Source organism: Burkholderiaceae bacterium DAT-1 (assembly GCA_019084025.1).
In the GTDB taxonomy this organism is placed as follows: Bacteria; Pseudomonadota; Gammaproteobacteria; order Burkholderiales; family Chitinimonadaceae; genus DAT-1.
Map to the genome: position 1 here is coordinate 57,672 of JAHRBI010000003.1, position 461,373 is coordinate 519,044.

The following is a 461,373-nucleotide window of genomic DNA, read 5'->3' on the forward strand; positions in this document are numbered from 1 at the left end:
ATTGTGCGGTGGGTGCCCAGACAGCCAGCTGCGCCCTACCCTTCACCAGCGCGGGGCCGAGCGTCACACGCTGTGCGGCCTGTGCATAGAGTGTATCCAGCACAGGCGCCAGCTGTACACCCGTTGTTTGCCGCCCAGCCGCAGCGTTCTGGACGAGTTGCACATGCTGGCGCAACCAGCCATCCAGCGTCGCGCGGTCTGTTTTGGCCAGTGTCAGCGGATGGGCTGCGGCCAGCCACGGGAAGCGCGCTGCGAGTGTTCTGGGTAATTCATGTGCGGATGCCGCCAATGGCACATCGGCGATTTGCTTGCCGCTGGCATCCCTGACCTGCAAAGCGACTGTTGCATCGACCGGGAGTCCCGGCCACACCAGCGTATCCGGCGTCAGCCAGATGGCCTGCGCGGCCTCAACCGGTGCCGGATTGGCCGCAAACGCAGGCAGCGCGACACACAGACTCACGCATATCGCGCCCCATTTGACGGCCATGATTTTCCTCTTTACTGGCGTTGCGCAAATACACCCGAGAGTGGCGCCAGCGAGACCAGTCTGCCCGCAATTGCGCCACCCGCCAGACCATGTCCATCAACAGGCTGATACTGCGCGCCATCGTCCGGCAGCATGAAGCTGGCAGGTTCGCTGCCCGGATTGAACGCACACAGCCAGGTGGTGTCGCCCAGAGTGCGGGTCAGTGCCAGCACAGGTTCGGGTGCATCCACAAAGGCAATCTCTCCCTTTAGCAGCACGGTTTGCTGCTTGCGCCACACCAAAAACTGCCTGAAGAAATTCAGTGTTGAAGCTGCATCCGATTCCTGCGTATTGGCCGCACGCGCCAGATGTTCGGGCGGCACCGGCAACCACGGTTGCACGCTTGAAAAGCCACCATGTGCCGCATCGGATTGCCACGGCATGGGTGTACGGCAACCATCGCGGCCTTTGTGTTCCGGCCAGAACGTGATGCCAACCGGGTCTTGCAGCAATTCGTAAGGAATCTCGGCTTCGGTCAGCGCTAACTCTTCACCCTGATACACGCACAGGCTACCGCGCAGGCTGGCCGACATCGCCAGCAAGACTTTGGCGTAATCCGGACGGGTTTCACCCTTGCCCCAGCGCGATAGCACGCGTGGCACATCATGATTGCCAATCGTCCAGCAGGCCCAGCCTGCGGCACCCTGCTGCTTGCTCTCTGCAGCCAGCGCGGCTTCCATTTCTTCTACCTGACGGCGGATATAGGCAGCCGAATGGTCCGGCCCCAGCAGGTTGAAGGAATACGCCATGTTTAGCTTGTCGCCACCGGAGGTGTACTGCGCCATCGTCTTCAATGCCTGATCGTCGCCGATCTCACCCAATGAAGCAGCGCCGTATTCATTCAGCAGTGCCCGCACGCGACGGAAGAAGTCGAGGTTTTCCGGCTGGGTTTTGTCGTACACATGCGCCTGGATTTCGTAGGGATTGGTCGCAGCTGCGCGGCGAGCCGGGTCAATGTCGGCCGCCGGATTACTACGCAATTGCTGATCATGAAAATGGAAATTACAGGCATCAAAGCGGAAACCATCCACACCGCGATCCAGCCAGAAGCGGATGCCATCCAGCATCGCCTGCTGTACCGCCGGTGCGTGGAAATTCAGATCGGGCTGCGAGGACAGGAAGTTGTGCAGATAGTATTGCTTGCGCCGCGATTCCCATTGCCAGGACGACCCGCCGAACACTGACAGCCAGTTGTTAGGCGGCGATCCGTCTGGCTGCGGGTCCACCCACACAAACCAGTCGGCCTTGGGATTATCACGGCTACTGCGGCTCTCGATAAACCACGGATGCAAGTCTGAACAATGGCTCAGTACCTGATCGATGATCACCTTGATCCCCAGGCGATGTGCCTCGGCCACCACCGCATCGAAGTCGGCCAAGGTGCCGAACAGCGGATCGACATCACAGTAATCCGACACATCGTAGCCAAAATCTCGCATCGGTGACTTGAAGAACGGCGAAATCCAGATCGCGTCCACACCCATGCTGGCAATGTAGGGCAAGCGCGACAGGATGCCGGGAAAATCACCCACGCCATCGCCATTGCTGTCCATATAGCTGCGTGGGTAGATCTGATAGATCACTGCGCCACGCCACCAGTCACTTGAGTCCTGCTTGTACATGCACATGTCCCTTCCAGTGATGCTCACAACCGATTGTTATACGATTATGACTATTAGCTGAGGATGCACTCTTTTAGTGCACGCCCTTGAATAAACCAGTGTTCAACCATTCAATCTGATGATTAATTTCATTCAGAATTCATTTAACCATATTCAACCAAAGCGCTTTGGATGGCATTCAAAGCGCTTTGGAAATCTTTCATTTCAAACCGAGACCAATTACTAGAAATTTAACTACATAAACCAACTCAAACAATGGACAGATCATTCAAATTCATCCATCGAGCAACACATCCACCTCCCAAACCGCTTTGAATGAGAAATGCTGTCAATCAGCCTGGAACCTAGCTTTCACGCAGTATAGCCAGCGCTATATTATGCGCAACACCAATCCACTTCAATACAACTTTCAATACCACACGTCCTACAGCATTCTCGACCACTTTATTCAAAGCGCTTTTGAATATCGATCCACTTCATTTAATCAAAATTAAATGTTGTAATTTACCTACTAAATGACAGTAAAATTGCACTGCAAGTGTGCATTAGCCAGTCAATCACCGTATATTTTGGTGCACAAGATGGCGTGATACCGGTGCAAGGATCTATTTAATCATCCTTTAAATGCACCTCAATCAGGCGATGCCGGAATCTATTTGGATGCCGCTCATTTGCCGGGTAGTGATACCAAGCCACGCAATTCAACAGCTCAATCGATCAGAGGATGGACAGCACCGGATCGATGGCAGTGACACCAAACGGGTACTGGGGTATTGAACAATGACAAACGAAGCTTCAAAGAACGGGACAGAGGTGACATCCATGATGCGCAACAAGATGGCTCGCAGCCTGATCGCTCAATCGGTTGTACTGGCACTGGCCGGTATGGGTGCAGTGTGGGCAGATGACGCGGCAAAGACTGACGACAGCTCCACTGCTGCCAAAAAGGCAAAAGCCGCCGACAAGGATGCTGCCAAGGTTGAGTCCATCAATATTGTGGGGATTCGCCGCGCGATTCAGGACAAGGTATCGACCAAGCAGAATTCCGACTCTATCGTTGAGGCGATTTCTGCAGAAGACATCGGCAAGCTGCCCGATATCTCTATCGCCGACTCGCTCGCCCGTATTCCCGGTGTGTCCGCCCAGCGCGTGGATGGCCGTGACCAGACCATCAACTTCCGCGGCATGTCCGGCGACTTTTCCGGCACCTTGCTGAATGGCCGCGAACAGGCCAGCTCCGGCGACAATCGCGCCGTCGAATTCGACCAGTATCCATCCGAAGTGATGAGCAAAGTGCTCGTTTACAAGACCCCCGATGGCGCGCTAATCGGTCAGGGCATCTCCGGTACAGTCGATCTGCAAACCGTTCGTCCGCTGGAATACGGTAAGCAAACCACTGCATTCAATGTACGCGGTCAACGCAACTCGCTGGGTTCGCTGAACCCGCAAGTATCGGCCAATGGCTACCGCGCCAGTGCCGTATACATCGATCAGTTTCTGGACAAGACCGTGGGTCTGTCACTGGCGTACGCTCACCTCGACAACACCTTCCAGGCACAGCGCTTCGAAGCCTGGGGTTATACCGACCTGCCGAACGCCAAGGGTACAACCGTACTGGGTGGCGGCAAGGCCTATGCCGACTCCGGCAAGGGCAAGCGCGATGGCGTCATGGGTACACTGGAATTCCGCCCGAACAGCGCACTCACCAGCGTGGTGGACGTGTACTACTCGCACTTCGATGAAGACATTTACCGCAATGGTATGGAAGGCGGCACAGTATGGGGGCCCGGTAAGCTGACCGGCACACCGACCGTCGTGAACGGATTTACCACCCAGAGCCAGTGGACAGGCGTGAAGCCCGTGCTGGTCAACCGTTTCGAGCCGCGTACCGATGAACTCAGCTCGATCGGCTGGAACACCAAGTATCGCGTAGATGGCTGGACACTGGTCGGCGACGTAAGCTACTCCAGCGCCCGCCGCAGTCAGAGCTTCCTGGAACTGTATGCCGGTCTGCCGACCCCGGATACCCTGAACCTGACCATGAACGGCCTGCAAAATCCGCCCTCGTTTGGCTACGTTGGCAACTATGCGGACACGACCAAAGTACAACTGGTGGATTCCGGTGGCTGGGGGCAGGATGGCTATCTGAAGAGCCCGAATAGCAAGGATTCGATCAAGGCAGCGCGCTTTGATGCCAAGCATCAGCTTGATCTCGGCCCGCTGACCGACGTCGATTTCGGTGTCAATCTGCAAACCCGCGAAAAGACCAAGAATACCGAAGAATGGCAGCTCTACCTGAAAAATGGTGCGCAGGCGATTCCGGGCAATATGCAATATGGCGCATCCAACCTGAGCTTCGCAGGTGTGCCGGGCATTGCCAGTTACGACGCCAGTACCGCACTGGGTGGCCTGTATAACTTCAAGCCCAACTACTACTACGACATCTGGGAAAAAGACTGGAAGGTCAAGGAAGACGTCAATACGCTGTTCGCCAAGTTCAAGATCGACACGATGCTGGGCGACCTGCCACTGCATGGAAATGTCGGTCTGCAACATGTGATGGTGAAGCAGCATTCGAACTCCACACTGGGCAACACCGGTCTGCCGGGCGGTCAGGACAAGAGCCCGGCCCCGATCGATGCAGGCGCCAGCTACAACGACACCCTGCCCAGCCTGAATCTGGTGCTGGATCTGCCGGAATCTATCAAGGCCCGCTTTGGCGCCGCACGTGAAATGGCCCGTCCGCGCATGGACCAGATGACCCCGGGTGGCCATTACAGTTTCGACAACAACACGCTGAAGTTCAGCGGTGGCGCGGGTAATCCGGAACTGCGCCCGTGGATTGCCGATGCAACCGATCTCTCGGTTGAAAAGTACTTCGGCCGCAAGGGCTATGTCGGTGTCGACATTTTCTACAAGAAGCTGAAGTCCTACATCTACAGCCAGACCGTGATGCATGACTTTACCGGCATCACCCCGCAAAACGGCATGACCCCGGCCACCTATATCGGCACATGGACCCAGCCGATGAATGGTCAGGGTGGTGTAGTGAAGGGGGCGGAATTTGCTGCATCCATCCCGCTGGATCTCTTCATGTCTGAACTGGAAGGCTTTGGCTTCGAAGCAAACTATACCCAGAACGACAGTACTATCGAAAGCAACGGCCCGGGCTCCAAGGAACCGCTGCCGGGTCTGTCGAAGTACACCAGTGGTCTGACCGCTTACTACGAAAAGAATGGCTTCTCGGTGCGCGTATCGGGCAACCACCGTTCCAGCTTCGTGGGTGAAGTCGCCACCTTCAACGCCAACCGCACCAATGTGTACGTGTCGCCGGAAACCATCGTCGACTTCCAGATGAGCTACGAGTTCAAGGATGGCACAGCCAAGGGTCTGACCCTGCTGCTGCAGGCCAACAACTTGGGCAACGAGCCGTACCGCGAGCAATCCGATACGCAGGGTACCCAGCTGAAGAAGTACGTGAAGTACGGCCGCACCATGATGTTCGGCGTGAACTACAAGTACTGATCTACTGCATTTCTTGTGTGTTGCAATGGGGCTTCCCCCATCCGGCTGCTGACCGGATGGGGGATTTTTTATGCATCAAACACATCGCAATCCACTTAATATATTTTATACTTATTCGATTTACATCATTCACTGCTCACCCTGATCATGGTTTGCATTGGCGTACGCACTACGTGCCAGACACACAAACACTTGAATAAATATAACGTATTTGTTAATTTGTGACGTATTCCATCGCATACTATTCAGAGTCAGTTCAGCGCGCCATCTTGAAGTATCCGCCGGACATATTGGCTCATTATTTGCGACTGACCGATATGCTGGAGGCGTTTGGTCCGCTCTTGCGTATGCCACACTCCAGGGCAATGGGAGATGGTCTGTTTGAACTTCGCCCGAAAGGCAGGTCGGGGATTGGCAGAGTCTTTTACTGCTTCCAGCTTGACCAGCAAATTGTCATCCTGCATAGCTTTTTCAAAAAGACAGAAGAGACACCCGGACACGAACTCCGAATGGCTCGCCAGCGAATGAAGGAGATGAAAGATGCTCACACACGCAGAACTTAAAGCACGCGCACTGTCTGATCCATCGGTACGTGCTGAATATGATGCGCTGGAAGATGAATATGCACTCGCCAGCATCCTGCTCAATGCACGCGAAGCAGCGGGTTTGACTCAAGCCGAGGTCGCCACGCGAATGCAAACCAAGGCACCCGCCATTGCACGGCTGGAAGCAGGCGGGAAGCATTCACCGTCCATTTCTACATTGCGCAGGTATGCGGCGGCAGTGGGCTGCACCTTGGAAATAAAGCTGACACCGAGACCTTAAATTAGTCAGTTGCTTACACTAACGCCCCCCGCCACAACTGCCCCAGCGCAATGGGCAGTTCGGTGCGGAAATCCGGGCGGATGGGGGCGAAAAAGGGATCGTCGATAAACGGGCAATGGCCAGCGGAATGATCCAGCGTCTGCCAGAGGCCGCGTGTCAGCGCATAGGTGCGCAGCAACAGTGATACGCCCTGCCCGTTCGGCAGATTCAGCGATTGATCAAGTACTGTACCCACGGCCACCAGTCCGTTGGTGAGGCTGGTTTTGAAGTCGCGCAGACTGGCTTCGTCTAGATTCTGTTCAAGCACGCTATAGGTCATGGCATCGAGACTCAGCATATCGGGGTGCGCATCAATGGCCGCGATAAAGTGCTCGACAAATACCCGTGCCGGATCGGTGTGATGCTGGCCTGCGAAGGCAGCGTGAATCTGCCCGAGCGTATCGGCAAAGGCCTCGCCCAGCAGCGCCATAAAGATGGCTTCCTTGGTACGGAAATACAGATACACGGTGCCCTTGGCCAGACCCGATGCGTCGGCAATCGTCGCTACGGTGGGCAACTGACGGCCCGATGCCAGATAGAGCTGTCGCGCAGTCGCCAGAATATGCGCCCGCCGGGTGGCCTTCTCTTCTGCATCCATTGCGCGCTGTTTCGGGCCACCGATGCGTACCATGCTGCTTATCCTGTGTAGTCGTTCTGACGGGGCGCGAGCATACGCATGCCCCGCCCCCTTGACCAGACCCTGCTTAATTTTTCATCAACATGCCGGCCACTTTGCCTTGCACCGGACGCGGCGTAAAACGATTGCCAAAGATGGTGAGTTTGTTGCCCACCCCCGGCACCACACTGGCGGTGCCTTTCAGCATGGCACGGATACCGATCTCTGCCACCTCGCGCGATTGCATCATCATCAGCCGCTGGTAAGGCGTGGCTTTCTGGCCTGACACCTCAAGGAAGCTGGTGGCCGAGATCCCCGGCGACAGCACACTCACCTTTACGCCCTTGGCTGCCAGTTCGACATTCAGCGCCTCGCCAAATAGCAGCACATAGGCCTTGCTGGCGGAATAAGCAGCGTAATACGGGGTGGCCTGATAGCCGCCGATACTGACCACCAGCAGCACATGCCCGCCCCCTCGCTTCACCATATCGGCGCTGAACACATGGGTCAGCTCTGTCAGCGTCAGCATATTGAGCTGCAGCATCTCCATGGTTTTGGCCAGCGGCTGAGCGACAAACTCGCCAAATACGCCGAAGCCCGCATTGTTGATCAGCACATCGACCGCAATGCCCTGCGCATCCAGCCGCGCCTTCAACTGCTCCGCGACACCCGCATGCGCGAGATCGATGCCTTCCACATGCACCTTGATCCCGTAACGCTCGCTGAGTTTTGCCGCCAGCTGCTGCATCGGCTCGACCCGGCGCGCAGCCAGTACCAGATTGGCACCACTTTCCGCCAGAATGGTGGCGAAGTCCACGCCAAACCCGCTCGATGCGCCAGTCACCAGTGCCCACTTGCCCTTCAATCCTGCGTAAGCCATCTCACCCTCATAACTGACCATTGGTCACTTAACAGTCGAAAAATAAATGACCGGAGGTCATTTGATGAGAGAAAGATAACTGACCATCAGTCAGTTAGTCAATGCAGATTAACCGATATCCGACGAAGGGGCAACTTAGTCGTCCATCCAACTCAATGCCGCAATTCGCCAATCCCCCTCAATATGCACAAGCTGAAAATGCTTGGTGCCTGAGCCACCGTAAGGATGGCCATCAAGGATGCCAGATTTTGTGTAGTAGGATCGGTGCATTGCTAGTCTTCCGTTCAGAATTGACGTACCAGCAGTTTCCCACTCATGGAAATGCTGCAATCGTCCACCATTGAGCAGCTCAACCCGAGGTGCCGCAAATGATTCGGGCGACATGATCAGGTGGGTCTCGCCCGTTTGCTGAACAATAACTGCATTGGGTAGGAAGAATGCAGTTATGTCGGCACAGGATAGTGTATGCGCTGCACGATTATCGAAAGCAGCAAAAAACCGCCGAATCTGCACCTGAATGTCAGCTGACATATGTCCCCCCTCGTTCGAATCGCTTCAGTTTAGCCGAGGCGCGTCACGCCGACTTTGCCCACGCCAACCGTGCAGCCAAGCCCACAAACAGCACACCCAGCCAACCTTCGGCGTGGCGCTGCATGCCTGCAAACGGCTTGGCCAGCGTGCGTGCAGCAGCTGCGAGGACAGCCAGCGCGATATTGAAGGCAAGAGCGAGACTGGAGAGCAGCGCGCCCCAGATGAGTAATTGTGTCGAAGCCGGCCCAGCATGTGCAGTCACAAATTGGGGTAGAAACATGCTGAAAAACAGCAGCGCCTTGGGATTGAGCAGATTATTGACGATGCCGGCCACCACCATCCTGCTCATGGAAATCCGAGGCTGGACTGTTTCTGTGGCAACTCCATTGACGGGCGTCGCCCAGGCGCGCACCATTTTCAAACCCATCCACGCAAGATAGAAGGCACCAGCCAGTCGCACGCCAAGTCCAACCAGCGGAAAGAGCTCCATCACACGGCCAAGTCCGAGTGCGACGAGGACGGTCTGAATCCCACCCGCCAGAAAGATACCGAATGCACAAGCCAACCCGTATGCGCGACCGCGATGCATGGACTGTCCGACGATCAGAAGCATATCGGGCCCCGGCACAATCATGAGCGCAAAAACGGCGGCCAGAAATAATGGCATCAGATGCAGATCGATCATATTTACCTTTCCCGCGAACGAGGAAAGGCCGGCAGTATAGCGATACCGTTCTAGCGCCCCAACCCCAAAAACGACCCAGCGGCGTGTTTGCAACATTGCATCAGAACTTAGCCCTAGCTGCCTATTGATCCACCCGCTCCAGTGCCGCTTGGAACTGCCGCTCCAGCTGGCGGGCGATGCGCTCCAGCGGTTCGATGCTGCGCTGTGCCCGGCAGATCACAATGCCGCCTTCTATCGCCGATACCGCCAGCGTCCCCAGCTCGAATGCTTCCTCGGACGGGACCCCTTTGGTCATCAGCGCGTGTTGCACGAATCGCACCCATGAGGCAAAGGCTTCTGCGGCCTTTTCGCGCGCGGGCTGATGCTCTTCACCCGCCCCTTCTTCGGCCGATACCGCCACCAGCGGGCAGCTGACGGTAAAGTCCTGTTTTACCAGCACATCGCGCCAGTAGCCCATAAAAAGCTGCAAACCTTCAATCGGCCCCTCCGCCTTGCGCAAAACCTGAAACACCTTGCCACTGGCAAACTCTACTGCCTCCGCCAGCAATTGTGCCTTACCACCCGGAAAGTAGTGATACGTGGACCCCAGCGGCGCATTCGCCAGTTTGGCGAGATCGCGAATGCTGGTCGCTACCATCCCGCGCCGTCTTAGCATATCTGCAGCGGTGGCCACCATACGCATGCGTGCATCAGGTTGAGTCGTGCTCATATTGCACCTCTTGCTATGACACTCGTCATAGTCTAGCATTAAGCGAAATTATAACACTCGTTATAAACGCTCTTTCGGAGGCCGCCGATGTCACCCGATGCAATTCAGCCCATTCCCCGCTCTCTGATCCTGCCGACTCAGGATGGGTTCCCAATCTCTGCCACGCTATATCCAGGCCAGCTCCCCCTCAAAGGGCATCTGGTTGTCGCGGGTGCCACGGGCGTGCCGCAGGGCTTTTATCGTCGCTTCGCCGAATATGCGAGTGCGCAGGGATTTGCGGTGCTCACCCTCGACTATCGCGGGATTGGCAAATCGGCGCCGGACAGCCTGCGCAGCTTCCGCATGCATCTGCTCGACTGGGCACGACAGGATCTGGCTGCGGCCGTCGAATACATGCGTGATCCACACATCCCGTTATTTCTGATGGGGCATTCACTTGGTGGTCACGCATTCGGGCTGCTGCCGAACCATCGTGCTGTCGACAAGTTTTTTGTATGCGGCGCCACATCGGGCTGGCATGGCTGGATGCCCAAGGCCGAAAGCATCCGTGTTCGACTCATGTGGCATGGCATCCTGCCGGTCTTGCATCAGTTGCTGGGCTATTCGCCCTGGAAGCTATTTGGCGCAGGCGAAGACCTGCCACTGGACGCCCTACGTCAGTGGCGCTACTGGGCGGGCTTTCCGCGCTACTTTTTCGATGATCCGGCCATGGCCGGCATTGAAGCGAATTTTGAGCGCGTCACCACGCCGATTGTCGCGGCTAATGCGCTGGATGATCTGTGGGCGCAGCCTGCCGCACGCGATGCATTCATGCAGGGCTATTGCAATGCACCCCTGACCCGACTAGATCTCAATCCGGCAGACTTTGGTGGCAGGCTCGGGCATATGGGCTACTTCCGGCCGCAGGCACGGGCGCTCTGGGATCAGGCATTCAATTGGTTCACTTCAGACACTCAGGCTCCAGCCCCACACATTCCATACAATCAACATCACTCGCATGATAGGCTTTTAGTCTAACCCATCGCGCCTCGCGTTTCATACGCATGCATGCGCGATGACAGAGAGGAGGAACGACAAGCCATGGCCGATTTCCAGCCTGCAGTGATCAAAACCATCGCCCGCGAAGGCGGCGACCGGTATACCGAAACGCCCGGCGACACGGGCGGTGGCACCAAGTACGGCATTTCCAAACGCGCCTATCCAGAACTGGATATCCGCAATCTGACACAAAACCAGGCCGAATCCATCTACAGGCGGGATTACTGGGATCTGATCAAGGGAGATCAGCTGACCGCGCAGGCGGTGGCCGAAAACCTGTTCGATACCGCCGTGAACATGGGGGTGAGCCGCGCCGTCAAACTCGCGCAGATGGTGCTCGGCATCAAGCCGGAAGATGGCAAACTGGGGCCGCATACACTGGATGCCATCAATGCAGCGGACCCCAACCGTTTTCTGGCCGACTTCACGCTGGCTAAAGTGGCCCGCTATGTCGCCATCTGCAACAAGGATCGTGGTCAGAGCAAATTCCTGCTGGGCTGGCTGAACCGCGCAATGGGAGGTGTAGCATGAGTTTCATTGGCGATTTACTGGGCAGCGGTGATCTGGTGAAATCGGTGGGCGATGTGGTCGACAAGTTCGTCACCACCGACAAGGAACGCCTTGAGCTACAGATCGAGCGCGACAAAGCCGATATGGATCAGACCTACCGGATGGCGCTACTCGACCAGCAATTAAATGTCGCGCAAACCGAGGTCAACAAGGTTGAAGCGGCGAATCCAAGCTTATTCGTCGCAGGCTGGCGTCCGGCCATTGGCTGGGTGTGCGCACTGGCGCTGTTCTACCAATTCCTCATCTATCCGGTATTGCTGTGGCTCTGGCCTGAACGCAAGCCTGGCGAACTGGATCTCAACAGCCTCTATCCGCTGATCTTCGGCATGCTGGGCATCGCCGGGATGCGTTCGTACGAAAAGCTGAAGGGCGTGGAGACGAAGGTGGTGGGTGGCAAACAGGTGGTGGTGCCGGAGGAGTGATGCAGATGCGCTTGCCGTAACCGACGCACCGGTAGGGGCGACCTGTGGCCGCCCGCTGACTCACCGTTTCACCTCCGAGACAAGCCTTCCGCAGTGCTATTGTTTCACAGGCGCCTGATCGACAACGGTAAAAAGAATATCCATCGCCAGCTTGTGGATCTGTGCTGGTTCCGAATCCAGGTAGCTATTTGGACCATATGCGTGACCGGTATTGCCCCCCTCCACCCAAGCCTCTGCATGAAACCCATCCAGATAGATAGAATGACACGGCTCTTCAGGATAATGCGTTTTCAACAGCGCTCGTTTGGCGGCTTTTAAAAGCGCATCAGCCTTATCCGAATCGAGTGGTCCGGAACCAATCGTTTGCGCCTGCTCGACGCTATTCAAGCGGAATGGCTTGCGATAAGCATCGGCCCAATATCGGCCATCCGGTCGCCGCCAGGCCACAAGCATCTGTTGCCCGTTCATATGCCGAGGTCCGCCAACCCCACCCCAGATCTTGTAGATGAAGACGGGTTCGCTGTCGGCATCAGTCGCTTTTCCCCATTGTTCAAAGGGGGCCCTGAGAAAGACTGCAGACATATCGGACGATGCCGGTAGATAGTGAGGGGCGGGGCAATTTGCAGCTGATGTACTTTGAATCAGCGAGATTGCAAGCAAACCCGCGCAGACTGCGCATAGCCTTGCTGCAAAATTCGATAGACACGATACCGAACAGCTCACCAGTTGAGGCATTGTCATCACAGTGCCTTCTTCAATAATGCCTTCAGCGTCATATCTGGCTGATAAATCACATCATCGATCAACCAGCGACCGCCAACTTGCTTCACTACATAGCGAATATGTGTCGATGCCGGAGAGTTCGGGCGTGTAATTTTCACTTCAACGATATTAGTTTTGCGCCCACGTCTGATCGAAATGTTTTGCATCGCCGGATCCTGATTTGCCCACAGAATGGCGAAATCGAGCCAGCAAATCTCGTGCGAGCGTTCAGCACATTCACGGTCATTACGCATTAAATGTATGAGTTCAGGCGTGAAATATCGTTGCCAGACCTCATCACTTTCATCAAGTAGCGTCTTACGGGTCGTACCAGTTCCCTCCGCATCCTCCCATGCAAAGTCATGGTAGATGCGCTTGACCGGATCAGAGGGCAGAGGGCTTGAAGCGAGAACATAAGGTGCACATGCCAACACGCCAAGCATCCAGCATGCATTCCACTTCATTTACCGTTTCCAACCTGAATCAACGCCAAATCCATCTGTTCGCCCCCCAGTGCCACCGGCAATCCCCCCTTCAGCACATGATCCGCAGGCAGCGCTGCAATCGCCTCGACCAGGGCAGCTTTGACGCCGGCGCCACAGCTTTCCCAGGTCTCACCGGTGAGCGATACCGGTAGCGTCAGCACGCGCGGCGAGGATGACCAGACTTCTTCGCAAGCCCAGTCGGGATTTTTCTTGTCGTACTGATCGGCGCCAATCCATTCAATCGCAAATTTGCCGGGCTGATTCGGGCCGAGTTCGAAGAGGTTGAAGGCGAAAGCGCGGATGTCGCGGGTGGTGTCGGCGGCGCCGGTTTCAAGCCAGTGTGTCAGTTGCATGGTGTGTTCAGTCATGTTGTGGGTTCCTTTGCCACCCCATCATCACATCCGCCTCAAACCCGCCCCCTACACTGCGAATACGCCCATGCAGACGGCCTTCTTCGCGAAAGCCAAGTGACGTGTAGAAGTCGCGGGCTTTGGCATTGCTTTCGCGGGTGATAAGTTCAACGCGGAGGACATCCGGGCGCTGGGTGCGCACGCGGTCGAGGAGCGTGGTGAAAAGTTGGCGGCCGATGCCTTTGCCCTGCCAGTCGGGATGCACAGCAATGGTGAGATCGCCCAGCACATGCGCAAATACGCGCGGGCCGAGTGCGGCGGTATGAATTTCGCCGATGATGTCGCCAGCCGCAGTCCGCGCCACCAGCGAAAAGCCCGTTGCCAGCGCATCACTGACAAATCCCTGCACATATTCGAGCGAGACTTCGTCCGCTTCTCGTGCCAGCCCGCCGGGATGCGCGGCAACTGCGCGGTAGAGGTCGAGAATGGCGGCAAGGTCAGCGGAGGTGGAGGACTGAATTACGTTTGAATCTGTCATGCGTAACCTGTTTCCTTCTGATGCCGGAAAGCCAGTATATACACAGCATCTTCAACAGCTTCGTAACGATATAGCGCCACGTATCCAGAATCACCAAAGGCGATAATCAGCTCGCGCAACTCGAGATAATCAGATAGCGGTCGGCCTATGTCTGGCGACGATTCCAGCAAGGATAGATGCTGCGCAATCACAGCTGCCGCCCGTTTTGCAGCCTCTCGGGATTTGACCTGCAGGAATCGACGGCAGCGCTCAAGGCCATTGACGGCCCCCTGGGTGACAATCAGTCGTGGCAATCCGGTGCCGCCTGTTCTGTGTCACTGCCCCAAGTATCCAGCCAGTTGCGGACTTCCTGCCCGGTCAGATGCTGGCCGGTTTCACGATAGGCAGTCCAGGCTGCCAAGGCTTCCTGCGTGAACTGCACTTTTGCTTCTTCACGCTCGACATACTGCTGGATAGCCTCCAGCATGATCCCGTGCGAGGAGCGACGGGATGCATGCGCGAGCGCCTGCACGCGGGTTTTCAGTGCATCGTCGAGCTTAAGAGAGGTTGCCATTAGTCAGGCCTGTCAGGGGGTAATACCTAGTAATACTCTACTCCATACGCGCTGCACACACCAGCGATGCTCGATGGTAGCCAATCAATGTCAATCGATCCACACGCGCCCTCCCAGCGCCGGCACCGTAAACGTCAGCTTGCCACCCTGCACCTTTACCTCGCCGCCATTCAGCGCGTCCTTGAAACGGGCATTGGCTTCGCGAGCCTTGAACGACACGGTTTGCGGCTGCGTGCTGTTATTGATGGCGATATAGGCGGTTTGCTGGTTCAGCGTGCGGCGCAGGACGAGGCTATGCTTGTCGGCAAACACCGGCGCTTCCAGCGAACCATGGCGCAGAATGGGGAGATCGTTGCGCAGATGGGTGTAGCGGCGGATGTCGGCCAGCAAGGTTTCGTCCGGCTTGCCGCCCAGATCGGCCCAGGGATAGGTGGCGCGATTGTACGGATCAGGCCCGCCCGTCACGCCGACCTCATCGCCATAGTAAATCGTGGGCGCGCCGGGATAGGTCATCTGCAACAGGGTCGACAGACGGAAGCGGGCTTTGGCTTCAGCGATACGAGCAGCGGACGAGCTGTCGTCCTCGTAGCCCAGCACCCACAGCGATCGCTCCACATCGTGACTGGACAACAGATTCATCATGGCGTACAGCGCTTGCGGCGGATAGACCTCGCGCAGGTATTCCAGCGCGCGATAGGTCTGCGCCACCGGTTCGCCATGGGCAATATCCAGCACCGCATTGCGGAACACATAGTTCATGGACGAATCGAAGGTATCACCCAGCAGGTATTTCGACGAATCGAACCAGGTCTCGGCCACCGTAATGGCATCCGGCTTGACAGCCTTCACCGCCTTGCGCCATTCGCGCCAGAAATCGTCCTGCACATAGGGCACCACATCCATGCGCCAGCCCGCTGCACCGCGATCCAGCCACAGTTTGGTGATGGAATCCGGCCCGGAAAAAGCAAACTCACGATATGACGGACTGTTCTTGTTGAGTTCCGGCAGCGAGCTGAGGCCAAACCAGCCTTTGTACTGTTTGTCCGGCTCGATTTGCGTGGTATCGAAGGTGTACCAGTCGTAATAGGGCGAGGCCGGATTGGGCTTGCCATTGGCAAACGCGCCCTGCCCGCCGTATTGACCATAACGATCAAAATAGCGCGAATTGGTACCGGTGTGATTCAGCGAGGTATCGGGAATCACGCGGATGCCACGCTTGGCGGCCTCAGTACACAGACGAACAAAATCCTCGTTACTGCCGAAGTGCGGATCGATAGTGCGGTAGTCGCCGGTGTCATACTTGTGATTGCTGTCGGCTTGGAACATCGGGTTGATGTAGAGCGCATTCACGCCCAGGTCACGCAGGTAATCCAGCTTTTCGATGATCCCGGCCAGATCGCCGCCGAAGAAATCATTGCTGTACACATCGTCCGAGCCATCGCCTGTCCCCGGCTTCGAGGGCTTGTCGTGCCAGTTTTGATGCAGCTCGACCGTATGCTCGCCCATGAAGCGATCAACACCGGGGCGCGGATCATTGCTGCGATCGCCATTACGGAAGCGATCCGGAAAGATGTAGTAGTACACCATGTCCGCCGCGTAATCCGGGACCTTGAAATCAGGCAGATACACGCTCTGGCGGAAGCGGCGGATGCTGGACGCACGCTCGGGCATCCAGGCCACTTCGCCCAGCCCGTTGCTGCCCCGCTCGCGGGTATGCGGGATCGGGTCGTTGTTGTTCTGGTAGAGATAGGTTTTTCCAGCGATCTGTACCTCGAAGTAGTAGCCGTAGGTATCGTGCTGGTCGAAGCGGAAATCTGCCTGCCAGCTGCGCCCATCGGCAGATGCCTGCATGGGCACGCGGGCAAAATCGAGATATTTCACCGTGTCCTGATTGCCGGTAATACGGCGCTGCTGGATCACCAGCGTGGCGGCCTGTACACCCTTGCGTGCATTCAGGGCAAAGTGGACTGAGGTGCCTTTTACCACCGCGCCAAAAGGCGACTTATTGGCGAGTGCGCGGCTATCGTGGCGCAGACTTTTGGCAACCGGATTGGAGATTGGCGGGGCCTTGGGCGCAACCCACGTTTGCGGGCCCATCTCCAGCATCACCGTGCCATCACGGAAGCTGAGGCGCAGGGTGTATTTGCCGCTAAAGGTCGCGCTCAAGTCGCCATTGCCGACTGCTTCGCGGCCACTCGCCAGTTTCACTTGTTTCACTGCATCCAGCGCGACCGCCGCGTTGCCTGCTACGCCCCAGGTCGTGGCATCCTGCCAGGCTTCATCGGCAACCTTGAAACTGTGCTTGCCCTGCAAGTCGATATTCAGAAAAAACGCATCGCAGACATATGTAAAGGCGAAGTCATCCTGCGGTGCCCAGCCATTCATCGAGCCGCGCAGGTAGAGCGTTTCGCTGCCCAGCGGATTGGGTTGACAGGCTGCCATCGCAGTGTGACTCATGAACAGTACCCCGATACATGCAGCTAACCGACGAATCATCTGCTTCATCCCTTTACGCCTCCCGAGGTCAGGCCGGACACAATCCAGCGCTGCGCCAGCAAGAACACCGCCGTGATCGGCAGACCGGACAGCACCGCTGCAGCGGCAAAGTCGCCCCATAGATAGTTCTGCGCGCTGAGGTAGTATTTCACGCCCACGGCCAGCGTCAGGTTGCCCTCCTCACGCAGCAGGATGGAGGCCACCGGATACTCGATGATGATGCCGACAAAGGCCAGCACAAACACCACCATCAGAATCGGCACCGCCATGGGCAGCAGCACGCGGCTGAATGCCTGCCAGTGCGTGGCACCATCGACCTTGGCGTTCTCTTCGATTTCAGCGGGAATGGTTTCGAAATAGCCGCGTATCGTCCAGATATGCGTGGCCACGCCGCCGAGGTAGGCCAGAATCAGACCGCCATGCGTTTCCACGCCCAGCCACGGCACCACCGAACCAATCGTGTCGAAAATGGCATAAATCGCCACCAGCGCCAGCACCGCCGGAAACATCTGCAGCATCAGCATGCTATTGAGAATCGCCGACTTGAAGCGAAAGCGCAGGCGGGCGAAGGCATAGGCGGCGGTCGTGGAAATCGCCACGATCAGCGTCGCGGTGATGGTGGCAATCTTGATGGAGTTCCACAGCCAGTGCAGCACCGGAAACGGCGGCGGCGTGACATGGCCTGCCGCATCCACCACCGGGATGCCGAGTGCCAGTTTCCAGTGATCGAAACTGATCTCGCGAGGGATCAGATCGCCCGTCGCGAAATTGCCGGGCCGCAGCGAAATGGAGATCACCGCCAGCAACGGAAACACCGTGAGCGCGATCATGCCCCACAGAAATGCATGCGCAGCAAACACGCGCCAGCGCTGGTTTTTACCGGTCACAATTGCCATGTGAAGCTCCTTATCTCGCTGCCTGCTGGTTCACTTTGCCAATCTTCAGATTGGCAAGCGACAGCAAGGCCACCAGCACGAAAATCACCGTAGAGACGGCTGCTGCCAGACCGAATTGCTGGCCGGTATCTTCAAAGGCGATGCGATAGGTGTAGGACACCAACAGATCAGTCATGCCTGCGGGCAGCTTGGTATTGAGGAAATCCGGTCGACCTTGCGTCAGCAGGGCGATCACCACAAAGTTGTTGAAATTAAACGCAAATGCCGAAATCAGCAGCGGCGACAGCGGCCGGATGATCAGCGGCAGGGTGATGCGGAAAAAGTTGGTCAGCGGCGAGGCGCCCGCCAGTGCCGAGGCTTCGTACAGGTCTGCCGGAATCGCTTTCAGCAGCCCCGTACACAGCACCATGATGTAGGGATAGCCCAGCCAGGTGTTCACAATCAGCAGCATCACCTTGGCCAGCACCGGATCGGCAAACCAGGCCGGTTTCACGCCAAACAGCGCATCCAGCACGGCGTTGATTTCGCCAAAATTCTGGTTGAACAAGCCCTTGAACACCAGAATGGAGATGAATGCGGGCACCGCATAGGGCAGGAACAGGATGGTGCGGTAAAAAGTACGGAAGCGCAGCGCCTCCCAGTTCAGCATCACTGCCAGCGTGCAGCCGAGCGCCAGCGTAAACAGCACCGTCAGCCCGGCGAAGGTCACGGTCCACACAAAAATCTGCAGGAAGGGTCCTTTGAAATTGGCATCGGTGAGCATGCGGGTGTAATGCGCGAACCCGACGCCCACTGTGAAGCCCGGTTGCAGGCGCTCGCTCTTGGGATTCTCGAAATAGCCCGTATCGCGGTTCGGCGCGAAACGCTCGCCTGTGACCCGATTGCGTACCGCGCCCTGTGTTTCGGCCAGCCAGACAGGCTGCACCACACCAAATTCGCGCACACCCGCATACTGGATCACTGTCTGGTCCGGCAGATGCAGTTTCAGCTTCATCAGGGCGCTGCGATGTACCAGTGTGTCTTTCAGCGAGAGCACGGGTGCACTGGCTTCATCCGCAGCAGGTGCATGCATCATCACATCAGGCTTCTGGAATAACGCAGATAAAGAAAGCGGCTCGGACACCAGCAAGGTCTCACCCGCTACACCGCTCATGGGATCGGCGCTGTCCGGATGCAGCGCGAGGCGGAACTGCTTGCCGTCCCGATGCAGGCTATACGTCCACTGGCGGGACTCATCCGGCTCGGTTTGATCCAGCAGATAGCTGCGGGCGCGTGGCTCGCTCAGCAGATTGTTGGTGGAATAATTAGTGAAGCCGATCCCCGCCGTATACAGCAGCGGAAAGGCCACAAACAGCCCCATGCCGGTAACGCCGGGAAACAGATAGCGCCACACCGGCGACTCGGCAAAGACGTAGACATAAAACGCCGCCGATACCAGCATCAGCAATCCAGCCGCCCACAGGGTCTGGCCGGACAGATAGACCATGGCCACCACATAGAGCGCCAGCAGTGCCAGCACCAGCGTCAGCAGCCAGGTGAAATAACGACGCCAGTCGGTCGACAGGGTCAGAATCGCATTCAGCATGATGTGCCCTCAATGACCTGTGCCGTTGCCCACCAGCATGCGGGCTTGCGCGTTATCCAGCGCATCCTTGGGCGATTGCAGGCGGTTGGTGATGGACATAAAGGCCGAATCCATGGTGTTCCAGAAGCGGCCCATCTCGGGAATATTGGGAATGGTGATGCCGTTGCGGGCATTGTCCATGGTGGCGCGGATCAGCGGATTCTGTGCCAACTCGGCATAGAAGGCGGTGTTGGCCGGTACACCCAGCGGCACTTCGGCATTCATGCGGCGCAAGGCGTCCGGCTGCATGAGCCAGCGCTCGATAAATTCGCGGGCCAGATCCTTATTGCGGCTAGGCGCGGTAATCATGCAACCCTGCACGCCTACAAAAGCACGTCCGGGCTGCCCCGGCTTCAGGCCCGGAATCGGTGCCACGCCAAAGTCGATCCCGGCGCGGCGGGCGTTTTCCCAGGCAAATGCGCCAGACAGCATCATGGCAATCTTGCCCTGCGCAAACCCGGCTTCCATTTCGCTGTATTTGGCGCCCTTCTGCAATGCACCGCGGTCGATCATCTCGGCCATCACATTGCCAGCAGCCACTGCGCCAGCGGTATTCAGGCCCACGTGATTCGGGTCGTAATTACCCTGCTTGTCGCGCGCAAAGATAAAAGCATCGGTCCCCGCCAGCAGCGGCCAGCTAAAGAAGGTGACGTTGATATCCCACAGAATGGCGTGCTTGCCCTGCTTCGCCAGTTGCTGATCCAGCACCATCACCTCGCTCCACGTAGCAGGCGGATTCGGCACCAGTGCCTTGTTGTAGATCAGGCCATTGGCCTCGATCGCCAGCGGATAACCCCAGGTTTTGCCCTGCCAGGTAAACGCTTCCCATGCAGCAGCATCCACCGCCTCGTGCATCGCCTTGCGCGGATGCACCGGCACAATCAACCCGGCCTTGGCCCACTCGCCCACGCGATCATGTGCCCAGCAGAAGATGTCCGGGCCCTTGCCCGCGCCTGCCGCCTGCTGGAATTTCGGCGGCGGGTCTTCGGGATGCTCCACGCGCACCGGAATGCCGGATGCTGCCGTAAAGTCATCGCCGACCGACTGCAGCGCGTGATATGCCTTGTCACCATTGATCCACACCAGCAGCGTCGGCGGTGCAGCTTCGGCGCTGACAGCGGCCAGCATCAATGCCAGCTTGATCCACATCCGGTTCATGACAGCCGCCCCGTGATGCTTTCCAGACGGCGGAACGCCAGCCCGTCGGCATCGAAAAGATAGGCTGCTGCCTCGGAGAAACCGAGCGTCAGTGCATCACCCTGGCGCACACTGGTGCGGCCATGGAATTCGCAGGTCAGCGCCTCTTCCGCGCCAACAAAGTCACAATAGGCATGGGTCATGCCGCCCAGCAGCTCGACAAAACTGACCGTCGCCTTCAGCGCATTGCCCTCGCCCCCCACCGTGAAATGCTCGGGCCGCACCCCCAGCGTCACCGGATCGCCCAGAATGGCGCGTTCGGCATTGACGCGGCAGCGCACCGTTTCACCGGCAGCCAGCTGCACCAGCGCATGGCAGGCCGAGGCTTCGATGATCGTGCCCTTCATGAAATTCATGCGCGGCGAGCCGATAAAGCCGGCCACAAAGAGATTATCCGGATGCTCGTATAACGCCATCGGCGAACCGACCTGCTCCACCTTGCCCGCCGACAGCACCACAATACGATCCGCCAGCGTCATCGCTTCGACCTGATCGTGCGTCACGTAGATCATGGTGGTTTTCAGGTCTTCGTGCAGCTTGGCAAACTCGTAGCGCATCTTCACGCGCAGGGCGGCATCGAGGTTGGACAGCGGCTCGTCGAAGAGAAACACATCGGGCTTGCGCACAATGGCGCGGCCAATCGCCACACGCTGCCGCTGTCCCCCGGAGAGATCCTTGGGTTTGCGATCCAGCAGATGCTCGATGTGCAGAATCTTGGCGGCGTTGCGCACCAGGGTATTGATTTCCGGCTTGGGCACCTTGGCGAGCTTGAGGCCAAAGGCCATATTGTCGAACAGATTCATATGCGGATACAGCGCATAGGACTGGAACACCATGGCAATGCCACGCTCCGCTGGCGGAATATCATTTACCACCCGGCCACCAATCGACAGCGTGCCGCCGGTGATGTCTTCCAGCCCGGCAATGGAGCGCAGCAACGTGGATTTGCCGCAGCCGGACGGCCCGACAAAGACCATGAATTCGCCATCGCGAATCTCGAGATTGATGTTCCTGAAAATCTGCACATCGCCATACTGCTTGCAGACGTCGACAAGGCTCACTGCGGCCATGCTGTCCTCACCCGGTGCAATCGCACCTCTGAATTACGGTTGTGTCGATGAAAATGCGTCGCTGGCGCACACATGAATGTCGTTGCCGGCAAAGGCCAGTGTCTCGGCATGCAATGCCTGCACCTTGCCATTCACAGTCACCTCGTGCACCGGCTGCGGACTCACCAGCAGCAGACGCACGCGCATGTCGCCAAAGCCCTGCTGCAGGGTACGGATGCTGATTTCCGGCTGCGCACCGTCCCAGCTGGCACTCACCTGCACGCGGGTTTGCGCCCCGCCCTGCCATTCATGGCTCAAGCCATCATCTGCAATCAAGGTATAGCTGATCTGCTGGCCCGGCTCGATCACCAGCAGGATGTCCTGCTCGCGCAGGTTGTTGCGATTGTTGATCCGCACACCGGTTTGCATCGGGATCACGGCAGGCGCAGCCAGATAGATCGGCGTCGATTCCTCACGCGCCTGATGCGCCAAGGTATCGCCCGCGCTGGCAAATTGGCCGTGTTCGACGCTGTACCAGCGCGTGCCGTGCGGATGCACAGGCAGCGTGGCACTTCGTTCCAAGTCTTCCAGCGACACAAACGGCGCCTGCACAATCGACTCGCCAACGAAGAACATATCGTCGGTGAAATCGAATGCGCCACTGGTATCGTGATACCACAGCGGACGGGTCATCGGGTCGCCGCGCTCGGCCTGCGCATGGAAGGTGTTGTACAGATAAGGCAGCAGCTTGTAACGCAGGCGGATGAAATCGCCCACGATGCGGGTCGTGTCTTCGCCGCGCGTCCACGGTTCCTGATTCGGTGCAGTGGAAATGCAATGGTTACGCAGGAAGGGAAAGAGGAAGCCCAGCTTGTACCAGGCACGCATCAGCTCAGCGCTCGCCTCCAGCGCAAAACCCGGCACATCGGGGCCATTGAATGGCAGGCCGGACACCGCCAGATTCAGGCTCAGCGCGATGCTGCCCTTCATATGGTGCGCGTTGGACATATTGTCGCCGGTCCACACCGCCGTATGCCGGGACGAGGACAGCGAGGCACTGCGCGACAGCACAAAGGGCCGCTCCAGCGGACGCGCCGCCAGCACGCCTTCGCGCGTGGCTTCGGCCATGCCCAGCGCGTACTGGTTATGCCAAGTATCGTGCGACCAGTCGCCACGCTGGAAACGCATATCATCAAGCGGCGAAGAACCGGAGGAAGGATCATTCATATCGATCCAGTAGCCGCCAAATCCCTTTTTGGTGAAATCGCGCACCTGCTCGACCCAGAAGGCACGCGCCTCGGGTAGCGAGTAATCTGGAAAGACCGTATAGCCGGGCCACACAAAGCCGACGTAGTCTTCCCCTTCAGCGGTTTTGCACAGGATGTCGCGGCGTTTGGCCTCGGCGTAGACGCCATAGTCAGGATCTTGCCGGAAGCCTGGATCCAGAATCGGCACCACGCGGTGACCGCGATCCGCTAGCTGTTTCAGCTGCAATTCGGGAATCGCAAAATGGCCGGGATCGACCGTGAAGACGCGATACCCTTCCATGTAATCAATATCGAGCCACAGGCCATCATTGGGAATCTGGTGCGCCTCGAACTGATCAGCCAGCGCCTCCAGATCGGCAAACGATTTGTAGCCCCAGCGGCATTGATGATGCCCCAGCGCCCACAGCGGCGGCACTGGTGTCTTACCTTGCAGCGTTTGCAGCTTCTGCACCACCTCTTGCGGCGTGCGGCCCGCTACAAACCACACATCGGGCTTGCCATCATTCGAGCCAAAGAAGAATTCGCGCTCGAACGGGCCGGTACCCGGCTGGAAGATGCCTTCGTCGGCACCGGTATTCATGAATACGCGGAAGGGATTATCGACCAGCACGCCCACCCAGTGGCTGCCGGTTTTGATGATCAGGACGGGGAGCGCGATGTAGAGCGGATCAGGCTGGGCATGCTCGATGCGTTCCCAGGCAAAGTCGGCAAACACATCGGTATTCCAGAAGGTCGTGCGCAGCTTCGAGCGTTCCATGCCAAAGCTTTTTTCGCCCATACCGTAGAAGCGATCAGTCTCGCGCCACGGAAAGGCCATCACCCATTTCTGACCGCAGGCACCAAAACCACGATGCGATTCGGACTGCAGCAGCGTCTCGCCATCCATGCTCAGCGACAGACTGCCATCAGCATCCGTCCGCAGCGCCGCATCCGATTTGATCGCGGCAAAGCCATCGGGCGTCAGCCGCGCATGGCTGTAACTGCCTTGCGCCCAGCGCGGGCTATCGACCAACACGCGAAACACATTGCTACCATGATCGATCACATGCAGGCGCGCACCAGCACGCGCCCCGAACACAAAATTGCGGGTGGTTTCTACCTTGTGGAAATACATCCAGCGCTCCTCGTTCGCCTTCACCCTCACGGCAGACACAATTGCCGATACTGGGATTGACGATATGGCGCCAGTGTACACAAAAAGTAGTTTGATTACATTTTGTTTTCGAATGAGCGCACCAGAATGTCGCAAATTTAGCGCATCCCGCACCACAAACAACCAGATCACCTGCAACGAAGCTCAGGCCAAATCTGCATTAATACTGGATTTATCGCCAAAGTCAGGTAGAGCAGTACAAATCATATTCGCCATCCCCAACCGCCTGGAACTGGTAGTCCCCTACCAATCCAAAGCGGTTTGACGATCAAATTTTAAGTAATTTTACTACATTTTAATTAGTTCAGACGCCTGCACATTCACGCGAACGCCCAGTGCATTCAACGCCAGAGCATGCACAATCTGGTCCGGCGCAGTACAGGCATCAGCGAGCACAGTGACCTTTCGGTAGGCATCCGCTTGTGGCGAGATTGCGGTATGCGTCACGCAGTTCTGCGTCATCATGCCGCACAGAATCAATTCATCCACCCCCAGCGACTGCAACAGGGCTTGCAGCGTGGTGTCGCGGAAGCTATCCGCATGATGCTTGATAACAATCGGAGCATCCGGCGCAGCAGCCAGCACATCAGGATGAATGGCCACGCCGTGGGTGCCTGCATTAAAAAATGGCGCAGGTCCTTTTGTGTCATCCGCCACGTGCTGGACATGGATAACCGGAACGCCGGCAGTACGGGCACGGGCAATCGCACGAATAGCGGCCTCCTTGGCTGCCTCAGCCTCCCACTGGGGATAGGCGCCTTCGGCAAAATAGTCGTTCTGGATATCAATCACGATCAAAGCGGGCTGGCTCATGGTGCACTCCTCTTCAGGTGCGGTTGGAATGAGCAGCATTGTGCTACCAGCGCGTACCTGACTCGATTGGCCCGAATACACCATTTCGATAAGATTGGGCCAACCTGATTACACGGTGCCGTACCATGTCCATCCAGCATATTGCCGTCGTGGCCTTCGATCACATCAGTCCCTTCCACCTCTCTGTCCCATGCGTGGTGTTTGGCGACGGGCTGCGCGAGGAGGAAAGATTCCAACTCGTCGTCTGCGGCGCGACACCCGGCCCCCTGCGCACCACCGCCGGATTTACACTGGACGGACTGGCCCCGCTCGATGCCTTGCGCGATGCATCCGCCATCATCATCCCCAGCTGGCACGATGTAGATGCAAGGCCACCGGAAACGCTACTGGAACAACTTCGGGATGCACACGCACGAGGCGTGCAACTGGTTGGCTTATGTCTGGGGGCATTTGTACTGGCAGAAGCGGGCTTGCTCGATGGGCGCACCGCCACCACTCACTGGGCCCATGCCACGCAGATGCGCGAGCGCTACCCGGCGATCTCGGTCGACCCCGATGTGCTGTATGTTGAGGATGGCAATATTCTGACGTCGGCGGGCACAGCAGCCGAACTGGATGCCTGCCTGCACCTACTGCGGCGGCAACTGGGTAGCCATATTGCCAACCGCGTGGCCCGTCGGCTGGTCGTGCAACCTCACCGGGATGGTGGACAGGCACAATTTATCGAGCATCCGCTCCCGCAAACCGCTGGCGGATCAAGACTGGCACATCTGCTTGAATCGGTTCGTCAGCGCCTGCACGACGCGCATTCGCTGGACTCACTCGCAGATGAAGCCCGCATGAGTCGCCGCAGCTTTACCCGCCAGTTCCGTGCACTGACAGGCACTACCGTTCAGGCATGGCTACTACGGGAGCGCCTTACCCTTGCGCAGCAGCTTCTGGAAAAAACCGGCCACTCCATCGAACGCATCGCAGAACTGGCCGGCTTTGGCTCTGCCATCACCTTGCGCCACCATTTCCGGCGCGCAGTCGGCCTCTCGCCACTTGCGTGGCGAAAGGCGTTCAGTGATCGCAATTAGGGCTTAGAACTCACCTTCCCCACCCCAATATAGCGATTCAGCCACCGATCCTGTTCCCACAGCATGTGCAGAACTGACTCGCGGGCGCGGTAGCCGTGGTCTTCATTGGGCAGGTAGACAAATCGTGCCGTTGCACCCAACCCTTGCAGCGCCTGATACAGACGCTCGCTCTGGATCGGGAAAGTGCCCGGATTCGAATCATCCTGACCGTGGATCATCAGGATCGCATCCTTGATCTGATTGGCGTGATTGAACGGCGACATGGTCTGATAGACGTCCTTGGCCTGCCAGAAATTGCGCTCCTCAGACTGGAAGCCAAATGGCGTCAGCGTACGATTGTATGCCCCCGAACGCGCAATCCCGGCCTTGAACAGACGGGTATGCGCCAGCAAATTGGCAGTCATGAATGCGCCATAGCTATGACCGCCCACGGCGATATGATCACGATCCGCCACCCCCAGACGCACCACCTCATCTACCGCCGCCTGAGCCGATGCCACCAGTTGCGGCAGGTAGGTATCGTTCGGCTCCTTGTCGCCCTCGCCCACGATCGGCATGGTCGGATCATCCAGCACGGCGTAGCCGCGTGCCAGCATCGCCAGCGGACTGGACGGACTGATACGCTTGAAGCGGTAGGGCGAATCCTTCACCTGACTGGCGGCTGCAGCCGACTTGAATTCATTCGGGTAGGCCCACATCAACAGGGGCAGCGGGCCATCGCGCTTGGCATCGTAGTTTGGCGGCAGATAGAGCTTGGCTGTCAGCTCCACGCCATCGGCACGCTTGTAGCGCAGCTGCTGCATCTGTACCGATTTGAGTTGCGGCAGCGGATGCGGCGTATGCGTCAGCGCACGCGGTTCAGCCTTGCCTTCACGCACATACAGATTCGGGAATTCATCGACGGCTTCACGCTGGGTCAGCACGCGTTCGCCGGCATCATCCAGTACGGCCATCACAAATTCGTAATGCGGTGCTTCAGAACGCCACAGGCGGGTGGTCTGCTTGTCTGCGAGTGACAGACGATCCAGGAAAGGACGATCGCCTTCCGGGCTAGCACCTGTACCGGTCAGGAACAGACTCTTGCCGTCGGCGCTGGTCTGCAGCACGCGCTCACCACTGGGCAGCATCTTCATCAGCGGACGGCCCGGATCGTTGTAGCGATCTTCGGATTTACGGCTGAACAACAAAGTAGCCGCCGCTTCAGTCTTGCCGGGCTGGGCCATCCAGGTGCGCGTATCGCGGGTTTTCCACCAGTATTCACTCACCAGCGCCAGATCATCACGGCCCCACTGCACACCGGCAAATCGTGCCTTGAGTTTCATCCAGCTGGTCGGCTTGCCGGTAAACGGTGCAGCCAGCAGATACAAGCCGTCGCGCTCTTCCACCTTGGCAGACGGATCCCCACCATCCAGTGCTTCCGCCCACAGCAGGGTTGCCGGCGCATCGGCGCGCCAACTGACATAGCGCGGGCCAGTCTGGACCGCGTCATTGCCCTGCGGCATCCGCTCCTGCAGGGCGCGATCATGAATCGTTTTCACCAGCTTGCCGCGTGCATCCCACACTTCGGTGCTTTCCGGGAATTTATCCAGCGGCACCAGCGTGGAATACGGGCGATGCAGGCGGCTCACCAGCAGATAGCGTCCATCCGGCGACGCATCCACGCCCATGATGCGATCCGGCTGGCCGATCAGGCCCACCTTGCCATCCAGCGTTACCGTAGCAATCTGATTGGTCAGTGCCCAGTCCAGCAGATCACTGTCGTAAGGCGTTTTCAACAGATCGGGATAGGTGCGGTTCTGCGCAGCCGGACCACCCACCGTTTCATTCATGATCGGCGCAGTCGGCGTAGTCGGGCGAACCGGTTGCGCGGCTTGCTTGGCAGGCACCAGTTGTACCAGCAGGCTGGACGAACCATGCGCCCATTCAAAACCCTGACCCAGCGTCGCATTCAATGGCTGCTTGATCAGCATACGCGCCTTGGCGGCTTTCACATCCACCAGCCACAGCTTGATGCCATCGTCCTGCCACAGGCTTACGGCCATCCAGCGCTCATCCGGGGAGAACTTGGCATCGGCAATACGCGGATTAGCCGGGAAACCCGACACCTTGCGCGCTTCGCCCGTCGCAACATTTGTCAGTGTCACAGAATTTGCAAACGAGAAGCGGCTGGCCGAGCGCATTTTGCCATTCAGGCGAATCCCCGCCAGACGCAGCTCCGGCTGCGCAACGGTTTCAATACTCGGCAAACCCGGACGCTGCAGCAGTGCGATGGTGTGCTTTTGCGGACTAATAACGGTCGTGGGCGTGGCAGGTGCATCAACAATGGCCTGCAGGCTGGCGTCCGGCAGTTGATAAGACGCGACCGGGGCGGCATCGGCAGCCAGTGCATGTGGCATCAGCGGCGCGGCCAATGCAAGGCACAGCGCAAGGGTAAGCGGGCGGAGTTGCATGATGGATGAGGCTCCAGTGAACGAGACAATCGTTCAGCATCAAGGAGCCCGGCCAGTGCGTCAAGCCCGCATGCGACGGGCTTGCGATAGGGGCGATGAATTGATCAAATTACAGCGAAAGCAATCGTCCACCTGCCTCCAGCGCCAGCAGCTGCTGAATCGTCTGTGCCTCGCGGATCACCGTAATATGTCCCTGATCCGCCAGCAATTCCGGAATCAGCGGGCGGCTGTTGTAGTTGGAGGACATGCTGGCGCCATAGGCACCCGCATCTTCAATCACCAGATAATCGCCAATCTTGGGCAGCGCCAGTTCGCGGAATTCCACCACCCCGCCATCGGCCTGCGTGAACACATCGCCCGATTCGCACAGTGGCCCTGCCACAGCCAGCGGCGTAAGCGGACCATCGACGAGTGCACCCGTCTGCGCATCAATGAAGGACATCGCATGGTAGCTGCCGTACATGGCCGGACGCGCCAGATCGCTGAAACCGGCATTCACCAGCACAAAGCAGCGACTACCGGCGCGCTTCACAGCATAGACTTCCGCCACCAACCGGCCTGATTGCGCCACCAGGAACCGGCCCGGTTCGATTTCCAGACGAACAGGCGTACCCAGATAGGCCTCGATTTCCTTGCGTGCGCCATCCCACAGATCGAAATAGTGGGCAGTATCCACATCAGCGTCACCCGCACGATACGGAATCGACAAACCGCCCCCCGCCGAGATCGCCTCAATCGGCATCCCCAATTGCTTCACCAGATCGACCATGGACGCGCACACATTCTGCAAGTGGCTGTAATCCACACCCGAGCCGATGTGCATATGCAGACCCACCAGCTTCAGACCATGCTGGCGAATCAGACCCACGGCATCCTTCAGCTCTTCAAACCAGATGCCATGCTTGCTGAATTCGCCGCCGGTATTGGTCTTGCGGCTATGGCCGTGGCCGTAGCCCGGATTGATACGCAGCCACACCGGATGCCCCGGCGCAGCGCGACCAATCTGCTCGACCATATCCAGCGAGCCGCAGTTCACCGGAATATTCAGTTCTTTCACCCGAGCCAATGTCGCGCGGTCAATGATGTCAGCGGTAAACACAATCGGCGCATGCTCGCCCGCCGGGTCAAACCCTGCCGCCAGCGCCCGCTCGATCTCGCCCAGCGACACCGCATCCACCTGCACGCCCTCGGCGCGCATCAGCTTCAGAATATGCAGATTGCTATTGGCCTTCTGCGCAAAGCGGATGGTATCGAAGGCCCGCAGCCTGGCGATCTGCGCGCGAATCACCGATGCATCGTAGATCCAGAAGGGTGACCCGATGGTGCGGGCGGTTGCGGCGAGGGAAGCGGTGGGGACGGAAAACATGGCCATTCTAGTCAGAAGAGGATTGACGGGTAGATTGCCAGCGTTTGGACGGGAAGAAAAATATCAGTTTTTGGACAGGGTATTCATTGGGGATATAGAATGCGGATATGGCGCCACACCGAAAGTTTCATTACACCTGTACACGTTGAAGTACATCTCACCACTTCAACTCTTCTAGATTGGATGAATGTTGATGCCTGAAATTCAAACGATGGCCTCGGGAAACCTAAGTCTCTACATCACCGAAGATGTCACTTGGGAGAATTTCCCGGAAAAGGCACAACAATTCATAAGATTTTCGGGTGGATGCGTAGTCAAGAAAATTGACACGGCGGCCGAGCGAATGTGGATTGTTCTTATCAGGTGGCGTCCATTTTATTTAGTTTACGATGACTTTCCACTCGGCATGTCGCTAGATTCAATGACCTCGCTCTGCAATCCAGTCATTCAGCAACTGTTTGATAAGTTAAGTGACTCTCAAGGTTAAGACTTCAATACTCGTACCAAGTCGCCTACACGACCTAATCACTGCGGTATTGGGTAAATACATCATTTAGAGGCACATATGCCCTTCTCCTGGCGCCACGTCGAAATCTTCCGTGCTGTGATGAGTTCCGGCAGCACCACCGATGCCGCCGCGATGCTGCACACCTCGCAACCCACCATCAGCCGCGAACTCAGCCGCTTTGAAAAACTCACCGGCTTGAAGCTGTTCGAGCGCATCGGCGGACGCCTGCAGCCAACCGAAGCCGGGCTAATGCTGTTTGAGGAAGTGCAGCGCAGCTTTGTCGGGCTCGACCGCATCGGTACCGCCGCAGACAGCATCCGCCATTTCCAGCACGGCAAGATTTCGGTGGCCTGCCTGCCTGCATTTGCAGTCGCACTCTTACCGCGCGTCTGGCAACGCTTCCAGGTTGATCATCCGGGCGTGAGCATCAGCATCACGCCGCTGGAAACCCCGCTGCTGCAGGAGAGCCTATCCTCACAGCGCTTTCACCTCGGTCTGACAGAAGATGCGCTTGCCCCCGCCGGGACGATCTCAGAGGCCGTGTTCACTCACGATCAGGTCTGCGTCCTGCCGCCCGGCCATGCGCTCTGCGAACACGCGGTGCTGACGCCCGCTCATTTCGCCGGTGAAAACGTGGTCAGCCTCGCGCCCACTGATCCTTACCGTGTGCGCGTGGATCAACTCTTCGCCGAGCGCGGCATCACCCGCCGCATGGCCGCCGAAACCGTCAGCGCCGCCAGCGTCTGCGCACTGGTCCTGCACGGTGCCGGCATCGCCATCGTCAACCCACTCACCGCGCTGGATTACCACGCACAGGGTCTGGCAATCCGCCGCTTCAGTGAGTCGATTCCGTTCTCGGTGTATGGAGTGAGGCCGCTGCATCGGCCAGCGTCGGAGTTGGCGGATCGTTTTTTTTGGGGGGTGAGGGTGGCGTGTGGAGAAATGAATGAATACTTGATCAACACCCTGATTTGATGCAAATTAACATCAATATCAACATCATTACCGGAGTGCCACCATGCGCACCACTGTTACCATTGAGGACTCGCTCTATCAGCGTGCACTCGAAGTTGCAGATCCATCCATGGATAAAGCTGATTTGTTTCGCGAGGCAATCAAGACCTTTGTAAGGGTTCAAGGCGCCAAGCGGCTTGCAGCCTTAGGTGGCACCGCGCCAGGCATGCGTGATATTCCACGCAATCGTCAAGACTCCTTGGCATGAGCGACATCCTCGTTGACACCTCTGTCTGGGTAGATCATTTCCAACAAAACAATCAAGCCTTGGTAGATCTGCTCCTGCAGGATCGAGCACTTTCACATCCGTTGATCATCGGCGAAATTGCCTGCGGCACGCCACCCAATAGATCTAAAACGCTGGCGGACCTTCAATGTTTACGGCCAGCCTCCCAGGCAACTATTGATGAACTACTTGAAATGATCGAGCGTGACCAGCTTGCAGGGAAAGGATGTGGCTTGGTTGACTTACTCTTGCTCGCATCTACGCTCATCACAGCAAACACTCGCATTTGGACCTTGGACAGACGACTCCACGCACTAGCTGTTCTTTACGGCGTGGCATATGAGCCTATGCACCATTGAGTCCACGCCTACACCACCCCCCCATACTCAATCGCCATCAACACCCGTCTCACCTGCTGATGCCCGATCTCGGTATCCAGCAGCTCCACCGGCACCGCGCCGAGTACCCGGTTGTGGGTCGTCATCCACTGGGTAGCCAGCTGGCGGCTGCCGAGTGCAGCTTCGGCATGCTGCTCAACTTCCACCACACGCAACAAGCGTTCGCTGGCCGCAGGATCAAGGGTGCGATTTTCCTTAAGCAAGCGCAAACCCGTACGATCATTGGTGCCAAGAATGCCGAACATGGCTTTCTGGCTCAAGCCCAATCCATCGCGAATCCGTTCCGCTTCGGATGCGGGCAGGCCACGGCGGATGGCGTCGATTTTGTCAGCAGGCGGCAGGGTGTTGATGTGGTAAAGCGTATCCATGGTGGCCTCCGAGAGTGAGGACAAGTGCGGGCCGTTCTCCCGCTTTATCAGACGTGCATCCAGATCAAGCGGCCTGAGTTCGCGCAGGGTGAGGCGCTGCATCTCGCGATGCGCAGGATTCAGCACCAGATTCTGTTCTTCCGGCGTCACAACAGACGGTACCAGCATGCCCAGCTGATTTGCGCCGAACAGTGCATGCATGGCAAACGACTGCGCCGCATGCGTATCCCCCAGACTGTTCCACCCATAGGGCAGCTCACCCGCCGGGACAGACTGAATTGCTGCCCGGCATGCTTCGGGCACCTCAAGCACCATCACCCGATGCGCCAGCGGATACAACTGACTGGCATGTACCAGCAATTCCAGCGTCGCCAGCGAAATACTGGACGCCGCATAGACCGCAGGCGTACCCACCGGATTGAAGCGTCCACCCAGCATTTCCGCCCCCTTGCCACTGAGATCATGGCAATAGCGCGCCGATGCGATGCGGTAGAAATAGGTGGGCAAGGACATAGGGGTTAGCCTGGATTTATCATATTGGTAAGACTAACAAAATACCGACATATGTCAACTTCAAAGAAGCCATTTGTCACAATCATCCATCTCGCCCCCCCCAACTGTTGCACCCACCCCCACACCGTACACCACATACGTGCGCTTGCTCGATTGCATGGTTATGCTTGTCCGCAACCCGCCCCACTTTTTCAACCGGACGCCGCCATGACCGACACTGCCATTCAAACCCAGACCTGTGATGTTCGACATGCCGACGTCACCACACTGCGCGACTGGTTGGCACAGGGACAACTCGATCCGGTTGAACTGGTGGATCATTTCACCGCCAACCTCAACCGCCAGCACCACATCATCAATGCGGCCACCAGCGTGATGGATTCGGCGGCGCGAGAGCAGGCCTACCAGCCGCTGCCCGGCCCACTCAGTGGCATTCCCTGCTCGGTGAAAGAAACGCTGGGCATTGGCGGTTTGCCGATCACGGCAGGCTCGATGCGCATGACGCCCTGGGTGCCGGAAACTGATTCGATGGTGGTAGAACGACTCAAGCGTGCCGGGGCGATTCTGCTGGCGCGCGGCAATGTGCCCGAATTCGCCATGACAGCCGAATCCAGCAATCCGCGATTTGGCACCACCAATAATCCGCTCGATCCGACACGCGTGGCAGGCGGCTCATCCGGCGGCGAGGCTGCGCTGGTGGCCTCGGGGTCGGTGGCGTTTGGCGTGGGGTCGGATATTTTGGGCTCCATCCGCATTCCCGCCGCCTGCTGTGGTGTGGTCGGATTCAAACCCGCCTCGCATGCAGTGCCCAAGGCGCGCACCTGGCCGGCGCTCGATGGCTTTATCGATAGCTGGCTGGCCATCGGCCCGATTACCCGTACCGTGCGCGATGCCAAACTGGTCTACGAAGTGCTGTCGGCCACCACCCTGCCGGCACCCGCGCCCATCCAATCTGCGCGACTGATTTTGCCGGATGGCTTTCCCTTTACCATTGAATCGGCTTGCATCCAGCAGGCACTCGATCATTCGATTGACGTATTGCGCACGGCTGGCATGCAGCCAGAAGGCGGCGATTTTTCTGGCGTGGCAGAGGCTTACAAACTGATCGCCCCCACCATGCTGCATTATCTGGAACCGGGCTGGCATACCGCGCTGAACCAGCAAGGCCGCTTCAGCCTGCTCGCCGAAACCCTCGCCCAATTGCGCGGGCAGCCGACCATTGATGGCGGGCTGTATCGCTGGGTGCTGCTGGGCAAGTTGCTCGGCGGTTTTCTCAAGCCACGCTCCGAAGCAGGGGTACAGAAGCTGATTGATCGCTACCTGGCGATCCGCACCATCACACAGTCCATGCTCGGCACCAACGGCATCCTTGTACTGCCCGCCATGGGCATGCTGCCACCCAAACACGGCGACATGAACCGCCTCAGCCTCAAGCCCGGCCTCAACCGCCTGATCTCGCCACTCTCGTTCGGCAACTACTGCGATTTACCCACCATTGCGATTCCTGCACCACGATTCAAGGATGCGACAACGGGGCTGATTCCAAGTGTGATGGCGATGTGCGCGCCGGGGGCGGAGGCAATGCTGTTTGCGGTGGCGGAGGAACTGGAACAAGCACTGAAGTGATACGATGCGCCACACCCAGCTTTTTCAAGTTCGAGGCACACCATGACCACCCTCCACACCAGCCGCCCGTTTGCCGCATCCCCATCTGAGGTATTCGCCGCAATCAGCAATGGTGACCGGCTCGCCCGTTGGTGGGGGCCGCAGGGTTTCACTAACTGCTTTCATCAGTTTGAATTTCAGGCTGGCGGTCAATGGGTATTCGACATGATCGCGCCAGATGGCAAATCTTATGCCAATACATCGGTATTCGCTGCGATCACGCCAGACCATCAGGTCGTCATCGATCACGGCTGTGTCCCGCATTTCCGGCTGACGATTACGCTGGAAGCCACGAATGGCGGCACGCTGCTCTCATGGGATCAGACCTTTGCCGATCCTGCAGTTGCCGAGGCTTTCCGCAGCATTGCCGCGCCTGCTAATGAACAAAATCTGGACCGATTGGGTGTCGAGCTTGGATTGGCGAGTTAATCCAGCCAATCACCGCCCGATATAGTCAACCTTCCTGAATCTCAGCGCCGACCAATCCTCATCAATCGCCACCTGCCGCACCGTATCAAACCCCGCCGCCCGCACCGCGTCCCAGCCGATATCGCGATTAAAATCGCAGCGATACTTTTTCGACGTGCCCTTGGGGTAAGCAAACCACAAGATCGCATCCCCCTCCGCCTTCGGGCACAGCGCTGCCGCCAGCGCATTCACCTCAGACTGCTGCGTGGCAAACACCAGGGCAAACGTATACGACGACACCGCTGCCAGATCCGTCACCACGGGTGTCTCCCCGAACTCGGCCAGCAGCGCTGCACATGCATCCGGCGCATGCAACACCACCGGCGTGGCCTGCCCTTTGTAATTCAGCTTCTTCAATACGGACATACATTCCCCAATTACACTTTGTTACACATTCCACCGTCAGATTCTGCAATCTCGCCCGACCAATGCATGAGGACGTTTACCTCATTCCACTTTTACAGGAGAGCAACATGAATTCCAAACTGATCATTGGTTCCGCTTTGTCCGCACTCGTGGCTGTGGCAGCCGTTGCACACGCCAACGATACCGCCAAGGCAGACAAGGCCGAAGCCAAGGAGCATTGCTACGGCATCGCCAAGGCGGGTCAGAATGATTGCAAGGCCAATGGTCACGCCTGTGCCGGACAATCCAAGGACGACAACAATAAGGCCGAATTCAAGATTGTGAAGGCCGGCACCTGCACTCAGATGGGTGGCTCCACCACCGCTGGCAAGTAAGGAGCGGCCATGAACGTCACGCTTCCGCGTCTGGCCGGACTGGGCCTGCGCTCGCCGCATGTGCACGAGGTTGAAGCAACCCTGCCTGCGGTGTCGTGGTGGGAAGTCCACAGCGAAAACTACTTTGGTGGTGGCGCACCACTGGCCGCGCTGGAGCGTGTACGGGCCCGTTATCCGGTCAGTCTGCACGGGGTGAGGATGGGGCTGGGCAATGTTCAGCCGCCTGATCCGCATCATCTGGCACAACTGGTGGCACTGGTGCAGCACATTGAACCGGCGGCAGTTTCAGAGCATTTAGCTTGGAATCGCTGCGGGGAACGCTGGTTCAATGATCTGCTGCCAGTACCGGGCATCGAGGCGGCACTCGCCCACCTGTCTGCCCATATCCAGATTGTGCAGGATACGATCAAACGCCCCTTGCTCATCGAAAATGTATCCGCCTACGTCCGCTTTGCCGACGCCGATTACAGCGAAGCGGAAATGCTGGCCGAGCTGGTGGCACGTACCGGCTGCGGGCTGCTACTCGACTTGAATAATCTCTACGTCAATCAACTGAATTTCGGGCTGGATGCCCGTCGTGAATTAGCGCATCTGCCGCTGCATGCAGTGGGTGAAATCCATGTGGCCGGACACGAAACCTTTGGCGCGCAGGTGATCGACACCCATGGCAGCCCGGTCTGTGCTGCCGTGTATGACTTGCTGGCCGACGTGCTCAGGCAAACCGGCCCGCTGCCAGTGCTATTGGAGCGCGACAGCCATTTACCCTCCTTGCCCGAGCTGCTCACCGAGTATCAACAACTGGCAGCGGTTGTCCGTAACGCACTGTCTACCGAGGAGGCCATCGCATGAGCTACGCCGATGTACTGGACGACTTCGCCCGCATCTACCGCGATCCCCTGCACCATCCCGATTGCGTGGCCGATGCAGGATGCGATGGCCTGAATGTGTACCGCCGCAATCATCGCTACAACCGCAGCGATGCTCTGGCCAGCGCCTATCCGACCGTGACGGCGCTGCTAGGAGAAGAAGGCTTTACCGTACTGGCACACCGCTATGGCGATGCATTTCATTCGCCCTCCGCCAATCTGCATGCCGATGGCGAACACCTGCCCGCCTTCATCCTCACCCAGACCGAGCTGGATGATCTGCCCTGGCTCAGCGATGTGGCGACGGTGGACTGGGCGCTGCATCAGGGTCACTACCTACCCGATCAGCCCGGCATCGATGCGCGGGCCTTACTGACGCTGCCCGAGTCCGACTTTGAACAGCAGCGCCTGATCCTCCATCCGGCCATACAGCTGCTTGCCTCGCGCTGGCCGGTCGGCGACATCCTTGCCTTTCATGCGGGCGGCCCAGCACCGACGCTGCCCGGCGAGCCGCAAACGCTGTGGGTCTGGCGCGATCACTATCTACCCGTCACCCCGGCCGAAGCTGCCTGCCTGAGCGCGCTGCTGGCAGGTCGCCCGATTGGAGAGGCGCTGAGCGCGGCAGCCGAAGTGGATTCGACCTTCGATCCTGCGCGCATTTTTACTAACCTGTTTACCTACCACATGGTCATTGCGCTTGTGGGGAACCTGTCATGATTGATTTTCACTGGATTCGACCCATCTGGCAGCGCTGGGAACGCCTGAATGATCTCGCCGCCCATCTCTTCAGTCTGGTGATTCGCCTGTATCTGTTCCGCGTATTTGCGCAATCGGGCTGGCTCAAGCTCAGCAGCTGGGACAGCACACTCTATCTGTTCCGCGAGGAATACCACGTACCGGTGCTACCGCCCGAATTTGCCGCCACACTGGCCACGGCGGGAGAGCTGATCCTGCCGAGCATCCTATTGATCGGCTTCGCGCATCGCTTTGCAGCGCCGGGTCTGTTCATCCTGAATCTGGTGGCCGTGCTGTCGTATCCCGACCTCGGGCCGGTAGAAATCAAAGATCATGTGCTTTGGGGCAGCCTGATTGCCGTGGTATGGTTTCACGGAACGGGCGCGCTATCCCTGGATGGCTGGCTGACGCGCCGCGCCCGATGTCGCCCCATGCCTATACAGGATGCTTGATGAGTCTGAACCCCGCCGATCTGGATGCACACCGTAGCGTACTCCTACGCTATGCGATCTACCGCGTGCGGGATGAAGCCATCGCCGAAGATCTGGTGCATGAGACGCTGATCAGCGCACTGGAAAAGCCGGATAGTTTTGATGGCCGCGCCGCGCTGGGCACCTGGCTCACCAGTATCCTCAAGCACAAGATACTGGACTGGCAGCGCACCGCCGGACGGGAAACCACGGCCAGTGTGTTGAATGAAGAGGATGTCAGCGAGTTTGATGCGCTATTCGAGCACAGTGGCCACTGGGGCAGCGATGCCCCGCGCCGCTGGGCCCAGCCGGAATCGTCGCTGGAAGACCAGCAATTCTGGGCGGTGTTCCGCGATTGCCAGTCACGCATGCCCACCCGCAGCGCGCTGGTGTTTGCGATGCGCGAGGTGCACGACTATGCAGTCACCGACATCGCCAGCGAGCTGGACATCACCCCCGACACCTGCTCCGCCCTGCTCTACCGCGCCCGCATGAGCCTCAGGCTCTGCCTTGAAAAGAACTGGTTTGGACTTGCATCATGATCAGACTCACCTGCCGCCAGGCGTCCAGACTGCTCTCCGACGCCGAAGATCATCCACTTGCCACTAGTTTCAGGCTTCGACTGCGATTGCATTTATTGGCGTGCCAGAATTGCCGGAATTTTAGGGATCAGTTGGGGTTTATGAGGCGGGCGGCAAGGGGCCAGAAATTGGGTGAGTGATATTGATACATTTGGCGCAATGCTCGATGCTTATTTCGCCCTAATAATCCGACTTAAATTAGTCCGAATTTGAGCTCCGATGCCGGACATACCATGACTCCCATTTACCTCCAGCAATCCTTTTTCTTGATAGAAAATGTTTCCGTTGTAACGTTTTCCAAACCGCATCAAACGCAAATTTCGCAATTGGATCCAGCAATCGATCAGGTGCATTCTCGGGATTCCCCGTGAGTGCGCGAATGATGCCACCTTGAACTCGATCAATTGCCAATAGCGCATCCTCTTCTGACAAAGCATATTGCAGAGCAATCTTTTCCTTTAAATGAAAAAGATCAGTCCCAAGCTCAATTTCGCCAAGTAAATATTTAGCCAACTCCGCTTGAGATGCTCCATTTCCGACATGAACGTTCATATCATCTGCACACCCTACTTGTAAATCACATTTCATAATGGAGACCTTTACACATTTTCACTTTTTTATAAATAAATTTATCCGGCATGGCGTAATGCGCGATACTTATTGCGCCCTACCGAGCTGATAGAGCTGTATTACTCTATTGAAGATCCGCTATCTTACCTTTTATTTTATCTTGACTAACAAACCCAGAATAACGACTATCAAAACTTTGATCACGATTATCCCCCAAAACAAAATAATGTCCTTTGGGCACCTTGCAAATCAAATTTTTCTCGACGTATCTGCAGTGCCCTAGCTCTTGCACTCTCTCACGTGCAATATCTGAGACTGCAGGCTCAGTTGTATCAAATTTGTACTCGTGCCAAACACCATTAATGCTTTCAAAGTGAATAGTTTCACCGTTCTTTCCAAGTACATGTTTGATCGGCAGTTCAATGCCATTGATCTGTACTTGCTTTGCGCTTGTGTACGTTACAATTTCGTCTGGCATACCAATAATACGATGAGCGTAAATTCTTCCAGATGAGGACTCAAGGTAAATTACAATATCACCTCGTTGCGGAACTACAACTTGATAAGCGTCTGTATCAACATTGACAATTTCGCCAGATGAAATTGTCGGCTCCATTGACACCCCCGGAACGCGCATATTTTGCTGACCAAATGCCTGATGCATTAGGAAGAATAATATTATTCTACTTAGTTTACGCATTTACTTGTGTACCACCTTAAGAAATCATGACTCATTGGTCAGCCCGTAGGGCGCAATAACCGAGGTGCATTGCGCAAGCACGAACGCCAATATAGCGCAAGTCACAGTTATTATTGATACATAGCGAATGTGCAACGAATGATTACCCGACGATTCGTCGCACTAATAAATCAAGGTCTTCCTTCCACAACACAAACTCGCCAGCTTCTTGCCACAATTCACACAATTCCGAGTCAATCCCAATACGACTCACTACGCCAATTGCCAGCGAATACAGCTCATCTGAGACCGAGCTTTCATGCGTTTGCAGGAAATCTGCAAGCTCTTGCGGAATACTTGCGTGCGGGTTTCCTCTTAGCGCGGCTAAGACTTCGGCTGCTACCAACGCAACCGATGCTACATCAGCATCAAGATATGTGTTTGCTTTAGCCCCTAGTAACTTTTTAAGAAGAGAAGGTTTTTCCGGAAGCGCAGCGCGAATGGCCTTCTCAACTGGCGCGATGTTTCCTGCGTCATATAAGTCAGCTAACCAATCTGATGCAGCATCGTTTTCAAAAGCGCTATGACCCCATGTGCCCATATTATATTCCCCTCCTTAGTTTGAATCTCAAACACCCAACCGTGCTATCACGATAATAATTATTCGAAATTTGTCGGGTCATACTCCGTATGACTTACGCATCTCATTGATCTTGCCCTTACTTCATTATCAAATCCACGATGATTCAGTGCAATTGTACCGTGCCCACCAACACCCCATCCCCCACCCACGCCGCCAACACCTTTTGCAACCTCGGCCCCATCACCTCAAGCATCTCCCAATCCAGCGCCTCTCCCAGCGTCATCCCCGCCTGCAGCCGCCCGGCAAATTCAAACAGCGCCGCATCCATTATCCGCAGTTGAATCCGGTTGCCCTGATCGCGCCAGAGCATGATGTGTTCAGGTTGATCGAGCGTGTCTGGAAACTCGCCGCCGCGATGGTGCGCGAGCCAGATCGTGCCCACAGGATAGGGCGAGGCCAGCAGCGCCAGCGAAGGATGGAAGTGCAGGCGGAGGGTTTCGGGGTCGCTGGCCTGCGCCAGTGTCGCCGGATCAATTGGCGCGGCATCGGCGGCGTAGTAGGCCGCCTGCATGGCCCAGTCCAGACGCGCGACGTCGGCGAGATAGGGCAAATCCTGCGTGTGCTCGAAGGTGACGATGAAGTCGCCAAAGGTAGGATGGTAGAGATTCAGATTGCCGGTGGTACAGGGCGTGTGCCGCGCGAAGATTGAGGTCAGTCCCTCGAAGAAATCCTCGCCCACCAATTCACGCACAGTGGGGAAAATTTCCACCATCGCGCTTTTGCGGTTCATGATCGTATTGTTGGCGTAGACAGCGATGCCAACCGAGGTCTCGCCAAAGCAGTCGCGCGCCAGTGCCGGATCGGATTGCGCCGCCAGAAAGGCGTACAGGATGTCGTCGAGCGATGCCTCAGCCATGCGCGACCTCGCGGCAGCACTGCGCAATGGCCTGATAATCTGCAAACAGCTCATCGAATGCGGGCAGATGCGTATCGCGCTCCAGCAATACCGGCTTGGGGCCGAATTGCGTCAGCACGCGGCGCAATAGATCGAGGCAGGCATCCGACACCGGCGTGCCGTGTGTATCCACCCACAGGCCACTTTCCACCGCCTCGTAACCAGCCACGTGGATTTCGCCGATCATCTCCGGCGTCAGCGCAGCCAGCGTCGCATCGGGCGAACGGCCGATATTGTGTTCAGTGACCAGCAGATTATTCACATCCAGCAGCAGCGTGCAGCCGGTACGGCGCGTGAGTTCGGCGAGAAAGTCGCCCTCCGGCCAGGTATCTGCTTCGAAACGCACATAGCTGCTGACATTTTCGATCATCAGCGTACGGCCGAGTTCGTGCTGCACAGCGTCGATGCGCTCGCAGAGTCTGGCTAGCGCGGCATCGGTGAGCGGCAGAGGCAGTAAATCATTGAAGTAGGCGCCACCCATCGCATTCCAGGCCACATGCTCGGAATAGACAATGGGCTCGATGGTACGGATGAGCGATTTTAGCTGGCGCAGGAATTCGGGCGCAGGCGGCTCGGGCGAACCCAGCCCCAGATTCACGCCATGAAAGGCAATCGGATAATGCTCGCGCACCGCACACAGCGCCGCGAGATTGGCCCCGCCCGCCAGATAGTTTTCCGGATGGACTTCGAACCAAGCCACCTCGGGCCGGTGGGCAATCACATGGCGGATATGCGGCAGGCGCAGTCCTAGTCCCGCACCCAACCATTCTTTAGGACTCACCGGCATCCGCCTGTGCTGGATTATTTAGCTTTTGAGGGGGTGTCCGCCTGAGGCGCAGCATCAGCGGGCTTGTCAGCCGCAGGTGCTGGTTTTTGCCCTGCCTTCAGCGATCCGCCGATCTTTTCGCAGGTGCCCTTGGCCACCATTTTCCAGTCATGCAGGCCGCTATCCACCTTGGATTGCGCATGGCAACCGTGGCTGCCATCGGCTGCGCCACAATCGTTCTGACCGGCTTTGGCCACACCAAAGCACTTTTCCATCTTGGGCTTGCCGCCACCCATGGCGTCATCGGCATGGGCCGTACCTGCCATGCCAGCACCAATCAGACCGGCAATCGCAGCGTGAATCAGCGCGGTTTTGTTTTGCATGGTGAAACCCTCGAATGTGATATGCGCAAAAAAAGAAATGGCGCACGCGCACCATTTCTTAGATTCATCCACTTACTTTCTGTGGGCCGGTTTCTCGGTCGTACCTGCATCCGGAGAAGTCGAGCCGCCCAGCTTGGTACAGGTGCCTTTTGCCACCAGTTTCCAGTCGTTCATCGACCGGTCCTCGGTGGATTGGCCGGAGCAACTGTGGCTGCCATTGGCAGAGGCACAATCATTCTGGCCAGCCTTGGCGACGCCGTAGCATTTTTCCTTGCCAACCTTGTGCGCCGACTTGGCGGCCACATCCGGCGAAACCAGCGTGACAGCCATCAAACCGGCCAGGGCCGAACGTAACATCACTTGCTTGCTTTGCATTGCAACACTCCCGTTTGATCTGGAATGCTGCGGGGAAGCCCCAGTGTACCAGCAGCGCCGGCCAAGTGGAATGACCCGCCGCGCTACTTGTTCTGCCCTTGCAGGAACAGGATTTTGCCAACCAGTGTATCCGTCACTTCCAAAATATGCTCGCTGGTCACAATGACATTACTCACCAGCTCCTGATCATGCATTTTCTGCCCCAGGGCATCCAGCGCACGCTGGAAAAACAGCCACTGATCTTCCATCAGCTGAATCTGTTCCAGCAGTTTGCTATTGCCAGCATATAAAGCGCGCAAATCCTTCATGGATTGCTCGAACTCCGATCGGGCCGCCTGCAAATCCTTGGGCAGAAATGCCGTTTTTACGCCCCCTACCTGTGCCAGATATTGCTTGGCCAGACGCTGCGACGCGGCGGCAATCCCCTCTGTAAGTTGAATCCCGCGCGATGCGCCGAGCTTTTTCTGTTCGATCAGTTTGGTGCCAGACTGGGCAAGCCAGGCCAGATTTTCACTTTCTTCCAGCACCTTTTGCGAGGCTTTTGGCGAGACAGCTGCCGCCAGCGCCATCCGGTAGGCCGGCCATTGGTCTTTCAGCAGCGCTACCTGATCGGACAGCTCGACATCCTTGTGCACCTGTCGCTCCAGCGTGGCAAGTTGCGAGTCAAACTGCTTGATCGTTTTACCGAGGCGCTCGGCGGGCTCCTTTTGCTGAGGCTGCAATGCCTGCCACATATACAGTCTGGCCATCCGTTCGATCAGAACACGCTGTCCCGAGGCCAGTACGCCCGGGGACAATTCGTCAGCGTGGCTGACTGTTAGTAACGCTACACAGAAGAGAAGATGAAAAATGCGCATGACGATTCCTTCACAGTTGTGAAAAGTGAAGTGTTCGCTGCAACCAGCCGCACATGCTGCGGGGAAGGGCAAAGCGCCAGCGCGAGAAAGGTCGAACACGGATTAGCAATAGCGAGTCGAGCATAACGAGGGTACGACCGCCATGCAAGTGCGGACGATGCCACCATTCCGACGTGATTCTGTCCAAATCCTATCCGCTTGCGTTAGCATAGATCACATTAAACTATCGCCACACGCAAGGTGTTAGCCAGGAGAAAGCATGGCATTCACCCTACCGGATCGTTCCCGAATGGATCATCTGACCTTCATCCACTGCGATCCCGACGATGCACGAGCCACGCCGCTACTCGCCCGACTAGGGGAAACATTGGCGCAGATCACCGGCAGCAGCGGCAATGCATCCTTTAGCAACGACGATGTGCGGGTGCCGCGTGCCCAATTTGTGCTGGCGATTGATCCTGTCGCAGGCCCGCTGGGCTGTGGTGCATTCCGCCCGCTCTCGGAGGACATCGCCGAGATCAAGCGCATGTTTGTCATACCGGGTAGTGCAGGCGTAGGCGCGGCGCTGCTCGCCCATCTCGAATCCAAGGCAAGTGCCATCGGGTATCGCACGATCAGGCTGGAAACACGCGCGATCAATACGCGCGCCGTGAATTTTTATCTGCGAAACGGATATGTGCGAATTGATAACTACGGCAAGTATGCAGGGCGACCCGAGGCTGTTTGCTTTGGAAAATCACTGATAAACCCACCTTCTACAACCATTCATCCATCAATTACATAAAACTCACCCACCATGCTCCACGAAATCAAACGTATCAAAGTTCATTCACTCAAGGAATTCATCAAGGAATTCCTGATGATTGTGGTGGGTATTCTCACCGCCCTGGGTCTGGAACACATTGCAGTGTCCATTCATAACAAACACGCCGCCGAAGAGGGACTTCAGCGCGTGCTGGCCGAGCAGAAAGCCAATCTCGCGTATACCGAGCAGTTTTTGCAGGAAGCGCATCGTCGCTGGGACCCGCTGAATGAGGTCATTGCGGCTCTGGACCAGGACATCAGCAACAAGGTAGCCAAAGATAAGATCAATCAGCATTTGAAAGCCATGCTGAAAAGCAGTGGCTATAACCGCGGCACGCCCGGTTTTATCCTCCGGCAGTCATCATGGGAACTCGTCATCGCCAATCAGTCACTTTCGCATATGGACGCACAGCAGGCCTCTGTGCTGGCCAACCAGTACTCCCTGAACAAAATGTATATGACGGGGTTTAATCAAGGCATGCAGGAACTCTACACTGATCGCGAAAATGATATGTACGTCGAACTGTCATACGACCTGGTAGAGCCAATGGAAGCCATCAAGATCCTGAGAAGCAAGCGCAGCACACAGTCGAGCATGATGGCCATTGCCACAGAGGTTAAAGCTCATATTGAAAACACACTGCAGAAAGCTGAAGCACAAGGCAATGGCACGCACTGAACTGACACTTTCGACCGATCCCGCCCAGCTCGATCGCGATCTCATCTATACATTCCTCAGCGAACGTTCCACCTGGGCACGCGGACTGCCACGTGACATATTCGAACGCTCGCTTAAGCATTCACTGTGCTTTGGTGCCTATCTGGATGGCAGGCAGGTAGGCTTTTGCCGGGTGATTACCGATTACGCAACCTTCGCCAATCTGGTCGATGTTTTTGTGCTGGAAGACTGTCGAGGTCGCGGCATTGCCGGCCAGCTGATGGAGGCCGTCAGCAGCCATCCGGATCTGCAGGGACTGCGCCGGTTTACGCTTGCCACGGCAGACAGCCACGGCCTGTACGCCAAATTCGGATTTACCGCCCCGCTCAAACCCGCCACGCTGATGGAACGCTACGTCCCGGATATTTACCAGCGCCCCGCTCAGCCAGCATAATGCGGGCGCAGCGTCTGGCTGCACTTTTCGGACAGTTTCATGTATCAGCTCATCGCCTCCGATCTGGATGGCACCCTGCTCAATGCCGACCACAATGTCGATTCATTTACCGCCGCCACCCTGCAGCAGCTGGACGCGCAGGGCGTGCGGTTTGTGATTGCCACCGGCCGGCATTATCTCGATGTGCGCGGCATCCGGGATGTACTGGGCATCCGAGCCTGGTTGATTTCGTCTAATGGCGCACGGGTGCATGATGGCGAGGATCGGCTGGTATTGTCAGGCGATATCGCGCCGGACATTGCGCGCCAGCTGCTACAGCCTGACATCGCTGCGGGCGCGCATCTGAATGTCTATCTGGATGATGCCTGGCTGGCAGAAGGCCATGGCGACTGGATGGGCGATATGTATGACGATTCCGGCTTTACCTACCAAATTGCCAATCTGCAAGCACATTCCGGCGAAGGCATTGCCAAGGTGCTGTATGTGGGCGATCACGATCACCTGCTCACCATTGAAGCCAAGCTGAATGCTCGATTCGGCGATCAGCTCTATGTCACATTCTCGCTGCATGATTGCCTCGAAGTGATGGCGGCCGGTGTATCCAAGGGCCATGCGCTGAAGGCGGTTCTGAATGCACTGACTATCCACCCGCAACAGTGTGCAGCGTTTGGCGATGGGGCAAACGATATCCACCTGCTTGAAGCAGCAGGCCATCCCTTTGTGATGGCCAATGCAAGCGCGCGGCTGGTTGCTGCCGTGCCGCACGCGCGCCAGATCGGACATCATGCCGAGGCAGGAGTAGCGCATTTTCTGCGTGATGCATTCCGAATGAGCGAGGACATCTGACATGAACGGCCCGGACCCGCGCAATCCCTTTCCCATGCCCGGCTTTCCGCAGGTCTGCTACATCGGCAACCTGACCACCCGTCCGAATATCCAGATCGGGGATTACACCTATTACGATGATCCGGAAGGGCATGAGCAGTTCGAGCGCAACGTGCTCTATCACTTCGATTTCATTGGTGACAAGCTCATCATCGGCAAATTCTGTGCGATTGCCCGACAGGTGAAGTTCATTATGAATGGCGCCAATCATGCCATGAAGGGTGCAAGTACCTATCCCTTCTTCATCTTCGGGCATGGCTGGGAAACCGCTGCGCCTCAACCCGGTGATCTCCCGTTCAAGGGCGATACGGTCATCGGCAACGATGTGTGGATCGGCTATGACAGCCTGATCATGCCCGGGGTTACGATCGGTCATGGCGCCATTGTTTCATCGCGCTCTGTCGTGACGGCGGATGTGCCACCCTACGCCATCGTCGGGGGGAATCCCGCGCGGATCATCCGCATGCGATTCCCTGAAGAAACCATTGCGCAGCTTCAGGAAATCGCCTGGTGGGACTGGCCGGCAGACAAAATCACCGCCCACCTGCCTGCCATCACCCGAGGTGATCTAGCAGCATTGCAACAAGGCCTAGCGCCCGCGCCTCAACCGGCTGCCCAGCCAGATCCCCACTAGCATCGCAGGCAGAAAATACAGTGCCTCAACACCCGGATTGGCCAGCTGCGCAAATGCCGGACCGGGGCAGTAGCCCGACAGTCCCCAGCCTACCCCAAACACAGCCGCCCCGACGATCAGCGGACGGTCGATGCGTGTCTGTGTGGGTAAATGAAAGCGGCTGTCGGTCAGCGGAGCCGGTCGCCGAAGAATCAGGCGGAAGGTGAACAGCGTCACCCCCACTGCGCCCCCCAGTACGAAAAGCAGCGAAGGGTCCCAATGGCCGCGTAGATTCAGGAACCCCAGCACCCTGGCCGGATCAGTCATACCGGACAACGCCAGCCCCGCACCAAAGATCACCCCGGATAACAAGGCAAATAGTAGACGTTTCATGCACCACCTCCGGTCAGTGTAGCGGTAAGCACAGCCACACTTAGAAACACGCACACCGCCACCAGCGACCGCACAGACAATCGTCCCAGCCCGCATACACCGTGGCCGCTGGTGCAGCCATTTGCACACACTGTTCCCAGCCCCACCAGCAGCCCCGCTCCGATAAGCAATAAGGGTGAACGAACCTGAGCAACCACAGGTGCATGGCCGGTAAGCAGATATACCAGCACAGCACCGGCAATCAGCCCCAGTAAAAACAGCAGCCGCCAGCTACGCTCTCCCGGCTCAAGTGCATGTCTGGCGATGCCCGTAATGCCGGCAATCCGGCCATTCGCCCACAGCAGCAATGCAGAAGCAAGCCCGATCAGCACGCCTCCGGCAAGGCTTCGTACGATATCCATCCACTGCACTATGTTTCACTCCGAGGTATGACGGCCCAATTCAACTGGGAGGTTTGAATTTAATCATGCACGCAAACAATGAAAAAATACCGTTTTACCCACGCCTTATTTCGTTTCGCGATATCCATCAGGAATATCCAATTTATCCCATCGGCATGGTATAAAGTCGCCTTGTATCAACGATGTGAGGCTAGGCCTCATATGCCAACTGCGTGGATAGACCAATGTTGCTAGCTAGAAAAACACTGATGACAGGATTGGCGCTTGCCATGAGCCTGGGATTGCTGGGTGGATGTGCCTCGGTGCCAATGGCCGATTCGGCAGCGGACAGCCGCGCCAAGCAGTTTGTCGCCCCCAAGAATGGCAATGCCAGTCTGTACATCTATCGCAACAGTATGCTCGGCGCAGCACTGTCCCGCGAAGTGAAGCTGGATGGCGCCAGTGTAGGGAAAACCGCCAACAAGACATACTTCTACAAAGAAATTGCCCCAGGTAGCCATACCTTAACGTCCGAAGGTGGATCGTCGGATAATCGCGTCATCCTGAACGCCGAGCCCGGTAAAACCTATTTCGTCCGCCAGTTTATTACCATGGGTCTGCTGAGCGGTGGCTCGGGCGTAGAAATGGTAAGTGAAGCAGAAGGACGCAGTGGCGTGGCTGAGTGCAAGCTGGCTCTCGGCGACGGAACGGCGCCTGCGTTGCCCGTGAACGTCACGCCAGTCGCACAACGCCCGGTAAATCAGGCGGCCATCGTGACGGAAATTGTAGCGATGCCGGTTGAGCGTGCCCCGGAGACCATCCGCGCACAAAGTCAGTCTGCCCCCGTACAAGCAGAACCGTCTACAGTTGCTCCTGCTCCCGCGCCTGCTGCCTCACGCCAACCAACCACACCTTTGCCTGCAGCCAGCAAGCGTCAGCGCCCGAGCAAGGGGGGTGATCTGCGCAAGTGTCTGGAGCGAAGCAATAATCTGGACATCGCACGCTGCGCAGGCGAGATGAAGTAAGTCCTGAACATGGCCGGGTATCATTCGCTATCCGGCCAACACGGATACTCACCATGACAACGTCGCGTGCCTTCTACATCAGCCTTGCCATCGCCATCGTCCTGCTTGCCTGGTCTGGCTGGTATCCCTACGATCGCACCACCTGGCTGATGGAAGTGGCGCCTGCGTTGATCGTCTATCCGCTCCTGTGGTTCACGCGATCACGATTCCCGCTCACAACCATGCTGTACGGGTTGATACTGATACATGCCGCCATCCTGATGCTGGGCGGCGCATATACCTACGCCCGCGTCCCGCTTGGCTTTACCTTGCAGGATATCCTGCATCTCGGCCGTAACCCCTACGACAAAATCGGCCATTTCGCGCAGGGTTTTATTCCGGCACTGGCCACCCGCGAGATCCTGCTGCGCGGCGGTCACGTCAAACCCGGCCGCATACTGGGGTTCCTGTGTATTTGCGTGGTGATGTGTGTGAGCGCCAGCTATGAGCTGATCGAATGGGGTGCAGCGGTTGCACTTGGTCAGGGCGCTGATGAATTTCTGGGCACCCAGGGCGATCCATGGGATACCCAGTCCGACATGCTGTTTGCGCTGATTGGCGGGACAGTGGCGATTCTAGGATTCAGCAGGCTACATGATCGGGCTATGCGCCGAATAACTGCCGATCCGGCCGGCAACTGACAACTTCAGTTACTCACACACCCACAGCAACCAGCCCTTACCTTGTGCCTGGGCATTCTCTGCAAACTGATTCAGACCCCGTAGCACATCAATCAGGTCTTCTGCCTGCCAGCGGTCAAGTTTGCACTCAGGTGCCTCTGCCCACGCCTTCGCAACTCGCTCAAATTGAGTGTCAGGCAATGCCGCCAGCACATCAACCAGATCAGCCGGTACACTGTGAATCCACGGCCCATCATCGCCTTCAGTGGCCAGTACCTGAAATTTATCCATCTCATCCGATGCCTGTGCCGCACGCTCCGGCGCGCCCTTCAGTACTTCGCGCAGGGCGCACAATTTGACGGCATCGACGCCACGCATTTCCATGGTCGACCAGATGGTGGCGTGTCCTGTAGCGTGAAGTACTGTATCGGCTTCGTCCGGGCGGGCAATGATGAGATCGGTGAGCATGAAATTCCTTGAAACTGCTTAATCGTTCGAAGCACGCATACTAGCAAAAATGCGCTATCGTATCGGCTAAATCCAATAAGTGCTGCACAAAACGGCATGACCGAATTGAGGAATGAGAATGGAACAGTTTTCAGCCGATATCTACCGCGAGCCCTCACCGATTGATGTCAATACACTCGCCAATCTGGGTCCGCTTACTACGCTGGCAGGCATCTGGCAGGGCGATACCGGGCATGATGTCAAACCAAAGGCAGACGGCCCGCGCGAGCAGGCGTTTGTCGAGCGCATGGAGTTGCAACCGATCGACCCGCAAACCAATGGCCCGCAATTGCTCTACGGCCTGCGCTACCACACGCATATTGTCAAACCCGGCCAGATCAAGACCTACCATGAGCAGGTTGGCTACTGGTTGTGGGAGCCCGCGTCAGGCACGGTCATTCATACCCTGAGTATTCCACGCGGTGTCAATGTTCTGGCATCCGCACACGTCGCCGCAGACGCGCGTCGGTTTGAACTCCTCGCCACCCGCGACGGACAGGGAGGCATCACCGCGGTCCCGTTTCTGGAGCACGCCTTCCGCATCACCGAATTCCGTATCTGCGTCGAGATCGAATCCAACGATATCTGGTCTTACAGCGAAGATACGGTGATGCAGATCAGAGGACGGGATGAGCCCTTCCACCATACTGATCGCAACCGTTTGGTGCGGATTGGCGAGGCGATGCCGAATCCGCTGGCGAGATAATTTACCGCCCCATCCCCACCCACGCCTGCACCGATGGCCGTCGCCATTGGTATTCGGCGTAGTGGCGCATAAAATCAGGTAGATCATCGCCATGCAGCGCCAGTCGCTGAATCATCAGCGCAAGATCGGAATCGGCGATACACCAATCCCCAAATAAATGATCGGCGCCCGGACGAATCAGACTTTTGCAGGCGGCCACCAGTTTATCGCGGGCGTGTACGCCTGCATCAGTCAATGGTGCAAATTTCTGCCCTAGAAATACCGCCTCAGTTGGGCGTTCACTGCGAATCGGCATCAAATCGCTGCGTAACCATGCCTGCACCTGACGTGCACGCGCCTTATCGCGAACATCAATCGGGTAGACATGTGGATGGGGAAAGCGGTCTTCCAGATATTCGCAAATTGCATTGGACTCACTCAGCACAAAATCGCCATCAAACAAGGCAGGTACGCGGCGCGTCATGACTCGCCCTGCATAATCGTCAGCGTGCTGGGCACCTGTTGCCAGATCAACTGTTTTGAGTGCAAAAGGCTGCTGTTTTTCTGTCAGCGCCACATACACAGTCATGGCGTAGGGGCTTAGATAATGATTATCTACATAGAGCTGCATCATGATGTTCCTCCTAGTGCACGGCACAGCCACGTGTCATGGCCTGATTGAACTGTTTGATCATGCGCGAATGATCGGCCATCTGTTTGGGTATGGCGAAGTACTGGACATCCACATAGAGGGGTTTTTCCAGTACCACAAAGTCACGCTGGGATAGGTGCGACTCGGTGTGATGACTCACAATATCCTGCATCCATTCACGCGCATTCATCATGGCTGCGACATCGATCCGGCCAGCCAGTAATTTGCGAAGCCGTTCGTCCCGGCCACTATCAGCGTCGATTTGCAGCTTGCCATTCCGCTGAGCCGCCAAGATATCATCTGGCAAGTAGTTACCCAACTCAACCCCGAGCCGTTGACCATACAGATCCTGAATGCGGGTAAATGTCATTGCATGCGAACGCAACACGACCAGATTCACTTCATCGCGGTGGATTGGCTGGCTAAAGGAGAAACGAGCCCTTCGTGCCGGATTCATGGATAAACCGATCACGGCCGCGCTACCCGCAGCAGAGGTAGCAAAGGCACGATTCCACGGCATGAGCGTTGTATGAAAGCGCAGCGAACTCTTGCTTTCAATACACGCTAAAAAATTGATCAGCTTACCCTTAGGCTGCCCCGCTTCAAGATACAGCATGGGCCGGAAATTATCTGCGCCCACGACTTCGATAGGTTCGTCACGGGCTGTCGCGTACACACACGACACCACCAGAGGCACTGCACTAAGTTGACGGAACCAACGGGACATTCGGTCTTCGCAATCGATCATGCTATTTCGACTGAGTATAGCGACAGCCTATGAAGCGCGCATCCATGTTATGCGCTCAGCCCGACATGATCCAAGCAAACGACCTCAAACAGTCGGCCATCAGCCAAACTGCCGTCTGAATCGATACAGCCCCAGCGCAAACATGCCTGCACCGATTCCCACCAGCCACATTACGGGCCGCAGTAGTTCGCCCGCCCCCTGCCCCTTCAGCAAGATGCCAAAGGCAATATCCAGATAATGATGCAAGGGCGAGATCACCATGCCATGTGCCAGCCAGCCCGGCAGCGCTTCGGGTGGCGTCCATGCGCCTGACAGGAACAGCATCGGTGCCAGAATCAGAATGGTGAGCATGCCCACCTGCGCCAGATTGCGGGCAATGGTGGCCACGAACAAGCCGAGTCCTGCTGTCGAAAAAATGTACAGCGTGGTCACGGCAAAGAAGAGGCCAAGGCTACCGCGACAGGGCACGCCGAAAATCGGCCACAGCACCAGATTCAGCGACAGCATCACCGTGAGCAGAATCACGCCGCCCATAGCCAGCAATTTAGGCAGCACAATCTGCAGCGGCGTCAGCGGCGAGACGAGTAATTGCTCCACGGTGCCACGCTCTTTCTCGCGCACGGCAGCAGCGGCAGGCAACAGAATGGCAAATACGGTGATGATGTTGAGCAGCTGGGAAATCGCCATAAACCAGGCATCATTCTGATCGGCGTTGTACCAGGCACGAATACGATTCTGCACCATGGGCAAGGTCATGCCATTGCCCCCGCCTAGTTGCGCCAGTCCGGTCTGGATACCGAATTCACTGACAATCCGGGTGACGTAGCTCGCCCCCAGAAAACCTTGCACGGAATTCGAGGTATCGACATTCAAGCCCACAGTGACTTCACGGCCAGCAGCCAGATCCGCCGTCATGCGCGGTTGCAGGTCGAGCGCCAGCATGGCTTCGCCGCGATCCAGCGCACGCATCGCATCGCGCTCGTTCACATGGCCGGGCTGAACATTAAAGGAAGGCTCAACCAGTCGTGCACGTAATTCCCGCGCTGCTGCGCCGCGATCGGCATCGGTAATGACTGTCGCTGCGTGGCTTACCTGCAGCGTCACGCCGGAACCGGCCAGATAGATGTCGCAAGTAAACGCATACACCATGAACACCAGCAGAATACGGTCGCGCCACAGCTGCAGCAGTTCCTTGCGGGTGAGCGCGGCCAGCGGGCGCAGCCAGAGTCGCATCGAGGTCAGCATCTTCATCATCCTTACTGCGCCGGGCGCTTGCTCATCAGGCGGTAGCCTGCGGTAAACAGGGCCAGCGCATAGGCGGCCAGCACCGCCAGTTCGCGCCACATCTCGGCCAATCCGCTACCTTTGAGGAAGCAGCCGGTGACGATATCGGTGTAATACATGGCGGGCAGCGCATGGGCGATCCACTGCCCTGCGCCACTGAGCGAGGGCACCGGAATCAGCACGCCGGAATACAGCACGGCAGGCACCACCGTCACAATGGTGGTCACAATCATCGCGGCGATCTGGGTACGGGTCAGCACGGATACCAGTAGCCCGATCCCGGTGGTACACAGCACATACACCGCCGTCGCCACCGTAAAGAACACGATCTCGCCCCGGAAAGGCACACCGAATCCCAGCACCACAATCGCCCACAGCACCCAGGCATTAAGGAAGGAAATCCCAACATAGGGCGCCAGCTTGCCCAGCAGATATTCGCCGCGACTGAGATTAGAGGCATAGAGATTGAAAATCGCCCCGCTTTCCTTTTCGCGCACCACGCCCAGCGCGGTGAGAAACGGCGGCGAAATCATCAGGATCACCATGATGAGCTTGGGTCCGATCGACCAGATCGATTTCACGGCTTCGTTGTAGAGATAGCGCACCGAGAGACGGATCGGCGTCAGTCGCTTGCGGGCTTGCACCTCGGTCATCCCGGCTTGCTCGGACACTGTTTTGCTGATGCGGGCCAGATTAGCGTCGGCATTGATAGCGTCCACATAGCCCTGCGTGGTGAGGGCACGCGAGGGAAAGCTGCCATCGATCAGGGTCTGTACCGTGGTGGGTTTGCCTGCGGCCAGATGCGCTGCAAAGCCATGCGGGATAATGACAGCCGCGCGGATTTCGCCACTGGCCATGCGCCGTGCGAGTTCGTCGGCGTGTGCAATCGCACCGTGATCATCAAACATCACCCCGCTGGAAAAGCGCGCCAGATAGTCGCGGCTCTCGGCGCTGTGATCCTCATCTACCCAGGCAAAGGGAATGTGCTCGACATCCAGCGACAGCCCCGCACCAAACAACAGGATCAGCAGCGGCGGGACAATAAACGCCAGACTGAAAAACAGACGGTCGCGGGTGATTTCGCGCCATTCTTTGACGGCGTAGGCCATGATGCGCTGGATATTCATGCGCTGTGCTCCAGTTCGGTCATCAATGCCACAAATACGTCTTCCATGCTCACCGGACGGGCTTCCCAGCGTTCCACCGCCATGCCCGCACCGGACAGTAGCGCCGTGACATCAACACGTACCGCCTCGGGATCAGGCGCAAACAGATGCAGCTTGCGGCCATGCAGGGCGATGTCGAGGTCGCTGTCGCGCAGCAGGCTCAACGCCTTGCGCGGATCGCTACAGTCAAAGGACATCAGCGCGCCACGCCGGGCGATCAGCTCGGATTTCAGCTTGGCGGGGGAACCACTGGCCACCACCTTCCCCGCAAACATCAACGCCAGATCGTCGCAACGCTCGGCTTCGCTCATGTAGTGCGTCGTGACCAGCACAGCCACCTGATCCTCGCGCGCCAGACGGAACAGGATGTCCCAGAACTGGCGACGGCCAATCGGATCGACACCGGAAGTGGGTTCGTCGAGAAACAGCACGCGCGGCGAATGCACCAGCGCACAACCCAGTGCCAGCCGCTGGCGCAAGCCCATGGGCAGACTGGCAGCCAGCGCCTGCTCGTGTCCAGCCAGCCCGGCCATCTGCACGATCCAGTCGACGCGCTCGCGGGTACGTGCTGCGTCCAGCCCGTAAATGGCAGCGTAGAGACGGATGTTTTCGATGGCGGTCAGATCGGTGTACAGCGAAAACGCCTGCGACATATAGCCGATCCGTGATTTGATCTCGCGTCCGGCCGTGCGCATATCGGCACCCGCCACGTGGCCCATGCCTTCGCTGGGTTGCAGAATGCCGGTGAGCATCTTGATCACGGTCGTCTTGCCTGCACCATTGGCACCCAGCAAGCCGAACACCTCGCCCGGCATCACCTTGAAGGTGGCATTATCCACCGCGCGGAATGCACCAAACGTGCGGGTCAGGCCGTCGGCCACAATCAGCGGCTCGGCTACATCGGATTGATCTGCCTGCGCGGTCACCGGCAAGCCGACCTGTGCCTCGCCCACACGGGCAATAAAGGCATCTTCTAGATCCGGTTCGGCCACGGTTGCCTGCACCGGCCGCTTCAGCACACCGCCTATTTTGAGCGTCGCCGCTGCACCACTGACTTCCGGTACATACAGTCGCCACTCACTGCCGCGTGGCTCCATATAGCCAATCTCGCGCGCCAGTGTCTGTACTTCATCGCCGCTCAGATCCGGCAGGGTCAGCACGGCGCCGGGTTGCGCCAGCCGGATGGCATCCGGTGTGCCCATGGCGAGGATGCGGCCTTCGTGCATCAGCGCGACGCGGTCGAATGCGCTCGCCTCGTCCATATAGGCCGTGGACACCAGCGCGGTGGAACGGGTTTCCTGTAACAACTCGGACAGAATCGCCCAGAAATCGCGTCGCGACACCGGATCGACACCGGTGGTCGGTTCGTCCAGTACGATCAGTTCGGGTGCATGAATCAGCGTACAGACAAGTCCCAGCTTCTGCTTCATCCCGCCTGAAAGCTGCTTCATCGGACGCGAACGGAAGGCGGCCAGACGCGTCATCGCCAGCAGCTGCTCCTTGCGTTCGGCGGCGACATCAGCAGGCACCAGACGTAGACGCGCAAAGAAATCGACATTCTCTTCGATGCTTAGCTCGGGATAGAGATTCTGGCCCAGCCCTTGCGGCATCAGCCCGAGCTTGCCCTTGACCGATTCAGTCGCGGCTTCGGTCTGCATGTCGGTGCCGAACACCTTAAGCGTGCCGACTTCATAGGACAGCACGCCCGCCACAGTCTTCATCAGGCTGGATTTACCCGCACCATCCGGCCCGATCAGGCCGAACATCTCGCCCGGCTGCACCGACAGGTCGAGCGCATCCAGCGCCATGACTGCGCCATAGCGTTTGCACAGACCACGCGCTTCGATCAGCGGGTTGCTCACTGCGGCGACTTCCATGCGGCATCCTCGCGATAGCGAATGGCAGCATCGGCCGGCAGACCAGGCGCCAGACGCACATCTTTTTCCGGCACCAGCAGCAATTTCACGGCAAACACCTGCTTCACGCGCTCGTTATGGGTCTGCACTTCCTTGGGTGTGAATTCGGCACGATTGGCGATATGGGTCAGCGAGGCGGTATAGGGATGATCCGGCGCGGCATCGATCCACACCCGTGCAGCCAGCCCGAGCTTCAACTTGCCGATCTCGGTTTCCGGTACATAGGCGCGCAGATACAGCTGCGCTGGATCGTACAACTCGAATAAGGTGCCACCCGCCCCCACCACTTCACCCGCTTCACGCGCACGCACGGCAATCACACCTTTCACGGGCGCCTTGACGCGGGTTTCATCCAGCGCAGCCTGTGCCTCGGCCAATTGCGCCTTTGCCGCATCCAGCTGCCCTTGCAGCGCTTTCAACGCCGTTTCGCTGGCGGCAACCTTGTCATGTCCGAGTCTGGCGCTGGCCAGTTGTTTGTCGGCCTGATCGCGCTGGGTGACAGCCGCCACTGCCGCCAGTGTGGCCTGTTCGGCATGGTGTGCGTCGATTACGCCCTGCTCGCGCAGACGAGCCATGCGATCCGCATCGCGTCGGGTTTGTTCAGCCTGTGCACGGGCGCGTGCCAGTTGATCCTCGCTGGCGGCAATCCCCAGTGGAACTTCCTTGCGTGCGACCGCAACCTCAGCGGTTTTAGCAGCCAGTTGCGCGGTCAGGGCGTCAACCTGCGCACGGGCGGCATCCACTTTCGGGCGAATCTGGCTATCGTCCAATTCTGCCAGCAGCGTCCCCGCTTCAACCAGTTCGCCTTCCTGATGCAGCATGGTGGCAATGCGGCCCGGCACTTTGCTGGCCACTGCAATGCGGTCACTTTCCAGACGGCCATTGGTAAATACCAGCCCCTCCGGTGCCTTGCCTTCATCACGATGCAGCAGCACCCCCGCCACCAGCGCGGCCAGCAACAGGCCACCTGCAACGGGCGCCAGCGATTTCAGGTTCAGTTTTGCGGTCATATCGGTCTCTCTTACAGATCACCCACGGCCTTCAGCAGGCGCATGCGGGCGAGTTGCAGGTCGAAATCCGCATTGAGGCGGGTCCGGCGTGCATCGTTGAGTCGGGTCTGCGCCGCCAGCCATTCGGTCTGGTTTGCCAGTCCGTTGTGGTAGCGTGCATCGGTGAGTTTCAGGGCTTCTTCGGCGAGGGTGCCGCTATCGGCGGCCACCTGCAGCCGGGCGCGTGCGTTTCGCAAGGCGGTTTCGCTGTGCTGGACGTCCAGCGCAATGGCAGACTCGGCATCGCGCTGCTGCTCGGCCACCGCATCGGCTTGTGCACGCAGCGCACCGGCCTTATTGCGATTCACGCCGCCATCAAACAGCGACCAGTTCATCACCACACCAATTGCAGTGGTCCGGTTGCTGGTGGTCGGCAGGCCATTCCAGTTCAGCTGCATAGCTTGCAGTGCGATTTGCGGCTTATCTTCGCCGCGCACGGCAGTGGCCTGCGCACGCAAGGCGGTTTGCCCGGCATTCAGCCCCTGCAATTCGGGGCGCTGTGCGCGGGCGCGATTCAGCAAATCAGCATGAGGTAGATCATCCCGTGCTGGCCATTGCACGGGCGCCAGTGTGACCGTGACATCCAGCGGACGACCCAGCAGCTGGTTGTAGGCGCTACAGGCCATCTCCAGCGCCTGCTGCGCTTCGATGTGCTTGGCCGATGCATCGGAGCGGGCCACTTGCGCAGTCAGGCGTTCTACCGGCGCGGCCAGCCCTTCGGCCTCCAGCTTGATGACATCATCGAGATGGCGCTGCACGGTAGCGAGTGCCTGCTGTGCAACCTGTTCGGCTGCCTGCGCACGCAAGACATTCAGATAGGCCTCGGCGACACTTAGCTTGATCGTCAGCCGCAGCGAGCGCCCTTGTGCTGCCACCAGATCCTGCTGTGCGCCTGCCGCATCCTGCGCGGCGCGAATCCGGCCGCCGGTATAGAGGGAGTAGGTCAGCGACAAACTCGCCAGCTGCACATTGCGCTCGGACAGTGGCATCGCCAGGGAAGACGGCAGCAGCCCGGCAAACGGCGTATGCGCCAGTTTTCCGGCCAGCGGACTGGTATCCACACTGGCCTCGGGTGGTCCACCCAGATGCTGCGACGTGGCCAGCAGATTCACACTCGGCACATCCAGCGATTTCGCTGCACGGACCTGCAGCGCAGCCGCATCATCCTGATACGCAGCGGCTTTGACGCGGCCATTACTCGCCAATGCAGCCTGCCAGGCTTCATCAAGCGTCTCGGCCTGAACATTTGCCGCCAGCATGCTGGTCAACACCCATAGGGGGCGCAGATGCTTCATTGCACTCACCATAACTGAACAATTAGTCAGTTATAAGTGTAGTGCAAACCAATTTTGTACATTTGATCCTGATCAAGAATCATGTCCGATGATCTAGGCAGCGGATAAACGAACAGCCGGAACATGTCCGGCTGCCTCGATCAAACACAGAGAAAAGCGGATCAGCCCGCCGCGACAATCTGCCGCAGCGCGTTGACATAGGCCTCAACAGGCTGGCCGCCCTGAATCAGATGCCGCTCGTTCACAATCACTGATGGCACGGCGCTGATACCCGCCTGCTGGAAGAATGCCTCCTCCTGGCGCACCGCCTCAGCATGCGCGTCACTCGCCAGCACCTCCTGCATGCTTGCACGATCCAGCCCAACCGAATCCGCCACATCCAGCAGAACCGCATGATCAGAGATATTCTGGCCTTCGGTGAAATAAGCTGCCAGCAAGGCCAGCTTCAGCGGCAACTGCTTGCCGGCTAGCCCCGCTGCATGCAGCAGGCGGTGTGCGTCGAAGGTGTTATAGATCCGGCTTCGCTTGCTCAGGTCGAACACAAACCCCAGCTCTTCGCCACGCGCCTTCAGCATATCGTGCGTACGCGCAAACTGCTCCGGCCCCGCACCATATTTCCCGGCCAGATGCGCAGCCAGATCTTCGCCTTCCGGCACCATCGCCGGATTCAGCTCGAACGCGCGGATATGGAGATCAACCGAGACTTCGTCGCGCAGCATCTCCAGCGCACGCAACAGGGAATGCATGCCGATGGCACACCACGGGCAGACAACGTCGGATACAAAATCGATGCGGATGGGAGTGGTCATTTAACCTTCCTTGTACACAATATCAATCGCCAGCGCCGCCGCCAGCAGGAGCGGAGTCTGTGCTTCATAACCTGCACCAATCGACACGACGTAATTGTCGGCAGAGGTAAACAGCTCCTTGGCCAGACCCGCCCACTTTTTGCTGACTGAACCCATTTCCAGACCGTTACCGCTGAGGAATGTGAAATTCCAGCCCTTCCAGTCGCCCTTTACTTCGGCGATCTGCTGATCACGTGCATCGAACACGTAAAACCCGCCGCCGATCGACAACAACTTGGATTTGAAATAGCCGAGCAATTTGCCATGACCATCTTCCACTTCCACACGGGAACGCAGCAAGGAAAAGCCACGCTTGATCACCAGCACTGGCAGGCCACCTTCGCGCTCGCTGATCTCCACCTTGGTTGGCAGCATTTGCTTGTTTATAAGCAGACGCAGGATATGAATCAGTGTGCCCGGGTCTTCTTTGGCTACACCGATAATGGCTTGCGATTCCGGATCCATGATGTCGTATGCACCATTGAATTTGAATGCACCGACATGTTCTTTGATCAGATACAGATTGCGATTCAGCACGCTTGTAACCTTTTTTAATGAAATTGCGCCCTCGGATGGGCGCAGTATGCCGCATATTGCCTACAGATTAAATCGGGGCAACTTTGCCATGATTACCTGACCAGATCAGGCTCATCCATGAGCCTCTACGCCAAGCCAACCGGCTCGCATGGCGATATACATACGCGCCAGCAAGGCACACACGGTCGGGTTTTCAATCATCGCATGCTCGTGGGTGCACTCCCCGATCAGGGGGAACGTCAGTGAGGCGGGCTCGATTAACTGCAGGGACATGGTACGTAAAACTTCGCACATCGCGAGCCAGGCATGCGATGCACGCGGTGCCGTATTCACGAGCACAACCGGCTTATATGCTGCAGGTTCGAATGAAACCAACCAGTCCAGTGCATTCTTCATTACCCCGGACAGACCATGCGCGTATTCAGGGCTGGCGATCAGGAGTACATCCGACGCCGCGACAGCCTGCCGCCATGCCTGCACCGTAGGCGGCACAGCCGACTCCAGATCGGGATTAAACAGGGGCAAGGCGGCCATGCCATCAAATACGGTAACCGCAGCGGAGGACGGCGCAAGGCGGGCTGCGGCCCGACAGAACGCCGAGTTGATCGAGACCGCACGCAAACTGCCGCTGACTGCCAGCACCCGCATGACCGGAAGACTATTTACCGGCATCGGGGGACCTGCGCTGCGGCTCTGCCTGATGCAGAAAACGTGTGTAGATGTCACGCGGCGGTGCCATCCCCATGCCGCGCAGAATCTGCCCGACATTGCCGCGATGATAGCCACCATGCGTGATGATGTGCAGCAGCATTTCTTCTCGGGTCAGGGTGCCACGATCGCCATCTGTAAATTCGAACGTCACCGGCTCTGCCAGACTTGCCTCTGAAAGCGATTGCACATAAGCCAGATACCAAGCGTCTACCTCACTTACCGCAGCATCCAGTTCGGCGAGCGCGGGCGTCTCTTTGGTATTGGTTGCGTCATAACCGTGCGGGACCGCCTGCAGGTGTGCCTGGAATATCCGGTCAACCACATAAATATGATTGAGAAAACGGATCGCCTGATGGCGAGCATCAGCCTGGGCATCCGGCACGGTTGCCATCAGCGAAAGGAGTTCGCGATTCGCCCAGTTTTTGTATTGAAACAGCGAGAAAAGCGAAGACACGGACATGGTGCGGCCCTCATGCGGGGAAAACGCATACCATGTCATATTTTCACCGGATATGAACAGAGACAGTTCACATACACCGGCGTCAAGGCAGGTTGGCGGTCGTCCAGTAGGTAAACCAGCCCCGGTTTCGCACACGGGCAGAGGCAGGCACTTGCTGCCAGATGAGCCATGATCCGTACAGGTCGGCAGCCGCACTGATACCGTTTAAGCAGGCGTACCAGGCCAGATACATGAACAATATCGGCGGTACCGTGAAATGCCATACCAGTAGCAACGGAAACAGCGTGATGACACAGAAGGGCGCCAGCAAGATCATTAACAGTCGATTGCGACTCAGCTCCCCCTCGTAGAACGCGTACACAAAGCCCTCTTTGCGCATCACGCCGTAGACGGTCTGATCAGACACACCCCAGCCAGGCTGGCATACGCCATGAATCATTTCGTGCACGACCACCATACCGAGAAATGAAATGAACATGATCGGCACATGGAACGCGAGGGTTGGCTCGTTCATTAACTGCTGCCACGCCCCCCGCTTCAGCCCAATGCACCCCCAGATGATGGGAAGTGTCACCACTGCCACGATCATGAGTGGCAGCAGATGGCGCATTAAGGCCTGTGGCTCTGGCTCATCCAGTCGCCGCCATTGCTCGCCTGGCGCGAATGTCTCAGGCGGGGAGCCAGATACGAATTTCAATGTCGCTTGTTCCGGAGTTGCTGCCTGGCCGCCTGCACAAATTCATCCTCCTCAAGATCATCGGTATGAATTGCAATGGTGGCGGCTTTCACAAAATCAGGGGGCGCTGCATGGGTCAACGCCCAGCGCGGTGCCAGCCATGTCCCCACCCACGCAAGCAATAGCGCAAGCGCCAGTCCGATTGCGACCACCGATAAACCACCGGCTGACCAGACAAAACAGGCAACTGTTCCACCTAACCAGCCAACAAACGCACCTATAGAGACGCCATGCCAGGGATTGAGCACCAGACGCGCGCACATCCGGTTCGCCAGCAAGGCCACTCCATAAGCAAGGATCACGCATACAGCGAGCATGCCAAACATCAGCACAAATGACTCCGTCATATTTTTACTTCAAAGAGGATGCACTATACCGTGAACTGCCTTGCTCGTGCAGAGGGCAACCGCGCAGCGGTAGGCATTATTCGAGTACAAGCAGGCCATCGGACACGCGTTTCAATTCGGAGGCGGTTTCCGCTAGCAGGCGCATCGTCTCGGACGCCTGTCCCGCCCTGCACGAAGCTTCCAATTGTTCGGCCAGATCGCCCAGCTGCATGGCGCCCAGCGTTCGGGCTACGCCCTTGAGTGAGTGAGCCAGCCGGATCTGCTCGTCTTGTTGCTGCGCCAGCCGCGCGCGCTCGAAATCGGGAACAAATGTAATGCCATGGCGACTACGAAACTTACCCAGCACCCGCAAATACAAGGGCACTTTGCCTACATATGCGAGCCCCTTTTCCACGTCGATTCCGGGCAGATGGAGATCAGGCATCTGCTCGACCGATTCGGCAGATGCGGTGCTTGCACTACTTCGTTTACCCACGCAAGCCAGCATCGTATCCCGTAATACATCCAGCTTGACCGGCTTGGTGACATGGGCATTCATGCCCGCCTCAAAGCACTTGTCACGCTCCTCGTGCAGCGCATTTGCAGTCAGCGCGATGATAGGCAAATCCCTGAATTCCGGGCGCGCTCGCAGATGCCGTGTTGCCGTATAGCCATCCATCACCGGCATCTGAATATCCATCAAGATCAGATCAGGGCGGCGCATCTCCACTGCCTCCAGCGCCTCCCGGCCATTTCGAGCCAGACGGGTACACACCCCTGCCTGCTGAAGCAACTCGCAAATGATTTCCTGATTGATGTCGATATCTTCTACCACCAGTACGTCCACACCTACCAGTTGCGCCCATTCCGGATTATCCAGCCCGGATAGCGGGGCAATCGCTGTGCGCACAACCTCGTAAGCGGCCCCGTCCCGGCTCTGCACAGGCAAGGAGACGACAAAGCTGAACTCGCTGCCTCGCCCCAGATCAGACTCAACCCGGATGGTTCCGCCCATCAACTCGACCAGCTGCCGGCAGATAGAGAGACCCAGTCCAGATCCCCCGTATTTGCGCGTGGTAGAGGAGTCAGCCTGCGAAAAAGGCTGAAACAGCAATGCCTGCTGTTCGACTGACATGCCAATTCCATGATCCGCAACCGCAAAGCGAAGCCCCGCGCTTTCCCCTGCTTCGTCGATGACCTTCACCGACAACACCACCTCACCGGCAGGAGAAAACTTGATCGCATTGCTGCCCAGATTGATGAGCACCTGAGCCAGCCTGAGCGGATCCCCCGCAAGCATCCAGTCCCCTGCTTGCCCGAGCTCGACACGGAGTCGAATACCGGCCTGCTCAGCCTGTAATCCGATCACCCCCGTCACGCGTTCAAACAATGAATTCAGGGTAAACGATGTTGACTCCAGCGCAATCCGACCCGCCTCGACGCGGCTGAAATCCAGAATATCATTCAGAATCACCATCAGCGCTTCTGCGGCCGACCTGATCCGGCTGATCTGCTCGACCGCTCTGGGTGGCAGTTCGGTATTCAGCGCCAATTCTGCCATTCCGATCATGGCATGCATGGGGGTGCGGATTTCATGGCTCATATTGGCGAGAAATGCACTTTTGGCACGATTAGCCGCATCGGCTTCATCCCGCGCCTGAGCCAGCGCGTCCATCAAGGTGTGCAGACGCGTCATGTCACGCGCTACGCCCATGATCCCGATCAGTCGGCCATCAGGTGCACGCACAGCCGTCCGGATCGTCTCGAAGCGGCGCTCCTCGCACTCGGTCCCATGCAGGCACTCCTCCACCACGACAGGCGTGGTCTGGATTGCTGCCTGCTTATCTTCATGCTCTCGAGATTGCGCGACAGCAGATGAAAAGAGTGCTGCATCACGTTGGCCCACAACCGCTTCAGATGGTTTACCCAGCAGACGCGCAAACGCCGGATTACAGGATAGATACACCCCCGTTGCATCCTTCATCCAGACCAGATCGGACATGGCTGCCAACAGTGCGGTGAGTTCGCCGCGCTGTCGCTCGGAGGTATCCAGCGCGGAGTTAAGCGTCTGCGTGAGTTCGAGAATGCGCAACTCGTCACGCTTTTTGTCTGTCACGTCGAAAAAGGAACCAATAATCCCCGCAACTTCTCCATGTTCATCCCGGAACACGGACTTGCCGTAAATGACATCGCGCAGTTCACCATGACGATCCTTGATGCGGAACTCATAGCGCTGGACGGCCGGGTTGGCCATCAGTTCGAGATCTTTCTGGTGGTAGGTCGCGGCCAGATCACTCGGCCAGAGATCCATCACGGTCTTGCCGCGAATCGAGACATCGGTCACACCCATGATATCGGCAAAGAGCGTGTTGCAGCCAAGGTACCGACCTTCACGATCCTTGAAGAACACCGCAACGGGCAGTGAATCCAGCAATGTCTTGCTGAATGCATCGGTGCGTTTCTGAAATGCCTGCAACTGCTCGCGATGACGGGCTGCATGCCGGAAATACAGGTCGGCAGCGAACGCCGCCAGACAGGAGGTGAGGAAGATGGTGATCCCGTGCGATTCCCAGCGCGTCAGTCTTTCGGCGACGAGATGCTCCTTGATGAGCTCGTACACGAGCGCCACCATTGTGCTGAGCATGAACACACCCAGCAGCCGGATCAAATGTTTTGCGTGCTTATTCATCGGCAATGCCTGCTACACATGGCAAAAAGCCAGCCTCCTGTTCACAGCAGTTGATTGCAGCACGTGTCGTCAGCGGCCGCCAATCAGACGGGATGGTAAACGCAGTATGGCACCCAGCAGGTCGAAAATCGCATCGAATGTAATACCAACCAGCCGGAAGGGTAACGAGATCAGCCAGATCACCGGCCATAGCACCAGTACGGCAATCGCCAATGGCCAGCACAATACAAACAGGATGCACCAGGCAATGAGTTTCAGCATGTCATCCTTCCCCCAGGTCAACGGACTATTCTGACAGTTGCACACGATTTGTGCTTGGTTTTTGACAGGAATGGGCATAACAGCAACGTCGAGCGCACATTCTAAAAATCAGACTAACGCACTGTATTTAAAGAGACTTAGTGTAGACGCTATACTTTACACCGTGAATATCGGGGGTATTTGCCGCCCACTCGAATCCCATCCGTAGATACATGGGCAAAGCGATTTGCATCAGCTCGCTGGTATGTAGCGCAAACATCGTGGCACCATCCCGCCGTGCACGTGCCAGACATGCCTCCGCCAGCGCCCGACCAATGCCTTGCCCGCGTGCCGCAGGCGATACAACCAGCATCCGCATGATCGGCCATTCCGGCCGGAAAAAAGCAGGCTTTGCAGCATGCGCGCCGATATAGGCCACCGCCCCCACGATCACGCCTTCCACTTCGGCAATGATGATCTCCCCGGTGTCCGCCAACCCAGCCATATTGCCGATCCGGGTACGAAATCCCGGCCAGTCTTCATAGCGATCCTTGAATTGATCAAATGCCAGCAAGGCCAGCGCATTGATCTCCGGGGCATCGTCGGGTTTGAAATTACGGATGTTCACAACGTGCTTCCTGCCTGTTTTTTACAGAAGAATTGGATGAGTCGGACGCTGCTGGACGATTCACATCTGTTGAATAGGCTGTATCACAAAGTCGCTACCCGCCACCTCTCCATTCACCGCCCACATGTCATCTACCTGACCCGTCTCATGCTTGCCATCCAGCCGCCAGCGATAGGTTTGCCTCTGCCACGCATCAAGATCGTTGTCTTTGCACTCAATCGTACCGGCGCCGAAGTCTGGTTCAAATCGTTTGCACACCGGACCGGGACGCCACCAGTGGATGTCGGGCATTACATGCAGCCCATCCCTGACAGGCACCCGCCACACACTCAGCGATCCGTCTTTCCGTTTAATCAGCAACAGATCAGCCGGACGATGATCAAGCGCGGCCGGATCAGGAACATAGGCAAATGATTCAGGCTGCAGATTAGCAATACTGACGCGCGCCAGCGTCGCGTATGCATTTTCGCTGGGTTTTAGGGATGATGCGAATAAACTGATCACCCCGGCCAATGCGATCAGGGCAAGCAAACTTGTTATTAAAATAAGTGCACGACGACTCATCAAATAAATCCCGCAGCCCGCAGAGAAAACCATACAGAATAAGTTTTAATTTACTCGCATCAAAACCACACAACCTTCAGCACCTCTACCTTACAAAGCAAATTTGCATTTCAGGTAAAAATTATTCAGATTTCAAGCAAGCAATAACATTCTCATTATTAACAATTTGATCGTTTAACTCCCGTTTATCACTAGGGGAGCCTATCTCTTTACGAGCCACACAATCACAAAAATCCACCATCCTTTGAAGTCCACCTTTTAATACAGTCTGACTTTTTAATACTGAATCAGTACAACCCGCAAAAAAATTAATCCAAACTTGCTTATCTTTTTGATCAATATCTGCAGGGCTCATTGCGGCACGCTTCTCTGCTTGGCCAAGTCGATCCCGCAGCATTTTTAACCCAACAATATCTCCCGAGAGCATTAATTCAATACCTGCGCGCTCGAAAGCACAGGAGTGCTGACTTGGATAAAATGTAAACTCAATACCTTTTGCTCTATTTTGCATAATGTAACCGGGGATAACCCTAATATCCCTTGATATATCAAACTCAAGCCCGGTCGCCCTTTCCAGATTATCCCAGACTTCATCAATAGTTTTCTCTGTTCGCCTTTCACAATTAGAAACTTGCTTTCCGGTAACGCTATACGCCCACACTTCAGCATGAACATTTGAATAGAAAAAGCACAATGAAATAACAATTAAATGCAAAAACTTCATTTAAATCGCCTTTAAGTTTTTATATCAAGTTGTTTACTGAATTGCAGAAATTCAACCTAGATCGATACCCGCACCAATCATGCCAGACCCACATCCTCCCCACAACACACCCCCTTGACCCCAGCCTCCACTGCATGCCACACTGCCCCCTCACTTTTCGTTCAACCCCACTGCACAGGAGGAAATCATCATGTCCCGTTCCCTTTCTCTTCCTTGCAGATCCTGCCTGGGTTGAGCGTCTTGCCGGAACATGTTCCGGCGCTACGTCGCATTCGCATTCGTGCTGCTGATTGCAGCACCTGAAGCACGCTGACTGACGTCTCTTTGCTCGCGTTCGTGCGCCTGTGCGCATCGCCCTGCCCCGGGCCGGATCTGCCATTTCATTTTTTCTTGAATCTGGCTTTTCATACGGAACCTTATGGGCAATTCCATACAGACACTTTCTGATGGTGTGACGCTGATTGCGCGCGCTGACACCTGGATCGAAGGACTGGCGATCCAGCAACTACAACACACCGCCGCACTGCCCGGCATGCGCCGCGTGGCCGGGATGCCGGATCTGCACCCCGGTCGCGGGCATCCGGTGGGGGCAGCTTTTTTCTCGACGGGGCTGATTTACCCGGCGCTGATCGGTAGCGATATCGGCTGCGGCATGGCGCTGTGGCAAACGGAATTGGAGGCGCATTCAGTCAAGCTTTCCAAGCTGAATGAACGACTGGGCAATCTCGATGGCCCGCTGGATGAAGACTGGCTGCCGCGCATCGCCGAGCTACTGCCGGAGGCAGCGGGCTATGCCGGTGCGCTGGGCACCATTGGCGGCGGCAATCATTTTGCCGAAATCCAGTGTCTCGACGAGATTTACGACGCGGAAGGCGTGGCGACGCTGGGGCTATCCAAGCGGCATCTGCAGTTGCTGGTGCATAGCGGCTCGCGCGGACTGGGGCAGGCGATTCTCGATGAACACATGCGCCTGCACGGACATGCCGGACTGGATGTGGCATCCAAGGCTGCGCGTCATTATCTGGCGCGGCATGATCATGCGCTCGCCTTTGCCGATGCCAACCGCATCCTGATCGCCGAACGCATGCTGGCGCGACTGCGCACCAGCGGCCAGCGCGTGCTCGATATTCACCACAATCTGATGACCCCCGCGACGATTGCCGGCGAGTCTGGCTGGATGCATCGCAAGGGTGCGACGCCTGCTGATCAGGGACCAGTGGTGATCCCCGGTTCGCGGGGGGATTACAGCTATCTGGTGCACCCGACAGGCACGCTGGCGAGCCTGTATTCGCTGGCGCATGGGGCGGGGCGACGCTGGATGCGCAGCGAATGCAAGGCGCGGGTCAGCAAGCGGCATACGCACGCGCAACTGAGCCGTACCCGACTCGGCAGCGAGGTGATCTGCGAAGATCGCTTTCTGATCTACGAGGAAGCGCCCGAAGCCTATAAGCCTATTGATTCGGTGATTGCGGCGATGGTCGATGCAGGCGTGGTCCGCGTGATGGCGCGCCTCAAGCCAGTGCTCACCTACAAGACCCGAGGGGAGTGCTGCGAATGAGGTTGCTACAAATCAGCGCAGCGCAGGGACCGGCGGAATGCTGTCTGGCGGTGGTCAAAGCCGCTGCCCGTTTGATGGCGGAGGCGCGGGCGATGAATGTGCGCGTGGCGGAAATCGAGCAGCTGGCAGGCCCCGAACGGGGCACCTTGCGCTCATTGCTGCTGAGTCTGGAAGGCGAACAGGCTGCGGCACTGGCGGCAAGCTGGGTCGGCACGGTGCAATGGACCTGCCCCAGCCCATTCCGGCCGCGTCATCCGCGCAAAAACTGGTTTATCGGCATCACCCAATGGGCGGTCGCAAGTGAAAGCAGTGACGATGCGCAGATTGCCGATATTCGTTTCGAGGCCACGCGCGCATCCGGCCCCGGCGGGCAGCATGTGAACAAAACCTCGTCGGCCATTCGCGCCACGCACGTCGCTTCCGGCATCAGCGTACGGGTGGAAAGCGAGCGTAGCCAGCATGCCAACAAGCGTCTGGCCATCGCGCTGATTCACCTGAAACTGAGTGAGCGTGCCGCCGATATTCAGGCGCAGCAACGCAGCGACCGGCGACTGGAACACCACCAGCTGGAAAGGGGTAACGCGGCGCGGATGTTCAAAGGGCCGGACTTCACCCCGGCCTGATCCCACCGTCTATCGGGCTGCGCACGGCCAGGTTTCGCCATGCATGCGGGTGTTCCACAATGAAGTGCGGCACCCCTTGCATGGAGACTTGCTGGCATGGCCAATCTCGACTGGGTGGTTCCCAGAATCGGCAAACTGGAAACCCTGACCGCCCAATATCGCGGCCCGAAATACCTAAGCGCGCTGGTGCTGTGTCTGACACGGCTACTGGAGGTGCGCTATGCCTTCATTGCCGAGCAGCTCGCCGATCAACCCGATAGTGCCCGCGCTATCGTGATTGCCGATGCCCAGAATCTAAAAGAATCGTTCACCTACAAACTGGCAGGGGTGCCCTGTCAAACTGTGCTGAGCGGCAAACCCGTGACCATTGACTGCAAGATCAACGAGAAATTTCCATCGGTGCGGTCCATCGATGCCTATTGCGGCCATCCGCTCATGGCGATCGATGGCCATGCCCTCGGCCTGATCGCCATCGAGCACACCAGCCAGATTGCACATCCGCATGAAATTGCTCTGATTCTGCAGTTTCTGTCGGGTCGCGTCGCGGCAGAATTAGAGTGCGAACAATTGCGCTCGCAAGCCAAACGCTGAAGCAGTTTTCCGTCATCGCCTCATTGCACTTTATCCGCCTATTTCCCGCTTGATCAGTACCTTAAGCATTCTGTCACCACAAGATTGACGTCAGATTCGACATCCCGCATTGTGCCCTCACATTAACGGGGGAATAGACATGAAAAAATGGATGGTCGCACTGGCTTTTCTGGGGGTCACACTGGGTAGCGTGCAGGCTGAACCTGTGCGCGTGCTGGTCTATGGCGATTCGAATACCTACGGCTGGCAATCTGCACAGGATGATCAGGAATTACCCCGTTTTGGTGATGCGGTTCGCTGGCCCGGTGTAATGAAAGCTGCGCTGGGCAGGGATTATCAGGTCAGCGTCAACGGTTTGCCGGGGCGCACGCTGGATACGGATTTCCCCAAAGGGATTGGCACGCTGGATGCGCTCGACCTGAATGGCAAACGCCGCCTGCCACTGGCAATGCATGTCGAAGGCCCCGTGAACGTGCTGGTGCTTTCGCTCGGCACGAATGATCTGATTGATCATTTCCACAAATCCAACACCGATATCGCGGCCTCCTTAAAAAGCGTGCTGGAACTCGCCAAGCAGGACCTTGTGCCCCATGTAGCTTGGAAAGCACCACGCATTCTAGTGATTGCACCTGCACCAATCGGCGACACCAGCAAAACGGACTTCCGCGATGATTTTGGCGCCCATGCCGCCGCGCAATCGCCGCAGCTCGGTTCGCTGATGTGCAAGGTCGCGATTGAGCAGGGTGCCGCCTGCCTGAACGCTGGCGACGTCATCAAGGTAGACGGACTGGACGGCCTGCATTACTCACCCGCCACCCACGCCAGACTTGGCCGAGCGGTTGCCAAGAAAATCAGGCAACTGGCTTCAACGCCCGCACATTGAGCCACGAAGCCGAGGCGTTACATGACAAATGTCACCCGCAAGTCCTGATACCTGACACTACTGCCGCAGCTGTCCTTTGGTGAAAATGCACACATCCAAACACACACCAGAGGACAGCATCATGAACAACACTTGGAACAAAATCGCCCGCCATTACTCAATCGCAGCCGGCTTTGCAGGTGTTGCGTTTACCTTCGGATTTGCATGGGTGGTCAGCCATCCGGGGTCGCGACTGTATGCCGTGCTCGGCCCGGTGGTGGCAGCGATCTTCTTTTTGATCAGCGGCGTGTTTGCTGATCATGCCAAATCTGAAGACGGCGAGCAGACTGCGCCCGTCGAACCCATGAATTTCAACGCTCGACTGTTTCAGGTTGGCGTAACCGTGATGTGCGCGGCCGGTGCAGTGCTGGGCCTGGCTAAGATGCTGGGAGAGTGGTGAACGTCATCCAAGTTTGTCAGACTAGCGCCATCGATACATTCCACAAGGTCGGCCGCACTGCGATTCTCCCTGCGGTCGATCCACGCATATGACATTTTTCACGATCCGGCTGCGCAGCCCTTGCCTGTCCAGCCTGCTGCTCGCAGTGCATACCTACCTCTGTCTGGCCGCCTGCATGGCCGCTCCGCTGCTCATCGGGCCTGCCGGGATGGATGCCATTAAGGGCAATAATGCGCGAAACGCACCGTTGCTCAAGCGCTGCGAAAAAGAGTTAGCGCATGCTGCCTCACCGGTTGCCGACTTTTCGCCGCCCCCCCACTACACGGATACCGGCTCGGTGATGACGGATATTTCCAAGCAGTTCGATAAAGATGGTGCGGTGGCCTACCGTGCCGGACTCTGCTTTGCGCTCACCCATCAGCCTCGCTTTGCTGCACAGACCACGCGCATACTGGATGCTTGGGCCACCACGCTGCAGACCGTCGGTTCCAAGCAGGGTGGCACCGAAATGAATTTCTTTATCCCGCAGATGGTGCTGGCCGCCGGCTTTGTGCGCGGCCACACAGACTGGGACGATCACGCATTCCGTGCATTGCTCGTTCAGCATGCCCTGCCGCACTCGCATGCCAGCTACAAAAACAATCACGCCAACTGGGGCATCTGGATGGAATCGGTGATTGCCGCCTATCTGGGCGACGAGACACTGCTCAACCGAAATCGCGATCGCTGGCTGACCCTGTTACCCCGCCAGATTGCCGACGATGGCAGCCTGCCACTGGAAATCTGTCGCAGCGATACCAACAACTATTGCGATGGCCCGCACAAAGGTAAAAGCGGCCTTGCCTACACGCATTACACGCTGTTACCCAGCGCGCTGGCAGCCCAGCTCTTCGCAACTGCAGGTCAACCCGTCTGGGATACCCCTGCCGGTACACTGCTGGGTCGCGCCTATGCCCGCGCCGCTAACTGGACCCTGCACCCGGAGACCTTTCCGTACTTCGAAGCCAATCAGGGTCAACTGAATGGCATTCGCAATGCAGCCTATTTTTCGCTCCTGCAACGCCATTACCCGAATGCGGAGGCCGCGCAGGTACTGAATTCAATGCAGTTGTCGCATAACGGACTGGAATTCGGGGTGTTGTTTGGGGAAATCGCCCAATAATTGTGGACACATTTCATGTCAATTAAGCTGCAAAAAAACCGATTCCCTCAATCATTCGCAACTCAGGAAAGTGCTCTGCCAGCTTGAGCGCCAAAGCAGGACTGGCAAAGAAATTCCCATTCCCCATAACCAATATGCGGTCACCTTCCAGATTCAAATCATGAATTTGATCCTGCTGAAAATATTGTCCCACTTCCACATTGAAATAGTCAGACCATGTCTTTCCGGTACCACGATGGAAGACGGTTACCGGATGCATCGTGATGCGTTGAATAGCAAGCGATTGCAGGTATTCAGCCAAGACCCGAGACATGACGAGGTAGTCAAATCCCGGCATGAACAAGGTCGGCTCTGCTCCGTCCACTAATTGGAAACGCCCATCAGCCAGCTTGAAAAGGCTTGGCGATGGGCGCTGAGTCTGGATGAAATAAGGAAGTGGCATGTATCGATTTATAAACAGTCATCAATCAACACATGCTATCACTCTAGTGCCTGATCAAATAATCAAACGCCGACAAACTCGCCTTCGCCCCTTCACCCATCGCAATGATGATCTGCTTGTAGGGCACAGTCGTGGCATCGCCTGCTGCGAAAATTCCGGGCACAGAGGTTTCGCCGCGATCGTTGATGATGATTTCGCCGCGCGGTGACAATTCGGCAGTGCCCTTCAAGAAATCGCTATTGGGCACGAGGCCGATCTGGACGAAGATGCCTTCGAGTTCGATGGCCTTATCTTCGCCGCTGACGCGATCCTTGTAGCGCAGTCCGTTCACCTTTTGACCATCACCTGTCACTTCAGTGGTCTGGGCGTTCATGATGGTGGTCACGTTCGGCAGGCTCAGCAGCTTCTTTTGCAGCACGGCGTCGGCGCGCATGCTGTCGCCAAACTCCAGCAGGGTGACGTGGGCGACGATACCGGCGAGGTCAATCGCGGCTTCCACGCCGGAATTGCCACCACCAATCACGGCCACGCGCTTGCCCTTGAACAGCGGGCCATCGCAATGCGGGCAGAAGGCCACGCCACGGGTTTTGTATTCTTGCTCGCCCGGCACATTCATTTCGCGCCAGCGTGCGCCAGTGGCGACGATCAGCGCCTTGGCCTTGAGTGTGGCGCCGCTTTCAGTGATCACGGTATGCAGGCCGCCGGTTTGCGCAGCAGGTTCGATCTTGCTGACGCGCTGGCCGCTCATGATGTCGACTTCGTAATCCTTGACGTGCTGCTCCAGCGCCATGGCCAGTTTCGGGCCTTCGGTGGCCTTCACCGAGATGAAGTTCTCGATGCCGAGCGTATCGAGCACCTGACCACCAAATCGATCTGCGACCACGCCGGTGCGGATGCCTTTGCGTGCGGCATAAATCGCTGCAGATGCGCCGGACGGACCACCACCCACCACCAGCACGTCGAATGCATCCTTGGTCGACAGGGCGGCGGCTTCGCGTGCCGCTGCGCCGGTATCCACCTTGGCGAGTATCTCTTCGAGACTCATGCGGCCATTGCCGAAAGGCTGACCATTCAGATACACCGACGGCACGCCCATGATCTGGCGATCTTCGATTTCCTGCTGGAACAGACCGCCATCAATCATCGTGGCTTCGAAGGCCGGATTCAGCACGGCCATGGTGTTCAGCGCCTGTACCACGTCCGGGCAATTGTGGCAGGTCAGCGAAATAAAGGTCTCGAACTTGAATTCGCCGGAAATAGCGCGAATCTGCTCGATCTGGCTGGCATCCAGCTTGGGCGGATGGCCGCCGGTTTGCAGCAGCGCCAGCACAAGCGAAGTAAATTCGTGGCCCATCGGCAGACCGGCAAAATGAATGCGCGGCGTTTCACCGGTGCGGGCAATCGCGAAGGATGGACGGCGGCTATGCACGCCATCAAAACGGGCACTCACCAGCGGCGACAGTTGGGCGATTTCACCCAGCAATTCGCGCATATCAGCAGATGCAGCGGATTCATCGAGCGAGGCGATCAGTTCGATCGGCTGGCTGACGCGTTCGAGGTAGGCTTTGAGTTGGGCGGCAATGGATGAGTCGAGCATGATGGTTCTCCAGAACGAGCGGACCCGACGGCATGCGACGAGGCCGGTGTAGTATTTACCGATGTCGCAGAGAAGAATCGTCGCGATGCAACTGCTCTTCACTGGACACCGTCAGAATTGCCGCAGGGAAACAGGGCTGTCGCCCTGCGGCAGGAAATGCGTCAGGCAGATTAGATCTTGCCGACCAGGTCCAGCGACGGTGTCAGCGTCTTGGCACCTTCGTTCCACTTGGCCGGGCACACTTGACCCGGGTTGTTGGCAACGAACTGGGCAGCCTTCAGCTTACGCAGGGTTTCCTTCATGTCACGGGCAATGGCGTTGTCGTGCACTTCGGCAGTCTTGATCACCAGATCCGGATTGATCACGAAGGTGCCGCGCAGGGCCAGGCCGGCTTCTTCGATGTGTACGCCGAAAGCACGGGTCAGGGCGTGAGTCGGGTCACCCACCAGCGGGAACTTTGCCTTGCCCACTGCCGGGGAGGTTTCGTGCCACACCTTGTGCGAGAAATGGGTATCGGTGGTGACGATGTAGATTTCAGCGCCAGCCTTCTGGAATTCTGCGTATTGTTCAGCTGCATCTTCCACTTCGGTCGGGCAGTTGAATGTAAACGCAGCCGGCATGAACACCAGCACGGACCACTTGCCCTTCAGTGATGCTTCGGTCACTTCAACGAACTGACCATTGTGGAATGCCTGGGTCTTGAACGGTTGGACTTGGGTATTGATCAACGACATGGTGGTGCTCCTGTTGAGAAGTAAGTTGTCTACGGAATGCATAGTAGGCGCTACATCAAAATAGGTCTAATTGATTTTATTAAGCCAGTCGATAGCTAAAATTTTATGAAGGAAGTTACCTATCGTCAGGATAGATGACCCACTCGCCCTGGTAGGCAAATCGGGTCATCTCACTGGGTTTCAAGCACTCAATCTGCCGATGCAGCTTGCCAGCCACGACGCCATGCCAGCTGATACAGCATCGGCAACACCAGCAGGGTTAGCGCTGTAGACGACACAATCCCGCCAATGACCACGGTTGCCAGCGGCCGCTGCACTTCGGCACCTGTTCCGGTTGCCAGCGCCATCGGCACAAAGCCGAGCGACGCCACCAGCGCGGTCATCAGCACAGGTCGCAGTCGAGCCAGTGCGCCTTCGCGCACGGCGTCCGCAAGCGACATGCCCGCTTCGCCCAGGCTGCGTACATGCGAAATCATCACCAGCCCGTTCAGCACCGCCACGCCGGAGAGCGCAATCAGGCCAATGGCCGCCGAAATCGACCACGGCATATCGCGCAACCAGAGCGCCAGCACACCGCCGGTGAGTGCAAAGGGAATGCCTGTGAACACCAGCGCCCCATCCCGCATGCGACCGAACATGGCGTACAGCAGCACAAATACGGCCGCCAGCGCCGCCGGCACCACGATTTGCAGACGCTGCGAAGCCGATTGCAGGTTCTCGTACGTCCCGCCCCAGCTCAGCCAGTAGCCGGGCGGCAGGCTGACCTTATTCAGCGCACGCTGCGCATCCGCCACAAAGCTACCGATATCACGTCCGCGCACATTGGCACTCACCACCACGCGGCGTTTGCCTTGCTCGCGACTCACCTGATTGGGCCCCTGAGCTTGCTCGATGGTGGCAACTTCGCTCAGCGGAATAAAACGCGTCTGCTTGCCAACACCGTCGTGGCCGCCACCGGGTATGGCGATCGGCAGGCGACTCATGCGCTCGATATGGTTGCGATCTGCATCGGCCAGCCGCACGGTCAGCGTGACGCGCTTATCACCTTCCATCAGCACACCGGCGTCGCGGCCACCGTAAGCGGTTGCCACTGCCTCCTGAATATCCGCCACATTGAGCCCGTAGCGCGCTGCCTGCTGGCGATTGACCTGAACAGTGAGCATGGGCAGACCGGTGGTTTGTTCGACCGCCACTTCGGCCGCCCCCGGAATGCGGCGGATTGCATCGGCAATGGCGTCTGCCCGCGCATTGAGCACGTTCATATCATCACCAAACAGTTTCACCGCCACATCGCTACGCACGCCTGACAACAGCTCATTGAATCGCAACTGGATGGGCTGGGAAAACTCGTACTGGCTACCGGGTTGTTCCGCCACAAAATGCTGGATGTCCGCCAGCAAATCAGCACGTAACTTGCGCGGTGCGGGCCAGTCACTTTCCGGCTTCAGCATGATGTAGCCATCGGAGATACTCGGCGGCATCGGGTCTGACGCAATTTCTGCGGTGCCGGTACGGGCAAATACCCGTTCGATTTCGGGGAAACGCTGCTTCAAGGCAGCTTCCAGCCGCTGCTGCATGTCCAGCGATTGGGTCAAGCTCGTCCCGGGCAAACGCATCACCTGCAGCGCTATATCGCCCTCGTTGAGACTCGGCACAAACTCGCTGCCCATACGCGTCGCCAGCAAACCCGTCAGCGCGACCACCAGCCCGGCGCCGGTCAGCGTCACCGCCCTGGCATCCATCACCCGGTCGAGGATGCGTGCATAGGCCAGACGCAAGCGTGCCAGCCATTTCGCATCATGATCGCCCGCTGGCGCGCGCATCCAGATCGCCACGGCCGCCGGCACAAAGGTCAGCGACAGCACCATGGCGCCCGCCAGCGCCATCACCACGGTCAGCGCCATGGGATGGAACATTTTGCCTTCTACCCCCGACAGCGCAAAAATCGGCAGATACACCACCATGATGATGAGCTGGCCGTACACCAGCGCCCGTCGCGAAGCAGACGCTGCCGCAAATACCGTACGCAATCGCTCGTGACGACTCAATTCGCGTCCTGCCACCGCTTGTGCCTGCGCCAGCTGCAGCACGCAGTTTTCCACGATCACCACCGCGCCATCGACGATAATGCCGAAGTCGAGCGCCCCTAGACTCATTAGATTGGCGCTCACCTTGAACGTCGCCATGCCAGTCAGCGTAAACAGCATCGACAAGGGGATGATCAGGGCGGTAATCAGCGCCGCCCGCAGATTGCCGAGAAACACAAACAGCACCGCCACCACCAGCGCTGCGCCTTCGAGCAGATTCTTCTGCACGGTGGCAATCGCTTTATCGACCAGACGGGTGCGGTCATACACTGGCACAGCTTGCACCCCTTCAGGCAGCGTGCGGTTGATCTCGGTCATTTTGCGATTCACCGCCTGCGCCACGCGCTTGCTGTTTTCACCCATCAGCATGAACACTGTCCCCAGCACGATTTCGTGGCCATTGAGCGTGGCCGCGCCGCTGCGCAACTCGCGCCCAAGCCCCACGCTGGCCACATCCTGCACGCGAATCGGCACGTCGCCCGCCTGCTTGACGATCACGTTGCCGATATCCAGCGGTGATTGCAGCTGCCCCGGCGCACGGATGAGGAATTGCTCGCCCGTCCGCTCGATAAAGCCCGCGCCAGCCAGTCCGTTGTTGCGCTCGATGGCGGCGACAATCTCCTGCATAGTGATACCGAGTGCAGCCAGCTTTTCCGGCTGCGGTGCGATCTGGTATTCACGCCGGAAGCCGCCGATGGTGTTGATCTCGGTGACGCCGGGCACCGTGCGCAATTGCGGCTTGATGATCCAGTCCTGTATCTCGCGCAGATCGGTGGCGGAATAGGCGCTGCCATCCGGTTTGCGCGCATCAGGTCTGGCTTCCACCGTCCATAGATAGATCTCGCCTAAGCCGGTCGAGATCGGTCCCATGGCAGGCATCACACCTTTGGGCAGACGATCCCGCGCTTCCTGTAGTCGCTCGCTCACCAGCTGGCGGGCGCGATAGATATCGACGCCCTCTTTAAAAATCACGGTCACTTGCGACAGCCCATAGCGCGACAGCGAGCGCGTCATGTCCAGATCAGGCAAGCCGGCCATCACCGTTTCCAGCGGCCAGGTCACGCCCTGTTCGACCTCCAGCGGCGCGTAGCCAGGTACGGAAGTATTGATCTGTACCTGGACGTTGGTGATATCGGGCACCGCATCAATCGGCACGCGCTGAAAACTGTAGATGCCAATGGCAGCCATGATCAGGGTCGCCAGCATCACCCCCCAGCGTGTGTCGATCGCCAGTTGTATCAATCGGTTCAACATCATTGGCTCCTCTCAATGCGCGTGCGCCGCGCTGGATTTACCCAGCTCGGACTTCAACACAAAGCTGCCTGCTGCCGCATATGCCGCACCTGCCTGCAAGCCCGCCAGAATCTCTACCCGACCATTCGCACGGATACCCGGCTTGATCGTCTGAGCGATAAACCCGGTTTTAGTCCGCACAAACACCACCGACTGTTCACTCAGCTGATGCACCGCATCAGCCGCCACGGTAACAGGCCGGTTTCTCGTTTCACCCGCCACCTCAGCACTGACAAACAACCCCGGCCGCCAGTGCCCATCCGGGTTATCCAGCACGACACGGGCGATGGCCGTGCGCGATTGCTCGCCCACCAGCGCACCCACAAAGGTCACCCGTCCCTGTGCGTCAGCGGCCAGTCCACTGGCACGGATGCTGACCGGTGAACCTTCACGAATCAGCGCCAGATCCTTGGCTGCCACATTCAGCTCCACCCAGACTTGCTTCAGATCCGCCACCGTAAACGCTGCCGCATCCGCCTGAACCGCCTCGCCCGCGGATAGATGCTTTTCGATGACCGTACCGCTCATGGGCGCCCGCAAGGCCACTCGGCTCAGATCACCCGTGCGTCCCTCGTCCAGCCCCTGTGCGACCAGCTTTTGCAGCGCATTCTGCTGGGTGAGTTCGGCTTCGCGCAGCGCTTGGGACGCTTGCAGATAATCCTGCTCGGCAGACACGCCCTGCTCCCACAGTCGTTTCTCTCGGTCATGGGTGGTTCGGGCCAAAGCCAGCCGCTGCCGAGCTGTCCGCAACTCGCTGCGCAACTCAGCCACCTGCGGGCTGGTAATCACTGCCAGCACGTCACCCTGTTTGACCTGTTTGCCCAACGAGACCAGTACGCGTTCCACCACACCTCCTACACGCGGTACCACGTGCGCAGTACGATCGTCATTGAGACGGACTTCACCCGTCAGCGACACGGCATCAGCCATTTCCATGGCACGCGCCGTATCAAGCTGAATCGCATTGGCCTGAATATCCTGCGAGTTCATGGTCACGACCGAACCGGCTACCTCGTGCTCGTCCTCTGCTTCCGCCACGATTGCAGGCTTGCCCTTGAACACAATCCATCCGGCTAGCAGCAGGGCGACCACCAGCATCGCCACGATGATGCGTGCCTGTGTTTGATATTGATGCCAAAACAGTTTGATCGCGGTCATTGCGCCTGCTCCTGTTGATTGAGAACAGCCATTACCGCTGTCCAGCCTATGTGTTTGCTCATGTCTGCGAGTGCGCTGGCTTCGCTTTGCCAGGCTGCGAGGTAGCGCGATTGCGCCATCAGATACGTGCGCTGGCCATCCAGCACATCCAGTAATGAAAATTTGCCGAAGGTGTAGCCAGTCTGTGCGGCTTCCCATGCCTTGCGGGCTTCGGGCAGCACTACACGCCCGTACAGGATGCGTTCGGCACGAGCCTGACGGAGTGTTTCCCTGACACGTGCGACATCGGTGCGCAGACGTTTCTCCACCTGGCTTACTTGCTCGCGTGCCATGTCCTCCCGACGCATTGCCTCCAGCACATTGCCCTGACTACGGTCGAATACGGGCAAGGGCACCGATACCGACAGCAGCAGCTGATTGCGCTGTAGTTCGCCGCCGCGCTTCATACCGACGCCAACAGTAAGGTCAGGATTCGCTCGGGTGCGCTCCAAACGAGCCTGCGCCTGCCGCTGCTGCCACTCGGATTGTGCTGCGTGCAACGCAGGTGCGCTCGCAAGCCCAGAGAGAAATGCCTCACTCGATGGCACGTCAGCGTGCGTATCCGACCAGTCTGCGCTCGCGGCAAACTCGGCATCTGTCCGTCCGATCAGACGCGCCAGCTCCATCCTCGCCATGCGCCACTCGCTGTGCGCGCGCTGCCAGTCGGCCTCGATACTGGCAGCTTCGATCCGCGCTTTGCTGCCATCCACCGGCGAGACTTTACCTGCAGCAACGCGTCGATCAATCGCCTCCAGCGACTTGCGCACCAGCGTACGACTCTCCTCGGCGAGCGTCAGATGGGCTTGCGTTGCCAGCGTCGCAAAAAAGGCGCTGGCAACTTCACTTTCAACCTGTACAGTGCTCAACGCCAGATTGGCCTGCTGCACCGCCGCGCTGCGCTCGGCCAGCTGCATGCGTGCATCGCGCTTGCCACCTGTTTCGATGGGCAGATTGATCTGCACGCTCTGGGTGCGCGTGGCGGCGCGTGTATCTTCCTGCGTCCAGACCAGCTCCGGATTGGGACGCGCCTGGCTCTGCAGGCTGACACCTGCCTGCGCGGCCAGTGCAAGCCTGCCGACTTTCAGATCAGGATGCTGTTGATAGGCCTGGGCAAGTGCATCGGCCAGCGTGAGCAGCGGTAAAGATGTCCGTGCCGCATCAGACGTCGCAGGGACCGGCAAGGTTGGCAGAACATATCCGCCAGCGTCGGCCCAGCAAACAGGCGCGACAAATAGCGCACAGGCTAGACCCGTGCGGGCGCGGGCAAAGATGAACCCGCTTATTGTTGACATGAAAATTGTCATGTCTGTTCTCCGATTGAATGTGAATACACATCGGCGGAAAACAGGCATTCGACCCGGATCAATACGCGTGCAGCATCACGCCCGGTCAGGCGGATGAACCACAGTTGAATTCAGGGAGAGGAGATTGCCCGTTCCGCCGCTCAGCGGAGAACAGGCCAATTGGGGCGATCGATCGCGTCGCAAGGGGGAGGTGCTTGATACATGGTGTAGACCGGAAATTCACCGGGACACATCATGTCAGGCAGGGACTGCGGTACAAGCTCGTGAATCACCACCGCCATCACATGACAGGCCGCGCAATCGCCATCAATGACGTCAGTGACATTGAGTTGCTGAGCGGAAAGCTGACCCAGCGCATGCGGATCGGCATGATGCCCAAAATGGAGCGCTGATGCGCCAGACTCATGCTGACAATAGCGGCTCGCTGCGGCCCAGGTGAGCTGCAGCGGCATAAAGATCAGCAGGAAGATCAGAGTCCATTTGCGCATAGCAGACTGAGTATAGGGAGTGACTGGCGTACTGTCCATGTACGGCGCACATGTCCGGACAGACGCACCCCTTCTGCAAACTTGCTACAATCGCCGCCACCCAATATGACAGCGCAGCGACCCTCTGTTCAGAGACTGCGCCTCCCGAGGAACTCATCCGTGAAGCCAATTCCCATGCGTGCCGCCATGCTCGGTATGACCCTGATCGCAGCGAGCCTGAGTCGCATGCCCGCCCATGCCGCCGACATGCCGCCAGTCGCAGCAGTCCGTCCCGTTACAGCCAATTTCTACGGTACCGAGGTCGTTGACCGCTACCGTTATCTGGAAGACCTGCAATCGCCGGAAGTTAAAGCCTGGATGCAGGCACAAGCAGATTACACCCGCACCCTTCTCGACCAGTTGCCCGGCAAGGATGCGCTGGCCAAGCGCATCGAATCATTGATGAACAGCGATGTCAGTCGCAGCGGCCTGACCCGCCGGGGCGAGCGCTATTTCTATCTGCTGCATACGCCGGGCGCACAGCAGCCGCGCCTCTATTACCGCGACGGCCTGAGTGGTGAGGAGCATCTGCTGGTTGATCCCGATGCGCTCGGTAAAGGCAGCCCCAACCATTTCGCTCTGGATTTCTACCAACCCTCCGGCGATGGCAAGCTGGTCGCTTATGGATTATCGCAGGGCGGTTCCGAGCAAAGTACGCTGCACGTCATGGAGGTCAGCACGGGCAAGGTACTGGACGAAGCCATCGACCGGACAGCAAGCAGCGTGGTGGCCTGGCGTAGCGACAATCGCTCCTTTTTCTACATGCGATTCCCCAAGCCCGGCCCCAATACGCCGCCCGCCGAGATCCGCTACAACGCGCGCACCCACCTGCACATGGTCGGTAAACATGCCGATGGCGAGGCCGATCCGGCCGTATTCGGCCGCGGCGTGAATCCGCGTGTCGAGGTTCCGGAAGGCGAAGGTGCCTACATCCGCCTAGGCGTCGATTCGCGCTTCGCCATCGCCAAGGCCGACCACAATATGGATAGCAATCCCGGCACGCTGTATATCGCGCCGGTAGACAGCATCAAGGACAGCCGTACTCCCTGGCGTAAATGGGCCGACGCTGCCGATGGTGTGGTTCAATATGCGCTCAAGGGCGACAAGCTGTATTTCCTGACGCAGAAAGATGCGCCACGTTTCAAGCTGATGGTCACTTCCGCTAGCCGACCCGACATTCAGCATGCCAAGGTTGTAGTACCCGAAGGCGAAGGCGTCATCACCCACTTTTCGCTGGCGAAAGACGGCATTTATCTGCGGATTCGCGAAGGTGCACCATCATCCCTGTTCCGTGTCAGCGAATCGGGCGGACCACTCAAGCGCATTCCGCTGCCGTTCGAAGGCGCAGCCTTCGCCCCTGTAACCGATGCGCATAGCAATGGCGCGGTGTACACCCTGCAAAGCTGGGTACGCGCCCCGAAAATGTTTGCCTACGATCCTGCCAGCGATAGCAATCGCGATACCGGCATGCTGCCCGATTCCAGCGTCGATACCTCGGCCTATGAATCAAAAGAAGGCTTCGCCATTGGCCACGATGGCACACGCATTCCGCTGTCCATCATGTACAAGAAGGGCATCGCCCTCGATGGCAGCCATCCCACTATCCTGAGCGGATATGGCGGCTATGCGATTTCCCGCGAACCGGCATTCAGCGCTACCCGCCTGGCCTGGCTGGAGCGCGGCGGCATTCTCGCCGAAGCGCATATCCGGGGTGGCGGCGAATACGGCGAAGCCTGGCATCAGGCCGGCATGAAGCTCAACAAGCTGAATACGATTTTTGACTTTATCGCTTGCGGCCAGTATCTGGTGGATCAGCGCTACACCTCGCCGCAGTATCTGGCGGCTTCAGGCGGCAGCGCAGGCGGCATCACGGTTGGCCGCGCCATGACCTTCCGCCCGGATCTGTTCGCCGTCATTCTCGATTCGGTGGGCGTATCCGACACCTTGCGCTTCGAAACCGAACCGAATGGTCCGCCCAATGCGGTGGAAATGGGCAACACCAGCACAGAGCCCGGCTTCCGTGGCTTGTTTGCCATGAGCCCCTACCAGCATATCCGCGACGGGGTCGCCTATCCGTCCGTGCTGTTCATGACGGGAGCCAATGATCCCCGCGTCGCGCCATGGCATATGGCCAAGATGACCGCCCGCCTGCAGGCGGCCACCGGCAGTGCCAATCCGGTGCTGCTGCGTGTCGATTACCATGCCGGACACGGCATGGGTTCCAGTGCATCGCAGCGAGCGCACACTCTGGCGGATCAGTGGGCATTTGCGCTTTGGCGCTTCGGTGATGCTGCGTTCCAGCCAGCCCGGAAGTAAGCGGGTCTGAAACGACACAAGGCCGCGCGATGCGCGGCCTTGTTGTTTTGGCTCATGCAATCCGACATTCAGTCCTTGAATGGCTTCAGCTCACCCGGACGGCGCAGCATCTTGTTCACTTCATCCAGATGCATTTCCTCGTTGACGATCATCTCGCGGGCGTACTCTTCCAGCAGCACCGATTTGCCTTCCACCAGCTTCAGCAGCTCGTAATAATGGTTCAGCGCATTCTGCTCATGCGCCAGACTTTCGCGCAGTAAATCAGCAATATCGTGCTGCTCGGTTTCCAGCAAGGGCCCGATACCCAGCGACGGATGACCACCCATCTGTGTCACCAGTTCCCCGGCGCGCTGCGCGTGGTCGAGGCTTTCGGTGGCGTTGCCCTTCAGCCACGACACAATCGGAATCCGGCTAAAGCCATACACCATCAGCGAATAATGCGTGTAGCGCACCACGCCTGATAGCTCGGTTTCCATGATGGTGTTCAGTTTGTCGATCACTTCCTTGCGTTCTTTGTCTTTCAGCTTGGTCATGTCTGCGTCTCCCTGAAAAGGTGTGCTTACCAGTATTAACCAATCTGCTGCATTGTCCAATCACAAAAACAAACAGCCCTGCGCAAGCAGGGCTGTCAGCTGACAATCAATGGGTTATTTCTTCACATAAATCTGATCAAACACGCCACCATCTTCGAAATGCGTTTTCTGGGCCTTGCGCCAGCTACCGAATACTTCATCCACCGTAAACAGCTTCACGGTCGGGAACTGTGTGGCATATTTCTTGAAGACAGCCGGATCTTGCGGGCGCAGATAATTCTGTGCAGCAATTTCCTGACCTTCCGGTGTCCACAGGAACTTCAGGTAATCCTCAGCTACCTTGCGGGTGCCCTTCTTGTCGACCACGCTGTCCACAATTGACACCGGCAGTTCGGCCTTGATCGACTGCGACGGGTACACCACTTCGAACTGGCCACGACCAAATTCACGGGCGATCATTTCTGCTTCGTTTTCAAAGGTCAGCAGCACATCGCCCATCTGACGCTGGATAAAGGTTGTCGTAGCGGCACGGCCACCGGCGTCCAGTACTGGCACATTGCGGAACAATGCACCCACAAATTCGCGCGCCTTCTGCTCATTGCCACCGGCCTGTTTCAGGGCAAAACCCCACGCGGCCAGATAGCTGTAGCGGCCATTGCCCGATACCTTGGGATTGGGAATCACCACCTGCACACCCGGCTTGACCAGATCGCCCCAGTCCTTGATTTGCTTGGGATTCCCCTTGCGCACGATCAGCACCTGCAGGCTGGAAAACGGCTGGCTAGCATTCGGCAAGCGGGTCGCCCAGTTTTCCGGAATCAGCTTGGCCTTGTCGTACAGTACATCAATGTCCGGCGGCATATTCATGGTCACCACATCGGCCTGCAGTCCATCGATCACTGCGCGCGCCTGCTTGGTGCTACCACCATGTGACTGATTCACCGTCACATCCACGCCTTTGGCCTTTGCCGCCTTGATAAAGGCTGGATTCAAATCCTTGTAGAAATCGCGCATGACGTCATACGAGGCATTCAGCAGCTCGGTTCCGGCAGAGGCAGTCAGCGAGGCACCGGCAAACAGGGTGGCCAGCAAAACGCGGATGGATGGTTTCATGAAACACTCCGGCTCAGGATCATTTGAACAGCGCACAGCTTACAAGTGTCAGTTTATGCCGGAAAAGAATGCTTCGTTTGTGCTTTATGCATTTTCAGGACGAACGTCCCGCCCCAGCCATGCGCCGCCCAGAATCAGTCCAAGCGCAGACACGGTATAAATATTGAGCTTGCCGTTGGCAAACACCGCCAGCATCACCGTAGACAACACAGGCGTCAGATAGGCTAGCGTGCCGATGGTGCGCGCGTCACCACGCTTCAATGCCGCATCCCAGCAATAAAACGCGATCCCCATCGGTCCCAGCCCTAGCAATAGCACCATCCCCCACTGACTGATTGTCAGTGAGAACGCTGGCTCGATCAGCGCATGAGTCATCAGCGCCAGCACGCCGGACATCAGGCAGAATCCCCCCACCGCTGCCGATGGAAACGCAGGCAGACGTCTGGTCAGCAGTGAATACAGCGCCCACAGCACGGCTGCAGCCATCGCCAGCCCGTAACCTGCACCATACTGACCCGCAAAACCGAACTCGCCCTTCCCCAGCATCACCAGCGCACACCCCGCAAAGCCCGCTATCCCGCCTGCGATATGGCGCGCCTGCAGCCTCACGCCGCTCAGCACAAGCGGCGACAGCAGCACAATCAGCAGTGGCCACAGGTAATTGATGAGCATCGCATCCAGCGGCGGCGCGCTGCGCAGTGCCAGAAACAGGCACAGGTGATACCCGAAAATCCCGCCTGTCCCCACGGCAAATGTGCGCACCGGCACCCGCCACGCGCGCCAGCTTGGCAAGCAGGTCAGGCTGCCCACGCACAAGGTCAGCCCTAGCAGCAAAAAGGGCGGCACGCTGGCCAGATGCACGGTCAGCGCGGCCAGCGACCCCCATTGCAAGATGGCGGCGAGGGCGAGGAGGTTGGGGTGGCGGTTCATACGTATCCTGCAAACAAAATCAATGTTGTCAAAAGACCAGTATCGCAAGTCTACCGTGATGCCCTTATCTCTGCGTGTTGCAATGAAATGCTATAGTCGCGGCCGCATAAATACATCCACTCTCATCCTTTTCATTCAATTTCATTATTTATATTGCAGGATAAATATGGATCAAGCTATTTATCACGTGAGCTATGCCACTTTGGCATGTTTGATTGCACTATCATTCAACGCTATCGACAAACGAATATCATTGATCAGCGCATCATACTTCTCGTTATTTATCGGACTTGATGCAGTTATTACTAACCTGCCCAATATCATTCCTGCGTGTGTACTCTGGCATGGCGATTGGAATTGGAGTGGTAAGCTCTACAGCCTCATCTGGTCTATTCTTGCGCTTCGGGTATTCGGACTATCTGCAGTATCTGCAGGATTAACATTCAGGCAACGCAATATCCGAGCAAGCCTGATCACACTGGCGATCTCGGTGCCGTGGGGGCTCAGCCTTGGCTGGCTATTTAACCCGAGCAGGTCACTGGAAACATTGATATTTCAAGCTACCATGCCCGGTATTGCTGAAGAAATTGCACTAAGGGGTATTGCGCCAGCGTTGCTACTTGGGCTGTTTAGACAACATGATCCAAGCGATAAAATGCCATGGATCGCAATTCTTATCAGTGCAATCATGTTCGGATGCTGGCATGCACTTGGGTATGCAAATGGATCATTCTCATTCGAGATCATGGCATTTGCATTTACCACGATTGGGAGCATTCCATTGGGCTGGTTGCGATTCAAGAGCGGCAGTGTCCTTTTTCCCATTCTCGTTCACGGGACGGCCACTGTTGCCTTCCACCTCGCACCGATGCTGAAAAGTTAATTTAGATTTACCGCCCCATCATTCTCAGCCTCGCCACCGCTGAACCCGAGAGACGCGCAGCAACCAGCAACGTGTCTTTTGGGTAAAGTGCCTTGCCGCGCCAAATCGTCTCCTCTTAACCACACTTAAGTGGTACAAGCCCCGCACTGGTATTAGGGTTCACCCTCATACATCTTCATTCAAGCAATCTGCTAATACAGCCATCCCTTGTTAGCACCGCGTTTCCCGCGCTTCCTGTCCTTGCCAAGCTGCAAAATCTAACAGGTTCTCTCATGAGGGCTGTCTCGCCATAGTGTGCGGGCATCCGCTGCATACACCGTATGCGCCGTGATGTGGTGGGTGACGTCGGTCATACAAGGTACCGAACTCAGTCACCTGCTCTCTACATTGAACTCACCAAAAGGAGATAACGACATGGATCGCCAAATCGACACCATGATTGAAGCCACCGACGCAAAGCCGGTTGAACTGAACGAAGACCAACTGGAAACCACCGGCGGCCGTCCGTGCAGCTGGACCTGCGCCTGGACCTGCGGCTGGACTTCCCTGTCGCAAGAATAAGGCACGGAAAACGACCAGCATTTATGCTGGTCGTTTTTTTTCGCCGCATTTTCATTGGAATAGCTGGGAACTGACATGAACCAAGATTCAAAACTCGATTCCATGCTCAGCACAACCGAAATCAAGCCAATCGAGCTGAATGAGGACGAGCTGGAATCCACAGGTGGTCTGCCGTGCTTGTGGTCTTGCTGGTGGACGTGCTGGTGGACAGGTGATGAGCAGCAGTTTTAATTAACTGCCGCAGGCATCCTGGTACATGCGGGATGCCGCTCCCCCTCCAGACGCGTGCAGTCCGACTTGTAGCCGAATATGAACACACACACCTCTCGCCATCCTTTCAGCCTGTTCGAAACTACTGAGCCTGTCCCGGCCTCCGAGACAAGCGCTCCGGCTGCCCAGTCGCATCCGTCAATCAACGAACTGGCGACATTACTAGGCAATAGTGTGTATTCACTTGATTACACCACCAGCCTGAACAACCGCAGCCAGCATTTGGCCGCATACAACGAACGGATGCTGGCACAACTGGCCTGCGCCCAACCGAGCAAGTGGCTTGATCGCCTTGCCGGGGACGCATTACAGATGTGCGTCGCGAAGCTAATCGACCGCCTGGGTATGCCGGCTGTATCGACCCTCCGTGAACAATGCGTTCAGCAGGCGCGGCAAACACAGTTGATTGATCCTGATTATCTTGCATCATGCATGGCGGCTGCCTTGCTGCAAGCAGGTTGCAGTCAGCTGGGACATGTCCTTGCATTCGAGATCAATATCGCAGCCCAGTCTGGCTTGATCAGGACGGATAGCGAACAGCACCAGCTCGGCGACTACGCACACCAGCTGCAGGATGCACGCTACATTGGCTACCTGATCAAAAAATATCCCGTCATGATGATGCGGCTAGCCACTCGCCTGCAAGCCATTGGCGAGTCGATGCTGCGCCTGATCCAGCGTGCGCACGCGGATCGCCACGAGCTGGCAGGCATGTTACAGGCTGACCCCGCAACACTGCAGATTAGCGCCCTTAAGCCCGGAGCAGGAGATCATCATAATGGTGGCGACACCGTTACCATCCTCGAGTGGCGTGCAGCAGGTGTGCCATGTGGCACGCTGGTTTACAAACCCAGAAGTCTGGACTGCGAACAGGCATTTGCCGGACTGATTGACTGGCTCAACTCCAAACAGGGTGATTCGGAACTGAGACTGCTGGCCGCCCCCTGTCTCACCCGTCCAGCGTACGGCTGGATGGGTTTCATCAAGCCTACCCCCGTTCCAGATACCGATCCGCCAGAACGTTATTTCCGCCGTTACGGTGCGCTGATGGCGATCATGGACTGCTTATCTGCCACAGATATGCATTTTGAAAATGTCATTACTTCGGCGGGCTATCCGGTTGCGATTGATCTGGAAACCATCCTGCAGCCCTTGCATGTCGTTACCACGCAGGAACGTGCGACACCTGTTTCCATGCTCAATGTCGATGACATCGCAAACAGCATCTATTTCACGGCCATGGTCGATCCGGTGCAGTACCATGCCTCCCGCGAGGGTTCTCCGCTGGCAGGCCCCGTGCAGCAACCCGCCAATGAGTGGCAACTGGTCTACGATCCCATCAAGCGAACCTTTGCTCTATCACCCAAAGCAATCGTCACGTTGACTGCGCACTGCCCGATGCAGCATGAGGCTCGACTGCTTGCCTCAGCGCATGCGGATGCAATCGTAGATGGATTCAAACGCACTTACGCCCTGATCCTGGCCAATAAGCAGTCACTGATCACACAGGTATTACCGCGCCTGTTTGCGGACTGCACCATTCGCCTGCTGTTCAAGCCGACGGGAAGATACGGCAGCATTATTCAATCCAGTCACCGTCCCTATTGTCTGCAGTCTCTGGCGAATATGGACGAGTTTCTGTGCAAACTGATGCCGTCCAGAGCAGAAAAACGCGCTTTGCAAAGTGCATTCCAGCATGAGTACGAAGCCTGTCTGGGTGGCGATATTCCCTATTTTTACGCACGCGCACACCAGACCGACATTCACGCCTGTACGGGGCCATTGACGGATATCCGTCTGACCCAATCAGGCCTGCAGCGCACGCTGGCGCGACTGCTCGGCTATACGCAAACGGATATCGACACTGCCGCACACTGCATTGCCTATGCCCTGCACGCCAGAGTAATTGACGCTCAAGCCCCTGCCAAATCATACACCTCGTCGCCATCGTCTGCTGACCCCATGGCGATGGATGTCGATACCATTCTCGACGTACTGGATCGCCGCATCCTGTTCGACGGCGAAGATCTGCTCACAGTTGATCTGACCCTGGGCAAAGACATGTCCACCGGATACCGTCGCCTAGATCATCATCTCTACCTAGGACTGCCAGGTGTATTGCTGGCCATGTCCGCAGGTGCGCACCGCCGACCAGGCTTGCGCGAAAAGACCGACTTGTTTGCTCGCCACTACTTCAACCAGCTCGATCCCGAGGCATTCGATAAAGTGGGTGCATGCGTCGGACTGGCAGGACCTGCCTATCTCGCACAACATCTGGCTCGAGCAACTCAGCAATCCTACTACCTGGATCTGGCCGCGCAATACGTCCATTACACCGCTCAGCGCGCATACATGGATCGCCATTTTGATGTGTTCTCGGGTTCGGCGGGTGCCTTGCTGGTCGCCGCATCGCTGCATGCCATTTACCCGGATCAACAGGTCTATCGCGATCTGGTGCGACTGGCCGACAATCTGCTGACGCATGCTGACGCGCGAGGCAACACACTGAGCTGGAAGTCCAGCACCCCGTCAGCAGGCCCCACAACAGGGTATGCGCACGGGATGGCGGGTATCGGGAGCGCCCTGATTCGAGCCTATCGTCAGACGGGCTCCGAGCGTTATCTGAATGCCGCACTCAGCATCCACCGCTTCATTCAGCAACATCGCCTGCCGGACGGTCGCTGGGCCGAGGACGATTCACCCCGTCCAGCCCATATCGAGGCGTGGTGCCATGGTGCGCCGGGCATCGGCCTGTTTTATCTGGATCTGCTGGATATGACTCAGGACAAGTCCTATGTCGACGAACTGGCGCATGCAGTCGATATCATGATCAGCAGCCCTCCAGCAGACAATGACTCCCTGTGCCATGGCACGCTGGGCAATCTGGATCTACTGATCAGCTTGACGACTCGCACGCATCTGCCAAAGGCAGCAATCGAAGCCTGCCTGGCTGACCGCACACAGGTCATCAGGCAATCTCCCATTCGCTGTGGCAACAAACAGAATCACTACAGCTTTTCACTGTTTACCGGCATTTCCGGCATGGCCTATCAATTGATGCGCCTGGACAATCCCGATGCATTTCCATCGTTACTGACTTTTGATATCTGACCACCATGATCGAACAATACTACCGTCAGGAAGCCTTAACGTTTTACCGCAATAACGGTGACTTCGAACTTACGGTCAAAGACATCCCCCGCCGACACGTGTGGATCGCTATCGTGACTGTGCTGAGCTGCATCATTGCCAGTGGGCTGATCGCGTGGCGAATGCTGCCCATTGCGCATCAGGCAAACATGCGCTGTGACTCCGGGCAATTAATGGAGCCACTCGCAGCCGTTCACCACGGCCCCGTTATCATCAAGGTAAACGACCGTGTCATCCATACCCGTCTTACGGGAAGTGATCAGGACGGACAGCGCATCCAGCTGGAGAAGGAGCTGGTTCAACAATGCTCGGCATCAGCCGTAAATGGCGCACTCGCATTGCGCGTGCTTGTGCCTTAAGCATCCGTCCCGCAAAAAGAACAAGAAAGCCCCCCATGTCTACCATGCTGACCAGACTCAAACAGCGCTTCACATCAACCAAGGTGCCACTTCGCCAGCAAATGGCGGATGTCGATTGCGGAGTCACCTGCCTCGCAATGATTCTTGAATACTTTGGAGCCGATTATCCGGTCAATGTCATCCGGTTGCGCTGCGAGCAATTTGGCCCGGCACAAACCACCACGGCGATCATCAAGGGCGCGCGGTCACTGGGGCTGGAAGCCAAAATGCTGGCGGTAGACTTTCCGACCCTGGGTCAGCTTCGACTGCCCGCTATCCTGCACTGGAACTTCAATCACTTTGTCGTACTGGAACGCATCCAGGGCGATACGTTTACGATTGCCGATCCCGCCCTCGGTAGAAGTACCCTGAGTCGGGACGAGTTTGGCAAATGCTTTACCGGCATTGCGATCTCCCTCTCTCCGGGCGCAGCCTTCGTACCGGAAAAGCAGGATAAAACGCTTGAATTCAAGCGCTATCTTAAAGAAAACCTGCTGACCCCTGCCTGCGTACGCCAAGTCGGCAAGGTGATGTTTTTCTCGCTATGTATTCAGCTGCTTGCATTGGCCTACCCACTATTTAGCCATTACCTTGTTGACGTCATTTTGCCCATTCGCCAAGCCGACCTGATGTCGGTATTACTCCTGATGATCGGCATGTTTTTTGTCAGTGTAGTGATGACCGCGTGGCTCAGAGGCATTGCTATTGCCCAGCTCCACAAACAGATCGATACTGCCTTGCTCAATGGTTTTGTCTGCAAACTACTGCGATTACCCACCAATTTCTTTCTTGAGCGCTCTTCCGGGGAGATCAACAGTCGCGCCATGTCCAATAGCGTGATCCGCGACACGCTGTCCAACGCTACCTTGTCGGCTTCACTTGATACCATCATGCTGCTGTTTAATCTGGGTACCTTGTTCTGGCTCAACATGCATTTTGCACTGGTGACAATTGGCCTATCCCTGATACAAGTGGTGAGCTATGTCGTTTATGCACGATCGCTACGTGATCCGGTGGCCGCAGAAACCAAGGCTCAGGCGGTCTATTTCTCGTACCTGAACGAAATGATTCACGGTATTCTGACCATCAAGGCCAACGCGGCAGAATCCCATGTCGAGCATAAATGGGGCGTCAAACTCGGCCACTATATGAGCCGGATCAACTTGCGCAATCAGGTCGAAGCGACCCATACCGCTATTTCCAATGGCCTGCGGCTCTCGATCCCGGCATTCCTCCTGTGGTATTCGGGCACGCTGTATATTCAAGGGGCGTGTACGCTGGGCGAGATTCTGGCCATGAACGCGATTGCCGCAATGGTCTTTGGCCCGTTATCGAGTCTGGCTAATCTGGTACGCAGCTATCAGGACTTCCGGATTCATGGCGAACGAATGGGCGAGCTATGGCAGTATGCGAACGAGCAGACTGAGTCTCACACCGAGGAAATTCAGGCATTCGGCGATATCTCGCTGGAGAACGTCGCATTTCGCTATCGCACATCCTCGCAAACCATTCTGAATGGCTGCTCGCTCACCATTCATCAAGGTTCCCACTGCGCAATCGTCGGCCCTAGCGGATCGGGCAAGACCACCCTCGTCTCCCTTTTACTGGGCTTCCAGTTACCGACAGAAGGAACCGTGCGATATAACGGCATCCCACTGGATTCAATCAGACTCGACTCTCTGCGCTCACGCATTGGCTATGTAACGCAGCAGAACTATCTGTTTAATGGCTCCATCAGGAGCAATATTGCCCTCGCCCGTCCCGATGCGCCCCTATCCGAAATCGAATGGGCTGCGGAGGTGGCCGGACTGCTACAGGATATCCGGCATATGCCGCTCGGCTTTGATACCAACGTAGGCGAAGGCGGCGCAGCACTGTCGGGTGGACAAAAACAAAGACTGGCCATTGCGCGCGCGATTTTGAGCCGTCCCGAAATCCTGATCCTCGATGAGGCTACAAGCAATCTGGACGCCGAAACCGAGGCGAGGGTGATTGATGCGCTTGCCAGTATTTCGGCCACCCAAATCTGGATTACCCATCGCCTGTCATCGCTCAAGCACTGCGATCAAATCTACATCATGAATCAGGGACGCATTGTCGCATCAGGCACCAGCCACGAACTGGCTGAAAGCAATGACTTTTTCAAGAACTGGCGGAAGCGGGAACTGAGCAATCAGGAAACAACTGCCTGAGTCTTCGCGCCAGATGGTCGCGCCTTGCCCGGTCAGCGAGATTCGGGCAAGACGCGCTGCTGCGATTGAACCGTCTTTCGTGGACGACACGCGAACGCACTACTGCCCAACGAAATGCTCCAGCTCCTGAGCCCAGGTTTTTTTGCCATGCAGATGATGGTGGGTGATGGTTCGGTAGAAATGCGACAAGCCCAGTAAAAACAATGCCAGCAGTACAACAATCGTCCCGGCAAGGGCCGCAATCAGCATATCCATGTCCCGTATCCTTTTAATGTGGCAGAAGCCGTAGTCTGTGCAATCGCCGCCCGCAGTTCAAATGACACTGCCAGATGGTCACTTGTGCGCTGGCGCAATTGCGACAGACAAACGATCATTTGAGGCACCTGCCCCCGTCAGGATGATGAAGGAAAATCGGATACCGCGAACGTGATGACGTCCCGATAGCGGGCAGTGTAGGATGGGCTATCCAGAACGAGGGTACAGTCCAACATGGCGCAGCATCCATCTCATACGTGGCGTTTTTTCCGCGCAGGCGGATTCGATCAGGTTCGCATCGACACGGTTGCGGATCTTTTATCTATTGGCGAACTCGACCAGAAGTTGTGGATGGCGCTGTCCTGCCCGGTCAAAGGGATTGAATTCGACACTCGCACCCTGTCCCTGATTGATACGGATCAGGATGGTCACATTCGTCCGCCTGAACTCATTGCAGCCGTCGAATGGGCCGCCAGCCACCTCATCGACCACAGTGCGCTGCTGATGGGTCATCAAGGTCTGCCGCTCGCAGCCATTGCCAAAGATCAGCCCGCCAGTACACCTATTTATCAGGCAGGACAACTGCTTGCGCAGCAGGCTGGTCTGACCGAGGATGCCCGCATTACCGTCGAAATGGCCAGTAGCGGTCTGGCAGTACACCTCGAGGAGGCGATGAGTCGCTGGGCGCATGAAGGTGGCGCCTATCAGGTTTTGGGCGAGCAGACAGAGGCCGCGTGGCAGGCCATGAGTGCGGTTTCCGCCAAAATCGACGACTTTTTTGTTCGCTGCAAACTGGCCGCCTATCAAGCCAGTGCCAGTGAAGCATTCAATGCCAGCGCCGACGATTTCCGCGCGCTGGCGGGACTGTCATTGCAAACCGATCAGTCCGAATTGCTGCGCCTACCCATGGCTCGAATCGATGCTCACGCATCCCTGCCACTGCTAGAAGGCTGCAACCCGGCCTGGGCAGACTTGCTGGCGGCATTCAATGCAACGGTCGTCTCACCCTTGCTGGGTGAGCGCACCCATTTAAGCTATCCGGAGTGGTTGGACATCACGGCAAAACTGGCCCCTTATGGTCAGTGGTTAATGAGTAAACCTGACCCGGCCACCATGGGCGATGGCGTCCGGGATCTGGAAAAACTGGTGCGATACGCACGTGATCTGCTGCCGCTCGCTAACAACTTCGTGGCGTTCAAGGATTTTTACACCCGTCAGGGTCAGGCAACATTCCAGCTCGGTACGCTGTATCTGGACGGACGCTCGTGCGAACTGTGTGTCGCCGCCGACGACGTCACGCGACATGCAAGCCTCGCCAGCCTGTCGCGTATGTGTCTCGTTTACTGTGAATGTACGCGCGGAGCCGACAAGATGCAGATCGCGGCTGCGTTTACTGCAGGCGATTCTGACCAGCTAATCGTGGGACGCAATGGCGTGTTCTACGACCGCCAAGGCCGCGACTGGCGTGCAACCATTGTCCGCATGTTGGATAATCCCATCAGCCTGAAACAGGCATTCTGGTTCCCGTACAAGCAGGCAGGCCGTTTAATGGGTGAGCAGATCGCCAAGATTGCCGCCAATAAAGCCAAATCGTCGCAGGATGGTGTCGCCTCTGTCGTCACGCAGGCCTCGACCAAAATCGATGTCGCGGTACCTCACGGCAAAACACATCCCCCTCATCATCCCGCGCCGGCACAACCTTTCGATGCTGGGCGATTTGCAGGTATTTTTGCGGCAATCGGTCTGGCAGTCGGTGCGCTGGGCACCGCAATCGCCTCGATCATCTCGGGCTTGCTGGCTCTGCACTGGTGGCAATTGCCGCTTGCCATTGCCGGTGTGATGCTGATCATCTCCGGCCCGTCCGTGGTCATGGCATGGTTCAAATTACGCAGCCGCAATCTCGGCCCGATTCTCGATGCCAATGGCTGGGCCATCAATGCCCGCGCGCGTATCAACATTCCATTTGGCACAGCCTTGACGCGGGTCGCGCAACTGCCTGCAGATGCGCAACGGTCGCTCACCGACCCGTATGCCGAAAAGCCCAGTAAGTGGCCGTGGGTGGTCGGCGTATCCATTCTGGCGGGCGCTGCCATTGCTGTCTGGTGGCTGATGAAGCACGGACATTAATACGTCGGAGCCCATGCGGATGGATGGGAAAAGGATGAGTGCGTCGATGTTGTCGGCGCACTCCCGCTGTATGGCGGCATGCAAGAAACGATCAGCGGTTGGCTACCAGTCCAATGCCCATCGCGATCATGGTGAGCGCCACAAAGGAATCCAGTACACGCCAGGCAAACGCCCGACGGAAGAATGGCGCCAGTAAGCGCGCACCATACCCCAGCAGCACAAACCAGGTCAGACTGGCGGTACACGCCCCCAGCCAGAACAGCCAGCGGCCGCCCTCGCCCGCTTGATTACCAAGCGCCCCCAGCAGAATCACGGTGTCGAGGTACACATGAGGATTCAGAAAGGTGAACCCCGCGCAGGCTAACAATGCGGCCTTCAAACCCGTCCCCTGCGATCCGTCGACCTCCATGCTGCTATCGTTCAAGGCGCGCAATGCAGCCTTGCCACCGTAAACAAACATAAATACCGCACCCGCCCAGGTCGCCACTACCAGCGCTTGCGGCCAGGCCTCAATCACTACCCCCAGACCCGCAATCCCGGCGCCGATCAAAATCGCATCAGCCGTCACACAGAATGCAACGAGTGGCAGCACATGTTCGCCGCGAATCCCTTGCCGCAAGATAAACGCATTCTGTGTACCAATTGCGGCAATCAGCACCAGACAAGACATCAGACCCGTAAAATATGCAGTCCACATGATTGAATCCATTCAGTTATTTCCTTAACACCTCGCCATGTTGCCTTGGCCAACCAGATCAAACCAGCTAATATTTCTTATCTTGGATTAATTTTTCTTAATATATGAAATTGGACAGCGGGCAACTGGCTGCATTTTCTGCCGTACTGAATGAGGGTAGCTTCGAGCGCGCAGCGGCGCGTCTGCATGTCACACCTTCAGCCGTTAGTCAGCGGGTGAAGCAACTGGAAGAGCGCATCGGTCAGATCCTGATTCAGCGCACCACACCGTGCGCGCCAACAGAGGCGGGGCAGCGCCTGCTGCGACACGCCGAACAGCTCGCCTTGCTCGAAAGTGAAACGCTGCTTGCGCTGGGCTTAAATGATGACGGCAGCACCCTGCGTCCGCGCCTGTCTCTGGCCGTCAATGCAGATTCGCTGGATACCTGGTTTGCCGATGTCTTTGCCAGTGTGGCGCAAGATGGACGCTTTAGCGTGGATATTCGGGTGGAAGATCAGGATCATTCGCTGGCTCTGTTACGTGACGGCTCAGTCATGGCTGCGATTTCAGCCAGCGCTGATGCCATTCAAGGCTGTCATGCAGAGCAGCTGGGTGTCATGCCCTATGTGTCTACCGCCTCTGCGACGTTTCATCAGCGGTATTTTCCGGATGGGGTGACGATGTCAGGCCTCAGCCAGGCGCCCATGCTGACCTTCAATCGCAAAGATGCCCTGCAGCTCGTCTACCTGAGCCAGCTTGCCCCGGACGCCCCTGCCCCGCCTACGCATTATGTTCCCTCTGTCACCGGCTTTTTCCATGCAGCCCGCCACGGGCTTGGCTGGGGCATGATGCCGGAGCCACTGGCCCGTGAGGCACTGCAATCGGGGGAATTGGTAGAGTTGCTACCCGGTATGCGGCTGGATGTGCCGCTGTACTGGCATCGGTGGCGGATTCGTTCACCCATGCTCGATAGCCTCAGCCAGATTATCCGTCAGGCGGCGCTCGCGCATCTGCTCCCGGCTGTCCACTCACCCAAAGACACTTAACCACAGGCCGGACAGTTTTACGTCATTCAACGAGGCTGCTCATGCCATCATGCACCCACCTGCGCTAAGGTGCGACATTTAAACGACTTGAGGATATTCATGTGATGCGGTTTATCAATTCCCTATATGCAGGCTGTGCGGCGCTTGGCGGCCTGCTGGCCACAATGCCGGTCTACGCTGATGCCTTTGACGACTGGGCGAATCGGCTTGCCGAGCAACGTATGCTCGTCAATCCCGAGGGCGCCACGGCGCAACAATATTTTCAGGGCGATATTCAAGCCAAACTCGACGCGCAACTGACCCGCCGCGACTACGCGTACCGGCAACAGCGTGTCAAAGAGGCACACGAGACCCTGCAGGCATTGCAGGGATTCAAGCCCGACCAACTCAGTCCGCAACAGCGCATCAGCGCAGGCATCATTGCTTTTTCGGCACAGGGCACTGTGGACGCCGATCGCTTTGCCGACTATGACTTTGTTTTCAATCAATTCAATGGCCTACATGTCAGACTGGTAAACTTTCTCAGCCAGACTCACCCCATTAGAAATAAGCGTGATATTGAGCATTATCTGAGCAGGTTACATCAGGTGGCAGAGGTCATGGATGTTGGCATCGCACGTGCCCAGGAGCAGGACAAGCGTGGCATTCTGATGCCGCGTTTTATCACTACTGCAGCCATCGGCCAGTTCGACCGTTTTCTGGAGGGCGAGGAAGCGGCCAATATCCTTGTGACCAGCCTAAAGCAGCGCATGAGCTTGCTCACAGATATCCCGCAAACAGAACAGACAAGTACATTGATAGCAGCGGAACGCGGCGTCGCAAACGAAATCCTGCCAGCATTCCGCCGGGCAAAAGCATTGCTGACGGAGCAACTCCCGCACACCACGGACGATACCGGCCTGTGGCGCTTCCCGGATGGGAAAGCAGCCTATGCCGTCTATCTGCACCGCATGACAACCACGTCAATGGACGCAGAAGAGATTCATGCCTTGGGACTCAAGGAAGTAGCACGCATCGAAGCACAGATGGATGGCTTGCTGAACTCGCTGGGCTATCGCGAAGGCACCATTCAGGCACGCATGAGTCAGCTCAGCCAGGCGCTGCAACCCATGGGTGAAGCTCCGCAACAGCAGCTGCTTGATCGCTATAGCGAGATCGTCAAGGATGCACTGGTACGTGCTACGCCCCTGTTTGACACGATGCCCAAAGCGCCCGTGGTCGTTAAACGCGAACCGGTCTTTACCGAAAAGACCGCCGCTGCGCATTACTCCGCGCCCTCAGAAGATGGGTCGCGTCCTGGCATTTTCTGGGTGCCCTTGCCCGGCCCCAGCTTCCGTGTGATCAGCATGCGCTCGCTGGCTTACCACGAAGCCATTCCGGGTCATCACTTCCAGATTGCCCTGCAGCAGGAAAACCCTTCATTGCCCGATTTCCGCCGCAAACGCGTATTTGGCGAGGGCTCTGCCTATGTAGAAGGCTGGGCACTGTATGCCGAACAACTGGCTGAAGAAAACGGCTGGTATGAAGGAGATACGGTGGGACTGCTAGGCAAGCTGGAGTCTGAACTCTTCCGGGCAAGACGCCTGGTTGTGGATACCGGCTTGCATGCAATGAAGTGGACACGTCAGCAGGCCATCGACTACGGCATTACGCCCGTTGAAGTAGATCGATATGTGGTGAATCCGGGGCAAGCATGCGCCTACAAAATCGGCATGCTGAAACTGCTGGCCTTGCGCCATCTGGCTCAGGAAAAGCTGGGTGAACGCTTTTCGATCAAGGCTTTCCACCAGTTAATTCTCACGACTGGCGATGTGCCCCTTGATGTACTGGAAACCGTGGTCAATGACTGGATTAGCCAGCAGAAGTCTGCAGCTCGCTAATCTGTCCGCGCGCCACTGTTTTCGACACCACCTGTGCCGGGGCAAACACCTGGCGCAGGTGGGCAAGCGCTGCATCGAGCTGCGGTTGCCCGCACATGAATAGGTCGAGCGCTGCATAGCCATGCTCGGGCCAGGTGTGGATACTCAGGTGCGATTCTTTTAGCAGCAGCACGCCTGTCACACCCATGCCCTCACCGAAATGATGAACATGGCCACCAATCACGGTGGCGCCCGCCAACCGGGCGGCCTCGCGCAAAGCCGCTTCCACCCGCTCGGGTTGCATCAGCACGTTGAGCGGGCAACCATAAAAATCCGCCAGCACATGGCGTCCCAGCACCTGCGTCATTTATGCCCGCCAGAACTCCAGCCGGAACTATGGCCACTGCCCCAGCCGCGTGAATAGCCGCTGCTACTGCTGCTTCCCGGCCCGGAAAACAGATTGATCAGGGTCGCCAGCCCGACGACCACGACGCAATACATCAGATAGGTGCGTGGCGTCATCAATCCTCTCCTTCCGACATCAGGGGCAAGGCCACAATCAGCGCGGCAATCAGGCACACCATCATGCGCTTGCCAAACCCGCCCTGAATCAGCGCGATGGGCAGATTGAATGCAAACATCAGGGCAACGGCGGTAAACGCAATCTTGCGTTTACCTTCGCGATCCAGCGCGGGTACAAAATGGCTCGATTGCACTTCGGCTTTACCAAACCACTGGCCAATTGCGGAATCAGGTACCAGGCGTGCACGCGTCCAGATCAGTTCGTGTGCATTCAGCTCGGATGCCAGCCGTTCCGATCGGTCGCTCGCCACATAATCGCGCAGACGCATGCGGTCACCCACCTGCGCACGGAACGGAAAAGCGCCTGCGGCGTAGATCACGCGGGCGGTATATTCGGGATATTGCGGGGTAAATTTACGACCATCTGCCAGCACGTTATTGGGGTCCGTCGCATCCGCCCACACATCCATCAGGCTACCCAGCGTCCAGCCATCCTGCGCCTCCACTAGCCAGCGGAAGCCTTTTTCCAGATTGAAGAGCAGATATTCGGTCCACTGTCCCGGCTCGCCATCCTCCTGCCAGATCATCGCCCCACTCACCGTCCACGGTGCGCCCTCGATCTGCGCCACACTGCCCAGTTCCAGCGTGACGCGTGGAATGGTCTGCTGATTTCGGTGGGTATTGAGAACGGTCGCCACATCGCCAGTCATATCCGACTGGGTACCGCAGGTACCGCAGGTAATCTGAGTGGCCACACCAGCACGATATTGCAGCGAAGCCCCGCAGCCCGGGCAGGTCAGCGCAGCAATGCTGCCCTTGAGCTTGCCGGTCTTTTCCATGACGACACGCGCATCGCGCAACAGCTGCATGTCCAGTTGTGCCAGCGTCACCGCTTCGCCGAGAAACAGCTCGGGGGGACTCGCATCTTCGGAGTAGTCCAGCGTCAGGAATTGCTTGGCGCAACGGGCATCAGCGACCTTGGCCTGCCAGCCCTCACCCACGCGGAAGGGCAGTTCACCCTGACCGCCAATACAGCGCGCCTCTCGCACATCGGAAAAGGTAAAACGCGCCCCCGAGTAGCGATAGGGCTGGCCGGGCGCCAGCTTGTCGAAGAGCGGCGGATCATCCAGTTTGCCCATTGAACGAGTGAGCACATACTGCCCCACGCTTTCCGAGAGCCAGCCAGTGCCGCCATCGTCAAACCAGATATACCACTCGTTCCACACCCCTGCGTCGTAGCGCAGCTGGATGCGGCCAATGATGGAAAACTGGACACCCTGATAACGACCGGTACTGGTGATCTGTAGCGGCGAGTAATCGTCCAGCGTCTCGGACATCTTGCCGATGTCGCGCACGCTGTCGGCATCGCGCACGAGTGTACTGTTGCAATACTCGCACACCGCCAGCACCGAACTCGCAGATCGGAAGCTGACGGTTGCGCCACATGAAGGGCAGGCAGTGCTGAACATGAAGCGGCTTAGCCCACCAGTTTCTTCAGCACTTCAGCCTTGGCGGTATCGTAATCGCCCTGCGTGATCAGGCCCTGATCCAGCAAGCCTTTGAGCTGCGCCAGACGCACTTGCGGGCCATCCGCAACAGGTGCGGCAGCGGCCGCTGCTGCCGGAGCGCCACCTTGCAGGCTCTGGGTCATGGCTTGCGCGATGCTGGCCCCGGCTGCGAGGCTTGCGCCCAATCCGGCCAGTCCACCTTCGTTTTGTGCAGCCAGCGGAATGGCTTCTGCTGCCTGATAGCGGGTGTACTGGTTCAGATCACCCGCCATCCCGATGGCAATCCGCTTGTCGATGGCAGTTTGCAGCTCTTCCGGCAGGGAGACGTTTTCTACTGCAAAGGTATCCAGCGCCAGCCCCAGCTTCTGGAACACCGGCACCAGTGCCTCGCGAATCTTGTCGGCCATCAGCCCCTGATTGCCGGCCATATCAAGGAACGGAATACCGCTACCACCCAGCGTGCTGGTCATGGTGGCCACGACCTGATTGCGCAGCTGCTGCTCCAGATCGTCTACGGTATAGGTGCCGCGTGTGCCGCTGACTTCGGTATAGAACTGACGCGGATCGGCAATCCGGTAGGAATAAATACCGAATGCACGCAGACGCACCATGCCGAAATCATTGTCACGGATGGTGACAGGCTGTGCGGTGCCCCACTTGCGACCCAGCTGCAGACGGGTGCTGAAAAAGTACACATCCGACTTGAAAGGCGACTGGAACAGCTTGTCCCAGTTTTTCAGATTGGTCAGCAGCGGCATCGTCTGGGTGGTCAGCGTATGACGGCCGGGGCCAAAAACGTCGGCAATCTTGCCTTCATCCACAAAGACAGCCATCTGCGACTCGCGCACAGTGAGCTGTCCGCCGTACTGGATTTCGTTGTCTTCCATCGGATAGCGCCAGGACAGCACGCCATCGCCGCTTTCCTGCCACTCCAGTACGTCAATAAACTGCTTCTTGATAAACGACATCAGGCTCATCTTGATTCCTCCTCAGGATTCAATTCGATCAGGACAGGGCACCGGCATTGATCAGACCGGCCGCGAGCTGGATCGCCCCCGCCAGAATGCCCATGGCCACATTGTTTTCGTTTAAAGCAAGGGTCAGGTCTTTCAGGAAACGCGAGACGGCAATGTGCACCAGAATCTGCACCAGCATGGCCAGCACGCCCCACAGCATGAAGCTGTCCCAGTGATCGAGGTGCAAGGCACTGGCGGTCAGCGCCAGCGCAAAGCCCAGCAAGGCACCGGCAAACGAAATCGCTGCGGCATGGCCGTTTTCGCGGATCAGCTTCAGTTCGTCGATCGGCGTGGCCCAGCAATAGAGCTTGGCAAACACAGCCAGCAAGACCAGACCACTACCCAGATAAGTGATGTACGCCACAAAGGCGGGAAGCAAACCTGCAAACATGTCGAAATCCTTGCGGGCGTCAGGCATATAATGGCGCCCATTCTACCCACAGCCTACCCGAGATGCGCAATCGATTATTGATCCTGTCGGTGTTTATCGTCGCATCCTGCGGCCTTGCCTACGAACTGATTACCGGTGCACTGGCCAGTTACCTGCTCGGCGATACGGTGTTTCAGTTTTCCTCCATCATCGGCTGCTATCTGTTTGCCATGGGTGTGGGGTCACATGTCTCGAAATATGTGAAGGACGAGCACCTGCTGGCAGCCTTTGTCGACATCGAATTGCTGGTGGGCCTGATTGGCGGCTTGTCGGCATCCATCCTCTTCGTGGTATTTGCCTGGGCGGGCGAGCCTTTCCGCATGGTGCTGTATGCGCTGGTGTTCGCCATCGGCGTGCTGGTCGGCATGGAGATTCCGCTGGTGATGCGGATCATGAACCAGCGTCAAACTGCGTTTGCCGATCTGGTCAGCAAGGTGCTGACCTTTGATTATCTGGGCGCGCTGGTGGTGTCGCTGCTGTTTCCGCTGCTGCTTGCGCCCAAGCTGGGGCTGGCGCGCAGTGCGCTGTTGTTCGGTTTGCTGAATGCAGGTGTGGCGCTGTGGGCCTGCCATAGTTTCCGCCGCGAACTGATCAAACCGGCGATGCAGATGGCGCGCAGCGGCATTGTGCTGCTGGTGCTGAGTGCCTGCTTTATTGGCTCGGATCGACTCACCGAATGGAGCGAAAAAGCCATTTACGGCGAAGAAATCATCCACGCCGAAACCACGCCCTATCAGCGTCTGGTACTGACCAAATGGAAAGACACCCTGCGGCTGTTCATTAATGGCAATCTGCAATTTTCCAGCCGCGACGAATACCGTTACCACGAAGCGCTGGTGCATCCGGTGCTGGCGAAGCTGCCGTGGGCCAAACATGTGCTGGTACTGGGCGGCGGCGACGGGCTGGCGGTACGGGAAATCCTCAAATATCCGCAGATCGAACACATTACGCTGGTCGACCTTGATCCGGCCATGACCCAGCTGTTCAGTCACTCCGCCCCTTTGCAGGCCCTGAATCACGGCTCACTGACAGACAAGCGCGTCACTGTCGTCAATGAAGACGCAATGCGCTGGCTGGAACAGCATACCGACAGCTTTGATGCCATCATCGTCGATTTTCCCGACCCGTCCAATTTCGCGCTGGGCAAACTCTATTCGGTGCCGGTGTATCGTCTGTTGTCGCGGCATCTCTCGGAAAACGGGCTGGCCGTGGTGCAATCTACCTCACCTTTCAATGCGCCGCGTTCCTACTGGTGCGTGGATGCTACCCTGCGAGCAGCCGGTTTCCACACCTCACCCTATCATGCCTATGTGCCTTCGTTTGGCGAGTGGGGCTTTATTTTGGCGGCCAAACAGCCGGGTTACACCCCGCCCGAATCCTACCCTGTGCCAATGAAGTTTCTCGATCGCGAGTCCACACGGCAGATGTTTTTCTTTCCGCCGGACATGCGTCGCTGGGACGTGAAACCCAATGAGCTGAACAACCAGCAGTTGGTGCATTATTTCGATCAGGACTGGTCGCAGGTGCTGCACTAATGGACCGGCGGACGCTGCTCAAACGGGCTGCCCTGCTTGCAGGCTTACCCGTACTGCAAAGCTGCGAGCGGGTGCTGAGCTGGGGCTTGCCGGTGCGCGTGAATCGCCCCGGTATGGCGGCGGGGCATCAATTGCGCAACGGGATGCAGCCACCCGCCCCCATCCAGACGCATCGATGCGATGTTGCCATTATCGGCAGTGGTGCAGCTGGGCTGTTTGCAGGCTGGCGACTGGCCAAGTCCGGCCTCACCGATGTGGTGATCCTCAATGGCCCGGAACCCGATGGCAATGCGGCAGGCGGCGCATTCGGCGACTATCGCTACCCGACTGGCGCGCACTACCTGCCCCTGCCCTCTGCCGAATCCACCCATGTTCGCGAATTACTGGCCGACATGGGCGTGATCGAGGGCGATCCCTTTACTACGCGACCGGTCTACGACGAGCGCGTGCTGGTGCATGCACCGGATGAGCGCCTGTGGGTGGACGGCCAGTGGCAATCCGGGCTGATGCCGCACCTCGGGCAGGATGCGACAGCGCTCGCGGAACAAGCCCGATTTCTGGCGGAAGTCGCCCACCTGCGCAGTAAACGTGGCTCAGATGGGCGCAAGGTATTCTGTATACCATTGGCGCTATCATCCACAGACCCGGCCTATACCCGACTCGATCAGATGAGCTTTGCTGTCTGGCTGGATACGCGCGGTTATCGTTCGGCGGGGCTGCGCTGGTATCTCGACTATTGCTGCCGCGACGACTACGGCAGCGATCTGGCGCACACCTCTGCGTGGGCGGGATTGCACTATTTCTGCAGCCGCCATGGTCAGGCCGCTAACGCCGAGGACGGCGCGGTGCTGACGTGGCCGGACGGACTGAGTCCGCTGATTCGCCATATGCGCAGCCGGATAGGTACTGCACGGCAATGGCCGGGGATGGCCTGGCGCGTGCAGGATAGCGCGCAGGGCGTATCCGTCGATTTTCTGGACGATCGCGGTCAGAGTCAGCGCCTCATCGCGCGCAAGGTGATTCTGGCGGTGCCCTTGCACGTGGCACTGCATCTGTATCCGCAGATGGCTGACATCGGATTCACCCGCGACCATCTCCCTCCGCGCGCACCGTGGCTGGTGGGCAATTTCCTGATCGATCAGTTCCCGTACGAGCCCATCGACATGCCGCTGGCCTGGGACAATGTGGTCTATGGCAGCCACAGCCTCGGCTATGTAGTGTCCACGCACCAGATGATCCTGCAGGGTAAACCGCCGATGAGCGTGTTCACTGCCTACCATGCCTTTGCCGATGCAGATCCGCTTGCTACCCGCCGCTGGCTGGAGCATGCCCCGGACGATGCGTTATTTGATGTGATCTCGGATGATCTGCATACCGTGTACGGCTGGCGATTCAGACAGAATCTGACCAAAGCCGAGCTGACGGTGCGTGCACATGCGATGGCCAGTCCCTCACCCGGCTTTCTGGCAAACACGGGCTTGCATGCACTGCGTAATCACGATGGCGCGGTCCTGTTTGCACATTCGGATTTGAGTGGGCTATCGCTGTTTGAAGAGGCAAGCTGGTGGGGTGAACAGGCCGCGCAGCGCATCCTGCAGTCATCGCACGTCGCTTGAAACTCCCCTCTGTTGGGCTACATTTAGCGATGTACCCCACCTCAGGTTGCCGTCATGTTCAAGGGTCATTGCGCCTGCTTGCTGATCTGCTTAAGCGCCCTCCCGGCGTTTGCGGCATCACCCACTCGACCTGCCATTACCCTGATCGTCAAATCCCGGCTGAATGCCTATTTCAAAGACATGATGGCTGTGGCCGAAGCGCATGCGCGTTCCCATGCAAATGAGTATTCACTCAAGATTCGCGGCGTTCCCTGGGAAACGGATCTTGAACTGCAGAAGCAGCAACTTGAACAGGCGCTGCAGGATCGCCCAGACGCCATTGTCATCGCTCCGATTGATACCTCGGCGCTGGTGCCACTACTCAAAAAAGCCATCAAACAGGGCATTATCGTCATCGATATCGACAACAAACTGGATGATCAGGCGCTGGCGCAGGCTGGCATCCAGATCCCGTTTGTGGGTCCATCGAACCGCGCGGGCACCCGGCTGGCAGGCGAATATGTGGCCCGTCAATTAAGGCCTGATGACGAAGTAGCCATCATGGAAGGCGTGGTGAGTGCCGTGAATAGCCAGTCCCGCACCGCAGGTTACGAAGACGCCATGCAAACACAGGGCATGCGGATTGTGGCGCAGCCCTCCGGAGAATGGGAAATTGCGCCGGCGGAAAAGGTCGCCAGTGAGCTGATCAGCGCCCACCCCAAGTTGAAAGCCATCCTGTGCGATAACGACAATATGGCGATCGGCACAGTTCAGGCACTGCGCAAAGCCGGCAAAATCGGCAAGATTCTGGTCACCGGTTATGATCACACACTCCAGATTCGTCCCTATATCGAGCGAGGCGAAGTGCTGGCGACAGTCGACCAATTTGGCGGGCAGCAAGCCGTCGCGGGCATCGAACTTGCATTGCGGTCACTCAAACAGCGCATCCCGCAAAACAGCCTGCCTGCTATCCAGCAGACACCCGTGAAACTGGTGACGCGCGATGCCGCAAAATAATCGGATGCCCCGTCATGCTCACTAAAGGCCGCTTTGTTCGGATCTGCCTGCTCGGCCTGTGCGTCGTGCGCACTCACGCATTGACCTTGCTGGTGGAGGACAAGCGTCCCTATGCCTATCAGGACGGTACGCAGATCACCGGGGCGCTGGTCGAATTGGCGCGACAGCGGCTGGAGCGGGAAAAAATACCGGTCACGTTCAATGTCCTGCCCTCCCGTCGTGCGCTGGCCGCCATCAACGACACCCCTGATACCTGTGCACTCGGCGTCCCCTACAATGGCGCACTGGCCGAAACCGTTACCTTCGTGCAGCCCCTGGCCCCCATTTTCATGGTGGTTCTGTCACGCAAGGAAGACCACCTCGCCTTGCATCAGATTGAGGACCTGCGGTCGCACCGTACAGCGGTAGGCGAGGTGCCGGAAATCATTCGCCTGCTTAAGCGCAACGCGCTCCCGCACACGGTATTGCCCGCAGGCAAAGCCGCCACCGAGATGCTCTCCGCTGGCAGATTTGATGCACTGATTGCTGATTACGGCACGCTGCCTGCGGCAGTCACTGCGGAGCGATTTGAAATCGGCTTTCTATTTGAACCGACCGATATGTGGCTCGCCTGCAGCCGGGGGCTGCCGCAAACCATGCAGCAACAACTGAAGGGAATCTTTGCCGAGCATTTGCTGGGAGAGCAGAGCAAGGATATTTGGGCACGCTTCGGGCTAGACGCCTATCGCTCACGGGCGAATGAACAGTGGGCTGCTGCACATCAAAGCGGGCGCACACCAACAGGCAAGTCCAAGCACTGAACAAGTGTCTGAACCAAGCACATGATCAAATATAAATCCGCGTTACATTGATCACGAGCCCGATAGGCTCCTACAATCGGGCGTTACCCTATCAGCAGCGTTCCAGCATGCGTCCAGCAATCAAGCGTCTTATCGGTATGGTTGTTCTTGCCGCCATTGCAGGTGGAGCCTATATCCAGCTCAACCGGCCGGTCGTGGTCGACACCACCCTGCCCACCGTCGGCCCAGCCGTGGATGCGGTCTACGCCACCGGAATCGTCGAACCCGGCACCAGCCTGCCCATCGCACCCAAAACGGGTGGCCGCCTGACCGCGATTCAGGTTGATCAGGGCTTCAAGGTTAAACGCGGGCAGATTCTGGCCACGCTGGATGATCGCGAATTGAATCACTCGGAAGAAGAGCAGGCCGCACGCGCCACCGTCGCCAAGCAAAATTACGAGCGTGCCCGCGTGCTGGTAGACAAAGGCTTTCTCTCGGCTTCCGAACGCGATCGCACTCGCGCCGACATGGATGCGGCGCAAGCCAGCCTCACCCGCATCCGCACCCAGCGCGGCGATCTGGTGCTACGTGCGCCGGCAGATGGACTGATTCTCAGCAAGCAGGCCGAACTGGGGCAATTCGTGCAGGCAGGACAAGCCGTGTTCCAGTATGCCTGCTGCACGCCGCTGCGTGTTACCGCCGAAGTCGACGAAGAAGATGTGCCACGCGTGAAGATTGGCCAGCCGGTACTGATGCGCACCGATGCCCTACCCGGCCAGATTCTGCGTGGTCAGGTCAGCGATATTGCGCCAGTGGGCGACAGCGTGGCGCGTTCCACCCGCGTGCGCATCAAGCTCGACGAACCCGATCGCCTGCGCCCCGGCATGACCGTGGACACCAATCTGATTATCGAAGAACGTCCCAAAGCGCTCCTGATTCCCACCGCTGCGGTGAAGGACAATAGTGTCTGGGTTTTGCACGAACAGACGCTGGCCAAGCAAGCAGTGACAACGGGGGTACGCGGCGCCAAGCTGGTGGAAATCCGCTCGGGGCTGAGCGCGACTACGTCCGTGGTGACCGGCCCTGAAGCCGCACTGAAAGAGGGCCGCACCGTGGAAGCACGCCCAGCGCCGACCACCAGCAAAGCACAGTAAACATCCATATGGGCACTACACTGGCCGTCGCCAAAGCGCATCTTTTGGGTAGAAAACGACAGACACTGGTTTCGCTGTCCGGCGTAGTACTGGGCGTTGCCTTCTTTCTGGCAGTGTCGTCGCTGATGCGCGGCTCGGAAAAAGACTTCATCAAACGCCTGATCGACAACAGTCCGCATATCACGGTTTCCGACGAATTCCGCCAGCCGCCCCCGCAACCGGCAGTGGAGGCCTATACCGATGGCGCGGTGGCAGTGGGTCATGTGAAGCCGCTGAACGAAACACGCGGCATTCGCGGCTGGAAACGCCATCTCGCCGATATCGAAGCCCTGCCCGGCCTGCGGGTCGCCCCTGTGCTGACCGGATCAGCCGTGCTGGTGTTTGCAGGTAGGCAACAGGGCGTCTCGCTCAGCGGCGTGGTGCCCGACAAAATGCGCCGCGTCACCACCATCGAAGAAAAGATGGTGAAGGGCAGCCTCGATGCGCTCAACACCAACGCCAATGGCATCATCATCGGGCAGGGTCTGGCCGACAAATTTTCGCTGCGCATGGGCAGCGCCGTGAATGTGATCGCCGCCGGTGAAAGCGGCAGCAAATCGCTCACCGTGGTCGGCATCTTCAAAAGCGGCAACGCCAGCTACGACGAGGGGCAGACCTATGTCTCGCTAAAGCGCGCGCAAAGCCTGCTCGGACGCCCGGAGCGCGTGAACCGCTTCATTCTGCAACTGGACGATGCCAATACGGCGCGTGCGCTGGCCAGCCGCATCGAAGCCGCCTCCGGCTACAAATCGGTGAGCTGGTCGGAAGCCAGCGAGGACATTCTCGCGCTCTTGCTGGTGCGCAATATCATCATGTACAGCGTGGTGTCGGCGATTCTGCTGGTGGCGTCCTTCGGCATCTACAACACGCTATCGACCATCGTCATGGAAAAAACCCGCGACATCGCCATCATGAAATCCATGGGCTTTCAGGCCGCCGACATCCGCCGGATTTTCGTAGTGGAAGGCGCCATTATCGGCACCATCGGCAGCGCACTCGGGACGCTACTCGGCATCGGATTGATGCAGGTACTGGGCACCATCGAGATCAAGCCACCCGGCGCGACCGAGGTCACCCATCTGCCGCTGTGGTGGGGGGCGGAACAATTCGCGCTGGCTGCGGCCTTTGCCTTTGCATCCTGTCTGCTGGCAGCCTGGTTGCCCGCGCGCAAGGCGGGTCGATTGCATCCGGTCGATATTCTGCGAGGGGCGGGCGGATGAGCGATACCCTGAACGATATCCAGAACCGGCCCGTCATTCTCTCAGGCGAACACCTCTACCGCGTACTGCCCGGCGAAGTGGAAACCACCCTGGTCAACGATGTCAGCGTCGAGATGCGTGCGGGCGAGTTTGTCTGCATCATGGGGCCATCCGGCTCCGGCAAATCCTCGCTGCTGTACCTGCTCGGCCTGCTCGATCCGCCAACTTCCGGGCGCATCATCGTGGATGGCGTGGACACCAGCCGTTTCAACGACAGCCAGCTCACCGAACTGCGGCTGGCCAAGCTGGGGTATGTATTCCAGTTCCACTTTCTGCTCGCCGAATTCACCTGCCTGCAGAACGTGCTGCTACCAATGCAGAAACTCGGCAAACTCGGCAATGATGCGATGCAGACTCGCGCACTCGCGCTGCTGGATGATCTCGGCCTCAAAGGCCATGCGAACAAGCTGCCGCACCAGATTTCCGGCGGCCAGCGCCAGCGTGTCGCCATTGCCCGCGCACTGGCCAACGATCCGCCCCTGATTCTCGCCGACGAACCCACCGGCAATCTCGACACCAGCAGCAGTCAGAACGTGCGGCAGATTCTGCGCGAGCTCTGCGACAGCCGCCACAAAACCATCGTGGCAGTCACCCATGAGCGTGCGTTTTCAGCAGCGGCGGATAGGATCGTGAATATTGTGGATGGCAAGGTGAGTGAAAGCTGGCAAGCATAAACCCGCCAGCCCCTTCATCAGCCCAGATGCTTGGCAAGAAAGGCCAGCGTGCGTGCCCAGGCCAGCTCCGACGCTGCCGGGTCAAATACTTCCGGACGCAGCTGGTTGAAGAAAGCATGCTGCGCATCGTAGCGGTAGAAGTCAGGCGTCTGTCCGGCTGCGCGCATGGCTACTTCGGTTTCGTTCACCAGCTCGGGCGATACCCAGTCGTCCTGATTGGCGAAGTGTCCCTGAAATGGCACGCGAATTTGCGCCGGATCGGCAAAGGCTTTGGGCGGCATGCCATAAAAGCACACGCCTGCAGCGACATCCGGCACATGTACGGCACTCGCCACCGTCAGCGCACCGCCCATGCAAAAGCCCATCACTGCGACTTTCTTTGCGCCGCACACGCTGTGCAAATGCTGTACCGCGCCGCGAATGTCCTGAAACGTCGCCCCGGCAAAATCCAGCCCATTCATCATATGACTGGCTTCATCGGCATCCTGCGCTACGCGTCCCTTGTAGAGATCAGGTGCCAGCGCGGCATAACCCGCCGCCGCAAAGCGATCCGCCACACTGCGAATCTGGCCGTTCAGCCCCCACCATTCCTGAATCACAATCACGCCGGGCTTGCCCTGCCCGGCATCGGCCAGATACCCGCCGCACAGGCTGCCATCCGGACGTGCAAATTCCATCATTGCCATGCTTGTCTCCTCTATTCACCCAATAGTCCAAGGCGTTCACCGCCTGCCGGTTGCGCCGATCAGATGCAGCATAAGTGAAACACCCGGCACCGCATAGAATCAAGTCATCCGGGCTCAGTCAAAAGATTGCATTAATTGAAATTTGACTTTCGATTGACCGAAAAAATATGATGCCAGCCATACCCCCTACAATAGCCACGCCAAGGCAACAAGCACCCGGGAGACACCATGCGAACCACCCGTTTGAACCTCGCCATCTTGATCATGACGGTCTCGCTCTCCAGTGCATGGGCAGCCAGTGTCATGTCTGCGGAAGCAGTCAAATACGAGAACAGCTGCAAGCAGGCAGGCGGATACTTTCAGTACGGCACCGTCAATGCCCCGCCCAACAGCGATTATCGGGATGTGGTCAACTTCAAACGGGGAAAGCCCCTAAAGGGTATCCCGCTGTCGCATACCCATATCGAGATCACTTCCGGATTGGATGGTCAGGTCTACGATGTGGCCATCGACAATGTCTTCGCCAGCGATTACAACCCGCGTCGCCGCGACATCCCTGCCAGCTATCGTCAGGCCATCACAGCGGGGAGTACCCTGTATTTCTGTGGTGGCAATCCCGGCAAGGAACCGTACTCAACGAAAGGCGAACACCACGCAAAACAGGGATTTGACTGGGTGCACACCAATTGTGAATCACCCGGCTCCAAGTTTGCAGATGGCTGGATCTACACGGATACTGGCGTCAATCTAACCAATAGTCATACCTACTGCTATCTCTGGAAATAACGCATCACCCATGCAGTTCCCCCGCCTGAGGCCGCCTTGCGTGGCCTTTTTGCACATCAAATGGTGAGCCATAGGATTAACGATATGATCAAGTTTTCTTCCCTGCTGACTGCGAGCCTGTTGCTCTCGACCTCGGTCGGCCAGACCGCCTTCGCCGCATCCGCAGCCGACAATGCCGCGCTCACAGCCCGCTTCTATGACTCGCTGATCAAGGGTACACCCAAGGCCTCGACCCTCAATCTGTTTGTGACACGGATGCCCAAGGGCGGCGATCTGCACCATCATTTTTCCGGCGCGATCTATGTGGAAAACTATCTCGACTGGCTGGCCGCCAATAACGGAAAGATCGACAGCTGCACCTACCGCATCGTGCAAGCCAATACGCCACCCAGCGCGCCAGGTTGCAGCCAGCTCACCGTCGCCGAACTGAAGCAGGACAACCCCACCTACCGCAAGCTGCTCACGGTATGGTCAGATGCGGACTATGGCAATCATGTCCACCTGCAGCCGCCGCCCGATAGCAATTTCTTCAATACATTCGGCTACTTCAGCAGTCTGGCCGCCCCCAACGCGGCCAAAGGCATGGCGCAGCTCAAGCAGCGCGCACTGGATGAGCAGGTCAGCTACATCGAAACCATGTTTGCGTCGGTGGGGTTCAAGGAAGCACAGCTCTACGATCAACCCAATCAGATCAATGACATCAATACCGCCCTGCGCGCCGCCCGCACTCAGGATGAAGTGAATAGCGTACTGGCGAAAGTGGTAGCCGACGCGCAGCAATCTGACGCCTTCCGCAACAAGCTGGCCGCCTATGTGAGCTATCTGGAACAGGCGCATGCCGGCATCGATGACGATCAGTTCATGATGCGCTACCAGACCTACGCCGGCCGGACACAAGACCCGCTGCAGGTGTTCCTTGACCTTTATTCAGGCTTCCGCGTGGCTTACAAAACGCCGCTGGTGGTGGGCGTGAATATCGTCGCGCCGGAAAATAATTACGTCTCTCTGGCCGATTACACCCTGCACATGCGCATGTTCAACTTTCTGAACCACCATGTGAAAGCCGAACAAGGTGAAACCGCGCGCACCATCAAACTGGCGCTGCACGCGGGCGAGCTGACGCTGGGCATGGTGACGCCGGAAGACCTGCAATTCCACATCGGCGAAGCGGTGAAGATTGCCGGCGCCAACCGCATCGGCCACGCCGTGGACATCAGCTACGAGCGCGATTCGGTAGCATTGCTGCAGACCATGAAAGCGAAGCAGGTTGCCGTGGAAATCAACCTCACCAGCAACGAGTTCATCCTCGGCGTAAAGGGCAACGAGCATCCCTATCTGCTGTACTCGGCTTATGGCGTGCCCATGGTCATTTCCACGGATGACGCGGGCGTCTCGCGCAACAATCTGTCCAGCCAGTATCTGCTGCTGGCCACACGCTATGCCCCGTCCTACCGCACCCTGAAATCTTATGCCTACAACAGCATCACCTATTCATTCCTGAACGATGCAGACAAAGCCCGCGCTCGCACGCGCCTAGATAAGCAGTTCACAGGATTTGAGGCGGAGATGGCGAAGCTGTATGGGGTGGTGAAGGGGAAGTGAGCGCCTGAACCTGCGCGGCTGCCACGTCGGACACTCATGATGTGGCAGCGTATGTATTCGCACCAACCCGAGCCATTGCTGATGATATCGCAAGTCAACGGGCAACCGTTACCTGGATTCAGACCCCATGCATCGGCGTCAGCAACTGCTGCAGAAACTGCTTGGCTCGCTCGGTCTTGGGGTTGCTGAAGAATTCAGCAGGCGGGGCATCTTCCAGCAATACACCGTGATCAAGGAACACCACGCGGTCGGCCACTTCGCGGGCGAAGCCCATTTCGTGGGTGACCACCATCATGGTCATGCCGGACTCGGCCAGATCCTTCATCACTTTCAGCACTTCGCCGATCATTTCCGGATCAAGCGCCGAGGTCGGTTCATCGAACAGCATCACGCGTGGCTGCATGGCCAGACCACGGGAGATGGCTACGCGCTGCTGCTGACCTCCGGAGAGCTGCGAAGGCAGTGCATCGCGCTTGTGGGCCAGCCCCACCTTTTCCAGCAGCGCCATCGCTCGCGCTTCGGCATCGGCCTTGCTCAGGCCGCGCACCTTGATTGGCGCCAGCGTGATGTTGTCCAGCACCGACATGTGCGGGTAAAGATTGAAATGCTGGAACACAAAGCCGACGTCGGCACGGATGCGATTGATGTCGGCCTTGGGATCGTGCACCGCTTCGCCGTTTACCAGAATCTCGCCGCTACTGATTTCTTCCAGACGATTCACCGTGCGGATCAGGGTGGATTTGCCCGAGCCAGACGGCCCGCACACCACCACCACTTCACCCTGCTTGACCTCAAGGTTGATGTCCTTGAGCACATGCAGGTCCTTGAACCACTTGTTCACACCGGTAAAACGGATCATAACGTTGAATATCCAGCGAATTCGGTTATCAGACGACTCGGATGCATACGGGCCAATCGGCTTAGCTTACTTGACCAGATGATTACTCAGGCGCACGTAATCGGCAACCGAGATATTTTCCGGGCGCAGGGTGGAATCTATGCCCACTGCCTCGAAGTCCGCATCGCTCACGATGCCTTTCAGATTATTGCGCAGCGTCTTGCGGCGCTGCGAGAAGGCCTGCGCCACCAGCTCTTCCAGTCTGGCGGTATCGCGAGCCTGAATTTCGAAGGGGCGCGGAATCATGCGCACAATGGCCGAATCGACCTTGGGCGGCGGATAGAATGCCTCGGGCGGTACATCCAGCAGCTTTTCCATATAGAACCAGTACTGCAGCATCACGCTGAGCCGTCCGTAATCCGCACAGCCCGGCTCGGCCACCATGCGCAGGATCACTTCGTTCTGCAGCATGAAGTGGCAATCAATCACGCGCTCTTTGGCAGCGGTGAGATGGAAAAGCAACGGCGTGGAGATGTTGTAGGGCAGATTGCCCACCAGACGGATGCCCTTCTCCGGCGAAATCTCGGCAGCCAGCGCGGCAAAGTCGAACTTCAGCGCATCGAAATTGTGAATAATCAGCCGGTCCGGCGCAAAGCGCTTGGTCAGCTGCGCCACGATGTCGCGGTCAATCTCCACGGCATGCATGGATGGCAGCCGTTGCAGCAGCGGGAAGGTCAGCGCCGCCAGACCGGGTCCGATTTCGACCACCACATCGTCGGATTGCGGCCCGACCAGAGTGACGATATCTGTAATAATCCCCTGATCCTGCAGGAAATTCTGTCCAAAGCGTTTACGCGGAATATGACTTGCCATAGTGGGGTGCCTGTTGATTCAGGCCGTATTGTAGGCGGAAACCGCCCTTGCGCGCATGTGCATTCCACAGGCGGTCATCATCGCAACGATACTTGTCTTTGCAATTTCGATACTGCAGCGCAACAAATGCAGGCTAGTATAGAGTTATTCTCCCTTCACTTCACTGGTGCGCCGCATGCCCAACTCGCAGGCAGCCCCGCCGTTCTCCCCACGCTGCATCCTGCCCACGTGCAGACGGTATGCCGCCGCTCGCTTAAACGTCCTGCCCTGGATGTCGCCCCTTGCGTTGGCCAGAGATGACGAGGATTGCCACGCGCATTTCTGCTTCGACTGCGCGCGGCGCTTTTGCCTCGGCGAATGGACTGCCTGGGAAGTGCTGCGATGGAAAGCAACCCTAAGTGTTCTGGAAGGCGCATCCACATTATTGGCGGGCTCATCACTACGCTGAGTAGAAATTCCCGTGGAAACAATGCGGCGTCCAGTACGGGAGGTGCGCCAGTGCAACGGGTCCATCTGCGAGCCGTTGCCCATCAAACACGGATGCAAAACTGGTCTGCCTAGCCACATCAAATCCCACCCCCACCACCCAGACCTGATCTTCGCGCTGCTGATTCGCCTTTGGCACGATGACATGCTCCTCCAGCGTGCACGCCCCACCAAAGTTGAATGTATCTGTTTTGCCTGTGTCCCGATCAATACGGATGAGCCCGTTCAGATGCCCCGCGCCGGATGGGCCGGAAGCATATGGGTAGAAGGTATGCTGATTTTTTAAGCCAACAAGCCGGGGGTCGATCCGGGGAAACTCCACATTTTCCGTGCGCGTCTCCATCTCGATCCGGCCTCGCGACAGATCGATGGTCAGGCATGCCGGGCAGCTTGGCGTCGCTGTCACATGCTCGCCACGCATCATGGCCGGAATCACCGTTTGCAACTCATCGATATTGTCGTACTTCACAAAATCGAGATGAATCACTTGATTGTGTTCCCATGCATTGCCAATGTGGAACAGCATACAAGCAGGCATCTCCAGCATTCGCTGCTGCGAAAAATCATCTTTTTCAACAATCAGCACCTTGACTGATTCCTGAGGTCGCCAGACCATCGACTCCACCATGCTTTGCCCTTGCATCAGCCGATCATGATCGGTGAATACGGGGGGCAATAGAAAAACCAGATGCTTGTGGGTGATCGCAAAATCATGAACCAATGCACTGGCCGGGATATCTAGAACCGCATGCTTGACCAGCGTGCCGCTGGGGGCAATGTGATAGAGCACAAGTTTGCCGTTGAAGGTGCCAAAGTTCCATAGCGTCCCATTCGCCTCGACCTTGGGATGCGCCGAGAAGGGTATGCCTGCTAACGCCTTGTCCCAGATGACGCTACCGTGGGTTGCTAACGTAGTCGGGTCGAGCGCATAGGTGGATCCACCTTCCCACATGGCTAGCAAACGATCATTCAGCTTAATGACATTGGTGTTGGCCGTATTCATGATTTCATTACTCAGCGACACGCCTTTTGGTCGAATCGCCGTTCCAAACCCCGGCACCATGAATTCACCGTGCGCAGACTCCAGCTGCCATTTGCGCGTCTGCACGAATCGGCCCCGATGGGAGACACCCTTGTCGCTGAACCGCCACGCATGCACCATGCCATCGCCGTCGAACCAATGCTGATACCGCTTTCCACCCCGTTCGAATAGTGCAGGCCCATTGCGATAGAACACTCCCCGCAAATCATCTGGCAAGGTGCCTTCGATCCATGCTGCGTCACATGACAGGTCCTGGCCCTGATAACCCGCGAGATAACTCGTGAGTGGAGTCCCCTTGAAGAGGGGTTGTTCAAACGTTAATTTGGCCAGGGCGTCAGGGGCAGCGCTCGAAAGTGCTGCCAAGCCCAATGCATGCAAAAACTGTCGGCGCTGCATGGTGTGCTCCTGTATACCGAACTTAATTCAGGTTGATGCGGATGGCTGTTTCTTTGCCTTCCACTTTGAATTTGGCATCCTCAAACTTGGCGGGCCCGAACATACCCTTTGCGTCATTGCTAAACCCATAGGGTTCGCTTGGCATGCCAATGAAATTGCTATCCAGCTTTCCATTCCCGTTGACATCGTGATACACAGAAATAGCGTAATCGCCCATCGGTATATCCTTGAATGTCACGGATACAGTGCCCTTCCGAGCGGATGCCGACATACTGGTGAACCGTTTGTTCAGCCACGTACCTTCACTATTAAACAGCGCAACCTGCACCATACCCGACGCCTCCTCGACGCCCTTCACTTCAACCTGCAATTCTGCCCCCTGCACTTGCACGCAGACTGCCGTTGCCAACATCGCCGCTATCTGTCCAAGCTTCATACGCTACTCCCGTCGTTGATTAATCACACCATCGGCACTCTACTGCCACGGAAAAGTGCTGCGACGGCGACGCGACCAATTGACGGGATTGCGTCGCGAAGTGCCTGCCTTCCTTCGCCAAATGAACAACAGGCCAGCTGATGCTGGCCTGATATCTTCGCCTGACGCTGATTGCTTACTTAACGGTACCTTGTGCTTCGGGTTCAAGCTGGGTGATATGCCACTCGCCATTTTGCATACTGGCCTTTAACGCGACTTTGGCCTGGCCCTTATCACCACTCAGGGTAATGCTGCCATCTGCAGCTCCCTCGTTCGCAGATTGCTCATTCTTGCGGGTCAGATGACTGGTGATGTGGCTGGCCGTCACGGATATGCGGCCTTCACCGGTCAGTGCAATCACCATCGGGTTGGCGGATGCCATGGCCACAGCTTGATTGATCAGCACGCTGATATATTTAGGACTGGCCGGTGCAGGCGGGGCAGGTGGCGCTGGCGGTGTGGGTAAATCAGCCGGTGGCGTCGGTGCCGCAGGTACAGGTGGTGCCGGCGGAACGCTAGGGATCTGCTTAAGGTTCACGGCGACCTTCTTAAGCACCTTGCTTGTCTCTGCGAGACGTTTTTCCAGATCCTTGTTCAGTTTCAGCTCGTCCAGCTCCTTTAAGGCCTGTTCAAGTGCCTTCGAGTCTGCCTGATCCATTTTGAGGATGATTGTTCTGCTTTCCTTGCCATCATGCTGCTTGGCAACCTTTGCAATGGCTTTGTCATGCGCCTGTATGTGTTCTTGCACTTCCTGCTCGATTTCGCGCGCAGCTTCTTCGGCCGAGTGTCGCGCAACCTCCGCTTCCCGCTTCAGATCGCTGGCATGCTGCTTCGCCAGTTCGGCATCTTTCATGGCATTCTTTGCAGCAACACGGGCTTGCAGCGCACTGGCTTGCGCGTGCTGAATCTGCTCTTCCACCCAGGCACGCGTTTCCGCATCCAGCGCAGTCGGCTTGCCATCGATCAGCAGGTGTTCCTCAACTTTTCCCTTGTCGCGCTCGGATTTTCGGTACTGGATGGCCTTGCCCTTGTACTTGCCCGACATGCTCACATCGGCGTCGCCCTTATCGATCGATGACAGCGCGCTGATGTCTCCCGATGCATCCGCCTTCGTGTGTTTGATGGTCACTTGACGTACTTCGGCCTTTTTCTCAGGCGCCTTGGCGGATTGATCCAGATCGGTGGCACTCGGCTGAATGGCCAGTACCGACAGCGCACTCACAAACCCCAGAGAAATCAACCCGCCGCGTCCTTGCTTTTGATCAGCAGGTGTACACAGCAACGATTCCACACGGTGTCGCAGTCCACCTTTGCTCGCGGCCAGCAGCAGCCTGTTGGCGGGTTGGCGCATCTTTTCCAGTGCCAGCAACGATTCAGCCATGGTCAGCGCATCACCGCACACCGACACAGCCAGCGCATCGCAGGCCAGTTCGCGGTCGCGGCGAATCTCGCGACTCAGCCACCACACCACCGGGTGATAGAACAGAACCGTTTCAATCGCGCATTGCATACCATTCCACAGCCAGTCGAAGCGACGGATATGGGCCAGCTCGTGCGCCAGTATCATCTGGATATGCGCAGGAGACATACCGCTCATCATGCTGGCCGGCAGCCATATCACAGGGAACAGCACACGGGCTGCACAGGGCGCAACCACCTGCTTCACCACACGGATACTCACCTGACGACGAATGTTCATGGCTGCAATCAACTCATCCGCCCTTTTCTGGATGGCAGACGGTAACGCCTCACCCTGCAAGCGCGCCATGCGCCCCACTTCCAGCATACCCATCACCAGACGCAGCACCATCAGACATACGCCTGCACACCAGATCCATGCAACCCAGGCGGGCGGAACCATGCGGCTGATCGCACTGGCAACCGGTAGGGTTTCATCCACCGCAGCCAGCCCTGTACTTGCCGGTGCGGCAGTCAGTGCACTCACCTCACTCATCGACTGAACGGAGCGCATCAGACTGGATGCCGGCACCCATACCATCGCCACCAGAAACACCATCCCGACCGCATGGCGCATGGCCGGATGCTGTTTACCCACAAGCTTCAGCGCGCACACGGCCAGCAGCCCCAATGCGGCAATTTGAAACACCGACTGCACCAGCACGGTACTGAGTAGCGTGCTCCATTGCTCGAATCCACTCATTGTCTCGTCCTCCTGTTTAGGGGCTTATTGCGCCTTGCGCGCCCGTGCTGCACGAATCATGTCTTCCATGGCATCCAGATCTGCTTCGCTTGCCGCATTGACATCAAGCGCACGCTGCACCAACTGCACAGCCGATCCGGAAAAAGTGCGCTGCATAAACGCCTTCAGCATGGCGGATTGCACCACCGGCTCCGGATAGGTCGGACTGTAGCGATGCGAGCGTTCACTTTCGTCACGCGCCAGAAGCCCCTTTTCGGTCATGATGGTCATCATTTTTAATACTGTGGTGTACGCCGTTTCTTTGTGGCGCGACAGTGCTTCATGCACATCGCGTACGGTGCCCGGCATGGCGCGATCCCACAAAACACGGAGAATGCCGAGTTCGCCTTCTGTTGCCTGCGGTTCGTTCATGTGTTTGCCTCCATCTACGAACATCATCGTACTAAGTAATTAGTAGTACTAAACGAATAGTAGTACTAATCATTTAGTAGATGCAAGTGACAAATGGTTCCCCGCGCCATCTGATCGTAAAAACAACAAAGGCTCACCACTCGGTGAGCCTTTGTTTGCTGACTGGAACGATCAGAGCAGATCGTCTACGGCCATGCACTCGGTTCGCATATCCTCGAGCATTGCAATCAGCTTGGTCGGTTCAATTCCAAGCTTTTCCAGCAATGGCGCCGGGAGTACCGAGGCAATATCGTCACGGGATAGCTCTTTCGAAAAACCGTTCACCAGTAATTCTGCCAGCCAGACCAGCCCCGAAAATGGCTCGAAAGGATCGCAGCCCATGGGATTTTTCTGATGACGGATCGCGGCCTGAATTTCCTTGGGGAAATGCCAGCGACGTGCCAGCTCTTCACCCACCATGGTCAGATCAATGCCGATGACCATGGTTTCCAGCTGGATGCGGTCCGCTCCATTCTCGACCAGCCGGTCGATTCGGATCGACTCGTTCGGGAATGCCACATGGATCAACAGCTCGCCAATATCCTTCAGCAAGCCACAGGTGTACGCGGTGTTATGGTCGAGCTTGGCAAGGCCGGCCAATGCTTTGGTCGTATTGGCACTCTGGAAGCAATGACGCCAGAAGGCCTGACGATCAAAGCCAGGATTCGGCGCACTCATCGACGACAGGCCCGATGACACCACCAGCAGGCGCAGGCTATCAAAGCCCAGCAACACCACGGCATCATCGATGCTTTTAACAGGTCGGCCGCCGCTGATGCGCGCCGAATTGGCCAGACGGAGCACTTTGGCGCTCAGCACCTGGTCATGGGATACCTTGTCGATGACCTCATCTACGTCCAGGCTATCGTTGTCGAAGCCGACAATCAATTCCTGAACCACCTTTGGCACCATTGGCATGCGGCCAGCGGCGCGATCAAAGATATCCCCGATTTCCATGTTGGTTTCCTCGCTTCTGGCTGAGTTTCGACTGCTGGACGCTACTGGCCCTTCACGTCTTAAATCTAGCCTGCGCTACACAGAACGCAAACGCGGAAACGCAAAATCAGAGGGTAATCTGCCCCTCGAACACTGTAACTGCCGGCCCAGAAAGGAAAACTGGCTGCCCCTCTCCCGACCAACGGATCGTTAGATCTCCGCCACGGGCATGCACCAGTACCGCTTCATCCAGCAAGCCCCAGCGTATTCCTGTCACCACCGCTGCACACGCGCCGGTACCGCAGGCCAGTGTCTCGCCTGCGGCGCGCTCGAACACCCGCAGACGCACTTCGGTACGCGACACAATCTGCAGAAAACCGACATTTACACGTGCAGGAAAGCGTGAATGGCGCTCAATCAGGGGCCCGACGCTGGCAACAGGTGCATTGTCCACATCGTCCACCAGCATCACCGCATGCGGATTACCCATGGATACCGTGCCGATCTCGATGATCTGACCACCCACCTCAAGCGGGTAATACATGGCCGCTTCGTCAGCAATGAAAGGGATCTGCTCGGGTACAAAGCGCGGCAGACCCATGTCCACGCGTACCATGCCGTTTTCTTCGAGACGCGGACGGATCAGGCCTTTGGCCGTCTCCACGCAGATTTCCCGCTTGCGGGTCAATCCCTTGTCGTGGACAAAACGTACGAAGCAGCGCGAGCCATTACCGCACTGTTCCACTTCGCCACCATCGTTATTGAAAATCCGGTAACGGAAATCAGCGTCGGGATGATGCGGGTTTTCCACCAGCAAAATCTGGTCACATCCAACCCCAAAGTGACGATCAGCCAAGTGGCGCAACTGCGCTGTGCTCAACTGAATCGACTGGCTCACGCCATCCAGCACCACAAAGTCATTGCCGGCGCCTTGCATTTTGGTAAACGGAAGGGTGATCCCCATGGGTGTACGATCCTTAATTCGGCCAGACTCGCTGCTGGCATCGAGTACAACCTTATCATGACTTGCGGCTGTTCAGTGCCAAATTCACGGCATGTTCCACTGCGACAATCAGGCTACCCTGATCTGCCGTACCCTTGCCCGCCAGATCAAACGCCGTGCCATGATCGACCGAGGTGCGAATGATGGGCAAACCCAGGGTAATATTGATGCCGTGCCCGAAACTGGCATGTTTGAGTGGTGGCAAACCCTGATCGTGGTACATCGCCAGAACGGCGTCGCCACGTGCAAGCTGCGATGGATTGAAAAGCGTATCTGCAGGTAAGGGGCCGATCAGATTCAGTCCTTCCTTACGCATGATGTCCATGGCCGGGATGATCACATCCAGCTCTTCACGCCCCATATGTCCGCTCTCACCCGCATGCGGATTCAATCCTGCCACCAGAATACGGGGATCACTCAGGCCAAATTTGCGTTTCAGATCTTCGTTCAGAATACGCAGGGTATGCTTGAGCGATTCGATGGTGATCGCATCGGGGACATCGCGCAAGGGCAGATGGGTGGTGGCCAGTGCCACGCGCATACCGCCTCCTGCCAGCATCATTACCACCCGGCGGGTGCCTGTTTTTTCGGCAAGATACTCGGTATGACCCACAAATTTGTGATATCCGGCATTGCGGATGACGCCTTTATGCAGCGGTGCGGTCACCATGGCCGAGAATTCGCCGGACATGCAGCCTGCAATGGCGCGATCCAGCAAGGCCATGACATAGGGCGCATTGGCCGTAGAAGGTTGCCCCGCCACACAGGATGTTTCGAGCGGTACATGAATCAGTTCAAGTACCCCGTGTCCGGGATCTTCATCCGGGACATACTCCTTGACCGCATGACTACCCGGCCAGGCGCGCGAGGCCAGCAAGGCACGATCACCCAGTAGTACCAGTCGCGCCGGAAAACGACCGGGATCCAGACTGGCACACAGCTCGGGTCCAATCCCTGCAGGCTCGCCGGTGGGTATGATGATGGTCGGTCGCATGGTTCATCCTCTATCCAGATGCACATCGCCTGAAAACAAACAGGCCACCCATGGGCAGCCTGTTTTCTATCGCCTCATGATTGAAGCTTACTTGTCATCGAGCCGATTCTCAACGAAGGCTTGATCGCGCTTGGCTTGAATCCACTCTTCCTGCTGTTCGGAGGCCTTGCGTTCACGCAGTTCAGTGCGGACGCGCTCCTTCTTGCGCTCGTCGGTGACATCCTGATCCTTGCGCCCCAGCACCTGAATCAGATGGTAACCAAAGGGCGAACGAACAGCCTGACTCACCTCATTCAACTTGAGCTCATTCATCGCCTTGTCGAATTGCGGGACAAACACGCCTGGCGGTACCCAATCGAGATCCCCGCCTTTTGAGGCGCTGATGTCTTCACTCTTCTGACGGGCTTCATCTTCAAACTTGGCACCCGCCACAATCTTGGCGCGAATCTCTTCGATTCGAGCCTTGGCTTCGGCATCGGAGGTCAGCTCGCCAACCTTGATCAGGATGTGGCGCGCATGGGTCATCTGCACCACTTCCTTGCCATTATCCGCACGTTTTTCAAGCATCCGGATAATGTGGAATCCACCCGCGCTGCGCAGAACAGGTGTAAAACCGCCCGGTTGCAGCGATTGAATCGCTTCCATAAAAGCAGGCGGAATGGTACCCGCAGCACGCCATCCAAGATCACCACCGCTCAGCGCATCCTGAGACTCGGAGTAAGCAGCCGCGACTGAGGCAAATGGCTTGCCTGCAGCCAGTTCGGACAGCGCCTGATCGGCACGCTTGCGACGGGCAACCACGACATCAGGCGATGCGCCTTCCGGGATACCGACCATGATGTGGCTGAGCCGGAACTGGATGTCGATTTTGTCGCCCTGCATTTTGAGATACTGGTCGACTTCCTGTTCGCTGACAAACACGCGGCTTTTCAGATCGCGTTCCATCAAGCGTGCCATCACCATCTGGCGACGGATATCGTCGCGGAACGCTTTGAAAGGCAGGCCTTCCTTATCGATCGCGGCGCGGAACTGCGCAGCGGTCATGCGATTCTGCTCGGCCTGACCCTCGATGTAGCGGTCAATCTCGCTATCGTCGACGCGCAGGCCGGTATCACCCGCGTAATCGATCAACACCTGTTCAGTCACCATGCTGTCCAGCAGCTGCTTTTTGAGCACGTCCACAGGTGGGGGCGTAATTTTCTGCTCGGCCATGCGCTTGTAGGTCAGCTTCATGCGTTCGTCGAGCTGGCGGTCGGTAATCACGTCCTTATTGACCACCGCCACGATGCGGTCGAGCGTTACGGGCTCGGCCAGAACCGGTGCCAACAGGGAGGCACCGAGCAAAAAAGTCAGCAAGCGGGAAGTGTTGATCATTGGAGTTCGGTCGTTTGGTTAGTCTTGCTGTAGCCAGGGATACTCTGCTTCAGCGTCTCGAAGACTTGATTGGTCTGGATTGAACCGAAATTGTTCAATTCAATCTGCAGCATAAATCTGGGTGTAGGCGGTTGCTGGGTAGGCGTCACGAAGCGCTGCATCCCTACCCGCAATGCCCAGCACCCGCCATTGTACTCTGCCCCCACCAGTGTCTCCAGCGAGCGATGATCGACAAACGACCATGTCTGGCTGGCTACGCCGTGCCAGCGCCCGGCTATGGGCCATTGAGTCGACACGCTGGCCTGGTGGATATTGTTGACGCGATCGTACTGGTAGCCCAGATTCAGCATCCGCGCTAGACCGGGCTGGTAGTGCATGAACAGGCCGGCCTTTTGCGTTTTCCGATCCTGGCGGTTGTATTCCCACATGACGTCAGCCGACCATTCGCGCGAGAAGTTACCGCTGATCGCAGTCATCAGATCGGAGGACGTCTCGTTGGTTCCGGTGGTTTGCTGGGTGATATACACCTTTTGCGGCTGGAAATAGAAGCGCTGGCCAACCGCAAATCGCAAGGCTTCGATGCCGGTATCTGCATCGATCAGGTGCGAAGTCAGGGCGGCGGTCAATTCATTGGCATTATTGATACGATCCCAGCCAAAGAACTGATTTTCGGTAAACATTTGTGCAAAGCTGAAATCGGCCACCGAACTATCGAAATTCGGGAATGCACTCTGGTCGCGATACGGGATACGCACGTAATACAGACGCGGCTCAAGCGATTGCAGCATATTGAGGCCCGACCAGGTGAAATCTCGGTCGAAATACAGACCTGCATCCAGACTGGCGATCGGCAAGTCGCGACTCAGCGTATAACCCGGCTGACGCTGCACGGTCTGATTCACTGTCGTCTGGAAGTCACTCAGGCGATAACGCGTAGAGTTAAAACCTATCTTGGGTGTCAGGAAACCCCATGAGGTAGCCATCGGCATCGAAATGGACGGATAGACTACCGCACGCTTACCATTGATCTGGGTGGGATGACTGAAATCATCCAGCTCGCTGAATACATCCAGACGCAACGGTGACAGCGTGTCAGTCGTGTAGTTCAGTGTGATCTGAGGCAATTGCGCATAGGGTGCCAGTACGGCACGCTGCGGATCTTGCAGGGTCTGGAAGTGCGAGGTACGCACATTGAGCTGCAGACCGTCCTTCCAGTACGCCAGATTGGCCTGACGGGGCAGAATCGCCTGCGAGGCAACTGCCAGCCGGTCGCCAAAATCAGCAAAGTAGCCATCATCGGATACACGTTGCAGATTCAGCCCGGCGCTCCAGCCGTCACCCAGTATCTGCGTATGCTGCCAATCGCCAAAGTTTCGCTGCTCGCCGGTCACGCGGTCATGCCCAATCCGGCTGTAGCGGAACTCCCCCCGTGATCGGGGCGTCAGGTAGCGGAATTCGTTTTCCAGCATGATGCCGCGCTTGAGTATCAAACGTGGCGTAATGGTATCGTCGAAATTAGGCGCGATATTCCAGTACCATGGAAATGCGATATCCAATCCATCTGCGCCGGAACCCCGCATGACCGGCGATAACAAGCCGGACTTTCGCGATCCATCCAGCGAAAAGTCGAGATAGGGCAAGGTTGGCGTAACCGGCACACCGCCAATCTCGATCTTGCCCCAGTACATCTTGCCCAGATTGCGCGAATAATCGAGATCAAGTGTCTCGCTGTGCGCATACCAGGCTTCATTGCCCGGCGCACAGGTCGTAAATCGCGCACGATCAAGGGTATATTGGTCTTCGCCCACAAACAGCAACTTAACGGCATCGCCATGGCCACGTGCATTGCCAAGCGAAAAGGCAGGTGCATCAATGTAGCCACTGCGCGGTGCGGCTTCACTTCCCTCTTTCAGCTCAAATGCCTTGCCATTGATCACACTGCCGCGATCACTGAAACGTGTTGTATCGCCCGCCTGAAGCTCGCGCCCTCCCTTGAGAATGCGCACCCATGGCGCTTCCAGCATCTTGCCGTCGCGCTTGAGCACGACATCGCCGGTGGCCAGCAGGTTTTCATTGACCTCGCCATCCAGCTTGGCCGCCTCGATGGTGGTCGGGCCAGTGGTCGCCGTGTCTGCGAGTGCAGCAAGGGACAGGGCCGCGCAGGCCAGTGCTAGGGGATGGAGTCGGAAAGCGGACATTCGATCAGGGCGTTCAATACAAAGTGCGCTAAAATCGCATACTTTCAGCGCTCTGACAATGAATCCGATGGAACGTTCCACTGCACTCACCGCCTGGCTTGACACACAGCTGCCGCAGCGTACTGCGCTGCATGCCCTTGTTGAAGACGGCAGCCCGCGCCGTTTCTATCGTGCGACCCTTGCCGATGGCAGCACCCGGATTGTCATGGATGCGCCCCCGGCCACTCAGCCGATTGCGGGCTTTCTGGATATTGCCAGACGCCTGTCCGGTATCGTGCCGGTGCCCGAGATGCTGGCCGTAGACGTCGATCAGGGCTTTGTGCTGATGAGCGATCTGGGCGATACCGACCTGATGTCCGCCACCGCTGATGGCGATGAAATCAAGGCCGATCCGCTCTACCGCGCCGCCTGGGGTGCCCTGCTGAGCATGCAGGTCCACGCCGATACCAGCGGCCTGCCGGAATACACTGCCGACGCCATGGGAACCGACCTCGACCGCTTTACCGAATGGTTTGTGGGCACCCATCTGGGCAAAACACTGGACGAAAAACAACAGCAAGCATGGGCGCGCACCCGCGCATTGTTGCTGGCTCGCGCTGCATCACAACCCAAAACCCTGATTCATTTCGACTATCACAGTCGTAACCTGATGGTGCGGGGTGATCAGATCGGCATCGTCGATTTTCAGGATGCACGCGTCGGCCCGCTGACCTATGATCTGGCTTCGCTATTGAAAGATATGTACCGCGCTTGGCCGGAAGCCTTCCGACTCGATCATGGCATCCGTTACTGGCAAGCCGCGCGCAAGCTGAATCTGCCGGTGGCAGAGTCGTTTGACGACTTCTACCGCGATCTCGAATTCATGGGCGTCTATCGCCACCTGCGCTCCATTGGCACCTTTGCCCGCCTGATTCACCGCGACGGCAAGCCGCGCTATCTGGACGATATTCCGGTGGCACTCGGCTATCTGCGCGAAACGTGCGAGCGCTATGTCGAATTGCATCCGCTGTATAAATTGCTGAACCAGCTGACCGGCTTTACCGTGCAGCATGGCTACACCTTCTAAGGCGAATTCATGATTAAAGCATTGCTGACTCGCCATGAAGCGCTGATCAAGCAGTTCCTGCAGTTCGCGCTGGTGGGGCTGAGTGGAACGGGCGTGCAGTATGTATCGTTGTGGATTGGTGCCGACATACTAGGCACCTCTGCCACCACGGCGTCCGCCATAGGTTATATCCTTGGCTGCTTTGTGAACTATTACCTGAATTATCTGTTCACCTTCAAAAGCGCCAAATCGCACGCGGATGCAGCCTCCAAGTATTTCACGGTGGTCGGCGTGGGCTGGTGCATCAATACCGGCCTGATGGCGCTGTTTACTGGCTGGCTGGGCTTCCCGAAATGGCCGTCGCAGATTGTCACAACAGGCATCGGCCTGATCTGGAACTTTGGCGGCAGCAAGCTATGGGCGTTCAAGCACCGCGAGCCGCATTGATTTAATTGTCCCGTTTCACGCAAAAGGCGCATTCGATGAACAAGATTGTGTACGACTTCCGCAGCGATACCGTGACCCGCCCCAATGACGCCATGCGTGCTGCAATGGCTGCCGCAGAAGTCGGCGATGATGTGTGGGGCGATGATCCGACGGTGAACCGCTTGCAAAGCGTGACGGCGGCGATGCTGGGATTTGAAGCCGGCCTGTTCATGCCGTCTGGCACCCAGAGCAATCTGTGCGCATTGATGGCGCACTGCCAGCGCGGTGACGAATATCTGGTCGGGCAGGAAGCGCACACCTACAAGTACGAAGCGGGTGGCGCCGCCGTGCTGGGCAGCATCCAGCCGCAACCGCTGGATAACGCATCGGATGGCAGCATCCCGCTGGATCGCCTTAAAAAAGCCGTCAAAGCCCCGGATCATCACTACGCCCGCACCCGTTTGCTGGCACTGGAAAACACCATCGGCGGCAAGATTCTGCCCGCCGACTATGTCAAATCCGCCACCGACTGGGCGCACAGCATCGGTCTCGCCACCCATCTGGATGGCGCGCGACTGTGGAATGCGGCGGTGGGTTCTTACGTCAGCCCGGCGGAGATCGCCAAGGGCTTTGATTCGGTGTCGGTGTGTCTATCCAAGGGACTGGGCGCACCGCTGGGATCGGTATTGGTTGGCTCGAAAGACCTGATCGATTCTGCCCACCGCTGGCGCAAGATGCTGGGCGGCGGCATGCGTCAGGCTGGTATTGTGGCCGCGGGCGGCTTGTTTGCACTGGAGCATCAACTGGCGCGCCTTGCCGATGATCATGCCAATGCACGCCTGCTTGCCGATGGTCTAGCGAAGCTCCCCGGTTTTACGGTCGAACATCCGCAAACCAATATCGTGTTTGTGCAGGCGCCGACTCTCGATGCCAAGGCCTTCGCCGCACATCTGGCCGAACACGGCATCCTGTTCTCCACCATTGGCACCGCCCAGCGCTGGGTCACGCACCACGATGTGGATACACGAGCCGTAGAGACGACGCTGGCGATTGCCGGGCGTTTCTTTGACTAATCGAAAGCCGCACCATGACCCAGCCCATTCGCGCCATGATCCTCGCAGCCGGACGCGGCGAACGCATGCGTCCGCTGACCGATCACACCCCTAAGCCACTCCTGAAGGTTGGCGGTAAACCGCTGATTGTCTGGCACATTGAACGTCTGGCGGCAGCCGGCATCCGCGATATCGTCATCAATCATGCCTGGCTGGGTTCGCAATTCGAGGCGACTTTAGGCGATGGCTCACAATGGGGCGTACGTCTGCATTATTCCGCCGAGGGTGTGGGGGCAGACAACCAGCGTGTCGGGCTGGAAACAGCAGGCGGTATCGCCCGCGCACGGCATCTTCTGGGAACAGGCTGCTTTATTCTGGTATCGGGCGATATTTTCTGCGAATACGATTTCCGCTCACTCGTCGATCTCGCCCCCGCCTTCCTGACAGATACGCAGCGCCTCGGGCATCTGGTGATGGTGGACAATCCGCCCTATCACCCCGGCGGCGATTTCTCGCTCACCGACGGCGTGTTGGGAAATGAAGGCGCCAAGCTGTGTTACGGCAATCTGGCGCTACTGAAGCCGGAAATTGTGAATTCGGTTACGCCCGGCGAAGCGGCCAAGCTGGGGCCGATTTTCAAGGCCGCTGCGGCCAAGGGCCAGCTGAGCGGTGAACATTTCACCGGTACGTGGCTGAATGTGGGAACGCCGGGGGATTTGGAGGCGGCGAATGCCACCATTCAGCCAGCCTGATAGTCAGGATAAGTTTCACATTCGACTGATGTTTGACTGGGGCGGCGGTTGCCTGTGGGCTGCCAATGGGACCGCAAGCGCGACTTTTGGTATTGGCGCAATCGAATTCCGGCTACCACTGAGTCCAGCACTACTGGAGCAACTGGACATGCTGTCGAAATGGCACGACACTGCACTCGATTGGGACAATCCGACTGGTCCCAGCCCATGGCTTGAGGATGAAGTGTTTCGTTTTGAGGCGGCAGCCAAAGCAGTGCAACTTGATTTGCAAGCGGAGTTGGGTGAGGCATTCATCATCAGCTATCAACCGCTTTAATTTAAACTCCGCCGTCCAGCCACTGAATCAGCCAACCAGCTTCCGTCAGGAATGAGTCTAGCTCACTCGAACTCGAAACCCAGTAATCAAACCCGTCCAGAAAGTCAGCTTGGGTTGATACCAAGATGAGGAAGCCACCTGTGCTTTCATCATCATGCTGGATTCGGATGAAACTTCCAGCATCTGTTCCAGACAAAATTCTTCCCACACGCCCAACCGGTATGGAGTCCATAACTGCCTTCCCATTACTTAGCGTCGTATTTTCTCTTCCGCAACGCCCACCCCAGCCCCACCGCAATACTCCCGGCCAGACCCAGCAACACCACCGCCCATGCCTGCTGCATCGATGTCCCGTGTAGCTGCAACTGCGCCAGCGCATAGCCGAACCCGCCCTGCACCACAAAGGCCACCACAAAAATCAGCAGATTGAGAGAGGTATTCGCCCGCCCCGCCATCTCTACCGGAAAACGGCTAGTGACCAGGGCATAGCACAGGCTGCCGCCCATCCCTGTAAACGAAAATGCTGCCATCAGTAACCATCCCGGTAGTGGTGCGCCGGTTGCCATCAGGATCAAAGTGAGCACATGCAGGCTGCAGGCACAGGCATAGACATGTAGCAGCGGCATCCCCGCTCTCGTCAGACGTGTGCCCAGCTGCCCCCAGCTCAGCGAACCCACCACACCCGCCATCATCATCCAGAACAGATCATGCGCCACGGCCATATCATCTACATGGCGAGTCTGGCGTAGCCACTGACCAATCCACAGTCCCTGCATAGCCATGTGCGCACCCATGGCGATGGCGGCGACCGGTGCAATCTGCAGAAAGCGTCGATCCGCAAACAGACGCAGCACGCCTGCGAAGCTCTCGCGCATGGAAACACGCTGATGCTGCTCGGGATGCTGCGGCACCAGCGTAAACAGCATCACCACCGCAATAGCACCAATGACGCCCGCCACCGAAAACACGCCTGCCACCCCGTGATGTGCCACCAGCCACGCCGCTGGCGCGGTCGACACCACTGCGCCGAGTAATCCACACACATGCACCCACGAATTCACCAGCGGCAGCCGATGCATGGGAAACCACTGCGCATTGGCCTTGATGGCGGTCATCAGGCAGCCCGCCATGCCCAACCCCAGCATGCCACGTGCCGTCACCATGGCCCATGGCTCGTGTCCGGCAGCAAATAATGCACAACCCGCGACCGCCACGATCAACAATGACCCGTTCACCCGGCTCGGCCCGAATCGATCCATGGCGAGGCCGATGGGAATCTGGGTCAGGGCAAACGTCAGAAAGTAAGCAGCCGTCATCATCCCCAGCGCCGATTCGCTGATGCCGTACTCGTGGATCAGCGCAGGTGCAATGGCACCATTCACCGTACGCAGGGCGTAGGAGAAGAAATAGCCCAGTGCGAAGGGGGCGAGGATGCGGAGGGGGTGGGGGGTAGCCATCCCGATATCATACCAGCGGGATGGGGACTCACTTTCGCCGATACGAGCGGCTGCTGGTATAGTTTTGGCCAGCAAGGAGATGATTACAGTGTCGGACGATACCCAACAGATTTGCGACGAATGCGGCAGCACGTTTCGCCAAGGCTTGTCTGCCATGGCTGCGCTCTGCCCTGAATGCGCGTACCAGCTTTATGGTTATCCCCAATGCCACCACGCCATTGAAGATGGTATATGTACCAAGTGTGGCTGGAATGGCAATCAGTCTGCTTTCATTTCGACCTTGCATCACATCCCGAGCATAAAATGAGCTCATACCCTGCACGTGTGATGCGCACGATCTTCATCATCCTGATATCGGCAATGTTTTGCATGCTAAATTCAGCCGCCCTCGCCACCAGCCAGATCATCTTCCAGAACGACACCGAAACCCCGCTGAGTCATCCCATCACACCTGATCCAGCCCTGATTGAATTCATCCTGTCACAAGAACCGGACGATCTGGAGCAGGTAATCGGGTGCCTGAATGATCTTGAAATTCCACGCGGGCAAGTGAACCGTTTGTTTTCAGTGGCGAGAGTCGATCTAAATGGCAATCATCGCAAAGGCTATTTTGTGCGGCCTGCGCTTAAGCCATATTGCTTCGCATTTTATGGCGCTCACCTTTATCGATACTGGCTGGTTTCAGTACATATGGTAGATGGCAAACCCACCTACCAGATTGATTTCAAAAACGGTGGTGACGGGATTCAAGTGCTGAACTCACGTACGCATGGTATGCATGATCTCATCGCAAATTACGCCCTTGCTTACCAGATGTACCATGTACGACTTCAATACGATGGCCGACAATACAAAAGCCACCGATGCATCGTGGACGAATACGATAACGGCATGGTCACCAAAACCTCGAAGTGCACCTTACCTGAATAAACCTGAGTACAACAAAAAACGCCGGTCACCCGGCGTTGTTCACATCTCTCAATCAATCATCCCCGCCTGCCAGTTCGGCCAGCTGCTCGGCCTGATGCTCGGCAAGCAAGGCATCCGTCAGCTCCTGCAGATCGCCATCCATGATGTAGTCGAGTTTGTACAGGGTCAGGTTGATGCGGTGATCAGTCATCCGCCCTTGCGGGAAGTTGTAGGTGCGGATGCGTTCGCTGCGGTCGCCCGAGCCCACCAGTGATTTACGGGTGGCGGCCTCCTTGGCGTGGGCCTCGCGCTCCTGCTTGTCTTTGATGCGCGCAGCGAGCACCAGCATGGCTTGTGCCTTGTTCTGATGCTGACTGCGACCATCCTGACATTCCACCACGATACCGGTCGGGAAGTGAGTAATCCGGATTGCCGAATCAGTCTTGTTAATGTGCTGTCCACCGGCCCCGCTGGCGCGGAAGGTGTCGATGCGGATATCGGCGGCATTGATCTGCACCTCTTCCAGCGCATCGGCTTCCGGCATCACGGCCACCGTACAGGCCGATGTATGAATTCGACCTTGCGATTCAGTTGCCGGCACACGCTGCACGCGATGGCCGCCGGACTCGAACTTGAGGCGTGAGTAGGCACCGAAGCCCACCAGACGCACGATCACTTCCTTGTAGCCGCCCAGATCGGATTCACTGGCCGATACAATTTCCGCCTGCCAGCGATTACGCTCGGCGTAGCGGGTGTACATGCGCAGCAGATCACCCGCAAACAGCGCAGACTCATCGCCGCCCGTGCCTGCGCGGATTTCCAGAAAGATATTACGCTCATCGTTAGGATCACGCGGCAGCAATGCCTTTTGTAGATCCAGATCCAGCGTGGTAATGCGTTCCTCGGCCTCGGCAATTTCCAGCTCGGCCAGCTCGCGCATGTCTGGGTCACTTAGCATTTCGCGGGCAGATGCCTGATCAGCCAGCGTCTTCTGGTAGGCGTGATACAGCTCCACCACCGGCGTCAGTTCGGCGTGTTCGCGGCTCAGTTTGCGGAACTGATCCATATCCTTGGTGGCTTCTTCGCTGGCGAGCAGATGGCCGACTTCTTCCAGTCGGTCGGCAAGCTGGGCCAGCTTCTGGGCAATACTAGGTTTCATGTGATCCGGTCACGACGCCGACGAGGCATCGTCATGCAAATGATAAAGGTGACGAACCGCATCCACCAGTTCGCCATGCTGCGCCGACTCTGCCCGGTTGAGGGCGGCCAGCGGCGCATGCAGAAATTTGTTGCTGAGCGCCTGCGACAGCGCTTCCAGTACTTTATCCGGCGATTCGCCCTTTGCCAGCATTTTATGCGCACGCTCGACTTCATGGCGGCGCAGGCGTTCAACATGGTCACGCAAGGCGCGGATGGTCGGCACAAGGCTGCGGCTGTCCATCCAGTGCGAAAATGCGTCCACGTGTTTATCGACAATCGCTTCCGCGGCAATCACGGCGGTCTTGCGCTCTTCGCGCCCGTGGCGTACCACTTCGGCCAGATCATCGACCGTGTAAAGGTAGACGTCATCCAGCTGGCCGACCTCCACCTCGATATCACGCGGCACGGCCAGATCCACCATGAACATCGGACGATGCTTGCGGCGCTTCAAGGCGCGTTCCACCGCCCCCAGCCCCACTATCGGCAGCTGGCTGGCGGTTGACGTCACCACGACATCATAATCCTGCAAGCGCTCGGGTAGCTCACCCAGCGCAAAGGCGTCACCGCCAAATTGTGCTGCCAGCGCCTGACCGCGTGAAACCGTGCGGTTTGCCACCGAAATGCGGCGCGGCTTCTGTGCGGCAAAGTGGGTAGCGCATAACTCGATCATCTCGCCCGCACCGATAAACAGCACGGAAACATCGCGCCAGTCGGCAAACAAACGCTCGGCCAGACGAACGCCAGCAGCAGCCATCGACACAGAATTGGCGCCAATCGCCGTTTCGGTGCGCACTTCCTTGGCGACCGAAAACGCTTTCTGGAACAGGCCATTGAGCACCGTGCCCAGCCCTTCGGCCTGCTCGGCTTCCTGCACCGCATCTTTCAGCTGCCCGACAATCTGGGTTTCGCCCAGCACCATCGAGTCCATACCACATGCCACGCGAAATGCATGGCGCGCCGCCTCGCGGCCTTCCAGCCGGTACAGATAGGGCAGCACTTCGTCGCGATTCAGGCCACGCGATTTCGCCAGCCAGTCCAGTAGCCGCGCTTCATCATGAGCACTCGCATACAGCTCGGTTCGATTGCAGGTGGATAGCAGCATGCTTTCATGCACGCCCTCCTGCGCAACCAGCCCGGCCACACTGCTGCCCAGCTCTTCAGGCGCAAACGCCAAACGCTCGCGAATGGCGAGCGGAGCGGTTTCGTAGTTGAGGCCAAGCGCGAACAACGGCATGCAGGCAATCGAATCGAGAACAAAGGTATCGGATTTTACCCTGTCAGACCGCGTCGCGACATCTGTGCCAGATCAAATGATCAACAGATGTCGCGTCAGCGGTCTGTGATAACAGAGCTTAACCCTTGCGAACGACTGCGCGGTGGCCGATATCGGTACGGTATTGCATGCCGTCGAACTCGATATCCCCCACGGCATCGTAGGCACGCTTCTGCGCAATCTTCACGCTGTCACCCAGCGCAGTCACGCACAACACACGGCCGCCACTGGTCACCACATGGCCCTCTGCATCGCGGGTCGTGCCTGCGTGGAACACCTGTACATCCTGAATCGAGCCTGGCTTGGGAAGCCCAGTAATCACATCGCCCTTTTTCGGCGCATCCGGATAACCACCAGCAGCCAGCACCACGCCCAGCGCGGTACGGCGATCCCATTCGGCCTCGATCTGATCCAGCTTGCCATCAATGGCGGCTTCCACCAACTGCACCAGATCCGACTTCAGGCGCACCATGATCGGCTGGGTTTCTGGGTCACCCATGCGGCAGTTGAATTCCACCACATTCACCGCGCCGTCTTCCGACACCATCAGACCGGCGTACAGGAAGCCGGTAAACGGATGACCTTCGTGCGCCATACCGGCTACGGTCGGCAGAATCACTTCGCGCATCGCACGAGCGTGTACTTCCGGGGTCACCACGGGGGCGGGACTATATGCCCCCATGCCGCCGGTATTCGGGCCCAGATCGCCATCCAGCAGACGCTTGTGATCTTGCGAACTGGCCAGCGCCAACACATGCTTGCCGTCCACCATGACGATAAAGCTGGCTTCTTCGCCCTTGAGGAAATCCTCGATCACCACGCGCGCGCCCGCATCACCCATCTTGTTGTCGAGCAGCATGCTGTCGATGGCGGCGTGGGCTTCGTCCAGCGTCATCGCCACAATCACACCCTTGCCCGCAGCCAGACCATCCGCCTTGATCACGATCGGTGCACCACGGCCATCCACGTAGGCGTGCGCCTCTGCCGCATCGGCAAAGGTACGGTACTGTGCCGTCGGGATGTTGTGACGGATCATGAAGGCCTTGGCGAAGTCCTTGCTCCACTCCAGCTGGGCTGCAGCGCGGGTTGGGCCAAAAATCTTCAGGCCTTCGGCGCGGAAAGCATCGACCACACCCGCCGACAACGGCGCTTCCGGTCCCACCACGGTAAAGGCAATCTGTTCGCGCTTCACAAAGTCGATCAGGTCGGCGGTTGCGGTCAGCGGCACATTGGTCAGGTCAGGATCGAGATCCGTGCCGGCATTGCCCGGCGCGACATACACTTTTCCGACCTTGTTCGATTGCGCCAGCTTCCAGGCCAGCGCGTGCTCACGGCCACCGGAGCCGATGACGAGAATGTTCATGGTTCAGTCCTGCAAAAGGTGACATGGCAATGTGCGCGTTGGCACACATTCTCAGGTCGTCTTTCTCATCTACACCCAAATCAATACTGCTCACAGCTGCTTCATGCAGGCATGCCTACACCTGCCGCACGTACCAACCGCTCATGCGCAACAGCATCCAGATAGGGCTTCGCGGCTTCAATCAGCTTCTCTGCCAGAGTTGTCCGGCCACGTACCAGCATGGTCATGAAGGCAGCCAGTGCCGCATCATCATACTGACCAATATCCCGCGGCAGGTGGCGACGAATATACGTATCTGCATCGTCCGCCAGCGTAAAGCCACGCACCTAAAACAACAGCGCCCGCAGCGCGAGGCGATAGTCTACACGCTGTTTGCGCGTATCCGCTGCAATCCGGATACGGCGCGCCTGCGCATCTTCAAGTCCATGCCCGACCGGGTCCACGCATCCCTCGTCTGGATGCCAGAACAGGCAATTCATGCTCAGATCACGATTGCGCGCATCGGCCAGCAGCGAGTCCGTCAGCTGGTAATGCACACCCGCTAGCCGTTCAGCATCGCCAATCGACTCGGTCGAGCGCCACATGGTGATGTCAAACTCGCTGGCATCATCGCGCCCCACCTTGATCAGCCCAAATTGCAGATCTGCAAAGCGGATAGGCGTACCGAATGTCTCAACCATCCAGTCGCGAATCGCACTGATTTCATGATGGAAGGTGAAATCTACGTCGTTGAACGGCTGCCCCAGCACGCAATCACGCACCGCCCCGCCACATACATAACCATGAATACCCGCCTGATCGCATTTCGTCAAAAACTCAGCCACTGTCATCGATACAGAAGCGGACAGGTTCAGTTGAAACTCAGCAAGAGGGGCAAATGGGTCAGGCATTCAACATTCCGGCACAATTTGGTAGTAGAGAAAGGGCACCGAAGTGCCCTCCCGGCTTGCTGATCAATGACGGAAGTGACGAACGCCCGTGAACACCATGGCAATGCCGTGCTCATCCGCTGCTGCAATCACTTCTTCATCACGCATCGAACCGCCCGGCTGCACGATGGCGCTTACGCCGTTTTCGGCGATCACATCCACACCGTCGCGGAACGGGAAGAAGGCGTCAGACGCGCACACCGAACCCTTGAGGTCCAGATTGGCACGCTTGGCCTTCTGTGCGGCGATGATGGTGGAATCCACACGGCTCATCTGGCCTGCGCCCACGCCCAGGGTCTGACCGCCGCCACAGAACACGATGGCGTTCGACTTCACGAACTGGGCCACACGCCAAGCGAACAGCAGATCGTTCAGCTGTTGCGGGGTTGGTGCCTTCTTGGTCACCACCTTGAAGTCAGCCGTGGTCAGGTGGTGGATATCCGGAGTTTGCACCAGCAGACCGCCACCCACGCGCTTCAGATCGAACTTGTTGGCGCCGTTTTCCAATGGCACTTCCAGCACGCGCACATTCTTCTTGGCCGCGATAATGGCCTTGGCTTCATCAGTAAAGCTCGGGGCAATCAGCACTTCGAGGAACTGGCCGGTCACCGATTCAACGGTCGCCGCATCCACTTCGCGGTTGAAGGCAATGATGCCGCCAAAGGCGCTGGTGGTGTCGGTGGCAAAGGCCAGCTTGTATGCAGTCAGAGTATCGAGCGCAACAGCCACGCCACAGGGGTTGGCATGCTTCACGATCACGCAGGCCGGCTCGTCGAATGCCTTCACGCATTCCCACGCGGCATCGGCGTCGGCGATGTTGTTGTAGCTCAGTTCCTTGCCTTGCAGCTGGCGGTAGGCCGACAGGCTGCCCGCAGCCGGATGCAGATCGCGGTAGAAAGCGGCGCTCTGATGCGGATTCTCGCCATAGCGCATGTCCTGCACCTTCTCGAACTGCACGTTCAGGCGCTGCGGATAGACAAACTGTTCGCCGTCATCGGTCAGGCTGGTCAGGTAGTTGCTGATCGCACCATCGTAGGCGGCAGTATGGCTGAAGGCCTTCTTGGCCAGATTGCGGCGGGTGACCGGGCCGAGGCTGCCACCGTTCTGCATCATTTCGTCGACCAGTGCGGCGTAATCGCCGCTATCGGTCACGATGGCCACGAATGCATGGTTCTTGGCGGAGGAGCGCACCATGGCCGGACCACCGATGTCGATGTTCTCGATCGCATCAGCAAAGGTGCAGCCGGGCTTGGCAATCGTGGCCTCGAACGGGTACAGGTTCACGCACACCAGATCAATATTGCCGATGTCGTGCTGCTGCATCGTGGACACATGTTCCGGCAGATCGCGACGACCCAGAATGCCGCCATGAATCTTCGGGTGCAGCGTTTTCACGCGGCCATCCAGCATTTCAGGGAATCCGGTGTAATCCGCGACTTCGATCACCTTCAGGCCAGCATCAGCCAGCAGTTTGGCGGTACCGCCTGTGGAAAGGATTTCCACGCCAAAGCCTGCAAGGGCCTGGGCAAATTCAAGGACACCGGTCTTGTCGGATACGCTGATGAGCGCACGCTGGATTTTCACCATGATGGATCTCGTCTTGCTGGGTTTGAATGATTAAAACTAGCACCGGCAGGTCTGGCCTGCCGGTGAAATCCTGTGTGTTGCCCCGCCTTAAATCAGATCGTGGGATAACATTTTCTTGCGCAGCGTATTGCGATTAATGCCCAGAAGTTCCGCTGCTCGTGACTGATTGCCCTGCGCCTGCTCCAGCACGATTTCCAGCATGGGTTTCTCGACTTTCGCCAGCACCATATCGTAGATGGCTTGCGGCGCTTCGCCGTCGAGATCGCGAAAATACTGCTCCAGCGCCGCCCGGACAGCGACGCAGATTTGATCATGGTGTTCCATGTATAGAATCCTATCCCCTGTGCCCAACTCGCGACGACGCCTGATGCGGCACCGTCGCGTCCACGACGGTAATGCCGCCATGGCGAGGCCTATTTGCCTGCTACCAATTCAACGTATTCCAGTCGCTCGCTCTCCTCAGCCAGCTCCCGGAAATAAGACTGCACTGCCGCCATTTGTCCGGCGGTCGTTTCTAACTTATACATCGCCTGCCTGAAGGCATTGCTGCCCCGCAGCCCGTTGGTATACCAGGCGATATGTTTGCGGGCGATACGGCATCCGGAGTATTCGCCGTGAAAGCGATAATGATCTTCCAGATGCTCGACGAGAATCGCCGCAATTTCCTCCACACGCGGTGTCTCTGGCACCGTTCCATGATCCAGATAGTGCTGGATCTCACGAAAAATCCACGGTCGACCCTGCGCAGCCCGACCAATCATGATGCCGTCAGCGCCGGTTTGTGCCAGCACCGCCGCCGCTTTCTGCGGGGTGGTGATATCGCCATTGGCAATCACCGGCATCCTGACCTGTTTCTTGACCTCGGCGATCAGCTCGTAACGCGCTTCGCCGTTGTACATGTCTTCCCGGGTACGACCATGCAGCGCCAGCGCCGCAATGCCCGCCTCCTCGGCAATCTTGGCCACACGCAGCACATTTTCTTCGCCGCGCGCATAGCCCAGACGGGTTTTCAGTGTCACCGGCACATCGACTGCCGCCACCACCGTTTCCAGAATCCGCTTAACGCGATCTTCATCCTTCAAGAGCGCCGAGCCGGCCAGCACATTGCAGACCTTTTTGGCCGGACAGCCCATATTGATGTCGATGATCTGCGCGCCAGCCGCCACATTATGGCGGGCTGCTTCCGCCAGTTGCTCCGGATCAGACCCGGCAATCTGCACCGATACCGGCGCCAGCTCGCCCTCGAAATTGGCGCGGCGGCGGGTTTTGTCGGTGCCATACAGCATGGCATTGGCCGTGATCATCTCGCTCACGGCATGTCCCGCGCCCAGTCGCTTGCAGAGCATGCGAAAGGGACGGTCAGTCACGCCTGCCATCGGAGCAACGATGAGGCGGTTTTTTAATTGATACGGACCGATTTGCATGACATCTGAATATACTTGGACACGGCGAAAACAAAGCCGCTGAATGGACATAGAGGTCGTCAGACAGCGGCGAGCGCGTATTCTACCGCGTTTTGCCCGTTCGATTAAAGTTTTTTGCTTAAATTTTGTGCAAAGGAGACGTGCGGACGATTGCCTCGCACAATATCAGTCAGATCAGGATTGAACCGTCTCACCCCGTAAACTCTGATAGATAGCCTGCGTGGTCTTGCCAGATAAACCTTTATGCTGGCTGGAGATCGAGCGACTGAGCATTTCACCCGCCACACTGGTTGCACACAGTGCCAGCCAGGCGAACAGGACAAGGGGGAATCCGGACTTCACGACTTCAAATACCTTGCTCATGATGCTCACCATTTGCCACGCAGTGTTGGTTCAGCATGGCAAAGGCTATCTATTTCCGACAGGCCGGCACGATCAACGGTGCAGCGCACCATCCACACGCATTCACCGACTTGTCATCTTCATGTAATACACTGATGGTGTGATCGCATATTGATGCCGCACGCCGGCAACCCGCATATATACTGTGCTGCTCTCTGCGCAGTACAGATGGATACCTTGCAAGATGAGCCACAACCAATCCAGCCAGCAACTTTTCCTGAACCGCGAACTCGGCCTGCTTGAGTTCAATCGCCGCGTACTTGCTCAGGCCGAAGACCCGAGCAATCCCTTGCTGGAACGGCTGCGCTTTCTGTGTATTGTGTCCAGCAATATGGACGAATTCTTCGAAGTGCGCGTGGCATGGGTCAAGGAGATGATGCGTCTGGGCGATGTCCCGCCTGCGCCTGATGGCCTGTCGCCGGATGCCGCACTGGCGCTGATCTCCACCGAAGCGCATGCGCTGGTCGAACGCAAATATCGAATCTTGCGTGAGGTTGTCCTGCCGGCACTGGCCGAAGAAGGCATCGTGTTCCTGCGCCGGACCAACTGGAACGAGGCACAACGCGCCTGGGTACACGATTATTTCCGCCGCGAACTGGCGCCGGTACTCACCCCGATCGGACTCGATCCGGCCCATCCTTTCCCGCGCCTGCTCAACAAGAGTCTGAACTTTGTGGTGGAGCTGGAAGGCCGCGATGCCTATGGCCGCGAAGCTGCGCTGGCGATTGTGCAAGCCCCGCGTATCTTCCCACGCTTTATCAAGCTGCCGGAAGATGTCTCCGGCCATCCGCATGGCTTTGTCTTTCTGTCATCAGTGGTGCATGCCAATGTGGAAGAGCTGTTCCCGGGTCTGGAAGTGAAGGGCTGCTACCAGTTTCGTGTGACGCGAGATTCTGACCTGAGCGTGGATGACGACGATGTCACCGACTTGCGTGCTGCCCTGCAAGGCGAATTGTCGCAGCGACAGTTTGGCGATGGCGTGCGCCTCGAAGTCGCCGAAAACTGTCCTGAACATATTGCCAATTTCCTGCTGGGTCAGTTCGGCCTACAATCCGACGATCTCTACCGCGTCGATGGCCCGGTGAATCTGGTGCGCTTTATGCAGGTACCGGATCAGGTCGATCGTCCTGATCTCAAATTCCGTCCTTTCCAGCCCGGCACGCCTAAGGAGCTGGTCAAGAAGGCCGATATGTTTGCCGCCATCCGCAAGGGCGACATCCTGCTGCATCATCCCTTCCAGAGCTTTGCGCCAGTGGTGGAGTTGCTGCAGCAGGCCGCCAAAGACCCCAAGGTCGTGGCAATCAAGATGACTGTGTACCGCACCAGCTCCGACTCCGCGCTGATGGAGGCCTTGATCGAAGCCGCACGTGCGGGCAAAGAAGTGACCGTTGTGGTGGAACTGATGGCGCGCTTCGACGAAGAAGCCAATATCAACTGGGCCGCCAAGCTGGAGCGTGTCGGCGCCCATGTGGTGTACGGTGTATACGGCTACAAAACACACGCCAAGATGCTGCTGATTGTTCGCCGTGAAGGGGGTGCACTCAAGCGCTACGCCCACCTGGGCACCGGCAATTACCATCCGCGTACCGCGCGTCTATACACCGACTTTGGCATGTTTACCGCCAACGAAGACAAGTGTGCCGACGTCAACGACATCTTCACCCAGCTCACCGGCATGGGGAATCCGCGCAAGCATCGCCAACTATGGCAAGCGCCGTTTACCCTGCACGAAAATGCGCTATTCGCCATCCGCCGCGAGGCCGATATCGCCCGCGCCGGTCGTCGCGCCGTGATCATCGCCAAGATGAACTCGCTGCTTGAGCCGGCCATCATCGAGGCCTTGTACGATGCCAGTCGCGCCGGCGTGAAAATCCATCTGATTGTGCGCGGCGTGTGCACCTTGCGTCCGGGCGTGCCGGGGCTGAGCGAAAACATTCGCGTGCGCTCGGTGGTAGGACGTCTGCTGGAACACAGTCGGATTTTCTACTTCCTCAACGACGGCGCTGAAAACCTCTACCTCAGCTCCGCCGACTGGATGGGTCGCAATTTCTTCCGCCGCGTCGAAGTGGCCTTTCCGATTCTGGACAGCCGCATCAAACGCCGCATTATTCGGGAAGGTCTGCGCCCTTATCTGGTGGACAATACCCAGGCGTGGGAAATGCAGTCGGATGGCCGCTACAAGCGCGTCACCACCCGTGGTAATGCACAGCGTTCTGCCCAGAAGCAATTGCTGGCCGAACTCTCGTCTGCCGAGCACGAATAATTTTTTGATGACAGCAAGCGTGACGGCCACGGCCGTCACTGCGTGGAATATTGACGGAATATTGAATGATGAACTTGATATTGTGGCGCCATGCCGATGCCGAACCCGGCACCATCGACCTCGAACGCCCACTCACCAGCAAGGGTCACAAGCAGGCTGCTCGTGTGGCCGAATGGCTGAAAGAACATCTACCAGCCGATACTCGCCTCGTGTCCAGTCAGGCCACCCGCGCCATCGAGACACTCTCGGCGCTCAGCCTGTCGTTCGAGCAGGATGCACGCGTCAACCCCTGCGCAGCGGCTGAAGATTATCTGGAAACAGCAGGCTGGCCGGACGCACAGGGTAGCGTACTGATTACCGGCCATCAGCCCAGTATTGGCCATGTTCTGGCCGAATTGCTCGGCCCCAATCCGGCTGGCTGGAGTGTGAAAAAGGGATCAGTCTGGTGGCTGCAGCACCGCGTGCGCGACGGTGTCGCCCAAACGGTGCTGAAAGCCATGATCAGCGCGGAGATGCTGTAAACCAGTTGCGATGCGTGCGGGCGCGGCGGCCAAACACGAGGCCTGCCAGCGCCAGCAGTCCCATGAGTACCAGCGCAGGCGCATTCCCCCAGCGCATATAGGGCGTCTCGCCCGTCATCCCCTGCGCCGAACCTGCCAGAATCCCCGGCACCCGCTCCGGTAACTTGCCACGATACCGCCCGTCCGGCGTAATCACCGCCGTGGTACCGGTATTGGTGGCGCGCAATACGTAGCGCCCCATTTCCAGCGCCCGTGCCTGCGCCATCTGTCCATGCTGGGCCAGCGCACCCGAGCCATCAAACCAGGCCAGATTCGAGATATTCAACAGCATGGTCGAACGACGCGCGCCCTCGATCAGCTCTTCCCCGAACACATCTTCGTAACAGATATTGGCAGCAATCTTCTGCCCCGCCACATTCAGGGTCGGCTGGCCTGCACCGCCCGAGCTGAAATCGACCAGCGGGATATGCAGCAGATTGTCGTACACCCAGTCCAGCACAAACTTGAACGGGATGTATTCACCAAACGGCACCAGATGCGATTTGTAATAGGCGGGCAATGCCGGATCATTCAGCACCACCGCAGCGTTGTAGTAGTGATGCGAATGCTTGTCGAGCCGCGCAATCCCCACGATCAAATCCGCTGACTTGCGCGCAGCCTCCTCACGCAGCAAGGCAATATCGTCCATCGGCATATCGTGCAGGAAAATCGGATAGGCTGTTTCAGGCATCACAATCAGGCGGGCACTGGCATCATGGGTCAGGTCGTAGTAGCGCTGGCGGTTCGCCAGAAACTGCGCCTCATCCCACTTCTCATCCTGCGGAATGCCGCCCTGCAACAGAGCCACCCGCACCGGCTCGCCGACGGGTGTGGTCCACTGCATGCGCTTCAGGCCCATGCCCACCAGCGCCAGCGAGACAACAACCGCCGTTGCAGCCAGCCCCGGCACGCCAAATTCACGGCGGAGCAAACGTGCGCCCATCCACGCCAGCATCCCGGCGATCCACGCCAGCAGCACACCGACGCCATAGATCCCCAGCACCGGCGCATATCCGGCCAGTGGTGCGTCAGGAATCTGCGAATAGCCTGCGGCCAGCCACGGGAAGCCGGTAAACAGCCAGCCGCGCAGCCATTCCATCACCGCCCAGCCTGCAGGCAGCGCTAACAAGCGCATCAATCCGGCATGCCCGGACACCAGCCGCCAGGCCAGCCACGCAGCCAACCCCTTATATATCGCCAGAAACGCCGCCAGCGCCAGCAGAACCAGTACGGTTAAGGGCGCAGCCAGTCCACTGAAATCATGCAGCGCGATGTAGATGAAATGCACCGCGCCAGCAAAATAGCCCAGTCCATAGCCCCAGCCGCGCCAGAAGGCCTCTCGCGGCGTGTCCGCACGCGAGATCACATAGAATGCGACAGAGAGGGACACCAGCGTCACCGGCCAAGCCCCCCACGGTGCAAAGCCCAGACTGGCCGCGCCGCCCAGCAGAGCGAGCGCCCCCAGAAACATCAGCCGACCCATCACGATTCGTCTGCCTCAACCGGCGGCAAACGGGTAATCAGTACCGAATGCACGCGACGACTGTCGGCGCGCAGTACCAGAAAGCGACAGCCCTCGCCCTCAACCATATCGCCCCGCTTGGGCACGCGCCCGAATAGCCCGGACACCAGTCCGCCCACAGTCTCGACATCCTCATCGGAGAAGGCCGAGCCCAGCGCTTCGTTCAGGTCTTCAATCGGGGTAATGGCTTTGACGCGCCAGCCACCGTGCGCATCGGCGATGATGTTGTCTTCGGTTTCGTCGAAGTCGTACTCGTCCTCGATATCACCCACAATCTGCTCGACCACATCCTCAATCGTCACCAGACCCGCCACGCCACCATACTCATCCACCACAATGGCCAGATGATTGCGCTTCATGCGGAATTCTTTCAGCAGCACATTCAGGCGCTTGGATTCGGGGATAAACACAGCCGGGCGCAATACGTCGCGCATATCGAACTCACCGCCGCCGAGCAGCTGCAGCAACTCCTTGGCCAGCAGAATCCCGACGATATTGTCCTTGTCGCCGTCATATACCGGAAAACGCGAGTGGCCGGTTTCCAGCACCAGCGGCATGAATTGTTCCGGCGTGGCATCGACATCGATCATGTCCATCTGCGCACGCGGAATCATCACATCGCGCACTTGTAGATCACCGACTTGCAGCACGCCTTCGATCATAGCGAGTGCATCGGAATCCAGCAGATGTCGTTCGAAAGCGGAGTGGAGCAATTCGACCAGCTCTTCGCGATCTTCGGGTTCGCGGAGCAGAAATGAAGTCAGGCGATCAAGCCAGGAAGATTTGGGATTGGTTTTGGGCGAAGGTCGCGAGGGTAAGTCCATGAGCAGGGAACACAAAAGTAGATCGGCCGATTATAGCCGCCTTGTGTCCCTCGCGCATGACAGGCGTATGACAAGGGAAGATATGTGGTACGGATACCGTAGGGGCGACCAGTGGCCGCCCGCACCATCAAGCGTCCGGCGCACCCTTCTCGCTGGCATACGGATCAGCAAAGCCCAGACCTTCCATGATCGCGGTTTCCAGCGATTCCATGGCATCGGCTTCGATATCGTCTTCGTGGTCGTAGCCTTGCAGATGCAATGCGCCATGAATCAGCAGATGCGCCCAGTGCGCCGCCAGTTCCTTGCCCTGCTCTTCAGCTTCGCGGGCCACCACGGGTGCGCACAGCACCAGATCGCCCATCACCACATCTTCAGCGCCCGGAATTGGCTCGTCCTGCGAATAGGCAAAGCTTAGCACATTGGTGGCGTAATCCTTGCCACGGTATTCGCTGTTCAGCTGACGGCCTTCTTCTTCATCGACGATCCGCACGGTCACTTCGGCCTGCACACCGGCTTCCAGCGCTGATTCGATCCACTTGCGCATCAGCTTCTTGCCCGGCACGCCCTTGGCCTTGACTACATCCTGCACCACCAGCTCCAGCTCGGCCGGCGGCAGCGGCACCAGGATGTCACGCTCGACGGCGACAGTCATGGCGTTCGCCGCACCCGGCCGAATCACCAGGCGTGAAGGGGCATCGTCATCGGCAGGCGTACCGATCAACAGGCCATCCGGTGTATCCAGCACGATCTGGATGATCGCGCCATCGGCCAGCTCAATTCGCAGCTCTTCCGCCTTGACGGTCTTTTCCTTGCCATCTGCCGTAATGGCGACAACGCGCTTGATCTCGCTCATGCTTGTTTCTCCTCGGCCATCTGGCCTGTCTGTTCGGTCGTCGACAGGGCCGACGGCTTCTGACTGTGTGTATGCTGCTCAGCCTTGAGCGTGGCGCGATCGTAGGCATCGACAATTTTCTGAACCAGCGGATGGCGCACCACGTCATCGCTCTTGAAGTAATGCATGGCGATGCCGCGCACATTCTTCAGTACGCGCTCCGCATCAATCAGGCCGGATTTCTGGTTACGCTGCAAATCAATCTGGGTCACGTCGCCGGTGATCACCGCCTTGGAGCCAAAACCGATGCGGGTCAGGAACATCTTCATCTGCTCCGGCGTGGTGTTCTGGGCTTCATCCAGAATAATGTAGGCATGATTCAGCGTGCGGCCGCGCATAAAGGCCAGCGGGGCCACTTCGATGATGCCGCGCTCGAACAACTTGGTGACTTTTTCAAAGCCCATCAGATCGTACAGCGCATCATAGAGTGGGCGCAGATAGGGGTCGACCTTCTGCACCAGATCGCCCGGCAGAAAGCCCAGTCGTTCGCCCGCCTCTACCGCCGGACGCACCAGAATAATGCGCTTCACCAGATCGCGCTCCAGCGCATCGACTGCACAGGCCACCGCCAGAAAGGTCTTGCCGGTACCGGCCGGACCAATCCCGAAGGTGATGTCATGTTCCTGAATGGCGCGAATATAGTGATTCTGGCGCGGCGTACGTCCACGCAGATCGCCGCGCTTGGTTAGCAGCTTGATCTGGCCGGATTCCGCAGCAGCCGCTTCGGCATCCGTACTGAGTTCAATCAGTCCCAGCTGCACTTCTTCCACTTCCACTGGCCGCTCGGCCAGCAGATAGAAGCGTTCGAGCATCTCTGCCGCCAGCTTGGTCTGCGCTTGTTTGCCGGAAATGCTGAAATGTTCGCCGCGACGGGCAATGGTGACATCCAGCCCTGTCTCAATCTGGCGCAGATTCTCATCTAGCGCCCCGCACAGGTTGGCCAGACGCGGGTTGTCGATGGGCAAAAAATCCAGTTCACGGGTGGCGTGGCGGGTGGTCATACAGATACTTGAATCCTTTGAGAACGCCAGCAGACTGGCTTAAAACCGCTTTACATGACTTCGCTGCGGATGCCCCTGCACAGCCTGATAGCCCATGCTTTCATAGAATTTTGCTGCATCAGGGCGGTCGGTAAACAGTACCAGCCGTTTGAAACTCTGACGCGCACGCTCTTCCAGCAACAGCACGAGCGCCCGGCCCACGCCGGTATGTCGATAATCGGGATGCACAAACACACGGCGCAGGCGGCCTAACTGGTCGTCATCGCAATCACAATTGATGCCGCCAATAGCGACCAGCGCATCGTCCACAAAACCGCCCATCAGCACCTCGCCTTCGAGGTTGAAGCGGTTGTGTCCGAGTTGCCAGTCCTCGATCAGGCGGCGGAGAAAACGGAATCCTTCGGCCTCACTCAGCCCGCACAACGCCTCGATATCTTCGGGCAATGCGGTCAACGATTCAAAGTGCAGGCCAGCAACCATATCAGGGCAGGGTTTCCTGAATGACGGACAATTCTGTTGCCGTCAGGGTGGGGATAAATTCGGTCACATCGTAACGCGCCACCCCGGCCAGTGCAAAGGGATCATTCATCAGGACTGCATCGAGCGCTTCCCGGCTCAGGCCCCGCGCCAGAATCACCCCGCCTGTGCGCGGCACCTTGCGGCCGGATGCCACAAAATGCCCGGCCGCATAGTGCGATTTTAGCCACTCGACGTGCGCCGGAATCAGCGCATCCACTGCGTCAAGCGGCGCCACATAGGTCAGCGAAACGACAAACATGCCCGGCTCAGTCCTCGTTGCGCATCACAATTTCGCCACCCAGGGAATGCGGATAGGCTTCGGTGATGCGGACTTCGATAAACTGGTTCAACAAGCGCGGATTGCCTTCGAAGTTCACGATGCGATTATTCTCAGTACGCGCCGCCAGATAGCCTTCCTGTTTGCGCGACAGACCTTCCACGATCACCTTCTGCACTGTGCCCACCATGCGGCGGTTTTCTTCCTGTGCAAATTCTTCGATGCGCGCTTGCAGGCGCTGCAGACGCTTGACCTTCACTTCATTCGGCACATCATCGGGCAGATCGGCAGCAGGCGTACCCGGACGGCGGCTGTAGATAAAGCTGAAGCTGGCGTCAAAGCGCACATCTTCGATCAGCTTCATGGTCTTTTCGAAGTCTTCTTCGGTCTCACCGGGGAAGCCCACGATAAAGTCAGACGACAGACAGATATCCGGACGCGCCTCGCGCAGCTTGCGCACCAGCGACTTGTATTCCAGCACGGTATAGCCGCGCTTCATATTCATCAGCACCCGGTCCGAACCTGCTTGTACCGGCAAATGCAGATGCGACACCAGCTTCGGCAGTGTACGGTAGCAATCCACCATGCGCTGCGTCATTTCCTTGGGATGGCTGGTGGTGTAACGAATGCGCTCGATGCCCGGAATCTCGTGTACATATTCCAGCAGCAATGCAAAGTCGGCGATTTCGCCATCTTCCATGCGGCCGCGATAGGCGTTCACATTCTGACCCAGCAGCGTGACTTCCTTCACGCCTTGCTGCGCGAGTCCGGCCACTTCGATCAGCACATCATCAAACGGACGCGACACTTCCTCGCCACGGGTATACGGCACCACGCAGAAAGAACAGTATTTGGAGCAACCTTCCATGATCGACACAAAGGCGCTGCCGCCTTCGACACGTGCGGGCGGCATATGGTCGAACTTTTCGATTTCAGGGAAGGAAATATCGACCTGCGAGGTACCAGTGCTGCGCTTCTTGCCGATCAGATCCGGCAGGCGGTGCAGGGTTTGCGGACCAAATACCACGTCCACATAAGGCGCACGCTTGAGAATGGCTTCACCTTCCTGCGAGGCCACGCAGCCACCCACGCCGATCACCAGATCGGGGTTCTGCTGCTTCAATTCGCGGATGCGGCCCAGATCGGAATAGAGCTTGTTTTCAGCCTTGTCGCGCACCGAACAGGTGTTGAACAGAATGACGTCGGCCTCTTCCGGATTGTCGGTTTTCACCAGCCCTTCGGACTGATTCAGGACATCCACCATTTTGTCCGAGTCATACTCGTTCATCTGGCAGCCAAAGGTTTTGATGAAAACTTTCTTGCTCATGACCGACACTCCGCGCCCACCCGGCCTCTTGGGCCGGGACAGCTTAAAAACCAAAAAGGCTCACCGTTTTCACGGAGAGCCTCGTATTCTTGGCGATCCACCGTGAAGGCGGTGAATCTTGTATCTATGGTGGCTATGACTGGAATCGAACCAGTGACCTCAGCATTATGAGTGCTGCGCTCTAACCGACTGAGCTACATAGCCACACCGAAGAGCCCGAGATTCTGCCTAAATTATTTCAGTCGGTCAAGCTTTTTTTACAAGCCACCCGAGCGATCATCTCTGCGGAAGCCCGGCAACAGCCCTTCCAGCGCCAGATTTTTCGAAAACCCGATCACCTTGAATAGCTCGCCCATTTCCGCAGGACTCAACAGCTTCTGCACTGCCGCCGACTCGCGGAAATAGTCGCGGCTATCCGGATCAAGACGCGACATGCAATTCAGAATCCCCGCATCAATCAGGAAAGAGGCTTGCGACGTAAATCCTTCCAGCTGCCAGCCTGCATCCGTCGCTGCTGCCCAGATCGCCGAGAAATCGACATGGGTGGTGATGTCCTGCAAACCCGGCCACAGCAGCGGATCATCATGCGCATGATGACGGTAGTGGCACATCAGCGTGCCACGCGTACGCTGCGGGTGGTAGAACTCACGGGCAATGAATCCATAATCCGGCAGAATCAGCGCGCCGGCCTCTACTGCCTCCGCCAGACTCGCCACAAAGCCATTGGCTTCTTCCGGCAACTCGGTGAGGTAATCATCGGGCAAGTCCAGATAGGCGAGCGCAGCGGGTGCATCGATTGGCCGCTCCTCCCACTGCAATCCATCCTGCCAGATTACGCCGCGCTCCATCCAGCCTGCCTCGGTTTTACGTACCAACCGACACGGCATGGCATCCAGCACCTCGTTGCCGATGATGGCGCCACGGAAGGCAGTCGGTAGCGCCGTCAGCCAGTTCACCCGATCAAGTAGATGCGGCAGATGCGTTGCAATCAACTCGCGCTGCCGTGCAGCCAGATCACCAGACAGCTCTAGAATCCAGTAGTGTCGCGGCAAGGCATCCTGTGCCTCCAGCGCAGCTAGCACATCCGCCGCCAGCCGCCCGGAGCCCGCCCCCACTTCCAGTACGTCGCCACCCGTTGCCAGTAATACCGGCACCAGGGTATTCGCCAGCGACTGCCCGAACAGGGCGCTGGTTTCCGGCGCCGTCACAAAGTCGCCCTGCGAACCGAACTTGCGCGACGGCCCGCTGTAGTAACCGAGACCGGGCGCATACAGCGCCAGCCGCATGTAGTCGGCAAAGGGAATCCAGCCACCACTGGCTGCAATTTCGGCCTGAATCAGGTGCAGCAAAGTCTGGCTGTGGGCAAGCTGGGCGTCCGACGGTGCGGGTAACTGGGTCATGTGATACATTCCGGAACAGATTCGTTTATAGGCAGGAGTATACCGATGCAGAGCAAGGTCGCGCTCGTTACAGGTGGCGCAAAACGCGTCGGCGCATGCGTGGTTCGCACCTTGCACGCCGCCGGATGGAACGTGATGCTGCATTATCGCAGCGCACAGACCGAAGCGCGCGCACTGGCCGCCGAGCTCAACCTGCTGCGGCCAAATTCGGTCGCCACCACTCAGGCAGATCTCCTCAATATCGCCGGCCTGCCTGTGCTCGTGCAGCAAACCATCCAGACTTTCGGACGACTCGACGCCCTAGTCAACAATGCGTCCAGCTTCTTTCCCACGCAAGTCGGGGATATCGACGAAGCAGCATGGACAGACCTCATCGGCAGCAATCTCAAAGCCCCGCTCTTTCTTGCGCAGGCTGCCGCACCCGAATTGCGCAAAACGCAGGGCGCCATTGTCAGCATCGCCGACATTCACGCCGAACGCCCGATGAAAGGGCACGTTGTGTACAGCATCGCCAAAGCGGGCCTGGTGGCCATGACCCGCTCTCTGGCGCGCGAGCTGGCGCCTGAAGTGCGCGTGAATGCAGTCGCACCCGGCGCAAACGTCTGGCCAGATGGAGAATCGGTATTCGATGAAGTCTCCCGCCAGCGCATCATCTCCACCATTCCCCTGCGGCGCATTGGCGAACCGGATGATCTTGCCCGCACCATCCGCTTCCTGATTGAAGATGCGCCCTATATCACCGGACAGATTATTGCAGTAGACGGTGGACGGAGTACCTGGCTGTAGTCCGATCATCCCGCCAGCTGCCATTCATGGCAAATTCCCTGTAAAATCACACGTTTTTGCTGTTTCAGGGTTTTCCCCATGCAGAGCGATTCCGTGGTGATGTCTGGCGAGGCATCCGCATCCGGCCCCAGCGAGGCCGACAAGAAGGCCAAATACAACCTCGACAAGCTGCAGAAACGTCTGCGCCATGCTGTCGGCGATGCCATCAATGATTTCAACATGATCGAGCAGGGTGATCGTGTGATGGTGTGCCTGTCAGGCGGCAAAGACAGCTACACCATGCTCGACATCCTGATGAGCCTGCAACGTAGTGCCCCCATCGATTTCAGTATTGTCGCCGTCAATCTCGACCAGAAGCAGCCGGGCTTCCCTGAAGACGTGCTGCCCACCTACCTGAAGTCGATTGGCGTCGAATACCGGATTGTTGAGGAAGACACCTACTCCATCGTCAAACGCGTGGTGGAAGAAGGCAAAACCACCTGCAGCCTGTGCTCCCGCCTGCGTCGCGGCATTCTATACCGTGTGGCAGATGAATTAGGTGCCACCAAGATCGCGCTCGGCCATCATCGCGAAGACATTCTGGAAACACTCTTCCTGAACATGTTTTACGGCGGCAAACTCAAAGCCATGCCGCCTAAGCTGGTCAGCGACGACGGCAAGCATATGGTGATCCGCCCGCTGGCCTACTGCCGCGAAAAAGACATCATCAAATACGCCGAAGCCCGCCAATTCCCGATCATTCCGTGCAATCTGTGCGGAAGTCAGCCCAATCTGCAGCGCGTCGTCGTCGGCGACATGATCAATGACTGGGATAAACGTTTCCCCGGCCGCATCGAATCCATGTTCCGCGCCCTGCAGAATGTGGTGCCCTCGCATCTGGCCGACCCGAAGCAGTTCGACTTTGTCGGCCTGCGCACTCAGGATACGCCATTCGAAGGCGGTGACATGGCCTTCGACCGTGAGACCTTCCCTGAACAGCCAGTGGACAATCCGCTTGGCCGCATCAGCATTCTCGATAGCCGCGACAAGGGAGGATGCAACTAATGTTGCGCTTCGGAAAACGCGTCCACAAATCTTCGCTGGACGATATCGCTATTGATATCAGTGAAAAGAATGGCATCCGCAACCTGCATATTGGCTCACAAGCCATTCAAAGTTCGATGCGGATCAGCCAGCCCGACGAAATGGTACTGGGCTACACCCGTTGTGCCTTTGCTTTCCTCCTCTTCCGTGATGCGCCCAAAGACATGGTGCTGATCGGTCTGGGCGGCGGCTCCATCCCCAAATTCGTTCATAAGCATCTGCCCACAACCAAAATGATTGCGGTGGAGCTATTGCCTCAGGTGGTCAATGTGGCGCGCAGCATGTTCTACATGCCCCATGACGACGAACGGCTCGAGACGATTGTGGGCGATGGTGCGGACTATGTCGCACGCATGAAACAGCCGGTCGACGCCATCATGCTGGATGCTTACAGCAAAGATGGCATCGTCGAAGCCCTGTCCAATGAAGCCTTTTTCTGCCAGTGCCGGGAAAAATTGAGCGATGACGGCACGCTGATAGTCAATCTCTGGGGTTCGCATCCGCGCTACGACTACTATGTCGATAACTTGAAACGCGCGTTCGATCATCAGGTGCTGTGCCTGCCCGCCCGCCAGAAAGGCAACGTCATTGCCCTGTGTTTTAACAGCAAGCTGGGGCAACCAAGCTGGGACAGCCTCAAGGAACGCGCGCGCAAACTGGAAGACGACTACCCGCTCGAATTCCTCGAATTTGTCGCCGACCTGACACGTCAGAACCCTTACAACGACCGAAAGCTACTCGTCTAGTCGTTCTGTGCTTTCAATCGGCTCGCCGATGTGAAAAAATTGAGACAACTTAACGAATTCCACGGTGATAACCATGCTCGATCGAGACGGCTATCGCCCCAACGTTGGCATCATCATCTGCAACGAGAGAAATCAGGTATTTTGGGGCAAACGGGTTCGTGAACACTCATGGCAGTTCCCGCAAGGCGGGATCAAGTCCGGCGAGACGCCCGAGCAGGCGATGTTTCGCGAACTCATGGAAGAAACCGGGCTCAAGCCCGAACATGTCAGAATTCTAGGCCGCACCCGCGACTGGCTGCGCTATGACGTCCCGACAAACTGGGTCAAACGGGAGTGGAGAGGCACCTACAAAGGACAGAAGCAGATCTGGTTTCTATTGAGACTCATCGGCCGCGAGTGCGATGTGAGCTTGCGCGCCAGTCATCATCCTGAATTTGATGCCTGGCGCTGGAATGATTACTGGGCACCCCTTGATTCGGTGATCGAGTTCAAGAAAGGTGTTTATCAGCAAGCACTGTCAGAACTGTCGCGTTTTCTCAACGCACACGGGAAGCCGCGCTCAAATAGATCAATACGAGAGAACGGACATCCACAGCCGCTGGATTAATTCAGCCGATTGCTCTTTTCTGGCCATTTCCCCCGAAAGCAAATACTTCCAACTGGAAAAATTTGCTTTCGGGTATTACTATTTGCGCAGGGAGTTCACTTAGTTGCACTGCAACATCGGAATATATTTATAGAATGCGACAAACCGTATTACTGACCGGCGGCGCAGGCTACATTGGCTCGCACGTATGCGTCGAATTATTAGCAAACAATTATGATGTTGTTGTTCTGGATAATTTCAGCAACAGCAAACCTGCTGCGCTTACTCGCGTAGGGGAGATTGTTGGTCGCGCACCAATCTGGTACGAACTTGACCTGCGAAATCGTCATGATCTCGACCAATTATTTCGTAAGTATCAATTTGCAGGGGTGGTTCACTGTGCAGGCGTAAAGGCCATTGAAGAAGGCCAGCGCAACCCGCTCAAATTTTATTCAAATAATTTTGAAGCCAGTTTGAACCTGATTGAAACCATGACACGTCACAATGTGTTCAATCTGGTATTCAGTTCCTCCGCCACAGTGTACGGCGAAACGGCTCGCATTCCCTACCGCGAAGAATCGCCACTGGCACCCAACACCGTATATGGCCGTAGCAAAGTGATGGTGGAAGAGGTGTTACGCGATCTGGTGCTTGCCGATCCGCGCTGGCATATAGCCATCCTCCGCTATTTCAATCCGCTTGGCGCCCACTCGTCTGGTCTGATTGGCGAAGATCCATCAGGTGTGCCCTCCAATCTCATGCCCTATATGTGTCAGGTAGCGATTGGCAAGCTAACCGAACTGGCGATTTTCGGACATGACTACAACACACCGGATGGCACAGGTGTCCGCGATTACATCCATGTGTCGGATCTGGCCGAAGGTCATGTTCAAGCGCTTAAGCACCTAAGCAGCGAACCTGGCATGATCGCGGTAAATCTGGGTACCGGACGAGGCCACAGCGTCCTTGAACTGATGCGCGCATTCGAGCATGTCATCGGGAAGCGCATTCCATATCGTTTCGCGCCACGTCGCACGGGCGATATTCCCAGCTACTTTGCGGATCCCACGCGCGCCGCCCAGACCTTAAACTGGAAGGCCTCACGCGATCTGCACGATATGTGCCGGGATGCCTGGAACTGGCAACGCAACAACCCGAACGGTTACGTCTAACGTACTTTTTCTACCTTTTTCAGGAGACTCCGCGTGATTCTGGTCACCGGTGGTGCCGGTTTTATCGGCGCAAATTTTGTGATCGACTGGCTGGCGCATCGCGCCGAGTCCGTCGTCAATCTCGACAAACTGACCTATGCAGGCAATCACGATAATCTGTCGTCCGTTGCCGCTGATACCAGGCATTTTTTTGTTCAGGGCGACATCGCTGATCGTGCTTTGATTGACGAACTACTTGCACGCTACCGTCCGAGCGCCATCGTCAACTTTGCGGCGGAAAGCCACGTTGACCGTTCAATTCATGGGCCTGGCGATTTTATCCAAACCAATATCGTCGGCACCTTTACGCTGCTTGAAGCCGCCCGCGCTTATTGGACCGGACTGGAAGGCGAAGCCAAATCCAGATTTCGCTTCCTGCATGTTTCCACGGATGAGGTGTACGGCTCCTTAAATGCCGAAGATCCCGCATTCAGCGAAACCACGCCGTATCAGCCCAATAGCCCGTATTCAGCATCCAAGGCTGCGTCCGACCATCTCGTGCGTGCCTGGCACCATACTTACGGCATGCCGGTTCTGACCACCAATTGCTCCAACAACTACGGGCCGTATCAGTTTCCTGAAAAGCTCATTCCACTGACGATTATCAACGCTCTGGCAGGCAAGCCCTTGCCCGTGTATGGCGATGGCAAGAATATCCGTGACTGGCTGTTTGTAGGCGACCATTGCTCGGCGATCCGGGAAGTTCTGGATCATGGCCGCGTTGGTGAGACCTATAACATTGGCGGCCGCAACGAGATCCAGAACATCGACATCGTGCATCATATCTGCGATTTGCTGGACAAACGTCAGCCCAGACAAGACGGCCGCTCCTATCGAGAACAGATTACCTTTGTGACCGACCGCCCAGGTCATGATCGCCGCTATGCGATCAATGCCCACAAGATTGCTACCGAGCTTGGCTGGCGTCCGCAGGAAACATTCGAAACCGGCATCGGTAAAACCATCGACTGGTATCTATCGCACCGCGAATGGATCGACAATGTGATCAGTGGTAGCTACCGGGACTGGATTGCCAAGCAGTATGCCCAAGGGGGGCATGTGTCATGAAAGGCATCATCCTTGCAGGAGGATCGGGTACACGCCTCTATCCGGCAACGCTAGCTGTCTCCAAGCAGCTACTGCCGGTATACGACAAGCCCATGGTGTACTACCCGCTTACCACCCTGATGCTGGCTGGAATACGCGAGATTCTCATTATCTCGACGCCGCAAGATCTGCCACGCTTCAAGCAACTACTGGGTGATGGCGCACAGTGGGGTATCCAGCTCGAATATATTGAGCAACCCAGCCCGGATGGTCTCGCACAAGCGTTTATTTTAGGTGCCGACTTTATTGGCGACGACTCGGTTGCACTCGTGCTCGGTGACAATATTTTCTATGGCCATGACTTCCAGCGCTTGCTGATGGATGCCGCTGCGCAGCCCAGCGGAGCCAGTGTATTTGCATACGCGGTACACGACCCGGAGCGTTATGGCGTGGTCGAGTTTGACGCGGCGGGTAAAGCCATCAGCATCGAAGAAAAGCCAGCCAAGCCCAAGTCGCGCTATGCGGTAACGGGCCTGTATTTCTACGATAACGATGTCGTCCGAATCGCCAAAGGTATCCGTCCTTCTGCGCGTGGCGAGTTAGAAATCACCGATGTCAATCAAGCCTATCTGGATGCAGGAAAATTAAGTGTCCAAATCATGGGGCGTGGCTATGCCTGGCTGGATACAGGCACCCACGAGTCCATGCTGGAGGCGGCACTCTTCATTCAGACCCTGGAAAAGCGTCAGGGCCAGAAGATTGCCAGCCCGGAGGAAGTTGCATTCCGTCAGGGGTACATCACCGCCGATCAACTGCGTGCGCTTGCCAAACCCATGGCAAAGAATGCCTATGGCGCCTATCTGCTTTCGCTCGCCAATGAAGCCGGTGAGCGCTGATGTCCTTGCGCGTCGGACTGTTTCTGCCCACCCTGAATGCAGCATTGTGGCTGCCAAGGTGGATTGAGGGCGTCCGACAGCAGACGGTTCAGCCAGATCGCATTTTGGTGATTGATTCCAGTTCGGAAGATAACACCGTCGCGCTCTGCCTTCAGGCCGGGTTTGAAGTACACACCATATCGCGTCAGGCGTTCTCACACGGCGGCACGAGAATGGAGGCAATCAATCGGCTTGGGACATGCGATATTGTGATCTGCATGACTCAGGATGCGCTGCTAGATGATCCCAGCAGTTTCAGTCATCTTATCGCGGTGTTTGATGACCCCATCATCGCCGCAGCCTATGGCAGACAGCTGCCGCATCAGGATGCCGATCCGCTCGCCAAGCAAGCACGTCAGTTTAATTATCCTGCCGAAGGGCATGTCAGCGACGCGACTGCGCTCCGCACCAGGGGATTGAGAGCGGCCTTTTGCTCAAATTCATATGCCGCCTGGCGTCGCAGCAGTTTGATCGCTATTGGCGGGTTTGATGCACTGCTACCCTTTGCCGAGGACATGTACGCCAGCGCCACCTTGCTGACGCGCGGCTGGTCGGTTGCTTATTGTGCAAATGCAACAGTCCGCCACTCGCATAACTACGGTATCCGAGAAGACTTTCAACGATATTGGCTGACTGGTTATACCCATCGCCTGCACCCATGGATCTTGACCATTGCGGGGGGGGCAACATCGGAAGGCATGAAACTCCTACGTCACCGCCTGGCTTATCTCCGTAGAGTCGGCATGCTAGCCTGTATGCATGGCATCATGAGAACAGCGATTGGTTGGATTGCCTACAAGCTCGGACGTGCCGGTATATTGAGCCGCTGGTTGGCTGCATAAGCGCTGAGGTCTCTCAGGCTCAGTATGCGCCTTTCGAAGCAAGAATCACCCAAGGGGTCATAGCCAGAATACGCAAATCGGTTCGTAATCCAATTTCCTGCGCATATCGAACATCCAGGGCAACCCGCTCGTCGTAGCTGACTTCATTGCGTCCACTGATCTGCCACAGGCCTGTCACGCCGGGACGGACTGCGAAATACTCTGCAGTGGCCGCGCCATACCGCGCCAGCTCCTGAACCACGATGGGTCGCGGCCCCACGATACTCATGTCGCCTTTCAGGACATTCCACAACTGGGGCAGCTCATCCAGACTGGATTTTCGCAACAGGCTGCCCAGGGGCGTAATACGGGGGTCATTTCTCAGCTTGTGATCCCGCTGCCATTCAGCCATGAGATCTGGATCTGATGCGAGCACCTGTTGCAGCACCTGTTCAGCATTCGGCACCATTGAGCTGAATTTATAACAAGCGAACAACTTCCCGCCTCGCCCGACACGCTGATGTGCAAATACGGGCTTGATCCCTTGCATACGCAAGGCAAGCCAGATCACGAGCAATAAGGGCCATGCCAAGATCAAAACGATGGCGACGATCACGATATCAAGCGATCGCTTAACCACTTCGGGATACCAGACCGCCTGCCATCTACTCATGGCAATATGCGATCCAGCACGGATTGTTCGACGGTTCGAATAATGGACTTACCTGCATCAGTCGGCAGAATAAAGCGGATCGCCCCGCCTTCCACCTTTTTATCCGATGCCATCCAGTTCATCCAGGCATCTCGCCCCAGGGCAGGTGCATCAACGGGCAAGCGAGCCACTTGTAGTAAACGGATCAGGTCGGTGACGCGCTGTGCTGCAAATATACCCAACTCAGCTGCGCACCGCGCTGCTAACACCATACCGGCAGCAACAGCCTCACCATGCAGCCAGACTCCATAGCCCAGTCCAGCCTCAATCGCATGTCCAAAGGTATGTCCCAGATTCAGCAACGCCCGGTCGCCCTGTTCACGCTCATCCGCAGCCACAATTCGGGCTTTGTTGGCGCAACTGCGCGCAATGGCGTATGCAAGCGCATCCTGCTTTCGCGCGACCAAGGCGTCCATATGGTCATTCAGCCACAGAAAGAATTCGGGGTCATCAATCAAACCGTATTTGATTATCTCGGCTAGGCCGGCCGAATATTCCCGATCCGGCAGGGTATTCAATACATCGAGATCAGCGATCACCACACGGGGCTGATAAAACGCACCAATCATATTCTTGCCAAGGGGATGATTGATGCCGGTTTTTCCACCAACGGATGAATCAACCTGAGCAAGCAGGGTGGTCGGAATCTGAATAAATGGCGCACCCCGTTGATAGATTGCCGCGGCAAATCCCGTCATATCCCCGATTACCCCGCCACCGAGGGCAATCAGCGTTGTCTTTCGCTCGCACCGGGTCTGCAGCATCGCATCCAGTATGTGCTCGATCGACGACATCGTTTTGTGCTGCTCACCATCGGGCAGCACAACGGTTTGCACTTGCACACCAGCAGCCTCCAGTGCCATCTGAAGTCGGGCAAGATACAGCGGTGCCACCACTTCATTACTGACAATCACGGCACGTCGCTGCGGCATAACGGCCAGCATCTGCTCGACGCTACTCAGTAGGCCCGTACCAATATGAATATCGTAAGCATTTTGCTCAAGCGGAACGTGGATAGTTTGCATCGCGCATCAAGTCCGTGACTATTTTTTGGGCAAGATTCTGCACGCTCTGTTTGCTGGTATCCACAATCAGATGCGCAACTTCTCTGTATAGAGGATCTCGCACGACGTATAAGGCTTCCAGCCGCGCTTTGGGATCGGCCGTCTGCAGCAGGGGGCGATTGCGGTCAAGGCGGGTGCGCTGGTAGAGATCTTCTACATTGGCGCGCAGATAAATGACATACCCATGCTGCCTCAGCAGGGTTCGGGTATCAGGGTGGAGCACGGCGCCCCCACCAGTTGCCAGCACCAGGTTTTGCTGAGTCACCAAGCGCGAGATGACATCCGCTTCGCGAGCTCGGAAGCCAACCTCACCCTCGATATCAAAAATCGTGGGGATACGCACACCTGTCTGTGCCTCAATCTCATGGTCGGCATCCACGAATGTTTTATCGAGCAATTTTGCAATCGCCCGACCCACCGTGGTCTTACCTGCCCCCATAAGGCCAACAAGAAAAATATTGCCCGACATTTCCATGCCGGGCATTTTATCTGAAACCACTATACCGTGCTTATCTGGCTGACAGCGCTGAATCCAGCACGCGCGGGGTAATGAAGATCAGAAGCTCAGTCTTTTTGGTTGTTTTGGACTTCGACTTGAACAGATTACCGACCACAGGCAAATCACCCAACAGCGGCACCTTGGCAACGGTATCGGTTTCAGTCAGCTCGTAGATCCCCCCCAATACTGCTGTACCGCCATTCTCGACCAGCACATTGGTATTGACCTGCTTCGTGGCCACGACCGGATACTGGCCACTTGCAGTCAGCGCATCCTTGGTCACGTTCAGTTCCATGAAAATATCACCGGATGGAGAAATACGCGGCGTCACTTCCAGTTTCAGTTCGGCTGTCTTCTCCTGGGCACCGTTGGTACCACCAGTCGGGGACGGCACGATCACATAGAACTTATCACCCTGCGAGATCAGTGCTTTCTGCTTATCGGCTGTTACCACACGCGGACTGGATACTGTCTTACCCAAACCTTCGGCCTCCAGTGCCTGCAACTCCAGGCTCAACAATCCGCCTGAATTGGCATTCAGGACACTCAAGCCGATTGTTGCAGGGGACGCACCACTTACAGGCAGATTGATACTGGGTGTCGCCGTTGCGGGCATGCTCGGCTGAGCGGTCACGCCATTCTTGGCGATAGCCAGGGAGGATCCGATATCGTTACCAATCCCGATCTGCGTGGCTCCATTCTTGGTCAGTGTTCGATCAAGCGCAGTACCCAGACGTACACCGAGTTGGCGGCTGAACGAATTATCTGCAATCACAATACGTGCTTCGATTAGCACCTGACGCGGCGGCACATCGGTCTTGTTGATCAACTTACGGATTTCTTCCAGCTTGCTAGCTGTGTCGGTCACAATCAGCAGATTGTTGCGCGGCTCAACCGTCACCGAACCATTCTTGCTCATCAAGCTTTGCTTATCGCCACTGAGCAGGGCGCGGACTTCATCGGCTTTCAGGAAGCTCAGCGGGAAAGTTTCAGTACGAACCGGCTCAACATCGGCAAGCTTACGCTTGGCTTCCAGTGAGGTTTGCTCGCGAGCCGAGATTTCCTCTGCAGGCGCAATCCAGATGACATTACCCGATTCACGCTTAGCCAGCCCCTTCGACATCATGATGATGTCGAGCGCCTGATCCCACGGCACATCCTTCATGCGCAGCGTGACGCTCCCTTTAACGGTATCGCTGGTGATCACATTCTTGCCATTTTCGTTGGCAATCAGTTGCAACAGCGAGCGAACCTCGATGTCCTGCATGTTAAAGGTGATTTTTTCACCCTTATAAACCGGCTTTTCCAGCAAATCAAGTCGCTTGGCTTGCTCGTCGAGATTCTTGATTTCAACGATAAAGCGATTGTCCGTCTGGTAGGCGGAGTGTTCCCAGTTTCCCTTAGGCGACACCACCATCTTTACTGTTTCGCCACGCGAATAGGTATCAATGGCCTGAACCGGTGTACCAAAATCCGACACATCCATGCGACGCTCAAGCTGATGCGGCACTGACGTCTTGGCGAATTCCAGCACCAGGTCTTTGCCTTGCTGGCGGATATCTATCCCAATTTTTGGGCTGGAGAGATCGACGATAATGCGACCCTCACCACTGGTGCCTCGACGGAAATCAACACTCTTCACCGTCTCTTTTTGTGCATTGAGCGATTGCGAGAAATGCGTCGTATCGCTGGCTACCACAGATGGGCCGGCAGGCTTCTCCAGGACGACAAACAGTCGATTATTATCGACGCGCGTCTCATATCCCACGCTATTCACCAGGTTGAGCACCAGTCGGGTACGACCGTTTGCTTCCGCCAGATTGATATTGCGGATGTTGGGTGAACTCACGGGAATGGCAGATTTGCCAGTCTCGTTGTTGGTATTCACGAAATCCAGTGCAATCCTAGGTGGCGTATTCACCGAAAAGCTAGCCGGTAGCTTTACCGGGTTCTGCATGGTTACGATGACGATCTGGCGGTCGTTGTTATCTGTTTTGATATCAACAGACTTGATTGCATTGGTATCATCGGCATGCGTAAAGAGCGCAGACATCGCCATAACGATATACGCGAACCAAGCACTTTTAATTTGCTTCATCATTTGGCGTGCTCCGAAACATCCAGGGCGAGCGACGTTTTGCGCTCAACCCAATCACCGCTACTGTCTTCGACAATTTCTTTCAAAACCACATCGGCATCGCTGATAGACACGACGACCCCAAAGTTCTGGCCGATATAGTTGCCTACGCGTACGCGGAATAGCCCTTTGTCCGGCGTTTGAATCAGGGCGCTCAGTGTTTTACCCTGCATCACGGTGCCGACCATTTTCAGCTTCTCAAGATCATAGCCCTCGAGAATCTCCCTTGATCTGGAAAGGTCTGGAGCCAATGCACCACCGCCCCCAGCACCTTTACGCGCCACCGCCAGCTTGCCCTGATTAAATGGATCAGTCAGATCAAATGCGTTATAGACCAGAGGCTGATACGGCTTCACCTCGGGCAGCGGCTCCATCTTGCCTTTCATGTCCTTGGTACTCTCTGACATCCAGGTCTTGATATCGCCAAACTCTTCATTGGCACATGCGGCCAACAAGCAACACAATACGATGGATGTTCTAGCCAGATAGTTGCGCATGATCATCCTCAACTCTTGCTCTTTTTCTTGGCCGCATTGACTTCTTCTGCATCCAAGGCACGGTATGTTTTTGCAATCGCATGAAGCGACAGCTGTCCGCCAGACACGGGTGTAATTTGAATATCTTCAAGCGTTACAATCCGCGACAACTGGGCAATATCACTCACAAACGCAGCCAAATCGTGGTACGAACCCACGACGATCAGCTCAATCGGTCGCTCGGCAAACTCAGCCGTTTTAACTTCATTTTGCGCAGGGCGGAAAAGATCCGACTGCAATCCGCGCCCCACCCCGGCCTGGCTGATTTCGGTAATCAGCGATTCCATTTCAGCTTTACTGGGCAATTGCTTGAGCAAGGCACCAAAGGCCAACTGAATATCATTCAGCTGCTCTTTGTAAGCCTCAAGATTGATCGCCTTCTGTTTCTTCTCAAGAAACGCCTGCTTGAGCGATTCTTCCTGCAGACGTCCCTGACTGAGGACATCGCGCTGACCATCCAGCACCAGAAAATATCCCAGCACCACAATGAGCAAACTCATGCCGAGCAGCATAACCAGCTGCACGGGCATCGGCCAGCTACCGATGTCCTTGGCATCTAGATTTTTGAAATCATCCAGAGAGATTTTCATACTCATTTCTGGTCTCCCTGAGGTGGGCCTTTTTTACCGGCCTTTTTGTCCTTGCTATCCTCAAGTGCCTCACGCACCACTTTGATTGTCAGGGTAAATTCGCTTACACGCTGACCACTCAGCTGCGCACCCCGGATTTCTACAGGGAAAGGCAGTTGGAACTCGGGAGAGTCGGACAGGGAACGCATCAGCGTCGACACCCGCGCACCCGACTGTGCATATCCAGACAATGTAATCAGTTCACCGGACTGCTTCAGATCCTTGAAGTAAATGCCTTCTGGTGTCTGGCGAATCAGCTGATCGAGAATATTGACCGCCTCGGCACGATTGGTCTGCAGGCGTTCAACGACTTTCTTGCGATCGAGCAGGAGCTGACGTTCCTTCTTCAAGGTTTCGATTTCAGCAATCTGTTTGTCCAGTTTGCTGTTCTCTTCTTGCAGAAAGGCGTTCCGACTGTCTTGCATCGCGATTTCGGCGCTCAGCATCAGATAGCCTGCCCCCACGATGGCAACACCGGTCAGCGCAGCCACAAATGCTACGACAGCAAATCGAGCTGCGCGCGCTTTGCGCTTTTGCTCCCGGTGCGGCAGCAGATTAATGCGAATCATGGGTCAAACCTCCTCAGGGCCAAGCCGCAGGCAATCATCAGAGAAGGTGCATCCATTAACAACTGACGATGCTTGATTCGGCTGGAAGGAATCATGCTGATAAAGGGATTGGCAATCATCGTACTGATCTGCGTACGATTATTCACCACTTCATCCAGCCCCTGAATGACGCTACATCCACCCGCCAACAAGATGTGATCCACAGTGTTGTACTGGGTCGAGGTAAAAAAGAACTGCAGTGCACGGGAAATTTCGAGTGCCAGCGACTCCATAAAGGGACGCAACACTTCCGGCTCGTAGGAATCCGGCAGACCACCATTTCGCTTCGCAGCTTCCGCCTCTTCTGAAGAAAGACTGAAGCGACGCTGGATATCCTGAGTGAGCTGATTCCCGCCGAATGCTTGTTCGCGTGTGTAGATTTGCTGTCCATCACGCAACACGTTGATGTGCATCATCGACGCGCCAATATCCACCACGGCAACGGACTGATTCGCCCCCTGCCCTGGCAGCTGACGCTGAATCAGTTCGAAGGCTGCCTGAGTAGCAAAGGATTCCACATCCATCACCAGCGCCTTTAAACCAGAAGGCTCCACAACTGCCAACCGATCTTCGACCTTTTCCTTACGAGACGCGGCAATCAGCACATCGACTTCATTGGGTACTGTCGCGGACGGGCCAATCACCTGGAAATCCAGATTCACTTCATCCAAAGCGAAGGGAATATATTGATTGGCCTCCGTCTCCACCTGCAATTCCATTTCAGCTTCTGTTTGCTCAGCCGGCATGGTAATTTTCTTGGTGATGACCGCAGCAGCAGGCAACGCCAGCGCTACATTTTTGACGCGGGTACCCATGAGACGCCAGGCGCGCTTGACCGTTTCGCTCACCGCCTCTAGATTGACGATGTTGCCGTCCTGTACAGCATCTTTTGGTAACGGCTCAATTACATAGCGCTCAAGCGTCAAGCTTTTGCCTGTCTCGGACAGCTCCACCATCTTGACGGCAGAGGTACTGATATCCACACCGATCATTGGTGGAGACTTGGGCTTGAGGAAATCGAAATTCAACTTGAATTTCCCTTTAAAAAGAAACACGTAGCCAATTTTTTATTGTCAAATTGGTTTTGATCGTAGCAGTCGCTCGTATCAGTGTAAAGGCAATTTTATGCATTTATACTAAAATCACGCCGTCCTGACGACAGGATTTGATGACAATACCACGGTACTATATCCGGAAAACCACACTTTACTTATGACCAAACGCTGGCTTCTACTCAGTTTAAGCATTATCGCCGCACTTTTCCTTGTCATTGCAAGCGCATTTGGCGTGGCGATAGCGGCCACCTATCCCCGACTGCCCTCGCTGGAGGCGATCACCGATTACCGCCCCAAGATTCCTTTGCGCATCTATACGGCTGACGGGGTGCAGATTGGCGAGTTCGGCGAAGAACGTCGTGCATTTGTACCAATCGGTCAGATCCCCCAACTCATGAAACAAGCAGTTTTATCCGCAGAGGATGAGCGTTTCTATGAACATGGCGGACTCGATTATCTCGGCATATTGCGCACGATGGTCACCAATTTGCTGGCCGGCCATATCAAGGGTGGTGCCAGTACAATTACCCAGCAGGTTGCTCGCAATTTTTATTTAAGCAATGAGCAGACTTGGTCCCGTAAATTCAAAGAGATGCTGCTTACTTTCAAAATAGAAAAGAATTTAAGTAAGGATCAAATTTTTGAACTGTATCTGAATCAAATTTATCTTGGACAGCGTGCTTACGGATTCGCATCGGCTGCGCAGGTGTATTACGGTAAAACGCTTGATCAACTGACCCCGGCTGAAGCCGCCATGCTCGCCGGCCTTCCCAAGGCACCGTCCGCCTATAATCCGGTGGTCAATCCCAAGCGCGCCCAAATTCGCCAGCGCTATGTCATTGGACGGATGCGCGAGCTCAAATTCATTTCCGAGCAACAATTTCAGGCCGCGATCAACGAGCCGATGCGACTGAAGCGTGCCAATGACACCTTTCCGGTTCATGGCGAATATGTTGCAGAAATGGTAAGACAGGTCATCGTCGAGAAATACAAGGACGCTGCCTACACACAAGGCTTCAATGTCTACACCACCTTGCTGGCCAATCATCAGAACGCAGCCTATGAAGGGGCGCGCAAGGGTGTGGTGGATTACGATCATCGTCATGGCTATCGCGGCCCGGAAGGGTTTGTCGATCTGGCCAAGGCAGGTGAAAACCGTGATGAATGGCTCGAGGAACAACTCAGCGATGTGCGTGATGCAAACGAGCTTATTCCGGCGATTGTATTAAGTGCCGATCTCAAGCAGATCAAAGCATACGTTCGCGGTACAGGTGTGGTTAGCATTGGAGGAGACGGCATGAAATTCGCCCTCCGCGCGCTAAGCGACAAGCTGGCGCCCACACAGCGTATCCGGCCAGGTGCCATTATCCGTGTTCAGCAAGCCGACGGGGGCTGGCAGGTCACGCAACTGCCACAGGTTGAGGTGGCTTTTGTCTCTGTCGACCCGCAGAATGGTGCAATTCGCGCACTGGTTGGTGGCTTCGATTTTAGCCACAACAACTTTAACCATGTCACACAGGCATGGCGACAACCGGGCTCTAGCTTCAAGCCGTTTATTTACTCAGCGGGGATTGAGCGCGGGTTTACGCCAATTACGCTGATCAATGATGCGCCGCTGATGGTTGATCCCGCCACCGTAGGTGGTCAGAAGTGGGATCCCAAGAACTCGGATGGCAAGTTCGACGGCATGATGACCATGCGCAACGCACTAACCCACTCCAAAAATCTGGTGTCTATCCGGGTTCTGCAGGCGATTACGCCCGAGTATGCACAGTCCTATGTCGGCAAGTTCGGATTTACACCCGAAAAGCATCCTGCCTACCTCACAATGGCACTGGGTGCGGGCGAGGTGACGCCGCTACAGATGGCAGAAGCCTACTCGGTTTTTGCCAATACTGGTTTCCGTGTGCGCTCCTACTTCATTGATCGCATCGAAGACTCGCGAAAGCATGTGCTGGCTCGCACCGTCCCTGAAGTGGCAGGACAAACAGCGCCGCGCACGCTTCCTGCGCGGAATGCCTACATTGTCACCAATATGATGCATGACGTGACGCGATTTGGTACTGCTGCAAGCCTCGCACGCGACATCAAGCGCGATGATCTGGCAGGCAAAACGGGCACCACCACCGATGCAAAAGATGCCTGGTTTGCGGGCTTCCAGCCTAATCTGGTTGGCATTGCGTGGATCGGCTTTGATAAGCCGCAATCCCTCGGCGGCCGGGAGTCGGGTGGGCAGGCAGCCTTGCCAATCTGGACTAACTACATGCGCAAGGTTTTGCAAAATGTGCCGGAATACGCCTATCCTCTACCGGAAGGGGTAACAGCACAGGGTGTGGAAATCAACGGGCGGAGTTACACGGAGTATTTCTATTCGGAGTTCCTGCAAACCAATCCCGAGCTGGGTCTAGATAACTCGACCAGTGGCAATACATCACAAGGCATTGATGAAAACGTAAAGAACCAGCTGTTCTGATACCTAACAGACCTACGTTGACCAGAGGTACCCATGATGATGCGCGACAAGCAGCAAAGAGGTACGCGGGAACTGATCGCAGAAGTCGCCGCAAGGCTGATGGCTCAAGGCCATATCGATGACTTTTCTCTGGCCAAACGCAAGGCTGCGCGCCAGCTGGGTCTGCCCGAGCATCAGGATTTGCCGGGCAATAGCGAAATCGAACAGGCGCTGAAGCGGTACCGTGATTTGTATGATCCGGGACATGTCGGCACCCTGACCCGGCTACGGGAACTGGCGCTGGAGGTCATGCATGTCTTTGCTCAATTTCGCCCGTATCTGGTTGGCTCCGTGCTGAGCGGCCGGGCCAATCGCCACTCGGATATCAATCTGGTGGTGTATTCCGATAACCTGAAATCCTTCGAATTGTTCTGCCTCAATCAGCGCATCGACTACCAGATGCAGGGCTATGCTGACGGCAAAAGTAGCTGGCCGGTCTTTGTCTTCGATGCTCAGGGTACTACCATTAAAGTAGCGGTTCGCCCGGAAAGAGAAGAGCGCATCGCGGTCAAAGGCGGCGTGTCTGATATCCCGGAGCGGATTCGGGCCAGCCAGCTAGAGGCACTGTTACACACATCTGTCTCCTCACCGCTTTAGTCGGACTTGATCGACCATGTTGCGTCCCGTTTCTGATATCGATTCACCGCCCAGAATAACCGAAAGTGCTCGCCAGAATGGGCAGGTGACGCGCATCCACCAGCCATCTGATGTTGTGCGCCTGCTCATGGAAGTGCAGGAGCTAGAAGAGCCCGTCTACCTGCTCAGGGACGACGGAACATGTACGCTGTCAGCGCTACGCTGTGTCGACGATCAACACCTCGAACTCACCATTCCAGATGCCGCGCAGCCTTACCAGCTTCCTGCCAGCGGCATCGTGGAGGCCAGTTGCTGGCTACAGCGCATTTCGCTGTCCTTCAAGTTAGCGCAATGTACGCTCGACCATGGCGACGGGATGTATTTATTGACGGCCCACCTGCCCAGCGAGGTATTTAGACTTCAGCGCCGTGATTTTTTCCGCTTTTCGCTCACGCCGGCCTTTCCTCTCAGCTGCTTCCTACATATCGGCGACGATGATTATGAAATTTCGCTGATTGACCTGAGCCTCGGGGGAATCGGCATTCTGGGCTATGTTCCCGGTGTCTGCCTGGATGCAGGGACGATTTATCAGCGCGTGCGCATCGAACTACCGGATAACGCAGGCATTGTGGCTGATATCGAAATCCGCAATAGCTACGAAGTGACGCTAAAAAACGGGATCCGAACCATCCGGACCGGCGCACGCTTTATTAATCTTCCGGGCACGACACAGTCAGTTTTGCAGCGTTATATCAATCGGATGGCCCGCGAAGATGGGCATACCCTGCGGCACGCTCGCGATCAATCGTAATTTCTCAGCACGCGATAGTTGCTTGATATTCGCTTCGCGAATGGACGCCTCGCGTCTGTTTTCACTCGCTTCTACCCAGACGATATGCACCGGTAGACGTGATTTGGTGTACTTCGCGCCTATCCCTGCGTTGTGCTGATCCAATCGACGCATCACATCGTTACTGATCCCGGTATATAAACTGCCGTCTCTGCATTCCAGAATGTAGACAGCCCACTGCCCGGCAGGAGAGATACTGGTTAGCGTCATGTTTGCCCGGGTGGATTGAGAGTAGACACCTCGCATTTTGCCGCGTATGCATAACCTCATGCAAACGCAAGCTTAGGGTATTCCCTCCCCGACATTTAACCGTAAATTCTGCACTTCCGACGAGAGAGGTTGCAATTTGGTATCAACATCAGGCATGCTCACATATTAGTTTTTCATGTTTTTCTTTTTTCCTTTCTTTTTATGTTCGGTTTAAATTTATCCTTTCATTTTCATTTTATGAGAAATTCCTTCGCACGTCTTTTCTTTGCAATATTCACACTAATGCCACTGGCATGCCAGGCAGTCACCCTGCTCGACGACAAAATGAGTGGGCGTTTTGTGAATGATCAGGCCTTCATTCTGAAAGATCCGACAGGGCAAATGACGATTAACGATGTCATGCACGCCACGGGCTTCAAGCCGCTCAATGGTCTTATCTCAATCGGTGTGGCCAAACAGCCGGTATGGATCCGGATCGAGCTGGAAAATACGGCCGCCGATCCGCACTGGCAGCTAGAGATTCGCCCTTTTCTGCTGTACGACTTTCGTGCCTGGGTACCTGATACATCAGGTGGCCTCAAAGAATATCGCATGGGCGAACGCGAACCGTTTTCTGCCAGACCCTATCCCTGGCGGCAATATTTATTGCCGATGCATTTACCTGCGGGCACATCCCGTACGGTCTACCTGAGAATTCAGCATGGCAACCATGTGATCCTGCCGATCCAGGTATATCGAATGCAGCATTGGAGCGGGATTGCCCTGCGAGACAGCCTGCTTTTCGGAGCCGGATTCGGGATTGTGGCAGCCTTTGCGCTATACAACATTTTTCTGTTTGCACGTCTGCGCGATCGCATGTTCTTGCTGTATGGCGCCACTATTCTGAGCTATGCATGGTTCATGTTCGACTTGTATGGCTTTGGTAGCCAGTGGCTATATCCCCATGGCGATTTTCTGGGGCCTGCGCGCAATGTCTTGCCCAACTCCCTCAGCAACGTCTTCTGTGCACTCTATGCGCTATACATGCTGGATAGCCCGGACGCCAAGCCCTATTTCCGGCGCATTATGTGGGCATCCATCCCGCTGTATGGGCTGGCGATCATCTGCATGCTGGCGCGCATCCATTATCTAAGCGTACTGATTAACCAGGTGGTTCCGGCGATCACCGTTTCCTTGGTGATGTATACCGCAGTCCAACGCATTCGCCAGGGGCAGCGAACCGCCCTGTACATTTTGCTGGGGCTGTTACCCGCACTCATTTCAATGACGCTGCTGGTGTTGGTACGCTATAACATTCTGCCCTACCATGCCTTCCCGATTGCCCTGCCACTTGCCGGCGAGGTGATCGAATCCATTCTGTTCTCACAAGCACTGGCCGAGCGTTTTATCAAATTGCGCAGGGACAAGGCGCAAGCCATGCAACGCATGCTGGAGGAAAAGAATCTGCGTCTATCTGAGGCGTTGCGTCACGAGGTCGAACTCGAGGCCAAAATCGCCGAACGCACTGAAGCCTTACAAAGAAGTGAGGCGCGCTTAAGGGATATGGCATTTCAGGATGGTCTGACGGGCCTACCCAATCGCCGGCTATTTGACGACCGGCTTGAGGCATTACTCAATCAAGCCATCAGACAGGATGCGCCCTTTGCTTTGTGCATTATTGATCTGGATGGATTCAAACCAATCAACGATCAATACGGCCATGATGCTGGCGACGCGGTACTGCGTGAAATCGCCGAGCGCTTTGCAAGCCTGACACGCGCAGGGGATACGGTAGCACGGCTAGGTGGCGATGAATTTGCCCTGCTCTTGCCCAACTTCGACAATCGCTTTGAGGCGCATTCTGCGTTTATCGAGCGTATCGAGCGCGTCTGCGTCCCGCCCGTGTATGTGGATGGCTTAATTCTGCAGGTAGGCGCCAGCATCGGGATTGCCCGATCCAATGCCCTTGACCAATTGTGCGCCGACGCACTTTTCCGGGCTGCAGATCAGGCCATGTATGCACACAAGCGGAGCCGACGCAGGCCATCGGGCGAGCGCCAGCCCACCCTGATGGCACCGTAGCCCGATTAGGCGATGAGGGCGCGCAATGCCTGTACATCTGCATAGCGCGTAGGGATATCCTCACGTGGTGCAGCGCAACGCTGATCGCGCAGCTTTTCCAGTCCTGCCAGCAGCACAGGCAAAGGCGGACCACTGGCCGTGAGGTTATCGTGGTGCTGGGTTGCCAGTGCCTGCGATGGTACGCGAATAAAGCGTTCCACCAGCATATTGTGATGCTGGCGCGAGGTTTCGCCAAAGGCATCGACCACCTTCAGGAAAGATGCGACATTCGCCTGGAACCACGGCGCATTCCCATGTTCCGGTAGCGCAGTCATAAAGCTGTTGAGCAGACTGGTCTGGCGCATGCAATCGCGCAGAATCAGCTGATCTTGCGGCATCATGTACAGAAATTTCTCCACTAGCAGCTGTGAATACGATGCCTGATTCGACTGGCACAGCCCCAATAGCAAATCGAGCACATTAATCCCAGCAAAATCGCCTGCATTCGCGCCACGGTACGTATTAAATCCCACCTTATGCGGCTTGTAATAGGGGCGCACGCTGTAGAAAAAGCGATCTACATCCAGCTTGGCCGACAATTGCTCATTGCTGCGGCGTACGGCTTCCAGTGCATCGTGGGCGGCCTCAAACAGATCCGGTGCGATCGGATGGGTCACACCCAGAGGTAGCACTTTGAGCAGAGCTTCCGCTGCGCGTTTATACGCCAGAATCCCGCGATTGTTGTAATCCACAAAGACATACTCATCCTGCAGCGAGGTGAATGACTTATAACGACCATTCACCGCCAGATTGTGTGTAGTCAGGTGGCTCGTTGCAAATCGCGGGGTCACGCCGAGACTCGCGCCCACTTCCATGGCTAGCGCCGAGGCTTCGCGCAGATGCGCGGATGGACCGGCTTCCGCCTCGCCAATCTCGTGGCGCGCACAGGCCGCCATATAAAATCCAACATTACCCAGCAGATTAAATCCTGCTTCAAAGCCTTCGTCGGTATTGCCTTCCTTTACAAGCGAGGCGATTAGATCGCGTCCTGTATGGCATAGCTCACGCTTTAACTCGGGACCCACACCGTGTACATCGGCCTTATCTTCGCGGGCAAAGTAAAGGTTTTCCAGTTCGGTATTGATCTCGCAAAACCGTCCGCGTATCCAATCGTCAAACGCTTGCGCGTTGGGGGTGATCATGGTGGTTCTCCTGTCAGTTCTCAGGCATGCAACATGGTATCGATCAGCAAATCGACCTCTGCTGCTGTTGTGTAAATATGGGGCGACAGACGCATACCGGTGGCACGGATATCGAACCGGATCTCGCGTGACTTCAGGGCATCTTGTACAGCCTGTTGCTGATCGCCAGCATGGATCAGCAAGGTACCACTGCGCTGACTGGGTGCGCGGGGTGATACCAGCCAGCCTTCAGGCAATGCATCCATGATGCGTTGTGTAAGTGCAAGATTATGTGTGCGCACGACATCGACACCAATGTCGGAAAAGTAGCGGATGCTATGTGCTGCAAGCACAAATGGCGCAACGGAAGGTGTCCCACCCCAGAAGCGGAATGCCCCCGGATGATAGGCAAAGTGATGGATATCGAACTCAAAGGGATTGGCATGTGAGAACCAGCCCACATCCTGCGGCTGGCAATCGGCAATCCGTGCAGGATTCACCCATAAAAAGCCCGCCCCCGGACCGCCGCATAACCATTTTACGCATGAGCCAAGCACGAAATCTGCATCCCAGGCGCTTACATCCACCGGCAGAACGCCTGTACCCTGGGCAACATCAACAATCGTCAGCACATCACGGCGCTTGGCGGCAGCCACAATATCGGCCACCGGCACCTGCACCCCGGTATTGGATTGAACCTGCGTGACCAGCAGCCACTGCACATCGTCACTCAGCGCATCTTCCCAGACTTGCGGATCAGTATGATCGGACATGCGCGGCAAAAATCGCAGCGCATAGCCCAGCTTCTGCGCCTGATCAGCCACAAAGCCCATGGTGGGGAAGTCGTGCTCGCTCAGCACGATGACTGGCTGACCCGCTCGCTTAGGCAGTGAGCTCAATACCTTGGTGAACGCACTCGAGAGATTAGATTGCGGGCAGATGTCTGAAGGTCGGGCATGAGTCAAAGTAGCCAGTGCCTCGCAAAATCCGTTGAGCTGCCCCATCCATGCGCCCCACGGATCCCCCGCACTGCTTTCCCACGGGGAAAAAAAACTGTCTTTGAAATGTGTTTGGGCGCTTGCCAAAGGACGCCCGACTGAATGGCTGAGAAAATAAGCGCCATTGGCAGGAATAAAGTCTGTTGCGCGATCTATGCTCATGGCTCGCTCCATCCAATTTCGCAGGAATCAAATTGAATCGCGCGGATAATACGCCTGTGCAAGGTACTGGTATATGTGCCGGACATGTGTCTGGGTGAGGGAAGCCACACCCGGAACCGGCACACTGGTCAAATCTGGAATTGTGTGCGCAATGCGTCGCGATATCGGCGACTGACCGGCACTGATTCACCATGCTCAAACAGTGCCTTTGCATCGCCCGAATCTGTTGGTTCAATGGCTTTTACATAAGCCAAATTCACGATATAGCTACGATGCACCCGAACAAATTGTCTGGGGTCGAGGCGAGCCTCGATAGAGGCCATTGTGGCCCTTAAAGGATAGTCATGGCCTCGCACTCGAAGATTGACGTAATTTCCCCAAGCTTGTAGCCACTCAATTTCGGCAGCTGGCAATAGATACTCTTTCCCCAGCTTTCTCACCAGAAAACGCTCAGGCCGCTCAACCGGATCGACAGGCGGGCCATCATCCGGCGCATCCAGCAAGCTGGCTTCGCCCTGCAATCGCATTAACAGCAGTCGATAGAATCCGATCAATAACAGGAGATAGCCCCAGCCACGCGCATCTTTCAGATATTCGTAAAGCAGTTCGTGCCAGCCATGCAGGAATACGTACTCCATCCCCTGCATGGCATAACCTGCCTTGCGGATCGCCACCATCAGGCCTATGTGCAAGCCAGACCACACCAAAGTAGCAAGAAAATGGCGAGGTACGTTGCGGCTCAATTGCCCGAAGCGAATCGGAAAACGCGCCTCCATCCATAAGAGGCCAGGTATTAGCGCCAGCAATATCAGATTACTACTCCATTCCCACAGGGCTGGTTCCCAGAATGCATGGAGATTCCCCTCGCGATTGAGGTCGACCCAGACTGTCCAGCTATTGAGGCTGGCCTCGCCTGCAAACAATGCAATCCAGAAGGCCACTTCAAACCAGCGGCGGCGCTGCAGGTAACGACTGAGCAAATCCTGATTCATGCGGGTAACCCAGCGGGCGCGGTTGTATGAGATTTTCGTCACTTTACACCACCATTCATCCCTTCCGGGATGAATTTCAACCCATTTTGTCCCTTGCTCAAGACGCTTTATCCACACTGGCGTCATCACCCATCAGGAGACCCTAATGCAAACTCACCAACGGATAGCAGGTACCGATTACTTGCGTGCTCTTTTGGCCATACTTGTCATTCTTCATCATGCAGGCCAGCCTTATGGGCCTACAGGTGGCAGCTGGCCGATTCATCATGCGGTGCAGTGGCACTGGCTAGGGCCATTTTTTCACATCAATGCCTCATTTTTCATGGGATTGTTTTTCCTGATATCGGGCTACTTTACGCCCGGTGCAGTGGATTCAAAGGGTACCCGCCAATGGCTGGCTGACCGCTTCAAACGCTTTGTTCCTGCCATTCTCGGGTTTGGCCTGTTGGTTGTACCGTTATTGCGGCACACCCTTATCAACAAAGCCTGGGCAGATAGCTTTCTGCCATTTGAATGGGGTCATTTATGGTTTCTCGGCCACCTACTGATCTATGCCGTTCTATTTGTTCTGATTCGGTCATGCCTACCAAGGTTTGCGCAGTCCGAGCGCCCGTTCCCGCCATTGAAGTCCATCATTGCCTACGTCGCCATTCTCTCCATCGCAAGTGCTCTGACCCGGCAATATTTCCCAATCGACCGCTGGGTGAACATCGGGGTGCCCGCGGAAATCGCGCACCTGCCACAATATGCATCACTGTACTGGATCGGTGTGCTGGCAGCAGCAGGTAAATGGCTGAATCGGGTGCCGACCCGACTGGGTACCGGGGCGCTAGGCATGGCCGGTCTGTTGATCACCTGGCGACTGGGCCTACATCTAATTCAACCAAGCTGGGATTCGGTGCCTGGATGGATGGAACACCTGATCTGGAATACCTGGGAAGCGGCACTGTGCGCTAGCTTGTGTCTGGGTCTGTGCTGGCTATTTAATCGCCCGAACATCCACCAACAACACACCGCTCAGGCAATCGGTCAGGCATCGTTCTTCATCTATGTCACCCACCTGCCTATTCTAGTGGTGTATCAGTTCCTGTTCGAACAGAGCAGCTTCGGGCCGGTTGCACTTACTTTGATTACCGGAATGTGTACCCTGACAACGTGTCTTCTGCTCTCACACCTTCAAAAAGAAATGAAACGTATATTTTTCAGATAAAATAGTCAAAAACGAAATTAAACGGAACGGTAAAAGCTCACCCATGCGAAATCTGATCATCGTACTTGCGTTATCGACCTCATCTCTTGCTGCTGTTGCAGAAGCGGTCACCCTGCCCCTGTCTGCCAATGCCTGGGTACGCCATGATCCGGAAGCGACCCTGCGCATGATCACCCCTCGGGGACTTCGCAACTGGGTCGATACGCGGCAACAGATCGATACGTGGGTGTGGGTACCCAAAGCGGGCGAAATTACCGTTTCACTTCAAGGCACGGCAAGGCATGCCGCGACGTTCACCCTGTCGCTCGGAGATCAACATGCCATCATCAAAACGAGCCGCACACACGGTACGCTGACAACACAGCGATTCAGGATTAGCGAACCGGGATATCACGCCATTTCCCTGCAGGGGCAGCAACATTCGCGCGGTGCGGAGTTTGCGGCAATTGATTCGATCCGCATCGAAGGTGAGCCTATCAGCCGGGATGTGCACCACATCCGCGATGAGGTTTACTGGGGCAGGCGTGGCCCTTCCGTGCATCTGAATTACGCACCACCCGACCCAAAGGCCAAGTACGAATGGTTCTACAACGAAGTCACCGTGCCGGAAGGTTTTGATACGGTGGGTTCATTTTTCATGGCGGCCGGGTTCGGGCAGGGCTATTTCGGGATGCAGGTGAACAGCCCGACCGAGCGCCGCGTGCTCTTTTCGGTATGGAGCCCCTTCCAGACCGACAATCCCGCTGCCATTCCACCCGACAAGCAGGTGAAATTGCTGGCGAAAGGCCCGGAGGTAAAGAGTGGCGAGTTTGGCAACGAAGGATCGGGCGGACAAAGCCTGCGACGATTCAACTGGAAAACAGGTGCGACCTATCGATTTCTGTTGCGCATTCGTCCCGACGATCAGCAGCATACCGAATACACCGCCTGGTTTACCGGGGAAGGCGTGGATGGCTGGCAGCTGATGGCTCGTTTCAGCCGCCCTGACACCTCGACCTGGTTGCAGCATCCGCATTCATTCCTGGAAAATTTCATCCCCGAGACGGGCGACACCACACGCCAAGCGTACTATGGCACACCCTGGGTTCGCACCCACGACGGAGACTGGGAACCCGCTGTGCAAGCTCGCTTTACCTATGACGATACGGCCAAGCGAGGGAATCGACTCGATTATGCGGGCGGGGTAGAAAATGGCCGCTTTTTCCTACGCAATACAGGCTTTTTCAATGGCGGCACCCTAGCGGGCACACTATTCACATTGCCCCACCCGGGTCAGGCTCCTGATTTGTTACTTGAGCATCTACCCCGTTAATGCCTCCAATTGCTCATTCAGCATGCAATAAAAAACGACCGGCATTTGCCGGTCGTTTTGTCTGGTTAAAACTTTCCGTTCTCTTAGAAGAACTTGTAGCGCAGACGGAAGTACAGCTGGCGACCCAGCGGGTTGGCGTTTTGAGCGTCGTATCCAGCCTGGAAGTTGTTTGAATTACGCGATGCAGGCGGCTCTTTGTCAAACATGTTCTTAACGCCAAAACCTACAGTTGCATTCTTCATCACGTCATAGCTGGCCTGCATATCCCATGTCGAGAACGCGTCAACAGTACGATCTGCGCCATTGTCCTTATCTGCAAACTGACCAAAGTTATAGTCCGTGTAGCTAGAAGTATAGTTATTGGTCAGAGAAGCACGGACAGGGCCTCTAGCGAACGACAACGTAATTGCATGACGCCATTTCGGTGTTGCACCGTACGACTGGAACACGCCTGCGTCATTGACTGTCACCGCACCATTGGAGCCGTTAAAGGTATATCCATGTTTGGTCATGCGAGTACCATCAACATTCAGGTTGAATGTACCGACATCAGTCACTTTCAGACGATAGCGATAGTTGATATCGATACCATCAGCAAAGTAGTTGGCCAAGTTTTGCCACGGGGTATACACATAAGCAAGCGGGAAGTCTGGGTTGACACTACCTTGCAGCAATGGTCCTTTACCGACCATGGATGCATCCCAGCCCTTTGCATAGGGTTTGCTTCCGTCTGGTGCGGTGTAATTCGGGTCATACCGGAAGTATTGTTGCTGGAACAGCTTCCAAGTACTCATGCCATATGCTTCGGCTTCTGCCAGCGTTGCAATCGCATCATCGACCTTGATATGCCAGTAATCAATGGACAAGCTCATGTCTTTTGCTGGTTCAAATACGAGACCGAGCGAGTATTGATTCGATTTTTCAGGCTTCAGATTTGGATTGCCACCGTTTGCAGTCGGCGCTTGAACATTACACTCATCCTGAAGGTCGCCTACCTTATTCTTACTGGTAACAGGCACACCATTCGGACAACGAATCGGGTCATTCCAGCTTGCATTGGTATTGTTACCAGCAGTGAAAGGTAAGAGGTTTTCATACAATGATGGCGCACGGAAACCTTGTGCCATCGAGCCGCGAACCTTCACGGATTCAGTCGGACTATACTGGAATGCAGCTTTGGGACTGAAGCGACTGAAACTGGTACCGAAGCCATTTTTGTAGTTGTCATAGCGGCCCGAGAAATTCAGTTCGAGATCTTTCTGAACCGGAACAATGACTTCTGAGAACAATGCATAGATCTTGCGGTCGCCGGATACTGAGGGCACCGGACCATTGCCACCAACCTGGTCGCCCGATGCAAGCACTGGTTGCGAGATTTGTTCCAGAGACTCCTTACGGAACGAGCCACCAATAGACATCATGACCGACCCATCAGTCAGCTCAGCAACCGCACGTGAACCGTGAAGCTCGAATTCGGTCGACTTGGAGATCGCGTTGTTTTCAGGGCCTGTGATTTCTGCGCTATCCAGCAAACGCTTACTTTCAGCGGTTTGAGCGCCAAATACATTAATCAAGCCTTTTTCAACAAGTGGGGTCAGCTTAGCGTAGCTATACTGGCCACCTGCAAAGCGGACTTCCCCGTCATTTGTACTCCAGTTGATTGCACCGTCGTAATCCCAGCCAAATGCATTACCCTTCATGCCGATGACAATACGATTTGAAGACTGAACAGTCTCATCACCGCGTCCGCCCCCGGCAACCGTCCGCCAACGACCGGAAATGGGGCCCACTGGCACGACACTCATCGGACTGGTCAACACGGTATCTGCAGCCAAGACTGTACCATCCGGCATTTTGTAACCCTTCTTCAGGGTGTAACCGACTGGCAAGGTGATGGTTTTAGGGTAGAACGGACCGCCTACCGGATAGTCCATCTGCTTTGTATAAGGTGCAGGGGAGTAGTGAGACAATACGATATCTTTGACATGAGAAGCCTCTGCAAAGAACTGCGTATCGTTATCGATGGCATAGGTAAAGCGGCCAGAAATGTTGTCGTGCGATTGCTTTGGAATCAAATCAATGAAGCTGACATAGTCTGTGCGACAAGCAGTCGGGCCATCATTAAACATCGCAAAGCCAGGTGTATTACATCCACTGGCGCGCGTAGGATTCACGCTATGCTGCGTCCAATCGTTCCCTTCTACATAGGGATTGTTCACATCTGAGAAAGTGACGTTTGGAATACCGTTACGAGGAGAGGACTTAATCAAGCCAAGATCGGGACGAACCCCAGTTTTCGCATAATCACGATCAACCGCGCGCAAGGCCTGATCAAATTCGTGACTGGCAGTGAAAAGCAGATTAAAGCGGTTTTCATCCAAATTGCCGAAACCTGCAGTGACGCTATACACCTCGCTGTTTCCGCCATCGTGGGTGTTTTTGGTCCAGTATGCCGACGATTCAACGCCGCGGAAGTCTTTTTTCAGGATAAAGTTGATCACCCCGGCAATCGCATCGGCACCGTACAGAGCGGATGCGCCATCACGCAGTATTTCAACACGATCAACTGCGGCCAGAGGGATGGAGTTCAAATCAACAACCGGGTTGCCAAAGGCATAGGAAGCCACACGACGACCATTGATCATGACCAGCGTGTATTTTGAAGGCAATGCACGCAATGCGGCAGTCGACGCAATACCAGTCGCACCAACGTTACTAGCAACGACAGTGCCACCAAAGTTTGAAGGAATCAGTGCGACGAGGTCTTGTGCAGTTGTTGCGCCCGTCTTGGCGATATCTTCACGATTCAGCGTGGTCAGCGGCAGTGCGCCCTCTTTGGCGACGCGCTTGATAGACGAACCAGTCACTTCAATTTTTTCAACGCGCTTTGTGCCTTCTTCGCCATCGGCAGCCAGGGCATGCGAGCCCATCGCCGAAGCAAAGCCAATCAGGCCCAAGGCAAGAGTCAGTTGCTTCAATTTCATGATACCGCGCCTCCATTGAGGGGTTGAATTTGGATTTCTATGCTGTTTTGCAGATCAACTTTTTAGTCGGGGCAGGTCTTGCTTTGACCGGCTCACTGTAAAGCTGCAATGTCTGAAACACCACAGTTTCCGCGCCCGCAAGTTGTCTTTTTGCAACGATCAATCCATAAAAAAGGCATGAATACAACACTTATTGCCCGACCAACCTGCTGGAAACCGGCATCCACACTCAACCTTCCCCCACGCACTGATGCATTTCAACAATCAGATAAGGGTGTTGCATTTTTAGCATACCTATCAGTATGTCATTTGCAATACGCAAAAATAAAACCGCTCGGGAGCGGTTTTATTTGATGCAAGAACTGTCTTTTAGGCGAGTTTGCTAACTTTTAAGCTTGGCCAGTAGCGCCTCTGGATCTTCAGTTTCCGCCAGGGCGGCACGAATCTTGTTAAAGGCAGATGCAGCAAGATCAGGGTATTTCATAAACGACACTAAGCCGTCATGCTTCCATCCAGCAGCAGCGAGCGCATCCTTACGGAATTGAGCGCCTTTTACATCACTGCCACCCAGTTGGCTGATCGTTCTGTCGATCAGGGTATGCGGCAGTGGATCACGGGAAATCATGCTGAAATGTTCCGGTTTGACTTCATCAAATTGCATGGCGTGCGCTCCTTGTGCTGCGGTTCTATTATCTAAGACAGCCCGCGCGCATTTCGCCACCCCGATCCGGCAGGCGGTCAGTTGCGCCAGTATTGCGCCGTCGAACGGTCAGGGCAGTCACAGAACACGTCATTGGACGGCGCCCAGCCCACTGTATTATCGTCACGACTTACGCCACTCAATGCGGAGTCACCATGCAACTCACCATTACCGGCCTGTATGGCGGCATTCTTGCCCTGATCCTGTTTGTGTTGTCCGCGCGCATTGTCGCACTGAGATTCAAGCATCGCGTTGGGATTGGCGATGGCAATCTGCCCGAACTGGCGCTTGCCATTCGCGCCCATGGCAATTTCATCGAATACACGCCATTTGCGCTCCTATTGCTGGCGTGCAATGAACTAAATCATGCGCCACTCTGGCTGCTTCATGTAGCGGGGCTTATCCTTATTCTGGCGCGACTGAGTCACGCACTGGCGATCAGTCAATCCAGAGGCGTCAGTATCAAGCGTACATTCGGGATGATTGGGACATTTACCGTATTGCTGGTGCTCGGTATCTCGGCGATCCTGCAGGGATTTGGAGGGATACTGCATGTCTGACACTGGCCTATATCTGTTTGAGTCTGCTCGTTTAGGTTTTCGAGAACTCTCGCGCCTAGATGCGGGATTTATTCTCGAACACGTCAATGAACCGGCATTTATACAGAATATTGGCGATAAGAATGTTCACTCACTCGACGATGCCTGGACATATATACAGAATGGCCCCGGCGCAAGTTATGCTGCCAATGGCTTTGGTTTATATCGAGTCGCACTGCTAGAAGACGATACGCCGATCGGTATGTGTGGCTTGGTTAAACGCGATGGGCTGGATACGCCGGATATTGGCTACGCCTATCTGCAGCGTTACTGGGGCAAGGGATATGCACTTGAGGCCGGACAGGCAGTGTTAAATTATGCTCGCCAGACGCTTAAGATTCCGCGCATTGTGGGTATTACCGGGCCGGATAATCTTGGTTCGCAACGGGTGCTCGAAAAACTCGGGCTGCATTATCAGGCCACGATCACCCTGCCCGGACGAGATGATCTGAGCATGCTGTTTGTGCCAGAACCACAGCGCGCTGGCACAGGCTCACCCTTCGACCTCAGTCGCTGAACCCTTCAGTCACTGAACCATTTTCCCGTTCATGAGTCGGAGTTGTGTCAGCAGGGCTTGTCTGTGTGCACTGCCCTATACACAAATCAGAACATAGGATGGACGGAATGGCACTTCATGTTTCGCGAGGACTCGCGCTGATCACCACACTGGTATTAGGGTCGACCTGGGCACAGGCCGACGGCCTGAGTGACCTGAAATCAGCGCTGGGTCGCCTGCAAGGTCAGAGCCCGGTTAAAGGGGTGCTGGATATCAAGCGCTGGAACAAGCAGGGTGAAGGTAAAGAAGCCGAGGAAACGAACAGCCAAATCAATGTCAGTATCGAAGACAGTGGCCGCGGCCTGCAGATTCTGTACAGCAAGGATCTGATCAGCAAACTGGAAGCTGAGCAACGTCAGAAGAGCAAGGACAAGGAAGCCAAAACCCCTGTCACATCCGCGATTAGCAGTGTCAGCGCCAACGGTATACGCGAGATGACGCTGGCAGCCAGCAATCTGATCCGCGACATTGATCGCGCCAAATTCAAGGGCGAAACCACCGAAACCGTCGAAGGCAAACCGCTGCGCAAGCTGAGCTTTGAAGTGCCGATGGAGTCGCTCTCGGAAAAGGAGCGCAAATACCTGAAAAAACTGGATGCCGGATTTGATATCTGGATCGCAGCAGATGGCACGCCGGTATCTCAGGTATCGCACACCATCTACAATGGCCGCGCTTTTCTGGTGATCAGTTTTGAACAAAAGCAGAACGAGAAGCAGGTGTATGCGGTGTCCGGTGACCGACTAGTGACGATTCGCCATGAGTCGTCCAGCAGCGGCTCGGGCGCTGGTGAAAAGGGCGAATCGCGTTCGGTTCGCACCTTTCAGTTGCAGTCCTAAGCAGACGCTGGATCATTCCGCTGACCGGCCTTATTTCGAGGCTGGTTGGCTCAGCGCCTGCATATCGCCGGTTGCCCGCGCCAGGGTTGCGCCTGCTGACAACACCGCAAAGTAACCATCAGAATAGACCCGCTGTGCCTGCTGTAACTGGGTATCAGCCAGCAGCACCTCGGTAATCGCCCCCACCCCGCTCTGATAGGCTGCCAGCGCGGCATCGAAGGTCGTCCGGGCTGCAAGCTGCAACGCATCTGCCGAACGATAAGCTGCAAGACTGGTTGCCAGCCCGTTCCGGGCGTTCATGACCTGCCGCTTCGCCTCCTCACGTACATGCTGGCTGCGGATGGCTGCGTTATCTGCGTCGATCAGCGCCTTTGACAGCGCCGACCGACGTACGCCTGCGTCGTACAACGGCATCGTCACCCCGATGAACAGACTGCTATTGTGCCGTGCGCCACTGATATCGCCACCTGCGGCCGGCAAGCCTGCGGCGGGCGTGGCAGTGGCACTGATCCCGCCACTGGCCTGGGTTAGCGACGCCGTGGCAAACACGCGCGGCTTGAATTCGGACTGTACGGCCTTGATTCCGGATTGTGCTGCAACGAATGCCACATCGGCGCCCTGCACATCGGGCCGCTGCGCCATCGCATCGGCAATCAGGGCATCCACGGCCGGCATCGCTTGATCAGTTAGTGTTCTGGGCGACACATCGGCTAACTCGATTCGCGTATCTGGCGGCAGGCCTGCTGCCGACAGCACTGCCAGATAGGCATCTTCCCGAGCACCATTTGCCTGAGTCAGCGCCAGAGTAGCCTGTGCCGTCGCATGAGATGCCTGCGCCACTTCAATTACTGTGCCGATACCATTTTTCCGGCGCTGGATAGCGGCCTGTTCAATCGCCTGTGCGTTTGCAAACGATTTCTGCGCGGCAGTGACATGCGCGACTGCGGCCGCATGCCGGTAAAAAGCAAGGGTCACCTCATGCGCGATTTGCTGCTGCACGCCGCTGCGCGCCAGCCCGGCCAGCCGCGATCCATGCCTGGCCACATCCAGCCTCGCAGTACGCCCGCCAAAATCAAACAGCAGCCATTCAAGCGAGAGGCTTGTCAGTACACCGTGCGTCTGACTATTCCCTTCCAGCTCGACTCCGCCCGTCCCCAGACGCTTGTCTGCAGACTGGACCATGCCGCCCGCTGCGAGGTTCACACGTGGCTGGAATGCACTCGATGCTACATCCACACCCAGATCTGCCTGCCTGGTTTCATTGTCGGCCAGCCGGACAGCGGCATGCTGAGTCAATGCCAATTCCAGTAATTGCGCCAGTGAGTAGGGGGCGTTGGCAGCCTGCTGTGAGGCAGGTGAACGACTGGCGTTGTCGCCATTCTGCGGTGCGGCCATACTTGTCATGGGCTGAACGGCCAGCGTCAAGGCAGCCAGCAATTTAGCGATGCGCACGATGATCTGTTTCCTGCTTGCGGGTGAAATGAAGCGTCATCCACTGTTCCAGATGACGGAGAGATGCGTGAATCTGATCTTCAAGCGCATCGCCAGTACTTGCTTGTGGCGTGGCTGGCATCGTCTGACCGGCAGTAGATGTGCCAGCAGGCATGTGGAAGACGAGTCGGTCGAGCGCTTCCTGCATCTTCGCATCCTGTTGCGCCCGCGCTGGTAGCGCCAGCAGCAAACCACTTAGTTCACGTAAGCTCAGCAGCATGGAATGAGATCGATCAATCCACGCTTGCGGAGGACGCAGATGCACAGGCTCGGCCAGTACACGTTCGAGATCGCGTTCGGCCTCGATCAGCATGGCGATGATCAGGTCGAGGCGTTGCACACCAGCCAGCCGGTGGCGCTCGGCAAACCCCTGACGCAGCGTATCCACCAGATTGCGCAGGCGGCTATCCAGCCGCGCGGCCACTGACACCGGCCAGATCTGCGTAAAGATCAGATGGGCCACCAGATTACCCAGCATGATCCCCACTACACGGTCACGAATGGCCACCAGTCCGAAACCGGGGGTATCCCCCTGAATGACGCACATGAAAAAGGCAAAGGCGATCTGCAAACCGGCATAGGCAATGCGCGGACTTCCGCCTGCCACCCAGGCCGCCAGTCCTGCCCCGGTACCCACCAGCGCCAGCAAGCCAAATATGGATTCCAGATCGGGCAGCACCAGCAGCACAACAGCGATACCGGCCAGCGCGCCCACCAGACAGCCGGCAATGCGCAATTGCAGCTTTTCAATGGTTTCAGCGGCGGTGGCCTGCGCCACAATAAAGCAGGTGATCAGGCAGGTGTGGATACCCGGCCAGACCAGGATCGTATAGAGGAAATAGCAGCACATCGCTGCTGCAGTGGTTTTGAGTGCGTACTGCACATGAACGGGGTTGGTCCACGCATCTGGCACAAAGAAGCCATGTGCAGCCGGCGCGACGAGATGTCCGCCATCCGCAAGTGGCGCATCCGGATCGACCCAGTAGTCCACAATGGGGGCGATACCCGCATCCTGTTGCGACTGCCATGCAAGTGGATCACGTAAGGGCAGCGGCTGCCCGCTGCGCAAGGCTTGCGCGCTCAGCTGCAGATAATCTGCACATTCGCGGCTTGAACCCTCTCCGCGACGACATCCCTGCTGCACCCTGAGCAGCAACGCACTGACGGTATCGGCGATCCGCGACCACTCGGCCAGCAGTTCGGGAGCATGCATCTTTTCGAGACCGGCCAGCTTGATCCAGCCGCGAATGCTGCTGGTGCCTTCGGCGAGACATGTCGCCAGCACGGCCATTGCATTCGCATCTCCACGCAAGGCACTGGCAGCCGCATCCAGACGTCGCGCCATTGCATCCGCTGCCATCCTGTGCGGCGCTGCGCCGAGTAACAGGCTCACCACAATGGTCACGGCTGCCGGAATCGCCACCATCAGCCAGGCGTAAAGCAGACCCCGGGTAGCCAGCTCGCCTATCTGTGCCTTGCCCAGTACGTCCAGCGCGTACACCAGTACCAGCGCCATCGTTGCCCCGACTGGCTTGAGCTTACTCGCCGACGCCAGAAACAGCAGACAGAAGGACAGCACGGCCATACAGCTCACCCTCAGCAAAGGCGCATCCAGCAAACCTCCCGCCAGCAAAAACACGATGCCGATCAACACGGTCGTCATGACCATCAGCACGATGCTCTGCAGAATACTGCCCATGCGATCCGGCTTGGCCAGAAAAAAGACCAGATAGGCCGACAGCGCCGCCTCCGGTGTCTGATACACCTCGACCACCAGTGTGGTCAGCACACAGATCAGTGCAATCCGCAGGGCAAACGCCAGCCTGCCGGGAGCAGGTCGCAATAAATCGAGCAGCCCGTGTACTGCACCACGGCGCCCGACTTCACTTGCAAGCTGCACCATGCCCCACCTCGACCACCGCGCTGGCCCCCATGCGGGTGAGATGCTGTGGCGGATGCTCCAGCTCGATGCGGACAGGGAAGCGCTGGGCAACGCGCACCCAGTTCAGCGAGCGTTCCACATAGGGTAGCGAACGCGGCAGATTCAGATGCCCCGGCTCCAGTACACCCCAGCCGATACCCTGCACCACACCCTTGATGGGATGCTCGCGATCAATCATTGAATAGACGGTTGCACAGGTGCCCGGCTGGATAGACTTCAGCTCATGCTCGCGGAAATGCGCCACGGCAAACCATTCATCGGTATTAATGAGCGTAAAGAGGGATTGCTGCGGGGCGATCATTTCGCCCGCCGTCACTGTCAGACCCGCCACCCGCCCGGCATGCGCGGCGCGCACAGTGGTATCCGCCAGTGCGCGTTCGGCGAGTGCGACTGCGGCCTGTCTGGCTTTGACGGCCGCTTCGGCGCTTGCCTCGGAATCAATGGCCACGGTTGCGGCCGAGGCCTGTTCTCGTGCCTGTTGCAGACTGGTTTCTGCATCGCGCTCGGCCACCATGGCCTGATCCAGCTGTTGCTGGGGCACATAGCCTTTTTCAGCTAGTGGACGCAGGCGCTCGACTGTTCGGTGCGCCAGCGCCAGATTGGTTTCTGCACGGGTGGTCTGCTTGCCCGCGACGCGCGCGGTGGATTGCTGCACGGCCAGCGCATGCCGCTTGCTTTCCAGTGCCGCCTCGGCCAGCTTCAATTCTGCCCGTGCCTGATCCAGCGACAGCTGGAATGGATGGGGATCAATTTCAAATAGCACATCCCCTGCCTTCACTGCCTGATTTTCAGTCACGGCGATGCGCTGAATCCGGCCACCCACTGCAGCCGCAATATGCGTGACTTCGGCATCGAGCGATGCATCATCGCTTGCCGGATGCGTGGATTGACGCTTGATGACGTGAGCAGTGAGCCCGACTGCCGTTGCAATGATCGCCAGCGCGAACACCAGCCCGAGTTTGCGCGTTGCGCCAGAGTGAGGTGTTTTCATGATCCGAACCATACGAGCCACACCAGCATCGCCACAATGACGCCACATGCCGTGCAAACAAACAGTTGAAAAGGCAGCACGGTGTGCAGCTTAAAGGCCATTAACAGCGCGCGGCCGATCAAGGCGGCAACTACACCGATCAGGGCACAGAGCATCCATGCAGGGAAAAAGGCACCGAACAGCGTAAAAGACGGTGCGGCAGCAATGGCCTGAGCGCTCGGCAATGTTGCCGCCAGCACCGCCCTTGCAAGGAATGCGACACGATTCGTATACCGAAAAGCATTCATTAAATATATATCGCTATTTAATAGTTAATTCTTACCAAGGCGGCAATATACCAGCGAATGCATGTCATGCGTGAATGATTCCATGAAAGTTTTATTGCCATGTTCTATCAGACTAATCAGATCTAATCGAACCATCCTAATCATATGATTAGATTAGTTATCATTCACTAATAAATAAGTAGTTTATTATATTAATAATACATCCACCACATATTCACCTTCTAATTAAGCAGGTCATCTCATTCATCAGGCAGATGTAAAAAATGTGCTGTGGCACACCTGAATCGCGCGTCAGCAGCACATTAGAATAAAGTCATCGCCTCGGAGCAGGGTTCGACGACATGCTCCGATAAGGACAGACCCGGAAATGTAGAGAAATTCGCCTAGTGACGCGGTCCCCGCTTCGGCCCTCTGCCTCGGTCATGAGCATGCTGACCACGCTTGCGCTCGGATTCCTTGCGATGACGCTTGTTTTCCACCTGCAGCATCTTGTCGATCTTTTCCGAGGTCGACACCATCAGCATCTGTGCCATCTCTTCATCCGGGAAGGTATCGGCCATGCGGTAACCCAGCCACGCATAGGCGGCATACAGCTTGCAGGTGTCTTCCAGATATTGCAGCTCGTTGCGGCCGCCCATGCCTTCCATGCGCAACAACGGCGCACGTTTTTTCTCGGCACGGCTTTTCGCCCAATCCTGCAGCGCGCGTTCCAGCATCGGAATACGGGTTGATACCGGACACAGGCTGAAGGTGTAGCGATCTTCGAGCGACAGATTCAGCATATCCAGCCACTTGGCCTTTTCCATCTGGTCATCCAGATTGGCGGGCACAAAGAATTCGTCATGCACATTGATGTGCTTGGCGAAGAGTTCCAGCAGCGCATGCAGTTTCTTCTGGCCGGTGGCCTTGGAAATCAGCGTAAGATAATCGAGATTCGGGGCCACGTAAAAGCCGCTGTCTGGCAGCGGTTCGGGCTTGGTTTTCAGCAGACCGGCAATGGCATGGTGGGTGCGCGCATCCAGTCCGGCCACATAGCCAGTGGCATGCTCGCCAAAGCGCCCTGCCCGGCCAGCGATTTGCTTGGCCAAAGGCGCGGCAATCGGGCCCTCGGCATAACCGTCGTATTTGGTGGACGTGGTAAAAATCACGCGACGGGCCGGGGTATTCAGACCCATGCCGATGGCGTCGGTGCCGACCACGATCTGGGTCTGGCCTTCGATAAAGCGCTCGGCCTGCGCCTGACGCACTTCCGGCGACAGATTGCCGTAGATCGCCGATACCGCGAAGCCCTGCTCGATGACTTGATCACGCCAGTACAGCACATCGCGTCGGGAAAACGCGATCAGCACATCACCCGCCTGCAGCTTGCGCAACGAGCCCAGCGGCTGCTTTTCCATTTCCAGCGCCGATTTACGCTGCAGCTCACGTATTTCCAGCGTGCCACCGACGCGCGATACCAGCGACTGAATCGCTTCCTTGGCTTCCAGCGCACCCAGCAGGTACACCGTCGACGCGGGAATCCCGCACACCGCCGCCGTCCACGCCGCACCGCGATCCGGATCGTCCAGCAGCTGGATTTCGTCGATCACGGCCACTTCGATGGGCTTGTTCGGGTTCATCATCTCCACGGTACTGGAGACATGTGTGGCTTCCGGATGCAGCTTGCGCTGCTCGCCCGTCACTAGACTCACGGCCACGCCCGCATTAAGCAGGCGGTTGTAGTTTTCCAGCGCCAGCAAACGCAGCGGCGCCAGATAGGCACCACTTTTCGCCCGCGTCAGGTGTTCCATCGCGGTGTAGGTTTTGCCGGAATTGGTCGGCCCCAGTACGGCGATGAAATGGCGCTTCATGCCATGCGCAGTAGTAAACGATTCGGGATACAGCGACAGGTCAACCGCATCGCGGGTTTGCTCGGCCAGGAGGCTGGCGGATTTGGACGACTTGGCCGCCTTGATCCGGTCCAGCGCCAGCACGCAGCGCGAGGTCGCCATCTCGTATTTGGCGGTGAAGGCGTGCAGCGCGCTGGTCGGGTCGACCTGATACTGCTCGGACATCGCCATGATCTCGTCGATCACGCCGCGAATGCGGTTTTCCAGACGCGCCCGCGCATCTTCATTCCAGCGCGATTGCAGCAGCTCCAGCCGCTCGGCGGCATCCAGCTTGCGCCACTTGGTGCTCTTGGCGAGGAAACCGTCATCCGGAATCAGGTGGTAATGCACCGCCCGCTTGCCCACCATGATCTCGCCCTGCACCGAGACGGCATAGCTGCCATCCGAGGTCACCAGACGCGCGCGCTGGGCTTCGAGATAGGCATTGATGGCATCGGGTGTATCGGGGATCAGGTCTGTGGTGTCGGTCATGGGTCGGCTTGTGGTCAGAATTCAGGGTGCACTGTACAACTTATTGCAGTGCATCACACATATTTTAGCGGAGGCCGCTGCATTTCGCGCCGCCAGCCTGCATTTCGCGACCGGCGGACGTGATTGGTCGCATGTTTCTGCCGCTGGCGACGGCTTCCCGCATCATGCAGTCATCCAAGGAGGAGACGACCATGAACTTCAATAGCATGATGATGTACACCAGCATCCTGAGCGCCATCTGTATCGCGACACCCTTCATTGTTCGCCGCATAATGGCAGGCAAGCTGACCGGCACCTTTGGCAGCGATATGGACAAGGTACTACGCAATGGCGGCATCGGTGCCATCGTCTCCGGCGTGATTGTGTTCTGGAGTGTGGCGAGCATCCCGGCAGATGCGCATATTTCTACTGCCGCCCGCAGCTGGTTCAGCCTGCCGGTGATGGTTCAGGCGCATATCGTCTGCGCCATTGTTTCGCTGGTGATCGGCCCGATTGTCCTGTGGCGCAAAAAAGGCGATCGCATGCACAAGCTGCTTGGCCGCGTGTGGGTAGCGGGCATGTACGGCCTGTCGCTGACTGGCATCCCGATGTGGCTCGAACATAAGAGCGGTCCGCTGATCATCTTCTCCATCATCACCCTGATCTCGCTGACCCTGGCCCTGCGCGCCGCCTTCAAACGCGATATCCGTACCCATCTGCGCTTCATGCTGGGCAGCTACATCGGTCTTCTGGTTGCACTGGTGTTCGCCATGATTCCGGGCCGTGTGGTGGCCAACTGGGTGATTGCGCTGTTTGCCTGATGCGCCTCTAGCCTGCTTCTCTACCGTAATCGCGTGAGCCGGACTATCATGTCAGGTCACGCGATTGCCTATTGGAGCAACATGGCTACCCCGATCAAGCGCATTGCCATCAGCACCGGCGGTGGCGATGCCCCCGGCCTCAATGCCGTTATCCGCGCAGTGGTGACAGCTGCCGCGCAGCAGGGCTGGGAATGCTATGGCATCCGCGATGGCTTTGGCGGCATCTTCTTCCCCGAACGCTACGCCGATGGCGGACTGATCCGCCTGCGACCGGAACAGGTCGCGAACCTCACCCATGTCGGCGGGACGGTAATCGGCACTAGCAATCGCGGCAATCCGTTTGCCTTTCCGGTGACGCGCCCCGATGGCAGCGTGCATGAAGTGGATCGCTCGGACGAAGTCATCGATTTCTTTGCCGCCCACCAGCTGGATGCACTGGTCGCCGTAGGCGGCGATGGCACCCTGACGATTGCCGATCAGCTCTATAAAAAGGGTCTGCGCGTGATCGGCGTGCCGAAAACCATCGACAACGATCTCGACAAGACCTACACCACCTTCGGTTTTGATACCGCCGTCAGCTTTGCCACCGAAAGCATCGACCGCCTGCATAGCACCGCCCAGAGCCACCAGCGCATCATGGTGGTGGAAGTGATGGGCCGCTACGCGGGCTGGATTGCGCTGCACGCGGGCCTCGCCGCCAATGCACATGCCATTCTGCTGCCGGAAATGCCGTTCGATATCAACACACTGGCCACTTTCCTGCGCGAGCGCGAATCGCGTGATCAGCAGTACGCCATCGTGGTGGTCGCCGAGGGTGCGACACCAGTCGGCGGCGGCCACGCGCTGCTCCCCGATCAAGAAGCGGGGCACGCAGAACGACTGGGCGGCATGGGCGAACAGGTCGCGCAGGCGCTTGGCAAGCTCACTGGCAAGGACGTGCGCACCGTGGTCCTCGGCCACTTGCTGCGCGGCGGCAGCCCCAGCGCCTTCGACCGCCTCGCCGCCCTGCGCTTTGGCGCCGCTGCCGTGCGTGCGCTGGCGCAAGGGCAAAACGGCGTGATGGTGGCGCTGGCCTTTCCGAATGTGAACTATGTGCCACTGGATGAAGTGGCTGGCCGGATGAAGAGTGTGCCGCTGGATGGGGATACGCTGGCGACGGCACGGGCACTTGGGGTGTGTTTGGGGGATTGATCATCAGCCGAGCCCGCCTCCTCCACCTTTGCCTCGCCATCAGCCTGCCACTGTGGTTCCACCTGCTGCTTGTGGGGCTGGCACACATCTTCCCGCATACGATCACCGAGCGCAGCGCGCACACACTGGATCAATACGCCGGGCTGGCAGGTGCTGCGCTGACTTTGCTCGTCTGGTGGTATGTACCGATGCGGCGCTGGATCAGGTTTGCCAGTGGCCCGGTTATCCTGATCGGCGTGATCCTGCCGGATCTGTGGTGGGGATTCATGCCCCACCATCATCATTGCTGGCAACCTGGGAATTATCTGGAGGCGCCGATTGATTACGGCGGGATGGGAATGCCGGCGTGTGAGTAATATCGAAACTCAAACGGAGTAAGGATGTCGTAGGCTTAATTTAGATATGACCACTTGCTTTACTAAAGACGATATCACCTACTCGACAAACGGGTTACACACCTTCACACCGGTACCCGCAAAATCCGCCTCATTACGCGTCACCAGCGTCAGATCATAAATCAGCGCAACAGCCGCAATCTGCATATCAATAGCATGCTGTGTGCCTCCGGCCGTCAACATGCCCCAAACCTGAGCGCACTCGGTATCGAAGGAAATGATGCGGTGCGAGTACTCTCCGGTCAGCGCGGATAGCCAGCGATCCAGGGCTGCGGCTTGCAGTTCATCCCCACGGCGTCGGATACGCTCGGCACCCCGGCGAATTTCGCCCACGACCTGAACGGGCAGAAACAACTCATCCGGGTCGGCCTCTGCGAAGAACTGCTGGACGCCAAGATTGGCTCGCGCCCCCTTGCGGGCCTCACTGATGACATTCGTGTCGATCAGGAACATGACTTACTTCACAGTCCGGGCAAAGTCAGCGTCCTCACCGACATCCGGCATGCTTGCAAGTACGTCAGCAAAGCTGCGTTTAGGCAGCCCTAGTAGCGATGCCTTCAAAATCCGGCGATGTTCCGCCTCCGCGCTAATGCCATGTGCAGCCGCGCGTTGCTTGAGCGCATTCGCCACTTCATCTTCAATATTGCGTACAACCAGGCTCGCCATCGCAGCCTCCAAAAATGATTGCATTGATAGCAAATTAGCATGTCGTGGTAATCAAAGCAATAAGAACAGTCCAACCCACAATCCACCCACTAAACTGCTGATATCAGTACAATACCGCCCCCACGCCCTCTACCGGACATCCCCATGACCCAGCCACTCGACTCTCTTTCCACCCGTGTGGCCATTATTGGCGCGGGTCCGGCCGGACTCATAGCGGCGGAGGTGCTGAGCGAGGCGGGGGTGCAGGTGGATGTGTTCGACGCCATGCCTTCGGTAGGGCGCAAGTTTTTGCTGGCGGGTGTGGGCGGGATGAATATCACGCATTCCGAGCCCTACGAGGCCTTTGTCGGGCGCTATGGCGCGCGGCAGGCCGAGGTGAAGCGGCTGCTGGATGCCTTCACGCCGGACCAGCTGCGCGAGTGGATTCACGGGCTGGGCATCGAAACCTTTGTCGGTAGCTCCGGCAAGGTGTTTCCGACCGATATGAAGGCGGCGCCGCTGCTGCGCGCCTGGCTGCATCGCCTGAAATCGCGCGGGGTGCGCCTGCATGTGCGGCATCGCTGGACCGGCTGGTCAGCAGACGAGGCGCTCACGTTCAGCACCCCCAATGGCGATCTGACAGTTCGTGCCGAGGCGACGGTTCTGGCACTAGGTGGTGCGAGCTGGCCCAAGCTGGGATCGGATGGAAGCTGGGTGGAGAGACTGGTACAGCGCGGGGTAAATATCGCGCCGTTGCAGGCCGCCAATTGCGGCTTCGAGCTGAACTGGACCGACCATCTCAAGCAAAAATTTGCCGGCTCACCGCTGAAGTCGGTGCACCTGAGCTACACGGCACCGAATGGCACGGTCTATGCCCGCAAAGGCGAATGCGTGCTGACCGAGCAAGGGCTGGAGGGCAATCTGATCTACGCTTTGGGTGCGCCGATTCGTGATGCCATTCGCGACCATGGCCCGCAAACGGTATATCTGGATTTGCTGCCGGATCGTCCTGCCGACAAAGTGCTGGCCGAAGTCGCGCATCCACGCGGATCACGCTCGCTCTCGAGTCATCTGGAAAGCCGCTTAGGCCTGAAGGGCGTGCGCACTGCGCTGATCTACGAATGCGTCAGCAAAACCGATATGCAGAACCCGACCCGGCTCGCCGCTGCCATCAAAGCCCTGCCACTCAGCTTCCAGCGTCCGCGCCCGCTTGCCGAAGCCATCAGCACCGCAGGTGGCGTGCAATTTGAAGCCCTAAACCACGGCCTGATGCTCACCGCCCTGCCCGGCACCTTCTGCGCAGGCGAAATGCTGGACTGGGAAGCCCCCACGGGCGGCTACCTGCTCACCGGCTGTTTTGCCAGTGGCAGGATGGCTGCACATGGGGTGCTTAAGTTGCTCTCGCGTTAAAACCCGTACTTCACACTGCCAAACACGGTCCGCTGCGGGAACGGGTGGTACAGGATGAACTTGCGATTGGCGAGATTATCCACGCCGGCCGTGCCGCTCCAGTGTTTATCCAGCTTGTACTGCACGTGTGCATCGGCCACCAGAAAGCTGTCGAATCCGCCAAATACACCATTGGCCACATCGGTATTGTCCAGCGTGGAATACTGCTGGCCACTGTAACGGATACCCAGTGAGCCGGTGGTGTTTTCATTGAAGCGCCAGCTCCCCAGCAGCGTGGCACGCCAGGTGGGGACGTAAGGCAGTCGTTTGTCGACAACCGTCGTGGTGCCCGCCCAGCTTGGGTCAGACACCGTACGCGCATCGGCCCATGTCACCGAACCGGACAGGCTGAATGCTTGCCAGATAAGGTGCTGCCGCTCGAAGGCCACTTCCACGCCCTGTGTATGCGTCTTGTCGACGTTCATCACATAGCTGTAGGTCTGGCTGCTGCCCGGTACCAGTGTCGCGGTTTGCGAGATCAGGGCGTCGCGCACGCTTTCGTCAAACAGCGATACGCGCAGGCTGGCGTCGTCCGACTGATAGCGCCAGGCCAGCTCGGCGGCGGTCACCGCTTCGGGCTTCAGATTGGGATTGGGCGCGGTAAAGGTCGTGCCGGTGGACACCAGCTGATACAGCTCGCCCACGGTCGGGAAGCGCCACGCGCGGCCAAACGAGGCCGTCAGCTGCGTACCCGGACTCAGCGACCATTCCAGCGCCAGCTTCGGAGAGGCATGCGCTGCATCGACACCGGGCTGGTTAACGCTTGTCAGCTTGCCTGCGCTGCTAGTACTGGCATTCACGCCGTTTTCGGCGCGCCACCATTCTTCCCGCAGACCCATCACAGCACGCAGCCCCGGCTGAATACGCCAGGCATCCTGAATCCACAGCGCACTGGTCACGGTGCGGCCTTCGCCATTGGAGAACAGCGTGGAGGGCTGGCCGTCCTGCCAGCTGGCGTTTGTATAGGTCGGATTCTTCAGGGTATAGCGATCGGTATGCACGCCTGCCGACAGCTCATGCGCGGGCGACAGCTTCCAAACCACCTTGCCGTCTGCGGTCTGCCATCCGGTACCGTCATAAGCCGCCACCTTGCCTGCAGGCTGGAACTGCGTCGTCCCCGTCACCACGGCAGAAGGGGAAGTCTGGCGGTCGTGCTTCATATCGTAAGACGTCGCCACCAGCTCCCAGGCCAGATCACTGGTGCCATTGTGCGACAGCGAGGCACTGTGCATGACATGCTGCTGGTCGAGCCCATATGTGCCGCTGGCAAATCCGGCGACATTGGCATAGGTCGGCTGGCCCGTCGTCTTACTCTGCAGGAAGGATTGCGTGCCAGCATCGGCATCGTTGTGCCAGTAGCCCAGCGTATAGGCCAGATGCGTGCCGGGTGCCAGCAGATAGTCGAACGCCGCCTTCACCGTATCCATACGGGTATGCAGCAGGCCGCTGGCGCCATACACATTGGCGACCTGTCCCAGCTTGTTTACATCGGCATAGCCACCCGTCGAGCCAGTTGGCTGGCTGGCGGCAGTGAGATAGGAGAGTGGCTGGCTATGGCTGTCCTGATGATTGGCATCCACACGGATGGCCAGATCACCGAGCTTGTGCCCCAAGTGGAAGGCGGTCTGGCTGGTGAGGTAATGATCGCTCACGCCGTACTGGCTGAACGACTGGCTGGCGAGGGTCTGGTTAATACTGGCTTCGAACTGCTCCGGCAGACGTGTTTTTATATCGACGACGGCCCCCATCGAATTGCCCGCATAGGCCGCCGAGAACGGGCCATACATCACGTCGATCCGGTCGATTTCTTCCGGCGCGATCATGCCCCAGCGTGGCGCACCGATCGTATTGTTGTTTGCCACCAGCGCCGTCAGCAGCACGCCGTCCGCATAGACCAGACTGCGCGCACTCGAATTCACGCCCCAGGTCCGCGTGGCCAGCACGGGCTGGGTATCACCGGCATTGCGTTTGCGCACAAACAGGCTGGGCATGTATTTCAGCGCGTCCTCGGTATCCAGCACGTTCACCGTCTCGGCAATCGTGCGGGCATCGGTTTGCTGGACGGTTTGGGCGCGGGCCTGTGGCAGGGCCGCATTGGGATTGCCACTGATCGAGATTGTGTCGACGCGCTGCGGATCAGCCGACTCTTCGGCAGACACACACACGGACAAGGCACTCAGTACCGACAGTGCAATCAGAGAAAGACGGGTGTTCAGATGAGTTTGATGCAATTTCATGACAGGATTCCGGGGCAATCAGTGGGCGTGGCCAGCGTGTTCATTGGGCAGGACGGTCAGCTTCGGCGCAGGATGGGCAGACTTTTCACCTGCCGCCGGAATCTCGCGCCAGTCGTGTTCGCCTTGCTCGCACAATTGCTTCACTGGCCAGTACAGCGTGCCCGCTTCGACGGGTAGCTTTACCTGCATCACAAACTCGTCGTAGAAATCGTTCGGCAGCGAACCGCCTTCCCAGATCACACGACGTACATCTTCCTTGATGGTTTTGCCGTGGCTGTCATAGGGTTTGGCCAGCGGTGCCTTTTCGACTTTGAGCTGCCAGCCCGCCTTGGGCATGGGATGTGCGCCCAGCACGCCTTCCGGAATCGTGACCTCGATAGATCGGGTCGCCGATCCATCACAGCCGTGGCCGATCTTGATCACTGCTTTGTAATAACTGCCCGCCTTAGCTTCGGGGACGTCGAACGAGGGATGCGCCCATGCGCATGCACCCATGCCGGCGCATGCGGCCAGCAGAAGATGACGAATCATATTCATGAAAATACTCTGTCAGATCAGCGTGATACAGATACCCCGTGCACGCAGAAGCGCGCAGCTGCGAAGGGGAAACGCAGCCCGAACGGGGCAACAGATTGCAAATCAGGCTGTGACAGGAGGGGCGCGGGCCTGAGCAGGCGCCCACGCAAAGGCCGTGACCGGCGCGGAGAGAAATCGTGAAGGAATCAGAGACTGTCCGGTCATCGCCAAGGTCTGTGGCTGAACATCGGCGACCGGAATGACCTGATCAATATGCAGCAGACACCAGGCGCAATCTGCACCATGTGCATCCAGCGCACTGATCGGCGACGGTACATCCACCGCTACCAGCACAGCAGACCCGGATGCTGCAACCGGCGTACTACAGACCACCTGCCAGACAGGCAGGCCTTTGGCCAACAGCACGCGAGCGGCCGCCGGCATCAGCGCAGCCATCAGCATGGCGAGCGATACCAGAAGCAATACACGATGCTGGACGCGGCGGGTTAAATTCATGTCGCGCATCTTATCAGGGGTGTGGCGCCGCACACCAAACAATCGCGTCACACTTGATGCAAGTCATACACATGCTCGCCTGACCGGTCAGCCACTTCACCTTGTCCCCCGCCATCCGGCGTCTAACATGAAAGAGATATGCCCCGCCGCTTCGCGAAATATGAGGTAAGCCATGGCCTTTCTGAAGCCGTCCAAATCCGTTTCGACCCTGCCACCCTGGCGGATACTGTTGGTCGATGACGAGCCCGACATCCATGAAGTGACGACCATGGCCTTGTCTCGCTTTGTGCTGGACGAACGCTCGCTGTTCTTCCTGCACGCGTATAGCGGTGCCGAAGCACGCGAAATTCTGGCTCGGGAAAAAGACATCGCACTGGTGTTGCTCGACGTGGTGATGGAAAGCGAAACCGCCGGACTGGAAACTGCACGCTGGCTGCGGCAGGAACAGGGCAACCGCTTTACCCGCATTGTGCTGCGTACCGGTCAGCCGGGTCAGGCGCCCGAAGAAGAAGTCATCGTTGAATACGATATCAACGACTACAAGGAAAAGACGGAGCTCGACCGCAAAAAGCTGTTCACGACGCTATTTGCCGCCCTGCGCGCCTATCGGGATATTTCGCAGATCGAGACTGCACGCCTGGCACAGTTGCGCTATCAGGTGGGGCTGGAAAAAGTCATCTCTGCCTCCACACGCGTTTTTGAATCCCGCAACCTGCGCGAATTTGCCAACGGACTCTTGCAGCAAGTGGTGGCACTCTTGCGCCTGGATGAACAAAGCATTCTGGTACGCGTGAAGGGCGTCAGTGCCATTCCCACCGAGAATCAGATGGAAGTACTGGCCAGCATTGGCGACATTGCCCCCGAGGACAAGCTCGACCCGGGTCTGATGTCCGCCCTCATGGAAGCCCAACGCCGCCGCACCTCCATTCTGGAAGATGATACCTACGTTGGCTATTTCTCCAGCAAAGGGGGAAAAGCGACGCTGCTGGTCCTCAAAGGCGTCACCAAAATCGACCAGCTTGACTCCCAGCTGCTCGACATCTTCTCGTCCAGCGTCGGCATCGCCTTTGAAAATCTGCTGCTGAATCAGGAAATTGTCGATACACAGAGCGAGCTGATCAACCGTCTAGGCAATCTGGTGGAATCGCGCTCGCAGGAAATGGGCAATCACGTCAAACGCATTGCCGAACTCAGCCATATGCTGGCACTGTCCTATGGCCTGCCGCCCGAAGAAGCTGAGATCATCCGCCGCGCCGCACCCATGCACGATATCGGCAAGATCGCCACCCCGGATTCCGTGCTGCTCAAGCCGGGCGAACTGACGGAAGAGGAGTGGGAGGTTATGAAGCAGCATCCGGTGGTCGGCCACAAACTACTGGAAGGCTCGAATCGCCCGATTCTGCAGGCTGCCGCCATCATCTGCCACGAACATCATGAACGCTTTGATGGCAGTGGCTACCCGCGCGGACTCGTAGGCAAGAGTATCCACGCCTATGCCCGGATCGTCGCCGTGGCCGATGTGTTTGATGCCCTCAGCCATCAGCGCGTCTACAAACCGGCATGGGCAGAGGGTGATGTGATCGAATACGTCAAAAAGGTAGCGGGCAGCCATCTCGACCCGGAAATTGTCGATCTGCTGCTGACCCGGCTAGATACAGCCAAAGCCATTCGCGAACGTTTCCCGGACTAGACATTCTATCGGCGCATGCAATCGACGTAGCAAGGCCGCCCGAGGGCGGCCTTGTCATTGAAGACATTCAATCAGGCAGCAGCCTTGCCTGCCTGACGCACTGGCAGCAGACACTCATAGCGCAATCCCTCACCGGACTTGCTGCTCACGCTTACTTTGCCGCCCAGCACCCCGGTAATCAGATTGAACACAATATGTGCGCCCAACCCGCTCCCCCCCTGCCCACGCTTGGTGGTAAAGAAGGGATCGAACAGCTTTTGCAACGATGCTTCGTCCATCCCCTTGCCAGTATCCTGATAAATCAGACGCACCACATCGCCTTCACGACGGGCGGATAGATCAATCTTTCCACCGGTCACGCCGTCGAATCCATGAATCAGCGAATTCATCACCAAATTGCTGACCACCTGCGACAGCGCCCCCGGAAAGCTGAACATCTCGATATCTGGCGGACAATCCAGATTCACCGCATGGCTGGAATTTTTCAGATTAGGTCGTAGCGACAGTATGATTTCATCCAGATAGGCTCCCAGATTGAAATCACGTGCTACATCAGACGATTGATCCACTGCAACCTGCTTGAAGCTGCGCACCAGTGCCGCCGCACGCTGGGTATTAGCCTGCAGAATGCGCACAGCCTCACCTGCCGTCTTGAAAAAATTGCGCAATCCATCTTCATCGAGCTGGTCGTTATTCAGATCTGCTTCAACCAGTTTCAACTCTTCGGAGAGATGGCTGGTTGCCGTCACACAAATGCCTAGTGGCGTATTCACCTCATGCGCGATACCCGCGACCAAACCGCCCAGTGAAGCCAGCTTTTCCTGACGCACCAGTTCGGCCTGAGCTACCTTCAGCGATTCGAGAGCGTCGCTCAGCTCGGCATTTCGTCTTGTCAAACCAGCCTGCGCTTCCTTCAACTCGTGATCGGCAGTCCATCGTGCAAGTGCAGCCGCAACATGGTTTCCAATGAAATTCAGCACCTCCAGATCGCTCTGGTTGTACAACACATCGGGGTCATAGCTCTGAACGATCAGCACCCCGTATAGGTGTTCTTCGACAATTAATGGCACACCCATCCAGCTGTAAAAATCACGGCTGCCATACAGCTTGCCGATGCGGCCGGTCGCCTGCAGTTCGTCACACAGCGCGCCATCAATCAACCACGGTTGGCGGCTGCGGATCACCAAAGAAGTCATCCCCTCACCCATGGGGAACTTGCGCACGACAGGTGCATCCGGAGAGGCCGAATCTTCCTTTTCATCAACGATGTACGCAATGCTGATTTCCTGACAGGATTCGTCGTACAGAGCCACCACAAAATTCGGTGCATACATCACCCGGCCAAATATTTCATGCAGCCGCTTGTAATGTCCCACCACATCTCCGCCTTCTGCGGACAACGCGGCAATTTCGTACAGAGCATGCTGTAGTTGCTCACCCCGTTTGCGATCAGCTACTTCGGCTTCCAGCAGGGCGGTGCGATCGCTGATCGATTGCTCCAGCCATTTCACCGTTTGCAACTGATCGACAACGGTGGCGATATGGTTGGCAATGAAACGGAACAGCGCCTGATCTTCCTCGCTGAACGTGCGTGCCGGATCGTAACTCTGCGTCACAATCGCGCCGAGGCAGCTACCATTGCGCCGCAGCAAGGGCATGCCCATCCAGTGCTCGGCCACCTTGCCATTGGTAAACCGGCCCGAAGGCAGGGTCTTGCTGATTTCCTCTTCCTGCGCAGCCGTCAGAATCAAAGGCTTGCGATTGAGTACCACCCATGCGGTAAGCGACTGATACTGATCACTCACGACCTCAAGATGATCCGGATCGGAGATCTCATCTTCCGAATCGCACATGTACACGATCTGAAATCCATGCCGGTCTGCATCGTAGAGTGCAACATAGAAGTTTTCCGCATAGATGATCCGGCTAAGTTCAGCATGCACCGCTGCCAGAAAAACTGTCAGGTCATCACAGGATGATTGCAGTAAATCGATGGACAACACCATTTCCTGAACGGCTTCCAGCCTCTTCAAACGTCGATCCATCGGCACTGCCTCCATGTCCGCCATGCGCATCTATCTACATAACTCCTTTATTTATAATGCGTGTACACCAGAACAGCGCGCCGACAGTCGGATCAACCGCCAATCGATCAAGCGACCTGCACATCTCGTCGCAAACGCTTGATTCCGCTATACTATTCGACCTTTTTGCCTCATCCCCGAGCCTCCATGAGCCTGTTGCCGCACCAACTCGAACTATTGTCCCCTGCCAAAACGGCTGAAATCGGCCGTGAAGCCATATTGCACGGTGCCGATGCCGTATATATCGGCGGGCCGGGCTTTGGTGCGCGCCACAATGCCTCCAACAGCATTGCCGATATCGCAGGACTCGTGGAATTTGCCCATCGCTACCACGCCCGCATCTTTGTCACGCTCAATACCATCCTGCATGATGCGGAGCTGGAACCGGCTCGCCAGCAGATCATCGAGCTGTACAACGCTGGCGTCGATGCGCTCATCGTGCAGGACATGGGGATCATGGAACTGGATATCCCGCCGATTCAGTTGCACGCCAGTACGCAGTGCGATATCCGTACCCCGGAGAAGGCGCGCTTTCTGGCCGAATCGGGCTTCTCGCAAGTGGTGCTGGCCCGCGAGCTGGATCTCAAGCAGATCCGCGCCTGCCGCGATGCCATGCCGCTCGATACCACGCTGGAATTCTTCATCCACGGTGCGCTGTGTGTGGCCTATTCCGGCCAGTGCTATATCAGCCACGCCGATACCGGCCGCAGTGCCAATCGCGGCGACTGCTCGCAAGCCTGCCGCCTGCCCTACACGCTGACTGACAAAAACGGCGCGGTGGTGGCGTTCGACAAGCATCTGCTGTCGATGAAGGACAACGACCAGAGTGCTAACCTCGAAGCACTGGTCGATGCGGGTGTGCGCTCCTTCAAGATCGAAGGCCGCTACAAGGACATGGGCTATGTGAAAAACATCACCGCCCACTACCGCCAGCTGCTAGACGACCTGATGGACAACCGCCCGGAATTTACCCGTGCAGCGAGCGGCAAGAGCGACATCTTCTTCACGCCGGATGTGGATAAAACCTTCCATCGCGGCCACACAGATTACTTTGTGAACGGCCGCGAAGAGAGCGACGTCGGCGCATTTGATTCGCCCAAGTTTGTCGGCGTGCCAGTCGGCACCGTGTTACGCGTCGCCAAGGACCATTTTGATCTTGAAACACCGGAAGCGCTCGCCAATGGCGACGGGCTGAACTACATGCACAAGCGCGAAGTATTTGGCGTGCAAGCCAATATCGTGGAAAAAATCGGGGAAGGCGAAGAAAACGCCATCTGGCGCGTCTGGCCCAATGAAGTACTGGCCGAGCGCCCCGGCTTCAAAGCCGGTCTGCGCATCAACCGCAACCGCGACCACGCCTGGGAGCAAGCGCTACAGAAGAAGTCTGCCGAGCGCCGTATCGATGTGTGGATGACACTCAGCGACAGCGATACCGGGCTAACCCTGGATGTAGTCGATGAAGATGGCGTGCGTGCTCAGGCCACGCTGGCTATGGCGCTCGAACCCGCGCAAAACGTCGACAAAGCCACACAAACCCTGCGCGACAACCTCGGCAAGCTGGGTAACACTATTTTCCGCGCAGTCGATATCAGCCTGAAGCTGCAACAGCCGTGGTTTGTGCCGGCCTCCAGTCTCAACGCTCTGCGCCGCGACGCCATCGAACAGCTCGAAGCCGGCCGCGTCCGCGCCTGGCAACGCCCCGAGCGCAAGGCCGAAACCCAGCCGCCCGTGCCCTATCCGGACACCTCACTCAGCTATCTAGCCAACGTCTACAACGACGCCGCCCGCGCCTTCTACACGCGCCACGGCGTGCAGCTGATCGATGCCGCCTACGAGTCGCATGAAGAAGCAGGCGAAGTCAGCCTGATGATCACCAAGCACTGCCTGCGCTTTAGCTACAACCTCTGCCCCAAGCAGGCCAAGGGCGTGAAGGGCGTACAAGGCCAGGTGCGCGCCGAACCGATGACGCTCAAAACCGGCGACCACACCTACACCCTGCGTTTCGACTGTAAGCCCTGCGAGATGCACGTGGTCGGCGCGATGAAGCCGCACATCTTCAAGCAACCCCCGCCCTCCACTGTGCCGGTGCAGACGATCCAGTTCTTCGCCAAGCGTCCCTGATCGCTCCGACTCATCCGGTCAAACCTCGCCCCGGCACAAGGCTTTGTGCCGGGAGGGGGCGCCTGCAACAACTATCTGCGCCCGATTTGACCCTCCATGCGCCCGCGCCTAAACTTACTGGACACGAAAATATTCCTATCACTGCCAATGCTAAAGACCAGATTGGCCGCCACACAGGCCATTGACGACACGACCCGTTTCCGTCAACACTTATACAAATTGCGTCAAATCAATATTGATATCCCGTGACATCCGATGCCACACGATCGGGATAAGATCACTATTTCAATAAAATTTGAACTGCGTGCAGTTGCACATTAGCATTAATTACCAATTATGGAATGAACGCCTACAAAGTTAATTTGCTATCCAAAAATCACGAGACGGAGGAAATAAAATAATGGGTAATATAGTATGCGGATCCGTATTTTTCCTTTCTCTTTTTTACTTAATATGGGGACCAATACTAGCCTTCTTTCTACCAATGGCAATTGGACAATATGCCGCTCGCAAAGTAAGAAAATCCCATGCATTTTTGATTGCACTAATTATTTCTACTCCATTCAACATATCGGCCGCCTGGGGTGCAACTGGGTTTGGGGTAATGACGCCTGCAATATTTTTTGTATGCGATATCAATCATTTCGTATTAATGCCCCCTTTCATCCAGATTATTGCAATGACAATCACCCTTTCAGGTGCATTCGTAGGTATACGACTGAATAAAAATAAGGCTTGAGCAACTTACATACCTAATTCCGAATCACCCTTGTGCACGATCAAAAACAGCAGGATGTGAACTCACTGGGCTGCATCGCCATTTCCGTGCCTGTGACCTTGCTCAATTTTCATGCGCACAAAATAGCGCAGGTGAAAATGCATCAACGGTATAAGGCAGCAAACAGACTCGGGGCGGCGGAGTCAGGGGCGCTGAGAGGGTTTGCCAGATGGGGGTGGGAGTAAGGACATCCGCCAAATCATTTTTCAATATGCTGCATCGCCTCGGCATAAGAGGAATCGAAATATTTCACGAATGCATCCAGCAGACGGAGATTCATCCCATTGCCGCGATGACGCTCAATATCTGCCTCCACCTTGGCACGATGCGCGAGCAAGGATGCCTTGTCATGCTTGAGGAAAGCCATGGTAGCCAGCACGTAGTCGTTCCAGCGTAAGCGGTCTTTTTCCAGCGACTCTTCCGGGTCGATGCTCTGCTCGGCGTAACGCAGTGCAGCAGCATAATCGCCGCTATGTGCGCGCAGCTGGGCAATATGCCACTTGAGCGAGCTCTGTTTAGCCTGCGTATGGGCAATATACGCCTCGATCAGGTCTGCGGCCTCGGCATGGCACGCCAGATCGCCCAGCGCCCGAAATCCCTGATGCTGCGTTTGGTCAAACGCCTGATAGTCCAACACCAGATCGGTTTTCAGATGCGCCTCGTAGGCAGCCTTGCAATCCGTCTCTGCCCAAGCGGGCGTCTGCCCAGCAGCTGCAACCAGCACCATGGTGAGCACACACCGTATCAAGCCCGCTCTCATTTTTGATTCATCCTCCTTACATTGTCGTTTTCAAAAGTGGCGCTGCCGCCAAGCGTCTGCCGACATTTCATACGCCGCCACTTCCATGTCATACCATCGTTCAACCCCGCAGGCATGCATGCCGAGTCGCTTCATCACGGCAGCAGATGCCGTATTGTCGGGATGGCAAATCGCCCGCAGTACCGGCGCATGCTGGTCATCGAACGCAAACGCCGCCATCGCCTGTGCCGCCTCCGAGGCATAGCCTTTGCGCCAATGAGCCGGGTGCAATCGCCAGCCAATTTCCAGCGGATTATCCGGGTCCCAGCCCAGATGCTGGATGCATCCCGTACCGACAAACTGATCCCGCTCGCGATCTATCCACGCCCACCATGAAAAGCCGTACTTCGGCCAGCGATCATTGGCGCGATCGATCATGCGCTGCGTATCCTCGGGCGTGTTGGGTTTACCCGTGATATAGCGCATCACCTCAGGCAGGCTGTTGAGCGCGTGCAGCGGCTCGAAATGCTGGTCGGATAAGGGTTCCAGCCGCAAGCGCGGCGTCAGCAGGATGGTCATGACGATCTCGATCGGTCACAGGGCAGTGATTGAGATTACCTGTCTGCCCGAGAGGTTTCAATGACTGCCAATGCATGCACAGGTCTTCATATGCGATATATTCAGACCTGTCGCAATCTCAACCACGGCCACATGGAAACCCTCCTCATCCTGATCCTGCAAGGTGCGGGCGAATTTCTGCTCAACGTGCTGGCGGCCATCCCCTTTGAGTGGGCTGCTGCCCGGCACACAACGGAAGATAAGGGACAGGCGTCGGCACATTGCGCCTTCTGGTCCATTTTGGGAGGGGTCGTCGGCGGCTTGTCGCTATTGATCCTGCCGCTTACCGCGATTCACTGGCCAGCCTTGCGCATTGCCAATCTGCTACTCGCACCACTGCTGTCTGGCTATGTTGCTCGCACGCTGGCCTTGCGCCGCGCGGCGAATCAATCCGACATCCAGCCTCGCTATCACTTCTGGTATGCCTTCTGCTTTACGCTGGGGCTGGTTGTAATCAGGTTTGTGTTTGCGGGGCGTGGGTAAGCGTCCCTCCCGGCGCAATGCCTTGCGCCGGGGCCACGTATTGCCTGTGGATTAGAACTTCTCTTCCGGACGCAGGTAGCGCCACTGCCCCATCGGCAAATCGGCCAGCGGAATGCGGCCAATACGCACGCGCTTGAGGCCCACCACGCGCAGGCCGACCAGTTCGCACATGCGGCGGATCTGGCGCTTGCGACCCTCGCGCAGCACAAAGCGCAGCTGGTCTTCGTTCTGCCAGCTGACCTTGGCCGGGCGTAGTTTGACGCCGTCGAGACTCAGGCCGTGGTTGAGCAGCTTCATGCCTTCTGCATCCAGCCGGCCTTCTACCCGCACCAGATATTCTTTTTCGATCTTGGTTTCGTCACCGATCAGCGCCTTGGCCACTCGGCCATCCTGCGTCAGCACCAGCAAGCCGGTTGAGTCGATATCCAGACGACCCGAGGGCGCCAGACCGCGCAGGTGGCTTCGGTTGAACTCGATGCCGGAGCGGTCGCCGACATAGCGGTTTTCCGGCAGGATCAGCAGCGAGGCGGGCTTGTAGCCATCCTCTGCCTGACCGGACACATAGCCGATCGGCTTGTTGATCAGGATAGTGACGCGCTGGGTCTGGGCGACTTCGGCGCGCTTATCTAGTTCGATGCGTTGCGTCGGCAACACGCGCGAGCCCAGTACATCGATCACGATGCCATCAACTTTGACCCATCCACGCTCGATATATTCATCGGCCTCGCGGCGTGAACACAAGCCCAGTTCGGCCATGCGCTTGGATAAACGGACGGGTTCGCTCATGATGCATCTGCTTTCGCTACGGATAATCCTGTATTGTAACCTGTTGTAGGTCATTCAGCCGACACACCAAACGGCCGCTCGCCTGATAGAATGACGATGACTCATTGATCCGGACCCGATGTCATGGATACCGAACTGATTAAACTGGAAGAAAAACTCACCACGCTGGTCGGCTTGTGCCGCCAGCTCCGCACCGAGAATCAGCAATTCCGCCAGGAAATTCTCGAGCTGCGCCGCGACAATAAGCGCCTGAGCGACAAGGTGGAAGGTGCCCGCACGCGCATTGATGCCCTGCTGGCCAGATTGCCTGCCGAGGTCGCCGAGGAGGAAGCCCCATGAGCGATCGCAAGGAAGTCGATATCAATATCATGGGTCGCGAATTTCGCGTGGCCTGCCCGGCGGATGAGGAAACGGCCTTGCTTGAAGCAGCCATCTTCATCGACCGCAAGATGAAAGAAATCCGTGATAGCGGCAATGTGATGGGCATCGACAAGATCGCCATCATGGCCGCGCTCAATATCGCCCACGAATACATGAATACGCGTGTCGGCGGCGGTTTTGACATGGCGGACATTCGGCGTAAAATCGCTGGCATGGAGTCGTTGATCGACGACACATTGAACGAGCCGCAGCAGAATCTGTTCTAGGCAGGCTTTGCTGGTCACATCGTTCGCTGCTCTTTATCCCGAACTGTTTTTTCCTCGCAGCGCTGCGTCGGCCCAGATTCTTTGAACCAATATATTGCCTCTGGCTGCGCGGCGTGTGTCCGTGGGTGTGCGAAGCCCTTTGTCGGCGGCGCCTGAAACGGACCGGTCTGTGGCCACTTGAACCGTCAGGTTCAAGATACGGGCTACGCAGTGACTGCGGGGATCTCTCTAAATGGGCTGCCAGGTTGGGTAACTGGCAGTGCTTCGCCAGGGGGACCCTGGCGCATCGGCGGCATCTTTACGTATGTAGATTGTTCGCTGATTTGTTCCACCCCCTCCGCCCCCGCCGCCGCGGGGGGACCGCGCTGATGCGCGTCAGCGTGACTGAATGGCGGCCAGCTTTCGCTGATATGCCAACATCTCCACGCTTGTCCGATACACTCAAAAGTAGCAAAGCCGAACTACGCAAAGCGCTGCGTCGCAGGCGTGCGGCCATTCCGGTCGCGGAGCGCCAGCGGGCAGCGACCGAGGTTGCGCGAAGATTGCGCACACTGCGACTATTGAAGCGCGGGCGGCGGGTAGCCGCCTATCTGGCACTGGGCTCAGAGTTGTCGCTAGACGTAAGCATTGTGACGATGCTGCGCTTCGGTGTAGATGTTTGCGTGCCGGTCGTCCCCAGACGTGGACGGAAGATGCATTTTGCCTCGCTGCTCGATCCGCACGGGCGCTGGCAGCGCAATTGTTACGGCATCAGCGAATATGTCGGGAAAAAGCGCGTGCGCGGCCGTGATCTGGATGCGGTGCTGGTGCCGCTCACCGGCTTTGATGCACAGGGTGGCCGCATGGGTCAGGGTGGAGGGTACTATGACTGCACGTTTTCCTTCTCGCGCCAGCGGCAGCATTGGCGCAAGCCCCGCCTGATCGGGATTGCCTACGACTGTCAGCGCGTGGATTCGCTGCCACTGGAAGCCCACGATGCGCGGCTGGATGCGGTACTGACCGAGTCGCGGGTGTATGAGATCACGACGAGATAGGCCACTGATCAAACACTCGATTCACCTCGTGACCTGACGGCATTTCCCGCCTAAACTGGAAATCTGTCACTTGTGCAACGGCCCCATGATTGCTCGCCAAGCCCAACGCCTCAGCCGCATCCACCCTGCGGTGCTCAGCTTATGCTGCGCCATGGGGGCATTGGCGTGGATATTGTTCGGCGCCAGTATCTCGCTGAACGACACCGAACTGGAAAAGCAAGCGGCTGTCAGTGATGCGACCCGGCAGCTGGAAGAAATGGTGGGTCAGATTAGCCATGGCATCAGCGATTCACTGGACTTACTGCACGGCATCCCTGCCACGGTAGCAGAGAGCCCTGATGTACAAGCCTTGCTAGCCAAGCATACGGAATTACAGGAGGCGCGCACTGCATTCACCATGCGCATGCAGTGGGAGATGCTGCCAGATGTACAAACGATCAGTGCTTCCCTTTTGCGTGCCTCGAAAGCGTACAAGTCGATCAGCAACATCTGGCTGATCAATCGTCACGGAAACGCCGTCGCCTCCAGTAACTTCGGCAAAGAAAACTCGATGGTCGGCGAGAACTTCCGCGATCGCGATTATTTCAAAATGGCGATGGCGGGACAGCCCGGCCACCAGTTTGCCGTGGGTCGTTCAACCAATATTCCGGGTCTGTATTTTTCCGCCCCGGTTCGGTATGGTGCAACCATCGTGGGTGTTGCGGTCGTTAAAGTCGATATTTCCTTTTTCCAACCCTGGCTGACCAGTAAATATGCCTTCCTGGCAGACGGAAATGGTGTCGTCGTACTGGCTCGGAATCCGGATCTGCAATACTACCGCATCCCTGATCACAAGCTGGAACGGGCTGATCTGGATGCCCTGGAGGCACGCTACAAGCGCCGCAGTTTCCCCGATCTGCCCCTATCACGCTGGCCAACCCGCGGACGACTTTCCCTGCTTCGCTTTGACAAAGTGCCCGAACCCGGTGTGTGGGCATCACATCACGTGCAAGGTGAAGATTTGGTCATCTGCGCATTCGAACCCGTCAGTAATCTGGAAACATTTAAGCAAAAGGAACGTCAACGCCTCCTCACATGGGTATTGTCCGGTCTAGGCTTGTTCGGTTTACTGGGCGCGGCGCTGGGGTATATTGGCCATGTTCAGCGCAGCCGGCAGCAATTGGTACGGCAACAGGAAGAAATGGCCAGTCGCAGCGAGGTGCTGGAACACATTGTGGCCGGCGATCAATTACCGGAACTGATGAGCCGTATTGCCATCAGTACCCTGCGGCACATACCTGCTACCTACTGCCTGATCTATCTATTCGACGACCATCATCAGCTGCATCTCATTGCACACGCCCCTGCACGTTCAAACGTACCCGATGAATGGAAAACCTTTTCCCCGGGACATAACGACAGTCCGTGGATGCCCGATGGCAGTGTAAATCTGCATATATCCGGTTCGACTGGGCTGGGTGGATATGCACTACTCAGCCAACCCATTGTCGGGCGCGGCAAGGTGCTGGGGGTAATGTCACTGGTAGAACCGCCAGAGGACGGACATCCGGAAGGCGTGCTCTTGGGTGCCGCCCATATCGCTGCGCTAAGCATCGAACACAAGGAATACGAGGCTGCGCTCAAGGCTGCACGTGATCAGGCTGAAGCCGCCAATCGCGTCAAAGGCACATTTCTGGCCAATATGAGCCATGAAATCCGCACGCCGATGAATGGGGTGATCGGGATGAGTGAGCTGCTGCTTTCCACTGATCTCGACGAAGAACAACGCGAGTATGCGCAAACCGTCCAGCATAGTGCGCAAGCGCTTCTCGCGGTCATCAACGATATTCTCGATTTCTCCAAGATTGATGCCGGACGCATGGATATCGAGCATGTCGACTTTAATCTACCGCTGCTGATTCATGAAGTGTGTGACCTGCTGGCACCGCGCATCTTTGCTAAACCGCTCGAGCTGGTGGTGGATTTGCCGCCGGCACTTCCACCCGTTCTTGCCGGCGATCCGGTACGACTGAGACAGATCCTCAACAATCTGCTCGGCAACGCCCTGAAATTCACCGCTTCCGGCTTCATTTCGCTTCAGGTTCGCTGTTTGTCCGAAGAGGATGGGCACGCCCTGTTACGCTTCGACATCCGCGATACCGGCATCGGCATTTCCGACGAAAAGCAGCGGGAGCTTTTCACGCCATTTACTCAGGCTGATAGTTCCATTACACGTAAATATGGCGGGTCGGGACTGGGTCTGTCGATCTGCAAACGACTCGCTGAACTCATGGGTGGACAGATTGGCCTGAACAGTTCGCCCGGACAAGGCTCGACCTTCTGGTTCGAATTACCATTTACAGTCCTCAGCAAGGCAATCGAGCAACCCATACCAGATGCATTCCAAGATCAGATCCTGTGGATCGTGGATGACCACCCCGAAGTACGCACACATCTTGCGGGTATGCTTGCTGAATGGGGTATCCAGACAATTCAGGATCACGACTTACAGGGTATGCAGTCCCGCACCAATAGTGTATCCATCCTGCCAGCCGCCATTTTGCTGGACGCGGGCTTGGCAGACTTCCCGGCCTGTCTAGCATGGCTGGATCAGCATCATCCCTGTCTACGGCGCATTTTGCTGCACACCCCGGGACGGACCACGCTTGCCACGAGCGCTACGCTGGATGGCCACCTGAACAAACCAGTGCGCCGCGATTCACTCTACAAGCTTGTCTGCCAGCTAATTGGGGTATAGTCGCGCATCCAATAGCGTATGACGCGCGCTTCGCCCTCAGGAGATCCCCTTGGCATTCTGGCTGATGAAATCCGAACCGGATGATGTCTCAATCGACGATCTGTTTAACAAACCGGATCAAACCGTGGGCTGGTATGGCGTGCGCAATTATCAGGCACGTAATTTTATGCGTGATGAGATGCAACAGGGCGATGGCGTACTCTTCTATCATTCCAGCTGTGCCATACCGGGTATCGCAGGCCTCGCAGAAGTCTGCTCGAACGCGTACCCGGATCCGACGCAATTTGATTCTGCCAGCAAATATCACGACCCCAAGTCCACCCCGGAACAACCGCGCTGGATGCAAGTCGATGTGCGCTTCAGGGCGCGTTTCCCGGTCATTACACTCGATCAGATGCGCATCGATCCTGCATTGGCCGACATGCTTGTGCTCAAGCGCGGCAATCGGCTGTCGATCACACCCGTGACCGAAGCAGAGTGGCGTCATATTCTCAGCTTGCGTCAGCTGGCCTGACCGACCTCTTCCATCCAGTGCAGTGCCTCGATCTGGGCACGGCTGACTTCCAGCCGCGTGACATGGGCAGCCTCGAACAAGGCATCGGCTTCAGGCTGATCGCCTTCTTCACAGGCCAGCACCAATTCGAGCAACGACGCATAGCGCCCTTCCCGGCTCACCAGTGCGCTCGCCATCTCGGCAGGCAGGGACAGGTGATCGACTATCTTCGCCATCGGCTGTCCCAGCATCACGTCGAGCACCGAAAAAAGTCCAACTGTAAATAGCGCGTCATGATGCTCGCGCTTGAACAGACGTTTTCCCAGCAGCTCCATCATGCGTCCCCGCATCAGCGCAGTTGCCATCAGCACCGGCTGCCCGCCATCTGGCTGTGCCTGACTGTAGAGCAACAACGACAGCCAGCGATACAGCTGCTGGTGTCCAAGTACAATCACCGCCCGTTCAATGCTATCTACCGGTGTCACCAAGCCCGCCGCAGGCGAATTCACAAAGCGCAGCAACTTGAAACTGAGGAGGGGGTCGAATTTGAGGGATCGCGCTATGTCAGCAGCGTCCGCTTCGGCACGCACCAGATTCAGGGTTTCCAAGAGGCGCATATATCCTGCATCCAGATCCCCAGGCTGAACCGGCTCTCGATGGCGTAGATATCGACCTTCCAGCATCTCAACCGGCAACTGGCGCGCAGTCTGCATCTCTTCATAAAAGCGGATATCTGCCAGCAGTACCTTTGCATGCGGGGCAATTGACTGGATATCCGTCAGCATGGCAGACAGGGATTCTGGATGATGCTCGGGCATGGACAGATGCACCAAATCAACCAGCGGCAGCCAAGACTTCGCCTCGCCTTGCCCATCCAGACGAATCCCGAATTGATAGCCGGACGCACGCAGTCGACGCATCAGCTCCGCAGTCTCCGCGCACGGCTGGGGTTGCGTGCTGACATCCAGTATCAGGACAAACTGCCCCGGCGGCAATGCAGCCAGCAAGGCACTATCCAGCACATGGATCGACACATCCAGACAGATCAGTTTTTGCCCGAAGGGTCGCAGCGCCTCTTCAGCGATAAAATGCCGTAGCAGGGCTTCATCGTACATGCGCGTGAGTTCACCTGCAGCCGCATCGTGACGACGCTGGACGCTTTCGCGCAGACGGAAGTGGTGCCCGAGAATCTGCAGCTCGCGGCTGACCATCAGATCACGGTGCAGCATGGTGGCGGGGCCGGTGCGCTCGCTTAAGTCGGCCTGAGTGTCTGCAGGCACCCGCGATAGCGAAGGTGCAGGACTAGGACGGGGGGCTGCGACCGGAGACGGTGTGTCCAGTCCCAGCAGACGTTTGAAAAGCGAAAATGCCATGGATGCCTCCTCCAGAGCCAGCTATCAGCATAGCTGGCTCGAAGGCGCATCCCAATATACCGGCGATCAGGCGGTCAGACGGTCCAGTGCTTCGCGATACTTGTCAGCCGTCTTCTGTGCGACGTCCACCGGTACAGCCGGTGCGGGCGCTTGCTTGTTCCAGCCACTGGCTTCCAGCCAGTCACGAACAAACTGCTTGTCGAAGCTGGGCGGACTGCAATCCACGCGATACTGGTCTGCCGGCCAGAAGCGCGACGAATCGGGGGTCAGCGCTTCATCCATCAGGGTCAGTGTGCCATCTTCGTCCAGACCGAACTCGAACTTGGTGTCGGCAATGATGATGCCGCGTGTACCCGCATATTCCGAAGCGGCCTTATAGAGACGGATAGCGGTTTCACGTACCTGATTGGCCAGATCGGTGCCAATCTTGCCAGCCAACTCGTCAAACGAGATGTTCTCGTCGTGATCACCCACGGCAGCCTTGGTAGAAGGCGTGAAAATCGGTTCCGGCAGCTTGTCTGCTTCGCGCAGACCTGCTGGCAGCGCAATGCCGCATACGGTGCCATGCTGGCGATATTCCTTGAGACCGGAGCCTGCCAGATAACCGCGCACAATCGCCTCAACCGGCACCGGCTTCAGGCGCTTGGCCACCACGGCACGGCCTTCGACTTGCGGCAGATCGGCTGCGGACACCACGTCTTCGGCGCGATCACCGGTCAGATGATTCGGCACCACGTCAGCCAGCTTGGCAAACCAGAAATTGGAGATCGCAGTCAGGATCTTGCCTTTTTCCGGAATCGGCTCACCGAGAATCACGTCAAAGGCGGAAAGACGATCAGTTGCAATCATCAGCATGCGCTTGTCGTCGATCTCGTACAGATCACGAACTTTGCCAGCGTAGATTTTCTTGAGCGAACTGAGATTGGATTGGGTCAGGCCGGTCATGACGGTCCTCAGGGAGCGATATAGTCAATCCGCTATTTTACCCCATTCGGACCGTTTGGCTCACCTCAGATGATCAGCCTGCATGCTCGCGGCGACCAGCGAGCAGATTTTCCATGCGCTGGTAATCGCGATAATCCCCGAAGGGCACCGGCCGCACCAGCGGCAAAGCCAGTCTGTAGGCGCGTAATCGCTCGATATGCACCCTTGCCAGATCCTGCGCTTCAGTATGCATGGGCAGGGTCATCAGATGAATGCCGGTCGGATCATTGCGGTCGAGTTTGGGATCGCCGATATCGGTGATGAAGTGCATACCGTTGGCAAACCGGGTATAGAGCGCCAGCGAACAGGCGCCATACGTCGGCTTCACCCAGTTGCGCAGACGTGAATACCAGTGTTTTGAACGAGTAGTATCAGCCACCTGAGTAATGGCCGAGAGGGTCAATCCGTCCGCCGTCAGCATCAAACGCGTCAAAGCGCCCGCATCGCGGCTGACGCCAGCGGGATATAGATCAGCAAGGTGATCGTAGCCAACCAGATGCAGACTGCGCGCGGTGTGATTGAAAAACTCGACATTCACGCCGCGCACGTAGTTGGGATCAACCAATTCATAGGCGGGCCCGATCTTGCGGCTCCACTCCAGCCAGTCTGGCATGCGGGTCATGCGGGCACACTATCCGGTCAAAGGGTTTCTTTAAGCGCCTCTGCCTGAGCGAGTGCTGTATCGGCACTGTCAGCCATTACGCAGTAGTGTCCCATCTTTCGGCCCGGACGTGCTGCTTTTTTGCCATATAGATGCAGTCGAGTGTTGGGCGCCTGCATCAGTACATCCCATTTCGGCTCGCCACCATCATCCTGCCAGACATCACCCAGCAAGTTGACCATCACCACGGGTGTCAGCAAACGGCTATCGCCCGGATGCAGGCCGCACATGGCACGCACCTGCTGCTCGTACTGGCTCACCAGACAGGCGTCGATGGTGAAATGCCCGGAGTTATGCGGACGTGGCGCAATCTCGTTGACCACCAACGAATCGTCGTCGAGTACGAAGAATTCCACCGCCAGCACGCCGATATAATCAAGCGCCTGTGCCAGTTGCACGGCCATGGTCTGGGCTTGCGCGGCCAGATCGGTCGATACGCGAGCCGGGACGATGCTGACATCAAGAATGCCGTTGGCGTGCTGATTTTCCGATACCGGAAACACCGCATGTGCAGTCGCCGAGCTGCGGGTGACAATCGCCGAGATTTCCAGCTTCAGCGGCAGCATCTTTTCCAGCACGCACGCCTGTCCGCCCAGATTAGCGAAGGCAGCACGTGCTTCATCTGCTGTTTTGACGCGCACTTGACCCTTACCGTCGTAGCCCAGACGCGCAGTCTTGAGGATACCCGGCAGATAGGGGGTCAGGTCATGCGCCAGATCATCCACGCTTTCTAGCGCCAGATAAGGCGCGGTGGCCAGTCCAGCTTTGCGAATCCAGGCTTTTTCCTTGATGCGATCCTGGGCAATCGCCACACAATCGCCCGATGGACTCACCGGCACATGCTGTGCCAGCCAGCGCATGGAATCGGCATTGACGTTTTCGAATTCGGTGGTGACCGCAGCACAATGGCGCGCCAGATCTTCCAGCGCCACCGGATCATTGTAGGCGGCACAGATATGGCGATCGGCATACGCCGCAGCAGGGGCATCGGGATCAGGATCGAGTACGGTGACACCGTATCCGAGTGTTTTGGCGGCAGTCGCAAACATGCGACCCAGTTGCCCGCCCCCCAGAATGCCCAGCATCGCGGGCGGCAAAATTGGCTTAGTCACCCCGGACATTATTCAATCTCCGGCAATTGCATCGCCAGCACGGCGTTTTTCTGCTGCTCGCGGAACGCGTTCAGGCGCTCGCGCAGTTCAGGCACTTCATTGGCCAGCAACGATACAGCGAACAGCGCAGCATTGGCTGCACCGGCCTCGCCGATGGCGAAGGTGGCAACAGGAATACCCTTTGGCATTTGCACGATGGACAGTAGCGAATCTTCGCCACGCAGGTATTTCGACGGCACAGGTACGCCCAGCACAGGAACAGTCGTCTTGGCGGCCAGCATGCCCGGCAGATGCGCAGCACCGCCAGCACCCGCGATAATGGCCTTCAGGCCACGCGCTTCGGCTGTTGCAGCGTAATCGAACAAGAGGTCGGGTGTACGGTGGGCGGAAACAACGCGGGCTTCAAAGCTTACGCCAAATGCCTTGAGCTGTTGGGCTGCATGCTGCATGACTTCCCAGTCGGAGTTGCTGCCCATCACGAGGCCGATCCTGATGGTCGGATCGTTCTGTGTCATCGGATAATCCCCTGTTTCAAAAAGCGGATTTTACCGAAATTTCGTGAAAAAGCACGGCGTATCGTACAAAAGGCATGTCATGTCGCTTTGATACCTCGGATACATCCGACATCTCACGTATGCAACGCCCCATGCGTGGCGCAGGCACCGCTGAGCGCGTACGAATCACGGTAGAGGACTGGAGAGGGACGCGGAGTTCGGCTAATACTCCGAATACCGGTCAGTCTTTAGTACTGGGATACTTCTTCGCCATTGCACACGGCGGAGGCGAGCAATCCATCCAGTTGCCGCCGCAGGGCATTCACTTCTTCGGCAGACATTGACAGCGATTCCATCAACTGGCGCGGGACAGCCTCTGCACGGGTACGCAGCCCCTGACCCGACGGCGTCAGCACCACTCGCACCTCGCGCTCATTTTCCGCTCGCCGTTCGCGCTTGATATAGCCAGCCTGCTCCAACCGCTTGAGCAGAGGGGTCAGCGTGCCGGAATCCAGCATCAGACGCTCGCCAATCCGCTTGACGGTCAAGCCGTCTTTTTCCCACAGCACCAGCATGACCAGATACTGCGGATAGGTCAGGTCGAGTGCGTTGAGCAAGGGCTGATAGCAGCGCGTCACTGCACGCGAGGCCGCATACAGACGGAAACACAGTTGTTGGTCTAGCAAGAGCCAGTCAGGATGATTCATGGTATCGGCACCCGGTCGCCGGAGTCGTCATTCAATCGGCGTTATCACACCACAGGCTGAAGGATAGCGGGTTGACCTGTGTCAGTGTTGTGCAATTTGCTTGTATGCAGGGCGTATGAGACAGATATTCCGGTGCTGGCGCGCATGCTTAAAGAAGAGGATACGGTGCACCGCCTCGGCAACTAGGACGTGACCTTTCTGATCGAACACGCCAGCAAGGATCGCGACCGATATGATCGCGATCTTGCCGAAGATCACTGCGAAGGGCTAACAGGTGTACTGAAACGTGCAATGAAGCCACAATCGAAGTAGTACGCGCTGAATGCAGTCTACGTAAAGCTCGGCCACGCGTGCTTCATGCCTTCCTGTGCAGTTTCATCTCATTGATGATTTTCTGAGCTTGCAGCTCGGCCGCCTGCTTCACGGCATCGCTTGCTTGCTGTGCCAGCTCGGTTTTCTGGAACCATTCAGCACTAATGTCATCGCCCAGCTTGGCTGAAACCAAGTGCCAAGCATACGCATCCTGGACATTCTTTTCCTGCAGATACAGTTCGGCAATGATGCCCGCACTGCGGATATTGCCCGCCACAAGCGCTTGACGGAACGCCTCTTTGGCCAGGTCGCCATAATTGGCCTTGGGATCGAACTCCGGATTGCCCGGCTGATCTTTGAGTTCGAAGTAATACTTTTCACCCAGATGCATCATGGCGAAAGCATCGCCACCTTTGGCCAACTTCTTGATCGTGGCCAGATCCTTGGTGTAGTAATCAGGGGAGAGGAAATAACCCAGCTTCTCCATTTGCTTGCGCCGCCTTTCGGCCTCTGGGCTCAATGCTTCTTTCTCCGCGGCAGCGCCTCCCTGATCGAGCAGGGCACGAGCCTGTGCTTCCTCATTGCCGCCCTGACCCTGTGCGCCCGCCACTGGATAGGGTGACGTGGCAAATAGTCCTTCCTTACCCATTTGCGCAGTGCTGGCAAGATGCTGGCCATTGGTTTTGCTTACATGAGCTGCATCTGTGGCTTGCGCTCCTTGCGCGTCAGATGCGAGTTGACCAGCCGCATCGTTACGCCAAAACACTGCCGCTGCAAGGGCAATTGCACCAATTACAGCCATGCCTGTGATGAGTTGCTTGTTCATCCTGCTGTTTCCCCAGAAAGTAAGGCGCGCACGACTCCACATCGAAGTCGCACGCGATCTGGCTTTGCTTCGCGGGGATTAGACGCGCGGCATGCTGCTCAGGCACTTGGCTACGCGATTGGTGTAGCCCCAACGGGTGTAGTAGTCGCGTTGAGCCGGGGTACCGTGGTCACCACCTGCATAGTTGCGGGCAGCTGCAACTGCGCTGTTCAACAGGGTGGTGTAACCCAGGGAGTCGTTTGCGTAGCGGACGAAGGAGCCACCGGCACAGTCGGCTTGCAGTTCCTGATACGGTTGTTGCAGGTTGATGCCGCGCGAGAACTGAATCGTGTGACCCCACTCGTGAGCCAGCACAGCCTTGGCACCGTAGTTACCAAATTGGTTTTCAACGCTTTGCAGGAAGCTGGAACCGACGCTGATCACGGTCGGGCTGCAAGCGAATGCGGACAGTTGCTGCTCGCCACAGGCATAGCGATCCATATAGATGGTTGGGTTGGTATAGCCCACACCGGCGGAAATCTGGGATTTGGTGGTGCTGATGTAGGTTGAATTGACGGTCGCGCTCGTTGCAACTTGAGCAGTACCAGCCAGCGCCAGGGCGATTACAAATGCGAGTTTGGATTGAGCCTTCATGTATTGTCTCCTGATTTAAACTACCCATGCATTCTTTGCGATGGTGAGTATCGTCAGGCGATCACACTGCCTGACTGGCGAAATGCCGGAGCCAGTGTGCGTCAGTACATGCAGGTCATATATAGTAATTTATATTCATGCCAATGAGGATTTTTTAATCACCCTGTCATGTTGACGTAGATCAAAGCAAGACGTAGTGCGGCCTCCCGAGGTTATTGAACAGTTGTTCAGTTTTCTAATTTCGCTATGCGGAACACACCTAAGTGTCCAGTGTATTGTTGTATTAATGCAGACAATGTTGATCAAGGAATGGGTGAAATAGCACACAGGCATATTGACGATGCGGATTCACGCTTGTACTTCAACAAAATGGCCGCATGGACAACATCCATACGGCCATATGTTTTTTCCGGCGCACGTTTACTCAGTCTTGGGGTGCTCATCTTTGGCGAGTGTGACGGAGGCTGCATCAGCAGCGTTTTCTTGCCCCACCAACGTAAATCCCCCAGCCGAATACTGCGTCTTGAACATCCCCGCCGCCGGGAATTGCTTGCGGATCAACCGGAATTGCTGATCAGCTTCGGCGGCAGTCTCCCAGAAGCCAGCACGGAGCACATACAACTTGCCTTGCTTGCTGATACGCAGCCAAGGCAGATCACCCGCACGGGTGGCGGCAGCCTGTGCTGACTCCATGGTGCTAGCGGTGGTGAGATGCAGTGAAAAATACTTCTTGCCCGGTTCCGGGTCAGCCGCATGGGCGAAGGTCAGCCCGAAACATGCGACGCACAGCAGAAGCGTACGCAGTACGCGAATATTCATTGTGACTCCAGTCTTGCCAGCCAGGCCAGCGTGCTACAGGTCGGCGCGACGGCCAACGGGAGCGCAATTATCCGCGCCAGACTGGATCAGGGCAACGACGTCAGTCGGACAGACGGATGCCGCGCCGAGTACAGTTCAACTATATCGCTGTAAAATCAATAGGATGGAATGCATTTGGCGCACGTTCTTCGCGATCAAAGGTCGCGTACTCCCATGCATCGGGATCAGCCAATAGCGCGCGCAAGAGCTTATTGTTCATCGCGTGACCCGACTTGAACCCTTCGAAATGCCCGATCAGGGGAAAACCGAGAATGTAGAGATCGCCGATTGCATCAAGCACCTTGTGGCGCACGAATTCGTCTTCGAAGCGCAGGCCTTCCTGATTCAGCACCTTGTACTCATCCAGCACGATAGCGTTTTCCATGCTGCCGCCCTTGCCGAGATCGTTGGTACGCATATATTCGACTTCATGCATAAAGCCAAAGGTACGGGCTCGCGCGACAGCAGCTACATAGGAGGTACTAGCAAAGTCGAGGTCGACCGTCTGAGCCGATTTACGGAAGGCAGGGTGATTGAATTCAATGGTGAGGGTGACGCGATAGCCTTCATGGGGCGAGAGGCGCACCCATTTATCGCCCTCTTTGACCTCAATCGACTTTTTAACGCGTACAAAGCGCTTTTTCGCCTTCTGGTCGACCACGCCTGCTTGCTGGATCAGGTAGATAAAAGGCGCGGCACTGCCGTCCATGATCGGCATTTCAGCGGAGGTGACATCGACATAGACGTTGTCGATGCCTAGCCCCGCGAATGCAGACATCAAGTGCTCGATGGTGGCCACCCGCACCCCGTCAGCGACGAGGGTGGAGGAGAGGCGGGTGTCATTCACCAGTTCGGGCGATACCTTCATCACCGGCTTGTCGGGCAGGTCGACCCGGCAATACACGATGCCTGTATCCACAGGTGCCGGGCGTAAGGTTAGTTCTACCTTTTCGCCCGAGTGCAGACCCACACCGACTGCACGAATTGTGGATGCAAGGGTACGTTGATGAATCATGGACAACAGCTCCGGTGAGGACACTCAAGCCCCACATTGTGCCACAGCACCTTGCGGGACTCGATTGATTGTCCTCATGCATCCGATAGGTAACAGCCTGTCGGATGCGATTTGGATCAGTCTGCCTGCTTGCGCAGGAAAGCCGGGATATCCATGTCAGCGCTGATGACCGGACTGCGGCTCACTTCGGCCACAGCCGGACGTGCGCCACCGCCGCGGCGACCATCACGCCACACTGCCGGGGAGTCGTACTGATCGTAATCGGTACCACCCAGCACCGGAATGCCATCATCCGTACCGGTCGCCTTCACCATCTTCAGATCCGGCATCTTCTTCTCGGCGCGCTGACCCAGACCGGTTGCCACCAGGGTCACACGCAGGTCGTCACCCAGATTTTCGTCGATGGCAGTACCGAAGATGATCTTGGCGTCATCTGCAGCGTATTGCTTGATGATGTCCATGACTTCGTGGACTTCACGCATACGCAGGCTCATATCGGCACTGATATTCACCAGGATGCCGCGTGCGCCGGTCAGGCTCACGTCTTCCAGCAACGGGCTGGCCACGGCCTGTTCGGCTGCGACGCGTGCACGCTCGCTGCCAGCAGCCATGGAAGAACCCATCATGGCCATGCCCATTTCGGTCATCACAGCCTTCACGTCGGCGAAGTCAACGTTCACCAGACCCGGGCAGTTAATGATTTCGGCGATACCGGCAACAGCACCGCGCAGCACGTCGTCAGCGGCCTTGAAAGCATCCTTGAACGACACGTCTTCGCCCAGTACCTGCATGAGCTTGTCGTTCGGGATGATGATCAGGGAATCGACATGCTTGGACAGCTCGTCGATACCGGATTGCGCAGCCTTCTGGCGCTTGCCTTCGAAGGCGAACGGACGGGTGACCACGCCCACGGTCAGAATGCCTTTTTCACGGGCAATCTGCGCCACAACCGGCGCAGCACCGGTACCCGTACCACCACCCATACCGGCAGTGATAAACAGCATGTCGGCACCTTCGATCAGGTCCGAAATGCGGGCACGATCTTCCTCAGCCGCTGCGCGACCCACATCGGGATTGGCACCTGCGCCCAGTCCCTTGGTCAGGCCAGCACCCAGTTGAACCAGGTTATCGGCGCGATTACGCTTCAGCGCCTGGGCATCCGTGTTAGCGCAGATAAACTCTACGCCGTTGACGCCGCAATTGATCATGTGATCAACCGCATTGCCGCCACAGCCGCCAATACCGATCACCTTGATCTTGGCGACCGGAACGATGTCCTGCGCAACTTCTACGAACGAAATAGGCATCTTGACTCTCCTCTAGTGCCTGGACCCATTACCCAAAAAATTAAATCTTCATTTCTAGCAGCACGAGTCTGCTCAAAAATTTCCCTGGAACCATGCACGCATGCGCTCGAACACCGTCGCCGCGCTTCTGCCCTGCATGTTCCGCTGCACTTCCTGCTTGCCGATCAGCAAGAGGCCGACAGCTGTCGAAAACCTCGGGTTCTTGACCACTTCAGCCAAGCCCCCCACATATTGCGGCACGCCCAGGCGTACCGGCATGTGAAATACTTCTTCACCCAGCTCGACCATGCCCTGCATCTGGGCTGAACCACCCGTAATCACGATGCCACTGGACAGGCGCTCTTCAAATCCGGAGCGGCGCAGTTCAGCCTGCACCAGACTGTAGAGTTCTTCCACGCGTGGCTCGATGACTTCAGCCAGTGTCTGGCGGCTGAGCTGACGCGGTCCGCGCTCGCCTACACCCGGCACTTCGATCATGTGCTGCGGATCCGCCAGCTGCCGCAATGCCACACCATGCAAGCGCTTGATATCTTCCGCTTCCTTGGTCGGTGTCCGCAAGGCCATGGCGATATCATTTGTGATCTGATCGCCGGCAATCGGGATCACGGCGGTATGCCGGATAGCCCCATCGCAGAATACGGCGATGTCAGTGGTGCCACCGCCAATGTCAATCAGACAGACGCCCAGTTCCTTTTCATCGTCGCTGAGTACGCTCATGGCGCTGGCCAGCGGCTGCAGCACCAGCTCGTTCATTTCCAGGCCGCAGCGACGCACGCACTTGGTAATGTTCTGCGCGGCGCTGATCGCACCGGTGACGATATGCACCTTCACTTCAAGGCGCACACCGCTCATCCCCAGCGGTTCCTTCACATCCTCCTGACCATCGATGATGAATTCCTGGTTCAGGATGTGCAGGATCTGATGTTCGGCTGGAATGTTGACTGCACGCGCGGTTTCAATGACGCGGTCGACATCGGCCTGCGTCACTTCCTTGTCCTTGATGGCGACCATGCCGTGCGAATTGAAAGCACGGATATGGCTGCCAGCTATGCCCGTGATGACTTCGCGGATCTTGCAGTCTGCCATCAGTTCGGCTTCTTCCAGCGCACGCTGAATCGCCCCGACGGTGGACTCGATATTGACCACCACGCCCTTTTTCAGACCACGTGAGGGTGCCTGCCCGAGACCGATGACTTCCAGTCGGCCATCAGGCAGCACTTCCGCGACCAGGGCGGCTATCTTGGACGTCCCGATATCGAGTCCGACCAGAAGGCTTTTGGTGTTGCTCGGTTTACTCACCGTCACATCTCCGTACTTTTTCTTTTGGCACCAACTCTCGTTGCACCAAAACCACACATTATGCCACTATCATGGCTTCCCGGGTTCTTTTTTTCCGGGGGTGAACCCAGGAATTCGAACAGAAAAGCCATTCGGGTAACGCAAGTCTACATAGTCTACAGGTCGCCTCACCATTGCGAGCGTCTGTTGGTATGTTGCAACAAATCGACGTATTCTTGCATCAACTACATTTCCTTCAGGACCGTCTCTTCCTACCTCTACGGTCACACTGTTATCGAGCTGCATCCGCCATGCCCGACGCGCCGATAACCATACATGCGCGGGCTTCACCTTCAACGGCGACAACATCTCGCGGAAGTGCTGATAGCCTTGTGCAAGCTCGCTTTCAGCGCCTTCCGGACCTTCCAGAACTGGAAGATTATCGTTGCTGGCTGCATCGAATCGCTCGCCCAGCGTATTCACCAGACCCACCGTTCCCCAGCGAGCCAGCGCAACGTGCTCTTCAATTTCCACATCCAGACGATCCGGCCAGCGGCGGCGCAGACTCACCTGCCGCACCCACGGCAGCTTTTCAAAGGCCTGACGTGTACGTTCCAGATCCAGCGTGAAGAAGGTGCCGCGCAGCTCGTGCTTCACGATGTACTGCAATTGCTCGCGGGTGACATGCGATAGCTGTCCATCCACCTTGATCTGCCGCACCGGAAACAGCGGCGAATGGATCAGCAGCACAATCGCTGCATACAGGAACAGCATCGCAGCCAATCCAGTCAACAGATTGGCAAGCCACATCAGTAGCATCGGCCGGTCCCACATGCTTCAGGTCACTCCCTCGTTTTTTATTTACAGCGTCTGCGCTAGGATCATCACCACGAGATCTTCGTAGCTGACACCCAGTGCGCGCGCGCCCATCGGCACCAGACTATGGCTGGTCATCCCGGGTGCGGTATTCACTTCCAGCAAATACGGCTGGCCTGCTTCGTCCATCAGGACATCCACCCGTCCCCAGCCACTGCCACCGACTGCCCAGAATGCCTTTTCGACCAGCACCGCCAGCGCAGCTTCGCGATCGGCAGGCAGGCAGGGGCAGACATAGCGGGTGTCGTCGCGGAAGTACTTGGCCTGATAATCATAAAACTCGGTAGCCGGCTCGATCTTGATCGCCGGCATCACCGTGTAACCTTGCTCGACATTGCCCACCACCGGCACGCTGTACTCACCGCCGCCGATAAAGCGCTCGGCCAGTACCACGCGATCGTATTTGCGGGCTTCAGCTACGGCTGCGGCAAAATCGGCAGCCGCTTTCACCTTGGTTACGCCAATGCTGGAGCCTTCGATATTCGGTTTCACAAACAGCGGCAGACCCAGTCGTGCTACGACAGCATCCAGATCGGTATGCGCATCGATCAGGGCAAAATCCGGCACCGGCAAACCCAGCGCCTGCCAGATCAGCTTGCTGCGCAGCTTATCCATGCCCAGTGCACTCGCCATCACCCCGCAACCGGTATACGGAATGCCCATGAATTCGAGTGCGCCCTGAATCGTGCCATCTTCGCCCACCGGGCCATGCAGAATCAGGAAGACGCGATCGAAACCTTCTGCTTTCAATGCTTCCAGCGGACGATCTTTGGGATCGAAGGCGTGGGCATTCACACCCTTGCTCAGGAGGGCATTCAGTACGCCCTCGCCGCTCATCAACGAGATTTCGCGCTCTGCGCTGGTGCCACCCATGACCACGGCCACTTTGCCGAAGCTGGATGGATCAATATTGACGGCCTGTAATGCCTTGCTCATGGCCGTGCTCCTGTCGCTGCCAGTTCTACCAATTTGCCCGGCGTGGCGCCGATCGATCCCGCACCCATGGTCAGAATCACATCGCCATCGCGGGCGTGCTCAAGAATGACGCGATCGAGATCCTCGATCACGTCGACAAACATCGGCTCGACCCGGCCGTGCACGCGCACTGCGCGCGTCAGCGAGCGGCCATCTGCGGCCACAATCGGGGCCTCGCCAGCTGCGTAGACTTCAGTCAGCACCAGTGCGTCGACTGTGGACAGCACGCGGGCAAAGTCTTCGAAGCAATCACGCGTCCGGGTATAGCGATGCGGCTGGAAGGCTAGCAGCAGGCGTCTATCCGGGAAGGCACCGCGCACGGCAGACAGCGTGGCAGCCATTTCGACCGGATGATGACCATAATCATCGACCACCGTGGCCGTGCCCCCAGCAGGCAGTGCAATCTCGCCATAGCGCTGCATGCGGCGACCGACGCCACCGAATGCAGCCAGTCCGCGCTGGATGGCTGCTTCGTCTGCTCCTACCTCCAGCGCCACTGCAATCGTCGCCAGACTATTGAGGACGTTGTGCATGCCCGCGGCATTCAGCTCGATGGGCAGGCGATGCTCGACGCCGTTCTGCCAGACTGCCGTAAAAGTCATGCGGCCACCGGGCTGAGCCACGATGTCTTCGGCGCGTACATGGGCATCGGCATGGGTGCCATAAGTGGTGACCGGACGGCTGACCATCGGCAGGATGGCACGCACATTCGGGTCATCCAGACACAGGATCGCGCGGCCATAAAACGGCAGGTGGCCGATGAAATCGAGAAATGCCTGCTTCAGACGCACGAAATCATGGCCGTAGGTGTCCATGTGGTCGGCGTCGATATTGGTCACAATCGCCAGCACGGGATTCAGCATCAGGAAGGAGGCATCGGATTCATCCGCCTCCACCACGATGAATTCACCCTTGCCCAGCTTGGCACCGGTACCGGCTGCATTGAGCTTGCCACCGATCACGTAGGTCGGATCCAGTCCGGCCTCGCCCAGCACCGTAGCAATCAGGCTGGTTGTCGTGGTCTTGCCGTGCGTACCGGCCACAGCAATCCCCTGACGGAATCGCAGCAGCTCGGCCAGCATCATGGCGCGCGGAATCACCGGCACGCCACGCGCACGTGCGGCCAGCACTTCCGGATTGTCGTGACGCACGGCAGTGGAAGTCACCACCACGTCTGCATCCTGCTGAAAGGCGGCATCATGCCCCTTAAATACCTTGGCACCGGCGCGTTCCAGCGACTGGGTGACCGGCGAACTGCCGAGATCGGAGCCGCTGATTTCAAATCCCAGATCGAGTAAAACGCCCGCAATGGCGCTCATGCCCGAGCCACCAATGCCCACAAAGTGGATGCGTTTGACTTTATGTTTCATGCTGCGCTCTTGTGTGTACTACTGTTTGTTTCAATCCGGTCGGCCACCACACGGGTCGCCTCCGGTTTACCCAGTGTGCGCGCCCGCTCTGCCATGGTGAGCAGTCGTTCGCGCGTCATCTCTTTCAATTGCTGCGCCAGCCAGTCCGGTGTCAGATTGCGCTGCTGGATCAGCAGGGCGGCACCGTTTTCGGCTAAATAACGTGCATTGCCAGTCTGGTGATCATCCACCGCATGCGGGAACGGCACGAAAATCGCCCCTACCCCCACCGCTGCCAGTTCGGATACGGTCAGTGCACCGGCACGGCACACCACCAGATCAGCCTCAGCGTAGGCGGCAGCCATATCATCGATAAAGGCCACGCAATTCGCTTCGACACCGGCCTGCGCGTAATGCGAGCGCAGTGCTTCAATCTGTTTCGTACCGGACTGATGCGTCACTAGCGGACGCTCGGCCAGTGGCAGCCTCGCCAAGGCCTGCGGAACGGCTTCATTCAGCGCGGCGGCACCCAGACTGCCCCCGACCACCAGCACCTTGAGCGAACCAGTCCGTCCGGCGAAGCGGGCAGCCGGTTCGGGCTGTGCAGTAATTTCACTGCGCACCGGATTCCCCACCAATTCGCCACGACCGGCAAATGCCTCGGGAAACGCCTTCATCAGTGTGGCACCCATCTGCGCCAGCGCACGATTGGTCAGGCCAGCCACCGAATTCTGTTCATGTACAAACAGCGGTACGCCCAGCAGCTTGGCTGCCACGCCACCTGGAAACGCGGTGAACCCACCAAACCCGATGGCAGCGGCCGGACGGTGACGGCGGAACACACGCAGCGCCAGCATCACGGCTTTCAATTGTTCGAACGGCGCCGTCAGCTTGCGCATCAGTCCATTGCCGCGCAGCCCGCGTACCGGTAGAAGCTCGATCGGCAGACCATGCTGCGGCACCAGCGTCTCTTCCATCTTGCCGCATGCGCCTAGCCACACCACCTGCCAGCCACGCGTTTGCATCTCTTTGGCAACCGCCAATGCCGGAAAGATGTGGCCACCTGTGCCGCCAGCCATGACGATGAGGGTACGAGGGGAAAGGGTCTTCATACTGAGTACCCCCTCAGCGTCGTGCTGCGCACGCCTGCCCGCTCACGCGGGCTGTCCGTTTTGGCTTCGCCTAAACCGCCAGTTGCATGCATCTGCGGTGCCAAGGTATGTGGTCTCATTTTCATACTGAGTACCCCCTCAGCAACTGGCGGTTTTCCCAGTCCACTCTCAGCAGGATGGCAAGCGCCATCAGGTTGGCCACCATGCCCGAGCCGCCAAAGCTCAGCAGTGGCAGGGTCAGGCCCTTGGTGGGCAGCAGGCCCATATTTACACCGATGTTGATGATTGACTGGAAGCCGATCCAGATCGCAATGCCCTGAGCCACCAGCGCGGCGTAATGGCGCTCCAGCTTGGCGGCGGTCAGGCCGATGGATACGGCACGCCACACCAGCCAGGTAAAGAGCAGAATCACCGCCACGACACCGACAAAACCCAGCTCTTCGGCGATGATGGCCATCAAAAAGTCCGTGTGGGCTTCCGGCAAATAGGACAGCTTTTCGACCGAGCCACCCAGCCCCACCCCGTCCCAGCCGCCGCGCCCGAAGGCAATTAGGGCATGCGAGAGCTGGTAGCCTTTGCCGTACGGATCTTTCCACGGATCCATAAAGCCGACCACCCGCGCCATCCGGTACGGTGAAATCAGCACGAAGCCAACAAAGCCGATCGCCAGCATCACTACCAGTCCGGCAAACAGCCGCCACTCGAATCCGCCCAGAAACAGGATGCCCATGGCAATCACGGTGACCACCGTCAGTGCACCGAAATCTGGCTCTTTCAGCAGCAGCACCCCGGTCACCAGCATCACCACGAACATCGGGAAGAAGCCTTTGAGCAGGTCGTTCATGTAGGTGGCTTTACGCACGGTGTAATCCGCGGCATACAGCACCACAAACAGCTTCACCAGTTCCGATGGCTGCAGATTGATGATCACCAGACTCAGCCAGCGCCGCGAGCCATTCACTTCGCGACCGACATGCGGAATCAGCACCAACACAAGCAAAGCTACCCCGCCTAGAAAGAGGTAGGGTGCATATTGCTGCCACGTACGGATCGGGAACTGGAAGGCAAATACGGCTGCGGCCAGCCCGACCACCAGAAAGATCACATGGCGCGTCACAAAGTAGGTTGCGCGGAAACCGGTATCCTTGTCGACCTCTGCCGAGGCGATCGACGCGGAATACACCATGACCAGACCGACCGCGAGCAGCATCAGCACCGACCACAACAGGGAGATGTCGTAGCCGTGCATGATCGGGCGGTGGCGCATGGCCTCATACCATTGTTTCACACGCCCTCCTGCAGCTGATTTACAGCAGCGATAAAGACTTCGGCGCGATGTGCGTAGTTGCGGAACATATCGAGACTGGCGCAGGCAGGCGACATCAGCACGGCATCACCCGACTGCGCGATGCGATGCGCAACCTTGACGGCGTCTGGCATGGAATTGCAATCGATTATCTCGATGCCTGTCTCAGCCAATGCGTCGCGAATCTGCGGTGCATCGCGGCCAATCAGGACAATCGCACGGCATTTGCCCATACAGGCAGCAGCCAGCGGGCTGAAATCCTGACCCTTGCCATCGCCACCAGCGATTAGCACCACGGGACGGGTCATGCCTTTTAGCGCGGCCTCGGTTGCACCCACATTGGTGCCCTTGGAATCGTCATACCAGCTCACGCCGCCCACTTCGCGGACAAACTCCACACGATGCGGCAGACCCTTGAATGCTTTTAACGCTGCCACCAGCGGCAAGGTCGGAAGACCAATTGCCCGAGTCAGCGCCAACGCAGCCAGTGCATTAGCTGCATTGTGCAGACCCGCAATTTTCATCTCGGAGGCCAGCATCAGTACAAAGTCACCGCACAGCAGCTCGAAATCCTGACCGACCTGACGCAGGCCATATTCGGTCGGACTGCGCGGCGCATCCAGACCAAACCAGTAGACCTGACGACCCGCACGCACCATGCCACGGCAGTAGCCATCTTCACGATTCAGCACCATGGCGCCCAGGCCGCCAAATACGCGCGATTTGGCGATCGCGTATTCCAGCATGGAGTCGTAGCGGTCGAGGTGATCCTCGCTGACATTCAGAACGGTTGCGGCATCTGCATTCAGGCTGAACGTGGTTTCCAGCTGGAAACTCGACAGCTCAAGTACCCATACATCCGGCGCAACCTGTTCGCCGGACTCGATTGCACGCAGGGCATCAAGCACCGGCAGGCCAATATTTCCTGCCACAATAGTGGCCAGACCGGCTGAAGCACACATCTCGCCGACCATGCTGGTCACGGTGGATTTACCGTTGGAACCCGTAATGGCAATGATCTTGCCCTTACCACGGCTTTCAGCACGGGCAAATAACTCGACATCACCGACGGCTTCGATACCGCTGGCAATGGCAGCCTGAATGGCAGGTTCGGCCAGCGCTACACCGGGACTCATCACAATCAGCTCGGTATCGGAAAAACTGGCCCCCGAAAATGGCCCTAACGCCACTTTGACGGATGGGTAGGTGCTGTTCAGCTCGGCCAGTCCCGGCGGCTGTTCGCGGTTGTCGACTACGCGGACAATTGCTTCCTGGCGAACGAGCCAGTGCACAGCGGACAGGCCGGTTGCACCCAGCCCCACCACAGTCACATGTTTGCCCTTGAGTATCATCGCCATTCCCTCGTTCGATTCTTTTTATTGAGCTGCTCAGCGCAGCTTCAGTGTCGCCAGACCGGCCAGCACCAATAGCATGGTGATGATCCAGAAGCGCACCACGACCTGCGTTTCTTTCCAGCCTTTCAGCTCGAAATGATGGTGCAGCGGTGCCATACGAAACACGCGCTTACCCGTGAGTTTGAAGCTGGCTACCTGAATCATCACGCTCAACGCTTCCACCACAAACACACCACCCATGATGAAGAGCACGATTTCCTGACGCACGATCACGGCCACGGTACCCAGCGCAGCACCCAGTGCAAGCGCACCCACATCGCCCATAAAGACTTCGGCGGGATAGGCGTTAAACCAGAGGAACCCTAAACCAGCCCCCGCAATGGCGGCACAGAACACAGCCAGCTCACCCGCGCCCGGAATATGAGGCAGCAACAGATAGGACGCGAATTTGGCATTCCCGGCTACATAGGCAAAGATTGCCAGCGCTGCAGCCACCATGACGGTTGGCATGATCGCCAGCCCATCTAGGCCATCAGTCAGGTTCACCGAATTTGACGTGCCGACAATCACAAAATAGGTCAGCGTCACAAAGCCGATTGCACCAAATGGATACGCCACTTCCTTGAAAAACGGCACAATGAATTCGGTATTGGCAGGCAGGCGCGCGGTATTGGCGAGATACAGACCCGCTGCAATGGCAATCACCGACTGCCACAGCATCTTGTAGCGTGCCGACAAGCCCTTCGGATCACGCAGGGCAACTTTTTTATAATCATCCACAAAGCCGATCACGCCGGTCGACATGGTCACGGCCAGCACGACCCACACAAACCGGTTGCTCAGATCGCCCCACAACAACGTGGTAATACCGATTGCCAGCAGAATCAGCGTGCCGCCCATGGTCGGCGTACCGGCCTTGACCAGATGCGACTGCGGTCCGTCATTGCGCACCGCCTGCCCCACCTTCAGCTCGGTGAGCTTGCGGATCACCCACGGCCCAAGCAGAAACGAGATAAACAGCGCGGTCATCGTGGCCAGCACGGCGCGCAGCGTGATGTAGTTAAATACGTTAAAGGCACGTACATTTGCGCCCAACAGATTGGCAAGCCATAGCAGCATCGCTTAATTCCCCTTGCCCTGAGTCGATTCAGACTCAATCAGCGCATCTATCACGCGTTCCATCTTCATGAAGCGCGACCCTTTGACCAGCACGGTACTGTCCGGCGTAATCGAATTTTTCAGTGCAGCAATCAGCTGCGGATGATCGGCAAAGCCTTGCCCCATCTCGCCAGCCACGTGAATCGCCGCATTCATCGCCGTACCGGTGACCAGCAGACGTTCGATGCCTAGCGAACGGGCATACGCGCAAATTTCTTCGTGGCGGGCAGGACCGGCTTCGCCCACTTCACCCATATCACCCAGCACCAGCACACGGTGGCCTGCAATATTGGCCAGCACATCGGCAGCGGCTTTCATGGAGGCCGGATTGGCGTTGTAGGTGTCATCAATCACTACAGCACCATTGGCGGCCTGCTTTTTCTGCAGGCGGCCTTTTACACCAGTGAATGCCACAAGACCCGCTACGATCTGTTCGAGCGTCAGGCCGATGGCCGAGCAGGCTGCAGCAGCGGCGAGCGCATTGCGCACCATATGCACGCCGGGTACGGCAACCGTCGCACGTGCCTGCTGGCCTGCCAGATGCAGGGTAAAGCTGCTGCTGAACGCATCGCCCGACACATCGCTGGCATGGACATCGCCCGCAGTCAGGCCGAAGCGCATGTAGTGACGACCGGTATTCAGGCTCTGCCAGTAAGTGGCAAAGTCATCATCCCCGTTCCAGATGGCGGTGCCACGTGCATCTAGGCCTTCGAATATTTCGCCCTTGGCGCGCGCCACCCCCTCGATCGAGCCGAGGAACTCCAGATGGCCAGCACCGGCGTTGTTGATCAGCGCAACCGTCGGGCGACCCATGGTGGTGAGATGGCGGATTTCGCCGAAATGGTTCATCCCCATTTCCAGCACCGCAACCTTGTGCGCCTTGCTCAGACGCAGCAGCATCTGCGGCACACCCATGTGATTGTTCAGATTGCCGACCGTGGCCAGCACGGCTGCATCGCCATAGGTCGAACGTAGAATGGCCGCGATCATTTCCTTGACGCTGGTCTTGCCGTTCGAGCCCGTTACCGCAATCAGCGGCAGGTCGAAGCGATTGCGCCAGGCAGCGGCAATGCGGCCGAAGGCCAGCACGCCGTCGTCCACTTCAATGACCGACATCCCGGTGATATCCACCCGACCTGTTTCAACCACCACTGCGACTGCACCCAGCTCGAGTGCCTTGTGCGCAAAGTCGTGACCATCAAAGGTCTCGCCGCGAATGGCGATAAACACATCACCCGGCCGGATATCACGGCTATCGGTACTGATACGCGTGCACACCTGCGATGCATCCCCGTGCAGGGTGCCTTGCATGGCAGTGGCAATGTCTCCAAGGCGCATCTCAAACATGGTGCACCTCCGCCCAGATCTTCAGGGCTTTGATTGTTTCTTCGTGATCGCTGAAATGACGCTTCACGCCTGCCACGTCCTGATAGGCTTCGTGACCTTTGCCTGCGATCAGCACGATATCGCCTGCTCGTGCAGCTGCAATTGCAGCTGCAATGGCCTCGGCACGGTCGGCGTTTACATGTGGACTGACGTCAGCAGGTACACCCGCCAGAATGTCGGCGATGATGGCATCGGGTTGTTCGGTACGCGGATTGTCGCTGGTCACAAATGCCTGATCCGCCAGACGACAGGCCAGCTCGCCCATCACTGGTCGCTTGCTGCGGTCGCGATCGCCGCCGCAGCCAAACACGCATAGCAGCTTCTGCTCGCCTGCCAGTGTCTCACGCAGGGTTTCAAGGGCCTTTTCCAGCGCATCCGGCGTGTGGGCATAGTCCACCACCACCAGCGGCTGATTGCCCCCGCCCAGCCGGTCCATGCGGCCAACCGCCGAGCGAATCGACGACAGCGTGGCGCAGGCGATATCCAGCGGCACATCGCTGACTAGCAATACACCCAGGCATCCCAGCAGGTTATAGGCATTGAAGCGGCCAATCAGGCTGCTTTGAATCAGGCCTTTACCCCAGGGCGTATCCACTTCCATTCGGACACCATCGATACCCAGCTGCAAGCTGGTTGCACGAATATCCCCCTGCTCCAGACCATAGCCGACAAAGCGGGCAGATCCGCCACGCTTGAGCAGTTCGGCACCAAAGGCGTCATCTGCGTTGATCACAGCGGCCTTCAGGCCTTCCCACTGGAACAGGCGTGCCTTGGCCTCGCCATAGGCGGCCATGGTGCCGTGATAGTCGAGGTGGTCAAGCGTGAGGTTGGTAAACAGCGCGACATCAAAGCACACACCATGCGCACGACCTTGCTCTAGCGCGTGCGAAGACACTTCCATCGCCAGATGGGTGGCGCCTGCATCGACAAACTTGCGCAGCAGCGGCTGCATCGCCAGAGCAGGCGGTGTGGTGTGGGTGGGCTCTTCGAGTTGATCTAGCAGGCCATAACCAAGCGTACCGAGCAATGCAGTCGGCTTGCCCAGCGCAGTAAAGGCCTGAGCCAGCCAGTGCGCCGTGCTGGTTTTGCCATTGGTGCCGGTCACGCCAACCGTCCACAGCTGCTCGCCGGGATTGCCCAGCACATGCCCGAGCACAATGCCGGTGAGCGCGGTCAGGCCCGGAACGGCCAGATTGGGGACGGATACATGCGCAGGCCAGACAAAGCCTTCCGGCTCCCACAATACAGCCGCTGCGCCACGCGCCACGGCTACGTCAATATACTGGCGTCCATCTGATTGAACGCCTGGCGAAGCCAGAAACACGTCCCCCGCTTCTACGAGGCGACTATCCGCGACCAGCCGACGCCCAGCCGCCAGTGCATCCACTGCGGTCCAGTCAGGCGTTGATAATTCCCAGCTCGCGGGCTTCACATTTCCTCCTTGAAATCGTCATTCGCGGGTGGTGGTCCAAACAGGTTCTGCGCCGGCGCATCGGGCGGAATACCCATCATGCGCAGAGAACCTGCCACCACCGCACTGAATACCGGGGCGGCCACATCGCCACCCATATATTTTCCACCGCTCGGCTCGTCGATCATCACCGCCACAATCAGGCGCGGATCGGAAATCGGGGCAATCCCTACAAACGAACCGACATATTTATGTCCTGCGTAACTGCCGCCTTCCAGCTTGTGGGCGGTACCTGTCTTACCGCCTACGCGGTAGCCCACCACCTGCGCCTTTTTGGCTGTACCGCCCGGCAAGGTCACCATTTCCAGCATCTTGCGCACGGCGGCTGCGGTTTCCGGTTTCAGGATCCGCTTGCCCGGCATCGGCGCCACCAGACGCTGAAAGGTAATCGGACGGATCTCGCCATCCGTTGCAAATATCTGGTATGCCCGCGCAATCTGCATCAGGCTCACCGAAATCCCGTGGCCGTACGACATGGTGGCCTGATCAATCGGTACCCAGTGCTTCCACGCCCGCAACCTGCCACTTGCCTCACCCGGGAAACCGCTATGCGGCGGCTGGCCAAAGCCCAGGCTATCGTAGTAGTCCCACAGTGTTTCCCGATCCATCATCAGCTGGATGCGCGACGCACCCACATTGCTGGACATCTGGATCACCTGCTCCACGGTGATATTGCCGTGGGCATGCGTATCGTGAATCACTGCCGGTCCGATCGACATCAGGCCATTGCCGGTCGGGATAAGGCTCTGCGGCGTCACCTTACCCGAGTCGATGCCCAACGCTGCCGTAAACGGCTTCATGGTCGAACCCGGCTCGTAGGTATCGGTCAGCGCCCGGTTGCGTCGTGCAGCCGGATCCATTTTCTGCCGGTTGTTCGGGTTGAACGTAGGCATATTGGCCAGCGCCAGCACTTCGCCACTGCGCGCATCCAGCACCACGATCCCGCCACCCTTGGCGTTATTGTCCTCAACTGCCTTTTTCAGCTCGCGGAACGCCAGATACTGAATCTTGCTGTCCAGCGACAGGGTAAGCGTCTGGCCATCTTTGGGTTTCTCGACGCTGGCGACGTTTTCCACAATGAAGCCGCGTCTGTCCTTGATGACCTGTCTGCTACCCGCCTTGCCCGCGAGCATTTTCTCCCGCGTCAGCTCAAAGCCTTCTTGCCCCTTGTTGTCGATGCCGGTAAAGCCAATCACATGAGCCATCACCTCGCCCGCAGGGTAGAAACGGCGGAATTCCTGCTGCTTGAATACGCCCGGAATCCCCAGTCGCATCACCCGTTCGGCCGCTTCGGGGTTCATCTGCCGGCGCAGGAACACAAAATCGCGATCCCGGTCTGCCAGCTTGCGGCGGATTTCTTCAAGCGGCACTTCCAGTGTTCTGGCCAGCTCCTGAATCTGAGCCGGGGTCAGATCGTCCATTTCTTTCGGGCTGGCCCACACCGTTTGTACCGGTGAAGAAATCGCCAGCGGTTCACCATTGCGGTCGGTGATCATGCCGCGATTGGCATCCAGTGACAGCCGCCGCTCGTAGCGCGCCGCCCCCTGCTCTCTCAGATAGGTGCGCTGGTAGCCCTGCAACCATGCCGCACGTCCGATCAGCAGCAAAAACAGCCCTGCCAGACCACCAAACACCACCCACGAGCGCCAGGGCTGCAACTCATGCGCCTGGGTACGTTTATTGCGGTACGCCATCGTTAACGACCACCTACCACAACCTGGGTATGCGCCGCATCCGGCACATGCATGCCCAGACGCCCCGAAGCTTCGCGTTCAATCCGCGAATGCATGGCCCACGTACTTTGCTCCAACTGTAGCTGCCCCCATTCCACGTCCAGCTGCTTGGCTTCTGACTGCGCCTTTTGCAACTCGACAAATGACTTTCTGGCCTTGTGTTGCGAGGTGACAATCCCCATTGCACACACAATGATGACCAGCATCAGGAGCAGATTCAGACGAATCATGCAGGCGCTCCCGTGCGCGCACCGATGCGAAGAATCGCGCTGCGGGCACGTGGGTTGGCTGCTACTTCATCTGCACTGGCACGTACAGGTTTACCCACGATCTTCAGCGGTGCTTCGCCAATATCGGCAGCACGGACAGGCACCTTCGACGGCAGCTTGTCTGCTGTCGATTTGTCAGCCATGAAACGCTTGACGATACGGTCTTCCAGCGAATGGAAGGCAATCACCGACAGACGTCCGCCTTCGTTCAGCCGAGCCATCGCCTGAGGCAGGGTCAGCGACAGTTCCTCAAGCTCGCGATTGATGAAAATCCGTATAGCCTGGAAGGTACGCGTCGCCGGATCCTGACCCGGCTCCCGCTTCCAGATCGTGTCTGCCACGATCTTGGCAAGTTGCCTTGTAGTGGTGACGGGCTGTTCCGCCCTAGCTGCAACAATCGCACCTGCAACCTGTTTAGCAAACCGCTCTTCGCCATAATCTCGAATGACCTCCGCAATATCGTCGCGGTCAGCGGTAGCGAGCCATTCGGCCGCTGTCTGACCACGGGTGGTGTCCATACGCATGTCGAGCGGTGCATCGAAGCGGAAACTGAATCCGCGTGCACCGTCATCCAGCTGGGGCGAGGACACGCCCAGATCCATCAACACACCATCCACGCGTGCCAGCCCGAGATCATCGAGCGCCTGCGCAAATGCCGAAAAACCTTCATGAACAATGGTGAAGCGCGGATCGTCGATGGTCCGGGCATTGGCCACGGCTTCGGGATCGCGATCAAAGGCAATCAGGCGGCCATTGGGGCCAAGCCTCGAGAGAATGAGGCGGGAATGCCCGCCCCGACCATAGGTACAGTCGACGTAAACGCCGTCCGGTCGAATGGCCAGCGCGTCTACCGCCTCGTTAAGAAGCACAGTGACATGAGAAAACGGCGCGGCACTCACAGTACGAATCCATCCAGTTGCGCCGCGATGTCTGCAGGTGACATGGCCATCGCGGCGGCGGTTTGTGCATGCCAGCGGGTTTCGTCCCACAACTCAAATTTGCTGCCCAGACCGACCAGTGCTACCGACTTATCCAGTACAGCGAACTGGCGCAAGGTGGGCGACACCAGAATACGGCCAGCCGAATCCATTTCCACGTCCTCTGCATGCCCCAGAATCAGGCGTTGCAGTGCGCGGGCTTGCGGATTGAAAGCGGGCAGGTTGTTGAGTTTGTCGCGGACAGGAACCCACGCGGCATGCGGGTAAATCAACAGACATTGGCTAGGGTCGACGGTCACCACCAAATGGCCGGCGCAGGACTCGAGCAAGGCATCGCGATGCCTGGCCGGAATCGCCAGACGCCCTTTGCTGTCGAGATTAAGAATGGCTACGCCGCCAAACATGTTGCCGCCAGAACCCGCTATGCGGAAGTTGGTCTATCTCGGGAAGGTGGGCCACAATTCACCACTTTCCACCACTTATACCCACTATAGTGTATCAAAACGCTAAGGGTCAAGCTGAGCCACCAGAGAAAATTGTTTTTGCTACAATCACTTACGCGCATTCCCGACGGATTTACCCGAACGGAATAACTCATAAGAATGAATAACTTACGCACACATGCAAAAGTGGTGCATGAATAGTCCACCTAAGTGAATGGGGAATTCCTGATGAAACTGCGACTGATTGCACTGTTGTTTTGTGGGCAATTGATACTGCTGACAGGCTGTGCCGAGCTGCGCCAGACCGGCCAGACACTGCGTGACGACAATGGAGCGCTGATGGATGCAGAGGACAAATTTCTGGGTGAGCAGCGTTACCGCATTACCATGCGCGGCTCATCTCTGATTCTGGATGGTCAGGTGGAACAGCAATTCAAGCGTCACGCAGAGAAGCTGGCCAAAACCAAAGGCTGCCGTGACTGGAAAACACTGGACTATCGGGCTGGCAATGAAAACACCTTGCTGGGCGCACGCCGCTACGTCGAAGCCACGATTCAGTGCCTGCCTTAACAAATGCTCGAACGTGTTCTGAAAGTTGGATTACCGCTACTGGGGATCGTCATTTTGCTGAGATGCTTTCTGCCCGCACACATGAGGGCGAGATTGCATCAAGCAGTCGTATGGATGGCCTGGCTGCTCCTCGGAAGCGCGATGATTATCCTTGCCTACACCCTCATGCAGCACATGACTGCCAGCATGCACCGCTAACGAACTGCTCACGCAGGACTATGCGTTGTCAGGCATCCGACAAGGGCACTGTGTCGCCTGCAGCTTGCTCGGTGTCCTGCATTGACTGCAACAGTAGCGCCAGACTACGGTGCAGATCGCGCAAGGTACCATAAGGCAATCGCTCCAGCGCATCGGGCAACAATCCCTTAACTGGACCAGGCGCCTTGGCCATCAGCGCCACACTGGTTTCAGTCGCAAACAAGGCCTGAGCCCGCCCATCCTTGCTGCAACGCTCGCGGCGGATATGGCCAAGTTCGACCAGCTTCTCGACAAGATTGCTGGTAGTGGACTGATGCAGGGACATTTCTTCTGCCAACTGAGTCACGCGTAGGCCAGGCTTGTCCACAACAACAGACAACGCCCACAACTGTGCTCCACTGATCCCGAGCGCATCTTCAACAATCTGGAAATGCTTGCGGACAGATTTGAAAATGATACGGAACTGCTTCAGTACAGCCACATCAAGCTGAAGGTCATCGCCGATTTGGCTTTCGTTTTTGTACATGATGAATGGATGCCAGACAAATACTGAGGCGGACTGCTCACCAGCCCATCCCAATCATAAGGAAATAAAAACTCGGCTCCATCATATGTGATTTCGCTGCGATGTTCATCGATTAACGCTGATGCCAGCGTTTATGCTGGCAATCGTCATACACATACGGATTTCAGTAAACTGTGGCGGGATCGCTTCAATTCGTCGCATCCTCGCTGACCAGGCACTTACCCGGCTGCCACAATGCATGCTCTCCACCTTTGACGATACCAACCATCATGTTGAAACTGCCACGCACCACCGTGACTGCCATCATCTTGCTGAACTTACTCGGTGGCTGCGCCGTTCTGGATCCTCATCGTGTCGTTGCCAGACGCCTCGACCATCTTGGACAGGGAGCTGCGCCACTAACAACAGAAACCCGGATCGCTGCATTCAATGAAGTCTGGGAAACCATCAATGAGCGTTATCTCGATCCATCCTTTAATGGCGTAGACTGGAAGGCCGTTGGCGAGCGCTATCGTGAAGCCGCACTGGCCGCGGCGGATGACCGCGCTTTCTGGCGCCAGCTGGACAAAATGGCGGGCGAGCTGCGCGACTCGCATACTCGCGTCGAATCGCCCGAGCGCTATGAACTCTTGCGTAAGGCTCGGGTGGCCAGCATCGGGGTATCCATCAATCTGGATGGCGACACAATCTATCTCGATGCAGTTCGCATGGGCAGCGAAGCATGGTTAAAGGGGCTTCGTCCTGGCATGAAGGTCGTAAAAATCGATCAAGTCGATGCCACACGCTGGTGGACTCAGAATGAAGCAGACGCACGCAAAGGCTCGACACCGCAAACCGCCGCACGCTATATCAATGCGCTGCTCAGTGCATCATCGGGCGACAGCCGTACACTCACGATTGCCAACGAATCCGGATCACGCGACATTGTCCTCATGCGCAACGTATATGATGCGCCCGCGAGCATCTCTGCCCAAAAGCTCGCGGGCAATATAGGCTATTTGCGGTTTACCGGATTTTCGGCAGATATCCGTACTGCCACGCTGGAAGGACTGGCATCATTGAAGCAGTCCAAAGGGCTGATTATTGACCTTCGCGGCAATCCCGGCGGGGATTTGCGCTTTGCCCGCACATTTGTTGACCAGTTTTTCAAGGGACATCGCGATGGCGGCCAATCTCAGACCCGTGATGGCAAGCCCGTATCGATGTTGCTGGGCATGATCACTCTGGTCCCTGAAAAAATGGATATCGAGGGTGTAGACCAGCCGCTGGAACAACCGGTCGTGATCCTGCAAAATAGCAGCAGCGGCAGCGCGTCGGAATTTACTGCTTCAATGCTGCAGGACTCCGGCCGCGTTCGCGTCGTTGGAGAGGTAAGCTGTGGCTGTCTACTGGGCTTTCTTGGTTTAAAGCCCATCATCGGTGGCGGCGCACTGGCCTACTCCGAACTCGGCTTCACGTCTCCGAAAGGCCGCCGCATCGAAGGCATGGGCGTACAACCGGATGTACTGGTTCGCCCGACCTACGCGCAACTCGCCGCTGGCCGCGACCCGCAGTTCGAGGCCGCCCTTGATGAACTCAACCGCATGATTGCGGAAAAAGCAGAAAAGAAACCTTCATGACCCTGTTATCCCCCGAACAGTTTGCTGCCTTTCTGGGCGCCGCCGTGCTGGTGACCCTCTCACCCGGACCGGACAATCTGATGGTGCTGAGTCTGGGCGCTGCAAAGGGGCGGCTGCGCGGCATGGCGTTCGGGCTGGGCTGCGCAGCAGGGTGTATCAGCCACACGGTGCTGGCAGCACTGGGCGTCAGCGCACTCATCGCGGCCTCGCCGCTGGCCTTTACGATGCTGAAAATTGCAGGTGGGCTCTATCTGGTGCGCATGGGCTGGATGGCGATCCGCAGCTCGGGCAAAACCGATCTGAATGCCGCCACCTCGGATGAAACGGCTGGCAAGCTCTTTATGAAAGGTGTGATTGCCAATGCCATCAATCCCAAGGTGGTGATGTTCTTTCTGGCCTTCCTGCCGCAATTCGTGGTCGCAGCACGCGGCGATGCACCGTGGCAGATCGCCCAGCTCGGCCTCACCTTCACCCTGCAGGCCGCCGTACTCTTCGGTACGCTCGGCTATTTCGCCGGACACATCGGCCAGTGGCTTAACCGTCACGAACACGCCGGCCTCTGGCTGGATCGCGTGGCGGGGACGATTTTTATCGGGCTGGGTCTGAAACTGATCATTTCGCGGTAAATCCCCCTTTCGACTGACGGTAGCGCGCACCCACCCACATCATGCGCGCCTTCAACCGTCGGTCGATGTCAACTCATTTTGTTCAGGCCAACAGGTTTACAAAAGTAAGGTAGATCGGCGAAGATTGCGGGTTACCCCGGAAAACGCATTGGTAGATATGCCTTTCCGGAGCCGTTGCACCGTTATTTGCTGTTCATGCCTTATGCTGCCTTATAAAGAAGCCGACATTACCCGTTTTTTCGATGACACCACCGTTGCCCGTGGGCGTAGAGCCTATGTGCAGGGACACGCCCAGTCGGTCGTGTTTACCGAGGACGATGCCCGCATCGACGCCTCGGTCGAGGAAGGCGATGGCCCCCCCGTCGAAGTCCGTGTCCATGTGATGCCTGGCCCCCGGAACACTGCATTGTTCCAGAGCCGCTGTGGCTGCAGCGAAGGCAAGGATTGCAAGCACGTGGTTGCAACGCTCCTACAGGCGCTGGAAGAAGATGCCGGCACCGAAGAGGTGGCTGAGGCCGCACCCGCAGCGGGCAAGGTCGTGCCAAACTGGCTGGCTGGTCTGGTACCGGGCAATGCCCCGGTTGCCCGCAAGACCAGCTCGGCCATGGCCATCCACAAACTGTTTTATGTGGTGCGTGACGAGCCGGGTGTGGTTCACCTGAGCCTGCATCAGGCGCGCCCGCTCAAGCGCGGTGGCTATGGCGCACCGACGCCCTTCAAGCCCGAAAAGCGCGGTGAATCCGAATGGCTGGAACCCATCGACCACGAATTACTGGACGCACTGGCCACGCTGACACCCGTCCATGAGAGCGAATTCCTGATTCCCAAGGAAACCGGCCTTGAGCTGCTGCGCAAGCTGGTCGCCACCGAACGCTGTCACTGGCTCGATCTGACCGATGGTGCGCTGCAATTCTCGCGTGGCCGCGATGCCAAGCTGGTCTGGCAGATTGATGCACAGGCGCGCCAGAAGCCGGAACTCATCGTCGAGCCCGAAGTGGACTGCATTCTGGCCATCGACCCGCTGTACTACATCGAAGGCACCGAACTGGGCGAGTTGAAGATTGATCTGCCGCCGGCAGACTTGTTGTCTACGCTGGCGATGCGCGCCGTTGAGCCCGATCTGGTACAGGGCGTACGCGACAGCCTGCCAACGCATGTGCCAAAACCAGCGCTGCTGGAAGAAGGCGGCCACATGCAGCTGGTACCGCGCGGTCGTCTGCATTTTGTGAGCATGCCGAGCTGGGAACTCTCCACCTGGGTGACGCCGGAATGGGCCCGCGATGCGATGCTGGATCTGGTGGTGTTCGGTGTGGATTACGACGGACTGGCCATCAAGCCTTCCGACAAGCGCCCCACACTTACCCGCTGGCAGGATGAAAAGGTCTGGCGTATCGATCGCGACCTTGTCACTGAATCGATTATTACCGAACGCTTCTCGCAACTGGGTCTGATTGCCCTGAACGAGCTGGAACCGGCCTTTGGCCCGGATGCACGCGGCTATTACACGATTTCGCCGGGTAGCAAGCGCAAAGGTCACAATGGCGATGGCTGGAACCGTCTGGTAGAAGACAGCCTGCCAGCGCTGCGCCGCGAAGGCTGGATTGTCGATTTCGAAGCTGACTTCCACTATGGCTTTATCGAGCCGGAAAGCTGGCACATCGACATTCAGGATTCGACCGGACTGGACTGGTTCGGCCTGACCCTGGAAGTGGACATCAATGGCGAACGCCGTCCGCTGCTGCCGATCCTGATCAACCTGATCGCCGAATACCCGACACCGGAATCGCTGCCGAAGGAAGGCCGCGTCCGCGTGAAGACCGACCGTGGCGAAGTGCTGGGTCTGCCAATTGCGCGTATCCGCCCGATGGTCGAAACATTGTGGGATCTGTTCAACGGCAGCAATCACGATGGTCGTACCCTGAAGCTGGGTCGCTATGATGCGGCACGTCTGGCCGAACTTTCGGGTATCCCGGAACTCACCGATGTGCAATGGCATGGTGCCGATCACTGGCGCGATCTGGGCATGAAGCTGGCCAATCTGGGTGGTCTGAAGGAAACAGCCACCCCGGCCGGCCTGAAGGCAACACTCCGTCCGTATCAGCAGCAGGGTCTCTCATGGATGCAGACGCTGGCTGAAGCAGGCTTTGGCGGCGTGCTGGCCGATGATATGGGTCTGGGCAAAACCGTGCAGACACTGTCGCACCTCGTCGCCGAAAAAGAATCCGGCATGATGGACGGCCCGTGCATGATCGTGGCGCCGACCAGTCTGGTGCACAACTGGAAGCGTGAATCTGAACGCTTTGCCCCCGGTCTGAAAGTGACCGTACTGCACGGCCCGGATCGCCACAATATGTATCGCTATGTGGCTGGCTCCGATCTGGTGATTACCACCTATCCGCTGCTGGGTCGCGATCAGGAATTCCTGCAGAAGCAGAAATGGCATTTGCTGGTACTCGATGAAGCCCAGCAGATTAAAAATCCCAAGAGCCAGGCTGCACAAGCTGTGCGTGCGCTGGAAACCAAGCACCGTCTGTGCCTGACCGGTACGCCGATGGAGAACCATCTGGGCGAGCTGTGGTCGCTGTTCGACTTCCTATTGCCGGGCTGGCTCGGCGACGAAAAGGGCTTCCGCAAGCAGTGGCGCAGCCCGATTGAAAAGCACGGCAATATGGATCGCCGGAACTTGCTGTCGCGTCGTATTGCGCCCTTCCTGCTGCGCCGGACCAAGGAACAGGTGGCCACCGAACTGCCACCGAAAACCGAAACGATTCAGTACGTGGAGCTGGAAGGCCCGCAGCGCGATCTGTACGAAACCGTGCGCCTCACCATGGATGCGCGCGTGCGTGAAGAAATCGCCCGCCGTGGCGCCGGTCAGAGCCAGATTGTGATTCTGGATGCGCTCCTGAAGCTGCGTCAGGTGTGCTGTGATCCGCGCCTGGTGAAGGCCGATTCGGCGCGCGCCCTGCCCTCAGCCAAGCTGGAAGCGCTGATCGAAATGGTGACCGAACTGGCCGAGGAAGGTCGCCGCATTCTGGTATTCTCGCAGTTCACCTCGATGCTGACGCTCATCTCCAATGAGCTGAAGAAGCAGAAGATCGACTATGTGATTCTGACCGGCGACACCGCCGATCGCGCCACACCGGTCGAACGCTTCCAGGCAGGCAATGTGCCAGTGTTCCTGATCAGCTTGAAGGCTGGTGGCGTGGGCTTGAACCTGACTGCCGCCGATACCGTGATCCACTTCGATCCATGGTGGAACCCGGCAGCAGAAAATCAGGCAACCGACCGTGCCTATCGGATTGGTCAGGACAAGCCGGTGTTCGTGTACAAGCTGGTGGCTAAAGGCACCGTGGAAGAGCGCATTATCGAACTGCAACGCCGCAAGGCCGAACTGGCCGCCGGCGTGCTGGGCGAAGAAGGCGCTGCCCTCACTGCGCTGTCGACCGACGAACTGGTCAAACTGTTCGCACCGATCGAGTAAGCAAGCTGAAAGCAGGCGGAGACGTTCATATGGAATGCCGTAGCGGATGCGCCGCCTGCTGTATCGCCCCGTCGATTTCGAGTCCTATTCCGGGCATGCCGAATGGCAAGCCCGCAGGTGTTCACTGCGTTCAGCTAGATGCCGACTTGCGCTGCAAGATCTTTGGTCAGCCGGAACGACCGGCAGTATGCGGAGGCCTGCAGCCTTCGATAGAGATGTGCGGCAGCAGCCGCGATGCTGCGCTCATCTGGCTGACTCAGCTGGAAGCTGCGACCCGCCCTTGAGATAGAAGACGGCCGCAGCACCCCCTACTTGCGCACCTTACCAAGCAGCACCCCGATATTCTTCAACTCACGCTGTCTATCCTCCGGCGCTTTGCTATTCAGCTCGGTGGCGGCTTTCTCCAGCTCGGCAATCCCGGTGGCCTTGTCGCCTTGCAACAGATGCAGGCGCCCATGCTCATAGCTTAGCAAGCCTTCCCAGGCCGGATCCTGATCGCCATCGAACAATACTTTGGCATCCAGTCCTTCAAGCAATTCGGCCACGCCCTTTGCCTGCCCCTGATCCAGCAGATCAGCCGCAACATAGTATCGACTTGCCTGTCTCAGCGGATGGCGCTCGGGAAGCGATTTCCGAGCGCCCTCCCAAATATCGCGGTGCAGCGCCGGCACTTGGGCAACCTGCCCCGACTTCTGCAAACAGTCAGCCAGATTGAGTTTCGCCACCAGCGTCTCTAGCGAGGCCTCACCGTTGATTCTGGTGTAGATATCGACAGCCTTGCGATTCCATTCGGCGGCCTGCGCCCACTTCTTCTCGTACACATAGCCCTCGGCAAGCATGGTTGCCACGGTGGCATAGCGCCCGGACTGGTTCCCGTATATCGCCTGACCACAATTGAGCGCCTGCATGCCGAGCGGGAGTCCTTCAGCGGTCTCCTTGTTCATGATGAGGGCACCCGCCAGACCTGTTCTGGCAGTACATGTGATTGTGCTTTCCGCCCCATACTTGGCCGCTACACGGTTCAGCAGGGTGCGATAACGCGCAATGGCTTCGGGCAGATTGCCACCCAGACGATTGGATTCGGCATACTCGTGCTCGACCTGGTTCTCCAGTTCCTCGTCATGCGCCGGAAGCTGTGCCAGCAATGCGCTTGCTTTCGCGAACGATTCGCTGGCCTTGCTCCATTCGTAAGCAGACTCCTCAACCCGCCCCCGCACATACCAGTACCGAACCAGCATCTCGTGAGGCTGCTGACCATAGCGTTGCAGCGAAGTATGCAAAAGCTTGAGCTGCGCCTGTACTTCAGGGTTTCGTGCCAGCGCATTCAGGCTCTCAATATATTCCAGACGCACTTCATCTATCAGCACCGGATCCGGCTCTGATATCTTGGCGAGTGCAGCCAGAGCCAGTTCAGCCTGACGAATCGCCTGCAGATATTCTTCGGTACGGTTGAATGCCCGCTGCATGGCAGCATGCAGCCTCGCGTGAACACCCTCGCCATAATGCGTTCCCGGCGAATCGATTTTGCCGGCAGCACGCAGCATCACTTCCCTGACCGTGGGGTCAGGATGGCCGATCAGTCCCGGACTGGCGCCACCGATCAATTCATCTGCCAGAAAGCGGTTGAGCGCATCGACAGTATGGTTCTGATGCTGCAGGCGCTTTTCACTGTGCTGTAGCTGCACATAGGCATAGAGCGTCGTGGCCAGACCAAGCGTCAGTGCAGCAATCGTCCCGAATACCCAGGGACGACGCTGTCTGGCGCGCGCGGCACTTTCGCGGTCTCGCGCCTGCTCCAGCTGTGCAGCCACCTCCCGCTCGCGTTCGGCATGTCTGGCGGGCAGATCGGCCAGTCTGTTCAGCAGTTCCCGCACGCTTGCGGTCCGCAGCGCCGGATCACCATCGGTGGCACGCGCAATTTCTCCGCACAGGATGGGATCAGTGATTTCCCGTTCCCAGCCGGGTACCATCGGTCGCCGGAGATCTCCCACCACTAATTGATAGAGCATCACACCCAGTGCAAATACATCGCTGGCTTCACTCACCGCATCGCCGCGCAGAATTTCGGGCGCCATGTAGAGCACGGAACCAGATACATTGTCTGCCAGCAGGGTCTGCGGACCATTCATTTGTGTCAGTCCGAGATCACGCAGGCGTTCCGGATCGGTGAGGCGACCACTCCCGAAATCCACCAGTTTCAGCTGCCAGCCTGCCTTACCCTGACTGATCAGCACATTGGCCGGCTTCAGATCTTTGTGAATCACTGCGACACTATGGGCGGCAGCGACTGCCTGTCCAATCTGGCGGAACAGGGACAGACGTTCATCCTGATCCAGGGCATCCAGATGCGCCGGCTCCAGACTCCAGTTCAGCAGATTTTCCCCGCCGTATTCGCTTTCCAGAAAAAAGGGAGCGGTTTCGAAATGCCAGTCCATAATCTGGACAAAATCGCGACGCGCCCCCAGGTTTTCCTGCAACACCCGTGCAAGCGTTGCCTCACGCTTCAATGATCTGAGCTGCGGTGCTGTGACACCAAATTTAAAGACGCGCTCCAGCTGCGTCTTGCCATGTCGCGCCAGCCATACTTCACCCGAACCTGATGCAGCAAGCATGCGCTCGAGCACAAATTCAGGCCGGCCAGGCACGGGCTTGCCAACCAGGAAAGCCAGCTCGCTGTCCATATCCTGACCCACTACCGTACGCTGTACCTGTCCGGTGATGCGATAGCCAATACGCGGAATCGCTTCAATCAGACCAGCGTTCGAACTCCCCAGTGACGCCCGTAAACGGGTAATTGCACTGGCCAGCACATTCTCACCAACATGACGCCCTTGCCAGACCTGCTCCTCCAGTTCCTGACGCGAGACTATTTCTCCGCGATGCGCAAGCAGCATGCCCAGAATGCGGAGCGATTGCGGCTGGATATCGACAGTCAAACCATTGACGGTCAACTCCGCCTTGGATTCGTCATAAATGGAACGGCCAAACTCATATCGGTACGAGGGCATGGAATCCATGCGTGCTTCCGCAGAAGAAGCAATGCATGCCAGAAATGGTCAAAAGGGTCGAAATTATACCCAATCGCACGCATTCCCATATTGCATACATCGCGCCCAAGCCGTCGGATCATGCAGGCACGCTGCGCAGACAAAATCATGCGTGGCTGTTCAATAACAAGCAGTTACGAACATGCCATTGGCGTTTGAGAACAACCAGATCAGATAGATGAAGAATCAGTAGTATCCGGTCGCCTGAAGGGAATATGCGCTTTCACGACTTCTTTGCGCATCAGCGGGTCTGGCGACTGTTGCAGACGCCGTGCCTCGAAGAAAAAGACATTGCGCTCCAGCCAGACACGTAATCGCCGGGCACTGTCACTCGTACGCGGTGCAAGCCAGGCACGCAAACCCGCCTCATTTATCACTATCCCTCTGGCGGGCTGAAACAGACACCAGCTTCCTTCCGGTAGCGTCGCCTGCAAACGTCTGGGATTGGCGGTGCCCCCATCGACCACCTTGGCGATGTCATCAGCGGCCAGCCACAATTCGCCACCATGTCGCCATGCACGTAGCTGCAGGCATTCAAATTCGAGGTATTCACCTTCCCACTCGGCGTAGCGCTGTCGTTTGCACCAGTAGAGGAAGCATTCGACAAACACATACAACAACGATGTCAGTACAAAGGCACTGACAGGCACAATACCCATCAGCGCAGGGACATACGTGCGGTCTCCCGCCTGAACAGTCCGGTACAGCCCCACCAGTGCCCTGAATAACACGGCGAGCATCAGTAATCGCAGCGGAACCGATATCCAGCGGGGAATACCATCAAGCAACAGGCCGTTAAGGTATTCAAGACGACTAGAAAAGGAACGCCGCATGACAGAGAAAGATGAAGAGAGAAAAAGCTATCCTACATGAATCGCATCACATCAATCTTCCATTTGACGGGCGACTCATGCGAAACAATCTTGTCAGCCCCCCCGCGTCCGATCGGCTTGGACAGATCGACCACCTGCGGCGGCATATAACACATGCGTTTGGTATCGTAGATCACCTTCACAACCGGCTGCAGCAGACTTTCTTCATTGTGCTCGGTGACAATGCCTAGTCGGCCACTCTCCAGCTGCACCAGGGTTCCCACCGGATAGATGCCAACACAGCGCATAAACGCCTTGACCAGATTCTGATCGAAATGGAATTTGCTCCACTCGAAAATCTTACGCAGTGCATCGGTCGCGGACATCCCTTTGTGGTACACGCGATCGGCAGTGATCGCGTCATATACATCCACAATGGCCGCCATTTTGGTCAGCAGCTGAATCTGGTCGCCTTCGAGTTTATCGGGATATCCCGAGCCATCTACCCGTTCATGATGGTGAAGCGCGATATCCAGCGGAATCTCGCCAATCGTGGGTACCTGGCTAAGAATATGGTGACCATCTGCGGGGTGGCGACGGATAACATCGAACTCATCATCCGTCAGACGCCCCGGCTTATTGAGCACTTCATCGGGCACCAACGCCTTACCCGTATCATGTAGCAATCCCCCCAGACCCGCCTGATGGGTCACCTGCATATCCATGCCCATGGAACGGCAAAACGCCACCATAAAGGTACATACGGATACCGAGTGCAAAAACGTATAGTCGTCCTTCGACTTGATGCGCATCAGGCTGAGTAAGGCCCCGGAATTGCGCAGAATCGACTCCGTGATATTGGTGACGATGGCTTCGGCGTGCTCGATCTCAACCGCACGACCCAGGCGCGCATCGTTCATCACATTCCGCACCAGATTGGCCGCCTGCGAGCGCACGGCTTTCGCTTTTCCTACTTCTTCTGCCAGTGACACCCGAGTATGAATGATGGGGGACGGTGCTTCCTCGGCGATGGCCACAATTTCGCGATCCAGCTCGCGATTCACCTCTTCCTGCGTCGGCGCATTCGCTACATCCAACCCCTTATCGGTATCGATGTAAACCTCGCGCAACCCGCATTTCAGGATGGTCTCGATTTCCTTGTCCGTTTTCAGCGGAAACTGCGAACGCAAAAAGGGATGTGCCGACCAATCTGCGCCCAGATCGTGGATAAACATCCCAACTTTGAGCTCTGTCACATTCACACGCTTGATCATGCATGCATCCCATGTCCAGACCCTTGACCATCACACCTGCAAGGTCATACAGATTTAGTTTAGGCGGTGAAATAGCTCCTGTCTGGCTTACGCGATAATCGTAGAGTTCGCCAAGGCTGAATAGATAAAACAGTAGAAAATATACGAAACCGATAGGAAATTCCCGCACCCTGGACATTCCATCCCTGAAATTTTGCACTTCATCGCAATGCTGATGCAAAGCCACCTCGGAGTTAGGGATACTCCTCGCCAGATAGGCATCGATGCAGGCTTCAGATGATTTTGGAACGCTGCCAGTGGTGCCCAAGCACAGAAGAACTCATTTTCAGGATTGATCTCATGCGCATCGCCCAACCTTTACTTCATTTGAGCGCACTTGCTGTAGCAACAGTCTTTTCAGGCGTGCAGGCAGAGGTTGTGTCTCCCCGTCCATTCTCATTTGCTGATACGCCCGGTCGATTACCCAAAGACATTGTTCCGCTGGACTACACTGTTTCGATCAAACCCGATGTGACACAGAAGCTCATTGAAGGGCAGGAAACCATCCAGCTGAAGGTGCTCAAACCCACACGCACCATACAATTCAATTCGCTGAACCAGACATTATCCGACGTATTGATTGATGGTCAGCCCGTTCAACGCGTTGAATCGAACAATGAACAGCAACTCACTACACTGACACTGAATGCGCCTCTCAAGCCGGGTAAGCATGTACTGCGCTTTAACTACCGGGGCAAGATTGAAAGCGGGCCATTTGGACTGTACGCACAATCCTTTGTAAAGCCGGATGGCCAAAAAGATGTGCTGCTTTCGACGCAGTTCCAGGCAACAGATGCGCGGCGCATGTTTCCCTGCTGGGATGAACCGGTGTTTCGCGCGACATTCAAGCTGACCACTACGCTGCCCGGTGACTGGGCTGCCATTTCTAACATGCCGGTGCTCAATCGCAAGGTGCAAGGTGATCTCGCCACGATTGAATTCGCCCGTTCCCCCAAGATGTCGTCATATCTGCTGGAACTCAGTGCAGGGAATTTTGCCCGCATCCAGACAAAAGCAGAGAACGTCGACATTGGGATCTGGGCGATCAAGGGTCAAGAACAGCAGGGTGAAACCGCGCTGGCCAATGCAAAGACCATTCTGGCCGATTATAACCACTTCTTTGGCCTGCCCTATCCCCTGCCCAAGCTCGACTCTATCGCCATCCCGGGCGGGATCAGTGGTGCGATGGAAAACTGGGGCGCCATCACCTACAACGATCAATCCTTACTGGTACAGGACGGCAGCACACTGAATGCCCAGCAACGCGTTTTCTCCATTCAGGCACATGAAATTGCACATCAATGGTTCGGCAATCTGGTCACGATGAACTGGTGGGATGGTTTATGGCTGAATGAAAGCTTTGCTTCGTGGCTGGCGGCCAAGGAAACCGATTCACGCCATCCGGAGTGGCATTGGTGGGAAACCGCAGATGCGGACAAGGAATCTGCCATGACCGCCGATGCGCAACTGACATCGCATCCCATCCAGCAGCATGTCACCAATGAATTGGAAGCTGCCAGCGCCTTTGATATGGACATTACATATAGCAAAGGTCAGTCGGTATTACGTATGGTAGAGGGCTGGCTGGGAGAAGATGCCTTCCGCCAAGGAATCCAGCAGTATATGAAGGCACGTCAGTATTCGAATGCCACCAGTGCAGATCTCTGGCAGGCATTAGGCAAGGCCAGCAAGCGCGATGTTGCTTCCGTTGCCGCCAGCTGGACGGAACAGGCGGGCTTTCCGCTGGTTTCCGTCAGCGCGCGTTGCGATGCACAGGGCAAACGCACGATTACCCTGAATCAGTCCCGCTTCCTCCTCAGCGGCGAAGAGACGAACAAGACAACTTGGCAAGTCCCTCTGCAAATTCGCTCCGGAATCGGACAAACACCAACGACGGTGCTGCTGAATAAGGCAAATCAGACACTGTCAGCAGGCCAGTGTGCAGATCCACTCAGCATCAACGCCAACGTGACCGGTTATTATCGTGTGCAATACGATGACGAAACCCTGGCAAGGAATACCGCCGCCTTTCGCCATTTGAGCAGCGGTGACCAGATTGCCCTGTTCGATGACCAGTGGGCACTCGCGGCCACAGGTCGTCGCCCGCTATCGGATTACCTCGCCTTAGTCGGCGCCATGGGTGATACCCCTAATCTCCGCGCCTGGCAGCAGATTGCCAGCTCGCTGGATACCATCGAACAGTCTCAACGCGGCAAGGTCAATCATGCCGCATTCATGGCACATGCCCGTCAACTCCTGCAGCCGATCTCTGATCGGCTGGGCTGGAGCGCAGGCAAAAATGAACCGCTTAGTTTGCAGAAGTTACGGCGTCGCTTGTTGAGTTTACGAGGGCAATGGGGTGATGAGGCCGTTGTTTCTGAAGCGCGTTCCCGCTTCGAACACTTCCTGAGTGACGCCAAAGCATTTTCGACAGATGAGCGCAGTGTATTCGTGAATATCGTCGCCTCTCACGCAGACGCAGAAACATTTACACGCCTGCATGAGCTGGCCAAGCAAGCACGTACCGATGCGGAGCGCCGACATTACTATATCGCCATGGCTCAGGTGCGAGATCCCGCACTTGCTGCCAGAGTAGGCGACATCATGTTGTCCGATGATATTCCAGTACACCTCGAATCGCTGCGCCTGCAACTGCTCACGGTGCTCTCCGCCCAGCACCCCATGCTGGGCTGGACGCTCTTTTCCGCGCACAGCAAGCGCTTACTGAAATCGCAAGAACAATACGCATCACTTTACCTTGCACAATACTGTGTCCCCATGTTTTACCAAGCCATGCCGCTTGAGACACTGGAACAATGGGTACGCGATCAAATTCCGGCAACGCTGCACAGCAATCTGGCGCGCTCGATGGAATCGGCACGCTTCAAACTTAAACAGCAGCAGACCCTGGTCAGTGGCGTAGACACTATGCTGTCATCCACTCATTCAGCATCAGCAATTTAACGGTCGATACCCAAGTAGCAAGGCACCCGAAAGGGTGCCTTTTTATTTTTCTTGGCCATACTATCTATACTCAACTGATCGCTGACGAGTGATCTGCATGCGCACCCTCGCCCTCATTCTGCATACCCAGCAACTCATCGTATTGGCATGCCTGCTGGCCTGCCTGAGCACCAGCGTTCAGGCTGCATGCACGCGTGCGTATCAACCGGTCATGATGCCACTTGGTCTAGCAATGATCGACAATGGCACCGATCAACTCAGTGGCTTCATGCCGGATATTTACAGAGAACTCGCGCAACGCAGTGGGTGTTCGCTGAAGGTGATATCCCAACCCTCAGGACGGATGCTGGCCATCAAAGCGCATAACCCGCTCATTGGCCCTACGTTTGTTACGCCTACCCCCAAAGGACAGAAGCTCATCTACATTCCCTTTATGCATGACGTCATGCAATTGGTGGTACACAAGGATCGTGCAGACCATTTCAATCTACACTCCTTTATCAGCAACGGGGGCATCATCGGCGTACTGCGCGGTGCCAATTACGGCAAATGGGGTTCTCAGTTTCTGGCAACGCTGTCTCCCGCTCACAAAGAGCAGATTAATTCGATCGACAGCATCTACCGCATGCTGGAGGCAAATCGCATCCATGCTACGTTTGCGAACACCTATGTCTTTTACTTCCAGCGCCGCCAGATGGCTCATCCCGAGCATTACACGCTGGTCACCATCCCTGAAGAAGCAGACACGGTCTATTCTTTACGATTCAATCTGGATGTCATTGCGCCTGAAGATGCAGACCTTTTGATGCGAACCTTCGAGTCCATGCGTGATGAAGGCCGGGTCTGCGCCATCATGGAGCACTATTTCGAGCGCCCCGTTGCACAGAAAATGTGCAGCGGCATGGAACATGGGAAACGGGTCATCGTGGAGTAAGGTCAAGGGTTGACTTCCATGCGACCGAAGACAAAACAAAAAACCCGCAAGCTCATCGCTTTGCGGGTTTTTGCTGCACTTCTGACATCATCAGAACGCGTATAACTGGTTGCGGGAACAGGACTCGAACCTGTGACCTTCGGGTTATGAGCCCGACGAGCTGCCAACTGCTCCATCCCGCGTCTGAGACAAACATTATGCCGCTTATTTCTGTTGGCGTCAACCTTTTATTGCTAATTTTTTTCAAGCGGCCTTCGCAAGATCAGCGCCAGGGGTTGGCAACCTCGTCAATTGGCGCGGGTTCCAGGGCAATTGGCAGGTCATGCCGGGCAGACAAATCATTCACCACTGCGTCGATGAGCACCTTGAGCTGACGCGCCTGATCAAGGCCGATTTGATCGGCAGTCAGATCAAGACTGCCATACAGACTCAGTCGATCGAGTCGATTTTCAACCGTCAGTTCGCCAATCTGCAAGGAGGTAGATTCATCGGCAAATGGGATCAAATCGGGCATGTTCATTTCTCCTCACAGCGCATCGCGTAGCGCACGCAACCAGCGTAGCAGCTGCGCGTACCAATCGTCATCTTCGCGCTTGGGTAACTGCATCCGCGGTGAGCTTCGTTTGCCATCCGGCTCCGGCAGCATGCCAGCTGTGCTGCGCTGAGCAGCGGACAAACCCGGAAACGCGCGGATACCGCTGAGCGCCTCAAGCTGGTCGAGGCTTTTGACTTCAACCTCGCGACCCGGTGCATTGTTGACGATCCAGGCACCGGTGACGCCCGTTGCCGGTACATGCACTGCCTTGAAAAACTTCACCGGCACCAGCACACGCCCATTGAGACGCTTGAGGCGCTCCCCCTCGAAAATCGGGCCACTCACCACGTAGACCTCGCCCTTCTGCAATGCCAGTTCACGCGTTTGTGATTCCAGCGCCTCCCAGATTCCACGATTATTGGCCGGATGCTGAGGGGCCATATTGGCCATGGAAAAGCTCTCGTGCTGCGACGCCAGCGTGGAAAAGTCACCGGCCGGTGCCATATGCCCACGGTCAAATCCGCTACGACTGTAATCGGCCAGCGTGGATCGATCCGCCTCGGGCAGGCGGGATTCTTCATGAAACGCATTATTACGCTTGATCCGTTGCGCACCCTGAATCTGGGCGCGGGTCAGATGCTCGCCTACCCACACAGGTGTACGTGTCAAGCCGGAATACAGCAGCGCATACTCCTGAAAACACAAAGCCGTGGTGCGAACCTGCATAGCTTTGACTTGCAACTGCGGCATATGTTGGGCAACAAACAGATGTTCGCAGCCAGCATGGAGGGTGAGCGGGATGTAGAGCAACGCAACAAAGGGCATTCGTACAATCAGTTTCATGACAAGCGCTGATCAATGCGGGGCTGGCACTGTATCATTGTTTGATCTCCCCCAGCTTATCTCCCCGGACACAATGAAACTTTCCTCATCCGATTTGCAAGCACTGCGTGACATGATTCGCGAATTCGTCAACGAACGCGACTGGAACCAGTTTCATACGCCTAAAAATCTAGCCTCCGCACTGAGCGTAGAAGCAGCAGAACTGCTGGAAATTTTCCAGTGGCTGCCGACAGGTAAACCTGAAGAGCTCTCACCCGAGCAGCACGAAGCCGCGCGACATGAACTGGCCGATGTACTGGTCTATCTGATTCGTCTGGCAGATACCTTGGATGTCGATCTCAATCAGGCCGTGCATGACAAGATGGTGCTCAACCGTGCCAAATATCCTGCCGAAAAAGTGCGCGGGAGCGCGCGAAAATACACCGATTACCCAGCAGACTAAGGGTCATACAAAGCCCTGAATCGTCTCCTATAGTGAATCAGGTCGCGCCGACACGCGTTGTCTCTGTTCCTGAGGAGGATCCCCCAATGAATCACTTGTCCCGTTGTGTGCTGTCCCTGTTATGCATGGTGTCCGTTCAGGTCATGGCGGAAGACCGTGGCACCAAGCAGGAGGCCGAAGCCATGGTAAAGAAGGCGGTTGCCTATCTAAAGCAGCATGGCGCGGCTAAAGCCATCAGTGAGATCACCACGCCTTCACAAACCTTTGTGAGCAAAGACATCTATGTGGTGGCCTATGACACCACAGGAAAATGCGTGGCGCACGGTCTGAATGACAAGCTGGTGGGTAAAGACCTGATCGGTCTGAAAGATCCGGATGGCACCTTCTTTGTGAAGGAACGCGTGGAAATGGCCAAGACCAAAGACAATTTCTGGCAAGAATACAAGTTCACCGATCCGCTCACCAAAAAAATCCATCCCAAAACCGCTTTCTGTGAAAAGACAGGCGATTTGATTGTGTGTGCGGGCGTATACAAATAATCGCGATGTAATACGGGTAATGGCCTCCAGCAACGAGGCCAGCCCCTAGACTGGAAATCAGATTCCGGCGGACTCGCGAGGAGGAAATCGTGTTTGCCACGCTGTCCATACGCTTCAAGATTTTGCTGCCTGCCTTACTCGCAGCACTGATGCTACTTGGCATTGGTCTGTTCGGCTCGATTGGATTATCCCGTCAAGCCAGCGCGCTGAGTAATATGTTCGCAACTGACTTTGTGCAATACGATGCGCTGAATGGCTTCGCCCTCGATCTCTACACCACACGCACCAATCTGTATCAGCTGATGTCCATGGTACAGAACAATGCGGATAGCAGTCGTGTAGAGAAAATCGGTAAGGATCAGCTACAGCGTCTTGCAACCTCCATGGCTGCCATTCTCAAGCTGGAGAAGGAAGGCGACTGGGAGACAGATGAGCGAGGTTTGCTGCAAAAGATAGAAAAAGGCGTGGGTGCCTACCGTAAGGATGTGACCGATGCGGTCGATATGCTTTCGGTCGATGCCAATATGGCCACCATGATGCTGGAATCAGCTGACGGCAAATTCAGTACAACCGTTCAGCAGATTGACCAGCTTGTAGACGGTGGCCGACATGATATGCAGTTTGTGGGAATCAGCATTCAACAGGATGCCAATCAGTTCAAGCTGATGTTCTGGGCCGTAGCCGGTATTGCCTTTGTCGCTGCCATTACCGGTGCCGCGTGGATGGGCAGACGACTGGCAGGACAGCTTGGGCATCTGATTCGGCATATTTTGCGCCAAGCCAATGGGGATCTGTCCACGCCCGTCCCCCGTTTCAATCACGATGAAATCGGTGAGGCAGAGGTGGCACTGGAAACCCTGCGCGAAAACGTCTGTACCCTGATCCGCAATATCCAGACTCAGGCACAGCATGTATCGTCCAGTGCGCATAGCCTCAAACAAGGCAGCGAAGAAAACCTGCAGGCGGCAGATGCACTGTCACATGCCACCGAGGGGACAGCCAGCTCTATCTCGCAGATCGTCAATAGCATCAGTCACGTCAGCGAGATCAGCAATCAGGCGGAAACGGCCTTCCTGACCACTTACAAGCAGATGGAACGCTCGCGGGCGTTGGCGGAGGAAGCCTCGCGCGTCGCCAACGAAGTGGAAGCATCTATCCGGATTCACGCCGATATCAGCGCCGGCCTCAAACACAAGACTGACGAAATCGGGTCGATTGTGCTGGTGATTCGCGAAATTGCCGATCAAACCAATTTGCTGGCGTTGAACGCCGCCATTGAAGCTGCACGGGCGGGCGAACAGGGGCGCGGCTTTGCCGTTGTGGCGGATGAAGTTCGCAAACTGGCGGAACGTACCGCACAGGCCACCCTGAAGGTCGGCACGCTGATTACCGCCATTACAAGCCAGAGTAATGAATCACATCACGCCATGCTCAACAGTACAGAAGCGGTGGCGCGCAGCCAGGAAAAAGGCCGCGAGATCGAGGCCATCATTTCCTCGGTACAGCAAGACGCCCTGAGCACCCTCAAGCAACTGGAAGTGCTGAGTGGCGATATCCGCGAGCAGAATCATGCGATTCAGCAGATTTCCGGTAACGTCGATGTGTTTCAGCGGGAAATCACCCATGCGCGCAACATTGCGTGCCGTACCGCCTCTGAAGCGCAGGAACTGGACCACGGCATTCGTCCACTTGAAACCGCCATTTCACAATTTCAGGTGCAATAAGGTGTGTATCGGGCATACTGAAGCCATATACGTTTGACTATTTTCACCATGAACTACGACAACCTGATTGAATTCGTCAAAAGCATTTTGCTGGTAGTTTCGGCGCTGGTGCCCATTATCAACCCGCCCGGCGGCGCGCCTATTTTTCTGGCGATGACCGATGGCTGCTCGGAAAAACAGCGCATTGCACTTGCCAAGCGCATTGCCATCAATGGCTTTGTGATGCTGATTGGTGCGATGTTTATTGGCGGTTATGTATTGAAGTTTTTCGGTATTTCGCTGCCGGTGGTGCGTATTGCCGGGGGCATGATTGTGGCGGCCGCTGGCTGGAAACTGCTGGATGCAGATGATCATTCGCTTGACCAGAACGTGCAACGTCCCAGTGCCAGCACCTTTATTCGCCGCGCCTTCTATCCCCTGACATTTCCGCTCACCATCGGGCCGGGTTCGATTTCAGTGGCGATTACGCTGGGTGCAGCGCTGCACACCAAGCGCGGCAATAATCTGCTGAATATCACCGGCGGCGTGCTCGGTACCATTCTGGTGATCGGAATTCTGTATCTGGCCTATCGATATGCGCCCAAGCTAACCAAATTGCTGGGTGAAACCGGCACGACGGTATTCCTGCGCCTGTCGGCGTTTATCCTGCTGTGTATTGGCGTGCAGATCTTCTGGAATGGCGCCAGTGAATTGCTGCGCAGTGTGGCGGAAGGGGTGTAGTCCTCGCCCGCTGTGCATCAAAAAAACGGCCGGTACACCGGCCGTTTTTCATGTCAGTGCATCGTTCAATGATGCAATCTGCGCTTGAAGTGCTTAACAAACCACTGCTGCAAGTCATCCACATAGATAAACACGGCAGGGATCACCAGCAGCGACAGAAAGGTGGAGGTAATCAGGCCGCCAATCACTGCCACGCCCATTGGTGAGCGGAAGGACTGATCGGCATGACCCCAGCCAGCCGCAATCGGCAGCATGCCCGCCCCCATGGCAATTGTGGTCATGACAATCGGGCGTGCACGTTTGTGGCAGGCATCCAGCAGCGCCTCGAAGCGACCCAGTCCATGATCACGGCGTGCGACGATGGCATATTCCACCAGCAGAATGGAGTTTTTGGTGGCAATGCCCATCAGCATGATCAAGCCGATCATGGCCGGCATGGACATGGCCTTCTGTGCCACCAGCAAGCCCATGAAGGCACCACCAATACTGAGTGGCAAGGCAGCCAGAATAGTCACCGGATGCATGAAGTTCTTGAACAGCAGCACCAGCACCACATAAATACAGATCACGCCGGTCAGCATGGCCAGACCAAAGCTGGCAAATAGCTCGCCCATCACCTCGGCATCTCCGATGGCTGCCTGATGCACGCCAGCCGGGAGATTACGGATGGAGGGCAGTTTATCCACCGCTTTGGTCAGCTCGCCCAGCTGAATGCCACTCAATTCCACTTCGAAATTGATATTGCGCGAGCGGTCGTAACGGTCGATGACGGCCGGGCCGCTATCCATGGTCACATCCGCCACCGCACCCAGCATCACTGGGCCATGCGTTCCCGGCACCGGTAATTGTTTGAGCAGCGCCACATCCTGACGCGCGACATCCGGCAGCCGCACCACAATCGGCACCTGACGTTGTGAGAGATTAAGCTTGGGTAGCGATTGATCATAGTCACCGAGCGTAGCAACACGCAAGGTGTCGGCAATCGCGCCAGAAGTCACCCCCAGCTCGGCTGCACGCGCAGAATCCGGTTTCACCACCAGTTCGGGACGCACTAGACTGGCGCTTGATGTAATGGTGCCAGTTCCAGGAATCGTGCGCAGATCACGTGCAACCGCCAGTGCGGCCTCGGACAGCGCCGCACCATCTTCACTGGTCAGTGCCAGCATGAATTTTTCACCGGAACCGCCCAGCCCCACCTTGGCGCGCACGCCCGGCAGGTCGGCCAGCGCAGCGCGGATATTGTTCTCGATGATCTGCTTACGTACAGGTCGAGCCTGACGATCGGTTAGCAAGATCGTGAGCGTGGCCTTGCGTACTTCCGATGCACCTTTAGGCGCAAACGGGTCCGCCCCCGCCGATCCGGCACCAATGGTGGTGTAGATCGACTTCACATACTGAACCTTGGTCAGGCGCGTGCGAGCCGCTTCTGCAGCTTCCAGCGTCTGTCCAAAGGTGCTGCCGGGTGCCAATTCCAGATAAACCTGTGTCTGCGACAGATCATCCGCCGGGATAAAACCGGTGGGCAGCAGTGGCACCAGCATCAGCGAACCGACAAAGAACACACCTGCGCCGATCATGGTCAGCAGCTTGTGGCGGATACACCATTCGGCCCAGCGCATGTAGCGGCGCATGATGCCGCCCTCTTCCTCTGCATGCACAATCGGCTTGAGGATGTAGGCGGCCATCATCGGTGTCAGCAAACGCGCAACCACCAGCGAGGCAAATACGGCCAATGCGGCTGTCCAGCCAAATTGCTTGAAAAACTTGCCGGGAATGCCGGACATAAAGGCAGTCGGCAGAAATACCGCTACCAGCGTGAACGTGGTGGCAATCACAGCCAGCCCGATTTCGTCCGCCGCCTCCATGGCAGCCTGATAGGGTGACTTGCCCATTCGCAGGTGGCGTACGATGTTTTCCACCTCGACGATGGCATCGTCCACCAGAATCCCCACCACCAGACTCAGCGCCAGCAGCGTTACCACGTTGATGGTAAAACCGAAGTAATACATGCCAATCAAGGCAGGCAGCACACTCATGGGCAGCGCCACGGCCGATACAAACGTCGCACGCCAGTCGCGCAAAAACAGCCACACCACCACCACGGCCAGAATGGCGCCTTCAGCCAGCATGGTCAGCGAAGCCTGATACTCTTCATCTACCGGTGTGACAAAATCGAAGGCATGGCTCAGCTGGATGGCGGGATTGGCTTCTTTCAGGCGTTCCAGCGCAACCTTCACGCCAGCACCGACTTCCAGCTCACTCGCACCCTTGCTCCGGGTGATTTCAAAGCCCACCACCGGCTTGCCATCCAGCAGTGCGGCCGAACGACGCTCGGCGACAGTATCCGATACATCGGCGACTTCACCCAGTTGCACACGACGGCCATCCGGCAGGGGAATCGCCATCTCGGCCAGTGCTTCGGCGGTTTTGACCGTCGCAATGGTACGGACGGTTTGTTCCTGACCACCGAGATCGGCACGACCGCCGGACGCTTCCTGCTGCACCTGACGCAGCTGCCTGGAAATATCCGATGCAGTCACCCCCAGCGCCAGTAATCGCGCCGGATCCAGCTCCACGCGCACTTCGCGGCTGACCCCGCCCACGCGGGTCACAGCACCCACGCCACGTACCGCCAGCAGTTGCTTGGTGACGGTGTTATCCACAAACCAGCTCAGGGCTTCGTCGTCCATGCCGGGCGCGGTAATCGTGTAAGCCAGAATCGGCGAACCGGCGACATCCATCTTGCTGATAATCGGGTCGCGCAACTCACCCGGTAGATCAGCACGGATACCGGTAACCTGCGAGCGCACTTCGTCCAGTGCTTCCTGCGTCGGCTTCTCCAGACGGAATTCAGCGGTCACCGTCACCACGCCTTCCTGCACCTTGGTATACAAATGGCGCAGGCCCTGAAGCGTGGCAAGACTGTTTTCGATCTTGCGACCGACTTCGGTTTCCAGCTGCGCAGGCGCGGCGCCCGGCAACATCGCTGTCACGGTAATGGTGGGCAGATCCAGATCCGGGAAGTTCTGCACCTTCATGCTGGAAAAGCTATACAAGCCCAGCAAGGACAGCATGACAAACAGCATCAGTGCCGGAATAGGGTTGCGAATCGACCATGCGGAAAGATTCATGTCGACTCCTTATCGCTTGGCGGCCGGTGCGGGATTGGCCACCTTGACGGTGTCGCCATCAGCCAGGAAAGCCAGCCCGGATGCAACCAGATTGGCCTGTGCATCGACACCCTTCAGGATTTCTACGCGATCACCCGACCGGCGACCGGTTTCTACCTTGATCTGCGAGACTTTCAGCTTGGCATCCACGCGATACACATAACTGAAGCCATCACGCAGCAAAACAGCGGTCTGCGGCACGGTCAGCGCATTGCTGCGACCCAGACGAATATCGCCACGGGCAAACATGCCTGCACGTGCATCCTGCAGATGGGTGGTATCCAGATCGACATACACGATGCCGTTGCGGCTGCGCGGATCGACACTTGGTGCCAGACTGCGCACCTTACCCGGAACCGCCTTGCCTGCGGGCGAGATCAGCGTGACTTCCTGACCCGGCTTGATACTGACCAGTTCGGTCGCCGCCACTTCGGCACGCCATTCCAGACGCCCCTGTCGGATCATGCGAAACAGCTCTTGTCCCGTACCGGCAAACGTACCTACAGCTGCATTGCGCGCACTGATCACGCCATCATCGGGTGCCAGAATGCGCGTTTGCGCCACTTTGACTTCATTGACCTTCACCATGGCTTCAGCTGAGGCAACACGCGCAGCAGCCGTCGATTCTGCAGTGATCTGCGCATTGGCCTGCGAGGCACTCATCATGCCGGCTGCGCGCAGCTGACGGGCACGCTCTGCTTCTGCCGCAGCCTGTACCTGATTGGCGCGCGCCTCGGTCAGTGCGGCTCGCGCCTGCGCAAGCTCCGCTTCGGCAGTCACCGAATTTAGCTGAGCAAGGGTTTGACCCTTTTTAACATGGTCGCCGACATTGGCATGCAGGGACACAATGCGCAGGCCACCGGTTTCGGCCGCGATGCTGCTTTCTTCCCATGCAGCGATATTGCCGCTGGCACTGACGGTACGGGCGAGATCAAACGGGGTTGCGCGTACCAGCGTGACGGTAAGCGCTGCTTTGGCCGCAGGGGTGTCGGCGGAGATTGCGGGTGAGGATAAACCGAGCAACAGTGCAGCAGACAAAGCTGCGGAAAGCTTACGGAAAGTGGGCTTGAACATGCGGCAATCCAGTCAGGACGAGAACAGATCGGCCACCGCCATCGAGTCAACCAGATAGCGTGGGCCGCGCCAGAAAAATTTGTCGCAACCTTACCCGCATTTACCCGAAGTTGTACAGGATTGAATCGCCTAATACGCTGATACAACAATGGATTCAGCACTCATTCCACAATAAAAAAGCCCTGCTTGAAGCAGGGCTTTTGCTCAGATGCGGTAGACCTTACTGTCCACTCATCTCACGTGCCAGATCACCGGCACCGTAGATCTTGTCCAGACCTTCGAGCAGCAGTGCAGCATCAACCGATACGGCGCGGTTCTTCTCGGCGTCGTAGCCGAATGCACCACCCAGCGAATGGATGTTACCGTCAAAGATCAGACCGACGATCTTGTTGTTCACATCCACAATCGGGCTGCCGGAATTGCCGCCAATGATGTCGTTGGTGCTGACAAAATTGAAGTGCGTAGCCGGGTTCAGCTTGCCTTCAGCGGCCAGCCAGCTCTTGGGCAGATCAAACGGCTCGGCACCGGTATGACGCTCGAACACACCCTTCACATTGGTAAACGGTGCAACCGGCTGACCCTTTTCTGTCCAGCCCTTCACCTGACCGTAGGAGAGACGCAGGCTCAGGGTGGCATCCGGATAGTGGGTATCGCCCAGCATCGCAAAACGGGCCTTGGCGATCAGCTCGGAGTTCTTTTGAACCACGGCCTGCACCTTGTCCTCAAATTGCTTGCGGATATCGCGGGCTTCTTCGTCAATCGCTACGGCCAGCTTGATGAATGGGTCATCACTCTTGGCAATCGCGTCAGCACCCCCTTCCCACAGTGCCGTGCGCACAGCAGGATCGTTCAGCTTGCTGCCATCCACCAGTTTTTCAGCCAGTTGCTCAGGCGAAGCCTTACCCAGCACCTTACGCACGAAAGCGTTGTCAGCACCGAGACGCTCGCGCATCTTCGCCAGTGCCCAGGCCAGACGCACCTTTTCGTAGTGCGCATAAACCGGTGTCGGTGCCAGCACCTGTGCCTTCACGGCCGGGATACGGGCTTCCGCGAACTCAGGCAGACGCTCGCCATTGGCCTTTGGACGTTCAGCCGCTGCACGCACCAGGGTACGGGCATAGCTGAAGTAGCTGCTACCGGCAAACGCGGCACCATTGGCGATCAGGGCGTTCGGGTAGTACATGTCACGACCCAGCGCCACTGCCTTGGCAATTTCGTCCCATGCCTGACCGGTGGATGCCTTGAACTCAGGCTTGGATGCCACGAACTGACGCAGTGCCTGCTCTTCCTTCACCTTCATGCCGAAGAACTTCGGATCATGCAGGGCTTCATACTGGCCACGGCGTGCCTTGATGGAGTTTTCCACACCCAGCAGCGGCACATAGGCCACGCGGGCATTTTCGGTGCTCTCCGAGCGGAACTGCAGCAACAGGCCACGCAGTTCATACATGCTCATCAGGCCATCGCCCATGGTGAAATCACGCAGCTCGGACAGCTGGGCCACGGTCAGTTCACGCTGGGTACTGCCCGGATTACCGGTCACGAACACCGCTTCGCCATCCTTCGGACCCGTTGCGCGCACGCTCAGGTGATCCTTGATTTGCGCAGGCTTGCCATCTTCATATACGCGCAGCAGACCCATGTCGAAGTCGTAACGCGGGAAATTGAAGTTGTCCGGATCGCCACCGAAACCGGCAATGGCGTGTTCCGGTGCGAACACCAGACGCACGTCCTGATAGCGGTGATAGCGATACAGCTTGTACTGGCCGCCATGGTACAGGTCGACCACATCGCAACGCACCTTGGCACCTTCGCCGCTCACGCAGGCAGAGGTAATTTCCGCAATCTTGGCGTTTTGTGCCTTGGTAAAGTCGGTGCCGCTCTTGCCTGCGGTCGCCGCCTTCACTTGCTCGGTCACGTCGGTGATTTTTTCCAGGCGATTGATTTCCGTGGTCGCACAGGCTTTTTCTTCGCCATGGTTCTTGGCATGGAAGCCATTGGCCAGATAGTCATGCTGTGCGTCGGACACATCCTGCACGCAACCACGCACACAGTGGTGATTGGTCAGGATCAGACCGTTTGGCGACACAAAAGAAGCCGAGCAACCACCGGCAATCCGGGCTGCACCCTTCATGGCGCGGTCGAGCCAGGCCTGATCGATAGTGGCACCAATTTCGTTCTTGATCTGTTTCAGGGGTGGATTGTCAAATGTCCACATCCCTTCGCCCGCAAACACCAGCGGGGTAGCGGCCAGCAAGCTGACCAGCGATAACTTGCGCATTGTGCGTCTCCTGATTGGATAGAGCAGATTCTTGCTGGGCGGATAGTCCCATACTTCACGAGCCACGTGCAGTGGCATGCGACAAAGCGCCCGCCACGGCGACAGAATGTTGCATCCGTATATATAGCCGGATCAGTGACATAGGCTTGGGTGTCTATGCAAATGTTTACACTTGCGCCTGCTTGCAATTTTCCGTGCCAGCCCGATCTGCATGCAGACATAGCAGAAATCTGACGCAGCATGGCTCTCCGGATAGTTCCGGTCATCTATCCTTGCCAGCGTTACATAAACGTAACTTGATGTTCGTACAGTATGCACATCGCTGTAGGATGCGCGCCGGCGCACATCCCTTTCAAGGAAAACGCAGATGCTTTACCCGGAACTGTTTCAATCACTGGAGTCGGCTCGCTGGAATATGGCGAAGGATATCCCCTGGGAGCAATTCGACGGCAGCAAGCTGACCGACGAGCAAGCCATGACCATCAAGATGAATGCCATCACCGAATGGGCGGCACTACCGGCTACCGAGATGTTTCTGCGCGACAACCGCGACGACTCCGACTTTTCGGCCTTTATGTCGATCTGGTTTTACGAAGAGCAGAAGCACGCGCTGGTGATGATTGAATATCTGCGTCGCTTCCGCCCGGATCTGGTTCCCACTGAACAAGAGCTGCACGAAGTCCGCTTCGACTTCGATCCGGCACCGGCACTGGAAACCCTGATGATGCATTTCTGTGGTGAGGTGCGCCTGACCCAGTGGTATCGCCGTGCGGCCGAATGGCACACCGAACCGGTGATCCGTCATATCTACGAAACCTTGTCACGCGACGAAGGCCGCCATGCTGGCGCCTATCTGAAATACATGAAGCGTGCGATTGCACAGTACGGCAATCAGGCTCGCACCGCATTTGCGCGCCTCGGCTATCTCATGGCCAATACCGCACGCAGCCGCCGACCCTTGCACCCAACCAATCTGCATGTGTCCAAAACCCATTTCCCGCGTGATACCGTGCAATCGCGCCTGCCCGATCCAAGCTGGCTGGAACATTGGCTGGATACACAGATTGATTTCAATGCCGAATGCGAAGCGCGAGTATCGGGCGGCATTTTGCGCAATCTATCCAATCTGCTGGAACAGAAATTCGAATCCGTGCTGGAGCTCAAGCAATACCTCAAGTCGATTGACCTGAGCGCTACTCCGCAAGCTGCGGGCTAATCCAGCCAGCCACCATCCGGAGCGCCAGCAGGCGCTCTTTTTATTTGTCCACCTGCAAGCTGACAAGCCTGCGTCTGCTTCCTATAGTGAATCCAGCACAGTCTCGGCAAGGCATATTGCCTCGCCGTCCATTTAACTGGAATGGCTGCCCTTGGTAGCAAGCCAATTCAGAGGATTCGCCATGCTCTGGAATCTGTTTCAGCCCGCTCTTTCCCTGTCGCGACACGTTCGCTTCCGTACCAAATTCGCCATCATCGTGGTGGCGACGCTGATCCCCTGCCTGATTTTGATTGCATTGTCGATTATTGATACCTTCGAGGCAGTGAAACGCGACAAGGTCGAGCTGGCCGGTGCCTATCAGCAGCAGCGACTGCTACAGATCATCCAGACCATCTCGACCCATCGCTCAGCCATTGTCCGCAAACAGGCGCTTCCCAATAGCAGCGTGGCAGATATCAACAAGGCATTCGAGGCATCCATCAATCAGGATCCGGCATCCGGCGTCACCTTCAAGACAGACGGCATCAAAAAAGCATACGAACTGTTTCAGGCGCGGGTGGCGACCTGGGATGTCATGTCCGATATGTCGATGAACAGCAATTACGGCAAATTGATCGATATGCTGGGCGACGAGATTTATGCCGTCGCGGGCGAAAGCGGCCTGCTGCTCGATCCAGAAGCCAATGTGTACTACCAGATGGTCTCCACGGTCTCGACGCTCCCCTCGCTTCGAGAGCACCTGACCCAGACAGGTAGCCAGCTGCGCGAACTGGTTCGTACGCAAAAGCTGACACCCTTTATCAGTTCGCAGCTCGATCATCAGTTTAATGAGTCGATCGAAGATCACGTGCATCGGCTGTTTCTCGACCTGGGCTTTTTGAAAGACCAGTTCCCCGAGGAATATTCCAGCATCGCCAAGGACGCCGGTACCTTACATGATGCACTTGCACAGGCTCGCAAGATATCGTCGGACAAGGTACTGGACGAAGAAGACATGGCCAGTGCCGCAACGCTGGCCGATCAGCTCGCGGAGCAGATCGCACAGGTTGACCAGCTATCCGGCACCATGCATGCCAATATGGTGTCCGCCCTGAAGCAGCGCATTGCATCCCCTCAGGCAGCCATTGCCATGCGTCTGAGCGTGGCCTCACTGGTTATTGCGATGGCCATTTATCTGGTGATCGGCTTTTCCTGGGATGTGAACCAGCGTGCGCGCAACCTGATTCGCGGTGTGGAATCGCTGGAAAAAGGAGATCTCACCGTATCCTTCCAGCAGAGCGGTCAGGATGAACTCAGCGAAATTACCCGTTATCTGCAGCGATCTATCCAGCAAGTTGCGCATTCATTGATGAATGTGGAAGCATCTGCAACCGAGCTGAATCAGGCATCCAATCAGATCGCATCGGCCTGCAATAACGCTGCTGATGCGACCCAAACACAAAATCAGACTGCACAATCCATGCTGGTCGCCGTGCAGGATCTGCACCAAAAGGCCAGCGAAATTGCTCATCGCGCCCTCGCTGCCTACGAAATCGCCGAAGAATCCGGATCGGTGTCCATTCGCAGCTCGGCCATCATCGAAGATGCCATTGAGGGGATTCAGAGTATTGCGGGTGAAATGCGCAGCGCATCGGATGACGTAGGCCGACTGGAAAGCAAAGTTGGCCAGATCGCCGGAATTGTCGGCATGATCAAGGAAATTGCCGATCAAACCAATCTGCTGGCACTCAATGCAGCCATCGAAGCTGCCCGTGCGGGCGAGAGCGGCCGTGGCTTTGCGGTGGTCGCCGACGAAGTGCGCAAACTGGCCGAGCGTACAACAGGGTCAACTCAGGAAATTGCCCGCATGATTGGCGAAATCAGCCACGATACCAAATCGGCTGTGGGTGATATGGATCGCGGCATGGTGCAGGTCGAAAAGGGCACCGGGCTCGCCCGCGAAGCAGGCGAAGCGGTATCGCATATCCGCAAGGGATCGGACCAGATTGTCGGTGCGTTTGGCGAAATCAACCGCCACATCTCATCGCAATCCGATGTAGTGCAAAGCGTGGCGGCGCAGATTCAGCACATGACCGATATGTCGGCCGTCGCCAATGAAGCCACGCTGACAACGGCTGCAACCGCCGAAGAGTTGTGCGCACTGTCCAATAGCCTGAAACAGAATATCAACGCGTTTAAGCTGAAATAGGCGCCTATCCTAGCGCTCGTCGTGCGGGCCAGGTGCAGGTTTGCGCCCGGTGAACATGGCTCGCAGCAGATTTTCGCGATGGCGACGACTGCTCACGATGACACCGCCCACATGTAAGGGGATCAGGACGGTCAGCGACCACGCCAGTGCCGCGTGCAGATCCGACAACCAGCCGTAACCCCAGAAGGCATCGGTGGTATACAGCCAGCCGGTAAAGGCCAGCGCCGCACAATGGGTCAGCAAGGCCAGCACCATCCAGCTGCCCAGCGGATTGTGGCCGATATAGCGTTTTTCCTGTCCTGCGCGTACATCCCGGACATACATCAGCGTTTCTGCAGGGTGACGGACAAACTGTGCAAAGCGCGCATAGTGCGACCCAGCCAGTCCCCAGATCAACCTGATCACCACCACTGCTGCCACACAATAGCCAGCCAGCGGATGAATGTCGTCGAAATGCTCACCCGGCCAGAGCCCGCTCACCCAGGTAGTGAGCACGCCAGCCACCAGACTCCAGTGCAGCACCCGGACGAGTCTATCCCAGACCGGGATCGTGTCGGTGCGCGACGAATCACTCACTTGGCGGCGGCCGGTTGCTCACCTTCGGCATACACACGCTCGAAAGTCTTGGGATTGAAGAACACTTCCATCTTGTTGCCCTTGGCGTCAAAGCCGTAGACCTCGTAGCAGTTGTTGAAGTTTTTCACCTGACGGATCTTCCAGCCTTCGGCTTCCAGCTTGCGCTGCAGCTCCATTTGCGGCTTTTTCTCTTCCTTGGGCATCACCGGGCAGGACACATTGCCATGCGCAAAGGCGGAGGCAGAGAAAAGGGATACAACAAGCGTCAGCAACAATTTCATGATGGTGTTTTCCGAAATCAGATCATTCAAAAAGGAAGTCTGCCACCCTGCACCAGCAGGTCGGGTGAGGCATCTGCCAGCGTCTTGCAGCCGGACAGCGCCATGGCGATTTCCAGCTCGTCGCGCAACAGGCGCAGCACATGTGCCACCCCCAGCGCACCACAGGCGGCCAGCGCATGGACATACGGCCTGCCAATCAGCACAGCATTTGCCCCTAGCGCAATCGCTTTCAGTACGTCCGTGCCTCGGCGGATGCCCCCATCCACCAATACCGGCACGTCCGGCCCCACGGCCGCCCGAATCGGCGGCAGCAGCAGCGTAGCAGGCGGCACTGTGTCCAGCGTCCGGCCACCGTGGTTTGAAACAATGAAACCTGTCACGCCGCGCGCCAGTGCTTCGCGTGCATCCAGCGGATGCGTCACGCCCTTCAGCAGCAGCGGCAGGCGGCTTTCCTGACGAATCCAGTCGATCTCGGCCCAGGTGGCGGCGCGCGGCATCAAGCCGTCGAACAGTGCACTCTGACCCGGCTGCAGATTGAGCGGTTGCTTAATGCCGCCCAGATTCACCGCGCGAATATCGTCCGGCAGTTTAAAGTCAGCGCGGCGTTCACGGTCACGCGCACCGTGCACCGGTGCATCCACAGTCAGCACCAGCGCCTGATAGCCTGCCGCCTCTACCCGCCGCAGCAGCGCGCGCATGAAATCACGGTCGTCGCGCCAGTACAGCTGGAACCACAGCGATCCGGCATCGGGCTCGGCCAGCATCGGTGCCGCAACGATTTCCATGTCGATACTGGCTTGCGCGCTCAGCACCAGACCCGCGCCCTGTGCCGCAGCGGCGTGTGCCACCGCCATCTCGCCATCGGCATGAAACAGACGCTGGTAGGCAATGGGTGCGAGCAAGATCGGATGCAGCAGCGGACGGCCCAGCAATTGCGTCCGCGTATGTCCACCCGCCAGATCGCGCAGTACGCGCGGCAGCAGGCCAATCTGGTCCCATGCCTTGCGGTTGGCGCGCAGGGTGTGTTCGTCTGCCGCCCCGCCATTCAGGTAGGCCCAGGCCATCTCGCTCACGCGCGCCTGCGCATGGGCTTCGAAGTCCTGCAGATTGACGATGCCTGCCGGCAGTCGTTCGATGCTCGGGCTGCTCATGTGTCCGCCCACATGCGCAAGAGGTTGTGATAGGTGCCGGTGAGCTGCACCATTTCCGGTGTCTCGCCCAACTCGCTACGCAGGCGCATCAGGCTCATGTCCATATCGAACAGCAGACGGCGCTGATCATCCGAGCGCACCATGCTTTCGATCCAGAAAAAACTGGCCAGACGTGCGCCGCGTGTCACCGGTTCGACGCGATGCACGCTGGTGCCGGGATAGAGCACCATATCACCCGCTGCCAGCTTCACACGCTGCGAGCCATAGGTGTCGGCAATGACCAGTTCGCCGCCCTCATATTCATCCGGATCGCAGAAAAACAGCGTGCAGGAAATGTCGGTACGCACGCGCTGGACGCCGCCCGGCAGATAGCGGATCGATTGATCCACATGATCGCCGTAGGTATTGCTGTCGCCGCTGTAGCGATTGAACAGCGGCGGCAGAATGCGCTTGGGCAGGGCTGCCGAGAAAAACAGCGGATGCTTGTCCAGCGCACCCAGTACCAGCGCCTGCAGTTCTGCATGCTGCGGCGTACCCATCTGCAATTGCTCGTTATGCTTCACCAGCGCCGCCTGTGCGCCAGCCGTGGTGCGACCGTCGATCCAGGCCGCAGCGGCCAGCAGCTCGCGCGCACGCGCCAGCTGGTCTGCATTGAGTACATCGGGGATACGCAGCAGCATGATGCTTCCTTAGAATTTATAAGTTCCGGTCAGCGAGACAATCCGACCCTTGCCCGGCACATAATGACCAGTGTAGAGCGTATCGGCATACAGCTTGTCGGTGACGTTATCCACATTCAGGCGCACGATCATTTCGTCCTCGCGAATGGTGTATTCCGCCATCAGATTGCCCACCGTAAAGGCCGGGGCAAAGAAGCCCGGATTGCGGTTAGGCTGCTGTTCGCCACGGGTGGTCAGACCCGCACCGACGCGCCACCGGCTGTCGAGCTTATAAGTGGACCATACGCTGCCGGAGTACTTCGGCGTCAGCGACGGACGGGTGCCCTGCCCTTCGGAGCCCGGCGCGGCGATATCAATCTTGGCCACCGGCATCCATGTAAAGGTAGTGAAGATTTCCAGCGCCGGCGTGATGCGGCCGGTGACATCAATGTCGATCCCGGCGGCATGGCGCTTGCCCGACAGCTCGACCAGATTGGTCAGCGGATCGGTATTGCGCTCGTGCAGCTTGGTGGCGCGGAAGATGCCGAAGCGGGTCGTCAGCTTGCCATCTTCGGAATCGATCTGGCCGCCCAGTTCCACGTTCACCGATTGTTCTGGCGGAATGTTCTGGTTAGCCGCGCTCAGCGAGTAGGTATCACCCGAAGTATTGAAAGAAGTCGCACCCATCAGATGGAAGGAAAGGCGTTCGTTTGGCTGGAAAATCACAGCCGCACGCTTGCTCCACTCGCCGATATTCATCTGGTACGGCAAGGTGGTCACCGGGCCCGCTGCATTGGTCGGGATGGTGTACACGTTGTAGTTGCCCTTCAGCTTGTCATAGCGCAGACCGGCCAGCACCTTCCACATCGGCGCGATTTCAACCAGATCCTGCACATAGGCACCATAGCCCTTGGATACATAGTCATTATTGGTGCGGAAGCTGCGCAGAGTCTCATCAATCCATGCACCATCATCCACAGTACCCACAGTAGTGGTCGGCTTGACCGGCACGATACCGCCTTGCGCTGCGGACAGGGTGGAATACACCTGCTTCTTCTCCTGCGAGAAATCGAAGCCGGTTTGCAGATTATGTGCGAAGCCGCCGAAGTTGAACTTGGCGCTCAGATCGCTCTGGGCGTTGATAGTCTGCATGTCCTGAACCTTCAACTGAGTGCCGCGCGACAGCACGGTATTCGGGCCGAAGGTATCCAGCGTCACGGCCACCTTGCCCGGCTGTTGTGCTGCGGCGGCAAAACGCACGGTACCGGCGCGCTGATCGCGGGTGTAGCTTGCGCTGCGCACCTTGGTGACCAGCTCCATGTCCGGACTGAAGCGATGGGTGTGATCCGCCATGATGTAACGGGCGCTGCCGTTGTTGTAATCGCTGGCCATGCCGTAGTAGGCAGTCGGATCGGTCGGGATCAGGGTGATGGCTTCGGTCGGCGAAGTCAGCGACGGACGAATCCACGGCATGCCGTAGTTCATGCCATTACGGTTGGTCAGCGAATACAGCGTCAGGCCGAATTCATCCTGCTCATCAATGCCGGTGCGCACGTTGGCCGCAATGCCGGACTTCTTGATGGAATTACCTGCGCCGTCGTTATCGGCACGATTGGCCATCGCCGCAATGCGCCAGGCGGTGGATTCACCCACGCGCTGATTCAAATCGGCCACGGCACGCACGCCATTGTGGCTGGCCACGGTCACATCCACCTGATTCTGGTCGGCCAGCTGCGCATGCTTGGTCACCTGATTCACGGCGCCACCACTCGAGCCACGACCAAACATCAGTGCGCCTGATCCGCGCAGCAGTTCAACCTTGTCGAGGAAGAAGGTATCGCGGTCGTAGAAGGCCGGATCGCGCATGCCATCAATAAAGATATCGCCTGTGCTTTGCAGGGAGATACCGTGAATCTTGATGTCTTCTTCGCCACCTTCGGCTGCCTGGAAAGTAATGCCCGCGGTGTTCTTCAGCACTTCCTTCACATTGTCCAGATTGCGATCGTCGATCAGCTTTTCGGTCACCACAGTCAGTGCCTGCGGAATATCGCGGATATCCTGCTTGCCCTTGCCAATGCGGGTTTCAGTGGCCTGATAGCTGTCCTTGCCCTGCTTTTCGGCAGCCGCTTTCACACGCACCACCGGCAAAGCTGCTTCGTCGCTCGCTGCGGTAGTTTGCTGGGTAGGTGCAGTGGCTGGCGTCACAGTGTCGGCCATGGCGACCTGAGTCAGGCCAAAGCCTGCAGCCAGTGCGCCCAAAGGCAGCAGATGATTAACCTTGCGCTTGTGATCGTTGCGATTCATGTCCTGGAGTTCCTTGTTTTTTCAGGGTGCACGCCGCCCGTACGACCCGCTCGGGAGGTCGTACAAGGACGTGGTTCAATGTTCGGGGGCTAGTTAAATTGCGTGTCTAGTTCGCGTCGGGTTCGCTGACAAAACCGATCTTGTTCAGGCCTGCCTTGCTGGCATCGGCCAGGGTTTCCACCACTTCGCGGTAGCGACCATTCTGATCGGCACGCAGATGAATTTCCGGTTGATTGCCCTTCTGGCCTTCGGCAGCAAAGCGATGGATGGCCTCGGCTCGGGTCACCGGTTCGCCATTCCAGAAACGCTGTCCCTGGGCATCAATGGCAAACTCGATCTTGTCGACCGGCGCCACATTCGCAGTCGAGCTGACCTTGGGCAGATCCAGCTTGACTGCATGCGTCAGCAGCGGCGCAGTCAGAATAAAAATCACCAGCAGCACCAGCATCACGTCGATCAGCGGCACCATATTGATTTCCGCGACCGGTGCGCCACTGCGCTTATTGTCAAATGAAGCAAAAGCCATATCCGTCTTCCTTCAGCTCACCATCAGATCAATGTGCAGACTGCTTGAGCGGCACGACATTGCCCGCCGCTGCGGCACCGGGCGCTTCGCCCATCGTCAGGAAGCTATGCAATTCGTAGGCAAAGGCATCCAGCTTGCCAGTCAGCACGCGGTTGCCACGGGTGAAGGCGTTGTATGCCACCACCGCCGGAATCGCCACGCCCAGACCGATACCGGTCATGATCAGCGCTTCGCCCACGGGTGTAGCCACTTTATCCAGCGTACCGGCACCACTCATGCCAATGGCCAAGAGCGCGTGATACACGCCCCACACGGTGCCAAACAGGCCCACAAAGGGTGCGGTCGCGCCAATCGTCGCAAGCGTCGTCAGGCCGGATTCGAGACGGGTGGTTTCTTCGTCCAGCACCTTCTTGATGGTACGGGTGATGAAATCGTTGGCTGTACCGGCTTCAGCCAGCTTGGCCGAACCGTAACGGGCATGGTGTGCCTGCGCATGCATGGCATGTGCGCTCAGATGCGAGAAAGGATCATGGGCACCATGCGTCTGGATTTCAGCCTGTACGGCTTCCAGCGAGCGCGCATTCCAGAAGAAATCGAGGAAGGCAGTGGCGCGCTTGTTACGCAGAAACTGGCCAATGCCCTTGGCAGCAATCAGCGCCCAAGAAGCCACCGACATCAGAATCAGCAGCACCAGCAAGGTTTTGCCCACCGCATCGGACTGCGAAATAAAGTGGCCGAAGCCAACTGCCTGGTTCACGGTATCTTGCATGATCAAGGATCTTTCCAAAAATTCGTTCGGTGAAGTATTTGGGTTCGGTCTACGCGCTCAACGATCCAGCTCGTAGGCGAGCGGTGCCAGCGTTTCCCATTCCACAGCTTTGCCGTCTTCGGTTTGCGGCGCAAAGCGGGCGCTGCGGATATCCTGTATCGCCTGCTCATCCAGCCGCGCAAAGCCGGACGACTTATGCACACTGGCATCCTTCAGGCGGCCACTGGCATCCACCACAATACGCAGCACCACAATGCCGGATTCATGCGCACGCTTGGACAACAGCGGGAAATTCAGTACCGGCAGCTTCTGGTAGCGCACGGCACTGGGCGGAATCTTTTTCGGAGCCGGTGGCTGCGGAGGCGCAACCGGCGCGGGTGTCACCACAGGCGCGGGCGCCGGGGCCACCGCAACGGGTGCAGGCGGCACGGGCTCGGGTTCAGGGGCCACAAAATTGTGCTGGGCAGGCGCGGGCGACGGCGCAGCAGCAATCACTGGCGCAGGTGTCGGGCGGGATTGCGGGGCCGGTTGCGGCTGTGCTTTCGGCGGTTCCGGCGTGATCCGCTCGGGCAAGGCAATCATGCTCACCATCATGGTGGTGACACGCGGCACGGGCGGCTGCGCAGGTATCGCATGCCACACCGCCCAGGCACCCAGCACATGGAGCGCAAGCACCGCCGCCCCAAGCGCACGGCGGCCGCCCTTGCTCAGCTCATCCGCCTGAGCAGGCAGTGGCAGCAAGGACACGGCAGGCTGCTGGCGAAACTCAACAGCGGTATCAGCATAGACAGTAGCGATTTGCGACACGATTACACATCATCCACACCTCACCATGAGGCAATAGTGTGAATGATAGTCCAAATGCGAATGATTTTCAATTGGATTCGCAATCACTTTCTTTGATGCAGATCAAGGCAGGGATAGCGTGGGGGTGAAACGGAAGGATGCCGGACGCTGACAGGGTGGTGCCAGCGCGCCGGAGGCAGTCGTACGACGCTGGCTGATCGCCTTGCCCAGCCACGTACAGGCCTCCTGGTTGGGCTAAGGCTGCTGAAATTGTACATACTTTACACAGGCAACACTCAATAACACGCCCATGCAATCGCCAGCCTGTCCCGATGATCTTCGCACTGGGTCACATGCGCACATCCGGCATCGCCGAACATGATCGGCAGGTTATCCTCGGAATCGATCTGGCATACCAGCCGCATCGCTTTGCCGCAATCCGGGCAAGATGGATACTCCACACCCTGCACCCAGTGAGGCCAGCCGAGCAATTTGTCTTTGGGCAGCGGATAACCTTGTTCGCTCAGTAATTCTTGCTCTGCATCGGATAAATGCATGCCCCGTTCATGCAACTCTTCCCAGTTCGGATAATCCTCCTTAGGTATCCAACCGGTAATCTTGCGCTCGGGAAAGGCGTCGCTGACTGGACTCGAATCTGAGGACTCGCTAGCAATCGCGGCGGGATCGAGTACCCGGATCAGGGTACTCTTCGCGAAGGGTGCATAGGCTTCACATTCTATTTCGCACTCTTGTTCCTGATTAGTGCAATAGAACACCTGCAATAGCCCGCCGCCAAACGCATTCAATGCCTCCTCCGGCAAGTCATGCACATTCAACTGCACAAATAGCTGCATTGGTTGCTGACAGTGGCCGCAGCACGGCCAAGTCTCGCCTATCGCCAGCCCCGGTGTACCGGAAAACTTCGAGGCCAATGGTCCAGCACGACGTTCTACGGTATCTGGCACCCAAGCTATCCGCGTATAGGGGGACAGCTTGGATTGCAAGTCTGGCCAGTGGATGGTTTCTACTGGAACGTCTACTTTTCGCTGAAATATGGAGAGTAGATTCTTTATCATGAATTTCATATCCATTTACCCAACTTATAACGCAAAACAATTCAACATAAAACTTCCAAACTTAAAATTATCTTCCCAAACCTCCGCTGGACTCTCAAATGAAATTAGATAAAACAAGTCCTTTGAGTCATCCCCTATTGAAAGGTAATGAATAATTACTCCTTCACCACCCTCATCTTTCCGTATTCTCAATACATTCATATCGAGTGAGTTTCCAGAAATAACACCATTTTTCAGAATCACGCCTGAATTTGACATTTTTCCCAGAATTAACTTTGCAAATTCACTCGGCTTTTTATTATTTTTCCTATAAAAATCAAAAACCTTATTGATAGACATTCCTGTGAGGAACCTACCTGAGATATCAATATTCTCTTTAGTGATGAAAATTGCACTAGTATTTCCTTTCACCTCTTCCTTGACAAACCATTCTCTAGGACGAAAGAAGGAGCCAACTCCATTTGACGATTCATACCACTGTAAATCAGGTACTTCATTTACATTGGCGGGACACTTATTTACCTCAGCATATACAAACCCATTGAAAGCAAACAGCAGCATTAAGACGCTTATTGCTCGTTCAGAATAAAAATGCCTCACAAATTCCTCCCCAATTAAAAATAGTGTAAATTGATATTTTATGAATGTCAGACCCCGCTGACTATATCATTTTCCATCAAAAAACCGGCACAGATCACTCCGCACCGGTTTCCATTTCACAACAAATAAATCAGCTTACTTCGGATACTTGATCTTCATCTCCGCCAGCACATTATCCGCATGATCCACATGCTTCATCACCCACAACATATAGCGGGCATCTACATGCACGGCGCGGGTGATGTCGGCGTCGAAGTACCAGTCCTTGGTGATCGATTCGTAGGTGGAATCGAAATTCAGACCGATCAGGTCGCCCTTGCCATTCATGATCGCGCTGCCGGAGTTGCCGCCAGTGGTATCGGCGCTGCTGAGGAAATCAACCGGGACCGTACCCAGCTGCTTGTCCTTGAACACGCCGTAATCCTTGGCTGCAATGGCTTTCAACAGACGATCCGGTGCATTGAACGGGGTCTGACCAGTGTGCTTTTCCACAATGCCTTCCACGGTAGTGAAGGGCTTGTACACCGCTCCATCACGCGGCACATAGCCGGACACGGTGCCGTAGGTCAGGCGCAGCGTGGAGTTGGCATCGGGATAGACAGGCTTGTTGCGAGCGCGGTTGAAGGCGATCACGGTGCTCATATACTGCGGCACCAGACGGTCGAATTCGCCGTCGATTTCCTTGCGCGCCGCTTCCTGCTCGCGTTCGCTGTCATACAGCTTCACTGCCAGCTGGATAAACGGATCGGCAGACGCTTCGAATTCGGCACGTGATTTGCCAATCCAGCCCAGACGGGCATTGGTATCAGCCAGCGCCGTCGCGGCATACATCGCATCCACACGCGCAGCAAGATCAGCGCCAGCAGGTTGCACAGCGGCATCCAGTGTAGGCGCATGCAGGGCCGCGTCAGTGCGGACATAGCTACCCAGTGCGGACAGCCAGCGCGCCTTGTCGACTTCCGGCACCATCGATTGCTCCAGACGAGTCAGACGTGCCTTGATAAAGGGCACATCGCGGGTCTGGAAGCCCGGTTCGCGCTCGGCATCCGCCAGCTCGCTTTCACGCGCCAGACGGTAGAGCGTGGTGGCAGCCTTCAGCAGGTCGCTAGAACGGGCGATATCGTAATACTGCTCGCGGCGCGCCAGTGTCTGTTCACGCTGGATCAGACCATCCAGTTCGGCCAGCAGTGCATTGGTCTGCGCGGCATTGGCCTGCTTGCCTACCCAGGCGCGCAGCTCGGCATCCTGCTTATCCTTGATGGCGGCGATATCCTTGCGGCGGAAGCCATCCATCAGGCCCTGCGTTTTCTTCATGCCGTTGTTGATGCTCTTCACCACGCTGGCGTAACGCACCACCCACTCGGGATTGGCCTTGGTGGCAGCAGCAATGGTATCAAGATCACGATGATTCTCGGCCACACGCACCGGGTAAGCTACATCGCGGGCAAAGCGGATTTCGCTGGGCAGACGATAGCGCGAAGTGCGGCCCGGATATCCGGCCAGCAGCACCGGATCGCCCACCTTCAGGCCTTCTGCCGACACGGCCAGAAAATCCTTGGATTGATACGGCACATTGTCCGGCGACGGATCGGCCGGACGGCCATCCTTACCCACATAGGCGCGGATAAAGGCAAAGTCACCGGTGTGGCGCGGCCACTCGAAGTTATCCACTTCACCGCCATAGTTGCCAATCGACTCCGGCGGCGCATACACCAGACGCACATCCTTCACCATCATCTGCTTGATGCGGTAGTACTCCAGCCCGCGATGGAACACCGGCACCGAGCAGCGATAGGCTTTATCGGCCTCGCATTCGGCGATGATGCCCTTGATGTTCTTTTCGATCAGATCATGACGTGCCTTGCCCTTCAGGCTAGCGGTCACACCCTGATTCACGCGGTCAGTGACGTTATCCACAGACTCGGTGATATAGACGCGCTCGTTGGGGCCACCCGGCAGTTCGTCTGCACGCGTCTTGGCCAGAAAGCCCTCAGCCAGCAGATTCTTGCTGGCGGTGGAATTGCGCTGGATGGCGCCATAGGCACAATGGTGATTGGTGACCACCAGACCATCCGGCGACACAAAGGATGCCGAACAGCCGCCCAGCGACACAATCGCGCTCATGGGATGCTTGCTCAGGTCGGCCAGCTGTTCGGCGGGCACCTTAATACCCACGCGCTTCAGTTCGGCCTTCAGGTCTTTCATCTGATAGGGTTGCCACTGGCCTTCATCGGCGTGGGCAACGGTTGCCACTAGCGCCAGCGGCAAGAGGAGACGCTGCATGGTCTGCTCCGGTCATTATATAAAGGGGCCAAGTATAGCAGTGCTTGCTGATGGACCAACACGTACACTCGTGCAACTGATCAGTCCGGCGTCCGGGTCGATCGCGGGTCGTGTTACAATCCGCTCCGCAAAGTTGGCCGGACAGTCGCTGCCTGAGTAATCGGGGAGAGGAAAGTCCGGGCTTCACAGGGCAGGATGCCGGCTAACGGCCGGGCGCCGCGAGGCGACGGAAAGTGGAACAGAGAGCTGAACCGCCGAACTCCGGGCAACCGGGGTGGCAAGGGTGAAAAGGTGCTTCGCGTGTTATAGCGTGGAGGGTGTCCGTAAGGATATCGTGTAAGAGACCACCGCGGACGTGGCAACACGGACGGCAGGCTAAACCCCATCCGAAGCAAGACCAAATAGGCAGACGTTGACGGGGCCCCCTGAGTCTGCGGGTAGGTTGCTGGAGGCATGTGGTAACGCATGCCCTAGAGGAATGACTGTCGGTGGCGGCGCAAGCCGCTGCGCCACAGAACCCGGCTTACAGGCCGACTTTGCACACTTCTTTTTTCGCAGCGACGACATCCGGTGCGATCGATTTAGCCGGGCTCACGTGCGACGTTGCGCCCGGGCAGTCTCAGCGTCAAGCCCGCCCCCAGCAGCAACAATCCCCCCGCCAGAATCAGCACATAGTCTGGCCGACTACCCAGCAGCGGATAGATGAGCGGCATGGTCACGACCTGTATCAGCATCGGGATCACAATAAACAGATTGAAGATGCCCATATAGATCCCGGCGCGCGCAGGCGGAATGCTATTGGCCAGCATGATGTACGGGTTCCCCATCAAACTGGCCCAGGCCATGCCGATGCCTAGCATCGGTAACGCCAGCCACATCGGCTGATCGATCTGGGGCAGCGCCAGCATCCCGGCACCCGCCGCCAGCAGCGCCAGCGCATGTACCCGGCCTGCCCCCATCCGACTGGCGAGCGGCACCATCCCCAGAGCGGCAATAAAAGCGACGAAGTTGTAGAACGCGCCGCATTGCCCGTTCAGCAAGACCGCTTCACGAAATCCGGACGATGCAGGATCGCTGGTATGGAACACGGTGCGTGCCAGCGATAAAGTAACGTACTGCCAGTAACAGAAAAATGCATACCACTGACACAGCATCAAAGGTGCCAATTGGCGCATGGGGCGAGGCATGGCGCGAATCGCCCCGACAATATCGCGCCAGGTCTGACGCACGGACATTGTCCCGTCCGACGCTACGGGTGGTTCCGGCTGCACGATCTTGCGTGTACTGAACAGCGTCCAGCTCATTGAAGCAATCGACACCCCGGCGCCAATCAGAAACGCAGCAATGGTGGCCCAGGGAATCTGATGGCTGTTCACCTCATCGCGATCCACCCCCAGCAGTACAATCAGGGACGGCGTGAGATAACTCAAGGTTTGCCCCAGCCCCGTCATGGCACTCTGAATGAGATACCCTGTATTGCGCTGAGGGCCGTCAAGCTGATCGCTGATCCAGGCGCGATACGGCTCCATCGTCACATTATTGGCCGCATCGAGTATCCACAGCAGGCTGGCAGCCATCCACAAGGTCGGACTGAATGGCATGGCCAGCAAAGCCAGGCTGCAGAGGATGGCGCCGATCAGAAAATAGGGACGACGCCTGCCCCAGCGGCTCACCGTACGGTCGCTGATGGCCCCGATCAGCGGTTGCACCAGCAACCCAGTCATCGGCCCCGCCAGCCAGAGCAAAGGAAGGGAAGATTCATCTGCACCGAGATAACGGTACAGTGGGCTCATGCTGCTTTGCTGCAAGCCAAAGCTATATTGCAGCCCCAGAAAACCCACATTCATATGGATGATGCTGGCAAGCGACATGCGCGGCCGAGTGGCTGCGATGGAGATCACGCGGCTCAAACGATCGAACTTTCGCGTTGTACCAGCTGAACGGGCAATACCAATGGTGGCGTGCGCTCGCCCTGAATCTGCAATAGCAGCCTTTCAACCATCGCCTGCGCAGCCACTTCAATGGGTTGATGAATGGTGGTCAGAGACGGCTGTGCGAAGGTCGCCCAGTCTACGTCGTCATACCCCACCACTCGCACATCCTCGGGCACACGATAGCCAGCCTTGTGCAGTACGCGCATAAAGGTCACCGCCAGCACATCGCTACAGGCAAAAATGCCATCAAAATCCAGCCCCCTGTCCAGCCGCGCCTGCAAGGCTGCGGCGGCCATCACCGGCTCGAAAGGCAAGGGCATGAGTCGATCCGGATCGTCAGCCATACCCGCATCTTTCAATGCCTGCTGATAACCGCGATAGCGGTCGCCGACTTCCTGCATGGGCGGATTGCCCACAAATAGGATGCGTTTGCAGCCTTGTTCGATCAGGTGCGCGGTGGCCAGTCGCCCGCCTTCGACATTATCGCCACCAACAGAGCAATACAGCTGCTGTTGTACCTGAGCTCCCCAAATAACGATTGGCACATCGAGCGTCGCCAGCCGGTTGAGCTGATCATGCAGCCCCCACTGGCCAATGAGCACAATCCCCGCGGCCACCCCGCCGAAATACAGATTCGCAATCGACTCGACTTCCTGCACGTTTACCCGCGATACCAGCACATGGTAGCCACGTTGCGTCAGCGCATCTGCCAGCGCCCCCAGCATGCGAAGGAAAAAAGGATCAGAGATATTCTGGTGAGAAACTGCATCAAAGGGAATCACCACAGCAATCGTACGATTTTCGTTGCGGCGCAGATTCTGAGCGCCTACATTCACCGTGTAATGCAGGGATGCCGCCAGCGCCTGAATGCGTTCTCGTGTTTCCAGTCCGATTTGCGAACTATTGGCCAGTGCGCGCGATACGGTCGACACAGAGACGCCTGCCATACGGGCAAGATCAACCATCTGGGTACGACCAGATTTTTTATCTGGCGGCGGGGAACGCTTCATGGTGTTCCTTGCTTGCACATCTCGCAGATTGTGCACAAAGAATAAACTGACCTCACGCATCATACATCGTTCAATGATGCGCTTGCTCACGCGCAATCGTTCGCGAAACAAAGCCTTTGCGCGGTACACGCAACATTACAACAACAAAACGAGCGTTTCAAACAAGTGATTGGTAGAATGCATCTTGATCGTCCTCAAGACGACCCATTTTGTCTGATACAAGTGCGCAAAACGCTGTCATGATGGCAGGTAGCGCACCTGACGTACTCCCTTCATTTTCCAAGGAAACTGACCATGTCCGATCTGATCGCACGTTTCAAGCAAGCAGCAGAAGATGTCACCAAGCTGTCCGAAGCACCGGACAACCAAGTCAAGCTGAAGCTGTACGCCCTGTACAAGCAAGGTACCGATGGTGATGTGTCCGGTGATCGTCCGGGCCTGATGGATTTCGTGGGTCGCGCCAAGTACGACGCATGGGACGGCCTGAAGGGCACCACCAAGGAAGAAGCAATCCAGAAGTACATCGATCTGGTCGAAGCACTGAAGGCCAAGGAATAATCTGCACGCCAGTGCCACGGAGGGACGTCGATGACGTCCCTTTTTTGTTTTTGAAACAACAGCTTTTGTTCAGCTCTGGTATAGCCAGTGCCCCTCATAGTAGCCTCCACATGCTTCACGCATGACAACAATGATCCCGAAATGAGGAGGCAATATGTTTACCCGAGCCCACGCTAGCTATGTCACAGGTTTGATTCTGTCCTGCCTGAGTACTACCGTTTTTGCTGCCAATCCCGCAGAAGCCGCACTGGAAGAAGCCAATCGCACCTACCTGAAGCCATGGAGCTTCAAAGCCCAGCTGAACAATGTCACCCAGGGTGAAAAAAAGCTGGTTACCTATCACTATGATGCGCAGGCACCAGACGGCAAGCGATTTATGCTGGATCTACTGAATGGCGCCGCCCCCAGCAAGGAAGAACAATCCAAATGGGAGAGCAATTCAAACAAGGATGCCGAAGCCAGTAAACGCGAACGCGCCCCAGCAGAATTGGTGGACATCAGCACGCTCAAGCCGATTGGCACCGATGGCAAGCGCTGGAGCTTCGCGGTGAAATCCCTGAAAGTGTTAGGACCCATGGAACAGTTCATCAAGCCTGGCCAGCTGACAGGCGAGCTGCAACTGGATGAGCAAGGTGCTTTGCGCACCCTCAAGGTCAGCAATCCGGAAAGCTTTCGCGTCATGCTGGTCTACAAGGTAGAGCAGGTGTTGATCGAGTGGCAGTTCGCCCGTCAGGCCGACCGCGCCATCCTGCCGGTCCGCTATCGCTTTCTCGCCAAGGCGGGCTCGAACTTTGATGCGGATGTCACCCGCACGTACAGTGACTGGCAGCTGCCGGGAACAAAGGTGGCGGGAAATTAAGCACGACTCAACTTAGTAGAGGCGACCTGTGGTCGCCTCTTACAACCACCCTGCCCGCTTCAATTTCCACCACAGCGCCCCATCGACCACCACCATCGCCAGCAGACACAACGGATAGCCCCACGCCCATTTCAACTCGGGCATGTGCTCGAAGTTCATACCGTAGATTCCGGCGATCATGGTTGGCACCGCAAAAATCGCCGCCCAGGCAGCGAGCTTTTTATTCACTGACGCATCGTGCAGTGAAATCATCGACAGGTTTACCTGCATGGCTGTATTCACCATTTCGCGTAGCCCTTCGATGCTGCGGGCCATGCGATCCAAGTGATCGAACAAGTCGCGATAATACTCATCCAGCTTGCGGCACATGTCAGGTGCACGGCCGCTATTCAGGCGTGATACGGCATCCAGCAAGGGAATCACACTGTGCTGCAGGGTGAGCACTTTGCGTTTCAGGGTATACATATCCTCGATGCTGGAGAGATTGGCACCTTTGCCTGCAAACAGGCGTGACTCGATTTGTTCCAGCTCAACTTCCAGCGCGTGGATGATGGGGAAATAGCGGTCGATCACCTCATCCAGCAGGGCGTACAGTACAAAACCTGCGCCATGACGTAACAGGTCTGGCGTTTCTTCGCAGCGTTCGCGCACACCGACCAATGCGGCATCGGAGCGGGATCGCACAGACAACACATAATTGCCGCCCACAAAGATGCCAACCTCGCCCGTCTGAATCGCACCCTGTGCATCCATCGACAGCAGGTGCAGCACCACGAACAGCGTCTCGCCGTACTCTTCCAGCTTGGGCCGCTGATGCCCCTTGCGCACATCTTCGATCGCCAGTTCGTGCAGGCCGAATTCTTCGCGCATCTCGTCCAGTTCGGCCGCGTCGGGGTCCGCAAGTGCCACCCACACCATGCACTCGGGCCGGGCGATGTAGTCGCTGATATCGGCTTGGGGAATGGCAGCCAGCTTGTGGCCGTCCTGATAGGCAACGCAATTGATCAGCACGCAGGCAATCCTTGTGGATACATCAGATAATCTGCCGTAGATTGTGCCACGCTGCGTACTTTTGCGCCTGATGCCTGCATTTTTGCATCGAATCAGCGTCTTCCCGCCACTTTCATCTACCCGAAGCCGCGCGCATCTGCCATTATCCGCGCCAGACCTTTAATAGCTGTGCTGACGCTGGCCGATACCCGTCAGAAAGCATCAAATTCCGTCTAGTGACGTGACTGGTGATATGAGCGATCTAACTTCTTCCGACACCCCCGACATCCTCGACCCGACTGGCGCGGATGCAGTGCCACTGGGCCGCTATGCCGAGCTGGCCTATCTCGAATACGCCGTATCAGTGGTTAAAGGCCGGGCACTGCCCGATGTATGCGACGGCCAGAAGCCGGTGCAGCGCCGCATTTTGTATGCGATGCACGAAATGGGCCTGGGGCCTGCTGCCAAGCCGGTGAAGTCGGCGCGCGTGGTCGGTGAAGTGCTGGGTAAATATCACCCGCATGGCGATAGCTCCGCCTACGAAGCCATGGTGCGACTGGCGCAGGATTTCTCCATGCGCTACCCGCTGGTCGATGGCCACGGCAATTTTGGTTCGCGCGATGGCGATGGTGCCGCCGCGATGCGGTATACCGAAGCCCGCCTGACGCCCATTGCCTCGCTGCTGCTGTCGGAAATTGATCGCGGCACGGTGGATTTCTCGCCGAACTATGACGGCGCATTCAACGAGCCGGATCTTCTGCCCGCACGCCTGCCCATGCTGCTGCTCAATGGCACATCCGGTATCGCCGTGGGCATGGCCACCGAAATTCCGCCGCACAATCTGCGCGAAGTGGCCGAAGCTGCCATTACGCTGATCAAGCGCCCCTCCACCACCATCCCCGAGCTGATGGAGCACATTACCGGGCCGGATTTCCCCGGTGGTGGCCAGATTATTTCGCCCGCCAAGGATATCCTCGCCGCCTATGAAAATGGCAGGGGCTCGCTGGCGGTGCGCGCACGCTGGAAAGTGGAAGAACTCGCACGCGGACAATGGCAGCTGGTAGTGACCGAACTGCCGCCCAATACGTCCTCGCAAAAAGTCCTCGAGGAAATCGAAGACCTCACCAATCCCAAGATCAAGAAGGGCAAGAAGGCGCTGACGCAGGAACAGATCCAGCTCAAGCAGCTGATCCTGAGCCAGCTCGATACAGTGCGTGACGAATCGGGCAAGGATGTGGCTGTGCGGCTGGTGTTCGAGCCGAAATCCTCGCGCCAGAATGCCGAAGAATTCGCCAATACTCTGCTCACCCACACCAGCCTCGAAGGCTCGGCCTCGATCAATCTGGTGGCGATCGGCATTGATGGCCGTCCGACACAAAAGTCGCTGAAAGACCTGCTGTCCGAGTGGGTGCAGTACCGCTTTGGCACCGTGCGCCGCCGCACGCAATATCGTCTGGGCGAAGTGGACGACCGCATCCATATCCTCGAGGGCCGCCTGACGGTCTTCCTGAATATCGACGAAGTGATCCGCATCATCCGCGAATCGGATGATCCGAAGGCCGCGCTGATGGCGGCGTTCCACTTAAGCGAGCGCCAGACCGAAGACATTCTGGAAATCCGCCTGCGCCAGCTCGCCCGCCTCGAAGGCATCAAAATCGAGCAGGAACTGGCCAAGCTGCGCGATGAAAAAGCCGAGCTGGAACATCTGCTGGGCAATGAAGACGCCATGCAGCGTCTCATCATCAAGGAAATCCGCGACGACGCCAAAACCTTTGGCGACGACCGCCGCACCCTGATCGAAGCCACTGAAAAAGCCACCGTCAGCGTCGCCGTGGTGGATGAACCGCTGACCGTGATCCTCTCGGACAAGGGCTGGATCCGCACCCGCAACGGCCACGGCATTGATACGCAGAATCTCGGCTTCAAGGAAGGCGACAAACTGCTCACTGCCATCGAATGCCGGTCTGTGGATACGCTCGCGCTATTCGGCAGCGATGGCCGCGTCTACAACCTGCTCACCGGCAATCTGCCGGGCGGACGCGGCGACGGCGTACCGGTGGCCAGCCTGATCGACCTCGCCGCCAAAACACGCATCGTGCAGGTCTTCACCGCCCAGCCCGATCAGAAAATCATGATCGCGGGCAGCACGGGCTACGCTTTCTGGTGCGAATTCAAGGACCTGTTCACCCGTCAGAAAGCAGGCAAGGCCTTTGTCTCGCTGGGTGAGGACGAAACGCTGCTGAAAATCAGCCCTTTCGAGCCAACCGATACCAGTCTGGTCGCCTGCCTATCCACGTCCATGCGCCTCCACGCCTTCCCGCTGGCCGAACTCAAGCCGCTTTCGGGCGGCGGTCGCGGCATGATCGCCATGGCGCTGGACGACAACGACACTCTCTCCGCCATTACGGTCAGCGACGGCCAGACTCTGGTGCTCAATGGTACCGGCCGTGGCGGACGGCAAACCACGCTCAACTTCGATGCCAATGATCTGGCACCGTACATAGGCAAGCGTGCGAAGAAGGGGAAACCGCTGGTAGGTGGATTGAAGTTGGCGAGTTTTTAAATCAGCAATGACGTCGCCCCGCCACAAGGCTTTGTGGCGGGATGGGTACTCTCGTCACCCGTTCCCCACCTGCCCCGGAAATAAATGGCGTGTCAGTCGCCATTCGGCGACCGGCTGGTCATCCAGATAGCAGGTAGGCTTCGGCAAGAAGCCGTCAAAGCAGTTGCTTATCCCCAGTTCTTTAGCCGTTACGCGGCAATACTCCGCCCCGCCGGAACTCCACAAATACAGAATCGCGCCAGCTGCTTTCTGCTCTCTCACCCATTCAATGGCAGCAGGTATCGGAATGCGTTTGTTACCAACCGAGCGGACGAGTGTATCGTCGATATCGACGTAGATGATGGGATGCATGCGATAGATTGTTTCTCGTGATACCTGCGGGCTACAAGCATCCAGCTCATGCTGGATGCTGCCATTCAAATCAAAACAAATACGTCCCCGCCACGGCCACCACACCCACCTTGTTGCGGGTGAAATTCAGGTATTCCAGACTGAAACTGGTCTGGCTGCTCCAGCGCAGTTTTGCACCGACACCCACTGTAGCCTCGGTCTGATGCGTATTGGTATCGCTTACCTTACCTTGATACCACTGATGCTTGGTCAATTGCGTGCTGCCAACACCCAAGCGTCCATACAGCGAAACAGATTCGGCAACTGGCGTTTCGGCAATGCCCGCCACGCCAACATGCGAAGTCGGATAAGACTCGGTACTTGGATAGAGCGGGAAAATGTCGAAGCTCAGGCTACGGCCATACGCCTCCACGGACAGATTCTGGTTGAGCCGGTAGCCCAGCGCAAATCCCACCGACGGGACAGTACCATCCTTGTAATAGCTGCCCGATCCATGTGCCTGCCCAAGTGCCAGAGAGGCATAAACGCCCGGCGGCTCGCCCGCAGCATGCGATGCAAGACTCCCGAGCGCCATGAGTGCACCTACGATCCAGCGATTGGCTTTTTTCATTTTTCCTCCTTGATTGGATTTCGTTTTAAAACGCAGCATCGTCTCACTACACACCGCGCACGCTAAGCTATGTAAATGTGCTTCTGTCGCGCAATATACAATTCCAATGAAGACAAACACACTGTCATTCCTGTATGGATGCGCATAAAAAAACGGGACCCATTGGCCCCGTTCCTGTTTAGCAGACATCGTCCCTTTAGTAGAGCGACTTGATCTCCTGCTTGGGCAGATCCGAACTCAGCGATACATTGCGTGGCTCGAACCAGTATTTCAGCGACACATTGCCGGAGATATCGCTGTAATACGGCGACTGACGCACCCCGACGCCAAGCCCCCATTGCCAGTGCTTGCTTTGCGACAACCCGGTACCGTACAGCTCACCATTGGCAAAGAAACCATTGCTGGCCGATGCCGTGGTGCCGCATCCCGGCTGCAGTGAGGCGAAGCTGGCAGGCTGAACCGGTGCAGCCACCATGGTACATGGCTCTTCACCTGTCCGGCGGTTGAGCCAGCCCATCTGCAAACGACCTGCCCAGATCGTGCGTGCGGCTTCCTTGGTCTGGAATTGCACTGCGCCATCGAGCGCTACTTCCGATTGCGGGCTGTCGTAGCCGCCCGAGCCAAAGCCGAAGTTGGCAAAGTTATTGCCATAGGTGGTGTAACGCACTTCCGGCCCGGCAGTCAGGAAGTCAAAGCCTCTTACCTTGAAGTCGTGGCTGATGCCGCCACTCACTTCGCCCATATTATTGGAAGGGACGGATACACCGCGGAATTCAGCCACGGTCATTTTGCCATTGACGCGGAAGTCCTCGTCAATCGGCGTGTTACCAAACACACTCATCGCATTGCGGGTGACCTTACCCCAGGCTACGCCGGAATACGGGTCGACCATACCGACATAGGACAGCTTGGAATCCTTGACTGCAGTCCGGCTGATTTCACCGCCAACCTGACTGTCGCCTGTGTCCGACACCACGCGAGCATGCGCCACCAGCGAACGACCCAGCGGCCCCTTGGCTGTCTGCCCGACCCCGGCTGACCACGATGTTGCGCCATCGTGCTCGACATCCGCGTACCACGTTGCAGATTGCACTGCTTCGTTGGACTTCGGCGCGACATAGGCTGTGTTCTGCAGCATGCTGCCCACCGGAGCATTGGTCGCGGGCATCTTGCCGGCATCAATGATTTCCTGTTGCGCACGCACAGTGACGCGAGTGGTGGCTGTGGGCGAGAATGAGGCAGAACCAGCAGGCACCTGAGTGATATTGAACTGCGTGGTCCCTGGATCACCCGCACGGGATCGCGCGGAAATCGAGGTACCGACCCACGGACCCGCCACGCCTTCCAGCGCCTTGTTCGCACCCGGCGCATGCTCGGCAGCCGCTGCGAAATGCTTGCTGTAATAAAGCGGTTCGGCTTCGGTGCGGTAGGCTTCCGAGGCCAGAATGCTTTTCGGTGCCGCCTCAACCAGCGCGGTCAGGTCACCATCTCGTTTAGCGCGACGCATGGCCAGCGAGACGCCAAGCGCGGCATCGCTGTCCTGCTGTTCGCGGTAAAGCGCCAAAAACTCATCGGCTGACTTGGATGCTTCACCGGTCTGGTAATGTACCCACGCCAGCAGATTGCGCAAACCACGATCGCGTTTACCCAGTGTCGCCGACTCGCGCAAGGCGTCCATCGCCCGTTCGTAATCGCCGCCATCGTAGTATTGCTGGGCACGGGCAAAGGCCAGATCGGCACGCAGTTTTCGGCTGCGTTCATCGTCCATATCGCCGACCAGCTTGCGGCTATCCTCGACTTCACCCTGGCGGAATGCCACCAACGCTGCCCCATAGCGGCCGTCAGAGGACTCAGGCGCATACTGACGGGCGCGATCAAACCACGCACGCGCTGCCTGCAGATTATTCATGCGGAACATGACCCAGCCTGCCAGCGCAGCCAGATCGCCATCGCGACGCTCGGCAATATCACGGCTCAGGCGACGCAAGGCTGCCTGCGCCCGATCGAGATCATTGTTGGCGTAGGCTTCGGTCAATTGCTTGACGGCCACATCACGCACCACCTGACGCAGCTGTTCTGTCTCTTCTGCGGTGCGCTGACCGCCGCGCCGCTCCGCATCCAGCAGACGTTCAAAGTAGGGCTGGCTCAGCCAGTCACGCGCTTTATTCAGAGTGGCGATACGATCTGCAAAGCTGTTACAGAATGGCACCACGCGCGCCATCAGTTCATAAGCTTTGCCTTCATCACCCGCATCCAGCCAGCCTTCGGCTGCATCCCACAAGCGCTGAGTATCCTTGCAGCTGGCAGCTTCACGGACAGCAGGCGCACGTTTTTGCTGTGGCTCGGGTAGTGACCATTCCTGCTGACGTGCCACGGGTGTAACCACGGGCTGCGCTGGATTATATGCCGCAGGACGAATAACAGCGCCGTCGCCAAGGCGAATGCCCTCGTCATGCTCATTGAGGGACGCCCCCTGCTGGGTGCGGGGGCTGCTCGACTTGGAACGATCAATAGCAGACTCCTGTGGCACCTTGCGACGCGGTGCAGGCGCATCATCGATCAGCGGATCGTAATCCTTGGCTGGCTGGGTAGTCGCTGGGTAATCATCAAGTAAAGGATCAAAGCTGGCCTTACCTCGACTGGATGATGTCGCCCCCGACTGTGCAGGACGCTGAGTCACGAGCATGGCATCATCACGCTGCTTGTCACGCGCAGCTTTCATCAGCGCAGCAGGAGGCTGCCAGCCCGGAAACTCGACACGCAGCTGTTCGATCACACCCTGTAAATCAGCAATGCGTCCAGCATTCACCAACTCCCATAGTGGCCGCTCATCTGGGCCACGGGGCGTATCCAGCAATGCTTTCAGCTTGCGATCAGCAGCCGCATCGCGATTGCCGGCAGCACGTTCCAGCAACACCAGATTCTGGAATTCCTGCGTGGGCAGCCACTTTGCCGCATCGGCCAGCGCATCAATGCGTCGTTCCGAGGGCGTACATTTCGGTACGATACGGCGCATCAATCCCACAGCACGCGGCACATCACCTGCCTTACTCAGTGCTTCAGCCACCTTGACCAGCGTACCCGGATCTTCGCAACCCAGGCCATCGGAGCCATTGGTCACAAAGGCACGCAGGGCACGCAAATCGCCGTCGGCAATCAGGCGATCAATATTGGCAACGCGCTGGCCTTCCTGCATTTTGCTCTGCAGGCGGGCACTCGGCGTCCAATCAGGAAACTCCTGCTTCAGGCTGGCCACCAGCACGCGTAACTCTTCGAAACGGCGCTGTTCGGCGAGGCCGATCAACACCTGCTCGTCCGGGCCCGCCACCTTGCCGACCAATGCAAGCAGCTGCTTATCTTCGGCTTCGTTGCGGATACCGGCTTCCCGTTCCCTTTTTACCAGTACCTTGAACTCTACTTCCGGCAGAAAGCGTTTGGCCGCCTGCAAAGTACCCAGACGCACACCAAATTGATTGCAGCCGGGTACCAGTGCTTCCAACTGCTGTCTGGCACCAGACGTATCCCCTGATTGAGCTGCCTTTTCAGCATCGCGCCAAATCGTCCGATAGTCTGAACATTGCCCGGCCTGCGCGGACATGGCAGTTGAACTTTCCACAACCGGCGCTGATGACGAAGCGTTCGAGGCTACGCCCGCACTCTGATAAATTCGTGCCAGACGCTGTTGTTTCCGCGACTCCTCTACCAGACCGGCCAGGTTTGCGGGTGGACTCCAGCGCGGGAAATCACGCTTGAGCTGAGCGACCAGTGCATCATATTGATCAAATTGCTGTCGCTTGTATAAGTCCCACAAGGGGGTTTCATTCGGCCCCTTGCTCACTTCCATCAGCTTGGACAGCTCCTTGTCGCCCTTTCCATCACGCTGTCCGGCCGAACGCTCAAGCAACAACAGCATTTCAAATTCACTATTGGGCAATACATCACGCGCTTTGTATAACGCGGCCAGACGGATATCGAATGTTGGGCACTTGGGCACCAAACGAGAGAAGAGTAAACGTGACCCTTCCACATCACCCAGTTTGGCTAGTCGCTCGGCAATTGCCAATGTATCGCCAGATGTAGCGCAGCCCAACATGGATGAGGGATCGCGAGCCATACGCTGCAGGTCTTCAGGTGTGGCCTGTGCAAGACGCTGCTTGATCATGTCTTCACGCTCGGCCTTATCCAGCAATTGCACCAGCTGCACCGGCGGACGCCACGTTGCATAGGTCGATTGCAAACGCTCGATGAGCATGCGCGTTTCGGCAAACTTGCGATCATTGAACAACTGCCACAGTGGACGCTCATCCACGCGCACAGTGTTTGTCGGCTTAGGTTCAGCTGCGGAAGCTACGGGTGCTTTGCTCTTGGCTTCAACCTTGCGCGGCATAGGTACAGAACTGGACTCTTCTGCCGAATCGCGACTCGCTAGCGGTGAATCCGTGCCGGACTCCGTCACGATATTTCGCTGCTGTTTGTCTTCAGCCTGGACAGTTCGCTGCTGGCGGCGGTAATCGCTCAGGCGACTATTCCCGGCATCAACAGCAATGCGCCCGGTGCTCGCGCCCAGTTGCAAATTGCTTTGTGCGGCGCCTTCAATTGCGGTTGCCGGCACTGCTGCAGCCGTACCTTCAAGCGGCAGGAAGAGTTCCGGGAGATACTGAGAGGACAGCACTGCCGCCTGGGGCATCCGCGCCTTGATCAGATTCAGCTGGTTCTGCGCCTCAGCTGCGTTATCCCAAAATCCTGCTCGAACAAGATAGCGACCACCGATACGCACAATCCGCACATGTGGCAAATCACCAGCCTGACGGGCAATTTGCTGTGCACCTGCCAGCGTAGACGACGCACCAATCTGCAAGGCCATGTATTTCTGACCACGCACCAGCTCTGCAGCTTCGGCACCACCCATCAAGGCCAGTGCCATCATCACATTCAGCGAAACCGTTTCAAGCTTGTTCATCAAGCCTCTCCTTCCCTCGGGATGGCGTCCATGACAGCCATCCCTGAATTCGTGCGACTTATTTCACGCATGCGACTCGTCCTGATGATCAAATTTCTTCGACACCAGCGTGGTAACGCTTACGGAAACGACGCAAGAGATGACGGGTGAGCAGGGCAAACAAGCCGATCACCAGCAGCAGGCAGATACCACCTATCCATGGATGTTTGGACAGCCAGTACATCAACATATCGGGTGCATTGATACTGCCCAGCGCAAAGGTTGGCCCCATGCGCTGGGTCAGCACGTTTTCCATACCCGGCTTCCATACCGCAACATCGCCATTCATACCATCCCAGCGGCTCGGTTCGCTCAGTGCAACCATGCCTGAACGCAGTGTCTGCGGGGTACTGGCCAACAGTGCAGTCACCGCTTGACTGGAGGATTGCGGCGATTGGTATTGCATGACGAGAATCTGGTCACCCAAGCCCGTACGACCATCAATGCGACTCAGGACGGTAGGGCGGCTGGTATCCTGCATGCCGAACCGATCACCCAAACGGCTCCACCACGATGTGGCCGCGGCATCCTGATCGACACCCGTAGTATGGTGACTGCGTGTCGGATCACCGAACTCAATCGGCGCACCCTTTAGGAATTCACGATCCACAGCCGCAGTGGTACCCACTACCAGCACATGGCGATCTTTGGGTGGCACATTGAAGGTGTAGAGCGCCTCCAGCATCGGATATCCACGACGCTGAGCGAGTTTGCCTGCCAGCATCCAGGCTGCAGATAAGGTATCGCTATCACGCCCTGCAATATACAGCGCGACATCACGCCCATCCGGCAATACGGCATAGGGATAGCCGGTTCGCACAGTGGTTTCGAGATTCGGTAGCTCGCCATAATGCGATGCATTGGGCAGACTGACCCAGGAATCATCAAACATGGTCAGCAGCAAATTGGCGCTTTGTACCGCAATACATTGCCCCGTCATCATCGGCATCAGACTCGCGGCAAAATTGATGGTATTGGGTCCCGGACGGAATGAGCGCAGCGGAATCTTCACCACTTTGTCACGGAACATCGCGCCATCCTGCTCATCCAGCAGAATCGCACGTTCAAATCGACCGTTCACAAGCACATTCAGCACGGAATCCTTGCGCAGGGCCGCGCCATAGGACATGTGCAGGTGAAATTCGACGTTAGCGGTTTCATCTGCATAGAGATCAGCTGGCAAATTCATTTCCAGGCTGATCGGTGCGGGATACATACCTTGTACAGCGGTGGTCTTGAAGTTCAGTTGCTTGAAACGATAGATCGAGTTCTCGCGGACATAATTCTTGGCTGCGTAGGGTGTCAGTGTGGGGGCATGAACCGCACTGACATCCATGGAGACCGTGTCAGGGACAGGGAAAGACATCAGCGCAAATGCCTGTGCCGCACGGGTGACCTGCTCAGGATTCGTACCGCTTACCACCAGCATGAAGTGACGGTTATCTCCGGGATGCGGGAACACGCCCAGATAGCCGTCACGAATCTGACCGACAATCGTTGCTGGCAATAGATTAACAAGATCATCACGCGAGCCCGCCACAATCAGATCTGCACCTTCAATCTTGGCGACATCCGCCTGGGAGGCGGCGGCCACATGGCGAATGCTTGCCCCCTGATAGGACAAACGTAATGCCGCACCCTGTGTTACCAGTGCACCCCAGCTGACTTCATTTTCACCCGGCTGACGACCTGTCACGACAGTGTAATGACGCGGCGTCCATTGCTTGGCATCAAACAAATCGTTTAGATCAGACAAACGCGGCGAAGTAGGCTTAAGCTCGGTATCGACCGTCAGCGTTGACGCTGTCGGGTTGATATCTGTCCACAGTTCAGGTGCAGCAGGATCTTCACAGTACTGAATGGTGTAATGCTGGGCGACGGTAAAAGACAGGCGATTGTAGCCCGGCTTCAGCCATTCAACGGGGATGCGCACTGTCGCATGCAGCTCGGGCTGTAACGGAGACAGCGCCACCTGAGCCACCGCACGGCCATTCAACTGAACCATCAGCTGTGATCGTTCCTTGGTCAGGGAAATCGAATTGGTCGCCTCAAGATTCAGCACCATGGACTTGGTTTGTTCACGGGCGGACATCGGGATAAAGAGCGCATATTCGCTCGCGGCATTGCGCAAGCGGATCGGCTCCGGATTCGGTTGAAGCTGTTCTAGCTTGAAGGTCACAGGCACCGCGGCCGCCATCACGCCCATGGCCAGTAGCGCCACGCGCATGACTACTTTAGTCATGAGAAACTTCATCATCCGATTTGTCATATTGACCTGCATATCCCCGTTATTTTTGAAAGGCCTGTCGCGTCCCGAACCACAGCACGAGCAATGCCAACTCACTGCCTGGTTTACGCTAAACCAACTTCCTCAACCACCCAGATATATCCGACTTCCAGCGCCGGTAACGCTCGCGCGGACCGGCAGACATGGAGTGTGCTGTGTCGGATAGCCATTCATAGGCAATCACCAGAATCGAATTCCAATGGACAAATGAATGTACAAAGCCGATACGGATCAGTACAAACAAACTGTGGAAAACCGACTCCTGACCAGGACGCGAATCCCGGTATTCCTTCCAGCGCTGGCTATCCCCATGGGCTAGCAGCACCATTTGCGTAATCTGTTCGGGCGTCTTGCCGCTAAATGCCACGCCAATCACATCCTGATGCGCATCAATCGGGCGCCTGTTACGCAAATCCACTGACAGATGCGCCTCCTGACGAGTCGCAGGATTACGTACGGCAAGAATGGCATGTCCACCCAGCACCTGATCTACACGATCCATCACTGCACGATCCACAATCATTTGTGCACCAGATGTCGACAAGTCGACGATACGCGCCGGTACTTCGTCATGCTGGGGGACAAGGATCGTGGCCGGCATATCGGCAGGCATGCGCGGCACGGCCCGACGCTGCTTGCGTTCGAACAACGCACCGATGGCCGCATGCAGCAGCAACAGATTGAAAATGGCCCACCCCAGTGTGATCACCGTCACGTCGCGGGTAAGCGGTTGATCAAAATACCGCCAGATACCAAATGCAATCGATACCCATTGCAAAAGATAGATCACATAAAACGGCCCCGAAAGCTGGGAAATAAAATCTTCGTCCAGATGCTCGCCTTTTGGCGTCACCTTGAATTGCGGGGCACGAGGATTGCGAAACACCGTAATGATGCCGGGCAAGGCATATAAGGACTGCATGAGCTCGTATAGTTCGGAGATAAATGCCCAGCGCACTTTGCCAAATAGATAATCCGACACCAGCGTCACGGCGACCACATGCGGTAGTGCATAAGCAACAAACTGGGTCAGCGTCGCGTTGTAGATCTGCATGCCGAACACCAGGAAGGCAGACGGTGCCAGCAGAAATACCACGCGGGCATAGGAGAAAAACCAGAAAAACGAGCTAGAGAAGTAGCATAGGCGCTGCCACAGTTTCAGCCCTTTTTGTCTCAGCGGATTGGACAGCAAAAAAATCTGTACCATCCCCTGCGCCCAGCGTACACGCTGCACCACAAAGCCCGAGAAGGTTTCCGGCTGCAGGCCGGAAATCATGGGATGGCCGATATACGCGCTCTCGTAGCCCTTACAGTGCAAAGACAAGGCAGTTTCCGCATCCTCGGTAATCGAGCTACCAGAAATGCCGCCCACTTCCATGAGATATTTACGGCGCAGAACCGCTGCCGAGCCACAGAAAAATGATGCACCCCAGAAATCCAGACCATGCTGGATCACCGAATAGAACATCTCGTTTTCACTGGGAATCTGGCCAAAAACCTGAAGATTTTTTTCGACCGGATCGGGATTGATAAAAAAGTGAGGCGTCTGCACGAGAAACATCTTCTCGTTATCCACGAACGTACCGACTGTCTTTTCCAGAATATCGATGGTAGGCACGTGATCCGCATCCAGAATCAGGATCAGATCACCATGGGTTTTAGGCAGAGCCGCGTTGAGGTTACCCGCCTTGGCATGCTGATTGCGCTCACGCGTCAGGTAATGCGCGCCATAGCGTTCGCATAGACGCTGTAGCGACTCAAACCGGGCCTGAGCTTCAGCAGCCTTCTCAGGATTACTGTCATTGCGCTTTTGCACCGTCCCGCCGTCATCCAGCAGGTACACCCGCAGCTTTTCCCTGGGATAACGAATGTGCATGGCGGCTGCTGTTGTGATTTCCAGCAGATCTTCAGGTTCGTTGTAACTTGGAATATAGACGTCGACGCTTGGCCAAAGCGCCTGATCGGAAGGCAGCGGAACAGGCTTACGAATCAATGGACGGATATTTACAAATATACCCAATAATGACACCGTAATACCGTACGCCTCTGCTATATAAAGCGTCACTGCAGCACACCAACTGGCCAGATCGTTGTACCCGAGGGTATTCATCGTGCGCCAGAAAAAATAGCGCATCGTGACAAATCCGGCGAGCACCAGAAAGAATATCCGGAGTGATTCAAAATGCGGAAAACGTCGCAACACCAACAGCAAGGCAACGATACCGTAGGCAATCAGCAGCTGGGTCGAACTTTCAACGGGCAACCACGCCAGCCACAGAACCATCGCCAACACACTGCCCCATAGCACAGGCAAGGCTTCAGGATGCCTGGCCAGCATCTGAACCACCTTAATTTCTGCCCGACGAAGGAAGTTTGGCACTCTCATGCAGCTGCAATCCTTGATTTGAAGCGCTCCGCACGCGATGCGGCCGAGCACACAAAAAGAAAGAAAATGAAAGACCCAAACCGATCAATCACACTTCTTTACACTTTTGGATTTATGTATAAATAAATTATACCGTAGCGCAATAAGAATGCACACCAGTGCGGCTTAGAACTCGGAAATGGAACCGTTACATCCATCTAAATATGACATCGTAATTTTTAAGTGCTATAAAAGACACATCACATCATTAACATCCGTAAATATGATCTCAACCAAAATGAAAAATAGCAACTTTAAATATTACGTTTCAGCATTTTTACGCCATTACTTAATTTCAAAATAAACGGAAATTCGACATTAAATAACTTGAATTATTAGAATATATTAATAATTTCACAAATCCTTCATTGTCCATCCACTCATCCACTCATCCACTCATCCACTCATCCACTCATCCACTCATCCACTCATCCACTCATCCACTCATCCACTCATCCATCTCACTTGCGCACGCCATCTGCCAACGCTACACTTCGCTCCAGTATTTAAATGAATCTTCATTTACTTTATGAGCCACGAAGACACCCCCTGCCCCATCGGGCAAGCCATCACGCGCTGGACACGCCGCAAAGAAGCGCGGCCGGGCGAGATTCTCGACGCCAGCCTCGATCTGTTTGCAGAAAAGGGCTTCAGCGCCACGCGCATGGACGACATTGCCAAGCGTGCAGGCGTGACGGCAGGTACCTTGTACCGTTACTTCCCCAACAAGGAAGACATTTTCAAGGCGCTGGTAAACGACGCCTTTGCACCTGTACTGCACAAGGCGATTGCCGAGTTTTCCACCTTTGCAGGACCGGCACCCGAGACACTGCGCCAGATTCTGAGCCGCTGGTGGGATGCCATCGGCGCGACCCGCTATTCAGCAATCGCCAAGCTACTGTTTTCCGAAGGCGGAAATTTCCCGGCGGTGACCGAACTGCATCGCGCAGCCGTGATTGATCCGGGCGAAGCATTGATCGCCCGCGCACTCGCATACGGCATCGAGCGCGGCGAATTCAAACCTGTGGATATCCCGATCACGGTGAAAGTCGTCATCGCTCCGATTCTCATGGCCATGCTGTGGAAACACACACCGGCCGCCTGTTGTAATTTTGAGCACATCAGTCTGGACGATTATGTGCACCATGCCATTGACACATTGATCAACGGGCTGCTCCCCAGGCCCGAAGGAGACCTGCAGTGACCACCTTGAAGACCGTTTCATTGATGACCGCAGCCGCCCTGATGCTGCTCGCTTGCAGCAAGGAAGAATCCACTGCCCAGCCGCCTCGTCCGGTGCGCACCATTGTCGCAACAGCAGCGGCCAGCAATGTCAGCGCCAGTTTTTCCGGCGAGGTACATGCCCGTCATGAAGCGCAACTCGGCTTCCGTATTCCCGGCAAACTGATCGAACGTCTGGTGGATACCGGTGATCGCGTGCGCAAGGGTCAGATACTCGCCCGTATCGATCCACAGGATTCGCAATTGCAGGCCAGTGCCGCCAAATCGCAATTCGAGCAGGCGCGCGATGATTATCAGCGCGCGCTGGAACTAAAAGCCAAGGGATTCATTAGTCAGGCTCAGCTGGATGCCCGCAAGAGCGCACTCAGCACCGCCGAAGCGCAATATAAACTCAGCCAGAATCAGGAACAGTACACCTCGCTGCGAGCCGAACAGGATGGGGTGATCGCAGCGCGTCTGGCCGAAACGGGTCAGGTGGTGGCTGCGGGTCAGCCGGTGTTCTCGTTTGCCTCCGATGGCGAACGCGAAATTGCCATCAATGTGCCGGAATCGCGCGTCAATGAGCTGCGCAAGGCCAAGGAAATCGACATTACGCTGTGGGCGGATGCACAGCGCCACTATGTCGGCAAAGTACGTGAAATCGCACCGGATACCGATGCCCTTACCCGCACCTACGCGGCACGCATCACCGTCACGCGTCCGGATGAGGCCATGCGCCTGGGCATGACCGCCAATGTGAATCTGGTCGGCCAGTCAGCCGAAGGCCGTATCCCGGTCCCACTGACTGCAATTTACGACCAGACTGGCCAGCCGCAGGTCTGGATCGTGGAGCCAGGCAAATCCGAGGTGCAACTGCGCAAGGTCAGCATCACCCAGCCAGAGGGTGACCGCGTGTGGATTACCGCCGGCATCAAGGCCGGCGAGCGCATTGTGACCGCCGGGACCCATCAATTGCATGCGGGGCAGATCGTCAAGCTGCTGGAAGGTGGCACCCGATGAAATCCATCAATCTGTCCGAATGGGCAATCAAACACCAGCAGATGGTGATCTATATGATCATCGCCATTGTGCTGGCAGGCCTGTTTACCTGGCAAAAGCTGGGACAAAAGGAAGACCCTGACTTCACCTTCAAGGCCATGGTCGTACAGGCCTACTGGCCGGGTGCCTCTGCCGAGACCATGGAAAAGCAGGTGCTCGACAAGATCGAGAAAAAGCTTCAGGACATCGCCGATATCGATTACACCAAGAGCTTTGCCCGTGCAGGCCAGGCGCAGGTGATTATCAGCCTCGGTGAAGGCATTCGCGGCAAGCAGCAGGTTCAGGAAAACTGGTATCAGGTGCGCAAGCGCATCAATGATATTCGTGGTTCCCTGCCACAAGGTGTCATCGGCCCGGTATTCAATGACGAATTCGGCGACACCTTCGGCAATATCTATGCCTTTACCGGCGATGGATTCAGCTATGCAGATCTGAAAAAGCAGGTCGAACTGGCTCGTACCGAGTTTCTGCGTATCCCCGAAGTCAATCGTGCAAACATGCTGGGCGATCAGGATGAAAAGATCTTTATCGAGATCAGCAATGCGCGTTTATCCACACTGGGCATTGATCCCTCACTCGTTTACCAGACACTGCAGGCGACCAATGCCATGGTGCCGGCAGGTGTGGTGGAAACAGGTGTCGAGCGTGTTGCACTGCGCGTTTCTGGTGAATTCGATTCCATCGACAGCATCCGTAACATTGGCATTCGCAGCGGCAATCGTGTGATTCGTCTGGGTGATGTTGCCACGGTCACACGCGGTTATGCCGATCCGCCCACATTCCGCATGCGCTTTAATGGCAAGGATGCCATCGGCCTGCAACTCTCCATGAAAGAAGGATCGGATGTGATTGCGCTGGGTCGCGGCATCGAGGCCACCGTCAAGCGTCTCAATGCGTCCATGCCCGTCGGGATCGAGATTCATGCCATTTCCGACCAGCCCAATGTGGTACATCACGCCATTGGCGAATTTATGGAAAGCCTGCTGGAAGCCGTCGCCATCGTGCTGATCGTATCTTTCCTGTCGCTGGGTGTGCGCACTGGCATCGTCGTCGCCCTGTCGATTCCGCTGGTGCTGGCCATGACCTTCCTGGCGATGTACATCTTCGGTATTGATCTGCAGCGCATTTCACTCGGTGCGCTCATTATTGCGCTGGGTCTGCTGGTCGACGATGCCATCATCGCCGTAGAAATGATGGCACTAAAACTGGAACAGGGCTGGGATCGCACGCGCGCGGCCACCTACGCCTATACCTCCACCGCCTTCCCGATGCTGACCGGTACGCTGATTACCGCCGCCGGTTTCATGCCGGTTGGTCTGGCTAAATCCGGTGCGGGTGAATACACCGTATCGATTTTCCAGGTGGTAGGGATTGCCTTGATCCTGTCGTGGATCGTGGCCGTGGTCTTTACACCGTGGATTGGCTACAAACTGCTGCCGGAAATGAAACACGGTGAGCATCACGATGAATCTGCGGTCTATCAGAAGGGCTTTTACCGCGTCTTCCGCAATATCGTCACCTGGTGTCTGACCTATCGCAAAACCGTCATTCTGGCGACACTGGTGGCATTTATCGTCGCAGCCGGGCTCTTCAAATTCGTGCCGAAGCAGTTTTTCCCGGCATCCAGCCGTCCGGAATTGATGGTGGATCTGTGGTTGCCACAGGCAGCCGGGTTCGAGGCATCCGATCGCGAGGTCAAGCGCCTTGAAGCCATTCTGAAGAAGGACCCGGATGTGGCCTCCGTTACGTCGTACATCGGTTCTGGAAGTCCGCGCTTCTACATGCCGCTGGATCAGCAGTTGCCCAATCTGAACTTTGGTCAGCTCACCGTCATGACCAAGAACGAGCATGTCCGTGAAAACGTGTACAAGCGTATCCAGCAGCTGTTTGCCACCGACTTCCCGCTGGTGCGCGGCCGCGTGACACGACTGGAAAACGGGCCGCCTGTCGGGTACCCGGTGCAATTCCGGGTATACGGGCCGGAAGCCGACAAGATCAAAGCAATTGCCGAAAAAGTTGCCGTGCTGATGCGCAAGAATCCGCACGCACGCGATGTGAACACCGACTGGGGTGAGCGCGTGAAGGTGATGAAACTGGACATTGACCAGAACAAGGCGATGACGCTCGGTATTACCTCGCAACAGGTGGCCGAAGCCATGCAAACGTCACTGACCGGCGCACCGCTGACGCAATATCGCGAAGGTGATCAGAATATCGATGTGGTGGCGCGTCTGGTGCGCAACGAACGTAGCGAACTGGCTACGCTGAAAGATACGCAGATTCATCTGCGCAACGGCCAGTTCGTGCCACTGTCGCAAATCGCGCACCTGAAGCTGGAAAGTGAAGAGAGCATCATCTGGCGTCGTAACCGTGTCCCGACGATCTCGGTGCGTGCCGATGCAGTCGGTGCGCAGGCACCCGATGTCACGATGGCGATCTGGCCGGAGGTGAAGAAGCTGGCCGATACCCTGCCACTGGGCTACGGCATCGAGATTGGCGGTTCCATGGAGTCGAGCAAGAAGGCAGAGGCATCCATCTCTGCAGTCATGCCGCTCATGCTGCTGACCGTCATGACGCTGCTCATGATCCAGTTGCAGAATATCGGCAAGATGCTGCTGGTGCTGGTCACCGCGCCACTGGGTCTGATCGGCGTGTCGGCGATTCTACTCACCTTCCAGGTGCCATTCGGGTTTGTGGCACAGCTGGGTGTGATCGCGCTGGCCGGCATGATCATGCGGAACTCTGTGATTCTGGTGGATCAAATCGATCAGGATGTGCGTACTGGCATGACATTATGGGATGCGATTATCGAATCGGCAGTACGGCGATTCCGTCCCATCATGCTGACTGCCGCTGCGGCCATCTTGGCAATGATCCCGCTCACCCAGTCTACATTCTGGGGCCCGATGGCCTGGGCCATCATGGGTGGATTGCTGGTCGCGACCGTGCTGACACTACTCTTCCTGCCTGCTTTGTATGCGGCATGCTACAAAGCGCAAAAACCGCAGTCGTCAGTCTGAGTTGCAGAAGGCACAATACCGGGCTGCGGAATCTATCCACAGCCCGCATTTTGAATTAAGATACTTGTGAGTATGTCTGGACGAGCCAGATCGATCATCACAACAAGGAAACAGAGGATGAAACGTCTTTCACTGCAGGCAGCCATCGCGCTGCTGTTCGCGGGCAGCGCTGCACATGCAGTCGATCTGGCCGCCGTTTATCAGAATGCCAAAGCGTACGATGCGACCTATGCCGCTGCTTCTGCCAGCTTCGAAGCTAGCAAGGAACGCGTCGTGCAAGCCAAAGGCCAGTTCCTGCCTCAAGTTGGCCTGTCCAGTACCTATTCCGGCTCCACCGCCACCAGTCAGGCATCGTTGAGCAGTTCCATCGGCATTACACAAACGCTGTTCGAAACCAGCAAGATCGTCGGCAAGTCGCAGGCACTGGTTCAGGCGCAGCAGGATGCCGTGAACTTCCGCGCTGCCGAACAGGATCTGATCATCCGCGTGGCACAAGCCTACTTTGATGTGCTGCTGGCTCAGGACAGCCTTGAATTTGTACGCGCGCAAAAGAACGCCGTGTCCGAACAGCTGGCTCAGGCCAAGAAAACGTTTGAAGTGGGTTCGACCACCATCACTGACACCAACGATGCTCAGGCACGTTACGACGGCATCCTGGCACAGGAAATCGCCGCCGAAAACGAATTGCTGGTCAAGCAGGCTGCCTTCCAGCAAACCACAGGCATGGCGGCTGAAAATCTGGCACCCTTGGGCACCCGTCAGCAGGCTCAACTGCCTGAACCCGCCGATGTCGCTGCATGGATTGCGCGTGCAAACGATAGCAGTCCGCAAATTCTCGCAAAGCGCGCCGGACTTGAAGTTGCTACCTTAGAGATAGAAAAATCACGCGCGATCAAGCAACCGTCGCTCACACTGAGCAGTGGCTACACCAAGACACACCAGTTCAACTCGCCCACCCTGCCAAACGGCATGAGCATGGCCGATGCCATGGGCGGCGGTAGCCAGCGCGGCATGTCGGTCACACTGAATCTGAATGTGCCGCTTTATACAGGTGGCGTGCTTTCCTCTGTCAATCGCCAGGCCATGCATCAACGCGATGCAGCTGGCCAGGATCTTGAAGCCACAACGCGTCAGGTTGCCCTGAATACCAAACAGGCATTCCTTGGCGTAAAAGCCAGCGCAGCGCAAATCAAGGCATACGAACAAGCACTGGTGTCTGCCCAGACCAATCTCGACTCCACCCGGCTGGGCAAGGATGTCGGTGTGCGTACATCACTGGATGTACTCAATGTCCTGCAAAGTTACTACCAGACCAAACGTGACCTGTCGAACGCACGTTATCAGTACGAGCTGAACCGCCTGCGTCTGGGTCAGGCAGTGGGTACGCTGAGTCAGGAAGATGTCAGCAAGGTCAATGCCCAGCTCGGTGGCTAATCCACTGCGACCGCATCAGCCTGACTACATTCAGACTTGAACTTATACACAAGGGGCGGCACCATCGGTGTCGCCCCTTTTTCTTTGGCCCGCACATGAATCAATCGCCCGTTATATGCTGGTTTCGTCGCGACCTGAGAGTACACGACCACGCCGCGCTCTATCACGCGCTGAAGTCTGGTCATCCGGTCATTCCGGTATTCATATTTGATACCGATATTCTCGATCACCTGCCACGCACAGATCGCCGCGTCGAATTTATCCACAGTTGCATTGCCGAACTGAAACACGCGCTACAGGCTAAGGGCAGTGATTTGCTGGTGCGCACCGGAAGCGCCCGCACCCTGATACCCCAGCTTGCACAGCAACTGAACGCACACGCAGTGTATTGCAATCGAGATTACGAACCAGGTGCCATCGCCCGAGATGCAGGCGTTGCCGACCAACTGGCAGCGCATGGCGCAAACCTGCATTCATTCAAGGATCAGGTTATTTTCGAACAGCGCGAAATCCTGACAGGCCAGAGCAAGATGTACTCGGTTTTCACACCGTATAAGCGCGCCTGGCTCAAGGCTGTTACGCCGTTTCACGTCAAACCTTATCCAGTGCAGCGTTATATCGGGGCGCTATCGCCACGCGAACCCGAACCTATGCCAAGTCTGGCGGATATTGGCTTTTGCGAGACGAATCTACGCGAACTCGGGGTCAAACCCGGTACAGAAGGTGCCGAAGCCCTGTGGGCAGACTTTCTTGATCGGATGCCCGACTACCACGTGGCTCGTGATTTTCCCGGCAAGAAAGGCGTGTCCTATCTGTCGGTGCATCTACGCTTTGGCACGGTATCCATCCGAGAACTGGCAGGCTATGCACTCCAGCATCAGGACGAAGGCTCGCAAACTTGGCTGTCGGAACTGATCTGGCGCGATTTCTACCAGCAAATCCTCTGGCACCGCCCCGATGTGGTCGAACATGCCTTCAAACCAGAATACGATGCCCTGCCCTTTCCCAACGATCCCGCGCTGTTCAAGGCATGGTGCGATGGACAGACTGGCTACCCCATTGTCGATGCGGCCATGCGCCAGCTTAATCGCACCGGCTTTATGCACAATCGCCTGCGCATGATTGCTGCCAGCTTTCTGGTAAAAGACCTGCTCATCGACTGGCGCTGGGGCGAACGCTATTTCGCCGAACATCTGATCGATTTCGATCTCTCTGCCAACAATGGCGGCTGGCAATGGGCTGCCAGCACGGGCTGTGATGCGCAACCCTATTTCCGCATCTTTAATCCGGTCAGCCAGTCAGAAAAATTCGACCCGGATGGTCGCTTCATCCGCCGCTACGTACCGGAACTGGCATTACTGCACGAGGCCGACATTCATGCACCCTGGCTGGCCAAACCGCTCAATCTGAAAGCAAAAGGCATTGAACTGGGACGAGACTATCCCCTGCCAGTGGTAGATCATGCAACGCAACGTGAATTAGCACTTGCACTGTTTAAGCGCTGATTCTTAGACACTTTCTGACTTCTTGCACTGCAGCATCTATCTTGAAGGGTGTGGGTGTGTACTTCGCAATTCATCGCACCCAATCGCATCCCACACCCATATTCATACTATTTGTCGCACGTCAATTTTTCTGTAATGGTCTGTGGTGGATAATACACACATTCCGAAACAGCAAGGAGCAGCACCATGAAGCACCGTCTGAATGAACTCTTCGATGCCACGTTCGTCTTTGCAATTGGCATCCTGGTCGTGATTGCCATGGCATCCACACTGAAAACACCCGTGAATCTGGACAACCAGACTGACGAAGCTGTTCGTGTAGAACGTACTGCCTAAAATACAGGCATTTTCATCGCAGTAGATTTACTTACCCAAGCTGCATCGGTTCGCGGCGTCAGCGTCCATCTGATACTGAGCCCTAATCTAGGCGAACCAGATGCCAGGCACAGCCAGTTCTTCGAGACGCGGAAACCCGTTTTCCGCCGTCTCGACCGGCAGGATTTCCCCAGCCGTCCGCCCCCAGCCCCGCTCCGGGACTCATCTTTTTTCCCACACATTCGCGTCCGTATCGCCAAGAAAATTGCTGCGACGCAGCATGCCGCGCGACAATGCATCTCTTGAGATGTAACGATGATTGTTCGGGAGATAAAGATGGACGATACCCGCCAGGCAGGCGAAGCGGTTCGCCGTCAGGTGATGGGCGATGTGTTTGTCGACCAAGCGCATGCCAATGCCGACTTTTTTACACGTCCATTGCAAGATTTCATCAACCAGCATGCTTGGGGCAGCGTCTGGCAACGTGACGGGCTTGATCTGAAAACACGCAGTCTGGTGACGCTGGCCATGCTGACAGCGCTTGGCCGCACCCAGGAACTGAAAGGCCATCTGCGTGGCGCAATCAATAATGGCGCACATCCCGATGAGATACGTGAAGTGCTCCTTCATGCTGCTGTGTACTGCGGCGTGCCGGCAGCAGCAGAAGCGCTCAAAACGGCAAGCGCCATCATCGGGCCCGAACCCGTCTAAAAAACGTCGGCCTGCAGTTTAGGTCTATCAGGTCGAACGCAGGTCGTCGATTGTCAGTCCGTGGCGCTGTGCTTCACGTAAGATTTCGTCCAGTGCTTCGCGCTTGCGGCGCAGCAGGTCGATCTTGGAGGAAACTACCTTGGCTTCCGCTGCCTTGCGCGCAACCAGTGCATCGCCATCGGGCAATTTAGGATCGGTATTCACCGCTGGTTGGGCATCGCCAAACAGCGCCTCCAGTGCAGCGCGTGCCTGAGCAGCTTCGTGGCTCGATGTCGCCGGCTTATTGTGTTTGATTGTTTGTTTACTTTTCATGCTATCTGAGTTGTCCTGTTTTGAGACAGGCAATCGGTCTGAAAATACCTCTTGATTGAAAGATCGACCAGAACAGGTCCGGATTCAATCAATTAGTGAATTAATTGTACGCCCTTCCACACTCTTTTGGTGTTTTTGCAAAAAATTCATCTATTTGCACACCGCAATTTAATCCTACTCCACACCACACTATCTGCTTTATTTACCAATACAGAAACGGCTGAAAATTTCGCCCAACAAGTCATCTGCAGTGAATTCACCTGTAATGGAGGATAGCGCGTTCTGCGCCAAGCGCAATTCTTCAGCAAATAATTCGACGCTTTGCCAGATCACATTCGCTGTCTGCACATGATGCTGTGCTTGGCGAATCGCATCCAGATGGCGCTCCCGTGCCAGAAAGAGCCCTTCAGATTCCCCTTGCCAGCCAACCCGTGCAAGCAGCGATGTGCGCAATTCAGCCAGTCCACGCCCATCTCTGGCAGAGACATGAATCGTCTCTTGCGCATCAACTGTCCGTACTCCCGGCAATTCGCCGGTGAGATCAATCTTGTTGAATAGGTGCACGCATTCAAGACGTTCAGGCAGACGTGACAGAATCTCCTGATCGTGTGCGGTGATACCTTCTCGACTATCCATTAATAGCAGCGCCACATCCGCTTTTTCAATGGCCTGCCATGTCCGTTCGATCCCGATGCGTTCCACATGATCATCGGTATCACGCAGACCTGCAGTGTCGATAATATGCACCGGTACGCCATCAAGCTGGATCAGCTCGCGCACAGTATCACGCGTCGTTCCAGCAATGTCACTGACAATTGCAGCATCGAATCCCGCTAAGGCATTCAACAGACTCGATTTACCCACATTGGGCTGGCCGATGAGCACAACATGCATGCCCTCGCGCAACAACTGCCCCTGACGGGCAGTGGATAAAACAGCGTCCAATTGTGTACTTATTTGCGCGAGTTTGCCACGCGCATCTGCCGCTTCCAGAAAATCGATGTCCTCTTCCGGAAAGTCGAGCGTCGCTTCTACCAGCATCCGTAAATTGATCAGCCCATCCACCAGCTGGTGAATCCGTGTGGAAAACTGGCCTGATAAAGAACGCAAAGCCGAGCGCGCAGCGGCTTCCGAGCTGGCATCGATGAGATCGGCGACACTTTCAGCCTGTGCCAGATCGAGCTTGTCATTCAAAAACGCCCGCCGGGTAAATTCGCCGGGCTCCGCCAAGCGCGCGCCCAGTTCCACACAGCGACGCAGCAGCATTTGCAGCACCACTGGGCCACCGTGTCCCTGCAACTCGATCACATCCTCACCCGTAAACGAGGCGGGGCCGGGGAAATACAGCAGCAAGCCGTCATCAATGATCTGCCCCTGCGCATCGGTGAAAAGCACATGGTGGGCAAATCGCGGCTTGGGTGATTTACCCGCCAGCAGGGTTGCCAATGGCTGCAATCCGCTACCTGACAGTCGAATCACACCCACCCCTCCTCTACCCGGCGCGGTGGCGATTGCGGCGATGGTGTCTCGGCTTGGTAGGGTCGTCATGGGGCACACTTTGGACATTCGATGGTTCACTACTTCAACATACAACAATGCCGCCCGAAGGCGGCATCGTTGATTACACCACAACGATCAGGCCTTGGCCTTCGCAGCGGCTGTTTCCTGCTCGATCTGACGGGTAATCCACCATTGCTGTGCGATCTGCAGCACATTGCTGACCACATAGTAGAGTACCAGACCCGACGGGAAGAACAGGAACAGCACCGACATCGCCACTGGCATGATCTTCATCATCTTGTCCTGCATCGGATCGGTAGCAGGCGGATTGAACAAGGTCTGCACATAGCTGGTGATAGCCATCAGAATGGGCAGAACATAGAAGGGATCAGGCTTGGCCAGATCGTGAATCCAGAATGCCCACGGTGCCTGACGCATTTCCACGACGGACGACAGTGTCCAGAACAGCGCCAGGAAAACCGGCATCTGCAGCAGAATCGGCAGACAGCCGCCCAGCGGATTCACCTTCTCCTGCTTGTACAGATCCATCACCGCCTGCTGGAATTTCATGCGGTCATCGCCGTATTTTTCCTTCAGACGTTCCATGCGCGGGGCCAGCAGCTTCATCTTGGCCATCGAACGTGCACTGGACGCGGCCAGCGGATACAGCGCGATCTTGATAATGAAGGTCATGATCACGATCGCCCAGCCCCAGTTACCCACATACTGGTGGATCAGATCGAGCAGGGCAAACAGCGGACGACACAGCACCGCAAACATGCCGTAATCCTTCACCAGATCCAGACCTTCGGCTGCAGCCTGCAGACGACGGGTTTCCTGCGGACCGGCATACAGCGGTACGGAGAAGGAATAGGTGGTACCGGATGCAATTGCTGGCAGATGCGTCACAGCCGTAGCGGTATACAAGCCGCTACCGGTGGACTTCACTTCGAAATTACATGCTTGTGGCGCGCAGACATTCTTCCCGCCATTCGGACTCAGCATCCATGCGCTGGTGAAGTAGTGCTGCATCATCGCAATCCAGCCATCCTTGGCAGTCTTGGGATACTCAGCCGTACCCTTATCGAGCTTCTTGAACTCGATTTTTTCCAGCTTATGCTCGTCGCCGTACACGCCCGGACCAGTGAAAGAAGACGAACCCATGCCCCCTCCTGAGCCTTCCGGTACATGGCTGTCACGGAGCAATTGGAAGTATGCAGAGGTTGTCAGCGGCGTGGCGCCACGGTTGGTGATTTCATACTTTACGTCTACGACATAACTATCACGGGTAAACGTCAGAATCTTGGCAACTTTTACACCAGCAACTTCAGGCGCTTCCAGACGAACGACCACATTTTTCTGGCCATCTACCAGCTTGAAGTCGCCAGTTTGTGCGGTAAACAGCGTGCGATGAAAGGGCAGATTGGCGACATTTCCACCAAACAGACCGGTCTGCGCTACGTAGGTATCACCCGAGGCCTCATTAAACAGTACGAATGGTTTGCTGGCATCGTCGTGCTGGCCATGTTTGAGCAAGGCCAATTTACGAATATCGCCGCCGACCGTATCGATTTCGGCCGACATCAGGTCTGTTGTGACCTTGATGCGAGAACCACGCTGTAGCCCGCCGGGCACATCTGCCTTGGGTTGAGCATCGACAGGCTGGGCTTTGGCCGTCACCTGTTGCTGTTCCTGCACGGCAAACCGTTCGGGATGCGTGCGCTTCTGGTATTCATTCCAGCCAAACAAAATGGCGAAGGAAAGGATAAAAAAGACGATCAGTCTGCGGATGTCCATGCAGGGAAGTCCTGTCAGTTTCTTGAATGTGAACCCGGCATCACGGGTGGAACCGGGTCATGGCCGTGACCACCCCAGGGATGGCAACGGCAAAGCCGCCGCATTGTAAGCCAGCTACCGTGAAATGTGCCATGTTTGTCAATGGCTTCAATGGCATATTGCGAACATGTGGGGGTAAAACGGCAGTTGGACCCCAGCAAGGGGCTCAACAATACGCGATACGCCTTGAGCAGCGCGATCAGGAGTCGCGACATGGCGTAAAGCGCTTGAACAAGCGAAGCAGCGCAGCGCGGGCAGGACCCGTATCGCTACGATGCGTGAGGGGACGCTTAGCTCGGACGATCAAATCCAGTCCGCATAGCTGCGGCGCATGGAGTCGGAATTGCTCGCGGACCAATCGCTTGACGCGATTGCGACCCACGGCACGCTTGTCGACGCGCTTGGCAGCCACCACGCCCAACCGGGCCCGATCCAACCCGTTAGGGCGGATCCAGACCTGGAAGAAGTCGTTGGATTGGCTACGGCGCAAATTAAAAACGGATGAAAACTCATCCGTTTTTAACAAGCGTTGCTGCCGGGTAAAGCGGCCTGTCAAATCTTGTCTCTTGATTGAGACAGTCGATTCGACTTGCACGGCGCGTCCTTAGACGGACAGGCTGTGACGACCCTTGGCGCGACGGGCTGCCAGAACGGCACGGCCACCACGGGTGCGGCTGCGAACCAGGAAGCCGTGAGTACGCTTGCGGCGAACAACTGACGGTTGATAAGTGCGTTTCATGGCCTGGACCTTTGAACGGTTACAAAATGCGGAAACGCGCAATTAGACATAAAAATCACGAGCTTGTCAATGCTTGTTTTATCTATCTACCCTTGGCGATCCTGTGGATAAGATAGTGGAAAACGAATAGAATAGCCCTCCGATCAACCTTGACCGGACGGTTGTCCACGTAGTCATCTTACACAGGTGACGAATGACATATCAGTCATGCTTTCAATGACATGCGCGCGGTATCAACATGCCGCATCGCGCTCACCGTCCCGGCTTTGCCGTTTTACACTGGATACGATGTCACCTGTTGAGCAATTTTGGCCGGCCTGTCTCGCGCGGTTTGGCGAAGAGTTGTCCGCACAGCAGTTCAACACCTGGATTAAGCCCCTCCGCTTCGAGGCAGCTGAAGACAGTCTCATGCTGTATGCGCCCAATCTGTTTACGCTCAAGTTCGTCAAAGATCGCTATCTGCCGATCATAGAGCGCTATGCGCAGGATTTTTTCGGCGAGGCGATGCCCCTGCAGTTGCAGGTTGCTCAGAATGCACCCGCCGTTCGTCCGATCGTCAAACCCGCTATGCGTCCAGCCGGGCCAGCAAGTTACGAGCCGCCTTCTCCTCCCGAAGCGGTGGATAACCTGATACCGGATGATGGCGAGTTAATGCCCGCACCTGCTGTCATCACAGGCAGTAATGCTGCCCGTCAGATTGGTGCCGCCAACGAAAACACTCGCCTCAATCCTAGTTTTACCTTTGATACGCTGGTGACCGGTAAGGCCAACCAGCTGGCGCGTGCGGCTGCGCATCAGATCGCCGAAAATCCTGGCGAAGCCTACAACCCGCTGTTTGTGTATGGTGGCGTGGGTTTGGGTAAGACTCACTTGATTCAGGCCATTGGCAATTATGTCCACCAGCATAATCCACAGGCACGCATTCGCTACATCCATGCGGAACGCTATGTCGCAGATGTGGTGAAAGCCTATCAGCACAAGTCATTCGACGAGTTCAAGCGCTACTACCATTCGCTAGATTTACTGCTGATTGATGATATTCAGTTTTTCTCTGGCAAAAATCGTACGCAGGAAGAATTCTTCTACGCCTACAACGCGCTGATTGAGAGCCATAAGCAGCTGATCATTACGTCTGATCGCTATCCCAAGGAAATTGAAGGCATCGAAGATCGCCTGATTTCGCGCTTTGGATGGGGATTGACCGTGGCGATCGAGCCTCCAGAGCTGGAAATGCGTGTGGCGATTCTGAACAAGAAGGCAGAAACAGACGGATTCAAGCTTGATTCCACCGTGTCCTTCTTTATCGCCAAGAATATCCGCTCCAATGTGCGTGAACTTGAAGGTGCGCTGAAGCGGGTACTGGCTTACTCACGCTTTACCGGTCAGCAGATTACCCTGGAACTGACCAAGGAAGCACTGAAGGACATTCTTGCTGCCGGTAATAAGCTGATCACGGTAGAGACGATTCAGAAGACAGTCGCCGACTTCTACAAGATCAAGGTGGCGGATATGCATTCCAAGAAGCGTACCCGCGATATTGCTCGTCCACGCCAGATTGCCATGGCACTCACAAAGGATCTGACCCATATGAGCCTGCCGGCCATTGGCGAAGCATTCGGCGGACGTGACCATACAACCGTACTGCACGGCTGTCGCACCATCACCCAGATGCGCCAGACGGATAGCGAGCTGAATCATGATTACAACGTGCTCACCCAGATGTTACGCAACTGAGTGAAGTAAACAGCAAACAGGTGGAGAATCTGAGGATGAAATCCTGTACAAGCTCAGGGAAATTTGTGGACAACTGCATGATCGCGGTGGAGCGGAAAATCGCAACACAAACAACCCACAGGACCTGACGGATTGGATTCACACTCTGGAAAACACGCAAGTGGATGATTGAAAAAGAGAAAATCGGTTATCCACAGAAAACAACGCACATTATCAAACTATTATCAGGAACACTATCATCATGTTGCTATTACAGACTGAACGGGATGCACTGCTCAAACCCCTGACTACCGTCACCGGTATTGTCGAACGCAGACACACCCTGCCTATCCTGTCCAACGTGCTGATTGCCAAACAAAACGGCGTACTGTCTTTTCTCGCTACAGACTTGGAAATTCAGATCCGCACCGAACAGGCAATGGAGAGCGGTGTCGATTTCCAGCTCACCGTATCCGCCAAAAAGCTGCAGGACATTCTGCGAGCCATTCCAGACGGTGCAACTGTGAGCTTTGATCAGGACGACAGCCGTTTAACCCTGAAGGCAGGCAAGAGCCGTTTCAATTTGCAAACACTGCCAGCACAAGATTTTCCGACGCTGCAGATCGATCAGAATGTGCGTCAGAGTTTCCGTATCGCCCAAAAGGCGCTGAAAAATCTGCTCTCGCGTGTGCAATACGCTATGGCGCATCAGGACATTCGCTACTACCTGAACGGTCTGTGCATGGTCACGGAAGGTAGTTCACTGAAACTGGTCGCAACGGATGGTCACCGGCTCGCATTTGTTGCAAGCCAGCTGGATGCAGATCTGGCTCGCAACGAAGTGATCCTGCCGCGCAAGACAATTACCGAGCTGTACAAACTGCTGGCCGACATTGATGACGAGGTCAAAGTCGATATCGCTGGCAATCAGGTGCAATTCACCTTCGGCCAGATCGTGATTCATTCCAAGGTGGTTGACGGCAAATTTCCGGACTACAACCGCGTGGTTCCGACCAACAACACTAAGCTGGTTGCGCTGGATCGTGTGCAATTGCTCGGTTCGTTGCAACGCGCGGCCATTTTGTCGAACGAAAAGTTTCGCGGTGTCCGCATGGTGCTCGCAGATGCAACACTGAAAATTATTTGCAACAACAGCGAGCAGGAAGAAGCGCAGGAAGAACTGGAAATTGGCTACGAAGGTGAACCGCTCGATGTTGCCTTTAATATCAGCTACTTAATTGATGTACTCACCAATATTGATGCCAAAACACTGGTGTTTGCATTTGGTGAACACACCACCAGTTCGACCTTGGTCACCATCCCGGATCAGGAAGATTTCAAGTACGTTGTGATGCCGATGCGCATCTAATCGGAAAAATCAGCGTACAATGCGCAATTCTGCCGATGTTCCGGCCACCTCTCTGGTGGCTGGAATAGTTGTAATTTGCCGTACTGACCCAGCTGCAGATCAATCCATGTGGATAGGTATCGCATCGGGATATGAACAGTAAATTTCAACGAAATCAGTAGGTTATGGCATAACCCTGGCGACAGGCATAGCCTCGCGAAGCGTAAACAGTGTGAGTCTGCTGATTCGCTTTGCACGTGTTAAGCAGCAGTAAAACGGTTGTCCGGAAAAAAACGATGAGCGAACAGCAAGAATACGGTGCAGACAGTATCAAGATCCTGAAGGGCCTCGAAGCCGTCAGGAAGCGTCCCGGTATGTACATCGGCGACACGCAGGATGGTACGGGCTTGCATCACATGGTGTTCGAAGTGCTGGATAACGCCATCGATGAGGCACTGGCAGGTCATTGCACGGATATTTCCGTGACAATTCATGCAGATAACTCGATTTCCATCACCGACAATGGCCGCGGTATTCCGACAGCCATCAAGGAAGATGACGAATTCAAGCGCTCTGCTGCCGAAATCGTGATGACCGAACTGCATGCAGGCGGCAAATTTGACCAGAACAGCTACAAGGTGTCTGGTGGTCTGCACGGCGTGGGTGTATCCGTCGTGAATGCCTTGTCCGACTGGCTGCGCCTGACTATTCGCCGTGATGGCCAGATCCACCAGATGGAATTCCGTCAGGGTCTGGCTGTTGAGCCCTTGAAAGTGATTGGCCATACCGAACATCGCGGTACGGAAGTCCACTTTATGGCGTCTGTCGAGACCTTTGGTCTGGTTGAATTTCATTACGAAATTCTCGCCAAGCGGATTCGCGAGCTGTCCTTCCTCAACAATGGCGTGAAGATCCAGCTGGTCGACCGTCGTCAGGGCAAGGAAGAGCTGTTCCAGTTTGATGGCGGTGTGGCTGCGTTCGTGGAATACATGAACCGCAACAAAACTGCGCTGCATCCCAAGATTTTCTACGCCTTTGGTGAAAAGGACGGCATGAGCGTGGAATGCGCCATGCAATGGAACGACTCCTATCAGGAAGGCGTTCAGTGTTTCACCAACAACATCCCGCAGCGTGATGGTGGTACCCATCTGACCGCATTGCGTCAGGTGATGACCCGGACGCTGAATACCTACATCGAGCAAAGCGAACTGGCCAAGAAGGCTAAGGTTGAAACCGCTGGCGATGATATGCGTGAAGGTCTGGTGTGCGTGCTGTCCGTCAAACTGCCGGATCCGAAATTCAGCTCGCAAACCAAAGATAAACTGGTTTCCAGCGAAATCAGCCCGATTGTTCAGGAAATCCTGGGCGAAAAACTGGCTGAGTTTCTGCTGGAAAACCCCAATGATTCCAAGATCATCTGCGGCAAGATTGTGGAAGCGGCTCGTGCTCGTGAAGCCGCCCGCCGTGCCCGCGAACTGACACGCCGCAAGGGTGTCATGGATGGTATGGGTCTGCCGGGTAAACTGGCCGATTGCCAGGAAAAAGATCCTGCATTATCAGAACTTTACCTCGTCGAGGGTGATTCTGCCGGCGGCTCCGCCAAGCAAGGTCGTGACCGAAAATATCAGGCTATTCTGCCGCTCAAGGGTAAAATCCTGAACGTGGAAAAGGCTCGGTTCGACAAGATGCTGTCGAGTCAGGAAGTTGCGACATTGATCACCGCATTGGGTTGCGGGATCGGCAAAGACGATTTCAACATCGAAAAATTGCGCTATCACCGCATCATCATCATGACCGATGCGGACGTGGACGGTGCACACATCCGTACGCTGCTGCTGACCTTTTTCTATCGTCAGCTGCCGGAATTGGTGGAGCGTGGCTACATCTACATTGCCCAGCCGCCGCTGTACAAAGCCAAGGTCGGCAAGAGCGAGCGCTATCTCAAGGATGAAGGCGAGCTCAACCAGTTCCTGCTGCAGCTGGCGCTGAAAGACGCTCATCTGACACCTTCCGTCGGTGGCACCGTGATCACGGGCGATGCGCTGGATGCACTTGCACGCCAGTTCCTGATCGCCGAAGGCGTGGTGGAACGCGAAAGTCGTCTCGTTGATCCGGCTGTGCTGTACGCATTGATGAAGATTGCGCCGGTCAATCTGCGTGATCAGGCCAGTGCCGAATCGAGTGCCGCGACATTGACCGCCGCGGTTGCTGATGCTTCTTACACCGTTGATACGGCACGTGACGAAAAGAACGATGCCTGGGTGCTACGTATCAACAAGCGCCTGCATGGGAATGTAGCCATTCAGTATCTCGACGTGGATTTTTTCCTGTCTGGCGATTATGCGCAGTTGCGTAAAACCGGCGATATGCTGGAAGGGCTGATCCAGCCGGGTGCAACGGTGAAGCGTGGCGAGCACGAACGTGCGATTGGCAGCTTCAAGGAAGCGCTGGACTGGCTGATGAACGAAGTGCGCCGTAATATGTCGATTCAGCGATATAAAGGTCTGGGTGAAATGAACCCGGAACAACTGTGGGAAACCACCATGGATGCATCTGTCCGCCGCTTGCTGAAAGTGGAAATTGAAGATGCAATCGCTGCTGATGACATCTTTACGACGCTAATGGGCGACAATGTCGAGCCAAGACGTGCGTTTATTGAAAATAATGCGTTAATTGCGCGCAATATTGATGTTTAATCTGATTTAATTGTCCGAATTGAATATCCCGAATTTTCACATTCGGGATATTTATTTTAGACCGCCAGATTAAGCATGCAAGTAGCCATTGATCGACTCGTTTAAAACACAAATTGCTAACTGGGTATAATCAAGCCTTGAGCAATGTGAATGAAGAATCTGTTCATCTTATGAAAATCGCAAAAGACACCGCTGTTACGCTTAAACTGAAAGTAACGGATACATTTGGCAACGTCTATGAAGACGGCAAGGAACCGATGGCCTACCTGCATGGTGGTTACGAAAACTTGTTTGCCAAGCTGGAAGATGCGCTGGAAGGCCAGGAAGCTGGTTTTACGGTTACAGTTGAATTGCCCACCGAAGATACGTTTGGTCCGCGCGACGAAGCACTTGTTACCACGATGCCGAAGGCAGAATTCCCGCCCGGTATCAAGGTTGGCGGGCAGATTCAGCGTATGGGTCCCGATGGCGAACCGCGCTTTTACTTCGTGAACAAGATCAAAGGCCAGGTGGTGATGCTGGACGGTAACCATCCCCTGTGCGGCGAGACCCTGCGTTTTGCCATGAAGGTGATCGCTGTGCGTGCAGCCACACCGGAAGAAGTCGAACACGAGCATGTGCATGGTGAACATGGGCATCAGCACTGATTCATTGCATTCGATCAGCTAAAAGCGGCGGGCATTTCCCGCCGTTTTTTTATTTATAATCAGTATGTTATGTAAGGGAAGGAATTCGGAAGAAAGCGTTTGCATCATGATCTTTATAGTCCGATCCAGAACGCCTGTTTATCCAACAGGACATGAAGCGATCAAGAGAGGGACGGATCATGGATACACTGGACATGCTACCTGCTTATGCTGAGCAGGCATCGAATCGGGATGTTACACAGGCATTAGATACTAGAACGGACGTTGTGCTGATCGGTGGAGAGTTAGAGCGCATGCTCGCGAGCGACTTGTTTACACGTTCGAAGCGCTTAAGTCGCTTGCTGCGTTATCTTGTAGAGCACGTCATTTCCGGTTCCAGTCATACGCTCAAGGAATATTCGATTGGACTGGATGTATTCGATAAACATCCGTCCAGCTACGATCCCTGCGTGGATCCAATCGTACGTGTTCAGGTTGGACGCTTGCGCGAAAAGCTACAACAGTATTATTCGCAACATGCTGCATTACATTCGATTCGTTTTGAAATTCCCTTGGGAAACTATGTCCCGATGATTCATCGTATGTGTCCGGAAATGGAAAATACAGATACTGCTAAATTAATTGTATTGTCAATTCAAGGCATCTCAATGGATCATAATGATGCCCAATTTGCACTTGGATTACGTGAAGAATTATTAACACGATTATTTCATACGGTAGGTGGAATTGTGACACCATCGGCATTTGGCCGTTCCTTGAATCTGGCTGATCAGGATATTGCTTATGCGCTAGAGGGAAGTGTCCGTTTTGAATCTACACGTGCTCGTGTATCCATTCGGCTGACCGATATCCATACGGGCGGTTTGGTGTGGGTGGGGCAATTTGATGAGCATGCAGTCACCACCATTGATGCACAGGAAACCCTTGCGCGATCAATATGCAAACAGATCGGTACCGTACTGCACAAGTTCGACATTCGACACCCGCAGGTATGGGCACCGGACTCCTTCTGATCCATGCAATGAGATTCAGCAGTATGATAGCGATCCATTTCATGCATAAAGACAGGCGGAATCTGATGAAGCGATGGTTACTGAGTGCTGGCATGCTATTGGCTGGTGCATCTTTGCAGGCAAATGCGGATAGTGCAAATGCCTTTCAGATGAGTCCAGTCAATGGACAGCAGATCGCCTGGCAATGCAGGGGTGAAGGCCCGAAAACCGTGTTACTGCTCGCGGGGATGGGGCTGGATGTGCAATCCACTTACAAGAATATCTACCGAAATTTCGCGGCCAAGGGCTATCAAATCTGCATGTATGACCGGGCAGGCAGTGGCCAGAGCAGCCCTCTGCAGGCACCCCGGCCGATGTCAGCGCTGGTAGATGAACTGGATAGCCTAATCAAGGATCGCCATTGGGATAAGCCGGTACTGGTGGCGCATTCGTTTGGTGGATTGCTGGCGCGGGCGTATCTCTTTTCCCATCCGCATGGCGCAAGCGGCCTTGTCTATGCAGACTGCGCACATGAACGCTGGTATGGCTCGCTGAAGTCGGCATTGTCGCCTGATGGCTGGGCCATCATGGAGAACATCTTCAAGTGGGAGAAATTTACCCATTCACATGAGGATTTTGAGGAGGCTGTGCAATTCCTCGATGCGCATGCCCAGCCAATCAAGGTACCCGTGACGGTTCTTTCACGCGGGTTGCCGCACAATACGATTCGGCAGGCGCGGATGAGCTACAGTGATGTGGATGCCTATAACGCCACCTGGGATGCTGCACAAACCCAGTTTCTCAATGATGCGCCGGATGCCCGCCATGTACGCATGCATTATTCATCCCATTTTGTCGATGAACAGGACCCGTGGCTGGTGATTGAAGAGATTCAGGCCTTGCTGAAGCGCGTAGAAGCCAAGCAGTCATAACCTGTCTGGTGGTGGAATGGACAGGGCGCTGATCACCCTGTCCTGTCATGGATATGCTTAATTTCGACCCGCCATCACCCCTCCATCCACATCCCAGTTCGCACCGGTGACCCAGCTGGCCTTGTCGGATAGCAGGAAGGCAATGGTTTCGGCCACATCACGCGGGGTGCCCACTCTGCCAATGGGATGGAAGCCATTGAAGCCCTGTAAGGCGGTGGCCACTTCTTCCTTGGGGATAAATCCTTCGTAGATGGGGGTATGCACCACTGCAGGCGACACCGCATTGACGCGGATGCCATCAGGCGCCAGTTCCATCGCCAGATGCTGGGTGAGTGCGTGCAAGCCGGCCTTGGCCATGGAATACGCTGAGGACGGCGTCGCAGCAATGGCCTGCTTGGCCCACATCGACCCGACATTCACAATTGCCCCGCCTTGCTGGCGCGTGATCATATTGCGGGCAACCGCCTGAGTGATGAAGAAAAATGCCTTGTTGAGCGTCATGTACTGCTCATAATCGGCATCGGTGTGTTCTATGAAAGGTTTGGGGAAGAACACGCCTGCGGCATTTACCAGCAGGTCTGCATTGATTTTTCCGTCATTGATCGCGGCCAGCAGGTCGCGCAGACCCTGTTCGCTGGCAAGGTCAGCGGTAAAGGTTTGCACTGGGCCGATGGCGGCCAGTTCACGGCGGGCAGCTTCGGTTTTGTCGGCACGGCTGCCGACGATGATCGCGCTGCCACCTTGCGCGAGCACCAATCTGGCTGTGTCCAGACCGATACCGCTGGTGCCGCCGATGACTAAGAGTTGCTTACCGGAAAAGAGTGGGTGATGCATGATTGACTCGCTTTCATAAAAAGAAAATCCATTGATGATGTGTTTGATGTCGCGGATATCCGTTTGAGGATATTGCTTTAGGCATCTTTTATATCAGTGGCTTGATGCGTATTTTTGGCCGATTCATCTTTCGGCACAAACGAGATAAAGTTGCACTATCTGAAAGAAATTCTTTACCGATATGAAAGCACCCGTTCACCTCAATGCCTTGCGGGCATTTGAAGCCAGTGCCCGCCACCAGAGTTTTTCTGCAGCTGCACAGGAATTGCATGTCACGCCTGCGGCGGTCGGCCAGCTGGTGCGGACGCTGGAAGACTGGCTGGGGGGGCCGCTGTTTCATCGCAGCAGCAGCGGGCGGTCGCGCCTAGTACCGACCGAAGCCGCACAGGATGCCCTGCCCCACCTCCGTTCGGGATTCGATCAGCTGAATCTGGGGCTGGCGCGTTTGCAGGCAGGCTCAGCCAGTGGCACGCTGACCATTACGGTGAGCCCGGCTTTTGCGGCCAAATGGTTGCTGCCGCGACTCGACCGTTTCCAGATGCAATGGCCGGAACTGGATGTGCGGCTGGATACCAGTCTGAATGTGGTGGACTTTCGAGCGCGCCAGATTGATGTGGGCGTGCGCTATGGATCTGGGCAGTGGCCGGGTTTGCAGGCCGACAGGCTGATGGATGAGGAAGTGTTTCCGGTGTGCTCACCTGCTTTGCTGATGGCGCATCCGGAAGGCTGGCGCCCAGCTGATTTGACGGGCATGACCCTGATCCACGACCTGTCGATGGATGCGCATGCGGGGTTTCCGAGCTGGCAGGCGTGGTTGCACAAGGCAGGCGTATCCGAGGCACCTACCGGTCGCTCCATGAAAATCAACAATGCTGCCGCCGTACTTCAGGCTGCAATTGATGGCCACGGGATTGCGCTGGCGCGCAGTGTGATGGCTCGTGATGATCTGGCAGCGGGCAGGCTTGTACGCCTGTTCCCGGACATTTTGTTCGAGTCGCCACTGGCCTACTACGTGGTGTATCGCCCGGAATGTGCAGCACTGCCGAAGCTGGTTGCGTTCAGGGAGTGGGTGATGGGGGAGGTGAATATCAGGCTGGTTGAATCAATTCCCAGCTAAGTTGGTACCGCGCCAGATACTTGCGCAACCGGTCGGCATCGTTGCTGCTGGCTTTCTGGGTGCGCGAGACGTTGAAGAGCCGCCGGCCTGCATCTGACAGGCTGGCGCTCTGGCGGCAGACCTTGATGACATGTTCCAGCTGCACGCGGTCGAATTGATCCAGCTCGCGTGCGGCGTTGCCCAGTACGTCATCCACCAGCGAGAGGGCGCTATCCTGCCAGTGGTGGCGTAGCCGGTCGATTTCTTCCGAGACATTGGTTTCGTTGATGCGGCCGGCATCTGCGAGTGTGGCCATGCGCGTGAGCGAGGCGGAGAGCTCGCGGAAATTGCCGCGCCAGTCGGCATCACCCGATATGGCAAAGCGCAGATAAGCCTCGCGGGCTTCCTTGTTGAAGCGGACCTGGTCGCCTTGTTCGCGGGCGTGGCGGGTCAGCTCGAAGTCCAGATTCGGTTCGATGTCTTCGCGGCGCTCGGCGAGGCCGGGCAGATCAAATGTCCACAGATTGATACGCGCGTAGAGGTCTTCGCGGAATTTGCCCTCGGCCACCCAGCGCTTGAGATCACGCACCGTACCGGCAATCAGCTGGAAATCGCTGCTCACTTCGCGGTCGCCGCCGAAGGGGAAAAAGCGCTTCTCTTCGATGGCTTTCAGCAGCATCGCCTGCTCATCCAGCCCCAGTTCGCCAATTTCATCGAGAAACAGTAGCCCCCCATCGGCGCTGCGCAACAGCCCTGCCCGCTCGGTTTGCGCACCGGTAAACGCACCTTTGACGTGTCCGAATAGCGTGGACATGGCGCTGTCGCCGCGCAGGGTGGCGCAATTGACCTCGACAAAGCGGCCCGCCAGCTGATGCCGGGCTTTTTTCAGCTCGAAAATCCGCCGCGCCAGAAATGATTTGCCCGCACCCGTGGGTCCGCACAGCAGCATCGGCGCAGTGGAGCGGATCGACACGCGCTCGATCTGTTCGATCATGCGATTAAAGCGGGCGTTTCGAGTGGCGATGCCAGATTTTAGAAACGACAGCGTCTCGGCGTGGTCGCGCGCAAAGCGGGTGGCGATTTTGTCGTAGCGGGAAAGATCCAGATCAATGATGGTGACGCTGCCCACCGTTTCGCCCAGATCCTTCTTGCGCGGTGGCGAGGTCTGGATGATGCGGGCGGGCAGATAACGGGCTTCGGCCAGCAAAAACCAGCAAATCTGCGCCACGTGGGTGCCGGTGGTGATGTGGATCAGGTAATCGGCCTGCTCCGTATCGAAGGCGTAGCCACGCGCAAAATCATGCAAGAGACCATACACCTCCTCGAAATCCCAGGGATCGCGCAGCTCGATTTCTATGCTGACGACCTCGGTTTCCGGCGAAATCGCCTGAATATCTGCCTTTAAGCGATCAAACAGCCCCTTTGTGCGGCGATCGTGCAGTAATTCGATGCGATCGACGATGAAATCGGCTTGCTGGCACAGGCTGACAGTGGGCCGCCATTTTTCCCAGCGATCCTGACCTTTGCCGACGTAATCGAGCACCGTACCGATAAAACCGAACACCACCTGCTTGCGCTTCATATTTATCTCAATAGATAAAAGACGATATGAATGGATTGTAATTCAGATCAGCATGGATAGTGGATACAGTCGTGTTCATTAAACATTGGTCAATCAAATCATATGGATAGGTGAATTTTTGCTTGGGTAAGCTGGCGCTGGCACGGAAATCGCACTGTGTATGGCAGGCCGATACACGGTGTATCGGCAGAATCAAGAAGGGAAAGACGATGCAAACCGCTATTTCCAAGACCATTCGCGCCAGTGCTGCCACCTGTGTGGCGACGTGTCGGTGTGGGGCCACGCATGAGCACCACGCTCGACTGGGTGTGTGGACACTTGCGGTTTGCCGGGGCCTCGTATATTCCTCTGCCTTGCCATGCATGAGCTGCGTGGCATTGCGCTGGCGGATGCGGGCGGTCTGAGGTTTTTTCCTGATCGAGTCGAACGGATCGACCAAACAAGCAAAACAAGAAAGTACAGAACATGAGTCATTACGAATCCATCCAGCTGCCCGGACGTGCCGAGATCAAGATGTGGACCGAAGGCGTGCCGGTGGAAGAAGAAGCCCGCCACCAGCTGATGCAGACTGCAAAAATGCCGTTTATTTTCAAGCATCTGGCAGTGATGCCGGATGTGCATCTGGGAAAAGGATCGACCATCGGGAGCGTGATCCCGACCCTTGGCGCGATCATTCCGGCGGCTGTGGGGGTGGATATTGGCTGCGGGATGATGGCGGCCCGTACCACGCTGACCGCATCCGATCTGCCGGATAATCTAGCCAGGCTGCGTTCGGCCATTGAAGCCGCCGTGCCGCACGGCCGTACGCCGGGTAAGCGCGATAAGGGATCGTGGGACGAACCGCCCAAAACGGTGGATACCATGTGGGGTGAGCTGGCTGAGGGCTTCAAGCGCATCACCGACAAGCACGCCAAGCTGAAAAACACCAATAACTACAAGCATCTGGGGACACTGGGAACCGGGAATCACTTTATCGAAGTGTGTCTGGATGAGGAAAACCGTGTGTGGTTCATGCTGCATTCCGGTTCGCGCGGGGTGGGTAATGCGATCGGGAATCACTTCATCGAACTGGCACAGGCCGATATGCGTCAGCACATTGCCAATCTGCCGCACCGCGATCTGGCCTACTTTCAGGAAGGCAGCCAGCATTTTGACGATTACGTGGAAGCCGTGGGCTGGGCGCAGGATTATGCGCGCCGTAATCGTGCGGTGATGATGCAGAACGTGATTGCTGCTGCGCGCAAGGTGATCGCCAAGCCGTTTACGGCTGATGTGGAAGCGGTGAACTGCCACCACAACTATGTGCAGAAAGAAACCCACTTTGGCCGCGACGTGCTGATCACCCGCAAGGGCGCGGTGTCGGCGCAGAAGGGCCAGCTGGGGATCATTCCGGGGTCGATGGGAGCCAAGAGCTATATCGTGCGCGGATTGGGGAATGAAGAGGCGTTCTGCTCGTGCAGCCACGGCGCCGGTCGCAAGATGAGCCGTACCAAGGCCAAAAATCTGTTTACCGTGGCCGACCAGATCGAAGCCACCAAGCACGTCGAATGCCGCAAGGATGCCGATGTGATCGACGAAATTCCGATGGCCTACAAGGACATCGACACCGTGATGCAAGCCCAGTCCGATCTCGTGGAAGTGGTGCATACCTTGCGTCAGGTGGTGTGTGTGAAGGGGTAGCATGAAAAAACAAGAACAAAACTGGATTGAACTCGATGGTGCCAATGGAGAGGGCGGCGGGCAGATTCTGCGTTCGGCGCTGAGTTTGTCGATGATTACGGGGATACCGTTTAGGATCAGCCGCATCCGCGCAGGCCGCGACAAGCCGGGTTTGCTGCGCCAGCATCTGACTGCAGTGCTGGCGGCGGCGAGTGTGTGCGATGCCAGGGTCAGCGGGGCGGAGCTGGGGTCGCAGACCTTGAGCTTTGAACCCGGCCCGATTCGCGGTGGCGACTATCGCTTTGCTATTGGCACGGCGGGTAGCGCCACGCTGGTGCTGCAGACGGTTTTACCCGCGCTGTGGCATGCCGATGCACCTGCAACGGTCAGAGTGACTGGCGGTACGCACAACCGCGCCGCGCCTCCTGCAGATTTTCTGATTCGCGCCTGGCAGCCGCTGATGCAGCGCATGGGGGTGTCACTGGAGATTGTGCTGAATCGCTATGGATTTTATCCGGCGGGTGGCGGCGAAGTGGTCGCGCATACCGCGCCCTGCTCTGCCCTGCAGCCATTGCATGTGCTGGAAAAAGGCGAGCGGCTGGGATTGATGGCTGAGGCGGTGGTGGCTTCGGTGCCGGGCAATGTGGCGCGGCGCGAGCTGGATCGGGTGAAGGCGCAGATTGCCATGATTGATGATCACGTGCGCCAGCGCCCCAATTCGGAAGGCCCCGGCAATGTGCTGATGCTGACCGCGACACACGCGAATGTCACCGAGGTGTTTTGCGGTTTTGGCGAGCGCGGATTGTCGGCCGAAAAGGTGGCGGATCATACCGCGCACGCACTGCGCCAGTACCTTGAAAGCCCGGCTGCGGTGGGCGAATTTCTGGCCGACCAGCTGCTTTTACCGCTGGCGCTGGCAGGCGGCGGCAGTTTCACCACCAACGTGGCGTCCAGCCATTTGCGTACGCAGGCACAGATCGTTGAGCTGTTTCTGCCGGTGGAGATTGAGATTCGGGCGGAGTCGGAACAGTGCTGGCGGGTGGAGGTGAGGGGATGATGAGTTCAAGTGACCAGGTTTTGCGAAAATGGGATGATCAGGATATTGGGTCGCTGAAGTGGCATGACGTTTATATCCGGGGCATGGCATTTTTTGGCGAGACGTGCGAACTGCGTCTCGACATTGATTACATCTTGGAGTGGATTGCGCCTGCGCCCGGAGAAACATATTTCTCGTTTCGATTAGCACCAGCCACGGTTGTTTTTGCCGATGTCACTGATATGAAAATGTCCACTGATTCATTCGGTGCATGGATTCAGATTGATACGTTGACAAGAAACAAATTAAACGAGACGCCTCGTGAGGGAGGGGAACGATTTGCATATTGCTTCGAATGTCAGCAAGGGGATATCTCGCTTGAATCGGCTGGTTTCAGCATGTACTTGAGGAAAATTGGCGTTGTGAGTAAGGAGATGTATCTTGCTGATGTAGTAAGAGGTGGGATTTGTTTTGAGATTCATGAATAATTAATTTTTATTGAACCTATGCGCCTATCAAACCTCGCTGGCTCACTCTCCCTCGCGCTGTCTGTTCTGATGCTCGAATACTTTGTACCTGCTCAAAAGGTGACACCTGTTGTGTGGTGGATCATGGTATATCCCTTGTTGCTGGCCGGTGCGATTTTCTGCTGGAGACACGAGCGTGCGCCTGCATCTGTTTGGGGATGGTGTGGATGTGTATTCCTAAACTTGTTTGCTAGCGCAATATGTTTTGCAATTGCCGGGGGATTTTCGCGAGACGGAGCTGTATTAGATCAGCATCCGCAATTGTTTCTGTGTTCTTTGTTTTTGGTTCTGGGCGCACTTATTGCAATGTCAGGCCTTGTTCGGCATTTGGTATCTGGTGCCTTCACAGCGCATCCTTTGCGTTGATTTGCATCTCTCCAAAACCCCACACTCCATCACCCGCACCTTGGCAGATCGCGCCTGACAGGCGGATACTCATGATGTCATGAGGGGTATTCCCCGCCCCTCGCCGTCAGGAGCCTGAACATGAGTCACCCCTACTCAAGCGGTCTCGATCAAAATCCCGCCAATCATGTACCGATGAGCCCGATCGATTTTCTGGTGCGCGCGGCTGAAGTCTATCCACAGAAGCCCGCCATTGTGCATGGCGATCTGCGCCAGAACTGGGGCGATACCTATACGCGCTGCTGCAGGCTGGCGTCTGCCTTGCGTCGGCGCGGCGTGCAGAAGTTCGATACTGTGGCAGTGATGCTGCCCAATATTCCGGCGATGGTGGAGGCACATTTTGGTGTGCCGATGAGTGGTGCGGTGCTCAATACCCTGAATACCCGTCTGAATGCCGAGGCGATTGCCTTTATGCTCGATCATGGCGAGGCAAAGGTGGTGCTGGTAGATCGCGAATTTTCCGGGGTGATTGCGGATGCGCTGACACTGACCAAGGTGAAGCCGCTGGTGATTGATGTGGATGATCCGCTGTATACCGGCAAGGGCGAGGCCATTGGCGGCGTGGATTATGAAATGCTGCTGGCTGAAGGCGATGCGGCCGAGCCGTGGGTGACGGTGGAAGACGAATGGGATTCGATTTGTCTGAACTACACCTCCGGCACCACGGGCGATCCCAAGGGTGTGGTGTATCACCATCGCGGGGCCTATCTCAACGCCATCAGCCAGATTCTCGAATGGGATATGCCCAAGCATCCGGTGTATCTGTGGACGCTGCCAATGTTTCACTGCAATGGCTGGTGTTTCCCGTGGTCGGTGGCGGCGCGGGCGGGCGTGAATGTGTGCCTGCGCCGGGTGGATGCCAAGCAGATTTTTGATCTGATCCGCAGCGAGCGCGTGAGCCACTACTGCGGTGCGCCCATTGTCCACAATATGCTGATCAATGCGCCGGATGAATGGAAAGCCGGTATCCAGCATCGCGTCTATGCACAGGTTGCGGGGGCAGCGCCGCCTGCCGCCATGATCGAAGGCATGGAGACCATGGGTTTCGAGCTGACGCATGTGTACGGGCTGACCGAGGTCTACGGACCGGCGGCTGTGTGTGCCCGGCAGGATGAATGGGGGGATGTGGATATCGGCGAACGGGCGCGACTCAATGCCCGGCAAGGGGTGCGTTATCACTTGCAGGCGGGCTGCACGGTACTTGATCCGGATACGCTTGAGCCCGTGCCGCACGATGGCGAAACCATGGGCGAGATCATGTTTCGCGGCAATATCTGCATGAAGGGTTATCTGAAAAATCCCACGGCCACCGAGAAGACCTTTGCCGGTGGCTGGTTCCATTCCGGCGATCTGGCGGTGGTGGATGCCGATGGGTACGCCAGAATCAAAGATCGCAGCAAGGACATCATTATCTCGGGCGGGGAGAACATTTCCTCGATCGAAGTCGAAGATGTGCTCTACCGCCATCCTGCGGTGATGGTGGCCGCCGTGGTGGCCAAGCCGGACGAAAAGTGGGGCGAAACGCCCTGTGCGTTTATCGAAACCAAACAGGGCGCGGTGGTGAGCGCCGAGGACATCATCGCCCACTGCAAAACGCATCTGGCCGGATTCAAGGTGCCGCGCATGGTGGTGTTTTGCGAGCTGCCCAAAACCTCGACCGGCAAAATCCAGAAATTCGAACTGCGCACGCGGGCGAAGCAGTTTGAGTAATTAGCCCACCTTCGGATATGTAAACAGCAGAAAATGCGCCGTGTTCACCGCAAAATGGCAGAGTACGGCGTGTTCGATGCTGCCGCGTACATAGCAGCGTCCATACATCACCCCGGCCAGCGTGGCGACTAGCGCGTAGGCGAGTCCGCCACCCAGATGTGCCGCACCAAACAGCATCGCCCCGATCACAATCGCCACCCATTCGCCCCACGATTTGCGCTGCCAGAGGCGTGCCAGCCCGCCCTGAATCCAGCCCCGGAAAAAGGCTTCTTCCGCTACACAGGTAAACAGTAGATTCACTGCCAGAAACACAGGCGTGATCGAAGGCCACGCAGGATCAGGATGAATCACCCCCATCGCCCAGGCCAGCCCCAGCGCCATTATCGGTGTGGCGATCAGGTAGGTCAGTTGCGTCCGCCAGTTGTTCAGTATGGCGGCGAGCGAGTCCGCGCGGCGGCTGCCCCACGCCAGCAGGATTAATCCGGCGGCGCCTTTGTCGTAATTGGCGTAGAGGGTGAAGGACGCGGCATCGGGGCGCAGTTTCACCTGATCCAGCAGACGCAGATTGTGGAAGCCCGGTACTAGATGCAGCGCCAGCATCAGGCAGATGATCACCACCAGTGCTTTCAGTATGCGGGTCTGCGTTACCGGATGCTGCCCGGAAAACCCGTTTGCAGCGAGCATCGGCAGCAGGGCCAGCAGGCTGACGGTGGGATCGATCACCCCGAAAACGGTTCCTGTTACCGTGGAGAGCAGAAAACACATGATCCACAGCGGGACTGTCGGGATGCGCGGCAGTCTCCGCGGCTCAAGGTAGATGGCGAAGATGGCGAGGGTGAGGAGGAGGTAGGGGGTCAGGGTCATGTCACAGAGCGATTGGGATGGGTCAAAGCGGTCAAATTTCTCTACCAAAACTTCCACCATGGTTTACAGCGTGAATTTGGTGCTACTTGGACTTCTTGTTGCTGAAGGACGGACGAATAGTCTGTTCGATCAATAGTTGCGATTGCGATGATGGTATTTGGAGGGACATCTGATAAAAATCGAAACCCCAGCCGCTTTTGAAGTTCGATAGCTTCCTCGATATAAAACTGCTGAATTTGAAGACCAATTTCCTCGGGAAGCTGAACACCTTCAAGTGATATTTCACCATCACAATTATCAATTTGACGGATTAATTTGCCTTGCCGATAAAAGGCGAAGCTTGTAGTACCGCCAGAAGTTTCAAGGATAAAAGTAATGCAAGTACCGAATAAGTCACTTAGCTTGATCAAGGCATCGGAATCTGAAGAAAGGACATATGAATGATCCAATAGAACAGACCATTTTCCATCTTGGAGGAATCCGTATACTTCTGCACCTGTATTTTCTGGTGTCCAATCTTTAGAGGGTACAAATCGTTCATTGGATGCTTTCCAAGCAAAATATGCTTCCAGTGAAGGAAGTATTGCAGTGTTAATGCGTTCAAGAGCTGGCCAAATCTCACTAAAGACCTGTTCAAATTCCTCTGCAGTTGCTGTAACTGCAACAAATCCATAATGCATACCCATGTTCGTGCCCCAAGAGTATTTTACGTAACGAATGAGACGGCATGATAGTAGAAACCCCTCAGCCGCTGTCAGCGGCCTTGTTACATTCAACAGGAAGGAGACAGGCATGCAGCGGATGATTCGGATGGGTCTGGCAGTCTGCGGGCTGGCGCTGGCAGTCGGCGCGACAGCTGCGACGATTTCCCCGCAGACACTGAAGCAGGCGGACGGCGAGCGGCAGTATCTGCTGGTGACGCCAGAGCATGCGCCTGCTGGCAAGCGGCCGCTGGTGATTTTGCTGCATGGGCATGGCGGGAGTGCGAAGCAGTTGCTGGGGCAGGCAAAAACGCATGCGCCCCTATCCGTCTGGCTGAACATTGCCGATCGAGAAGGGCTGGTACTGATGGCGCCGGATGGCGAGGTCGGGCCGGATGGTAAACAGGGCTGGCGGGATTGCCGGGTGGATGCCACTGGTAATCCGGCGACCAATGATATCGGTCTGATCAATGCGCTGATTGATTCGGGGATGGCAACCCAGCAGGTTGATCCGCAGCGGGTGTATGTCATGGGGATGTCCAATGGCGCCATCATGTCGATTCGGGTGGCGACTGAACTGGGCAAGCGGATTGCGGCGATTGCGGCGGTGAGTGGTTCGCAGGCGGTGGATTCTGGCTGCGGTGCGGCGAGTCAGCCGGTTTCGGCCTTGTTTATCAATGGCACGGCTGACCCGATTGTGCCCTATGCCGGTGGTCCGATTCATCTGGGCAACCGGCATCGCGGCAGTGTGTTGCCGATTGAATCGGTGGCGGCGGACTGGCGCAAGGTGGATGGTCTGGGCGAGGAAGTCGATACCCGCACCCTGCCCCATCTTGATGAACAGGACCCGACACGTGCCATCGTCAGCCGCTGGGGCAGCGATCCATCCGGCTTGCAGGTGACGCTGGTGAAGATCGAGGGCGGTGGCCATGTGGAGCCTAGCATCAGCCAGCGGGTACATCGGCTCTATGCCGCCATTGTGGGTAAACAGAATGGCGATCTCGAAAGTGCCGAATTCGCCTGGTCGTTTTTTAAAGATAAGCGCGTTTATTCAGGTAAATCAGCACGTTAAAGGTAATTCACACCTCATTTTCATCGTTCAGGAAACATTCAAGGTCTGAAAAAAGTGTTACCGCTGTAATGAATTGCAACAGGTGTCATCGGCTGGTGAAACCGTGGCGTTAATGCTCACAAGGGCAGCGAAATCGCACACCCGGTTAAACAAACCTCAAAGGAGCACCACCATGAACAAGCTGATCACCACCCTGATTGCAACCGTTATCGGTACCCTGGCATTCGCCGCCGAACCTGCTGCTACCCCGGCTCAAGCCGATCCGGCAGCACAACCGGCCGCCAAGGCAGAAGCGCCAGCAGCAGCCACACCGGCCAAGCAGGCGAAGAAAGCACACAAGCATGCCAAGAAGGCAGCAGCCAAAACGGAGGCAAAGGCAGAGGCCAAACCCGCTGCCAAGACTGATGCCCCGGCTGCACCAGCTACCAAGTAAGCCTAGATAAATGTAACGAATTGTGAAAATGTAAGGAGAAACACCATGAACAAGCTGATGACGACTCTGATCTTGACTGCCTTCGGTTCCCTGGCATTCGCAACGACTCCGGCTGTAACGGATAACAAGGCGCCCGCTGCCAAGCCTGCAGAAGTGAAGCAAGCAGCTAAGACAGAGGCGAAAACGGACGCCAAGCTGGCTTCACCTGCACCTGCTGCGACGACCTCCAAGCCCGTGCAGACAGAGGTGAAGCCAGCGGCGAAACCGGTGAGCAAGACCGAATCCAGTGTGACACCGGTTAAGGCAGACAAGCAGGTTGCGGTAGTCAAGCCGAAGGCAGCGAAGCAAACCTCGGGCAAGACGGAAACCAAGCCGGCAACCAAGACGGAAGCCAAGGTAACTGCCAGCACCCAGTCTCAGCCTGCGCCGGTACAGGTCGCTCAGAAGACCGAGACCAAGGCAGTGGCAGCGAAATGAGGTGCGGGTATCCGCTCGAACCAGAACCCGGCAGTTTGCCGGGTTTTTTATTGCCTGATGAAATAGATGAGGTGATGAGACGCGCTAGCCAAAGTATGCGCTTGGCGTGCACCCGAGATGGCGCTTGAACATGGTGGTGAAGGCACTCGGGCTGTCGTAGCCCAGCGCCAGCGCCACATCGACGACTTTTTCGCCCTGCCCCAGTAATTCCACCGCTTTGAGGATACGTGCCTGCTGTCGCCATGCGCCAAAAGTCATGCCGGTTTCCCTGTGGAACCAGCGCTGGATGGTGCGTTCATCCATGCCGAACTGGTCGGCCCAGAATGAGAGTGCGTGAGGCTCATCCAGCTGGGCCAGCAGGTCTTTGCACAGCCTTGCAAGACGCGGATCGGCGGGATGCGGCAGATGCAGCTGCAGGGCGGGCATTTGGGTCAGCTCATCCAGTAGCAGCAGCATCACCCTGCCCTCGCGTGAATCGAGCGTGTAGCGATCATAAATCTGCATTGCGGCGAGAATCAGCTCGCGCAGTAGCGGCGTGATTTCAATCGCACGCAACATCATCGGTAAATCAGGATGCGACTGCGGATGGATATACAGAGTACGAATCTGCACCGGCCCCATATAGCGCACCCAGTGCGGTGTGCCGGCGGGTAGATACACGCCGCGCGTGGGTGGCACGATCCACTGGCCGGCATCAGTACACACCACCATCACGCCCTGCACGGCATAGAGAAATTGTCCCCAGTCGTGCTGGTGGCGCGGCGTTTCATCTTCACCGGAATAATCCACTGCCTTGCTGGTGACCGGCATGAGGGCGTCGGGTGGCAGGGTCTCGTGATGCTGGAAGCGCGCCATGATGCAATCCTGAGCAGATATGTCTGTTTTGAGAAGGGTGTTGGCAGTTTGCAGTGAGACAGACATTCTGTCTACGCCTAGGATGCCATTTCCTTTGATACAAACAGAAGGGACGCAAGCGATGACGACGGCGACCATGCCCCGTACGGACTACCGGGTGTTGAGTGCGATCAGTGCCACTCACCTGCTCAATGACATGATTCAATCGCTGATTGTGGCGATCTATCCGCTGATCAAGGGGACATACAATCTAAGCTTCGCGCAGATTGGCCTGATCACATTGGTGTTCCAGCTAACCGCATCGCTGCTGCAGCCTGTGGTGGGCTATATCACCGACAAGCAGCCGCGCCCGTATTCGCTACCGGTGGGCATGGGCTTCACGCTGGTGGGACTGGTGCTGCTGTCCGTAGCCAATACCTTTCCGCTGATCTTGCTGGCGGCGGCGCTGGTGGGGACTGGCTCGTCGATTTTTCATCCGGAATCGTCACGAGTGGCGCGCATGGCATCGGGCGGGCAGCATGGACTGGCGCAATCGCTGTTTCAAGTGGGCGGCAATGCCGGAAGTGCCATTGGCCCACTGCTGGCTGCGATGTTTATCATGCCGCGTGGTCAGCACAGCATTCTGTGGTTTTCGCTGGCGGCGCTGGTGGGCATGGCCATGCTGGTAAAAATCAGTAGCTGGTATGCGCATCATCGGACAGGTGCGCGCGGCAAGGCGGCCAATGCGGCGGGGATGACCTTGCCGAAGTCGCAGGTTGTACGGGCGATCGGATTGTTGCTGGTGCTGATTTTTTCAAAGTATTTCTATGTGGCCAGTATCAGCAGCTATCTGACCTTTTACTTGATGCACCGTTTCGGTATCGATGCACGCGATGCGCAGATGCACCTGTTTATTTTTATGGCAGCCGTGGCCGTGGGGACCGTCGCAGGCGGGCCCATTGGTGACCGCATTGGCCGACGCTATGTGATCTGGTTTTCCATTCTGGGCGTGGCGCCGTTTACGCTGTTGCTGCCCTATGTCAGCCTGATGTGGACCACCGTATTGCTGGTGCTGATCGGGGTGATTCTGTCCTCGGCATTTGGTGCGATTCTGGTATATGCCCAGGAGCTGATTCCCGGCAAAGTCGGCACGGTATCCGGCCTGTTCTTTGGCTTTGCATTCGGGATGGGCGGGCTCGGCGCGGCCGTGCTGGGTAAATGTGCCGATGTCTGGGGGATTGATGCAGTGTATGCCGTATGCGCCTTCCTGCCCTTGATTGGCATATGCGCAGCATGGTTGCCCAATTTGCACACCAAGCGTGCTGCGTGATTTCAGGAGGACGTTTCGTGTCTGCAACACAAACAAAACATAAAGCTTTTGAAGCGCTGAGTATTCCGGGCTTTCCCGCCTTCGTGGCCACCTTTGTGCTGACCATGATGGCGGATAACGTCGAACACGTGATCAGCTACTGGGTGGCCTATCAGACCTTTCATTCGGCCTCGCTGGGCGGCTTTGCCGTGGTGTCGCACTGGGTGCCGTTTCTGTTGCTGTCGGTGGGCGTGGGTGCCCTGAACGACCGCTTCGATTCGCGCCGATTGATTCAACTGGGTGGCACCTGCTTTGCACTGGCGTCGCTGGGCTGGGGCGTGTGTTTTCTGACGAATACGCTGACCATGCCCATTGCCATGGCGCTGCTGGTGCTGCATGGATTTGCCGGGGTGTTCTGGATGGTGTCGAGTCAGGTGCTGCTGTACGACATTGTCGGGCCGGAGAAACTGGCCAGTGCGGTACGCCTCAATGCCACTGCACGTTACTTTGGCGTACTGGTGGGGCCGGGTGTCGGTAGTCTGATCATGTATGTGTTCGGGCCGGCCAAGGGCATCATCTTTAATGCGATGCTGTATCTGCCCCTGCTGATCTGGATGATACGCGCGCCGCATCATCATCGTGTCAAACGGCTGGAGCAATCTGCTGCACGGCGCATGAACGGGCTGGCGGACATCTGGCAAACCATCGTGGCGGTGCGCACCATTCCCCATCTGGGGATGATGATTCTGCTCTCGGGCGCGGCATCGTTCTTTATCGGCAACAGCTATCAGGCGCAGATGCCGGGCTTTGCCACCGATCTGGGCAATATCGAACCCGGCCTGATGTATTCGCTGCTGCTGGCGGCGGATGCGGCAGGCGCACTGGTGGCGGGCATCTGTCTGGAAGCGGGCGTCAAATTCACTCGGATCACGCCGGTGTCGGCCCTGAGTTTTGCACTGGCCTGGGCGCTGGCGCTGGCCGGATTTGCCCTGTCATCGCATTATTTGCTGGCGCTGCTGTGTCTGTTTGCGGCCGGATTTTTCGAGCTGTCGTTCAGCAGTATCAATCAGACCATCGTACAGATGAATGCGCCGGATGCGATCCGTGGCAAGGTGATGGGACTCTTCAGCATGGCGTCGGCGGGATTGCGTCTGTTTAGCGGGATTTTTGTGGGGCTGGTTGGCGCGAAAGTAGGCATTCACTTTTCGCTGTCGGCGGCGGCGCTGGTGTTTTTCCTGGCAGCAGGGACGATGCTGTTTCTGAAGCGCCGGGCGCAGATTCTGGTAGCGGCATAAAAAGGGGGGGGTGAGCCCCCTTCTTATTTAAGCAGATGCGGGTGCATCTTCCACACTGCCTACGCGTGTCATGGGGGTGAATAACATACCGGTGATCGCGATGATCATCAGGATGATGCCGCTGCCGGTAAACAATTCCGTGGGGGTGAGTACGTGCAGTGCAGCACCCGCCAGAGACGAGGCCAGCGGGGCCACACCCATCAGGATAAACATGAAGATACTCATGGCGCGACCCATCATCTGCGGCGGGACACGGCGCTGCATCCAGGTAAACACCGCCACTTGTACGAAGCCGGCCAGCACGCCTAATGGCGCGAGCAGCATCATGCCCTGAGCGGTTGTGGCGATATGCCCGAACGGGATGAACGCCAGGCCCGCAATCGCATCAATCGCCAGAATCGTCGCCCCCAGCGTGCGCAGACGCAGATTCGGTTTGATACCGGACATGACCATGCCCAGCAGCGTACCCGCCCCGTGAGCGGTGAGCAGCCAGCCAAGCGAGGCTGCGCCGTGGTCGAGACGGGTATTGGCCATCACGGGTAAGGCCACCTGAATCGGCCCGCCCACGAAGAACGAGACGATTGCAAAGTACAGGCAGAGCGTGCGCAATTCGGTGTCTTGCCAGAACATGCGCAGACCGTCGCCAATCGATCGCCAGACTGATATCGTCGGCGCATGATCAGCAGCGCGGTCGATGACGACATGCGACAGTGTCCAGGCCGAATAACCGTAGCAGCAGGCATCAATCGCAAAGGCGATGCCGATGCCGAACAAGCCGGTCTGTCCGTGGACGACATCATTGCCGAATACCGCAATCAGCCCTCCGGCCATGGCGGGGCCAAGCAAGAGGGACATCTGGCGCAGCCCCATCAGGATGCCGTTGGCGGGTTGCAGCAGATCAGCCGGCATGCACAGAGGCATGAGGGACGACCCTGCCGGGTAGCTAAAGGCGGTTGCAAGGCCAATCAGCAGCGCCAGCACGTAAATCAAATGCAGCGTAATACTGCCGCTGATCACCAGCACGGCCAGTACGCCGATCAGGCTCATATTGATCAGTTTGGTGGCGAGGAAAATGTGCTTGGGTGAATAGCGATCCACCACCGCCCCACCGAGCAGGATAAATACCGCCCGCGGCAGGCTGATGAGCGACAGCACCAATCCCAGAATCAGCGGATCGCCGGTGAGTTTTAGGACGAGCCAGGGCAAAGCCATCTGGGTGAACTGATCGCCCAGCATCGAGGGAATGCCACCTGCGACCAGCCAGCGGAAATTGCGATTGCCAAATGGCGAGGGCGGTCGGGTGGGCGGTGAAGTTGTATGCATGATGTTCTCCTGAATTTATCGTTATTGAATGGTGCTGCCTGACGTCACGTGAGGGTCAAGCGTGTCCTGCAAGCTGGCCGAGAATCTGCAGCACCGTATCGAATTGGCGGCTGGAGATGTGGGTGGTGAGATCGTTGCAGATGGATTCGGCGGTGGCACGGGCATCCTGCGCAAGCGTCTGACCAGCAGGAGTGAGGACGGCATACCCTACACGGGCGTCGCGCGGATCGGATTCGCGTCCCACCACACCGATTTTTTCCAGCGGCAGCAACAGGCGGGTGACGCCAGAGGCCGTCAGACCCAGTTTGTCGGCCAGTTCGCTGCGGCGAAGTTTGTGTTCCGGCGTTTCACTGAGGTAGTGAACCACCATGAAGTCGGTGAAACTCAAGCCGTGGATGGAGGATAAACGCGCATCCAGACGGCGGACGACTGCCGCATGAGCGCGTGCAAGCTTGAGTACAAATTGAAGAGTATGATCTTGTTCCATTATCGAAATTTCCTTGATTATTATTTGAGTAATGCTTGAGTAGTCAAATAATAATCAAGTAAAAAGGCGGTTGTCAACCGCCTTCATCAGGTGAGTGGGGTTATCCCCAAATCGCATCCACATCTACATAGGCCTTGAAGGTCACCGGATCAATGGTTTCCTTGGCACCGAATTCAGCTAGCTGCGTGTCGCGCAATACTCCACCGGGAATCGGGTTGCCCTGTGGATCAATGAGTGCCATCACAACCGGATGATTCGGCGAGGTGCCATTGCGAACCACCACACCGCGTTCGCCATTGGCTAGCCGGATTTGCAGGCCAGGCGGGAAAATGCCTACTGCATGGATGAATTTTGGTGCAAGCGTGCCATCGAATTTCTTCCCGCGTTCGTTGAGGATGTCACGCAATGCAACGGTGGGTGGCACGGCACTGCGATATTCCCGGAAGATCAGGCGCGCTGTGTAGATATCGGCCAGCCGGATGAGCTGCGCTTCCATCGAAATGGCGTTTCCGTTCAAATGGCCTGGATAACCACTTCCATCCAGTACTTCGTGATGCTGTAGCACGGCCGTGAGCCAGATGTCGTCGCGTAGTCCCACATCAAAGAGCCGTTTGTGCGCGACCACCGGATGCTGATGCAGCGCCTCTAGCTGTTCCTCGCTGGGCTTTTCCAGCTGGGATTTGAGCTGTTGCTGGAACATCGTGGTGCCAAGGTTCATGGTGAGCGCAGCGCACACTGCGGACATTTCGTAGTGCGGCTGGAATTTGAGCGTGCGTGCTACCAATCGCACAATGACCGCCGTATCCAGCATATGACGGATGGCATAATGCCCATCCTGATTCAGGCTAATAATGGCCTGAGCCAGCTCCGGCTTTTCTGTACACAGTTTGTCGATCTGCCGAGCGATTTCCTGAATCTGCCAGACAAACTGTCCGGATGCCATGACGCGATCCAGATCTTCGTATAGCAACTCCATGCGTTTGCGCAGATCAAGCCAGGGCGTTGAAACTGGCGCAGCAAACACTTCGGCTTGCTCAGCTTCATACTGTGCGAGACGAGAGGCTTTCAGCGCATTTGCATCTGCAAACACACCGACGGAAATAAGCCGATCTACCTGGTTCTCTGTGGCGACGACATACCCTTTGCTGAGCAGGAGGGTGCCTTTTTCGTCGTACACATCCCATGGTAGCGGCTTGCCGATATCAATATCGGAATGGCGAACCCGGATATGGTTCATCTTGATCTCCCGCGATGGTGATCAGATGGTGGCTTTGATGACGAAAATGGCGGTGTCCGGACGTTCCGGGTCGTCAATCATCCTGTATTCAATGGGGCCTTGTGCATCACGCGCAATGGTAATCAGTCCAAGCCCAGCGCCTTTGCTATCGGCTGGCGCTTCTTCGCGTATTACTTTGGCGTAATACTCTTTGATTTCGGCGTGCGTCATCAGGCGAAGTTTTTCGAGCTTGGCTTTGATATTGTCTCGCTGGCTGGCACTGACTCGATTGGCGCATTCGATCTGGTAGTGGCCGCCTGTGAGGATCACGCAAATGCTGCCCCAGCGTAGCTGATGATCGTTTTGATCACTTGGCGTGAGTGAATCCATGGCGTAGTGAATGACGTTCTGCGTCATTTCCACCAGCGAAGAGAGTAGTCGCCGTCGAGTTGTGCCGGTGAGCCCTTCCAGATCGAGCTTAACCTTGAAGCCTTCGACCATGGCGGTGAGCAAGGGCTGCGAAATATAGCCGCTGTAGAAAAAGCTGACGTTTCCACCGGCGAATAACTCGCCATATTCACCAATCAGATCATCGATCATGGGACTTCTCCCGTGTGCAGCCACCAAACTGGCGGCAAGTTCAAATCAATTCCGAATCCGGGGCCCAGACTTCAGTGCGACTCAACTGGTTTGTCGACAAAAGTCAGATCGGGGTAATCCTCGTGGATTTCCTGACCAAAGTCGTAAAGCGTGTCGTCTTCTTCTTCGTGGTACCAGTAAAGCGTCACACGATTGCCGGCTTTGACTGCATGGCTGAAGGTTTCCAGCATGGAAAACAGCAGCTTGGTGCTAGAACTGTTGCAGTACGCCAGCGCCATATTGAGTGTGATGTCGGTATCGTTGCAGTGCTTCAGGTATTCCCTGACGGCATTGAGTACATTGCCGTAAAACGACACTGCGTTTTCAGGATAAGACTCACCTTTCATGGTGAGGGTGTGATCGCTGAACCGGAAATCGATCTCCGGTGTGCTGGCAGTGGCGGCGATAAAGAGGTTGTCCATGGTGTCGTCCTCGTCAGGGCCTGAAGCATAGAAAGGTTAAGTCGTCACGTCTGGGCTGATCGGACTGCCACAGACTGTAGGCATTCAGTACGGCCATGCTGATCACATCGGTGCGATCGTGGCGTTGGGCCAGTACGGTTTCGCGAATCCGGCGTTTACCGAAGGCGATTTGTTTGGGGCCGCCGATCTGGTCCATTAGACCATCGGTGGTGATGAACATCAGGGTGTTGGGCGGCACCGGAATTTCATGTGCCGACCATCGGTAATCCATTGGCGTATCGACGTAGCCGACCCCTGTCCGTTCGCCTTCGAATACCGTGAAATCATCGGCATCGGGATACAGCACAAACAGCGGTGTTTTAGCGGATGCATAGGTAAGCGTCCGCTTGGCCGGGTTGAACCAGAACAGCGCGCCATCGAGGCCATCGTCGGACAGGCCAAATCCTGATTTCGGGCCAATCTGACCCAGAAGCGACTTGATGCCGCGGTTCATGCCGGACATGACCAGATCGGGCTGGCGTGGATCATGATGTTCGATCGCCTGCCCCAGTTGTGATGAGGCAATCAGTGTCATGAAAGCGCCGGGGACGCCATGTCCAGTACAGTCAGCAATCGCGCCGAACCAGCCATCTTCATGTGTGCTGAAGTGATAGAAATCCCCCCCGACTACATCGCGCGGTTCCCAGATCAGCTCGCTGTCTGATACCGAATTGCGCAGGTTTTCCAGTGCCACGCGCATGATGGCCTGCTGGATCAGGGAAGCGTATTCGATTGAGTGACGGATCTGGCGGTTTTTCTCGGCTTGCAGATTGGCAATCAGGCGCATCAGCGCGAGGCTTGATCCAACGCCTAGATAGCGATCATCGCGTGTCACGATGAAGCCGCCGATCAGGGTCTGTTCGCCATGTTCCACCACTCGGAATGACAGGGCTTCGATGTTTAGCTTTTCATCCACAATCAATGGATTGCAATCCATGAAGGAGATACAGCTCTGCGGACCGAATTCCGTTTGGTCTTCCGGCGTCGCCATACCGGACATAAACACATTCCGGCCGATGAGTCCGATAGGCTTGCCATTGTCCGTCACCGGCAGGCTGGGTAGATCCATGTCACGGGCAAAGATCGCCAGTACAGCGTAGTTGCTGGTTTCCGGGCCGACAGCCTCCACGCGCGTCATGATCCCGGCGGCATGAGTCAGCCGATGCGGGGTCTTGCGGATGAATTGTTCGATAAGGCCGGAATCCATGGAGTGACTGCCAGATGCCTGTGCAAATGTAGGATGAACACTCCGGTATAGCCGAGCTTGTGAAGCTTGTCAGGGTCGAACAAACGAACGGCAGGGTGTTTCATAAAAAAGGCCAGACACGCAGTCTGGCCTCTATAAAAAACAAAGTGTTACGGATTGACCTTGCTCATCGCGTCGGTGAGCGTGCCTGCGGTGTCATCCCCGTCGATTGACCAGCTGAAGATGCCGATCATGCCCTTGCTCTTCAGATAGTTAATCTTGTTCTGGATATCTGCCGGTGTGTCGTAGCTCCAGAAGGTGGTGCCATCGAAAGCCCAGGATTGTTGCGCAGTGCTGTTGAAGAAGGTCTTGCCACCATTGAAGGTCTTCAGAACCTTGTAGTTGTTGATGCCAGATTCGACCGAACCGGATGCGCCACCTTTAGCCTTCTGGTACAGACCATTATTGGCATTGGTGACACCTGTCCAGCCGCGACCATAGAACGGAACGCCCAGGCTGATCTTGTTTGCCGGGAAGCCCGCTGTGGTGATGGCTGTCACACCGCCATTGATGTTGTAGGTAGCCAGCAGACCCGGTTTGCCGGTTTTCGGATCCAGATAATCCGGCGCCAGCGGATCAACATACAGATTCGACTGGAAGTTGGTCGGACCGGTGGCATCCCATGCGCCATGGAAGTCATAGGTCATCAGGTTGATCCAGTCCATGTACTGCGCGTATTGCGATGGCTCGGTTTGAGCGATCTTGTCGGAACCCGCACCCACCGCTGCAGTCAGGACAAAACGCTTGCCTTGTGCTTTGCCTGCTGCATCCAGCTGGGTACGGAATTCCTGCATCAGCAGTGTGAAGTTGTGCTTGTCATTTACGGCATCAAAGGTGTTGTAACCAATGGCCTGCATGCCCGGGTATTCCCAGTCGATGTCGATCCCGTCGAAGAGGCCCTTCAGCACACCCTTACCTCCGGTATTCGAGCCAGTATCCACCGGATAATTGCCATTGATGTAGATATCCACACAGGACGAGACGAGCGCCTTGCGTCCGGCATCAGTGGCGGCAGCCGCCGAGAAATACTTCGACCACGACCAGCCACCCAGTGACATGACCACTTTCAGATTCGGGAATTTCTTCTTCAGCTTGATCAACTGACCAAAGCTGCCTTTCACCGGCGAATTCCAGGTATCTGCCACGCCATCTACGGATAGGGATGCGTCAAAGGACTTCTGGATGTCGGCAAACGCGTCGCCGCCGGTACCGTTGGCCGGGTTATTCACATCGAATGTGCCGTTGGTGGCAGGTTCGGTGCGGGTAATTTGACCTTGGCATTTGTAAGTGCCATCCGCCTGCTTGTAGATATTGTTGAACGCGTAATTCAGATAGGTGAGTTTGCCCGCCAGCGCAGGCGTGGCCATGTTCTTGATGTAGTAAGCCTGTGAATAAATACCCCATTGCGGGAAATAGGAACCCACAATGCGTGGTCCTGGCGTGGGTGTTGGTGTTGGTGTTGGTGTTGGTGTTGGTGTCGGTGTCGGTGTCGCCGAGCACGCGCCATTGTTTACCCAGGGTTGGCCACTCCCCGCTGCGCCACTGTGGGTTGCGGGCTCATCCCCTTTCGTCCACCAGGCCGCTGAGTAGTTGACCCCGTTTTCACTGACTTTTGCGCCGCCATTGTAGGCAGTGTCGCTTGACCATGCAGGATTGCAATCGGCTGCGCTGGCCTGCATGGCTGCACCTGCAATCAATGATGCGGTAATCAATCGGGTGGCGGTACGAAGCGTGGCTTCGTTTCGGGTGCGTTCAATCATGTGATGCTTTTTCATTGTCAAACCTCCGTATGCATGCTTGTTGCGAGCGAGGGGCTGCCGGGTTCTTGCAAAGGCTGTTCACGCCGACTTCACAACCTGTAAGTGGTATTAATGTTGTGAGTAAGTTCTGGATAGATCAAACTAACTATGGCCATGTATATGGCCGGAATGTAGTTATGTTTCAGAACAGCTTTGTCAAATATTACGAGTGATTTCATACGGTTGCAGGGAATTGATCGTATACGGATGTACAATTTGTAAAAATGCAACGAATGGCGTGCCGTAAAGCCTCAGTTGTAGTGGTCTATTTATTTAATACCATTGAATTGCCAGTTTGATTGTTTTATACAGAGTCACCGGAAGCATATCTGGCGATCAAGAGACAACAGGCAATGCCATTGGAGACACCATGAAGCACACAAGCAGACATTTACTGGCCGCAATGACGGGTCTGACATTGATGGGTATGGGGGGAGCTGTTCAGGCGGCGACCGCCGGCGCACCCGCTACGCCCACCATCCAGATCCAGAACTACAACAGCACCACCACCAATAATTTCACTATTGCGTGGAATATCTGGTACGGCACCAACGCCACCTCGTGGACGCTGTACCAGAACGGCGCAGCGGTACAGAACGGTACGCTGACCGCCAATGGCACCAGTGCACAATCTGTCACCATGAACCTCAATAACATCCCGCTCGGGGTGTATACGTATTACGTGCAGGTGTGTAATGCGGCGGGGTGTACCAATAGTGCGCCGGGCACCACGACGGTGGGCAATGCCTCGCTTATCATGTCGCAATGGGATAATCCGGGTCAGGTTTTGCAGCAGACGGTGGCGCAGGGCAATACCTCGGTAGCCTTATCCACAGCCGGACAAGCCGGTCTGACCTATACCGTCGCTTCCAATAATCCATCTGTCGCAACGGCCAGCATCTCGGGCACGACGCTGACGGTGACCGGCAAGGCGCCCGGACGCGCCGGATTGCGCATTACCGATTCAAAGGGCAATAACCGCTGGCTGGGGATTCGCGTCAAGAATGCCGACGGCACCCTGCCCGGCCTGCCCAATTACGTGTCGATTGGCACCGTGGGCGACGATACAGCGGGCGCCCTGTCGACCTTGCAGACCTTCGGCAGCAGCACCAAAAATACCCGCGCCGATTACCGCTACATCTACCTGAACGGCGGCGCCTCGGTAGCTGGCAATACTAGCTGGTGTACCTGGACCACTGTGCCCTGTTTCCGCGAGATTAGCTATATCCGCGAATCGCGCAAGCTGGGAATGATTCCGGTATTCGTGTTCTACAACATCCCGGCGATGAGCGAAAACTACGCGGTGGATCTGGCCAATATCCAGAGCACGACGTATATGCAGGCCTATTTCAAGGACTGGCTGAATGTGCTCAATATCGCCAATGCCGAATCGCCGGATGATCCGGTGGGCTATGTGATCGAGCCGGATTTTCTGGGCTATATGATGCAGCAGTCCGGCAAGCAGCCGAACCAGATTGCGGCACAAGTCAGCGCAGCCTATTCGTCCGGGGTCCTCGGCACCAGCGATCCGCAATTCCCCAATACGGTGGAGGGGTTGGTAAAGGCGGTGAACTACATCATCAGCAAATACAGCAAGAATGCCTGGTATGGCTGGCAGATCAATCTGTGGGCTGATGCCAATTCCGGCGCATCCTCGCAGGGCCTGATGCATATTACCGATGCAAATGAAAAAGGCTGGAGCGCCGGTCGTCCATTTGTAGCTGCCAGTGCCCAGCGTGTTGCGTCGTATTACAACGCGGCAGGCATCACCAGCTATGGCGCCAGCTTTATCTCCTTTGATAAATATGGCTACGACGCTGGCGCATCCGGCAATGGCAAATGGATGTTCAATGGCGATCACTGGAACAACTATCTGTACTACGTGAGCACACTGAACAGCGTGCTGCAGAAACCCGTAGTGCTGTGGCAATTGCCGGTAGGCCATGTGAACGGCAGCGCGGGCACCAACCCGTACACCAACGCCGCATGGGCCACGCTGTCCAATGCCAGCAGCCGCAACTACGAAGATACCTCGCCGGTGTATTTCTTTGGCGATACCTTCTCTGCCGCCAAGAGCGCCTTTATCGCCAGCTACTACGGCAGCAACGTCGCCGGTGACGCCAAGATCAGCACATCTGGCGGCAATGTGGTGTGGGGCAGCCACATGCTGGAAGCCAAAAACGCCGGCATCCGCGCCATCATGTTCGGCGCGGGCATTGGCGATTCCACTGACAACATCGGCCTGAATAATCAGGCGCTGACGGATGATCACTGGTGGTTTGTGAAGGCCGCGCAGTACTACTTGAATGGGGCGCAGCCGTTGAATTGATGCATGTAATCTGCGTGATGAAGCCGTCTCCGATAGGGGCGGCTTTTTTGTTGGTATAGTGATCGAAAATTAATTTGGAGGATCAATGGAATTGCATGAACTGCTGGAACAGGTCGAAGATGCCGATTCATTCATGCACTTTGTTCGCGTGCTTTACTGTGATTTTCAGACCAACCCTCAGACGTGGGAAAACAAGACGCTAGACCAATTTTTTGATGGGTCGATTGCTTGGGCGGAGGCTACACATGTGGGCGCTTCGCAAGGTCTGGCGGATGCATCGGTGTGGAAGCGAATGGCGACATTTCTGTATTGCGGAAAAATCTATGAGTAAGCATGTGACATTGCAACTCATTCTGAAAATGGCACTGCTGTTCTTGGCCTCATGGCTTCTAGCCATTTTTCTGAATGCAGAGGGCAGTGTCTGGCGTGTGATTCATGCGATGCCGGATGCGCCTTTTACCTTCATTGCACATGGTTGGGCATGGGTGCTGGATATGTTTGTGACATCTGAAGTGGATCGGCAGGAAGCGCTGGTTGATGTGCTGGTGGTTTGGACGGTTGAGATTGCAGTGGTTTGCGTAGTCTGGATGATTGTGACGCGATGGCGAGATCGTTTTGTGCCAACTGAGGTTTGAGCACACAAAATAAAACCCCCGACACATCGGGGGTTTGTCCATTCTGGTCGCGCTTGCCTGACTACTGCGCCGGCAGAATCTCTACCTGAATCCGGGTTTCGACCTCGTTGCCCGCTTCGGATTTGTACACCACCTTGATCTGGTCGCGGCCCAGTGCGCCGGGCTTGGGGGTGAAGGTGTAGGTACCATCGGCATTGAGCGTCAGGGTATGGTTGCTGCCCGGGGTGACGCGCACAAACTCGGCCTTGCCGGATAGGTTAAAGCCGCTGTTTTTCAGATCAAGCTGCCTGGTGGTATTGGCGGCCAGCCGGAAATTGTCGATGCTCGATGTGGCGGGCAGCCAGGTAGGCAGGCCCATGGCATTGACGGTGGCGATGGCGGCGGGTGTCACCTCCAGCTTCCAGCGGTTTACCATGTACTCGACCATATTGTAGCCGGACAGCTTCGACCAGCGGATCAGCCATTGATCCTTCTTGTCCTGATCTTTACGTGGAAAGGCCGGTGAATTAGCACGCGCGTCTTCTACATAGCTACTCAGTACCTTGCGATAGATATCCCAGCCAAATCCATCAGCCAGCGAGAAATAGAAGGGATACTGATCCTTCTGGTTAAACGTGGACTTGCTGCTGTCCTGTACCGCGGTGACTGCCCGTTTCAGCACCTGACCGGCATACGGTGCCCAACCATAGCCTGATCCTGCGTTCGGACTGGAAAATGGCGACATTTTGTCGGCCGCTGCTTTGGCAAAGATGTTGACGGTGACTTCGACATTGTCTTTGAAGGTAAAGCCATTGTCTTCACAGTAGCCACCCCACAGATGCGGCTGCATCTGCATTTCATGGCCCATTTCGTGGAAATAGCCCCACTCGCCTTCTTTGCGCAATACATCCAGATTTAACAGATTCCTGGAGGCCTCCACATTGTATGGCCCCTGAATCGGATAACCAGAGTGAAGATAACCCATACTGATCTGGACATCGAAATTGATGCGATCTGGTCCGGTGCGGTAAGCCTCGGTGCCGCCTACCCAGTCTTGAAACGCTACATAATCATCCCAGTATTTTGCCAGTGCTTCCGGATCGGCTAGCAGGCGGATCATGGATGAGGGAACAGAAAGCGCCACATGGTCAGTGACAAACTCGGCATACGGGGCTGGATTCTGGCGGATCTTGTTTACCCAGTCGGCATTGCTGGTTTTGCCCAGTACGAAGTATGGCGCTTCGATGGCGCCGCTGATCACAATCGGCACGTCACCCAATTTACGCATGGTTTTCGAGTCCGCACCATCTAGCGTATCGATGTAGATCGCACCGCCGTAGGGTGTGGCGACCCGGGTAGTCGCCTGGGTAATCGCAAAGCTGCGCTGGATGCCATAAGGCATTCGTAACCATTCGCGATTGTCGCGAATATCATCAACGTGGCCGCTTAAACGGATGTAATAGCCCTGATTGACGAGCTGGGGCGGGACGGTGATCTCGACCACGTCGCCCGGTGCTGCATACATGCCGGTAGCAAGCATGCCCGACCAGTTGCCGTTGATGTTAACGGTTTTGCCCTTGAGTCTGGGGGCATCCTTGGGGATGACGCCATAACTCGATTCTGCCGTGCGATGCGGGCGGATAGCGTCAACTGCAAGCGAATTGAGGCTTGTCACCTCGCTGAGCAGTAAGTATTTGGTGTTCGCATCCGTGATCGGGTTGCTGATCGAAGGGGATGCCTGGGTAGGGGCTGATGAGTCCCCCGATGATCCGCCGCAGGCGCCTAGTAGGAGCGTGGCTTGCAGGCAGGCTAGTGTCATTAGGGTGGGGAGGGTTCTGTTTGGGATGTTCATGTGATGAAAAGTTATTTGTTTATTCGATTTATGATTATGCCGAAGTGGTATGCACAGCTGTTCAAGACCTGTGAAATTTGTTAAGAATTTGTAAAAAAGATACGTGCTGATCCGAGTCTAATACGCGGACTAGGCAAAGCTGACAGCGGACACGCATGAAAAAACCCCCGATTCCTCGGGGGTTTGTCATTTCAGACCTAGACAGCCTTACACATGTGCCACCGGCTTTTCAGTTGCTGCAGCCGGGCTCTGGTATGACTTGAGTGCATCATCCCACTTCGGCTTGACCTTGGCGTAGGTTTCCAGCTTGATATGGCCGTAACCACGGATGCCGTGGGTGAGTGCGACGACATTGGCGGCTTCTTGCAGCTTGTCTGCCTTCAGCCCTTGCAGCAGGGTGTCAACGCACTGTTCGAGTTCACCGATCAGGCGGCGTTCCACCTTGCGGTCTTCGGAGTGGGCGAACACATCCAGCGCGGTGCCACGCAGACCCTTCATCTTGGCCAGTACCTTGAAGCCGGACATCAGCCATGGGCCGAACTTGAACTTGCGTGCCTGGCCTTGCTTGGCCAGCCATTGCAGCCAGGTCGGGCCGATGTGGAAGTTGAGCTTGAAGTCGCCGTCAAACTGCTCGGCGATGGACTTCTGGAATTCGCCGTCGGTGTACAGACGCGCGACTTCGTATTCGTCCTTATAGGCCAGCACCTTGTAATAGGCGCGGGCCACTTCCCAGCTCAGCAATTCCGATTCCGGCGACACGCGGCGCTCGGCAGCGCGGACGTGCTCGATCAGATCCGAGTACTTTTTGGCGTAGGCTGCATCCTGATACTGCACCAGATCGGCCACGCGGCGGGCAACGAATTCGTCCAGTGTCTGGTTGGCCAGCTTGATGGCTTCGCTGACCTTCGGGAAGGCCACTTTTTCCACCATGCTGCGATCAACTACGGCATGACGACCCCATACGAAGGCCTGCTTGTTCATGTCGATGGCGGCACCGTTGAGTTCGATGGCACGCATGATCGAAGCCTCGGAGACCGGGATCAGACCGCGCTGGAAGGCGACACCCAGCATGAACATATTGGTGGCAATCGAGTCGCCCAAGAGTGCTGTGGCGATCTGGGTGGCATCGACCAGATCCAGATTGTCGCCTACGCAGTCGCGCACGGTTTCGATCATCGAAGGCGCCGGGAACTTCATGTCCGGCTGCTTGGTGATGTCGCCCGTTGCGGCTTGATAGCTATTGAGCACCGCATGGCTGAAGCCACGGCGCAGCTTGGCTACCACGTCATAGGTCACGCTCACCACCATGTCGCAACCGAGCAGCACGTTCGCGTCACCGGCGGCAATCCGCACGGCATGCAGCTGTTGCTGGGTTTGCGCAAAGCGGATGTGCGTGGTCACGGCCCCACCCTTTTGTGCCAGACCGGTCTGGTCGAGGATGGTGGCGCCGATGTTGTCGATGCGCGCAGCCATACCGAGCACGCCGCCAATGGTCACCACGCCGGTACCGCCCACGCCTGTCACCAGTACGCTCCACGGTTCGTTCAGCGCCGGCAGGCTCGGGGCAGGCAGGCTGGGCAGCGAGGCAAAGGCATCCTTGCCCTGCTTGGAACGCTTGATCTTCACATCGCCTTCGAGCATCACAAAGCTCGGGCAGAAGCCGTTCACACAGGAGAAGTCCTTGTTACAGGAGCTTTGATCAATCTTGCGCTTGCGGCCGTATTCGGTTTCCTGCGGAATCACCGACAGACAGTTCGACTTGCGGCTGCAATCGCCACAGCCTTCACACACGCGCTCATTGATCACCACACGGCGGGGCGGATCAATCATCTTGCCGCGCTTGCGACGACGGCGCTTTTCAGCGGCACAGGTCTGGTCGTGGATCAGCACGGTCACGCCCGGAATCTCGCGCAGTTCCTTCTGGATGCGGTCGAGTTCGGAACGATGGTGAATGGTGATACCGGCAGCCAAGCCGGTTACGCCTTCGTATTTTTCCGGCTCGTCGGACGTGATGATGATCTTGTTCACGCCTTCGGCTTCAAGCTGGCGGGTGAGCATCGGCACAGTCAGCGTGCCATCGACGTTCTGGCCGCCAGTCATGGCAACCGCGTCGTTGTAGAGAATCTTGTAGGTCAGATTCAGCTTGGCGGCCACAGCCTGACGGATCGCCAGAATACCGGAGTGGAAATACGTACCGTCACCCAGATTCACAAACATGTGCTTGGTGTTGGTAAACGGCTGGATGCCGGCCCAGGTGACGCCCTCGCCACCCATCTGGCTGAACATCTTGGTACCCGGTGTGACCCACATGGCCATGTAGTGGCAGCCAATACCAGCCAGCGCCAAGGAACCATCCGGCAGCTTGGTGGAGGTATTGTGCGGGCAGCCCGAACAGAAGTACGGCTGACGCAGAATATGCTCGCGCGGCTTGGCCAGCTGCTGCTCTTTCTCGGTCAGGAACTTCAGGCGCTGTTCGATCACTTCGCTGGTATAGAAACGGGCAATCCGCGAGGCGATCACACGAGCGATCATCGCAGGCGTCAGTTCACCGGCGGCGGGCAGCAGCCACTGGCCTTCCGGCAGGCTCCATTCGCCCTTTTCATCGAACTTGCCGATGACGCGCGGACGGACTTCTTCCTTCCAGTTGTACAGCTGTTCTTTCAGCTGGTATTCCATCACCTGGCGTTTTTCTTCTACCACCAGGATTTCGTCCAGGCCTTCGGCGAAGGCGTGGGTGGCATTCGGCTCGAGCGGCCAGGTCATGCCCACCTTGAAAATACGCAGACCGATCTCTTCGGCCAGCTTGGCATCGATGCCGAGGTTGTCCAGCGCCTGCATCACATCCAGGTAGCTCTTGCCGGAGGTCATGATCCCCAGACGCGGCTTGGGCGAATCCACCACGATGCGGTTCAGCTTGTTGGCGCGGGCATAGGCCAGTGCGGCATACAGCTTGTGATGCAGCAGACGCTCTTCCATCACCAGAGGCGGGTCCGGCCAGCGAATGTTCAGGCCGCCATCCGGCATCTTGAAATCGTCCGGGATAATTGTCTGCACTCGATCGGGATCAACATCCACAATCGCCGACGATTCGACGGTGTCGGAAATGGCTTTCAGGGTGACCCAGCAGCCGGAATAGCGGCTCAGCGCCCAGCCGTGGATACCGTAATCGAGGAATTCCTGCACGCCTGCCGGATTCAGCACCGGCACCATGAAGGCGTCAAAGGCGTGGTCGGTCTGGTGCGGCAGGGTGGACGACTTGGCTGCGTGGTCATCACCCGCAATCAGCAGCACGCCGCCCTTGGGGCTGGAACCGGCTGCATTGCCATGGCGGATCACGTCGCCGGAGCGATCGACGCCCGGGCCCTTGCCGTACCACATGGCGAACACGCCCTCATACTTCGCATCGGGGAACAGGCCAACCTGTTGCGAACCCCAGACGGCGGTCGCACCCAGATCTTCGTTCACACCCGGTGTGAAGACGATATTGCGGGGTTCGAGATACTTTTTGGCGCGGAACAGTTCCTGATCCAGTCCGCCAAGAGGCGAACCGCGATAGCCGGAAATGAAGCCAGCGGTATTGAGGCCAGCTTTTTGATCACGCTGATGCTGCAGGATAGGCAAGCGAACCAGTGCCTGTGTGCCAGTCATGAAGGCACGGCCTGATTCAAGGGTGTACTTGTCTTCCAGGGAAACGGTAATTCCCATGATGTCTCCTAGTCCTTGGGTGGTGGCCCCGGGTCTGAAACCTCGGGGCTGCTGCAGTTCCAGCTTGTGACCAGAACGCAGATGGGCCGTCTTGTGCGGCCGGGGGCGCGCGAATTCTAAGCGCTTTCTGAGGGTTTTGCCTCTAATCCTCGTTAGACAATAGTGCCAGTTGCAAATTTCCGCATGCTTACAACAGTCCGCCCATCGAAAGATTGACTAGTTTGAGTTACGCTGCTGTTTTGATTTGTCTGCTGGTGCCGATATGGAACTCGCCTTTCTTGCTGATCCGCTGTCTACCTTCAAGATTTATAAGGACTCTACCTTCGCCATGATGCGCGAGGCGGCGAGCCGGGGAATGACGCTGTATGCCTTCGAGCAGCGTGACATGCGTATCGAGGGTGGGCGCGTGCTGGCGGATGTCCGGGCGATCCAGCTGACCGGCAATGCAGATGCGTGGTTTACCGATCTTGGCCGTCAGACCCGCGATCTAAGCAGCTTCGATGCGGTGATCATGCGCAAGGACCCGCCGTTCGACAGCGAATATCTGTATGCCACCCATCTGCTGGAGCATGCCGAGCGCACCGGCGCCCGCGTATTCAACCGGCCGTCGTCGCTGCGCAGCTATAACGAAAAGCTCGCCATTTTGCGCTTTGCCCAGTTCACCACGCCGACATTGGTGAGTAGTCAGGCAAGCGATATCCGACGTTTCTTATCGGAGCATGGCGACATCATCGTCAAACCGCTGGATGGCATGGGTGGCAGCGGCATTTTCCGTCTGCGCGAGGATGATCCGAATATCGGTGCGATTCTGGAAACCCAGACCCGCCTCGGCACGGTCACCGTGATGGCACAGCGTTACCTGCCCGCGATCAAGGACGGCGACAAGCGTGTGCTGGTGATTGGTGGCAAGCCGGTGGACTGGTGTCTTGCGCGTATCCCGCAGCAAGGCGAAACGCGCGGCAATCTGGCTGCAGGCGGCACCGGCGTGGCGCGTCCGCTCTCGGTACGGGATCGTGAGATTGCTGAAACATTGGCGCCGACACTGGTGGCCGATGGCTTGCTGCTGGTCGGGCTCGATGTGATTGGCGACAACCTGACCGAAGTGAATGTCACCAGCCCCACCTGCTTCCAGGAAATTACGGCGCAGAGCGGCATCAATGTGGCGGGGCTGTTTGTGGATGCGCTGGTGGGGGCGCTCGCTTAATTAAATTGCCAGCTCAGCCGCCTGCCCAAACCGCCTTACCGCCATCTGCACCAGTTGCAGATTATCGCGGGCGCCCAGTTTGGCACGCAGGCGCTGGCGGTGGGTTTCGACGGTATTGGCGCTGATGCCGAGGGCAAGCGCCATTTTCTTTTTGCACTGCCCTTCTGCCAGCAAGGCAAAAATCTGCCGTTCGCGCGGGGTGAGGCTGTCAAAGCCGCCCGGTTCGATATGGTGGAAATACAGGCGTTCGGCCAGATGTGCCGGCACATAGCGCCGACCTGATAGCACGGCCTGTATCGCTTCCGCCAGCTGCTTCGCCGCCAGATCCTTGACCAGATAGCCGCGTGCACCCGCCGCGAGTGCTTGATCAATGAGCGCCGGATCATCATGCATCGATAGCACCAGCACTGGCAGGAGAGGCCACTGGCTGCGGATGTCTTTCAGCAGCGTCAGCCCGCTTTCCTTGCCCAGACGCATATCCAGCATCACCAGCCGGATGGGATGCTTAGCCAGCATTTCGCGTGCTTCAGCCAGTGTGCCCGCCTCCACAATCTGCCAGTCTGGCTGGCATTGCCCGACAATCCGCCCGAGTCCCAGACGGACGATGGGGTGGTCATCCACAATCAGGCAGGTTGGCGTCATGGCAGGTTCCGTTCGACTCAAAATGGGTTTCAAATAATGGCGGCGGCAGATGCTGGCACAGTTGCCGGGATGATCCGGATCTCGGTGTGTCCGGGCTGGCTGTGGATATCCAGACGCGCCTGCAGCAAACCAGCCCGACGCGCTAGGGTGCGCATGCCCATGCCGGATATGCTTTGCTGTGGATTGAATCCACCGCCATTATCGCGGATGACCAGCAGGCATTCACCGCCCAGAACCACTTCGACGCGCGTGGAGCCACCATGACGAATGGCGTTGTTGACGGCCTCCTGCGCGATGCGCAGCAGGTGCAGCGCGTCGGATTCATTGTGTGCGCCTGTGGCATCACCTTGAACCTCGACCGAGCATCCACCATGGGAAAACTGACGCGCCATGTGCTGTAACGCGGTCATCAGGCCGCCACGAGTGGCGTCGGGCTGATCCAGGCGGTGTGCACTGATGCGCACCGAGCGCACTGCCTCTCCCAGTACATCGCTCAACTCATCACAGAACGGACGCAGTGCAGGTGCGCAGCTGTGGCCGATGTGGTCGCTCAAGAGGCGCGCAGCCACCAGTAGCTGGCCGGTATTGTCATGCAGCTCGCCGCCTAAACGCTGCCGTTCGCTTTCGCCTGCTCGTGTCAGTGCCTGCATGAGCTGGACGGATTCGGCCTGCTTTTCTGCCAGCGTGCGCTTGCTGCGCTGTAGGCGCCGGGTGCGGATCTGCAGGGATTGGCCGAGCCGCGCATGTGCGCGCATCAACTGGTACACCAGTCCATTCACGATGCTGGCCAGCAACAGCAGTCCGCCCACTATCCAGACGCCCCGGCTGCCCGGTCCCGATACAAAGGGGGCGCTGGATTCGATTACGAGCGGGTATGGCCGACCATCCAGCATCGGATAGGTCAGAGTCAGGTGGGTGGACAAGACATTGTTTGCCTCGATCTGTGGTGCGAATTGACCTTTTTGCCAGAGCCACCCAGTTGTGCCCGAATGCTCCCCATCCAGCCGCAAGCCGAGCCTGCCACCCGCAGGCGGGCCATCGGGATAGGACGATATCAGGGTGCCGAGGTGAATGTGGCTGCGGGTAAAACCGACGATGCGATTGTTGATGGAGACCGGGGTAAGTAGCTCCATAATGGGTGGACTGGCCGTGTTTTGGGATGCGCTCGCGGGTCCGGCATGGACGCCGCTATCTGGTGCCAGCATCTGCACCTGCTTCAGTATGGCGAGGTCTGAGCGGCTGGTCTGGCCACTGAGCATCGGCTCGCCATTGGCCTGACACCGATACCAGTGCGCATTGAACACAATTTCCAGCCGTACGAGACTGCCGTCGTTGAGCGTCATTGCCCCGTGGCAGCCCATGCGCAATGCATCGGCCTGAGGATCGATGCGCAGGCCATCTCCTGCATCTGGCTGCACAAAATTAAGCAGGAAAAAATGACTGTTCAGCAACAGGCCCAGGCGTCTCGATAGATAGGCATTTAATCCCGTACTGGCTTTTTGCAGGCGGGCATTGGCATCTATACGCCGTTCACGCTGCATGCGTTGGGTGATCAACACACAGGCTGACAGTGAAATGCAGATGAGCACGCCCAATAGCCAGCGTTGCCGGGATGAAATGCGGATCAAGGCGATGTCCTGACGGGAAGATGGGGCGATTGTAACGAGCCAGCGATCAGCCTGTCCCGATGCGGGTCAACTTTAAGTTGACCCCTGTCGCTTTTGGAGTGATGCCGCACCGCTCGGGTGATATCTACAGTGCGGCACCATGCGCATCCATTCTGATATCCGGCGCGTCCCATTACTCTTCCGCGAATGACCGAGGGCAATATGACCAGCAAGAACAAGCCAATTCTTCTTTCCGCTAGCGTCAGTTTGGCGCTGATGCTTTCTGCCTGTGGTGGCGGAGGTAGTTCCGATTCGTCCACGCCGGTCACCCCGCCGACCCCGCCCGTGCCACCCTCTGGCAATTCTGCGCTGGTACCGACGGATGCCAATGCACAGGCGACGCTGACCGCGCTGGGCGCGACGCTGGTTGATACAACTGCAAATCAGGAAACCTTCTTCGTGGTCGCCGATATCGGCGATACCTGGAAAATCGCCATCAATGCCAGCAATGGTAGCTATCAGATTACCCCGATCAACTCGATGTTCGGTCTGGCGCCTGTCAGCGGTACGCTGGTGCGTTCACTGGCGAATGGCACCATTACCTACACCCTGCAAGGTCAGATTGCGCTGACGTTTGATCAGGCGACTTCATCCCTGTTTGGCACGGTCACGCTGGGTGGCAAGGCTACCTCGGTTGTCGGTACACCCTACCAGTTGGGCAAACCGGCAGGCCTGGCCGGGGTGTATGACTTCCTCGGCGCGGCACGCAACGCTGCCAATGGTCAGGTGCCTGAACTCATGGCTGGACAATTGCGCGTAAACGCGGCGGGTACAGGTGCCACCCTGTGTATTGGCGGCGCTGCCACAGCGGACAATGTCTGTCAGGTAGTGGATAGCGGAACCTTGCCGGAAAAGCACACGCTGACCTTTACCGCCGCCCAGAATGGGGCCTTCTATACCGTGCAGGCCGATGGCAATACCTTCGGTAACCTGACCGTGGTTCTGGGCGACCGTGGGCCTGCACTTGTCATGGATCGCTATGGCAAAAATAACGAAGGCGTGGTGCGGGTGGGAACCTTTATGGCGGCCCCGGCCAAGAAGTTGGCCGGTACCGAACTGAATGGCACCTGGACCTGCGGTGTACAGGGCAATACGCTCGGCACCCTGACGGCGTCTGCCACCAGTGCGGCACTCACACTGTCCAATCAGACGGGCAGCGGATTGCTTAACTTTAATGCCGTGAACAGCAGCAACGGCCAGCTATTGAGTCTGGATGGCTTTGTGAGTCTGGTGGTCGGTGGCAATCAGGCTGGCGCCCAGCTGGTCTTGCCCATGAGCAAGAATCTGATGGTGATGGAAGCGCCGAGCGGTTATGCGCTGGAGACCTGTCGTCGCGCTTGATGCCTCCCGTTGTTCATGAACAAACGCCCGGCATCCACCGGGCGTTTTCCGTATGCCATCAGACCGATTCGAATGCCTAGAATCGTGCTTCCACACTCAGGTTCACCACCCTGCCCTGATGCTGGCGGATCGTCACCGTTTGCACGCCCCCCCATTTCTGCACGATGTTTGATTGTGATACGACATCGTGCTGCAGAAGCTGATCGATGGCCAGTTTCAGGCTGACCGAGCGGCTGGCCTGATAGCTGACATAGACATCGAGCGTATCCTGATGATTGTACAAGGTGGACTGCACGTCGCTGGTGCGCTGGGTGTAGGCGGGCTGCATGTGATAGTTCACGCCTGCTTCGATCCCGAGTGTTGTCCATGCATAATCTGCCCCGATATCCAGTACCGCTGCAGGCTGGCCGGCGAGGCTGTTATAAGGCGATGCAACCGTGCTTAATCGCGAGGTGTAACGGCTGTAATTGAGGTGTGCCGACACGGGCCAGTTGAGCGCGCTCTCGCGACCATGCCAGTTAAGGGACCACTCTGTGCCATAGAAATGTGCATTGCCCGTGTTGAACGGCTTGAGCAACCAGCGGCCGTCTGCCTGCTGCGCCAGTACGGGTTGAATCACATCCTGAATCCGGCGATCAAAGGCATTCACGCCCCAGCTGATACCGGATGTACCTTTGACCTGATAACCCAGTTCGATGCCTGTGGATAATTCCGGCACCAGCAAGGGATTGCCCGTCTGGTCTGGCATGGCGGCCTGGTTGTAGCCCGAGCGGCGGATATTACGACGCAGGTCCTTCATGCGCGGCGCGCGCAAGGTGCGTGCGGCATTAAAGCTGAGTTGCTGCTGTTCCGCTTCATCCAGTGTCCAAACCGCATTCAAGGATGGCAGCCAGATGCTGTCATGGCGGCGATCCTGTCCGGGGACGGGATTCAGGGCCGATTCGTGACGCAGACCGGCACTTAGGTCAAGCGCTTCCAGTGGATGCCAGACGGCGCGTGCATAGGCGGCTGATTGGGTACGGCGCATTTCACTGAATGAGGGCGCGTCATCGCCCGGCGACAGTGAGTCACTTTCCATCTGTTCGCGCTGCCATTCACCCCCCCACTGGCCGCGCCAGCCGGTGCCCAGCGGGATATCCCAGCCTGCATGCAATCGAGACTGACTCAGGTGATCATGATCCAGCGAGCCATCGGGATCGAGTGCCTCGTGATCGGGGGTTTCCGCCAACCACAAAAAGTCGCTCCGGCTGCGCTGCTGGCGCTGTGACAGATCGCTGATGAAGGTACCACCACTTTGCAGTGCATGTTGCCAGCGCAAAGTCAGCATATTTCCCTTGTACAGGTTGGACTGTGCGGTCTGTGCGGACTGGTAAAACGCCGGAAAACTCGCTTCGTGCTGGGTCACGATCTGGCTACCCGGTGCCGTCTGGTGGCCATATTCCATCAGCCATTTGGCGGAGAGCAGATCAGAGCCATCGCGCCATTGCAATGACGGAATCAGGCTAAGCTGATCATCGTGGTTATGTCGCTGCCAGTATTCGCGCTGATACAGGGTGCGTTCGCCCGTCGGAGGGAAGGTTTCCACCGTTTCCAGATCACGGTCTGGCTGTGTTTGCAGCTGCATGCCCGACACCAGCAATTGCCACTGCCAGGCACCTGCTCCGGCGTGATAAAGCAGGCTGGTGCGGCTGCCGGTGTGACCTTTACTGGCCACCAGACCTGCACTCACCTGCAGCCCTGCTTTTGCGCTCTCGCGCAGCACAATGTTCAGCGTACCGGCAATGGCTTCGCCACTTGTGCGTGCGTCGCCGCCGAAAGTCATTTCAATGCGCTCGACCAGATCTACCGGAAACTGGCTGAGCGAAACGCCCTCGCCGAGTGCATTGATTGGCTGTCCATCGATGGTTACTCGCGTATAGCCGTTCCCCATGCCGCGCAGACTGATTTTCGGATCGTCCAGACTGTCGCCGGGGCGTGTGTCCACCGTAACGCCCGGTATGCGCCGCAGCACCGCCATGAGGTCGCCATCGCCGAATTTGGCTAGATCCTCATAGGTGTAGATGCGTGCTGTGCGATCTGAATTGCTTGGAGCCGCAGTCAATTCGATGGGGCTGACGCGTTTGGCGGAGGCGACGTCTTCCGCATATCCGGGTTGCGATAGGAGCAGGGGGAGAAGGAGTGGAATTGGCCAAAGAGAGGTAGACGACAAGTGCGCGTGATTGTGCATAAGTTTGAATGAATACGTCAGTACAAAGGCGGAGGAAGCGAAGATCTTACACGGATCCATGAAAAAGGCCGGATAACCGGCCCTTGGTGTTCATGCGCTTAGTGTGTATTTGCCTGCTTCAGGTGCTTGTCGAGGAAGGCGTCCACGCGTGTCCAGAAGTCGATGCGGTCTTTCTCCAGATGCCAGCCGTGGCCCGCTTCGGGATACACCACCCATTCGACGTTGGCGTTTTGCTTTTTGACTTCATTGTAGAAGCGGGTGCCATGTTCGATGGGGACGCGACGATCAGCTGCGCCGTGCGCCATGAGCAGAGGCTGTTTGAGTTTGTCGGCCAGGTTGATCGGTGAGGTAGCCTTGAGCTGTTCGGCATCGGCGACCGGGTCACCAATGAGCTCTTTCATGGAGTGATTCACTGAGTCAACCGAGGCATCACTCCACGTGGCGGTAAACATCAGATTGATATCGGTTACGCCCAGCCATTCAACCCCGCATCTGAAAAGATCCGGATGTTTGATCAGACCCATCAGCGTGGCATAACCACCATAGCTGGCACCCATGATGGCGATCCGCTTCGGATCAGCAATCCCCTGCTTAATCGCCCATTGCGCTGCATCGGCCAGATCGTCCTGCATGGTCAGGCCCCATTGATGCATGCCTGCAGTGAAGAACTTTGTGCCATAACCGGTAGAGCCTCTGAAATCCGGTTGAATGACGGCATAGCCACGGCTGGCAAGGAATTGAGCGTCGCGATCCCACGCCCAGTGTCCGCCCCGTACATAAGGGCCACCATGAACCAGTACAATGGTGGGCAAGGATTGGCCACTTGTTTGCGCTGGAATCGTCACATAGGCAGGAATGCTCATACCGTCACGCGCCGGATAGCGTACAAAATCGCGCGCACCCATCTGTGCAGGCACAATATTGGGGCGGGAGCTACCAATTCTGACCATCGTATCTTTTTCGCGATTGTAGATCAGGTATTCGGTCGGTTGTTTATCGGATGAAGCCTCAACCACAAATGTTTTTGCGCCACTACAGCGAATGCATTCAATTTCATTGTTTGTATTGGGCAGGATATCGTCAATTCGGGCTTGCACCTTTTTCATGTCTGGATCAATCCAGATGGTATTGTGTGCGTCTGATTCGAACTCGAACCCCAATAAACGATGCGTCGCCGTCTCATGCTTGAGGCTGCCGTTAAAGTTGAAGTCCTTCAGGGTAATGAGAGGCTCATTGCTGAGTGACTGATTGGCAACATCATATTTGAATAAATCTGATATACCATTTTCATTAGGCTTGGTGACATATAAATCACCTTGCTGATCAATGAACTTCGGCTGCATGAGATCGCGCGAAAATTGGGGTACTTCCTGCAGCACCTTCCATTTGCCACCCGCCGTATCGCGATGATACAGCTTGTATATGCCACCATGAACGGATGTGACGACGCGCGGGGTATTGCGGCCATCCAGCAGCCAGTCAGCGGCATGCGGTGGAATCACATCATCGTGCAGATTGCTCAGCTCAAGGGTCGACGTATTTAAACGATATAAGCTAACGGAATCGAACGAATTGTCAACACTGACATATTTAGCCTTACCGATGATGATATCGTTGCTGTTATCGTCCAGGCTCTGATAGAAGAAATAATCCGGTGGCAAAACGCGCTTTTTGAGGTGGGAGCCGGTTGATTCCTGCTCATAATTCCAGTTGCCTTCAATCAGTTGGCGCTGTTCCGATCCATCTGCATTCACCGCAAACAGATTGCCGGTGACATGATTGTGAGCCCCTTTGGAGTCAGATAGCGAAAAAACAAGGCGCTTATTATTCACCCATGAAAAGCTGGAGATATCCGTATCCTTGATCTGGGCAATGACTTTGACATTGTTCGGATTGGCTGCTTCCAGAATGGTTAGGGATAAATTGCCCAAGGGACTCTTGATCAATGCGGCAACTAAATTGCCGTCCGGTGACGGGGTAGCTTGTGCAATGTGCTGGACTGAGAAAAAGTCTTGAGCGGGTGGGTTACCTGCTGCATTGCTTGGCAAATAGGCGGCTAATAAGCTCACGGCTAAGCCGAGAATAGGAAATTTCAAGTTCGACTCCCAATGTTTAATATTTGATTTTATAGATTTACAAAATGATTCGTTGTGTAGTCAACGAAAGGAGTCATTGTGCCCTAGATGGGCGTCGAAGTGTGGTGTAGGAGTGTATGTGGCCGTTTAGACGACGGATGCTGGCGGTTGGGTAGATTGATCCAAGCTTAATCTAAAGAAATGACTGGCCATCGCCTGCCTGTTCGCCTTCAGGTAGCGCAGCAAATCTTCCGGCTTCTGGCGCAACGAAGCGGGACCAAGGTCGATGGGCAATGCAAAGATCGATACATCGCGCTCGACAATTCCCAGCTCCTGGTGCGGCAATGCCTGCACCGTGCTGAGTACCTTGTCGCGGATGGTTTCGTTGGCGGGGGTGTAGGGGGTGAGAATCCAGAAATCGGTGCCGTCGCGAGCGATCAAATCGGTCTTGCGCAGGATATCCTTGAGCGAATCGCCCACCTCACCGAGCTGGCGCACGGCTTCCTTGGCGCCGAAGTGCTTGCCCAGTTCGTCCGCGCTGGCGTAGCTGACCAGCACCAGCCCGAAATACAGATAGCCGGGATAGCGATCCATCACTGCTGCCAGCCACTCAAGCGTGTGCAGGAAGAAATCTCGCGCTTCGATATCGTCCTTGATCATGAATGCTCTGCCAGCTGCGTTGAGTGGATGAAGTCATTTCATACTAGGCAGCAATTGATGTCAGGGCAATCTAAGCGACTGTTTTCATCCAGTTTTGCGTCTGAAAATCCACACGCCCGCCTGTAACTCAGGTGGCAGCACCAGCTTGCCGAGATCGGGGCGGGCTTCCATCTCGAAGGCAGTTTGTGCCAGATATTCGTCCCAGTTACCGGTAATAAAGCGCGATTCGCTGCCGATCACGATGTAGAGCTGCACATGCTGGCTGCGAAATACCTTGCGCTCGAAGGTATTGCCCGATGGTGGCCATGAGCAGATGACCACTTCCGGCTTGAATCGCTGCAAGGCGGTCGGTGCATCCAGTTCACTGACGAATTCCGGATAGCTGACCACGCTCTTCCAGCTGTAGTCATCGCTGGCGGTGATGTTGATGCCCGCGTCCTTGAGAAAGCGCGTCAGCGTGCCATCGCCTGCGGCAATTTCGTGGCAGCTGCGCGTGCCGATCAGGGTGGCGAGTTCCGCGATCAATTCGCGTGAGTAAAAGCACCAGATACCGCGTTTCTCCACCAGCGGCATCAAGAGGCGCTTTTGCCACAGCAGCGGCCAGATCAGACGGAACCATCTCAGCGAGACGGGCTTGCGTTCCAGCGCGCGGCGGAACAGCAGCTTTTGCGCGATCAGGCCATTGATCCAGCCAAACCGTGCTTTGCCGGCATAGACGCCCGTTGCGGAACTGAATGCATACTGGCGCAAGGCCAGCTGGCGCATGCGCTGGCGGATCTGTTCGGTCACAAACGCATCAAACGCCCGGCCTGTGCGTTCGCCGGAGAGAAAACGCGGGTCAGCAACCTTGCGGACATTACTCTTTTCGACCAGCGCCTTGAGTTCTGCCGGATCGCGCCGCGCAAACACGTCGGCCAGCTCGGCGCGAATGAGCGCCCAGTCGTCAGGATAGGCTTCGCACAGCGCGGTCAGTGAGGGACCGCACTGCAACCATTCCCAGCGAGACCGGGCGTCTGTCATGGCTTAGCCGAGCCGGGCAAATACGCGGGCAGCGGCGTCAATCGTTGCCTGGATATCGGCTTCGGTATGTGCGGCTGACACAAAACCCGCCTCATACAGCGCCGGGGCAAAGTACACGCCTTCGTCCAGCATGCCGTGGTAGAAGGCGTTGAATCGCGCCTTGTCGGTCGACATCACATCGCTATAGCGCTTGGGCGGTGTGGCAGTGAAGTAGAGACCGAACATGCCGCCCACCGAGTCGGTGGAGAAGGTTTCGCCTGCTGTCTTGCCTGCGGCGGCCAGACCTTCGGCCAGCGTCCGGGTTTGGGCGGTCAGGGTCTCGAAGAAACCCGGCTCGCGGATCAGATTCAGGGTCGTGATACCGGCAGCGACGGCCACCGGATTGCCCGACAGCGTACCGGCCTGATACACCGGGCCCAGCGGCGCAATCTTGCCCATCACATCGGCGCGACCACCGAATGCGGCCAACGGCATGCCACCGCCCACCACCTTGCCCAGCGTGGTCAGGTCCGGGGTGATGCCATGCAGACCCTGTGCACAACCGAGACCCACGCGGAAGCCGGTCATCACTTCGTCGTAAATCAGCAGCGCGCCATGCTTTTGCGTCAGTTCGCGCATGGCGCGAACAAATTCGATGCTCGGACGCACCAGATTCATATTGCCGCAGTAGGGTTCGACGATGATGGCGGCGATCTGGTCGCCCTGATTCGCGAACACTTCTTCCAGCTGGGCGACGTCGTTATAGGTCAGCACGATGGTGTGTTCGGCGACAGACGCCGGTACGCCTGCGCTCGACGGATTGCCGAAGGTCAGCAAGCCGGAACCGGCTTTCACCAAGAGGCTGTCCGAGTGACCGTGGTAGCAGCCCTCGAACTTGATCAGCTTGTCGCGGCCGGTAAAGCCACGCGCCAGCCGGATTGCGCTCATGGTGGCCTCGGTACCGCTCGACACCAGTCGCACCTGTTCCATCGACGGCAGCATATCGACCAGCAGGTCGGCCAGATCGATTTCGCGCTCGGTTGGCGCGCCAAAACTCATGCCGTCCGCAGCCGCCTTGTACACGGCATCCAGCACGGCCGGATGGGCATGGCCGAGAATCAGCGGACCCCAGCTGCCCACATAGTCGGTGTACTGCTTGCCATCGGCATCCCACACATAGGCGCCCTGCCCTTTGGCGAAAAAGCGCGGGGTACCCCCCACTGCACCAAAGGCACGGACTGGCGAATTCACGCCGCCGGGGATATGGCGCTGGGCGCGCTGGAACAGGGCTTCATTCTTGCTCATGGGATGTCCTTGCTGTAATTCGGTATCGGATGCCGCACGCGCAGTTGCGGCGACAGGTGTTCGGTTGCGGCGATGCGTGCTGGCGGCGGTGCGCTCATGTGCGGGCACGCGCTTGATCAGCGGCGATTCAGCCATGCTGTCCCCAGCTCGGCCATGGATGCTTGCTTAGATAGGCATTGGTGTAGCGCGGATCTTCGGTGACTTCGTGGCCCAGCCAGTCGGGTCTATCATAGGCTTCGTCTTCACTGCCCAGTTCGATTTCGGCCAGCACCAGCCCGGCATTGGCACCATAGAATTCGTCTACTTCCCACAGATGCGGGCCGATCTGGATGCGATGGCGCTTTTTCTCGACCACCATGGGGCACATGGTCGACAGGATGGTGTCGGCATCCGCACGGGGAATCTCGTATTCGAATTCGTGACGGGATACATTGCTGATATTGGATTTCAGCGTCAGCCAGGCCTGATCACCCTTGATGCGAACGCGCACGGTGCGCTCGGGTTCGACAGACAGATAACCCTGCTTCAGCCATTCGCCCTCGGCGCGGCCGCGCCAGGCATCATTTTTCAGGTGGAAGCGTCGTTCGATTTCGTGGGCCATTGAATGTGGTCATCTGGTTGATCCGGCGATCAAAGGTGCCGGAAATGACCGATTCTAGCCCAAATTGAAGGGGTATTGGTAAAGCGACAGGGGTAAAAAGACCAGCCCGTAGAGATAGAGTCTGAATACAGGGAGGAAGTAATCAGGCTCTGTCGGTACGAGCTGGCAAGAGGGTAACTTAATGTTTGAATGAATAATGATGCGCACAATGCGGCATGCAGACGAGTCCGCCACACCGAGGGCAATTTTTCGCACCTAATCTGACCTGGCGAAGCAAAATCCTGGATTGATTTTCGCGCTTGGTGATGGCATGAATATGCGCCCAGATTGGCAAAGCAAGCGAATAAATAAACCAGGGCCAGAATTCATGACCGCGGTGATAAGCAACCATGCCGGCGATGATGGCCAATACAAGATATCCCAGAATAAGGCATGTAATCATTTCATTCCCTTTAAGTTTCTGACTCAGATGTCATTTAAGAAACCTTGAATCTGATTCGTTTGTCATGCACACTGCGCGCCGAAATGGGTCGGGCAACGCCTATCGTTTTGCATGAAGTACATTCAATGTTTATTTCAGTGGCTACCAGATCTCGTGCGACTGCTGTGTGTTGCGGTGAGATGGACGGCATCTTGCAGGAGGTGCCGCGGCACAGCAACGAACGAGCCCTCACCACGACTAACCGTTTCCTAACCATTTCTATGGTATTGATTTAATTGATATATAAGGTCTTATGATGTCTGACGTAATACGCTATCGATATGTGTTTGGCCCAGCTTGTCTGGATGAAATGACTGCAGAACTGTCAGTGAACGGGCTGCTGGTTGATGTGCAGCCGCAGTCGCTCCGCCTGTTGTGCGCACTGCTCTCCCGCCATGGTGAACTGGTGAGCAGGGAAACCCTGGAGCATGAAGTCTGGCAGGGGCGCCTGGTAGGTGAAAATGTACTGGCAGCTGCCATTACCCGTTTGAGAAACGCCCTCGGGCCGAGCCTGACAGGCTTTATTGAATCCATCCCGCGCATGGGGTACCGGCTGACGCTGCCGGTCGAGAAAATTCCGGTTCAGCAGCAAGCCGTTCAGCTTTTGCATCTCTCCGAAAATACTCCTGTTCCGGGTAATGAGCATTTCACACTATTAAGAAAATTATCAAGCAGCCATATGAGTGAAGTGTGGCTGGCCCAGCATCGCAGCTCGCGATTAAACCGGGTATTCAAATTTGCATTTGATCCTATTCAGATTGCTGCATTAAAGCGTGAAGTCACGTTATCGCGTTTATTAAAGCAAAGTACCAATGAGCCGCAGCGTTTTCTGGATGTCATTGACTGGCGATTTGATGAGCAACTGAATTACATTCAGTTCGAATGGGGTGGTGTATCGCTGGATCAATGGCTGAATTCGGATCACTGCCTGGATACGTTGTCCGAAGCGGATCGACTGACATTGCTATCCGATATTGTGGCAGCCGTCGCCGAAGCACATGCGGTTGGTGTTGTACACAGAGACGTGAAGCCAGGCAATATTCTGGTGCTTGAGGAAAACGGTGAACGGATTGTCCGTCTGTGTGATTTCGGATCCGGGCGTGCGCTGGATACGGATATCTTTGCAGCGCTTGATCTGACGATTGTCGCTGGCGGACAGACGCAGGATTTCATGACGGATACCCAATCCGGTTCGATGTTCTACCTTGCGCCTGAATGCCTGCAGGGCGTGCCTGCCAGTGAGCGCAGTGATGTGTATGCGCTGGGCGTGCTCATGTATCAGATGTTGTCCGGGCGACTAGGGCAGCCGCTGGTGACGGGCTGGGAGCGGGATATTGAAGATGCCATCCTGCGGCAGGATATTGCCGATTGTACGGATGGCGATGTTGCTCGTCGTCTGGATCATGCCGGTAGTGTGCTGCGTCGCCTGCGTTCGGTCGAGACCCGGCGGACGGAACAGTCCGAGCGGATTGCCGCACAGACTGCACATGCCGAGGCGCGCGAAGTAATACGCCGGCAGCGTGCACGTAGGCCGTGGAAAATTGCCTCGCTGGTGATCCTGCTAGCCGGGCTGACCGCGAGCGGGGTGGCGTACTACCGGCTCGCAAAGAGTCAGGCGGCGCTGGAGCGCGAGTCGTCAAATTTCAAGGCGCTGAACACTTTCTGGTCGATTGATTTTCTGGATGCGGCCAACCCGGGAACCGCTGGCCGCTACAAAGTGACTGTCGAGGAGGCACTGGGAAAGGCTGCCGAAAATCTCGACAAACCGGAGCGTGGCTATAGTCCGGAAATCCGCTTTCTGATGCATGAAAGTCTTGCGTATGCATTCAGCGATATCGATCTGCTCGACAAAGCAGCAGCACAGGGTGAAAAAGCGTTGGCGCTGAGTCGTTCGTTGGCTAATCGAGATCTCGAGCATGAGCGCCGCATCGAGATGGCGATGGTAGGCTATTTGGTGAATTTGTCACGTATTCAGGAAGCCAGTCAGCGGCTCGACCAGATGAATGCCGGAGGTGATATCGAGAAGTGGCCAGTCACGGAATCATCTCGGTATTGGGTCTTCCGAGCCCAGCTTGCCGAACGTGAGGCGCGTTGGAGTGTGGCCAAGACCGCGTATCAACGCGCCTTGCCGTTGTTGGAAAAAATTGATGACCTGAATGCTATCTCCAGAGACAGCAATATCTGGTTGGTGCGTTCTTCGATTGCCGAAACCACGAAGCTCGAAGGCGATGTGGACAGTGCTGCGCAGCAATACAAAACGTTGTTGAGCGAGTACGCGCAAAAGCGTGGCAAGAAGTATCTGACCTACTGTAACTTGAAGGTTGTGTATGCTGGAACGCTGCGCGAACAGAATAAGTTTGAGCAGGCGATTCGTGAAATCGAAGAAGCGCTGACCTGTTTGAAGGATGTTCAGGCGGCCGGGTCGGTTTGGGAGGCTCAAGCGCGACGTTCGCTGGGTGAAACTTACTATCTGGCAGACAAATTTACTGAGGCAACTGCCCAGCTGCGTGTGGCTGCCGAAATTTTTGGTCGTATGGTGGGGCCGCTTGCGGATGAAACCATCAATGCCGAGGTGACGCTGGCGCGCTCAATTGGTTTTATGGGTGATGTAGCAGGTGCGGCGCATCGCTTGCAGTCATTACTGGCTCTTGCCGCAAAATCTGGTGAAGAAGGCCTGCCGCGTTTACGGTATTTGCGGTTCTATGCGATTGACCTAGCATTGCGTGCTAATCAGGTCGCGGATCAAGCAAAACATCTACAGCATCTGGATATTGAAGAATTAAACCGCTTTGAAGTGGATCCCGCTTGGGAAGCACGTCTGCAGATGACATGGGGCCGTTACTGGTTGCTCAAGCATGACAGCAGAGCCCGCGCAACACTTGAGCGCGCCCTCTCACTCTATCAGAAGCAAGATCCTGACAACAAAACCGCACATGAGGAAATCAGGGTGCTGCTCGCCAAGGCAGCGCACTGATCTATCAGCCCTCGCCGTTTAGGCGGGGGCAAGTCGATTTGCCAGTGCAGCGATTTCGGGGCGCAAAGTTTTGAAGTAAACCGAATCGCCTCCATCCACAAACGATTGGCAGGCCATGATATGCCCGGCCGGGTTATACAGGCTGAATGCAGAATCGCAGCTCGACTCTTTGGGAAACGCGCCAGTCGCGGCTGCTCGGGCGTAATACGTCTGCATGATGTTCAACGTGTCATTGCGCTGCAAGGCTTGCTTGCTGAGCCAGTGATCGAATCGGGCACAGGCTGAGCCGGAATCGCAATCATCGTCAGTTTGCGGTGGAGCCTTGCGTACGCTGTCTAGCATGCTTGCGACAAAGCGGAATTCACCCTGCAGCATATGCGTCCAGGTGACGGTATCGGGTTGTGCCTGCCACTCGGTGAGTGTTGGCATCAGCATGGTGCGCACGTGTGGGCCCAGTGCTGGCTGCTCATCCAGCAGTGCATTGATGAATTTGATATGCCGTTTCAGATTGGCCTGCATGATGACTTCCGCCATCACACTGTCGGGTGCAAGCGAGGCGCGCATCCAGAAGCGCTGGCTGTTCAGGACATGATCCAGTCCGCTCAAGTCCTTCGCTTTCAGTTTGAATAGCGCATCGGCCATGTTTAGTGAAACGAGGCCATTGACAAGGCTAAAGCTCATTAAGCCCATATTGCCCGTGTACACCGAGTCTCGCGTCGCGACAACACGACGATATCGATCAAGTAATTCAGCATTGGCGGCCATGCTGGCATTCAATGTATCGTTGTGCGCGCGGATATCATCGAGGCAGTTTGCAGTTTTGGATTTGCAAACCTGATCGACCTCTGACAGCGGGATGGTTTGACCTTCGGCCTTCAAAATGGCATCAAACCGTGCATCCCGTTCTAGTGGTGGGAGTGCCATCAGTTTTGCCGCAATGCGATCGCCTGTTGCCTGCAACTCATTGGTTTTCAAGGTGAGCGCATAAAATGCATTGAAACCATTGCTGGCGGGTGCGGCGGGGGGCGTGAGCCAGGCCTGTGAGTCAGGAGTGAGCGGCTGATCGTGGCGGTTCACCCACTTGAAGGTGGCCCACAACAGTGCAAGCATCCCAATGATGGTGAGCACGATCCGCACAAGCAACCGCAATGCTCGCGTGAACCGGGGCTCTTCTGGCGGTATCGGGCTGCTTAACACTGAGTCAGACATGGGTTTCCTCCCCCTCGTTTTTTAGCCGGCCCTGTTGTTTTGATTAAAACGGTTTTACAACGACCAGTATCACAATTGCGAACATCAGCAATGTCGGGATTTCGTTGAACCAGCGGTACCACACGTGCGAGCGGGTGTTTTCATCGCGGGCAAACTCACGAACGAATTTTCCGCACCACATCTGGTAGGCAAGCAACAGCATGACCAAAGAAGTCTTTGCATGCAGCCACCCCCCCGTAAAATGCCAGCCGATCATGAGCCAGAGGCCAAACCCCATCGCCAAGAGACCCAAACCAAAGGTAAACCGGTATAGCTTGCGCTCCATCAGTTTCAGCCGCTCGCGGGTAGCCTGATCCTCTGCCGTGGCATGATTTACAAACAGGCGAGGCAGATAGAACAGACCCGCCATCCAGCTGATCACGAAAATGATATGAAATGCTTTTACCCACAGCATGGGGAACTCCCTCTTATGATGCGCACGCTGTTTCGCGTGGGTCATCTGTCAGTTTTATCAGGTGGCGTGAAGCAGGCGGAAAAAAGGCGCGTCGTGCGCGCCTGACTGCCGATGATTAGATTTCGGTCATCTCGAAGTCTTCCTTACGCGCCCCGCAATCCGGGCAGGTCCAGTTCATGGGAACGTCTTCCCATTTGGTTCCGGGGGGGATGCCGTCCTCTGGACGACCAAGGGCCTCGTCGTAGACAAAGGCACAAATCAGGCACATGTATTTCTTCATGGTGAGACCAGCTAGCGTGGGATGAGTTAAAATTTTAACCCAATCACGGCAAACCGCCTTAGTATTCGCCTCATGAATTCAGTTCCTCCCATAGTGCTGGTGTTTGCCGGCAATGATCCTTCCGGTGGTGCCGGACTGTCCGCCGATATTCTGACCCTCAGTGTGCTGGGCTGCCATGCCCTGCCAGTGGTGACTGCTATTACCGTGCAGGATACGGCGGGCATGGCAGAGTTTACGGCGGTGGATGCCGATCTGGTGGCCGATCAGGCGCGGCTGGTGCTCGAAGATATGCCGGTAGCCGCGATCAAGGTCGGGGTGATCGGTAGCGTCGAGACGCTGACCGTCATTGCCGAGATTGCTGCAGATTATCCCGATGTGCCGGTGATCATTGATCCGGTATTGGCGACTGGCGGTGGTGATGAATTTGCAACGGATGACCTCATCGGCGCGATGCGCGAACTGTTGCTGCCGCACACCACTGTGCTGACACCCAATAGTATTGAGGCGCGCCGCCTGTCCAGCGATGATCCGGACGAGCATGAGTCTCTGACGATTGATGAATGCGCCCTGCGCCTGCGTCAGCTGGGGCCGGAATATGTACTAGTCACCGGTACCCATGAAAACACCCAGCAGGTGAGCAATGCGCTGTTCAATCGCAGCGGTCGCGTTCGCGTAGATCACTGGGATCGGTTACCTCATAGCTATCACGGTTCTGGCTGCACGCTGGCATCGGCGATTGCCGCCTATATTGCTCACGGCTATCCGATTTCCGATGCAGTGCATGAGGCGCAGGTCTTTACCTATCGCACGCTGGAAACAGGCTTCCGTCCGGGCATGGGGCAACATATTCCTGACCGCGTGTTTTTTGTGCGCGCGGCACAGGAGGCAGCCGCAGAAGAAGCGCTCGCAGCCGAAAGCGATGATCGCAATGATATCGCTCAGGATGACTGAACGCAGCATTCGCCCCCGTTTACGACCGGGGCTGTATGCCATCACACCGGACTGGACAGATACGGTGCGTCTGCTTGCGGCTGTGGAAATCGTGCTGGCCAATGGTGCATCTGTTTTGCAGTATCGCAATAAGGCTGCGGATGCAGACTTGAGGATGCTTCAGGCATCTGCCTTGCGAGCGGTGTGCTATCGGTTCAACTGTCCGTTGATCATCAATGATCATGTGGATCTCGCGCTGGCAGTCGATGCCGATGGCGTGCATCTGGGGGGCGACGATGGCGATCTGGCGGCTGCACGGGCGGTGATCGGGCCGTATCGTTTACTGGGCGCGTCCTGTTACAACGACTTGTGGATTGCTGCGTCCGCGCTGGCAGCGGGTGCCGACCATATCGCGTTCGGTGCCATTTTCCCTTCTGCTACCAAACCTCAGGCGCGCGCAGCTTCGCTCGACATTCTGGCTCATGCGCGCAAGCAATTTGCTTGTCCGATTGTAGGGATTGGTGGAATACAGCCCGAGAACTCAGCGAAGGTTCGGGCGGCTGGGGCTGATCTGGTAGCCGTGATTTCGGCCTTGTTCGAAGCAAAGGATCTGGCTGCAACAACTTGCGCATTTGCCGCGTAGACGGCGTGTTCTTCGGACTGTCAGGCTAAATCGCCATAGTACTTGTCGTGTTTCTGTAGTCCGCTTGTTACAAATCCGCCACATTTACCAAGCAATCGCTCGTTATTCGTCGCACTGTCATACAGATTTCTTCTAGTGCTGGGATAGTAGGCTTCCCTATCCCCAAGATGACCCGCGTTCATTAAAAGCGGCGCATCAAGAGACAAGATGACATGAATATGCCTATCCAACTGCGTACTCTGGCGCTGTCATGCGCTACAGCCATGGCCTTGATGGCCTGTTCCGGCTCCTCGGGCGATGCACCGAGTGGCTCCATTGTGATCTCCGGTATTGCGTCGAGCGGCATGCCTGTTGCGGGGACATCGGTTATTGTCACCGATGCCAATGGCACCAGCAGCAAGCCTGTGATAACGGATGCGACAGGCGCATTCAAGGTGGATGTGTCGGGCATGCAGGCACCGTTTGTGCTGACGGCGGCCTTTACTGAAGTGGACGGTCATCCCGGCACGCTGTCGTCGGTGGTAAATGGCAGTGGTCAGCTGCACGCCAATCTGAATCCGCTGACTTCTCTGATTACCCAGCGTGTGGTGGGCAAGGCCATTACTGGTGCAGTGTCGGCCAATGGCATCACCGATACAGCCATTGCCAGCGCAACCAGCGCGGTGATGACGCCGCTGCAGCCTTTGTTGACCGGTCTGAATGTGCCGGCAGCACAAGGGAATCCGATCAGCGCCTCCATGGTGGCGAATCCATCCGCGGATGCACTGGATAATCTGATCGATGTGTCGCGCATCAACGTGGCTGCCGGTACGCTGGTGGTGGGGATGGATGCAGATCGCGTCGTGGTGAAGGTGCCAGCTGCCGGTGCGGTGGATAATCCCTCGGTGATTACGCCTGCTGCCGTGAAGTCTGTCCAGACCATGCTGGCGGGTGGCACCTCGACCCCGATCACCAATGTGATTGTGATTGTCGGCGAAAATCAAACGTTTGACGGCCTATTTGGTACTTATCAGCCGGGTACGGGTCAGACTGTCAATAATCTGCTGTCGCAGGGTATTGTGAATGCAGATGGCTCGCCAGGCGCAAACTATGCATTGGCTGCCCAGAATCAGGGTGTACCCGCTTCGGCCTATACTATCAATCCGCGTCGCGGCTCTGTGTACGCAACGCTGCCGCAGCCGCTGCAGATTGGGATTGTGCAGCCGTGCACGCAGGTATTGTGTACCGCAGGTGGCGTGGCCGACCCACGCTTCCCGACCTCCATGCAGGCAGGTCCCTTCCCGATCAGCAAGTATGTGCCGTATGTGTCGGGCTCCCCATTTGCCTCCGAAACCGGCGATCCGGTGCACCGCTTCTTCCAGATGTGGCAGCAGACAGGTGGTGACAATGCCAAGCTGGACATGTTCGTCTGGCCTGCGGTGACGGTCGGTCAGGGCGGGGATACAGTCGGCATTACCGCGTCCAATCCGGGTCAGGGTGGCGAGCTGATGGGCTTTGTGAATATGGCCGGTGGCGATGCTGCTTTCTTCAAGTCGCTGGCTCAGCAATACGCCATCAGCGACAACCATCACCAGTGGGTGATGGGGGGGACCGGCATGAACTTCTTCTCGATCGCGACAGGTGATCTGCCGTACTACAACGAGAATGGCGTAGTGGCGAAGCCGCCGGAAAATCAGATCGAAAATCCTGATCCGGTACCGGGTACCCAGAACTTCTACAAGCGCGATGGTTACTCGGGTGGTTCGTATGTGAAATGCGCCGACGCCAGCCAGCCGGGTGTGGGTGAAATCCAGAAGCACGTGTTCATGAAGGGCAATCCGTCTAACTGTGAACCTGACAAGTACTATCTGGTGAACAACTACAATCCGGGTTACGACATGGCCGGAAATCTGCAGCCGATTGGCCCGAACAACTACAACTATCCGCCGCAAACCGTGCCGACCATTGCCGAAGCACTGGCCGCCAAGGGTATCAGCTGGAAGTGGTACACGGGCGCTCGTGATGCCGCTGATGTGTCGGATGATGCTGCGGCCTTCGGTGTGCCGGTGGCTGTTGCTCAGGCTGCACAGTACAACAATCTGGGCGATCCGCTGACCGCGTCAAAGAACGTCATGACCAATCCGGCCCTGAAGGCCAATCTGGCCGGTCTGACTACCCTGTCTAATGATATCGCCAAGGGGACGCTGCCAGCAGTGTCCTACGTCGTGCCGAAGAATCTGAACAGTGGTCATCCGGGCTATTCAATTGTGGCTGCATACGAGCAGTTTGTCGGTGGCATCCTGAAACAGCTTCAGGCCAATCCCAAGCTGGCCGCACATACGGCTGTGCTGATCACCACGGATGAAGGCGGTGGCCATTTTGATAGCGGCTATATCCAGAACATCGATTTCTTCGGCGATGGTCCGCGCATTCCAATGATTGTGGTGTCGCAATATGCCCGCAAGGGTCATGTGGACCACGTCTACCACGATCATTCTTCTGTGCTGAAGTTTATCGAGCGCAACTGGCGTCTGCCGCCGCTGTCACCGCGCAGCCGCGACAATCTGCCAAACCCGGTGGCGTTGCCGACAAATCTGTATCGCCCGGTGAATCGCGCCATTGGCGATCTGACCACAATGTTTGCATTCTGATGTAATGGATTGAGTGGTACACGGCCTCGGTGCAGGATTGCGCCGGGGCCTTTTAATTGATGGATCTGCAATGAAGTATGCTTTTACTGCGCTGGTTGGGATGCTATCTGCCGCGCTGCTGGCCGGATGTGGCCGTTCTGATGCGCCTGTGACACCAGAACAGCCTCGCCTGAGCGCCGAGGCCGAGCTGGGCAAAATCCTGTTTTTCGATACGCTGCTGTCCGCCTCGGGCAAGCTGGCGTGCGCAAGCTGCCACGATCCGGCGCATGCCTATGGTCCCCCGGATGGGGCGTCGGTCCGACTCGGTGGTGAGGCGATGAATCTGATGGGTGGGCGTGCGGTGCCTTCACTGCGCTACAAGCAATACACCCCGCTGTTTTCCCTGCATGCCTATCTGCCCAAGGGCGGTGAGATGGAAGATGCCGGCCCGGCCGGGGGCTTTACGCAGGATGGACGAGCGGCGACGCTGGCCGATCAGGCGGCGATTCCCCTGCTTGATTCAAAGGAAATGGCCAATGCCTCGCCAGAGGCAGTGATAGAACGGCTGCGTGCCTCGCCTAGCGCTGGCGTGTTCAAAAAGGTGCATGGCGATCAATCGCTAGATGATGTCGCCACAGCATTCACGCAGCTGACCCATGCGCTGCAAGTGTTCCAGCTGGAAGACCAGAGTTTTCATCCCTACAGCAGTAAATATGATCGTGTACTGAACAAGGCTGCTGTGCTGACCGAGGCCGAAGGTCGCGGCATGAAGCTGTTTTTCGACCCGAATAAGGGGAATTGCGCTGATTGCCATACCGCTGTGACCGGTCCGGGCGGACGTCATCCCGATTTCACCAATTTCGCTTTTAATGCGCTGGGTGTGCCACGCAATGCAGCCATTCCGGCCAATCAGGACGCAGCGTACTTTGATATGGGCTTATGCGGTCCGATGCGGCAGGATCAATGGGTGAAGGATCGGCCCGATCTGTGTGGCATGTTCAAAACCCCAACCTTGCGCAATGTCGCCGCACGCGGAGTGTTCTTTCATAACGGTGCGTTGCATTCGCTCGATGATGTACTGGCATTTTACGCCACGCGCGATACGGACCCTGATCGCTGGTATCCGCGCAAGGCGGGTAAGGTCGATCGCTTTAATGATCTGCCTGCCAGCCTGCGCAAACATGTCGACACCCACACTCCGCCATTTGACCGCCAGCAGGGCGATCGTCCGGTGTTGGATACACAGGAAATCGCGGATCTGAAGGCGTTTATCGAGACGCTGGTGGATGCGGATGTACGTGCTGTTAGCCCCCCAGCGACGTCACCAGCCCGACCCGTGCATTAAGTTGCCTGCCATGAAGCTGCATCAGGCTGCGCTCGGCGCTGAGTCGCGCAGTCTGGGCGGTAACCACATTGAGATAGCTGACTGTGCCAACCTTGTACTGATTCATGACAATGGTTGCGGTCTTGCGGGCGGCGTCCACGGCGGATTGCTGCTGGCGGATTTCCTCATCCAGCTTGCGTAGTGCCACCAGATTATCTTCAACTTCGCGGAAGGCATTCAGCACGGTGGATTTGTAGCTGGCGACACCGGCGTCGTAGGCAGCCCGTGCGGCGGCGGTTTGTGCCTTGCGATTGCCACCATCAAACAGTGCCTCTGCCAGCTGCGGCCCGAATGACCAGATGCGATTCGGTGCGCTGATCAGATGGCTGAAGGTGGATGCGCTATAACCAGTGCTTGCACCCAGCGTCAGGCTGGGGAACCAGGCGGCTTTGCTAACACCGATTTGTGCATTCAGGCTGGCGACCTTGCGTTCGGCTGCAGCGATATCAGGGCGGCGCTCCAGCAAGGTGGACGGGATGCCCACGGTGGGGATGGCTGCACTGTTGGTCAGTTCCCCTGCCTGCAAAGCAAATGCAGCAGGTGTCTTCCCGACCAGCACGGCCAGCGCATGGCGCAATTGGGCGCGGGTGATGTCGATATCGGACAAGGCAGCACGGGTGCTGTCGAGCTGGGTGCGCGCCTGTAGCACATCGACCTCGGTCACGGTGCCAACCTTGAACTGATTCTGGGTGAGCTTCAGGGCGCGTTCGTATTCGCTGACGGCGTCCTGTAGCAGGGCAGCCTGCTTGTCAGCCACGCGGGTACTGAAATAGGTTTGCGCCAGGGTGGCTTGCGTACTGAGTCGGGTGGCGGCGAGTGTGGATGCACTTGCGTCGGCGAGCGCTTGACCGGACTCGCTGCTGCGGCGCACCTTGCCCCACAAATCGGGTGCCCAGCTGGCCTGTAGTTGCAGGCTATCTGTCGTGCTGACTGCGGCGGCGGGGTTGCTCTTGCCGCGCTGCTCGCCTGCTGATATCCCGATGGTTGGCCAGAAGGCGGCGCGGGCACCGTCCAGCGCAGCCTGTGCCTGCCGGTACCCTGCTTCTGCGGCTTCGATGGATGGATTGTGCTGGTTGAGCTGATCCATCAGCTGATTCAGCGTGGCGTCGTTGAAGGCACTCCACCATGTTCCACGTGGAACGGCGTCGGATGGATTGGCGGGCAGCCAGTCGCCTGCTTCGCTATAGGCCGCAGGGGTCTCAATTGCCGGGCGCGTGTAATCTGGCCCGGCAGCACAGGCGGCCAGCAAGACTGACAGCGCGATCACAGACAGTTTGATTGGCTGGGTGGCAGTCGATTTCATAGAGAATGTCCGTTTTCTGGCAAGGCAGGCTGTGTTGTGTGAGCTGCTTGCTTGAGGATACGGGTTCGCCACCAGTGGCTGAACCGGTCTAGATAGAGGTAGACCACAGGCGTGGTGTACAGTGTCAGGATCTGGCTGAGGATCAGGCCGCCCACAATGGCGATACCCAGCGGCTGGCGCAGTTCGGCGCCGTTGCCGGTGCCGATTGCCATGGGCACCGCGCCGAGTGCGGCTGCCAGTGTGGTCATCATGATGGGGCGAAAGCGCAGCAGGCAGGCCTTAAAGATGGCATCTCTGGTCGACAGGCCTTCGGTGCGTTCAGCTTCCAGCGCAAAGTCGATCATCATGATGGCGTTTTTCTTGACGATGCCGATCAGCAGCAATACGCCAATCATCGCGATGATATTGAATTCGTGATCACACAAGATAAGTGCAGCCACTGCCCCTACGCCTGCCGAGGGTAAAGTGGACAGAATCGTGATCGGGTGGATATAGCTCTCGTACAGGATGCCCAGTACCAGATACACCGCCACAATCGCCGCCAGCACCAGTAAAGGCATGGAGGCCAGTGAATCCTGAAACGCCTTGGCCGTGCCCTGGAATGACCCGCGTACGGTAGACGGTGGATTCAGCGTGCGCATGGCTTCGTCGATGGCCGCTGCCGCCTGTGACATCGACACCCCCGGTGGCAAGCCATAGGAAATGGTGGTAGCCGCAAACTGTCCCTGATGATTCACCGCCAGTGCCGTCTTGGTGGGTTCCCAGCGGGCAATGGCCGAGAGCGGGATCTGCTTGCCAGCCGCATTGATCAGAGTGATATCGCGTAGCCCTTCCGGGCTTTGCCAGAACGCAGGCGCGGCTTCCATGACCACATGGTACTGATTAAGCGGATTGTAGATGGTCGATACCTGCCGCTGCCCGAACGCATTGTTGAGCACAGCATCAATCTGCGCCATGGTCAGCCCCAAGCGGCCAATCTGGTCGCGGTCGACCACCAGCGTGGTCTGTTCACCTTTTTCCTGCTGGTCGGTATTCACATCGGTCAGTAGTTTTACGCCTTGCAGCGCCTTGAGAATCTTAGGCGACCATTCGCGCAGCTCGGCCAGACTATCGGCCTGAATCGTGAACTGGTAGGCAGCATTGGACTGGCGTCCGCCCAGACGGATATCCTGAACCGGTTGCAGGAATAGCTGTGCGCCGGGGACATGAGTCAGCTTTTTGCGCAGCCGGTTCACAATCTCTTCGGCACTCGCTTTGCGCACTTCAATCGGCTTTAGCGACACAAACATCTGCCCGCCATTGCGTTGCCCGCCGCCGGTGAAGCCGACCACCGTTTCCACGGCCGGATCAGATTTCACAATGCGCATGAGGGTAGACAACTTCTCCGACATCGCCTGAAAGCTGATGCTCTGATCGGCCTGAATAAAGCCGGCAATGCGGCCGGTATCCTGCGTCGGGAAGAAGCCTTTCGGCACCAGCCCGTACAGATAGACATTCAGGCCGATGGTGGCCGCGAGGATCACCAGCATCACGCGGCTATGCGCCAGTGCCCAGCTCAGCGAGCGCTGGTAGCCGGACAAAAGCCAGTCGAATCCGCGCTCCGACCATCTGAACAGTCGTCCATGTGACTCGCCGGGTGGCGCGGCCTTGATCATGCGCGCGCACATCATGGGTGTCAGGGTCAGCGACACCACCAGCGAGATCAGGATGGCCACGCTGAGGGTGACGGCAAATTCGCGGAACATGCGCCCGAGGAAGCCACCCATGCCCAGGATCGGAATAAAGACTGCGATCAGGGAAATGCTCATCGACAGCACGGTAAAGCCGACTTCCCGTGCGCCGCGCAGCGCTGCCTGAAACGGCTTCATGCCGCTTTCTACATGGCGCATGATGTTTTCCATCACCACGATGGCATCATCCACCACAAAGCCGGTGGCGATGGTCAGCGCCATCAGCGATAGATTATTCAGGCTGAATCCGGCCAGATACATGATGCCGAAGGTGGCCACCAGTGATACGGGGACGGCAATTGTGGGAATGGCGGTGGCGCGCAGATTGCGTAGAAACAGAAACACCACCAGCGTCACCAGTGCCACCGAAATCACCAGCGTGCGCTCCACATCGCGCAGCGAAGCGCGGATGGTGGGCGAGCGATCCATCGGTACATTCAGGTCGATGGCGGCTGGAATGGAGGCGCGCAGCTGCGGCAACATGGCATAGACGCGATCGACCGTGGCAATGATATTGGCGCCCGGCTGACGGAACATCATGACCAGCACCGCAGGTTCGCCGTCCTTCATGCCGGTATTGCGCAGGTCTTCGATGGAATCCTCTACTGTTGCCACGTCCTGCAGGCGGATCGCGGCGCCATTTTTATAGCTGATAATCAGCGGCAGATAGTCCGCCGCCTTGCGTGCCTGATCATTGGCCTGAATCTGCCAGCGATGCGTATCCGCGTCCACGAATCCCTTGGGGCGATTGGCATTAAATGAGGCAATCGCTGTACGCACGGTTTCCATGCCGATGCCGTAGTGCGACAGCTGGCGCGGATTGAGCTCCACGCGTACGCCGGGCAAGGAGCTACCGCCCACAATCACACTGCCGATGCCTTCAATCTGCGCCAGCTTTTGCGCCAGAATGGTGGAGGCTGCATCGTAGCGCTGTCCCTGTGTCATGGTTTTCGACGTCAGCGACAGAATCATGATGGGCGAATCAGCCGGATTTACCTTGCGATAGTTCGGATTGCTCGGCATGCCGGTGGGCAACATGGCGCGGGCGGCGTTGATGGCCGATTGCACATCGCGCGCTGCACCATTGATGTCGCGGCTGATATCGAATTGCAGGGTGATATTGGTTGAGCCCAGCGAGCTTTGCGAGCTCATCTCGGTAATGCCGGCAATGCGGCCCAGCGAGCGCTCCAGCGGCGTGGCCACCGTGGTGGCCATCGTCTCCGGCGAGGCACCGGGCAATCGGGCGCTGACATTAATCGTGGGTGCATCCACCTGCGGCAGGGGCGCCACCGGCATCAGCATGAAGGCCAGCGCGCCGGCCAGCACTGCTCCGGCTGTGAGCAGCGTCGTGGCGACCGGCCGCTTGATGAAGGTTGTGGAAAAGCTCATGCTGCCTCACCTGCCTGACCGGACTTGAGGCGCTGTGCCAGTCGCACAAAGGCCAGATAAATCACCGGCGTGGTGTACAGGGTCAGCACCTGCGACACCATCAGGCCACCGACCATGGTGATGCCCAGCGGATGGCGAAGTTCGCTGCCCGAGCCTGTGCCCAGCATCAGCGGCAACGCACCCAGCAAGGCCGCCATCGTGGTCATCAGAATCGGGCGGAAGCGCAGTAGGCAGGCCTGATAGATCGCCTCGTCCGGCGTCATGCCGTGATCGCGTTCGGCTTCCAGCGCAAAGTCGATCATCATGATGGCGTTCTTCTTTACGATGCCGATCAGCAGCACAATCCCGATAATTGCAATCACCGAGAGATCGCTGCCCGCAAGCGACAGCGCCAGCAGCGCACCCACACCCGCCGATGGCAAGGTCGACAGAATCGTCACCGGATGAATATAGCTCTCATAGAGCACGCCCAGCACGATATACATCGTTACCACGGCCGCCAGAATCAGCCACAGCTGGTTCGATAGTGATGCCCGGAAGGCCGATGCTGCACCCTGAAAGGTGGTCTGGATAGATGCAGGCACGCCGATTTCCTGCTCGGCGGCTTCAATGGCGGCCACCGCTTCGCCGAGTGAAACCCCTTGTGCCAGATTGAAAGAGAAGTTGGCTGAAGGGAACTGTCCCTGATGGCTGATCGCCAGCTGTGCAGGCTTTTCCACAATACGGGCGATGCTGCCCAGCGGCACCTGCGCGCCACCGGTGCCGGTCACATACAGCTGATTCAAGGCGGACGGACCATTCTTGAAGTCATTGCCTGTTTCCAGCACTACGCGATACTGATTGGATTGCGTGAAAATGGTGGAAATCAGCCGCTGGCCGTATGCCGAATAGAGGGCGTTGTCGATGGCGGCCAAAGTGATTCCGTGGCGTGATGCCGATTCGCGGTCGATATCGACATAGGCCTGCAATCCCTTGTCCTGCAGATCACTGGCGACGTCTGCCAATTGCGGCTTGCTGCGTAGCACCTGCAGCAGTTTGGCGTTCCAGGTGCTCAGTTCTTCCGGGCTGGCAGTCTGGATGGTGAACTGATACTGGGTGCGACTGACGCGGTCTTCAATAGTCAGATCCTGTACTGGCTGCATATAGAGCGTGATGCCGGGCACGCTGGCCTGCGCGGTTTGCAGGCGGCGAATGACCACTGTGGCATGCTCGCTGCGATGCTCGAAGGGCTTCAGATTGATCATGATGCGGCCGCTATTGAGCGTGCTGTTTACCCCGTCCACACCGATAAAGGACGATAGGCTTTCCACTGCCGGATCCTGCAGGATGACCTTTTGCAGCGCGGTCTGGCGTTCGGCCATGGCGGCAAAGGAGATCGACTGGTCGGCCTCGGAAATCCCCTGAATCATCCCGGTATCCTGCACCGGAAAAAATCCTTTGGGGATAAACACGTACAGCACACCCGTCAGTACCAGCGTACCAAGCGCCACCATCAGGGTGGTGCGCTGATGACGCAAGACCACTTGCAAGGTACGGCCATATGCAGCGATCACGCGGTCGAAGAAAGCACCGACACTGTGATAGAAGCGGCCTTGCTGTGCTTCCGGCACATGCTTGAGCAACTTCGCGCACATCATCGGCGTCAGCGTCAGCGACACCACGGCGGAAATCAGGATCGACACTGCCAGCGTAATGGCAAATTCGCGGAACAGGCGACCCACCACATCCGGCATGAACAAGAGCGGAATCAGCACTGCAATCAGCGAAAAGGTCAGCGAGATGATGGTGAAGCCGATCTGCTTGGAACCCTTCAGTGCAGCCTCCAGCGGACTGTCGCCTTCTTCGATGTAACGCGCGATGTTCTCGATCATCACAATCGCGTCATCCACCACAAAGCCGGTAGCGATGGTCAGCGCCATCAGGGTGAGATTGTTGATGGAGAATCCGGCCAGATACATCACGGCGAAGGTGCCGATCAGCGATAGCGGCACTGCCACCGACGGAATAATGGTGGCGGACACATTGCGCAGGAACAGGAAGATCACCATCACCACCAGCGCCACGGCCAGCATCAGCTCGAATTGCACATCTTCGATGGAGGCGCGGATGGTGGTGGTGCGATCGGACAGCACCTGAATCTCCACTGCACCCGGCATGGTGGCGGTCAGCACCGGCATCAGCTTTTGGATACGGTTCACCACCTCAATCACATTGGCACCGGGCTGACGCTGGATGTTGACGATAATGGCGGGCGATTCATTGCTCCAGGCGGCGAGCTGGCTATTTTCAGCGCCATCCACAATCTCGGCTACGTCCGAGAGGCGAATCGGTGCACCGTTCTTGTAGGCGAGAATCAGCGAGCGATACTGGGCCGCGCTCTTGAGCTGGTCATTGGCATCCAGGGTGGACGCGCGTAACGGGCCATCAAAACTGCCTTTAGGTGTATTGACATTGGCCGCAGCAATCACCGAGCGCACATCGTCGATGTTGAGCCCATGTGCAGCCAGCTGCACCGGATTGGCCTGAATGCGTACAGCCGGACGTTGTCCACCGGATAGGGTCACCAAGCCCACGCCCGGTACCTGCGAGACCTTCTGCGCCAGTCGCGTATCGACCAGATCCTGTACCTTGGTCATCGGCAGGGTGCGCGAGGTCACGGCCAGCGTCATGATTGGCGTATCGGCCGGATTCACTTTGGAATAGATCGGCGGCGAAGGCAGATCATTGGGCAACAGATTGGCGGCGGCATTGATGGCCGCCTGAACCTGCTGTTCGGCTACATCGAGGCTGATATCCAGCCCGAACTGCAGGGTAATGACTGATGCGCCACCCGAGCTATTGGACGACATCTGCGTGAGTCCCGGCATCTGCCCGAACTGGCGCTCCAGCGGCGCAGTGATGCTGGACGTGGTGACTTCCGGGCCAGCGCCCGGATATAGGGTCACCACCTGAATGGTGGGATAATCGACCTGTGGTAGCGCTGAAATGGGCAGCAGGCGATAGGCCACCAGCCCCACCAGCATGATGGCCAGCATCAGCAGGGACGTGGCGACCGGTCGCAGGATAAACAGACGAGACGGATTCATGTGCAGTCCTGCGGGGCTTAGTGAGCGACAGCGTCGGAACGTTTACCGTGACCGTCACCGCGGCCTTCGCCCTTTTTACGTGCACCTGCCTCCGGCTTGTCGCTGGCAACTTCGACCTTGGCGCCTTCACGCAGTTTGTCGGCGCCATCGATCACCAGCTTGTCACCGGCGGCGACGCCCTGCTCGACTGCAACCACATCGCCATCGACCGGCCCCAGCGTAACCGGACGAATCGACACACTGTTATCCGCTACAATCACGTAGACAAAGGTGCCCTGATTGCCGCGCTGAATGGCTGCAACCGGCATCAAGATGGTTTTCTGGCGGGTGTCGGCCAGCAGTTTTACGTTTACAAATTGATTGGGGAACAGTACGCCTTTGTCGTTGGCAAAGGTGGCGCGCAGTTTCACCGTGCCGGTACTGGTGTCGACCTGATTATCGACCGCTGTCAGCGTGCCGGCTGCCAGCAAGGTCTTGCGATCACGATCCCATGCTTCGGCGCTCAGTTTATTGCCCTTGCGGAACGATTCGGCCACGCGGGGAATCTGTGCTTCCGGCAGGGTAAACACCACGGAAATCGGATCAACCTGTGAGATATACACCAAACCGCTTGCATCGCTGGCGCGCACCATATTGCCCGGATCGACCTGACGCAGGCCGGTGCGACCGGCTGCGGGGGCGGTGACACGGGTCCAGCTCAATTGCAGGCGGGCGGTGTCGACGAGGGCGCGATCTGCTTTCACCACACCTTCATATTGCGCGACGACGGCGGCCTGGGTATCGGCCTGCTGGCGGCTGATCGATGCTTCTTCCAGCAAGGTACGGTAGCGCGCAAGGTCATTTTTGGCATTGTTGAGCAGGGCTTCATCGCGCATCAGCTGGCCTTCCTGCTGACGGAGTGTCGCCTCGAACGGCGCTGGGTCGATCTCGGCCAGCACTTCGCCCTTGCGCACCATCTGGCCTTCCTGAAAGTTCACTTTCTGCAGCAGACCATCCACGCGTGGTTTCACCAGCATATTGGCGACGGGCGTCACCGTACCGAGTCCATCCAGAAACACATGCAGGTCGCCCTGTTTCACGATAGCCGCGCGAACGGCCTGCGGGCCACGATTGCCGCCTTTGCCACCCTTGCCGCCGGGCCCGTTCTGTTCACTGCCGGGGCCAGCATCGCCGCCCTTGTCGCGGTGGCTCATCCACCAGCCACCTCCGGCAATCAGGATCAGTAAAGCGGCAATGATCCAGGTGGTGTTGCTGCGAGTGGAAGTATCAGGTGTAGAGGTCGACATGAGTAGCGGCTTTCCGGCGGGAAATTAGTTAATACAGTAATCAGTATGCATACTGGCAGGGAAGATAGCACAGTGAGATTCGGACGATCAGAGACGGTTTCCCCCGACACATTGAATTTACACTTTGCCAAGAAATCCGCTGATTCGGGTTATTCTCGACATTTGCAGTTTACGGAACTTCACCATGGGTTTACCTGAAACAAGTTGGCATATTTATATGCTGGTGATGCTGGCTGGCGTGTATGCCGGCATCCAGAATACGCTCGCGGGCGGCGGTTCATTTATTACCTTTCCTGCATTGATGATGGCAGGTTTATCGCCGCTGTCCGCCAATATGACCTCAACCGTGGCGCTCTTTCCCGGTCAGATCACCTCGGCGCTGGCCGGTCGTTCGCTAGCTGGTGGTGCGGCCGGACTGTCTGTGCGGCAATTGACGCTGATCAGTCTGGCTGGCGGCGTGGCGGGGGCGATCCTGTTGCTTTCTACGCCAGAGCAGGTTTTCGCACGTCTGGTGCCCTGGTTGGTGCTATTCGCAACCACCGTGTTTGCCTGGGGCACGTTCCGCAAGCAATCCATTCATGCTGCAGCGCATGTCTCAACGCCGGTGATTGCTGTGGTGCAGTTCTGCATTGCCGTCTACGGCGGTTACTTCGGTGGTGGTATCGGTATTCTGATGCTGGCGGCGCTGACCATTGCAGGGATGCAGGTGCGGCAGGCTGCGGCCACTAAAAATATTCTGGCGATGGTCATGAACGCCTCGGCGGTGCTGATTTTTGCGCGCTCACCGCTGGTGGACTGGTTGCTGGTGCTGGCACTCGGCACCGGTGGTGTGATGGGGGGGCTGGCCGGTGGCTGGCTGATGCATCGGGTGCCGGAAAAGGCCTTGCGCATCTTTGTGATTGGCGTCGGGATGACCCTGACAACATGGCTATTTCTCAAATGACACGATGACTACTGCCTGTGTAACCGCCTCGTAACTGATTAATAATGACTACCGGACAGTTGTTCATTTCTTGGCGTCATGTGTCACTGTGTCCTGCGATGCAGCACAGGTATCGTCACTTTGCTTGTTGCATCTTGGCTTGCCCGCCCTCCCCTGAACCCCAACCTCGGGAGTGCCGGAAGATCAACGCCAAGGGAGCTGCATATGCTCACTATTTGCAGCTCTGTATGCTTCTTGGCGCCCGTGTGGGCGCCTTTTTTTTGCCTATTGCGATATCTCCAGTAGTGTATGTGCGCGGTTTTTCCTACAATCGCAGCAGATTGCCTTTTTCCGCCCTGATTGCATCCTGCACGCCGTGCTGGATGTCACTTTGATTGAAGCGACTGCCATGCCCGATATCGGTTCCCCCGAGTTTGTTTACTGGTTCCGCCAGGCTGCCCCCTATATCCATGCCTTCCGTGGACGCACGTTTGTGGTGGCGTTTGGGGGAGACCTGGTGCGCGATGGGCGATTTATGTCGCTGGCGCATGATCTGAATACGCTGGTGAGTCTGGGTGTGCGACTGGTGCTGGTGCATGGTGCTCGGCCGCAAATCAATCAACGCCTGGTAGATTTGGAAGTCGAACCACAATTTGAGCGTGGCGTGCGTGTCACGGATCTGGTGGCGCTGGATGCCGCGATGCAGGCGATTGGTCAGGTGCGATTCGAAATCGAAGCCTGTCTGTCGATGGGTTTGCCGAACTCACCGATGGCCAATGCCGATATCCGTGTGGCGGGTGGAAACTTTGTCGTCGCCCAGCCTATGGGCGTGCGTGAAGGTGTGGACATGGCCTATACGGGCGAAGTCCGTAAAGTGGCAGCGGCTGCTATTCGTTCACGGCTTGAGGTAGGTGAAATTGTACTGATCTCGCCGCTGGGTTACTCGCCTACTGGCGAACTGTTCAATCTGACACTGGAAGATGTCGCCACTTCGGTGGCCGTGTCGCTGAATGCCGACAAGCTGGTCTTCCTGATGGACCAGCCCGGTGTGATAGATGAAGAAGGTGAATTGCAGCCCGAACTGACGGCTGCCGAGGCTGAAGCCTGTATTCCGCCGATGTTTGATGCATCACGCGATCTGGATTTCTATCTGCCCAGCGCCATCCGTGCAGTACGTCATGGTGTAAAGCGTGCCCACCTGATTTCCCGTCATGTAAACGGTGCCCTCCTCACCGAGCTGTTTACGCATGAAGGTATGGGCACCATGATTTCCCGTGAGCCGCTGGAAACCCTGCGCCAGGCCACGATTGATGATGTGGGCGGCATCATGGCCTTGATCGAGCCACTGGAAAACGATGGTGTGCTGGTGAAGCGTGGTCGCGAATTGCTTGAACGCGAAATCGAGCGCTATGCCGTACTGGAGCACGATCGCAAGTGCGTCGGCTGCGTTGCGCTGCATCGTTTCGAAGACAGCGATATGGCAGAGCTGGCCTGTCTGGCCATTGATCCCGACTACCGCGATGGTGGCCGTGGCGAGCAGCTATTGAAATATGTGGTGCGCAAGGCGCGCAAGGAAGGTGTTCGTCGCCTCTTTGTGCTCACCACCCGTACCGCTCACTGGTTCCTCGAGCGTGGCTTCGAGCCAGCCAGTGTGGATGAGCTGCCGATGAAGCGCAAAGCGCTGTACAACTATCAGCGTCGCTCCAAGGTATTCATTAAGACGCTGTAGGCGTACCGCTCGTAGCCTGATTGCCACGGAATCCTGCCAAGACCACTTTTTTTGACTAGATTTCTAGAGGTGACTGTTGTCATCTGAATGAGTCTTGGTGGCTGGTCTGGATGGGATTCCGGGATGCATATTCCTCTTTTGCAAACGCTGCGTGTCCGGCTGACCTTATTGGTTTTGCTGGTGCATGGCATTTGCTTGGGCATCTTGTCCGCCAATATGGATACGGCGGTAGATCGCTTTGCCGTGCGGCTGACAGAGGCGCGTATCGGGGATATGAGTCGCCTGATGCTGGCTTCCTTTGGTCAGGCGCTGGAGGCAGGGGAAACCCGTCGGGCGATTGAGTTGCTTGACGAATTTCGTGAGCCGCAGAGTCTTGACTACCTTGTACTCATTGACGAGCGGGAAGTCGTGATTGGTGCGCGTGGCTGGGATCGTGATGCCAAACTACCCGCTCCGGATCCGGCAGGCACATTCATGCGCGAACACCTGCCGCCTACGCTGAATATGGCGATTCAGCTTAATCGCAATGGCATTCACTATGGCCAGCTGCGCTTTGGCGTGAGTACGGATTTCATCGAGGATCTCACCCATCAAACCATTTCCAATCTCATCTGGTTGAATGTCGGTGTGTCAGCATTGATCCTGTCGATGATTATCGGATCAGTATTCTGGTTTGGACGAGGGCTGCACCAGGTCATGGATGCGGCCGAAGATGCGAGTGTGCATGATTTGCCACCACTTTTGCCGGCGGAATGGCGAGGGGAGCCTGCCGCACTGGTCAATCTGATCAATCGGCTGATTGGGCGTATTCGGGGTGAGCGGCAGGCTGTCGCGGCCGCTGCTGATCGCCTGAAGGTCATTGCCGACTATACGTTTGGTGTCGAAGTCTGGATTAACCCGGATGGGCGATTGGCCTGGATCAGTGAATCCATTGCGCGGCTGGCTGGGTACACGGTCAATGAATGCATGGATATGCGTGATTTTCCTGCACCGCTTGCGACGCTTGATGAACGCAGTCATGTTCAGGATAGGTTGCGCGAGGCATTGAGCATGCGTGAAACACAGGACATGGAGTTCCGCGCCAATCGTCGTGATGGGCGTAGCTTCTGGGCTACTTTTTCCTTGCGACCGGTATTCGATGCTGAGGGACAATTTCTAGGGCTGCGCGCATCGATTCATGATTCCAGCCGCCTGAAGGAAGATAGCCTTGTGCTTAAAAAGGCTGTGTTTGAGGCGCAGCAGGCACAGGCACTGGCACAAACCTATGTTTTACGCGCAGAAACCGAACGCTCACGTCTGTCGGCACTGTTGTCTGCTATGCGGTTTGGCGTGCTGTTTGTCGATCTGAACAATAATGTGGTGTTCCATAATCCGGCATTTAACACGCTGTGGTTGATTGATGACGCGCAGAATGTCAGTGGCCGTCCAATCGGGCAGGTATTGCAGGTCTCGCTCAATCGTCCGCCAAATTACGATATCTCCGCACACCTCGACCTGGTGGGGCGTGGCAATGAGGCTGCGGGTGTCGAGCGACTGGTGATGAACGATGGGCGTATCATTCATCAGCAGCTATTTCCGGTGCGCGATGAAGCGGGCGCGCTGACGGGCCATATGTGGGTGTATGAGGATGTCACTCAGGAACATTATCTCAACGAGCGGATGATGTTTTTGGCAGAGCGTGACGCGCTTACTGGCCTGTACAACCGGCATGCGTTTCAGGAGCAACTGGGTAGGATGCTGGTGGATGCCGAGCGGGCCAATGAAAGTCTGGCAGTGCTCTATTTTGATCTGGACGAATTCAAGTATGTAAACGATACCTTCGGGCACGGGGCGGGCGATTCGCTGCTGAAACTGGTGGCACGAGAAATCTCTTCGCAGGTGCGCCGTAATGAAGTATTTGCACGGCTGGGCGGGGACGAGTTTGCCATTCTGGTGCCGGGCTGCAATCAGCAGGAGGCATCGTATCTGGCCGGTCGCGTGGTGGCAGCGGTGCAAAGCATTCCGTTTGCGGTGGGGCAGCAGAGCCTTCGGTTATCGTCCAGTCTGGGGATTGCGCTTTATCCCTTTCATGCTGAGTCAGCCGAGGAGCTGGTGGCACATGCGGATACGGCCATGTATCAGGCCAAGGCTGCTGGGAAGTCGACCTGGCGCATGTATAAGCCCGAGCAAGATACTAGCCGTGAAGCAGTGAATCGTCTGACCTGGAACGAAAAAATTCAGCAGGCGCTGGCTAATGAAGGGCTGGTTTTACATTTTCAGGGCATTTACCACGCCGAGGATTGCAGTCTGGCGCATCTGGAAGCATTGGTACGCATGCGCGATCCGGACAATCCGGATGCCATCATTCCACCCGGACAGTTTATCCTGCATGCCGAACGTAGCGGCAAGATTGTCGAGATAGATCGCTGGGTCGTGGCCACGGTTGTACGGATGCTTGCGCAGTCTGCAGACTTACCTTCGATTGCGGTCAATATTTCTGGTCGAAGTTTTGACGAATCAACCTTTCCCGATTTCATTAGCGATTTGCTACACACGCATGGCGTCGAGCCATCGCGGCTGATGGTGGAACTGACCGAGACTGCTGCGGTATCTGACATGCGCGATGCACAGCGATTTATCGAGGCCCTTCGAGCCACTGGCTGTACGGTGTGTCTGGATGACTTTGGTGCAGGATTCTCGTCTTTTGCCTATCTGAAACATCTCAAAGCCAAGGTGCTCAAAATCGATGGTTTGTTTATTCGCGATCTACCCCGCGATGTAGACAGCCAGATTTTTGTGAATGGCATGGCACGCATGGCCCGCGATATGGGCAAGGAAACCGTCGCGGAATTTGTCGAGGACGCCGAGACACTGCGCATGCTGGTCGAGATGGGCGTAGACATGGTGCAAGGCTTTTACCTCGACCGTCCGCAAGCCGCCCATCCTGCGCTCACCCAGCCCAAATATCACGCCACACCGAAGCCGCCCGCCGCTGCGTGAAACCGTTTCACGCGTCGTTGTATGAATTGTTCCACGTGGAACAATGTACAAACGTCTCATTGATGCAACGCAATAGAAGCAATTCGCTCGCCGGTATCATCCTCCCAACAGTTTGCGCATACAGTAGCCAGACTGAGCCAAACGGAGGATGGAATGCTGCACCAAGAAGCGATGTCCCATGTCGATACAGCCTGGCTGCGCATGGATAGACCAGAAAATCTCATGCAGATTGTCGGGGTGTTATTGTTTGATGGTCAGCTGGATGTGGCACGCCTGAAGACGGTGGTGCAACAGCATCTGCTCAAACATCGCCGCTTCCGTCAGCGCGTCCATGATCGGGATGGCGACCCGAAATGGGAAGACGATCCCGACTTTGACATCGACCATCATATCCACCGCATCGCCCTGCCCGATCCTGCCGGACGGCCCGAGTTGGAAGCATTTGTAGCCGATCTGGCTGCGACACCGCTGAATCCATCGCGGCCGCTGTGGTCGTTCGAAGTGGCACACACTACGTTGGGCGGCGATGCGATGATTGTGCGTATCCACCATGCGGTGGGGGATGGCATTTCGCTGGTCGCGGCCATCATGGAAATGTGCGCACCCGCCGGGAAAGGCAATGAGGGGGCGCCGGTTAGTTTATCTGAGATGCATGATGATGAAGACGTGCACGAGGGTGACTGGTTCTGGCGCATGGTCTACCGCCCGATGACGCAGATGGTGGTGGGCTCGATGCGCCTGTCGACATCGTTCTGGGGCTCGTATATGAACCTCGCCACCAATCCCGGCGCGGTGCTCGACTACGCCAAGAACGGCACGGCGGTGGCGACCGAGCTTGCGAAGCTGGCCGCCATGCGCAACGACAGCCCTACCCGTCTCAAGGGCAAGGTATCGACCTCCAAGCGCGTGGCCTGGTCGGAGCCGCTGCCGCTGGCGCAGGTCAAGGCGGTGGGTAAGGTGCTCGGTGCGTCGGTGAATGATGTGCTGTTAAGCTGCGTGGCAGGGGCGTTCCGTACCTGGATGCAGGAAAAGGGCGACGATGTCACCGATGTGGAAATCCGTGCGCTGGTGCCAGTGAATCTGCGCCGTCCGGAAGATGCCGGTACGCTGGGCAATAAATTCGGTCTGGTGGCGCTGGAGCTGCCCATCGGCATCGCTAATCCGCTACGTCGGGTGTTCACCGTGGGCGAGCGCATGGAAGCGCTGAAGCATTCCTGCCAGGCCGCGCTGACGCTGTTTATCCTCGGGGCTGTCGGCATGGCGCCGAAGTTCCTGCAGGAGCAAGTGCTGGACATGCTGGCCAGCAAAGCCACCGCAGTGATGACCAATGTGCCGGGCCCGAAAGAGTCTCTCTGGCTCGCCGGTGCCCGTATCCGCCAGCCCTTCTTCTGGGTGCCGCAATCGGGCAATGTGGGGATTGGCGTCAGCATTCTCAGCTATGCCGATAACGTGCAATTCGGCCTGATTACCGATCAGGGTCTGGTCGATGCGCCTAGCGAAATCATCGCCCGCTTCGCCAGTGAATTCGAAAAGCTGTTGCTACTGGTGCTGATGGAGCATCCGGCGCAATTGAAGCAGCCAGATTCGCTGGAACAGAAATTGTTGGCGGAGTGGCAGCGGTAGGCGGCAGAATGCTGCTATCGAAAATCGAAAGAAACTGGAATTGGTTATGAAGCCACTCGTGATTCCACCTGCTGCACAGAGAGACGACAATTCAGTTCAGATGATAAGTGCCTGGATCGCAGAAAAGGGTTTGCATTGCACGCTGAATATTGGCTTTTTCGAAGCAGCAGGACATCGCGAGGCTAATGCGTGGGGAATACTATTGGCCGATCTAGTCAGGCATATCGGAAATGCGGTGGCAGAGGATTCATGTATTCCTCCCGAGGAAACGATGAAGGCCGTTGTTACCGCTATGAATGCTGAACTGGACTTACCTACTTCCGAAACAGTTGGCGAGTTCCATGTTGGGCATAACTAGGTTTTGAGCATTAACACCTTAGTTTTGAACTCCACTGCGGTGTAGGATATATGGGCGACCTGTGGTCGCCCGTTTTCAATTCATAAATTCCATCTATGCTACGTTCAATTCTCGCTATGGTCTCAATCTCCATCATGTCGCACTCCGTGAATGCTCAGGAATGGGCAACTGCTGTATCAAAAAATCAGCACGATGGAACGGCGATCATATTTCGCTATGTCCAAACATTTGAGAAGGACTTTAGTTTTGATACACAACCGGATCGCGTGATCCTAGTTTGGCGTTACGTTGGAGAGAATGGCATGCCATCTCCTCAAGAGCGTAATAGGATGGATGAGCTAGAGGATGCGCTGGAAAACGTGATCGAGAAAGACGGATTTTCTACGCTCGTGCTGGTATCCACAGGAGACAATCTGAAAGAGTGGACTTACTACGCGAAATCGGAGCAGGAATTTCTCGAGCGACTGAACAATGCGCTTAGAGGGAAAGACCCATTCCCGATCGAGATACATGCTGGACCTGATCCGAAATGGAGTACCTATACACGCTTTATTTCGGGGGTCGAGAAGTAAAAAAAGGGCGACCCATGGTCGCCCTTTCCACATCATCAATCCGCCAGTTCTTCAATTGCCAGCTGCTGATCCAGACGTTCCATGGCATCGGCCGGGGGCATGTCCTTGGCCTCGGCGTAGAGCGCCAGTGCATCTTTCATGCGGATTTTGCCGAACATCATCACCTGAGCGTTAGCATATTCGATACGGGTGATGGCTGAGGTCGGGTTCAAGCGCAGGGCGGTGTCGAAATGCTCGATGGCCAGATCTTTCTTGGCGCCGTAGGTCAAGCCGCCTACCAGACCACCCACCTTGTCGATGATCTCGGCGTGCCAGGTCGCCAGCGCGATGTGCGCATCGGCGTGATCGGGATTCAGCTCAAGCGCCTTGTCGAGGCTTTCCTTGATCTTGCCGCCCAGTCCTTGCGCCAGTGCCTTGGCTACCGAAATGCTCTGGCTGTAGCGGCCCAGTGCGTAGGCGTGGAAATAGAAGGCGTTGGCGTCGTCCGGATGGCTGGCCTGCCGTGCTGCGGCGCGCTCTACTACGTCGAGGAAAAGCTGCTGCTTCTGATCTTCGTCGGATTCCAGATAGGTGGCGTAGATCATCGTGGCTTTGTTGGCGACATTGGCCCCCGCCTCACCTGCTGCCAGGCCCAGTTCACGGGCCTTGGCAAAGTCGCCTGCATGATGCGCGCGCCAGGCATCCTGTACCTTCTTCTCACTCGGATAGGGCTCGCCATCGCCCGCGTGCAGGCGATCCCACTTCTGCTTCAGCGCAGTGCCAGCGTAGGTAAAGTCATCATTGGCGTACGGAAATACAGTCCAGCTCATGTCTCAATCCTCGTTTTAGTCTGATGTCAGTTCCGGTGAAGGAAGCGTAGGGTCTAGCTAGCGGGCGACGTAGGACTCCGACAGTCGGGTCAGCAACAGGCGGGCGTCGCCCTGTAAAAAGGGGGTGGTCAGCGACATCACCTGATAGACACCTGCGCCGATATCGGACTCGCTGCGCGGATGGCGGGCGTGCTCGAAAGACAGCCAGTAGGTGCTGATCAGGGTCATATTGGTGGCCAGTGCGCGGATTTCGGGGGCGCTGGCGGTGAAATCGCCACCGCGAGCCAGCGCTTCGCAGAGAGCGATGCACACACGCTGGGTTTGCTGCAGGATGCGCTGCATGCCGGTTTCCACGGTGCGGTTGCGCATGATCAGATCGTTGATGTCGCGGTACAAAAAGCGATAGCGGCTGATGGTTTCGAACATCAGATGCAGGAACAGCCACATGTCTTCTACGGTAATGGCGACATTGTCCGGCGGCCACAGCAGCTCGCGCATCTCGGCTTCAAAGAGCTTGAACAGCGCTGCCGTGATGTCTTCCTTGCTGGCAAAGTGATAGTAGAGATTGCCGGGGCTGATGGTCAGCGTCTCGCACAAATGCGCCACACTGACATTGGCCTCGCCCAGATTGTTATAGCTGGACAAGGCCGTGGTCAGAATACGTTCGCGGGTTTTGCGCGGGGCCTTTTTTTCGGTCATGACTTGCTTTGTTGTTGTGCCTGCTGCTGAGCTTGCATGCGGGTCAGCCACAGTTCCAGCGCATTGAGCGTGTTATCGAGCGCCGTGGCGGTAAGCGACAATTCCTCGTGGGCATCGCGCTGAATATCGTTCAGCAGGGTGCGGCGATGGTCCTTGAGCGCATCGATGTCCAGTGTGATGCCGTGACGCTTGAGGATGGGAGCGAGTTCCTTGCGGCGTTCGTACAGCGATTGCCGGGTGCGCTGATAGGCATGTTCGCACAGGCGATTGCGATCCTGATAGCTGAACACATTGGCAAAGAACATATCGCCATCATCACGGCGCGGCTCGAACAGCAGCACGTCGGCGTCTTTGTACTGATGGCGGTAACGATCCATGCCCACCTGCATGCGCGAATGGATGATGGCGCGGAAGGTTTGCGAGAGCACCACAGGCAGGCCACCTGTCATCAGCGCGCCCACATTGCGGCCGTGTTCGCGTGCCAGCGTGGTATCAAACGGCACCAGTGGATTCACGCACAGCACCAGATTCGCGCCCTCTTTCAGCGCTACAGAAGCGTGCAGGGTCTTGATCAGCGCCCCATCGACATAATCATGCCCGTCGATCTGCACTGGCGGGAAGAGCCCCGGAAGCGCCGCACTGGCCTGTACCGCAGTCGAGATCGGCACATGATCATAGCCCGGCTCGCCAAAGGAGATGGACTCACCGCTATCAAGTTCAGTGGCCACCAGATACAGCTTGTGCTTTAGCTGGCGAAAATCATTGCTGCGACCCGGCCGGGTAAACATCTCGCGCAGGAGTTCGTCGATGCCCTTGTTGTCGAAGATACCGGTGGGAATCGCTTTGCCCAGCTGCTGCATGGATTCGAACAAACCATGCCGCCAGGGGTCTTGCAGATAGTGGGTAAACGCTTCCCACATCAGGCCGGGAATGGAGGTCACGCGCCGCCAGTATTCGCTAAACGCGGGGCGCATCAAGATATTGGGGTCGAATACATCATCGGCGCTCCGACCAATCAGCATCGCCGCCAGCTGGCTGGGCTTGATGCCATTGGCGAGCGCCGCCGAGATAAATCCGCCCGAGCTGACACCCACGTAGATGTCGGCTTCGGTGAAGTCAAAGCCTTGCAAGGCGTCTTCCAGCGCGGTGAGCGCGCCGATTTCATATATGCCGCCGAGTGGGCCACCGCCCGCCAGCGCAATGCCAACCTTGCTCATTTCGTCATCCTCCGGCGCGGTACGATGCCACACCGTATTTATCACTACTGCACAGCCTCGTGCCCGAAAGCACAACGCCGGTGTCAGGCACCGGCGTTGCTACCAGGAGACGCTGGGTCTCAGGCCTCGGCGGCCGGAGCGGGTGCGTCTGCTGCCGGTTCGACGGCCTTCGGTGCGGCCTTCTTGACTGCCGGCTTCTTGGCAACCGGTGCAGCCTTTTCTGCTACGACTTTCTCTGCGACAACCTTGGCAGCGGCAGGCTTGGCAGCGGCTTTCTTCACCACCACGTCGGTTGCCTGCTGGGCATCGGTCAGACGCTCAACCAGTGCGCTCAGTTCTGCCACACGCTTGGACAGGACATCGATGTCCTTGCGGCTGGGTACGCCGAGGCTGGACAGGGCGCGCTGTACGCGTGCTTCGAATACACCTTCCAGCTTGTCCCAGGTATCCACAGCCTTACCGGTGACATCGGCAATTTTTTCATCAGCGACCTTGCGGGTCTTCTTCTGAATGGTTTCGCCTTCCTTCACCAGTGCATCGAATACCTTGGTACCTTCCAGCTGAGCCTTGGCAAAGGCACCCAGACCTGCCAGCCAAATCTGCTGGGCGGAGTCCTTGATGGTCGAAGTCAGTTGGTTTTCTGTCAGTGAACTCAGTTTCTTGGCCATGATAGACCCTCCGTGAAAATAAGATTTGATCTGGTTGAATGTTTGTACTGCTTTCATTTGTTAGTCTAGTGAAAGCAATTAGAGTGAGTACTCGAAAATCCCTGTAGTTCGGCTCAAGAATCAACTGGTTTCGCATCACAGATAAAGGATTGATCGTGCATTACTTTGTGACAGGTGGTACAGGTTTTATAGGCAAGCGCTTGATTCATAAACTCCTGCAGCGTCGCGGGAGTGTGGTGTACTTTCTCGTCCGCAAGGTCGATGAGGATCATGTAGCCGAGCTACGTGAGGGATGGGGTGTGGATGCCAAGCGCGCCATTCCGGTGGTGGGAGATCTGACTGCCGAGGGGCTGGCCGTTGCGGCAGCGCAACAATCCGCTCTCGTTGGCAAGATCGATCATTTCTTCCATCTGGCCGCGATCTATGACCTACGTGCCGATGCTGAGAGCCAGATTCGCGTCAATGTAGAAGGCACCCGCAATGTGATCCGCTTTGCCGAATCCATACAGGCCAAACGCTTCCATCACTTCAGTTCGATTGCGGCAGCAGGCCTCTATAACGGCGTGTTCCGCGAAGATATGTTTGCCGAGGCGACAGGCCTCGAGAATCCCTACCTGCGCACCAAGCATGATTCCGAAGGTGTGGTGCGCAAGGAATGCACTCTGCCGTGGCGCATCTATCGACCGGGCATGGTGGTGGGCGATTCGCAAACCGGCGAGATGGACAAGATCGACGGCCCCTACTACTTCTTTAAGCTGATCCAGAAAACCCGCCGCATGCTGCCTTCATGGGTGCCGATGATCGGGCTGGATGGCGGTCGCCTGAATATCGTGCCGGTCGATTTTGTGGTGAACGCCACTGATCATATTGCCCATGCCAAGGGTGAAGATGGCAAGTGCTTCCACCTGACTGATCCGCAAGGCACGCCAGTGGGCGATGTGCTGCAGATTTTTGCCAAGGCCGCACACGCGCCCACACAATCTCTGAAGATCAATGCGGGCTTGTTCCAGTACATTCCGCGCTCGATCAAATCCGGCATGCTGGCGATTACGCCGATCCGCCGTATCCGTGATGCCATCCTGCGTGATCTGGGCCTGCCTGCCGACATTTTCGGTTTCCTCACCTACCCCACCCGCTATGACAACCGCGAAACGATGCGTGTCCTCAAGGGTTCGGGCATCAGCGTGCCGCGTCTAGAAGATTACGCGTGGCGTTTGTGGGATTACTGGGAGCGGAACCTTGATCCGGCCCTGCATCTGGATCGCAGCCTCGAAGGCACGCTGAAAGGCAAAGTCGTGGCCATTACTGGCGCCAGTAGCGGCATCGGTAAAGCTGCGGCCATCCGCTTGCTGACAGCAGGTGCCACCGTGGTCACCATTGCGCGCGATGCGGAAAAGCTGGAATTGGCCCGTGCAGAACTGGCCGAGCTGGGACTGACCCTGCATTGCTATCAGGGCGACCTGAGCAACGCAGATGATTGCGCCCGCTTTGTGGAACAGGTGAATGCCGATCACGGTGGCGTGGATGTGCTGATCAATAATGCCGGCCGTTCCATCCGCCGCGCCATTGAGGCCAGCTTCGACCGCTTCCATGATTTCGAGCGGACCATGCAGTTGAACTACTTCGGTTCGCTGCGCCTGACCATGGGCGTGTTGCCGGGCATGATCGAGCGCAAGCGTGGTCATATCATCAATATCAGTTCAATTGGTGTGCTAACCAATGCACCGCGTTTCTCGGCCTATGTGGCCTCAAAAGCCGCGATGGATGCGTGGACACGCTGTGCTGCCGCTGAGTTCTGCGATCGCCATATCGAGTTCACCACCATCAATATGCCGCTGGTGAAAACCCCGATGATTGCCCCGACCAAGCTGTACAACAACGTGCCGACCCTGACCCCGGAAGACGCCGCCGACATGATTGCCGAAGCCGTCGTGTATCGTCCGGTACGGATTGCGACGCGTCTGGGCATCTTTGGCGCGGTGGTTCATGCCTTCATGCCGCGTGTGGCGCAGATCATCATGAATACGTCCTTCCGCATGTTCCCGGATTCCGATGCCGCCAAGCATCGTGATCCCAATGCACCGCATCCGGCACCGACAGCCGACCAGATCGCTCTGTCGACCCTGATGCAGGGGATTCATTTCTGATGCTGGACGCGGGCGCTGATCCGGGCTCGCGTGTGCGGACCGCCTTGCTCAAGGCGGTTGCGCTGCGCACGGCTGCATCGGCTGATCCGCTGCGCTGGGCGCGTCGTGAACGACTGCGGCTGTGGCAATGCGAACGGCTGGTGGCAGATCATGTCGATTTGGTGGCCAGCGAGCGCTATGGTCCGGCGGCGCGATTTTTTCTGGAAGAGCTCTATGGCCCGAAAGACGCCCGTCAGCGCGATGCCGATGTCGAGCGCGTCCTGCCTGCCATGGTGCGCCTGCTGCCAGATCGCGCGCTGAATGTACTGGCCGAAGCGCTGGAGCTGGATGCGCTATCCGAGTCGCTCGATCTGGACATGGTGGATAGTCTCGGCCCGCATCTGGATGGCGAGACGCGATTCGATGGTACGCGCTGGTGTGAGGCCTATCGCACGGTCGGGCGATTCGAAGATCGTGCACAGCAGATCGCACTGGTCGGGGCGATTGGTCAGACGCTGGATTCCCTCTCGCAGCATCCTGCCATCGGGCGGGTGTTATCGGCGATGCGGCTGCCTGCGCGTTTGGCAGGATTTTCCACGCTGCACGCTTTTCTGGAACGCGGCTTTCAGACCTTTGCCGCTATGCAGGGTGCGGGTCCGTTTCTCGATGCCATTCTCGGTGGTGAAACCCGGCTGATGCAGCAGGTGGTGGCCGGAAACAACTGGCCGTTCGTCACAGATACGACAGTCCGGTGCCGAAATTGATCAGGCACAAATCTTTCGCGCGCGTCCTGCGCTAGTCTGAACGTACAAAAATCCAAGGAGACATCATGGCCAGGCTGATCGACTCGATCGAGGCCGCCGTCGACGAAGTACTCGATGCGCTGCCCGGAGATATTGTACTGGGCCTGCCACTCGGTATCGGCAAGTCCAATCCTTTTGTGAATGCGCTGTACCGTCGTTTCAAGGCGGCACCGCATCGCCGGCTCAAGATCATCACCGCCTTGTCACTGGTGAAACCTGCCGGGAAAAGTGAGATCGAGCAACACTTCCTCGAACCCTTTGTCGAGCGTGTATTTGGCGACTATCCCGATCTCGAGTATGCCCGCGATGCGCTGGATGGTGTGCTACCGGACAATGTGGAAGTGCTGGAGTTTTTCCTTAAAACCGGCGCTTATCTACATACCCCTATCGCCCAGCAACAGCATATCTGCACCAATTACACCTTTGCCGCCCGCGACATGATGTCGCATGGCGTCAATCTGCTGGTGCAGGCCGTGGCCACCCGTGGCGAAGGCGATACACTTGAAGTATCTATGTCCAGCAATCCGGAGCTAACGCGCGAAGCCCTGGATCGGCTGGCGGCCATGCCGAATCATCGCTATATCACGGTGGCAGTGGCGAATCACAAGATGCCGTTCATGCCGAATGGTGCAGTGATCGAAGCGAATCGTTTTGACCTGCTAGTCACCGATCCGGCGGGTACGCACGATATTTTTGCGCCGCCGAATATGAAGGTCAGCCTGCCGGATTATCTGATCGGCCTGCACGCCAGCTCACTGGTCAAAGATGGCGGCACCCTGCAGATCGGGATTGGTTCGCTGGGTGATGCCATTGCAAAGATGCTGCTGGTACGTGATCAGGATAATGCGGCTTATCGGAGCGTGCTGGGTGCGCTGGGCGTGGATGTACGCGAACGCGAAGTGGCCCGCTTCGATAAGGGCCTGTATGGTTGCTCGGAAATGCTCGTAAACGGCTTTATCAAGCTGATTCAGGCCGGTGTGATTCGCCGCAATGTGTATCCGGATCTGGCGATCCAGACCCTGCTGAATCAGGGTGAGATCACTGAGGCCGTCACGATTCATACGCTGGAAAAGCTGCGTGTCATGGGCGCGATTCATTCGCCCCTGCTGCCGGAAGAAGTCGAGCGACTAGTGCGGCTGGGGGTGTTGCGCGAAGGTGTAACACACGATGGTGATGTGCTGCGCTGGGGTGCTCGGACTTGTTCACTGCATGTTGATCGTCCGGAAGTACGGCATAACATTGCAGAAAGCATGCTGGGTGATCAGCTGCGTGGTGCTGTGTATATGCATGGCGGCTTCTTCCTGGGGCCGCGTGATTTTTATCAGGCTTTGCGCGAGATGCCTGCCGAGAAGCTGGCCGGCATTGATATGACCGAAATCGGCTTTATCAATGAGATCTTCCATGATCCCAAGCTGATCATGGCGCAACGGCGCGATGCCCGCCTGATCAATACCACCATGATGGTGACGCTGCTGGGCGCTGCGGTGTCTGATGGACTGGAAGATGGTCGAGTGGTGTCTGGTGTGGGTGGGCAGTATAACTTTGTGGCGATGGGCCATGCCTTGCCCGGTGCCCGTTCGATTCTGTTGCTGCGCGCCACCAAGGATCATCATGGCGAGGTGAAATCGAATATCGTGTGGCACTATGGCCATGCCACCATTCCACGGCATTTGCGTGATATTGTGGTCACGGAATATGGTGTGGCGGATCTGCGCGGCCAGCCGGATCATGAAGTGGTGAAGCGCCTGCTCAAAATTGCCGATTCACGCTTTCAGCCGGAACTGATGGCGGCAGCCAAGCAGAATGGCAAGCTGGAGCACGACTGGCATCTGCCCGATGCCTGGCGACACAATACGCCGGAAGGGCTGAAGGAGCGGCTGGAAGGTATCGACACTCGTGAGATTTTCCCGGCTTTCCCGTTTGGTACGGATTTCACTGCCGACGAACTGGCGATGATTGGTGTGTTGCAAAAACTGAAGCACGCAGGCGAGCATCCGCTGGAGCTGGTGCGACTGGCGTTGAAGGGCTTGTTCAGCGAGCGCGAAGCACCGCCCGGATGGTTGGCTCGCCTCGGATTGGACGAAGCGCATGGCCTGAAGCAACTGGTGATGCGGAAGCTATTCTTAGGGAATATTTAAGCATTACGTTCCACGTGGAACACAGGAGAGTGACAGTCGGGGCGCATGAAGTGCCCCGCTTCTGATACACTCATACGATTAGCTTTTAAGCGCTTGCTCGAATACCCATGCATACAGTCGCGATATCCGGTACCGGATTGTTTACCCCGCCAAACGTCATTACCAATGCCGATCTGGTGGAAAGTTTCAACGCCTACGTCGAACAGTACAACGCCCAGCACGCCGATGCGATTGCTGCGGGCGAACTGGTTGCGCTGCAGCCGTCGTCGGTCGAGTTCATCGAAAAGGCATCCGGCATCAAGCAACGCCACGTGGTCGACCGTGAAGGCGTGCTCGATACCACCCGCATGTACCCGCGTATTGCCCCGCGTGCCAATGATCAGCTGTCGGTGATGGCCGAGATGGCCGTCGCCGCTGCCCGTCAGGCACTGGAGCGTTCGGGCCGTACCGCTGCTGATATTGATGGCGTGATCTGTGCCGCCAGCAATATGCAGCGCGCCTACCCGGCTATGGCCGTGGAAGTGCAGAACGCACTGGGTATTCAAGGCTGGGCGTTTGATATGAATGTCGCCTGTTCGTCCGCGACCTTCGGGATCGAACAAGCCGCCAATGCAGTCAAGACCGGTTCGGCCCGCGCCGTGCTGATGGTGAATCCGGAAATCTGTTCCGCTCATCTGGAATGGCGTGATCGCGATTGCCATTTTATTTTTGGTGATGTGGCGACTGCTGTGATTGTTGAGCGTGCAGATACCGCCCCAGCCGGCAGCTTCGAGATCCTCGGCACCCGTCTGGCGACCCTGTTCTCCAACAACATCCGCAACAACGCCGGTTTCCTGAATCGCTGCGAAGACAAGTGGGGCGATCTGCGCGACAAGCTGTTCGTGCAGGAAGGCCGCAAGGTGTTCAAGGAAGTGTGTCCGATGGTGGCCGAGCATATCGCCTCGCATCTGACCACCCTGGGCGAAGTGCCGACCGATGTGCGCCGGTTCTGGCTGCATCAGGCCAATCTGAGCATGAACCAGCTGATCGCCCGCAAGCTGCTGGACCGCGATCCGTCGGCCGATGAAGCCCCGGTGATTCTCGATCAATACGCCAATACCTCATCTGCGGGTTCCATCATTGCCTTCCATCTGCATCGCGATGATCTGAAGTCTGGCGATCTGGGGGTGATCTCCAGCTTCGGCGCGGGATACTCGGTGGGCAGCGTGGTGCTGCGCAAGCAGTAAGCTTCACTGCTGAAGCATTTGAAAAGCCCCGACAAGTCGGGGCTTTTTGCATGGTATGCTGGCAAAAAATATAGGGGGAAGCCATCCATGCCCATGGTGCCCGGACCATTAGCGGCCATCACGCTCACTGCTGTGAAAGTGGGCGGTTATTACCTGTTTGCGGATTGGATCAACAAGCGTGTTGAGAAGCGATTTTCGCCACTGCGGTTTGCACTGATCAAGACAGTGATTGGATTTCTGCTCGGAACGTCCTTACTAGTAGCATCAATCTACCTAGATTCACCTGAAGTTTCAGGATATGTTCTGTACGCTGAGATGGTTGTCGCCAGAATGCTAGTCTGGTTGGTGTTGCTCGCTGGGTGTTTTGGATTGCATAAGCGAAGGCAGCTTTGGCTGAGTGTGACGGTACTCGGTACCGCATTGACCTGTGTGCTGGATGGTCTGACATTTCTGTTGTACGAGTTTATGCCCGGTATGCAAATGGGCATGTGTTAATCAGGACAACCCATGCAAACCATCAAATACAACGTCTATGGCCGCATTTTGGTGATCACTGCGACGGAGGCTGGCTGGCAGGTCGCCTTTGAAGGCGCGGATGGTACGCGCCGGCCGGCGGATATCATCATTCCGGATTTCATCGAAGCAGACGAGTTGGGTCAGTATCTGGAAGACCTGTATCACGAGCATGCGACGCCCCGAAATGGTGATGTGGTGCGGATCGACTGATACGGCCCATGCCTCACCAAATTATCCACCTCCACCGTGATGCGCCGTTAAAGCCGGCGTTTGGTGCCCCCTGCAATGGCTGCGGCGTATGCTGTGCGGCGGAGCCCTGTCCGGTGGCGATGCGCAGATTCAAAGTCAGGACCGGCCCCTGCCCGGCACTCATCTGGGATGCTTCCCGCTATCACTGCGGCCTGCTGTATGATACGCCACGCTACTGGCCCAAGACGCCTGCCTGGCTCCTGCCTGTCATGCGCTGGTGGGTGGCTCGGGCCATTTCCGCCCGGTCGGGCTGCGATTCAGACGTAGAAACTGATCATTCACCCAGTGAAACGAGGTAAGCATCATGTCGCTGTCTATGTACGCCATCACCACCCCAGTCTTTACCCGCATGCTGGCCAATCTGGCCGATATCCTGCAAAAGGGTGAAACCTTTGCCGAGCACAAAAAGATTGATCCATCCGTGTTGCTGAATATGCGACTGGCGCCGGATATGTTCCCGCTGACCCGTCAGGTACAGATTGCCACCGACGGTGTGAAGGGCTGTATTGCGCGTCTGGCGGGTATGGATGTGCCGGTGTACGAAGATACCGAACAGACCTTTGCCGATCTGCTGGCACGAATCCGCCGCACCATCGACTTCATCGAATCGATACCGGCTGAACGCATTGAAGGCACGGAAGACAAGGAAGTGCTGCTGAAGCTGCGCACCGAAGAAGTACGTTTTCAGGGGCAGGCCTATGTGCTGAACTTTGTGCAGCCCAATCTGTATTTCCATGTCACCACCACCTACGCCATTCTGCGCCACGCAGGGGTCGAAATCGGCAAGCGTGATTTTCTGGGCCCACGCTAAATCATTCATCCGGGCAGGCTGTGTACCTGCCCGGATGCCATACAACGAGGAGAGAACATGATTCGCACATTGAGTGCCGTGGCGGTTGCCCTGGCTTTGAGCACAACTGCACACGCCGCCAGCAAAAAGCCTGCGCCTGTCAAAACGGCCCCGGACATTATCAAAGCATCCTTGCCGGAAGAATGGCGTCCGCTCGATCCGCAGAATACCTTGGTCATGAATGTGAACGGCGCGCAGGTGATTATGGAACTGGCTGCCCGCTTTGCACCTGCCCACGCTGCCAACATCCGCACGCTGGCGCACGAAGGCTATTTCGACAATCTGGCCATTATCCGTGTGCACGATAACTACGTGACGCAATGGGGCGACCCGAATGATGAAGATGAGAGCAAATCGAAGTCGCTGGGCAGCGCCAAGCCCAAGCTGCCTGCTGAATTTTCGATTGCCTCCAAAGGTCTGAATTTCACGCCGATTCCGGATGCCGATGGCTGGGCGCCAAAATCCGGCTTTGTGGATGGCTTCCCCATGGCGGCTGATCCCAAGCAGAACAAGGCATGGCTGACGCACTGCTACGGCATGATTGGTGCGGCACGCGGCAATGAAACCGATAGCAGCAATGGTTCCGGCCTGTATGTGATCATCGGCGGCCCGGCTCGCTCGCTGGACCTGAATATCACGGTGGTGGGGCGTGTGCTGAAGGGCATGGAGGCGCTGTCCGGACTGCCGCGTGGGACGGGCAATCTGGGCTTCTACGAGAAACCGGAACAGCGGATTGCCATCCAGTCCGTGAAACTGCTGGCTGATCTGCCGGAATCAGATCGCCCGGTGCTGGAGGTAATGCGTACCGAGAGCAAGAGTTTCAAGGACATCATCGAAGCACGCCGTCATGCCAGCAATGCATGGTTCGTGCATTCGCCCGAGTTCACCAGCGTGTGCAATGTGAATGTGCCCATTCGTCCGATTGCGCCTAAAAATTAAGCAAAACTGACCGTTTGTCAGGCGCCAGACAAGGCTGTTCTGAAGAGAGTACTAGAAGTTAATTCTCTAAGTTCATGAATTGTCTGGCTTATTATTTGTATCTTTATCGATATATCGTGTTGTAAATAGAACAAATAACCAGTTATCTTTTTACTGAGTGCTTTTGGCTTTTATAACAGGTCTGCTACGGTTAGAAGTCCCCACCCCCAAATGACTGAGGGATTTCAAATGCGCTACTTAATGACTTTTCGTATTACTGCAGACCATGGCAACGAAGCGTTGAAGGATATGCATTTCCCGATGTTGATGGCGCAAATGCTTGAAACGCTGAAAGCGGAAGCTGCATATTTCTCCACTGTGCCCGGTGGAAAGAGCGGTTATTTCGTATGTGAAGCAGAAGGCAGTAGCGACCCTGTGATTCTTGACGCATTCCAGCGTTACTTTGGCGTGGTGCCAGCGTTGAGCGCGGAACAGATGATCCAGTCGCTGGAAGAAAGCCAAGCCCTTGCTGTGGCAGCCTAAACGAATTTTGCGAAAGCGGTGAGCCGCCTTATCAGGTAACCCACCCTCTCGAGAGAAACCCGCCTATCCGGCGGGTTTTTATTTGTGTGAATCAATTTAAATGTGCAGCAAATATTTCTTAAATATTTCAAATGTGGTGAAATTGGGTGGTGACCCAGAATACATAATTACACATTGAAATAATTAGAAATAATTATCTGACAATTATTGCTTGAATGTCCAAAAAATTAATGGCCTAAACTAATCATTTTCTCCCAAAAATCCGCCACTCTGATGTGCCCACAACCGCGCATAAATCCCGCCTTGCGCCAATAGCGCCTGATGCGTGCCGGATTCAACAATCTTGCCCTGATCCATCACAATCAGCCGGTCCATCGCGGCGATGGTAGACAGGCGATGGGCGATGGCGACTACAGTTTTGCCTTCCATCAGGCTGTACAAGCTGCTCTGGATGGCGACTTCCACTTCAGAATCCAGTGCGCTGGTGGCTTCGTCCAGCAACAGAATCGGTGCGTCTTTCAGCATCACCCGGGCAATGGCAATCCGTTGCCGCTGACCACCCGAGAGTTTTACCCCGCGTTCGCCCACATGCGCATCCAGTCCGGTGCGTCCGTTCGGATCGTTCAGGGTCTCGATAAATTCCAGCGCTTCGGCACTGCGTGCAGCCTGAATCATCTCGGCTTCGGTCGCGTCGGGGCGACCATATCGCAGATTGTCGCGCACGCTGCGATGTAGCAGGCTGGTATCCTGTGTCACCATGCCCACTTGCTGGCGCAGGCTTTCCTGGGTGACATCGGCAATATTCTGACCATCAATCAGAATCTGTCCGGATTGCAGGTCGTACATGCGTAGCAGCAGATTGGTCAGGGTAGATTTACCTGCACCGGATCGACCCACCAGCCCGACCTTTTCTCCGGGCTGGATATGCAGTTGTAGGTGCGAAATCACTGGCTCGCGCTCGCCATAGGTAAACGTCACATCGCGGAATTCGATCTCGCCACGGCTAACCGCCAACTGGCGGGCATCAGGCTTGTCCAGCACCGCAATTGGCTTGGATAGCGTAGCGATACCATCATGTACCGTACCGATGTTTTCAAACAGGCTGGACGTTTCCCACATGATCCAGTGCGAAATCCCGTTCAGGCGCAGCGCCATCGCAGTTGCCGCCGCCACAGCCCCGATGCCCACCTGCCCTTTTGTCCACAGCCAAAGCGTCGCACCTGCCGTGGTCGCGATCAGCAGCATGCTCAGAAAATGGTTCACGATCTCGAAGCCGCTTACCAGACGCATTTGCGCATGGACGGTCTGCATGAATTCCTGCATGGCGCTTTTGGCGTAGAGCGCTTCGGCGTGGGCATGGCCAAACAGCTTCACCGTGGAGATATTGGTGTAGGCATCAGTCACGCGGCCCGTCATCAGGCTGCGCGCATCTGCTTGCTGTTTGGCGGCCTGACCCAGGCGCGGCACAAAAAAGCGCAGTGTCACCATATAAGCCGCCAGCCAGGCCAGAAACGGCCAAAGCAACAGCGAATCGAAGTGCCCGACGACGGCCACCATGGTCACAAAATAGATCACCACAAAGACCAGAATATCGGCGACGATCATGACAGTATCGCGCACGGCAAGCGCAGTTTGCATGACTTTGGCAGCGACGCGACCGGCAAATTCATCCTGAAAAAAGCTCATGCTCTGGCCGAGGATGTGGCGGTGGAAATGCCAGCGCAGGCGCATCGGGAAATTACCGAACAGTCCCTGATATTTGCACATGGCTTGCACCGCCACCACCAGCGGGCTCAGTAGCAGAATAGATGCGAGTGTCAGCAGCTGGGTTTTCTGGGTATCCCACAGTTTGGCGGGCTCGACCTTGGACAGCCAGTCGACAATCGACCCCATCATACTGAACAGCAGGGCTTCGAATGCGCCGATGGAGGCGGTCAGCAGCACCATGCCGAGAATCAGCCCGCGCATCCCTTTGGTGGCACTGAACACAAAGGGGAAAAAGCCCGTTGGCGGCTGGGCCGGCGGCTGATCCGGATAGACTTCGACACGACGTTCAAACCAGCTAAACACGAATAACTCCGATTTCCGGTGGTGAGCAGGCAGTGTAGCAAAGCCGGCAGGTGCGTGCCCGATACGGTGCGCGTTCGGATATCACGAATACTGATAACAACTATAAGCAATCTCTGTCTATACGCAGTCGGGGGAAGTGCCCAGAATGCGTCCTGCCAACAGCACACATCATAAAAAATGAAAAAGCAGCACCTCAAACCGGGTATCTGGGTGGCCATGGTCACCCCTTTCAAACACGGCGAAATCGATTTTGCGGCCGTCCCCGGACTGGTGAACTACCTCATCGAAGGTGGCATCAGTGGCCTCGTCGTGTGCGGCACCACGGGTGAGGCGCCTACCCTGTCCGATGCAGAGCAGGACGCCTTGCTCGAAGCCGTTTTACACGCTGTTGCCGGACGCTGTGGTGTGATCTTTGGTTACACCGACAACAACACCGCCGCCATGGTGAAGCGTCTGCCTTCGCTGGATCGCTATCCGCTCGCAGGTTTGCTGATCGCCCCGCCGCCCTATAGCCGCCCTTCACAGGCAGGCATCCTCGCACATTACCGCGCCCTGCTGGCTGCCACCCGCCACGCCGTTGTGCTCTACCACATCCCCTATCGCACCGGCGTCAGCCTCGACATCGCCACCTGCCAAACACTGGCCGAGCACCCGCAAGTGGTCGGCATCAAGGAAGCAGGCGGCGGCGACATGGCCCGACTGCATGCGCTGATCAACGACACCCCGCTGCAAGTGTTCTCAGGTGAAGACAATCTGATCCTGCAAACCACCTGCATGGGCGGCGCAGGCGCAATCGCCGCGTCTGCGCATCTCCATCCAGCGCGCTTTCAGCGCATGTTCGATGCGATCCAGTCTGGTGATCTCGATACCGCCCGCGCACTCGACCGTAGCCTGCAACCGGTCGTTCGTCAGGCATTTGCTGCGCCGAATCCAGCGCCCGTAAAAGCCGCGCTGGCGCAGATGGGCTTGATGCAGAATGAGCTGAGATTGCCGCTTATGACGATGGATGATGCGTTGGCGGGGAAGTGGGCTGATATTCTGGCTGCGCCTGTACAGCACTGAGCGCGTATTCGACGCGTTTCACACTCATCTGGTGCCTTGACTTTGCTGGAAGGATGCGCATAATTAATGCGCATTCACCATGGGGCACATCATGCAACACGCCATCTACGACACCCACGCCCCCAAGCGGCCCACCAATCTCAGCGTGAATGCTGATCTCTTGCAACAGGCACGCGAGTGCAATATCAATCTGTCAGCCACGCTGGAGGCTGCCTTGGTGCTTGCCCTGCGTGAAAAGCAGCGCGCGCAATGGCTTGAGGAAAACCGCGACGCCATTGATGCCTACAATCAGGATGTCGACGCAAAAGGCGTGTTTTCCGACGGACTGCGGAGCTTTTAATGGCGCAGTTTGATGTGTACACCAACGACAATGTCGCCACCCGCAGCCATATCCCCTATCTGGTCGATATTCAAAGTGATTTACTTGAAAGTCTGGCGACGCGGGTCGTGATTCCGCTGGTGCGGCAGACTGATGTGAAAAGCGTAAAAACACTTATGCCGATCGTGGCGCTGGATGGTCAGCATTATGTACTGCTGACACCGCAGCTGGCGGGGGTGCAATCCAGAATCCTGAAACAGCGGGTCGGGTCTATGAGTGAATATCGTGGGGAGATTGTGAAGGCGATGGATTTATTGGTGACGGGGATTTGAACGGCTTAATCATCCATCCACTTCAATAATGCTCGTGTGCGTTGTTCCGTATGCTCAATCAGGCAATCGAGGTAGAGCGAATTTCTGATTGTGCCATCAATATTCAGTTCGTATTTTGCGCTGCAATCGTGTTCTCTGAACATGCGCCAGTGCCGCTGAGCATCGTCGAGCTTTTGTTTCACGGCTTGATAATCAACTCTGTCTTCTGGCTCGACCGGAACGAGCCGAGCAAGTAGTGCCTTGTACGCGGCCTCGAGTTCACTCTCTTTCTGCTTCATTATGCGTGCGCCGCAATCGTTGATTTCAATGGTAGTCCGCTGATTGGCACAGGGATGGGCTGGCGTGCTATTTGAGAGGAATGTGGAAATCAGCATAAGTGTGATCATGATTGCCCACCATGTGCCCGTTTCAGCACATTCAATATTTCTGGATTATCCTTATAACGCTTTCTAAGCGTGGCTTCATCCTGATCCAGTTGCATGCAGCGATACTGCTTCATTGCTGTGGCGATTTCTTTCCTGCGGGCGGCATCGTAAGGCTCTTCACCGGCAAAGTGTGTACACATCGCAATTCTCTCCACGAGGAGGGTGACGTCTTTGGGATGGTCTTTTGTTAGATCAGATAGGGAAGCTGGTTCGGCGCCCACCGATGAAGTAAAGATGCTCAGTAAAAGAAAAAAGTAAGGACGGATCATGTAATTGAGTAAGTAATGTTCAAAATGTTGGAGTGTAAGCAATAGACTAATCGACCAACCTCAATCCGTCAGTCAATTCCCAAGAAAAAACAGGGCCACCCGGCCCTGTCCCTTTTTACCGCTAGCGAAGGTGAATTCACCCCCTAAACGCCACCTTCCCGCCCACAATCGTGGTCACCACCTTGCCGCGCTGGGCGGTATCGGCGAACGGGGTGTGCTTGCTGCGGCTCTTGAGCGTGGCTGCACCCGGACGCCATTCGATGGCGGGGTCGAAGATGACCACGTCGGCGATGGAACCGGCGCTCAGCGTGCCGCGATCCTTGAAGCCCAGCAACGCAGCGGGTTCGCTGGTGATGGTGCGCAGGGCGCGGGCGGGTTCGATATGCTGGCGCTCGCCCCAGGCCAGGACTTGCGTGAGCAGTACTTCCAGCGCCGATGCGCCCGGTGTGGCTTCGCCGAAGGGCAGCAGCTTGGCATCCTTGCCGACCGGTGTGTGGTCGGAACAGATGGCGCTGACAGTACCGTCCAGCAGCGCTTCACTGATCGCATCGCGGTCGCGCAGCGAGCGCAGCGGTGGGTTCATGCGGGCGTTGCTGTCGAAGAAGCCGATGTCCACGTCGGACAATTGCACATGGTGGATCGACACATCGCAGCTCAGCGGCAGGCCGTAGCTACGTGCGGCGCGCACCATTTCCAGCCCTTCGGCGCTGGACACGCGCTCCAGATGCACGCGGGCACCGGTATCGCGCATCAGGATCACGATATTGGAAATGGCGGTGGTTTCGGCCATCACCGGAATGCCGGGCAGACCCAGTCGGGTGGCGACTTCGCCATCATGCGCCACCCCACCGGCTGCCAGACTGGCATCCTGAGGGCGCAGACGCAGTGTCAGGCCAAACGTGGCAGCGTATTGCATGGCACGCAGCAGCACGCGCAGATCGGAAATCGGGGCATCAGCCTGCGAAAACGCTACGCAACCGGCATCGCGCAATTCGGCCAGCTCGGCCAGCTCTTCACCCTTCAGCTTGCGGGTAAGCGCACCCACCGGCAACACGCGGGCGAGGCCAATCGCATCGGCGCGATCACGCAGGGTGCGCACCAGGCTCGGCTCGTCCAGTGCCGGATCGGTATCAGGCAATGCGCACACGGTGGTCACGCCACCGGCCACAGCGGCACCGAGTTCCGATTGCAGCATTTTTTTCTGTTCGCCGCCCGGTTCGCCCAGACGTGCGCTCAGGTCGACCAGCCCTGGGATCACCCACTTGCCAGCGGCATCGATGGTATCGTCCGCCACAAAGCCTTCGGGTGCAGTACCGACAGCTGCGATGTGGCTCTTGGCCAGATAGACGTTGGCAACCTGATCGAGGCCGGATGCCGGATCAATCACTCGGCCGTTGAGAATGGCAATTCGCTTCATGCTTTGGTCTCGGAAAGAAGGCTCATCACGGCCATGCGCACGGCAATGCCGAACGTGACCTGCGGCAGGATGACGGACTGTTTGCCGTCGGCGACAGAGGAGTCGATTTCCACGCCACGGTTCATCGGACCGGGGTGCATCACGATGGCATCAGGCTTGGCCAGCGCCAGACGTGCTTCGGAGAGGCCGAAGTATTTGTTGAATTCGTGCGCAGATGGCAGCAGCGCGCCGTGCATGCGTTCATTCTGCAGGCGCAGGCAGATCACCACATCCACGTCTTTGAGACCTGCTTCGATGTCGTGATAGACATGCACGCCCAGCTGTTCCACATCACGCGGCAGCAGGGTTTTCGGGGCGATGACGCGTACTTCCGGGCAACCCAGCGTGGTCAGCGCATGAATTTGCGAGCGGGCCACGCGCGAATGCAGGATGTCGCCGACAATCGCCACACGCAGATGCGAGAAATCGCCCTTGTAATGGCGGATGGTGTACATATCCAGCAGCGCCTGCGTCGGATGCGCATGGCGTCCATCACCGGCATTCACCACATGCACACCCGGTCGCACATGCTTGGCGATCAGGAAGGGTGCGCCGGATTCGCTATGGCGCACCACGAACATGTCAGCACCCATGGCTTCCAGATTGTGAATGGTATCCAGCAGGGTCTCGCCCTTGGCGGTGGAGCTGGCTTGAATGTTCAGGCTGAACACATCGGCTGACAGACGCTTTTGCGCGATTTCGAAGGTGGTGCGGGTACGGGTCGAGTTCTCGAAGAACAGGTTGAACACCGATTTGCCGGCCAGATCTTCGTGCTTCTTGTCACCAGATTCGGCGGCGATCACATAGGAATCGGCGCGATCGAGAATCTGGCGCAGGATCCGCTGGGGCAGCCCTTCGATGGAGAGCAGGTGATTCAACTCACCGTGCATGGTCAATTGCGGGTTGTACATGCTTCTTCCTTGTTGAGCACAGTCTGGTCCAGCACCTTTTCAAATACGTGCGATGTCTTGCTGCTGACATAGCCCAGACGGGCGTAAAACCGGTGCGCGTCATTGCGCGTAATATTCGAGCTCAGGCGGATTTTACCTGCTGCAAGGGTTTGCGTCGCCCATGCTTCGGCTGCAGCCATCAACTGCTTGCCAAGTCCCCCGCGCTGACGAGCCGGATCGACCACAATGGCGCGGACTTCTGCGTATGGCACAGCCACAATGCTGGGCATCTGGCAGACATGCACCCAGCCGGCAATTTCGCCCGCCACGTCAGCGACCAGCAGGCATTGCTTAATGCCGTTCGAGGCCATGAATCGATCATGGGCGATCTCTGCGGTGGTCGCTGGATAGCCCAGTGCATCGAACAAGCGAACCACCCCGGCGGCGTCGGAACGCTGATACGCACGGATGGTGCTGTGGCTCATTCTGTATGGGCTCCGGGTTGGTCTGAGTCAGGCATGGCACCGTAATCAAAATATGATTGCAGGATGCGCATGGCGGCGACCTGATCGAGCGCGGCCTTGCGTTTTTTGCCATACGTCGAGGCTTCACCGAGCAGGCTATCCGCTTCGGCAGAGCTGAGCCGTTCATCGACGAATTGTACCGGTAAGCCGAACCGCCCGTGCAGACGATTGGCAAATTTGCGGGCAAGGCGTGTCATCTCGTGCGCATTGCCATCAAGATGAAACGGCAATCCGACGATCAGACGATCGGCCTGCCATTCATTGATCAGACGCTGGATGGCGGCAAATTTGTCATCGTTGCTATTACCGGTAATAGTGGTGAGCGGGGTGGCAATACCGAGTTCCGGGCTACCACCGGCTACACCGATGCGAACTTCCCCGAAGTCGAAAGCCAGTACATACGCCATGAGGTCAGGCGTGTCCTGCGGAGTCGGACAGCATCGCCATATCGATGCCAAGAATGGCGAGCGCCTGATCGTAACGCTTTTCGCAGGGCTGCTCGAAGATCACGGCGGGAAGGGCTTCCACGCTCAGCCAGCTATTCTGTGCCAGCTCTTTTTCCAGCTGACCGGCTTCCCAGCCTGCGTAGCCGAGTGACACCAGCAGCTTTTCCGGGCCCTGTCCTTTGCCGACCGCCACCAGAATATCTTTCGAGGTGGTGAGGCCGATTTCGTCATCTACTGCCATGCTGGATTGCCAGTTGCCCAGCGGCTGATGCAGCACAAAGCCGCGATCCGTCTGCACCGGGCCGCCGAAGTACACAGGCTCGTCGCCAGCTTCGTGGTCGGTGAGATTGATGTCGATCTGGTCGAACAGCGAGCGAACATCCATGCCCAGAGGACGATTGACGATGATGCCCATGGCACCCTGCTCGTTGTGTTCACAGACAAACACCAGCGAGCGGGCAAAGATCGGATCAGCCATGGCGGGCATGGCAATCAGAAAATGTCGGGTAAGGTCGATGCGTTCCATGCTTTCAATTATCGCATAAGCGCGGGAGACATCTGTCTTCCCGCCAGGCGGTGCAGTCTTCGCTGCACCTGATCAGCACGGTCGCGGCCGTTTCCGGCACACAGCTTGTTGGCAAACCATTGATCCGGAAGCACTCGCTCCGTTCGTCAACTGCCTGCCAGTGGGTGTTCTTCCGGATCACCTTCGTCCAAATTCAGATCGAGGCAATCACTTGGTTTTTCCAGCGAGACGCGACCAAGGATGCCGCCACGGAATTCGGTCAGCACCTTCTCGGCAGCCTTCTGTGCATCAATCCGCCCGCCCGACATCACGCAGCCCAGCGCGCGTGCCGCCAGCTCGAATAGTTCGTCGCCATGCAGGCTCGGGTCGGTCAGCTTGTAGCGCTGCAGCGACTGCGGATAGTACTTGGCCAGCCAGCCCAGCGTATACCAGGCCACTTCTTCGGCATCGAAGGCGTTGCGGCCAATACAGCCGGACAGTGCCATTTTCAGGCCATCGTTGGGCGAGGTAATCTTCGGCCACATCAGGCCGGGCGTGTCCACCAGAATCGTACCGTCCGGTAGTTCGATGCGCTGTTGGGATTGTGTCACGCCTGGCGTATCTGCCACTTTGGCCAGTTTGCGTTTGGCCATGGCGTTGATCAGTGTGGACTTGCCAACATTCGGCACCCCCAGGATCATGGCGCGCACCGGCTTTTCCGCACCATGACGATTGGGCAATAGCTCGTGGCACATGGCGGTGACCTTGGCAGCATCACGCTGCTTGCCGGCTTCATCCAGCACCAGTACGGCGGTATTGGCCTGACTCTTGAAATGCTGCACCCACAGGGCGGTGACATTCGGGTCTGCCAGATCGGCCTTGTTCAGGACTTTCAGGCTGGGCCGCTGCCGGTGAACACGCAATTCGTGAATCAGCGGATTGGTGGTGATATGCGGCAAGCGGGCATCGAGCACCTCGATAACCATGTCGACCTTGGCCATGGTTTCGGCAACCTGCTTGCGGGCCTTGTGCATATGGCCGGGAAACCACTGGATCGCCATGGACGCCTCATTTCATAAAAAACACGCGATTATAACGCTGGAAACCTGTTTGAGCGGCATAATCACGGCAAATGCTGTTGTTCACCGTATTCACGGCCTGAAATCAGCAATACAATTCATGTAGATTGAACCTTATTCCTCTCATTTGTAGCTGGAGCCATGCATGAAATCACGGTTTGCCGTTGGTCTGGGCGTTGCAGGTGCACTCCTGGGTGCTGCACTGATTTTTACAGGTGCAAAGGCTACACCTGCGCCGCAAGTCAGCTATACCTCTATCCAAGGTGAACAGATCACGCAGGCTTCGCTCAAGGGGAAGGTCGTGCTGGTGAATTTCTGGGCAACGACCTGCACAGGCTGCGTGGCAGAAATGCCCAAGCTGATGGCTACCCAGAACAAGTTTGCCGAACGTGGCCTGAAGACGGTGGCCGTGGCCATGAGCTACGACCCGCCCACTCAGGTGGCCGCGTTTGCCGAGGCCCGCAAGCTGCCTTTTTTTGTGGCACTGGACGGCGACGGCAAGCTAGCCAAACAGTTCGGTGACGTCAACCTCACGCCCACCACCTTCTTGATCGACAAGCACGGCAACATCGTTCAGCGATACATCGGAGAGCCTGATTTCGCAAAGCTGGAACAGCTGATTACGGACAAGCTCGCCGAAGCCTGATCCCGTCGCACACGGGGCGTGTGATCAGGCTGGATTCACCCGCAGCACAAGGGGAACGCAGCATGATTTCCTGGAAATCCCACGCCCTGTATCTCATCGATTACCAGCACTGGGCCAATGATCGCCTGCTGGAAGCCCTTGATACCTTAGATGACGCCATGCGCACGCAGGAAATTGCCGGGAAGTCGGCAACCGGTCTGCTGCGCGAGATGGTGACGCTTGATCGACAATGGCTGGAGCGCCTGCAGCATGGCGCGCATCCCGAGCCTGTCGATCTGCCGCCGCATGAGTGGCGTGAGCTCAAGAGTGCCGTGCGCCTGACATTCCGGCAGATTCAGCATTTTCTGGAATCCAAGCAGTCAGACTGGTTTGAAGGCGAGATTGGCTGGCGGGTGGGGACGCAGGCGGAGGCGCATCACTGGGTCACGGATGTAGTGACCTGTCTTTGCGAAACCAATACCCGTCTGCGTGGACAGGTGTTGCTTTTGCTGCCGCATCTCGGCGCGCCTGTGGTGGATATCAATTATCTTCTTTATCGCCGGGAGATGAAGCAATCCCTTGAAAATGCCCGCCGCATGGGTTGAACGGCCAAGCGGAGAGCATCTCCTGAAATCGCGTGGGTGCAACATAGATTGCTGCACCCCCGTGGTGCCAGTTCTTTAATTGCGCGCGCTGGTACCCGCGATGCCCTCACTAAAACCCGGCATCTCCATGCGCCACAACAGGTAAGCAATCAGGTCGGCAGTGTCATAAGCAGGATAGAACAGTGGCGATGCCATGCCATGTGCGCTCAAACGATCCGGGCGAGTGAAGCCATGCTCGACGAGATACCGCGCACAGCCGAGCAAATCGGCTGCACGCGCGGCTTCATTGCGACCGGCAGTATCATTGCTGCATGTAGCGACAATTCCGTTTTGCTCGAGCCACACCACATTCAGTGCCTGAAAGCGTGCTTCTGCTGGTGAGCCACCTGACAGCAGCGTCGGATGATCGCCACTGCGCTGGAATGATTTCGGACGTAGCAGGTTAAGCGTCAAACTCTGACCCTTATCGCCCTTGAAACGAATCGACTCTTCCATATACGCCGAATAATCCGGCACGCTGTCCATGATCAGGCGGGTATCGAATGCATTGCCCCGGCTATCCAGTACATATAGTTTGGGCGCAGTGACCTGGCTTTCCAGCTGAACCATGATCCCTTCGCGGTCAGTACCCGCAATCATGGCGGTCAGGCGGGGCGCGGACAATGCAATTTCATGCACCCCGGACAAACGTGCAGCATCTCTTTGACCAGAACGGGACGAGCCACGGCTATGGCGCGCGGATTTGCTGGCTGATCTCCCGGATGATTTGCGACTGGCTTTACTGCTAGATTTGCCCGATCCCCGCGCTGCAGAGGTCTTTCCGGATTTCTTGCCTTTTGAAACGGTTGATTTACCGCCGCGTGCCTTTTCTCGTACAACAGCAGGCCAGCCCATGCGCAGCAGTTTGTCCTGCTGGGCGCCCGCCACACGGACATACATCCCTTCGCTCGCGGCGACGCCTTCAATCAGCATCCCGTCCGCAGGCTCGGGTATGACCACGCGGCCTTGCGATAAACTGCCACCTGATGCCGCAATATTGACGACCTTGCCGCGCGGCGCATCTTCACGTGTAAACACATATAAGCCATCGCGATTCAGTACGGCTGAATACGCTTGATCAGATGGATGCACCAGGGTCTTCCAGCTTACGCTGCCGCTCTCCAGATCATTTCGGGAGGTGGAGAGATAGATGCATCGACCCGCATTGCAATGCTCGAATATGACATGCTGACTATCGTCTGCGGTGAGCAGGCGGTTGCGCTCGTTACTCTGACCAAACCAAGGCAGCAGATCGACTGGCAGGATCACGCGATCACGGCTGCTTGATTGTCCCATCCGGTGAATCATGGCGGCAGCTTTGCCATGATCGGCCGGTGAGTAGACCAGATCGAGATCATTGGGCAGCCACTGCACACGGGTGGCGTCGCGAATGGCAATGTCGTCACCCACGGTGCGGCCGCGATTGTCGATGACCCGTAATACCCAGCGATCGGCAATACGAAGGGTGAGTGCAATGTGCTGACCATTGTCTGCGGCAGCATATTGCACGAGCGTGGCATCGCCCAGTGTGCCGGGACTTGCCAGCACGGTATCTTTGCCCGCCAGTCCGTCGCGTACCGACAAACTTTGGCCGGCTGCACCAGGAAGGGTTTTGAGCGCAAAGAAGAATGTGCCTGCACGCTGAACACCCTGTGTATGGCTCAGCGAGGCAGATACGTCATTCAGCCGTGTTTGCAGATCAAGATATCCGGGAAAGGTGCGGAGTGCTGCCGCATCATCGGCGTGTGTCGCTTGCCATTGGCGGAAAGCGACGGCGTCGCTGTCGGTCAGCCAGTTCGACGGATTGGACAGCTGAGGTGCGGAATAACGGGAAATTAGCGTAGATGAAAAGTCGTCGGCGGGCGCGGTGCCCGCAGCAACAGCAAGGCCCGTCAGGGCCGCCAACAGAATCTGATGCAACATGCGTAAGTCTCAAGGCAGGGGTGAAGCGCGCGCTAGCATAACTGAGACTGCGCCCAGCCGCGAAAGTTTCCGTGTTGTGTTGTTTTCGTGAGCGGACGAGCGCGTGTGTACCGACCTCACCGCGCAGCGTTTACTTTTTAGCCTTCGGTCAACTGGTATGCATCCCTTCCTGACTTCAATGATGATCCCGACTATAACGATTACAAGGGAATCATCTTGTCCCGACCAATGTGAACCATGGGGAGTCCACATGCATGACCATTTCAGGACGACTAATTGCACTCATCGCCTCAGCCATATCCACCATTCTGCTTCTGGGCGGCTTTGGACTGTATCAGTTCGACAAAATCCATGAAGAAACAGACCATACATCTGGCGCCACTATTCCTGCCATTGTGGCATCAGGCAAGCTTGCCCTTGCGGTAAAGGAAATTGAACCCGTACTGATGGCGCTGTATGAGGAACAGGATGAAGATCTGATTGATGCATTCAATGACAAGCTTAAAAAGGCGATTGTTACCGCGCGGACACGATTTCAGGCGCTGGATGCACTGTCGCATGATGATCGGCAGCGGCAGCTGATAAAAGATCTAAACGGCCAACTCGAGAAGTACGAGAGGGCTGTGGCCAATGCCATGACGCTATCCGCGAGTCTCAAAACCAAAGCTGATGCACAGCTGGTCATGTACTCGCAAGTGTTACCCACGCGTGATGCAGTGAATCGCTCTTTGGATTTGCTGCTTAAGGAAGCAGATACCGCAGAAGCGAATAGTCGTGATCGGATTGAGCATTTGCTGCATCGCGCCACCTTTACCTATTCGGTTCTCATCGTCGTCTCTTTGCTTGCATTGGCAGCGGGCGGCTGGTTTTTGTATCAAAGTATCGCCCGACCCTTGCGCGGTATGGCCGATACGGTACGTGGCATTGCCTCCTCGCTAGACTTCACCGCCCGTGCGCCAGTCACTCATCAAGATGAAATTGGTGAAACCATTCAGGCATTTAACGAGCTGCTGGATGTGGTGCAAATCAGTTTCAAGGACATGATTGCCGCGATTCACTCGGTGGTGATTGCATCCATCGAAATGCACCAGTCAGCCATTGTGATGGCGCACACCGCGACCAGTGGCAATCAGGCGGCGGCCAATATGTCTGCCAGTATCGGTCGTGTCGCGGAGGGGATCAGTGATGTGGCCAGCCGCACCCAGGACGCAGCACGTCGTAGCCATGAAGCGGGTGACGTGGCGGTTGAGGGGAGCGAAACCATCCATACCAGCGTGAACGAAATTCTCGCCGTCTCTGCCGTCGCGCATCGGGCGGAAGACAATATGAATGCGCTTGATCATGCCGCCTCCAAGATTGGCGGGATGGTGTCGGTGATTCGTGAAGTGGCGGATCAAACCAATCTGCTGGCACTCAACGCTGCGATCGAAGCTGCACGCGCAGGTGAGGCCGGTCGCGGCTTTGCTGTGGTGGCTGATGAGGTACGGCGTCTGGCCGAGCGCACCCGGCAAACCACGCATGACATTGCGGAGGTTGTCAGCACCATTCTGGATGCATCGCGCCTGTCAGTGGGTGAAGTACGTTCGATGGTGATTCAGTTGACTCAGGGAGCGGATCACGCACGTGAGGTCAGTGTCGCCATCGACAAGATTCAGGAAGGTGCAACGCAAGTGGAAAACATGGTGAGCGAGATTTCGTCCACTATGATCAGCCAAGATGACAACGCGAATGCGATGGCGCAAGAAGTCAGCAATATCATGGCGATGATGAATGCGACCGAAATTTCAGCGAAACGCACTGCAGAATTTGCTGATGATATGCGCAAGCTGGCTGAAACCATGAACACGATTGTCAGCCGCTTTAATGTAGGTGAAGTTGCGCGTGAAACAGGTGCAGCCGACGGTACGGGTGATGTCGAACTGTTCTAGCCGTACCTGTCTGCCTGCCGCATGCAGATGAATCAATGGCTCAATCGGGTGATACGGTAAACTGCTCGATCGGGCCATTGATCCAGGTGCGGGTCAGTACCTTCACATTGCCCTTGTCTGCCTTGACCTTGAATGCACGATTGGTCATGCCTCCGCGTGTCGATGTGCGCACCTGTTCGAATGACTTCACCTTGCCTAAGCTGCCCAGACTGGTCATGGCCTGCTTGAGTACGGTCTCGTTGAAATAATGATTGCCGTTGTCGCTGAACAGCGTGCGGTCAATTTTGCCTTGCTGCAGTTGTGTGAAAATAGCTTTGGCTTGCTGAAGCATCGCCTCATCAGTCGGGGCGCCCGCCTTTAATAGCATCTCTTCGATTTTTTCCGAGATGCTGGCAGCGGCATTATTGGCATCCGAGTTAGTGAGCACCACCACTGCCAGATGTTTGTCCGGATAAACTGTATTCGAGGACACAAAGCCGGACACTTCGCCGCCGTGCGACAGTACACGTGATTCGTTCTTCAGTTTCACGCTCAGACCCAGACCATATTGGCTGCCCGCGCCATTATTCAGCAACACTTCGCGAGTGAACGCGGCATATTGCGCATGCGGCATGAGTGACTCACGCATCAGCGAAATATCCCATTTGGCCAGATCTTCAGCCGTCATCGCCAGTGCGCCCGCTGCAAACATCCAGCCCTCGCCTGCACGCGGCGCTTGCTGGATCGGGCCCATCAGATAGCCGGTGTAGGGCACCGGATCATGCGCATCCAGTGTGTGCTGATCAAAATCCATGGCGCTGAGCATGTTCAGTGGCTTGAACACGCGACGCTGCAAAAAGCTCAGCAAAGGTTCGCCCGCCACCTGTTCGAAGATCTTCCCTGCGACCACATAGCCGGTATTGCTGTATTGCCAGCGCTCGCCCGGGGCAAAATCCAGTGGCTGCCGCGCAAACCGGTCGATGATCTGATCGGCTGTGACCGGTGTCAGCATGTCGCGAAACACATAATCCTGTGGCCAGTAGTCACGCATGCCCGATGTGTGCGCCAGTAACTGCCTAATCGTGGCCTCCCCGCCGGCGCCCATATCTGGCAAATACCTGGACACCTTGTCGTCCAGACTCAATTTGCCGTCGGCTTCCAGCATTAACAGGGCGGCTGCGGTAAATTGCTTGCTCACCGAGCCGATGGCATAGCGCATATCGGGTTTGGCATCGCGAACCGGATTCAGGCTGGCCTTGCCCCACGCGCCGGTAAAGGCCACTTCATTGTCTGTCACGATGGCCACGGATACGCTGGGCGTGCCGTGCTTTTTCAGTGCAGTGCCAACAATGTCATGAATGGCCTGTTTGCTTTTGCTATCCAGTTCCGTAGCAGACAGGGAGGAGAAGCAGGCCAGTGTGACCAGAGCCGTACCAAGCATGCGGCTGAGCAGAGCGTTCATCATGCGCGTGTCCGATTTAAAGGGAATGCGCGGGAATATAACGCAGAAAACCCCGTTGTATCGGGGTTTTACGTTTGGACGGGCGAGACTGATTATTTAGCGGCAGGCTTGGCCGTCTCGGGTTTGGCATCGGTCTTGTGCTCGACCTTGCTGTCCGCATTTGCGGAAGCATGTGTGCTTGTCTTCGCTTCGGGTTTGGCGGCATCGGTTTTCGCGACCACGGCCTCCGTCTTTGCCTCAGGCTTCGCGGCTGCTTTTGTATCCGCCTTGGCTGTCATGGCCGGCTTGGCTGCCGGTACGGTGGCAGCGGGTGCTGGCGCTGGATCTGCAGCAAAGGCCAGCGAAGCAAAAGAAGCAGCAATCAGGGTAGCAAACAGCTTGTTCATGGTTCAGTCCTTGTCAGTATTCAGCGTCGAGTCAGGTGATGATTGAATGATTACTTCTTGTCAGCCGGCGCTGCAGCGGTCTCGGCTGGCTTGGTTTCGGCTTGATGATGCTTGTGGTGCTTTGCCTTTGGTTTGGCTGCTGTATCCGCCTTGGTGTCAGTTGCTGCTTTGGCGTCTGCCTTTGCTTCGGTCTTGGCTTCCACTTTGGTCTCAGCCTTGGCGGGCGCCTTGGCTTCAACAGCGGCGGCAGGTTTTGCGGCTGGCGCAGGTTGCGCTGTAGGTGCCGGGTCTGCAGCAAATGCCATTGCGCCAATTGCGGTAACAATCAGGGTGGTGAGGATCTTGTTCATGGTCTGTTTCCTTAAGTGTGTCGTGTATTGTTTGATTGAAATCTAAATTTACAATTTGATCAGGTTCAGTTGCCGTTCAGCCATTATTTGCTAGTCACAGACTCAGCTGCTGGCTTGGCGGTTGCGCTGTTCTTTTTATGCATTCTTTCCTTCTTGACCGGCTTGGCATCTCCCTGAGCGGGCGTTGTGCTTGCAGACTTTTCCGCTGGCTTGGCTTCAGTTTTAGCTGCTGCCTTGCCTTCTGTCTTGACATCGGCCGGGGGAGTAACCATCGTCTCAGATTGTTTTACAGCCTTGCTTTCAGAAGTTACGGCTGGCTTGGCTGTCGAGGTGCTGTGTGCAGCAGGTGCGGGGTCTGCGGCAAATGCCAGGGTGCCAATTACGGTAGCGATCAGGGTGGTCATCAGCTTGTTCATGGTCTTGCTCCTTGAGGGTTGTTTAACCGGGCTTGCGTTGTTTCGCTGCCCTTGGATGCATTAACGCATTGTCACGATCGGCTGTCGACAGATGTTGCAAATCGTTACCGTGGTTACAATTTGAGTGGACGTTGAATCGAAGATGAATGGAAATTGAATGGTGGCTGAACGAAAAAAAGCCCACTGCGGGGCAGTGGGCTTGTAGATGGGTGAAGCGGGATTAGCGGAGGTTGTAGATGCCAATGACGCCACGGTTGGTATCGGTAATCACAAGCTTTCCTGCTTTAGTAATGGCTAGGTTCCCACTCAAATCTGTAGTCCAGTCGATCTTTTTAGTCGACAAGTTCATTGCGTATGTTTTGTTTTGTCCAGCAATGAATAAGTGGGAGTCAGTCACGACATAGGAAGATCTACCCCCATCAGAGATCGAGCCGGTCCATAAAGTGTTACCACTTTTTGCGTCAATAGCTGAAACTTGAGTATTTGAGTAGGAATTGCCGTTCAGTAGATAAACAACTTTATTGCCGTAAAGTATTGAAGAGTACCCAGAGCCAGCTGCCCAAATAGGTGCCTTTTTGGATAGATCAAATGCGACCATGCCCTGTTGAGACGATAGAAATGCCAATGAGCTATCTTCGTTTAGCACAACGTCGCCAGGCGTATAGCTGTAATAATTATCGGTATTGATGAGAGTATTTTTAATCCAGGTTTCTTTCTCAACGCTATCCTGCTGTGTAACAAGCAAATACTGGTTGTTGCTGTACTTTGATGTTGGGCCTGAATAGTCAGAAATGGATTGCGAGATACCGCAAACAAATATTGATTCATCAAATGCGGCCACGCTAGATGCGTAGAAGTTCATGTAAACATTTGGTTGAACGGTAGGTGTGGTATAACTCCATTTCCACAAAGATTGCAGTGTGTTCGGGTCAGTGCGCGTAACAGAACCGCAATTGCCAGGTGTCGCGAAGATGCTTTTACCCACAAATGTCAATGAGCCTACATTTCCGACGTTACTTGAATACGTATTGAGCGAACCATCCTTTGCAGAAAATGAACCAAGGTATCCATAATAGTTGCTCCCTGCGATATAAACATTTCCGGCAGCAGCAATGGGTGCTAGATTTTGGCTATAATAACTGCCGACGTACATGCTGATATTTTTTGACCATGCAATTTTGTGGCTTGATTGGTCAAGTGCTGTCAAGTTTGGCGTGCCAGTCACATCTCTTGATACCAGGAAGATGTTTCCATTATGCTCACTGATATCACTAATTTGCATTGTTTGGCTGTTGAGTAAGCCTGAATACTCTTCGGAAATTCTTGTTGCATCCAAAGTGACGGGGACATAACCTGTACGCTTAGGATTGCCACGGTATCCCTGCCATTCCGAAACCTTTGCCCATTGCGATTCCGTAAACTGATATGGGACAGACAAGCTTGACTGTCCCACCTTGGCATCAAAGCTGAAGTTCACATTGAAAGCGAAATTGCCGCTTGCCACTGCAGTGCCTGCGTAACTATATGTCACGTCACAGGTCTCACCGATTGCTAGCACAATGGAGTGGCAGGCATCGTTGCTTACTTTTGTGCCAGCGGGTGCTGATGGCGTGATATTGGTGACGCCCATTGGACCGGTGTTTTTGACATGCAATACAAAAGAGCCTGGTAAGTCGTATTGGGTAGTAATCTGAGTAGCGCTACCACTGAGTGTCAGTTGGCCCTGTGGCGCTGGCGGAGCCGAGTCACCACCACCACCACATGCAGACAAAAGCAATCCCGCGCTGATCGCAGTAAGGCTGGTTAGATAAGATGTACGCATAAAAACGATCACTCCTGAAAAACTAAATTTGTGGTTATTGAATTCGGAACGGCAGTGTTTGGCATGAATGCCAATATTCAGCACATCCAGAGTTTTTTGAAATGGCCGCGCATTCTATAAGAACCCCATAGATGCGCAACACATTGTTACAGATCATTTTGCGCCGCAGCATCGACAACTTCAGTGCACACCCGTTCGCCACTTCCAGTAAAATGCCGGGATTGATTTCAAGCGAACCCGACCATGTCCTCCAGCCTGCTCACTGGCCTGAATCCTGAACAGCTTGCCGCTGTGACCCTGCCCGCCACGCCTGCCCTGATTCTGGCGGGTGCCGGTTCGGGAAAAACGCGCGTATTGACCACGCGTATTGCGTGGCTGCTCACAACGGGGCAGGTGAGTCCGCATGGCATTCTGGCGGTGACCTTTACCAATAAGGCGGCCAAGGAAATGCTGACGCGGGTAAGCGCGCAGATTCCGGTCAATGCGCGCAGCCTGTGGATTGGCACCTTTCACGGTCTGTGTAATCGCATGCTGCGTCTGCACTGGCGTGATGCGGGCCTGCCAGAAGCGTTCCAGATTCTCGATAGTGCCGACCAGCTGGCTGCGCTGAAACGCCTGCTGAAATCGCTGAATATCGACGATGAAAAATATCCGCCGCGCGAGGTGGTGAACTTCATCAATGGCAATAAGGAAGAGGGCCGCCGCCCGGCTGATGTGGACGCATGGGACGACCATACGCGTATGCTGAAGACGCTATACGAAGAGTACGAGCGCCAGTGTCGCCGCGAAGGCGTGGTGGATTTTGCCGAGCTGCTGCTGCGCTGCTTCGAGTTGCTGCGTGATCACGTCATGCTGCGTGAGCATTACCAGCAGCGCTTCCGCCATGTGCTGGTAGACGAATTTCAGGATACCAACCGCCTACAATATGCGTGGCTGAAGCTGCTGGCGGGCGGTGGCGCGGCTGTATTCGCGGTGGGCGATGATGACCAATCTATCTACGCCTTCCGGGGTGCCAACGTCGGTAATATGCGTGATTTCGAGCGCGAGTTTTCGGTCGAGACGATTATCCGGCTGGAGCAGAACTATCGCTCCTACGGCAATATTCTCGATGCCGCCAATGCGCTGATCGCGCACAACACCGGTCGCCTGGGCAAACAGCTGTGGACTGAATCACAGGCGGGTGATCCTATCCGCGTGTTTGATGCGGCAACAGATCTCGAAGAGGCTGCCTTTGTGGTGGACGAAGCCAAGCAGCTGTCGCGTCAGGGGCAGTCGCTATCGAACATCGCTGTGCTGTATCGCTCCAATGCGCAATCGCGGGTGCTGGAGCATGCACTCTTTCAGGCTGGATTACCGTACAAGGTCTATGGCGGCTTGCGCTTTTTCGAGCGGCAGGAAATCAAGCATGCACTGGCCTATCTACGGCTGGTGAATAGTCCGGAAGACGACAACGCACTCCTGCGCATCATCAATTTCCCGGTGCGCGGCATTGGCAATCGCACCATCGAATTGCTGGCCGAATCTGCCCGCGTCTGCGGCACCACCATCTGGCAGGCCGCCTGCAGTGGCGGTGCAGGTCGCAGTGCGGCGGCGGTGAGTCGCTTTGTGCAGATCGTCGAGAACATGCGCGTGCAGGCCAGCGGGCTGACGCTGCCGGAAATTGTCGAGCTGGTGCTGGATCAATCCGGCCTGATCGATTACTACCGCAATGATAAGGAAGGCCAGGAACGGCTGGAAAATCTGGGGCAGCTGGTGTCATCTGCGGCGGTGTTTGTGCAGGAAAACGAAGACAGCGTTACTAATTTCCTCGCGCACGCCAGCCTCGAAGCGGGCGATCACGAAGCCCAGCCGGGGCAGGATGCGCTGCAGCTGATGACCGTGCATGCCGCCAAGGGTCTGGAATTCGATGCGGTGTTCCTCACCGGCATGGAAGAAGGTCTGTTCCCACACGACAACAGCCTGCACGATCCGCAGAGTCTGGAAGAAGAGCGGCGGCTGGCCTATGTGGCGATTACCCGTGCGCGCCAGCGTTTGTATATGAGTCTGGCGCAGTCTCGGATGCTGCATGGTCAGACGCGTTTCTCCATGGCCTCGCGATTCCTCAATGAAATTCCCGAAGATCTGCTCAAGTGGATCAATCGCGGCTATGCGCCCAATACGCCTAAGCTGAAAGCGGCCACACCCGCCGCAGCGCCCAAGAAAACCAACGAAGTACCGGGACATAATATTCGCGTCGGCCAGAATGTTCGCCATGCCAAGTTCGGTCAGGGCGTGGTCATTGATTACGATGGCGCTGGCAAACAGGCCAATGTGCAGGTGAATTTTGGTGCTCAGGGCGTCAAGTGGCTATCTTTAGAGTATGCAAAACTTGAGTTGATGTAGGCGGGCGGGTGCGCTTGCCGGACATCCGCTTCAGGAGTGATCCATGGCAAGTGCATCAGGCGGTGCCCCGAAACCCGCCCTTCCCGGCTTTACCCGCATCGACGACGCTGATGACGATCGTCTGGCGGCATTTGCGGCAGGCTCGATATCAATCGACTATGCGCAAAAGCGTGTGCTGGTGGTGGATGCCGTGCAAGAGATGCGCACGGCCATGGGCAATACCCTGGCTACGCTTGGCATCAACAAAGTGGAGTATGCGCATCGCGCAACCGACGCCATAGCCACCGTGCGGCGTGCCGACTTCGACATCATCTTCTGTGATTACGATCTGGGCAGCGGCTACGACGGATTGCATCTTTTGCAGGAGTTGCGCCTGCACAATCTACTGAAACCCTCCGTCGTGTTCGTGATGGTGACGGGCGAGCGGCGCGGCAAACTGGTGATGTCGGCGGCCGAGCAGGCACCGGATGGCTATCTGCTCAAACCGTTTACCGCCGAACAAGTCAAACATCGCCTCGATAAACTGCTGGTGCGCAAGCGCGAATTTCAGTCGCTGGATCAGGCGATGCTGCGTCAGGACTATTTCAAGGCGCTAGCCGAATGCAATGACCATCTAAAATCGTCTTCGCCCTATGTCCTCGATTACCTGAAAATGAAGGGCAATATCGCGCTGACGATTGGCGATAATCAACTGGCTAAAACGGCGTTCGACGCCGCACGCGAACTAAAGGATTTGCCCTGGGTTCGGATTGGCTTGGGTAAAGCGCTATTCGGGCTCAAACAATATGACGAGGCGCGCAGCCTATTTCAGTCCGTTCTGGCAGAAAATAACAAGGTGATGGAGGCGTACGACTGGCTCGCGCGCATTTATCTGGCTGAACATCATGCGGATGATGCGCAGCAAATTTTGTCCAAAGCAGTCGATATGTCGCCTGCGGTGGTGAATCGCCAGAAAAAATTGGGCGATGTCGCCCTGAAGAATCATGATTTTAGCACCGCCGCCAAGTCCTTTCGCGATGCCATTACGCTATCAAAAAACTCCTTCTGGCGAGATGCGGCCGATTATGTGAGTCTGTCCAAGGCGCAAATCGGCAATGGTGACACCGAAGACGCGCTGAAAACCGCAGCCGAAGTCCGCCGCGAATTCCGTGGTGACACGCGCGCATCCATGCTGGCTACTTTGGTCGAATGTAAAACCTTTCTGGCGCAAGGTCAGACTGATCGTGCCAACGCCACGCTGGATAAAGCGCGCCAGTTGGCCGACGAATCTACCGGTTTACCCGATCATTTTGTGCTCGAACTTGCTGAGACCTGTTACCAGCTGGATCGCGATCATCTGGGCAAATCACTGGTTCAGCAGATATTACGCAATCATCATGAAGATTCCGACATGCTGGAGCGCATCAATTCAATGTACGAAGCGGTTGGCCGTGAAGATGAAGGCCAGCAAGTGATCGAGGAAAGCGCGCGCGCCATTGTCGCCATTAATAATGAGGCCGTGCGCATGGCGCAATCCGGCAATTTGGAAGGCGCTGTCGAGAAATTCATCCACGCAGTCGATGAAATGCCCGCCAATGTATCGGTGATGCTGAATGCGGTGAATGCGCTGCTCGCGTATGTGGGCAGCAAGGGATGGCATCAGCGCTATATGACCCTGGCGCGTGAATATCTCGATCGGGTGGCTGCATTGCAGCCGGCGAGTGTGAAGTATTTGAAGTTGAAGGATGCGTATGCTGGGACGATGAAGAAGTTTTCAAAGTAAGGCGGACGTACGCACATACCGCGTTTTCCAGAGCACCTCAGGATGAATCAAGTTCTGTATACGGATTAGTCATTGATTGTGAGCGTGTAGCGCTTGTCGGATGCCCATTTCACGAAAAATTGTATGACATGCAGCTGCGGTGCATGCGCAGTCTGGGTTTCCGCTATCCCAAAAGAATGCCTGTCAGAAATGACAGATTCTTTCTGATGTCAGATGTGGCAGCCTTTTGTAAATAATATATTAAAACCTCAAGTGCGAACGCGTAATCATATTTCCATATGAATGGGATGAGTCATGTCAGATGCAACCGAGCAACGACCTTACACGCCTTCAATGATTGACTTTTCTATGCTTACGCCTGCGGAACATGAACTGATGCGGTGGCTGGCGATGGGGAAGACGGTTGAGGAGGCTGCTTTTATTCTTGGGAAGTCATCAAGTACAGCCTGGAATCAGGTTAAATCCATTCGCACGAAATGCCACGATTTACCCATACGGAATATCTCATTGCATTACTCATGGAAGTTGTCAATAGTCGATAAGTAATCATTTAGATTGCTTGTTGTTTAATGCAAGATCATCTCGCATTTAAGTTAAATGCAAAATTCAATTAAACCATTTGGGAAATTAGCATGCAAAAATTAGACATCAATCTTCTGAGCTTTATTTCTGGTGGAGATGGAGATGCAGGAGGCTCTACCAAAGACAAGGAATCAGAAGCAATACCACAGCCACAGCAAAAAACTCCGACTAACAATGATGTACCAACCTGCTCTCCGATTGAAATTAAAGCGAGTGTCGCTTCTCAGACATGTACTACTAGTGCAGGCATCACTTTCATAACTGTCTGTGTCAGTGGTCAGGGTTCAATGGGTGGAAGTGCAGGTGTTGGTAAAATTGACCTGAGTGCAAAAGGAAATGACTGCTCAGTGTCCACTTATAGTAAAGATGGTTCCTTAAAAAGTGTTGTAAACACTAACTCATTTGGAACGAGAATCTCGTATCCGTGATGTAAGTTTTTAAAGTGTTAGGCCGCCCTGAACGAATTGGGCGGCTTATATTAATTTGCTGACGGTTAAATAAATTGCGCAAATTTAAAATAAATTACATTTACTTGATTGCGATACTATTCTCTTTGAGTTTAATGAGTGCCAATGATCCTGTTGCGAAAACGGCGTGGAAGGTTAAGGCTAAAAATGGTAAAGAATTCTATGTAATTGCATCAACACATATTGGGCTAAATGATGAATTCGGGGAGTACTATGAAAGAGTTGTTGTTCCTATTATAAAAAAAACCGACATATTTGTAAGTGAGAATTCTGTTGGATATTATGTAGGATATCAATATCCGCGTTGCTTAAATGAAATTCATGGATCTAGTTATTATTCTGGTGTGGCTATTTTGAAGAAAATTTTATTTCATGAGATGAATTCGGCATATGTGTCTATTTTTAAAAGGGATATGTCGCAAGATATTTTGGATCAAATGTTAGAGAATGCGTCTTCATTTCGCGTTCATCAAGCCCTCATGTACGCTAGGTTCATTGAGAGTGATAGAATAGTAACGAAAGATGCTCAGATGGAGCGGAAAGATGGAAATTTACTTTCAATTAATAGTACTGAAGATGAGGGTAATCCATTTTTAAATAAGCATGATCTAGTTTCAAGGGCGCATTTAATTAATCCATTTGCACAGTTGGAGGCGATTGAGGGTGCTGATGTATTTTTTAAAGCATTTTGCGAAACAGATGCATCTGAACATTTGCTGCAGATTCAAATTGATCGATTAATAAATGATAAAAATGGTGAGACTAATATATCTGAGCTGAGAAATGTTTTTGTTCGTTCGATTGATGGAGGGTATGTCGATGATTTTGATGAGAAGTATGATGAGTATATATTGTGCAATCGCAATAAATATTGGATCGAAAAAATTGAAGAAAATACTAAGAGAGAGGGGAAATTTACCTATATTCTAGGTGCTGAACATATACACAAACCATTATCTGGGGCGAAATGTAATGGGATTCTGACTTTGATGGAAAATCAAGGATACATGATTTCTAAAGTGGAGATGGAATAGCGAGAGTGGAGTGTGATTCTGATGAAGCTAATAATTGTAATAATTCTATATTCGGCAATTTCTTTGTTGTTATATAGGGTGATAATGATAAGGTATTCTGATCTTGATGGGATGATCATATTCGGGCTTCTAAATCTTGCAACCTACAATCCAACATATTTATTAGCTATGCTCAATCGGGATGTTAAATATTTGTTTAAAAATCGCGGTAGTATTTATGATAGAACGCTGCTTCAGCTTGTTACGGCTGTTGGTTGTTATGTGATGTTGATATTGTGTATCTGGCGAAAGTTTAATTGAGTGATGACTTCTAATATTGTTGACTGAGTGCATATTGATGTATTTCAATAGTATTCCGGTTTGTTGGTGGTGAGATCGATCTATATTTGGTGAAAGTGGCATCGCAATTATTTTGACATGCATGGCTTAAGTTGAATAATTAATACAAATGTTCCAATAAAAATTGGGTTGCAAAAATAATACATGCATTCAATATCTTTTGCAGATTCCATCTTAAGTTAATACACTGGCTTCCAAAAAACGGAATGGTAAAGAATGAGTGAGTTGTGTGCGATTTATTCATCCTGAACAAGCCATTCATCAATTTATGGAGGTGGATGTTATGAGCATGTCAATTTCCAATGAAGATTTACCGAATTCTGCTTATTCTTCAGATTCATTGATGGATTTTTCCTTATTTACGCCTGCTGAGCACGATTTAATGCATTGGTTGGCGAAAGGGAAAACCGTTGAGGAGGCTGGCTTCATCCTAGAAATCAAACTATCTACGGCATGGAGTCGCGTGTCACATATTAGACGGAAGTGCAATTTATTAACTATTAGAGTAATCGCGTTTGAGTATTTGAAAACTATGTCAAGCAAGGAATAGGGCAAATTTTTTGCCTTGTTTGTGAGGCGCCTTTTCGGAATCATGGCTAGGCAGCATTTCGAACACTACATTCGAAATGCTGCTGGTTAATTCTAACTTTAGGATTTGCAATTTGCAAATTCGTAGCCAAAAAAGGAGCGTCAACATGCGTAGACTTGAATTAATGGATTTGGATTTTGTCTCCGGGAGTGGTCCGTATAAAACTCCGGTGCCGACAAAGCCAGAAGGCGACAATAGCATATTTGACAAAATTCTCGAAGGGATTTCGAGCTTTTTTGGGCTAAGTAGTGGCTCATGTACAACCAATAGCGCTGTTAATGGCGGCATCACAACGGTAACGACAACTTGTCCAAATGGGGCGTATATGACAGAGGTCATTTCCGGCTCTGTCATCACAATTACCACATACACTCCAGGGGCCTCATTAAGTGCCGTCATCCCTGAATTAGCTGTATCGGGTAAATGGAGTGGCAGTGGCTCTACAGGCGTGGTAACCATTATTAATGGTAAAGTCACTTCAGTTGCTTCGCACTAAAGATCTGCGAGTGCTAATAATGTGTTGGTTGAATGGTTTGTTATGATTATACAACCATCCTATTAAAGGCAAACGGGTTCATCACTTTCTAAATTGAAAGTGATGGACATTTAACTCATAGAATTAGTTTAGGCTGCGGATTGGTAGCTGGAAGTTATTAAAATTCATGAAAAAATATTTAGTTGGAATAATTATTGCATTGAATATAATCTGTGGCATGGCTTTAGCCAGCGATGTACGTGCCTGGGTTGCAACAAAAAGTCATGGTAATATTTTAATTATCGGTGAAACCCACTTCGGAACTCAATTAGAACTAGATAGATTCTATAATGAAATTATAAGGCCATATGCCTTAAATTCTGATGCGATTTTAGCAGAGTCTGTAGATGGCTCATCGCTCCCGGGCTTATGCAAGGACATACAATACAGAAATAATAATTTTTGGATGTTTAGTGATTTGGATTTTTTAAATGAACTCTCTACGACCATTAGTCTACTGAAAGATGCGGGGATAGAAGACGGATCTATACTTCGCGATGTCATCCGAGAAGACGGTCATTCCGATAAAAAGCAGTATTTTGGTACCTTCATGCATTTAGTTATTGGGGGTAAGCTATCTGAGGCGCTCACTCAATACAAAGATTACTTCCCCCCCGTGCCAGGTATATCCGCTCGAATACTAAATGAGCGCTTTCACCTAAGTAGCCATGCAGTGAACGATAGTCAGAAATGGTTTGTTGGGTTGGATACAATTAAGTCAATTGACGATATTCTGTGCAACGCCAAGGATGCTGATTATTTGAATTTTGTAAAAGCCTATTTGGCGAAAATGGGGGTTGAGTCTAAAGTTCTAGTTGCATTAAAAAATAATGAGATAGAGATGGGTTTTATGAATAGATACATTTCTGAAAGGTATATATTTTATATGAATTGTGCTGCTTCGAGCGTTTCATGCAAGCTTGGAGACGTACGAGGGCAAGATAGTGTATCTAGTCAAGAGACTAATAAGATAAGTGACAGTCAATTGATTTATGAAGATGGTCCGGAAATTTATCATTTTATGGTCGAACTTAGAAATCTATCGTGGATAGAAAAAGTAAACCAAGCCGAAGTGAATTTTCCATTGACTTTCATGTCCGTTGGTGCAGCGCATCTTCCCGATGTTTCTTTCAACGGAAAAATAAAGAAGGGGCTCATTAGCATGTTGCGGGATGATGGGTTTACCTTAAAAGAGGTATTATTCTCACCTGAATTTACCGAGTCAGAAATAAAAGCGCTTTACAAATCAGTTACCACAATCCACTAATAAAAAGAATTTACGCTGAAGGTGAAGGAAATAAATCATGTCCATTTTCATCAGTATAGCTTCCTATTGTGATGTGCTTCTTTCGCAAACAATCTCTTCTGCCCTAAGGAATGCGGATCATCCCGACGATATTACATTTGGAATTGTTGATCAAAATTTTGAGCGTACCATTATTGATGAGCCATTAATGCATCCCACACATATGAATTATGTGTTTATTCATTACAAAGAAACACTCGGCCTCGGCTGGGCAAGAACGCTTGCATCTTCATTCTACGACGAAGAAGATTGGTATCTTCAAATTGACTCCCACATGATTTTCGATAAATCATGGGACACTATTCTGATTCAACAGGCTACTCATGCACAGAAGTTCAATAGTAAATGTATCTTGTCGTCTTTCCCTCCGAAGTTTGAAATTTCAGGAACGGGGTTAATTAAATATCCGACAAAAGGGAAAATTCTGGCTCATGTCTTAACAAGGGGTCAAACACTTGATGGTGAGCATTCCTTGCTGAGGTATGAAGGAAAGCATTTCAATTCACAAAGGCTAATTCTGGGTGCACACGTAGCGGGCGGTTGCATTTTTGCAAGGGGCGATCTTTTCCTTGAAATGCCTTACGATCCTTTTATGTATTTTTCTGAGGAAGAGCAGGCTATTGCAATTCGCTCCTATACGCATGGGTGGGATATTTTTCACATAACTGATAATCCAATTTACCATTTATATAACACAGAGGATGGTAAAAAAGGGGCTGAAAACGGTAGACCAATGCACTGGAATAAAGACCATAGCGACAAAAGAAATTTTCCTTGGCAGGTACTTTGTAAAAAATCAAAGATCAGGCTTGATGCATTGGTCTGTGGAAAAGAAGATCTAAAGGTTTATGGCTTGGGTAAGCAACGTACAATGCAAGACTATGCAGAATTCTCAGGCGTTGATTATGTGCATCGAAAGATAAACGGAAAGGCATATATAGGTCATTGGCTGTAAATTTTTCTTTGAAGTCAAAATGCCCACTATATTCGAAAGTGTACATAGTTAGTGAGAGTCGGGTCATCAGTACTTGAATTGTAATTCCCTTGCGTGAAAAAGAGCCTCTTGTAAATTGAAGTAGCGAGGAAGTGAAATATTATGGAGAGCAGAGATACTCTTTTTAGAATTGAATCAATACGTAACAAGCAACAAAGCTCATCAACAGGAAGTGTAATACTTAATTCAAATCTAACCGTTGCAATATGCTCGATATCAATCAGTATTTTAGTCATATGCATTAGCTGTATGCTTTTGAATTCGAACTATACGCAACACACTGCGGTCAACGGTAAAATTAGTCCTACCCAAGGTCTAGCCCAAGTCATGCCCATGTTTCCTGGCACGGTGATGAGCCGGGTGGTAAGCGAGGGTGTAGAGGTTAGCAAGGGCGATGTGCTGTTTACCTTGTCATCCGAACGCATGACGCACGCAGGTGCCGCAGAGGCCAATGCTCTAAACGAAATACAGGCTCGTACGCACAGTCTGCAGTCCGACCTCCTCAATCAAGATCGCCTGAGCAACGAGCAGCGCACAGCTTCGGCTCAACGATTAGCCGACCTGCAACTGCAACGCCAGCAAATGGCTGGCGAAATAGACACCCAGCTGCGCCGGGTGGAATCTGCCCGGCAGCAACTACAAAAGTATCAGGAGTTGCTCAAATCCGGCTTCATGCCCGCCTTGCAAGTGCAGCAAAAGAACGACGAATTACTGGATCAGGAATCACGCCTTGCCACGTTGAAACGCAATGCAAGCGAGCTGGGTAGTCAGATCAATGTATTACAAGCTGATGTGCGCGCCCAGCCTCTCAAGGATGCCTCACAGCGCGCACAGCTGGAGCGCGCCCTGGCGAGTAGCCGACAGGAGGCCAACGAGATAGAAGCCCGGCGCGAGATTGTGGTGGTGGCGCCTGTGGATGGTCGAGTTACCGGCATTCAGGCTCAGCCCGGCCAGACGGTGAGCGCAGGTCAGCCACTGGCAGCGATTTTGCCCACGGGGTCGCCTTTGCGTGCCGAGTTTCTGGCCCCATCGAGTGCTATGGGCTTTGTGCGGGTGGGCCAGCGAGTGCAGATGCGCTACGCGGCGTTTCCCTACCAGAAATTCGGCCAGCAAGGCGGTGCGGTAGTCGAGATTTCCCGTGCAGCCGTTCAGGTCCTCAAAACCCCCGATGGATTAGAGCAAGCGATGTACCGCATCACCGTGCAGCCCGATGCACAAAACATCACCGCCTATGGGCGCCCCGAGCCATTGCAGCCTGATATGAGCGTGGAGGCCGATATCCAGGTGGATCGCCGCACCCTGATTGAATGGATATTCGAGCCGCTGATCGCAATCAAAGGAAAGCTGTAATGCATATTCTCGACGATTTTCACAGCGCGCTCCATTTCGGCTTCGGGCGCAAGCTGCCCATGTTGCTGCAAACCGAAGCGGCGGAATGTGGGCTGGCCTGTCTGACGATGATTGCGTCTTACCACGGGCATGTGTCGGACATTGCCACGCTACGGGGGCGCTTTTCGCTGTCCATCAAAGGCGCAACGCTTCGTCACCTTATCGAGTTTGCCGGTGCCATGCACATGGCGGGGCGACCGCTGCGGCTGGAGCTGGAGGAGCTGGATCAGCTGCAAACCCCGTGCATCCTGCATTGGGATTTGAATCACTTTGTGGTGCTCAAAAAAGCCGGGCGCAAACATATCGTCATTCACGATCCAGCCTTTGGCGTTCGCAAGCTGAAATACGAGGAAGTCTCCAAGCAATTCACCGGCGTAGCGCTGGAGTTGTCGCCCACCCCGGCATTCGAGAAGAAAGAAGATGTTCAGGATATTTCCCTAAAGACCTTGGTGGGCCAAGTCACCGGGCTGAAGCGGTCCATTCTTCAGGTATTGATGCTGTCCGCCGCACTGGAAGTGCTGGCCATCATCTCGCCCTTTTTCCAGCAATGGGTGATTGATGGCGTGATTGTGCAGAATGATCGTGATCTGTTGAAAGTGTTGGTGATTGGCTTCACTTTGCTGATGCTGATCCAGATGAGTATCACCACCCTTCGCGGATGGCTGGTGATTTATTTCTCTACGCAACTCAGCATGCAGTGGACCGCCAGCGTATTTACCCGGCTGTTGCGACTGCCCATGGATTATTTCGAGAAGCGCCATTTGGGCGATGTGGTGTCCCGATTTGGCGCCATCGAATCTATCCGCTCCACACTCACCAGTACAGCCTTAGGCGCGGTGTTGGACGGCATCATGGCCATTGTCGCCTTCGGGATGATGCTGTTTTATAGTCTCAAGCTGGCGATGATCACGTTTGCGGCGCTCACCCTATACATTCTGATTCGGGTGATGTCATATGGCCCTTTCCGAGAAGCCAACCAAGAGCAAATCGTACATTCGGCCAAACAATCTTCGCATTTTATGGAGAGCATTCGCGGGGTACAGTCCATCAAGCTCTTTAATCGAGAAGATGATCGCCGTACTCAGTGGCTAAACCTGATGGTGAACACCACCAACCGATCCCTTGCCACCCAAAAAATGAGCACCTTGTATGGTACTGCCAATGGCCTGATTTTTGGCATCGAGAACATTCTGGTGACGTGGTTTGCGGCGCTGCTGGTCATGGATCATCAGTTCTCCATCGGCATGATGTTCGCCTATGGCAGCTATAAGGGGCAGTTCTCAGGGCGCGTGGGTAGTCTGGTGGATTTGTTTTTCCAGATTCGCATGCTGCGCATCCAGCGTGAGCGGTTGGCGGATATTGTGCTCACCGAACCTGAACCAGTGGATGTCGTCGCTAACTCTACTGACCATATCCAGCCTAGCATCGAAGTGACTAATCTGCGTTTCCGCTATGCCGAAACCGAGCCATGGGTGCTGGATGGCGTGAACTTCAAGATTGAAGCGGGCGAGTCGGTCGCGATTGTTGGTCCATCCGGCTGTGGCAAAACCACGCTACTGAAGATTCTGCTTGGATTGCTGAGGCCTACTGAGGGCGAAATACGCGTGGGCGGGATTCCCATGAAAGGGCTGGGACTGAAGAGCTGGCGCACCATGATCGGCGCAGTGATGCAGGAGGATCAGCTGTTCGCAGGCTCCATTGCCGACAATATCGCCTTCTTCGCGCCGGAAACCGATATGCAACGCGTGGAAGCAGTTGCACAACTCGCCGCCATTCACGGCGACATCATGGCCATGCCGATGGCGTATCAAACCTTGATTGGCGACATGGGAACGGCGCTGTCGGGCGGCCAAAAGCAGCGACTATTACTGGCCCGCGCCCTCTACAAGCAGCCTCGCATCCTCTTCCTCGACGAAGCCACCAGCCATCTGGATGTGGAGCGCGAGCGCCACGTGAACGAAGCAGTGAATGCGCTCGACCTCACACGCATCATCATTGCGCATCGACCCGAGACCATTGCGGCGGCGGGGCGAGTGATCAGGGTGGAGAAGGGGAAGATTGCGGATCATCCGCTGCTCGTTCAACAGGATTTGCCAGTCCATGGCGATGTAGAGGCAGTAACCCCCTGATCGCCCATCCCTTTGCGTACCGGCAACCCGCTCTTCGTTGTATAATCTCGCCCCTCTGATCACAGTGAACAGCCCCCTTGATCGGGGGTGGGCAGCATGAACGTACTTTACGAAGAAGACGGTAGTTTCAAGGTCGGCAGCATCATGAGCGAAACCGACGCCTCATTGCAGGTGGAATCGGTGAGTGGTAAGCGCTCGAAGATCAAGTCGGCCAATGTCATGCTGCGATTTGATCGCCCGGCGTTGGGTGAACTGCTGCCGCAGGCACAGGCGCTGGCCGATGACCTGGACCCTGATTTCCTGTGGGAAGTGGTGGCTGGGCAGGACGATTTCGCCTTTGCCGATCTGGCTTGCGAGTACTACAGTGCCAAGCCCACGCCTGCTGAACTCGCCTCTGTGCTGATCAAGGTGCATGGCTCCCCTATGTACTTCTATCGCAAGGGTAAAGGCCGCTACAAGCCTGCGCCGGAAGACAATCTGCGCGCCGCCAAGGCTGGTCTGGAAAAGAAAGCCCGCGAAACCGCCTTGATGGCCGAATGGCAGGCCGAGCTACGCGCCGGTACCTTGCCGGAAGCGCTGCGTCCGCATCTGAAGTCCTTGCTGCATCGTCCGGACAAGAACACCATCGAATGGAAAGCGCTTGCGGGGGCGGCCGAGGCCTCGCAGCAATCTACGCTGCGCCTGCTGGCCAGCTGTGGCGCGGTGCCGGATATCGAAGCCTGGTTGCTCGATGGTTTCCTGACTGAATATTTCCCCAAGGGTACGGTGTTCCCGGCCTTTGAACTCACCCCGCCTGCCTTCGAGCTGCCGCGTGCCGATGTCGCCGCCTTCTCGATTGATGATGCCGCAACCACTGAAATCGACGATGCCTTGTCGGTGACGCCGCTGCCCGATGGAAATACCCGCGTAGGTATCCATATTGCGGCGCCGACACTGGGAATTCCGGCTGGTTCGCCACTGGAAAACGTCGTATTGGCACGCCTGTCGACCGTGTATTTCCCCGGCGACAAAATCACGATGCTGCCTGATGGCGTGGTGGAGGCTTACACCCTGGCCGAAGGTAAGGACTGTCCGGCGGTGAGCTTGTATGTCACCGTCGCGCCGGACTTTAGCATTCTGTCGGCTGAGAGCAAGCTGGAATGCGTGCCGATTGCCGCCAATCTGCGCCATCACGATCTCGATCCGGTCTTTAATGAAGAGACCGTGAAGCTGGGCGAAGCCGGTCCGGATTATCCGTACAAGCGCGAACTGCTGTATCTCTACCAGTTTGCCATTGCCCTGGAAATTGCCCGTGGCCGCCATGATCCGAACCGCGTCGAGCGTCCGGATTACAGCTTCGCCATCGAGCGCAATGAAGCTGGTGAAAAGCGCGTGCGTATCTATCCGCGCAAGCGTGGCAGCCCGATGGACAAGCTTGTGGCCGAGCTGATGATTTTGTGCAACTCCACCTGGGGCAAGCAGCTGGCGGACGCCAATATTCCGGCGATCTATCGTGCTCAAAGCATGGGCCGTGTGCGCATGACCACTCAGCCTGCGCCGCACGTGGGTCTGGGTGTGGCGCAATATAGCTGGGCATCTTCGCCGCTGCGCCGTGCCGCTGATTTCATCAATCAGCAGCAATTGCTGGCCATGCTGACCGACACGCCGCCGCGCTATGCCCCACGTGATCCGATGCTGTTTGCCGCGCTGCGCGATTTCGACCAGACCTACAATGCCTATGCCGACTTCCAAGGGCGCATGGAGCGCTACTGGTGCCTGAAGTGGCTGGAGCAGGAAGGTGTGAAGGAAATTGGCGCCACTGTCATCAAGGACGAGCTGGTGCGCTTCGATGGTATCCCGCTGATGCTCAAGGTAGCGGGTCTGGGCGAGCATGCACGCGGTACGCCGGTGCAGCTGCAACTGATCTCTACCGACTATTTCGAGCTGGCTCTGCAATGTCGCCTTCTGTCGGCTGGCGAGCCGGTGGCTCTGCTCGAAGATGACGAAGCCCTACTTGCTGACGATACTGCGGAGCAGGAGGCGGCCGACGCTTCACCCGAATTGGCCGAGGGCCGGGGTGATACAGTCGCGGTCGCCAGTCCCGAGGCAACATCGGAAGGGGACGCGGATGCCGATTCGCAAGATTGAACCCATTAGCAACTTTCTGCCGGTACGCTTCAAGCGCGGTGGACTGGTGAAACAGTTTTCCAAGCCCTGCGTACGCTGCGGGCGCATGCTGCATGCCAGCGAAATGCGTGGTGTGGTACGCCTGATTGATGATCATCTGGCGCTGGCGGCTGATGCATTCTGCCCGTCGTGCCATACCCGCTTTGGTGTGGCCTGTGTGATTGATTCGGAAAAACGCGTGCGTCGGGTGGCCTTGCCCGCCTGGCTGTTCCGCTGGTACCTGCGCATCATGCCGATGCAGCAGGGCGAAGTGGAGCTGGGCGAATCCATGCGTGCGCAGATCGAGGTTGTGGAGAAGCTGGCCGAAGCCGTACAGGCAGCACAAGCGGTAGATTACCCGCGTGCCGAGACCATGCTGGGCCGCTATCAGGATAAACCTATCCCTGCGTATATCGTGGTGGATGGGCAGGAAGTTCCGTTTGACCGCATTGAGCCGGATGGCCGCGTTGGCGCCGGTGAATATTTGCTGGATGGATGTTTCGTTTATAAAACTGCGCAGTGACCCTGCCTCTACCGACCCAAGAAGGAAGCACAATGGCTAACCGCACCCCGCTTTACGACGCCCACCTGGCCGCCAATGGCAAGATCGTGGATTTTGCCGGCTGGGAAATGCCGATCAACTACGGCTCGCAGATCAAGGAACACGAAGCCGTGCGTACCGATGCCGGTATGTTCGACGTGTCCCATATGACTGCTGTGGACGTGCGCGGCGCCCGTGCGACCGAATTCTTCCAGAAGCTGATCGGCAACGATGTGGTCAAGCTGGGTTTCGAAGGCAAGGCACTGTACTCCGGTATGTATAACGACAAGGGCGGCGTGATCGACGACCTGATCGTGTACCGTACCAGCTGGGGTTATCGCGTGGTGGTGAATGCCGGTACCACCGACAAGGATCTGGCCTGGATGAGCCCGATTGCTGCCGAATTCGGTGTGGAACTGACCCCGCGCCGTGATCTGGCCATGATCGCCGTGCAAGGCCCGAACGCCATTGCCAAGGCTAAAGCTGCCAAGCCGGACGCTGCAGCGCTGATCGACAGCCTGCAAGTGTTCGTGGGTCTGCCGCAAGGGGACTGGTTCTTCGCTCGCACGGGTTATACCGGTGAAGATGGTCTGGAAATCTCCATGCCAGCCGCTGAAGCCATTCCGTTCTGGAACGCCCTGATCGCCGCCGGCGTGGCTCCGGCAGGTCTGGGTGCACGCGATACGCTGCGTCTGGAAGCCGGTATGAATCTGTACGGCAATGAGATGGACGACAGCGTGTCCCCGCTGGCTGCCGGTATGGCCTGGACGATTGCCTGGGAACCGGCTGATCGCGAATTCGTGGGTCGTTCGGTGCTGGTGGCCGAGCGCGCCGAGCGTCAGGCGGCTGCCGCAGGCCTGCTGAAGCAGGTTGGTCTGGTGTACGAAGGCAAGGGTGTGCTGCGCGGCCATATGCGCGTGGTGACTGAAGCAGGTGATGGCGAAATCACCTCCGGTACCTTCTCGCCGACCCTGCAAGTGTCCATCGCCATGGCGCGTGTGCCGCTGGCTGTGAAGTTTGGTGATACCGTTCAAGTCGACGTGCGCGGCAATCTGCAGCCAGCACGCGTGGTGAAGATGCCGTTCGTACGGAACGGCAAGAAGGTGTTCGAATAATCGTCTAACACGGAACGATTGGGCGTCTCATCTAAATGAGACGCCAAGCAATTGATCGAATGAGCAAAAATTCTCGTAACTTGGTAGAATTCGCGCCGTTCGATCTGTGTGCGTAGTTGTTCGCAGATAACTACGCCCTGACACAAGATTCTGGCTGACCCCGGCCTAACACGACTGACCCAAGTAGAGGACTGTATGAGCACCAATATCCCCAGCGATCTGAAGTATGTTGCCAGCCACGAGTGGCTGCGTGTCGAAGCTGACGGCACCGTGACTGTCGGCATTACCGACCACGCACAAAGCCTGCTGGGCGATGTGGTGTACGTGGAAGTCCCGAGCGTGGGCGACAATCTGGATGCTGACGGCGCCGCTGGCGTGGTGGAATCCGTGAAGTCTGCTTCTGACGTCTACGCACCGATCGCCGGTGAAATCGTGGCTGTGAACGAAACCCTGGCCGATGCCCCGGATACCGTGAACAGCGATCCGTACGGCGCTGGCTGGTTCTTCAAGATCAAGCCGGCCAATGCCGCTGATCTGGACGGCCTGATGGACGCCGCCGCCTACGCCGCCGAAGTCGGCGCGTAATGCCCAGACCCTCGCCGTGTGCGGGGGTTTTTGCTGGATGCCGGTCGCCACAAGCGGCCGGTCTTGCCATGGCGACGCCGTTCCGGTCGGTCGTCATCCGGCATCTGTAATGAATCTGACGCTGTCTCCGTGTTTAGCCGGAGCCGTCGCGAATTTTTTGTAAGGGTCATACCATGACGCCGCTCTCCGCCCTCGAGAACACCAACGAATTCATCCATCGCCACATCGGTCCCGATGAAGGCGAAATTGCCGAGATGCTGAAGGAAGTCGGTTCGACTTCGCTCGACGAATTTGTCGAGACCACTCTGCCTGCTCAGATTCTGGGTGGCACCCCGCTGGCGCTGCCCAATGCCGTGACCGAAGAAGCCGCACTGGCTGAACTGGCCGCCATCGCCAAGAAGAACGTGGTCGCCCGCTCCTTCATCGGCATGGGTTATAGCGAAGTGATCATCCCGAAGGTCATCCTGCGCAATGTGCTGGAAAACCCGGCCTGGTACACCGCCTACACCCCGTATCAGGCTGAAATCAGCCAGGGCCGTCTGCAATGCCTGCTGAACTACCAGCAAGTGGTGCTGGATCTGACCGGCATGGAACTGGCCAACGCCTCCCTGCTGGACGAAGCGACTGCCGCTGCCGAAGCCATGGCCATGGCCCGCCGCGTCTCCAAGTCTAAGTCCAACCGCTACTTCGTGGATGTGGATGCCTTCCCGCAAACCATCGACGTGCTGAAGACCCGCGCCCATGCATTCGGCTTCGAACTGATCTATGGCAAGCCAAGCGATGCCAAGGATCACGAAGTGTTCGGCGCATTGTTCCAATACCCGAACGTGAACGGCGAAATCGCTGATCTAGAGGCCGCGATTGCTGCAGTGAAGGGCATGGGCGGTCTGGTGGCACTGGCTACTGATCCGATGGCACTGGTGGTGCTGAAGTCGCCTGCTGCACTCGGTGCAGACGTGGCCTTCGGTTCCATGCAGCGCTTTGGCGTGCCGATGGGCTTTGGTGGCCCGCACGCAGCCTTCTTCGCCACCAAGGACGAATACAAGCGTCAGGTGCCGGGTCGTATCATCGGTGTGTCCATCGATGCCAACGGCAAGCCTGCCCTGCGTATGGCCCTGCAAACCCGCGAGCAGCACATTCGCCGCGAAAAGGCCAACTCCAATATCTGCACCTCGCAGGTGCTGCTGGCCAATATCGCGTCGCTGTACGCCGTCTACCACGGCCCGGTTGGTCTGAAGCGCATTGCTGACCGCATCCATCGCCTGACCGCGATCTTCGCCGAAGGCCTGAAGCGCGTGGGCGTGACCGTACAAACCCGTCACTTCTTCGACACCGTGGTGGTGGATCTGGGTGCCAAGGCACATGCTGCCTTCGAAGCGGCGGCTGCGGCCGGTTACAACCTGCGCCATGTGTCCAGCAACCAGATCGGCGTGAGCTTTGGCGAGCGTGCCACCCGCGACGACGTGAAGACGCTGTGGGCCGCACTGGTCGGCGATGCTGCCAAGGCGCTGGATGTGGAACTGCTGGATCAGGAGCGTGTCGCCAACCTGCCGGCTACCGCACTGCGTACTGATGCGATCCTGTCGCATCCGGTATTCAATGCGCACCACACCGAAACTGAAATGCTGCGCTTCATGAAGAAGCTGCAGAACAAGGATCTGGCACTGGATCACTCGATGATCTCGCTGGGTTCCTGCACCATGAAGCTGAACGCCACTTCGGAAATGATTCCGGTGACCTGGCCTGAATTCGGCGACATCCACCCGTTTGCACCTGCTTCGCAAACCCGTGGCTATCTGGAAATGATCGAAGGTCTGGCCGAGCAACTGAAGGCCATCACTGGCTTCGATGCGATCTGTATGCAGCCGAATTCCGGCGCACAGGGCGAGTACGCCGGTCTGCTGGCTATCCGCCGCTTCCACGAAGCACGTGGCGAAGGACATCGCAACGTCTGTCTGATTCCGCGTTCCGCACACGGTACCAATCCGGCGACTGCACAAATGATGTCCATGGATGTCGTTGTGGTTGCCTGTGATGATCTGGGTAACGTCGACGTCAATGACCTGAAGGCCAAGGCCGAGCAGTATAAGGACAAACTGGCTTGTCTGATGATCACCTATCCGTCCACCCACGGCGTGTACGAAGAAGCGATCCGCGACATTTGTGCAGTGGTGCATTCGTATGGCGGTCAGGTGTACATGGACGGTGCCAACATGAACGCGCAGGTCGGTCTGGTGAAGCCAGCCGAAATTGGCGCAGACGTGCTGCACATGAACCTGCACAAGACCTTCTGCATTCCGCACGGCGGTGGCGGCCCGGGCATGGGTCCGATTGGCCTGAAGGCGCATCTGGCTCCGTACATGGCCAACCACGTGGTTGCCCCGATCGATGGTCCGCATCGCGGCCAGTCGGCTGTGTCGGCTGCACCGTATGGTTCGGCTTCGATTCTGGTCATCAGCTGGATGTACATCCGCATGATGGGTGCCAATGGTCTGAAGAAGGCGACTCAGGCAGCATTGCTGAACGCCAACTACCTGGCCAAGAAGCTGGCTGCTCACTACCCGGTGCTGTACACCGGCAAGAACGGGCGTGTGGCACACGAGTGCATTATCGATCTGCGTCCGCTGAAGGCTGAAACCGGCGTGACTGAAGTGGATATCGCCAAGCGTCTGATGGACTATGGTTTCCACGCGCCGACCATGAGCTTCCCGGTACCGGGCACCTTCATGATCGAGCCGACCGAATCCGAATCCAAGGCCGAAATCGATCGCTTTATCGATGCTATGGTCAGCATCCGTGCCGAAATCAACAAGGTCGGTTCCGGTGTCTGGCCGAAGGACAACAACCCGCTGTGCAATGCCCCGCACACCCAGTTTGTGGTGACGGGTCAGTGGGAACGTCCGTATGGCCGTGAAGAAGCTGCCTATCCGCTGGAATGGGTACGTGACAACAAGTTCTGGCCAAGCGTAGGCCGCATCGACGACGCCTATGGCGACCGGAATGTGGTGTGTGCCTGCCCGAGCATTGATGCGTATTCCTGATCAGAAATTTTCTTGATTGATTATTAGGTAAACCCTGGATTGGTTAAAATTTCGGCACATGGATCAACGAAAACAGTTGAAGACCATGGGGCGAGATTTTTAGAGCGCAACTAGTTCAGGGTTTCTCTGGAAAGCCCTAGCTTCGGCTGGGGCACTTTCGCTTATGTAAGTGTTATCTGATCTATTATGGTGAGTTAAATAAAAGATTGCTCGGAGGTAGAAGTAATGACAGAGTTGTGAGAGGGGTTCCATTAATTAAACTGGCGGTAGATGTAGATAAGGTGTTTCCTTAAAGAATATTTTTTGGCCATATAGCCTTGTATTCAACATATGGGAATAATCCGAAGCAGTGTAGATCATCTTTATGAAATTCATTCATTGATAAGCGCTGGGTTGCATTTACGTAGTGAAAATCCGAAATTTATTTGAGGTTGTAATGAGTTGGAATAAACTGGCGTTGCCTGTTGGTTTGTTGTTAAGTGGTTGTGGTGGGTCAGGTGGGAGTTCATCTCCCGTAACGGAAAGCGGCAGCAATCTGACGGGCATTCCTGAGACATATATGAGTGTCTCTGAAGGGGATGTAAAAATCGTGAGTTTTGAGGGGGATGTTCCGGACTTTGTAATTACAGCGCCAGTAATTCCGGGGGCGAATAAATACAGTTTAAAGTTGCTGGATTCTGGGGGGGTTGTTAATCCAGATAGATCTGGTGCATATGTATTAAATGATAATGAAGTTTATGGAGGTGTATCTCTTAAGCAGAACTTGAAGTTGGGGAATTACTCAGGTTTTTTTGAAATTAGAGTTTGTAATGATGATGCTGATATATGTGCTCAGCCGGTTAAAGGATCGCCTTTCAAGTTTAAGTATGCTGTAGAGGTTAAACAAAATAAGGGTAAGCTAAGTCCTGTTAAGACCCTGTCAGGGGCATCTTCATGGGATACGGAACAAGGAAATCCACAGCACACGGGTTATGTTGGTGCAAGTGTAGATCCGACTAAATTTAGTCGAAGATTTCGTTATGATATTTTAGAAAATATCCCTTCAAAGCCTGCGGTTAAGAATGGCATTGTAATGTTTGGGGCCTCAGCGTACCAACTGAGCAATAGTCCGGCACGGATGTATGGTGTGGATGAGGCCACCGGAAATGCTGTATGGATTACCTCAATTGGTTCTGCAGCAAATTTATCGGGAGTCTCAGTCTCTGATGACTTGGCGTTTATAATTTCAGATTCTGGATATCAAAAAACGAGTTTTAATTCAATCGATATCCGTACTGGGAGTGTAAAGGATACTTATTACTCTTGGGAGTATGGTCCTGGTTTTAGGGATAGGCCAGCCGCAACTCCATTCAATGGAAGTTTTTACTTTATTAGTAATAATTCTGGGGTGACTGTATATAACCCGAAAGTGAAGAAGTTGGGTGATTGGCAGTGGCATGAGGAGATTGGTTACTGGGATAATACACATCAAGCCCCAGCGATTGATGCGAGTGGCGTATATGCTTTATCAGGAAGGTGGACTGGTCAGCTAAAGAAATTTGACGCTAGTTCTGGTCTAATGAGAGCTGCTGTTAATTTTGAACAGGATAGTCCATATGAAACGGGCTCACCTGTTTTGTCAGAGGATGGAAGTGTGTACGCAATTTCCAGCGCACCGGAGTACCCACACTATTTCAACTTGGTGAGAATTGATGTGCAGGGTGGTAAAATTGCTTGGCGTGCGAATGGATCTGCAATGAGTCAGCCTGTATTGGCGAAAGAATATGTATATACTATTGAAGGTGATTCAATTGTTTGTCGTTATGCGAAGACGGGACAGATTAATTGGACTTGGGCTTCTAGCGCACATATTGAGTATGGCCTTCCATGGGGACGGCAAAAGCCATTGATCGTAGTTGGTAACTACGCGTTCTTTGTAACCAACGAAGGTACGAAAGCGCTTGATCTCACAACTAAGAAAATTGTTTGGCATGATGTGCTCAAAGGTGAGTTAGCAGTTTCACAGAATGGAATACTCTATATTGCTGGGCCGAATGCCGTTCTGGCTGTTAACCTTCGATGATACGCACATGGTTAGGGTAGCCGCATCGACGACGCCTATGGCGACCGGAATGAAGTGTGCGCATGTCCGAGCATTGATGCGTATTCTTGATCCGCTCGGTCGCTGATTACATGAGCACAACAAACCCGGCGCTGCCGGGTTTGTTTCATTGTGGAAATGCCCACGTTCCAGTCCATCCGCGTTATCATCGCCACCATATAATTAGCCCGAAAATAGGGAGCACACCATGGACGAACTACCCAGCATCATTGCAGAACCTGTTGAAGCCTTGATTGACGCAGGCGACAAGCTGTTCGAAAAGGGCAAGTATGCCCCAGCGCTGGAAAAATACCGCGAAGCACTGGCACTGCTGCCAACTGATCGAACACAGTATGTCGAAAGCGCCTATGTCCTCGCTGCTGTCGGCGACACCCTCTACCTGATGGGTGAAATCGCGGAGGCGATGGAAATCCTCGATGAAGCGCTGGATTGTCCGGAAGCCGAAGTGAATGCCTTTATCCTGCTGCGTCTGGGCCAGTGCCTGTATGACAGCGGCGACAAGGAAGCGGCAGCCGAAGTTCTGGCTACTGCGTTTGCGCTGGGCGGCGAGGAGCTGTTCGAAGACGAAGAGCCGCAATATCGCAAGCTGGTGCAGGAAGACGAAGCCTGATCCCGTCCGCTTTTATAGAACACGTAGCTAACTAAACAGACGTACACCCATGACCTTTCCCCTCCCCAATGACAATCCTGTCTGGAAGCATTTCCAGACCCTGTGCCGTATTCCACGTCCTTCCAAGCATGAAATCCCCCTGCGTAACGAACTGCAGGGCTGGGCCGAAGGACTGGGCCTGAAAACGCATATCGACAGCGCTGGCAATCTGATCATCAGAAAGCCCGCTACGCCCGGTATGGAAAACCGCAAGACTGTTGTGCTGCAGGGCCATCTGGACATGGTCTGCCAGCAAAATGCTGGTACCGGTCATGACTTCTTCAAGGACCCGATTGTGCCGGTGCTGAAGGATGGCTGGCTGGTCGCGGAAAATACCACGCTGGGTGCCGATAATGGCATTGGCGTGGCCATGGGTCTCGCCCTGCTGGAAAGCTCCGATATCCCGCATCCGCCGCTGGAAATCCTGTGCACGCTGGATGAAGAGGCCGGCATGGGTGGCGCGCTGGGTCTGGATACCGATGTGCTGGACGGCGAACTCCTGATCAATATCGATACCGAAGAGTGGGGCGAGTTCTACCTCGGCTGCGCCGGTGGCGTCGATGTGAATGTCGAGTACGCGTATGCGGAAGAGGCTGTGCCAGCTGGTTATTCAGTTGTGAATATCGGCCTGAAAGGGCTGCGTGGCGGTCACTCCGGGGTAAATATCCACGAAGAGCGCGGCAACGGGATCAAGCTGCTGGTGCGTCTCTTGCGCGAACTGGAAGAAATCACGACGGTGCGTCTGGTGTCCTTCACTGGCGGTACCGCACGCAACGCGCTGGCGCGTGAAGCCTTTGCCACGATTGCCGTGCCGGATGCAGTGATCTGCCGTCTGCAAGGCGTGCTGAACAATTTTCAGGCACAACTGCGCAGTGAGCTGATTGGTGTGGATGATCGGGTGGTGATGAGCAGTGAGCCTGCGACAGCCGATCGTGTCATGAGTCAGTCTGACCAGAACAAGCTGCTGGCCGTTCTGCATGCCTCCCCGCACGGTGTGCGCCGCTGGAGCAAGCGTGTGCTGGGCGTGGTGGAAACCTCGAACAATCTGGGCGTGCTGCGTATCGAAGGGGGCGTGCTCAAGGCCAACTTCATGCTGCGTTCGCTGATCGATTCTGGCGCACGCACGCTGGCTGCCGAAATTGAAAGCCTGTGGGGGCTGATCGGTGCGCAAGTCAGTCGCGAAGGCGGCTATCCGGGCTGGACGCCGAATCCTGATTCAGCCTTGCTGAAGTTGTTCCAGCAAGTCTACTCGCGTGATTTCGGTGGCACCGCGGCTGTGAAGGTGATTCACGCCGGTCTGGAATGCGGCATTCTGTCGTCCAAGTATCCAAAAATGGATATGGTGAGCTTCGGACCTGACATCCGTGGCGCGCATGCGCCGGGTGAACGCGTGAACGTGGAATCTGTTGATCTAACCTGGAAACTGCTGAAGGCAGTGCTGGCAGACATTCCTGCCAAGGCTTGATCGACCTGCTTTGCGGGCATCCAGAACAGGACAGCTTAGGCTGTCCTGTTTGTTTGTCTAGATCAGGCTGCGTCGTTCAGGTGATGCGCGGTAGCGTGGTGCTCCAGCGAAAAGGCTTCTACACTGACCATGGAAACCAGCCCGCCCAGGCAAGCAGCAACACAGAAAGTGGCAATGGCGGTTTGGCGGGTGCGGGCAAACATGGGTGAACTCCTGAGTAGTCGTGATGATGGGCAACTGCACCTGGGGCAGGTGGCTGTATTGCCTCTGTCGATATTGTCACGATACACAGGAATTGTTACAGCAATTATGACAAGTCGGATGTCATAAATTAGAAGTCGCCAAATCGCGCCTGCAGAAGCGCTGCAATGACCGGCGCGACTGTCTCCGTCCGGAAAATACGGGGGCCGAGTAACAAGGGCGAATATCCCGCCGAGATGGCCAGACGTTCTTCCTCATCAGAGAAACCCCCTTCTGGACCAATCAGAGTGATTGCACTCGCCGCACTTGCTGGCAGGCTATCTAGACGTTTGCCGTCAATTGGGCTTAAGAGCAAGCGGACATCAGCCTGTTCGCCCCGAGCGATCCATTGCGCAAATTTCACGGGTGGCAGGATCTCGGGGATCTGCGTTCGACCGCATTGTTCTGCTGCGGCAATGGCAACACCCCGCCAGTGAGCCATACGCTTGTCCAGACGGTCTTCGGCGAGTTTATAGCCACAGAGCGCCGACTGAACGATCTGAATGCGCTGCACCCCCAGTTCCGTTGCTTTCTGAACCGTATAGTCCATCCGTTCGGTCGCAGAGAGTGCCTGCACCAGCGTTAAGTGCAAGGGCGACTCGCCGCCCGCGACGCTTGATGCGGTAATGACTACCTTCACATGACGCTTCCCCATTTCCAGAATGGTGGCCGCGTACTCATGCGGGCTCCCATCGAAGAGCGTCAGTGAATCCCCCGGCTGCATGCGCAGCACCTGCACATGGCGTGCATTGCCTTCAGGGAGGTCAAACGGCGTATCAAGCGGCGGCAGGCTGCCGCCGAGTTCAGCTGGATCAAGGTAGAGGCGTGGCATGGTCTTGGGGAGAGCAGATCATGCCGCCATTATGCCACCTTGACAGGCGCTCAGCGTGTTTCGCCAGACAAATCCAGCCGCTGCCAGATGGTCGACACCGCACCTGCACCATTCAATGTGTAGAAATGCAGACCCGGTGCGCCACCTTCCAGCAGCTTGCGACCCAGATCCGTGACCACATCGAGTCCCAGTGCCTTGATTGACGCCGTGTCATCACCATAGCTTTGCAGCTTCAGGCGCAGCCAGCGCGGGATTTCAGCCCCGCAGGCATCGGAAAAGCGCGCCAGCTGGCTGAAGTTATTGATAGGCATAATGCCTGGTACTACCGGAATATTGCAGCCTCGAGCACGCACTTCATCTGCAAAGGCAAAGTAAGCATCCGCATTAAAGAAATACTGTGTAATGGCCGAGTTCGCACCCGCATTGGCTTTGGCTACAAAGTTGCGCAGGTCATCCTGAGCGCTACGCGACTGCGGATGGTATTCCGGATAGGCTGCAATTTCGATATGGAACCAGTCGCCGTGCTGTTCACGAATAAAGGCGACGAGTTCGGCCGCATACCGGAATTCACCGAATTCAACCATGCCGCTGGGGATATCGCCGCGCAGCGCTACAATGCGCTTGATGCCTGCTTCACGATAGGTGCTGAGCAGCTGGGCAACATTATCGCGCGTACTGCCAATACAGGACAGATGGGGTGCGGCTTGAAATCCCTCGCGATGAATCTCCAGAACGGTCGATAGCGTGCCGTCCTGTGTTGTGCCCCCTGCCCCGAAGGTGACTGAAAAGAAGTCTGGCTTGAATTGCGCAAGTTGCTGACGAGTCTGGCGCAACTTGGCGGTGCCTTCGGCCGTTTTTGGGGGGAAGAATTCAAAGCTGAAAGTTTTGGACATGAGGTGCCATCCTGATATGCATTTTGTTCATATTAGCATTGTGAATAGATGCACCGGATGAGATTTGCCCAGAAGCATCATTAAAAATTTTCATGTATATGTGCATGAGGTGTATGGGACGTTCAGAATCTGTTCACCTGAAAGCGCGCACACTGGCTTCATCCACCAACCGGATGGAGTATGAAAATGAAAAAGCTTCTACTGAGTACGGCGATAGTGATTGCCAGTCTGGGCGCAGCCCATGCCGATGATGGTCGGCAGGTCTTGGGTACCCTCATTGGTGCCGCGACAGGTTCTGCCATTGGTCATGAAATGGGTGGGCGCGATGGCGCATTGGCTGGCGGCATGATCGGTGCGGCGGTTGGTGCAATTGCGATGTCTGACGATTGCTGCGATCGCGATCGCTATCGTTACCGTCGTGAGGTCATTGTAGAACGGCCAGCCTATGTATACCGACCCTATGAGCGGGTGGAATATGTAGAGCGCGCCTATCCACGTTATGACCGTTACGATGACTGGCGCGAACGCCGCTATCGGGAATGGCGTGAAGAACGTCGTGAGCGTGAATGGCGCCATCACGAATGGCACGAACATCACCGCGATCATCGCTGGTAAGTCAGCGGCGAAAGAGATACTCGAACGTCAGAATACCTAATGCAGTCAGCGCAAACGAGCCCAGCATATGCATGCCGGCCGTAAGTAGTGCAGCACCCGGCTGACCTCGGTGGAGCATGGACACGACTTCGCTTGAAAACGTGGAAAATGTAGTGAGTCCACCGAGAAACCCCGTGATGGCAAACAATCGCCATTGCGGGGGCAGAGAAGGATGAAACGCAAAAAAAGCGAAGGCAAGTCCCACCAGATAGCCGCCAATCAGATTTGCCGCCAGCGTACCCAGCGGCATGATCGATTGTATCGCGTTTAACCAGAGGCCCAGCTGCCAGCGCAGCAAGGCCCCGAGCGCCGCCCCGATGGAAATAGCTGCGACGCTCCAGATCATTAACGCGGCTTCTTAATTACCTGCACGCCGAGTTGCTTCAGCTTGCGATACAAGTGCGTACGTTCCAGACCCACCTTATCGGCCACGCGGCTCATATTGCCACCCTCCAGACCAATATGATGCTCGAAGTATGCACGCTCGAACTCATCGCGTGCTTCGCGAAGCGGCTGATCAAAATTAAATTGAGAGCTAGGTGCCGAGGCGGCAGATTGGCGCGAGGGCGCAAACTGCGCCAGCACACGGTTCACCGGCACTGCATCCACGTCGGACTCCAGTGCGGTAAGCGCAAGGCTCTTGACGATATTGTGTAGTTGCTCGTGATTGCCAGGCCAGTCGTGCTGACGCAAGGCATTGAGCGCGGCCGAGGTAAAACGACGCGGCCCGAGTTTGGATGACTCCACTACCTGACTGAGGATGTGCTCAGCAAGTTCCGGAATGTCATCACGATGTTCGCGCAGCGCAGGCAGCGGCACTACCAGTTGTGATAGGTAGGCGAACAGGGCAGGATCGAAACGATCCAGCAGTTCGGGCAGGCTCTTGGCTGTAGCGCAAATCAGACGGACATTGTGCTTTTCCAGCTTCGGCAGCAGCGCCATCAGGGCGCATTGTGCCTTGCGCTCGTAGTGACCCACATCACGCAGGAACAAGGTGCCACCCGCTGCGCGCTGAACCAATTCGGCACCATTCTCGATCATGGCATCCTGACTATCGGGTGCCACAAACGGAGTAGTCGGTGCGGTGAGGTAACGAGCGCACACCATAAAGCCGCTGCCGGGTTCGCCGGTGAGCAATACCGGCATCGCCAGACTCTGTGCTTGATCGAGTTGCTTTTTGAGTTGCTGGATCAGCTGGCTCTTGCCGAGCGCGGCCAGTGAGTTATCCGGTGCCTTGGGTTGAATCTCGCCATGCTTGAGTGCGCGTTTGACTGTCGCCAGCAGCTTTTGCAGGCCGATTGGCTTTTCGAGGAAATCGAAGGCGCCGATGCGCGTGGCTTCCACTGCGGTATCGATGGTGGCATGACCACTCATCATTACCACCGGCATGGTCAGCTGACCATTGCTGGCCCATTCCTTGAGCAGGGTGACACCGTCGGTATCTGGCATCCAGATATCCAGCAATACCATGGCCGGTCGACCCTGATTACGCAGCTGACGGGCTTGCGCAGCATTTTCTGCAACAGACACCCGGTATCCTTCATCCAGAAGAATTTCTGACAGCAGTTCGCGGATACCGATTTCGTCGTCGACGATCAGAATTTCATTGCTACCCACTCAAGTTCTCCCCAACAGCGTGGTCTTGCGTTGACACACTATGCGGCTTGCGATGCAGCGACCGGTAAGTCGATGCGCACCGCGGCGCCATGTGGTTCCAGATTCATGGCTGCAATCTGGCCGTGATGTTCGTCGATAATCTTCTTGACGATGGCCAGGCCCAATCCGGTTCCCTTTTTCTTGGTTGTCGCGTAAGGCTCAAAGATGCGTTGCAATATTGCATCATCGAAGCCAGGGCCGTTGTCCTCAACAGACAACCGTACCGAATTTGCCACAGATTCGGTACGGATGACAATCCGTCCATCAGGACTTTCGCCAACAGCTTCTTGTGCATTCTTCAGTAAGTTGTGTACAACCTGCCTCAGAAGTGTTGCATCACCCACAATCATGATTGGATCGGTGTTGTGGAAATGACGCACTATTAACGATTCTTCGTATAGTCCAAGCACTTCATCCAGCAATTCGCTCAGGTTAAGCGGCGCCAGTTTAGTGGCCGGTTGTCGTGCATATTCACGGAATGCATCCACCATTTTTTTCAATGCAGCGACTTGCGACACGATAGTCCGGGTCGAACGTCCCAGGAAATCGGCATCGGCGGGCTCGAGTTTTTCAGCGAGTTTGAAATCCAGGCGCTCCGCCGCCAGCTGGATAGGTGTCAGTGGATTGCGGATCTCGTGTGCAAGCCGTTTGGCCACCTCACCCCAGGCCGCATCGCGCTGGGCACGCAGTAGATCGGTGACATCATCAAAGACCACCACGGCACCTGCGGCATCACCGGGAAGCTGTGTTCCGCGTAGCAGCAGCATGCGCGTACCTGCATCATGCGAGATTTCGACCTGCCTGAGCCACTGGCCGCGTTGGGCATCAAACTCTTGCTGGATACAATTGGCAAACGCTTCCAAGTGGGGAATCTCTTCGCGCCATTCCCACAGACGCAAGCTGGTGAGGACATCCAGACTGGCATGCAAAATGCCCTCGGCGCTGATATTGCCGCTGCGTAGCCGCCAGCGCTCGTCAAAGGCCAGTACGCCTGCTGTCAGGTTACCCAATACTGTTTCGAGATACGCCTTCGCAGCAGATTGTTCTCGTTGCTGCCGCTCGACCTGAGCACGCGCATCGGCCAACTGCCGGGTCATGCGATTGAAGCTGTGGGTGAGAATCCCTAGTTCGTCGCGGCTGACGACGGGCTGCATCTGTGAAAAGTCGCCCTGTGCCACGGCACGTGTTCCCGCTGCCAGTACGTTAAGGGGCGCTGAGAGCTTCTCGGATAAATACATGCCGAGTACAACGGCACCCAGCAGTGCAAGCAACAGAGCCAGCGTCAGGGTTTCGCCGAACATCTTTTTCAGGCCATCCCGCTGGACTTCGAGGGCTTTGTAACTGGTACGGACTTCTTCCACGAGCTGGGTATCCGCCGCGAGTTTTTGCGGAATGGGCTGAATCAGCTGCAGCACGCGTGCTTCACCAAAAAAACCGCCGGGAGCGACGCGTACCAGTACCCGCGCCGCCAGACCATACGGTGGGGCATTCACGATTCGCTGGATCGGGATATGGTCTGCAATCTGGCGAAGCTCCGTGGCACTTGGTGCTTCAGGAAAGGGCGCCGCCAGCTCATCGCGGGCATCCACAATGATCCGACCCTTGCTATCAAACAGGGTGGCCTCGCGGACATTGTCGTATTCGCGCAGACGGGTCAGTGTGACCAAGGCTTCGGACTTGGTTTTATTGCCGATATCCTCCGCCATGATGTCGGCCTTGTGACGCAAATCTTTCAACGAGTTATCTAATACGATCGATCCAAGCGTTAGCCCGCGCTCTAGCGCACTTTCAACACGTGGGTCGAACCAGGACTCGATGCTCTTCGTAAGAAACTGCACCGACATCGTGTACAGCAAAATACCAGGCAGAATCGCCACCAGTGCAAACATCAGCGTCATCCGCCAGGCAAGCCGTGAGCCAAACAGTCGCGCTTTAACCTGCAGACGCAGTCGCCACAGGCGATTGCCGACCATGGCGCCCAGGGCCAGCACCATTAATCCATTCAGCCAGACCAGACGCGGATAGTGGGTTTCAAAGACTCTGTTGTCACCACTGGCCGTTGCCAGCATGAATAAGAGGATGGCGGCGAGCGAACCCACAACCAGAAAGACATTGCGCATCGACCGCATGGTGAACTCGGGCTATCGGTTATCGGCAAATTCGAGATGGAAGCGGTCAGACTCTAGCTTCCATTGAGGGTCATCGGACAGGGATACCTGCATGGGCTTGGGTAAACGGCCAAGATCCAGCTTCATGACGATATCGCCGCCAATCCGGGTATCCAGCTTACGTGTCAGGAATCCGCGTTCGAACACCTGCCAATCACGGATGACACCAACAGCCGCGAGGGCATCGGACAGGCGATCGTAACTCTGATAAAGGGAACCCACGCCCACCCGGTAGGTATTGGTCAGCACGTGGTAACTCAGGCGTTTTTCAAGATGTGCGGTTGGCTCGAACCAGTCGCCTACGCGGCGCATTGCCCAGTACCAACGAGGCTGATTCAACACGAAATTGATGGAAAATGTAAGCGGAACGCCAGACTGCAAGGCGTTCTCATGGACATCATCCAGTGTGATCTGGTAACTCGCGTCGATCAGGAAACGCCCATCGCGCTGGGCGCTTCCCACCTGACTGAGTTTGATGGTGGCTGCCGATGCACTGCATGCAAGCAACAGGAAAATCGCCAGGGACAGCAGTCCTCTGACGTTAATCCTTGGCAAGCAGCGCGTAATAAAAACCATCTTGTTGTAAATCTGGCAGCAATTGCCCGTTATTTGGCAGGGACGTGCTGAGCGAAATCTGTCGTGCGTTGCGAGTACGCGACAGAAATGCCTCGATCTGTTGTGCGTTTTCCTCAGGAAAGACCGAACACGTCACATACAGGAGTGTACCACCGGGTTTGAGGCAGCCCCACAATGCATCCAGCATAGATGACTGTTGCGTGGCGAATTGCGCAAAATCGTCTGGTCGGCGCAACCATTTAATGTCGGGATGACGGCGTGTAACACCCGTGGCCGAGCATGGTACGTCTGCAAGGATGTGATCGAAGGGCTGACCATCCCACCACTGTGATGGATTGGCTGCATCGCCTTGCACCACTTTGGCGGATACACCGAGTCGATCGAGATTTTCGCGTACACGATTCAAACGCTGTACGTCAACGTCCAGTGCTGTGACCGCTACATCTGCATATTCCAGCAGGTGCCCGGTTTTACCGCCCGGCGCACAACATGCATCCAGCACCCTGCTTCCCGGCGCAGGATTGAGTAAAGGTGCAGCCCACTGCGCACCTGCATCCTGTACCGAGCATAATCCTTCAAAGAAACCGGGGAGTTGGTCTACGCTAACCGGTTGTTTCAGGCGAATGCCTTGTGTGCCGATGCCTTCTGCAGCAATGTCAGCTGCTTTGAGCGCGTCGAGATAGGCCTCGCGTGAATTCTTGCGCAGATTCACACGCAAAGTCATGGGCGGTCGGCTGTTGTTGGCTGTCAGTACCTGTTCCCAGTGATCCGGCCAGGCACGCTGCATGGCGGCAATCCACCATTCCGGGTGATTCCAGTGAGCGTGCGGGTTTGCGTGGGCGGCTTGCATCAGCTCATCTTTGCGGCGCAGAAAATTGCGCAGCACGCCGTTTACCAGTCCTTTGGCGCGACCGCCATTGATGTGGCTGGCGACCTTCACTGCGTAATCGACAATTGCGTGCGGTGCCGAGCGCCCCCAGGCCAGCTGGTAAGTCGAAATCGCCAGCAGCGCATGAATCGGGGCCTCAATGTCCTGCCGCTGAATCAGTTGCTTCAGCATGAAACTGATTTCGCCATATCGACGCAGGGTGCCGTAGCTGATGTCCTGAATGGCACCGCGATGCCGGGCTTCCAATCCGGCTTCCTTGCGCCACACGGTATTCAGCGTATCGGTCAGATTCCGGCCAGCGAGTACTGCGGCTACGGTTTCGCCGGCAATTTTCTGCGTCTTGTACATACAGGTCCTGATAGGGTCACTTGCACGGTATGTATCCGTGCAAGCTGATTCAATATGATTGGAAGCCGCCGCGTGCAATCTGCTGCAGGCGGGCAATGCGTTCTTCCGTTAATGGGTGCGTTCTGAACAGCTCGGCCATGCCGCTTCCGCTGAGCGGATTGATGATCATCATCTGGGCGGTTTCCGGGTGCTGTTCGGCGGCGTGCATCGGTAAACCCTGTGCATAGCGTTCGATCTTGTACAGTGCATCAGCCAGCGCCAGAGGATCGCCACTGATGGCTGCGCCCCCGGCATCTGCCTCGAATTCTCGTGAGCGCGAAATGGCCATCTGAATCAGCATGGCAGCCATCGGTGCAAAGATTGCAATCAGAATGGCCACAATCGGATTGGTGCGTTCGCCATCACGGTTTCCGCCTGAGAAAAACAGGCCAAACTGTGCAATTGCACCAATCGCACCGGCTACTGTAGCGGTAATCGTCGAAATCAGGGTGTCACGATGACGAACGTGCGCCAGTTCATGCGCCATTACGCCGCGGAGTTCGCGATAGGTCAGCATGCGCATGATGCCGGTGGTGGCGGCAACCGCCGCATGTTCCGGGTCTCGCCCCGTTGCAAAGGCATTCGGCTGGTCTTCGTCAATCACATAGACACGCGGCATGGGTAGACCCGCCCGGCCTGAGAGTTCCTGCACCATGCTATAAAACTCGGGCGCGCTGTGCGCATCGACCTCTCGGGCGTTGTACATGCGCAGGACGACCTCGTCCGAATGCCAGTAAGCAAACACATTGGTTGCACCTGCAAACAACAAGGCCAGCAGCATGCCAGTCTGGCCACCCAATAAGGCACCCACGGTGCCAAAGAGGGCTACAATCGCTGCCATCAGCAGCGTCGTTTTCATCCAGTTTCCATACATGATTCAGCGTCCCTTCCCAAAGGCACAATCTCCTTGTGTTGAGATCGTGGTGGGCCAGCAAAGTTTCAAGCAGCGGAAAGCGTAAAGAACTGCATACCTGCGACCAGTGGCAGCCCCGTCAGCAAGGCCGAGGCACTCAGGCGTTTGCCACCCGGACGTTGGAGTTCTGTGAGATTGATTGCACCCTCGCCACATGCCACCACAATGCCTTCAGGTCCGGCAGACAGGATTTCTCCGGGCTTGCCTGATCCCTGAACCAGGGTGCCACGCCAGAATTTGATGGTTTCCTCATTCAGGGTGCTGCAAAGCGCCGGGAACGGGTTGAATGCGCGTAGGCGACGTTCGATGACCGTGGCAGGCAGTGTCCAGTCGACGTGTGCCTCATCCTTGCGGATTTTCTCGGCATAGGTCACGCCCTCCGCTGGTTGCGCGATGGCATTCAGCTGGTTCAGCTGAGCCAGGGTCGACACAATGGCGTCGCCACCGAGTGTGGCCAGTTTGTCATGCAGGCTGGCAGTGGTATCGTCCGCGGCGATCGGCAGACGATGCATGGACAGCATGGCACCTGTATCCAGTCCTGCATCCATCTGCATGATGGTAATGCCAGTTTCTGCATCGCCCGATTCGATGGCTCGATGAATGGGCGCCGCTCCGCGCCAGCGCGGGAGCAGGCTGGCGTGAATGTTGATACAGCCACGGCGTGGTAGATCCAGCACGGCTTGCGGCAGGATAATGCCGTAGGCGGCTACGATTATGGCATCGACGTCGAGTGTCCGCAGGGGGGCCTGCTGTTCTTCGGTGCGTAATTTTTCGGGTTGATAAACCGGCAGATTGTGCTGGAGCGCCAGTTGCTTGACAGGTGAGGGCGTCAATTTCATCCCGCGACCGGATGGTCGATCCGGTTGGGTCAGTACCATGACAATTTCGTGGCCTGCGCGCATCAGGGCGTCCAGTGCGGTGGCA

The 461,373-nt window shown here is 56.6% G+C and carries 426 protein-coding genes, 2 tRNA genes and 1 other RNA gene (2 of these 429 running past the window's edge); 181 read left to right on the forward strand and 248 right to left on the reverse strand.

From position 1 onward, the window contains the following. On the reverse strand, positions 1-487 hold the 5' portion of the coding sequence (gene pulA / locus KSF73_06170) for a pullulanase-type alpha-1,6-glucosidase (protein ID MBV1775296.1). The gene continues 2,153 nt to the left of window position 1, outside the view; only the first 487 of its 2,640 coding nucleotides appear in the window; its start codon is at positions 485-487; its stop codon lies beyond the left edge, outside the window. An 11-nt stretch (positions 488-498) separates the two neighbouring features. Continuing rightward, the gene (locus tag KSF73_06175) at positions 499-2,154 is read right to left on the reverse strand and encodes an alpha-glucosidase family protein (GenBank protein MBV1775297.1); all 1,656 of its coding nucleotides are present in this window, start codon (positions 2,152-2,154) and stop codon (positions 499-501) included. A gap of 816 nt (positions 2,155-2,970) precedes the next feature. Between KSF73_06175 and KSF73_06180 the strand changes: the two genes are divergently transcribed. The 3 genes from KSF73_06180 (at position 2,971) to KSF73_06190 (ending at position 6,498) form a co-directional block, all read left to right on the forward strand. Next, positions 2,971-5,673 carry a TonB-dependent receptor gene (locus KSF73_06180; GenBank protein MBV1775298.1) on the forward strand — a complete coding sequence of 901 codons (2,703 nt, stop codon included), beginning with the start codon at positions 2,971-2,973 and terminating at the stop codon, positions 5,671-5,673. Positions 5,674-5,894: 221 nt separating this feature from the next. Continuing rightward, positions 5,895-6,236 (forward strand): type II toxin-antitoxin system RelE/ParE family toxin, encoded by a 342-nt coding sequence (locus KSF73_06185; protein MBV1775299.1) that lies wholly within the window; start codon positions 5,895-5,897, stop codon positions 6,234-6,236. Further along, positions 6,214-6,498, forward strand: a complete 285-nt coding sequence (locus KSF73_06190; protein ID MBV1775300.1) for a helix-turn-helix domain-containing protein — start codon at positions 6,214-6,216, stop codon at positions 6,496-6,498. Before KSF73_06185 ends, KSF73_06190 begins: the two co-directional genes overlap by 23 nt. Before the next feature lie 13 nt (positions 6,499-6,511). On the opposite strand, the gene KSF73_06195 is transcribed toward KSF73_06190, so the two are convergent. The 5 genes from KSF73_06195 to KSF73_06215 all read right to left on the reverse strand — a co-directional run bounded on the left by KSF73_06195 (position 6,512) and on the right by KSF73_06215 (position 9,958). After that, complete coding sequence (locus KSF73_06195; protein ID MBV1775301.1) at positions 6,512-7,168, reverse strand: TetR/AcrR family transcriptional regulator; 657 nt, start codon at positions 7,166-7,168, stop codon at positions 6,512-6,514. A gap of 73 nt (positions 7,169-7,241) precedes the next feature. Beyond that, positions 7,242-8,033 carry an SDR family oxidoreductase gene (locus KSF73_06200; GenBank protein ID MBV1775302.1) on the reverse strand — a complete coding sequence of 264 codons (792 nt, stop codon included), beginning with the start codon at positions 8,031-8,033 and terminating at the stop codon, positions 7,242-7,244. A gap of 135 nt (positions 8,034-8,168) precedes the next feature. After that, positions 8,169-8,564, reverse strand: a complete 396-nt coding sequence (locus tag KSF73_06205) for a hypothetical protein (GenBank protein ID MBV1775303.1) — start codon at positions 8,562-8,564, stop codon at positions 8,169-8,171. A gap of 43 nt (positions 8,565-8,607) precedes the next feature. Next, the gene (locus tag KSF73_06210) at positions 8,608-9,249 is read right to left on the reverse strand and encodes a LysE family translocator (GenBank protein ID MBV1775304.1); all 642 of its coding nucleotides are present in this window, start codon (positions 9,247-9,249) and stop codon (positions 8,608-8,610) included. 121 nt (positions 9,250-9,370) lie between these two features. Continuing rightward, on the reverse strand, positions 9,371-9,958 hold the full coding sequence (locus tag KSF73_06215; protein MBV1775305.1) for a TetR/AcrR family transcriptional regulator: 588 nt from the start codon (positions 9,956-9,958) through the stop codon (positions 9,371-9,373). 87 nt (positions 9,959-10,045) lie between these two features. Between KSF73_06215 and KSF73_06220 the strand changes: the two genes are divergently transcribed. The 3 genes from KSF73_06220 (at position 10,046) to KSF73_06230 (ending at position 11,988) form a co-directional block, all read left to right on the forward strand. Beyond that, positions 10,046-10,975 (forward strand): alpha/beta fold hydrolase, encoded by a 930-nt coding sequence (locus KSF73_06220; protein MBV1775306.1) that lies wholly within the window; start codon positions 10,046-10,048, stop codon positions 10,973-10,975. Positions 10,976-11,038: 63 nt separating this feature from the next. After that, the gene (locus KSF73_06225; GenBank protein ID MBV1775307.1) at positions 11,039-11,527 is read left to right on the forward strand and encodes a hypothetical protein; all 489 of its coding nucleotides are present in this window, start codon (positions 11,039-11,041) and stop codon (positions 11,525-11,527) included. Next, complete coding sequence (locus KSF73_06230) at positions 11,524-11,988, forward strand: holin family protein (GenBank protein ID MBV1775308.1); 465 nt, start codon at positions 11,524-11,526, stop codon at positions 11,986-11,988. The genes KSF73_06225 and KSF73_06230 overlap by 4 nt, the downstream gene beginning before the upstream one ends. Positions 11,989-12,084: 96 nt before the next feature. Here KSF73_06230 and KSF73_06235 read toward each other — a convergent pair whose 3' ends face one another. From KSF73_06235 to KSF73_06295, 13 genes are all read right to left on the reverse strand, one after another. Beyond that, positions 12,085-12,570: a hypothetical protein gene (locus tag KSF73_06235; protein MBV1775309.1), complete on the reverse strand. Its 486-nt coding sequence runs from the start codon at positions 12,568-12,570 to the stop codon at positions 12,085-12,087. 158 nt (positions 12,571-12,728) lie between these two features. Then, on the reverse strand, positions 12,729-13,193 hold the full coding sequence (locus KSF73_06240; GenBank protein MBV1775310.1) for a YbjP/YqhG family protein: 465 nt from the start codon (positions 13,191-13,193) through the stop codon (positions 12,729-12,731). A 17-nt stretch (positions 13,194-13,210) separates the two neighbouring features. Further along, positions 13,211-13,603 (reverse strand): hypothetical protein, encoded by a 393-nt coding sequence (locus KSF73_06245; protein ID MBV1775311.1) that lies wholly within the window; start codon positions 13,601-13,603, stop codon positions 13,211-13,213. Beyond that, positions 13,596-14,123, reverse strand: a complete 528-nt coding sequence (locus KSF73_06250) for a GNAT family N-acetyltransferase (protein ID MBV1775312.1) — start codon at positions 14,121-14,123, stop codon at positions 13,596-13,598. The genes KSF73_06245 and KSF73_06250 overlap by 8 nt, the downstream gene beginning before the upstream one ends. Further along, positions 14,120-14,416 (reverse strand): type II toxin-antitoxin system RelE/ParE family toxin, encoded by a 297-nt coding sequence (locus KSF73_06255; GenBank protein ID MBV1775313.1) that lies wholly within the window; start codon positions 14,414-14,416, stop codon positions 14,120-14,122. The genes KSF73_06250 and KSF73_06255 overlap by 4 nt, the downstream gene beginning before the upstream one ends. Continuing rightward, positions 14,404-14,676 carry a CopG family ribbon-helix-helix protein gene (locus tag KSF73_06260; GenBank protein ID MBV1775314.1) on the reverse strand — a complete coding sequence of 91 codons (273 nt, stop codon included), beginning with the start codon at positions 14,674-14,676 and terminating at the stop codon, positions 14,404-14,406. Before KSF73_06260 ends, KSF73_06255 begins: the two co-directional genes overlap by 13 nt. Positions 14,677-14,766: 90 nt before the next feature. After that, a complete protein-coding gene (locus tag KSF73_06265; protein ID MBV1775315.1) occupies positions 14,767-17,172 on the reverse strand; it encodes a hypothetical protein in 2,406 nt (801 codons plus the stop codon). A 5-nt stretch (positions 17,173-17,177) separates the two neighbouring features. Continuing rightward, on the reverse strand, positions 17,178-18,068 hold the full coding sequence (gene malG, locus KSF73_06270) for a maltose ABC transporter permease MalG (protein MBV1775316.1): 891 nt from the start codon (positions 18,066-18,068) through the stop codon (positions 17,178-17,180). Positions 18,069-18,078: 10 nt separating this feature from the next. After that, positions 18,079-19,653, reverse strand: a complete 1,575-nt coding sequence (malF, locus tag KSF73_06275) for a maltose ABC transporter permease MalF (protein MBV1775317.1) — start codon at positions 19,651-19,653, stop codon at positions 18,079-18,081. Between the two features lie 9 nt (positions 19,654-19,662). Next, positions 19,663-20,850, reverse strand: coding sequence for a maltose/maltodextrin ABC transporter substrate-binding protein MalE (gene malE, locus KSF73_06280; GenBank protein ID MBV1775318.1), 1,188 nt, complete (start codon positions 20,848-20,850; stop codon positions 19,663-19,665). Beyond that, positions 20,847-21,959 carry a sn-glycerol-3-phosphate ABC transporter ATP-binding protein UgpC gene (ugpC, locus tag KSF73_06285; protein ID MBV1775319.1) on the reverse strand — a complete coding sequence of 371 codons (1,113 nt, stop codon included), beginning with the start codon at positions 21,957-21,959 and terminating at the stop codon, positions 20,847-20,849. The genes malE and ugpC overlap by 4 nt, the downstream gene beginning before the upstream one ends. Before the next feature lie 33 nt (positions 21,960-21,992). Further along, complete coding sequence (locus KSF73_06290; protein MBV1775320.1) at positions 21,993-24,320, reverse strand: hypothetical protein; 2,328 nt, start codon at positions 24,318-24,320, stop codon at positions 21,993-21,995. Between the two features lie 327 nt (positions 24,321-24,647). Then, positions 24,648-25,172, reverse strand: coding sequence for an isochorismatase family protein (locus KSF73_06295; GenBank protein MBV1775321.1), 525 nt, complete (start codon positions 25,170-25,172; stop codon positions 24,648-24,650). Between the two features lie 125 nt (positions 25,173-25,297). Here KSF73_06295 and KSF73_06300 point away from each other — a divergent pair, with 125 nt between their 5' ends. Continuing rightward, positions 25,298-26,251 carry a helix-turn-helix domain-containing protein gene (locus KSF73_06300; GenBank protein MBV1775322.1) on the forward strand — a complete coding sequence of 318 codons (954 nt, stop codon included), beginning with the start codon at positions 25,298-25,300 and terminating at the stop codon, positions 26,249-26,251. Here KSF73_06300 and KSF73_06305 read toward each other — a convergent pair. Next, a complete protein-coding gene (locus KSF73_06305; protein ID MBV1775323.1) occupies positions 26,248-28,647 on the reverse strand; it encodes a prolyl oligopeptidase family serine peptidase in 2,400 nt (799 codons plus the stop codon). The genes KSF73_06300 and KSF73_06305 overlap by 4 nt on opposite strands. A gap of 163 nt (positions 28,648-28,810) precedes the next feature. After that, positions 28,811-30,067: a diaminopimelate decarboxylase gene (lysA, locus tag KSF73_06310; GenBank protein MBV1775324.1), complete on the reverse strand. Its 1,257-nt coding sequence runs from the start codon at positions 30,065-30,067 to the stop codon at positions 28,811-28,813. Positions 30,068-30,260: 193 nt separating this feature from the next. Here lysA and KSF73_06315 point away from each other — a divergent pair, with 193 nt between their 5' ends. The 4 genes from KSF73_06315 (at position 30,261) to KSF73_06330 (ending at position 32,174) form a co-directional block, all read left to right on the forward strand. Beyond that, positions 30,261-30,554 carry a hypothetical protein gene (locus tag KSF73_06315; GenBank protein ID MBV1775325.1) on the forward strand — a complete coding sequence of 98 codons (294 nt, stop codon included), beginning with the start codon at positions 30,261-30,263 and terminating at the stop codon, positions 30,552-30,554. A gap of 78 nt (positions 30,555-30,632) precedes the next feature. Further along, positions 30,633-31,550, forward strand: coding sequence for a LysR family transcriptional regulator (locus tag KSF73_06320; GenBank protein MBV1775326.1), 918 nt, complete (start codon positions 30,633-30,635; stop codon positions 31,548-31,550). 43 nt (positions 31,551-31,593) lie between these two features. Continuing rightward, positions 31,594-31,797, forward strand: a complete 204-nt coding sequence (locus KSF73_06325; GenBank protein ID MBV1775327.1) for a type II toxin-antitoxin system VapB family antitoxin — start codon at positions 31,594-31,596, stop codon at positions 31,795-31,797. Then, positions 31,794-32,174 (forward strand): PIN domain-containing protein, encoded by a 381-nt coding sequence (locus KSF73_06330; GenBank protein MBV1775328.1) that lies wholly within the window; start codon positions 31,794-31,796, stop codon positions 32,172-32,174. Before KSF73_06325 ends, KSF73_06330 begins: the two co-directional genes overlap by 4 nt. Positions 32,175-32,182: 8 nt before the next feature. On the opposite strand, the gene KSF73_06335 is transcribed toward KSF73_06330, so the two are convergent. Next, positions 32,183-33,094 (reverse strand): RES domain-containing protein, encoded by a 912-nt coding sequence (locus tag KSF73_06335; GenBank protein MBV1775329.1) that lies wholly within the window; start codon positions 33,092-33,094, stop codon positions 32,183-32,185. 207 nt (positions 33,095-33,301) lie between these two features. Between KSF73_06335 and KSF73_06340 the strand changes: the two genes are divergently transcribed. Next, a complete protein-coding gene (locus KSF73_06340) occupies positions 33,302-34,720 on the forward strand; it encodes an amidase (protein MBV1775330.1) in 1,419 nt (472 codons plus the stop codon). A gap of 42 nt (positions 34,721-34,762) precedes the next feature. After that, positions 34,763-35,188, forward strand: a complete 426-nt coding sequence (locus KSF73_06345) for an SRPBCC domain-containing protein (GenBank protein MBV1775331.1) — start codon at positions 34,763-34,765, stop codon at positions 35,186-35,188. A gap of 9 nt (positions 35,189-35,197) precedes the next feature. On the opposite strand, the gene KSF73_06350 is transcribed toward KSF73_06345, so the two are convergent. Further along, the gene (locus KSF73_06350; protein ID MBV1775332.1) at positions 35,198-35,593 is read right to left on the reverse strand and encodes a hypothetical protein; all 396 of its coding nucleotides are present in this window, start codon (positions 35,591-35,593) and stop codon (positions 35,198-35,200) included. A gap of 107 nt (positions 35,594-35,700) precedes the next feature. On the opposite strand from KSF73_06350, the gene KSF73_06355 reads away from it, so the two are divergent. Genes KSF73_06355 through KSF73_06380 form a run of 6 tightly spaced genes read left to right on the forward strand, consistent with a single transcriptional unit; the run spans position 35,701 to position 38,759 of the window. Next, entirely contained in the window at positions 35,701-35,967 is a 267-nt protein-coding gene (locus tag KSF73_06355) for a DUF2282 domain-containing protein (protein MBV1775333.1), read from the forward strand. Positions 35,968-35,976: 9 nt separating this feature from the next. Next, positions 35,977-36,816: a DUF692 domain-containing protein gene (locus KSF73_06360; protein ID MBV1775334.1), complete on the forward strand. Its 840-nt coding sequence runs from the start codon at positions 35,977-35,979 to the stop codon at positions 36,814-36,816. Further along, complete coding sequence (locus tag KSF73_06365) at positions 36,813-37,550, forward strand: putative DNA-binding domain-containing protein (protein MBV1775335.1); 738 nt, start codon at positions 36,813-36,815, stop codon at positions 37,548-37,550. Before KSF73_06360 ends, KSF73_06365 begins: the two co-directional genes overlap by 4 nt. Beyond that, on the forward strand, positions 37,547-38,020 hold the full coding sequence (locus KSF73_06370) for a DoxX family protein (GenBank protein ID MBV1775336.1): 474 nt from the start codon (positions 37,547-37,549) through the stop codon (positions 38,018-38,020). The genes KSF73_06365 and KSF73_06370 overlap by 4 nt, the downstream gene beginning before the upstream one ends. Next, a complete protein-coding gene (locus KSF73_06375; protein MBV1775337.1) occupies positions 38,020-38,580 on the forward strand; it encodes a sigma-70 family RNA polymerase sigma factor in 561 nt (186 codons plus the stop codon). The genes KSF73_06370 and KSF73_06375 overlap by 1 nt, the downstream gene beginning before the upstream one ends. Then, positions 38,577-38,759 carry a zf-HC2 domain-containing protein gene (locus KSF73_06380; protein ID MBV1775338.1) on the forward strand — a complete coding sequence of 61 codons (183 nt, stop codon included), beginning with the start codon at positions 38,577-38,579 and terminating at the stop codon, positions 38,757-38,759. The genes KSF73_06375 and KSF73_06380 overlap by 4 nt, the downstream gene beginning before the upstream one ends. A gap of 58 nt (positions 38,760-38,817) precedes the next feature. Here KSF73_06380 and KSF73_06385 read toward each other — a convergent pair whose 3' ends face one another. From KSF73_06385 to KSF73_06420, 8 genes are all read right to left on the reverse strand, one after another. Then, positions 38,818-39,171: a hypothetical protein gene (locus KSF73_06385; protein ID MBV1775339.1), complete on the reverse strand. Its 354-nt coding sequence runs from the start codon at positions 39,169-39,171 to the stop codon at positions 38,818-38,820. Positions 39,172-39,313: 142 nt separating this feature from the next. Further along, a complete protein-coding gene (gene lepB, locus KSF73_06390) occupies positions 39,314-39,853 on the reverse strand; it encodes a signal peptidase I (GenBank protein MBV1775340.1) in 540 nt (179 codons plus the stop codon). 178 nt (positions 39,854-40,031) lie between these two features. Further along, positions 40,032-40,469, reverse strand: a complete 438-nt coding sequence (locus KSF73_06395) for a DUF4259 domain-containing protein (GenBank protein MBV1775341.1) — start codon at positions 40,467-40,469, stop codon at positions 40,032-40,034. A 145-nt stretch (positions 40,470-40,614) separates the two neighbouring features. Further along, a complete protein-coding gene (locus KSF73_06400; GenBank protein ID MBV1775342.1) occupies positions 40,615-41,367 on the reverse strand; it encodes a putative DNA-binding domain-containing protein in 753 nt (250 codons plus the stop codon). Next, positions 41,360-42,187 (reverse strand): DUF692 domain-containing protein, encoded by an 828-nt coding sequence (locus KSF73_06405; protein MBV1775343.1) that lies wholly within the window; start codon positions 42,185-42,187, stop codon positions 41,360-41,362. Before KSF73_06405 ends, KSF73_06400 begins: the two co-directional genes overlap by 8 nt. Before the next feature lie 20 nt (positions 42,188-42,207). Further along, complete coding sequence (locus KSF73_06410) at positions 42,208-42,555, reverse strand: DUF2282 domain-containing protein (protein MBV1775344.1); 348 nt, start codon at positions 42,553-42,555, stop codon at positions 42,208-42,210. Positions 42,556-42,627: 72 nt separating this feature from the next. After that, entirely contained in the window at positions 42,628-42,930 is a 303-nt protein-coding gene (locus KSF73_06415) for a DUF2282 domain-containing protein (GenBank protein ID MBV1775345.1), read from the reverse strand. Positions 42,931-43,013: 83 nt separating this feature from the next. Then, positions 43,014-43,787: a hypothetical protein gene (locus tag KSF73_06420; GenBank protein MBV1775346.1), complete on the reverse strand. Its 774-nt coding sequence runs from the start codon at positions 43,785-43,787 to the stop codon at positions 43,014-43,016. A gap of 289 nt (positions 43,788-44,076) precedes the next feature. On the opposite strand from KSF73_06420, the gene KSF73_06425 reads away from it, so the two are divergent. From KSF73_06425 to KSF73_06445, 5 genes are read left to right on the forward strand one after another with little or no spacing between them, the layout of a single operon-like run. Beyond that, positions 44,077-44,571 (forward strand): GNAT family N-acetyltransferase, encoded by a 495-nt coding sequence (locus KSF73_06425; GenBank protein MBV1775347.1) that lies wholly within the window; start codon positions 44,077-44,079, stop codon positions 44,569-44,571. 12 nt (positions 44,572-44,583) lie between these two features. Further along, complete coding sequence (locus KSF73_06430) at positions 44,584-45,270, forward strand: hypothetical protein (GenBank protein ID MBV1775348.1); 687 nt, start codon at positions 44,584-44,586, stop codon at positions 45,268-45,270. Beyond that, on the forward strand, positions 45,257-45,703 hold the full coding sequence (locus KSF73_06435; protein ID MBV1775349.1) for a GNAT family N-acetyltransferase: 447 nt from the start codon (positions 45,257-45,259) through the stop codon (positions 45,701-45,703). The genes KSF73_06430 and KSF73_06435 overlap by 14 nt, the downstream gene beginning before the upstream one ends. Before the next feature lie 39 nt (positions 45,704-45,742). Next, complete coding sequence (locus KSF73_06440) at positions 45,743-46,549, forward strand: Cof-type HAD-IIB family hydrolase (GenBank protein MBV1775350.1); 807 nt, start codon at positions 45,743-45,745, stop codon at positions 46,547-46,549. Between the two features lies 1 nt (position 46,550). Further along, positions 46,551-47,222: a Vat family streptogramin A O-acetyltransferase gene (locus KSF73_06445; GenBank protein MBV1775351.1), complete on the forward strand. Its 672-nt coding sequence runs from the start codon at positions 46,551-46,553 to the stop codon at positions 47,220-47,222. Here the strand turns inward: KSF73_06445 and KSF73_06450 are convergent. Next, complete coding sequence (locus tag KSF73_06450) at positions 47,178-47,594, reverse strand: YeeE/YedE family protein (GenBank protein ID MBV1775352.1); 417 nt, start codon at positions 47,592-47,594, stop codon at positions 47,178-47,180. The two genes, KSF73_06445 and KSF73_06450, sit on opposite strands and share 45 nt — an antisense overlap. Continuing rightward, the gene (locus KSF73_06455) at positions 47,591-47,995 is read right to left on the reverse strand and encodes a YeeE/YedE family protein (protein MBV1775353.1); all 405 of its coding nucleotides are present in this window, start codon (positions 47,993-47,995) and stop codon (positions 47,591-47,593) included. Before KSF73_06455 ends, KSF73_06450 begins: the two co-directional genes overlap by 4 nt. Positions 47,996-48,219: 224 nt before the next feature. Here KSF73_06455 and KSF73_06460 point away from each other — a divergent pair, with 224 nt between their 5' ends. Both KSF73_06460 and KSF73_06465 read left to right on the forward strand, forming a co-directional pair. Next, a complete protein-coding gene (locus tag KSF73_06460) occupies positions 48,220-48,999 on the forward strand; it encodes a DUF2846 domain-containing protein (GenBank protein ID MBV1775354.1) in 780 nt (259 codons plus the stop codon). A 53-nt stretch (positions 49,000-49,052) separates the two neighbouring features. After that, positions 49,053-49,679, forward strand: a complete 627-nt coding sequence (locus tag KSF73_06465) for a DUF2238 domain-containing protein (GenBank protein ID MBV1775355.1) — start codon at positions 49,053-49,055, stop codon at positions 49,677-49,679. A 9-nt stretch (positions 49,680-49,688) separates the two neighbouring features. Here KSF73_06465 and KSF73_06470 read toward each other — a convergent pair whose 3' ends face one another. After that, entirely contained in the window at positions 49,689-50,126 is a 438-nt protein-coding gene (locus KSF73_06470; protein ID MBV1775356.1) for a hypothetical protein, read from the reverse strand. Between the two features lie 118 nt (positions 50,127-50,244). On the opposite strand from KSF73_06470, the gene KSF73_06475 reads away from it, so the two are divergent. Next, the gene (locus KSF73_06475) at positions 50,245-50,871 is read left to right on the forward strand and encodes an FABP family protein (protein MBV1775357.1); all 627 of its coding nucleotides are present in this window, start codon (positions 50,245-50,247) and stop codon (positions 50,869-50,871) included. A 1-nt stretch (position 50,872) separates the two neighbouring features. On the opposite strand, the gene yfcF is transcribed toward KSF73_06475, so the two are convergent. From yfcF to KSF73_06565, 18 genes are all read right to left on the reverse strand, one after another. Continuing rightward, complete coding sequence (gene yfcF, locus KSF73_06480) at positions 50,873-51,484, reverse strand: glutathione transferase (protein MBV1775358.1); 612 nt, start codon at positions 51,482-51,484, stop codon at positions 50,873-50,875. 10 nt (positions 51,485-51,494) lie between these two features. Further along, positions 51,495-52,229, reverse strand: coding sequence for a transporter substrate-binding domain-containing protein (locus KSF73_06485; GenBank protein MBV1775359.1), 735 nt, complete (start codon positions 52,227-52,229; stop codon positions 51,495-51,497). 120 nt (positions 52,230-52,349) lie between these two features. Beyond that, positions 52,350-53,495: an ABC transporter permease gene (locus KSF73_06490; GenBank protein ID MBV1775360.1), complete on the reverse strand. Its 1,146-nt coding sequence runs from the start codon at positions 53,493-53,495 to the stop codon at positions 52,350-52,352. Between the two features lie 11 nt (positions 53,496-53,506). Beyond that, on the reverse strand, positions 53,507-54,661 hold the full coding sequence (locus KSF73_06495; GenBank protein ID MBV1775361.1) for an ABC transporter permease: 1,155 nt from the start codon (positions 54,659-54,661) through the stop codon (positions 53,507-53,509). After that, positions 54,658-56,577, reverse strand: a complete 1,920-nt coding sequence (locus KSF73_06500) for an ATP-binding cassette domain-containing protein (GenBank protein ID MBV1775362.1) — start codon at positions 56,575-56,577, stop codon at positions 54,658-54,660. Before KSF73_06500 ends, KSF73_06495 begins: the two co-directional genes overlap by 4 nt. Further along, entirely contained in the window at positions 56,559-57,626 is a 1,068-nt protein-coding gene (locus tag KSF73_06505; GenBank protein MBV1775363.1) for an HlyD family efflux transporter periplasmic adaptor subunit, read from the reverse strand. Before KSF73_06505 ends, KSF73_06500 begins: the two co-directional genes overlap by 19 nt. A gap of 11 nt (positions 57,627-57,637) precedes the next feature. Next, a complete protein-coding gene (locus tag KSF73_06510; GenBank protein ID MBV1775364.1) occupies positions 57,638-58,960 on the reverse strand; it encodes a TolC family protein in 1,323 nt (440 codons plus the stop codon). 161 nt (positions 58,961-59,121) lie between these two features. Then, positions 59,122-59,769, reverse strand: coding sequence for a DsbA family oxidoreductase (locus KSF73_06515; GenBank protein ID MBV1775365.1), 648 nt, complete (start codon positions 59,767-59,769; stop codon positions 59,122-59,124). Next, positions 59,770-60,345: an RNAase gene (locus tag KSF73_06520; GenBank protein MBV1775366.1), complete on the reverse strand. Its 576-nt coding sequence runs from the start codon at positions 60,343-60,345 to the stop codon at positions 59,770-59,772. Positions 60,346-60,456: 111 nt separating this feature from the next. Continuing rightward, positions 60,457-60,993, reverse strand: coding sequence for an NAD(P)H-dependent oxidoreductase (locus KSF73_06525; GenBank protein ID MBV1775367.1), 537 nt, complete (start codon positions 60,991-60,993; stop codon positions 60,457-60,459). Positions 60,994-61,003: 10 nt separating this feature from the next. Continuing rightward, the gene (locus KSF73_06530) at positions 61,004-61,516 is read right to left on the reverse strand and encodes a DinB family protein (protein ID MBV1775368.1); all 513 of its coding nucleotides are present in this window, start codon (positions 61,514-61,516) and stop codon (positions 61,004-61,006) included. A gap of 82 nt (positions 61,517-61,598) precedes the next feature. After that, positions 61,599-62,213: a DUF3267 domain-containing protein gene (locus tag KSF73_06535; protein MBV1775369.1), complete on the reverse strand. Its 615-nt coding sequence runs from the start codon at positions 62,211-62,213 to the stop codon at positions 61,599-61,601. Continuing rightward, entirely contained in the window at positions 62,210-62,599 is a 390-nt protein-coding gene (locus tag KSF73_06540) for a hypothetical protein (protein MBV1775370.1), read from the reverse strand. Before KSF73_06540 ends, KSF73_06535 begins: the two co-directional genes overlap by 4 nt. 76 nt (positions 62,600-62,675) lie before the next feature. Beyond that, complete coding sequence (locus KSF73_06545) at positions 62,676-65,267, reverse strand: PAS domain-containing protein (protein ID MBV1775371.1); 2,592 nt, start codon at positions 65,265-65,267, stop codon at positions 62,676-62,678. Between the two features lie 69 nt (positions 65,268-65,336). Next, on the reverse strand, positions 65,337-65,528 hold the full coding sequence (locus KSF73_06550) for a hypothetical protein (protein ID MBV1775372.1): 192 nt from the start codon (positions 65,526-65,528) through the stop codon (positions 65,337-65,339). A gap of 127 nt (positions 65,529-65,655) precedes the next feature. Further along, the gene (locus KSF73_06555) at positions 65,656-66,135 is read right to left on the reverse strand and encodes a GNAT family N-acetyltransferase (protein MBV1775373.1); all 480 of its coding nucleotides are present in this window, start codon (positions 66,133-66,135) and stop codon (positions 65,656-65,658) included. Between the two features lie 60 nt (positions 66,136-66,195). After that, entirely contained in the window at positions 66,196-66,699 is a 504-nt protein-coding gene (locus tag KSF73_06560; protein ID MBV1775374.1) for a hypothetical protein, read from the reverse strand. A gap of 121 nt (positions 66,700-66,820) precedes the next feature. Beyond that, positions 66,821-67,423, reverse strand: coding sequence for a hypothetical protein (locus KSF73_06565; GenBank protein MBV1775375.1), 603 nt, complete (start codon positions 67,421-67,423; stop codon positions 66,821-66,823). Between the two features lie 418 nt (positions 67,424-67,841). On the opposite strand from KSF73_06565, the gene KSF73_06570 reads away from it, so the two are divergent. The 6 genes from KSF73_06570 (at position 67,842) to KSF73_06595 (ending at position 72,679) form a co-directional block, all read left to right on the forward strand. Continuing rightward, entirely contained in the window at positions 67,842-68,981 is a 1,140-nt protein-coding gene (locus tag KSF73_06570) for an RNA ligase RtcB family protein (GenBank protein ID MBV1775376.1), read from the forward strand. Next, positions 68,978-69,604 carry a peptide chain release factor H gene (gene prfH, locus KSF73_06575; protein ID MBV1775377.1) on the forward strand — a complete coding sequence of 209 codons (627 nt, stop codon included), beginning with the start codon at positions 68,978-68,980 and terminating at the stop codon, positions 69,602-69,604. The genes KSF73_06570 and prfH overlap by 4 nt, the downstream gene beginning before the upstream one ends. Positions 69,605-69,700: 96 nt before the next feature. Next, positions 69,701-70,195, forward strand: coding sequence for a GAF domain-containing protein (locus KSF73_06580; protein MBV1775378.1), 495 nt, complete (start codon positions 69,701-69,703; stop codon positions 70,193-70,195). 139 nt (positions 70,196-70,334) lie between these two features. After that, positions 70,335-71,078 (forward strand): hypothetical protein, encoded by a 744-nt coding sequence (locus KSF73_06585; protein ID MBV1775379.1) that lies wholly within the window; start codon positions 70,335-70,337, stop codon positions 71,076-71,078. Between the two features lie 121 nt (positions 71,079-71,199). Then, a complete protein-coding gene (locus KSF73_06590) occupies positions 71,200-71,517 on the forward strand; it encodes a hypothetical protein (protein MBV1775380.1) in 318 nt (105 codons plus the stop codon). 88 nt (positions 71,518-71,605) lie between these two features. Beyond that, the gene (locus tag KSF73_06595) at positions 71,606-72,679 is read left to right on the forward strand and encodes an alginate lyase family protein (protein MBV1775381.1); all 1,074 of its coding nucleotides are present in this window, start codon (positions 71,606-71,608) and stop codon (positions 72,677-72,679) included. Between the two features lie 22 nt (positions 72,680-72,701). On the opposite strand, the gene KSF73_06600 is transcribed toward KSF73_06595, so the two are convergent. The 7 genes from KSF73_06600 to KSF73_06630 all read right to left on the reverse strand — a co-directional run bounded on the left by KSF73_06600 (position 72,702) and on the right by KSF73_06630 (position 81,821). Beyond that, positions 72,702-73,121: a hypothetical protein gene (locus tag KSF73_06600; protein ID MBV1775382.1), complete on the reverse strand. Its 420-nt coding sequence runs from the start codon at positions 73,119-73,121 to the stop codon at positions 72,702-72,704. Between the two features lie 43 nt (positions 73,122-73,164). Next, complete coding sequence (gene ahpF, locus KSF73_06605) at positions 73,165-74,718, reverse strand: alkyl hydroperoxide reductase subunit F (GenBank protein MBV1775383.1); 1,554 nt, start codon at positions 74,716-74,718, stop codon at positions 73,165-73,167. A 170-nt stretch (positions 74,719-74,888) separates the two neighbouring features. After that, positions 74,889-75,452, reverse strand: coding sequence for a peroxiredoxin (gene ahpC / locus KSF73_06610; protein ID MBV1775384.1), 564 nt, complete (start codon positions 75,450-75,452; stop codon positions 74,889-74,891). 188 nt (positions 75,453-75,640) lie between these two features. Then, entirely contained in the window at positions 75,641-78,793 is a 3,153-nt protein-coding gene (locus KSF73_06615; protein ID MBV1775385.1) for a CusA/CzcA family heavy metal efflux RND transporter, read from the reverse strand. A 12-nt stretch (positions 78,794-78,805) separates the two neighbouring features. Continuing rightward, a complete protein-coding gene (locus KSF73_06620; GenBank protein ID MBV1775386.1) occupies positions 78,806-79,990 on the reverse strand; it encodes an efflux RND transporter periplasmic adaptor subunit in 1,185 nt (394 codons plus the stop codon). Next, positions 79,987-81,333 carry a TolC family protein gene (locus KSF73_06625; GenBank protein MBV1775387.1) on the reverse strand — a complete coding sequence of 449 codons (1,347 nt, stop codon included), beginning with the start codon at positions 81,331-81,333 and terminating at the stop codon, positions 79,987-79,989. The genes KSF73_06620 and KSF73_06625 overlap by 4 nt, the downstream gene beginning before the upstream one ends. 140 nt (positions 81,334-81,473) lie before the next feature. After that, positions 81,474-81,821: a hypothetical protein gene (locus tag KSF73_06630; GenBank protein ID MBV1775388.1), complete on the reverse strand. Its 348-nt coding sequence runs from the start codon at positions 81,819-81,821 to the stop codon at positions 81,474-81,476. A gap of 159 nt (positions 81,822-81,980) precedes the next feature. On the opposite strand from KSF73_06630, the gene KSF73_06635 reads away from it, so the two are divergent. Further along, positions 81,981-84,176, forward strand: coding sequence for a prolyl oligopeptidase family serine peptidase (locus KSF73_06635; GenBank protein ID MBV1775389.1), 2,196 nt, complete (start codon positions 81,981-81,983; stop codon positions 84,174-84,176). A 68-nt stretch (positions 84,177-84,244) separates the two neighbouring features. Here the strand turns inward: KSF73_06635 and KSF73_06640 are convergent, their stop codons facing one another. The 3 genes from KSF73_06640 to KSF73_06650 all read right to left on the reverse strand — a co-directional run bounded on the left by KSF73_06640 (position 84,245) and on the right by KSF73_06650 (position 86,752). Then, the gene (locus KSF73_06640) at positions 84,245-84,700 is read right to left on the reverse strand and encodes a bacterioferritin (GenBank protein MBV1775390.1); all 456 of its coding nucleotides are present in this window, start codon (positions 84,698-84,700) and stop codon (positions 84,245-84,247) included. Positions 84,701-84,823: 123 nt separating this feature from the next. Continuing rightward, entirely contained in the window at positions 84,824-85,822 is a 999-nt protein-coding gene (locus KSF73_06645; GenBank protein MBV1775391.1) for a sulfate ABC transporter substrate-binding protein, read from the reverse strand. A gap of 84 nt (positions 85,823-85,906) precedes the next feature. Further along, the gene (locus KSF73_06650; protein MBV1775392.1) at positions 85,907-86,752 is read right to left on the reverse strand and encodes an EamA family transporter; all 846 of its coding nucleotides are present in this window, start codon (positions 86,750-86,752) and stop codon (positions 85,907-85,909) included. 166 nt (positions 86,753-86,918) lie between these two features. Between KSF73_06650 and KSF73_06655 the strand changes: the two genes are divergently transcribed. The 6 genes from KSF73_06655 to KSF73_06680 all read left to right on the forward strand — a co-directional run bounded on the left by KSF73_06655 (position 86,919) and on the right by KSF73_06680 (position 94,206). Beyond that, positions 86,919-87,635: a CPBP family intramembrane metalloprotease gene (locus KSF73_06655; protein MBV1775393.1), complete on the forward strand. Its 717-nt coding sequence runs from the start codon at positions 86,919-86,921 to the stop codon at positions 87,633-87,635. Positions 87,636-88,049: 414 nt separating this feature from the next. Next, the gene (locus KSF73_06660) at positions 88,050-88,196 is read left to right on the forward strand and encodes a hypothetical protein (protein ID MBV1775394.1); all 147 of its coding nucleotides are present in this window, start codon (positions 88,050-88,052) and stop codon (positions 88,194-88,196) included. Between the two features lie 75 nt (positions 88,197-88,271). Continuing rightward, on the forward strand, positions 88,272-88,427 hold the full coding sequence (locus tag KSF73_06665) for a hypothetical protein (GenBank protein ID MBV1775395.1): 156 nt from the start codon (positions 88,272-88,274) through the stop codon (positions 88,425-88,427). Between the two features lie 78 nt (positions 88,428-88,505). Beyond that, on the forward strand, positions 88,506-91,577 hold the full coding sequence (locus KSF73_06670) for a type 2 lantipeptide synthetase LanM family protein (GenBank protein MBV1775396.1): 3,072 nt from the start codon (positions 88,506-88,508) through the stop codon (positions 91,575-91,577). Between the two features lie 5 nt (positions 91,578-91,582). Continuing rightward, the gene (locus tag KSF73_06675; protein MBV1775397.1) at positions 91,583-91,975 is read left to right on the forward strand and encodes a hypothetical protein; all 393 of its coding nucleotides are present in this window, start codon (positions 91,583-91,585) and stop codon (positions 91,973-91,975) included. Positions 91,976-92,010: 35 nt separating this feature from the next. Next, positions 92,011-94,206 carry a peptidase domain-containing ABC transporter gene (locus tag KSF73_06680; GenBank protein MBV1775398.1) on the forward strand — a complete coding sequence of 732 codons (2,196 nt, stop codon included), beginning with the start codon at positions 92,011-92,013 and terminating at the stop codon, positions 94,204-94,206. Positions 94,207-94,305: 99 nt separating this feature from the next. Here KSF73_06680 and KSF73_06685 read toward each other — a convergent pair whose 3' ends face one another. Continuing rightward, positions 94,306-94,461, reverse strand: a complete 156-nt coding sequence (locus tag KSF73_06685) for a hypothetical protein (GenBank protein MBV1775399.1) — start codon at positions 94,459-94,461, stop codon at positions 94,306-94,308. A gap of 234 nt (positions 94,462-94,695) precedes the next feature. Between KSF73_06685 and KSF73_06690 the strand changes: the two genes are divergently transcribed. Further along, positions 94,696-96,588 carry a hypothetical protein gene (locus KSF73_06690; protein ID MBV1775400.1) on the forward strand — a complete coding sequence of 631 codons (1,893 nt, stop codon included), beginning with the start codon at positions 94,696-94,698 and terminating at the stop codon, positions 96,586-96,588. 91 nt (positions 96,589-96,679) lie between these two features. Here KSF73_06690 and KSF73_06695 read toward each other — a convergent pair whose 3' ends face one another. Continuing rightward, positions 96,680-97,285 (reverse strand): LysE/ArgO family amino acid transporter, encoded by a 606-nt coding sequence (locus KSF73_06695; GenBank protein MBV1775401.1) that lies wholly within the window; start codon positions 97,283-97,285, stop codon positions 96,680-96,682. 104 nt (positions 97,286-97,389) lie between these two features. Here KSF73_06695 and KSF73_06700 point away from each other — a divergent pair, with 104 nt between their 5' ends. Further along, positions 97,390-98,310, forward strand: coding sequence for a LysR family transcriptional regulator ArgP (locus tag KSF73_06700; protein ID MBV1775402.1), 921 nt, complete (start codon positions 97,390-97,392; stop codon positions 98,308-98,310). Between the two features lie 104 nt (positions 98,311-98,414). Further along, complete coding sequence (locus KSF73_06705; GenBank protein ID MBV1775403.1) at positions 98,415-100,190, forward strand: DUF885 domain-containing protein; 1,776 nt, start codon at positions 98,415-98,417, stop codon at positions 100,188-100,190. Here KSF73_06705 and speD read toward each other — a convergent pair. The 5 genes from speD to KSF73_06730 are packed head-to-tail and all read right to left on the reverse strand — an operon-like array spanning position 100,162 to position 103,633. Next, positions 100,162-100,536 (reverse strand): adenosylmethionine decarboxylase, encoded by a 375-nt coding sequence (speD, locus tag KSF73_06710; protein MBV1775404.1) that lies wholly within the window; start codon positions 100,534-100,536, stop codon positions 100,162-100,164. The genes KSF73_06705 and speD overlap by 29 nt on opposite strands. Beyond that, positions 100,533-100,691 (reverse strand): hypothetical protein, encoded by a 159-nt coding sequence (locus tag KSF73_06715; GenBank protein MBV1775405.1) that lies wholly within the window; start codon positions 100,689-100,691, stop codon positions 100,533-100,535. Before KSF73_06715 ends, speD begins: the two co-directional genes overlap by 4 nt. Continuing rightward, positions 100,691-102,160, reverse strand: a complete 1,470-nt coding sequence (locus tag KSF73_06720; GenBank protein MBV1775406.1) for a DUF4178 domain-containing protein — start codon at positions 102,158-102,160, stop codon at positions 100,691-100,693. The genes KSF73_06715 and KSF73_06720 overlap by 1 nt, the downstream gene beginning before the upstream one ends. An 8-nt stretch (positions 102,161-102,168) precedes the next feature. Further along, complete coding sequence (locus KSF73_06725) at positions 102,169-103,176, reverse strand: SPFH domain-containing protein (GenBank protein ID MBV1775407.1); 1,008 nt, start codon at positions 103,174-103,176, stop codon at positions 102,169-102,171. Positions 103,177-103,204: 28 nt separating this feature from the next. Beyond that, positions 103,205-103,633: a DUF350 domain-containing protein gene (locus KSF73_06730; GenBank protein ID MBV1775408.1), complete on the reverse strand. Its 429-nt coding sequence runs from the start codon at positions 103,631-103,633 to the stop codon at positions 103,205-103,207. A gap of 35 nt (positions 103,634-103,668) precedes the next feature. On the opposite strand from KSF73_06730, the gene KSF73_06735 reads away from it, so the two are divergent. The 7 genes from KSF73_06735 (at position 103,669) to KSF73_06765 (ending at position 111,697) form a co-directional block, all read left to right on the forward strand. Then, the gene (locus tag KSF73_06735) at positions 103,669-105,180 is read left to right on the forward strand and encodes a polyamine aminopropyltransferase (protein ID MBV1775409.1); all 1,512 of its coding nucleotides are present in this window, start codon (positions 103,669-103,671) and stop codon (positions 105,178-105,180) included. Continuing rightward, on the forward strand, positions 105,180-106,796 hold the full coding sequence (locus tag KSF73_06740) for an NAD(P)-binding protein (GenBank protein ID MBV1775410.1): 1,617 nt from the start codon (positions 105,180-105,182) through the stop codon (positions 106,794-106,796). The genes KSF73_06735 and KSF73_06740 overlap by 1 nt, the downstream gene beginning before the upstream one ends. A gap of 54 nt (positions 106,797-106,850) precedes the next feature. Next, on the forward strand, positions 106,851-107,792 hold the full coding sequence (locus tag KSF73_06745) for a substrate-binding domain-containing protein (protein MBV1775411.1): 942 nt from the start codon (positions 106,851-106,853) through the stop codon (positions 107,790-107,792). A 14-nt stretch (positions 107,793-107,806) separates the two neighbouring features. Further along, positions 107,807-108,592: an ABC transporter substrate-binding protein gene (locus KSF73_06750; protein ID MBV1775412.1), complete on the forward strand. Its 786-nt coding sequence runs from the start codon at positions 107,807-107,809 to the stop codon at positions 108,590-108,592. 107 nt (positions 108,593-108,699) lie between these two features. After that, positions 108,700-109,725: an efflux RND transporter periplasmic adaptor subunit gene (locus KSF73_06755; protein ID MBV1775413.1), complete on the forward strand. Its 1,026-nt coding sequence runs from the start codon at positions 108,700-108,702 to the stop codon at positions 109,723-109,725. A gap of 8 nt (positions 109,726-109,733) precedes the next feature. Beyond that, positions 109,734-110,984, forward strand: a complete 1,251-nt coding sequence (locus KSF73_06760; GenBank protein MBV1775414.1) for an ABC transporter permease — start codon at positions 109,734-109,736, stop codon at positions 110,982-110,984. Beyond that, positions 110,981-111,697 (forward strand): ABC transporter ATP-binding protein, encoded by a 717-nt coding sequence (locus tag KSF73_06765; GenBank protein MBV1775415.1) that lies wholly within the window; start codon positions 110,981-110,983, stop codon positions 111,695-111,697. Before KSF73_06760 ends, KSF73_06765 begins: the two co-directional genes overlap by 4 nt. A gap of 17 nt (positions 111,698-111,714) precedes the next feature. Here the strand turns inward: KSF73_06765 and KSF73_06770 are convergent, their stop codons facing one another. Further along, positions 111,715-112,377, reverse strand: a complete 663-nt coding sequence (locus KSF73_06770; GenBank protein MBV1775416.1) for a dienelactone hydrolase family protein — start codon at positions 112,375-112,377, stop codon at positions 111,715-111,717. 234 nt (positions 112,378-112,611) lie between these two features. On the opposite strand from KSF73_06770, the gene KSF73_06775 reads away from it, so the two are divergent. Continuing rightward, complete coding sequence (locus KSF73_06775) at positions 112,612-113,169, forward strand: hypothetical protein (GenBank protein ID MBV1775417.1); 558 nt, start codon at positions 112,612-112,614, stop codon at positions 113,167-113,169. 84 nt (positions 113,170-113,253) lie between these two features. After that, positions 113,254-114,771: an adenosine deaminase gene (locus tag KSF73_06780; GenBank protein ID MBV1775418.1), complete on the forward strand. Its 1,518-nt coding sequence runs from the start codon at positions 113,254-113,256 to the stop codon at positions 114,769-114,771. A gap of 118 nt (positions 114,772-114,889) precedes the next feature. Here the strand turns inward: KSF73_06780 and KSF73_06785 are convergent, their stop codons facing one another. From KSF73_06785 to lptD, 11 genes are all read right to left on the reverse strand, one after another. Continuing rightward, positions 114,890-115,630, reverse strand: coding sequence for an amino acid ABC transporter ATP-binding protein (locus KSF73_06785; protein MBV1775419.1), 741 nt, complete (start codon positions 115,628-115,630; stop codon positions 114,890-114,892). Between the two features lie 66 nt (positions 115,631-115,696). Further along, the gene (rsmA, locus tag KSF73_06790; protein ID MBV1775420.1) at positions 115,697-116,482 is read right to left on the reverse strand and encodes a 16S rRNA (adenine(1518)-N(6)/adenine(1519)-N(6))-dimethyltransferase RsmA; all 786 of its coding nucleotides are present in this window, start codon (positions 116,480-116,482) and stop codon (positions 115,697-115,699) included. A gap of 439 nt (positions 116,483-116,921) precedes the next feature. Beyond that, the gene (locus KSF73_06795; GenBank protein ID MBV1775421.1) at positions 116,922-118,406 is read right to left on the reverse strand and encodes a carotenoid oxygenase family protein; all 1,485 of its coding nucleotides are present in this window, start codon (positions 118,404-118,406) and stop codon (positions 116,922-116,924) included. Between the two features lie 22 nt (positions 118,407-118,428). Further along, a complete protein-coding gene (locus KSF73_06800; protein MBV1775422.1) occupies positions 118,429-118,842 on the reverse strand; it encodes a DUF2141 domain-containing protein in 414 nt (137 codons plus the stop codon). A 175-nt stretch (positions 118,843-119,017) separates the two neighbouring features. Next, the gene (locus KSF73_06805) at positions 119,018-121,042 is read right to left on the reverse strand and encodes a hypothetical protein (GenBank protein ID MBV1775423.1); all 2,025 of its coding nucleotides are present in this window, start codon (positions 121,040-121,042) and stop codon (positions 119,018-119,020) included. Between the two features lie 24 nt (positions 121,043-121,066). Continuing rightward, complete coding sequence (locus KSF73_06810) at positions 121,067-121,453, reverse strand: BlaI/MecI/CopY family transcriptional regulator (GenBank protein MBV1775424.1); 387 nt, start codon at positions 121,451-121,453, stop codon at positions 121,067-121,069. Between the two features lie 171 nt (positions 121,454-121,624). Then, positions 121,625-122,449 (reverse strand): HDOD domain-containing protein, encoded by an 825-nt coding sequence (locus KSF73_06815; protein MBV1775425.1) that lies wholly within the window; start codon positions 122,447-122,449, stop codon positions 121,625-121,627. Positions 122,450-122,555: 106 nt separating this feature from the next. Continuing rightward, positions 122,556-123,386 carry a diaminopimelate epimerase gene (gene dapF, locus KSF73_06820; GenBank protein ID MBV1775426.1) on the reverse strand — a complete coding sequence of 277 codons (831 nt, stop codon included), beginning with the start codon at positions 123,384-123,386 and terminating at the stop codon, positions 122,556-122,558. Between the two features lie 61 nt (positions 123,387-123,447). Continuing rightward, entirely contained in the window at positions 123,448-124,425 is a 978-nt protein-coding gene (pdxA, locus tag KSF73_06825) for a 4-hydroxythreonine-4-phosphate dehydrogenase PdxA (GenBank protein ID MBV1775427.1), read from the reverse strand. Between the two features lie 87 nt (positions 124,426-124,512). After that, positions 124,513-125,799, reverse strand: a complete 1,287-nt coding sequence (locus KSF73_06830; GenBank protein MBV1775428.1) for a peptidylprolyl isomerase — start codon at positions 125,797-125,799, stop codon at positions 124,513-124,515. Continuing rightward, the gene (gene lptD, locus KSF73_06835) at positions 125,796-127,997 is read right to left on the reverse strand and encodes an LPS assembly protein LptD (GenBank protein ID MBV1775429.1); all 2,202 of its coding nucleotides are present in this window, start codon (positions 127,995-127,997) and stop codon (positions 125,796-125,798) included. The genes KSF73_06830 and lptD overlap by 4 nt, the downstream gene beginning before the upstream one ends. Before the next feature lie 67 nt (positions 127,998-128,064). Here lptD and KSF73_06840 point away from each other — a divergent pair, with 67 nt between their 5' ends. Genes KSF73_06840 through KSF73_06860 form a run of 5 tightly spaced genes read left to right on the forward strand, consistent with a single transcriptional unit; the run spans position 128,065 to position 131,588 of the window. After that, a complete protein-coding gene (locus KSF73_06840; protein ID MBV1775430.1) occupies positions 128,065-129,063 on the forward strand; it encodes a phosphotransferase in 999 nt (332 codons plus the stop codon). 9 nt (positions 129,064-129,072) lie between these two features. Further along, positions 129,073-129,489, forward strand: coding sequence for a GtrA family protein (locus KSF73_06845; GenBank protein MBV1775431.1), 417 nt, complete (start codon positions 129,073-129,075; stop codon positions 129,487-129,489). A gap of 35 nt (positions 129,490-129,524) precedes the next feature. After that, positions 129,525-130,541: a low-specificity L-threonine aldolase gene (gene ltaE, locus KSF73_06850; GenBank protein ID MBV1775432.1), complete on the forward strand. Its 1,017-nt coding sequence runs from the start codon at positions 129,525-129,527 to the stop codon at positions 130,539-130,541. 35 nt (positions 130,542-130,576) lie between these two features. Continuing rightward, positions 130,577-131,272, forward strand: coding sequence for a nucleotidyltransferase family protein (locus tag KSF73_06855; protein MBV1775433.1), 696 nt, complete (start codon positions 130,577-130,579; stop codon positions 131,270-131,272). Then, positions 131,250-131,588: a hypothetical protein gene (locus KSF73_06860; GenBank protein ID MBV1775434.1), complete on the forward strand. Its 339-nt coding sequence runs from the start codon at positions 131,250-131,252 to the stop codon at positions 131,586-131,588. The genes KSF73_06855 and KSF73_06860 overlap by 23 nt, the downstream gene beginning before the upstream one ends. A gap of 245 nt (positions 131,589-131,833) precedes the next feature. Here KSF73_06860 and KSF73_06865 read toward each other — a convergent pair whose 3' ends face one another. Next, the gene (locus KSF73_06865; GenBank protein ID MBV1775435.1) at positions 131,834-133,045 is read right to left on the reverse strand and encodes an MFS transporter; all 1,212 of its coding nucleotides are present in this window, start codon (positions 133,043-133,045) and stop codon (positions 131,834-131,836) included. Positions 133,046-133,414: 369 nt separating this feature from the next. Here KSF73_06865 and KSF73_06870 point away from each other — a divergent pair, with 369 nt between their 5' ends. Further along, entirely contained in the window at positions 133,415-133,975 is a 561-nt protein-coding gene (locus tag KSF73_06870; GenBank protein ID MBV1775436.1) for a hypothetical protein, read from the forward strand. A gap of 52 nt (positions 133,976-134,027) precedes the next feature. Here the strand turns inward: KSF73_06870 and prfA are convergent, their stop codons facing one another. The 9 genes from prfA to KSF73_06915 form a co-directional block, all read right to left on the reverse strand. Further along, positions 134,028-135,113 (reverse strand): peptide chain release factor 1, encoded by a 1,086-nt coding sequence (gene prfA, locus KSF73_06875; protein ID MBV1775437.1) that lies wholly within the window; start codon positions 135,111-135,113, stop codon positions 134,028-134,030. A gap of 9 nt (positions 135,114-135,122) precedes the next feature. Continuing rightward, on the reverse strand, positions 135,123-136,388 hold the full coding sequence (gene hemA, locus KSF73_06880) for a glutamyl-tRNA reductase (GenBank protein MBV1775438.1): 1,266 nt from the start codon (positions 136,386-136,388) through the stop codon (positions 135,123-135,125). A gap of 118 nt (positions 136,389-136,506) precedes the next feature. Beyond that, positions 136,507-137,790 carry a phosphoribosylamine--glycine ligase gene (gene purD / locus KSF73_06885; GenBank protein MBV1775439.1) on the reverse strand — a complete coding sequence of 428 codons (1,284 nt, stop codon included), beginning with the start codon at positions 137,788-137,790 and terminating at the stop codon, positions 136,507-136,509. A gap of 101 nt (positions 137,791-137,891) precedes the next feature. Then, the gene (locus KSF73_06890) at positions 137,892-138,116 is read right to left on the reverse strand and encodes a hypothetical protein (GenBank protein ID MBV1775440.1); all 225 of its coding nucleotides are present in this window, start codon (positions 138,114-138,116) and stop codon (positions 137,892-137,894) included. Continuing rightward, a complete protein-coding gene (locus tag KSF73_06895) occupies positions 138,117-138,680 on the reverse strand; it encodes a hypothetical protein (GenBank protein ID MBV1775441.1) in 564 nt (187 codons plus the stop codon). Positions 138,681-138,743: 63 nt separating this feature from the next. Further along, complete coding sequence (purH, locus tag KSF73_06900; GenBank protein ID MBV1775442.1) at positions 138,744-140,306, reverse strand: bifunctional phosphoribosylaminoimidazolecarboxamide formyltransferase/IMP cyclohydrolase; 1,563 nt, start codon at positions 140,304-140,306, stop codon at positions 138,744-138,746. Positions 140,307-140,393: 87 nt separating this feature from the next. Beyond that, positions 140,394-140,630 (reverse strand): Fis family transcriptional regulator, encoded by a 237-nt coding sequence (locus KSF73_06905; GenBank protein ID MBV1775443.1) that lies wholly within the window; start codon positions 140,628-140,630, stop codon positions 140,394-140,396. Between the two features lie 89 nt (positions 140,631-140,719). Continuing rightward, complete coding sequence (gene dusB / locus KSF73_06910; GenBank protein ID MBV1775444.1) at positions 140,720-141,730, reverse strand: tRNA dihydrouridine synthase DusB; 1,011 nt, start codon at positions 141,728-141,730, stop codon at positions 140,720-140,722. 174 nt (positions 141,731-141,904) lie between these two features. Then, positions 141,905-142,093 (reverse strand): hypothetical protein, encoded by a 189-nt coding sequence (locus KSF73_06915; protein ID MBV1775445.1) that lies wholly within the window; start codon positions 142,091-142,093, stop codon positions 141,905-141,907. 223 nt (positions 142,094-142,316) lie between these two features. Between KSF73_06915 and ppk1 the strand changes: the two genes are divergently transcribed. Together ppk1 and KSF73_06925 are read left to right on the forward strand one after the other, a co-directional pair. Further along, the gene (gene ppk1, locus KSF73_06920) at positions 142,317-144,395 is read left to right on the forward strand and encodes a polyphosphate kinase 1 (GenBank protein MBV1775446.1); all 2,079 of its coding nucleotides are present in this window, start codon (positions 142,317-142,319) and stop codon (positions 144,393-144,395) included. 65 nt (positions 144,396-144,460) lie between these two features. Beyond that, entirely contained in the window at positions 144,461-144,916 is a 456-nt protein-coding gene (locus KSF73_06925) for a histidine phosphatase family protein (GenBank protein ID MBV1775447.1), read from the forward strand. On the opposite strand, the gene lnt is transcribed toward KSF73_06925, so the two are convergent. The 9 genes from lnt to KSF73_06970 all read right to left on the reverse strand — a co-directional run bounded on the left by lnt (position 144,897) and on the right by KSF73_06970 (position 152,726). Continuing rightward, positions 144,897-146,438 carry an apolipoprotein N-acyltransferase gene (lnt, locus tag KSF73_06930; GenBank protein ID MBV1775448.1) on the reverse strand — a complete coding sequence of 514 codons (1,542 nt, stop codon included), beginning with the start codon at positions 146,436-146,438 and terminating at the stop codon, positions 144,897-144,899. The two genes, KSF73_06925 and lnt, sit on opposite strands and share 20 nt — an antisense overlap. Continuing rightward, on the reverse strand, positions 146,438-147,301 hold the full coding sequence (locus KSF73_06935) for a CBS domain-containing protein (protein ID MBV1775449.1): 864 nt from the start codon (positions 147,299-147,301) through the stop codon (positions 146,438-146,440). Before KSF73_06935 ends, lnt begins: the two co-directional genes overlap by 1 nt. Positions 147,302-147,428: 127 nt before the next feature. Further along, positions 147,429-148,154, reverse strand: a complete 726-nt coding sequence (gene ybeY, locus KSF73_06940) for an rRNA maturation RNase YbeY (GenBank protein MBV1775450.1) — start codon at positions 148,152-148,154, stop codon at positions 147,429-147,431. Beyond that, positions 148,151-149,194 (reverse strand): PhoH family protein, encoded by a 1,044-nt coding sequence (locus tag KSF73_06945; GenBank protein MBV1775451.1) that lies wholly within the window; start codon positions 149,192-149,194, stop codon positions 148,151-148,153. Before KSF73_06945 ends, ybeY begins: the two co-directional genes overlap by 4 nt. 39 nt (positions 149,195-149,233) lie before the next feature. After that, a complete protein-coding gene (locus KSF73_06950; GenBank protein ID MBV1775452.1) occupies positions 149,234-149,674 on the reverse strand; it encodes a GNAT family N-acetyltransferase in 441 nt (146 codons plus the stop codon). A gap of 1 nt (position 149,675) precedes the next feature. After that, positions 149,676-149,972: a YciI family protein gene (locus KSF73_06955; protein ID MBV1775453.1), complete on the reverse strand. Its 297-nt coding sequence runs from the start codon at positions 149,970-149,972 to the stop codon at positions 149,676-149,678. A gap of 7 nt (positions 149,973-149,979) precedes the next feature. Then, positions 149,980-151,317 carry a tRNA (N6-isopentenyl adenosine(37)-C2)-methylthiotransferase MiaB gene (gene miaB / locus KSF73_06960; GenBank protein MBV1775454.1) on the reverse strand — a complete coding sequence of 446 codons (1,338 nt, stop codon included), beginning with the start codon at positions 151,315-151,317 and terminating at the stop codon, positions 149,980-149,982. Positions 151,318-151,444: 127 nt separating this feature from the next. Beyond that, a tRNA-Met gene (locus KSF73_06965) sits at positions 151,445-151,521 on the reverse strand. A 53-nt stretch (positions 151,522-151,574) separates the two neighbouring features. After that, complete coding sequence (locus KSF73_06970; protein MBV1775455.1) at positions 151,575-152,726, reverse strand: SAM-dependent methyltransferase; 1,152 nt, start codon at positions 152,724-152,726, stop codon at positions 151,575-151,577. A gap of 36 nt (positions 152,727-152,762) precedes the next feature. Here KSF73_06970 and KSF73_06975 point away from each other — a divergent pair, with 36 nt between their 5' ends. The 8 genes from KSF73_06975 to KSF73_07010 all read left to right on the forward strand — a co-directional run bounded on the left by KSF73_06975 (position 152,763) and on the right by KSF73_07010 (position 159,953). After that, positions 152,763-153,503, forward strand: coding sequence for a pteridine reductase (locus KSF73_06975; GenBank protein MBV1775456.1), 741 nt, complete (start codon positions 152,763-152,765; stop codon positions 153,501-153,503). A gap of 78 nt (positions 153,504-153,581) precedes the next feature. Continuing rightward, positions 153,582-154,547: a tRNA 2-thiocytidine(32) synthetase TtcA gene (gene ttcA, locus KSF73_06980; protein MBV1775457.1), complete on the forward strand. Its 966-nt coding sequence runs from the start codon at positions 153,582-153,584 to the stop codon at positions 154,545-154,547. Beyond that, complete coding sequence (locus tag KSF73_06985; protein MBV1775458.1) at positions 154,547-155,332, forward strand: polyamine aminopropyltransferase; 786 nt, start codon at positions 154,547-154,549, stop codon at positions 155,330-155,332. Before ttcA ends, KSF73_06985 begins: the two co-directional genes overlap by 1 nt. Positions 155,333-155,405: 73 nt before the next feature. Next, a complete protein-coding gene (locus KSF73_06990; GenBank protein MBV1775459.1) occupies positions 155,406-155,939 on the forward strand; it encodes an RNA pyrophosphohydrolase in 534 nt (177 codons plus the stop codon). Between the two features lie 134 nt (positions 155,940-156,073). Then, positions 156,074-157,090: a UDP-glucose 4-epimerase GalE gene (gene galE, locus KSF73_06995; protein MBV1775460.1), complete on the forward strand. Its 1,017-nt coding sequence runs from the start codon at positions 156,074-156,076 to the stop codon at positions 157,088-157,090. 33 nt (positions 157,091-157,123) lie between these two features. Then, positions 157,124-158,197, forward strand: a complete 1,074-nt coding sequence (gene rfbB, locus KSF73_07000; protein MBV1775461.1) for a dTDP-glucose 4,6-dehydratase — start codon at positions 157,124-157,126, stop codon at positions 158,195-158,197. After that, complete coding sequence (gene rfbA, locus KSF73_07005; GenBank protein ID MBV1775462.1) at positions 158,194-159,072, forward strand: glucose-1-phosphate thymidylyltransferase RfbA; 879 nt, start codon at positions 158,194-158,196, stop codon at positions 159,070-159,072. The genes rfbB and rfbA overlap by 4 nt, the downstream gene beginning before the upstream one ends. After that, on the forward strand, positions 159,072-159,953 hold the full coding sequence (locus tag KSF73_07010; GenBank protein MBV1775463.1) for a glycosyltransferase: 882 nt from the start codon (positions 159,072-159,074) through the stop codon (positions 159,951-159,953). Before rfbA ends, KSF73_07010 begins: the two co-directional genes overlap by 1 nt. Before the next feature lie 19 nt (positions 159,954-159,972). Here KSF73_07010 and KSF73_07015 read toward each other — a convergent pair whose 3' ends face one another. The 8 genes from KSF73_07015 to KSF73_07050 are packed head-to-tail and all read right to left on the reverse strand — an operon-like array spanning position 159,973 to position 167,109. Then, positions 159,973-160,605 (reverse strand): sugar transferase, encoded by a 633-nt coding sequence (locus tag KSF73_07015; protein ID MBV1775464.1) that lies wholly within the window; start codon positions 160,603-160,605, stop codon positions 159,973-159,975. Continuing rightward, positions 160,602-161,669, reverse strand: a complete 1,068-nt coding sequence (gene aroB / locus KSF73_07020; protein MBV1775465.1) for a 3-dehydroquinate synthase — start codon at positions 161,667-161,669, stop codon at positions 160,602-160,604. The genes KSF73_07015 and aroB overlap by 4 nt, the downstream gene beginning before the upstream one ends. Next, positions 161,644-162,177, reverse strand: coding sequence for a shikimate kinase (locus KSF73_07025; GenBank protein MBV1775466.1), 534 nt, complete (start codon positions 162,175-162,177; stop codon positions 161,644-161,646). Before KSF73_07025 ends, aroB begins: the two co-directional genes overlap by 26 nt. A gap of 40 nt (positions 162,178-162,217) precedes the next feature. Further along, positions 162,218-164,308: a type IV pilus secretin PilQ gene (gene pilQ / locus KSF73_07030; GenBank protein MBV1775467.1), complete on the reverse strand. Its 2,091-nt coding sequence runs from the start codon at positions 164,306-164,308 to the stop codon at positions 162,218-162,220. Then, positions 164,305-164,841, reverse strand: coding sequence for a pilus assembly protein PilP (locus KSF73_07035; GenBank protein ID MBV1775468.1), 537 nt, complete (start codon positions 164,839-164,841; stop codon positions 164,305-164,307). The genes pilQ and KSF73_07035 overlap by 4 nt, the downstream gene beginning before the upstream one ends. A gap of 8 nt (positions 164,842-164,849) precedes the next feature. Beyond that, complete coding sequence (locus KSF73_07040; GenBank protein ID MBV1775469.1) at positions 164,850-165,476, reverse strand: type 4a pilus biogenesis protein PilO; 627 nt, start codon at positions 165,474-165,476, stop codon at positions 164,850-164,852. Further along, the gene (locus tag KSF73_07045) at positions 165,473-166,078 is read right to left on the reverse strand and encodes a PilN domain-containing protein (protein MBV1775470.1); all 606 of its coding nucleotides are present in this window, start codon (positions 166,076-166,078) and stop codon (positions 165,473-165,475) included. The genes KSF73_07040 and KSF73_07045 overlap by 4 nt, the downstream gene beginning before the upstream one ends. After that, complete coding sequence (locus KSF73_07050; GenBank protein MBV1775471.1) at positions 166,075-167,109, reverse strand: pilus assembly protein PilM; 1,035 nt, start codon at positions 167,107-167,109, stop codon at positions 166,075-166,077. The genes KSF73_07045 and KSF73_07050 overlap by 4 nt, the downstream gene beginning before the upstream one ends. Before the next feature lie 220 nt (positions 167,110-167,329). On the opposite strand from KSF73_07050, the gene KSF73_07055 reads away from it, so the two are divergent. Genes KSF73_07055 through KSF73_07065 form a run of 3 tightly spaced genes read left to right on the forward strand, consistent with a single transcriptional unit; the run spans position 167,330 to position 171,071 of the window. Further along, a complete protein-coding gene (locus KSF73_07055) occupies positions 167,330-169,645 on the forward strand; it encodes a penicillin-binding protein 1A (protein MBV1775472.1) in 2,316 nt (771 codons plus the stop codon). Between the two features lie 33 nt (positions 169,646-169,678). Continuing rightward, positions 169,679-170,281 carry a nucleotidyltransferase domain-containing protein gene (locus KSF73_07060; protein MBV1775473.1) on the forward strand — a complete coding sequence of 201 codons (603 nt, stop codon included), beginning with the start codon at positions 169,679-169,681 and terminating at the stop codon, positions 170,279-170,281. 16 nt (positions 170,282-170,297) lie between these two features. Further along, complete coding sequence (locus tag KSF73_07065; GenBank protein ID MBV1775474.1) at positions 170,298-171,071, forward strand: PilZ domain-containing protein; 774 nt, start codon at positions 170,298-170,300, stop codon at positions 171,069-171,071. Here the strand turns inward: KSF73_07065 and KSF73_07070 are convergent. After that, complete coding sequence (locus KSF73_07070; protein ID MBV1775475.1) at positions 170,994-171,320, reverse strand: GIY-YIG nuclease family protein; 327 nt, start codon at positions 171,318-171,320, stop codon at positions 170,994-170,996. The two genes, KSF73_07065 and KSF73_07070, sit on opposite strands and share 78 nt — an antisense overlap. A 282-nt stretch (positions 171,321-171,602) precedes the next feature. Here KSF73_07070 and KSF73_07075 point away from each other — a divergent pair, with 282 nt between their 5' ends. Continuing rightward, positions 171,603-173,381 carry a sensor domain-containing diguanylate cyclase gene (locus tag KSF73_07075; protein MBV1775476.1) on the forward strand — a complete coding sequence of 593 codons (1,779 nt, stop codon included), beginning with the start codon at positions 171,603-171,605 and terminating at the stop codon, positions 173,379-173,381. Between the two features lie 5 nt (positions 173,382-173,386). Here the strand turns inward: KSF73_07075 and KSF73_07080 are convergent, their stop codons facing one another. The 3 genes from KSF73_07080 to KSF73_07090 form a co-directional block, all read right to left on the reverse strand. Further along, positions 173,387-174,562 (reverse strand): DUF1864 family protein, encoded by a 1,176-nt coding sequence (locus KSF73_07080; GenBank protein ID MBV1775477.1) that lies wholly within the window; start codon positions 174,560-174,562, stop codon positions 173,387-173,389. Between the two features lie 20 nt (positions 174,563-174,582). Then, on the reverse strand, positions 174,583-175,701 hold the full coding sequence (locus tag KSF73_07085; protein MBV1775478.1) for an aminotransferase class V-fold PLP-dependent enzyme: 1,119 nt from the start codon (positions 175,699-175,701) through the stop codon (positions 174,583-174,585). A 128-nt stretch (positions 175,702-175,829) separates the two neighbouring features. Then, positions 175,830-176,693, reverse strand: coding sequence for a LytTR family transcriptional regulator (locus KSF73_07090; protein MBV1775479.1), 864 nt, complete (start codon positions 176,691-176,693; stop codon positions 175,830-175,832). A 145-nt stretch (positions 176,694-176,838) separates the two neighbouring features. Between KSF73_07090 and KSF73_07095 the strand changes: the two genes are divergently transcribed. Together KSF73_07095 and KSF73_07100 are read left to right on the forward strand one after the other, a co-directional pair. After that, on the forward strand, positions 176,839-177,903 hold the full coding sequence (locus tag KSF73_07095; GenBank protein ID MBV1775480.1) for an acyltransferase: 1,065 nt from the start codon (positions 176,839-176,841) through the stop codon (positions 177,901-177,903). Between the two features lie 43 nt (positions 177,904-177,946). Further along, the gene (locus KSF73_07100) at positions 177,947-179,215 is read left to right on the forward strand and encodes a DUF3472 domain-containing protein (protein ID MBV1775481.1); all 1,269 of its coding nucleotides are present in this window, start codon (positions 177,947-177,949) and stop codon (positions 179,213-179,215) included. Between the two features lie 83 nt (positions 179,216-179,298). On the opposite strand, the gene KSF73_07105 is transcribed toward KSF73_07100, so the two are convergent. Both KSF73_07105 and KSF73_07110 read right to left on the reverse strand, forming a co-directional pair. Continuing rightward, on the reverse strand, positions 179,299-182,199 hold the full coding sequence (locus tag KSF73_07105) for a TonB-dependent receptor (protein MBV1775482.1): 2,901 nt from the start codon (positions 182,197-182,199) through the stop codon (positions 179,299-179,301). A gap of 382 nt (positions 182,200-182,581) precedes the next feature. Beyond that, positions 182,582-182,860 carry a hypothetical protein gene (locus KSF73_07110; GenBank protein ID MBV1775483.1) on the reverse strand — a complete coding sequence of 93 codons (279 nt, stop codon included), beginning with the start codon at positions 182,858-182,860 and terminating at the stop codon, positions 182,582-182,584. Positions 182,861-183,054: 194 nt separating this feature from the next. Between KSF73_07110 and KSF73_07115 the strand changes: the two genes are divergently transcribed. The 3 genes from KSF73_07115 (at position 183,055) to KSF73_07125 (ending at position 184,890) form a co-directional block, all read left to right on the forward strand. Then, positions 183,055-183,459, forward strand: coding sequence for an MAPEG family protein (locus KSF73_07115; GenBank protein ID MBV1775484.1), 405 nt, complete (start codon positions 183,055-183,057; stop codon positions 183,457-183,459). Continuing rightward, the gene (locus tag KSF73_07120) at positions 183,452-184,015 is read left to right on the forward strand and encodes a GNAT family N-acetyltransferase (protein ID MBV1775485.1); all 564 of its coding nucleotides are present in this window, start codon (positions 183,452-183,454) and stop codon (positions 184,013-184,015) included. Before KSF73_07115 ends, KSF73_07120 begins: the two co-directional genes overlap by 8 nt. A 137-nt stretch (positions 184,016-184,152) precedes the next feature. Further along, on the forward strand, positions 184,153-184,890 hold the full coding sequence (locus KSF73_07125; GenBank protein ID MBV1775486.1) for a hypothetical protein: 738 nt from the start codon (positions 184,153-184,155) through the stop codon (positions 184,888-184,890). A 30-nt stretch (positions 184,891-184,920) separates the two neighbouring features. Here the strand turns inward: KSF73_07125 and KSF73_07130 are convergent, their stop codons facing one another. From KSF73_07130 to KSF73_07150, 5 genes are all read right to left on the reverse strand, one after another. Beyond that, positions 184,921-186,342, reverse strand: a complete 1,422-nt coding sequence (locus tag KSF73_07130) for a TolC family protein (GenBank protein ID MBV1775487.1) — start codon at positions 186,340-186,342, stop codon at positions 184,921-184,923. Beyond that, positions 186,329-188,284, reverse strand: coding sequence for an FUSC family protein (locus tag KSF73_07135; GenBank protein MBV1775488.1), 1,956 nt, complete (start codon positions 188,282-188,284; stop codon positions 186,329-186,331). The genes KSF73_07130 and KSF73_07135 overlap by 14 nt, the downstream gene beginning before the upstream one ends. Further along, positions 188,265-189,314, reverse strand: coding sequence for a multidrug transporter subunit MdtN (mdtN, locus tag KSF73_07140; GenBank protein ID MBV1775489.1), 1,050 nt, complete (start codon positions 189,312-189,314; stop codon positions 188,265-188,267). Before mdtN ends, KSF73_07135 begins: the two co-directional genes overlap by 20 nt. After that, positions 189,311-189,601: a hypothetical protein gene (locus tag KSF73_07145; protein ID MBV1775490.1), complete on the reverse strand. Its 291-nt coding sequence runs from the start codon at positions 189,599-189,601 to the stop codon at positions 189,311-189,313. Before KSF73_07145 ends, mdtN begins: the two co-directional genes overlap by 4 nt. Positions 189,602-189,984: 383 nt before the next feature. Further along, the gene (locus tag KSF73_07150) at positions 189,985-191,961 is read right to left on the reverse strand and encodes an RNA helicase (protein MBV1775491.1); all 1,977 of its coding nucleotides are present in this window, start codon (positions 191,959-191,961) and stop codon (positions 189,985-189,987) included. Between the two features lie 191 nt (positions 191,962-192,152). Between KSF73_07150 and KSF73_07155 the strand changes: the two genes are divergently transcribed. From KSF73_07155 to KSF73_07165, 3 genes are all read left to right on the forward strand, one after another. Continuing rightward, the gene (locus KSF73_07155; protein MBV1775492.1) at positions 192,153-192,761 is read left to right on the forward strand and encodes a DUF2306 domain-containing protein; all 609 of its coding nucleotides are present in this window, start codon (positions 192,153-192,155) and stop codon (positions 192,759-192,761) included. Positions 192,762-192,842: 81 nt separating this feature from the next. Further along, on the forward strand, positions 192,843-193,952 hold the full coding sequence (locus tag KSF73_07160) for an ATP-dependent 6-phosphofructokinase (GenBank protein MBV1775493.1): 1,110 nt from the start codon (positions 192,843-192,845) through the stop codon (positions 193,950-193,952). Next, positions 193,949-194,308: a hypothetical protein gene (locus KSF73_07165; GenBank protein ID MBV1775494.1), complete on the forward strand. Its 360-nt coding sequence runs from the start codon at positions 193,949-193,951 to the stop codon at positions 194,306-194,308. Before KSF73_07160 ends, KSF73_07165 begins: the two co-directional genes overlap by 4 nt. 78 nt (positions 194,309-194,386) lie before the next feature. Here KSF73_07165 and KSF73_07170 read toward each other — a convergent pair whose 3' ends face one another. Both KSF73_07170 and KSF73_07175 read right to left on the reverse strand, forming a co-directional pair. Then, entirely contained in the window at positions 194,387-194,800 is a 414-nt protein-coding gene (locus KSF73_07170; protein MBV1775495.1) for a type II toxin-antitoxin system VapC family toxin, read from the reverse strand. Positions 194,801-194,803: 3 nt separating this feature from the next. Next, positions 194,804-195,013 (reverse strand): DNA-binding protein, encoded by a 210-nt coding sequence (locus KSF73_07175; protein ID MBV1775496.1) that lies wholly within the window; start codon positions 195,011-195,013, stop codon positions 194,804-194,806. Positions 195,014-195,157: 144 nt separating this feature from the next. Here KSF73_07175 and KSF73_07180 point away from each other — a divergent pair, with 144 nt between their 5' ends. Next, positions 195,158-196,402, forward strand: a complete 1,245-nt coding sequence (locus tag KSF73_07180; protein ID MBV1775497.1) for a TIGR03862 family flavoprotein — start codon at positions 195,158-195,160, stop codon at positions 196,400-196,402. On the opposite strand, the gene KSF73_07185 is transcribed toward KSF73_07180, so the two are convergent. The 3 genes from KSF73_07185 to KSF73_07195 all read right to left on the reverse strand — a co-directional run bounded on the left by KSF73_07185 (position 196,399) and on the right by KSF73_07195 (position 199,710). Next, a complete protein-coding gene (locus tag KSF73_07185) occupies positions 196,399-198,678 on the reverse strand; it encodes a TonB-dependent receptor (protein MBV1775498.1) in 2,280 nt (759 codons plus the stop codon). The two genes, KSF73_07180 and KSF73_07185, sit on opposite strands and share 4 nt — an antisense overlap. Positions 198,679-198,696: 18 nt before the next feature. Beyond that, the gene (locus tag KSF73_07190) at positions 198,697-199,209 is read right to left on the reverse strand and encodes a YcnI family protein (protein ID MBV1775499.1); all 513 of its coding nucleotides are present in this window, start codon (positions 199,207-199,209) and stop codon (positions 198,697-198,699) included. 108 nt (positions 199,210-199,317) lie between these two features. Next, the gene (locus KSF73_07195; protein MBV1775500.1) at positions 199,318-199,710 is read right to left on the reverse strand and encodes a DUF2946 family protein; all 393 of its coding nucleotides are present in this window, start codon (positions 199,708-199,710) and stop codon (positions 199,318-199,320) included. 172 nt (positions 199,711-199,882) lie between these two features. On the opposite strand from KSF73_07195, the gene KSF73_07200 reads away from it, so the two are divergent. Further along, a complete protein-coding gene (locus tag KSF73_07200; protein ID MBV1775501.1) occupies positions 199,883-201,400 on the forward strand; it encodes a DUF3369 domain-containing protein in 1,518 nt (505 codons plus the stop codon). Between the two features lie 71 nt (positions 201,401-201,471). On the opposite strand, the gene KSF73_07205 is transcribed toward KSF73_07200, so the two are convergent. Beyond that, entirely contained in the window at positions 201,472-203,445 is a 1,974-nt protein-coding gene (locus KSF73_07205; protein ID MBV1775502.1) for a GAF domain-containing protein, read from the reverse strand. A gap of 186 nt (positions 203,446-203,631) precedes the next feature. Here KSF73_07205 and KSF73_07210 point away from each other — a divergent pair, with 186 nt between their 5' ends. Both KSF73_07210 and KSF73_07215 read left to right on the forward strand, forming a co-directional pair. After that, positions 203,632-205,605: a U32 family peptidase gene (locus KSF73_07210; protein ID MBV1775503.1), complete on the forward strand. Its 1,974-nt coding sequence runs from the start codon at positions 203,632-203,634 to the stop codon at positions 205,603-205,605. Positions 205,606-206,005: 400 nt separating this feature from the next. Then, complete coding sequence (locus tag KSF73_07215) at positions 206,006-206,344, forward strand: hypothetical protein (protein ID MBV1775504.1); 339 nt, start codon at positions 206,006-206,008, stop codon at positions 206,342-206,344. Positions 206,345-206,582: 238 nt separating this feature from the next. Here the strand turns inward: KSF73_07215 and KSF73_07220 are convergent, their stop codons facing one another. Both KSF73_07220 and KSF73_07225 read right to left on the reverse strand, forming a co-directional pair. Next, on the reverse strand, positions 206,583-207,143 hold the full coding sequence (locus tag KSF73_07220) for a hypothetical protein (GenBank protein ID MBV1775505.1): 561 nt from the start codon (positions 207,141-207,143) through the stop codon (positions 206,583-206,585). Positions 207,144-207,173: 30 nt separating this feature from the next. After that, entirely contained in the window at positions 207,174-207,701 is a 528-nt protein-coding gene (locus KSF73_07225) for a GNAT family N-acetyltransferase (GenBank protein ID MBV1775506.1), read from the reverse strand. Positions 207,702-207,833: 132 nt separating this feature from the next. On the opposite strand from KSF73_07225, the gene KSF73_07230 reads away from it, so the two are divergent. Further along, the gene (locus tag KSF73_07230) at positions 207,834-208,223 is read left to right on the forward strand and encodes a hypothetical protein (protein ID MBV1775507.1); all 390 of its coding nucleotides are present in this window, start codon (positions 207,834-207,836) and stop codon (positions 208,221-208,223) included. Between the two features lie 51 nt (positions 208,224-208,274). Here KSF73_07230 and KSF73_07235 read toward each other — a convergent pair whose 3' ends face one another. After that, positions 208,275-209,009, reverse strand: a complete 735-nt coding sequence (locus KSF73_07235; GenBank protein ID MBV1775508.1) for an rRNA pseudouridine synthase — start codon at positions 209,007-209,009, stop codon at positions 208,275-208,277. A gap of 123 nt (positions 209,010-209,132) precedes the next feature. Here KSF73_07235 and KSF73_07240 point away from each other — a divergent pair, with 123 nt between their 5' ends. From KSF73_07240 to KSF73_07260, 5 genes are all read left to right on the forward strand, one after another. After that, a complete protein-coding gene (locus tag KSF73_07240; protein ID MBV1775509.1) occupies positions 209,133-209,348 on the forward strand; it encodes a hypothetical protein in 216 nt (71 codons plus the stop codon). Beyond that, positions 209,345-209,656 carry a cell division protein ZapA gene (locus tag KSF73_07245; GenBank protein ID MBV1775510.1) on the forward strand — a complete coding sequence of 104 codons (312 nt, stop codon included), beginning with the start codon at positions 209,345-209,347 and terminating at the stop codon, positions 209,654-209,656. Before KSF73_07240 ends, KSF73_07245 begins: the two co-directional genes overlap by 4 nt. 410 nt (positions 209,657-210,066) lie before the next feature. Further along, entirely contained in the window at positions 210,067-210,690 is a 624-nt protein-coding gene (locus tag KSF73_07250) for a 5-formyltetrahydrofolate cyclo-ligase (protein MBV1775511.1), read from the forward strand. Between the two features lie 85 nt (positions 210,691-210,775). Then, complete coding sequence (locus KSF73_07255) at positions 210,776-213,427, forward strand: hypothetical protein (GenBank protein MBV1775512.1); 2,652 nt, start codon at positions 210,776-210,778, stop codon at positions 213,425-213,427. 49 nt (positions 213,428-213,476) lie between these two features. Beyond that, positions 213,477-213,941, forward strand: coding sequence for an EVE domain-containing protein (locus KSF73_07260; protein ID MBV1775513.1), 465 nt, complete (start codon positions 213,477-213,479; stop codon positions 213,939-213,941). On the opposite strand, the gene KSF73_07265 is transcribed toward KSF73_07260, so the two are convergent. From KSF73_07265 to mraZ, 25 genes are all read right to left on the reverse strand, one after another. Beyond that, positions 213,929-215,293: an HDOD domain-containing protein gene (locus KSF73_07265; GenBank protein ID MBV1775514.1), complete on the reverse strand. Its 1,365-nt coding sequence runs from the start codon at positions 215,291-215,293 to the stop codon at positions 213,929-213,931. The genes KSF73_07260 and KSF73_07265 overlap by 13 nt on opposite strands. A 66-nt stretch (positions 215,294-215,359) precedes the next feature. Continuing rightward, entirely contained in the window at positions 215,360-216,238 is an 879-nt protein-coding gene (locus tag KSF73_07270) for a phosphoribosylaminoimidazolesuccinocarboxamide synthase (protein MBV1775515.1), read from the reverse strand. A gap of 73 nt (positions 216,239-216,311) precedes the next feature. Then, on the reverse strand, positions 216,312-216,899 hold the full coding sequence (locus KSF73_07275; protein ID MBV1775516.1) for a hypothetical protein: 588 nt from the start codon (positions 216,897-216,899) through the stop codon (positions 216,312-216,314). A gap of 17 nt (positions 216,900-216,916) precedes the next feature. Continuing rightward, complete coding sequence (locus tag KSF73_07280; protein MBV1775517.1) at positions 216,917-218,059, reverse strand: 5-(carboxyamino)imidazole ribonucleotide synthase; 1,143 nt, start codon at positions 218,057-218,059, stop codon at positions 216,917-216,919. Further along, the gene (gene purE / locus KSF73_07285; GenBank protein MBV1775518.1) at positions 218,059-218,565 is read right to left on the reverse strand and encodes a 5-(carboxyamino)imidazole ribonucleotide mutase; all 507 of its coding nucleotides are present in this window, start codon (positions 218,563-218,565) and stop codon (positions 218,059-218,061) included. Before purE ends, KSF73_07280 begins: the two co-directional genes overlap by 1 nt. A gap of 227 nt (positions 218,566-218,792) precedes the next feature. After that, a complete protein-coding gene (locus KSF73_07290; protein ID MBV1775519.1) occupies positions 218,793-219,251 on the reverse strand; it encodes a MarR family transcriptional regulator in 459 nt (152 codons plus the stop codon). A 355-nt stretch (positions 219,252-219,606) separates the two neighbouring features. Then, on the reverse strand, positions 219,607-220,389 hold the full coding sequence (locus KSF73_07295) for a hypothetical protein (protein ID MBV1775520.1): 783 nt from the start codon (positions 220,387-220,389) through the stop codon (positions 219,607-219,609). A 78-nt stretch (positions 220,390-220,467) separates the two neighbouring features. Continuing rightward, positions 220,468-221,022, reverse strand: coding sequence for a hypothetical protein (locus tag KSF73_07300; protein MBV1775521.1), 555 nt, complete (start codon positions 221,020-221,022; stop codon positions 220,468-220,470). A 420-nt stretch (positions 221,023-221,442) separates the two neighbouring features. After that, positions 221,443-221,841: a hypothetical protein gene (locus KSF73_07305; GenBank protein MBV1775522.1), complete on the reverse strand. Its 399-nt coding sequence runs from the start codon at positions 221,839-221,841 to the stop codon at positions 221,443-221,445. A 139-nt stretch (positions 221,842-221,980) separates the two neighbouring features. Further along, positions 221,981-222,895, reverse strand: a complete 915-nt coding sequence (gene lpxC / locus KSF73_07310; GenBank protein ID MBV1775523.1) for a UDP-3-O-acyl-N-acetylglucosamine deacetylase — start codon at positions 222,893-222,895, stop codon at positions 221,981-221,983. A 116-nt stretch (positions 222,896-223,011) separates the two neighbouring features. Next, positions 223,012-224,202 (reverse strand): cell division protein FtsZ, encoded by a 1,191-nt coding sequence (gene ftsZ, locus KSF73_07315; protein MBV1775524.1) that lies wholly within the window; start codon positions 224,200-224,202, stop codon positions 223,012-223,014. A gap of 72 nt (positions 224,203-224,274) precedes the next feature. After that, a complete protein-coding gene (gene ftsA, locus KSF73_07320; GenBank protein ID MBV1775525.1) occupies positions 224,275-225,501 on the reverse strand; it encodes a cell division protein FtsA in 1,227 nt (408 codons plus the stop codon). A gap of 69 nt (positions 225,502-225,570) precedes the next feature. Beyond that, positions 225,571-226,299 (reverse strand): FtsQ-type POTRA domain-containing protein, encoded by a 729-nt coding sequence (locus KSF73_07325; GenBank protein MBV1775526.1) that lies wholly within the window; start codon positions 226,297-226,299, stop codon positions 225,571-225,573. Positions 226,300-226,341: 42 nt separating this feature from the next. Next, entirely contained in the window at positions 226,342-227,292 is a 951-nt protein-coding gene (locus KSF73_07330) for a D-alanine--D-alanine ligase (protein ID MBV1775527.1), read from the reverse strand. Beyond that, the gene (gene murC, locus KSF73_07335) at positions 227,289-228,701 is read right to left on the reverse strand and encodes a UDP-N-acetylmuramate--L-alanine ligase (GenBank protein ID MBV1775528.1); all 1,413 of its coding nucleotides are present in this window, start codon (positions 228,699-228,701) and stop codon (positions 227,289-227,291) included. The genes KSF73_07330 and murC overlap by 4 nt, the downstream gene beginning before the upstream one ends. Further along, the gene (gene murG, locus KSF73_07340; protein ID MBV1775529.1) at positions 228,698-229,792 is read right to left on the reverse strand and encodes an undecaprenyldiphospho-muramoylpentapeptide beta-N-acetylglucosaminyltransferase; all 1,095 of its coding nucleotides are present in this window, start codon (positions 229,790-229,792) and stop codon (positions 228,698-228,700) included. Before murG ends, murC begins: the two co-directional genes overlap by 4 nt. Before the next feature lie 121 nt (positions 229,793-229,913). After that, the gene (ftsW, locus tag KSF73_07345; GenBank protein MBV1775530.1) at positions 229,914-231,080 is read right to left on the reverse strand and encodes a putative lipid II flippase FtsW; all 1,167 of its coding nucleotides are present in this window, start codon (positions 231,078-231,080) and stop codon (positions 229,914-229,916) included. Then, complete coding sequence (murD, locus tag KSF73_07350) at positions 231,077-232,450, reverse strand: UDP-N-acetylmuramoyl-L-alanine--D-glutamate ligase (protein ID MBV1775531.1); 1,374 nt, start codon at positions 232,448-232,450, stop codon at positions 231,077-231,079. The genes ftsW and murD overlap by 4 nt, the downstream gene beginning before the upstream one ends. Before the next feature lie 36 nt (positions 232,451-232,486). Continuing rightward, positions 232,487-233,572 (reverse strand): phospho-N-acetylmuramoyl-pentapeptide-transferase, encoded by a 1,086-nt coding sequence (gene mraY / locus KSF73_07355; GenBank protein ID MBV1775532.1) that lies wholly within the window; start codon positions 233,570-233,572, stop codon positions 232,487-232,489. A 3-nt stretch (positions 233,573-233,575) separates the two neighbouring features. Next, positions 233,576-234,958 carry a UDP-N-acetylmuramoyl-tripeptide--D-alanyl-D-alanine ligase gene (locus KSF73_07360; GenBank protein ID MBV1775533.1) on the reverse strand — a complete coding sequence of 461 codons (1,383 nt, stop codon included), beginning with the start codon at positions 234,956-234,958 and terminating at the stop codon, positions 233,576-233,578. Beyond that, a complete protein-coding gene (locus KSF73_07365; protein ID MBV1775534.1) occupies positions 234,951-236,429 on the reverse strand; it encodes a UDP-N-acetylmuramoyl-L-alanyl-D-glutamate--2,6-diaminopimelate ligase in 1,479 nt (492 codons plus the stop codon). Before KSF73_07365 ends, KSF73_07360 begins: the two co-directional genes overlap by 8 nt. Beyond that, a complete protein-coding gene (locus KSF73_07370) occupies positions 236,426-238,162 on the reverse strand; it encodes a penicillin-binding protein 2 (protein MBV1775535.1) in 1,737 nt (578 codons plus the stop codon). The genes KSF73_07365 and KSF73_07370 overlap by 4 nt, the downstream gene beginning before the upstream one ends. A gap of 2 nt (positions 238,163-238,164) precedes the next feature. Beyond that, positions 238,165-238,431, reverse strand: coding sequence for a cell division protein FtsL (gene ftsL / locus KSF73_07375; protein ID MBV1775536.1), 267 nt, complete (start codon positions 238,429-238,431; stop codon positions 238,165-238,167). Then, on the reverse strand, positions 238,428-239,378 hold the full coding sequence (rsmH, locus tag KSF73_07380; GenBank protein ID MBV1775537.1) for a 16S rRNA (cytosine(1402)-N(4))-methyltransferase RsmH: 951 nt from the start codon (positions 239,376-239,378) through the stop codon (positions 238,428-238,430). Before rsmH ends, ftsL begins: the two co-directional genes overlap by 4 nt. After that, entirely contained in the window at positions 239,366-239,812 is a 447-nt protein-coding gene (mraZ, locus tag KSF73_07385) for a division/cell wall cluster transcriptional repressor MraZ (GenBank protein MBV1775538.1), read from the reverse strand. The genes rsmH and mraZ overlap by 13 nt, the downstream gene beginning before the upstream one ends. Positions 239,813-240,079: 267 nt before the next feature. Between mraZ and KSF73_07390 the strand changes: the two genes are divergently transcribed. Continuing rightward, entirely contained in the window at positions 240,080-240,421 is a 342-nt protein-coding gene (locus KSF73_07390; protein ID MBV1775539.1) for a hypothetical protein, read from the forward strand. 226 nt (positions 240,422-240,647) lie between these two features. Here KSF73_07390 and KSF73_07395 read toward each other — a convergent pair whose 3' ends face one another. Then, positions 240,648-241,145 (reverse strand): MarR family winged helix-turn-helix transcriptional regulator, encoded by a 498-nt coding sequence (locus KSF73_07395; protein MBV1775540.1) that lies wholly within the window; start codon positions 241,143-241,145, stop codon positions 240,648-240,650. A gap of 269 nt (positions 241,146-241,414) precedes the next feature. Here KSF73_07395 and KSF73_07400 point away from each other — a divergent pair, with 269 nt between their 5' ends. The 4 genes from KSF73_07400 (at position 241,415) to KSF73_07415 (ending at position 247,155) form a co-directional block, all read left to right on the forward strand. Next, the gene (locus KSF73_07400; GenBank protein MBV1775541.1) at positions 241,415-242,764 is read left to right on the forward strand and encodes a hypothetical protein; all 1,350 of its coding nucleotides are present in this window, start codon (positions 241,415-241,417) and stop codon (positions 242,762-242,764) included. Beyond that, the gene (locus KSF73_07405; protein ID MBV1775542.1) at positions 242,761-243,390 is read left to right on the forward strand and encodes a LysE family translocator; all 630 of its coding nucleotides are present in this window, start codon (positions 242,761-242,763) and stop codon (positions 243,388-243,390) included. Before KSF73_07400 ends, KSF73_07405 begins: the two co-directional genes overlap by 4 nt. Positions 243,391-243,592: 202 nt before the next feature. Beyond that, positions 243,593-246,871: a DEAD/DEAH box helicase gene (locus KSF73_07410; protein MBV1775543.1), complete on the forward strand. Its 3,279-nt coding sequence runs from the start codon at positions 243,593-243,595 to the stop codon at positions 246,869-246,871. Between the two features lie 29 nt (positions 246,872-246,900). Further along, on the forward strand, positions 246,901-247,155 hold the full coding sequence (locus KSF73_07415; GenBank protein ID MBV1775544.1) for a YkgJ family cysteine cluster protein: 255 nt from the start codon (positions 246,901-246,903) through the stop codon (positions 247,153-247,155). Positions 247,156-247,179: 24 nt separating this feature from the next. Here KSF73_07415 and KSF73_07420 read toward each other — a convergent pair whose 3' ends face one another. The 3 genes from KSF73_07420 to KSF73_07430 all read right to left on the reverse strand — a co-directional run bounded on the left by KSF73_07420 (position 247,180) and on the right by KSF73_07430 (position 252,004). After that, a complete protein-coding gene (locus tag KSF73_07420; protein MBV1775545.1) occupies positions 247,180-249,888 on the reverse strand; it encodes a winged helix-turn-helix domain-containing protein in 2,709 nt (902 codons plus the stop codon). A gap of 200 nt (positions 249,889-250,088) precedes the next feature. Next, positions 250,089-250,751, reverse strand: coding sequence for a hypothetical protein (locus KSF73_07425; protein ID MBV1775546.1), 663 nt, complete (start codon positions 250,749-250,751; stop codon positions 250,089-250,091). 32 nt (positions 250,752-250,783) lie between these two features. Next, on the reverse strand, positions 250,784-252,004 hold the full coding sequence (locus KSF73_07430) for an HD-GYP domain-containing protein (protein ID MBV1775547.1): 1,221 nt from the start codon (positions 252,002-252,004) through the stop codon (positions 250,784-250,786). A gap of 339 nt (positions 252,005-252,343) precedes the next feature. Between KSF73_07430 and KSF73_07435 the strand changes: the two genes are divergently transcribed. Beyond that, positions 252,344-255,007 (forward strand): M1 family metallopeptidase, encoded by a 2,664-nt coding sequence (locus tag KSF73_07435; protein MBV1775548.1) that lies wholly within the window; start codon positions 252,344-252,346, stop codon positions 255,005-255,007. A 97-nt stretch (positions 255,008-255,104) separates the two neighbouring features. After that, positions 255,105-255,941, forward strand: a complete 837-nt coding sequence (locus tag KSF73_07440; protein ID MBV1775549.1) for an ABC transporter substrate-binding protein — start codon at positions 255,105-255,107, stop codon at positions 255,939-255,941. A 106-nt stretch (positions 255,942-256,047) separates the two neighbouring features. Here KSF73_07440 and KSF73_07445 read toward each other — a convergent pair. From KSF73_07445 to KSF73_07455, 3 genes are all read right to left on the reverse strand, one after another. Further along, positions 256,048-256,123, reverse strand: a tRNA-Met gene (locus KSF73_07445). Between the two features lie 80 nt (positions 256,124-256,203). Beyond that, the gene (locus KSF73_07450) at positions 256,204-256,455 is read right to left on the reverse strand and encodes a hypothetical protein (protein ID MBV1775550.1); all 252 of its coding nucleotides are present in this window, start codon (positions 256,453-256,455) and stop codon (positions 256,204-256,206) included. Between the two features lie 12 nt (positions 256,456-256,467). Next, the gene (locus KSF73_07455) at positions 256,468-257,319 is read right to left on the reverse strand and encodes a DNA/RNA non-specific endonuclease (protein MBV1775551.1); all 852 of its coding nucleotides are present in this window, start codon (positions 257,317-257,319) and stop codon (positions 256,468-256,470) included. Between the two features lie 73 nt (positions 257,320-257,392). Here KSF73_07455 and KSF73_07460 point away from each other — a divergent pair, with 73 nt between their 5' ends. The 4 genes from KSF73_07460 to KSF73_07475 all read left to right on the forward strand — a co-directional run bounded on the left by KSF73_07460 (position 257,393) and on the right by KSF73_07475 (position 260,744). Further along, positions 257,393-257,761, forward strand: a complete 369-nt coding sequence (locus tag KSF73_07460) for a nucleotide pyrophosphohydrolase (protein ID MBV1775552.1) — start codon at positions 257,393-257,395, stop codon at positions 257,759-257,761. Positions 257,762-257,886: 125 nt separating this feature from the next. Further along, a complete protein-coding gene (locus KSF73_07465) occupies positions 257,887-258,300 on the forward strand; it encodes a cache domain-containing protein (protein MBV1775553.1) in 414 nt (137 codons plus the stop codon). A gap of 89 nt (positions 258,301-258,389) precedes the next feature. Beyond that, positions 258,390-260,024 carry a methyl-accepting chemotaxis protein gene (locus KSF73_07470; protein MBV1775554.1) on the forward strand — a complete coding sequence of 545 codons (1,635 nt, stop codon included), beginning with the start codon at positions 258,390-258,392 and terminating at the stop codon, positions 260,022-260,024. 48 nt (positions 260,025-260,072) lie between these two features. Next, positions 260,073-260,744 (forward strand): MarC family protein, encoded by a 672-nt coding sequence (locus tag KSF73_07475; protein ID MBV1775555.1) that lies wholly within the window; start codon positions 260,073-260,075, stop codon positions 260,742-260,744. Between the two features lie 65 nt (positions 260,745-260,809). Here KSF73_07475 and KSF73_07480 read toward each other — a convergent pair whose 3' ends face one another. From KSF73_07480 to KSF73_07490, 3 genes are all read right to left on the reverse strand, one after another. Then, positions 260,810-263,875 (reverse strand): efflux RND transporter permease subunit, encoded by a 3,066-nt coding sequence (locus KSF73_07480; protein ID MBV1775556.1) that lies wholly within the window; start codon positions 263,873-263,875, stop codon positions 260,810-260,812. A 9-nt stretch (positions 263,876-263,884) separates the two neighbouring features. After that, a complete protein-coding gene (locus tag KSF73_07485) occupies positions 263,885-264,988 on the reverse strand; it encodes an efflux RND transporter periplasmic adaptor subunit (protein MBV1775557.1) in 1,104 nt (367 codons plus the stop codon). Positions 264,989-265,208: 220 nt separating this feature from the next. Next, the gene (locus KSF73_07490; GenBank protein ID MBV1775558.1) at positions 265,209-267,269 is read right to left on the reverse strand and encodes a S46 family peptidase; all 2,061 of its coding nucleotides are present in this window, start codon (positions 267,267-267,269) and stop codon (positions 265,209-265,211) included. A 367-nt stretch (positions 267,270-267,636) separates the two neighbouring features. On the opposite strand from KSF73_07490, the gene KSF73_07495 reads away from it, so the two are divergent. Next, positions 267,637-268,485 (forward strand): ferritin-like domain-containing protein, encoded by an 849-nt coding sequence (locus tag KSF73_07495; protein ID MBV1775559.1) that lies wholly within the window; start codon positions 267,637-267,639, stop codon positions 268,483-268,485. A gap of 181 nt (positions 268,486-268,666) precedes the next feature. Next, positions 268,667-270,673 carry a methyl-accepting chemotaxis protein gene (locus KSF73_07500; GenBank protein ID MBV1775560.1) on the forward strand — a complete coding sequence of 669 codons (2,007 nt, stop codon included), beginning with the start codon at positions 268,667-268,669 and terminating at the stop codon, positions 270,671-270,673. A gap of 9 nt (positions 270,674-270,682) precedes the next feature. Here KSF73_07500 and KSF73_07505 read toward each other — a convergent pair whose 3' ends face one another. From KSF73_07505 to KSF73_07555, 11 genes are all read right to left on the reverse strand, one after another. Continuing rightward, the gene (locus KSF73_07505) at positions 270,683-271,222 is read right to left on the reverse strand and encodes a cytochrome b/b6 domain-containing protein (GenBank protein MBV1775561.1); all 540 of its coding nucleotides are present in this window, start codon (positions 271,220-271,222) and stop codon (positions 270,683-270,685) included. A 23-nt stretch (positions 271,223-271,245) separates the two neighbouring features. Then, positions 271,246-271,530 carry a PepSY domain-containing protein gene (locus KSF73_07510; GenBank protein MBV1775562.1) on the reverse strand — a complete coding sequence of 95 codons (285 nt, stop codon included), beginning with the start codon at positions 271,528-271,530 and terminating at the stop codon, positions 271,246-271,248. Between the two features lie 26 nt (positions 271,531-271,556). Further along, on the reverse strand, positions 271,557-272,681 hold the full coding sequence (locus tag KSF73_07515; protein ID MBV1775563.1) for an alpha-hydroxy-acid oxidizing protein: 1,125 nt from the start codon (positions 272,679-272,681) through the stop codon (positions 271,557-271,559). Further along, entirely contained in the window at positions 272,678-273,361 is a 684-nt protein-coding gene (locus KSF73_07520) for a Fe2+-dependent dioxygenase (protein ID MBV1775564.1), read from the reverse strand. The genes KSF73_07515 and KSF73_07520 overlap by 4 nt, the downstream gene beginning before the upstream one ends. 9 nt (positions 273,362-273,370) lie before the next feature. Then, on the reverse strand, positions 273,371-275,644 hold the full coding sequence (locus KSF73_07525) for a TonB-dependent receptor (GenBank protein ID MBV1775565.1): 2,274 nt from the start codon (positions 275,642-275,644) through the stop codon (positions 273,371-273,373). A gap of 106 nt (positions 275,645-275,750) precedes the next feature. Then, positions 275,751-276,170, reverse strand: a complete 420-nt coding sequence (locus tag KSF73_07530) for a biopolymer transporter ExbD (GenBank protein ID MBV1775566.1) — start codon at positions 276,168-276,170, stop codon at positions 275,751-275,753. Between the two features lie 28 nt (positions 276,171-276,198). Further along, a complete protein-coding gene (locus KSF73_07535; GenBank protein ID MBV1775567.1) occupies positions 276,199-276,939 on the reverse strand; it encodes a MotA/TolQ/ExbB proton channel family protein in 741 nt (246 codons plus the stop codon). Positions 276,940-276,996: 57 nt separating this feature from the next. Continuing rightward, positions 276,997-277,746, reverse strand: coding sequence for an energy transducer TonB (locus KSF73_07540; protein MBV1775568.1), 750 nt, complete (start codon positions 277,744-277,746; stop codon positions 276,997-276,999). A gap of 275 nt (positions 277,747-278,021) precedes the next feature. Next, a complete protein-coding gene (locus KSF73_07545) occupies positions 278,022-278,810 on the reverse strand; it encodes a DUF1963 domain-containing protein (GenBank protein MBV1775569.1) in 789 nt (262 codons plus the stop codon). A gap of 15 nt (positions 278,811-278,825) precedes the next feature. Then, positions 278,826-279,362 carry a hypothetical protein gene (locus KSF73_07550; protein MBV1775570.1) on the reverse strand — a complete coding sequence of 179 codons (537 nt, stop codon included), beginning with the start codon at positions 279,360-279,362 and terminating at the stop codon, positions 278,826-278,828. A gap of 174 nt (positions 279,363-279,536) precedes the next feature. Then, positions 279,537-281,684, reverse strand: a complete 2,148-nt coding sequence (locus KSF73_07555) for a S46 family peptidase (GenBank protein ID MBV1775571.1) — start codon at positions 281,682-281,684, stop codon at positions 279,537-279,539. A 129-nt stretch (positions 281,685-281,813) separates the two neighbouring features. On the opposite strand from KSF73_07555, the gene rnpB reads away from it, so the two are divergent. After that, positions 281,814-282,226: RNase P RNA component class A (gene rnpB / locus KSF73_07560), an RNA gene on the forward strand. 39 nt (positions 282,227-282,265) lie between these two features. Here the strand turns inward: rnpB and KSF73_07565 are convergent. Both KSF73_07565 and KSF73_07570 read right to left on the reverse strand, forming a co-directional pair. Next, on the reverse strand, positions 282,266-283,555 hold the full coding sequence (locus KSF73_07565) for an MFS transporter (GenBank protein MBV1775572.1): 1,290 nt from the start codon (positions 283,553-283,555) through the stop codon (positions 282,266-282,268). Positions 283,556-283,590: 35 nt separating this feature from the next. Beyond that, positions 283,591-284,628: a LacI family DNA-binding transcriptional regulator gene (locus tag KSF73_07570; protein MBV1775573.1), complete on the reverse strand. Its 1,038-nt coding sequence runs from the start codon at positions 284,626-284,628 to the stop codon at positions 283,591-283,593. 294 nt (positions 284,629-284,922) lie between these two features. On the opposite strand from KSF73_07570, the gene KSF73_07575 reads away from it, so the two are divergent. Further along, the gene (locus KSF73_07575) at positions 284,923-285,186 is read left to right on the forward strand and encodes an acyl-CoA-binding protein (GenBank protein ID MBV1775574.1); all 264 of its coding nucleotides are present in this window, start codon (positions 284,923-284,925) and stop codon (positions 285,184-285,186) included. Between the two features lie 154 nt (positions 285,187-285,340). Beyond that, positions 285,341-286,045, forward strand: coding sequence for a hypothetical protein (locus KSF73_07580; protein MBV1775575.1), 705 nt, complete (start codon positions 285,341-285,343; stop codon positions 286,043-286,045). Between the two features lie 39 nt (positions 286,046-286,084). Here KSF73_07580 and corA read toward each other — a convergent pair whose 3' ends face one another. Then, positions 286,085-287,056, reverse strand: coding sequence for a magnesium/cobalt transporter CorA (gene corA, locus KSF73_07585; GenBank protein MBV1775576.1), 972 nt, complete (start codon positions 287,054-287,056; stop codon positions 286,085-286,087). Between the two features lie 232 nt (positions 287,057-287,288). Between corA and parC the strand changes: the two genes are divergently transcribed. Continuing rightward, entirely contained in the window at positions 287,289-289,598 is a 2,310-nt protein-coding gene (gene parC / locus KSF73_07590) for a DNA topoisomerase IV subunit A (GenBank protein ID MBV1775577.1), read from the forward strand. Between the two features lie 54 nt (positions 289,599-289,652). Here parC and KSF73_07595 read toward each other — a convergent pair whose 3' ends face one another. The 5 genes from KSF73_07595 to bcsA form a co-directional block, all read right to left on the reverse strand. After that, the gene (locus KSF73_07595; GenBank protein MBV1775578.1) at positions 289,653-289,949 is read right to left on the reverse strand and encodes a DUF705 domain-containing protein; all 297 of its coding nucleotides are present in this window, start codon (positions 289,947-289,949) and stop codon (positions 289,653-289,655) included. Between the two features lie 70 nt (positions 289,950-290,019). Further along, a complete protein-coding gene (locus KSF73_07600) occupies positions 290,020-290,559 on the reverse strand; it encodes a porin family protein (protein MBV1775579.1) in 540 nt (179 codons plus the stop codon). A gap of 196 nt (positions 290,560-290,755) precedes the next feature. Next, a complete protein-coding gene (locus KSF73_07605) occupies positions 290,756-295,519 on the reverse strand; it encodes a BCSC C-terminal domain-containing protein (GenBank protein ID MBV1775580.1) in 4,764 nt (1,587 codons plus the stop codon). An 88-nt stretch (positions 295,520-295,607) separates the two neighbouring features. Then, positions 295,608-297,800: a cellulose biosynthesis cyclic di-GMP-binding regulatory protein BcsB gene (locus tag KSF73_07610; GenBank protein ID MBV1775581.1), complete on the reverse strand. Its 2,193-nt coding sequence runs from the start codon at positions 297,798-297,800 to the stop codon at positions 295,608-295,610. Positions 297,801-297,915: 115 nt separating this feature from the next. Next, positions 297,916-300,231 carry a UDP-forming cellulose synthase catalytic subunit gene (gene bcsA, locus KSF73_07615; GenBank protein ID MBV1775582.1) on the reverse strand — a complete coding sequence of 772 codons (2,316 nt, stop codon included), beginning with the start codon at positions 300,229-300,231 and terminating at the stop codon, positions 297,916-297,918. 568 nt (positions 300,232-300,799) lie between these two features. Between bcsA and KSF73_07620 the strand changes: the two genes are divergently transcribed. The 7 genes from KSF73_07620 (at position 300,800) to KSF73_07650 (ending at position 309,535) form a co-directional block, all read left to right on the forward strand. Further along, complete coding sequence (locus KSF73_07620; GenBank protein ID MBV1775583.1) at positions 300,800-301,474, forward strand: TetR/AcrR family transcriptional regulator; 675 nt, start codon at positions 300,800-300,802, stop codon at positions 301,472-301,474. Beyond that, positions 301,471-302,511 (forward strand): efflux RND transporter periplasmic adaptor subunit, encoded by a 1,041-nt coding sequence (locus KSF73_07625; GenBank protein MBV1775584.1) that lies wholly within the window; start codon positions 301,471-301,473, stop codon positions 302,509-302,511. The genes KSF73_07620 and KSF73_07625 overlap by 4 nt, the downstream gene beginning before the upstream one ends. Further along, entirely contained in the window at positions 302,508-305,570 is a 3,063-nt protein-coding gene (locus KSF73_07630) for an efflux RND transporter permease subunit (protein MBV1775585.1), read from the forward strand. Before KSF73_07625 ends, KSF73_07630 begins: the two co-directional genes overlap by 4 nt. Before the next feature lie 117 nt (positions 305,571-305,687). Then, positions 305,688-307,004 (forward strand): TolC family outer membrane protein, encoded by a 1,317-nt coding sequence (locus KSF73_07635; protein ID MBV1775586.1) that lies wholly within the window; start codon positions 305,688-305,690, stop codon positions 307,002-307,004. Positions 307,005-307,099: 95 nt separating this feature from the next. Further along, entirely contained in the window at positions 307,100-308,509 is a 1,410-nt protein-coding gene (locus KSF73_07640) for a DNA photolyase family protein (GenBank protein ID MBV1775587.1), read from the forward strand. A gap of 186 nt (positions 308,510-308,695) precedes the next feature. Continuing rightward, positions 308,696-308,845: a hypothetical protein gene (locus KSF73_07645; protein MBV1775588.1), complete on the forward strand. Its 150-nt coding sequence runs from the start codon at positions 308,696-308,698 to the stop codon at positions 308,843-308,845. 315 nt (positions 308,846-309,160) lie between these two features. Further along, entirely contained in the window at positions 309,161-309,535 is a 375-nt protein-coding gene (locus KSF73_07650; protein MBV1775589.1) for a carboxymuconolactone decarboxylase family protein, read from the forward strand. A gap of 27 nt (positions 309,536-309,562) precedes the next feature. Here KSF73_07650 and KSF73_07655 read toward each other — a convergent pair whose 3' ends face one another. The 6 genes from KSF73_07655 to rpmH all read right to left on the reverse strand — a co-directional run bounded on the left by KSF73_07655 (position 309,563) and on the right by rpmH (position 313,922). Then, the gene (locus KSF73_07655) at positions 309,563-309,847 is read right to left on the reverse strand and encodes a hypothetical protein (protein ID MBV1775590.1); all 285 of its coding nucleotides are present in this window, start codon (positions 309,845-309,847) and stop codon (positions 309,563-309,565) included. Positions 309,848-310,045: 198 nt separating this feature from the next. Continuing rightward, positions 310,046-311,395: a tRNA uridine-5-carboxymethylaminomethyl(34) synthesis GTPase MnmE gene (mnmE, locus tag KSF73_07660; GenBank protein MBV1775591.1), complete on the reverse strand. Its 1,350-nt coding sequence runs from the start codon at positions 311,393-311,395 to the stop codon at positions 310,046-310,048. A gap of 87 nt (positions 311,396-311,482) precedes the next feature. Next, positions 311,483-313,144: a membrane protein insertase YidC gene (gene yidC, locus KSF73_07665; GenBank protein MBV1775592.1), complete on the reverse strand. Its 1,662-nt coding sequence runs from the start codon at positions 313,142-313,144 to the stop codon at positions 311,483-311,485. Between the two features lie 14 nt (positions 313,145-313,158). Then, the gene (gene yidD / locus KSF73_07670; GenBank protein ID MBV1775593.1) at positions 313,159-313,398 is read right to left on the reverse strand and encodes a membrane protein insertion efficiency factor YidD; all 240 of its coding nucleotides are present in this window, start codon (positions 313,396-313,398) and stop codon (positions 313,159-313,161) included. Next, entirely contained in the window at positions 313,383-313,739 is a 357-nt protein-coding gene (gene rnpA / locus KSF73_07675; GenBank protein MBV1775594.1) for a ribonuclease P protein component, read from the reverse strand. The genes yidD and rnpA overlap by 16 nt, the downstream gene beginning before the upstream one ends. A 48-nt stretch (positions 313,740-313,787) precedes the next feature. Further along, a complete protein-coding gene (gene rpmH / locus KSF73_07680; protein MBV1775595.1) occupies positions 313,788-313,922 on the reverse strand; it encodes a 50S ribosomal protein L34 in 135 nt (44 codons plus the stop codon). 288 nt (positions 313,923-314,210) lie between these two features. Between rpmH and dnaA the strand changes: the two genes are divergently transcribed. The 6 genes from dnaA (at position 314,211) to KSF73_07710 (ending at position 322,250) form a co-directional block, all read left to right on the forward strand. After that, the gene (dnaA, locus tag KSF73_07685) at positions 314,211-315,656 is read left to right on the forward strand and encodes a chromosomal replication initiator protein DnaA (protein ID MBV1775596.1); all 1,446 of its coding nucleotides are present in this window, start codon (positions 314,211-314,213) and stop codon (positions 315,654-315,656) included. Between the two features lie 241 nt (positions 315,657-315,897). Continuing rightward, a complete protein-coding gene (gene dnaN, locus KSF73_07690) occupies positions 315,898-317,004 on the forward strand; it encodes a DNA polymerase III subunit beta (GenBank protein MBV1775597.1) in 1,107 nt (368 codons plus the stop codon). Between the two features lie 275 nt (positions 317,005-317,279). Next, positions 317,280-319,679, forward strand: a complete 2,400-nt coding sequence (gene gyrB / locus KSF73_07695; protein ID MBV1775598.1) for a DNA topoisomerase (ATP-hydrolyzing) subunit B — start codon at positions 317,280-317,282, stop codon at positions 319,677-319,679. Between the two features lie 170 nt (positions 319,680-319,849). Next, the gene (locus KSF73_07700) at positions 319,850-320,326 is read left to right on the forward strand and encodes a peptidylprolyl isomerase (GenBank protein ID MBV1775599.1); all 477 of its coding nucleotides are present in this window, start codon (positions 319,850-319,852) and stop codon (positions 320,324-320,326) included. 179 nt (positions 320,327-320,505) lie between these two features. Continuing rightward, entirely contained in the window at positions 320,506-321,339 is an 834-nt protein-coding gene (locus KSF73_07705) for a hypothetical protein (GenBank protein ID MBV1775600.1), read from the forward strand. Between the two features lie 65 nt (positions 321,340-321,404). Beyond that, positions 321,405-322,250 carry an alpha/beta hydrolase gene (locus tag KSF73_07710; protein MBV1775601.1) on the forward strand — a complete coding sequence of 282 codons (846 nt, stop codon included), beginning with the start codon at positions 321,405-321,407 and terminating at the stop codon, positions 322,248-322,250. Between the two features lie 57 nt (positions 322,251-322,307). On the opposite strand, the gene KSF73_07715 is transcribed toward KSF73_07710, so the two are convergent. Then, positions 322,308-323,084 (reverse strand): SDR family oxidoreductase, encoded by a 777-nt coding sequence (locus tag KSF73_07715; GenBank protein MBV1775602.1) that lies wholly within the window; start codon positions 323,082-323,084, stop codon positions 322,308-322,310. A 181-nt stretch (positions 323,085-323,265) separates the two neighbouring features. Between KSF73_07715 and gcvA the strand changes: the two genes are divergently transcribed. Beyond that, positions 323,266-324,201, forward strand: a complete 936-nt coding sequence (gene gcvA, locus KSF73_07720) for a transcriptional regulator GcvA (GenBank protein ID MBV1775603.1) — start codon at positions 323,266-323,268, stop codon at positions 324,199-324,201. On the opposite strand, the gene rtcR is transcribed toward gcvA, so the two are convergent. Continuing rightward, positions 324,173-325,762, reverse strand: a complete 1,590-nt coding sequence (rtcR, locus tag KSF73_07725) for an RNA repair transcriptional activator RtcR (GenBank protein ID MBV1775604.1) — start codon at positions 325,760-325,762, stop codon at positions 324,173-324,175. The two genes, gcvA and rtcR, sit on opposite strands and share 29 nt — an antisense overlap. A gap of 465 nt (positions 325,763-326,227) precedes the next feature. Here rtcR and KSF73_07730 point away from each other — a divergent pair, with 465 nt between their 5' ends. From KSF73_07730 to KSF73_07745, 4 genes are all read left to right on the forward strand, one after another. Further along, on the forward strand, positions 326,228-327,442 hold the full coding sequence (locus tag KSF73_07730) for an RtcB family protein (protein ID MBV1775605.1): 1,215 nt from the start codon (positions 326,228-326,230) through the stop codon (positions 327,440-327,442). A 1-nt stretch (position 327,443) separates the two neighbouring features. Next, positions 327,444-328,478, forward strand: coding sequence for an RNA 3'-terminal phosphate cyclase (gene rtcA, locus KSF73_07735; GenBank protein MBV1775606.1), 1,035 nt, complete (start codon positions 327,444-327,446; stop codon positions 328,476-328,478). Next, entirely contained in the window at positions 328,478-328,945 is a 468-nt protein-coding gene (locus KSF73_07740) for a hypothetical protein (protein MBV1775607.1), read from the forward strand. Before rtcA ends, KSF73_07740 begins: the two co-directional genes overlap by 1 nt. A 525-nt stretch (positions 328,946-329,470) precedes the next feature. After that, on the forward strand, positions 329,471-331,099 hold the full coding sequence (locus tag KSF73_07745; GenBank protein MBV1775608.1) for an acyl-CoA synthetase: 1,629 nt from the start codon (positions 329,471-329,473) through the stop codon (positions 331,097-331,099). Here KSF73_07745 and KSF73_07750 read toward each other — a convergent pair whose 3' ends face one another. Next, complete coding sequence (locus tag KSF73_07750; GenBank protein MBV1775609.1) at positions 331,100-332,023, reverse strand: CPBP family intramembrane metalloprotease; 924 nt, start codon at positions 332,021-332,023, stop codon at positions 331,100-331,102. After that, complete coding sequence (locus KSF73_07755; protein ID MBV1775610.1) at positions 332,005-332,649, reverse strand: hypothetical protein; 645 nt, start codon at positions 332,647-332,649, stop codon at positions 332,005-332,007. Before KSF73_07755 ends, KSF73_07750 begins: the two co-directional genes overlap by 19 nt. Before the next feature lie 106 nt (positions 332,650-332,755). Here KSF73_07755 and KSF73_07760 point away from each other — a divergent pair, with 106 nt between their 5' ends. From KSF73_07760 to KSF73_07770, 3 genes are all read left to right on the forward strand, one after another. Further along, positions 332,756-333,736 carry a hypothetical protein gene (locus KSF73_07760; protein MBV1775611.1) on the forward strand — a complete coding sequence of 327 codons (981 nt, stop codon included), beginning with the start codon at positions 332,756-332,758 and terminating at the stop codon, positions 333,734-333,736. 172 nt (positions 333,737-333,908) lie between these two features. Continuing rightward, the gene (locus tag KSF73_07765; GenBank protein MBV1775612.1) at positions 333,909-334,169 is read left to right on the forward strand and encodes a hypothetical protein; all 261 of its coding nucleotides are present in this window, start codon (positions 333,909-333,911) and stop codon (positions 334,167-334,169) included. A 45-nt stretch (positions 334,170-334,214) separates the two neighbouring features. Continuing rightward, positions 334,215-334,646, forward strand: a complete 432-nt coding sequence (locus tag KSF73_07770) for a hypothetical protein (GenBank protein ID MBV1775613.1) — start codon at positions 334,215-334,217, stop codon at positions 334,644-334,646. Between the two features lie 84 nt (positions 334,647-334,730). Here the strand turns inward: KSF73_07770 and KSF73_07775 are convergent, their stop codons facing one another. Next, complete coding sequence (locus KSF73_07775) at positions 334,731-335,501, reverse strand: helix-turn-helix transcriptional regulator (protein ID MBV1775614.1); 771 nt, start codon at positions 335,499-335,501, stop codon at positions 334,731-334,733. A gap of 82 nt (positions 335,502-335,583) precedes the next feature. Between KSF73_07775 and KSF73_07780 the strand changes: the two genes are divergently transcribed. Beyond that, complete coding sequence (locus KSF73_07780) at positions 335,584-336,810, forward strand: MFS transporter (GenBank protein MBV1775615.1); 1,227 nt, start codon at positions 335,584-335,586, stop codon at positions 336,808-336,810. Positions 336,811-336,827: 17 nt separating this feature from the next. Further along, complete coding sequence (locus tag KSF73_07785; protein ID MBV1775616.1) at positions 336,828-338,084, forward strand: MFS transporter; 1,257 nt, start codon at positions 336,828-336,830, stop codon at positions 338,082-338,084. 27 nt (positions 338,085-338,111) lie between these two features. On the opposite strand, the gene KSF73_07790 is transcribed toward KSF73_07785, so the two are convergent. The 7 genes from KSF73_07790 to KSF73_07820 all read right to left on the reverse strand — a co-directional run bounded on the left by KSF73_07790 (position 338,112) and on the right by KSF73_07820 (position 344,880). Continuing rightward, positions 338,112-339,407, reverse strand: coding sequence for an MFS transporter (locus KSF73_07790; protein MBV1775617.1), 1,296 nt, complete (start codon positions 339,405-339,407; stop codon positions 338,112-338,114). A gap of 55 nt (positions 339,408-339,462) precedes the next feature. After that, entirely contained in the window at positions 339,463-339,894 is a 432-nt protein-coding gene (locus tag KSF73_07795; GenBank protein ID MBV1775618.1) for a MarR family transcriptional regulator, read from the reverse strand. Between the two features lie 100 nt (positions 339,895-339,994). Next, positions 339,995-341,131 carry an HD domain-containing protein gene (locus KSF73_07800; protein ID MBV1775619.1) on the reverse strand — a complete coding sequence of 379 codons (1,137 nt, stop codon included), beginning with the start codon at positions 341,129-341,131 and terminating at the stop codon, positions 339,995-339,997. A gap of 21 nt (positions 341,132-341,152) precedes the next feature. Continuing rightward, a complete protein-coding gene (locus tag KSF73_07805; protein ID MBV1775620.1) occupies positions 341,153-341,710 on the reverse strand; it encodes a SiaB family protein kinase in 558 nt (185 codons plus the stop codon). A gap of 71 nt (positions 341,711-341,781) precedes the next feature. Next, on the reverse strand, positions 341,782-342,171 hold the full coding sequence (locus KSF73_07810) for a DUF1987 domain-containing protein (GenBank protein ID MBV1775621.1): 390 nt from the start codon (positions 342,169-342,171) through the stop codon (positions 341,782-341,784). A 13-nt stretch (positions 342,172-342,184) separates the two neighbouring features. Next, positions 342,185-343,348: a SpoIIE family protein phosphatase gene (locus KSF73_07815; GenBank protein ID MBV1775622.1), complete on the reverse strand. Its 1,164-nt coding sequence runs from the start codon at positions 343,346-343,348 to the stop codon at positions 342,185-342,187. Between the two features lie 218 nt (positions 343,349-343,566). After that, complete coding sequence (locus KSF73_07820; GenBank protein ID MBV1775623.1) at positions 343,567-344,880, reverse strand: glycoside hydrolase family 18 protein; 1,314 nt, start codon at positions 344,878-344,880, stop codon at positions 343,567-343,569. A 745-nt stretch (positions 344,881-345,625) separates the two neighbouring features. On the opposite strand from KSF73_07820, the gene KSF73_07825 reads away from it, so the two are divergent. The 3 genes from KSF73_07825 (at position 345,626) to KSF73_07835 (ending at position 348,219) form a co-directional block, all read left to right on the forward strand. After that, entirely contained in the window at positions 345,626-347,584 is a 1,959-nt protein-coding gene (locus tag KSF73_07825) for a hypothetical protein (protein MBV1775624.1), read from the forward strand. An 85-nt stretch (positions 347,585-347,669) separates the two neighbouring features. Then, positions 347,670-347,915, forward strand: coding sequence for a hypothetical protein (locus KSF73_07830; protein MBV1775625.1), 246 nt, complete (start codon positions 347,670-347,672; stop codon positions 347,913-347,915). Next, a complete protein-coding gene (locus tag KSF73_07835; protein MBV1775626.1) occupies positions 347,908-348,219 on the forward strand; it encodes a hypothetical protein in 312 nt (103 codons plus the stop codon). Before KSF73_07830 ends, KSF73_07835 begins: the two co-directional genes overlap by 8 nt. Positions 348,220-348,280: 61 nt before the next feature. Here the strand turns inward: KSF73_07835 and KSF73_07840 are convergent, their stop codons facing one another. Then, on the reverse strand, positions 348,281-350,017 hold the full coding sequence (locus KSF73_07840) for a M60 family metallopeptidase (GenBank protein MBV1775627.1): 1,737 nt from the start codon (positions 350,015-350,017) through the stop codon (positions 348,281-348,283). 240 nt (positions 350,018-350,257) lie between these two features. After that, positions 350,258-353,755 (reverse strand): indolepyruvate ferredoxin oxidoreductase family protein, encoded by a 3,498-nt coding sequence (locus KSF73_07845; GenBank protein ID MBV1775628.1) that lies wholly within the window; start codon positions 353,753-353,755, stop codon positions 350,258-350,260. Positions 353,756-354,017: 262 nt separating this feature from the next. Here KSF73_07845 and gshB point away from each other — a divergent pair, with 262 nt between their 5' ends. Then, a complete protein-coding gene (gene gshB / locus KSF73_07850; protein MBV1775629.1) occupies positions 354,018-354,959 on the forward strand; it encodes a glutathione synthase in 942 nt (313 codons plus the stop codon). Here the strand turns inward: gshB and KSF73_07855 are convergent, their stop codons facing one another. Then, complete coding sequence (locus KSF73_07855) at positions 354,960-355,601, reverse strand: response regulator transcription factor (GenBank protein ID MBV1775630.1); 642 nt, start codon at positions 355,599-355,601, stop codon at positions 354,960-354,962. Between the two features lie 29 nt (positions 355,602-355,630). Next, the gene (locus tag KSF73_07860; protein MBV1775631.1) at positions 355,631-357,229 is read right to left on the reverse strand and encodes a hypothetical protein; all 1,599 of its coding nucleotides are present in this window, start codon (positions 357,227-357,229) and stop codon (positions 355,631-355,633) included. Between the two features lie 201 nt (positions 357,230-357,430). On the opposite strand from KSF73_07860, the gene KSF73_07865 reads away from it, so the two are divergent. Continuing rightward, positions 357,431-358,609, forward strand: coding sequence for a hypothetical protein (locus KSF73_07865; GenBank protein ID MBV1775632.1), 1,179 nt, complete (start codon positions 357,431-357,433; stop codon positions 358,607-358,609). Between the two features lie 76 nt (positions 358,610-358,685). On the opposite strand, the gene KSF73_07870 is transcribed toward KSF73_07865, so the two are convergent. The 7 genes from KSF73_07870 to KSF73_07900 form a co-directional block, all read right to left on the reverse strand. Further along, positions 358,686-360,710, reverse strand: a complete 2,025-nt coding sequence (locus KSF73_07870) for a TonB-dependent receptor (GenBank protein ID MBV1775633.1) — start codon at positions 360,708-360,710, stop codon at positions 358,686-358,688. Positions 360,711-360,934: 224 nt separating this feature from the next. Further along, positions 360,935-362,932, reverse strand: a complete 1,998-nt coding sequence (locus tag KSF73_07875; protein MBV1775634.1) for a S9 family peptidase — start codon at positions 362,930-362,932, stop codon at positions 360,935-360,937. 126 nt (positions 362,933-363,058) lie between these two features. After that, positions 363,059-363,571: a GGDEF domain-containing protein gene (locus KSF73_07880; GenBank protein MBV1775635.1), complete on the reverse strand. Its 513-nt coding sequence runs from the start codon at positions 363,569-363,571 to the stop codon at positions 363,059-363,061. An 84-nt stretch (positions 363,572-363,655) separates the two neighbouring features. Continuing rightward, a complete protein-coding gene (locus KSF73_07885) occupies positions 363,656-364,591 on the reverse strand; it encodes a hypothetical protein (GenBank protein ID MBV1775636.1) in 936 nt (311 codons plus the stop codon). A gap of 3 nt (positions 364,592-364,594) precedes the next feature. Further along, positions 364,595-366,010, reverse strand: coding sequence for a glutamate-1-semialdehyde 2,1-aminomutase (gene hemL, locus KSF73_07890; GenBank protein ID MBV1775637.1), 1,416 nt, complete (start codon positions 366,008-366,010; stop codon positions 364,595-364,597). After that, positions 366,003-366,476 (reverse strand): CYTH domain-containing protein, encoded by a 474-nt coding sequence (locus tag KSF73_07895; protein MBV1775638.1) that lies wholly within the window; start codon positions 366,474-366,476, stop codon positions 366,003-366,005. Before KSF73_07895 ends, hemL begins: the two co-directional genes overlap by 8 nt. 178 nt (positions 366,477-366,654) lie before the next feature. Beyond that, positions 366,655-366,885 carry a hypothetical protein gene (locus KSF73_07900; protein MBV1775639.1) on the reverse strand — a complete coding sequence of 77 codons (231 nt, stop codon included), beginning with the start codon at positions 366,883-366,885 and terminating at the stop codon, positions 366,655-366,657. A gap of 328 nt (positions 366,886-367,213) precedes the next feature. Between KSF73_07900 and KSF73_07905 the strand changes: the two genes are divergently transcribed. Continuing rightward, positions 367,214-369,931 (forward strand): winged helix-turn-helix domain-containing protein, encoded by a 2,718-nt coding sequence (locus tag KSF73_07905; GenBank protein MBV1775640.1) that lies wholly within the window; start codon positions 367,214-367,216, stop codon positions 369,929-369,931. 18 nt (positions 369,932-369,949) lie between these two features. Here the strand turns inward: KSF73_07905 and KSF73_07910 are convergent, their stop codons facing one another. From KSF73_07910 to KSF73_07920, 3 genes are all read right to left on the reverse strand, one after another. Beyond that, positions 369,950-371,140 carry a hypothetical protein gene (locus KSF73_07910; protein MBV1775641.1) on the reverse strand — a complete coding sequence of 397 codons (1,191 nt, stop codon included), beginning with the start codon at positions 371,138-371,140 and terminating at the stop codon, positions 369,950-369,952. 43 nt (positions 371,141-371,183) lie between these two features. Beyond that, positions 371,184-371,594: a protoporphyrinogen oxidase HemJ gene (gene hemJ, locus KSF73_07915; GenBank protein ID MBV1775642.1), complete on the reverse strand. Its 411-nt coding sequence runs from the start codon at positions 371,592-371,594 to the stop codon at positions 371,184-371,186. Positions 371,595-371,709: 115 nt separating this feature from the next. Further along, positions 371,710-371,874 (reverse strand): rubredoxin, encoded by a 165-nt coding sequence (locus tag KSF73_07920; GenBank protein MBV1775643.1) that lies wholly within the window; start codon positions 371,872-371,874, stop codon positions 371,710-371,712. A 72-nt stretch (positions 371,875-371,946) separates the two neighbouring features. On the opposite strand from KSF73_07920, the gene KSF73_07925 reads away from it, so the two are divergent. The 4 genes from KSF73_07925 to KSF73_07940 all read left to right on the forward strand — a co-directional run bounded on the left by KSF73_07925 (position 371,947) and on the right by KSF73_07940 (position 377,401). Then, positions 371,947-372,825: a hydroxymethylpyrimidine/phosphomethylpyrimidine kinase gene (locus KSF73_07925; GenBank protein ID MBV1775644.1), complete on the forward strand. Its 879-nt coding sequence runs from the start codon at positions 371,947-371,949 to the stop codon at positions 372,823-372,825. Beyond that, entirely contained in the window at positions 372,818-373,447 is a 630-nt protein-coding gene (gene thiE / locus KSF73_07930; protein ID MBV1775645.1) for a thiamine phosphate synthase, read from the forward strand. The genes KSF73_07925 and thiE overlap by 8 nt, the downstream gene beginning before the upstream one ends. A gap of 263 nt (positions 373,448-373,710) precedes the next feature. Continuing rightward, on the forward strand, positions 373,711-376,077 hold the full coding sequence (locus tag KSF73_07935) for a hypothetical protein (GenBank protein MBV1775646.1): 2,367 nt from the start codon (positions 373,711-373,713) through the stop codon (positions 376,075-376,077). Between the two features lie 100 nt (positions 376,078-376,177). After that, positions 376,178-377,401, forward strand: a complete 1,224-nt coding sequence (locus KSF73_07940) for a cytochrome-c peroxidase (protein MBV1775647.1) — start codon at positions 376,178-376,180, stop codon at positions 377,399-377,401. On the opposite strand, the gene KSF73_07945 is transcribed toward KSF73_07940, so the two are convergent. Genes KSF73_07945 through KSF73_07960 form a run of 4 tightly spaced genes read right to left on the reverse strand, consistent with a single transcriptional unit; the run spans position 377,361 to position 386,234 of the window. Beyond that, entirely contained in the window at positions 377,361-378,743 is a 1,383-nt protein-coding gene (locus KSF73_07945; GenBank protein ID MBV1775648.1) for an efflux transporter outer membrane subunit, read from the reverse strand. The genes KSF73_07940 and KSF73_07945 overlap by 41 nt on opposite strands. Next, positions 378,740-381,862, reverse strand: a complete 3,123-nt coding sequence (locus tag KSF73_07950; GenBank protein ID MBV1775649.1) for a multidrug efflux RND transporter permease subunit — start codon at positions 381,860-381,862, stop codon at positions 378,740-378,742. Before KSF73_07950 ends, KSF73_07945 begins: the two co-directional genes overlap by 4 nt. After that, positions 381,859-384,948 carry an MdtB/MuxB family multidrug efflux RND transporter permease subunit gene (locus KSF73_07955; protein MBV1775650.1) on the reverse strand — a complete coding sequence of 1,030 codons (3,090 nt, stop codon included), beginning with the start codon at positions 384,946-384,948 and terminating at the stop codon, positions 381,859-381,861. Before KSF73_07955 ends, KSF73_07950 begins: the two co-directional genes overlap by 4 nt. A gap of 17 nt (positions 384,949-384,965) precedes the next feature. Beyond that, positions 384,966-386,234 carry an MdtA/MuxA family multidrug efflux RND transporter periplasmic adaptor subunit gene (locus KSF73_07960; protein MBV1775651.1) on the reverse strand — a complete coding sequence of 423 codons (1,269 nt, stop codon included), beginning with the start codon at positions 386,232-386,234 and terminating at the stop codon, positions 384,966-384,968. A 184-nt stretch (positions 386,235-386,418) separates the two neighbouring features. Here KSF73_07960 and KSF73_07965 point away from each other — a divergent pair, with 184 nt between their 5' ends. The 6 genes from KSF73_07965 to KSF73_07990 all read left to right on the forward strand — a co-directional run bounded on the left by KSF73_07965 (position 386,419) and on the right by KSF73_07990 (position 394,417). Next, a complete protein-coding gene (locus KSF73_07965; protein MBV1775652.1) occupies positions 386,419-387,177 on the forward strand; it encodes a sulfite exporter TauE/SafE family protein in 759 nt (252 codons plus the stop codon). A gap of 388 nt (positions 387,178-387,565) precedes the next feature. Further along, complete coding sequence (gene argA, locus KSF73_07970; GenBank protein ID MBV1775653.1) at positions 387,566-388,885, forward strand: amino-acid N-acetyltransferase; 1,320 nt, start codon at positions 387,566-387,568, stop codon at positions 388,883-388,885. 123 nt (positions 388,886-389,008) lie between these two features. Beyond that, positions 389,009-391,864, forward strand: coding sequence for an EAL domain-containing protein (locus tag KSF73_07975; GenBank protein MBV1775654.1), 2,856 nt, complete (start codon positions 389,009-389,011; stop codon positions 391,862-391,864). A gap of 153 nt (positions 391,865-392,017) precedes the next feature. Then, complete coding sequence (locus KSF73_07980; protein ID MBV1775655.1) at positions 392,018-393,487, forward strand: wax ester/triacylglycerol synthase family O-acyltransferase; 1,470 nt, start codon at positions 392,018-392,020, stop codon at positions 393,485-393,487. 46 nt (positions 393,488-393,533) lie between these two features. Further along, entirely contained in the window at positions 393,534-393,845 is a 312-nt protein-coding gene (locus KSF73_07985) for a DUF5076 domain-containing protein (GenBank protein ID MBV1775656.1), read from the forward strand. A gap of 134 nt (positions 393,846-393,979) precedes the next feature. Then, the gene (locus KSF73_07990) at positions 393,980-394,417 is read left to right on the forward strand and encodes a DUF695 domain-containing protein (protein MBV1775657.1); all 438 of its coding nucleotides are present in this window, start codon (positions 393,980-393,982) and stop codon (positions 394,415-394,417) included. Positions 394,418-394,452: 35 nt separating this feature from the next. Here KSF73_07990 and KSF73_07995 read toward each other — a convergent pair whose 3' ends face one another. From KSF73_07995 to KSF73_08010, 4 genes are all read right to left on the reverse strand, one after another. Continuing rightward, positions 394,453-395,226, reverse strand: a complete 774-nt coding sequence (locus KSF73_07995; GenBank protein ID MBV1775658.1) for a hypothetical protein — start codon at positions 395,224-395,226, stop codon at positions 394,453-394,455. A gap of 57 nt (positions 395,227-395,283) precedes the next feature. Continuing rightward, a complete protein-coding gene (locus KSF73_08000; GenBank protein ID MBV1775659.1) occupies positions 395,284-395,925 on the reverse strand; it encodes a TetR/AcrR family transcriptional regulator in 642 nt (213 codons plus the stop codon). Beyond that, entirely contained in the window at positions 395,922-397,142 is a 1,221-nt protein-coding gene (locus KSF73_08005) for a patatin-like phospholipase family protein (GenBank protein MBV1775660.1), read from the reverse strand. The genes KSF73_08000 and KSF73_08005 overlap by 4 nt, the downstream gene beginning before the upstream one ends. Positions 397,143-397,261: 119 nt before the next feature. Continuing rightward, a complete protein-coding gene (locus KSF73_08010; protein MBV1775661.1) occupies positions 397,262-397,810 on the reverse strand; it encodes a phasin family protein in 549 nt (182 codons plus the stop codon). A 155-nt stretch (positions 397,811-397,965) separates the two neighbouring features. Between KSF73_08010 and KSF73_08015 the strand changes: the two genes are divergently transcribed. From KSF73_08015 to KSF73_08060, 10 genes are all read left to right on the forward strand, one after another. Further along, positions 397,966-399,957, forward strand: coding sequence for an SDR family oxidoreductase (locus KSF73_08015; GenBank protein MBV1775662.1), 1,992 nt, complete (start codon positions 397,966-397,968; stop codon positions 399,955-399,957). Further along, positions 399,957-400,700 (forward strand): hypothetical protein, encoded by a 744-nt coding sequence (locus KSF73_08020; protein ID MBV1775663.1) that lies wholly within the window; start codon positions 399,957-399,959, stop codon positions 400,698-400,700. Before KSF73_08015 ends, KSF73_08020 begins: the two co-directional genes overlap by 1 nt. A 65-nt stretch (positions 400,701-400,765) precedes the next feature. Further along, positions 400,766-402,877 carry an acetyl-CoA hydrolase gene (locus tag KSF73_08025; protein MBV1775664.1) on the forward strand — a complete coding sequence of 704 codons (2,112 nt, stop codon included), beginning with the start codon at positions 400,766-400,768 and terminating at the stop codon, positions 402,875-402,877. Positions 402,878-402,984: 107 nt separating this feature from the next. After that, a complete protein-coding gene (locus tag KSF73_08030; GenBank protein MBV1775665.1) occupies positions 402,985-404,103 on the forward strand; it encodes a beta-ketoacyl-ACP synthase III in 1,119 nt (372 codons plus the stop codon). 18 nt (positions 404,104-404,121) lie between these two features. Continuing rightward, complete coding sequence (locus KSF73_08035) at positions 404,122-404,598, forward strand: hypothetical protein (GenBank protein MBV1775666.1); 477 nt, start codon at positions 404,122-404,124, stop codon at positions 404,596-404,598. Between the two features lie 12 nt (positions 404,599-404,610). Beyond that, the gene (locus KSF73_08040) at positions 404,611-404,829 is read left to right on the forward strand and encodes a hypothetical protein (protein ID MBV1775667.1); all 219 of its coding nucleotides are present in this window, start codon (positions 404,611-404,613) and stop codon (positions 404,827-404,829) included. Positions 404,830-404,837: 8 nt separating this feature from the next. Next, positions 404,838-405,167: a hypothetical protein gene (locus KSF73_08045; GenBank protein ID MBV1775668.1), complete on the forward strand. Its 330-nt coding sequence runs from the start codon at positions 404,838-404,840 to the stop codon at positions 405,165-405,167. 5 nt (positions 405,168-405,172) lie between these two features. Beyond that, positions 405,173-405,679: a DUF1993 domain-containing protein gene (locus KSF73_08050; protein MBV1775669.1), complete on the forward strand. Its 507-nt coding sequence runs from the start codon at positions 405,173-405,175 to the stop codon at positions 405,677-405,679. 57 nt (positions 405,680-405,736) lie between these two features. Next, positions 405,737-406,657 (forward strand): peptidylprolyl isomerase, encoded by a 921-nt coding sequence (locus KSF73_08055; GenBank protein ID MBV1775670.1) that lies wholly within the window; start codon positions 405,737-405,739, stop codon positions 406,655-406,657. A gap of 240 nt (positions 406,658-406,897) precedes the next feature. After that, positions 406,898-407,179: a hypothetical protein gene (locus tag KSF73_08060; protein MBV1775671.1), complete on the forward strand. Its 282-nt coding sequence runs from the start codon at positions 406,898-406,900 to the stop codon at positions 407,177-407,179. Between the two features lie 240 nt (positions 407,180-407,419). On the opposite strand, the gene KSF73_08065 is transcribed toward KSF73_08060, so the two are convergent. Further along, on the reverse strand, positions 407,420-409,249 hold the full coding sequence (locus KSF73_08065) for an ABC transporter ATP-binding protein/permease (GenBank protein ID MBV1775672.1): 1,830 nt from the start codon (positions 409,247-409,249) through the stop codon (positions 407,420-407,422). Between the two features lie 177 nt (positions 409,250-409,426). On the opposite strand from KSF73_08065, the gene dapA reads away from it, so the two are divergent. From dapA to KSF73_08080, 3 genes are all read left to right on the forward strand, one after another. Continuing rightward, positions 409,427-410,311: a 4-hydroxy-tetrahydrodipicolinate synthase gene (gene dapA, locus KSF73_08070; protein MBV1775673.1), complete on the forward strand. Its 885-nt coding sequence runs from the start codon at positions 409,427-409,429 to the stop codon at positions 410,309-410,311. Positions 410,312-410,402: 91 nt separating this feature from the next. Beyond that, positions 410,403-410,651, forward strand: coding sequence for a type II toxin-antitoxin system CcdA family antitoxin (locus KSF73_08075; GenBank protein ID MBV1775674.1), 249 nt, complete (start codon positions 410,403-410,405; stop codon positions 410,649-410,651). Beyond that, the gene (locus KSF73_08080) at positions 410,651-410,962 is read left to right on the forward strand and encodes a CcdB family protein (protein ID MBV1775675.1); all 312 of its coding nucleotides are present in this window, start codon (positions 410,651-410,653) and stop codon (positions 410,960-410,962) included. The genes KSF73_08075 and KSF73_08080 overlap by 1 nt, the downstream gene beginning before the upstream one ends. A gap of 5 nt (positions 410,963-410,967) precedes the next feature. On the opposite strand, the gene KSF73_08085 is transcribed toward KSF73_08080, so the two are convergent. The 8 genes from KSF73_08085 to ylqF all read right to left on the reverse strand — a co-directional run bounded on the left by KSF73_08085 (position 410,968) and on the right by ylqF (position 416,538). Next, complete coding sequence (locus KSF73_08085) at positions 410,968-411,348, reverse strand: DUF1311 domain-containing protein (protein MBV1775676.1); 381 nt, start codon at positions 411,346-411,348, stop codon at positions 410,968-410,970. Next, positions 411,345-411,656 (reverse strand): hypothetical protein, encoded by a 312-nt coding sequence (locus tag KSF73_08090; protein MBV1775677.1) that lies wholly within the window; start codon positions 411,654-411,656, stop codon positions 411,345-411,347. The genes KSF73_08085 and KSF73_08090 overlap by 4 nt, the downstream gene beginning before the upstream one ends. A gap of 136 nt (positions 411,657-411,792) precedes the next feature. Continuing rightward, a complete protein-coding gene (locus tag KSF73_08095; protein ID MBV1775678.1) occupies positions 411,793-413,073 on the reverse strand; it encodes a dihydroorotase in 1,281 nt (426 codons plus the stop codon). Further along, entirely contained in the window at positions 413,070-414,023 is a 954-nt protein-coding gene (locus tag KSF73_08100) for an aspartate carbamoyltransferase catalytic subunit (protein ID MBV1775679.1), read from the reverse strand. The genes KSF73_08095 and KSF73_08100 overlap by 4 nt, the downstream gene beginning before the upstream one ends. Next, positions 414,005-414,487 (reverse strand): GNAT family N-acetyltransferase, encoded by a 483-nt coding sequence (locus tag KSF73_08105; GenBank protein MBV1775680.1) that lies wholly within the window; start codon positions 414,485-414,487, stop codon positions 414,005-414,007. The genes KSF73_08100 and KSF73_08105 overlap by 19 nt, the downstream gene beginning before the upstream one ends. Then, positions 414,484-414,933 carry a Holliday junction resolvase RuvX gene (ruvX, locus tag KSF73_08110; GenBank protein ID MBV1775681.1) on the reverse strand — a complete coding sequence of 150 codons (450 nt, stop codon included), beginning with the start codon at positions 414,931-414,933 and terminating at the stop codon, positions 414,484-414,486. Before ruvX ends, KSF73_08105 begins: the two co-directional genes overlap by 4 nt. A 4-nt stretch (positions 414,934-414,937) precedes the next feature. Beyond that, the gene (locus KSF73_08115; protein MBV1775682.1) at positions 414,938-415,498 is read right to left on the reverse strand and encodes a YqgE/AlgH family protein; all 561 of its coding nucleotides are present in this window, start codon (positions 415,496-415,498) and stop codon (positions 414,938-414,940) included. 146 nt (positions 415,499-415,644) lie between these two features. Continuing rightward, positions 415,645-416,538 (reverse strand): ribosome biogenesis GTPase YlqF, encoded by an 894-nt coding sequence (ylqF, locus tag KSF73_08120; protein MBV1775683.1) that lies wholly within the window; start codon positions 416,536-416,538, stop codon positions 415,645-415,647. Positions 416,539-416,701: 163 nt separating this feature from the next. On the opposite strand from ylqF, the gene KSF73_08125 reads away from it, so the two are divergent. Continuing rightward, a complete protein-coding gene (locus KSF73_08125) occupies positions 416,702-417,202 on the forward strand; it encodes a TlpA family protein disulfide reductase (GenBank protein ID MBV1775684.1) in 501 nt (166 codons plus the stop codon). A gap of 62 nt (positions 417,203-417,264) precedes the next feature. Continuing rightward, a complete protein-coding gene (locus tag KSF73_08130) occupies positions 417,265-417,786 on the forward strand; it encodes a hypothetical protein (protein MBV1775685.1) in 522 nt (173 codons plus the stop codon). Between the two features lie 75 nt (positions 417,787-417,861). Here KSF73_08130 and KSF73_08135 read toward each other — a convergent pair whose 3' ends face one another. After that, complete coding sequence (locus KSF73_08135; GenBank protein MBV1775686.1) at positions 417,862-419,748, reverse strand: hypothetical protein; 1,887 nt, start codon at positions 419,746-419,748, stop codon at positions 417,862-417,864. A gap of 254 nt (positions 419,749-420,002) precedes the next feature. Between KSF73_08135 and KSF73_08140 the strand changes: the two genes are divergently transcribed. Beyond that, on the forward strand, positions 420,003-421,676 hold the full coding sequence (locus tag KSF73_08140) for a methyl-accepting chemotaxis protein (GenBank protein ID MBV1775687.1): 1,674 nt from the start codon (positions 420,003-420,005) through the stop codon (positions 421,674-421,676). Between the two features lie 40 nt (positions 421,677-421,716). Here the strand turns inward: KSF73_08140 and KSF73_08145 are convergent, their stop codons facing one another. From KSF73_08145 to KSF73_08165, 5 genes are all read right to left on the reverse strand, one after another. Further along, the gene (locus KSF73_08145) at positions 421,717-423,117 is read right to left on the reverse strand and encodes a beta-lactamase family protein (GenBank protein ID MBV1775688.1); all 1,401 of its coding nucleotides are present in this window, start codon (positions 423,115-423,117) and stop codon (positions 421,717-421,719) included. A gap of 92 nt (positions 423,118-423,209) precedes the next feature. Further along, the gene (locus tag KSF73_08150) at positions 423,210-423,503 is read right to left on the reverse strand and encodes a cell envelope biogenesis protein TolA (GenBank protein ID MBV1775689.1); all 294 of its coding nucleotides are present in this window, start codon (positions 423,501-423,503) and stop codon (positions 423,210-423,212) included. A 50-nt stretch (positions 423,504-423,553) separates the two neighbouring features. Continuing rightward, entirely contained in the window at positions 423,554-423,853 is a 300-nt protein-coding gene (locus KSF73_08155) for a hypothetical protein (GenBank protein ID MBV1775690.1), read from the reverse strand. An 83-nt stretch (positions 423,854-423,936) separates the two neighbouring features. Beyond that, positions 423,937-424,269 carry a hypothetical protein gene (locus KSF73_08160; GenBank protein MBV1775691.1) on the reverse strand — a complete coding sequence of 111 codons (333 nt, stop codon included), beginning with the start codon at positions 424,267-424,269 and terminating at the stop codon, positions 423,937-423,939. A 220-nt stretch (positions 424,270-424,489) separates the two neighbouring features. Next, positions 424,490-426,091, reverse strand: coding sequence for a PQQ-binding-like beta-propeller repeat protein (locus tag KSF73_08165; GenBank protein ID MBV1775692.1), 1,602 nt, complete (start codon positions 426,089-426,091; stop codon positions 424,490-424,492). A gap of 243 nt (positions 426,092-426,334) precedes the next feature. Here KSF73_08165 and KSF73_08170 point away from each other — a divergent pair, with 243 nt between their 5' ends. From KSF73_08170 to KSF73_08255, 18 genes are all read left to right on the forward strand, one after another. Next, positions 426,335-428,473 carry a UvrD-helicase domain-containing protein gene (locus KSF73_08170; GenBank protein MBV1775693.1) on the forward strand — a complete coding sequence of 713 codons (2,139 nt, stop codon included), beginning with the start codon at positions 426,335-426,337 and terminating at the stop codon, positions 428,471-428,473. 43 nt (positions 428,474-428,516) lie between these two features. Further along, entirely contained in the window at positions 428,517-430,235 is a 1,719-nt protein-coding gene (locus KSF73_08175) for a response regulator (GenBank protein MBV1775694.1), read from the forward strand. Positions 430,236-430,867: 632 nt separating this feature from the next. Further along, a complete protein-coding gene (locus tag KSF73_08180) occupies positions 430,868-431,245 on the forward strand; it encodes a hypothetical protein (GenBank protein MBV1775695.1) in 378 nt (125 codons plus the stop codon). A gap of 134 nt (positions 431,246-431,379) precedes the next feature. Then, positions 431,380-432,318 carry a TraB/GumN family protein gene (locus KSF73_08185; GenBank protein ID MBV1775696.1) on the forward strand — a complete coding sequence of 313 codons (939 nt, stop codon included), beginning with the start codon at positions 431,380-431,382 and terminating at the stop codon, positions 432,316-432,318. Between the two features lie 568 nt (positions 432,319-432,886). After that, positions 432,887-433,207: a hypothetical protein gene (locus tag KSF73_08190; protein ID MBV1775697.1), complete on the forward strand. Its 321-nt coding sequence runs from the start codon at positions 432,887-432,889 to the stop codon at positions 433,205-433,207. A gap of 145 nt (positions 433,208-433,352) precedes the next feature. Then, positions 433,353-433,742: a hypothetical protein gene (locus KSF73_08195; protein ID MBV1775698.1), complete on the forward strand. Its 390-nt coding sequence runs from the start codon at positions 433,353-433,355 to the stop codon at positions 433,740-433,742. A gap of 166 nt (positions 433,743-433,908) precedes the next feature. Continuing rightward, positions 433,909-435,048, forward strand: coding sequence for a hypothetical protein (locus KSF73_08200; protein MBV1775699.1), 1,140 nt, complete (start codon positions 433,909-433,911; stop codon positions 435,046-435,048). Positions 435,049-435,085: 37 nt separating this feature from the next. Beyond that, positions 435,086-436,042 (forward strand): hypothetical protein, encoded by a 957-nt coding sequence (locus KSF73_08205; GenBank protein MBV1775700.1) that lies wholly within the window; start codon positions 435,086-435,088, stop codon positions 436,040-436,042. Between the two features lie 366 nt (positions 436,043-436,408). After that, the gene (locus KSF73_08210) at positions 436,409-437,431 is read left to right on the forward strand and encodes an HlyD family efflux transporter periplasmic adaptor subunit (protein MBV1775701.1); all 1,023 of its coding nucleotides are present in this window, start codon (positions 436,409-436,411) and stop codon (positions 437,429-437,431) included. Beyond that, a complete protein-coding gene (locus tag KSF73_08215; protein ID MBV1775702.1) occupies positions 437,431-439,599 on the forward strand; it encodes a peptidase domain-containing ABC transporter in 2,169 nt (722 codons plus the stop codon). Before KSF73_08210 ends, KSF73_08215 begins: the two co-directional genes overlap by 1 nt. Before the next feature lie 96 nt (positions 439,600-439,695). After that, positions 439,696-441,726, forward strand: coding sequence for an RNB domain-containing ribonuclease (locus KSF73_08220; GenBank protein MBV1775703.1), 2,031 nt, complete (start codon positions 439,696-439,698; stop codon positions 441,724-441,726). Next, positions 441,707-442,267 carry a hypothetical protein gene (locus KSF73_08225; GenBank protein ID MBV1775704.1) on the forward strand — a complete coding sequence of 187 codons (561 nt, stop codon included), beginning with the start codon at positions 441,707-441,709 and terminating at the stop codon, positions 442,265-442,267. Before KSF73_08220 ends, KSF73_08225 begins: the two co-directional genes overlap by 20 nt. A 32-nt stretch (positions 442,268-442,299) precedes the next feature. Continuing rightward, on the forward strand, positions 442,300-443,400 hold the full coding sequence (gcvT, locus tag KSF73_08230) for a glycine cleavage system aminomethyltransferase GcvT (GenBank protein MBV1775705.1): 1,101 nt from the start codon (positions 442,300-442,302) through the stop codon (positions 443,398-443,400). A 195-nt stretch (positions 443,401-443,595) separates the two neighbouring features. Continuing rightward, a complete protein-coding gene (gcvH, locus tag KSF73_08235; protein ID MBV1775706.1) occupies positions 443,596-443,985 on the forward strand; it encodes a glycine cleavage system protein GcvH in 390 nt (129 codons plus the stop codon). 173 nt (positions 443,986-444,158) lie between these two features. Continuing rightward, entirely contained in the window at positions 444,159-447,026 is a 2,868-nt protein-coding gene (gcvP, locus tag KSF73_08240; GenBank protein MBV1775707.1) for an aminomethyl-transferring glycine dehydrogenase, read from the forward strand. Positions 447,027-447,462: 436 nt separating this feature from the next. Further along, positions 447,463-449,088 (forward strand): PQQ-like beta-propeller repeat protein, encoded by a 1,626-nt coding sequence (locus KSF73_08245; protein MBV1775708.1) that lies wholly within the window; start codon positions 447,463-447,465, stop codon positions 449,086-449,088. A 226-nt stretch (positions 449,089-449,314) separates the two neighbouring features. Then, complete coding sequence (locus KSF73_08250) at positions 449,315-449,737, forward strand: tetratricopeptide repeat protein (protein MBV1775709.1); 423 nt, start codon at positions 449,315-449,317, stop codon at positions 449,735-449,737. 49 nt (positions 449,738-449,786) lie between these two features. Next, positions 449,787-451,241, forward strand: a complete 1,455-nt coding sequence (locus tag KSF73_08255; protein ID MBV1775710.1) for an aminoacyl-histidine dipeptidase — start codon at positions 449,787-449,789, stop codon at positions 451,239-451,241. A gap of 62 nt (positions 451,242-451,303) precedes the next feature. On the opposite strand, the gene KSF73_08260 is transcribed toward KSF73_08255, so the two are convergent. The 3 genes from KSF73_08260 to metF all read right to left on the reverse strand — a co-directional run bounded on the left by KSF73_08260 (position 451,304) and on the right by metF (position 453,206). After that, entirely contained in the window at positions 451,304-451,444 is a 141-nt protein-coding gene (locus KSF73_08260; GenBank protein MBV1775711.1) for a hypothetical protein, read from the reverse strand. 128 nt (positions 451,445-451,572) lie between these two features. After that, positions 451,573-452,313 carry a 16S rRNA (uracil(1498)-N(3))-methyltransferase gene (locus KSF73_08265; GenBank protein ID MBV1775712.1) on the reverse strand — a complete coding sequence of 247 codons (741 nt, stop codon included), beginning with the start codon at positions 452,311-452,313 and terminating at the stop codon, positions 451,573-451,575. 50 nt (positions 452,314-452,363) lie between these two features. Next, complete coding sequence (metF, locus tag KSF73_08270; GenBank protein ID MBV1775713.1) at positions 452,364-453,206, reverse strand: methylenetetrahydrofolate reductase [NAD(P)H]; 843 nt, start codon at positions 453,204-453,206, stop codon at positions 452,364-452,366. A gap of 186 nt (positions 453,207-453,392) precedes the next feature. On the opposite strand from metF, the gene KSF73_08275 reads away from it, so the two are divergent. Further along, entirely contained in the window at positions 453,393-453,821 is a 429-nt protein-coding gene (locus KSF73_08275; GenBank protein MBV1775714.1) for a complement resistance protein TraT, read from the forward strand. Between the two features lies 1 nt (position 453,822). Here the strand turns inward: KSF73_08275 and crcB are convergent, their stop codons facing one another. The 7 genes from crcB to fmt form a co-directional block, all read right to left on the reverse strand. Continuing rightward, entirely contained in the window at positions 453,823-454,206 is a 384-nt protein-coding gene (gene crcB / locus KSF73_08280; GenBank protein ID MBV1775715.1) for a fluoride efflux transporter CrcB, read from the reverse strand. After that, positions 454,206-455,477, reverse strand: a complete 1,272-nt coding sequence (locus KSF73_08285; GenBank protein ID MBV1775716.1) for a sigma-54 dependent transcriptional regulator — start codon at positions 455,475-455,477, stop codon at positions 454,206-454,208. Before KSF73_08285 ends, crcB begins: the two co-directional genes overlap by 1 nt. A 38-nt stretch (positions 455,478-455,515) precedes the next feature. After that, complete coding sequence (locus tag KSF73_08290; protein MBV1775717.1) at positions 455,516-457,645, reverse strand: HAMP domain-containing protein; 2,130 nt, start codon at positions 457,643-457,645, stop codon at positions 455,516-455,518. A gap of 12 nt (positions 457,646-457,657) precedes the next feature. Further along, entirely contained in the window at positions 457,658-458,239 is a 582-nt protein-coding gene (locus KSF73_08295) for a DUF4390 domain-containing protein (GenBank protein ID MBV1775718.1), read from the reverse strand. Beyond that, entirely contained in the window at positions 458,226-459,497 is a 1,272-nt protein-coding gene (gene rsmB / locus KSF73_08300) for a 16S rRNA (cytosine(967)-C(5))-methyltransferase RsmB (GenBank protein MBV1775719.1), read from the reverse strand. Before rsmB ends, KSF73_08295 begins: the two co-directional genes overlap by 14 nt. A 49-nt stretch (positions 459,498-459,546) precedes the next feature. Beyond that, complete coding sequence (htpX, locus tag KSF73_08305; protein MBV1775720.1) at positions 459,547-460,410, reverse strand: zinc metalloprotease HtpX; 864 nt, start codon at positions 460,408-460,410, stop codon at positions 459,547-459,549. 65 nt (positions 460,411-460,475) lie between these two features. Further along, positions 460,476-461,373 carry the 3' portion of a methionyl-tRNA formyltransferase gene (gene fmt, locus KSF73_08310; protein ID MBV1775721.1) on the reverse strand. 35 nt of this gene lie beyond the right edge of the window, so only the last 898 of its 933 coding nucleotides appear in the window; its start codon lies off the right edge, out of view; it ends in the stop codon at positions 460,476-460,478.

Coding starts and splice junctions, on each gene's coding strand:
- KSF73_06175 (MBV1775297.1), bottom strand. CDS start 2,154: ATGTGCATGTACAAGCAGGACTCAAGTGACTGGTGGCGTGGCGCAGTG.
- KSF73_06180 (MBV1775298.1), top strand. CDS start 2,971: ATGATGCGCAACAAGATGGCTCGCAGCCTGATCGCTCAATCGGTTGTA.
- KSF73_06190 (MBV1775300.1), top strand. CDS start 6,214: ATGCTCACACACGCAGAACTTAAAGCACGCGCACTGTCTGATCCATCG.
- KSF73_06195 (MBV1775301.1), bottom strand. CDS start 7,168: ATGGTACGCATCGGTGGCCCGAAACAGCGCGCAATGGATGCAGAAGAG.
- KSF73_06200 (MBV1775302.1), bottom strand. CDS start 8,033: ATGGCTTACGCAGGATTGAAGGGCAAGTGGGCACTGGTGACTGGCGCA.
- KSF73_06205 (MBV1775303.1), bottom strand. CDS start 8,564: ATGTCAGCTGACATTCAGGTGCAGATTCGGCGGTTTTTTGCTGCTTTC.
- KSF73_06210 (MBV1775304.1), bottom strand. CDS start 9,249: ATGATCGATCTGCATCTGATGCCATTATTTCTGGCCGCCGTTTTTGCG.
- KSF73_06215 (MBV1775305.1), bottom strand. CDS start 9,958: ATGAGCACGACTCAACCTGATGCACGCATGCGTATGGTGGCCACCGCT.
- KSF73_06220 (MBV1775306.1), top strand. CDS start 10,046: ATGTCACCCGATGCAATTCAGCCCATTCCCCGCTCTCTGATCCTGCCG.
- KSF73_06225 (MBV1775307.1), top strand. CDS start 11,039: ATGGCCGATTTCCAGCCTGCAGTGATCAAAACCATCGCCCGCGAAGGC.
- KSF73_06230 (MBV1775308.1), top strand. CDS start 11,524: ATGAGTTTCATTGGCGATTTACTGGGCAGCGGTGATCTGGTGAAATCG.
- KSF73_06235 (MBV1775309.1), bottom strand. CDS start 12,570: ATGTCTGCAGTCTTTCTCAGGGCCCCCTTTGAACAATGGGGAAAAGCG.
- KSF73_06240 (MBV1775310.1), bottom strand. CDS start 13,193: ATGCTTGGCGTGTTGGCATGTGCACCTTATGTTCTCGCTTCAAGCCCT.
- KSF73_06245 (MBV1775311.1), bottom strand. CDS start 13,603: ATGACTGAACACACCATGCAACTGACACACTGGCTTGAAACCGGCGCC.
- KSF73_06250 (MBV1775312.1), bottom strand. CDS start 14,123: ATGACAGATTCAAACGTAATTCAGTCCTCCACCTCCGCTGACCTTGCC.
- KSF73_06260 (MBV1775314.1), bottom strand. CDS start 14,676: ATGGCAACCTCTCTTAAGCTCGACGATGCACTGAAAACCCGCGTGCAG.
- KSF73_06265 (MBV1775315.1), bottom strand. CDS start 17,172: ATGATTCGTCGGTTAGCTGCATGTATCGGGGTACTGTTCATGAGTCAC.
- malG (MBV1775316.1), bottom strand. CDS start 18,068: ATGGCAATTGTGACCGGTAAAAACCAGCGCTGGCGCGTGTTTGCTGCG.
- malF (MBV1775317.1), bottom strand. CDS start 19,653: ATGCTGAATGCGATTCTGACCCTGTCGACCGACTGGCGTCGTTATTTC.
- malE (MBV1775318.1), bottom strand. CDS start 20,850: ATGAACCGGATGTGGATCAAGCTGGCATTGATGCTGGCCGCTGTCAGC.
- ugpC (MBV1775319.1), bottom strand. CDS start 21,959: ATGGCCGCAGTGAGCCTTGTCGACGTCTGCAAGCAGTATGGCGATGTG.
- KSF73_06290 (MBV1775320.1), bottom strand. CDS start 24,320: ATGTATTTCCACAAGGTAGAAACCACCCGCAATTTTGTGTTCGGGGCG.
- KSF73_06295 (MBV1775321.1), bottom strand. CDS start 25,172: ATGAGCCAGCCCGCTTTGATCGTGATTGATATCCAGAACGACTATTTT.
- KSF73_06300 (MBV1775322.1), top strand. CDS start 25,298: ATGTCCATCCAGCATATTGCCGTCGTGGCCTTCGATCACATCAGTCCC.
- KSF73_06305 (MBV1775323.1), bottom strand. CDS start 28,647: ATGCCACATGCACTGGCTGCCGATGCCGCCCCGGTCGCGTCTTATCAA.
- lysA (MBV1775324.1), bottom strand. CDS start 30,067: ATGTTTTCCGTCCCCACCGCTTCCCTCGCCGCAACCGCCCGCACCATC.
- KSF73_06315 (MBV1775325.1), top strand. CDS start 30,261: ATGCCTGAAATTCAAACGATGGCCTCGGGAAACCTAAGTCTCTACATC.
- KSF73_06320 (MBV1775326.1), top strand. CDS start 30,633: ATGCCCTTCTCCTGGCGCCACGTCGAAATCTTCCGTGCTGTGATGAGT.
- KSF73_06325 (MBV1775327.1), top strand. CDS start 31,594: ATGCGCACCACTGTTACCATTGAGGACTCGCTCTATCAGCGTGCACTC.
- KSF73_06330 (MBV1775328.1), top strand. CDS start 31,794: ATGAGCGACATCCTCGTTGACACCTCTGTCTGGGTAGATCATTTCCAA.
- KSF73_06335 (MBV1775329.1), bottom strand. CDS start 33,094: ATGTCCTTGCCCACCTATTTCTACCGCATCGCATCGGCGCGCTATTGC.
- KSF73_06340 (MBV1775330.1), top strand. CDS start 33,302: ATGACCGACACTGCCATTCAAACCCAGACCTGTGATGTTCGACATGCC.
- KSF73_06345 (MBV1775331.1), top strand. CDS start 34,763: ATGACCACCCTCCACACCAGCCGCCCGTTTGCCGCATCCCCATCTGAG.
- KSF73_06350 (MBV1775332.1), bottom strand. CDS start 35,593: ATGTCCGTATTGAAGAAGCTGAATTACAAAGGGCAGGCCACGCCGGTG.
- KSF73_06355 (MBV1775333.1), top strand. CDS start 35,701: ATGAATTCCAAACTGATCATTGGTTCCGCTTTGTCCGCACTCGTGGCT.
- KSF73_06360 (MBV1775334.1), top strand. CDS start 35,977: ATGAACGTCACGCTTCCGCGTCTGGCCGGACTGGGCCTGCGCTCGCCG.
- KSF73_06365 (MBV1775335.1), top strand. CDS start 36,813: ATGAGCTACGCCGATGTACTGGACGACTTCGCCCGCATCTACCGCGAT.
- KSF73_06370 (MBV1775336.1), top strand. CDS start 37,547: ATGATTGATTTTCACTGGATTCGACCCATCTGGCAGCGCTGGGAACGC.
- KSF73_06375 (MBV1775337.1), top strand. CDS start 38,020: ATGAGTCTGAACCCCGCCGATCTGGATGCACACCGTAGCGTACTCCTA.
- KSF73_06380 (MBV1775338.1), top strand. CDS start 38,577: ATGATCAGACTCACCTGCCGCCAGGCGTCCAGACTGCTCTCCGACGCC.
- KSF73_06385 (MBV1775339.1), bottom strand. CDS start 39,171: ATGAACGTTCATGTCGGAAATGGAGCATCTCAAGCGGAGTTGGCTAAA.
- lepB (MBV1775340.1), bottom strand. CDS start 39,853: ATGCATCAGGCATTTGGTCAGCAAAATATGCGCGTTCCGGGGGTGTCA.
- KSF73_06395 (MBV1775341.1), bottom strand. CDS start 40,469: ATGGGCACATGGGGTCATAGCGCTTTTGAAAACGATGCTGCATCAGAT.
- KSF73_06400 (MBV1775342.1), bottom strand. CDS start 41,367: ATGGCTGAGGCATCGCTCGACGACATCCTGTACGCCTTTCTGGCGGCG.
- KSF73_06410 (MBV1775344.1), bottom strand. CDS start 42,555: ATGCAAAACAAAACCGCGCTGATTCACGCTGCGATTGCCGGTCTGATT.
- KSF73_06415 (MBV1775345.1), bottom strand. CDS start 42,930: ATGCAAAGCAAGCAAGTGATGTTACGTTCGGCCCTGGCCGGTTTGATG.
- KSF73_06420 (MBV1775346.1), bottom strand. CDS start 43,787: ATGCGCATTTTTCATCTTCTCTTCTGTGTAGCGTTACTAACAGTCAGC.
- KSF73_06425 (MBV1775347.1), top strand. CDS start 44,077: ATGGATCATCTGACCTTCATCCACTGCGATCCCGACGATGCACGAGCC.
- KSF73_06430 (MBV1775348.1), top strand. CDS start 44,584: ATGCTCCACGAAATCAAACGTATCAAAGTTCATTCACTCAAGGAATTC.
- KSF73_06435 (MBV1775349.1), top strand. CDS start 45,257: ATGGCACGCACTGAACTGACACTTTCGACCGATCCCGCCCAGCTCGAT.
- KSF73_06440 (MBV1775350.1), top strand. CDS start 45,743: ATGTATCAGCTCATCGCCTCCGATCTGGATGGCACCCTGCTCAATGCC.
- KSF73_06445 (MBV1775351.1), top strand. CDS start 46,551: ATGAACGGCCCGGACCCGCGCAATCCCTTTCCCATGCCCGGCTTTCCG.
- KSF73_06450 (MBV1775352.1), bottom strand. CDS start 47,594: ATGAAACGTCTACTATTTGCCTTGTTATCCGGGGTGATCTTTGGTGCG.
- KSF73_06455 (MBV1775353.1), bottom strand. CDS start 47,995: ATGGATATCGTACGAAGCCTTGCCGGAGGCGTGCTGATCGGGCTTGCT.
- KSF73_06460 (MBV1775354.1), top strand. CDS start 48,220: ATGTTGCTAGCTAGAAAAACACTGATGACAGGATTGGCGCTTGCCATG.
- KSF73_06465 (MBV1775355.1), top strand. CDS start 49,053: ATGACAACGTCGCGTGCCTTCTACATCAGCCTTGCCATCGCCATCGTC.
- KSF73_06470 (MBV1775356.1), bottom strand. CDS start 50,126: ATGCTCACCGATCTCATCATTGCCCGCCCGGACGAAGCCGATACAGTA.
- KSF73_06475 (MBV1775357.1), top strand. CDS start 50,245: ATGGAACAGTTTTCAGCCGATATCTACCGCGAGCCCTCACCGATTGAT.
- yfcF (MBV1775358.1), bottom strand. CDS start 51,484: ATGATGCAGCTCTATGTAGATAATCATTATCTAAGCCCCTACGCCATG.
- KSF73_06485 (MBV1775359.1), bottom strand. CDS start 52,229: ATGTCCCGTTGGTTCCGTCAACTTAGTGCAGTGCCTCTGGTGGTGTCG.
- KSF73_06490 (MBV1775360.1), bottom strand. CDS start 53,495: ATGCTGACCTCGATGCGACTCTGGCTGCGCCCGCTGGCCGCGCTCACC.
- KSF73_06495 (MBV1775361.1), bottom strand. CDS start 54,661: ATGAATATCCAGCGCATCATGGCCTACGCCGTCAAAGAATGGCGCGAA.
- KSF73_06500 (MBV1775362.1), bottom strand. CDS start 56,577: ATGGAAGTCGCCGCAGTGAGCAACCCGCTGATCGAAGCGCGTGGTCTG.
- KSF73_06505 (MBV1775363.1), bottom strand. CDS start 57,626: ATGACCGCAAAACTGAACCTGAAATCGCTGGCGCCCGTTGCAGGTGGC.
- KSF73_06510 (MBV1775364.1), bottom strand. CDS start 58,960: ATGAAGCATCTGCGCCCCCTATGGGTGTTGACCAGCATGCTGGCGGCA.
- KSF73_06515 (MBV1775365.1), bottom strand. CDS start 59,769: ATGACCACTCCCATCCGCATCGATTTTGTATCCGACGTTGTCTGCCCG.
- KSF73_06525 (MBV1775367.1), bottom strand. CDS start 60,993: ATGCGGGTGCTGGCAGTCAGCGGCAGTTTGCGTGCGGTCTCGATCAAC.
- KSF73_06530 (MBV1775368.1), bottom strand. CDS start 61,516: ATGTCCGTGTCTTCGCTTTTCTCGCTGTTTCAATACAAAAACTGGGCG.
- KSF73_06540 (MBV1775370.1), bottom strand. CDS start 62,599: ATGACGGAGTCATTTGTGCTGATGTTTGGCATGCTCGCTGTATGCGTG.
- KSF73_06545 (MBV1775371.1), bottom strand. CDS start 65,267: ATGAATAAGCACGCAAAACATTTGATCCGGCTGCTGGGTGTGTTCATG.
- KSF73_06550 (MBV1775372.1), bottom strand. CDS start 65,528: ATGCTGAAACTCATTGCCTGGTGCATCCTGTTTGTATTGTGCTGGCCA.
- KSF73_06560 (MBV1775374.1), bottom strand. CDS start 66,699: ATGAGTCGTCGTGCACTTATTTTAATAACAAGTTTGCTTGCCCTGATC.
- KSF73_06565 (MBV1775375.1), bottom strand. CDS start 67,423: ATGAAGTTTTTGCATTTAATTGTTATTTCATTGTGCTTTTTCTATTCA.
- KSF73_06570 (MBV1775376.1), top strand. CDS start 67,842: ATGGGCAATTCCATACAGACACTTTCTGATGGTGTGACGCTGATTGCG.
- prfH (MBV1775377.1), top strand. CDS start 68,978: ATGAGGTTGCTACAAATCAGCGCAGCGCAGGGACCGGCGGAATGCTGT.
- KSF73_06580 (MBV1775378.1), top strand. CDS start 69,701: ATGGCCAATCTCGACTGGGTGGTTCCCAGAATCGGCAAACTGGAAACC.
- KSF73_06585 (MBV1775379.1), top strand. CDS start 70,335: ATGAAAAAATGGATGGTCGCACTGGCTTTTCTGGGGGTCACACTGGGT.
- KSF73_06590 (MBV1775380.1), top strand. CDS start 71,200: ATGAACAACACTTGGAACAAAATCGCCCGCCATTACTCAATCGCAGCC.
- KSF73_06595 (MBV1775381.1), top strand. CDS start 71,606: ATGACATTTTTCACGATCCGGCTGCGCAGCCCTTGCCTGTCCAGCCTG.
- KSF73_06600 (MBV1775382.1), bottom strand. CDS start 73,121: ATGCCACTTCCTTATTTCATCCAGACTCAGCGCCCATCGCCAAGCCTT.
- ahpF (MBV1775383.1), bottom strand. CDS start 74,718: ATGCTCGACTCATCCATTGCCGCCCAACTCAAAGCCTACCTCGAACGC.
- ahpC (MBV1775384.1), bottom strand. CDS start 75,452: ATGTCGTTGATCAATACCCAAGTCCAACCGTTCAAGACCCAGGCATTC.
- KSF73_06615 (MBV1775385.1), bottom strand. CDS start 78,793: ATGTTGAACCGATTGATACAACTGGCGATCGACACACGCTGGGGGGTG.
- KSF73_06620 (MBV1775386.1), bottom strand. CDS start 79,990: ATGACCGCGATCAAACTGTTTTGGCATCAATATCAAACACAGGCACGC.
- KSF73_06625 (MBV1775387.1), bottom strand. CDS start 81,333: ATGACAATTTTCATGTCAACAATAAGCGGGTTCATCTTTGCCCGCGCC.
- KSF73_06630 (MBV1775388.1), bottom strand. CDS start 81,821: ATGCGCAAATGGACTCTGATCTTCCTGCTGATCTTTATGCCGCTGCAG.
- KSF73_06645 (MBV1775391.1), bottom strand. CDS start 85,822: ATGAAACCATCCATCCGCGTTTTGCTGGCCACCCTGTTTGCCGGTGCC.
- KSF73_06650 (MBV1775392.1), bottom strand. CDS start 86,752: ATGAACCGCCACCCCAACCTCCTCGCCCTCGCCGCCATCTTGCAATGG.
- KSF73_06655 (MBV1775393.1), top strand. CDS start 86,919: ATGGATCAAGCTATTTATCACGTGAGCTATGCCACTTTGGCATGTTTG.
- KSF73_06660 (MBV1775394.1), top strand. CDS start 88,050: ATGGATCGCCAAATCGACACCATGATTGAAGCCACCGACGCAAAGCCG.
- KSF73_06665 (MBV1775395.1), top strand. CDS start 88,272: ATGAACCAAGATTCAAAACTCGATTCCATGCTCAGCACAACCGAAATC.
- KSF73_06670 (MBV1775396.1), top strand. CDS start 88,506: ATGAACACACACACCTCTCGCCATCCTTTCAGCCTGTTCGAAACTACT.
- KSF73_06675 (MBV1775397.1), top strand. CDS start 91,583: ATGATCGAACAATACTACCGTCAGGAAGCCTTAACGTTTTACCGCAAT.
- KSF73_06680 (MBV1775398.1), top strand. CDS start 92,011: ATGTCTACCATGCTGACCAGACTCAAACAGCGCTTCACATCAACCAAG.
- KSF73_06685 (MBV1775399.1), bottom strand. CDS start 94,461: ATGGATATGCTGATTGCGGCCCTTGCCGGGACGATTGTTGTACTGCTG.
- KSF73_06690 (MBV1775400.1), top strand. CDS start 94,696: ATGGCGCAGCATCCATCTCATACGTGGCGTTTTTTCCGCGCAGGCGGA.
- KSF73_06695 (MBV1775401.1), bottom strand. CDS start 97,285: ATGTGGACTGCATATTTTACGGGTCTGATGTCTTGTCTGGTGCTGATT.
- KSF73_06700 (MBV1775402.1), top strand. CDS start 97,390: ATGAAATTGGACAGCGGGCAACTGGCTGCATTTTCTGCCGTACTGAAT.
- KSF73_06705 (MBV1775403.1), top strand. CDS start 98,415: ATGCGGTTTATCAATTCCCTATATGCAGGCTGTGCGGCGCTTGGCGGC.
- speD (MBV1775404.1), bottom strand. CDS start 100,536: ATGACGCAGGTGCTGGGACGCCATGTGCTGGCGGATTTTTATGGTTGC.
- KSF73_06715 (MBV1775405.1), bottom strand. CDS start 100,691: ATGACGCCACGCACCTATCTGATGTATTGCGTCGTGGTCGTCGGGCTG.
- KSF73_06720 (MBV1775406.1), bottom strand. CDS start 102,160: ATGTTCAGCACTGCCTGCCCTTCATGTGGCGCAACCGTCAGCTTCCGA.
- KSF73_06725 (MBV1775407.1), bottom strand. CDS start 103,176: ATGAGCCTGATGTCGTTTATCAAGAAGCAGTTTATTGACGTACTGGAG.
- KSF73_06730 (MBV1775408.1), bottom strand. CDS start 103,633: ATGCCTGACGCCCGCAAGGATTTCGACATGTTTGCAGGTTTGCTTCCC.
- KSF73_06735 (MBV1775409.1), top strand. CDS start 103,669: ATGCGCAATCGATTATTGATCCTGTCGGTGTTTATCGTCGCATCCTGC.
- KSF73_06740 (MBV1775410.1), top strand. CDS start 105,180: ATGGACCGGCGGACGCTGCTCAAACGGGCTGCCCTGCTTGCAGGCTTA.
- KSF73_06745 (MBV1775411.1), top strand. CDS start 106,851: ATGTTCAAGGGTCATTGCGCCTGCTTGCTGATCTGCTTAAGCGCCCTC.
- KSF73_06750 (MBV1775412.1), top strand. CDS start 107,807: ATGCTCACTAAAGGCCGCTTTGTTCGGATCTGCCTGCTCGGCCTGTGC.
- KSF73_06755 (MBV1775413.1), top strand. CDS start 108,700: ATGCGTCCAGCAATCAAGCGTCTTATCGGTATGGTTGTTCTTGCCGCC.
- KSF73_06760 (MBV1775414.1), top strand. CDS start 109,734: ATGGGCACTACACTGGCCGTCGCCAAAGCGCATCTTTTGGGTAGAAAA.
- KSF73_06765 (MBV1775415.1), top strand. CDS start 110,981: ATGAGCGATACCCTGAACGATATCCAGAACCGGCCCGTCATTCTCTCA.
- KSF73_06770 (MBV1775416.1), bottom strand. CDS start 112,377: ATGATGGAATTTGCACGTCCGGATGGCAGCCTGTGCGGCGGGTATCTG.
- KSF73_06775 (MBV1775417.1), top strand. CDS start 112,612: ATGCGAACCACCCGTTTGAACCTCGCCATCTTGATCATGACGGTCTCG.
- KSF73_06780 (MBV1775418.1), top strand. CDS start 113,254: ATGATCAAGTTTTCTTCCCTGCTGACTGCGAGCCTGTTGCTCTCGACC.
- KSF73_06785 (MBV1775419.1), bottom strand. CDS start 115,630: ATGATCCGTTTTACCGGTGTGAACAAGTGGTTCAAGGACCTGCATGTG.
- rsmA (MBV1775420.1), bottom strand. CDS start 116,482: ATGGCAAGTCATATTCCGCGTAAACGCTTTGGACAGAATTTCCTGCAG.
- KSF73_06795 (MBV1775421.1), bottom strand. CDS start 118,406: ATGCAGCGCCGACAGTTTTTGCATGCATTGGGCTTGGCAGCACTTTCG.
- KSF73_06800 (MBV1775422.1), bottom strand. CDS start 118,842: ATGAAGCTTGGACAGATAGCGGCGATGTTGGCAACGGCAGTCTGCGTG.
- KSF73_06805 (MBV1775423.1), bottom strand. CDS start 121,042: ATGAGTGGATTCGAGCAATGGAGCACGCTACTCAGTACCGTGCTGGTG.
- KSF73_06810 (MBV1775424.1), bottom strand. CDS start 121,453: ATGAACGAACCGCAGGCAACAGAAGGCGAACTCGGCATTCTCCGTGTT.
- KSF73_06815 (MBV1775425.1), bottom strand. CDS start 122,449: ATGGAAATCGGGGATATCTTTGATCGCGCCGCTGGCCGCATGCCAATG.
- pdxA (MBV1775427.1), bottom strand. CDS start 124,425: ATGCGACCGACCATCATCATACCCACCGGCGAGCCTGCAGGGATTGGA.
- KSF73_06830 (MBV1775428.1), bottom strand. CDS start 125,799: ATGATCAACACTTCCCGCTTGCTGACTTTTTTGCTCGGTGCCTCCCTG.
- lptD (MBV1775429.1), bottom strand. CDS start 127,997: ATGTCCGCTTTCCGACTCCATCCCCTAGCACTGGCCTGCGCGGCCCTG.
- KSF73_06840 (MBV1775430.1), top strand. CDS start 128,065: ATGGAACGTTCCACTGCACTCACCGCCTGGCTTGACACACAGCTGCCG.
- KSF73_06845 (MBV1775431.1), top strand. CDS start 129,073: ATGATTAAAGCATTGCTGACTCGCCATGAAGCGCTGATCAAGCAGTTC.
- ltaE (MBV1775432.1), top strand. CDS start 129,525: ATGAACAAGATTGTGTACGACTTCCGCAGCGATACCGTGACCCGCCCC.
- KSF73_06855 (MBV1775433.1), top strand. CDS start 130,577: ATGATCCTCGCAGCCGGACGCGGCGAACGCATGCGTCCGCTGACCGAT.
- KSF73_06860 (MBV1775434.1), top strand. CDS start 131,250: ATGCCACCATTCAGCCAGCCTGATAGTCAGGATAAGTTTCACATTCGA.
- KSF73_06865 (MBV1775435.1), bottom strand. CDS start 133,045: ATGGCTACCCCCCACCCCCTCCGCATCCTCGCCCCCTTCGCACTGGGC.
- KSF73_06870 (MBV1775436.1), top strand. CDS start 133,415: ATGCTAAATTCAGCCGCCCTCGCCACCAGCCAGATCATCTTCCAGAAC.
- prfA (MBV1775437.1), bottom strand. CDS start 135,113: ATGAAACCTAGTATTGCCCAGAAGCTGGCCCAGCTTGCCGACCGACTG.
- hemA (MBV1775438.1), bottom strand. CDS start 136,388: ATGCCGTTGTTCGCGCTTGGCCTCAACTACGAAACCGCTCCGCTCGCC.
- purD (MBV1775439.1), bottom strand. CDS start 137,790: ATGAACATTCTCGTCATCGGCTCCGGTGGCCGTGAGCACGCGCTGGCC.
- KSF73_06895 (MBV1775441.1), bottom strand. CDS start 138,680: ATGCCTGACCCATTTGCCCCTCTTGCTGAGTTTCAACTGAACCTGTCC.
- purH (MBV1775442.1), bottom strand. CDS start 140,306: ATGGTGAAAATCCAGCGTGCGCTCATCAGCGTATCCGACAAGACCGGT.
- KSF73_06905 (MBV1775443.1), bottom strand. CDS start 140,630: ATGGAACACCATGATCAAATCTGCGTCGCTGTCCGGGCGGCGCTGGAG.
- dusB (MBV1775444.1), bottom strand. CDS start 141,730: ATGCAAATCGGTCCGTATCAATTAAAAAACCGCCTCATCGTTGCTCCG.
- KSF73_06915 (MBV1775445.1), bottom strand. CDS start 142,093: ATGAGCAAGGTATTTGAAGTCGTGAAGTCCGGATTCCCCCTTGTCCTG.
- ppk1 (MBV1775446.1), top strand. CDS start 142,317: ATGAGCCACAACCAATCCAGCCAGCAACTTTTCCTGAACCGCGAACTC.
- KSF73_06925 (MBV1775447.1), top strand. CDS start 144,461: ATGATGAACTTGATATTGTGGCGCCATGCCGATGCCGAACCCGGCACC.
- lnt (MBV1775448.1), bottom strand. CDS start 146,438: ATGGGTCGGCTGATGTTTCTGGGGGCGCTCGCTCTGCTGGGCGGCGCG.
- KSF73_06935 (MBV1775449.1), bottom strand. CDS start 147,301: ATGGACTTACCCTCGCGACCTTCGCCCAAAACCAATCCCAAATCTTCC.
- ybeY (MBV1775450.1), bottom strand. CDS start 148,154: ATGAGCGAGATCAAGCGCGTTGTCGCCATTACGGCAGATGGCAAGGAA.
- KSF73_06945 (MBV1775451.1), bottom strand. CDS start 149,194: ATGACCACCCGCCACGCCACCCGTGAACTGGATTTTTTGCCCATCGAC.
- KSF73_06950 (MBV1775452.1), bottom strand. CDS start 149,674: ATGGTTGCTGGCCTGCACTTTGAATCGTTGACCGCATTGCCCGAAGAT.
- KSF73_06955 (MBV1775453.1), bottom strand. CDS start 149,972: ATGTTTGTCGTTTCGCTGACCTATGTGGCGCCGCTTGACGCAGTGGAT.
- miaB (MBV1775454.1), bottom strand. CDS start 151,317: ATGAGCAAGAAAGTTTTCATCAAAACCTTTGGCTGCCAGATGAACGAG.
- KSF73_06970 (MBV1775455.1), bottom strand. CDS start 152,726: ATGTATCACATGACCCAGTTACCCGCACCGTCGGACGCCCAGCTTGCC.
- KSF73_06975 (MBV1775456.1), top strand. CDS start 152,763: ATGCAGAGCAAGGTCGCGCTCGTTACAGGTGGCGCAAAACGCGTCGGC.
- ttcA (MBV1775457.1), top strand. CDS start 153,582: ATGCAGAGCGATTCCGTGGTGATGTCTGGCGAGGCATCCGCATCCGGC.
- KSF73_06985 (MBV1775458.1), top strand. CDS start 154,547: ATGTTGCGCTTCGGAAAACGCGTCCACAAATCTTCGCTGGACGATATC.
- KSF73_06990 (MBV1775459.1), top strand. CDS start 155,406: ATGCTCGATCGAGACGGCTATCGCCCCAACGTTGGCATCATCATCTGC.
- galE (MBV1775460.1), top strand. CDS start 156,074: ATGCGACAAACCGTATTACTGACCGGCGGCGCAGGCTACATTGGCTCG.
- rfbA (MBV1775462.1), top strand. CDS start 158,194: ATGAAAGGCATCATCCTTGCAGGAGGATCGGGTACACGCCTCTATCCG.
- KSF73_07010 (MBV1775463.1), top strand. CDS start 159,072: ATGTCCTTGCGCGTCGGACTGTTTCTGCCCACCCTGAATGCAGCATTG.
- KSF73_07015 (MBV1775464.1), bottom strand. CDS start 160,605: ATGAGTAGATGGCAGGCGGTCTGGTATCCCGAAGTGGTTAAGCGATCG.
- aroB (MBV1775465.1), bottom strand. CDS start 161,669: ATGCAAACTATCCACGTTCCGCTTGAGCAAAATGCTTACGATATTCAT.
- KSF73_07025 (MBV1775466.1), bottom strand. CDS start 162,177: ATGTCGGGCAATATTTTTCTTGTTGGCCTTATGGGGGCAGGTAAGACC.
- pilQ (MBV1775467.1), bottom strand. CDS start 164,308: ATGATGAAGCAAATTAAAAGTGCTTGGTTCGCGTATATCGTTATGGCG.
- KSF73_07035 (MBV1775468.1), bottom strand. CDS start 164,841: ATGCGCAACTATCTGGCTAGAACATCCATCGTATTGTGTTGCTTGTTG.
- KSF73_07040 (MBV1775469.1), bottom strand. CDS start 165,476: ATGAGTATGAAAATCTCTCTGGATGATTTCAAAAATCTAGATGCCAAG.
- KSF73_07045 (MBV1775470.1), bottom strand. CDS start 166,078: ATGATTCGCATTAATCTGCTGCCGCACCGGGAGCAAAAGCGCAAAGCG.
- KSF73_07050 (MBV1775471.1), bottom strand. CDS start 167,109: ATGATCGGTGTGGATATCAGTACCTCTGCCGTCAAGATGGTGGAGCTG.
- KSF73_07055 (MBV1775472.1), top strand. CDS start 167,330: ATGACCAAACGCTGGCTTCTACTCAGTTTAAGCATTATCGCCGCACTT.
- KSF73_07060 (MBV1775473.1), top strand. CDS start 169,679: ATGATGATGCGCGACAAGCAGCAAAGAGGTACGCGGGAACTGATCGCA.
- KSF73_07065 (MBV1775474.1), top strand. CDS start 170,298: ATGTTGCGTCCCGTTTCTGATATCGATTCACCGCCCAGAATAACCGAA.
- KSF73_07070 (MBV1775475.1), bottom strand. CDS start 171,320: ATGACGCTAACCAGTATCTCTCCTGCCGGGCAGTGGGCTGTCTACATT.
- KSF73_07075 (MBV1775476.1), top strand. CDS start 171,603: ATGCCACTGGCATGCCAGGCAGTCACCCTGCTCGACGACAAAATGAGT.
- KSF73_07080 (MBV1775477.1), bottom strand. CDS start 174,562: ATGATCACCCCCAACGCGCAAGCGTTTGACGATTGGATACGCGGACGG.
- KSF73_07085 (MBV1775478.1), bottom strand. CDS start 175,701: ATGAGCATAGATCGCGCAACAGACTTTATTCCTGCCAATGGCGCTTAT.
- KSF73_07090 (MBV1775479.1), bottom strand. CDS start 176,693: ATGAATCAGGATTTGCTCAGTCGTTACCTGCAGCGCCGCCGCTGGTTT.
- KSF73_07095 (MBV1775480.1), top strand. CDS start 176,839: ATGCAAACTCACCAACGGATAGCAGGTACCGATTACTTGCGTGCTCTT.
- KSF73_07100 (MBV1775481.1), top strand. CDS start 177,947: ATGCGAAATCTGATCATCGTACTTGCGTTATCGACCTCATCTCTTGCT.
- KSF73_07105 (MBV1775482.1), bottom strand. CDS start 182,199: ATGAAATTGAAGCAACTGACTCTTGCCTTGGGCCTGATTGGCTTTGCT.
- KSF73_07110 (MBV1775483.1), bottom strand. CDS start 182,860: ATGCAATTTGATGAAGTCAAACCGGAACATTTCAGCATGATTTCCCGT.
- KSF73_07115 (MBV1775484.1), top strand. CDS start 183,055: ATGCAACTCACCATTACCGGCCTGTATGGCGGCATTCTTGCCCTGATC.
- KSF73_07120 (MBV1775485.1), top strand. CDS start 183,452: ATGTCTGACACTGGCCTATATCTGTTTGAGTCTGCTCGTTTAGGTTTT.
- KSF73_07135 (MBV1775488.1), bottom strand. CDS start 188,284: ATGGTGCAGCTTGCAAGTGAAGTCGGGCGCCGTGGTGCAGTACACGGG.
- mdtN (MBV1775489.1), bottom strand. CDS start 189,314: ATGAAAACACCTCACTCTGGCGCAACGCGCAAACTCGGGCTGGTGTTC.
- KSF73_07145 (MBV1775490.1), bottom strand. CDS start 189,601: ATGAATGCTTTTCGGTATACGAATCGTGTCGCATTCCTTGCAAGGGCG.
- KSF73_07150 (MBV1775491.1), bottom strand. CDS start 191,961: ATGACCGACACCACAGACCTGATCCCCGATACACCCGATGCCATCAAT.
- KSF73_07155 (MBV1775492.1), top strand. CDS start 192,153: ATGAACTTCAATAGCATGATGATGTACACCAGCATCCTGAGCGCCATC.
- KSF73_07160 (MBV1775493.1), top strand. CDS start 192,843: ATGGCTACCCCGATCAAGCGCATTGCCATCAGCACCGGCGGTGGCGAT.
- KSF73_07170 (MBV1775495.1), bottom strand. CDS start 194,800: ATGTTCCTGATCGACACGAATGTCATCAGTGAGGCCCGCAAGGGGGCG.
- KSF73_07175 (MBV1775496.1), bottom strand. CDS start 195,013: ATGGCGAGCCTGGTTGTACGCAATATTGAAGATGAAGTGGCGAATGCG.
- KSF73_07180 (MBV1775497.1), top strand. CDS start 195,158: ATGACCCAGCCACTCGACTCTCTTTCCACCCGTGTGGCCATTATTGGC.
- KSF73_07185 (MBV1775498.1), bottom strand. CDS start 198,678: ATGAAATTGCATCAAACTCATCTGAACACCCGTCTTTCTCTGATTGCA.
- KSF73_07190 (MBV1775499.1), bottom strand. CDS start 199,209: ATGATTCGTCATCTTCTGCTGGCCGCATGCGCCGGCATGGGTGCATGC.
- KSF73_07195 (MBV1775500.1), bottom strand. CDS start 199,710: ATGAATTTAACCCGCCGCGTCCAGCATCGTGTATTGCTTCTGGTATCG.
- KSF73_07200 (MBV1775501.1), top strand. CDS start 199,883: ATGGCCTTTCTGAAGCCGTCCAAATCCGTTTCGACCCTGCCACCCTGG.
- KSF73_07205 (MBV1775502.1), bottom strand. CDS start 203,445: ATGGATCGACGTTTGAAGAGGCTGGAAGCCGTTCAGGAAATGGTGTTG.
- KSF73_07210 (MBV1775503.1), top strand. CDS start 203,632: ATGAGCCTGTTGCCGCACCAACTCGAACTATTGTCCCCTGCCAAAACG.
- KSF73_07215 (MBV1775504.1), top strand. CDS start 206,006: ATGGGTAATATAGTATGCGGATCCGTATTTTTCCTTTCTCTTTTTTAC.
- KSF73_07220 (MBV1775505.1), bottom strand. CDS start 207,143: ATGAGAGCGGGCTTGATACGGTGTGTGCTCACCATGGTGCTGGTTGCA.
- KSF73_07225 (MBV1775506.1), bottom strand. CDS start 207,701: ATGACCATCCTGCTGACGCCGCGCTTGCGGCTGGAACCCTTATCCGAC.
- KSF73_07230 (MBV1775507.1), top strand. CDS start 207,834: ATGGAAACCCTCCTCATCCTGATCCTGCAAGGTGCGGGCGAATTTCTG.
- KSF73_07235 (MBV1775508.1), bottom strand. CDS start 209,009: ATGAGCGAACCCGTCCGTTTATCCAAGCGCATGGCCGAACTGGGCTTG.
- KSF73_07240 (MBV1775509.1), top strand. CDS start 209,133: ATGGATACCGAACTGATTAAACTGGAAGAAAAACTCACCACGCTGGTC.
- KSF73_07245 (MBV1775510.1), top strand. CDS start 209,345: ATGAGCGATCGCAAGGAAGTCGATATCAATATCATGGGTCGCGAATTT.
- KSF73_07250 (MBV1775511.1), top strand. CDS start 210,067: ATGCCAACATCTCCACGCTTGTCCGATACACTCAAAAGTAGCAAAGCC.
- KSF73_07255 (MBV1775512.1), top strand. CDS start 210,776: ATGATTGCTCGCCAAGCCCAACGCCTCAGCCGCATCCACCCTGCGGTG.
- KSF73_07265 (MBV1775514.1), bottom strand. CDS start 215,293: ATGGCATTTTCGCTTTTCAAACGTCTGCTGGGACTGGACACACCGTCT.
- KSF73_07270 (MBV1775515.1), bottom strand. CDS start 216,238: ATGACCGGCCTGACCCAATCCAATCTCAGTTCGCTCAAGAAAATCTAC.
- KSF73_07275 (MBV1775516.1), bottom strand. CDS start 216,899: ATGACCCGCATGCCAGACTGGCTGGAGTGGAGCCGCAAGATCGGGCCC.
- KSF73_07280 (MBV1775517.1), bottom strand. CDS start 218,059: ATGTCCGGGGTGACTAAGCCAATTTTGCCGCCCGCGATGCTGGGCATT.
- purE (MBV1775518.1), bottom strand. CDS start 218,565: ATGACACAGAACGATCCGACCATCAGGATCGGCCTCGTGATGGGCAGC.
- KSF73_07290 (MBV1775519.1), bottom strand. CDS start 219,251: ATGAATCATCCTGACTGGCTCTTGCTAGACCAACAACTGTGTTTCCGT.
- KSF73_07295 (MBV1775520.1), bottom strand. CDS start 220,389: ATGAACAAGCAACTCATCACAGGCATGGCTGTAATTGGTGCAATTGCC.
- KSF73_07300 (MBV1775521.1), bottom strand. CDS start 221,022: ATGAAGGCTCAATCCAAACTCGCATTTGTAATCGCCCTGGCGCTGGCT.
- KSF73_07305 (MBV1775522.1), bottom strand. CDS start 221,841: ATGAATATTCGCGTACTGCGTACGCTTCTGCTGTGCGTCGCATGTTTC.
- lpxC (MBV1775523.1), bottom strand. CDS start 222,895: ATGATTCATCAACGTACCCTTGCATCCACAATTCGTGCAGTCGGTGTG.
- ftsZ (MBV1775524.1), bottom strand. CDS start 224,202: ATGCCTATTTCGTTCGTAGAAGTTGCGCAGGACATCGTTCCGGTCGCC.
- KSF73_07325 (MBV1775526.1), bottom strand. CDS start 226,299: ATGCTACTGATGTGGCTTGCCAATCTGTTGACTGGATTGGCTGCGATG.
- KSF73_07330 (MBV1775527.1), bottom strand. CDS start 227,292: ATGAGCAAGGCATTACAGGCCGTCAATATTGATCCATCCAGCTTCGGC.
- murC (MBV1775528.1), bottom strand. CDS start 228,701: ATGAAACATAAAGTCAAACGCATCCACTTTGTGGGCATTGGTGGCTCG.
- murG (MBV1775529.1), bottom strand. CDS start 229,792: ATGAAGACCCTTTCCCCTCGTACCCTCATCGTCATGGCTGGCGGCACA.
- murD (MBV1775531.1), bottom strand. CDS start 232,450: ATGATACTCAAGGGCAAACATGTGACTGTGGTGGGGCTGGGTGCAACC.
- mraY (MBV1775532.1), bottom strand. CDS start 233,572: ATGCTGCTATGGCTTGCCAATCTGTTGGGCGCAAATGTACGTGCCTTT.
- KSF73_07360 (MBV1775533.1), bottom strand. CDS start 234,958: ATGTTTGAGATGCGCCTTGGAGACATTGCCACTGCCATGCAAGGCACC.
- KSF73_07370 (MBV1775535.1), bottom strand. CDS start 238,162: ATGGCGTACCGCAATAAACGTACCCAGGCGCATGAGTTGCAGCCCTGG.
- ftsL (MBV1775536.1), bottom strand. CDS start 238,431: ATGATTCGTCTGAATCTGCTCCTGATGCTGGTCATCATTGTGTGTGCA.
- mraZ (MBV1775538.1), bottom strand. CDS start 239,812: ATGTTTGGCGGCGTAGCCATTCTTAATCTCGACAGCAAAGGGCGTCTG.
- KSF73_07390 (MBV1775539.1), top strand. CDS start 240,080: ATGAAACTGCGACTGATTGCACTGTTGTTTTGTGGGCAATTGATACTG.
- KSF73_07395 (MBV1775540.1), bottom strand. CDS start 241,145: ATGTACAAAAACGAAAGCCAAATCGGCGATGACCTTCAGCTTGATGTG.
- KSF73_07400 (MBV1775541.1), top strand. CDS start 241,415: ATGTTGAAACTGCCACGCACCACCGTGACTGCCATCATCTTGCTGAAC.
- KSF73_07405 (MBV1775542.1), top strand. CDS start 242,761: ATGACCCTGTTATCCCCCGAACAGTTTGCTGCCTTTCTGGGCGCCGCC.
- KSF73_07410 (MBV1775543.1), top strand. CDS start 243,593: ATGCTGCCTTATAAAGAAGCCGACATTACCCGTTTTTTCGATGACACC.
- KSF73_07415 (MBV1775544.1), top strand. CDS start 246,901: ATGGAATGCCGTAGCGGATGCGCCGCCTGCTGTATCGCCCCGTCGATT.
- KSF73_07420 (MBV1775545.1), bottom strand. CDS start 249,888: ATGGATTCCATGCCCTCGTACCGATATGAGTTTGGCCGTTCCATTTAT.
- KSF73_07425 (MBV1775546.1), bottom strand. CDS start 250,751: ATGCGGCGTTCCTTTTCTAGTCGTCTTGAATACCTTAACGGCCTGTTG.
- KSF73_07430 (MBV1775547.1), bottom strand. CDS start 252,004: ATGATCAAGCGTGTGAATGTGACAGAGCTCAAAGTTGGGATGTTTATC.
- KSF73_07435 (MBV1775548.1), top strand. CDS start 252,344: ATGCGCATCGCCCAACCTTTACTTCATTTGAGCGCACTTGCTGTAGCA.
- KSF73_07440 (MBV1775549.1), top strand. CDS start 255,105: ATGCGCACCCTCGCCCTCATTCTGCATACCCAGCAACTCATCGTATTG.
- KSF73_07450 (MBV1775550.1), bottom strand. CDS start 256,455: ATGCCCGATTTGATCCCATTTGCCGATGAATCTACCTCCTTGCAGATT.
- KSF73_07455 (MBV1775551.1), bottom strand. CDS start 257,319: ATGAAACTGATTGTACGAATGCCCTTTGTTGCGTTGCTCTACATCCCG.
- KSF73_07460 (MBV1775552.1), top strand. CDS start 257,393: ATGAAACTTTCCTCATCCGATTTGCAAGCACTGCGTGACATGATTCGC.
- KSF73_07465 (MBV1775553.1), top strand. CDS start 257,887: ATGGTGTCCGTTCAGGTCATGGCGGAAGACCGTGGCACCAAGCAGGAG.
- KSF73_07475 (MBV1775555.1), top strand. CDS start 260,073: ATGAACTACGACAACCTGATTGAATTCGTCAAAAGCATTTTGCTGGTA.
- KSF73_07480 (MBV1775556.1), bottom strand. CDS start 263,875: ATGAATCTTTCCGCATGGTCGATTCGCAACCCTATTCCGGCACTGATG.
- KSF73_07485 (MBV1775557.1), bottom strand. CDS start 264,988: ATGTTCAAGCCCACTTTCCGTAAGCTTTCCGCAGCTTTGTCTGCTGCA.
- KSF73_07490 (MBV1775558.1), bottom strand. CDS start 267,269: ATGCGCAAGTTATCGCTGGTCAGCTTGCTGGCCGCTACCCCGCTGGTG.
- KSF73_07495 (MBV1775559.1), top strand. CDS start 267,637: ATGCTTTACCCGGAACTGTTTCAATCACTGGAGTCGGCTCGCTGGAAT.
- KSF73_07500 (MBV1775560.1), top strand. CDS start 268,667: ATGCTCTGGAATCTGTTTCAGCCCGCTCTTTCCCTGTCGCGACACGTT.
- KSF73_07510 (MBV1775562.1), bottom strand. CDS start 271,530: ATGAAATTGTTGCTGACGCTTGTTGTATCCCTTTTCTCTGCCTCCGCC.
- KSF73_07515 (MBV1775563.1), bottom strand. CDS start 272,681: ATGAGCAGCCCGAGCATCGAACGACTGCCGGCAGGCATCGTCAATCTG.
- KSF73_07520 (MBV1775564.1), bottom strand. CDS start 273,361: ATGCTGCTGCGTATCCCCGATGTACTCAATGCAGACCAGCTGGCGCGT.
- KSF73_07525 (MBV1775565.1), bottom strand. CDS start 275,644: ATGAATCGCAACGATCACAAGCGCAAGGTTAATCATCTGCTGCCTTTG.
- KSF73_07530 (MBV1775566.1), bottom strand. CDS start 276,170: ATGGCTTTTGCTTCATTTGACAATAAGCGCAGTGGCGCACCGGTCGCG.
- KSF73_07535 (MBV1775567.1), bottom strand. CDS start 276,939: ATGCAAGATACCGTGAACCAGGCAGTTGGCTTCGGCCACTTTATTTCG.
- KSF73_07545 (MBV1775569.1), bottom strand. CDS start 278,810: ATGAAATTCATGATAAAGAATCTACTCTCCATATTTCAGCGAAAAGTA.
- KSF73_07550 (MBV1775570.1), bottom strand. CDS start 279,362: ATGCTGCTGTTTGCTTTCAATGGGTTTGTATATGCTGAGGTAAATAAG.
- KSF73_07555 (MBV1775571.1), bottom strand. CDS start 281,684: ATGCAGCGTCTCCTCTTGCCGCTGGCGCTAGTGGCAACCGTTGCCCAC.
- KSF73_07565 (MBV1775572.1), bottom strand. CDS start 283,555: ATGTCGCTTGCCAGCATCATCCATATGAATGTGGGTTTTCTGGGGCTG.
- KSF73_07570 (MBV1775573.1), bottom strand. CDS start 284,628: ATGAAGCGTTCCCCGCCGCCAGATAAAAAATCTGGTCGTACCCAGATG.
- KSF73_07575 (MBV1775574.1), top strand. CDS start 284,923: ATGTCCGATCTGATCGCACGTTTCAAGCAAGCAGCAGAAGATGTCACC.
- KSF73_07580 (MBV1775575.1), top strand. CDS start 285,341: ATGTTTACCCGAGCCCACGCTAGCTATGTCACAGGTTTGATTCTGTCC.
- parC (MBV1775577.1), top strand. CDS start 287,289: ATGAGCGATCTAACTTCTTCCGACACCCCCGACATCCTCGACCCGACT.
- KSF73_07595 (MBV1775578.1), bottom strand. CDS start 289,949: ATGCATCCCATCATCTACGTCGATATCGACGATACACTCGTCCGCTCG.
- KSF73_07600 (MBV1775579.1), bottom strand. CDS start 290,559: ATGAAAAAAGCCAATCGCTGGATCGTAGGTGCACTCATGGCGCTCGGG.
- KSF73_07605 (MBV1775580.1), bottom strand. CDS start 295,519: ATGAACAAGCTTGAAACGGTTTCGCTGAATGTGATGATGGCACTGGCC.
- KSF73_07610 (MBV1775581.1), bottom strand. CDS start 297,800: ATGACTAAAGTAGTCATGCGCGTGGCGCTACTGGCCATGGGCGTGATG.
- bcsA (MBV1775582.1), bottom strand. CDS start 300,231: ATGAGAGTGCCAAACTTCCTTCGTCGGGCAGAAATTAAGGTGGTTCAG.
- KSF73_07620 (MBV1775583.1), top strand. CDS start 300,800: ATGAGCCACGAAGACACCCCCTGCCCCATCGGGCAAGCCATCACGCGC.
- KSF73_07630 (MBV1775585.1), top strand. CDS start 302,508: ATGAAATCCATCAATCTGTCCGAATGGGCAATCAAACACCAGCAGATG.
- KSF73_07635 (MBV1775586.1), top strand. CDS start 305,688: ATGAAACGTCTTTCACTGCAGGCAGCCATCGCGCTGCTGTTCGCGGGC.
- KSF73_07640 (MBV1775587.1), top strand. CDS start 307,100: ATGAATCAATCGCCCGTTATATGCTGGTTTCGTCGCGACCTGAGAGTA.
- KSF73_07645 (MBV1775588.1), top strand. CDS start 308,696: ATGAAGCACCGTCTGAATGAACTCTTCGATGCCACGTTCGTCTTTGCA.
- KSF73_07650 (MBV1775589.1), top strand. CDS start 309,161: ATGGACGATACCCGCCAGGCAGGCGAAGCGGTTCGCCGTCAGGTGATG.
- KSF73_07655 (MBV1775590.1), bottom strand. CDS start 309,847: ATGAAAAGTAAACAAACAATCAAACACAATAAGCCGGCGACATCGAGC.
- mnmE (MBV1775591.1), bottom strand. CDS start 311,395: ATGACGACCCTACCAAGCCGAGACACCATCGCCGCAATCGCCACCGCG.
- yidC (MBV1775592.1), bottom strand. CDS start 313,144: ATGGACATCCGCAGACTGATCGTCTTTTTTATCCTTTCCTTCGCCATT.
- yidD (MBV1775593.1), bottom strand. CDS start 313,398: ATGTCGCGACTCCTGATCGCGCTGCTCAAGGCGTATCGCGTATTGTTG.
- rpmH (MBV1775595.1), bottom strand. CDS start 313,922: ATGAAACGCACTTATCAACCGTCAGTTGTTCGCCGCAAGCGTACTCAC.
- dnaA (MBV1775596.1), top strand. CDS start 314,211: ATGTCACCTGTTGAGCAATTTTGGCCGGCCTGTCTCGCGCGGTTTGGC.
- dnaN (MBV1775597.1), top strand. CDS start 315,898: ATGTTGCTATTACAGACTGAACGGGATGCACTGCTCAAACCCCTGACT.
- gyrB (MBV1775598.1), top strand. CDS start 317,280: ATGAGCGAACAGCAAGAATACGGTGCAGACAGTATCAAGATCCTGAAG.
- KSF73_07700 (MBV1775599.1), top strand. CDS start 319,850: ATGAAAATCGCAAAAGACACCGCTGTTACGCTTAAACTGAAAGTAACG.
- KSF73_07705 (MBV1775600.1), top strand. CDS start 320,506: ATGGATACACTGGACATGCTACCTGCTTATGCTGAGCAGGCATCGAAT.
- KSF73_07710 (MBV1775601.1), top strand. CDS start 321,405: ATGAAGCGATGGTTACTGAGTGCTGGCATGCTATTGGCTGGTGCATCT.
- KSF73_07715 (MBV1775602.1), bottom strand. CDS start 323,084: ATGCATCACCCACTCTTTTCCGGTAAGCAACTCTTAGTCATCGGCGGC.
- gcvA (MBV1775603.1), top strand. CDS start 323,266: ATGAAAGCACCCGTTCACCTCAATGCCTTGCGGGCATTTGAAGCCAGT.
- rtcR (MBV1775604.1), bottom strand. CDS start 325,762: ATGAAGCGCAAGCAGGTGGTGTTCGGTTTTATCGGTACGGTGCTCGAT.
- KSF73_07730 (MBV1775605.1), top strand. CDS start 326,228: ATGAGTCATTACGAATCCATCCAGCTGCCCGGACGTGCCGAGATCAAG.
- rtcA (MBV1775606.1), top strand. CDS start 327,444: ATGAAAAAACAAGAACAAAACTGGATTGAACTCGATGGTGCCAATGGA.
- KSF73_07740 (MBV1775607.1), top strand. CDS start 328,478: ATGAGTTCAAGTGACCAGGTTTTGCGAAAATGGGATGATCAGGATATT.
- KSF73_07745 (MBV1775608.1), top strand. CDS start 329,471: ATGAGTCACCCCTACTCAAGCGGTCTCGATCAAAATCCCGCCAATCAT.
- KSF73_07750 (MBV1775609.1), bottom strand. CDS start 332,023: ATGGTGGAAGTTTTGGTAGAGAAATTTGACCGCTTTGACCCATCCCAA.
- KSF73_07755 (MBV1775610.1), bottom strand. CDS start 332,649: ATGGGTATGCATTATGGATTTGTTGCAGTTACAGCAACTGCAGAGGAA.
- KSF73_07760 (MBV1775611.1), top strand. CDS start 332,756: ATGCAGCGGATGATTCGGATGGGTCTGGCAGTCTGCGGGCTGGCGCTG.
- KSF73_07765 (MBV1775612.1), top strand. CDS start 333,909: ATGAACAAGCTGATCACCACCCTGATTGCAACCGTTATCGGTACCCTG.
- KSF73_07770 (MBV1775613.1), top strand. CDS start 334,215: ATGAACAAGCTGATGACGACTCTGATCTTGACTGCCTTCGGTTCCCTG.
- KSF73_07775 (MBV1775614.1), bottom strand. CDS start 335,501: ATGGCGCGCTTCCAGCATCACGAGACCCTGCCACCCGACGCCCTCATG.
- KSF73_07780 (MBV1775615.1), top strand. CDS start 335,584: ATGCCATTTCCTTTGATACAAACAGAAGGGACGCAAGCGATGACGACG.
- KSF73_07790 (MBV1775617.1), bottom strand. CDS start 339,407: ATGCATACAACTTCACCGCCCACCCGACCGCCCTCGCCATTTGGCAAT.
- KSF73_07795 (MBV1775618.1), bottom strand. CDS start 339,894: ATGGAACAAGATCATACTCTTCAATTTGTACTCAAGCTTGCACGCGCT.
- KSF73_07800 (MBV1775619.1), bottom strand. CDS start 341,131: ATGAACCATATCCGGGTTCGCCATTCCGATATTGATATCGGCAAGCCG.
- KSF73_07805 (MBV1775620.1), bottom strand. CDS start 341,710: ATGATCGATGATCTGATTGGTGAATATGGCGAGTTATTCGCCGGTGGA.
- KSF73_07810 (MBV1775621.1), bottom strand. CDS start 342,171: ATGGACAACCTCTTTATCGCCGCCACTGCCAGCACACCGGAGATCGAT.
- KSF73_07815 (MBV1775622.1), bottom strand. CDS start 343,348: ATGACGCGCGTGGAGGCTGTCGGCCCGGAAACCAGCAACTACGCTGTA.
- KSF73_07825 (MBV1775624.1), top strand. CDS start 345,626: ATGAAGCACACAAGCAGACATTTACTGGCCGCAATGACGGGTCTGACA.
- KSF73_07830 (MBV1775625.1), top strand. CDS start 347,670: ATGGAATTGCATGAACTGCTGGAACAGGTCGAAGATGCCGATTCATTC.
- KSF73_07835 (MBV1775626.1), top strand. CDS start 347,908: ATGAGTAAGCATGTGACATTGCAACTCATTCTGAAAATGGCACTGCTG.
- KSF73_07840 (MBV1775627.1), bottom strand. CDS start 350,017: ATGACACTAGCCTGCCTGCAAGCCACGCTCCTACTAGGCGCCTGCGGC.
- KSF73_07845 (MBV1775628.1), bottom strand. CDS start 353,755: ATGGGAATTACCGTTTCCCTGGAAGACAAGTACACCCTTGAATCAGGC.
- gshB (MBV1775629.1), top strand. CDS start 354,018: ATGGAACTCGCCTTTCTTGCTGATCCGCTGTCTACCTTCAAGATTTAT.
- KSF73_07855 (MBV1775630.1), bottom strand. CDS start 355,601: ATGACGCCAACCTGCCTGATTGTGGATGACCACCCCATCGTCCGTCTG.
- KSF73_07865 (MBV1775632.1), top strand. CDS start 357,431: ATGACCAGCAAGAACAAGCCAATTCTTCTTTCCGCTAGCGTCAGTTTG.
- KSF73_07880 (MBV1775635.1), bottom strand. CDS start 363,571: ATGATCAAGGACGATATCGAAGCGCGAGATTTCTTCCTGCACACGCTT.
- KSF73_07885 (MBV1775636.1), bottom strand. CDS start 364,591: ATGACAGACGCCCGGTCTCGCTGGGAATGGTTGCAGTGCGGTCCCTCA.
- hemL (MBV1775637.1), bottom strand. CDS start 366,010: ATGGCTGAATCGCCGCTGATCAAGCGCGTGCCCGCACATGAGCGCACC.
- KSF73_07895 (MBV1775638.1), bottom strand. CDS start 366,476: ATGGCCCACGAAATCGAACGACGCTTCCACCTGAAAAATGATGCCTGG.
- KSF73_07905 (MBV1775640.1), top strand. CDS start 367,214: ATGTCTGACGTAATACGCTATCGATATGTGTTTGGCCCAGCTTGTCTG.
- KSF73_07910 (MBV1775641.1), bottom strand. CDS start 371,140: ATGTCTGACTCAGTGTTAAGCAGCCCGATACCGCCAGAAGAGCCCCGG.
- hemJ (MBV1775642.1), bottom strand. CDS start 371,594: ATGCTGTGGGTAAAAGCATTTCATATCATTTTCGTGATCAGCTGGATG.
- KSF73_07920 (MBV1775643.1), bottom strand. CDS start 371,874: ATGAAGAAATACATGTGCCTGATTTGTGCCTTTGTCTACGACGAGGCC.
- KSF73_07925 (MBV1775644.1), top strand. CDS start 371,947: ATGAATTCAGTTCCTCCCATAGTGCTGGTGTTTGCCGGCAATGATCCT.
- thiE (MBV1775645.1), top strand. CDS start 372,818: ATGACTGAACGCAGCATTCGCCCCCGTTTACGACCGGGGCTGTATGCC.
- KSF73_07935 (MBV1775646.1), top strand. CDS start 373,711: ATGGCCTTGATGGCCTGTTCCGGCTCCTCGGGCGATGCACCGAGTGGC.
- KSF73_07940 (MBV1775647.1), top strand. CDS start 376,178: ATGCTATCTGCCGCGCTGCTGGCCGGATGTGGCCGTTCTGATGCGCCT.
- KSF73_07945 (MBV1775648.1), bottom strand. CDS start 378,743: ATGAAATCGACTGCCACCCAGCCAATCAAACTGTCTGTGATCGCGCTG.
- KSF73_07950 (MBV1775649.1), bottom strand. CDS start 381,862: ATGAGCTTTTCCACAACCTTCATCAAGCGGCCGGTCGCCACGACGCTG.
- KSF73_07955 (MBV1775650.1), bottom strand. CDS start 384,948: ATGAATCCGTCTCGTCTGTTTATCCTGCGACCGGTCGCCACGTCCCTG.
- KSF73_07960 (MBV1775651.1), bottom strand. CDS start 386,234: ATGTCGACCTCTACACCTGATACTTCCACTCGCAGCAACACCACCTGG.
- KSF73_07965 (MBV1775652.1), top strand. CDS start 386,419: ATGGGTTTACCTGAAACAAGTTGGCATATTTATATGCTGGTGATGCTG.
- argA (MBV1775653.1), top strand. CDS start 387,566: ATGCCCGATATCGGTTCCCCCGAGTTTGTTTACTGGTTCCGCCAGGCT.
- KSF73_07975 (MBV1775654.1), top strand. CDS start 389,009: ATGCATATTCCTCTTTTGCAAACGCTGCGTGTCCGGCTGACCTTATTG.
- KSF73_07980 (MBV1775655.1), top strand. CDS start 392,018: ATGCTGCACCAAGAAGCGATGTCCCATGTCGATACAGCCTGGCTGCGC.
- KSF73_07985 (MBV1775656.1), top strand. CDS start 393,534: ATGAAGCCACTCGTGATTCCACCTGCTGCACAGAGAGACGACAATTCA.
- KSF73_07990 (MBV1775657.1), top strand. CDS start 393,980: ATGTCGCACTCCGTGAATGCTCAGGAATGGGCAACTGCTGTATCAAAA.
- KSF73_07995 (MBV1775658.1), bottom strand. CDS start 395,226: ATGAGCTGGACTGTATTTCCGTACGCCAATGATGACTTTACCTACGCT.
- KSF73_08000 (MBV1775659.1), bottom strand. CDS start 395,925: ATGACCGAAAAAAAGGCCCCGCGCAAAACCCGCGAACGTATTCTGACC.
- KSF73_08005 (MBV1775660.1), bottom strand. CDS start 397,142: ATGAGCAAGGTTGGCATTGCGCTGGCGGGCGGTGGCCCACTCGGCGGC.
- KSF73_08010 (MBV1775661.1), bottom strand. CDS start 397,810: ATGGCCAAGAAACTGAGTTCACTGACAGAAAACCAACTGACTTCGACC.
- KSF73_08020 (MBV1775663.1), top strand. CDS start 399,957: ATGCTGGACGCGGGCGCTGATCCGGGCTCGCGTGTGCGGACCGCCTTG.
- KSF73_08025 (MBV1775664.1), top strand. CDS start 400,766: ATGGCCAGGCTGATCGACTCGATCGAGGCCGCCGTCGACGAAGTACTC.
- KSF73_08030 (MBV1775665.1), top strand. CDS start 402,985: ATGCATACAGTCGCGATATCCGGTACCGGATTGTTTACCCCGCCAAAC.
- KSF73_08040 (MBV1775667.1), top strand. CDS start 404,611: ATGCAAACCATCAAATACAACGTCTATGGCCGCATTTTGGTGATCACT.
- KSF73_08045 (MBV1775668.1), top strand. CDS start 404,838: ATGCCTCACCAAATTATCCACCTCCACCGTGATGCGCCGTTAAAGCCG.
- KSF73_08050 (MBV1775669.1), top strand. CDS start 405,173: ATGTCGCTGTCTATGTACGCCATCACCACCCCAGTCTTTACCCGCATG.
- KSF73_08055 (MBV1775670.1), top strand. CDS start 405,737: ATGATTCGCACATTGAGTGCCGTGGCGGTTGCCCTGGCTTTGAGCACA.
- KSF73_08060 (MBV1775671.1), top strand. CDS start 406,898: ATGACTTTTCGTATTACTGCAGACCATGGCAACGAAGCGTTGAAGGAT.
- dapA (MBV1775673.1), top strand. CDS start 409,427: ATGAAAAAGCAGCACCTCAAACCGGGTATCTGGGTGGCCATGGTCACC.
- KSF73_08075 (MBV1775674.1), top strand. CDS start 410,403: ATGCAACACGCCATCTACGACACCCACGCCCCCAAGCGGCCCACCAAT.
- KSF73_08080 (MBV1775675.1), top strand. CDS start 410,651: ATGGCGCAGTTTGATGTGTACACCAACGACAATGTCGCCACCCGCAGC.
- KSF73_08085 (MBV1775676.1), bottom strand. CDS start 411,348: ATGATCACACTTATGCTGATTTCCACATTCCTCTCAAATAGCACGCCA.
- KSF73_08090 (MBV1775677.1), bottom strand. CDS start 411,656: ATGATCCGTCCTTACTTTTTTCTTTTACTGAGCATCTTTACTTCATCG.
- KSF73_08095 (MBV1775678.1), bottom strand. CDS start 413,073: ATGAAGCGAATTGCCATTCTCAACGGCCGAGTGATTGATCCGGCATCC.
- KSF73_08100 (MBV1775679.1), bottom strand. CDS start 414,023: ATGTACAACCCGCAATTGACCATGCACGGTGAGTTGAATCACCTGCTC.
- KSF73_08105 (MBV1775680.1), bottom strand. CDS start 414,487: ATGAGCCACAGCACCATCCGTGCGTATCAGCGTTCCGACGCCGCCGGG.
- ruvX (MBV1775681.1), bottom strand. CDS start 414,933: ATGGCGTATGTACTGGCTTTCGACTTCGGGGAAGTTCGCATCGGTGTA.
- KSF73_08115 (MBV1775682.1), bottom strand. CDS start 415,498: ATGGAACGCATCGACCTTACCCGACATTTTCTGATTGCCATGCCCGCC.
- ylqF (MBV1775683.1), bottom strand. CDS start 416,538: ATGGCGATCCAGTGGTTTCCCGGCCATATGCACAAGGCCCGCAAGCAG.
- KSF73_08125 (MBV1775684.1), top strand. CDS start 416,702: ATGAAATCACGGTTTGCCGTTGGTCTGGGCGTTGCAGGTGCACTCCTG.
- KSF73_08130 (MBV1775685.1), top strand. CDS start 417,265: ATGATTTCCTGGAAATCCCACGCCCTGTATCTCATCGATTACCAGCAC.
- KSF73_08135 (MBV1775686.1), bottom strand. CDS start 419,748: ATGTTGCATCAGATTCTGTTGGCGGCCCTGACGGGCCTTGCTGTTGCT.
- KSF73_08140 (MBV1775687.1), top strand. CDS start 420,003: ATGACCATTTCAGGACGACTAATTGCACTCATCGCCTCAGCCATATCC.
- KSF73_08145 (MBV1775688.1), bottom strand. CDS start 423,117: ATGAACGCTCTGCTCAGCCGCATGCTTGGTACGGCTCTGGTCACACTG.
- KSF73_08150 (MBV1775689.1), bottom strand. CDS start 423,503: ATGAACAAGCTGTTTGCTACCCTGATTGCTGCTTCTTTTGCTTCGCTG.
- KSF73_08155 (MBV1775690.1), bottom strand. CDS start 423,853: ATGAACAAGATCCTCACCACCCTGATTGTTACCGCAATTGGCGCAATG.
- KSF73_08160 (MBV1775691.1), bottom strand. CDS start 424,269: ATGAACAAGCTGATGACCACCCTGATCGCTACCGTAATTGGCACCCTG.
- KSF73_08165 (MBV1775692.1), bottom strand. CDS start 426,091: ATGCGTACATCTTATCTAACCAGCCTTACTGCGATCAGCGCGGGATTG.
- KSF73_08170 (MBV1775693.1), top strand. CDS start 426,335: ATGTCCTCCAGCCTGCTCACTGGCCTGAATCCTGAACAGCTTGCCGCT.
- KSF73_08175 (MBV1775694.1), top strand. CDS start 428,517: ATGGCAAGTGCATCAGGCGGTGCCCCGAAACCCGCCCTTCCCGGCTTT.
- KSF73_08180 (MBV1775695.1), top strand. CDS start 430,868: ATGCAAAAATTAGACATCAATCTTCTGAGCTTTATTTCTGGTGGAGAT.
- KSF73_08185 (MBV1775696.1), top strand. CDS start 431,380: ATGAGTGCCAATGATCCTGTTGCGAAAACGGCGTGGAAGGTTAAGGCT.
- KSF73_08195 (MBV1775698.1), top strand. CDS start 433,353: ATGCGTAGACTTGAATTAATGGATTTGGATTTTGTCTCCGGGAGTGGT.
- KSF73_08200 (MBV1775699.1), top strand. CDS start 433,909: ATGAAAAAATATTTAGTTGGAATAATTATTGCATTGAATATAATCTGT.
- KSF73_08205 (MBV1775700.1), top strand. CDS start 435,086: ATGTCCATTTTCATCAGTATAGCTTCCTATTGTGATGTGCTTCTTTCG.
- KSF73_08210 (MBV1775701.1), top strand. CDS start 436,409: ATGCCCATGTTTCCTGGCACGGTGATGAGCCGGGTGGTAAGCGAGGGT.
- KSF73_08215 (MBV1775702.1), top strand. CDS start 437,431: ATGCATATTCTCGACGATTTTCACAGCGCGCTCCATTTCGGCTTCGGG.
- KSF73_08220 (MBV1775703.1), top strand. CDS start 439,696: ATGAACGTACTTTACGAAGAAGACGGTAGTTTCAAGGTCGGCAGCATC.
- KSF73_08225 (MBV1775704.1), top strand. CDS start 441,707: ATGCCGATTCGCAAGATTGAACCCATTAGCAACTTTCTGCCGGTACGC.
- gcvT (MBV1775705.1), top strand. CDS start 442,300: ATGGCTAACCGCACCCCGCTTTACGACGCCCACCTGGCCGCCAATGGC.
- gcvH (MBV1775706.1), top strand. CDS start 443,596: ATGAGCACCAATATCCCCAGCGATCTGAAGTATGTTGCCAGCCACGAG.
- gcvP (MBV1775707.1), top strand. CDS start 444,159: ATGACGCCGCTCTCCGCCCTCGAGAACACCAACGAATTCATCCATCGC.
- KSF73_08245 (MBV1775708.1), top strand. CDS start 447,463: ATGAGTTGGAATAAACTGGCGTTGCCTGTTGGTTTGTTGTTAAGTGGT.
- KSF73_08250 (MBV1775709.1), top strand. CDS start 449,315: ATGGACGAACTACCCAGCATCATTGCAGAACCTGTTGAAGCCTTGATT.
- KSF73_08255 (MBV1775710.1), top strand. CDS start 449,787: ATGACCTTTCCCCTCCCCAATGACAATCCTGTCTGGAAGCATTTCCAG.
- KSF73_08260 (MBV1775711.1), bottom strand. CDS start 451,444: ATGTTTGCCCGCACCCGCCAAACCGCCATTGCCACTTTCTGTGTTGCT.
- KSF73_08265 (MBV1775712.1), bottom strand. CDS start 452,313: ATGCCACGCCTCTACCTTGATCCAGCTGAACTCGGCGGCAGCCTGCCG.
- metF (MBV1775713.1), bottom strand. CDS start 453,206: ATGTCCAAAACTTTCAGCTTTGAATTCTTCCCCCCAAAAACGGCCGAA.
- KSF73_08275 (MBV1775714.1), top strand. CDS start 453,393: ATGAAAAAGCTTCTACTGAGTACGGCGATAGTGATTGCCAGTCTGGGC.
- crcB (MBV1775715.1), bottom strand. CDS start 454,206: ATGATCTGGAGCGTCGCAGCTATTTCCATCGGGGCGGCGCTCGGGGCC.
- KSF73_08290 (MBV1775717.1), bottom strand. CDS start 457,645: ATGCGGTCGATGCGCAATGTCTTTCTGGTTGTGGGTTCGCTCGCCGCC.
- rsmB (MBV1775719.1), bottom strand. CDS start 459,497: ATGTACAAGACGCAGAAAATTGCCGGCGAAACCGTAGCCGCAGTACTC.
- htpX (MBV1775720.1), bottom strand. CDS start 460,410: ATGTATGGAAACTGGATGAAAACGACGCTGCTGATGGCAGCGATTGTA.